This window comes from Lentzea sp. JNUCC 0626 (genome assembly GCF_043632865.1).
Taxonomy (GTDB): Bacteria; Actinomycetota; Actinomycetes; order Mycobacteriales; family Pseudonocardiaceae; genus Lentzea.
Window position 1 is genome coordinate 9339969 of sequence record NZ_CP171635.1, and the last position, 449563, is coordinate 9789531.

The following is a 449563-nucleotide window of genomic DNA, read 5'->3' on the forward strand; positions in this document are numbered from 1 at the left end:
CGCCCCGTTCAACACCGATCAGGCCAGCGACTGCCGCACCCGGTACGGCGGAATGCTGTTGCCCACCAACGCCAGGTCGTCGATCGACTCCGGCTGGTACCCGGCCGTCGCCAACCGCTCGACCATCAGCGCGGTCGGGTCCTCGACGACGTCCGCGCGCCCGAACAGGTACGCCCACTCGTGCTCGTCGGAGCCGTAGTACGCGACGGTGTCGAACACCTCGTTGAACCGCTGCCACGAGCGGATCAGCGTGGTGTTGCGCCACATCGTCTGGCAACCGGACTGGTTGACGACGACGCCACCGGGACGCAGCAACGCCTTGCACATGCGCAGGAAGTCGGCGCCGTACAGACGGTTGTGCTGCGCCTCCTCCTCGCGCTCGTCAGGCAGGTCCACCAGCACGATGTCGTACTTCTCCGACGTCGTGCGGATGTACTCGAACCCGTCGATGTACTGCACGCGGATGGGGCCTTCGCCCTTCTCCGCGAGAGCCAGTTCCTCGACCGTGTAGCCGTACGGCAGGTGCTCCGCGCACAGCTTCACGGCCTGCTCGTCGATGTCGATGTGGTCGACGACCGACGCGCCGTGCTCGACGGCCATCTGGCACACGACGCCCTCGGAGGAGCCGATGACCAGCACGCGCTCGACGGTGTCGGCCAGCAGCAGCGCCGGCACCATCAGGGCCTCGTGGTAGGTCAGCTGGCTGAACTCCGTCGACTGCCGGTCGTCGTCGCAGAACAGCGACAACCCCTGGGCGGTGCGGGCGATCACCAGGTGCTGGAAGTCGGTCTTGGTGTCGACCAGCACCTCGTCCACGCGCCAGTGGCGGGTCATGCCCTCGGCGAGCGGCTCGTTGATCGTGTTCACGCGACATGCTCCTTGACGCCACGAGTGACGAGATCCGTGCTCACATGAGCGGCGCCCAGGGCGTCAGCGAGTAGCTGGACGGCTAGCGCGGGTTTCGCACGGGTACCGCAGGTGAACACGTCGACGAACACCGATCCCACTTCGGGATAGGTGTGGATCGACGCATGGGATTCCGACAGCAGGGCCAGCACGGTGACTCCTTGAGGATCGAACTTCTTGGAGATCACCTCCAGCACGGTTGCGTCGGCCTGCGTGAGAACCTCACCAAGGGCGTGCTTCAGGAACTGCTCGTCATCGAGCAGTTCGGCACTCACACCCGAGAGCTCTGCAAGTACGTGCTGTCCCGCGAACAAACCGACGGTCTCCTCGGTCTGACAGGGCGCTTCGGACATCAATCACTCCAAACTATGTGATGTGCAAACGGTCTTAGATGCAGTACGTGGCCAACGGCGGGAAGCCGTTGAAGCACACGGACGAATAGGAGGAGGTGTAGGCGCCTGCGTGGAGGATGTCCACGTGGTCGCCCGCGACCAGGTCCAGTGGCAGGTCGTAGCGGGTGTGCTGGTAGATCACGTCGTCCGCGTCGCACGTCGGGCCCGCCAGCACGATCGGGCCGGTCTCGCCGCCGTCGCGAGAGGTCCGCAACCGGTAGGCGATCGCCTCGCCCTCGGTCTCGGCGAGGCCTTGATAACGGCCGATGTCGATGTACACCCAGCGGCGTTCGTCCGAATAGGACTTCCGCGACACCAGCACGACCGACGAACGGATCATCCCGGCCTCGGCGGAGATCGCCCGGCCCGGTTCGATCATCACCCTGGGCCGCGCGGAACCGAAGTGCCGCGCCACCGAAGTCTCGATGGCGGAGGCGAAGGCCTCCAGTGACGGCGTCGACTCCTGGTACACGGCGGGAAGCCCGCCGCCCAGGTTCACCGTCGACGTCTCGATGCCCTCCGCCCGCAGTTTCGCGGCGATCAGGGCGGCGTCGGCGATGCCGGAGTCCCAGCCCTCCACGGAAAGCTGCTGCGACCCGGCGTGGAACGCGACGCCAAGAGGAACGAGCCCCAACCCGTGCGCCAGCCGCAAGAGATCCGTCGCCATCTCCGGATCGCAGCCGAACTTGTTGCCGAACGGGTAGGTGGAACCCTTGCTGTGCACGAGAATCCGCACCAGCACGGACGAACCGGGCGCGTGCTCGGCGACGAACCGCACGTCCTGTTCGCTGTCCGACACGAACATCCGCACCCCGCGCGAGTACGCGTAGGCGATGTCGGCGGCCTTCTTGATGGGGTTGCTGTAGGAGATCGACGACGGTGCGGCGCCGCGCGCCAGGCACAGATCGATCTCCGCGGGCGACGCCACGTCGAACTGCGAACCCTGCGCGACCAGCGCGCCGACCACGTCGGACTCGGGGTTGGACTTGACCGCGTAGAAGATGTCGACGGACGGCATCGCGGCGTGAATTGCCTGGTAGCGCGCGCGAATCGTCTCGAGGTCGATCACCAGACACGGTGTCGACGGGTTCTCCTGGTCCAGGAAACGCCGAATACGAGCCTCTGCCTCGTTGCGCCGATCAACGGCGAAGCTCTCGGTCATTTCCCCAGGGGTCCCCCTTCATCCGCCTCGCGTTCCGCACGCGGGCACGGCCGTCCACTCTACGGCCTGGACACCGAAAGTGCGCAAGCCAGTCCAGGCGAGTGTGATTTACCCAGCAGAACGCAGCTCGATCATCGTGATGTCCGGCGGGGCGCCGACGCGCACCGGCGGACCCCAGAAACCCGCGCCACGACTGGTGTAGAGCCACGTGTTGTCCACCTTCGACAACCCTGCGGTGCTGGGTTGCTGCAGCGGCACGAACAAGTTGAACGGTGCCATCTGTCCGCCGTGTGTATGACCGGACAACTGGAGGTCGACGCCGTGTGAAGAGGCGTCGGTGACCTGCACGGGCTGGTGCGACAGCAGGACGACGGGGTTGTTCCGGTCGCGTCCCGAGAGCGCCCGGCCGAAGTCCGGTCCGTCGTCGTAAGACTTGCCGGTCACGTCGTTGACGCCCACGATCTCGATGCCGCCGGCGACCGTCAAACCCTCGTTGCGCAACGGGTTCACGCCGAGCCGGTCGAGTTCCGCGATCCACTGCTCGTGCCCGGAGAAGTACTCGTGGTTGCCCGTCACGAAGAAGCTGCCCTGCTTCGACACCAGGTCCCGCAACGGCGCGGCGGCCTCGCCCAGTTCGGCCACGGTGCCGTCGACCAGGTCGCCGACGATCGCGACGAGGTCGGCCTGCTGCTCGTTGATCATCCGCACGATCCGCTCGGTGTGCGAGCGCCCGAGCAGCGGCCCGAGGTGGATGTCGCTCACCACCGCGATCCGGAAACCGGACAGCGAGGGACGCAGCTTGTCCAGCGTCACCGGCACGTTCAGCAACTGCGGGTCACCGAGCGCCTGCGTCATGCCGTACCCGACGACACCACCCGCGGCGACACCGGAACCGATCGCGACCGACCGCGCGATGAACAGCCGCCGCGACGGGTCCGGCACGACCTCCACCGGTTCCACGGCCTCGGCACCGACGCCGACGGGCACCGGCGCGGCCGCCGCGCGCTTGAGCAGGATCCGCCGCGGGATCTCCGCGATGCCGAGCGCGATCGCCAGGTAGAACAGCACCGCGAGCCAGATGAATCCGGGCCAGGCGAAGAACTTCCCGTACTCCGGCGGCACCCGGCGCGTGACGACGAGAGCGCTCATCAGCATCAGGAACGCGCCGACGATCGCGATCGCGCCGATCCGGCGGCCCACCGTGCGGGGGCGCGTGGTGTCCACGACCAGCCGCCGCCACAGGTACAAATGGCCCAACGCCACGGGGACGCCGAGGAGCAAAAGGAAAATCACGACATCAGTATGCGTTTCGCGAACTTCGTGCAACCCGCCAGGCCCGTGGTGGCGTGACTAACCCGGTATCGCAGACAGGGGGAAACCTGATGAGTGACCGGGACGCCGCGTTCCAGGAGTACTTCGCGGCCCGTTCCGACGCCATGCGCGGCACGGCATACCTGCTGTGCGGCGATTGGCATCGCGCGGAAGACCTCGTGCAAACGGCCTTCACCAAGCTGTACCTGGCGTGGCGGCGGGTCGAGCGGCACGAGGCGCTGGACGCCTACACCAGGCAGATCGTGGTGCGGACGTTCCTGTCCGAGCGGCGGCGCGGGTGGTTCCGGTTCGAGTCGGCGACCGACGACGCGGTGGACGTGGCCGCGCCGCCCGGCGTCTACCCCGAGGAACGGATGGTGCTGCTGGAGGCGCTGGCGAAGGTGCCTCCGAAGCAACGCGCGTGCCTCGTCCTGCGGTACTGGGAGGACATGTCCGTCGAACAGACGGCCGTGGTCCTCAAGTGTTCGGAAGGAACGGTCAAGAGTCAGGCCGCGCGGGGGCTGCAGACGCTGCGCGGTCTGCTCTCGGAGCAGGAGAGGGTTCGATGAACGAAGAGGACCTCAAGCGAGCTTTCCAGGACGTGGTGGTGGCGAGCAGCCCGCCGCCCTCGATGGATCCGGGCATCGCGCTGAGCAAGGCGCACAAGGCCCGTTCCAACCGGCGGGCGTCCGTCACCGGTGCGGTCGTCGCCGTGCTGGTGGTCGGCGTCGGCATCGGGTCGGCGTTCGCGCTGAATCCGCAGGCGGCCCAGGACTACATCACGGGCGCGGGGCCGAGCAGCAGTTCGAAGGCGGGGATGCCCGACACGCAGTGGGGCGACCAGTGGCCGGTCGGGCAGACCGACCGGACGGCCACCAACGGTCCGCAGGCCGACCGGGGCAAGCAGTTGCTGGAGCTGGCGAAGGGCTCCGTGCCGGCCGGGTACGAGACCCCTGACCTGAAGTACAAGGAGCAGGACTTCCCCGTCGGCATGCTCCGCGCCCAGGCGCAGGTCTCGTCGAACAAGGGCGAGACCCCGGAGGTCTGGGACTACACCGCGTACGTGCCGGTGCGCAAAGGTGAGGGCGTCGGTCAGTTCGTGGTGACCGTGACGATGCCGGACCCGGATCTCCCCGCCGATCCGTGCGAACTGGTCAACCGGTTCCAGGGCGGCAACGGCCCCGGTTGCAAGACCTACGACATCGAGGGGAAGCAGGTCGGAGTCGTCTCCGTGCCGGCGCCTCCCGACCAGCCCGCCGAGACCTGGGCGGCCTACCGCGCGCCCAGCGGCTGGACGGTCGTGCTCAAGCAGTCGGAGGACTACGAGTACAGCGGTCATCCGCAGCTCGACCGGCAGCCGTTCTTCGGGCCGGAACTGGCGGCTCTCGCCGCCGACCCGAAGTTCCTGCTCGGCGGCTGAGTTTCGAAATGTCCACGGAGGGCGGTCACGATTTGTGGCCGCCCTCTCTCGTTGCTCTTTTAGGGTGTTTTGCCAGGTAGAGTGCCGCCTCGGAATGCGGACACTGCTCATCGACAACTACGACTCGTTCACGTTCAACCTCTTCCAGCACCTCGCCGAGGTGAACGGCGCCGAGCCCGTGGTCGTCCACAACGACGACCCGCGCTTCCGGCTGTCCGCGCTGAGGTCGTTCGACAACGTCGTGATCTCGCCGGGACCCGGTCGTCCTGGCAATCCCGCCGACTTCGGCCTCTGCCGCGCGGTGATCGACCACGCCGAGATCCCGTTGCTTGGCGTGTGTCTGGGACACCAAGGACTTTGCCTGTCTTACGGCGCGACTGTCGGTCCCGCGCCCGTGCCGCGACATGGAATCGTTTCGCCGGTTACACACACGGGCGTCGACGTGTTCGCAGGGCTGCCCTCGCCGTTGAACGTCGTGCGCTACCACTCGTTGGCGGTCACGGACCTGCCGTCCGCCTTGGAACCCATCGCGTGGAGCGACGACTCCGTCCTCATGGGTGTGCGCGCTCTGGACAGACCCGCGTGGGGACTTCAGTTCCACCCGGAGTCGATCTGCACGGACGCCGGTCGCGAGATGCTGGCGAACTTCGCCGCGCTGACGCCCACGCGGACCGCTGCCGTTCCGGAACCGCCTCAGGTTCGTCCGGCGCCTCAGAAGCGCCCTGTGCACGTCCGGAAGCTCGCAGTGGCCGTCGACGCGGAAGAAGCGTTCGCGGCGCTCCACGGGGCTTCTGGGGCCGCGTTCTGGTTGGACAGCGGGACCGGGGGCAGGTTCTCGTTCCTCGGCGACGCCTCCGGGCCTCTCGCGCGCGTCGCGCAGTACTCGGTGGCGGACCAGGTGCTCACGATCGACGGCGTTCCGCAGGCCTGCCCCTCGTTCTTCGGCTGGCTCGACGAGGACGTCGCGCGGTGGGCGGTGGAACAGCCCGACGTGCCGTTCGACTTCGCGCTCGGCTGGGTCGGCTACCTCGGGTACGAGTTGAAAGCGGAGACCGGCGGCGACTTCGCCCACCGCGCGGAACAGCCCGACGCGTCGTTCGTCTTCGCGGACCGGGCCGTCGTCCTCGACCACGCCGATGATTGCGTCTATTTGCTGTCGTTGAGCGACGACGAGTGGTTCGACGAGGTTTCCGGGGTTCTGGCTCATATGTCGCCATTGAACGAACCTTCCCGGCCCGTGGTGTCCGAGGTGACGTTGCGGCATCCGCGCGCGCACTACCTGAAGCTGATCGCCGCGTGCCAGGAAGCGATCACCGCGGGGGAGACGTACGAGGCTTGTCTGACGAACATGATGTCGTGGCGTGCCTCGCTCGACCCGTGGGACACTTATCGGCTGCTTCGCGCCGCAAATCCCGTTCCGTTCGGGGCGTTGCTGCGTTTCGGTGACCTCTCCGTGCTCAGCACGTCACCCGAACGATTTATCCGGGTGGACCGAGATGGCGTCGTCGAGTCATCGCCGATCAAGGGGACGCGTCCGCGAGGCGTTGATGAGGCGTCCGACGAGATGTTGCGCACAACGTTGGCGCGATCGCTGAAGGACCGCGCGGAGAACCTGATGATCGTGGACCTGGTCCGCAACGATCTCGGCACCTGCGCGGAAGTCGGTTCGGTCGAGGTGACGCGGTTGTTCGACGTCGAGAGCTACGCGACCGTACACCAATTGGTGAGCACCGTGCGGGCCCGACTTCGGCCGGACAGTTCTGCCGTCCGATGTGTTCGAGCCGCGTTTCCCGGTGGTTCCATGACCGGTGCGCCGAAGATCCGGACCATGCAGATCCTTGATGGGTTGGAAGCCGGTCCACGTGGGGTGTACTCGGGAGCGCTCGGTTACTTCTCGCTCAACGGAGCCGCCGACTTCAGCATCGTCATCCGAACGCTGGTCACGAACTCCGACCAGGTGAGTTTCGGGGTGGGCGGAGCGGTCATCTCGCTGTCCGACCCGGACGAGGAATTCGAGGAGACAGCGGTCAAGGCCACTGCCGTGTTGCGCCTGTTCGGAGCGCACTTTCCCGACAGATGAACCAAGCGTTCCGGGGATAGTGTGAACGAACCGGGATGTGGTGAGATCAACGGGTTAACACGTCGGCCGGCGGCCCGGCCGACGTGTGGAAACCTCGCTTGTTCGCGCAGGTCAGGAGGCGTGCGCTTCCTGGAACTGCACGACCAGGTTCTGCGGAATGCGACCGCGGTCCGAGATCTGGTGCCCCTGCGCGCGAGCCCAGTCGCGAATGCGCTGCGCCTCTGCCTTGTCGGTCGCCTTCACCGTGGACTTGCCAGTGCCCTTGCGCTGCTTGCGGCCGCCCGCACGGCGAGCCTTGCCGACGAAGTCCGCCAGCGACTCACGAAGCCGCTCCGCATTTCCCTTCGACAGGTCGATGGCGTACTCGACACCGTCAAGTGCGAAGGTCACGGTCTCGTCGGCTTCTCCGCCGTCGAGGTCGTCGATGAGTTGGACGACGGTCTGCTGTGCCACTGTTCCTCCGTTGGGTACTCACATAGCACGCGGATCCTCGACGTAACCACGTGCTTCGACAACACCATAGTCCACATGACGAAAAACGGCGAACCTTTCGCCGCTAAAATGTGACCCCAACCGCCCGGTCGGGGCATTTCCGGGGTAAACCACACGGGTGTTATGGGTCCAAAATGTGCTGCTAGTCGTCTCACTTCGGCCCGTTGCTGGGCTTGCCGGACGCTTCCCCATTCCCGCTGACGGAGCAGTGGTTGCACATAACGCACCGCCAACCGGTGCGGGTATCCTCGACATACCCGCACGGGGTAGGGAAGGTCAGGAGCCGATGCACGGGTACACCGCGGACAAGGACGCATACCTCAAGCGACTGCGCCGCATCGAGGGACAGATCCGCGGTCTCCAGCGCATGGTCGAGAACGACGAATACTGCATCGACGTCCTCACCCAGATCTCCGCGGCGACGAAGGCCCTGCAGGCCGTGTCGCTGGGGTTGCTGGACGAGCACCTCAAGCATTGTGTGGCCCAGGCTGCGGCGGAAGGTGGCTCGGTGGCCGAGGAGAAGCTCGCCGAGGCTTCGGCGGCGATCGGCAGGCTGGTGAAGTCGTAGGGGGTCCCTGAACAAACCCCTTGGGCTGATCCGCTAGAGTTCACCCTGCTACGCCCCCGTAGCCCAATCGGCAGAGGCAGCGGACTCAAAATCCGTCCAGTGTGCGTTCGAGTCGCACCGGGGGCACGTACAACGTCCACACAGGAGCCCGTGACCGTGCTGGTCACGGGCTCCTGTGCGTCTTGGGACATTTCGTCGATCCTTTCCGCGGCTCCGGCGATGGCAGTGAGCCGGTCGGCCGGCAGTTTGATGGTCAGAGTCACGTAGTTGCTGTCCGGATGTAGCCGGATGGTCAGCTGGGTGGTGTCGAACAGCTTCCGCAACAGCTTCTCGGGTGCCTTGGCCAGGTTGATTCGTAGCTGTGGGAGTGCGTCGATCAGGTCGACGTCCTCTTCGCTGGGCTTGGCGGGCTCGGCATCGTCGATGGCGTCGAGTTCCGTGATGGCCGCCAGGGAGGCCTGTTTCTCGGTTTCGAGGTCGTTGTAGCTCTGGCGTAGTCCTCGGCTGAACGGGTCATCGGGATCGCCGCTCTGCGCCTGACGCAGGATGGTGTCCTGGCGGCGAGCGATATCGGCAATGCCGCGTTGCAGTCGCTCTCGCTGGGCCTGTCGTTCCCGGGTTTGCCGGTCGTCGACCGTGGCGAGTTCGGCGGCGAGGATGGCTCGGCGGTGCGGGCCGAAGACCCTGTCGGCGTAGAACGCGGCGATCGCGTCGAGCAGCTTGCTCTCGCGGATGTAGACCGTCTTGGCGTGGTCGGGGTAGTTGTCGGGACGTCCGCGGTTGTTGTTGCGTGGCCAGCACAGGTAGTAGGCGCGCTCACCGCGCTGGCTGCCGAACATCCGACGTCCGCAGGAGTCGAACACCATGCCGCGAAACACGTACGTACGGGTGGTTTCGGGGTGGCTGTTCAACTCGTTGCCGTCGCGTGAGCCCCGCTTGACCTGCCTCCGCGCGTTGAGCTCGTCGAACATCCACTTCGGAATCAACGGTTCATGCGCAGGCTCGGTGGACCAGACCCACTTGACCGGATCGTTGATCTTGCCGCGTCGTGAGCGGGAGGCGCGGCGGTTGAACACCTGGTAGCCGGTGTACTTGGGATTGCGCAGGATCTCGTAGACGCTGGTCTTGCCCCAGGCCCCGCGTGCCCGGACCTTGCCGGGCGGCACGGGTGGCGGGTACTTGGCGGGGTCGGCATTCAGACGGTCGGCGATGGTGTCGTAGCCGAGACCTTCGTGATAGCGCCACGCGGCCATCTGCGTGACGGTCTCGCCCTGCAGACCGTCGGGCTCGAGCCGTGTCTTGGTCTGACCCTTGACGGCCTTGGTGGGGTTGGGGTGGCGGTAGATCTTGGCCTTGTAGCCGTACGGCGGTTTGCCGATGTTCCAGCCTTCGCGCACGTGCGTGCACAGTCCACCCCAGGACTGTTCGAGAGTGTTGAGTACCTCGTACTCGGCCACCGACTGGTTGATCCGCCGCTGCAGAATTCGCTGCGCTCGACTCCCGGCCAGTGTGATCGGTTCGTTGGAGGCGAACAGCGGGACCTCGACTCGCTCCAACTTCCGTTCGATCGAGAGGCCCTCGAAAGTGCGGCGGGCGACTCGCGAGACGCTCTCGCAGATCACGACATCGAACCGGCGGCCTGGATGAGTGGCTTCGTCGAGCAGGTCGGTGACCCCGCCGTCACGAGCGATCGGGATGTCGTAGCGCTCGTAGTTCTCACCACGGCCGCGTTGGTCGAGTTCCATGCGGCCTGACTCGACGTCGTAGAAGTGCGCGACGATCACCCACGACTCAGGGATGGCAGCCTTGCAGTTTCCGAGTTGCCGCAACATGGACTGGCGCGGATCCTGCTGGTCGTCCGTGGACGTTCGAGCAAGGAAGGCGACTCGGACTTCGTTGCGCAGCAAGGCTGTCGGCATGCCGAGTGGCGAGACCGCGTAGTCCGACAACCCTGACGGCCCGGACGGCACCACAGTGAGCGCCGCGGGGAACCGTGCGGCCAGTGCCGGTGCGGGCGGGTCTATTTCGGGGTTGTTCGGCGTGTTCATGCAGCCTCCCGTTCTTCGGGTTGTTCAGCGCGTTCCTGGGTCATAGCCCAGTCGAGAAGGTCGTGGATCACGGCGTTCAGCTCGCCGTGCAAACGATCGCCTTCGGCGCCACTCACGTAGCGCACGTGACCGGAGAAGGTCCAGTTCTTCGTGCGCTTTCCTGTCCCATCATACCGCCATACGACCTGGTCAGGGATGTCAGGGAACGGGATTTCGATGTCACCATCGGGTGCTTTTCGAGGCCGTGGAACAACATTCGCCTCGTCGTGCGGTTGGGGGTCCATGGTTGGCACCTCCAGATGCCCGTGAGCACGCTCCTGGTGCGCGTGATGTCGCGGGCGGTTGTTCGGCAGGCCAGGTTGTGGCGTCGAACAGGACGAGCCAACCGGTGGGCCTCGACTCCCCGACTGCACTTCGGCACCCGTCGGGGCCGGCGATCACCGGCTGTGTGGTCATGTCCGGACGTTGTTGCCCTCGGTGAAGCGAGACAAGCAGCGAGACCTGGGCGAGATGGGCCGTCTCGTCGTAGTCTCGCTGTCCCGCTTGCGGTCTCGCTGATGGCGAGACGGATGGGCGTTCGACGCGAGTCCGGAACACGTTCGTGGGCAAGGAACTTCAGGTGGGTCAGGTCATGCTGCATCCAGATGAGTTGTCAGCCGCGTGGTTCGTGGCGCGAGGTCGGCGAGCGCGCGGCGACGGGTGTGGCCGACCGGCAGCCACAGGGCGTCCACGATGGACGGCGAGGCGGGCGCGATGTGGAAGCCGGGCGCGGCGAGCTGGTCGCTGGTCAGGGTTGCTACAGGCACGGGTGCCTTGTGCGGCCAGCGTTGTGCGAGGGCGACATGGAAATTGCGTTCGCGGCTGGTGCTCGGGAGCTGGAACAGGACGGGCTTACGGATGCCGGCGTCGGCCAGCTCGGCGTACTTGCCGACTTTCTCCACCAGGGTCTAGATGGTCTCAGTCCCGGTGTCGTGTTCGTAGAAGAACTCAAGTGTGCCGTCGGCGGCGGTGTATTCACCGTAGGCGTCAGGGCGGACGACTCCGGCGCAGGTTTCGGCGATCTCGTTTTCCGGCCACCACTCGCGCAGAGAACACTCGGGCTGGTGTCGGGTGTGCCCGGCCAGGGTGGCGAAGAAGTCGTTGACGCCGAGCCGATGTTCGGTGTGGGTGGAGTGCGCGAGTCGAAGCACGGTTTCGGAGACCGTGGCAGGGCGCGGCAGCGCGGCTCCGGTGGCGGCGGCGTGCACGATAGCGCCGACGGGGCCGAGGGTGTAACGCCACGGCTGGGAGCCGGGCCAGATGTCGCGGCGGAAGCGGGCGAGCACGCCGCGCTCGTGCAGTACGGCGAGCCGGGAACGGGCATGGGAGTAGGAGCCGAACACCAGCCGGGCAAGCTGCAGCGCGGTGAGCACCTGATGCCGCGCAAGATAGGAAATCACCTCGGCGTCGCGAGCGGTCAGCCCACGCGACTGCTTGAGTACGTCGGCCCGGTTTGCCGGGCCGACCTCCACCCTTGGTGGTGTATGTGGATGGATCCTTGAATGTCGGGAGACGCGCACTCTTCCTCCACTCCTGCCGTGTACTGCGGAAAGGTCGGTGTTGGGGCGGTCAGTCAGTGGGCCAGTCATAGGTGGCTCGTTGGCTGGCCGGTGGTTGGCCTGCTGAGTGGCCCACCGATTGACCTGGCCCCAGCCGGTCGACACGGGGCGCTGCGCCAACGTGCCGACGGCGAGCGGCGCGGGTGCGCTGCTCGGCGGTCAGGCCGGTCCGTTTGCGTGCTGCGGCCCTGAGTTGTTCAGCACGGCCTGGGATCGACGGAGGCAGTGGTTCTGTAGTGAGCGTGAAGGGCGGCACGTCGTGTCCGTGGTGGACGGTGCGAGCCAGGACCTCGAACGCGGGACGCCGTGCCAAGTCGCGTTCGTCGAAATAGGGCGCCACGTGCCGCGCGAGTTTGGTCGCGTCGTTCGGTGAGACGGTGAACAGAATTTTGTTGCGAGCGTTGGCGTCCACCGCCTCCCGCACATCCGCCGGCAGCTGCGCGAGATGCTGATGCGCCAGCACGAGCGAGAGCCGGTAGCCGCGAGCCTCGGCCAGCGCGTCATCCACACCGATCGGCATGTGCAGGAAGTTGTGGCACTCGTCCACCACGACGGTGGCGTCCCTGCGGTCGTCCGGCGCCAGGGCGGCACGGCGCGTGGCCGCGGACCACAGCCCGGACAGCAGCAGCGACCCGACCAACTGGGAAGCATGCTCGCCGATCTCGCCCTTGGGCAGCCGGGCGATGAGGATGCCACCGTCGAGGATCTCGGTGAGGTTGATCGTGGAGGCCGCAGTGCCGAGCAGATCGCGAGCGAACCTGCGGGACAGCACCGACCGCAGCCGCGACAGCACCGGCCCGGCGAGTTGGTTGCGCTGCCCCGCGGACAGGGCGTCGTAGCCCTCCCAGAAGCCGTCCAGCCCTTCCGGCTCGCCGTAGCGGGCGAGGATGGCGTGGCGGAACTCCGGCCGCGTCAGCACCGGGATCACCTCGGCCAGCGTCGAACCTGGCCGTCGCACCAATGTCAGGCAGGCGGCGCGGAGCACGTCGTCCATCCGTGGTCCCCACCAAGCGGCGTAGAGGCGGCGGAACACACCGACCACGCTCTCGGCGGCCCACTCCCGCCCGGTCTCGCCGTCTCGCTGCCGCGTCTCGCGGTCTCGTTGGGCGGTCTCGGTGTCTCGTCCCGGTGTCTCGCCGCTGGGACGGTCGAGGGGGGCGAGCACGTTCCACGCCGGCGGTGCCTCGGTCTCGGTCGGATCGAGGATCACCAGACGGTTCCCGCAGGACGCGGGGAGCCGGTCGAGCACGTGGCGGGCCAGATCTCCTTGGCAGTCCAGCAACACGACGCCGCGCCCGGCGTCGGCCTCGGCGAGCACGTGGTTGGCCAGCCAGGTGGACTTGCCCACCCCGGTCACGCCCTGCACGTGGATGTGGTGGCGGGCGTCGGCGACCCGCAGCCCGATCACGTCGGGCGGGCCGTCGTTGGCGACTCCCAACAGCTTCGGCGTCTTCCGGTTCGGATGATTCGCAGGAACGAGCCGCAGGCGCGACGACCTGTGTCGACCTGCGGATGCTTCGTCGCGGTCAGGCTGCGGCATCTTGGCCTCCCTCGGGCTGTTCCGGCTGGCGGCGGGGATGGAAACGGGGCAGGTCGCGGCGGGGCCGCCGGACACGGGCGGTGGCATCGGCGATGCCGTACTGCGCTGGCTGTTCGGGCAGATGCCACAGCGAGGCGGCCTCGTCGAGGGTGACCAGGAACCGGTCCTGGCGGCGTCCGGGCAGCCGCTGCACCAGCTGCCGCTTCGCGCGGTGGGCAGGGCGAGTCGCCAGGATCGCCGCAGGGGCGGCGAGGTCGTAGCCGTTGACGAGCGTGTTCACCGCGCGCCGCCGCAGCCGTCGCGACACCGGAGAGCACACCGCCAGGCGCAGGGTCGCCTGCAGATGCGGGCCGTGTGCCTGCTTGGCCGCGATCGCCTTGCGGTACGCGGCCACCGCCGGATCCTCCGGCGTGCTGGTGGCCGCGGCAGTCTGGTGACTGGCGGCCGCGCCCTTGCCGAGGAAGACGTCCGCGATAGCGAGGATGATCACGAACGGTGCTTTCAGGAAGCCGAGTGCGATCCGCGCCCACCACGGCCGGCTGCGGTCGCCCCGGGGGCGGCCGGTGCGGGCCACGGACACGATGAGCTGCACGCACGCGCTGCCCGTCTCACCGCTGTCGGCCAGCGCGGCCAGCACGCCGTGCAGACCGTCCACCTCGGCAGCCTGTCGCCGCATGGCGCGGTAGGGGTCCAGCAGCGGTGTCCACGGGCCACCACGCGGCAGCACGTGCGCGGCCGTCACCCGCCCCTCGCTATCACGCCACACCGTGGGCGGGGTGTTGGTGATGGTGGCGCGGGCACCGGGCCAGCATCGGCTGATCACCTCGGCAACCGACGATGCCGACAACGTCGGAGGCACCCACACACCTGCGCGCATTCCGGTGGCGTCGGCGACGAACTCCACGGCCAGATGCCGCGGGGCGAGCCCTCGGCGGGTGCGGGACAGCAGACCTGCCAGCGCTCGCCACAGTCCGCGCGCACCGTCGGCGGGCATCACCGCAGGTGGGGTGATCTCTACCCACGATGCCTGCGCTGCCGCCTCTGTACGGGCTCGCCGCACCGCCACGGCGAGCAGCGCGCCCACCGTCAAGGCCGTCACTGCCACCAGTACCAACAGCGGCCACCAGACTTGGATCGTGCGCCAGGCCCAGCCTGCGGCGTAGGACAACCAGGCCCCCAGACTTGGCGGATCGCACAGGAATGACCCCACCGGCGAGTCCACCTCCGTGCACCCGTCCGATGTGGACGGGGCAGGGGCCGGCCCGGCTTGATGATCAATGATTCGTAGATCGCGTGATGACATGGCGTCTCCACCTCCACCGTGCGCGGGGATGCGTCGTGTTCGCTGGGCAGCCGTCCGCACGACGGTGCGCCGCGATACAGAGAGCCCCGCACGGATTCGTGGCGCGGGCATGTCGCAGCGGCGCGTTGTCGGCTGACGAACACGAAAGATCAGGAGCGCAGCCAGATCCGGCAGGGACTCCACGGTCCTCGAGGAGGGCCGGCTCCAGATAGCCGGGGCATGAACTCCTCTACCGCGTCTGGCGTCACGCCCGATTAGGCGTGACGCCGCATCCCTGCGCCTACCGTGGCGCTCCGCATCACCGGGACACTCGACTCCAAGCGCCCCTACAGCGGGGGCCGCCCGGCCGGTCCAACGGCGACGCCTACCTTGTGATCACTTGCCCTGTGCGATAAATTCCTCTCGGCGGAACCTGCACATCAAGCAACCCGAGCTAGGACCCCCCAAGGTAGCCTGGGATCGGAGCAGTGTTCAATACCCCATTCGGGTGAATGCTGGCGCGGCTGCCTGCGTCACGGGTGTCGCACGCCGACCATCGCATCGGCCCGTGTCGAGGCGGTCGACGTCTCAGGATCTGCGCTCAGCGGCACGGCGTCGACGCTTCGGGGATCTGCCTCCAGTTGGCCGCCCGCCTAGCGCGCGTTCGGTCCGGCACCGCAGTCATGGCCTGAGGCAGGGCCGGAGCCCACCCCGGAGTTCCCGCGCGGGACACCGCCGGGAGTCGTCCCAGGGATCGTGCTGGAGCCTGAACCGGAGTCGAATCCGGGATCAAGACCGCAGACCGGCTGAGACTCCGTCCAGACCGGCAGGCTCCTGCCATCCGTGCTCGTAGCACCTAAGAGCGTTCATGTGCGACTGGTGTCCTCGCGCGCGTATGTGGTCTGGCTGAAGTGGCCCATGGCCACGTGGATGCGGGTGGCCTCCTCAGTGCTGAATCCGCTGATCTTCACGACCTCACCGTTGCGAGGCTGGATGATCAGAGCCTGGCGGCGAGTCAGCTGCACCTCCTGAATCTCAGCCCAGCTGAGCTGCGCGCCGCGCCACTCCAGGCCCTCGGGGGAGATCGCGATCATCGGTCCTCGCACCAGCCGCCACGCGACGTTGGCGATCACGAGTACGACCACTGCCCAGGACACGATCGCCACACCTGTAGCGACGGCGTCGTCCTGGAACGCCGACGAGTTGTACACGAAAACACCAACACACCCGAGCAGAAAGACGAAGAACAACCACACCCGTCGGCGCCCGGCAAAGACACGAACCGTGCGATCGGGTTCCGTGGGGTTTTCAGGACGTTGATAGCGCACCGGCTTGCGGCGGGACTTGCGCCGCTCCGGCAACAGCCGCCACGCGACCGCGATGTACACGTAGAACCAGAGAATTCCGAACGGCAGAAGCAGGACCATGCCCCACCCCGCGTACGGGCGCACCGGATACAGGTCACCGCGGTTGAACCCTTCACCGGCCACCTGCTTGCCGATGAGATCGGGCCGGAGGAAGCCTCGCGCCGTCGTGGTGACGACGTTGCCATTGACCTTGTTCGTGACCGTGGCGCGGCACTCGTACACGTAGCCGAAGCCGCGCAGCGTCACCGGACCGTGCCGGTCGCACGACGTGGCGACGATGATGTGACTGGCGTCGCTCAGGTCTTCGGTCTCGACCTTGTCCGAGAAGTAGTTGAAGATCGTCGCGCCGAGCAGGTACCCGAGAACGGGGATGACCAGGAACGCGAAGATCCGGTGCAGGATGCGGACGGCTTTCATCCGCCCCGAGCTTCCTTGCGGTTCTCTTCCTGCTTCTTCTCTTCCTCGGCCCGCAGGTCGCGCCACGTTCTCCAGCCACCGCCGTCCTTCGCTTCGTCCTCCCAATCACGGAACTTGGTGGCCTCCTTGGTCGCCTCGATTCCCAGCTTGGGCAGGAACTCGGCGGGAGCGGTCTTGACGCCGTCTACCGCGACCTTCTTGGCCTCTCCGTACGCGTCCTTGGCCATGTCGGTGACGGAGAAGTCGGTCATGCTTCGCCGGATGTCAGCGTCGATGCCCTTCTTGAGCACGTTGACGAAGTCGTCGCCGCTCTTGGAGAGCGAGGTCTTGGCGTTGACCAGAATGTCGTCGAGCTTCTTGAACAGCCCACCGGCGTTGCTGAACGCCTTGGTGAGCCTGCGGCAGGCCTCCAGAGCCTTGTTCGCCCACTTGACAGCGACAGGGACGCACTCGGCGATCGCGCCCGCGAGGCCCGCGCCGGCCGCTGCGACGGCGGGCGCCCACCGGAGGCAGATCGAGATCAGTTTGCCGATGGCGTCGGAGATGATGTCGCGCACGATGTCACGGACGACCTTGAGCACGATCTTGCACGTCCGGACGAGGCTGGCAATCCCTCCGGCGGCGGTAGCAACGCCCGCGTAGGTGTCGGCGCGATCAACACCGAAACCCCGGTACTGATCGCTGTCCTTGCCGCTCCACCCGGTGGTGTCGTTGTTGACCCAGTTCCTGAGGTCGTCCGAGGTGTCCTTCAGGTGGTCGGACACGGACTCCCAGGTCTTCGCCATGCCGTCCAGGGCTTCCTGGTCACCGATGAGCCAGTCCAGTGGCTCCTTCAGAAACCAGACGTGCTCGACCAGCCACCCGAAACCCGCACTGAACAACGCGGCCAACGGATCGACGAGAACACCCGCCACTCCGGCGACCGTCGCGCCCGCGTTGATCAGGCCTTCTGCCCAGTTGCCGCTCGAGAAGCCCTTCACCGTCTCGGTGGCGTCGTGGAAGATCCCCGCGCCCTCCGTGAACGGCGTCTTCTCACCGGTGTTCACGAGGTAGTTCTGGCCTGGCGTGGGCGCCGGTCCCATCGTGGTCATCGGTCGTGCATCCCGTCGAAGATGTCGGACTGCGCCTGCTCGTGTTCCTCGATGTGCCTGCGCCACCCGTCGAACCGCTTGACGTGATCGACCGAGGCATCCGCTGCCTGGCGCATGGTGTCCATCGCAGCGTTCTGCGCGGCGGTGCAGAGAGCCGCGAGTGGGAAACCGAGCTTGCCGAAAGCCTCCATGTTGGACACGACCTGCGCTGCGCTCAGCGCGTAGTTCACCTGCTGGCCGACGTTGTTGAGCTTCGTCGCGTGGGCCTGCATCTCGACCAGGTCGATTCGGTAGGTCATCGCAGGAACCCCTTGTTGCTGAAGTCGTCGTCGTCATCCTGCGGCGGACGGGGCCGCTGCGGGCGAGGTGGTACTGGTGGTGGGGGCGGTGGCGCGTCGTCCTCGATTGCACCGAGCCGCGGTGGGCCCTCGCCGTACCCGCCACCTCCCGGCATGTACTGCGGCGAAGGTGGAGGCTGGGCACTGCGCAGTTTGTCCATCATGAAGTGCATTGCCTCGGAGTCGGCGCCGAGCATCGGCGACATCGCCTCCTGCACCGTCGCGGCCACCCGGCTCTGCGCGGCCTGCAGCACACGCAGCACCTCCTGAGCGACGATGTCGCCTTCCCTGCGCTGCAACGAGTTGCCGAGCTTCAGATCCACGAGGTTGCCGGCATCGTTGACCGTGACGACGATCTGACCGTCAGCGCTGCGTTCCATGACACGCAGGTTGGCCAAGGTTTCGCGTATCGCGTCGCTCTTGCGCTGGGCTTCAGCCAGCTTGCCCTCGTACTGATTGAGGATCTGATCCGGGTCAGTCATCGGCCCACTCGGTCCTTCTCGTTGTTCTTCTCATCCAAAAGCGCCTGAACGCTCTACTTTGGACAGTAATCGGAGGTAGGTCGCAGCGCCTGCAACGATGTCACTCTCCGAGTACCGGAGGGGCGACGAGCGTGTCGTTGCCGAAGATCTCGTCCGGATCAGGTTCCAGCAAGTAGGACGGGGTCGTTCGCTCGATATCCTCGTCACCCTTGCCTTTGGCGCCGCCGGCTCCCATGCCGCCCATCACGCCGCCCGCGGCACCGCCGCGGCCGGCCGCTCCAGCTGAAGTGCCGCCGCCACGCCCAGTGGCGCTTTCGTTTCCCGGCATCACACCAGCCGAACCGCCGGGGCCGAACCCCTTGGCAGCGTTGGGATTACCGAGGGCGGCACCGCCTCCCGGCAGTCGGCCGCTGCCCACGCCTCCGCCACCGCTACGACCACCTGGCCCGCCACCTGGCCCGCCACCAGTTCGGGCGTTAGGGCCACTCTGGGAGCTCTTGTTACCAAGCAAGGGGCCGCCGCCGAGATTGACGTTGTTGCCACCAAGCTGGTTGTTGCCGCCCTGGTTACCCAGGTTCGGGCCGTTGCCCCCGAGATTGTTGTTGAGACCGCTGGTGTTCGTGGTGCCAGGGTTCTGCGTCGGCGGCGCCGTCCAGGACGTGTTGGTGGTGTCGTTGCTGACCTGTGGGGGTGGCGTGTTGCCCTGACCGGTGAAGCCTGGGTTCGGCGCGACCGGTGGCCTGCCAGGGTCACCCGGATCCTTCGGTGGAGTGGGCGGCGCGGGCGCGAAAGCCGGCTGAGCCGCGGCGGTCTGCGCGACCGTGCGGTCGTAGGTCTCCACCGCCCTCGCGGCCTGTTCGTGATCCTTCTGCTGTTGCTGGAACGCGGCGTTGTCCGCCGCCGCCTGCTGGACGAACTGAATCGGATCGGTGATCGACATCAACCGCTCCCGCGACGCCGCCGCGTTGTACGGCTGTGCGGGTGGTGGCGGCACGTTGTTCTTTGCATCGCCCAGCGCCCGCGACTGCTGCGTGAACAGCGTCCCCGCCAACTGCGCGGCAGTACCAGTCTCACCGGCGCGGTTGCCCATGTTCGCCAAGGCCTGCCGCGCACCGTCACCGGCCTTGCCAGTCCAGTTCGTCTCGCTGTCCCCGATCGCGGCGGCGACATCGTCGTTGAACGTCGCCAGCTCGTTGCCGATCTGGGTCCAGATGTCGCCGATCTCGCCGATCGCACCAGGATCGACCCCGTTGTTGACCGATTCGTGCAACTGCTGGTGCGGGATGCCGATGTAGTGCGCGTCCGGCTGCGAAGGAGCGGAGCGAGTCAGTACCTGGCCCTTGAGCTGCGCTGCCTGCGCGTCCAGCATGTCGTCCACCCTGCCCGGCGCCTGCGTCAGACCAACGACCACACCGATCAACGGGCCGTAGCGGACTTGCATCTCGGCGTTGACCTGCTCCTGCACCTGCTGGCCGGTCTGCACCTCCGAGTGCCGCTGCACGCCGTAGCGCGAGTGCACATCGGACGGTCTTCCTGGCGCTCCCTCGTTCATCCCCCGCACCCCTCTCTCAGCAACAGCTGCTACGGCAACTTCGGCTCGATCAGCTCGGCGATCTTCAACGCCAACGGGCACGGATCGGTCGACGCGCCCGCGTTCAGCACGACGTCGACTCGCGAGGATGAGGTGACCCCGAGGTAGACGCCACAGCTTCCCCCGGCAAGCAGCAGCTGTTTGGCCTGATGGCTACCGATCGTGATGTCCTTGATCTCGCCTCCGCCTGGCTGCACACCCGCTAGCCCTGCATTTGTCCGCGTGCCCACGATCAGGTTCTTGCCATTCGGTGAGAACTCGCACGACTTGGAGCTGCCGAGCTTCGTCGGAGTGGGTTCTCCCTGTAGAGAACCGATCACCTGTTCTGCCTCGCTCTTGGTGAGCAGGGTGCACGGATCGGTGTCCGCGAGTGAGTCGTTTGGCTTGGTCGAGCTCGTCGATTCCTGAGTGGTCGTGCTGGAGGCTGAGCTGTTCGTGTCCGGAGTCGGCTTTGGGTCACCAGTAGTTGATCCGGTGCAGGCAGCGACGGCAAGCAGCGCAGCGGCGGCCAGGCTGGTCAGGGCGAATCGAGAGTTCACGGGTTGCTTTCTGGTTCGGTCAGGCGGAGAGAATCGGGCCACCGGCTTTTTTGATGCCGTGCGCAGCATCCTGATCAGCGGTCTGGTAGGTGGCCATCGCCTTCTCCACGTCGAGGCGCATCTGTTCCAGGTCTTTTTGGAACTTCTTTGCGGCGGCGATGAAGCCCTGTGAGGGGTCGGTGGCGATGCTGGCTAGGAACGGTTTGTACACCTGTGCGGCAGGAGTCGTTCCTAGTGGCGGTTCCTGGCTGAGATAGTCCGACCGTGAGAGAGCCTTGACTATCCCGTTGTGCATTTTGTCGATCGCCTTGATCAGGGCTTGGCCACCAGACTCATTGACCCCGACACCCGCAGAGACCGAGGCCGAGAAGCTGGCCGCCGAGTCGCTGATTCCCTGCATACCGGCGAAGAACGCCTCCGGCATGACCAATCCCCTCCCTAACGCTGCGTCGCCTCACGGTAACAAGTAGTCGCAGCCCTGTCCGGCGAATCTGACGCATCGCGCACGCCGTCGGTTCCTCTGAGTTACCGGTACGAACTGATGATCCTGTTGAGGTGGCGATCGAGGGCGGCCTGGTCAGCGGGGGTGTAGGTGGCTGTCAGTCGTCCGTCCGGGCCGGTGGCGGGGATCACCGCGTACCTCCCGACGTCGGTGTCCAGGTAGCTGATCGTCCCCAGTTCGGTCTCCTGCCCGTTGCGGCCACGTGCCGAGACCTGCAGGTAGCCGGCGCCAAGCCGTGGGCGGCGCAGAATCTCCTCAGCAGCCGCCCGCTGCCCGCCCGGCGACGGCGCGGCCGCCTTCACCGGAGTTCTGAAGGTGTGTTCGGAGAAGTCCTCTTCCACCCGCCGCCGACCAGCTGGCGTCGAGGTGTCGGCCACGGTGACCGAGACTCCCGTGCCGGGGCGCATCGGAGGTAGCAACCGCACCAGACGAGGCACGGCCGCGTCTGGCTGGCAGATCCGGAAGACGATCGTGTTGTCCCGCTGCTCCGCGACCACGCCCGTGCGGTCGTCGGTGACCGCGAGTGCCACAGGCTGCGTGTCGCCGGCAGTACCGACCAGTGCGATCACAAGGTGCCCACGGGCGAACACATGCAACGCCTGCACCAACTCCGGCGCGAACTCGCCGTCACGGACCAGCCCGCGGTCAATCAGGTCCCGGTGCACGGCCTCGATCAGCCGGACCCGGTCCTCACGCGTGGTGCCGTGATGCGGAATGGCGAACGGGAACCGCCGCAAATTGATCCGCAACGCCTCGCCGAGCACATCCAGCGCCGCGAACGAACAGACGATCTCCCCCGACACCCTGAAACCCACCTCTCGCTGTCCGCGCCGCTCCCCACGGTGCGTGACCGCGCGACATACTGCCAGTCGAACACCTATCAACAGAGCGTTACCACTCCGACTCAGTCGAAGGTCTCACCCGGTTGGCGCAGCTTCACCCGCCAGACCAGGACGAACACGAGCGTTCGTCACAGTTCGGCTATCGCCTCGGCGATGAGCTCGAGCGACTCGCCCTCGGGCAGCGTCGTCTGATGCAGCTTCTCGAAACGATGCGCGCACTGGTCGATCAGGTCCGGGTTCTCGACGTACTCGCCCTTGATGAACGTCTCGAAGTACGCCACATCGTTGTGTTGGCGGTGCGGGAAGCTGAGCAACGTGAACGGCACGCCCATCGCCGGATACGCCCCGGTGCCGCGTGGAACGATCTTCAGAGAGACGGACTCCAGCTCGCTCATCTCCATCAGGAGCAGCAGTTGTGCCTTCATCACCCGCGGTCCGCCGACAACTGGCCGGAGCACAGACTCGGGGAACACGGCTTGGACGTTGAGCGGGTCCTTGTCACAGAGTCGGCTTGACCACGAGTCCCTGACCGCTGCCTGCAGCGCCGCACGGTTCGGATCATCGACCCGCACCGTGAAGTGCGCGTAGTCAGGGAGCTGTAGGAGCGCCGGAACAAAATCAGTGGTGAACGTCCGCAACACCGTCGCTTCGAACACCAGATCGGCGAGGTCGACCGCCGGGTCGAATAACACCGCACTGCCACCCACCACGCGGGTACGTGCCTGTTCCGCGTGCTGCGACAGCTGGACGACGGACTGCCATTCCGAGGCCGGCACCTTGTAGACGTATCCCAGCGCCATGATGTCGAGCACCGCGGACGGCTGCGCCGCGTTCTCCATCATGGACAACTTGGCGCTGCTGAAACCCACCCGCTGTCCCGCCTCAGTGAGGCTGAGCTGCCGCTCGTTACGCCACCCGGCCAGCTGCCGTCCGATGGCGCGTTCGAGCGTCGTGGCCCGGAAGTCCTTCGGCATCCCGTGTCATCCCATGCCCGCCGCGTCGCCCAACTCCTCGAACGGCACGAAACTGCATCCACGTAGCTCGCGAACCAGTGCCGCTGCGACCATCCAATGAGTCAGCGGATCACCGTAGGTAAGACGCACGGCATTGACCGCAACGGGCGCGAGTACACCTGGCCGGTAGAGCGTGCCCCAGACACCCACGACCGCGAACTCCCGAACACGAACGGCCACAGCGCCGCGCCGAAGCGCGGGGCACAGTCGCATCGACGTCCCCACGCACCGAGCACAGACCGGCGGGTCCACCGAGGCCGCACCTTCAGGCCAACCTGGCCAGTCCTCGCGGAAATCTCGCATCAACCACAGGACACCTTCCGACGTTCGATCCGCCGGCCCCGCACACACCTGGCACAGCAACTCCCGCATCGCCCGCCGCTGCCGAGCCGGATGCACCCTTGCGAACTCCGGTCTTCCCTCCAAGGGGCGCTCCGCCACTCGCGCCCACAGGACACCCTGCTCATCGCGATCACCCAGAAGCTCGCGGGCATAACTGACACCGCGGCCATCTGGACGCACCGCCAAGTCGCACCGCAGGTCCTGCTCAGCAGAGCTTGCGGTCACATACGGCGCGACAATGCGGCCAGGCTGCAGTGTTCGAACCTCGGTCATCGTCACTCGGTTCTCTCGTGCTCGTCGTCGTCAATCCTGTGTTGTGCAACGGGTTTGGTCACCCCGCGCTGAGAGCTGCGTGCGCCACCGCTGTGAAGTCCGGAACCGACACGCCTGCTGGTCCTGTGAGCCATCGCAACCGGTGCTGCCCGAACCGGCTTGGCGGAAGATCGACGCAGCGCCCGGCGCGGACGTGGTCGACACCAAGTTCAGCGAGTTCTGGCCGAGCTGCGCCGGTGTTCGGTGAGACGAGAAAGACCCAGCGAACGCCGTGGTCATCAGGCGACTCGAACAGCTGCACGGAGTCGCCGATAGCCACGCGCACCTGTTCGCCGAGTGCCCTGGGCATGTCCAGCGCAGCTACCCCGCGGCCGGACATCAGCCACACGCCAGAGCGGTACACGCCGACGGCCCAGCCGTGCTCGTCCTGATAGGACTGAGCGGCAGCCTCATACTCGGTCTGCGGTCCCTCTCGCGTGCCGATACCAAGACGAGTTGCGTTGTGGGCGAAGGACATTGGTCACCTCACGATTGCGGGTAGGAGAAGACGGGGAGCCAGCCGCGACGTCGGTGGCGGCAGCTGGTCCAGGCCGTCCAGCACGTCGCAGAGCGTTCCCGTAACCAGCCAGCACGCCTGAGGGCGACGGCCGTCGACCACCGACTCGACGAGGAATCGCCCGGCCTGGGCGTCCGTATCCGACTTGACCCGCAGAACGTCGAGCCACTCGCTGTGGCAGAACGAATAGATCAGCTCCACCAGTTCATGTGGCGGATTCAATGAGCGGACAGCGTCGAAGGACCAGCCCCGCTCTTGGTGCAGATGTCGCAAGCGTTGCAGCTGCGTGATCACGCCGAGAGCGCATGCGTTCACAGCTCGGCCCTCGACAAGGCATGACGGCCGTGGCCGGCGGGATGGAACAGAGCGATCTGGGCCTGCAGGAACACTCGGCATGGCACCCGCCGCCGTCGCCACCACCGACCCGCTCGGCGGCACTGCCGGCAGAAACCGTTCTCGTCCGGTGCATGCCCGCCGAACAGCGCGTTGAAGGCGTCGACGATCAACGGCAACTCACTGCGAGCGATGACAAGTGCGGCCTCGTCACCGCCGTCTGCGGCCACGTTCCTCACGGTCGCCAGGTAGCTCGTCACCTTGCGATGCAGCTCGTCGAAAACCACGTCCATCACCCCGACACCCCTTCCGCTGAGCCTGGGGCACTTCTGCTTGGGCCGACGGGGCTGCAGGGGCGCTTCACCACCACGCGACGGCCCGGCCCCGTGCAAGGGGCCAGCAGCCCCGCCGACACATGCAGTTTATTGCGTGCAGTCGCACGAAATACATAGCCCGATCGGGTCTAACTCGTGCAATTGCACGAGTTGTATGCACGCTAGGCTCACTGCATGGCAGCCGCACCAACTCGAGCTAAGAAGCGCCTCGGCCAGCACCTCGCGAACCTCCGCGATGCAGCCGGCAAGTCACTGCTGCACGCAGCGAAGGAGCTCAAGACCTCCGACAGCACCATCAGCCGGTACGAGTCGGGACATGTGCTGCCGAACTGGGCGAGCGTCGCCGCTCTGTGCACGTTCTACGGTGCCAGCGACCAAGACCGCGACGCCGCGGCTCGATTGTGGGAAGACGCGAGCGACGAGCCGCCGCGGGTGCGCCTGCCTGCGGGTTCGACGAAGGCCTTCCGCACGTTCATCCGCGCTGAACTCGAAGCCGACAAGGTGCGCACGGTTCAGTCGCTGGTCGTGCCCGGCCTGATCCAGGTGGAGCCCTATGCCCGTGCCATCCATACTGCCGCTCACCGGTTCTACAAGCAGGACGCACGGCTCGACAGTTTCGTCACCTCTCGCCTCAACCGGCAGAAACGGCTGGAGAACGGCGAACTGCAGCTTCACGCGCTGATCGACGAAGCTGTCATCGAGCGCGAGGTTGGCGGCCCAGACGTGATGGAGCAGCAGCTTCATCATCTGCTGACAGTGGGTGCACGGGCGAACGTGACCTTGCAGATCATCCCCAAGGCTGCTGGTGCCTACGGCAGCATGTCTGGGCCATGCACGATCATCAGCTTCCCGAGTCCGGCCGATCCGCCGGGCGTCTACCTGGAATATCCGGCCGGAGGCGCGTGGGTGGACAATGAAGCTGACGTAGTCCGCTTCACCACCATGTTCGACGACGTGAGCCTCGTTGCGTTGTCGCCCACAGAGACGGCAGCGCGCATTGGCCGACAGATAGGGGCGCTCGGCAGACGATGAGCAGCAACTCCATGTGGCGCAAGAGCAGCTACTCGGGAGGAGGCGCCAACGAGTGCGTGGAACTTGCCGTCAGTACCAACGACGTCGGTGTCCGCGACTCCAAGAATCCGGACGCGGAACCGCTGCGGTTCCAGCGCACGGTGTTCTGCAGCTTCCTTGACAACCTCAAGAGCGGAGCAAGCTGACCTCAGCAGGTACGGACGGGCGACCCCTGGGTCGTCCAGCCGACGGTTTGGGACAGGCTCAGGCCACTGCCGATCCGCATGTGGCGATGTTGGGGCAGACGTTGGAACCTGAGGCCTCCGAGATGGAGGCGATGGTGACATCTGGAGGCGCCTAACCGACCTCAACAGCTAGGAGCAGCAACAACTTCCTTCTGGGTGCCAAGGTTGATCACCCCCGGCAGTGGTGCTCGTCTCGTTGCGTACACTGCCGTTCTGCCTTGCTGCGCCCGCGACGCATATGGTCAGTTGCGACCCTCTTGGTCGCCGGGCACATACATCCTGGGCGTTTCATGCGTGATCGCCACGAAAGTGGCGGTTACATCAGGCAGGATGCTTCGCAGCCATCCCGTGAGTGAAGGAAGCGCATGTCCAAGACTGCGGTCGCACCCGTCATCCCGTCCGCAGACCCGCCGGATCTACCTGTCGTTGAGGACGTGTCGACTCGGCTAACGAGCGTAGAGCTCTTCGCCGGCGCTGGTGGGCTTGCTCTTGGGTGCCAGATGGCGGGGTTCAAGTCGGTGGCCACGGTCGAACGCGACAGGTGGGCATGCGACACGGTCCGGGAGAACAAACAGCGCGGCCATGAACTCGTCGCCGACTGGAACGTCTACGAGGGCGACGTACGGAAGTTCGAGTGGTCAGTCGTGACCGAGGACGTCGCGCTCGTGGCTGGCGGGCCTCCTTGCCAGCCGTTTTCCACTGGTGGCCTGGCCAAGGCCGCCGATGATCCTCGCGACATGTTCCCTGCAACGGCGGAGATCATCGCTGGTCTGCGGCCGAAAGCGTTCATCATCGAGAACGTACGAGGCCTCACTCGATCGGCTTTCGCCGACTACTATGAGTACATCCAACTCAGGCTCGCGCTGCCGACAGCGATCGCGAAGCAAGGTGAAGAGTGGATCGAGCACCTACACCGCTTGCGTGCGGCGATTGGGAATCGGCAACGATACGGCCTTAACTACATCGTGATGCCGACGCTGGTGAACGCAGCTGACTATGGCGTACCTCAGCAACGTCATCGGGTCTTCATCGTGGGCTTCCGAGGTGACCTAGATGTCGAGTGGACCTTCCCTGCCGCCACTCACTCGAAGCACGCCCTACTCCATTCGCAGTGGATCACTGGGGAGTACTGGGAAGAGCACGAAGTCCCGAAGAGCAAGAGGCCAGAGCGTCCCAAGGCTCAGGTTCCTGAGTACCTGATCGCTGACGAACCGAAGCAGCGCTGGCGTACAGTGCGTGACGCCTTGGTGGGTTTGCCAGAACCCACCCTCCGACCGTCGAGGACGGTGCTCAACCACGAACTTCAGCCGGGTGCTCGGTCTTACCCCGGTCACACGGGCAGTCCGTTGGACATGCCTGCCAAGGCCCTAAAAGCCGGTGGTCATGGTGTGCCCGGTGGCGAGAACATGCTGAGGAACGTCGACGGCTCGATTCGCTACTTCACGGTCCGCGAGAGCGCCCGCCTCCAGACGTTTCCCGACGACTACGAGCTTCACGGTTCGTGGGGAGAAGCGATGCGTCAGCTTGGCAACGCGGTTCCTGTACTACTCGGGCAGGTAGTTGCCGAGAGCGTTCACAAGGCGTTGATCAAGGAGGGGTTCAACTCATGACTGGGGCTCGGCCCAGCACGCTCAATCTCACGCCTTCGCCGCGGATCTTGGAGATGATCGCGGAAGTCGACCTACAACTACACCAGTGCCTAGGCGAGTTGATCGACAACGCGCTGGACGAGTTGGTCGAGGCGTCCGCCGAGGATCAGACGCTGGAACCGCGCATCGATATTAGCCTGCCGACCGCCAGCAATGCCGCCAGGTCCCCGCAGATCTCGGTGAGCGACAACGGGCGCGGCATGTCGCCTGAGCAGTTGCAGGAAGCGCTAAGCGCTGGGACATCCGGCAAGCAACGTTTCGGAAGTCTCGGCCTGTTCGGTATGGGCTTCAACATCGCCACGGCGCGGCTGGGCACCCTGACCGAGGTTCGGACCGGTCGGCAGGGCGATGATCAGTGGGTGATCGCGACCATCGACCTTCCTGCGATGCAGCGCAAGTCGACGTATCAGGTTCCGCTGCGTTACGAGGACAAGGCGAGTGAGGAGCACGGCACTCTCGTCACGGTCAGCAAGCTTCGCGAAGACATGGTCTCACGGCTGAAGTCCAAACGTGCGATCAAGGAAACGATGGGCCACCTCGGGCGCATCTATACATACATGCTGCGTGATGCCAAGGGTGGCCACTCGGGTGCGGAGTTGATGGGCGGAGCCAATCAACGTGTGTATGTGAACAAGCGAGCCGTGCGCCCACATATCCCGTGTATCTGGGATCCGAGCCGGTCCGTAACCTACAAGGGTGGCGAAGTTCAGGCGGCCACCGAAATCGACGTTCAGCTTACGAATGCTTATGCCTGCATGAACTGTGGGCGTTGGTATAACTCGGCGCATGAAAAGTGCATCGAGTGTGAGAGCACTTTGATCGAAGAGCGGGAACGGCAGATCCGGGGCTGGCTCGGTATCCAGCGCTACGCCGACAAGTCGGACTTTGGGCTGACGTTCTTGCGGCACGGTAGGGCGATCACCTATCAGGACAAGTCGCTCTTCCATTGGGAGACTCCGGACGGCGAGTTTGAGCTCGAATACCCAATCGAGCTCGGTATGGGGCGAATCGTCGGCGAGATTCACCTTGATCATGCGCCGGTGAACGTGCGGAAGACCAGCTTCGATAATTCCTCGCAAGAATGGCGTTTCATGGTGGAGAAGGTTCGTGGTCTAGAACCTCTTCGGCCGAAGAGATTGATCGGTTCTGAGAACACCTCGCCAATGAGCCGCTTCTTCAATGCCTACCGTGAGAATAAGCCTGGACTTCGTTACCTTATTCCAGGGAACGGTACGATGGCGACTCACGAGGCCGCCAAGTTGTGGGGTGTGAAATTTCGCAATGAGGATCCCGAGTACCTAACCGACACCCGGTGGTACCAAGCGGCCGCTGATCATGATCGGATCAAGAATGGGCCGCCCCCGGAGTCGCCAGCGGCCAGCGATGATGAGGACTGGCTAGACGGGGAAGGGCTGTCCCATCTCGGTAAAGGCGCGGAGGGCAATACCCCTGCGTCTGACGACGAGCGCAAGGCCGACAAGCCTGAGCCCATCAAGCCCGAGACTGAGGAGCAGCGTTTCGCGCGTTACGCAGCTGCGGCGACCCTCCTGTCGGACACTGATAGGGAAGTGCGGATCGGGAACGCGCAGCCGGTGCTACGTGTCTACGTTACGTCCGGCGTCGAGCTGACTAAGGACGGCCGGAAGCAGCCTTATGCGATTCGGATCGTCGGTGGTGAAATTGAGGTATTCGTCGATCGGAGCGCGACGCTGATCGCACGTTACGGGTGGTCGCCGATGAATGTCGCGTTGATGTGCGCGGCTCGCCAGCTGCAAAGCGTGTACTCGGTCGATGGACCGATCGACCAACTCGTCACGTCGATCCTTGAGCAGTTCCCTGACCGACGCGTCGACTCCGCCTCTGTACGAGCACGCGCCGACTCGTTGCTGAACGACATGCGAGAGCGTCTCGCTGATCTCGCCCCGAGGGACGCGAAGACTTACTGGAGCGCCCTTTCTGGTGAGTCATGCAGGGCCGCCGAGGCCAACGCGATCAGCATCGCACCAGATGTCGACTGGGTTGGTGCGGTGCAGAGCGGAGAGTTCGCGCGGTACTTGAGTGCACAGGGCATCCATGACCTCGTGATCAACGGTCCTGAGCTCGTTATGGACGGCACCTTGTTCCGAACCACTTACAAGGCCTTCAGTGAGAGCACACGGGCGGACCAGGTGGCACGGGTCGGGGCGCTTCTCGCGGACCTGCGACGAATGGTGGCTGAGTCGTCATCGCTTCAGCCGTTGGAGTTGTCCCGCTTGCTCCTTACGGCCGACCTGCTCGACGCGGAGATCGCATCATCATGACGACCTCGTTCCTAGATCCCGCCTTCCTCGTCGAGGAAGGCCCAAAGGGGTTTACGCGGCAGGTGGAGCGACTGCTCGGGTTGATGGCGTTCACGGACGTTGTCAACATCGACGGCTCGGGAGATAAGGGCGCCGATGTGATCGGTCGCCTCAAGGGCGCGGACTGGATTCTCCAGATAAAGTGGAAGAAGTCGGGTTCCGTCGACTTCGATGCTGTCGATGAGGCGCACGCCGCGATGCGGCACTATGGAATTCATCGTGCCGTGGTGGTCACAAACCGAACCTTCACTCGGAAAGCTCGGGAGCGTGCCCAAGCGCTGCATGCCGTCGGTATCAACATCACGGTCTGGGACGGGCGTCGGCTGTCGACGCTTTACGAACGCGTTCCTGACAGCGCTGAGCCGTTCGATCTGCACCTGTATCAGGAGCGCGCCGTCGAGGAGTCATGGAGGGCACTCAATGATGCGGATGAGGCGCTGGTCTACCTTGCGACCGGACTTGGCAAGACTGTCGTCGCCGGCCGGGTCTTGAGGCGTTTTCTTCTAGCGAACCCTGGTGCGCAGGTGCTGGTTACCGCGCACATGATCGATCTGGTCGAACAGCTCGAACGTGCGATGTGGCGTGACATCCCGAAGCAAATTCCGACGCGACTTCTTCATGGCGCATCGAAACCAAGTTCTCTTCCTGGGGTCACCTTTGGCGTCGCTCCTACGGCTCGCGACTACATCGCGGCTGGCTACTCGCCGAGGCTCGTCGTCGTCGACGAGGCTCACCACGTAGGAGAGACTGGCAACTACGCCACGATGCTTGACTTGTTGCCGGAAGCGAAGCGGCTCGGCGTCACGGCGACGCCATGGCGAGGCGACAAATACGACATCGAACAGACCTTCGGTGAGCCAGTCGTCCGAGTTTCGATCTCGCAAGGTATGAGGCTCGGATATCTAGCCGATGTCAAGTACCGAGTGTTCGCTGACAACATCGACTGGGACTTTGTTCGCGGGGCCTCAGAGCATGGCTACACCATCAAAGACCTGAACAAGCGTCTCTTCATTCCCGAACGGGACGACGCGGTCAGGGGCCGCTTGGAGAAGGTATGGGACCGAACAATGAACCCGCGTGCCATCATCTTCTGCCAGACCATCGAGCACGCTGAGAGGATGCGTGGCCTGATCGCGCTTCGCCCTGGATGGGAGGAGGCCGCGACCCTGCATGCAAACCTAAGGAGCCGCGAGCGGCGGGAGCGACTCCTGAAGTTCCGTTCCGGCGAGGTACCGATCCTCGTGGCGGTGGACATCCTCAATGAGGGAGTCGATGTCCCGGATGTGAACATCCTTTGCTTCGCGCGGGTCACCCACAGTCGGCGGATCTTCGTCCAGCAGCTCGGCCGCGGTCTCCGGCTCCGCAAGGGAAAGACCCACGTGGAGGTGCTCGACTTCGTTAGCGACATCAGGCGGCTGGCAGAGGTCTATGGCATGCGAGAGCGGGTGTACGAGGACGAAATCGAGCAGGTGTCGGTCGGGCGCAATCAATTCGTCTTCGAGGACCTTCACGTGCGCGACCTTCTCGAACAGTGGATAGCCGACGTCGGTGACCTGGCCGACGCCAACGACAGCGTCCGGCTCGAGTTTCCGCCGATCGAGGGAGTTTGATGGCCAAGGTCCCGGCCGATGTGCGTAAAGCAGTGATCATGGAAGTGGTGGGCCGCTTCGACGCGGCGCGGTGGGAGGAAGTGCCTTCGGGCATAGCAAGCGAGATGTACGACCGCTTCGTGAAGGACCCGAAGATCGGCGGACGACTGTCTCCGCACATGCCAGCCGAAAAGATCAGAGTCTGGATCAAGGATGGGCCAGCGAAGGAGTACAGGCGGGCGTTGGAGGGGATCGGGCCGATCGCATCCTTTACGAAGAGGATGTACCCCGGACCTGAGTCCGTCGTTCGGCTCGCGCTCGGAGATCAGTGGTTGCTCAAGCCTGACACCGTCGAGGAGAAGCCCATGAGGTGCTTCGCCGAAGGGCCTGGTGGGCGGTCGATGTACGTAATTTGGGGACCACTGAGCGCCATCCAAGGCATGATATGGAACTCCTGCCTGATCCGTGCCGAGGACTCGGCGAAGCCGATCACCGTCGTCGTCACGAAGCCGAACAGCGCGCCACTGCCTGCCGATGACTGGAAGCTGGTGAAAGCGCTGAGCCGCATCGTCAAGGCGGACTGCAAACAGGTTACGTACACGGCGATTCGGAAGCCTGGCTCGTAGTTCGACACACGGCTTCGTGGACCGCCGAAGCAACTTGGTCGGCCACTGCCGCAGGGTCTTCATGCTCCCAGAACCGGAGTACTAGCCATCCCGCTGCGCGGAACATTTCCGACGACTCGCGATCTCGACGTCGGTTGCCCTCGATCTTGTCGGCCCAGAACCGGCTGCGGCTGCCTGTTGCTGGGCGGTAGTGGTCCGGACATGCGTGCCAGAAGCATCCATCGATCAAAACGGCGATCCGCTGTTTGGTGAACACGATGTCGGCTGTCCGTCGAAATCCAGGGACTGGGCGAAGGTTCACCCGATACCGTAGGCCCATCCTGTGGAGCTTGCGACGGACCGCCATCTCCGCAGCGGTATCGCGCCCTCTGGTGTTCGACATCCTCGCGCTCACTGCGGGGTCAACGGCTGGTGGCACACTCACAAGGTTCATGTTGCCCTACGCGCTGACGTGGGTTCCGGCGTCCTCAGGTGAGGCCAGGTTGATCAAGAGACGTACTGCGCCGCTGAGATGCTCTGACTACGTCTTTGCCAGGATCGATACTGTGCGAACGTTGTCCAGCTTCGCGCCACCGACGCAGCACCTTCCGGCCGTAGTTGTTCGTACCCGCGACCTGGTCCAGTTCGGCGCCGGTCGGTGTGCGGCCCTTCGACCGCTCGGTGACGTAGTGCACCCACATCCGCTGCTCGGCCGTCGGCTCGCTCGGCGAACGGGACTCATCCGGGACGACCCCGAGGCACACCACCTGCGCGGCCTCACCTCCGCTCTCGGTCTTCCAGTTCGTCTCGGTGTCGGTATCAGCACGGTGTCGCTTGAGCGCGTGATTGAGCAGCTCGACCGCGAGGAGAAGTGCCAGTGGCGGACACGCCGCGACCGCCACGGCGAACACGCTCAACTCCGGGGCCGCAGCCACGTTGGCGCAAAGTGACAGCACGATGCCGAACACGAAAGCCAGCCAGGCCTTCCAGCGCCCGCTACCGTGACCGGTCTTCCACAGCTCCACCGTGGCCGTGGTCAACAAGCCGTCCACGATCAGCGGCCAGATCGCTGCGGTTGTCTCGTCCGCGCCGAAGCGGAGCGCGAACTCGCGCCCGTGCCGGTACGAGGCGTACGCCGCGCCGAGCGCGACGAGAGCCGTGCACGCGCACTGCACCCACAACGAACGATCGCGACCAACGGTGGTGGCGGTCATCGCGCACCATCTGCTCGGTGCCCAGCTTCGATCGCTGCCCTGGCCGACTCGGCGCACTTCCCGACACAGGCGTGAACCTGGGAGCTGGTCACCGAGCGCCCTACGGGCACCGACGCAACCATGACCTGCAGGTAGTTCGCTCCGCATACCGGGCAGGCCAGGCCGTCAGCCTGCAGGTCTGTCAGACCGTAAATGATCTCGTTCGGGCTCATTCCGCATCACCGCCAGCGCGACGGCGGCGGCCACGTGGAACCTCCACGGTGGCGGAAACCTGCAGTTCACGGCGGGTGCGGGAGTGTGTAGATGTTGTACGAGACGCGCCGGGGGCATCGAAGGTCGAAGGGCGAGGTGTGTCCGCAAAAGCGCGGACCACCTCGCCCTTCGAGTGTTTTCTGGGGGCCGAGCCCCCAGACCCCAGCCGGGCGCTGCGCCCCGGACCCCGCTTCGGGGCGTCGCTTCGCTCGCCCCGCCATTGCCCGGCGCCGCTCGCCCCCGCCTTTTGCTCGGCGTTCGTTCGGGCTGGCCTTCGGGGCCATTCCATTGTGGAATCGCTGAATGCTGTTGCTTGGGCCGGGTGTGCGTGTAAGGCTCCCGCCGCAATGACGTTCGTGTGTTGTCGGGGGGCGCGCGCGGATCGCTTGGGGGAGCTCGTTGTGAGGCGTCTGTTCGGTATTGGGCTGGGCTTGGCTTTGGCGGTGCAAGGGGTGTTGGCCCCGGTGGCGCTCGCGGCGCCGGACGCGCCGGTGGTCAGCTCTTCGGTTTACAAGACCTCCGGGTGTGATCCCGAAGGGTGTGGCGGGGTCGGGGTGGAGGACACGTTCGTGTTCTCCAGTTCTGTCGACGTCGTGAAGTTCCGGTGGGGGTTCACGGATCCGCCGTCCACTGAGATCGCGCCGGGTGTGCCGGTGCGGTGGGCGCCGGAGAGCGGTGGGCCCAAGACGTTGTTCGTCGAGGCCGTCGACGGGAACGGAGTGCCTTCGCGGACCCTGTTCCAGTTCACGGTGAAGTCTCCTTCGCCTGCGGTTGCCAGTTGGTTCGCCGGGGACGACCCGTCCTTCGACCACACCGGCAACGGGCACGACCTGGTGCTCGACGGGGTGGACACCGCGCGGTCCGGCCGCACGCTCGGTGGGGCCGGTGGGATCGGATTCGCAGGGGCCGCGTCCGGCGCGACCACCGCGAAGGTGCTCGACACGACGGGCGGGATCACGGTCAGTGGTTGGGTGCGCCTCGGTGACGGTGCTGTCGACCGGACCGTGGTGAGTCAGCAGGGGAACGTCGAGTCGGCGTTCCGGCTCGGGTTCGACGCGGACACGCAGCGGTGGACGTTCGCCGTGGCGGAGAAGGACGCGGCCGGGTCGGCCCAGCGCACCGTGCGGTCCAAGGGGCTGGCGCGGGTGGGCGTGTGGTCGCATCTCGTCGGTACGCACGACGCCGTGAGCGGTGAGGTTCGGCTTTACGTCGACGGTGTGGTGCAGGAGAACGTTCCGGTCGTCCGGAAGGGCTTCTCGGCCGACGGCGAGTTGTGGATCGGGAAGGCGTTGCGCGGCGCTGTCGCTGCCGAGGCCTGGCAGGGCGACCTGATGGAGATGCGCGCCTGGAACCGCGCGATCACCGCGCAGGAGGTGCGGGAGATCGCGGTCGGTGCCGAGGTCGGTCAGTGGCTGTTCAACGAGAGTTCGGGTTCGACGGCGTACGACTCCTCGCCTTACGCGCACGACCTGAGGGTGGTCGGTACCACGTGGGGTGGCGGGCTGCGGTTCACCGGCACGGGCTCGGCGAACACCAGCGAGGCCGTGCTGTACACCGACCAGTCGTTCACCGTGGACACCTGGGTCAAGCTCGACAGCGCTGGTGCGCCGGGAACCGTTGTGACGCAACGTGGTCCGTCCGGTGTGGACCCGTTCACGCTGCGGTATGACGGGGTGCGGTGGAGCGCGGAGATGCCGAACGCCGCGGTGAATCCGACGAAGGTGTGGCGGGCCAAGGCCGATGCGGTCGTGGGCACGTGGACGCGGCTGGTGGCGACGTACGACGCGAACGCGCGCACCTTGTCGTTGGAGGTCGGTTACCGCGACGCGGCTGAGGTGCAGAAGAGCAGCGTCGCGCGGGTTGTCGGGTGGCACGCGGACGGCGTGTTGTCCGTCGGTCAGGGCTTCGTCGGCGTCGCCGACGAGCTGAAGGTCGTGCAGGGGCCGCGCTTCTGAGTTCCTCGCTTCGCTCACATCCGCCGTTGATCAAGGCCGAACGGCGGATGTGAGCGGCACTCGGGGACCGCTACGGTTCGTGCTGGATTGCATGAACGTGTGCGGGAGTCCTTAAGTGCCTCGGAAGTCCTTGTCTTTTCTCGTGGTTCTGCTGGCGTGCGCGTGCACGACCGAGAGCCCGTCACGTCCGGTGTCGGCCCCGGTGCAGTTGCAGGTGCCGACGCTGATCAACGACTCGCGCGGTGAGGTGTCCGCCTCCGTGCGCGCGGTGGTCGACGGCCGCACCATCGAACTGGACGGCGGTGAGCGCGTCCAGATCTCCCAGCTGGCCGAGCCCGCCGGCTGCTGGGCCGCCGGCGCCCGCACGTTCGCCGAGAAGTGGTTGCTCGCCAAGCAGGTCCGCGTCAGCGCCATGACCCCGGGCGAGGTCAACCTCCGCCTCGAGGACGGCACCGACTACGCCCTGCTGGCGGTGAAGGAGGGCGTCCTGCGCGCCCAGGACGCCGCAGGCTCGTTGGCTGAAGCCGAACTGGCCGCCGCCCGCGACGACCGAGGGCTCTGGGGCGCCCCGTGCAACGGCATGGACGCCACCCCGTCCTCCGCCGCCACCACGACCACAACCCCCACCAGTGCGTCACAACAACAACCTGACTCCTCCCAGCGAGTCATCCCCACGACCACCCAGCCACCCCCGGTCGTGACGACCCAGCCGCCCCCGCCGCCGTGTGCCGTGAGCTACCGCGCGGACCAGTGGCAGGGCGGCTTCCAGGCCCAGATCACCATCAGGAACACCGGCCGCACCCCGATCACCGACTGGTCCCTGCGGTGGACCTTCGCCGACGGCCAGACCGTCCGCGACATGTGGAACGCCTCCGCGTCCCAACGGGGTTCGACGGTGACCGCCACCGCCGCCGGCCACAACCGCACCATCCAGCCGGGCGCCGAAGCCTCGATCGGTTTCCTGGGTTCCTCACGAGGCCGCAACACCTCTCCGGACGCCTTCACCCTCAACGGAACGGCCTGCACGACGAGCTGACAGTTGGTCCTGGCGGCACCCCGTGGCAAGATAAATTAGTAATTAACTACTGATTTGATCACGCCAGGGATGAACCGTGCAGGTCACAAGGGTCGTGCCGCTGTACGCCGAGGTGGACAACCACCTCGGCGGCCGCTGGACGTCGCTCCGCACAGCCCACCGCGAGTGGCTCTGGCGCCGGCCCGCGCCCACTCGGGCCGACGCGACTCCGAACGCCGCCTTCGTCGACGCGGGCGGCCTCGAGGAGTGCGTCCCCACCATCCGGGGCCTGCCCGACCACGGCGACGCCTGGAGCCGTCCCTGGCAGGAAACCCCCACCCAGGCCCAGGTGGACTGTCCCGACTTCACGCTCACACGCGCCCTCGGCTCCGTTGCCGGCGCGATCATCGCCGACTACGAACTGCGCGCCGCCCCCGGCTACCGCTTCGTCTGGGCCGCCCACGCGCTCCTCGACGTGAGCCAATTTGCCCGATTGGTCGCCCCGGTCGGCACTTCCGTGCTGATCACCGATCCGGTTCCGACCGAGCACCTCTGGCCGGCGGGCCTCGACGCGCTCGGTCCTGACGACGGCACCGCCACCGGCGCGATCCTCGAACGTGGGCAGATCCGCGTCGTCGACGGAGATCAGCACCTCGACCTCCGCGTCGAGTGCGCCGATCAGCCCGTCTCGATCGCGTTGTGGCGCAACCTGAGGGGCTGGCCCGAAGACGACCCGTACCGCAGCATCGGCGTGGAACCCATGCTCGGGCGCACCTTCGACCGCGCGGACACCAGCCGCCCGGTCGCGGTGGTGCCCGCCTCGGGATCGGTGCGCTGGCGGCTGACGATCACCGCTCTCGTGGAAGGAGCTGCATGACCGACGTGCTCACCCTGGGCGAGACCATGGGGGCGTTCCGCGCCGCCGGTCCGTTCCGCCTGGGAGGGACCGCGGAGCTGACCGTCGCCGGTGCCGAGTCGAACGTGGCCATCGGTCTCGCGCGCCTCGGCCACGCCGTGCGCTGGACGGGGGTGACGGGCGCCGACGAGATCGGGTCGCTCGTCCGCCGCACGCTGCTCGCCGAACAGGTGGACGTCCAGGCCGCCCGGATCACCCCGGACGCGTCGACGGGCCTGATCCTCTTCGAGCCACGCACCGCCGACATCACCCGGGTTCTCTACTACCGCAAGGGATATGCGGGATCGCGACTGTCCGTTGAGGACGTGCGACGCTCGTTCGACCTCGGTGCGCCCCGGATCGTGCACGTCACGGGCATCACGCCCGCGCTGAGCGAGTCCGCCCTCGCCGCCGTGACCGAGGCGATCGACCTCGGCAGGCAGGCCGGCAGCACCGTCAGCCTCGACGTCAACTTCCGCTCGAAGCTCTGGACCGCAACACAGGCCGCCGAGACCATCAGGCCGTTGCTGAAGAACGTCGACGTGCTGATCGCGTCCGACGACGAACTCCCGATCGCCGGCGACCACGAGGTCCCGGAGGTCGTGATGAAGCACGGAGCCGACGGCGCGACCGTGCACACGCCGGACGGGTCGTGGTCGGCCGAGGCCCACCGCGTCACCGTCGCCGACACCACCGGCGCGGGCGACGCGTTCGTGGCCGGCTACCTCTCCGCGCGCCTCGACGGTCTCGACCCCGGCGACCGGGTCCGGCGCGGCAACGCCGTGGCCGCGTTCGCCGTCGCGACCCCGGGCGACTGGCAGGGCCTGCCCACCCGCACCGACCTGGAACTGCTGGACCTGCAAGCGGGGAGCACCGTCCGATGACGCTGACGCAGTGGAACTTCGAACAACTCGAACTGGGTGAAGGCGCCCGCTGGATCGACGGCAGGCTCGTCGTGGTGGACCTGCTGGCAGGCCGAGTCCTCGAAACCCGCGGCACCATCCCGGCCCCGTTCACCGAGCTGGCCACACTCCCGGCACCTGTCGGCGCGGTAGCGCCAGTACGAGGCAGCGACGAACTGGTGGCCGCGATCGGAACCGGCGCAGGACTCTTGAACGGCCCGCAGCACCAGGACTTCGCGGGCGAGGGCATGCGCGTCAACGACGCCGTGGCCGATCCCCAGGGCCGCTTCTGGGTCACGACCATGTCCTACGACGCCGAACAGGGCACCGGCGCCCTGCACCGCCTCGGCGCCCCCGCGCCAGTCCTCAAAGGACTGACGATCCCGAACGGCCCGGCGTTCTCCCCGGACGGCAAGTACCTCTACCTCGCCGACAGCGCCCGCGGCACCGTCCATCGCTTCGACGTGAGCCGCGACGGCGAACTGGGCGCCCGCCGCGTCTTCCTGCACACCCCCAACCACACCCCGGACGGCATGACCACCGACGTGATCGGCAACGTCTGGATCGCCTTCTGGGGAGCGTCCGTCGTCCGCCGCTACCGCCCCGACGGCCGCCTGGACCGCGAGGTGACCCTCCCCGCCCGCCAGCCCACGAGCGTCTGCCTGGGCGGCCCCGACCTGAGCCGCCTCTTCATCACGACCGCGAAGTACGGCCTGCGCCGCCCGAGCCTGCACGACGGTGCCCTGTTCGCGGTGGACGTGGACGTGCCGGGCCGCCCGGCGGACGAGTACGTTCCCCAAGCCGAGCAGCAGGACCCTGCTGTGGGCTGATCTGCCGACAGCAGAGAAAGCGGCGCGACCCCAGCACTTTTCGGCATCGTCGGTGCCATGACGAACGCCGAGAAGCTCTTCACACCGGGGCTGCGCGAACGGTTCTTCGGCCAGCGCGTCCTGATCCTCGACGGTGCGCTGGACGACGACAACGGCACCGTGCTCATGACCCAGATGCTGTCGCTGGCGAGCGAGGACCCACGCCAGGACATCGCCCTCTGGATCCACTCGCCGGGCGGCTCGGTGCCGTCCATGCTCGCCATTCGCGACGTCATGCGCCTGGTGCCGTGCGACGTGGCCACCCTCGCGCTGGGCCTCGCGTGCAGCGCCGGGCAGTTCCTGCTCTCCTCGGGCACGCCGGGGAAGCGGTTCGCGTTGCCGCACGCGCGGATCCTGATGCACCAAGGAAGTGCGGGCATCGGGGGTTCGGCCGTGGAGGTCGAGGTGCAGGCCGACGATCTGCGCCACACCAGGGACACGGTCCTGAAGTTGATCGCGGAGGACACCGGGCAGTCGTTCGACCGGATCTTCACGGACTCGTTGCACGACAGGTGGTTCACCACCGAGCAGGCGCTCGACTACGGGTTCATCGACCACGTGGTCAGCGATCTCGCTCAGGTGGTTCCCGTCCGCACGCACAAGCTGGGCCTGCACTCCGGAGCTGTCGCATGAGCACCTACACGATTCCGAACGTCATCACGCGCGACGCCCGTGGTGAGCGCGTCATGGACGTCTACTCGCACCTGTTGTCCGAGCGCATCGTCTACCTCGGCACCGGGATCGACTCCGGGGTGGCCAACGCGTTGATCGCGCAGCTCTTCCACCTGGAGGCCGACAACCCGGACCTGGAGATCAACCTCTACATCAACTGCGAGGGCGGCGATCCCTCGGCGATGCTCGCGCTGTACGACACGATGCGCTACATCAAGGCACCTGTTGCCACCACGTGTGTGGGGCAGGCGGTGGCGGCGGGAGCGGTGTTGCTCGCCGCCGGGGCGGAGGGCCGACGGTCGGTGCTGCCGCATTCGAGGGTCGTGCTGCACCAGCCGGCCGCGCAGGGCCGGGGGACCATTCCGGACCTGATCCTCGCGGCGGACGAGGTGGTCCGGGTGCGGACCCAGTTGGAGGCGATCCTGGCGCGGCACACGGGACGCTCGACGGACGAACTGCGGCACGACACCGATCGCGACCGCGTGTTCGACGCGCCGGGGGCCGTCGAGTACGGGCTGGTGGACCGCGTGCTGGACCAACGGCCCTGACCGGTGTGCCCAGGACCTGGGGGTGTCCTGGGCACACGGGTGAACTAGGCGGCCATCAACGCGCCGACCATCGCCACCGGGCCGGACGGGCGGCCGACCGGGCGCGAGGTGCGGAACTGGGTACCCCCGACGACGCCGGCGCGCAGGTTGCGCACCTGGCCGGCGATGCCGATCAGCAGGTCCGCCAGGTCGATGCCCAGCGCGCCGGCCACCGCCGCGATCATCTCGCTGGACGGTTCCTTGCGGCCGCGTTCGATTTCGGACAGGTACTGGACCGAGATGCCGGCTCGGTCGGCCACGTCGACCAGGCGTTCGCCCAGGTCCTCGCGCGTCTCGCGCAGCTTGCGGCCCAGGGCTTCCCGCCACAGGGGTTCCGGGGTGCGCTTGAAGTCCAGGATCTCCGCCATGTCGCCATGGTGACACCACCGCCGGGGCCCTCCACCGCCGTTCTGCTAGGAGCAGAAAGACCGCCCTAAAACCACCCGAAGGTGACCGAAAGACCGCTGAGCAGGCTCTTCCCCACAACGCCAGCCACACGAAGGGGAGAACATGAGACTGCTCATCGGTCTGGGTGCCGCCGCGATCGCCGCCGTCGCGCTGCCGGCCGTCGCGCACGCCGCGCCGCACACCACCGTGTACGTGCAGAACAAGGTCCTGATCGTCGAGGCCGAGCCGGGCAAGACGAACAACATCACCGTCGGCCTGGACCCGGTGCTGCACCGCCTCACCGTCACCGACTCCGGCGACCTCATCGCGGTCGGCGCCGGGTGTTCGCTCGGCGGCGCCAACGCCAACTGCGTGTACGAGTCGGGCGCGACGAAGCTCATCACGTCCATCCAGATCCGCGCGAACGACCTCAACGACCGCATCAACATCGCCTACGACAACACCAACGCCGACGCGATGCCGGCCCACGTGTACGGCGAGGCGGGCAACGACGTCATCGAGACCCGCGCCAGGGGCACGATCAGCGGCGGTGACGGCGTGGACGTGCTGCGGCCCAAGCGCGGTGGCGTGAACGTCTACGGCGGCGCGGGCGTGGACCGGGTCGACTACAGCATCGGCAGCTCGCTGCACCCGAACTCGGGCGTCTCCGTCACGATCGGGTCCGGCACCGACGACGGCTACGACACCTTGGCGCTCAAGGACTACGTGGCGAGCGACGTCGAGAACCTGACCGGCACCAACTTCGTCGACCACCTCGTCGGCAACGGGCTCGCCAACAGCATCTCCGCGTTGAACGGCAACGACCTCATCTGGGGCGCCGCGGGCAACGACACGCTCAACGGCGGCCTCGGCGTGGACACCTGCCTCGACGCCGAGGCGGGCGACACGCTGGTCAGCTGCCCCTGACCTTAAGGCGGCTTTAATCGAGCGCGGCATCCTTCAGGTCCGCGGGCTCCCAACGGCCCGCGGACCTGAAGGGGGATGGACGTGAAGGTGATGAGCACGGCCCTGCTCGTGCTGAGCATGACCAGCCCGGCAGTCGCGAGCACGAACGACCCGGTGGCCGTGCAGGCCACCAGCCCGGCGTCGTCGGTGGCCAAGTCGGTGCAGGTCAGCTGCCCTGCGGGTACGAAGGTCGTCGGCACGGGCGGCGCGGTCACGGGCGAACGCACCACGATCACGCGCCTCAGGCCCGCCGACGACCTCACGAGCGTCGAGGTCACCGCGGTCGAGCACGGCGCGGGCACGAACCAGCAGTGGACGGTGACGGCACGGGCGACCTGCGCGCCCGGCGACTTCACGCTGGTGTCCAAGAGCGGCGACAAGAACGCCGAGGCGGTCTGCTCCGGCAACAAGAAAACCCTTGGCGTCGCAGGCGAGACCACCGGCCACTTCACCAAGATGGCGCCCAAGAACAACCTCAAGAGCGCCCTCGTCGAGTCGACGGGCGATGTCACGGCCTACGCGATCTGCGGCACCAGGCCGGGTCTCACGCTCCGAGGCGGCACCACGAGCGTCGTCATCACCAAGACGGCGGCGAAGTCCGTTGCGTGCCAGGGCGCCGAGCAGGTGATCAGCGCCGGCGGTGCGGTCGGTGGCGCGATCATCGAGGACGTCACGACGAACGGGCCCGGCGCGACCGTCACCGGCGAGGGGACGGACGCGCAGGGCCAGGCGATCCGCTGGTCGATCACGCCCTACGTCGTGTGCTCTCCCTGAGCACACCGGGGAACGGGCGCGGGTCGACCTCGATCTCCCGCATCCGCGTGACGTAGGTCTGGTAGCTCCTCCGAGCCTCGCCGTGACTCCCTGCCGCGGCGAGGACGCGCACCAGCATCAGGTGCGCCGGCTCGTCGTACGGGTCGCGTTCGAGCACGCGCAGGCAGTACCTGCCGGCCAGCGCGTGTTCCCCACCCGACTCGGCCCGTGCGGCGAGCACCGCCACCACCTGCAGGTAGATCAGCCGGGCCTCCTCGCGCAGCCGCGCCGCCCAGTCCTCGTAGGGACCTTCTTCCAGGAAGTCCCCGTGGTACGCGGATTCCGCGGCCGCCAGCAACGACCGCGCCTCCGACGACGCACGAGCCGCCGCAGCGAGTCCGGCCCGTGCGTCGGCCAGGAACAGCACGACGTCGACGGGCAGCACGTCCGGGTCGAGCCGGATCGCGTCGCCCTCGGCCACGATCCCCGCCCCGGCCCTCAGCACGCTCCGCGCCGTCGACAACGCCACCGCCAGCCGGTTCGCGACCTTCTCCGGTTCCTCGTCCGGCCACAGCAGGTTTCCCAGCGCCTCCCGGGTGATCGGCCGCCCGCGCCGGGCGATGAGGATCTTCACCAGGTCGCGGGCCTTGCGCGACTGCCACGCGGCGGGCGGCAGCGGTTCGCCGTCACGCAGCACCCGGAATCCGCCCAGCGTCTGGACGAACAACGCGGGCCTGCTCGCCTTGCGGCACGTCTCGGCCACCGCCGCCGCGGCCTCCGCGAGCACCCGCGCGCCCAGGTCCGCAGCCTGCCGACGGGCCTCCAACGCCAGGTGTTCTCCTGCCGCACCACCGATCAGCGCGGCCTGGGCCGTCAGCACGCCGACCTCGCCCAGCGGATTGCCGATCTCCCGCCACAACGTCAGCGCCTGGTCCAGCAGCACGGGATCGCGTTCGAGTTCGCCGCGCAGCCGCAACGACCGCGCGAACCCCGCCCGGTCACCGCGCCGGGTCGCGATCTCCGCCGCCTCCTGGCACAGGTCCTTCGCCTCGTCGAGCCGTGCCAGCACCAGCAACGCCGCCACGCTCTCGCCCAGTTCCAACGCCGTGCGGGCGTGCGCACGAGCGGCGTCGGGATCGTCCGACGCGTTCAACTCGGCCAGCCCGACGTGCGCCAGCACCAGGTGCGGCACGGTGTTCTTGGCCGACGCGAGCCGCAACGCCTCCTGCAACGCGAACCCCGCCAGCGCCCGGTCCCCGCGCAACCGGTGCACCTCGCCGAGGTAGACGAGCGGTGCCGCCGCCAGCCAACTCCCGGCAGCGTCGAAGACCTTTTGCGCCGCATGGAAATCCGCCGCCGCCTCGTCCAGCCGTCCCAGTCCGAGCAACGCCTCGCCGCGGTTGTGCAGCCCGATCGCCCGGTAGGTGGCGAACCCGGTGACGTCCGCGAGCGGCAGCATCTCCTCGATCTCCCGCAACGCCGCGAGGTGCTCGCCCGCCTCGGCGTGGTGCGACGCGCGGTTCGACCGGACGCGGATCACGCCGAGCACGTCACCGGCCTTCTGCGCGTGGTCCAGCGCCAGGTCGTAGTGCTCGGTCAACGTGTCGCGCTTGCCTTGTGCCGCAGCGACCATCGCGAGCACGGTGTGCGCGGTGCCCATCCCGGCGTCGGTCGTCGCCGTCTCCAGCGCCGCAGAAGCCTTGGCGGCAGCGGACTCCAGATCTCCCAGCGCCCAGTGCGCGCTCGCGGCCGTGCTCAGCACCATCGACTCCGCCGCCGGATCCGACCCGTCCGGCACGTACTCGTCGCAGATCCGCAGCGCGTCCTGGGGCCCGCCGCGCAGGTGCTGGATCCACGCCATCCGCCAGGCCAGTTCGGCGGTGAGACCGTCGGACGTGGCGCGGGTGAACCGATCGGCGGCCGGCAGCCATTCGCCGCGCAACTGGTGTGCCACGCCTTCGAGCTGCCACACTTCCGCGGTGCGTTCGGATTCCGGCACCAGAGCGGTGGCGGCCAGCACGGCGTCCGCGCCACGGGTCCGCAGCACGTCCCCGAGCAACGCCGTGACGCCCGGCCAGTCCTCAAGGGCGGCAAGGGAATCCACCGCGCGCACGTACTCGCCCCGCGACACGAACCAGCGAGCGGCGTCCGCGTGCACACCGGCAGCGGGTTCCAGGAACTCACGCGCCAGCGGCACGAGCGCGAACCACCCCGGTTCCGCCCGGACGTGCTCGACGAACAACCCGCGCCGCGCGAGGTCGGGCAGGATCACCGACGCCCGGTCGTGCCCCAGGCACGTCAGCAGGTCGATCGTGAACCGGTCGAACGCGGCCGCCGTCCGCAGCAACTCCCGAGTGGGCTGCGGTTCCCGTCCCACCACCTCGTCCACCAGATCGCCGAGCTCCTCGACCGTTCCGGTCTCCGCGACCAGCCGCACCGCGATCGGCCACCCGCCGGTCACGTCCTGCACGTCGTGCCCGGCGACCACCACCGTCTCCTCCACCGTGAACGCCAGCTGTGCCGCGGTGATCTCCGTCAGCTCCCCGTCGACCTTGAGGCGCCGCAACGAGAACGGCGCGGGCGCCCGCCCGGACAGCACGAGGCGCGCACCCGGCGGCAACTGGAGGCAGAGCGCCTCCACCAGCTGCGCGGCCGAATCTCCTTGTCGCAACACGTGAACGTCGTCGAGCACGACCAGCACGTCCGAAGGCCAGGCGTCGGTCAGCAACGCCGCGAGGGCGTGCGCGCGCCCGGCGTCGTCCTCGCCGGACACCGACGGCACCCTCGCCCAGCCCGCCGCGAGCGCGGCGGCCATCGGTTGCAGCAGGCGATGGCCTTCCTGGCAGGTGTGCCACACCACCGGCCGATCGGTGTGCGACTGCGTCAGCAGAGTCGTTTTGCCGTATCCGGCGGGGGCGACGAGCGTCGTGAGCCTCGTCGCGCAGAGCAGCCCCTCGAGCCGGGGCCGCCGGATCACCGTTGTCCTCCCACGACCCAAGATCGTCGCTGGTGGGGCAACGTTACGGGTCGATTCGGGCAGATATGGACAGGTTGGCAGTGACTGCCAGGTTGGCGTACGGTGTCAGCATGGGAGTTGACTTCGGGAAGCAGACGGTGCTGGTCACCGGGGCGAGTTCAGGCATCGGCGCGGAATTCGCGCGGCGGCTGGCGGCACGGGGATCGAGCCTGGTGCTGGTGGCGCGCCGCAAGGACAGACTGGAGGAACTGGCCGCCGAACTGCGCGCGAAGCACGGCGTCACCGTGCACGTCGTGGCGGCGGACCTGGCGCAACCGGGCGTCGGCGCACGCCTGGCGGACGAGGTCGCGGAGTTCGGCGTCACGAGCCTCGTCAACAACGCCGGATTCGCGAACTTCGGGGCGTTCCACGAGGAGGACCCGGAGCGGCTGCGGCAGGAGGTCGCGGTCGACGTCAACGCGGTCGTCGAGATCAGCCGGGCGTTCATCGAACCGTTGCGCGCCAACGGTCACGGCTTCCTGATCAACGTGGCGAGCATGGCCGCGTACCAGGCGACGCCGTGGTCGTCGGTCTACGGCGCCACGAAGGCGTTCGTGGTGAGCTTCACCGAGGGGCTGTGGGTCGAGTCCCAGGGCACGGGTCTGCGCGTGATGGCGCTCTCACCCGGCGCCACGCGCACCGAGTTCGCCGAGGTCTCCGGCATCGAGGAGATGATGGACGGGCTGCGGATGCAGACCGCGGACGAGGTCGTCACGACGGCGATGCGCGCCCTGGACCGCCGGGTCACGCCCGTCGGCGTCATCTCGGGCCGGATGAACCGCGTGCTGGCGTTCGCCGGACGGCACTTCGCCTCGCGCGCGATGGGCGCGAGGGTCATCGGGCGGATGGCGCGGCAGAGCTAGTGCCGCGCCGGCGGCACTAGAGTGGGTTCATGGAGAAGTCGGCGTCGCTGTGGGAGCGGTCGCGTCAGGCCGCGGTCGCCGAGATCGTCGAGACGGCGCTGGCGCTGTTCGAGGAGCAGGGCTACGAGGCGACGACCATGGCCCAGGTCGCGAGCAAGGCCGGGGTGTCGCAGCGGTCGCTGTTCCGCTACTTCGGCACCAAGGAGGACCTGGTCTGCAGCGACCAGGACGCGCTGGGCGACCTGCTGGTCAGCACGGTCGCGGCGCAACCGGCCGAACTGTCCGCCTGGGACGCTCTGCGGGCGGGGTTCACCACGATGCTCACCGCCTCGAACCACACCCCGCAGCGCGTGCTGGAGATCTCCGGGCTGATCTTCGCGAACCCGCCGCTGCGCTCCCGCTACTTCGAGAAGCGGCTGCGCTGGCAGCACGCGCTGGTGCCCGTGATCGAGCAGCGGATGGGCATCGAGTCCGGTGACATCCCGGACGCCCGTGCGATGGGCGTCATCGCCACGGTGTTCGCGTGCGTGGACGCCGCGACGGAACTGTGGGTCCTGCACGGCGGCAAGGCCGACGCGTTCGAACTGTACGAACAGGCGCTTGCCGCCGTGCGCGGTTAGACCTTCACCTCGGACTTCTTGCGGCGCAACCGAAGCACGACCGTCACCGCCAGCAGCACGACCAGGATGCCGTACGCCACCGCCGCGAACGGACTGGTGACGAGAGCACTCAGATCACCCTCGCTGATCTGCAACGTGCGCCGGACCTGCTCCTCCGCCATCGGCCCGAGGATCAGGCCGACGACCAGCGGTGCGACCGGATACCCGTGCCGCCGCATGAAGAAGCCGATCACGCCGATCACCAGCAGCACGATCAGGTCGTCCGTCACGAAGTTCACCGCGTAGGTGCCCAGCGCGGCGAACAGCAGGATGCCCGCGTACAGGTACGGCCGCGGGATCTGCAGCACCTTCACCCAGATCTTCACCAGCGGCAGGTTCAGCACGAGCAGCATCACGTTGCCGATGTACAGCGACGCGATCAACGCCCACACCATCGGGCCGTTGTTGGTGAACAGCAACGGACCCGGCTGGATGCCGTAGCTCTGGAACGCCGCCACGATCACGGCCGCCGTCGCGGTGGTCGGCAGACCCAAAGTCAGCAACGGCACCAGAACGCCCGCCGCGGCCGCGTTGTTCGCCGCCTCCGGGCCCGCGACGCCCTCGATCGCGCCCTTGCCGAACTCCTCGGGCCGCTTCGAGAGCTTCTTCTCCGCCGCGTACGACAGGAACGTCGACACGTCCGCGCCACCGGCCGGCACCGTGCCGATCGGGAACCCGATGAACGTGCCGCGCAGCCAAGGCTTCCACGAGCGCTTCCAGAACTCGCCCGTCATCCACTTGCCGCCGATCGGCACGACCTCGATGGGCCCGTGCCGCAGCCGCGACGCCACGTACAGCGCCTCGCCGACCGCGAACACGCCGACCGCCACGACGACCACGTCGATGCCGTCGGCCATGGTCGTGATGCCGAGCGTGAAGCGTTGCTGCCCGCTCAGCGTGTCGGTGCCGATCAGGCCGATGAACAGGCCGAGCCCCAACGACGCCAGGCCGCGCACGGGGGAGGACCCGAGCAGTGCCGCGACCGTCGTGAACGCTACGACCATCAGCGCCACGTAGTCCGCCGGGCCGAGCTGCACCGCGACGTCCGCGATGGTCGGCGCCAGCAACGTCAGCAGCACCGTGGCGATCGTGCCCGCCACGAACGAGCCGATGGCCGCCGTCGCGAGCGCGGCCGCACCGCGCCCGGCCTTCGCCATCTTGTTGCCCTCTAAGGCGGTCACGATGGACGCGGACTCGCCCGGGGTGTTCAACAGGATCGACGTCGTCGAACCGCCGTACATGCCGCCGTAGTAGATGCCCGCGAAGATGATCAGCGCGGCCGTCGGGTCGAGCGTGTACGTGAGCGGCAGCAGCAACGCCACCGTCATCGCCGGGCCGATGCCCGGCAGCACGCCGACCGCCGTGCCGAGCGTGACGCCCAGCAACGCGTACAGCAGGTACTCGGGCTGGGCGGCGGTCGCGAAGCCCTCCATGAGCATGGTGATGCTATCCATCGAGGAACGGCACCCCTTCGAAGATCCCGGCGGGCAGCGAGAGGCCCAGGCCGTACGCGAACACGACCTGCACGACCAGCGCGAGCACGATCGCGATCGGCAGCGCCCGCCACCAGGTCGCGCCCAGCGTCCAGGCCGCGCCGAAGAACAGCAGCGCCGCCGCGACCGGCCAGCCGACGAGGTCGATCAGCACCAGGTGCGCGATCAGCACGGCGACGAGCTTGCCGACGGTGATCCAGTCGGTGCGGACGTTCTCGTCGACGTCCTCACCCTCCTCGGCCTCGCCGAGCTTGCCGCGGGCGGTCGCGACGATCGCCACGATGCCCGTCACGATGAGCAGAACTCCCACGGCGTAAGGAAAAGCGCGTGGTCCAACGACGTTGTCGTCGCGCGCGGCGATCGTGGTCGCGTCGACCAGGGTGAAGACCCCGATCGCCGCGACCAGACCGCCGAACGCGAACTCCTCGATTTTTGCCGAGATCACTTCACGAGCCCGATGTCCTGCAGTGCGGGCTTCACGCGGCCGATCTCCTTGGCCATGAACGTGGAGAACTCGCTGCCGGTCAGGAACGTGTCCGTCCAGCCCTTCTTGGACAGCTCGTCCTTCCACTGCTGGCTCGCGTGCATGTCCGTGACGAGCTTGGTGAGCCGGGTCTTGGCCTCCGCCGAGATCGACGCGGGCGCGACGACGCCGCGCCAGTTGATGAGCTCGACGCCGAGGTCGCCGAACGTGGGCACGTTCAGGTCGGGCACCGGGTTCGGGCCGGACGTGCCGAGCGCGCGCAGCTTGCCCGCCTTGATCTGCTCCTTGTACTCGCCGACACCGGAGATGCCCGCGTCGACCTTCTTGCCCAGCAACGCCGCCAGCGACTCGCCACCGCCGGAGTACGGCACGTAGTTCAGCTTGTCCGGCGCGATGTTCTTCGCCTTCAACAGCATCCCGGCGAGGATGTGGTCGGTACCGCCCGCGGAACCGCCGGTGATCGAGACGCCCTTGCCCTTCTCGGCGACGGCGGCGAGCAGGTCGTCGATCGTCTTGTGCGGCGAGTCCGCCGGCACCACGACGACCTCGTCCTCGGCCGTCAGCCGGGCGATCGGGGTGGTCTCCTCCAGCCGGGCCGCCGACGCGTTGGTCTCCACCGCGCCGACCATCACCAGGCCGGTGATCATCAGGTACGAGTCGGAGCGCTCGTTCAGCAGCTTCTGCAGGCCGACCGTGCCGCCCGCGCCACCGACGTTGGTGACCTGCACCGAGTTGGCGAGCTTGGCTCCCTGCACCGCCGACTGCATCGACCGCGCGGTCTGGTCCCAACCGCCACCGGGGTCGGCGGGCGCCATGATCTCCAGCTTCGCGATGGAGTCACCGCCGCTCGCACTCTTCGCCCCCTGACCGCATCCCGCGAGCACCAGCCCGGCGGCGGCGACCGCCACCGCCCGTCTCCATGCCGTGGTCATTCGAGCACTCCTCGCCTCGTCGCGAACGTTGGGCGGGGACGCTAGGTAACTGCTGGGCGCCTCGTAAGGGTTAGGTCGTAAGTTCCGTATTGGTCGTTTAGTTCGTGACCTGTTTCACACCGGATGCGTCATGATTCCATTCATGTTCCGCCGGTCTGTGTCGTTTGGAGCGTTGCTGCTCGCGTTGCAGGTGGTCATCGTGCTGATGACCGTCTGCGCGGCCGGGCTGCTCGCCGCCAAACTGCAGAGCGACCGGATCCGCGACTCCTACAAGGACCGGATGCTGTCGGTCGCGGAGAGCGTGGCGCGGCTACCGACGGTGATCGAGGCGTTCGACTCGGTTGACCCGCCCGCGACGATCCAGCCGCTCGCCGAGCTGATCCGCAAGGCGTCCAACGTGACGTACGTGGTGGTCACCGACCACAACGGCGTCCGCTACGCGCACCCCGACCCGAAGCGCATCGGCGAGCGCGTGTCGACCGACCCGACGTCGGCGTTGTCCGGCGAGGTCTTCGTCGGCACCGAGACCGGCACGCTCGGCACGTCGTTGCGCGCCAAGGTGCCGGTGCGCAACGCCGACGGGAAGATCATCGGGATGGCGTCGGTCGGCATCCTGGAGAGCCAGCTCTCCGACGACCTCGCGGAGGACCTGCCGGAGCTGATCGGCTGGCTCGCCGCGGCCGCGCTGATCGGGGTGCTCGGGGCCGCGTTGATCACGCAGCTGGTGCGGCGCAGGACGTTCCGGCTCGAACCCGCCGAGATCGCGCAGCTGCTGGAGACCAGGGACGCGATGCTGCACGGCATCCGCGAGGGCGTGGTCGCCGTGGACGAGAAGGAACGCCTGGCGCTGGTCAACGACGAGGCGATGCGGCTGCTGGACCTCGCGGAGAACCCTCGCGGACGGCTCGCGGCGGAGGTCCTCGACGACGGACTGCTCGCGCTGGCCCGCGGTGACGACGACGTCGCGGACCGGCTCGTCCTCGCCGGGGAACGGGTGCTGGTCGCGAACCGGATGACGGCCAAGACGCACGACCGCGCGGTCGGTGTGGTGCTGACGTTGCGCGACCGCACCGAGTTGCACGATGCGTTGCGCGAGTTGGACGGCCAACGGACCGTGACGGAAGTGCTGCGCGCGCAGGCCCACGAGTTCTCGAACCACCTGCACGTCATCGGCGGTCTGCTGGACCTGGACCGCGGCGCGGACGCCGTCGCCTACATCGAACGGGTCGGCGGCGCGGGGTCCGTCACCGCCGACATCATCGACGGGGCGAACGCGGATCCTGCGCTCGCGGCCCTGTTGCTGGCAAAATCCTCCACCGCGCACGAACGCGGTGTGGAGCTCCGGCTCGATCCCGAGAGCTCCGTCGACATTCGTGCAGGTGACGACGCGTTGACCGTGCTGGGAAACCTGGTCGACAACGCGGTCGACGCCGTGGAGACCGGCGGAACCGTGCGGGTGCTGGTGCGCTCGTCGGTGAGCGGAGTGCGGGTGGTCGTGGACGACGACGGACCGGGCGTGGCCGAATCGCAACGCGGCCGCATCTTCGACCTGGGCGTGTCGTCGAAGGACGTCCAGGGCGCGCATGGCAGAGGTATAGGTCTTGCTTTGGTGTCGAGGGTGGTGACCCGGCGCAGCGGCCGGGTGGCGATCACCGACTCGGAACTCGGCGGCGCGTCGTTCGACGTGTGGCTGCCGGAAACGGGGAACCGATGAGCGTGCGGACGCTCGTGGTCGACGACGACTTCGCCGTGGCGGCGATCCACCGCGGGTTCCTGGAGGCGATGCCTGAGTTCGAGGTGGTCGGCGAGGCGCACCGGGGCGGCGAGGCGTTGCGCGCCGTCGAGTCGTTGCGCCCGGACCTGGTGCTGCTCGACATCCACCTGCCGGACATGTCCGGCCTGGAGGTGTTGTCACGGCTGCGAGCGCGGGGCGGGCCGCCGGTCGACGTGATCGCGGTGACGGCCGCGCGCGAACGGGAGACGGTGCGCCAGGCCATGTCCCGGGGCGTCGACAACTACCTGGTGAAGCCGTTCACGCGCACGGCGTTCCTGGACCGGATGCGCGAGTACCTGGCGCAGCGGATCGAGGTGCAGCGGCTCGGGCAGGTGCTCGACCAGGACGAGGTCGACTCGTTGATGCACCACCGGCCGCGGACGCTGGCGATGCCCAAGGGGTTGTCCGCCGTGACGTTGCGGCTCGTGACGGAGGCGTTGCGGGACAGCGAGAACGACCTGTCGGCCCAGGAGGTGGGGGACCGGGCGGGGCTGTCCCGCGTGAGCGCGCGGCGGTACCTGGAGCACCTGGTGACGATCGGCAAGGCGGAGGTGCAGCCGCGCTACGGCATGGCGAACCGCCCCGCGCACGGTTACCGGCTGACCTGAGCGTCCCAGTCGATGCGGTAGTTCTGGTCCTTCGTGAACGCCTTGGCGCCGAAGGCCTTCATCACCAGGGGCATCAGCAGACGGGTGACGGGACCGATGCCGCGCTTGTTGCTGTTGGTGCGGGCCGCACGGGCCGCGATGCGTTCCACGCGAGGGCGCCGCAACCGTTCGTACGTCGCGAAAGCCTGAGTCAGGTCGGGGATGTCACGCAGGCACCGGGCCAGCTGCACGGCCGATTCGGCGGCGAGGGACGCACCCTGGCCGGAGCTGGCGCTCGGCGCGTGGGCGGAGTCGCCGACCAGCACCATGCGGCCGCGGTGCCAGCGAGGCACACTCGGCATGATCTCCAACGGGCCTGCGGCGACCACCTCGTGGCTGTGGGCCAGGAGTTGCTTCGCGGGCATGTCGTCGCCGTAGGCCTCGCGCAGGCGTTCCAGCCACACGTCCCCCGGAGCCGTGGCCGCCGGTTCGGGGACCGCCAGGTTGTTGAACCACGCGACGGTGCCGTCCGGTTGTTGCCAGTAGCCGAGGAACGAACTGCCGAACACGAAGTACATCGTCTCGGGCTCGCCGTGCACGCCGCTGTTCTCCGCGTACGAGCCGAATCCCAGCAGGCCGACGTACTCGGGGCCGGGAGCGCCGGGGTCGATGATCTCGCGGACCCGCGAGCGGATGCCGTCGGCGCCGATCAGCACGTCGCCCGACTCGGTGCTGCCGTCCGAGAACGTCGCGGTGACACCGTTCTCGTGGTGCTCCACGTCTTCGAGGCGCTTGCCGTACTCGACCTTGATCTGTTGTGCCGCCGTCCGCTCGCGCAGTCGCTGGTACAGCTCGGCCCGCGTGACGACCCTGCTGACGCCGCCGCTGATGCGGCCGAGCGTTCTGCCCTGCGCGTCGGCCATCACCATGTGTCGCAGCGGATCGCCGAAGTCCGGGCTCAGCCCCGCGATCCCGAGCGCCGCCAGGCCGTTCGGTGCCACGGTGAGCATGCCGCCCACGCCGTCCGCGGTGGTGTCGTAGGCCTCGAACACGACCGACTCGATGCCGGCCTTCTGGAGCGCCAACGCTGTCGTGGGTCCGGCGATGCCGCCCCCGATGACCAACGCCTTCATCTTTCCCTCCCGAAGATCTCCTGCCATGAGTGCTGGTACTCGGCTTTCGCCAGTTCCCCCGTGAGCTTCTCGACCAGCCGGAGTTCGGCCTCCACCAACGACATCCGGTACTCCTCCTCGACGAGGAAGATCCACTGGACGCCCTCGCCGGTGGCCTTCGCGACCATCGCGCGCGTCTCGTCGAGGTCCTTCCGCAGTGCTTCGGCGCGGGTGTTCAGCAGGCCCACGGCTTCCGTCGGGTCGAGCACGGCGATGAGCGACAGCGCGACGCCGAACTGCGGGTACTCGTGGGCCGGGTCGCGGACGAGTTCGCGCATCCAGTCGTGCAGCTCCGTGTGTCCGTCGTCGGTCAACGCGTAGATGGTGCGCTCAGGCCGTTGGGTGTCCTTGACGGTCTCCTGCTCGGCGATGAAGCCGGCCTTCAGCAGTTGCTCGACGACCATGTAGAGCGAGCCGCGGTTGAACTTGATGTTGCGGTCCTTGCCCGTGTCCTTGAGCTGTTTGCCCAGCTCGTAGGGGTGCATAGGACCCATCACGAGATGGGCCAGCACCGCCAGCGCCAACGGGTTCGACACCTTGCGCCGCATCCTGCTCCTCCTTGGTCGGTACCAACTATCCGACTCTAACTAGTCAGAGTCAACTATTTAGTCATTGGTCTAAACCTCGTATTGACCGGTCCGTTTCCCGGTTCCAGACTGGGTGTGGGACGCCTCCCTGCAAGGAGGTTCGGCATGCGCCTCTCCAGAAAGCTCCTCTCCCTGTTCGCGGCCCTGGTGACTCTCGCCGGTCTCGTCGTGGTCGCGCTCGTCGCCCCCGTGCCGTCGCAGGCCGCCGGGCACGAGGACTGCCGCCCGGACGGCCTGTACCGCACGCCCGGCGTCGACACCCCGTACTGCACCGTCTACGACACCGCCGGCCGTGAGTTGATGGGCTCGCACTCCCGGCGGGTGATCGGGTACTTCACCAGTTGGCGCACGGGCCGCAACGGCGCGCCCGCGTACCTGGCGAGCAACATCCCGTGGACCAAGATCACGCACATCAACTACGCGTTCGCGGGGATCGGCACGGACAACCGGATCACCGTCGGACCGGCGGGTGCCGCCAACGCCTCCACCGGCATGGAGTGGCCGGGCGTTCCGGGTGCGGAGATGGACCCTTCGTTGCCCTACAAGGGACATTTCAACCTGCTGACCAAGTACAAGAAGCAGCACCCCGCCGTGAAGACGCTGATCTCGATCGGGGGCTGGGCGGAGTCGGGCGGGATCCTGAACCCGGACGGCACGCGCAACGCCACCGGTGGGTTCTACAAGCTGGCGCAGTCGCAGGCGTCGATCAACACGTTCGCCGACTCGGTAGTGGCCTTCTTGCGCACCTACGGTTTCAACGGCGCGGACATCGACTACGAGTACGCGACGTCCAACAACCACGCGGGGAACCCCGACGACTTCTGGATCTCCAACCCCAACCGCGGCACGTTGTGGGCGGGCTACGAGAACCTGATGCGGACGTTGCGCGACAAGCTCGACCGCGCGGGCGTGGCGGATGGCAAGCACTACCTGCTGACCGCGGCGGTGCCGGCGTCCGGCTGGTTGTTGCGCGGCCAGGAGACCTACGGCGTCACGCGCTACCTCGACTACCTCAACATCATGAGCTACGACCTGCACGGCGCGTGGAACCACTTCGTCGGCCCGAACGCTGCGCTGTACGACAACGGGCAGGACGCGGAACTCGCGCACTGGCAGGTGTACACGACACCGCAGTACGACGGGCAGGGCTATCTCAACACCGACTGGGCGTACCACTACTTCCGGGGCGCGATGCAGGCCGGGCGGATCAACATCGGCGTCGGCTTCTACACCCGCGGCTGGAGAGGCGTGACCGGTGGTACCAACGGGTTGTGGGGTCGCGCGGCCTTGCCGAACCAGGCGCAGTGTCCACCCGGCACCGGAGGCACCGTCGGGTCGACCGTCCCCTGCGGCAACGGCGCGGTCGGCATCGACAACCTGTGGCACGACGAGCTGAACGGCATGGAGGTGCCGTCGGGCGTGAACCCCATGTGGCACGCCATGAACCTGCAGAACGGCATCACGCCGGACTACCTGACTCAGTACGGCCTGGACCCCGTTGGCGATCCCGACGACCGGCTCACCGGCACCTACGCCCGCAACTACAACAGCACGATGGTGACGCCGTGGCTGTGGAACAGCACCAAGGGCGTGTTCCTGTCCACAGAGGACGACGTGTCGATCGCGGCGAAGACGAGCTACGTGTCGTCCAAGGGCCTGGGCGGCATCATGATCTGGGAGCTGGCGGGCGATTACGCCTACGACAGCGCCAAGTCCCAGTACTACATCGGCGACACGCTGATCTCGAAGATCGACGAAGGCCTGCGCGGCGCGGCACCGTACGGTGCGTCGAAGGCGGGCCGAGCGATGCCGTCGTCCGTGCTGAACGTGGCCGTGTCCGTGTCGGGGTTCGCGCTGGGTGACGCCAACTACCCGATCAACCCGACCATGCGGATCACCAACAACTCCACCACGGCGATCCCCGGCGGCACCCGCGTCGAGTTCGACTACGGCACGAGCGCGCCGGGCAGCATGACCGACCAGTCGGGCTTTGGTCTCGCGGTGACCTCGCGCGGGCACAGCGGTCCGAACTCCGGCGGTCTGCGCGGCGACTTCCAGCACGTCACCGTGACGTTGCCGAGCTGGCAGACCATCGCGCCCGGCGCCTCAGCCGACATCCGCCTGAACTACTACATGCCGATCGCGACGCCGTCGAACTTCACGTTCACCTTCGGCGGCACCAGCTACGCCATCGCCGCCGACCTGCCACGCGGCTCCGGCACCCCGCCGACGTCGACCACCACCACTTCTTCGACAACCACAACCACAACCACGACGACGACCACGAACCCAGGTGGTTCCTGGGTCCCGTACACGTCCTACGCGACCGGGGCGCAGGTGACGTACAACGGCGCGACCTACCGTTGCCGTCAGGGCCACACCTCGTTGCCAGGCTGGGAACCGCCGAACGTCCCCGCGCTCTGGGAACGCGTCTAGTCCTCGCGGGAACCTTCACAAGCGGGCGTCTCTCCGCTTGTGAAGGTTCCGGCGCAAGATCCACCAGCTGTGGCAGCATCGATCACATGAGAACTGGGGGCAGTATTCTCGCCGTAGCCGCTGTGCTCGCCGGAATGGCAGCAGGCGCACCATCTTCGTCCGCAACCCAACCGTGCGACTCCGGCCTGCGGTTCACCACGAGCGGTACCGGCGCGGCCATGGGCCTGCGCCTGATGGCGGTCGAGGTGACCAACTGCGGTACAGAGTCGTTGCAGCTCAACGGTTATCCGCAGGTGAAGGTGCTCGACGCCGGGCGGGAGCAGTTGGACATCGCGATTCTCGACGGCTCCGGCGGCATCGCCACGATCGACGGTTTCGACACCCCGCCGCAGCCGATCACGGTGCCACCGGGGGAAAGTGCGAAGAGTGCGTTCGTGTGGCGGAACACGCACGCGTCGGAAGGTCCGCCGCTGGTGGGAAAGCACGTCGACATCGCGACCGCACCGGGTGACGCCTGGCAACCGCTGGTGGCCACGTCCCCGGAGAGCACCGTCCTCATCGACCTGGGCACCACCGGCCGCCTGGGCGTCCAGGCCTGGCACCGCTGACCCTCGTGTCGGGCGTGTTAATTCTTCCGGTGGCGCTGCGGTTCCGTGTTCTCATGGCGGCATGTCGACCACCGCACTCTTGAGCTTCACGCTGGTTGCGTTGCTGACGGTCATCACGCCGGGCTTGGAGACGTTGCTGGTGCTGCGCACGGCCGTGCTGGTGGGCCGTCGCGCAGCCATGGGCGTGGTCGTGGGCAGCACTCTGGGTTGTCTGGTGTGGGCGACGGCGGGCCTGGTGGGTTTGACCGCGCTGTTGCAGGCGTCCGAACTGGCCTACGCCATCGTGCGGTGGCTGGGCGCGGCCTACCTGATCTACCTGGGTGGCAAAGCACTCTGGAACTCGCGGCGCCCGGCCGAGTTGGACGAACCCGCCCCGGTGCCGTCGGTGCGCGCGGCCGTCCGGGTGGGGTTGCTGACGAACCTGCTCAACCCCAAACCGGGCGTCTTCTACATCTCCTTGCTGCCGCAGTTCCTGCCCGTCGGCCAACCGGCGTGGGGCGGCGTGCTGGTGACCATCCACCTGGGCATCGGCCTGCTGTGGTTCCCGATCCTGATCACCGCCGCCGCCCGTACCCGCGCTTTCCTGCTGCGCCAACGTCTCCTGCTGGACCGGCTGTCCGCCACAGCGCTGATCGCGTTCGGCTTGAAAACCGCGGCCGACGCACGGTGACGTATGGTCTCATCTCCTCATGCCGACCGCCACCCTGCTGAGCTTCACGCTGGTCGCGTTGCTCACCGTGCTCACCCCCGGCCTGGACACCGTGATGGTGTTGCGCACCGCCCTGCTCAGCAGCAAACGCGCGGCCATGGGCGTGGTCGTGGGCATCACGCTGGGCTGTCTGCTCTGGGGTGCGGCGGGACTGGCGGGCTTGACCGCGCTGCTTCAGGCGTCCGAACTGGCCTACGACGTCGTGCGCTGGCTGGGCGCGGGCTACCTGATCTGTTTGGGCGCCAAGGCGTTGTGGAACTCCCGCAGAGCCACCTCGCTGGACGACACCCGCCCGGTGCCGAGCGCGGCGGCGTCGTTGCGCGTGGGCCTGCTGACCAACCTGCTCAACCCCAAGGTGGGCGTGTTCTACCTGTCCCTGCTGCCGCAGTTCATGCCGCCCGGCGAACCGGCCTGGGGCGCGGCCCTGGTGGCGATCCACCTGGGACTCGGCCTCGTCTGGCTGCCGCTGCTGATCCTGGTGGCCGACCGAGCCCGTGCTCTCCTGCTGCGCCAACGCCTTCTGCTGGACCGCCTGACCGCCTCGGTGTTCGTGGCGCTCGGCCTGAAGCTGGCGCTCGACGCCCGCTGAGTCAGCGTCCCCCGGCGGCCGAACGGTGCCAGGCCGCGAGCGCCACCCTGCTCGGCAGGCCCAGCTTCACCCGGATGTTGACCACGTGCCGGTCCGCGGTCCGCGGCGAGATGAACAGCCGCGCCCCGATCTGCTTCGACGTGAGCCCTTCCGCGACCAGCCCGGCGATCGTGAACTCCTGCCGCGTCAGCCCGCCCGGCAGCAGGGGCTTCGCGGGTCGCCGTTCGGAGTCCGGCACAGGTTCGAGCGCGAACGCCATCGCCTGGTCCGGGCGCAGGTCGGCGCCGAGCGTGGTGATCACCTGGTAGTCGTCGCCCAGCGACCGCCGCACGGTGCGGTCCGCGCGGTCGAGGTGCCGGCGGAACGGGCTCATGCCGGCGAACGACAGCCGCGAGATCCGTTCCTGCGACCGGAGTGCGCCGAGCAGCCGTGCCGCGCGGTCGAACGCCCCCAGCTCCGCGCACGTGCAGGCCAGCAGCCACAGGCTGAAGGGCGCACCCCAGGTGTCGCCGAGCGTCAGCTGGAGGCGCAACGCCTCGATCACCAGCGGGTGCACGCGTGCCGGGTCGCCGTGCAGCAGTTCGAAGAGGCCGCGGTGCCACAGTCCCCAGGCGTGCGACCACGTGACGCCGTTGTGCTCGGCCTGCCGGGCCAGCGCCGTCGTGGCCTTGTCGGCGTCTTCGGCGTCGAGCAGGAAGCACGCCGCCATCGCGTGCATCAGCTCGGTGATGTAGACGTCGCCGGGTGCCGAGTGCTGCCGGCAGAGTTCCACGACGTGCGCGTACAACGGCACGCAGTCCGATGAGCCTTCCACGAAGAAGAGATGTGTGGCCTCGGCGAGAACGAGATGCAGGTCCGTGATGGGCTGCCGGGGCAACGTGCGCGCCTCGTTCATCAACGGGAACGCCATCGCGCCGTCGCCCCGTGCCTGCGCCATGTACGCGCAGTGCGCCAGCAACGACGTGCGCAGCGGCGCGTCGGTGATCACCGCGCGGGCGGCCGCGAGCAGGTCCCAGGCCTGGCCGAGCATGCCCGCGAACGACGTGAACCGCGCCCGTTGCACGTTCATCGTCACGGCGGCACCCATCGCGGCGAGGTCAGGTGTGCGGAGTGCGTGCGCCACGGCCGTGCGGATGTTCGGCCACTCCTCCCACAGCCTGCCCATCCACCTCGCGTCGTCGGCCGAGAACCACGCGCGGGCGGCGGCGTCCACGAACTCGCTGTAGTGCACGGCGTGACACCGCAACGGTTCGTCGGCGTCCGTCAGCAGACGAGTGCCGAACTGCGCGACGGTGTCGAGCAGCCGGTAGCGGGTCTCCCCGGTGACCGGACTCGTCGCCGTGCCCACGATCGACCTGTTCGCCAAGGCGGACAACGGTTTCAGGACGTCCGCGTCCGCCACCGCCTCGGCCGCGGCCAGGTCGAAGTCGGCCGGGAACACCGACAGCCGCGCCCACAGCCGTCGTTCCTCGTCGGTGCACTCCTGTGCCGTCCACTCCAGCACCTGCTCCAGCGTGACGGGTTCGGGGAGGTGCGCTGCCTCCGTCGTCACCACCTCGACCGGCAACGCCGCGAGGAGTTCGATCGCGAGCGGAAGCCCGTCCACCGCGCGGCACAACGCCGTCACGTCCGGCGGCACGACCTCGGCGCGTTCCCCGAACAGGCGTGCCGCGTCGTCCACGCTCAACGGCGGCACACGCAGCACCTGCTCGCCGTAGACACCGAGCGGCTCCCGCGAGGTCGCGAGGATCGTCAGGCCCTCGCAGTCGCGCAACAGGTGGTGCACCAGGTGCCGGACCGCTTCCAGCAGGTGCTCGCAGTGGTCGAGGATCAGCAGCAAGTGCTTGTCGTACAACGACTCCACGAGCCGGGTGAGGCCGGGCTCCGGTGAGTTGTCGACGATCCGCAGCTCCGTCGCCACCGTGCGGGCCAGCGCCGCCGGGTCGTGCAGGTCCCCGAGCCGCACCCGCCAGACCCCGTGCTGGAACGCCGCCGCCCGCACCAGCGCACGTCCGGTCTCGACCGCGATCCGGGTCTTGCCCGCACCACCCGCACCCACCAGCGTGACCAGCCGCGATCGGCGCAGGAGCGCCTCGGTGTCGGCGAGCACGGCCCCGCGGCCGACGAACGTCGTGGTCTGAGCAGGCAGAGTGCCCCGCGCGGTCATCGGCGCATCTTCGCCTAGCCGCGCCGAAGTGTGACGGAGAGGATCGCCTCACCACCCTTTCGGTCTAGCGAGTTCGACCATGCGTGGTCACGCGGTCGCGCGTGCGGATGATCATCTTGCTCGCGAGCCGCAGTCCCTGCCGCGCGTTGAGGTGCGGCAGGTACGCGCGGCTCACCGCGTTCGCGATGCGCGGCAACGCCGCCGAGTCCGGGTACGCCATGAACATCGGCTGGTAGGTCGGCTGGAACTTCGCCTTGAACGCGAACAGCGAGCGGAACCCGTACACCGGCTCCAGCACCTGCCCGGTGAAGTCCAGGACGCGCTGCAACGCCCGCGGCCGTTCGCCCCGGTCCAGCCGGGCCAGGGGAGCCCCGGACAGGCTGAGGAACCGCGCGCCCTCCGCCTGGAGTTCCAGCGCCGCCGAGGCGATCAGGAACTCCATCGAGCCGCGGAACCCGTCCGAGCGGCGCCGCATGAAGTCGAGCGTCCACCCGACGACCTCGCCGTCGGCGTACACCGGCAGCCAGCTCGTGATGCCGTGCACCGTCCGGTCGGCGTCGACCGCCAGCAGGCAGCGCACCCCGTCACCGGCCAGCTCTTCCAGGCCTCCCAAGGTGAATCCCATCTCGGGCAGCCCCTTGTCCGCCACCCACTCCGCCGAGATCGACCGGATCTGGTCGGTGATCGCGTAGGGAGCTTCGGCGTACGTGCACCACTCGGCGGTGATGCCGTCCTTGCCGGCCTTGTTCAGCGCCGTGCGGACGTCCTGCCACTTCTTGCCGGTGAAGCTCAGCTTGTCCAGCTCGATCACCGTGTCCTCGGCGACCTGCACCGCGGACCAGCCGAGCCCCTCCACCGCGGCCCGCGTTTCCGCGCCCACGCTGTAGAGACACGGCGTCCAGCCGTTGTGCGCGCAGAACTCCGCGAACCCGCGCACGGCGTCCACCCGCGCCGGGCCGATCGGATCGCCGACCGTCAGCGCGATGGTCGCCACCACCCGGTACGCGATGGCGTTCTCACCGTCGGGCGTGAACCAGTACTGGTTGCCACGCCACGTCGTCATGTACGACAACGACGAACCACCGTGCCGCCGCATGAGGTCGCGAGCGCGCGTGGCCGATGCCTCGCACGAGGACGGCCACGTCCGCCACGACGCCATCAGCATGCCCGCCAGCACGATCAGCCAGAACACCACGCCCGTGTACTCGAACAGCAGCGCGCCGACGAACCCGTCCGAGGCGAACCGCAACGGCACCAGGTCGAGGTACCCCGGCGGCAGGAACCGCGTCGGCAGGTCCGCGAGCAGCGCGCCGAAGCTCGGCTCCGGCGTGAACTGGTCGCGCACCAGGTACCCGCCGAAGACGTACAACGCCGACAGCAACGCGACGCTGATCGCCGTGAACCGCCAGAACTTCACGACGGCACGGCGAGGCAGCCGCACGTCGAAGTGCCTGCGGGTCACCAGCAGCACCACGATGATCGCCAGCGGAGCCAGCATCGGCACACCGAACGAGACCGACAGCTCCAGCAGGCTCACATCGGGGAACTGCGCGACGTACACGACGTAGGAACCGATGAACGCCGCGAACGCCAGGTTGAACACCAGCGCCGCCCGCCACGCGAACCGCCGCCCGCGTCGCAGACCTTCCGCCAGCACCAGCAACAGCAACGCCGGCAGCAACGACATCACCAGCGCGGGGAACCGGCCGTACGAGAGCTGGACCACCATCGTCCGGCACTGCTCGACCATGTCCCCGACGCACATCGCGTCGACGTCCTCCTGCAGCGGCTGGGTCACCGCCACCACATCGGCGAACCACCACAACGGCCCGTTCGGGTACGGCGACATCATCGACACCACCGGCCCCAGCGCGGACGCCGCGATCAGCAACGCCACCAGCACTCGCGTCTCCTGGAAGGAACGCGCCTTGCTCACCGGCCCGTTCCTCAGGAACAGCGCCCCGACCAGCAGTCCGGCCACGCCACCGGACAGTCGGAGCACGTCTTCGAGCCAACCTGAGTACAGAGTAAGGACCAGCACCGACAAGATCATCAACAGTCGTACGCGACGCCTCCAGAGCGGTGGCATCCGGAACGTCAGCGCGAGCACGAGCCCGACCCCGCCGATCGACGGTCCGGTCGCCTGCTCGCCCACGAGCGACTCGAGCCAGGTCCAGTGCAGATCGCGGCCGATCAGCACGAAACCGAGGCCGAGGAACGAGCCCACCACGTGCGAGGAGAGGAAGATCGCCGCCGTCCGCACCGCGCCGAACTCGCGTTCCGCCAGCACCCCGGCGACGAGCAGCAGCACCGTCGTGCCGACGTACCCGAGCAGGTCCATCGACCACAGGGCCGAGGTGAAGACCGTCCACCACGGACTCCCGGTGCCGAACCCGGTGCGCGCGAGCAGCTCGTCGCTCGCGCCGCCGGCCGCGCCGGTCAGCGTGCCGACCGTCCAGAAGACGATGAGGAACGCGCAGGTCAGCGGCGCGGCGCGGAACAGCTTGGCGATCATCTGACCAGCCCTGTTCGCTGCGCGAGCCACGGCAGCGAGCCGTACAGACCCGGCCGCCACACGTTCCAGTCGTGTCCTCCCGGGAGTTCCTTCCACTGCACGTCCATTCCGGCCTTGCGACAGGCCTCGAACACCTCGGCGTCGGCCGGGCGGTACAGAGCGTCGTCCTTGCCCGCCACGATCACGCCCGCGGTGCGCGGGAACTTCTCGCGGGCGAGGATGTCGAGGGGGTTGACGCGGGCGAACGCCGCCGCGTCGCCGCCGAAAGCGGCCTTGACCGTCTCCTCGCGGGTGCCGAGCGTCGGCTCGCGCTGACCGGAGAGGTCGATGAAGTTGCCGTACACGTCAGGCGCGCGCACTGCGAGCTGCACGGCGCACGTGCCGCCGTGCGAGAAGCCCGCGATGGTCCACGCTTCGCGGCGTTCGTCGACCGTGAGGCGTTCCTTGATCCAGCCGGGCACGTCCCTGGCGAGGTACGTCTCGGACTGGCCCAGCTTCGAGTCGAGGCACAGGGGGTTCGCCGTGACCGCGCCGAGCTGGTCGGCCATCACCACGATCGGCGCGAGGCCGTTGTGGGCGCGCGCGAACGCGTCCATGTTCTCGACGATGCCGCCCGCGTCGTACCAGTCGCGCGGCGAACCCGGCTGCCCCGCCAGCAGGACGAGGACCGGTAGCTTCGGCCGGGGCTTGGCGGCGTAGGCGGGCGGCAGGTAGATCCACGCCGGGCGGGCCTTGAACGCGCCGGGGATGTGGATCTCGGACATCGTGCCCTTGTCCGGCAGACCGGTGGCCGTCCACACGTCCGCGAGCGTCTTGCCCTCAGGCACCTCGAGCACGTCCGAGGGCGGCGCGGTGTCGGGCAGTTCGACGCTCGGGTTGTGGAAGACCTGGAGCACGGCCCGTCCGGTGGGGTACTGCCCGTAGTACGCGTTCGTGGCCGTGACCGCGCTCGCCAGAACGACGATCGCGGCGACGACGCTCAGCACACGCCCGTACCAACGCGACGGCCGTAGGCGTGCCACGGCCAGCGAGAGGGCCACGAGCGCAGCGCCCAGCCAGACCATGAGGATGATCGGCAGCGGCTCGGGCCACGGCTTCCACAGGTTGTTGACCACGAGCGTGAAGCCGGTCACGACGAGCGCGCACGTCAGCACGACGATCGGCACCACGCGGACCCACCAGGTCCGGTTCTTCCGAATCGCCAGATACGCGAGGGCGAGCACGGCCGCGACGGTGGCGGCCTTCGGGATCGGCCCATTTATCAGGGACAGATCCAACGGGCTGAGCATGCCCTCAATGCTTCAGGAAGTCTTCAGGAACCGCATCGGTGGTTCGTCTTGGTTCAGAGCCGTGAACATCAGCCTTAAGAATGACAACCCATCAGTCGCGTGATGCGTCGCGCCAGGCGTTCGTGAGTGTCCTCAGTGCATCGGGGTGGTCGGCGATCTCCGCGGCACGGGACAAATCGGACTCCGCCATTCCCAACTCCCGCAACGATGTCACGGCGCCGAACCGGGTGGCCGCGTCGTGGATGCGGCCCGCCAGATCAGCGGGCGCCGTGTGGGGGAGCAACGCCGTGTGTGTGGCAGCGTGCGGCAAACCGAACGTACCGCCCAAAACGTGCGCCAGCTTGTGATGCAGTCCCATGGGGACGGACGCGAGGCATGTGCCACCGAGCCACGCTGCGGACAACAACTCCGTGCGCGCATCCACAGTGGACGGGTTTCCGCTCAAAGCGCGCAAAACGCCCTCGATCGCCTTGGTGGCGATGGCGTCGATCAACGGGTTCTCGTTGCCACGGGCCGCGACGGCGTGCGCGAGAGAGTTGAGCGCGCTTGTGACCGTGACGTCGAGGGGCAGGTCGAGCGTGAGGTCGACGTCGTAGAGGACGGTGTTCGGCTGGATCGCGGGGTCGCGGCGCGTCTTCTTCAGCCCGGCCGCCGTCTCGCCGAGGACCTGGGTGACCTCGGACCCCGCGTAGGTCGTCGGGATGATGATCTGCGGCACGCCGGTGCGGACCGCCAGCGCCTTCGACAGGCCCGTGCTCGAACCGCCGCCGACGGACACGATGCCGTTCGCGCCGTGTTCGCGTAACAACGCGAGCGCGCGCTCTGTGACCTCGACGGGTGTGTGCATCGCCGCGCCCGTGAACCGCGTCACCAGCAGCGAGCCGAGTTCGGCGGCCACCTTGTCACCGCCGTGGCGGGCGATCAGCAGCACGCGCGTCGCCCCGAGCCGTTCGGCCTCGGCGCGGACGGTGGAGGCGGTGCCGCGCCCGAAGACGACGCGGGTGCGGCCTGGTTCGAAGGTGAAGCTCACCTAGGACGAATACGTGAGGCAAGAGCGCTGCGCAACAGCAGAGGGTCAAGCCTTTCGGCTCTGACGGGTGACTTCGTCACTCCTTAGCGTGAATCTTCATGAAGCGTGTTCGTGTTGTAGTGGCGTTAGCAGGGGCCCTGACCCTGACGCCAATCCCTGCCACAGCGGCGACACCTGCGTTCCAGCTGTCCGGCGGCGTCACCGCGCCGATCCACTCGATGGCCGACGCGGTTCGCGAGACCGTCTACGTCGACTCCGGGCTCGATCTCGACGGCGACGGCACCCGTGACCGGGTCGCGGCCGACATCATCAGGCCGTCCACGACCGGGCGCGTGCCCGTGATCATGGACGCCAGTCCCTACTACCAGAGCGCGGGCCGCGGCAACGAGGGCGAGGTCAAGACCTACGACTCCGCCGGTGTGCCGGTGAAGTTCCCGCTCTTCTACGACAACTACTTCGTACCGCGCGGGTACGCCGTCGTGCTCGTCGACTTCCTCGGCACGAACCGGTCGCGCGGCTGCGTCGACGTCGGTGGCCAGTCCGAGATCGCCTCGGGCACCGCCGTGATCGACTGGCTGAACGGGCGGCGCACCGGCTACTCGACCCTGACCGGCTCGACGACCAAGTCCGCGTCCTGGTCGACCGGCGCCGTCGGCATGATCGGCAAGTCGTGGGACGGCTCGATCGCGAACGGCGTCGCGGCCACCGGTGTCGACGGCCTGAAGACGATCGTGCCGATCGCGGCCATCAGCTCCTGGTACGACTGGTTCCGCTCGGACGGCGTCGCGTACCCCGGCTACAGCTCGCCGACCGGGCTGGGATCGCAGTTCGAGAACTCCAACGCGCGCTCGCGATGCGCGACCGTGCGTTCGCAGATGACGAACGGTTCCCCGGCCAATGGCGACTACACGGCCATGTGGCAGACACGCGACTTCGTGCGCAACGCGTCGAAGGTGAAGGCGTCGATCTTCGCGATCCACGGGCTGAACGACCTCAACGTGAAGACGTTGCAGTACGGGCAGTTCTGGGACGCGGTGCCCGCCACGGTGCCGAAGAAGCTGTGGTTCTCGCAGACCGCGCATGTCGACCCGTTCGACTTCCGGCGCAGCGAGTGGGTGCCGACGCTGCACCGCTGGTTCGACCGCTGGCTGCTGGACGTGCAGAACGGCATCGAGAACGAGCCCCAGGTGTCGTCGGAGCGCGCGCCGGACGTGTGGTCGACCGATCAGGCGTGGCCGCCCGCAGGCACCGTCAACACCGTGTTGCGTCCTTCTTCTTCCGGACTCGGCACGGCGGCGGGCACCGGCACGTCGGCGTTCACCGACAACGGCAGCGGCACGCCGACGAACTGGGTCTCCGGCTCGAACACCGGCAGGGCGATCTGGTCGACCGGTGCGCTGGCCTCGGACCTGCGCATCGCCGGCACGTCGTCGATCACGGTGGGGGTGTCGTCGTCGACGTCGACCGCGCACCTCACGGCGTACCTCGTCGACTACGGACCGGCGCGCGTGCGCACGGGCGAAGGCATTCGCACGTTGACCACGGAGTCGTGCTGGGGCGAGAGCCGTACGGGTGATGACGCGTGTTACCGCAACACGGAGGCCACGACGGGCAACGTCGACGCGCAGATCATCGCGCGCGGCTGGGCGGACCTCGCGAACTGCCAGTCGCTCACGACCCCGCGCACGATCACGCCGGGCACCAAGTACCGCATGACGTTCCGACTGTCCACAACGGACTGGGTCGTCCCGGCGGGCCACCGGCTGGGCCTGGTGATCGGCGGCACCGACACGACCGCGATCGTGCGGCCGAGTCAGCTGCCGCGGCTCACCGTCGACCTGGCGGACACCTCGGTGCGGGTCCCGCTGAAGGGCACCGTGCCGTCCGCCTCGCCCGCTCCGCTCGCCGCCGCCAGCGTTTCCGCTGGTACGAAGAGCGCGTTGGGCTAGCGAACCGGACTGTCGGTGCTGCTCGCTAGCATCGGCGCCATGGGTTCAACCGAGTACGGAGACGCGCTGCAGGTTCTGCAGCGCGTCTTCGGGTACCCCGAGTTCCGCGGCGACCAGGCCGCCATCGTCGAGCACGTGATCTCGGGCGGCGACGCGCTCGTGCTCATGCCGACCGGCGGCGGCAAGTCCCTGTGCTACCAGGTGCCCGCACTGGTCCGTCCCGGCACGGGTGTGGTGATCTCGCCCCTGATCGCCCTGATGCAGGACCAGGTGGACGCGTTGCGCGCCCTGGGCGTGCGCGCGGGCTTCCTCAACTCCTCGCTGTCCTGGGACGAACGGCGGATGGTCGAGGCCGAGTTCGTCAACGGCGAGCTCGACCTGCTCTACCTGGCGCCGGAACGCCTGACGTCCGAGGCCACCCTGCGGCTCCTCGACCAGGGCGAGATCGCGCTCTTCGCGATCGACGAGGCGCACTGCGTCTCCCAGTGGGGCCACGACTTCCGGCCCGACTACCTCTCGCTGACGCACCTGCACGAGCGGTGGCCGAAGGTCCCGCGCGTCGCGTTGACCGCGACGGCGACGGAGGCGACCCGCACCGAGATCCTCACCCGGCTGGAGCTGACCGAGGGCCGTCAGTTCGTCTCCAGCTTCGACCGCCCGAACATCCAGTACCGCATCGTCGGCAAGAAGGAGCCGAAGAAGCAGCTCCTCGATCTGCTGCACGGCGAGCACAAGGGCGACGCGGGCATCGTCTACTGCCTCTCCCGCGCCTCGGTCGAGAAGACCGCGGAGTTCCTGGTGGCCAACGACATCCCGGCCCTGCCGTACCACGCGGGCCTGGACGCCTCGGTGCGGCAGCGCAACCAGGCGAGGTTCCTGCGCGAGGACGGCCTCGTCATGGTCGCCACCATCGCGTTCGGCATGGGCATCGACAAGCCGGACGTCCGCTTCGTCGCCCACCTCGACCTGCCGAAGTCGGTGGAGGGCTACTACCAGGAGACGGGCCGCGCGGGCCGCGACGGCCAGCCGTCCACCGCCTGGCTCGCCTACGGCCTCTCCGACGTCGTGCAGCAGCGCAAGATGATCGAGTCCTCCGAAGGCGACCTGGCGTTCCGCCGCCGCTCCCAGGCGCACCTCGACGCGATGCTCGCCCTCTGCGAGACGATCACCTGCCGCCGCAGCATGCTCCTCGACTACTTCGGCGAGTCCGGCGTCCCCTGCGGCAACTGCGACACCTGCCTGACCCCGCCGGAGTCCTGGGACGGCACGGTGGCCGCCCAGAAGGTCCTCTCGACGGTCTACCGCCTGCGCAAGGAGCGCAACCAGAAGTTCGGCGCCGGCCAGGCCATCGACATCCTGCTGGGCCGCAAGACCGCCAAGGTGATCCAGTTCGACCACGACCAGCTGAGCACCTTCGGCATCGGCGAGGACCTCAACGAGAGCGAGTGGCGCGGCGTCGTCCGCCAGCTGCTGGCCCAGGGCCTGCTGGCGGTGGAGGGCGAGTACTCGACCCTGGTCCTGACCCAGGCGAGCTCCGACGTCCTGGGCCGCAAGCGCGAGGTGAAGCTCCGCAAGGACCCGGCCCCGGTCCGCACCAGGAGCACCGCCCAGTCCCCGTCGTCGAGTGGCACCAAGCAGAAGGTGGACCTCCCCGCCGAGGCCACGCCGCTCTTCGAGGCCCTGCGCGAGTGGCGTGCCCAGCAGGCCCGCGAACAGAGCGTCCCGGCCTACGTGATCTTCCACGACGCCACCCTGAAGTCCATCGCGGCGAGCCGCCCCACCAGCCTGTCCGCCCTCGGCGGCGTGAGCGGCGTGGGCCAGGCCAAGCTGACCAAGTACGGCGACCAGATCCTCGAGGTGGTCGCCGCAGGCCCGGCCGGACCCGCCACCACCCAGCCCGCAGCACCCGCCGCCGAGCCCGCCAAACCCAAGTCCCGCACCACCACCCAGGGCGGCGCGGCGTGGGGCTCGGGCGACGGGGCGGACGAGTGGCCAGAACCGGAAGAGCCGGACGAGTCGATCGACTGGTGACCCGCTCCCTCCCGTGGCTCAGGCCGCCGCCACTGCCTGGGCCACGATCGGGAGCATCTCCTTCAGCTGCTGCTGCGCCGTTCCCCGCGTGAGGACGGGGTCGTCGGAGATGACGTTGCTGCCGAAGTTGACCAGCAGGTTGCCGCGGGCCAGGTAGGCCTGGCAGTTGTGCTGGCCCTCCTGCACGTCCGGTGCCGTCTCGCAGTAGGCGTAGAGGTCGTCGAAGCCGGGTGGCGGTGGGTCCATGGCCACGTCCGGGGTCACGACCCGCTCCGGCTTGCCCTCCTTGCGGACGTAGCTCGGGCAGGCGCGTGCCTTCTCCCTGACCCTGTCGAGCAGGTCGGCGGTCTTGCCCTCGGACAGGGCGTGCACGTTTTGCCAGACGACCTTGTACGGGCCGCTCCAGAGCCTGTGGCGCATCACCCTCATGCCGGATTTGATCTCAACGTCGCCGCACAGGAAGGCCACGCCCGATGTCTGGGCGACGATCTCGCCTGGGGCAGCCGGGATGTCCTTGCTCCAGGGAGCGTCCGGGTCGAACGTGTCCTTGGGCACGAGCGCGGCCACGGCGCGGTCCGACAGCTGATTCCAGTTCTGCGGCACCGGCGTGCTCGGCGGAGGAGAAGTGGAGGACGGCGGTGGCACGGTCTGCGGTGCGGAGCAGCCGGCCAGCAGGACGGCAAGGATCAACCAACGTCGGAACACATCAACCCCCCAGGTCGGGGGGAAGCATAAGTCAGGTCACCTTCTCGATCTGAGCGCGTTTGATCACGTTCTTGCCGGACTCCCCGACGAGATCGAAGGCCGCGCTGTTCAACACCACGCACGACGGCCCGACGCCGACGATGCGCACGGTCGTCTGCTTGCCGTTGTCGAGATTGGTGACCCGGACCGCGGACCCGACCGGGAGTTGCGACGAGAACGCTCCGGGTTCGCCGCCCACCGAGGACAGGCCGACGGTCGCACCGTCGCAGACGACCTGACCCACGACACCGGAGGGACGCACTCGGGAGACCGAGGTCCGGGTGCTGGGAGTGGGAGCGGGCGCGTTTCCGACGATCTCCACGCGGATTCGGCGGAGAACGCTGTCCACGCCGCCCTCGCCCGTTTCAGCGGACCACAGGGAATCCAGTGCCGCGTTGTTGATGATCGCGCAGTGGGCGGAAGGGCCGATGACCGAGACGGTGATCGCGCGACCGTTGGCGGGATTGCTGAGTCGTAGTTGCGTGCCGAGGGGGAACTGGTCCGAAAGCACACCTGCCGGGCCTTTCGCGTTCGTTGTTCTCACCTGCTTGCCGGCGCACACCTCTTTGCCCGCCACCCCCGACTGCGATGCAGGCGCACCGGAACCGGCGAGAGCGAAGGCCGCACCCCCGATGGCCGCGACGACGGAGAAGATTCCCGCGCCCGCGACCCAGCCCTTCGACCAGCGCATGTGCAACACCCGACCTTTCTGTCAGGCCGTACGGCCCGCAGAACGGCGTGGTTCAACGGCGAGTGGCCCTCACCAGCGCCGTCGGGTCGCAGGAGGCCAGGTGGTCACGCAGTGCGACGTGGGCGAAGCGGTACTCGCCGTCCACTCGGGTGAGCAGCAGCCTGTCCTGGGCGAGGTGTAGCAAAGCCTTGCGGCGGAACGACAATTCGCCCAGCGAGAGAGGGCGCGTGACGCCTTCGGCCGCCACTTCGGAGAGCGCGTCGAACGGCCACACGTAGTCGCGTGCGGCCGTTGGGGTGACAAGCAGACCGAGTGCCACTCCCAGTGCGGTTCCCCACGATCCGAGCGTGCCCATCCCACCCAGCAGACCGACCGCGCCGAGGACCGGGACAGCGGGCTGCACCCACCACGGCCTCCCCAGTCGCATGCGTTGCTGTTGTCCCGGACGCACCGTGCGCCACACACGTCCCACGGCCGCGGCGAAAATTCCGCCTGCCACGCCTGCGGAAAAGCCGACTCCCATGCCCGCCAGCACGACGTACGGGCCGGTCCAGATCATCGAGACGCCCGGCGCGGCGGCGATCAGCAAAGCCCACGGCACGGGAGCGTCGCCCGGTATGAAACCCAACGCCAAGAAGAATGACGCGATCACCACGAACACACACGTCACGAAGTACGGCCACGGCGTGCCGATTTCGCCTAGCCACAACCCGACGAGCCCGACCATCAACCCGGCGATCGCACCGGCGATGAATCCCATCACGGCGGTCACAATGCCGTGCGCGCGTCCAGGCGGGTGAAAGACGTGCGGCAGTTTGTTCGCCATCACCATCACGAGCAACGACGAAGCGGCGACCACGAACACCAACGCCGGCCACAAGCCGAGACGCAGACCCGTCATGAACGCCACGGCGCACACACCACCGGCATAGGCGGCAGGCACCGCGCGCACGAACAACAACCACAACGGGCGAGTCGGCAGCAGCGGAAGCCACGCACGGCGGTGCGGCATGTGCACGGGCGCGCCGAGATCCGGTCGTCCCAACCGAGCGAGGAACTTCAACGCACGGATGGTCGGGCCCGCACCGCGTTGGCCGGACAGCCTCTCCACGACGAAGGAGCCCACGAAGTCGGTGCCGATCGTGTCGACTTGCTTGTCGAGGTGCGTCAACGCCAGCAGGTTCAACGCCAGCGGTGAGTCGAGCTTCTCCCAGATCTCCGGCGTGAGTGCCGATTCCAGGCTGTCGAGCCGAGGGCTCACCGACGCGATGTACTCCAGGACCTGCCCGCGCGACAACGGTTCAACGTGCACCGACGGCAGGTTCTCGATCGGTCCGGTCGAGGTGACGACGGAGGCGAACGGCGCGAGCTCGGACTCGCAGTGCGCGCGGTCGACGCGCGGTACCTCGTCCAGGCCGTCGATGAGCACGATGACGCGTTCGCGGCGCAGCCAGATCGTGCCGGCCGAGCGGCTGATGCCGTAGCGGCGATTCATCTCCCGCAGCAGCCACGCGGTGAACTCCGTCGGCTTGCGCGTGCCGTACGCACGCCATGTCGCCAAGTCCACGATGACGGGAATCGGTGCGTCCGGGTCGTTGCGGGCCCGTTCGACCAGCACGAGACAGAGTTCGCGCAACAGCGTCGACCGCCCGCTGCCGATCGGTCCGATCAGCACCATGCTGTGGCCGAGGCGCTCGTAGACGGCCACCAGGTCCGGTGACGAGACTTCCTCGCCGTCCACCCGCACCGCGAGCTTCGGCTGCTGCAACACACCCAGCTTGATCTGCGTCTGGGCTGCCAGCGACGCGGCGAGCAACGCCTTCACCCGCGTCTCGACGCGGGCGAGCGCGGCCGTGCGGCTGCTCGTCTCGTGGCCGCGCACCCGCTCCCAGATCGCGAGACCGACGGCGACGAGCACCATCGCGCCGACCAGGGGCCACAACCACCGGCCGAACTCGCCGATGAACCCCGGTACCGGCCCGCCAGTGCTCACGCTGATGGCGGCCGGCAGCAGCAGAACGACGGTGACCAGGCACAAAGCGGCCAACGCGGTCAACCGCGCCGCTCTCGTCACCCCGCTCGGATCCACCTTCACCTCCGCGATCCCGGCGAACGACGGTAACCGTGTCGCCGGGATCGCGGAAGTGAATCCGATCAGGCTTAACTCACACGCGAACCTAGCGTCTGAGCCGCCTCAGAAGGACCACTCTGAGTGGGTCCCGCTACTGCTGTTGCTGGCCACCGAAGTTGCGGAGGCCTTCCTTGAGCTTGTCCTCGCCCTTGTCGATGTGCTCGCTGTGCTTGCCACCGGTCTTGTCGTCAGCGAACTGCCCGGCGCGCTCGACACCCTGGTCGACCTTGTCGCCGTGCTCACCGATGAGGTCCTTGGCCTTGTTCTTCAACTCGTCGAATCCCATGACTGCATTACCTCCCTATGCAGTTCGGTTACCCGGTCTTGGATCCGGTACACGTCACTGGATCGAGTGAAGTGCCGCGACCGGACTCACCCGCGCCGCCCGGCGGGCAGGCAGCAGCCCCGCGCCTGCCGTGAGTGCGGTGAGGACGAGCACGACCACGCCGACCGCCACGACGGGAACCTGCAACGGCCACTCGACGCCCAGCGCGATGATCGCGAGCCAGGCGTAGGGAACACCGATCGCGAGCCCGAGCACCGCGCCGACCGAACCGTAGAGGGCGGCCTCGGTCGTGATGAGGCGACGGAGTCCCTTGCGGGGCAAGCCGATCGCGCGCAACAGGCCGGACTCATGAGTCCGTTCGAGCACCGACAACGCCGTGGTCGAGCCTACTCCCACCACGGCGATGAGAATCGTGAGGAACAGCAGTCCGAGCGCGATTGCCACCAAAGAGGTGAACTCGTTCTCCAGCGCCTGGCGACGGTCCGCGAGTGACTCGGCCTCGAAGCCTGCCGGCACGCGTTCTTTGGCGCCGTTGGCAAGCGCGCCAACGGTTTCCCCCTCCACATCGGACGAGTGCAGCAGTGCACTGCCGAGGGGGATCTCGCCGAACAGCGTTGCCGCGACGGTCATCCGCACGCCGTTGACGTCCGCGGCGGAACCAGCGGTGAGACCGAGCCTGGTCGCCGTCGAGGTGGACAGGATGAGCTTGCGCGGTCCCATGTCGGCGAGAGCACCGGAATCGACGCGGAAGTCGCTCAGGTCGCCCAGCCCCGTCATGTCGAGGTCGGTGGCGCGCATGGTGAGCGTGCCGTCGACGGTGATCTCGGTGCGCCGGTAGGGGAGCACGTTCGTCAGCCCGGCCGCGGTCAGCGCCGCGGCGTCGACCGGCCCGGTGATCTCCAGGTCGGCGGGGTAGGCGCTGGCCATCTCCGCCTTTCCCAGTCCCTGCAACGTGTTCGCGCCCGTCAGGGTCGCGATGACGAGGCTGACGCCCACCGCGACCACCGCCGTGACCGACGCGGCCCGGCGTGGCGCGCCACCGACACCGCTGACCGCCAGCGTGCCGATGGTGCTGCGCCGCAACAGGATTCCGAACAACCGGAGGACCGGCGTGATCAACGCGGGCCCGAGCGTGATCAACGTGCCGAACGTCAACGCACCGCTGATGGTCGTGCGCAGCAGCAGATCCTCGATCATCCCGCTCGGCCGTCGCGCGTCGGCGAGGCCGTCGACCGCCACGGAGACCAGCAGCCACCCGGCGCCGGCGGCCATGAGGGAGCCGAGCACCCAGCGCGGCAGACCGATCCGGCTCTGGGCGTCCTGGACGGCGGACGTGCGCAGCGCCTCCAGCGGGGAGACCTTGGCCGCCGACCACGCGGGAGCCAGCACGGCGAGCGTGGTCAGCACGAACGACCCGAACACCACGGCCAGCGCGGGCGTGAGCGGGAACCCCGGCGCCACCAGACCCGCGAGCGGCACGAGCTGCCCGGCCCCGGCCGCCAGCGCGACCCCGGCGACCGACGCCAGCAGTCCGGCCAGCGCGCCCTCGGCGACGAGCCCGCGCGCCAGCCGTCCCCGCGTGGCACCGACCGCGCGCAGCAACGCGAGTTCCCGCATCCGTTGCGCGAACACGATCCGGAACGTCGAGGTGGAGACCAGTGCGGCCACGATCATCGCGACCGTGACGAAGGCGCCTAGCAGCAGGAACACCTCGACCAGCTGCTTGGCCTGAGCGGCCAGGGAGCGTTCGGCGATGTCCTTGGCGAGCGCCGTCGAGTACGCGAAGAACGCGGCGATCGTGATCGACAGGACGGGCAGGAACCTCCTCACGCGGCGACCGCCTGAACGACACGGCCGTCGGCCATGTGCACCACGGCGTCGGCATAAGAGGCGGCCCTCTCGTCGTGCGTCACCATCACGATCGTCTGCCCGAACTCCCGCACGGTCTGCCGCAGCAGGTTGAGCACGTCCGCCGCCGCCCGCGAGTCGAGGTTCCCGGTCGGCTCATCAGCGAAAACGACCTCAGGACGGGTGACCAGCGCCCGCGCCAGCGCCACGCGCTGCTGCTGCCCGCCGGACAGCTCCGACGGCCGGTGCGCCAGCCGTGACGACAGCCCGAGCACCTCCACGAGCTGCGTGAACCAGGCCTTGTCGACGGGACGTCCGGCGAGGGTCAGCGGCAGCAGGACGTTCTGCCGGGCGGTGAGCGTCGGCAGCAGGTTGAACGACTGGAACACGAACCCGATCCGGTCCCGCCGCACCTTCGTCAGCGCGTTGTCGGAGAGCCTCGTCAGGTCCTTCCCGCCGAGCAACGCCGCGCCGGACGTGGCCGTGTCGAGGCCGGCCAGGCAGTGCATGAGCGTCGACTTCCCGGACCCGGACGGGCCCATGATCGCGCTGAACGCGGCAGGCCGGAACCCGACGGTCACCCCGTCGAGCGCTCGAACCGCGGTGTCACCGGAGCCGTACACCTTCACGAGGTCGGCGGCGGCGGAAGCGAAGTTGTTCACATGGCCAGCAAAGTCCGGAGCGGAGCGCGACACCTCGGTCCTGCGCCGGGTTCGCCTCTGTCTTTCGGCCGATCTGCGGACCGCACGCAAATGCCTAAGGTCATGGCCATGCTCTGGAGGTTCGGCGCGGTCGCCGCACTGCTCGCCGCGGGGTTCGTGGACTTCTGGTACGGCCTGTTCCGGTCGCCGGGTCTCTACCCGTGGACGGGCTGGGCCGCGTTCGCGTGCATCGTGCTGGCCACCCTCGCCTGGCTGCGCCCGAACCGGGCGCTCGCCGCCGTCGCCGCCACCGCGAGCCTGACGTTCACCCTGGTCAACCCCCTCGACAAGGAGTTCGGCCTGGCCGAGACCCTCGCGCTGACGGGCGTGCTGGCGGTGACGACCCACCGGGCCAGGTCGTGGCGGGACGCGCCGCTGGTCGCCCTGGTCGTCGTCGCCCTGGTCAGCCAGCCGTGGGAGCACCCGCTCGGCAGCACCTCCCTGACGTTGATGATGGGCCTGCTGGTCGTCGCCACCGGGGTGCTCGCGCTGGTCGGCTACCTGCGGTTGCTGAGCACCGCCCGCGAGAGGCAGGTCGAGGCCGTCCGGGCCGAGCAGAAGGCCGAGTTCGCGCGGGACCTGCACGACTTCGTGGGCCACCACATCACGGGCATGGTCGTGCTGGCCCAGGGCGCCGGGCGGATCGTCGAACGGAACCCGGCGCAGGCGCGAGAAGCCCTGGAACGCATCGAGGAGGCCGGCGGCGAGGCCATGACCGCGATGCGCCGCATGGTGGGCATGCTGCGCGACGACGCTCCCGTCGCACCGGTCGCGGGCGTCGTCGACATCGAACCGTTGATCGCGGCCGAACCACGCGCGACCCTCGAAGTCCACGGCGACACGGAGACCCTGCCTCCCGAGGTCGCCAGCTCGGTCCACCGCGTGGTCATGGAGTCGCTGACGAACGTGCGCAAGCACGCCAGGGAAGCGACCACAGTGGACGTCCGGATCCAGACCACGGCGGACTGGGTGACTGTCAAGATCTCCAACGACGGCAAGCCCGCGAGGCAGGGCAACGGTTTCGGGCTCGTCGGACTCACCGAACGAGTGCAGGCGCTCGGTGGCAGACTCAGAGCAGGGCCGGGCATCGACGGCGGCTGGGTCGTCGACGCGGCACTCCCGACCGGAAAGGCGACCGCGTGATCAGGGTTCTCGTCGCGGACGACCAGGCGATGGTGCGCACGGGCTTCGGCATGATTCTAGGGGCCGAGTCCGACATCGAGGTCGTGGCCGAAGCGCGGGACGGTGTCGAGGCCGTCGCCGAAGCGCGGCGCACCAAGCCGGACGTCGCGTTGATGGACATCCGCATGCCCCGCATGGACGGACTCGAAGCGCTCAAACAGATCGCCGACGACGTGAACGTGGTGGTGTGCACGACGTTCGACCACGACGACTACGTGCACACGGCGCTGAAGAACGGCGCGTGCGGCTTTCTGCTGAAGGACGCCGGTCCGAACCTCCTCGTCGAAGCGGTCCGTGCGGCCGTCACGGGCGACGCGCTCATCAGCCCGTCGATCACCGTAAGACTGTTGCAGCACATGAACACGCCCGCACCACAAGAGCCGCACAAGCTCTCGTCACGCGAACTCGACGTGGTGAAGCTCGCGGCCGTCGGCAAGACGAACGCCGAGATCGCCCAGGAACTGTTCATCTCGCTGGGCACGGTGAAGACGCACCTCGCGAGCGTGCAGACCAAACTGGACGCCCGCAACCGCGTCGAGATCGCCGCCTGGGCGTGGGAAACCCGCCTGGTCGGCCAAAAGTAGGATCCGCAACCGGTCTCCGGACAGAAGCCAGACCCCGCGCACATCACCAGAATTCGAGCCATGAAGAAACTGCTCCTGCTGATTCCCGTGCTGGCGCTCACCGCGTGCGGCCCGAAGAGCTACACCTACGAGGCGTTCTACGACATCGAAGGCACCGGCAAGGCCCAGTTGACGCTGAACGTTCCCGGCGGTGCCTCGCAGTCGGAAACCGTCGACCTGCCGATCAAGGACGCGGCGATGCTCGCCAACGCCCTCGGCAAGATCACGCTCGTGGTGAAGCCGGAGTCCGGTCAAGCCACCTGCAAACTTCGCGTGGAGAAGGAAAAGGAGCTCACGAACTCCGGCGCGGAGGCGAAGTGCGAGTACGACATCACCGAGTCGACCGACAACTGAGTGATCCGTTAAACCTTGCCCGCTCGCACCGAACTCCACTAGGAAACGCGCATGAGGCGAATCGCAGCTGGACTGGCAGTGGCGGCGCTGGCCGTGGGTTTCATCACGACGGGCACCGCGTCAGCCGACGTGCAGACGGCCCGGCCCGACTGCGGCTACACCGCGACCCCCGAGGAGCCCGCCGCGCGGCCGGTGTCCATCCCGCACGACCCGTGGTTCACCAAGGGCAAGGTCCTCGTCAAGGTGAAGACCAACCAGGGTGACATCCCGCTGGTCCTCGACCGCACCAAGGCCGCGTGCACCGCGCACAGCTTCATCCACCTCGCGCACCGCGGCTTCTACAACCAGACCGAGTGCCACCGGCTCACGGCGTACCCGACGCTGAAGGTGCTGCAGTGCGGCGACCCGTCCAACACCGGCGAGGGCGGCCCCGGTTACAAGTACGAGGACGAACTGCCGACCGACCTGCAGCCCGCGCCGAACGACCCCACCGGGGAGCGCCGGATCTACCCGCGCGGCACGCTCGCGATGGCCAACGCGGGCCCGGACACCAACGGCTCGCAGTTCTTCCTCGTGCAGGCGGACTCGATCCTGCGTCCCAACTACACGGTGTTCGGCCAGATCCTGCCCGAGGGCCTGAAGACCCTGGACAAGATCGCGGCCGGCGGCATCGCGGGGGAGAACCCGCTCGACGGCCGCCCGAACGTGAAGTCCGAACTGAAGTGGGTGCTCCCGCTGGGCCTCTAATGAGCGGCCCAGCCCTGTAAAGCCCCGTAGAACGCGTCGGAGAGCCGCCGGACCACCTGTTCGTCAGGTAGTCCGGCGGTTTTCGTCAGGTCGAGGATCTCCCGCGGGTCGAACAACGCGTTGTGCAGAAACCGCGCCACGTTCAGCAACGTGTCGGGCAGCTCCAGGTCGATCAGCACGCCCCGCAACGCCTGGTCCCACGCGCTGCACGACAAGGCCGCCATCGCCTCGCCGCCGTGCAGGCGGTGCAGGAACCCGCGCTGCGACGAATACCGCACCATCACCGGGCCGTGGGCGTTCTGCAGCTTCACCCACCGCGCTGCCTGGTGCTCGAACAGTTCCTTGCCGGTCTTGCGAGACCGTTCGCCGTGGTCGACCAACGACGCCATGACGTCTTCGTGGTAGGCCACCACGAGCGCTTCCACGGACGGGAAGTGCCGATACGCCGTCGCCTGGGAAAGCGCCGCCTTGCGCGCGATCGACTGCATCGTCGCCGTTGCTGGTTCAGCCCGCAGGACGTGCGTCGCGGCATCCAGCAATCGCTTGCGGTTGCGGCGCGCGTCACTGCGGCTGTTTGTCTCCTCCGGCAGAACTTCCTCCCACCCCCGAGCCCAGTGCGAGGTGCAGGATAAGACGAAAGATCAGCGGAACGAGGGGATTCCGGTCAACGCGTGGCCGATGGATAGCAAATGGATGTCGGAAGTCCCTTCGTACGTCAGGACGGATTCCAGGTTGTTGGCGTGACGCAGCGGCGAGTACTCCAGCGAGATGCCGTTCGCGCCGAGGACGGTCCGGCTTTCCCTGGCGATCGCGATGGCCGACTCGACGTTGTTGTACTTGCCGACGCTGATCTGCTCGGGCTTGAGCGTGCCCGCCTCCTTGAGCCGCGCGAGGTGCAACGCGAGCAACATCGAGTTGCTGACCTGCACCGCCATGCTCGCGAGCTTGCGCTGCGTCAGCTGGAACGAGGCGATCGGCTTGTCGAACTGGATGCGCGTGCCGGAGTAGCGCAGGGCCGCCTGCAACGAATCCCGCGCGGCACCGACAGCGCCGAACACGATCCCGAACCGCGCCTCGTTCAGACATGTCAGCGGTGCCCGCAAGGAAGTCGCGAGCGGCAGCCGCGCGCTTTCCGGCAGCCGCACGTCCTCCAGGACCAACTCGGAGGTGACGGACGCTCGCATCGACAGCTTCTGCTTGATGTCGCGCGTCGAGAATCCCGGCGTGCCGCGCGGAACGAGGAATCCGCGAATTCCCTCCTCCGTCCGCGCCCACACCGTCGCCACGTCCGCCAGGCCGCCGTTGGTGATCCACATCTTGGTGCCGTTGAGCACCCAGTCCGCACCGTCGCGCACCGCCTTCGTGCGCATGCCGGACGGGTTCGACCCGAAGTCGGGTTCGGTCAGGCCGAAACAGCCGATCGCCTCACCGGCGGCCAGCCGCGGCAGCCACTCCTGCTTCTGCTCCTCCGACCCGTACTGCCAGATCGAGAACATCGACAGCGACCCCTGCACGGACACGAAGCTGCGGATGCCGCTGTCCACGGCCTCCAGTTCCAGGCACGCGAGCCCGTACGCGAGCGCCGACGTCCCGGCGCACCCGTAGCCCTCGAGGTGCATGCCGAGCACACCGAGCTTGCCCAACTCCTGTGCCAGTTCGCGCGGCAGCATGCCCGCCTCGAACCACTCGGCGACGTGCGGCCGCACGTGCTCCGCCAGGTACGCCGCGACGGTGGCCTGGATGTCGCGCTCCTCGTCGCCCAGCAACGACGGGATGTCCAGCAACTGCAACGGGTCCTGCACGATCACGGCTCCAGCTTCGGCGGGCGCAGCCGGTACGTGACCGGCGTGCGCGACAGGCGGATGGGGTTCGCGACGAGCGTCATGTCGCCGATCGTCGCGGTCGGGTTGAGGTCCAGCGACTCCGCCAGCGCGAACGCGTGCGCGACATCGTTGACAGGACCGCACGGCACCCCGAGGGGCGTCAGCGTCTCGAACCAGTGCTGAGCGGGCCGCGTCCGCAACCGCGCCGACAGCACCTCGAACAACTCGTCGACGTGCTCGACCCGGTCGGAGTTCGTGACGAACCGCTCGTCGGTCGCGAGCTCCGGCACGTCGAGCACCGAGCACAGCCGGCGGAACTGCCGGTCGTTGCCCACCGCCAGCACGATCGGCTGGTCGACCGTCGGGAACACCTCGTACGGCGCGATCGACGGATGCCGGTTGCCCATCGGCTTCGGCACCGACCCGGCCAGGGTGAACCCCGCGCTCTGGTTCACCATGCTCGACAGCAGCACCGTCAGCAGGTCGAGTTCGACGAGCTGCCCCAGCCCCGTCGCCTCGCGATGCCGCAGCGCCGCCAGGATCCCGACGCACGCGTGCAGGCCGGTCAGCACGTCGACCAGCGCCACACCGGTCTTCACCGGCTCGTACGGACCGGGCCCCGTCACGCTCATCAACCCGCCCACGGCCTGCGCGAGCAGGTCGTAGCCCGGCAGGTCCGCGCCCTTGCCGGAGCCGAACCCCGAGATGGAGCAGTAGACGAGGTCGTCGCGCCCGAGCGACTCGTAGTCCAGCCCGAACTTCTTCATGGTGCCGGGCTTGAAGTTCTCGACCACGACGTCCGCCCGCGCGATCAGCTCACGCGCCTGCTCCCTGCCCTGCTCGGTGGACAGGTCGATCTGCACCGACGTCTTGTTCCTGTTGACGGACAGGAAGTACGTCGCCTCGTCCTCGTAGTGCGGCGGACCCCACGCGCGGGTCTCGTCGCCCCTGCCGGGCTGCTCGACCTTGACCACCTCAGCGCCCAGGTCGCCCAGCATCATCGTCGCGTACGGCGCCGCGAGCACCCGGCTGAAGTCCGCGATCACCACGCCTTCGAGGGAACTCATGCCGTCCGCCTTCGCTGCTTCGTCCTCGCGCACAACACATGCGCACGTTCCTGCCCGATGTCGAGGTTCTTGTACCCCGCTCCTCGTTGCTTCGCCGTTGCATGCGCCATCGCCGGCGCACGGTCGCGTGCCGGTTCGTGCGTGCCGCCGCTCACGCGACCCGCCCGCGCAACTTCATCGCGGCGAGCACGCGCTCCTGTGCGAGCGCGCGGGCCGCCACGTGCGTTGTGGTGCCACGACTTCTGGCCTCGGCGAGGACGTTCACCGCGTTCGCCCTCAGCTTCTCCGACACGGCCTCCAGCACCGTCGCGGGATTCACCGGGAACGGCGAGTACCGCGCGTCCATGCCGTACGCCGCCGCCACGACGCCACCGGCGTTCGCGATGAAGTCCGGCACGACCGTGATCCCGCGCCGCGCGAGAACCTCTTGCGCCGCAACGGAAGTCGGCAGGTTCGCACCCTCGATCACCAGGGTGGTGTCGAGCTCGCTCGCCAGGTCCGCGTCGATCACGTCCTGCAGTGCGGCGGGCACCAGCACGTCGCAGGGCACCCGCAGTTCGGTGCCGAGTGCCTGGACCGCGCCGTACTCCTCGACCGCGAGATCACCGAACTCGCCTCGCAGCTTCAGCAGCCGTGCGACGTCCAGACCGCCGGCGTCCACCAGCGCACCGCGCACCGATGACACGGCGACGACCACAGCGCCCAGTTCGGCGAACCGCTTCGCCGCCGCGGCGCCGACCGCGCCAAAGCCTTGCACCGCCACGCGTTTGCCGCGCAGCTCCACCAACTCGTCCGCCACCTCGGCCACGCCGTACCCGGTGACGCCCAGCTCGTCGTACGGAAGACCGCCGAGTTGAGCCGGTGCGCCCATCATAGCGCCGCGGTCCGACAGTTCGTCCTGGACGATCGCGGCGTCCCGTTCGGTGAGGCCGACGTCGAGGCCGAGCACGTACTCGCGCGGCACCTCGTTGGAGAGCTTGCGCGCGAACGCCCGCAGCGCCGCTTCCTTGTCAGGGGAGGAAGGATCGAACACGATCCCCGCCTTCGCGCCGCCGAAGAACAGGTCGACTCCGGCCCACTTCCACGTCATCACGCGCGCGAGGCGGGCGATCTCCTCGACCGTCACGGCCGGACTCATCCGCGTGCCGCCCTTGCCCATGCCGCGCGCGGTGTTGTCGATGACGAGCACACCTTTCATGCCGGTGCGCCGGTCGGACACGCAGACGACCTTCTCGGGCCCCCACTCGTCCATGAGCTGGAGAACGTCCATCACATTCCTCACACGCAGTTGAGTTCGGGCCGCGCCTGGTCGGCGGCGAACCTGGAGGCGTCCAGCGCGGACACGTCGACGAAGGGCTCGCGGCCGAGCACGAGGTCGCGCACGACCTCGCCGACCGCGGGGCCCTGCAGGAAGCCGTGCCCGCTGAAACCGGTGGCGTAGAAGAAGTTGCCGGCCGAGCCGATGAGGGCGTTGTGGTCCGGGGTCACCTCGTACAGCCCGGCCCACCCGTCGCGCACGCCCACGTCCAGCAGCCTCGGCGCGCGCCTGCCGATCGCCTCGGTGAGCCGCGGCAGCCAGGCGTCGGACACGTCCAGCTTGAAGCCCGGCGTCTCGTCGGGATCGGACATGCCGAACAGCAGTCCCGGGCCCTCGCGGTGGAAGTAGAAGGTGCTGCCGAAGTCGATGGTGAACGGGGTCACCCGATCGTGTAGCTCCGGCATGGGTTCGGTGAACATGATCTGCCTTCGCAGCGGGGAAACCGGCAGGTCAACGCCCACCATCGCGCCGATCTCGCGGGACCAGGCACCGGCCGCGCAGACGACTTTCCGCGCCGAAACGGCCCCGCGGCCGGTCTCCACGCGAAAACTGTCGGACCCCGTCCCTACTATCGATTCCACGGTGGTTCGAGTGCTGAAGCGGGCACCGAACCGGCGGGCAGCGGTGGCATAACCGAGGACGACGGACTCAGGCGTGCAGTGGCCGTCGTCCGGAGAGAACGCCGCCGCGAGCAGGCCGTCCGCTTCGATCAGCGGCGACATCCGCCGTGCTTCCTCGACAGTCAGCATGCGACTGCGCACGCCGAGGGAGTTCTGGAGGTCGACGTTGCGCTCGAACGCCGTGACGTGGTCCCGAGAGGAGAGGAGGAACAGATAGCCGACCTGGTGCAGGTCGATCACCTGCCCCGGCCGCTGCGGAAAGCGTTGGAACAGTTCGATTGAGCGAGCTCCGAGCCTGATGTTCAGTTCGTCGGAGAACTGGGCGCGCACCCCACCCGCCGCTTTGCAGGTGGAGCCGGAACCCAGATCATCCTTCTCGACGACCACCACATCCCGGACTCCTGCCTCGGCCAGGTGAAAGGCAATGGATGTGCCGATCACCCCGCCGCCGATGACGACGACCTCAGCTTGAGCGGGCAGCTCAGGCGAGGCGGAAGTCAAGGTTCGCCTCGATCGCGAGAGTGTCCATTTGCGCCTTCTGCAGCTTCCCGGAGTAGTCCCAGTTCATGGACTGCCAGCGGGTGAACTGGTCGAGCACCCACACGCCCGACTGCCGGGAGCCGTTGCCGCTCTTGCCGTTGCCGCCGAACGGCAGGTGCGCCTCGGCCCCGGACGTCGAGTTGTTGACGCTCACCATGCCGGCGGAGATGCCGGCGCGGAACCGGAAGGCCTTGTTCGGGTCCGTGGTGTAGATCGAGCACGAGAGGCCGTAGCCCGGCTTGTTGCCGAGCTCGATCGCCTCGTCCAGGTCCGCGTACTTCATGACGCCGACGATCGGCCCGAACGTTTCCTGGAGGAAGAGTTCGTCGTCGTCGCGCACACCGGAAACGATTGCGGGGTGGTAGAAGAAGCCGTTCTCACCAGTGAAGTCGCCGCGCGGGCTGGTGGCGGAGATGCGGCCGGTCGGGCCGTGCACCGTGTGGTGCTCGCCGATCCAGCCGAGGTACTTCTCGTACGCCAGCGCGAACTTCTCGTCCAGCAACGGTCCGTACAGGACGTCGCCGGTCGGGTCGCCCACGGTGGCTCCGGCGACGGCCTCGGTGAACCGGGTCAGGAACTCGTCGTACCGCGACTCGTGCACGATCGCCGTGCCGAGCGAGGTGCAGCGCTGGCCCGCGGAGCCGAAGCCGGCGAACAGCGCGCCCTGGACCGCGAGGTCGAGGTCCGCGTCCTCGGTGACGACCATCGGGTTCTTGCCGCCCAGTTCCAGGCACGGCGTCTGGAGGTGGCGGCCGCACAGTTCGCCGATGCGCACACCGACCTCGCTGGAGCCGGTGAAGCCGACCTTGTCGACGAGGCCCTGCTGCAGTGACTGCTCCAAACCGGTGAACGTCTCCGAGCCCTCGGCGAAGACGATCTCGAACACGCCGGCGGGGATGCCCGCGGCCTGGAAGACGTCGTAGAAGGCCTGGGCGGAGGCGGCGGAGTACTCGGCGGGCTTCCACACGACCGAGTTGCCGCACAGCAGTGCGGGGACGATGTACCAGGACGGCACGGCGACGGGGAAGTTGCCGGCGGTGATGATCGCCGCGACGCCGACCGGGTTGCGGAACGTGAAGAGCTGCTTGTCGGCCATCTCGGAGGGGACCGTCTGCCCGTAGAGGCGCCGGCCCTCGCCGACGAAGAAGTCGCAGGTGTCGACGATCTCCTGGACCTCGCCGCGGGCCTCGCCGATCGGCTTGCCGATCTCGCGGGTCACGAGCTGGGCCAGGGGTTCGAAGTTGGCTTCGACCAGGCGGCCGATGTTGCCGATGACCTGGCCTCGCACGGGTGCGGGCACGCGTGCCCACGCGCGTTGGGCGGCTTTGGCCCGGTGGGCCGCGTCGACGAAGGCGCGGCTGGTCGCGAGCTCGATCTCGGCGACCACGTCGGAGGTGTTCGACGGGTTCGTGGAGATGTACGGCATGGCATCCACCCTGGTAGGTGGGCGGCGGATGCGCCAGAGGTCGCAGAATGAAACCTCGCGACCTTGAGCATAAGCTCGGCTGGTGCTGAATCCGGTTCATCTCCGCACGCTCGTCGAGGTGGTCAAGGCGGGGTCGTTCGCCGAGGCCGCCCGGCGGCTCGGGTACACGTCCTCGGCCGTGTCGCAGCAGATCTCGGCGTTCGAGCGGGCGGTCGGTGTGACGCTCTTCGAACGCGAGGCGCACTCGATCAGGCCCGCCAGCGCCGCGCTGCTGATCGCCGATCGCGGTGGCGAGCTGCTCGCCGCGTTCGACGGGTTCGAGCACGAGGTGAAGGCGATGGTGCAGGGCCTGCGCGGTCGCCTGCGCATCGGCACGTTCCCGACGGCCAGCGCGCGAATCGTGCCGCGGGCCCTGGCACGGCTGCAGGCGGAGCTGCCGGGAGCCGAGATCCGGCTGGACGAGGCGGAGCCGGACGACGTGCTGCCGCTCGTGCTGACCGGCGAGCTCGACCTGGCGCTGGTGTACGCGTACGACCTCGTGCCGCGGACGTGGCAGGAGGAGCTGACGGTGGTGCCGTTGCTCGACGAGGCACTGCTCGTCCTGGTGCCGGCCGAGCACCCGGCGGCGAAGAACAACGTCAAACTAGAAGATCTCAAAGACGAGAGGTGGATAGCTTCCCGCGACGGAACTTCCGGCGCCACCTGCCTCACGCGGTTGTGCGCCGCCGTGGGATTCGCGCCCAGAATTGTGTTCCGCAGCAACGACTACGAGGTGGTGCAGTCGCTCGTGGGGGCGGGCGTAGGCGTCGCGCTCGTGCCCGCACTCGGATACAAGGGCCTGTCGGGCACGCACGCGATGCCGTTGCGGCACAAGCCTTTGCGCAGGCACGTGTACGTCGTGCACCGAACGGCGAACACGAACCCGTTGCTGCGCAACGCGGTGAATGCTTTGCGGGAAGTCTGTCAGAACACCGCGGGTGAGTACCTGGGCCTTCCCTGAACTCGACTGTTCCCCTGGTTGGACAAGGTGTGATCTGACGCTCAACTGACGCCTGATCCCCCGGCTGGACCATTGAACGCTTTGACCGAATTGCGCATACTGCTGCGGTCAACGCTGGGGGTGCGTGGGCAGCGGAAGTCTTTCGCGCCCCCGTGAGCTTGGGGGATCAAACGCATGACGCGTCGCGATGCGGCGCGATCTTCCCGTGTGCGAAGAACACGGGCGATCGTTGCTGCGCTTTTGGCTTCACTGTCGTTCTCACTGGTCGAGGTGCCCGCCTTCGCGGCGGCTCCGGCCGCACCGGTCGCGATCGATCCGACCGCACTGCCCGTCCTCAAGGGAGCCGAGGTGCCGAGCGCGCCGATCGCCCCCGCCGATCCCGGAGCGGACTTCTCCTCGCTCGCGCAGAAGCGTGAGCACTTCGACGAAGAGCGGTCCAAGGTCGTCTCGCGGTCCACGTTCGTGGACGAGTACGAGAACCCCGACGGCACGCGGACCATGAAGCAGTCCACGGAGCCCCGCAACGTCAAGGACGCGCTCGGTCAGTGGCACGAGGTCGACACGACTCTGGTCGCCGACGTCCCGACCCGGCGGGTCAAGGCGCAGCGGCACCCGCTCAGCCCCTCACTCGGTGCCGCGGCCGACGACCCGGCGCTGATCACCGTCCAGTTCGACGGCCGCAAGGTCGCGCTGGCGCCTGAGCGCCCCGCGAAGAACAGCAAGGTCGAGGTCTCCGGCGACACCGCCGAGTACTCCGACGTCGCGCCGGACACGGACCTCACCTACGAGGTCACCCCGGGCTCGGTCAAGGAGACCATCAAGCTCAAGAAGGTGCCGTCTGCGAACAGGTGGCGGTTCAGCCTCAAGACCGGTGGTCTCACACCGGTCGTGACGGAACAGCAGACCGTCGAGCTCCGCGACGAGAACGGCGTGCCGAAGATCGTCATGCCGCCGATCGTCACCTGGGACTCGGCGGGTGATGGCGAGAACACGCCTCCCGCCCACACCGGCGGTACGTACACGGTCGAGAAGTCGGGCGCGGACTGGACTCTCACGGTCGCGGTGGACGACGCCTGGCTGAAGGACCCGAAGCGGGTCTACCCGGTCAGCGTCGACCCGACGTTCACCTTCGGCGTGGCCTACTCCGAGTCGTACAAGTCCGACGGGTACGCCTGCGCCAACTGCAACATCCAGTTCGGCAACGTGCTGGACAGCGGCGACAAGTACTGGCGGAGCTCGCTGCGGTTCAACTACGAGTCGCTGTACGGCAAGCGCATCGTCGGTGCGAAGCTCGACCTCGCGAACCAGCGTTCGCCGCTGGCGCCCGACAAGACCTGGCCCGCGCAGCTCTACCACGCCTCCGCGCTCAACTTCAACGGCCTCGGAGGCCACCTGGCCAGTGGCCTGGTCGGCCAGGTCGGCACGCTGACCGGCGACAGCATGGTCTCGTTCCTCCAACACGTCGCGGACATCCGGCACATGGCGACGTTCATGGTGGTCGGGCACGAGGCTCCGGGTGTCTGGAGCTACAAGTACGCCACCGCCACGCTCACCGTGGACACCGGCTCGGCGCCACCCGCGCCGTCGCTGGTCGGTCCGGCCGACCACGGCGTCCTCACGACCACGACACCGACCCTGGAGGTCAGCCCGGTCAGCGATCCGGACGGCGACCCGGTGAAGTACTGCTTCACGGTCGCGACCGGGGCGGACGCGAAGTCCGGTGTGGTGGTCGACTCCGGTTGCCTCGACAGTCCGAAGTGGACTGTTCCGGCCGGTGTGCTCCAGGACGGCGTCTCCTACACCTGGCGCGTCAAGGCGCAGAGCGGCATCACGCAGGTGCCGAGCGCGGTGTTCCACCTGAAGGTCGACCAGCGCATCGGCAACCGCGGTCCGGCGCCCGTCGACACGCTCGGCCCGATCAGCGTGAACCTGGCCAACGGCAACGTGACGACGTCCGTGTCGTCGCCGACGTTCAACGCGGTCGGTGGCAACACCGGCCTCACGATGACGTACAACTCCCAGCAGCAGGAGCAGAAGGGCCTGCGGGCCTCGTACTTCCAGGACCTGTCGCACAACGGTGAGATCAGCCCGCAGCAGCAGCCCGTGCTGGTGCGCACCGAACCGCAGGTCAACGTGGACTGGGGGGACACCTCCCCGTTCGCGCCGGCGTTGCCGAAGGACTGGTTCGTCGCGCGCTGGGAAGGCTTCTTCCAGGCCCCGGCGACCGGCACCTACCAGTTCGCCGGTGTGCACGACGACCGCCTGCGCGTGTGGGTCAACGGCAACTCGGTCTACGACCAGGGGTGCTGCAGCGACGTCAACTGGGGTGTCGCCAAGGACGTCCAGCTGTCCGCGGGCCAGCGCGTGCCGATCAAGATCGAGCTCGCCGAGGTGACCGGCGCGGCCTACCTGCGCCTGTTCACCCGCACGACCGACGGGACCACGGTGCCGCCGCAGATCGTGCCCGCGGACTGGCTGCACTCGTCCGACCTGCCTGCGTTGCCGAGGGGCTGGACGCTCTCGGCCGACCTCGACGGCAACGGCACGACGTTCACCGAAGCGAAGATCACCGACCAGAACATCGTGCTGACCGACGGCACGGGTGCCAAGCACACGTGGACCAAGAAGGCGACCGGCGGATACACCCCGCCCGACGGCGAGCTGGGCACCATCGCGCTCGACACCACGGGAAAGGTGACGCTCACCTACGGCGCCGGGACGTTCGCGTTCAACGCCGAGGGCAAGCTCGAGTCGCAGACCGCCGCCGCGGACACCCGCAAGCCGGCCGCCCTGCAGAACATCTACGACGGGTCGCCCTCGCGGCTGCGCGAAATCAAGGACCCGGTGTCCGGCCGGGCGCACCGCCTGCACTACAACCGGCCGGGTGACGACTGCTACGGCGGTGCCACGCCGCCGCCGGACGCGGAACGTCTGCCCCCGTCGCAGATGCTGTGCCGCGTCTCGTACTGGGACGGCACCCAGTCGAGGCTGTACTACCACCGCGGCAACCTGGTGCAGGTCGAGGACCCCGGTGCGGAGCTGACGCAGTTCAGCTTCACCACGAACGGCCTCCTCGACGGCCTGCGGGAGACCGTCGCGGCCGACTGGGTGTCCAAGGACCACGCCAACCGCAGCAACGACCGCGCGAACTACATCGTCCACTACTATGACCACACTGCGGCCAAACCAGTGGCACGGCAGGTCTTCCAGCCTCAGGTCGCCGCGGACGTGCAGCGCACGCAGCACATCTTCCGCTACGACCCGGCGCAGCGAACGTCCTACGTGGACGTCGTCGGGTTCTCGCCGGCGGTGGGGTACTTCACCAAGGTGGTGTACGACGACGCGTTCCGGCTGTTGTCCACGACGGACGCGACCGGCAGGGTCGTGACGTCGCAGACCTGGAGCGTGAAGGACCAGGAGCTGTCCTCGACCGACTCCGCCGGCCGCAAGACCACGAAGGTCTACGACGCCCAGGACCGGATGGTCGACAGCTACGGCCCGGCTCCGGCGTCCTGCTTCGAGGGTCAGCTGCCGACCGCCGCCTGTGTGGCGACCGTGCCGCACACGAAAACCGGCTACGACGAGGGCATCAACGGCCTCGCGCTGTCGTTCTACGACAACCGCGACCTGATCGGCGCGCCGAAGGTGTACCAGACGGGGCTGAACGCCGACGGCAGCATCGCGCGCGACTTCGGCACCGGTGGCCCCACCACCGGCATCCCCGTGGACAACTTCTCGATCCGGGCGTCCGGCGAGATCGTGTTCCCGGAGGCGGGCGACTACAAGCTGCGGCTGCTCGCCGATGACGGTGTCCGCGTGTGGGTGGAGGACCAGCTCGTCATCGACGACTGGATCGAGAGTCCGCCCAAGTGGCGCGAAGCGACCGTCAAGAGCGCGGCGGCGGGCTCGGCCAAGAAGATCCGCATCGAGTACTACGAGGGTGCCGTCACGGCGCAGTTCGAACTGCACTGGACGACTCCTGGAGGTGTTCAGCAGGTCGTTCCCGGCACGAACCTGAAGCCACGTTACGACCACGCGACCTCGACGACGACCCACGAGTCGCACGGCGTGCCGAACACGCCCGCGCAGACCAAGTACGGCGAGAACGGGCTCGACCCGGCGTACGGCCTGCCGACCAGCACGATCGCGTCGGGGCTCACGACGAAGAACGCCTACGAGGCCGTCGGTGCGGGATACCTGCGCAAGACGGGCAAGACCCTGCCCAGCGGGGCGCAGACCACCACCACGTACTACGGCGACACCGAGACGCGGGACAACCCGTGCACCCCGGAGGTCGAGGCCGTGAACCAGGGTGGCCTGGCCAAGCAGACGAACTCGACGGCACCCGCGTCCGGATCGGCCCGTGAGGACGAGCAGATCTACGACGCCTCCGGCCGTGTCGTGGCGAAGGGCACGTCGGGCGCCTGGACGTGCACGAAGTACGACGCCCGCGACCGCGTGGTCGAGGTCAAGCACCCCGGCAACGCCACTTCGGGCGAACGCGTGGTCACCACCACCTACGGAGCCGACGGCGACCCGTTGGCGACGAAGGTCAGCGACCACAACGGCACCGTCACGCACAAGATCGACCTGATCGGCCGCACGGTGGAGTACACCGACGTGCACGGCGTGCGCACCGAGCTCAAGTACGACCACGTCGGTCGCAAGACCGTGGAGAAGGTGTTCCCGCCCAACGATCCTGTGCAGGAGAAGTCCTTCGTCTACGACGACGCGGGACGCACGGTCTCCACTGCGCTCAACGGCGCGACGCTGGCGACGTCGGTCTACAACGCCGCCGGTGAGGTCCAGTCGGTCACCTACGCGAACGGCAGCTCGGCGTCCTCGATCGGCAGGGACGGTGCCGGGCGCATCACGGCGCAGACGTGGAGGACCAGCGACGGCAAGGAGATCGAGTCGACGGTCACCCGCACTCGAACGGGCACGATCGTCGACGAGTCGCTCGGCGGCGTCGACGCTCGCCTGGGGGCACCGAACTACGTCTACGACGACGCGGGCAGGCTGACTCAGGCGTGGGTGAACGGGCACCAGTACACCTACGACTTCAGCTCCGCCGCGTCGGCGGGATGCCCGGCCGGCACCTCGGCCAACGCCGGGCTGAACACCAACCGGGTCCGGCTCACCGACACGTCCGCCTCGGGCGTCAAGGAGACGGGCTACTGCTACGACGCCGCTGACCGGATCCTCGGTACCGTCGGCGCCGCGACGGTGACGAACGTCAAGTACGACGACCACGGCAACACGACCGAGTACACCGTTGCCGGCTCCACGACGCACCTGTCGTGGGACGCCGCCGACCGCAACCTCGGCGCGCGGTCCGTGGGCGCTGATCCCGCCGACGTGAGCTACCAGCGCGACGTGACCGACCGGATCGTCCGGCGCGGTGCGACGGCGGGTGACCAGCAGGCGACGGTCCTCTACGGGCACACCGACAGCGACGACTCCGCCGACCTCGCGCTCGACGTGAACAAGAAGGTGCTGACGCGGTCGATCTCCCTGCCCGGTGGGGTGCTCCTCACCATCGCGGGCGAGGAGCGCAAGTACGACCACCCGACCGTGCGCGGTGACCTCAGCCTGACCACGGACGCCGCGGGCAAGCAGGCCGGTGCGTTGCGCACGTACACGCCGTTCGGCGAGCCGCTGGCGGAAACGGGAGCGGTGGACCCGGACGCGGTGCCGGACAACGTGCCGGGCCAGATGGACCACGGCTGGCTCGGTCAGCACCAACGGCTCTACGAGCACGCCGGGGCGTTGTCCATCGTGCAGATGGGCGCCCGTCCGTACAGCCCGATCCTGGGCAGGTTCCTGTCGGTCGACCCGGTCGAGGGCGGTTCCGCCAACGACTACGACTACGTCAACGGCGACCCGATCAACGGCACCGACCTCGACGGTCGCTGGGGCTGGCCGAACTGGATGAAGAAGGTCGGCAACCACGTCAAGAACAACTGGCAGACCTATGCGACGGTCGCTGTCGCGGTCGGCTGCGTGGTGGCTTCGGCGGGTGCGTGTCTCGGCGCGGGCGTCGCGTTGTGGGGCGCCTCCCTCGTCCACGAGAAGGTCACGACCAAGCGCGTGGACTGGGCGAACGCCGGCGTGAACCTCGGGCTCACGCTGCTCGGCGGCGGTCTGGGGCGCGCGGTGGCGAGCAGTTGGCGGGCGGGCAGTGTCGTCCGCCAGACTGGTCGGCACTGGGGCAAGGCGGTCAGCACCGGCGGACGGCACTGGAAGCGCGTGCCCGCCAGGCCGCCCGTCGTGTGGCGGAAGACCTGGCAGAACTGGGGCTACAACGCCGCGGTCAACAACGTTCAGCTCGGCTGGGGTGCTGCCTGGTCAGGCTGGTGGAGCAATCGGAGGAGGTAGCAGGTGATGACTCTGCACCGGGGAAGGGCCGCGGTGGTCCTGCGGAGGAGGTTCGACACGGCGTTCGGCGTGCTCGCGTGTGCCGGGCTGCTGGCGTTCCTCACCTACGCGCTGCTGGATCCCTTCCCCGGTAAGGAGTTGGGTGGCCAGCTGGAGCTGGTCGCCGCATTGGCGCCCACGTTGTGGTTCGTGTGGATGGTGACCGCGCATCCGGTCGTGAAGGTCTACGAGTCGGGTGTGCTGGTCGTCAACTGGTTCCGCGCGTACTGGGTGCCGTGGGCCGAACTCTCGTCCGTCGAGGCGACCGACGAGGTCAACCTGGTGCTCGTCTCGGGTGAGAAGGTCGGCGTCGCCTCGGGGGCGTTCTCCATCGCCAGTTCGGTGCGCGGCAACCGCGTGCAGGACCGGATCCGGGACGCCGTCGAGGCGCACCGCCCGGATCCTGTGCCCGTCGGTGGGACAGGAGTGCGCAAGAGCCTGGACCTGTGTCCGTGGCACTTCCTCGCGCTGGTCGCGTACCTGCTGCTGATCGCCTGGCTCGGCGTGTAGCTACTCGCCGGTCTGGCCGTCCGCGAGTTCGCGGAGCAGATCGAGATGGCCCACGTGGCGCGCGGTTTCCTGCGCCACGTGGGCCAGGATCCACCGCACGGTGCGCTCGCCGTCCGCCGCCACGGTGTCGGGAGAGAGCTTCTTCACCGCCTCGGCGTGCGCCCATTCCTCGCGGTAGGCCTGGATGAGCGACGCCGGGGTGTCGTCGTCCTCGAGGTGCCACGACGGGTCCGGGTCGCCCTGCCACAGCGACGGCAGGTCGAGGCCCGCGCCGGCGATGCACAGCCAGTACCGCTCCACGGCCGTGAGGTGCTTGAGCAGCCCGAGTGCGGTCAGTCCGGGGGACGTCGCGATCGGGGCCGCCGCGGCCTGCTCGCGGGTGAGACCGTCGACCTTGAGCACGGCGGTCTTGCGCAGGAAGTCCAGGAACTCCCATGCGAGCGCGGCTTCGTCGGTGGCGAGCTTCTCGGGCCAGGTTCGGGTCACCGGGTGAGTTTGTCAGCTCAGTAGTAGTGGCGGAGCCTTGGCCAGAAGGCGTCCCACGGTTCTGTTGGTGCCGTGCACAGCTTTATCTCCACGCCGTCTTCTTCGTTCTCCACGATGTTGTGATGCCGGGCGACCACCGTGCAGTCGGCGAACGGCGGCTGGGCGAAGCCGACCAGCAGCACCTTGTCCCTGGTCACCTGCGGAGGTCCCCAGTCGTAGAACGACATGTGGCCGGAGTAGACCGGGAGGCCCCCGTAGGCCTCCACGGCGCCCGCCTGGCCGTAGTTGCGGGTGATGATCACCGGGCGGTCGTTGTCCTGCCACGCCTGCTTGACCGTGGCGGCCAGTTCCGGCCAGCCGATCTGTTCGCCCTGTTCCGGGTTGACGGCCAGGATCGGGCCCAGTGCGCTCGGCGGCAGGATCGGCAGGGAGATCAGCAGGCCCGGCACGAGGCTCAGCGCCACCAGGGTGCGACCGAGGGTTTTGGTGCGCAGCAACCACTCCTGGGCCTGGCGAGCTCCGGCAGCCGTCAGTACGAGCAGCAACGGGATCGCGTAGTAGGGCTTGCCGCCGGTGATCAGGCACAGCGCGCAGAGGATCGGGTAGGCGAGCGCGATCGACCGCAGCGTGGTGTCGCGCCAGAGGTTCCGGAAACCGTTGAGCCACACCGGGACGAGCAACGGGGACAGCATCAGGATCTGCATCGGGACGAAGAGGATGCGGTTCTCGGTGCCGTCGTCCTCGCTGATGCCCCTGGCCACGGTGAGCAACGGGAAGTCGTGCAGCGCCTGCCAGATCACGACCGGTGCGGCCAGCACGGCGCATACCGCGATCCCCGCCGCGAACCACCAGGTGCGCAGCACGGAGCGTGGGCCCACGGCGAGCAGTGCGATTCCCAACGACGTCAGCAGCATCAGCAGCAGCCACTTGTTCGCCAGCCCCACGCCCGCCGTGGCGCCGACGGCGAGCCACCACCGGCCGTCGCCGGACTTCAGCAGCCGGATCGCGAAGTAGGCGAGTAGGACCCAGATCAGGAAGTCCGGGGTGGCGGTGGCGAGCATGTGGCCCACGGCCAGGAGGAAGCTCGACGTGGCGGCGGCCGCCGCGGCGAACGTGGTGCCACCGCCCAGTTCCTTCGCGGTCAGGGCGACCACGACGGTGACGGCGAGGGCGAGCAGCGTCGCGGTCACCCGGAGGCCGACCGGTGTCTCGCCGAGCAGTTCGGTGGTGAGGCGGGTGAGGAGAGGGGTGATCGGGGGCTGATCGACGTAGCCCAGTCGAGCCGTTTGCCCGCCGCGAGGAAGTAGAGCTCGTCGCGGTGGAACCCGTAGCGACCCGACAACGCGGTCAGCACGACCGCCTGCACGATGAGCACGACCCTGAGCCCACGTCCCATGTGCGGGACGGTACCCAGGAGGCGTCTGATCAAGTAGAGGTTTTGCGGTACCAGCGCGGAGAAGTGTTGATCGGGGGCTGGAGACTCGCGTTGACGACGATCATGCTGGGGCCCTCGGCGGCGGCGAGGGCGGGCGTGAGATCGTCGAAGCCGTCGAGCGTCACGGCCGGGATGCCGAAGCTCTCGGCGAGCTTCGCGAAGTCGGGCCGGGTGAGGTCGACGCCGCTGATCGCGTGGTTCGCGACCTGCTGGTCGTAGCGGAGCATGCCGTAGCCGCCGTCGTCCACGAGCACGATGGTGAGCGGGAGGTTCTCCTGCCTCAACGTCGCCAGATCCCCGCAGGCGAACAGGAAACCGCCGTCGCCGACCACCGCGATCGTGGGGCCGTGCAGCGCCGCGCCGATGGCCGCGGGGAAGCCGAAGCCGAGGGTGCCCCAGCCGACCGGGTAGGCGAGGCCGCGCGGCTTGGTGACGTGGTGGAAGCCGCCGATCCAGTAGCCGGGGATGCACATGTCGGCGACGATCGTGGCGTCGGTGTTCTCCAACGCGCGCAACAACTTCACGGCTTCAGACGAGTCGGCTTCAGCCAGCGCGCGGACCTCCGCGTTGAGCGCGTCGACGTCGGGGTGGCCGCGGTGCTCGGACAGTGCGGCCGCCAGGGCGGTGGTGACGGTGGCGGCGTCGCCTTCGAGAGTGACGTCGGCCGGGTAGTTCTTGCTCGCCTCCGCCTTGTCGACGTTGATGGCCAGGAGGGCGGGTGGCTTCGGCTGTAACCAGTTCTGCGTCATCATGCCGTCGAAGTCGGTGCCGATCCCGATCACCAGATCGGCGTCGTCCCAGAGCTTTCCGACGGGCGGTGCGTGCACGGGACCGCGCACGACAAGAGGGCTGTCCGTCAGGCCGCGCGCGCCGTACGTCGTGATGATCGGTGCGCCCAGCTTGTCGGCCAACGTGCCGATGGCTGGTCCTGCACCGGAACGGGCCGCGCCGCCGCCTGTCCAGATCAACGGCCGGGCAGACCTGGCGATCAGAGCGATGGCTTCGGTGAGGTCTACGGACGCGTGTGCGGGGGCGGACGTCGTGACGGTGTGGCTCGGGACCTCGGCGGACAGGAAGTCCGTCGGCACCCCCAGGTAGACCGGGCCGTGCGGACTCGTGAGCGCCTGCTGGACGGCCTTGTCGGCGTACGACGGGAGTTCCGCGACGGTGGGGACGTCGAACGACGCCTTGGTCACCGGCGTGAACATCGCCCGCTGGTCGCGCGTCTCGTGCAGGACGCCGCGGTACACGCCGGGCTGCCGGAGCGTGGACGGGATGTCGGTGGCGATCACCAGCACGGGGCTGCCCGACGCCCATGCCTCGCCGGTGGCGCCCAGGGTGTTGGCGGCGCCGGGACCCGTGGTCACGACCGCGACGCCGAGCCTGCCCGTCGCGCGGGCGTAGCCATCGGCGGCGTAGACGGCCGTCTGCTCGTGACGCACCCCGATCATGCGGATGCCCGGATGCCGTTGCAGCGCCTCCCAGACCGCGAGGTTGTGGACGCCCGGGAGACCGAACACCACCTCGACGTCGTGCGCGGCCAGCACTTCCAGCAAGCTCTCGGCACCCTTGGGCATGCGTCCGACGCTAAGGCGTGCTTACCGGGTGGGCAACGGATTGACAGCAGGTCTGGTGCTCAGCGTCACGTTCGCTCACGGCCTCCAGTCCACCTGGGACGGTGTGAACGTTCCGGGACGCGAAACCGCGTTCGAATCGTGGGAAACACAATTGGGGCCGCCGCTGGGAGCGTTCCCGAATTCTGGACGAACGTTCAAGTTCTTCGTCCCGCGGGCCGAAATGGTTGCGCGGATCGGCAGACACCCCGGATAGGCCTGACGGCGGAACGCGCGGCGGTAGCCCCAGGTGCGGCGCGCGCACGCTTGTGCGGTATTTCCGGGCCGTTGTGGCTTTTGTTTCGGCGGGATTCACGTGCTTGTGAATTTGTGGCTCGACGATTGACCTGTGAGCTGTGTTCACGGAGTGGCCCCCTGTGCCACGATGTGCGGCGACCGCATGACCTGGGGGTGGAGATGCTGTACTTCGGTGGGCTGTTCGGAGTGGTGATGATAGGTCTGACGATCTTCGCGGTCGTGGACGTCATCACGAGCGACGAAGGCTCAGTTCGCAATATGCCGAAGATGGTCTGGCTTCTCCTGGTCCTGCTGTTCCCGTTGGTGGGTTCGATCGCGTGGCTCGTCGCGGGCCGTCCGGTGGTGGGGACCGGAAGGGCGCGACTGGGAGCTTTCGAACGCGGTACGCCCGCTTATCCCGAGTACGACCGGCCGGGGCGGTTCGCGGCCGGCAATCCTGACGACGATGAGGAGTTCCTGCGTCGCTGCCGTGAGCGCGCGGAGGAACAACGACGCAAGGGACGCGAGAACCAGTGAGGATAGTCCTGCTGTTCTTGGTTGTTCTGCTCGCCGGTTGTGGCGGAAACGCGCAAATGGCGGCACAACCCCCCACTCAGCCGTCCACTTCGGACAAACTGGCGCCTGCCGACTTCCAGGCGCTCTGGTGGACGTGGGCCTCCCAGCCCTCCGGGAGCAACCCGGTGTCCGACACCTCCGGGCGGTACTGCATGCGCGACCAGCCCGTCGAGGTCTGGCTGCTCGCCGGGTCGCTCGGCGACGGCCCGGTCGAGCGGCAGTGCCGCGTCCCGGCCTCCAAACCCCTGCTGGCACCGGTGGTGAACCTCGCGAGCGACGTCGCCACCTGCGAGTCGTTCATGAAGGGCGCGCAGGGCGAGGTGCTGATGGACGGCTCCACGCAGGCGCTCACGCGGGTGTCCGCCACGCCGTTCACCTACGAGGCGCGCGCGGGCAACCCGTTCGAGACCCAGGCCGGCCGGATCAACTCCGTGGGCTGCGGCCTGTACGCGTGGATTCCCGCGCCGGCGTCCGGTGAGCACGAACTCGTGATCCGCGGTTCGGCGAACGGCACCGAGGTCGACGTGAAGTACAAGCTGATCGTGGGCGCGGACTAGAAAATCGGGTGCGCCGGTCCGGTACCGTGGTCAGTGGCGTCCGAGCAGACGTGAGGCTGGAGCCGCTCCCCGGCAGTGAGCGGCACGTTCCGCCGCAGTGTTCAGCAACTCCTGCTCGCAGCAAGCGAACCGACCACGTAGACGCGTGACACATGCGTCCTTGTCTTGCCGAGCCGGGCGGCGGAAACGAGGACTGCTGTCATGGCACGTCTGTCCATCACGGACCAGTTGGCCGATCTGCGGCGCACCTACACCGGCGAGAACCTGTCCCAGGCGGTCCCGGCCGTCCGCGACGGCGACTCACCCCTGCCCGCGGCCGGCACGCAAGCGCAGGCGCAGCTCGAAGCCAAGGTGCTGCTCGCGGCCTGCACCGCCGCGAGCATGCTCCAGTTGATGCCGCCCGCGAGCATCGTCCGGCCCGCCCACGCGTTCCGGACGGTGGAACCGGGGGAGATCGTCAAGCTCCACCTCCACGACAGGGCTCTCGGCCCGCTGCTGTTCGAACTGCTGCCGCGCACCGAGGGCGGCTTCGGCATGGGCGTCGCCGGTTTGGAGCACCGGCAGCACCGGCGGTCGGCCGAGCTGTCCACCGGGGACGCCGCCGTCGTGCTGGTCGGCGTCGACGAGGCCGCGTGGGATCTCGGCATGCGGTACGTGCGCTGGATGCACGAGCACCGCGGCGTCGAGTACGTCGACGGCGGTGGCACCGAGGACGAGGTCGCGGAATCGGCCACTGGGAGCGCTCTGCTGCGCCGGGTACACCTGTGGCATGAGGCCAGCTGGTTGCGAGCACTCCCGATGGGCGGCGCCTGGTTCGTCGAGTGGGCGGGCGGTCCGGCGCAGGACGAGATCGAGCGGAAGCTCGCGCACCCCGAGTTCGGGATCGCCGGTCAGACCACGTTGCGCCGCCAGGACGCGCCCGCGCAGGACGTCGAGGAGGGCATGCGGACCTATCCGTGGCCTGAGGAGTTCGTGTCTGCCGTCACGGCCGGTGACCCTGATCAGCGGCCTGACCGCCGGTAGACTGCGCTTTCGCCCGCAGGAACGATCGTCAGGAGGACCCCGGTGACCCAGCAGGCTGCCGAGGCCCAGTCCGAAGCCACGCGCAAGGCCCCTCGCGTGCTCGTCGCCGAGGACGAGGCGCTCATCCGCCTCGACCTCGTGGAGATGTTGCGCGAAGAGGGCTACGACGTGGCGGGCGAGGCCGCAGATGGTGAAGAGGCCATCAAGCTCGCGACCGAACTCAACCCCGATCTGGTGATCCTCGACGTGAAGATGCCGAAGGTCGACGGGATCGAGGCGGCGCAGCACATCGCGGGCAACCGGATCGCGCCGGTCGTGATCCTCACCGCGTTCAGCCAGCGCGACCTGGTCGAGCGCGCCCGTGACGCGGGCGCGATGGCGTACCTGGTCAAGCCGTTCGCCAAGCGGGACCTCGTGCCCGCGATCGAACTGGCGATGAGCCGGTTCAGCGAGTTGGCCGCGTTGGAGCAGGAGGTCGCCGGGCTCACCGAACGCCTGGAGACCCGCAAGACCGTGGAACGCGCCAAGGGCATCCTCATGACCAAGCAGGGTCTGAGCGAGCCGGAGGCGTTCCGGTGGGTGCAGCGCACCGCCATGGACCGCCGCACCACGATGAAGGCCGTAGCGGAGGCCGTCATCGAGAACTTCGGCTGAGTTCGAGCCACACGGAGTCCGTCTGCCGTCCCGGATCCTCGGGGCGCAGGCGGACTTCGACGTTGTGGGTGCCTCGCAGCGCGATGTTCAGCTCGTGGCGGCCACCTATGCCGCCGGGAATCGGCATGCTCGCCGCGAGAGAGGTGTCGACGTACACCTCGTAGCCCGCTATCGGCGCCACTGAGCGTGCGTGGGCCGCGTCGAGGGTGATCACCAGCGTGGCGTCGTTCGGGCCCGTAGCGGTGAACTCAGCGGTCATCACGGGCAAAACGGGCGGTGGTTCGGCGGGAGCGAGGGCCAGCTTCGTCTCCGAACGACCCGGTACCTCGAAGTAGCTCTCCACTACCTCGGCCTGTGCCGGGCCCGGCACAGGCCGAACGGCGTCAGCGCGTCCGGCCCGTCCGTCGTCAGCAGCTCGGCCGGAAGGTCTCCGGTCAGTGTCAACTCGGTGCCCTCCGTCGCGGTCCAGCCGCTCACCATCGGCCGCAACGGCACCTTCGCCGACCCGAGCTGTGCGACCGCGGCGTTCAGATCACCGCCATCGCCTAAACGCACCGTGGCCCTCAAACGTGCGGAGGGGACCCCACGCAACGGTGCGCGCGCCACGCCGATGCCCGGCGCCGCCTCCTCCGGTTCGAGCACGCGCAACGTCCCCGCCACGACCGGAACGTCGACCACCTCGTCCTCCGGGCCGCGCGATCCGGAGATGCCGACGGCGTCGATCTCCACGCGTCCCGGATAACCGGCCAGGGGCGTCACGCCGATCAGCACGCTCGCCTCCCGCCACCGCGGCACGACGGGGAGAGCCGCGATCTGGGTGCCGTCCTGCAACACCCTCACGCCGTTATCTGTCAGCACTGTTTCGAATCGATGCAGAACGCCCGCGCCGCGCGTTCCGGGGGCCACGGAGTCGTCCACCACCACGCGCACCGCATCAGCAGGAGGTATGGGTCCGAGGCGGTCGGGCGTTCCGGGCACGAGGTCGAGCACGAGCTTTCCGCGCGGTCCGGCAGCGTCCGTGACGACGACGACCCGGCCCAGTTCCGGCGACTCGTCGAGCCGCAACAACGTCCGTGCGCGCAGCACGGCGGTGTCGTTGCCGCACGGCATGTCGAGCACCAACCGGCCGTTGGACCCCGAACTCGGGTTCACGCACCCCTCGCGCGCGCTCAGGTGGTACCGGCGGGCGAAGAAGGTGTCGTCGAAGTCGTCGAGCCAGCCACCGACCGCACGCCGCCAGCCGTCGTCGTTCGGCCGTTCCTCCACCCTGACCGGCGCGGACCGCTGCCCGAACGCGTCCACGGTCCGCACCTCGGGTCGTCCGGAGCCCGCGATCTCGGGCGACGCGACCAGCTTCCCGTCGACCTCGTAGCCCGCCGCGCCGTCCACCGGAAGCCATTGGACCCGTCCGTCGCTGCTCCATCCGGAGGACGGAGGGTTCGGCCGGGCCGGTCCATCTGGAACAGAGACGTAATCCGCTGTGTACTTAGTTAAGCGAACGGCCTCTGAACTGGGCTTCTTCGAGGCATCATCGGGGGTGCGGAGCACCAGTACCGCAGCCACGAGGACCGCGGCGGCACCGACCGCGGTGATCACTCGACGACGCGGAGTCATACGTCCACGTTATGACAGCCGTCCAAAGAGTGAACGAGAGTTACCGTCTGTGACATTCCTTAAACCAAACATAACGCCGCGTTGCGTTATGGTCACGAGCCCATTGGCTTTGATGACTGCGGTCACAGTCATCGCCTAGGTTCCGGCCATCCCTCAGGAGAGGGTGATGGAGCGGCGCGCGGAGATCTCGCGTTGCCGGGAGCAGGGATATAGGAGGGACATCACGTGCGTAAGCACTCTGTGAAGTCCGCAGCGATCGTCGGTGCCTCGCTGCTTGTTCTCGCAGCCTGTGGCTCGAACAAGACCGAGGGCGGCGGCACCAGCGGGGGCAGCTGCGACACGTCGAAGGGCACTCTGACCGTCGGTGTTGTCGCCCCGTTGTCCGGGAACCTGTCCGCTCTCGGCATCGGCATCAAGCAGTCCGCCGAGCTCGCCGTGGACGAGGCCAACAAGAAGTGCACGGTCCCGGGCTTCAAGCTCACCGTGTCGGCCCAGGACGACGAGGCCAACCCCGCCAAGGGTGCCCAGGCCGCGACGAAGCTGTCGACCGACCCGAACGTCGTGGGTGTCGTCGGCACGCTGAACTCGTCCGTGGCCCAGACGGTGCAGCCGATCCTGCGGGACAAGAAGATCCCCCAGGTGTCGCCCGCGAACACGAACCCGTCGCTGACCAGGGGCAACGACTTCCTGACGGCGCCGAAGCGTCAGTTCGACAACTACTTCCGCGTCTGCACCACCGACGACCTGCAGGGCCCGTACGCGGCCAACTACCTCGTCGAGAAGGCCGGCAAGAAGAAGATCGCCATCATCACCGACGGCAAGACCTACGGTGAGGGCCTGGCGGCCGAGCTGTCGAAGCAGGTCACCAAGAAGGGTGGCACGATCGTCGGCTCCGAGAAGGTCGGCGAGAAGGACACCGACTTCTCCGGTGTCATCTCCAAGATCAAGGCCCTCGGCCCGGAGGCCGTCTACTACGGCGGTGAGTACCCCGTCGCCGGCCCGCTGTCCAAGCAGATGAAGGACAACGGCCTCGACGTTCCGCTGATGGGCGGCGACGGCATCTACGACGGCAAGTTCATCGAGCTCGGCGGCAAGGAGGGCGACCTCGCCACCTCCGTCGGCGCCCCGACCGAATCCCTGGCCACGGCCAAGGCGTTCGTCGACGCGTACAAGGCGAAGTTCGGCAAGGAGGACTACGCCGCCTACGGTGCGTTCTCCTACGACGCCGCGAACGCGATCATCGGTGGTCTGGCCAAGACCCTCGAGGGTGGTTCCGCGTGGGACGACTCGAAGCGTGACGCGATGCTGACCAACGTCGGTGCCTACAGCGGTTCCGGTGCCACGGGTGCCATCAAGTTCGACCAGTACGGCGACAGCACCAACAAGGTCCTGACCGTCTACCAGGTCACCTCGGGCAAGTGGAAGGACGTTCAGACCGGCGAGTTCACCGGCTGATCGACTACCTAATCACTGATTGAAGCCACGGCGGGGGCGGGCGTTCTTTGCTCGCCCCCGCCGTCTACGGAGGTAGTCGTGTCAGTCCTGCTCCAACAGCTGGCCAACGGGGTCATTCAGGGTGCGTTGATCGCCCTGATCGCCCTCGGGTACACGATGGTGTACGGCATCATCCAGCTGATCAACTTCGCCCACGGCGAGGTTTTCATGGTGGCCTCGTACGGAGGCCTCGCCACGTTCACGCTTCTTCCTGACGACCTCAAGAAGTCGCCTGCCGTGGCCCTGCCGCTCATGTTCGTCGGCGGCATCGCGGTGGCGGTCCTCGTCGCCGTGGTCATGGAACGGTTCGCCTACCGCCCGCTGCGCAACGCGCCCAGGCTGGCACCGCTGATCACAGCGCTCGGCGTCTCCGTGTTCCTGCAGGAAGCCGTGCGCGTCTGGTACCCCAACGCCACGTCGAACCTGCCCTACCCGAAGGTGTTCCCGGAGGGCAACCTCACCCTCGGTTCGGTCAACATCGCGTGGACCGGCGTGCTGCTCGTCGCGCTGTCGGTCGGTCTGTCGATCATCCTGCAGACCTACATCAACAAGTCGCGGATGGGCCGGGCGATGCGGGCGACCGCGCAGGACCCCGACACCGCGAAGCTGATGGGCGTCAACCCCGACCGCGTCATCGTGCTGACGTTCATCATCGGCGCCGTGCTCGCGGGCGTCGCGGGCGTCATGTTCGGCGGCTACCTGAACAACATCAACATCGACATGGGCTTCCAGAACGGCATCTTCGCCTTCACCGCGGCAGTCCTGGGCGGCGTCGGCAGCATCCGCGGTGCGGTCATCGGTGCGTTCATCATCGGTCTGATCAAGACCCTGTCCGGTCAGTACATGCCGGGTGGCACCCAGTACGACTACGTCTGGATCTTCGTCGTGTTGATCCTCGTGCTCGTCTTCCGCCCGCAGGGTCTGTTCGGCGAGCCGGAAAGGGTGCGCGCATGAGCACGGTTGACAGTTCTGCGAAGCGCTCCGCCCTCGCACCGCTCGGCAAGCCGTTCGCGATCGCCGGTGGCGTTCTCGCCATCGTCGCCGCACTGCTGCCGTGGGTCACGTTCGGCCTCAACGACGGTAACTGGCCCGACAAGTCGACGCTGCAGTTCTTCGACGCGCCGTTCCTGGTCACCGGCTTCCGCTGGCATCTGCTGGTGCTCGGCGTGCTCGTCCTCGTCGCGACCTTCGCGCCGATTCCGTCGCGTGGCCGGGTCGTCCGGGCGCTCGGCTGGGGCGTCGCGGCCGTGTCGTTCATCAACGCCATGTACATCACGGTCAAGGGTGGTGGCCTCGGTGCCATCACGGCCCTCGACGGTGCGACCGCGTTCGGTGGTGTCGTCGGCATCGTCGCCGGTGTCCTGGTGATCCTCGCCGGCTACGGCATCGGCGTCGAACCGGTGCAGGACTGGAACATCAAGGTCTCGACCCCGGTCGCGTACCTGGTGCTGCTGGTGTCGTTCGGCGCGGTGCTCTACGCCGTGGCCGCGATGCTGACCACCGGTGGCGTCGGTGCCGCGAACCCCTACGCGGGCGCGATCTTCCTGTCCTTCCTCGGGTTCGCGGGTGGTCTGCTCGCCGCGCTGAGCGGTGTCGGGTTCGTCCGCTGGCTCTCGGCGTTGTCCGAGCAGCACCGCGTGTTCAGCGTGATCGTGCTGGCGGCGTGCGCGCTGCTGCTGCCGTTCACCGAGGCGGGCAACGAGTACTGGATGACGGTCGCGGCGAACATCGGCATCTACGCCGCCACCGCGATCGGCCTGAACATCGTCGTCGGTCTCGCGGGTCTGCTCGACCTCGGGTACGTGGCGTTCATGGGCATCGGCGCCCTCGTGGCGGCGAACTTCTCCGGTGCCGCGACGGCGCACTTCGGCATCACGCTGCCGTTCCCGGTCGCCGCGGTGATCGCGGCCATCGTGGCCGGCATCTTCGGCGCGGTCGTCGGTTCGCCGACGCTGCGGGTCCGCGGTGACTACCTCGCGATCGTGACGCTGGCGTTCGGTGAGATCTTCACCCGCTCCGCGCAGAACGACATCGGTGGCATCACCAACGGCTCCAACGCCATCCCCGGCGTTCCGGCGCTGTCGCTGTTCGGCGCGGAGTTCAACCGGTCGATCTCGATCGGCGCCGTGAAGCTCCCCGCCGGCGTCCTCTACTACATCCTCATCGTGCTGCTCGTCGCGGCGACGATGGCGGTGTTCGCGAACCTCAAGTTCAGCCGCATCGGCCGCGCTTGGATCGCGATCCGCGAGGACGAGGACGCCGCCCGCGCGATGGGCATCCGCACCGGCAAGATGAAGATCCTCGCGTTCCTCATCGGTGCCATGCTCGCGGGTCTCGCGGGCGCGGTGTTCGCGCACAAGAACGGCACCGTCTCGTACGAGTCGTTCAAGTTCCTCGAGTCGATCACCCTCCTCGCCGCGGTCATCCTCGGCGGCATGGGCTCGATCCCGGGCGCCGTGCTCGGTGCGGCACTGCTGTTCGTGCTGCCCGAGAAGCTGCGCGACTTCGAGGAGTACCGCCTCATGATCTTCGGCCTCGCGCTGATCCTGATCATGCGGTTCCGTCCGCAGGGCCTCATCCCCGACCGGCACCGCCGGGCGGAGCTCGCGAACGAGGATGTTGGTGGTGCGCCGGTTGACGAGGTGCACGTCGGGCCGAAGGAGGCGAAGGCGTGAGCACGCCAGTTCTGGAGGCGCGCGACGTCTCGATGGTCTTCGGTGGCCTCAAGGCGTTGAAGGGCGTCACCCTGACGCTCGACGAAGGCAAGATCGTCGGCCTGATCGGTCCCAACGGTGCGGGGAAGACGACGTTCTTCAACTGCCTCACGGGCCTGTACACGCCGACCACCGGCCAGGTGCTGCTCAAGGGCAACGTCCTGCCCGGTGACCCGGCGAAGGTGACGGACGCGGGCGTCGCCCGCACGTTCCAGAACATCCGCCTGTTCCCCAGCATGACCGTGCTGGAGAACGTCATGGTCGGTCGGCACGTGCGGATGAAGCAGGGCCCGCTGGCCTCGCTGTTCCACGGCCCGGCGTACCAGAAGGGCGAGCGGGCGGCACGAGAGCGTTCGCGGGAGCTGCTCTCGTTCGTCGGCTTGAACAACGTGGACGACGAGCTCTCGCGCAACCTCCCGTACGGCGACCAGCGCCGTCTGGAGATCGCGCGCGCGTTGGCGACGGACCCGGCGGTGCTGCTGCTGGACGAGCCCACGGCGGGCATGAACCCGCAGGAGACGGAAGCGACGCAGCAGCTGATCTTCCGCATCCGCGAGACGGGTGTCTCCGTCGTCGTCATCGAGCACGACATCAAGTTCATCTTCGGTCTGTGCGACTCGGTTTCCGTGCTCGTGCAGGGCGAACTGCTCGTCGAGGGCAGCCCCGAAGTCGTGCGGGCGGACCCGCGGGTGGTCGAGGCCTACCTCGGCAAGCCGCCGGAGGAAGTCCAGCACGACGTCGAGGCCGCCGCAGCTGCTGAGGAGGAGCAGGCATGACCGCGCTGCTCGAAGTCCGCAACCTCTCGGTCGCCTATGGCGCGATCGAGGCCGTCCGCGACATCTCGTTCACGGTCGAGGCCGGCCAGATCGTGTCGCTGATCGGCTCGAACGGTGCGGGCAAGACCACGACCCTGCGCACCATCTCGGGTCTGCTCCGACCGGCGGCGGGCGAGATCCTGTTCCAGGGCAAGCCGATCCACAACGACCCGGCGCACGCGATCCTCGGTGAGGGCATCGCGCACTGCCCCGAGGGCCGCCGGCTCTTCCCGCGGATGACCGTGGAGGAGAACCTGCAGCTCGGCGCCTACGTCCGCAAGGACGACGGCGTCCAGGCCGACATGGAACGCGTGTACGAGCTGTTCCCCGTCCTGGGAGAGCGCAAGCACAACAAGGCCGGTCTGTTCTCCGGTGGTGAGCAGCAGATGCTGGCCATCGGCCGCGCCATGATGTCGAAGCCCCGCCTGCTGATGCTCGACGAGCCCTCGATGGGTCTCTCGCCGATCATGACGCAGAAGATCTTCGACACCATCAAGGAACTCCAGTCGCTCGGCACCACCATTCTTCTGGTGGAGCAGAACGCGCTGGCGGCTCTGGCGCTGTCGGACCACGGGTACGTGATCGACCTCGGCAAGACCACTTTGGACGGTCCGGGGCACTCGCTCCTGGCCGACCAGCGGGTGCGCGACGCGTACCTGGGTGAGGCTCACTGAGGTTCGGTTTTCGGGGCGGGGCGGAGGGTTTCCTCCGCCCCGCTTTCGTTTGCCCGCCAGCCGTTCAGCGGGGATGCCGCTCGGATGTGAGGTGGGCGGGGTCGGCTGCTATTCGCTCACGCCGACTCCGCGCTTGGTGTTCGTGGAGCGGGGCGGGAGGTGTTTGGCGCCCGCTTCGGGTGGTTGGCGGGGTCAGGTGCGGTCGAAGTCGGTCAGGACGTGGGGCAGGGCCAGCTTTGCGGCGGCGCCGTGGCTCACGTCTGCGCCCAGGTCGATCAGCTTGCTGCGGGCGTCGTGGTGTTTCAGGCGTTGGTCGCAGTAGGCGGAGGTTTCCAGGAGCGTGTCGCGGTCGCCGGCTGAGGAGTAGAGCGTCACCGGCCCTGTTGGGCGCCAGTCGCAGTAGCTGTCGGACTCGCGCAGCTTGGCGCGCAGGACGCCCGTTGGGTTTTGCAGGCGGGTGTAGTAGGTGTCGGTCAGGAGTTCGCGCATCGTCGCGGGCAGGTGGCGGAAGATGTCCTCGTTGCGGTGGTCGCCGTCGAAGAGTTGCTCGACCTTCGGGTCGCGGAAGGCTTCGGACGGGGTGTCGTAGAGGTGGTGGAGGCGGTTCCAGGCCACCGTCCAGTACGCCAGGTAGGCGACGCCGTTGGCGATCTCGTCGTTCAGTGCTTTGGGTACCAGCAGGCTCGGCTTGAACGGGCCGCTGATCGGTGCCAGGGCGCCGATCTTGAGGTGCGGGTCGGCGTTGCGGTGGATGGCCTGGCCCAGTGCCATCGTGGCGTGTCCGCCCTGGGAGTGGCCGGTGATCATGACGCGCGGGTCGGGGCGTAAGCCTCTTCGAGCTGCGTACTCGCGGGTTGCGCGCAGGGCGTCGACGGAGGCTGTGGCGGTGGACGGGCCGTCCATGTACGGGTGGGTGCCGGGGCCGGTGCCCAGGCCCAGGTAGTCGGGGGCGGTGGTGAGGTAGCCCGCCGAGGCGAGGAAGTAGGCCGTGGCCCTGTCGGTGCCTTCGCTCACGGAGGAGACGGAGCCCCGGTGGCCGGTGGTGCCGTGCAGCCAGGCGGCCTGGCGCGGGGTGCGGGTCGCGTTGTGGGGCAACACGACCAGCGCGCTCGCGGTCGTCGGTCTGCCGGACGGGTCGATGGTGCGGTAGGTGATGCGCTTCGCGTCCACGGCGAAGCGGACGCGCGAGGCGTCCAAGGCGTGGTCCCCCAGGTAGTCGACCAGCTGGTTGGTGTCCAACGTGGACACCGGGACGACGTCGAGGAGGCGGCCGCGAGCCGGGTGGGCGGACGCGGTGGCCGGGACCGAGGCCGCGGCCAGCGCGGCGCACAGGACCGCCGCTGTCGTTCGAGTCGTGAAGGTCATGCCTTCACGATGTCGGGGTGATCTTGGTCGGGCACTGGGGCTTGCCGCACAAACGGGGTGGGGTTGACCGCACGGCCGGGGTGGGGTTTTCCGCAGTGCGACGCGACGACGGCTGGGGGAGCCGAGAAGTTGGGCGAAGAGCCCCCGGGCCTGGGCCGGCGCCAGGCCTGGGGCAAGAGGTCAGGCGCCCGGCGGCTTGGGGCGCAGGAGGCAGGTGAGGCGGGCGGTGCAGGTGCGCTTGCCGTCCTCGTCGGTGATCACGATCTCGTAGGTCGTGGTGCTGCGGCCCAGGTGAATCGGGCGGGCCACGCCGGTGACCATGCCTTCGCGCGCGGCGCGGTGGTGCGTGCAGGACAGTTCGAGCCCCAGTGCGATCAGACCGTGCTCGGAGGCGTGCATCGCGGAGGCGATGGAGCCGAGCTGTTCGGCCAGGACGGCGTTGGCTCCGCCGTGCAGCAGGCCGAAGGGCTGGCGGTTGCCGTTGACCGGCATCGTGCCGACCATCTCCTGGACATCCCATCGGGTGATTTCTATGCCCATGCGGACGTGCAGCTGCTCGTCGGCGAACTCGATTGGCAGGTCGGCGGTCACACGGGCTCCAAGGGCTCAAGCGAAACTGTCAGACCTCCACCCTAGACTCGGGCTCGTGACTCACTCAGACGTGAAGCGGCTCCTGCTCATCGACGGTCACTCGATGGCCTACCGAGCGTTCTACGCCCTGCCCGCCGAGAACTTCGTGACGAAGACGGGGCAGGTCATGAACGCCGTGTACGGGTTCACGTCCATGTTGATCAACATCCTGCGGGACGAGCAGCCCACGCACGTCGCGGTGGCGTTCGACGTGTCGCGCAAGACCTTCCGGTCCGAGCAGTACCCCGAGTACAAGGCCGGGCGCACCAAGACGCCGGACGAGTTCCGCAGCCAGGTCTCCCTGATCAAGGACGTGCTGGCCACGCTGGCCATCCCGACCATGGAGAAGGAGAACTACGAGGCGGACGACATCATCGCGACCCTGACCACGCAGGCCGTGGCGCAGGGGATCGACGTCGAGATCGTCACCGGTGACCGGGACGCGTTCCAGCTGGTCAACGACAAGGTGACGGTGCTCTACCCGGTCAAGGGCGTCTCCGAGATGGGGCGGTTCACGCCCGCGTACGTCGAGGAGAAGCACGGCGTGCGGCCCGACCAGTACGCGGACTACGCGGCGGTGCGCGGAGACTCGTCGGACAACCTGCCGAACACGCCCGGCGTCGGGCCGAAGACGATCATCAAGCTGCTCAACCAGTTCGGCGGGCTCAACGAGCTGGTCGACCGCATCGACGAGGTGCCCGGCAAGGTCGGCGAGGCCCTGCGCGGCAACCTGGCGAACATCATCATGAACCGCCAGCTGACCGAGCTGATCAAGGACGTCGAGCTGCCGTACCAGATCGACGGCCTCGAGGTGCAGCAGTGGGACCGCGACGCGGTGCACCGGCTGTTCGACGAGCTGGAGTTCCGCGTCCTGCGCGACCGTCTCTTCCAGACGCTCACGACCGCGGAACCCGAGGCCGAGGAGGGCTTCGAGGTCTCCGGCGGCACGATCGAGGCGGGCACGCTCGAGAAGTGGCTGGCCGAGCACGCGAGCAAGACGCGCGTCGGTGTCGCGCTGCGCATCACCACGGACCTGGAGGGCGTCGCGCTCTGCACGGCCGACGGCGAGGGCGGCTACGTCGACGTCACCGAGCTGAACGAGGCCGACGAGCAGGCGCTCGCGAAGTGGCTCGCCGACGAGAAGATCGCCAAGGCGGGTCATGACCTGAAGCTGCCGCTGCGCCGCGTGCGCGCCCGCGGCTGGAAGCTGCGCGGCCTCTCCTCCGACACGGCGCTCGCCGCCTACCTGGTCAGGCCGGGTCAACGATCGTTCGCGCTGGACGACCTGGCGCTGCGCTACCTCAAGCGCGAGCTGCGGGCCGAGGAGTCCGGTGACGGGCAGCTGTCGCTGCTCACCGACGAGTCCGAAGAGGCGCAGAAGGTCGCGACCAGCACGATCCTGCGCGCGCGGGCCGTCGCCGAGCTGGCGGACCGCCTCGACGAGGAACTCGTCACCATCGGCGGCACCGAGCTGCTCGCGAAGATCGAGCTGCCGCTGATGAACGTGCTGGACGAGGTCGAGGCCGTCGGCATCGCGATCGACGTCGACCACCTCTCCGAACTGGAGGCGCACTTCGCGGCCGGCGTGAAGCAGGCGGCGCAGGACGCGTACTCGGTGATCGGCAAGGAGATCAACCTCGGCAGCCCGAAGCAGCTGCAGGTGGTGCTCTTCGAAGAGCTCGACATGCCGAAGACGAAGAAGACCAAGACCGGCTACACCACGGACGCGGACGCGCTGCAGAACCTGTTCGAGCAGACCGAGCACCCGTTCCTGCAGCACCTGCTGTCGCACCGGGACGTCACCCGCCTCAAGTCCACTGTGGACGGCCTGCTGAAGTCGGTGGCCGACGACGGCCGCATCCACACGACGTTCCACCAGACGATCGCCGCGACCGGCCGGCTGTCCTCGACCGACCCGAACCTGCAGAACATCCCGATCCGCACGGACGAGGGCCGCCGCATCCGCCAGGCGTTCGTCGTCGGCAAGGGCTACGCGGAGCTGATGACCGCGGACTACAGCCAGATCGAGATGCGGATCATGGCGACGCTGTCCGGCGACGAGGGCCTGATCGCGGCCTTCAACTCGGGCGAGGACCTGCACACCTACGTGGCGTCGCAGGCGTTCGCGATCCCCACCTCCGAGGTGACGGGCGAGATGCGCCGCCGCATCAAGGCGATGTCGTACGGCCTCGCGTACGGCCTGTCGGTGTTCGGGCTGTCGCAGCAGCTCCGCATCCCGACGGAAGAGGCCCGCGAGCAGATGGAGGCGTACTTCAACCGTTTCGGCGGCGTGCGCGACTACCTCAACGAGATCGTGAAGAAGGCAGGCAAGGACGGCTACACCGAGACGGTGCTGGGCCGCCGCCGCTACCTGCCGGACCTGACGTCGGACAACCGCCAGCGCCGCGAGATGGCCGAGCGCATGGCCCTCAACGCGCCGATCCAGGGCAGTGCCGCCGACATCATCAAGGTGGCCATGCTGGGCGTGTACCGGGCGCTGGAGGAGTCGGGCCTGCGCTCGCGCATGCTGCTGCAGGTGCACGACGAACTGGTGCTGGAGGTCGCCGAGGGCGAGCGCGAGGCCGTGGAGGCCCTCGTGCGCGACCAGATGGGCAACGCCTACCAGTTGCAGGTGCCGCTGGAGGTCTCGGTCGGCGTCGGCCGCTCCTGGGACGACGCGGCCCACTAAGGGTCCAGAACGCGAATCAGCCCGCCTGAGCCAGGTGCTCGGGCGGGCTGCGTTTTCTCCCCATTGGAACTTATAGCGCGTGGGGGGACTTGCCGCAAGACCCCGTACCGGCCCCACAATTCGTGCCCTGACCAGGGGATTGAGGGGATTCACGATGCGATTTCTGCTGTCCACGATCGGGTCGCGGGGCGAGGCGCAGCCGGTCACCGCACTGGCCGTGCGACTCCGAGAACTCGGCAACGACGTCCACGTCGTCGCGCCGCCGGACTTCGAGGAACTGATCACCGGCAACGGCCTCACCTTCACTCCGGTGGGCCCGAACCTCCGCACCGCCACCGCCGTCAAGTCCACGCCCGACGAGTTGCGCCGGCTCGCACAGGAGTCGGTCAGGGAGCAGTTCCGCGTCGTCACGAACGCCGCGCGCCAGGCGGACGTCCTGGTGGCAGGCGGCGCGTTGCAGCACGCGACCAGGTCCGTCGCGGAGAGCATCAAAGCGCGGTACGTCTACGCGAGCTTCTGCTCGAACACGCTGCCCTCACCGCACCACGCACCACCCGCGATGCTCGGCCGCGTTCCGGTGAACGGAACCCCGGAGGAGAACCTCGCGCAGTGGGAGCAGCACCGCCAGTACTTCGTGAGCTCCCGCGACACGCTGAACGAGGAACGCGCGAAGCTCGGCCTCAGCCCGATCGACGACGTCCGCGACCACATCTTCGGCGACGCCCCGTGGCTCGCCGCGGACCCGGTGCTCGGCCCGTGGCCCGGACCGGGGGAGCTGACGCAGACCGGCGCCTGGCTCATCGACGACCAGCGACCGCTCACCCCCGAACTCGAAGCGTTCCTGGACGACGGCGAACCCCCGATCTACTTCGGTCTCGGCAGCATGCGCGGCTCCCGGGACACGGCGCGAGAAGCCGTCGAAGCAGCCCGTCACCTCGGCAAGCGCGTTGTCCTGCAACGAGGTTGGGCCGATCTGAGCGTCGACGCGCCGGAGTGCCTCACGATCGGCGAGGTGAACCAGCAGGCGTTGTTCCGCCGCACGGCCGCAGTCGCGCACCACGGCGGCGCGGGCACCACCACGACCGCCGCAGCAGCAGGTGCACCGCAAATCGTGTTGCCCCACATGTACGACCAGTACTACTGGGGTGCCCAGGTCGAACGGCTGGGCATCGGCCGTGCGGCGCAAGCCGTGACACCGAACGTCCTCGCCGAGGTGCTGGAACTCGCGGACCAAGCGCGAAAGGTCTCCCCACAGGTGCGCACGGACGGTGCGGAAGTGGCGGCGAAGCTCCTGATGTCGTGGTAAGCCAACGACATGAAGATCCTCGCCGTGGTGCTCCTGCTCGCCCTCAGCGCCTGCACGGCCACCGAACAGGGTGCGCCGACCAAGCAGGCGTGGCTCGACGGCAAGCTCACCTTCCGGCTGGTGACGACCGCCGAGCCGACGTCCAAGCCGTCCTCCGGCTACCCGGTGCCGCAGAAGGAAGCCGGCGACCCCGCGGTCCAGGAGGCGAAGAGCAAGCGGCAGAGCTCCGACGACACCGTCCGCACGCAGGCGCTGGAGGCGTTCGACTGCGCCGCACCGGATCCGCTGGTCGGCCACGACGACGCCGCCGCGCCGCTGGTGACGTGCGACGCCGGCGAGTACCGGTACGACCTGGGCCCGGTCGCCCTCGACGGTGAGCGGATCGCCAAGGCCACGTCCTCGTTCAGCCCGACCGCCGGCGGCCACGTGATCACGATCGAGTTCGACGCCGAGGGCGCGAAGACGTGGGGCGACTTCACGACCGCCAACGTGGAGAAGCAGGTCGCGATCCTGATCAACGGACGGGTGCTCAGCGCGCCCACCATCCAGTCGCCGATCACCGGTGGCTCGACGGAGATCTCCGGGAAGTTCACGGCCGACGAGGCCAGGCAACTCGCGGAGCAGTTGAACCAGACCAAGTGAGACGTACGTGTGGTGGGTGTCCGCAGTGAGGGGTGACCACCATGTCGTACCAGGTTGGGCTCGATCTCGGATCCGCAGGCGCCACCGTCGCCACCGGCGGTGGCGTCACCACCAGCAGCCGTCATCAGCAGGCGCCGGCCAGGGAGGTCGCGCACCTCCTCGACGACCTCGCGCGCCGGCACGGGGAACCGCCCAGCCGCGTGGCCATGACCCATCCGCTGTGCTGGCCGCACGAACACCTCGAACAGCTGCGCCAGGACCTCATCGACGCGGGACGGGCGGACGTGCTGTTCGTCCCGGCACCGCACGCCGCCGCCATCGCGTTCGACGCCGACGCCCGGATGCCCGAGCACGGCACGGTGGTGGTGTTCGACTTCGGTGCCACCGGATGCGACATCACGCTGCTGCGCAAGCAGGGCGTGCTGTTGCTCGCCGGGCAGCCCGAACGCGTCGAGGTCGGCGGGTTCGACCTCGACGGCCTGGTCGCGGAGCACGTCATCGCGAAGATCGGCACGCACAGCCGTGAGCTGGTGCGCAGCTGCGTCGAGGCCAAGGAACTGCTCGGCAGCTACCCGGAGGTCAGAATCCCTTATCTGGCAACGAACGGGGAGATGCGCGAGGTCAGGCTGAGCCGTCTCGAGTTCGAGTCGGTCATCCGGCCGTCGGTCGAGCTGACGGTCGACGCCCTGGAACGCGTCGTCGCGAGCGCAGGCCTGGACCGGCCCGACGTCGTGCTGCTGGTCGGCGGCTCGGCCCGGATTCCCCTGGTGGCAAGGGAGATCGCGGAACGGCTGCGCATCCCGGTCCTGCGGGGCCCGGACGGCGCGGCCGCGACCGGCGCGTACCTCGAAGCCGTGCAACTGGAACCCGAACCCGGCGAGCAGCCCACCGCCGAGGTTCCCCTGCCGCGCAAGGAAGAGGAACCGAAGCGGCGACTCCCGACCACGTCGTTCATCGCGGCCGGACTGCTCGTGCTCGTCCTCGGAGGAGGATGGTTCGCGCACGACGCGATGAACGAGCCGCAGGTGATGATGGAGAACACCAGCGTGCAGCTCGAACCACCGGGACTGGCCGAGCTGCCGAGCTTCATCGGGCCAGGGCGCTGATCTCCCGCACGGTCCGGTCGATCTCCTCGGGTGTGTTCAGGATCGACGTGCCGATCCGCGCGTACGGGATCCGGTATGCGGCGGTCGTGATCTGAATGTTCTTGTCCGCCAACCGCTGCACGAGCTCGGGCCCGGTCGACCCCGGCACGTCGAAGCACACCAGCCCCGCCGACAACGACGACGGCGTGTGCACGACGACGCCGGGGATCTCCGCGAGCCCCGCGACGAACCGCCCGGACAGCTCGGCGATCCGGGCGGCCACCTGCGGACGGCCGAGGCGTTGGTGGAACCGCACCGCCGCCGCGACCGCGAAGTACTGCTCGAACGCGTGGAAGCCGCCGGGCCCGAGCAACGCCGTCGCACTGCGGTCGCTCAGGCTCGGCAGCAACGGCACGATCTCGCCGCTCACCTCGGGGTTCACCCACACCATGCCGGTGCCGCGCGGCCCGAACAGCCACTTGTGCGTCCCCGCCACGAACACGTCCGCGCCCAACCGCGCCGCGTCGTCGTCGACCGCCGCCAGTCCGTGCACGCCGTCTACGACGAGGAGACACCGATCCTCCGACTTGCGGCCACGGTTCGCCTCCGCCACAACGGCTGCACACGCCCGCACGGGCATCCGCAGGCCCGTGCTCGACTGCACCCACGTGATGCCGACGGCCCGGGTCTGCGGCGTGATGGAGTTCCGCAGCCGCGTCGCGATCTCGTCCTCGGTGGCCTTCGCCGAGTTCTCGTAGAGCGTGCCGACCCTGACCTTCGCGCCCACCCGTCCGGCCGCGAGCCGCGCCGCCTGCTGGTGCCACGCGTGGTCCTGGTCGTTGAGCAGCAACTCCTGGTCGGCGCGCAGTTTCAGGCCGCCGTAGACGATCGAGAGCCCCATGGTCGTGTTCGGCACGAACGCGATGTCGTCCGCCGCACCCCCGACGTACTGCCCGAGCGCTTCGGCGACCTTCTGCGCCTCCTCGGGCATCAGGTCGTGCGAGTTGGCGTCGAGCCTGCGCTGGAACTCGGCGACCGCGTCCCGCACCTCCCGCGGGTTCGACGCGAGATAGAACAGCCCCAGGTTGGTCAGCGCGGGATCGAGCCGGAACTCACGGCGCACGGCGCCCCAGTCCAGTCCCTGCGCCGCGGACGACGCGGTCGGCGCGACAGCGAGAAGTCCGGCCCCCACCAGGAAATCACGACGCTCCATGCCTTCCATTGGACACCCGTTCCGGCGCGAACGGCAGGCCGGTGTTCAACGCCTTCGCTCCCACGACGCACAGTTCGCCGAGCATGCTCACGCCGATCGACAGCTGCGTCGGCGCGTGCCCGCCGATCAGCAGTCCCAGCCCGAGGCTCACCCCGATCGACGTCACCCACACGACCAACGTCCACGGCGTGTACCGCTGCCACAGGTGCCCGTCGCGTTCGAACAGCCTGATCGTCATCCCCCGGAACGCCCCGAACGCGAACCCGGCCAGCAGCGGCACCAGGTAGACGAGGTGGAACTCCTCGACAGCGCGAATGCCGAAGAACAGCAGGAACGCGGGCGGCGCCAACAGGTCTCGTGCGTTCAGCGGTTCCCCCATGAACCGCCGCACGAGCACGTACACCACACCGGCCGCTATCAGCAGATATGTCATCGCAACCCCCTTTGTAGCATGACCCTGCTACTTAAACTAGCAGGGTCATGCTACAAAAGGGAGGTGTCACCGAGAGTCGTCGATCCCGTCGCCCGCCGCCGAGACGTTGCCGAGGCGGTGTTCCGCGTGGTCGTGCGCGACGGCGTCGAACAGGCCTCGCTGCGCAACGTCGCGATGGAGGCGGGCCTGTCGATCGGGTCGATCCGCCACTACTTCGACAGCCACGACGCCATGGTCGTCTTCGCCGTCGAGTTCCTCATCGAGTCCATCGACCGGCGGGTCTTCGAGCACGTCAGGGCGAGGAAGGACCCGGCCGACGTGCGCCGTCCCGGCGAGCGCGTGTTGTCCGAGGTGCTCCCGCTCGACGACCGGCGGCGAGACGAAGCCGTGCTGTGGCTGGCTTTCGCAACCGCCGCGCGCACCCGGCCGTCGCTGCTGCCGCACGCGGAACGGCTCTACGACGGCCTTCGCGCGCTCTGCCACCGCGCACTGACGGTGATGTCCAAGGCGGGGACGATCGCGGCCACGCACGATCTCGCGCTGGAGACCGAACGGCTCGCGTCGCTGCTCAACGGCCTGACCGTGGACGGCGTGCTGCACCCGGACCGGATGACGCCGGAGCTCACGCTGTCGGTGTTGCGCGGCCACCTCGACTCGCTGCGGTAGCTTCCACGGCCCAGACCGGCAGTTCCGGCAGGCCGTCGACGCCGTTCAGGCCGACGACGTCCCGCCAGAACCGGGTGATCTCCCAGCCCGCGCCGGTCAACGCCGAGCGCAGTTCGTCCTCGGTCACGGCGAACGGTCCGCCGTCGACCGCGAGCGAGGTCAGGTTCAGCAGCGCCTCGTCGCCCGCCGCCTCCCGCAACGCCACGGCGAGCGCCGGGCGTTCGTCGGGCGGCACGCAGTGGAACAACGCGCTCGCGAGCACCGTGTCGAACGGACCGGCGAACGTCGACCCGACGATCCACTCGACGCCGTCGCCCCGGCCGCGAGCGATCTCGACGGCCGTGGGCGCGATGTCGACACCCGTGACCTGATAGCCCTGTGCGGCAAGGAAGAGCGCGTTGTCACCCGTGCCGCACCCGGCGTCCAGCACGCGTCCGCGGAACCGTCCGGCGGCCTCCCACGCGACGACGATCGGTTGCGGCGCACCGATGTCCCACGGCACGCCGTTGTTCGGCACGCCCTCGACCAGTTGCCCGCCGCGGTAGAACTCCTCGAAATCGACCATGCGCCCAGCCTGGAGTTCGGCAGCAGCGATCCGGCGCCCGCAACCGCCAATGCGGCGGAAACCATCTTCAACTAGCGTCAGACCGGTGGAATCCCTCGATCGAAAGCTGGTCCACGCGCTGCAGATCGACGGCCGCGCGCCGTTCGCGAAGATCGCCGGCGTGCTCGGCGTCTCCGAACACACGGTCGCCCGCCGCCACCAACGGCTCCGCGAGAGCGGAGTGAGGGTGCGGGGCGCGCTCAACCGGTTCCGGCTCGGCCACCACGCCTGGACGCTGCGGTTGCGCTGCACCCCGGACGCCGGACCGGTGTTGGCCCAGGCGCTGGCGAAGCGCCCGGACACGTTCTGGGTGCACCTGATGTCCGGCGGCACCGAGATCTCCTGCCTGCAACAGGTGGAGACCGCCGACGAACTCCTGCTCGACCGCCTCCCCAGACGGCTGGTGGACGTGAGCGCGCACAGCATCCTGCGCGGCTTCGCCTCACCCGGAACGTGGCGCGGCATCGCGTGCCTCACCGAAGAAGAAGAGGCCGTCCTACGGCCAGACTTCGCCTACGAACCACCGACCGAACTAACGCCGCTCGACGAGCAGCTCATCGCGGTCCTGCAGGCCGACGGCCGCGCCGGGTTCGCCGAACTGGCCACGAAGGCGGGCACCTCCGAGTCCACCGCCCGGCGCCGCGTCGAGCACCTGCGCAAGACCGCGGTGCTGGAGCTGCAACTCGACGCCGACCCCGCGTTGTTCGGGTTCGCCACCCAGGCCAGGGTGTGGATGCGCGTCCAGCCACGCCACCTCGCCGAGGTCGGTGCCGCACTGGCAACCCATCCCGAGGTGTACTTCGCGGCCGCCACGACAGGCCCGGCGAACCTCGTCGCCAGCGTGACCTGCCGTGGCAGCGGCGATCTCTACCGCTATCAGACCGAGAGCATCGGAGTCCTCGACGGCGTCAGCGAGTTCGAGGCGGCCCCGGTCCTGCGCACCCTCAAGCGGGCGAACTAGGACAGGCGGGGAGCGTCGACCGCCCAGTACCAGTTGTTGCCGGCGTCGAAGAGGCGCCACGAGACACGGGCCGTGCGCGCGCCCGAGGGCACCGCGACGGTCAGCGACACCTGCTGCGCGAGGCCGTCCGCGTTGTGCGTGCGGACGACCTGCTCGGCGCCGCCGTCGAACGACACCGCGACCGTGCCGCGCTGCGTGCCCTCCTGCAGGTAGTGCGAGAAGTAGTCGAGCTTCACCGACGACTTGCCGCTGACGTCGTAGGAGGGCGAGGTGAGCGTCGAGTCGAACTTGCCGCGCGAGGACGGCGAACCCTTGTCGTCCCACTCGTCCGGGTCGGCGACGGCGAAGACACCACGCGCGCGCACGTTCGCCTCACGCGACTGCGACGGCGCCGCACGGGTCCAGAACTCGTCGGTGGTGAACGACCAGCCCTGCCACTCCGCCACGCCCTGCGGCATCGACGACGCGGTGGTGACCGTCCAGCCGGCCGGGCCCTGGCGCGTCCAGCCCAGCACCGACGCAGGCACGCCGGTCTCGTCCTGGCGCGGCTTCAGCGTCACCGAGTCGAACGGGTCGACGGGCGCGCTGCCGAGCGCGTAGCCGTCCAGCGAAGCCGAGACGTTGAGGTGCTTCACCGCGGACGCCGCCACGTCGACCAGCTTCGGCGCCACGGCCGGACGCGCGGACCCGGTCGAGATCACGAACGTCATGCGCTCTTCCTGCGAGTCACCGCCGTGGCCGCCCGCCGCCGTGTGGCCGTGGTCGGTGGTGATCATGATCAGCCAGTCCTCGGACGCGTACGACGGCCGCGACTCGATGGCGCGCACCAGACGGCCGATCTGCGCGTCGTTCGTGCGCATCGCCGCCGCGTACTGCGGGGAGTCCGCGCCGTGGTCGTGGCCCGCGATGTCGATCTGGCCGAGGTAGACGAACGACGCGTCGGCGGCGTCGTTGCGCAGGTGCTGCTCGGCGTCGACGGTGATCTTCTCGTCCGACCCGGTGTAGCCCGCCGAGTCGCCGTCGAGGACGTACTTGCGGTCCTGGCCGGAGCGCAGGACCTGGTCGCTGATCGGCTTCCAGTCGACCGCCGCGTACGTCGACAGGCCCGGGTTCGCCGTGTTCGCGCGCTCCAGCCAGCTCGGGTACGACGTGAGGGCGTTGCCGCTGAAGGAGTTGTCCTTCACCTTGTGCTTGTCCGGCCAGACGCCGGTGAGGATCGTGGACCAGCCGGGACCGCTGGACGTCTGGGCCATGCCCGAGCCGTACAACGCGCTGCGGGCGCCGTACCCGCGGTTGAGCAGCGCCTTGACGTTCGGGGTGTCGCCGCTGACGAGCTTGTCGTACCGGGCGCCGTCGAGCCCGATCACGAGCACCTTCGGGGTCTTCGCCGGTGCCGCGACCGCAGCCGGGGTCACCAGCAGGAGAGGCAGCAATAACGCGAGAGCAGCTCTTGTCATGACAGGCAGACTTGCGGCCTGAAACCGTCTTCGGCAATGAAGCACGCGCGAAGTTCACCCGGGCTTCGACGGTTGTCAGTACAAGTTCACTGCCTGGTCGTCACCTGCACGTCGCGCGCGGTCAGTTCGGCGGCGCACTCGGTGCACTCGACCTTCGCGCGCACGTCGCCGCCGCAGTCGCGGTGGTGCAGCTGGAAGAACTCCTCCTCGTCGGGCGCCATCCACTTCGCACCCCACGTGCGCAACGCCATCAGCACGGGATAGAGATCGCGGCCCTTTTCCGTGAGGCGGTATTCGTGCCGTGTGCGGCCGTCTTCGTGATAAGGCACGCGCTTGAGGACGTCCTCCTGCAGCAGCACGTTCAGGCGGTCGGTCAGGACGCTGCGCGAGATGTCCATCGTCGTCTGGAAGTCCTCGAAGCGTCGGGTCCCCAGGAAGATCTGGCGGAGCAGCAGCAGCGTCCAGCGCTCGCCCAGCAACGCGGCCGGGCGGCTCAGCGTGCACGGCAGCGACGCGAAGTCCGAGTACGACATGCACCCAGGATATCCCTTGCGTTCGATTTTCGAACCCAGCTACAGTTCGGATTCCGAACCCAGGAGGGGCGATCCTCATGCGCGTCACCGAGCTCGACCGCGACACCGCGCCGGAAGCCGTGGACGCGGTGTTCGCAGGACTGTCCGCCCGAAGTCGCTACCTGCGTTTTCACTCGCCGACCCCTCGGCTCACGGCGTCCGCGCGCCGGGTGCTGGTGGACGTCGACGGGGAACGGCACGCAGCCGTGTGCGCACGGGTCGGCGGCGACCCGATCGGCATCGCCAGGGTGATCAGGACCGGCGAGTGCGGCGCCGAGATCGCCGTCGCCGTGGTCGACCTGTGGCAACGCCGGGGCGTCGGCCGCAAGTTGCTGGAGGAGCTCACGACGGTCGCGGCCAGGATGGGCGTCGCCGAACTGCACGGCAACGTCCTGCCCGACAACCACGCGATGCTCGCGCTCGTCCGCAAGGTGCTGCCCGGCGTGCGGCTCAAACGGGAGATCGACACCATCGAACTCAGCTACCCGCTGGCCTGGGTGACCGCCGAGATCAGCGACGCCGATCTTGTAGAGAGCTTGCAGGAAATCTAGAGATCCCGGTCCGACCATCGGCGGCGTGACCACCGCACGTGCCGCCGGCCGCCTGATCCACCGCACCGAGATCGTCGAACGCGCGGGGACGTGGCTGCGCGACCAGGTGCCGTACAGCCAGACGAGCTTCCACGAGAACGAGCACGGCACCTACCGCGCCGACTGCTCCGGGTTCGTGTCGATGGCGTGGGGACTTCCGGGCAGGCCCGAGCACCGGCACGGCGGCCTCGACACCCCAGGTCTCGCCGGGGTGAGCACGCTGATCCTCGCGGGCGACCTGGCCGTGGGCGACATCGTCATCCGCGCCGACGGCACCAACCTCACCCGCCATGTCGTGATCTTCGCCGGCTGGGCGGAGGAACCGGAACGCTACTGGTGCTACGAGCAGGCGGGCGGTCACCGGACCCGGTTGCGCACCGTCCACTACCCCTACGACAGCACTGCTGAGCTGTACGTACCGCGTCGGTACCTGAGCGTGCGCGATCATGCGTGATCATCGTCAACAAGCGGTGAACGGACGCAAGACAAGACGTTCGACCGGACCAAAACTTCACATCGCCTTGCTACGGTGACCCGCATGAAACGGTGGGGGATGTTGGCGGTGGCAGCGGCGGCCATCACGTTCGGCTCGACGCTGGCCATGCCTGACGTCGCGGTCGCGGCCGAGGGCGGCGTCATCTGCGGGGCGTACGAGGCCAACTCCAAGATCACGCGCAGCGAGGTCCTCGCGCGCTCGCGCACGTGGATCAGCGCCCGTGTGCCGTACAGCCAGAGCGACTGCTTCGGCAACAAGTACGGCGCCTACCGCACCGACTGCTCCGGCTTCGTCTCGATGGCCTGGGGCCTGCGCATCTCCTACACCACGCACATCCTCGAGCAGGTCGCGCACCGCATCGACTGGGAGGACCTCCGCCCCGGCGACGCGCTCAACGACCGCGAGAACCACGTCGCGCTGTTCATCGGCTGGGCCGACGCCGCCAAGACGCGCCCCATCGTGCGCGAGCAGGCCGGTCCGGACGGCAGCAGGACCGTCCAGCGCGTGTGGAGCGCGAGCACGGCCCGCAAGTACGTGCCGCTGCGCTACAACAACATCCTCGAGGCGGGCAGCTCCGGCACCGGCAGCGAGACACCCGTGACGGACAAGGTCGTCGTCGCCTCCGGCCCGCAGATCTCCAACACCGGCCAGCAGCAGCTGGAGATCTTCGCGCGCGGCACCGACGGCACCGTCATGACGAACTTCCACAAGACGAGCCGCTGGGCGGGCTGGCAGCAGCTCGGCCCCGAGCTCTTCGCTGGTGACCCGGTCGCGCTGATGAACCCGGAGACGAAGATCGTCGAGGTGTTCGCGCGCGGCACGGACGGCAAGGTCTACCGCCGCACCGACGGCCAGTGGGTCGCGGTGGGCGACACCGCCGTCGCGGGCCAGCCGGTGCTCAGCTGGAACGACAAGACCAAGGCCGTCGAGGTCCTCGCCCGCGGTGAGGACGGCCTGCTGCTGCGCTTCACCGACAAGTGGGCGCCCGTCGGCGACCGCAAGATCGAGGGCGACCCCGCCGTCGCCGACAAGGACGTCTACGCCCGTTCCGCCGACGGCAAGCTCGTCAAGTGGGACGGCACCACGTGGGCCGACCAGGGCGACAAGAAGATCGTCAGCGACCCGAGCGTCGCCGTCGACCAGGTCTTCGTCCGCACCGAGTCCGGCAGCGTCGAGCAGTACGCGGCGGGCCAGTGGACGACGCTCGGCGGCAAGGGCACCGGTGCACCGGCCGCGGTCTTCAACTCGACCACCGGCACCATCGACGTCGTGCAGCTCGGCGAGGGCGGCTACGTCGAGCACTCGCGGGCGATCGACAAGGGCTGGACCCCGTGGGCGAAGCTCGGCACCACCAAGGTCACCGCGCCGCCGACGGCGATGTACCACGCGCAGACCAAGACGGTCGAGGTGTTCGCCCGCACCGACGAGGGCAAGCTGATCCGCCGCTTCTACAAGGAGAAGGCCGGCTGGAGCCAGTGGGCCGTGCTGGGCGACAAGTCCGTCAGCTGACCCAGAACGCAAAGGGCCGCGACCTCAGCGAGGTCGCGGCCCTTTTTGTTTCTACGTCAGCACTTGGCCATCATTTCGAACAGCGACTTCATGACGGCTTCCTGGTCCTGGGCCATGCCCGCGTCCCGCACCGCGCGGGAGGCCTCGCGGCACGACTCCATGGACTTGGCCGAGTTCTCGGCCTTCACCTTGTCCTCGACGGCCTTCGCAGAGATGGCCTCGGCGTCCGACACCTTCTGCGTGAGGGACTTGACCTCGGTGTCCTTGTTCTTGAGCTGCTCGGTCAGCGCCGCCTTGTCGCTCTTCTCGACGAAGTACAGCGCGCCGAACGCCCCGGCCGCGCCCAGCAGCAGCACGGCGACGATCGCGAGCACGACGACACCGGTCCTGCTCTGCTTCGGAGCGGGCGGCATCGGCATCGGCACGGCGGCGGCGAACTCGGGCTGCGGCGGCGTGAGGTCCGGCGTGACGACCTCGTACTCGGGCAGCACGGCGGTGTCCGGCTGGACGGGCGCCTGTTCGGAGGCAGGGTTCAGCGCAGGGTTGGTCATGGCAAATCTCCCCCAGGAAAAGTCACTCTTTCGGACCTTCCATCGCTGGCGGGGACCTGTCGTTACGTGAGCCGCCTCACAGCGTCGATCACGAGGTCGAAGAACCCGTCCACGTCGAGGCCGACGGCCACCCGCGCGTTCGGTTCGCGGCCCAGCCTGCCGTGCAGGTCCACGACCGTCGCGCCGCGCGTGAACGTGCCGGTCGTCTCGATCCCCACGAACGCCTCGACGCACGTGACCAGCGACGGGTCGATCACCCGCGCCACCGCCACCGGGTCGTGCAACGGCGGTGCGGCGAACCCGAACACCTCGCGGTAGGTGGCCGCGAAGAACGTCATCAGGTCGCCGCAGATCCGGCCGAGTCCGCCGAGGGCGTTCAACTGCGCCACGATCTGCGGTGTCACCAGTGCCTGGTGCGTCACGTTCAGCCCGATCATCGTGATCGGCACGCCGCTCGCGAACACGATCGCGGCCGCCTCCGGGTCGACGTAGATGTTGAACTCGGCGTACGGGGTGGTGTTGCCGCGTTCGGTCGAGCCGCCCATGAGCACGATCTCGCGCACCGCTGAAGGGCCGTAGCGGCGCAGGTACAGGGCCACGTTCGTCAACGCCCCGGTCGCCACCAAAGTCGCCGGCATGTGCGCGTGCATCAGGTCGATCGCGTGGTCGGGGACCACGCCTACGGTCGCCTCGCCGAACGCCGGACCATCCATTCCGGACTCGCCGTGGATGTCTTCTGCCACGTAAAGGGGGCGCACCAACGGTTGTGCGCTGCCTCGGGCGATCGGCACCGAAATTCCGGCGGCCGTGCAGAGCCGCTGAGCGTTCGAGGTGACCTTGTCCAGGGTCTGGTTCGCGGCCACAGTGGTGATCGCGCGCAGGTCGATCTCGGGCGAGCCGGCCGCGAGCAGGATCGCGATCGCGTCGTCGTGGCCGGGGTCGCAGTCGAGCACCACAGGAGTCGGCATGGGGCCATCCTCGTCCATGAAACAACCGAAAACGTTTACACCGAACTCTTGACGAGGTCAGGGCGGGTGCGGCTAGCGTGGGGAAAACGTTTGCAGAGGAGGCTGGGATGGTGCGCAGGCGGTACGCGGTGGTCGGGACGGGATCGCGGGCCGAGCGGCACGTCCACGCCATCGCGGTCGAACACGCGGACACGTGCGAGCTCGTGGCGTTCGCGGATGTGAACCGCACGAGGATGAACGTCCACAACGACCGGCTCGCCGATCTGGGGGTCGAGCCGGTGCCCACCTACGACGCCGCCGACTTCCTCAAGATGCTCGCCGAGCAACGGGTCGACGTCGTCGTCGTGACCACGGTCGACCGCTACCACGACACGTACGTCGTCGAGGCGTTGGACGCGGGCTGCGACGTCGTGACGGAGAAGCCGATGACGACGGACGTCCCGTCGGCGCGCAAGATCCTCGATGCGGTGCAACGCAACGATGGCAACGTCACGGTCACCTTCAACTACCGCTACAACCCGATCCACGAGCAGGTGCGCGCGCTCCTCGCTGACGGCGCGGTCGGTGAGATCGGGTCCGTGCACTTCGAGTGGTTGCTCGACACCCGGCACGGCGCCGACTACTTCCGCCGCTGGCACCGCGACAAGGCCAACTCCGGTGGGCTCATGGTGCACAAGGCGACCCATCACTTCGACCTGCTCAACTGGTGGGTCGGCAGCGTTCCCGAGACGGTGTACGCGCACGGCCGGTTGTTCTTCTACGGCGACGAGAACGGCAAACGGCACGGGTACGCCGACGACGACCGGTTCGACATCGACCTCGAACAGAACGACTGGCTGAAGAAGCTCTATGTCGACGCACGGCACGAAGACGGCTATCGCCGCGACCAGAACCCGTTCGAACCCGGTGTGTCCATTGAGGACGACATGTCGGTGCTGGTCCGGTACGCCAGCGGCGCCAACCTCACCTACCACCTCACGGCCTACTCGCCGTGGGAGGGCTACCGGCTGATGGTCAACGGCAGCAAGGGACGCCTCGAACTCGAGGTGGTCGAGAACTCCTGGGTGTCGGGCCAGGACGCGTCGGTGCACGGCAAGAACGCCAACCCCGAGCAGGGCTGGGCGAAGCTGTCGGTGCACCGGCTGTTCGAGGAACGCGAGGACATCCCGCTCGACTACGACCGGGACGGGCACGGGGGCGCCGACCAGCGCATGGTCGACGCGCTCTACGGCCCGGCCGGCCAAGAGGACCCGTTGGGACGCAAGGCAACGCACTACGACGGCACTCTCTCGCTGCTGACTGGTTTCGCCGCCAACCGCAGCTTCGAGACCGGGGAACCGGTCCACGTCGTCGACGTCATCGATCTCAGATAAGGAGACAACGTGCGCAAGGCTCTGGCCTTGGTGCTCGGCGGCGCGTTCGCGGCGGCCGGGTGTGGCGGCGGTTCGGCGAGCGGTCAGGCGGAGATCCGGTTCATCTGGTGGGGCAACGACGGCCGCGCGAAGATCACGAACGAGGCGGTGCGGCTGTTCGAGAGCCGCAACCCGGACGTGAAGGTCGCGACGTCGTTCCAGAACTTTCAGAACTACTTCGAGAAGCTCTCCACCGAGATCGCGGGCGGCAACGCCCCGGACGTGATCCAGATGGACTACCGCTACCTCAACGAGTACGCGGGCCGCAACGTCCTGCTGGACCTCACCCCTTTCGTGGGCAAGGAAATTCGCACCGCCGACTGGAACCAGGGCTTCATCGGCAGCGGCAGCCTGAACGGCAGGCAGGCCGCGATGCCGTTGGCGCAGAACGCCACCACGATCGTCTACGACCCGAAGCCGTTCGCGACCGCCGGCGTACCCGAGCCGCGGCTGGGCTGGACCTGGACCGACTACAGGACGGCTGCGGCGAAGATCCAGGCGAGCACAGGGATCGCCGGATCGACCGACTTCGGCGGCACCGAGGACGTCTTCGAGACCTGGCTGCGGCAGCGCGGCAAGGCGTTGTACGACAACGGGAAGCTCGGCTACGGCAGGGACGATCTGAAGGCGTTCTGGCAGCTCTCCAAGGACTTCCGCGACGGCAACGCCACCACGTCGGCCGAGCTCGTGACCACGGTGAACGCCGGTGCCGAGCAGACCCCGATGGGCAAGAAGCTCTCGGCGTCCGAACACAGCTACGACAGCCTGTACAGCGGCTACCACACCGTGCGCCCGGACGAGCTCAAGCTCGGCCCGTATCCCAGTGACAGCAAAGAAGTTCTCGGCTCGTACCGCAAACCGTCGCAGCTCATCAGCGCGTCCGCCCGCACCAAGCACAAGGACGCGGCGGTCCGGCTCATCGACTTCCTGTTGAACGACCCGGACGCCGGCAAGATCCTCGGCGCCAACCGCGGCCTGCCCGCGAACCTCAAGATCCGCGAGGCCGTGGCGCAGAACCTCAGCGGTGCCGACAAAGTGGTCTTCGAGTACCAGAAGGCCGTCGACGCGAAGCTCGGTGACGCGCCACCCGCCCCGCCCAAAGGCGACGGCACGATCTACAAGCTCATGCAGCGCAAACACGAAGAGGTCGTGTTCGGGAAGAAGACCCTCGACGAGGCGTTGGACGAGTTCTGGCGTGACGCGGAACAGGCGCTGAAGTAGTGCCGTACGTGTTCCTGGCGCCGTGGCTGCTCGGCGCCATCGGACTCACGGTCGCGCCCATGGTCGTGTCGCTGTACCTGTCGTTCACCGACTACGACCTGTTCAACGAACCGCGGTGGGTCGGCCTCGACAACTACGCCAGGCTGTTCGGCGACGACCCGCGCTACCTCGACTCGGTCGGGGTGACGCTCCGGTACGTCGTGTGGTCGGTGCCGCTCAAACTCCTCATCGCGCTGGCGGTCGCGTTGCTGCTGAACTCGCTGCGCGGCAGGGGACAGGCGTTCTTCCGCTCGGCCTTCTACGCGCCGTCGCTGCTGGGGGCGTCGGTCGGGCTGGCGCTGGCGTGGCGGGCGATCTTCGACACCCTGGTCGACACGCCGGACACCGCGCTGCTCACGATCGTGCTGCTGTCGGCGTGGCAGTTCGGCGCCCCGATGGTGATCTTCCTGGCCGGGTTGCAGCAGATCCCGCGCGATCTCCTGGACGCGGCCGCGGTCGACGGCGCCGGGTGGTGGCGCCGGCTCGCGTCGATCACGCTGCCGATGCTGTCGCCGGTGCTGTTCTTCAACCTGGTGCTGGAGACGATCCACGCCTTCCAGGCGTTCACGCAGGCGTTCGTCGTGAGCGGCGGGCGCGGGGGACCGGCCGACTCGACCCTGTTCTACACGCTCTACCTGTACGAACGCGGGTTCACGGAGTTCCGCATGGGCTACGCGTCGGCGATGGCGTGGGTGCTGCTGGTGGCGATCGCGGTGATCACCGCCGTGCTGTTCCGGACCTCGCGGTACTGGGTGTTCTACGGAGACGCGCGATGAGACGTGCCGCCACGTTGTTGTTGTGCCTCGCCGTGCTGGCATTGGTGCTCTATCCGATCGTGTGGCTGATCTCGGCGTCGCTCACGCCCGTCGAGGACCTGGTGGCGAACCTGAGGTCGTTGTTCCCCGGCAGGATCACGGCCGACGGTTACGCGGGCGCGCTGGAGGGTGCGGGCGGCGAGTCGTTCTGGACGTTCCTCGGCAACTCGACCGTCGTGGCGTCCGGGGCGGTCGTCGGCAACGTCGTGTCGTGCTCGCTCGCCGCCTACGCGTTCGCCCGGCTGCGGTTCCGGCTGTCCGGCCCGCTGTTCGCGTTCGCGCTGGTCACGATCATGCTGCCGGCGCACGTCACGCTCATCCCGCAGTACGTCGTGTTCCAGCGGCTCGGGATGGTGGACACGTTCGTGCCGCTGATCCTGCCCAAGCTGCTCGCCACCGACGCGTTCTTCGTGTTCCTGATGGTGCAGTTCATGCGCGGCATCCCGGGCGAGCTGGACGAGGCCGCGAAGATCGACGGCTGCGGGCCGGTCAGGAACTTCCGGTACGTGGTCCTGCCGTTGTCGAGGCCCGCGCTGGTGACGACCGCGATCTTCACGTTCATCTGGACGTGGAACGACTTCTTCGCGCAGCTGATCTACCTGTCGTCGACCGAGAACTACACGATCCCGATGGGCCTGCGGCTGTTCATCGACCAGACGTCGTCGTCCTCGTACGGGCCGATGTTCGCCATGTCGGTGCTGTCGCTGGTGCCGATCGGGCTGTTCTTCCTGGCGTTCCAGCGGTTCCTGGTCGCGGGCGTCGCGACGACGGGGCTGAAGGGATGAGACGGCTGGAGGAGTTCGCGGACGTCCTTCTGCTCGGGGTGTTCGTGTTCGTCGCCTCGCTGCCGGTCGTGACGGCCTTCTCGGCGTTCGGCGCGGCCCGCGAGGTGCTGCGCGAGGACCTCCCGGTCGGCCGGTTCTGGACGGTGCTGCGCGTGCAGTGGGTGCCGGGGGTGCTCTTCGGCCTCGGGTGGGCGTTGCTCGTCGCCGACGTCCTCTTAGTGGTCACGGTGCTGCCCGCGCCATTGCCCGTTCGGGTGGCCGTGTTGGCCGCTTCGGCCGCCGCCGGTGCCTGGATGCTGTCGCAAACGTGTCTTCGTTGGCGCGGCGCATTGAAATTCCACGCACCTCGGCTGATGCTGATGGCCGCGTTGGTGGTCGCCGGTGTGCTGGTGTGGGCACTGCCTCCGCTGGCGCTGGTGATCGGCGGACCGCTCGCGCTCGCGGCGCAGCCCGCCCGAGAAGGGTGAGAACGATGCGTGTTGCGCTGGTCGGAGCTCGGGGGCACGGGGCGCGGCACGTGGAGAACCTCGTCCGGCTCGGGCACGACGGGCTGGCGACGTTCGTGGGCGTGGTCGACGTGGCGGACGTGGACGTGCCGGTGCCGTCCTATCCGGACCTGCCGTCGCTCGCGGCCGAACTGCACCCGGAGGTCGTCGTGATCTCCTCGCCGCCCGCGACGCACCGCGACCTCGTGCTGGAGGCGTTCGAACTCGGCTGCGACGTGCTGGTCGAGAAACCGGCCGTGCTGTCGGTGCACGACTTCGAGGAGATCTCGTCGGCGGCGCGCGAACGCGGGCTCGTGTGTCAGGTCGGATTCCAGACGCAGGGCACAGGCTCGTACCGGCGCCTCTGCTCGTTGATCGGCGCCGGCGCGTTGGGCGACATCACCGGTATCGGCGCCGCGGGCCGTTGGGTGCGCACGGACTCGTACTACGAACGGTCCGAGTGGGCCGGTCGGCAGGGCGAGGACGGGACGCTCGTGAACCCGTTCGCGCACGCCCTGCAGAACGCGCTGCTGCTCGCCGATGTCGAGGAACGAGCCGACATCGCTGTCGAGCTGGAGCTCTACCGATGCCGCGACACGATCACTGCGGACGACACGGCCTGTGTGCGGATCACGGCCGATGACGCGCCTCCGGTCGTGGTCGCCACAACGCTCTGCGCCACGACATCGTTGCCACCGGTCGTGCTCGTGCACGGGACGCTCGGGCAGGCCGTGTGGTGGTACGACGACGACAGGCTGACGGTCAACGACCACCGCATGGCCACGCCACTGTCCGTTGATCTTCTGGAGAACCTGGTCCGGCACCGGCAGAACGGCGAACCGCTGGTCGCGCCACTGGCCGCGGCCAGGGCGTTCACGACGGTCGCCGAGCAGTGCGGCAAGGCCGAGGTGCCGCTGCTGCCCGCTCGTCGCGTGGGCGACCGGGTGGTGCTCGACGGCATCGACGAGGTCGTCGTGCGGGCGGCCGAGAAGATCGCCACCTTCGCGGAGTTGGGCTGCGGTTTCGGACGGTAGGGTGCCGCGCAGAACGCCGCGTCGGGGAGACTTGCGTTGAGCACCTACATCGACTTGAAAGACGTCCGGATCACCGGTTACGTCTCCATGGGCCTGATCGCGCTGGTCGCCGCCGAGTCGGTGTGGGGCACGATCAACGACTGGCAGGGCGGCTCCTCGTCATGGAGCTTCCTCGCCATCATGATGGTCATCCCTGCGGGCGTGGCGTTCTTCGTCTGGTTCCGCGGGGTCACGCACAACGCCGAGGCGATCGCGCTGCACGGCGTGCGGAGCGTGCCGCAGGTGTGGAAGGCGAGCGATCCGGCGCAGCGCGACGTGCCGTTCGCCCAGCGCGTGGCGAGCCCGTTGATCAGGCCCTGGCAGTACACCTTCCTCGCGATGGTGCTCGGCGACATCTTCGAGTCGTTACTGCTCGACACCCCCGCCTACGTGGTGTTTTCCACGCTGTCGACCCTCTGCGCGCTCGGCGCGGCCGGGCTCGCGTGCTTCCTCATCTTCCGGATCTCGCTCATGCAGCAGCGGTTCGCGGTACCCCAGAACAAGCGCCGCTGACCTGGGGTATACTTCTATGTTGGTTGCGGTTTTGTGTTCGTGTATTGCACGCTCGCCGAACTTCAGTTGCGAGCGCTTCTCCTCCTTCACGGTTGGGGCAGGCTCATGACCAACCACGGAGCGGCCGCACAGTGCGGCTCGTTCTTCAGTACGCAAGGAGAAGCAGTACATGGCTAACGGCACCGTCAAGTGGTTCAACGCCGAAAAGGGCTTCGGCTTCATCGCCCCCGAGGACGGCGGCGCTGACGTCTTCGTCCACTACTCGGCCCTCAACGGCAGCGGCTACCGCAGCCTCGAGGAGAACCAGCGCGTCACGTTCGACATCACGCAGGGCCAGAAGGGCCCGCAGGCGACGAACGTCAACGCTCTCTGACGTTGGTTTTCGAAACGCGGGGTCCCCAGTCGGGGGCCCCGCGTTTTCTGTTGTGATCATTGGGTTTCCAGCGGTGTGGCGCGGAACGTTGCCGGGCTGATTCGCGGTCGGACGGGTGCATCGTGGTGCCGCCCCCACGTCCTCGTACTGGTGGTACGGGGGCGTGGGGGCGGTGCCGCGAGGTGCCCTGCTGAGCGTGAATCAGCCCGCCAAGGTTCCGCGCCGCGCCGCTATCTTGGTCCGATGCCGTTGCTCGGACCAGCAGATCCGCTGCCGCACGTGCCCCGGCGCGTTCTCGTCGCGGGCAACGCCGGATCCGGCAAGTCGACGCTGTGCGGGCGTATCGCCTCGGCCCGTGACCTGCGCTGCGTCGAGCTCGACTCCTTGTACTGGGGTCCGCGGTGGACGCCGCGACCGGAGTTCCTCGACGAGGTCCTGGCGTTCGCCGCCGAGGACCACTGGGTCACCGAGTACCAGTACAAGCTGGCGCGTCCCTCGTTGCTGACCCGCGCGGACACCGTCGTGTGGCTCGACCACCGGTTCCCCGTCGTGATGGGCCGGTTGGTGGCTCGCACGATCAGACGTCGCGCAGGCAGGGTGGAGTTGTGGAACGGTAACCAGGAGTCGCCGCTGCGGTCGGTGTTCACGGACTCCGGGCACATCCTGCGGTGGGGCTGGAAGAGCTACTGGCGCAACCGGGCGAGGGCGCTCGCCCTGGTCGACGAGGTCGTGGTCGTGCGGTTGCGCGGGCAGGGGCAGGTCGAGCGGTGGCTCTCGGGCCCGCTCGCCTCGGTCGGACGGGAGCGTGCGCGGTGAGAACGGCTCTGGTGCTCGGCGGGACAGGCATGTTGGCCGGCTGCGTCGCGCAGTTGGTGGCCCGCGAGTGGCGGGTGGTGCTGCCGTGCCGCACCCAGCCGTTGACGGCCGACGACGGGCCGGGCCGTGCCGCGCGGGCGTCGCTCTCGCGGGGACACCGGCCGACCTGGGTGCGAGCCGACTGGGCCGAGCCGTCGAAGCTCGCCACCGAGGTCGGGTACGAACTCGAAGGGCACCCGGTGAACCTGCTGGTCGCCTGGGTGCACGACAGCTACCGCGTGAGCGTGTTGAACGCCGTGCGGCACCTTCTCGCAGAAGGCGCGCCGGTGGTGGAGGTGCACACTTCGGCGCCGGTGCCGGACCCGGTGCTGCCGCATCCGACGCAGCAGGTCCTGCTCGCCCACTTCGCGCACGACGCCACGCAACGCACGAACCGCGCGGTGCTGGAGGCCGTCGACCGGGCGTTGGAGGGACGGGCGCCCTCGCTGCACCACGAGGACGCCCGCTGAGCGTTACGGCTTCTCGAGCTTCGCGCGGCCGATCTCGGCCTGCACCTTGATGCCCGCCGCCACGTTCACGAGCTGCCGCACGACCACGTCCTCGTTGCGGATGTCGGCGATCGTCTGCTTGGTCTTCGTGACGAACTCGAACTCCGCCACCTCGGGTGCCTCGATCTCGGCGACCTTCTGGAAGTCCTTGCTGAAGTCCAGCACCACCTCGGCGCCGTCGAGCACGACCAGCTGGTAGTCCGACGGCAGTTCGGAGGCGAAGCCCTTCTGGAACTTGCCGGTGACCTTGAGCCCGTCGGGTGTCTCCTCGAGGTCGAGGACGCCGTCGACCGGGGTGAACAACGCTTCCCGGAAGTCGGCGGTGGCCTTCACCGGCGCGGCCGCGGGCGGTTCCGGGTCGGCCAGCGCGGGGGAGGCGGTGAGAGCGGCGGTCGCGAGCAGGACGGTGGCGATGCTCAGCAGTTTCGGCATGTCTTCGTTCGTACCTGCGGGCATTTGCCCTCGCTCGGTCAAATCCGTCGCTCGATCGGGCGGTGGCCGCCATCGAGGTCACGACGGGCGTCGCCGTGATCGAGTCCGTGCTCTCGTGGACCCTCGACTTCGTCCAGGTGTACGACGTCATCGGCTCGCTCGCGTTGCTCACGCACGCACGTTCATCCCGTACGCGGTCGTGCAGGACGTCTGGCGCGGTTGCGACCGCACGCGGCCGATGGTCGGGCTGAAGCAACGGACCGAGAGCGGCCTCGTGAAGGCCTCGTGGGCTCACCTACATCGCCTCGAACGCGCCCGCCGTGCTGGCCGCGCGGGTGATCCGGACGGTGAACGAGATGCAGGTCAGCGTGCCGAGCGCATCCCCCGCACCAGCAGCATGACCGAGTCGCGCACCTCGGCGCGTGATCGTTCCGGCTGGAACACCTGCCAGTCCAGGGCGATCACGAGCAGGGTGCCGAACAACGCCGCCGACGCGGTGCCGACCTCCACGCCCTCCGGCAGGCGGCCCGCGTCGGACAGGCGCTTCATCTGTCCGCGCACGATCGAAACGATGTCGTCGCGCAGCAACGAGAGAGTGCCGTGCCATTGGCCCGGCGTGCGCCATAGCTCCGAGACGAGGAGCTGGCCGAACGCCGGGTACTCGGCCCAGAAGCCGAGCATCTCGTCGACCAGCGCCTCCAGCGAGTCCTCGGAGCCCTCCGCGGACCGCAGCCGGCCAGCGAGGATCTCCACGCCGTGGTGCAGCAGCGCTTCGACCAGGGCGTCCTTCGAGGCGAAGTTGTAGTAGATCGTGCCCTTGGCGACGCCCGCCTCCGCGGCGATCTCGTCGACCGTCACCGAGGCCGCGCCCCGTTCGCCGACCAGCTTCAACGCCGCGTCGAAGAGCTTCTGCTTCGTCGCCGTCGTCCGCGCGCTCACAGCACGAGCTCCGGCTTGAGCTTGGACGCTGTCCACACGCGCTGCTTGTAGGCCGCCACGGACGTCAAGGCTAGGGCTCCGACCAGCCAGGCGAGAAGGATCAGCGCGTCCTTTCCGACGCTGCCGAGGTCACCGCCGTACATGAGGTGGCGCAGACCGTCGACCGCGTAGCCCATCGGCAGGCCGTAGTGCAGCGGGTACAGCGGCACCGGGATCGTCTGCCACGGGAACGTGCCACCCGCGCTGACCAGCTGCAGGATCAGCAGGATCAGGCCGAGGAACTTGCCGACCGCGCCGAACGCGGCGTTCAGGGCGTGCAGGATCGCGACGAACGTGAGCGACATCAGCGCGAGGAACCCGAACGTGCCGAGGGGGTTCGACGGCTCGATGTCGACCACGAACCGTACGACCGTGAACATCACGAGCACCTGCACGATGCCGAGGAGCGCACCGGGCAACCAACCGCCCAACGCGACCCGCAGCGCGGACTGACCCGCGGCGAGCGCACGGCGTGAGAGCGGACGCAGCAGCAGGAAGAGCACGAACGCGCCGATCCACGTCGCAAGGCCCAGGAAGAACGGGGCGAGGCCCGCGCCGTACGTGGCCGCCTTCGTCTGGGACAGGCCGCGCACCGCCACCGGGTCGCCGATTGCCTGCGCGATCGCGGCCCGCGTCGGGTCGTCCTGGTTCGGGATCTTGTCGATGCCGCCGGACAGGCCGGTGCTGAGGTCGGCCGCGCCGGTCGCGAGTTGCGTGGCACCGTCCTTGAGCTGCGGCGTCGCCGTCGCGACCTGCTGTAGACCGGTGTTCAAGGTCGTGGCGCCGTCGTCCAGCTTGGCGACGCCGGCGGCCAGCGCGGGCATCTTCGCCGACAGCTGCTCGGCGCCGTCCGCGACCTGGTCCGCGCCGTTCGCGAGCTTGCGCAGGTCGCCGGCCGCGCCCTGGACCTTGGTGTTGGCGTCGTCCACGGGCTTGCGCACCTGGCCGAGCGTGGTCAGGACGTTCTGCACCTGCTCCTCGGTGAAGCCGAGGGCGCGCAGCCGGGTGGCGAGGTCGCCGTTGAACTTGTCGAGGCCACCGACGAGTTCCTGGGCCTTCTTCGCGTACGTCTCGGCCTCGGTGGCGGCGGTCTCGTTGCCGGTCGCGACCTGGCGGGCGCCGTCGGCGAGCTTCTTCGTGGCGTCGGGCAGCTGCCCGGTCTGCGTCCGCAGCTCGTGCAGGCCGTTGCTCAGCTGGGTCGCGCCGGGGGCGAGCTTCTGCACGCCGGTGTCGAGCTCGGTGATCTTATCGCGCAGCGTCGCGTTGCCGTCCGCGAGCTTCTTCGCGCCGTCGGCGGCCTTGGTGGTCTCCTGGCGGATCGTGGAGAAGCCGAGCAGCAGCTTGTCCGCGGCCTCGGTGGAGACCTTCGCGGTGACGGCCCGGCGGACCTCGTTCACGACCTGGTTCGCGATCGTGGAGCCGAGGTAGTTGTTGGCGTCGTTGGTGGTCAGGGTCAGCACGCCCTGGCGCGGCCGGTTCTGCTCGGCGGAGGTGAGCGCCTCGGAGAAGTCCTCGGGCAGCGTCAGCGCGAAGATGAACTCGCCCTTGCGCACGCCCTCGTCCGCGTCGTCGACGACCTTCCAGTTGAACTTCCTGCCGTTGAGCAGCTCGTCGGCGACGTCCTTGCCGGCGTTGAGGTCCTGGGCGCCCTTGTCCTTCACGACCAGCGCGGCGGGCACGTTGTTGAGGTTCGCGTACGGGTCCTTGTTGGCGTACAGGTAGAGCGACGCGTACAGCAGAGGCACCAGCGCCAGAGCCAGGACGGCGAGCTTGGGGAGCTTGCCGGAGGTGATCCGGCGCAGTTCGTTGAAGGCCATGCGAAGGGCGCTCATGCGGTGATCTCCATCTTGGTGTCGTTGTCCTCACCAAGGCGCGCGTGCGTGATGTCGAGGATGTGGGCCGAGGAGTTCGAGCACAGGACGACGACGGACCGTTCGGGGGTCACGTGGTCGCTCGCCAGTGCGAACCACTCGCGCGGGTTCGGGTGGTAGCGGTCGGGGCAGTCGAGGATCAGCGTCGTGACGCCGGGGCGGGCGGCGGCCAGTTCGAGCATCACCGCGCACCGGGTCTGCGCCGGGACGTGCTCGAAGCGCTTGTCCGCGTGCTCGTCGGCGGCGTGCTCGACCAACCAGTCGTGCACCGCCTTCTTGCCGGACGGCATGCGGTTCATCGCGAGCTCCTCGCCCACGACCGCGGCGAGCGTCAGCGACTCCTCCGGCTCGTTCACCTCGGGGGCGTCGACCAGGACGACGTGCTTGCGCAGCGCCTTCGCGTCCGGTGACACCTCGCCCGTCGAGGGCTTCATACGGCCGGAGAGGAGGAGGGCCAGTGCCGTGTGGCCGGCGCCCGGTTCGCCCGCGACCAGCGTGAGCTCGCCGGGCTTCACGGTCAGCGAAGTCGGCCGGAGCAGGGGACCATGGCCCCCGTTGACACCTGCGCGACTTGCGTGGATCTCCACGTCTTTACCCTCCGTTTAAACTGACCGGTCAGTACAAATTCTCCCGCAGACCTCTGCCACTGGCAACTCGGACATAGGTCACCTAAGGGCGGTGGCGGGGCGTACTTCCCAGACGGTCCACAGCGGCCGGTAGCCCTGGCGGGGCCAGAAGACGCTGCTCAGCGGGTTCGGCGGGTTGTAGTAGAGGTACGTGCCGACCGTGCCCATCCGGTGAAGTTCCTGGTGGGCGTAGGCGAGGAGCTGCTGGCCGACCCCCGTGCCGCGGGCGCCCGGCAGCACGGAGACGCAGTTCACATAGCCCCAACGGCCGCGCGGGAGCCTCGCCGCCGCTGCCGTGCCCGGTTCGGAGGAGACGATCGCGCACTCGGCCAGCGCCACCGCGATGCCGTCGCGTTCGGCGAGCCAGATCGGGCTGGCGTTCTTCAGACGTTCGGCGAGGGCGCGGCGCTTCACTATCGCCGAGTTGGGACGCACGATCGTGGAGCCGACGTAGGAGGAGTACTCCAGTTCGGCTAGGGACAGCTCCAGCACGGTTTCGAGGTCGAGTGGGGTGGCGCGGCGGATGGTGAGCGTGCGCGACACGTGCTGTGCGGGTGTGCGCAGGCGTACGGCGAGCACGGACAGCGGCACCAGGCCGTGGTCGAGGAACGCCCGCGCGGCCTGGGTGTCACGGCTCGGCCAGTGCACGACGCACGCCGTGTCCTCGCCGACCTCCTGGCTGTCGAGGTGCCGCCGGAAGCGCGTGAGCAGGGCGTCCATCCCCTGCGCGGCGCCGACCAGCGGCAGCATCTCCCAGACCTCGGCGGCCGACCACAGCCGTGTGGTCGAGTGCTGTTCGAAGCTCTGGTGGCTGATGACCCCGGCCACGCGCGTGCCGTCCGCCAGCGCCGCCGTGATGACGTGGCCGTCGGGAGGCAGTTCGGTGGCGGGCGGCAGTAACGGGTCCAGTGCGGAGAACCGGGCTGACTGGGCCGCCACTAGTCCGCGTGCCGAGGTCATGGCACGTGAGATTACGACGTCAGGCGCGTGCGGAAGATCGCGGTGCCGGGGAAGAGCTTGCCGCGCAGCGGGCTCCACTGGCCCCAGTTGCGGGTGTGCCCCTTCGGCCACTCCGGCTCGACCAGGTCCTCGACGACGAAACCGGTGTTCGTGAGGGCCCGGACGTAGTCGCCCAGCGTGCGGTGGTGCTCCACGTACGTGGCGTGGCCGTCGTCGTCCACCTCTACATAAGGAGTGCGGTCGAAGTACGACTGCGTGACGGTGAGCCCCATCGGGCCGGGGTCGTCCGGGAAGATCCACCTCATCGGGTGGTTCACCGAGAACACCCAGGGGGCACCGGGCCGCAGCACGCGGGCCAGTTCGCTGAAGACCTCCTGAACGTCCGCGACGAACGGCACGGCGCCGAACGCGCTGCACGCGGCGTCGAAGGAGTCCGTGCGGAACGGCAGCTGGTCGGCGCTGGCCTGCACGAGCGGGACGTCGATGCCGGTCTCCGCGTTGTACGCGCGCGCGTGGCGGAGCATGCCCGCGGAGATGTCGAACGCGGTGACCTCGGCCTTGTTGTCCTTGAGCCAACGCGCGCACGGGGCACTGCCGCAGCCGACCTCCAGGATGCGCTGACCTGCGACTTCGCCGAGGAACCTGACCTCTTCTTCTTTGACGCCCTCCGGGCACCACACGAAGTCGGCCGCGCCGAGGAAGTCACCGTGCGTCTGGTGGTAGTCGTCGGCGTCCGCGTCCCACCAGATCCGGTTCGCCACGCGCGACTCCGCGGCGTCCGCTCCGCGCTTCACGATCCCGGCGGTGCCGAGCGCTCGTTCCGCGCTCGCGTGCTGGTTGGACACACTGCTCCTTCACATGGGGGCTGGTTTGCTTGCGCGTCTCGCGGCCGCGTACGATATCGCGTGCGTAGTGGGTTAGTGCTGCCCATGATCCAAGACCGCCGGATTCCAGGTCGCTGCGACGCTGCGCGCGCACCACTACCAAGCCATCAATGCCAATCCGTACCGGAGCCACCTACCTAATGTCCACCGACACCACCACCGCCCCCGTTGCCGCTGCTCCCAAGCAGGTCGCGATCAACGACATCGGGACGGAGGAGGACTTCCTCGCAGCTATCGACAAGACGATCAAGTACTTCAACGATGGCGACATCGTTGAGGGCACGATCGTCAAGGTCGACCGGGACGAGGTCCTGCTCGACATCGGCTACAAGACCGAGGGCGTCATCCCCTCGCGCGAACTGTCGATCAAGCACGACGTCGACCCCAACGAGGTCGTCAAGGTCGGTGACGAGGTCGAGGCGCTTGTTCTCCAGAAGGAGGACAAGGAAGGCCGTCTGATCCTCTCCAAGAAGCGCGCCCAGTACGAGCGCGCGTGGGGCACCATCGAGGCCCTCAAGGAGAAGGACGAGCCCGTCAAGGGCACGGTCATCGAGGTCGTCAAGGGTGGTCTCATCCTCGACATCGGCCTCCGCGGCTTCCTCCCCGCCTCGCTCGTCGAGATGCGTCGCGTCCGCGACCTCCAGCCGTACGTCGGCCGCGAGCTCGAGGCCAAGATCATCGAGCTGGACAAGAACCGCAACAACGTGGTCCTGTCCCGCCGTGCGTGGCTCGAGCAGACCCAGTCCGAGGTCCGCAGCGAGTTCCTCAACCAGCTGCAGAAGGGCCAGGTCCGCAAGGGCGTCGTGTCCTCGATCGTCAACTTCGGTGCCTTCGTGGACCTGGGTGGCGTCGACGGTCTCGTCCACGTCTCGGAGCTGTCCTGGAAGCACATCGACCACCCGTCCGAGGTTGTCGAGGTCGGCCAGGAAGTCACCGTCGAGGTCCTCGACGTCGACATGGAGCGCGAGCGCGTCTCCCTGTCGCTGAAGGCCACGCAGGAAGACCCGTGGCGCCAGTTCGCCCGTACCCACGCGATCGGCCAGATCGTGCCGGGCAAGGTCACGAAGCTCGTTCCGTTCGGCGCGTTCGTCCGCGTCGACGAGGGCATCGAGGGCCTGGTCCACATCTCCGAGCTGGCCGAGCGCCACGTCGAGATCCCGGAGCAGGTCGTGCAGGTCGGCGACGACGTCATGGTCAAGGTCATCGACATCGACCTCGACCGTCGCCGCATCTCGCTGTCGCTCAAGCAGGCCAACGAGGGCTTCACGGTCGACTCCGAGTTCGACCCGACCCAGTACGGCATGGCCGCCGAGTACGACGACCAGGGCAACTACATCTACCCCGAAGGCTTCGACCCGGAGTCGCAGGAGTGGGGCGAGGGCTTCGACAAGCAGCGTGAGGAGTGGGAGCGCCAGTACGCCGAGGCGCACACTCGTTACGAGGCCCACATGAAGCAGATCCGCAAGGCCGCCGAGGCCGAGGAAGAGGCTTCGGCCGAGGGTGCGGGCAACTACACCTCCGGTGGCGACGCGCCTTCCACGTCCGTTGGTGCGCCGGCTCAGTCCGGTGGCACGCTTGCCTCTGACGAGCAGCTCGCGGCTCTCCGCGAGAAGCTGTCGGGTGGCATGTGAGCCTTCGGCTCTAGCTAGACCCCGTTTTACGGAGGCCCCCACACCCCTTGGGTGTGGGGGCCTCCGCTTTGTCCGTAGGTTCCCTGGTTTGCGGGCGGCCTGGTTGCCTTGCGTGCTTCCCCTGGGGCTCTGCCCCCAGACCCCCGGCAATCTGGTGGATTCCAGGGGTCGTCGCAACACGGATGATCAACTGGCTTGGGCGAGGAGTTTAGCCATGCGTTCGGCTGGGGTGTCCCAGCCGAGGGTTTCGCGTGGGCGGCCGTTGAGCTGGACCGCGACGGCGTCGAGGTGTGCGCGGTTGTGGACGGACAGGTCGGTGCCTTTGGGGAAGTATTGGCGTAGCAGGCCGTTGGTGTTCTCGTTGCTGCCGCGCTGCCAGGGTGAGTGCGGGTCGCAGAAGTAGACCGGGATGTCGGTGGCGGCGGTGAATCGTGCGTGGCCTGACATTTCGGCGCCTTGGTCCCAGGTCAGTGACCGCCAGAGGTGGGCGGGCAAGGTCTGGACGGTGTCAACGAGGGCGTCGCGGACCTGGTCGGCGGTGCGGCCGTGGGGCAGGTGCACGAGCATGACGTAGCGGGTGGCGCGTTCGACCAGAGTGCCGATGGCGGACTTCTTGTCCTTGCCGATGATCAGATCGCCTTCCCAGTGTCCCGGGATCGCGCGGTCCTCGGCTTCGGCCGGGCGTTCGCTGATCATGACCATCGGGGTGGCCATCCGCGGTGTGCGCTGCTGTGCCTGGCGGCGCGGGCGGCGCAGCGCTCTGCCGGTGCGCAACGCCGCGGTGAGCTCACGGCGCAGTTCACCGCGTCCCTGGACGTAGAGGGCCTGGTAGATCGTCTCGTGAACCACGTGCAACTCCGGGCGGTCGGGGAAATCCCGGCGCAAGCGTTGCACGATCTGCTTCGGGCTCCAGCGCAGGTCCAGGCCGTCCTGGATGACCTGGCGCAGCAGGGGGGTCGCGGCGATCTTGCCGGTTTTCGGGCGTGGCCGGCGGGCGTCGGCACGGGCCTGAGCGGCGTGCGGACGATACTGCCCGCTGACCGGATGCGCGTTGCGGCGCAGTTCTCGGCTGATCGTGGACGGGCTGCGCCCCAACTCCGCCGCGATCTGCCGGATCGTGGCCTTCTCCCGCCCGCGGTCGGCGATCAGGATCCGCTCGTCCTCGCGCAGGAACCGGGAGGCCTCACAAGGCGGCGCCACCGCGGTGATCGGTGGCGCCGCCTTGTTCCACTTCGACTGCTTCTTGCCGTTACGCCATCGCTTTCCGGTCCGGTAATTGACGCCGACGATCCGGCACGCCTCCCGGCTGCTCACACCACTCGCCACAAGATCAAGATAAGTGGCCCGTTCCCGGACCAGCTTCACCCGCCCCGACCGATCGGCCCGGATCTCGAACATCACAACCCCTGAACTCAGGTGTTGCAACGACCACTAGAACCCAAGTCTGATCAGGGGGCCAGCGCTGTCTGCGGGTTGATGGCACGCCTGTTGCTTGGAGCGGCTGCCGGTTGCTTGGTTTGGTTGCGTTGGCGGTGGGGTCCCATCACGAGTCGCACCAAGAGCTGTGGCGCGACTCGTGATGGGACCCCACCGCCGGGACCGCTCGTTCGGGAAGGCGTAAGGACGGCTCGCCTTCGGCTTCGCGTGCCATCACTCCCGCCTCGCCCCCTTTTCGCCCGACTCTCCGTCTGCCTCCCGTGCCCTCTTCCCAAGCCCTTGGCCGCTGTCCCTCTCGCGTGTCTCAGGTCCACCCGTTCACTCTGTGGTGGAGGCCCAACCTCGTTGTGTAGGTTGACAAACCTATGCGTGGGAACAAGTTCTTCGTGGTGCTGGGCGCGGTGGCGCTGACCCTTTGCGCGGCCTGCTCTACCGCTGTGCCTCAGACTCAGGCGCCGCCGCCGCAGATTCCTCGGATCACGCCTCCCACCACGCCCTCGCGGGTGCCGTTGATGGTGGATCGGGCGTTGCCGGACGACTGCGAGCTCGTCGTGCCCGTCGAGGTCATGAATGCCACGCTGGGGACGGAGTTGGAAGGCGAGCCGCGGATCATCGTCGGCATCAAGGAGCCCGGGATCGGGCGGACCGGCAAGGTTGATTGCTACTACGGCATTCCCGAGAAGAAGGGGTTGCCGGACGCCAAGATCGTCATTGGGTTGTCCACGTACGCGGACGACCTGACGGCTCGCACTCGCGTTGCGGAGAGCGTTGAGGCTGAGCGGGGCGAAGGGGCGAAGATCACCGAGGTTGACGTCGGCAAGCAGAAGGGGACGTTGATCGAGGGCAAGGACGAGCAGATGTTGATCGGGTCGCTCGGCAAGTCGACGTTCGTGGTGCGCAACCGGAACAACTTCATCCCCAAGGAGAAGCTCGTCGCTGTGTTGCCGGTGTTGGCGCAGCAGTCCATGACGCCGCCGGTCTAGGACGCTGCCGGTCTTGCGGCGATGATCGTGTCCAAAGCGGACTGAGCTTCCAGCAGGGACTGGATCGAGCGGCTGATTCTGGCGCGTTCGGCCATCAGGTCGTCCACTACTTCCTGGCACACGGACGCTATGAGGCGCTCGCCGTCGGTGCCCATGCACGGCAAGACTTCGGCGATTGTCTCCGTGGAAAGTCCGGCGGCCAGCAACGTGCGTATGTGGCCCACGCGCAGTACGTCGTCGTCTGTGTAGACGCGGTAGCCACTGGTCAGACGCGTTGGCGTCAGCAGTGACTGCTCTTCGTAGTAGCGCAGTAGGCGTTGGCTCACGCCCGTGCGTCGTGCGAGCTCCCCGATTCGCATGCGAGTTCCCCCTTGACTCTCACATCAATGTCAGACTTTAGCGTCCAAACCATGACAATTCGACCGAGGGAGAACGTCCGGTCGTGGCTTGGGCTCGCGGTGCTCGTGGTGCCCACCGCGTTGCTGGCCATGGACGTCACGATCCTCTACCTGGCGTCGCCGCACCTGGCGGCGAGTCTCGGGCCCAGTCGTGCCGAGCTGTTGTGGATCCTCGACGTCTACGGGTTCGTGATCGCCGCGCTGCTCGTGCCGATGGGAGTGCTCGGGGATCGTGTCGGACGGCGGCGGTTGCTGCTCGTCGGGGCGGCCCTGTTCGCTGGTGGGTCCGTGTTTGCGGCCTTTGCGCCGACTACCGGGGCGTTGATCGCGGCGCGGGCTCTGCTGGGGGTTGCCGGGGCCATGGTGTTGCCGTCGACGTTGGCCTTGATCAGCACGATGTTCCACGAGCGGCGGGGGACGGCCATCGGGATCTGGGCTGCGGCCATGTCCGGTGGGATCGCGCTCGGGCCCGTGGTCGGCGGTGCCTTGTTGCAGACGTGGTGGTGGGGTGCGGCGTTTCTCGTTGCCGTGCCGGTGATGGCGTTGTTGTTGGTGGCGGGTCCGTTGTTGTTGCCGGAGCACCACGGGCCTGTGCGCAGCATCGACGTGCTCAGCGTGGGGTTGTTCGTTGTTGCCACGGTGCTCTGCGTTTACGGGCTCAAGCACTTCGCGGTGTTGCCTGCTGTGGCGGGCGTTGGAGTCGGAGTGTGGTTCGTGATGCGGCAACGGGCCGTGGCGGATCCGTTGGTGGAGACGGCGTTGTTTCGCGGACGGTTCGGGCGGGCCGTGCTCGTGCTTGTGGCCAACACCGCGGTCACTGGCGGTGTGTACCTGTTGGTGACTCAACGGTTGCAGGAAAACCACGCGCCGTTGGAGGCTGGGCTGCTGTTGTTGCCTGCTGCTGTGGCGATGATCGTGACGTCCGTGCTTGCGCCACGGCTCGCGAATGCGATGAGTGCCGGTACGACGGTGGCGGTGTCGTTGTTGGTGGCGATGGCCGGGTTCGTGATCGTGCCGCACTCGACGGTGCTCGGCATCGTCGTCGTGTACGTGGGGCAGGGGCCCGTGATGGCGCTGGTCACCGATCTTGTGGTCGGGGCGGCGCCGGCGGAGAAGGCCGGGTCGGCCGCCGCGGTGTCGGAGACCGGGATGGAGTTCGGGCTGGCGCTGGGGGTCGCGGTGATCGGGACGCTCGGGGCGGTGACCGGGTTCGGGACGGTCGCGCTCGTGGCGGCGGTCGTGTCCCTCCTGCTCGCGGTCGTGGCCCGGCTAACCTGACCGGCATGCTGAGGGTGGGGTTGACCGGGGGAATCGGGTCCGGCAAGTCGACGGTCGCGCGGCTGCTCGCTGCGAACGGGGCCGTCGTCATCGACGCGGACAAGCTCGCGCGGGAGGTGCTGGAACCGGGCAGCGACGGGCTCAAGGAGGTCGTCAAGGCGTTCGGCGAGGACGTGCTGAACGCCGACGGCACGCTCGACCGGGCGGCGTTGGCGGCCAAGGCGTTCGCCACGGAGGAGGCCCGGCAGACGCTCAACGGGATCACCCATCCCCGGATCGGCGCGCTCACCGGGCAGCGGATGGCCGAGGCGCCCGCGGACGCCGTCGTCGTGCACGACATCCCGTTGCTGGTCGAACGCGACATCGCGGCCGTGTACCACCTGGTCATCGTCGTCTACGCGGACGAGGAGACGCGGCTCGAACGGCTCGTCGGCAGCCGGGGCATGGACCCGCAGGACGCCCGGAACCGGATCGCCGCGCAGGCCACCGACGAGCAGCGCCGGGCCGTTGCCGACGTGTGGCTGGACAACAGCGGTGAGGTCCCGGACGTCACGGCGTTGTGGGATCGGCTGGTGGGCTTCGAGAAGAACGTGCGCACGCAGACCTACGCGGCTGGTTCGCCGATCGTCGTGCCCTACGACGAACGGTGGCCCGCGCAGGCCCGGCGCATCGCCCGCCGGATCAGCCTGGCCGCCGGTGGACGGCACGTGGAGCACATCGGCTCCACGGCCGTGCCGGGGCTCGCGGCCAAGGACGTGCTCGACTTCCAGCTCGCCGTCGACGACATGGAGACGGCGGACGGGCTCCGGGAAGCGTTGGCGCAGGCCGGTTTCCCGTACATCGGGTCGCCGGAGGACAACCCGCGCGGTGAAGGCGGCGACTGGAGCAAGCGCCTGCACGCCGGCGCGGATCCGGGGCGGCGGGTGAACCTGCACCTGCGCGTCCAGGACGGGCCCGGTTGGCGGTGGGCCGTCGACTTCCGCGACTGGCTGCGCGCCGACGAGCAGGCCCGTGAGGAGTACGCGGCGCACAAGTTGGAGCTGTCCCAACGGTTTGCGGCCGACTCCACCGGGTTCGCGTACGGCGACGCGAAGGATCCGTGGATGGAGCAGGCCGCCAAGAGGGTCCTGGCCTACAGGGGCGGCCAGGAGTCGTAGATGCCGTGCCACGTCAGCCACGACGTCAGGTTGTGGTTGACGTTGCTCAGCTCTTCGAGGGTGCGGTGGACCGTGCGCAACGCCTGGTCGGCGTCACCGGGGCGGAGCACGCGGCCCGCGACGGCGGCGGCGAAGTCCTCGCTGCGGACGATGCGGGCCACCGTGCCGCCGGGGACGGCGAGGCCCAGCAGCAGGTCCGTCGTCTGCCAGTGGCGGTGGTCGCGTTCGACGCGCACCGCCGACAGCACGCTCGGGCTGCTGCGGGCGTGCCGCGAACGCGGGCGGTGAGTGGTCAGCCGCACGCCCAGTTCGGGCATCAGCCAGGTGACCTCGGAGTCCGAGAACGGGTCTTCCGGAGTGGGATGCTCGATTCGCAGACCCCACCGTTCGACGTTGCACGAACTGAGCGTTCGCGAGCCACCGGACGAATACGCGCGCACGCCCGAAATGGTGTCGACGACATCGACCAACTGAGGTGTAGTGACCGCTCCCACGCCGCCGAGCGTAGTCAAATATGTGCTCGCAGTTACACGCCGGGTCGATTCGTTACGTCACGGTCAGATGACGACCACACTCTGTGTATCAACGCCAGGCAGTAGGACAACCCGAAGAGGTGAGCCACCTGACCACATCGTGACCGTGCGCTGAAATGCCCGACACCGCCGAGTAGGTGGTCTCCAGAGCCCATTGCGCGCGTTCCGGCGACAACAGGTTGTGCTGAACTGCGGAGATCAACTCGTCCGTGTCCAAAACAGTGACGCTGCGGCCCGTGCGGACTATCAGGTCGAGGTACAGATCGGTTGTTTTCCAGACACTTCCGATCGCGTTGATCTCCACGACGTCGACGTAGAAGTCGAAGTCGAGCTGGTGACCGGGGTGCCACGACTGCCGCGTCACGCGCAGGTTCAACTTGGGCAGGAACCAGCTCTCGAAGTGGCTGATCTTGGGGTGGCCCGCGAGGGGCCGGAACATGTAGAGGCCCGTCGGCGTGAGCCGGAACTCGTCGACGCTCCTCAGCTGCCCCTTGGGATCGGTGTTGCTCTTGGCGTCCAGGTCGAAGTACTCGATCTTCGGCGGATGGATGTGTGCCACGTCCGCGATACTGCCATCGCGGAGCGCCCCGGCCACTTAGGATGCCGCGCATGTTCGGGATCATCCGCCCCTGCCGCAACAGAATGGGCGCTGAGCTGCGGTCCGCGTGGCTCTCACACCTCTGTGGAATGTGCCTGTCGTTGCGCGACGAGCACGGTCATCTCTCGCGCCTCGTCACGAACTACGACGGGCTGATGATCTCGGCGGCGGTGGAGGCGCAGTCCGTCGTGTCGCGACGGACCGCGGGGCCGTGTGCGTTGCGGGGCATGAAGTCCGCGGACGTGGCCATCGGGGACGGGGCGCGGCTCGCGGCGTCGGTGTCGCTGGTGCTGGCGTCGTTGAAGATCCAGGACCACGTGGACGACGGCGACGGGCTCGCCGGGCGGCTCGGGTGGGCCGGGCGCGCGGTGGCGCAGCGGTGGGCTTCGAAGGGGCTGGGAACGGCTTCCGAGCTGGGGTTCGACGCGTCGGTGATGGTGGACGCGGTGCGGCGGCAGCCGGAGGTCGAGGCGGGCGCGGGGCTCGGCAGTTCGGTGCTCGTGGTGACCGAACCGACGGAGACCGCGACCGCGTTCGCCGTGGGGCAGACCGCGATCCTCGCCGGGCGGCCCGGCAACGTGGAGCCGTTGCGCGAGGTCGGACGGTTGTTCGGGCGGGTGGCGCACCTGATCGACGCGGCGGAGGACCTGGAGGAGGACGTCGCTTCCGGCGCGTGGAACCCGTTGGTGGCCACCGGCACTTCCGTCGCGGAGGCGCACCGGTTGTGCCTGGACGCCGTGGCGGGGATCCGGCTGGCGTTGAAGGACGTGGAGTTCACCGACGCGCGGCTCGTGCACAAGCTGCTGGTGCACGAGCTGGAGGAGTCGGTGGTGCGCGTGTTCGGCAAGCGGCCGCGCCACCAGTACCCGCCGGACAAGCGCCGGTGGTCCGATCCCGGCAGCGGTCTGTGGGCGTACCCGAGGCTGAACCGGCAGCGGCAGCCGCGCGGGTGCTTCGAGGGCTGCGGGGCGTTCCTCTACATGTGCGGGACGTGCCAGTTCTGCTGCCGCGACCCGTTCCCCGGACCGTGGAGCGACAAGCGGCGGGACGGGTGCGACCCCGGCGACTGCTCGAACTGCGACTGCGACTGCAACTGCTGCCCCTGCGATTAGGGTCCTGAACTGCGACAATCGGAAATTGTCAGACCCCCGGCGTAACGTGCTTCCCGTGGCTTTCGCAACCGAGCTCCCGCCAGAGGAAAGCACCGTCAAGGCGCACTCCGAACACCGTCCCGTCGGCGACATCGTCCGCACCGACGGGCAGTTCCGCGTGGTCAGCGAGTACCAGCCCGCGGGTGACCAGCCCGCGGCCATCGCCGATCTCGAACGGCGGGTGCGCGCCGGCGAGCGCGACGTCGTGCTGCTCGGCGCCACCGGTACCGGCAAGTCGGCGACGACGGCGTGGCTGGTCGAGAAGCTGCAACGCCCCACGCTGGTGATGGCGCCGAACAAGACGCTGGCCGCTCAGCTGGCGAACGAGCTGAAGGAGCTCTTCCCGCACAACGCGGTGGAGTACTTCGTCAGCTACTACGACTACTACCAGCCCGAGGCGTACATCCCGCAGACGGACACGTACATCGAGAAGGACTCCTCGATCAACGAGGACGTCGAGCGGCTGCGCCACTCCGCCACGATGTCGCTGCTGACCCGGCGCGACGTCATCGTGGTCGCCTCGGTCTCGTGCATCTACGGCCTGGGCACGCCCCAGTCGTACCTCGACCGCTCGATCCAGCTGGAGACGGGCGTGGAGGTCGACCGCGACGCGTTCCTGCGCCTGCTGGTCGACGTGCAGTACACCCGCAACGACATGTCGTTCACCCGCGGCTCGTTCCGCGTGCGCGGCGACACGGTGGAGATCATCCCGTCGTACGAGGAACTCGCGGTGCGCGTCGAGTTCTTCGGCGACGAGATCGACAAGCTCTACTACCTGCACCCGTTGACCGGTGACGTGGTGAAGGAGGTCAAGGACCTTCGCATCTTCCCGGCCACCCACTACGTGGCGGGCCCGGAGCGCATGGAGCGCGCCATCCGCGACATCGAGGCCGAACTGGAGTCGACGCTCGCCCAGATGGACCGCCAGGGCAAGCTCCTGGAGGCCCAGCGCCTGCGCATGCGCACCCAGTACGACCTGGAGATGATGAAGCAGGTCGGCTTCTGCAACGGCATCGAGAACTACTCGCGCCACATCGACGGCCGCGGCGCGGGCACCGCTCCCGCGACCCTGATCGACTACTTCCCCGACGACTTCCTGATGGTCATCGACGAGTCGCACGTGACGGTCCCGCAGATCGGCGGCATGTACGAGGGCGACGCCTCCCGCAAGCGCAACCTCGTGGAGCACGGCTTCCGCCTGCCGTCCGCTCTCGACAACCGCCCGCTGACGTGGGAGGAGTTCGCCGACCGGATCGGCCAGGTCGTCTACCTCTCCGCCACCCCGGGCCCGTACGAGATGGGCCAGGCGGGCGGCGAGTTCGTCGAGCAGGTCATCCGCCCCACCGGCCTGATCGACCCCGAGGTGGTCGTGAAGCCGACCGAGGGCCAGATCGACGACCTGGTCCACTCGATCCGCGAGCGCGCCGAGCGCGACGAACGAGTCCTGGTCACCACCCTGACCAAGAAGATGGCCGAGGACCTCACCGACTACCTGCTCGAACTGGGCATCCGAGTCCGCTACCTGCACTCCGAGGTCGACACCCTCCGCCGCGTCGAACTGCTCCGCCAACTCCGCCTGGGCGAGTTCGACGTCCTGATCGGCATCAACCTCCTCCGCGAGGGCCTCGACCTCCCCGAGGTCTCCCTGGTGGCGATCCTCGACGCCGACAAGGAAGGCTTCCTCCGCTCCGGCACCTCCCTGGTCCAGACGATCGGCCGCGCGGCCCGCAACGTCTCCGGCGAAGTCCACATGTACGCGGACAAGATCACCGACTCGATGCACCACGCCATCGACGAGACCAACCGCCGCCGCGCCAAGCAACAGGCCTACAACGCCGAACGAGGCATCGACCCCCAGCCACTCCGCAAGAAGATCACCGACATCCTCGAAGCCGTCTACTCCGAAGCCGAAGACGAGGTGCAGGTAGGCGGCTCGGGCCGCAACGCCTCCCGAGGCAAACGAGCCACCGGCGAAGGCGGCCGCTCCTCCGGCGTGGTCGCCTCGCACGAGCGAGCCGGCATGGCCCGCTCCGAACTGGCCGACCTGGTCCAATCGCTGACCGACCAGATGATGAACGCGGCCCGCGACCTCCAGTTCGAACTGGCCGCCCGCCTGCGAGACGAAATCCAGGACCTCAAGAAGGAACTCCGAGGCATGGACGCCGCCGGCGTCAAGTAACCCCCGGCCTGGGGGACGCCGCTCCCACCACCCGTCCCCCAGCCACCCACCACCAGCCCTCGGCCGCGCCGCCGCGCGATCCCACGCACGGCGGCGCCGCCCGCTGCCGGCTTTGCTGCTGTGCCGGGCGATCCGCGTACGAACGTGCCACCAGGTTCAGCTTTGCTGCCGCGCCGTGCTGGGCGTTGCCGTGAACTGCCGTGCCAGCCTCGCCTGCCCGCACTCCAGCTGTGTCACCCTGCTGAGCCTTGCCGCGCTTGCCTGGTGTCGAGCCGGACGATCCCGTGTACGCCCGTGCCGCCCACCTCCGCCGCCTGCTGCCGCTCACCGCTTGGCTCCAGCCCGCGAAGTCACGTGCGTACCGTCGAAGGCATGGGGGAGTTGCAGTACCAGGACCTGGTCAACGCGGGCGGCCTGGAAGCAGTGCTCCGGCAGGCGTGTCCGGGCAGCGACAACGACCTGCGCGACGCCCGCGGCGCGTTCGGCGGCCAAGTGGCCACGGTGAGCAGAGGCGACCGAGCCGTGTCCGTGCTGCCGTGGCACGAGCAACGCCGGTTCTACCTGCGGCACATCCTGAACGGGACGCACCTGAGCTACCTGACCACGATCGACCTGGCCGAGGTCACCAGCTGCACTGCCGTCTGGCTCGGCGGAGCCACTCCGAGAGAGCTGGCGGTCACCTGGCCGTTCGCTGATTTCGTCGAGGTCGCCGACGCCTACGCGAGTGGCGACGGTCCGTGCTGTCGGCGGCGGACGGTTCTCGGTGACCGAAGCCAGGAAGCCTCACCACGATGGCCTCGACGCGGCTGGGGCGGTGCGGGTGTGCGTCGCGGAACTGGACCGTCTCGGGGGTCGGTAGTCCACAGTGGAACTGGCGTGAGTGCGGTGGGTTAGATCGGTGGATGCGGTGCGTAATCCTGGCGCCTCATAACGATTTGCGCCGCCGCCGTAAATCGCCCTCTGGGGTGAGATGTGCGCGGACTGCTTTCGTCAGGGCTCATTGCGGCCATGATCTCGGGGTGGATGTGGATTCCCACCTCGCTGCGGTGGAGCAGGCGTTGGTCGCCGTGCGGCGCAGTCAGTCTCGTCGGGCACTGGCGGAGTTGGCCGTACCGGCGTTTGACGTGCTCGATGTTGTCGAGGCCGCTGAGCGGACCGGGGCTCAGGCCACCGTTTCCAGTGTCGCCCTGGCGTTGCACGTCGATCAGCCCCGGGCCAGCAAGCTCGTCACCAGTGCGGTCGAGTCCGGGCTGGTGTCCCGGGTGGCTGACAAGGCGGACGGGCGGCGGGTGTTGCTCGTGCGGACGGCCAGGGGGCGCGCTACTTCCGCTGAGCTGCACCGCGCGCGGCAGAGTGCTTGTGCGGTCGCGATGGCGGACTGGAGTGAAGAGGAACGAGCGGAGTTCGCGCGGTTGTTCACTCGCTTCGTGGCCGTGTTCGGTGGGCGATAATCGTTGCTGTGACACTGGAAGAGTTGATCGTCTACTGCGCAGGCAAGCCTGGCGCGGAGGAGACGTATCCGTGGGGCGAGGCCGAGTTGGTGTGCAAGGTCGGCGGGAAGGCGTTCGCCTTCATCGGGCTCGACGTGCACACGGTCGGGCTCAAGTGCGGCGTTGACGCCGAGGCCGCCGCGGTGTGGCGGGAGCGCTTTCCCGAGGACGTGACCATCAGCGGGTACGTCGGGCGGTACGGGTGGAACACCGTGGCGCTCAAGGGAGCCGTGCCCGACGACGACCTGCTCGAACTCGTGGACGGGTCCTACGAGGCCGTCGTCGCGCGGCTGCCCAAGAGCAAACGGCCCTAGTGCTGCGTCAGCTGACCTTCGCCGCGTCTTCGGCGCTCAGCGGGCCGCCTCGCGGCAGTCTGAACACCGAACACGAGGCAAAGGCCAGCTGACGCAGCACTATCGTTCTTCTGGTTGGAGGACGCCGAAGATGTTCTGCTCGGTGTCCTTGTAGTACGCGAGCACGCCCACGCCCGGCATCTTGTCCTTGGGCAGGGCCACTGTGCCGCCGTTGACCTCGATCGCGGCGATGGTGGCGTCGATGTCGACGACGCTGATGGTCATGACGTAGCCGTGGACCGGGGCGTCCGGCGCCGGATCCGGGCCGCGGCGGGGGAGCAGGCCGCCGTTGACCCCTGCCTGTTCGTCGTCGCCGGTGACGATGGTCCAGTAGGGGATGTCGCCCCACTGTTCGATCTTCCAGCCGAAGACCGAGGTGTAGAAGTTCCGCGCCCGCTCGGGATCTGCGGCGTGGATCTCGAAGTGCACTGGACGTGACATGGGACGGCAGGCTACTCCGGACAGTGGTTGTCCGCATTGGGTCCTACGGTGCTGTCATGGCAATCGGAATCCAGGTCACGATGGACGCGGCGGACCCCGGCAAGCTCGCCGGATTCTGGGCGGAGGCGCTCGGGTACGTGGTGCAGCCGCCGCCTCCCGGGTTCGACTCGTGGGAGGACTTCGCCGTCAAGAACGACATTCCGTTCGAGTCGATCAACGACTACTCGGCGATCATCGACCCCGAGGGCAACGGGCCGCGGTTCTTCTTCCAGCGCGTGCCGGAGGGCAAGACAGCGAAAAACCGCCTCCACCTCGACGTGAACGCCGGGCTGGAGGCGGTTGATCGGCTCGTCGGCCTCGGGGCCACCAAGGTCCAGGAGTTCAACGACGCCAAGGGACATTGGGTGGTGATGCTCGATCCCGAGGGCAACGAGTTCTGCGTCCAATAACTAGCTCGTGATGTCCTTCGTCTTGAACACCCGCGCGGCGAGCAGCGTGAAGATGCCGCCGTAGGCGAGGGCGGAGAACGTGCCACGGGCCATCTGCGACCAGTCGATGTCGGTCGAGAGCAGGTCCGCCCACGCCATCGCGTAGTGCGTCGGCAGGTAGTTGCGCAGGTCCCCGAGCGGCTCGATCTGGTCGAGGATCTGCGAAACGATCGAGACGAGCACCGTGCCGCCGACCGCGCCGAGAGGTGCGTCGGTGGACACGGACAGGAACATCGCGAGGCCTGCGACCCAGAACAGGTTGATCGAGATGTAGACGACCGCGAACGCCATGGCGAGCACGCCGTCGCCGAACGGGGCGGCCTCGCCGGTCGGGCTCACCACCTCGCCCGTGCCGTACCAGGCCACGCCGGCGGCCAGGGCGACCGCGGGCAGCAGGGCCAGCGCGAAGACGCTGAGGATGCCGCTGCTGATCGCCTTCTGGCGCAGCAGGCGGTGCCTCGGGATCGGTGCGGCGAGCAGGTACTTGAGGCTCGACCACGACGCTTCGGACGCGATCGTGTCGCCGAAGAACAGCGCCACGATCATCGGCAGCAGGAAGCTGCTGCTCACGAACAGCGTGAGCACCACGAAGTTGATGCCGCTGGCGGTCGCGAGGTCCACGAAGCCGCCGGAGCGGCGGTTCGGGTCGGACTGCCCGATCTCGAAGCTCACCACGAGGATGAACGGCAGCAGCACCAGGAAGCCCAGGACGAGCTGGGTGCGGCGGCGGCGGATCTGGCGCTGCAACTCCACCCAGATGCGGAGCGTGCGGCGCGCCTTGTAGCCCTTCGACGACCCGTCCGGCGCGACCTCGGTGTGCTGCTTGGCGGCGGCGTCGGTGAGGTCGGTGAGAGCGCCCGGGTCGGTGTGGACACCGTTCTCGGTCATCGGTCCACCTCCTGCGGTTTCGGCGCCCTGGTGCGGTTCGGGTTCGCGGTGAGGACCGTTCGCATCAGCGGCAGGTCCTCGGCGGGCCCGAAATTGTCGGTGTCGCCTGGGATAATTGAATCTAGGGGTCCCCCTTCGCCCGCGAGCAACGTGCGCTCGCTCGACGAGGGGACCTCTGCTTCGGCGTGGGTCTCCGCCGTGGCGGAGGCCGCTGCCATCAGGAAGTCATTCACCGACCAGCTCCAAGAACGCGTCTTCCAGCCTGCGTCGCGGGCCCGCCGAGTCCACCGCGATGCCCGCCGCCACGAGAGCGGTGAGCGCGGTGGCGCGCGGGACGCCGTTCAACGACGCGTGCACGGCACCCTCGTCCTCCTGCACCTCCTGCACGCCTTCGAGGCCCCGCAGGACATCCGCTGCCTTCGACGGGGAGTCGACGCGGAACGTCGCCTCGCCGCCTCCCGCCGCGATGTCGGACACCTCGCCGGCGGCGACGAGCTGGCCCTTGTGCATCACGACCACGTGCGAACAGGTCTGCTCCACCTCGGCCAGCAGATGCGACGACACGACGACCGTGCGGCCCGCCGCGGCGTAGCGGCGCAGCACCTCGCGCATCTGGTGGATCTGGGGCGGGTCGAGCCCGTTGGCCGGCTCGTCCAGGATCAGCAGGTCCGGCAGCCCGAGCATCGCCTGCGCGATCGCGAGCCGCTGGCGCATGCCCTGGCTGTACGTGCGCACGTGGCGGTGCACCGCCTTGCCGAGGCCCGCGATCTCCAGCGCCTCGTCGAAGTGCGCCTCCTCCACCGGACGACCGGTGGCCGCCCAGTACAGGTGCAGGTTCGCGGCGCCGGAGAGGTGCGGCAGGAAGCCCGACCCCTCGACGAACGAACCGATGCGCGACAGCACCGGAGCACCCGGCGTGATCTTGTGACCGAAGACCCGGATGTTGCCCTCGGACGGGTGGATCAGGCCCATCACCATGCGCAGCGTCGTGGTCTTGCCGGCGCCGTTGGGGCCGAGCAGACCGAGCACCATGCCGTGCTCGACGCGGAACGACAGGTCCGTCACGGCCTTCACGCCGCCCGGATAGGCCTTCGTGAGGTTCGAGATGACCAGCGGCACGTCCGCGAGGTCGGGGTCGGAGTCCTGCGCCATGCGGCGGCGGAACATCGCGATGATGCCCGAGCCGATCAACACCAGGAGCGCGACCACGATGCCCCACAACGCTTCCATCGGGAAGCCTTCGGAGACGTTGCGGCCGGGCACCACGGGCACCGAGATCTCGTCGGAAGCCAGCGAGATGCGGTACGCGGCGGGCTGCTCGGCGTTCGCGAACGCCTGGTCCGTCGTGGAGATGACCAGCGCCAGCTTGTGCTCGGCCTCCACCGGACGCACCGCACCCGGCAGCGTCACGGTCACCTCGGCGGCCGAACCGTCCGGCGGCAGCGCCACCCGGAACGGCGCCACGATCGAGCCCGGCAACGTGCGCGTGCCGTCGCCGGAGACGTCGTAGAGCTTCGCGAACAGGATCGCCTCACCGGTGTTCTGGTCACCGCGCGCGACCTTCAGCCGCACCGTCGACGACCCGGTCAGCAGCACCTGCGAGGTCAGTTCCTCGGACGTGAACACCGCGGCCTGGCCCGGCATGTCGAGCGAGAGTCGCGACGAGATCGCCGACGACCGCGACAGCGCCGAGCCGAGGCCCGGCAGGTTGCTGATCGACGCAGGGTTGCCACCCGCCGGGTTCACCGCGACCTGCTCGCGTCCGGTGAGCTTCAGCGTCTTGCGCTCGGTCGGGGAGCCACCGGTCAGACCGGGGTACGCCGGCGCGACGACCGTGCGCAGCGACGGCTGGCCGGACGAGCGGAACGCGCCCTGCACCGTGTACTCGAAGCCCGTGCCGGGGTCGGTTCCCTTGCCGCGCAGGTGGAAGTCCATCCAGTCGGCGATCTCGCCGCGCAGCGCGGTACCGGGATTGCCGCCATCGTGGCCGCCCGCGTACCAGACCATCTTCACCGGGCCGCCGGCCGCGGAGATCTGCCGCGCGGTCGCGTCGGACTGGTCGAGACCGAACAGGGTGTCCTGCTCGCCCTGCACCAGCATCGTCGGCTGCTTGATCTGGTCGGTCACGGCGACGGGCGACGACTTGCGCAGCAGGTCGAGCGTCTGCTGCGACGCACGGCCCTTCGTCGCGACCTCGGTGTAGGCGGCGCAGACCTCGGGGGTGAAGCGGCCGCACGCGCCGAGTGACGGCGTCGGCGGCTGCTGGCCCTGGCCACCGGAGTTGCCGCCGGGCTGCTGCTGCGGAGCGGTCACCTGCTGGTTGTTCGACTCCCGCTGGCCCTGCTCGGGCGCTTCACCCGTGGGCGACGAGAGGTCGATCGAGGTCATGCCCGCCGAGAAGAAGATGCCCGCCCAGGACCGCTTGAAGACGCCGTCCTCACCGAACGCCGTGGCGGACGGGGTGGCGTCCGCACGCGGTGTCGCGAGCGCGGAGTTGGGCAGCAACGACTGCGCGAGGTCGTTGTAAGTGATCACCGGCACGAGGGTGTCGACGCGCTTGTCGACGCCCGCGAGCAGCAGTGACAACGCACCGCCGTACGACGCGCCTGTCACACCCACGCGCGGGTCGCCGCCGCTGTCCTTCTCGACCTCGTCGCGTGTGCCGAGGAAGTCGAGGAGCTTCTGGGCGTCGCGGATCTCGCGGTCGATCGAGTTCAGCGCGATCTGGCCCGTGCTGCGGCCGAAGCCGCGCGCGGACCACGTCAGCACGACGAAGCCGCGCCGGGCGAACTCCTCGGCCTGCGTGTGCACGCTGCGCAGACTGCCGCCGAAACCGTGCGCGAGCATGATCGCGGGCGCGGGCGTCTGCTGGGGGAGGTAGAGGCGGGTCTCGATCGTCACCGTCTGAGCGCTGTCAGGGCTCTCAGGTGCGTCGATGTTCGCTTCTTTGAAGGAAACGGCAACAGGGTCGTCTCCGGATCGAGTGAAGTACACGCCGCCTGCGACGACGGCGAGTACCACGATCAATGCGGGGATCGTCCACCTGCCGCGAAGGCGGGAGAGGCGGGACACGTCGATGACGATATGCGAGTTTTGCTGAGAACCGCCTGTCGGGATGGCGTGCTGCTCTCAGGATGAGTGGATCTTCAGCACGGCTTCAGGTACGCGCACGGACGCTCCAGCCCTTATTCCCGTTGCGCCTGGTTGCGTGGGTCTGCTCACCCTGAGTGGCGCTAAGCGCCGTTCATGGAGCATCATATTGACGCAGCATGGAGGGGAGTACTCCCTAAGCGGCGGTGTCGTCAGTACGGATCTCAGCGTCGAGGTCCCGGTGCCGTCGGTCGTTCGAGAGATCATCTCGGCGGCGGAGGAGACCTCCGGGTGAATTTGGCGTGCGCTGAGAATCCCGGAGGTATGCGTTGTGAACGTCCCCGCATGGATGTGGATCGCGACGATCGGTGGTCTGCTCGTTCTGCTCGCTGTGGATCTCGTGATCGTCGATCGAAAGCCCCATGAGGTGACGATCGGTGAAGCCGCCCGCTGGGTGATCTTCTACGTGGCGGTGGCGGCCCTCTTCGGCCTCGGGATCTGGTACTTCTCCGGTGGTCAGTACGCGACGGAGTTCTTCGCGGGGTACATCACCGAGTACTCGCTGAGCGTCGACAACCTCTTCATCTTCTTGATCATCATGACGACGTTCAAGGTGCCCGCGATCCACCAGCACAAGGTGCTGCTGATCGGCATCGTGCTCGCCCTGATCATGCGCGGCATCTTCATCGCGGCCGGCGCGGCGCTCATCGCGCAGTTCAGCTGGGTCTTCTTCATCTTCGGCGCGTTCCTCATCTACACCGGCTGGCAGCTGGCGCGGGAGAACCACGACGAGGAAGAGGAGTACAAGGAAAACCTGATGCTCCGCATGGTGCGCAAGGTCTTCCCGGTGACCGACGACTTCCACGGCTCCAAGTCGTTCATCAAGATCGACGGCAAGCGCTTCGTGACCCCGATGTTCATCGTGATGGTCGCGATCGGCTCCACCGACCTGCTCTTCGCGCTCGACTCGATCCCCGCGATCTTCGGCCTCACCAAGGAGCCGTTCCTGGTGTTCACGGCCAACGCGTTCGCGCTGATGGGCCTGCGCCAGCTGTACTTCCTGCTCGGCGGCCTGCTCGCGAAGCTCGTCTACCTGTCGATCGGCCTCGCGGTCATCCTCGGTTTCATCGGCGTCAAGCTGATCCTCGAAGCCCTGCACACCAACAACCTGCCGTTCCTCAACGGCGGCGAGCCCTTCCACGTGCCGACCATCGGGATCGAGGTCTCCCTGTCGGTGATCATCGGCGTGCTGGCGATCACGACGATCGCCAGCCTGTGGAAGGTGAAGCGCCACCCCGAGGCCGTGAAGCACATCGGGGCGGACGCCAACCACTAACTGATCGCGACGCCGTTCTGGTACACGGCGCGGATGGCCTGCTTGAGCGTTCCGGCCTTCACGTGCTGCTCGGCGTCGCCCTCCACGAGCACGAGATCGGCGAGCTTGCCACTGGCGAGCTCGCCGAGGTCGTTTCCGAGGCGCATCAGCTCGGCGGCGGACGTGGTGGTCGCGTAGAGCGCCTCCGCCGGGGTCATGCCGTACTCGACCATGAGCGTGAGCTCGTTCAGGTTGTCGCCGTGCGGGCCGACGCCGGAGTCGGTGCCCATCGCGATCTTCACGCCGGCCTGGTGCGCCTTCTGGAACGACTGGAAGTGTTGCGCCACAACGGCCTTGGCCTTGTCCATGATGACGTCGGAGATCGCCACGCCCGCGTTGGCCTGGTCGATCACCATGCGCGGCGCCATCAACGTGGGCACCAGCCACGTGCCGTTCTTGAGCATCTCCTCGACGCCCTCGTCGGTGAGGAAGACGCCGTGCTCGATGGACCGCACGCCGTTGCGCACGGCCGTGAGAATGCCGTCGCCGCTCATGGCGTGCGACATGACCGCGATGCCGGCGGCGTTGGCCTCCTGCACGATCATCGCGATCTCCTCGTCGCGGAAGTGCGCGTGCCGGGGGTTGCTGCGCGGGGACATCACGCCGCCGCTGGACGCGATCTTGATGATGTCGGCGCCGTGTCGGACCAGCGTGCGGATGACCTTGCGCAACTCCTCCGGGCCGTCCGCGACGGTGTCCGGCAGGCCGGGGTGCAGCGGCGGTGAGACGTGGGCGCCGCACTGCATCCAGTCGTCGTTGTGACCGCCGGTCTGCGACACCATGTTGACCGCGATCTGCATGCGCGGCCCCTGGATCAGCCCGCGCCGCACGGCTTCCGCGACACCGAGGTCGGCGCCGAGCGCGTCGCGGACGGTCGTGATGCCGCACTCCAGTGTCGCCTTCATGTTGCCGATCGCCTCGTAGAACGGCAGCGAGAACGGCGTGTTCAGCGACCGCACCAGGTCGGCGCCGCTGAACATGAAGTGCACGTGGCAGTCGAACAGGCCCGGCAGGATCGAATGGCCGGTCGCGTCGACCTTGGTGTCGCCGTCGAGACCGACCCCGACGTCGACGATGCGGTCGCCCTCGACGACGACGTCGCCGGGCTCGAACCCCCGGCCGGTGAAGACCCTGCCCCCAGAGAACACGATGCGCGTCATACGCGGGAATCTATGCGGCGAGTCAATTTTTGTGATCGGTCAACAAATAACTCTGAGCTTTGCTAACAAGTTCTGTTAGCGTCCACGCCGTGCGCCCTGACGACCTGCAGCTGCTCACCACGCCCGGCACCGTCGCCGTGTCCGGAGACTTGGTGCTGGTCAGCATCACCACGCCCGATCTCGAGAAGAACACCTACCGGGGCGGTCTGCACCGGGTGTTCCCCGACGGAACCACAACACCGTGGACGCACGGTGATCGAGACAATGCGCAGCGCATTTCTCCCGACGGCAAGCTCGTCGCGTTCTTGCGCGTCTCCGGAAAGTCGAAGCCGCAGCTCTACGTCGTTCCCGTCGACGGCGGCGAACCGCGCAAGCTGACCGACCTGCCGCTCGGCGCCGGTGCCCCGGTGTGGTCGCCGGACTCGACGCGGATCGTCTTCGTCGCCCGCGTGCCGGAGGAAGGCCGCTACGGCACCACCGACGACGGCCCCGAGGCCGAGGCGCCGCGCCGCATCACGCGCCTCGACTACCGCGTCGACGACGTGGGTTTCCTCGGCGACCGCCGCCCGCGCCTGCACGTCGTGACGCTCGACGGCGACGTCACGACCGTGACCGACGGGTCGTTCGACGTCTCCGACCCGGCCTGGCTCGACGACGCGACGCTGGTGTTCGTGGCGCCGCGCGACCTCGGTGCCGTGGAGACACTGCACTCCGACCTGTACGCGGTGTCCGCTTCGGGCGGTTCGCCGACTTTGCTGCTGCAGGGCGCCGGCGAGGTCTCCATGCCGTTCGTCGCCGACGGCTCGTTGTTCTGGCTGGGCACGGAGTTCACCGGCATCGACGCCGTGGCTCGCAACCAGGGCCTCTGGAAGTCCTCTTTGGACGGTACTTCCGCTGTACGTCTGACGGACGTCGAAACCGTTGACGTGGAACGCCTTTCCGGACCTCCCGTCGCGGATTCCTCCGGTGTGCTGCTGGTGGTGCGCAACCGCGGCGCCCTGGAGCTGCGCCGGATTCCTTTCGACGGCGGCTCGGGCGAGGTGCTGGCGGGCGCCGGCGCCGTGGTCCGCTCGTTCGCCTCCGACGGGTCCACCGTGGTCGCCATCGTGTCCACTCCGGACAGCGTCGGCCAGGTCGAGTTCGTCGGAACCGTTGTGCGCACGGCGTTTTCCTCGGTGGCCGCCCGCGAGGTCGTGGAGCTCACCGGCTCCGCCTCCGACGGCTACCCCGTCCACGGCTGGCTGGTCCTGCCCGAGGGCGAGGGCCCACACCCGGTCGTGATGGCCGTGCACGGCGGCCCGTTCATGTACCACAGCTGGGGTTTCTTCGACGAGGCCCAGGTCTACGCCACCGCCGGTTACGCCGTCGTGCTCCCGAACCCGCGCGGCTCGGCGGGCTACGGCCAGTCCCACGGCCAGGCCGTCATCGGCAAGTTCGGCACCGTGGACGTGGACGACGTCCTGTCCCTTTTGGACGTTGCGCTGTCGCGTGACGATCTGGACGCCGACCGCGTGGGCATCATGGGCGGCTCCTACGGCGGCTTCATGACGTCGTGGCTCTCCGCCCACCACGGCGAGCGTTTCAAGGCGGCGTGGTCCGAGCGCGCGGTCAACGCCTGGGACTCGTTCGGCGGCTCGTCGGACATCGGCTACTTCTTCGCCGACGCCTACTGCGGCCCCGACCCCGAAGCACAGCGCGCGATGTCACCCCTGACCTACGCCGAGAAGATCAACCTGCCGTTCGCCGTCGTCCACTCCGAGCAGGACTGGCGGTGCCCGCTGGAGCAGGCGCAGCGGATGTTCGTCGCGTTGAAGCGACGCGGCGTCGAGACGGAGATGCTGATCTTCCCGGGTGAGGGGCACGAGCTCACCCGGTCGGGGCAGCCGCGGCACCGCAAGCAGCGCTTCGAGGCCGTGCTCGAGTGGTGGGGCCGTTACCTCAAGGCCTGACCCGTTCGGCCGCTGGTGTGCGACCGTGCCGGAGACGAGGGTGTTCCGATGGAGGAGAACACCGTGTCCGGCGCGGTCGTGCGGGCTGAGCAGCGTCTGCACCTCGCGTCGCCTGCGGATGCCGTGGTTCCCCGGCAACTTCCTGCCGCTGTGGGCAACTTCAGCGGGCGGCTCGACGAGATCGCCGAGTTGGAGGCAGGTGCCAACTCAGGCGCCGTGGTCATCTCCGCGCTGAACGGCACCGCAGGCGTCGGAAAGACCGCTTTGGCGTTGCACTGGGCCCATCGCATCGCTGACCAGTTCCCCGACGGCCAGCTGTACGTGAACATGCGCGGGTTCGAGCCGGAACGCGAGCCGATGGCTCCTGATGAGGCGATACGCGGATTCCTCGACGCGTTCGGCGTGCCGAGCGACGCCATGCCGATGAGCTTGGACGGGCAAGCCGCGTTGTTCCGCAGCAAGGTCGCAAAGCGGCAGGTCCTGGTGGTCTTGGACAACGTCAACAACGCGGACCAGGTGAGGCCCCTGCTGCCGGGGAGCCGGAGCTGCTTCGTCCTGATCACGAGCAGGAACCGGTTGGCCGGCCTGGTGGCCGAGCACGACGCGAAGCCGTTGCGGCTGGACCGCCTTACCCCTGCCGAGTCCGCGACGCTGCTGAAGGCGCGGCTCGGTGAAGTTGATCCCGCTGCCCTCGCCGAAGTGGCGGATCTGTGTGCGGGTCTGCCGCTCGCGTTGGCCATCGTGGCAGCGCGAGTGGCCCAGCAACCGCACATCCCGATCTCCGAGGTGGTCACCGAACTGCGGGAAGACCGGTTGGAGGCACTTGATCTCGGTGACTACGACCTCAGCGCGAGGTCGGTGTTCTCCTGGTCGGTTCGGGCACTGAGTGAGCCCGCGGCTCGCATGTTCCGGCTGCTCGGTCTGCATCCGGGGCCGGACATCGATCTTCTGGCCGCCGCATCTCTGGCGGCCACCTCTGCCGTTCAGTGCCGGAAGTGGTTGCGCGAGCTGGTGGCTGCGAACCTGCTCGACGAGTATGTCGCAGGTCGCTTCCGCTTTCACGATCTGCTGCGGTTGTTCGCCCGGGAGCAGGCCGGCTCGGACGACGACGCGCAGCGCCGCCTGCTCGACTTCTACCTGCACTCGGCCTGGGCCGGCGACCGGGCTCTGGTGTCGCAGCGCATCGGCATCGATCTTCCGGAACCGGATCCTCAGGTGGTTCCGCTCACCTTCGCCGGCCCGGCGGATGCCGCACGCTGGTTCACCGCTGAACACGCCGTGCTGGTGGGGCTCGTCGGTCACGCGGCTGAGGCAGGATTCGACGGACACGCCTGGCGGTTGGCGATGGCGTTGCGCAGCTACCTGGACACACAAGGGCATTGGCGCGGGTACGAGTCCGTGTACCGCGCAGCGATCCCTTCGGTGAACCGGCTGGCCGACTTGCTGGTCCAAGCGCGCGTTCACAGAGGACTGGGCAGAGCGCTCAGCCGATTGGGCAGCTGGCCCGAAGCCGACGAGATGCTGCGCCAGGCGCTTCTGTTCACCCAGATGGCAGGGGATCGCAGACAGGAAGCGCAGTGTCACGAGGCTCTGTCGTGGTTGTACTCGGAGCGATCGGAGCACGACCAGGCGTTGAAGCACGCGCTGAGCGCTCTGGCACTACACCCCACGGACGGCGATTCGGCGTGGCGCGGCTACTCGCTCAACATCGTCGGGCGGTGCTACGCCGCGGTGAACCTCCCCGTCGAGGCGCTGCGCTACTCAGCGGAGGCACTTGAGTTGCATCAAGGCTGTGAGGTGCGGGACGAGACCGGTGAAGCCGAGGCCCTCAACACCATCAGCCACATTCGCTTCTTGAGCTGTGAGTATCCGCTCGCGATGGGGTACGCGGAAGAAGCGCTGGCGCTCCACCGACAGATCAGCAATCGGCCAGGCGAAGCGGAAGCATTGGAACGCATCGGTGATGCGGAGTTGGCACAAGGACGGTCAGGTGAGGCCCGCATCGCCTGGGAGAAGGCCTTGGTCATCCTCGAGGAGCTGCAACGCCCGACTCTTGCAGAGGTCAGGCGGAAGCTGGCGAACCTCAAGACGCTGAATCAGCCCAGGAGCGTGTAGTTCAGCTCCTCACAAACCCGAGCCAACGGCAAATCAAGCCCAGGATGGTCCAACGGCAGCAACACGTCCGGAGCCGCCGGCAACCCAGAAGCCCCAGGCGGATCCCAAAGACAGATCGCCGGATCCCCGGAGTCCATCGACGACCGGTACCAAAGCCCGTCCAACTCCGGATAAGCCGCCCGAATCGCCCGCGACCAAGCCTGCGTGACCAGCTTCGGCCCGGTCGAGATCTCCTGCGACGCACCAACGCGCGTAGGCCACAACCCACCCAGGTCCAACAGCCGCAAGGTACGGCGCGGCCGCAGCACCACGAGAAAAGGCGAGCGGGTGCGGCGGTCCACGATCGAGGTCGCCTGGAAGACCTCGGCGATCGACGTGCGGACCGAGAGGCCGAAGTACAGGACGCCGTTCTCGTGGTCCTGGACCGGGCTGCCGTCCGGGGCTGGTTGCTGGGCGTCGAAGCGGGCGTGCGGGAGTGGGCCCGTGTAGCGGAACGTGTTCCAGCGCTGCGGGTGGGAGCCCTTCGCCGTGAAGACGCGGACCAGGCGGGTTGCGCGGTGGACTGCTACCACGTCCTCGGTGCGGCGCAGGTGTGCCTGGAGCACGGCAGGGGCAGGCGGCTGCGGAAGCCGTGACATTCGGGTCCTGTCGGTGTTCGGGAACGCTCAGGCAGGTGTGCCGAGCGTGGCGGCGAGGGTGGCTACCTTGCGCGGGTCGCCGCCTGCCAGTAGCCAGTCGCGCGGGGTGGTGGGCTTGCCGTCCACGGGCAGGTCTTCCTGGGTGGTGGTCATGAAGGCGGCGACTACCAGGGCGGGCTGGTCTTGCGGGACCTCGGAGAGCACGGTTTCGAGGCCGGGGAGGACGCCGGTGCCTGCGAACTGCCACGCGGGCAGCCGCCAGCTGCCCCTGTCCTTCCAGCCGACGAGCCTGCCCACGCCCAGGCGGTGGCGGATGCGGCTGGTGTCCACCTGGAGTTGGCGGGCTGCCTCGTTCACGGTCAGGGCCGAGTCGCGCAGGACGGCGTGGGCGACCACGGTGCGGGTGCGCGGGCGGGAGTCGGCCGGGCCCGCCGGGGAGAGGTCGAGGCCCACGTCTTCCAGGGCTGCTTGCTGGTCCGGCGTGAAGTAGGTGGCCGGTTCCGGGTGTGGCGGGGCGAGCCTGCGTGCCGCGTCGGTCACGAGGGCCAGGAACTCGTCTGGGCTCACCTGCAGGCCGGCCTTGGCCAGCACCGTCTCCAGAGCAGGACTCATGCGCACAGAATATCCCGTGCGTGCGCATTTGTGCGCCCTACGAACGGCGCAAGCTCAGACAATCGACGTTGCGCGGTCATGCGACGACGCTACGTGAGATTTGTGGTTACGCAGTGGTGACGTGGGCCTCATCTGGCACATCGATACCATTCCCGGATGCAGCTCGACCGCACCGCCAAGCGGGTCGTGGTGGCTTGGGCCGCCGTCATGGTGGCCACGCTCGCCTACGTCATGTACCGCCCGGAGGGGTGGTCGCTCGACCTGCGCGTTTATCGCAACGGCGGGGCGGCGTTCCTCAAGGACATCCCGCTCTACGTCGAGGGCTTCGCGAAACCGCTCGGTGGGCCCGACCTGCCGTTCACGTACCCGCCGATCGCCGCCGTGCTGTTCAGCCTGCTGGCGCTGGTGCCGTTGTGGCTCGCGATCTTCGCGGTGGCGGTGGCGAACCTTGCGATGCTCACCGGGTTGTGCCTGATCGCCGCGCAACGCGTGCTCGGGTGGGGGCCGGAGGCGGTCAAGTGGGGGCTTGGTGCGGCGGCCGTGTCGTCGATCTTCGACCCGCTGCGCGAGACGTTGTGGTTCGGGCAGATCAACCTGCTGCTGGGCCTGCTGGTGATGGCCGACTGCCTGCTCGAACGCACGCGCTGGTGGCCGCGAGGGGCGTTGATCGGGCTGGCGGCCGCTATCAAGCTGACGCCCGCGTTCTTCGCGTTGTTCTTCGTCGCGCGTCGGCAGTGGAAGCCCGTGTTCGTGTCCATCGGCTCGTTTTTCTTCTTTGGCGCGTTGGGGTTCGTAATCTCGTTCGGTGACGCGAAGGAGTACTGGACGCACGCGCTGCTCGACCCGGGCCGCGTCGGACGCCTCACGTACGCGTCGAACCAGGCCATCCGCGGCACGCTCGCGCGGTTCGGGCTGGAGGACGGTGCCCAGGTCGGCGTGTGGCTCGTGCTGGCGCTTCTGGTCGTGGCGACGGTGTGGTGGTTGGCGTCGCAGGTGGGCGAGATCGAGGCGTTCTTCGTCGTGGCGATCGGCGGCCTGCTGATCTCGCCCGTGTCGTGGGGGCACCACTGGGTGTGGATCGCGCCCGCGCTCGTGCTGCTGTCCCGGCCCGCGCTGCGTCGTCACTGGGCGTCGTGGGCGATCGTGGCCGTGTTCGCGATCGGTCCGCACTGGCTCTTCCCGCGCGACAACGACGTCGAACGGAACTGGGCCTGGTGGCAGCAGGTGATCGGCAACCTCTACGTGTTCGTCGGGGTCGCCGTGCTGGTCACGCTTGCGGTACGCGTGGTGCGAGACCGCCGGCGAGCTGCTTCAACCGCAGGCTGAACAGGATCAGCACCACACCCCACAGGATCGCGAAGACGCCGATGGTGATCACGAACGCCAGCGCGCCCGCCGTCGGGTTCACCACCAGGATGATGCCGAGCAGCACCGTCAGCGCGCCCGTGACGACGTAGAACCACTCGTTCGTCATCACCTTGCGCAGGCGGATCGCGTCGACGATCTGCAGCACGCCGGTGACCAGCGCCCACGCGGCGATCAGGAGCAGCAGCGCGGTTGCCGTGATGCCCGGCCAGAACAACGCGATCAAGCCCGTGACCAGGCCCAGCACGCCGATCAGGCCGAGCGCCCAGCGAGCGGGCCACTCCTTGTGGGTGAGCGTCAGGTACAGCATCATCGCGCCGTCGAAGAGCGCGTAGGCGCCCCACAGGATGATCAGCGCCAGCAGGGTCAGGCCCGGCCATACCAGGGCCGCCAGGCCGAACAGGACAGCGAACACTCCGCGCACCGTGAAGAGCCACCACCGTTGCATGGCCTGGATGGTCTCGGCTGTCGCGGAGGTCGGCAACCTGAGACCCTCGTTCGGTGCTGATCCGAGTGGCTGACTGGGAACGCATCCGCGCCGGCGAGATCACCCTGCAGTTCCGGCGCTGGAAGCGGCCGACCGTGCGCGCGGGCGGGACGTTGCGGACGTCGCAGGGCGTCCTCGCGATCGAGGCGGTGGACGTCGTGACGCGGGTGACGCGCGCGGAGGCGGTGGCGGCCGGGTTCCCGACCGTCGTCGCGCTGAAGTCCGCTGTGGACGGACGTGAGGGTGCGCTTTACCGCATCCGCCTGCGTTTCGTGGGTGAAGATCCGAGGATCGAGCTGCGGTCGTCGTCCGATGTGGACGGAATAGCGCTCAAGGAGGACGGCCTCGCGCTGCTGCGGTTGATCGCCGCGAACCCCGGGGTGCGGGCCGCGGACCTGGCCGCCTCGATCGGCCGCGAGAAGCTGCCGTTCAAGGCGGACGTCCGCAAGCTGAAAGCCAAGGGGCTCACCGAGTCCCTGGAGGTCGGGTACGCCTCTCCCCGCGAGGAGAGGCGTACCTGCGAACCCTGGACTAACCCTGGCCGGTGATGATCGAGACGGCCTTGTCCTGCGTCTGCTCGTTGACCTCGGCCACCAGGAAGTTGCGCGAGACGGCGTGCGCCACCAGCTCGGGCTCCGGCGGCAGGCCGTACTTGCGCAGGTAGTGAGGCACCGCGCCGGCCCAGATCCACGTGCCGTCGGTGCGGAAGTTCAGCGGCACGTCCTGCTCACCGGTCTGCGAGAACTCGTCGGTGTCGTAGCTGCGCGCGGCCAGCACGACCGGCGCCGACTCCAGGTAGTTCAGCAGGCCGTCGACCATCTGCGGGTCGACCGGCTGACGGTTCACCACGATGCGGCCGTCGTCGTTCTTGCCGTCGTACACGCGGGCCGTGCGCAGCTCGTCCGAAGCACCCTGCACCGCGCCGGGCGCGACCTGGAACTCCTGCTGCGGGGGCTGCGGGGCCTGCTGCTGGGGTTCCGGTTCGGGCAGCGGCGGCAGACCCACGCGCTGACGCCACCAGTCCGGGATCATCCGGTCGGGCCGCGGGAACGTCTGCAGCTCGTCGCGGAACCCGATGGGCGGCGGAGCGTTGCGCCAGCGCGGCTCGTCCTCGGCGTTGAAGTCCACCGTGAACGCCGCGGGCGCCTCGATCTCGTAGGTCGCGCTCAGCCACGTGCCGCGCTCGGGGTGGTACATGCCCCCGCGCAGGTGACCGAACATCTGCACGACGTCCATCGGCGGCCGCACCGGGCGGAGTTGCCCGTCGGGCCCGGCGAACGCCAGGTCGACCTCGATGTGCCGCCCGGCCGCGCGGTACTCGGCCCGGATGCGCTGCCAGCCCTGCGGTACGGCCGGCAGCATGGCACGGCCGATCTGCCGCACGAGCTGCTGCTGGTCCTGTTCGCTCAGCGGTGTCGCCGGCTGGCTCATGTGGTCCTCGCCCCTCTCCCCGTGAAAGCCCGCTGATCTTATCGGGCTACCGCGACGGGCGCGGGCCGGTCGTCCGTCCCACGCCGTTCACACAACTCTGAGTGGGTGCCGGGCCTCGTGGTTCCCCGTCGGGGCGGGTGCGAACGAGGGACGCGTCACGCGCCGCCCTTGAGCGCGCGCGTGATCTGGTCCTCGACCTCCTGGTAGTGCTTGGCGGTGTCGGTGACCTTCTTCGCGGTGGCGTCCATGGCCTCCGCGGCGCCCTTCAGCGCGTCGAGACCCCACTGCTCCACGGGGTCGAGCAGCATCCGGAACGGCTGGCAGATGATGCCGTACGCGTCGGTCGGCATCGAGACGGTGTTGGCCGCGTCGACCGCGCCCTTCAGCCTGCCCTGCAAGCCCTCCAACGCCTTCGCGTGCGCTTCCAGGACGTCGGACGTGACGTTGAAACCGGTCATCGAGAACCCCCCTCAGGGTCGGGACGGATCAGGTGAGGACGGACTCGCCGCCGAAGTCGTCGTCATCGTCCCTCGGCGGGCGACGGCGCGGGGGAGGCGGAGGCGGCGGCGCCTGGCGGGACGGGGGCGGCGGCGGTGCGTCGTCCTCGACGCGGAAGTTCATCTCGTTGCGGTCGTACGGCGTGCGCGCCGGCTCTTCGGCGGGCGGTGCCGGGAAGTTCTTCTTGGCCTCGTTGAACAGCACGTTGGCCGTCTCGTCCTGCGTGCCGATGGTCTCCGCCATGGCCGACTGCAGCAGTTCGGGGATGCGGGACTGGGCGCGCTGCAACAGCTTCATGATCTCGCCGCTGATCTCGGCCATGCGCTTGGTCGAGGCGGACTCGTTGATCACGAGGTTCTGCAGGATGCCGTTGGACCCGACCAGGATCTCGATGGAACCGTCCTGGGAGCGCTCGGAGATCGTCATCCCCTGCACGCGGTTCGCCATCTCCTGATAGCGCGCGGCGCGTTCCTGGATGCTCTGGTTCCAGTTCGCGAGCATCTGCTCGGATCCGGCGATGTCCTCGGGCACCGGTACTTCCCTCCCACAACAGCAGCGGACTCAAAGGATGACGCAGCCGGGCTCGCTCCCGTTCCGCCACGGGGTCAAATCGGCCGGAAAGACCAACGGCGTCCCACCCGATCGGACCAGTGGGACGCCGTTGGGACAGGAATCTAGTTCACGCCCAGCAGGTCGACGACGAAGATCAGCGTCTCGTTGGGCTTGATCGCGTTGCCGGCACCGCGCGCGCCGTAGCCCAGGTGCGGCGGGATGACCAGCTTGCGGCGGCCACCGACCTTCATGCCCTGGACGCCCTGGTCCCAGCCCTGGATGACGCGGCCGCCACCGAGCGGGAACTGGAACGCCTCGCCGCGGTCCCAGGACGCGTCGAACTGCTCACCGGACGAGTGCGAAACACCGACGTAGTGCACGGACACGAACTGTCCGGCCGTGGCCTCCGCACCGTCGCCGACGGTGATGTCCTCGATCAGCAGGTCGGCGGGCGCCGGGCCGTCGTGCGGGTCGACCTCAGGCTTCGTGGGGGCCATCACAACTTCCTCTCGGAACGGGGTTGTTCGCGCTCGATCCAATCACGCGGGCCCCGGCGCGGCTGAACGGCCTACGCGGACCAGCCCTACCCGGCCCACATGAACTCATGTCTTTCTTTAATGACCAACGGCCCTGCAGCCGCTGGTCACAACAGAAGAAGGAGACGATCATGGCGGCAACCCTGCACCGCCTTTGGTCACTGCTCGGCGCGGCACTGGCGGCGGCAACGCTGTCCATGGCCTGCGTCAGCGTGGCCGAAGCAGCTCCTGTCCCCACCGCCGACGGCGAGTTCGGCACCCAGATCGTCGGTGGCACGCGCGCGAGCACGTCCACCTACCCCTGGGTCGTCTACCTGGCCACGAGCAGCGGTTTCCAGTACTGCGGCGGCACCCTCGTCGCGCCCAACAAGGTCGTCACCGCGGCGCACTGCACCGTGGGTGACGCGGCGTCCGCCGTGCGGGTCGTGGCGGGCCGCGACGACAAGAACTCCACCGCGGGCACGGTCGCGCGCGTCACGAGGATCTGGATCCACCCGAGCTACCGCGACGTGACCCGCGGCTACGACGTCTCGGTGCTCACCCTCGACCGCAACCTCTCGCAGACCCCGCTCCCGTTCGCCACGTCGGCGGACAGCGCGCTGTACAACGCGGGCACCAGCTCGACGATCCTCGGCTGGGGCACCACGTCGTCCGGCGGTTCGGCGTCGCGCTACCTGTTGCGCGCCACCGTTCCGCTGACGAGCAACTCCAGCTGTTCCAGCTCGTACGGCAGCGACTTCAACGCCACTCACATGGTGTGTGCCGGGTACGCCCAGGGCGGCACCGACACCTGCCAGGGCGACTCCGGTGGCCCGCTGGTGGCCGGCGGCAAGCTGATCGGCATCACGTCGTGGGGTGAGGGCTGTGCGGCCGCCGGGTACCCCGGTGTGTACGCGCGCGTCTCCGCCTACGCGGCGCAGATCCAGGCGCAGCTGTAGGAAATCGGGCCGGAAAGGGCGGCAACCCTTTCCGGCCCCGCTTACGTCCTCACACCATGAACGGCAAGAAGCTGTTGGCCGGTGCCGCCGTGCTGGCCGTCGCCGGAGTGAGTGTGAGCTCCGCGGTGCGCGACGACACCCTCGCGCCACCACCGATCGTGGACTACGGGCCCGTGCGTCTCGTCGCGTTCGACTCGTGCGACAACGCGTTGACCGAACTTCGCCGCGCCATGTCGCCGTACGTCAGCGCGTACGGACTCGGCGGACGGCCGCAGATCTTCGCCATGGGCGACGCGACGACCAACTCCGCGGGCAACGCGGAGAAGTCGATGCCGTCCACCCCTCCCGCGCAGCAGCAGGAACACTCGACGACGAACGTCCACGAGCAGGGCGTCGACGAGCCGGACATCGTGAAGACGGACGGGAAACGCGTCGTCTCCATCGCCGACGGCAAGCTGCGGATCATCGACGTCGCCACCAAGGCCGTCACCGGCACGGTCGACCTGGGCGACCGGTACGCGAGCCAGTTGCTGGTGCAGGGCGACCGCGCGCTGGTGGTCGCCAACAGCCCCATGACGATCGAGAAGCGCGTCGTGCCCTCGGACATGCCGTCGTTCGCGCCCGAGTCCGGCACCGAGTTGATCCTGGTGGACCTCAAGGCGCTCAAGGAGGTCAGCAGCCTCAAGACCGACGGCTACTACCTCGACGCCCGCCAGATCGGCGGCACCGCGCGGGTCGTCGTCCGCTCACAGCCGCGCCTGCCGTGGGTCTACCCGAACGAGACGACGAACGAAGCGGGATCGTTGCGCCGCAACAGGGAGATCCTGCAGAGCGAACCCATCCAGGCGTGGCTGCCGCGCTACGAGCTCACCGAGAACGGCGCCAGGTCGAGCGGAACCCTGGTCGACTGCGCGAACGTCAGCCGTCCGACGGCGCCGAGCGCGACGTCGATGCTGACCGTGCTGACGTTCGACCTGTCCGGCGCGCTCGGCACCGGCCAGCCCGTGTCGATCATCGCCGACGGCGACACGGTGTACGGCACGGACCGCAGCCTCTACGTCGCCGACGACCACCGGCTGTTGCCCGAACTCCCTTCCAGGCCACCGGTTCAGCGTCCGATCACCACGGCGATCCACCAGTTCGACATCAGTCAGGCCGGACCGCCGAAGCACGTGGCGTCCGGTGACGTGAACGGCACGCTGCTCAACCAGTACTCGCTCTCGGAGCACGAGGGCGTGTTGCGCGTCGCCACCACCACGGGCACGGAGATCCGGTGCTGCTGGCGGATGCCGGCGGACCAGGCGAACCCGCCGGCGCCCCCGCCGTCGGAGAGCTTCGTGACGACCCTGCGCCGCGACGGCAACCAGCTGACGAAGGTCGGCGAGGTCGGCGGTCTTGGCAAGGGCGAGCGGATCTACAGCGTCCGGTTCATCGGCAAGCTGGGCTACGTCGTCACGTTCCGCCAGACGGACCCGCTCTACACGCTGGACCTGAGCGATCCCAAGCAGCCCAGGGTGACCGGCGAGCTGAAGATCACCGGCTTCTCCGCGTACCTGCACCCGGCGGGCGACGGGAAGCTGATCGGCGTCGGCCAGGAGGCGAACGACCAGGGCCGCACGCTCGGCACCCAGGTGTCGCTGTTCGACGTGCGCAATCCCGCGTCACCGCAACGGCTTGCGCAGTACCACCTGCCGGACAGCAACTCCGAGGCCCAGTTCGACCCGCACGCGTTCCTGTTCTGGCCGCAGGACGGCACGTTGGTGATCCCCGTGACGGCGTACAAGACCTACCAGGAGGTCTCGTCCGTGGTGTTGCGCGTCGACGGTGACCAGCTGCGCGACGGCGGCAAGATCGTGGAGCCGAGGACCGACCAGAACTACGGTGGCGGGCAGCGGCGCACGATCGTGATCGGCGACCAGCTGTGGTCGATCTCGGCGTCCGGCGTGCAGGTCAACGCCCGCAGCGGCCTGACGCAGCAGGCCTGGCTGCCGTTCACGCGATAGGTGCGCGGTCTCCGTTGAGCAGGCGGTGCGCGAGCACCGTGCCGCCTGCCATCGCGGCCGGGATGACGATCAGCGCGGCCAGCGGGATCAGGCACAGCAGGTAGGTCGGCACGGCGAGGCCGAGCACGAGGCCGCGGCGCGTCTTGAGGATCTGCCTGCGCTGCTTGAACGACCGGCCGCGGCGGGTGAACGGGATGCCGGTGAGCTCGATGCCGAGCAGGTAGCCGTTGATGCAGACGGCGAGCACCGGCACGACGGTCTGGCCGATCACCGGGATGAATCCGCAGAAGAACAGCGGGATCGCGAACGCGATCGAGGTCGCGACGAGCAGCAGCGTGCTGCGCAGCCCGACGACGAACCCGCGCCACCAGCCGATCTGCTCCGCGTCCGGCACGCCGCCGAGCTCGTCCTCGACCTCTTCGGCGATGAACTCGTAGAACGGGCCGCCGATCATCAGCGTGATCGCGGTGAACAGCAGCACGCTCAGGCCGAGCACCGCGGCGACCACCGAAATTCCGACGGCGACCTCGACGACGCCCTTCCAGGTGTCGCTCCAGGAGTCCGCGAAACCGGTCAGCCAGCCGGCCACCGAGTCGATGTTGGTGAGCAGCACCGCCCAGCCCGTGATCATGAGAACAGCCGTGATGACAGCGGGCAACGCGCCCATCAGCACGCGCTTGGGTGAGCTGAAAACGAGGCTGAACCCGCGCAGCAGAAGACCGACACCAGCACCGAAGTCCTTGATCACGGCCGCAGGATAGTCGCTTTCGTCCCGTGTTGAGACGAGGTGGAGCGAATTCGCGAGGAGCGTCATGATGGCGGATTGAGCGCGGGAGGGGTCGAGAGTGAGCGATCCGGCCAAGAACGGTGTCGTGGTCCCGGACGGGCCGCTGCCGATGCTGCCGCCGTCGATCTGGGAGTCGAGGGAGATCAGGGACGCGGTCGCGGCCGAGTCGCCGGGCTCGGTCGTCGCGATCGCCCGCAAGGCGCACGGCCTGCGCCAGGACGAGCTGGGCACGCTCGCCGGGTTCTCGCAGTCCGCGATCTCCCGGCTGGAGTCCGGCAGCAACATCGCCTACGACATGCGGGTGCTGCGGACGTTGCAACGTCTCCTCGGCATCCCCGCGCATCTGCTAGGGCTCACCGACCGCACGGTGCCGGTGCGGTCCGGTGAGGTCGTGGTCGGCCTGGAGGGCAAGGCGCTGATGGCGTTGTGCGCCTCCGCCGTCTTCAACGCCGACAGCGACGACGACGCGGTCAGTCAGTTGCTCGTGCTGCGGAGGATCATCAACGACGCGCACAACTGGCGTGCGACCGGTGCGTTGATGCCTGCCGTTCGAGGTATGTACGACGTCATCGACACGTTGCGGCGCAACGCGCGTGGGGACGTTCGTCGGCGGTTGCTCGGCACGGGCGCGATGTACGCGGAGTTCTACGGCTGGCTCTACGAAGAAGTCGGCGACATGCGCAGCGCCTGCGCGTGGACGTCCCGCGCGTTGGAGCAGGGGCAGGCCGCGGACGACCGAGACGTGGTCGCGTACTGCTACGTGCGGATGAGTCAGCTCGCCGAGGTCGATGGCGACGACGACCGCGTCATCGGGTTGGCCCGTGCCGCACAACGAGAGACTGGCGTGAGTCCGGTCGTGCGTGCGATGGCGGTCCGTCAGGAAGCACGAGGTCTTGCGCGCGCGGGCCTGCACGCCTCTATGACCCGGTTCGACCTCGCACAGTCGTTGGTGCAGGAGGTCGAACGGCCGCGCACGGACGAGTACTCGATCGGCTACTGCTTCACCGACCTGCACGTCGAGATGCAACGGGCCGCGTCGATGGTCGCCCTCGCGGACCACCGCCGTGCCATCAACGCCTACACGGCGCTCATGCCGCGTTGGGGCAGCGTCTGCCAGTGGGAGCAGGGCGTGCACACGGCGACGTTGGCCTACGCGCACGCGGTCACCGGAGACGTCGAACAGGCCGCCGAACTGGGGCTCGTGGCACTGGACCTGGCCCGTGTGACGGGCTCGCAGCTGATCGTCACCGAACTGGCCAGGCTCGTCCCGTGGGCCGCGACACCGGCCATGGCCGAGCTGCGCGCCCGGCTGCGTTAGGGCCTGTATGCGAGTTCCGCATATGGCACCCGCAAATCGTATGGAACCCTCCCCATCCCGGTCGGCGGCCCGCACGATCTAGGGGTGATCGACCTAGCCGAACGAACGCCGCGCTCGGACGAGGTCAGCGCCGAGAGGTTCTGCGCGGCGGTGGCAGAGAGGGACTCGGGCCCCTACCGGCTCAAGTTCTACGCCACCACACACGCTGTCGTGTGTGTGGTGGACGACGCCGAGGTGCAGGCATGAGCATGCCTGTGTTGCTGGTCCGCAAACGTGTGGGTGTCGTCGGAGAGACCCAACGCACGTGCCACCTCGTACCCGTGCCCGAAGACGACACCTTGCTCGCGTTGACCGCCTACTGCGGTGAACTCATCCACGAGGGCGAGGCCGAACTGCTGACCCAGCCCTCCGGCATGCCGTGCGTCGGCTGCCTGTTCCGCGTCCCCATGCCGCGCAACGACACCTAGCCGGCGATGCAGGCCGTGCCGACGCGGCGGAAGCCGACGCGTTCGTAGACCCGCGCGATCTCCTCGCTCCCCGCCGACAGGAACACCAGCTCGGCGCCGCGTTCCAGGGCGTCGCGCGCCAGTTCCGCCGTGACCGCACCACCGAGGCCACGTCGCCGTGCCGCCGGCAACGTGCCGACCCCCACGATCTCCACGACGTCACCCGCCCGTTGCGCCGTACCGACCGCCAGCACGCCCTCGCCCGGCAGGTCGGCCACCGCGTGCCGGTGCCGGGTGCTCGTGGGGACCGCCGCCGTGAGCGCCGCGTCCCGTTCGTCGGTGCCGACCACGCCGGCGTCCGTGCCGGGCGAGCCGAACGCGAGCTCCGCCACGACGTTCACCTCGACCGGACGGGTGTCGAGCACGCGCACGTGCGGATCCCGTTCGGGCAGCTTCTCCGGATCGAGCACGAGCAACGGCGCTTGGAGCACCTCCAAACCGGCCTGTTCAGCGATGGCCAGCAGTCCCGGCGTCGTCTCGTGCACCCACTCGAGCGCTTCGGGCACGCCGAGTTCGCGTTGCCGTGCGCGCATCTTCAGCACGTCGTCGACGCTCGGGTTCCCACCCGGCAACCGGGGCCGCGCGTAGTACGGGTAGCCGTCGCCCGCCTGGAGGAACAGCACGAGCTCGCCGTGCTCCTCGACGCGGGCGCCCGCTCGGGGCACGGAGTCGTAAAAGGTCTCAAGTACGTTCCACACGGCGGAGCACGCTAGCTAGGTTGGGCCGCATGACGCACGGCATTTCCCGCCTCGCACTGGCCGCGCTCCTGGTTCTCGGCGCGTGCGGCAGCGAACAGCAGTTCGTGAGCCCCGGCGACCCGCAGTCGTCACCCAGCGGGAACTTCGTCGCGCACGCCGAGAACGGCAGCGAGGTGCGGGTGACCGACCGCGACGGTGCCGAGGTGTTCCGCAAGACCTACGAGCACGACCGGGTCTACGAGGGCGATGGCGTCGGCGCGGTGTGGCTGGCCGGGAAGGACCAGCTGTGGGTGATCGTGCCGCGCGGTGGGGCCGAACGCGTCGAGGCGGGGCCGGACGGGCAGTGGACGGCGGTCGAGGACGAGCTGCCCGGGGAGATCACGCGGATGGGGTGAGCCCCACCAGGCGAACCTGGTGGGGCGTTGTCTCACCTGCGGGCACGGCGCCAGCCGAAGGACCGGGTGCCGCTGCCGACCCCGGCCATGTGCAACGCGAGCAGCAGCAGGCCGAGCACGACCAGCGTGTTGGCGGTGATCACGTCACCGAGTCCGGTCTTCGCCAGATCGAGGATCAGGGCGAGACCGAAGGAAACCGCCGCGATGATGGCCAGCATGTCCACCTCCTGAGTAAGTGACCTGCGAATACCCGTTCCGTTGAGGGGGAATCGCGCCGTTCGGAGCAATGGACGTGTCATGATCCCTGCCGTGGACGTGCAGCGCTGGCAGGCAGCCGCGGTTCCGTGGTGGGTGACCAAGGTCGGCCTCGTCGTCGGGTGGATGGTCGCCCTCTACGTGTCGTTGAGTGCGAACGTGGCGCCGTGCACGGCCGCCCAGCCGTGCCTGCCCGATCCGTTGTTCTCTCTCGCGGTGGTGCCGTTGCTGGCCACGCCGTTGCTGTTGTTGTTCGGTCGTGTGCTCACGGGCTGTGCGATGGGCGTGTTGTTCGGTGTGCTGGACATCGCGCTCGACGGCAGTGCGGTGGCCAACGTGGCGTTCGGGCTGCACGCCGGTGCGTGTGCGTTGGTGGCGGCGTGGACGTTGAGGTCGCGGGCGGACCAGCACGACTCGGCGGGCGCAGGGCTCGTGTCGTTGCCGGACCTGCCGCCGCAACGCGGGGTGCTGCGCGTGGTCGCGGTGCTGCTGGTGCTGTTCGGGTTCCTCACGTTCGTGCAGTACAGCCTCACCAACGACGAGATCGAACGGCACATCGCGAACGCCAGCCGCGTGCAGGCCGAGGTCGTCGAGGTCAAGAACACCTTCGAGGTGTGGGTGGAGCTGCCGGACAGGCAACGGGCCTCGTTCGAACCGCTCGCGCCGGAGACGTACCGGGTCGGCGACGACGTACCGGTGCTCGCGGACGGCTCGTGGGTGCGGATGGAGAACGAACCCGAGGACGTCACGTGGTGGCTGACCCTCGGCGGCGCGGCGGTGTTCGTCTCGATCATGCTGGCCGCGCGGGAACGGCGGCGGCGCTCGCTGTGGACCGCGCCGGTGAAGGCCGTGCGGATGCAGGCGCACCCGGTCGGGCCGCGCCGGATCCTGTTGCGCTACAACAAGAAGGACATCGCCACCATCACCACGCTCGCCGACCTCGGGCTGGAGGAACCGCTCTACCACGACACCGAGCAGTTCGGCGCGGTGTGGCGCGGCGAGGAGGACCCGCCGTTGCGGCTCGACCCGGTCGAGGTGCTCGTCGCGGGGGAGTGGCACCACGGCGGGCAGGTGGCGCTGCTGGTCGAGGGCTCGGTCGTGGCGACGAGCACGCTGAACCGGGTGCGGCCGCGGCACACCGTCCACGGCGCACACCTGCCGGGCGTGCCGGTCACCGCGGGCACACCGGTGGAGCTGCCGCACGCGATCTGGCCGGGCGACCGCCGCAGGGTCGAGGGCGTGCTGCTGTTGCTGGGCGCCGCGGGGGCGTTGATCGCGTTGAAGTACTACCCGGAATTCCTCGTGCTCGGGCTGATCGGCGTGCAGTGCGTGCTGTCGGCGGTGACGCGGTTCCAGCCGATGCTGCGCCTCGACCACAACGCCGTCGTGCTCTACACCGGCATCTTCACCTACCGCGTGCCGTGGGCGCAGCTGCACGGCGTGCGCCGGTCCGGTCCGCAGCTCATGCTCGCGTTCGGCCCGCACGGCGACGTGCTGACCACACCGCACCTGCCCGACAAGGAAGCCGGCGAGAAGCTGATGTGGGCCCGCTCGCGTTCGATGATCGCCGACCACCACGGTGATCGCGTCACCCGCAAGCTCAACATCAGCGTCCTGGTCGGCGCGGTCTACGCCGGGCTGGTCCTGTTCATCTGATCTTGGCCACGGCCTGGAGCAGCCGGTCCACATCGGACTCGTCGGTGTACGGGCCGATGCCCGCCCGCACGGCGCCCTTGTCGCCGAGGCCGAGCCAGCGCGAGCACTCGATCGCGTAGAAGTGGCCCGCCGGAGCGTTCACGCCCTCGGCCCCGAGCCGCCGGTAGACCTCGGCGGGCTCCAGGCCGTCGACGGAGAACAGCACGGTCGGCGTGCGCAGCGAGGCCTTGCTGTAGACGCGGACGCCGAGTTCCTTCAGCCCGGTCTCCATCTTCTCGCGCAGGCCGAGTTCGTACTCCTCCAGGCCTTCGAGCGTGCGCATGAACTCCACCGCCGCCGTCGTGCCGGCCAGCAGTTCGTACGGCAGGGTGCCCAGCTCGAACCGTTCCGGCACGGCGTTGGACGACGGCAGCAGCTTGTCCGGCCGCAACGTCTCCAGCAACTCCGGCGCCGCCGCCAGCACACCGAGGTGCGGGCCGAGGAACTTGTACGGCGAGCACACGAAGAAGTCCGCGTCCAACGCCTCGACGTCGACCGGCACGTGCGGGGTGTAGTGCACGCCGTCGACGTACACGAACGCCGCCATCTCGTGCGCCGCCCGTGCGATCTCGGCGACGTTCGGGCGGGTGCCGAGCAGGTTCGACGCGGCGGTGATCGCGACGACGCGGGTGCGGTCCGAGAGCAGCTTCGTCACCGCCTCGACCGGCAGCTCACCGGTCGTGCGGTCGAACGACGCCCATCGCACCGTCACGCGCGCTGCCTCGGCGGCCTGCACCCACGGCCTGATGTTCGCGTCGTGGTCGATCCTGGTCACGACGATCTCGTCGCCCGGCCGCCAGTTCTTCGACAGCGTGCGGGCGAAGTCGTACGTCAGCTGCGTCATGCTGCGGCCGAACACGATGCTGCCCGCGTTGAGGAACTCGGCCATCGTGCGCCGTGCGGTCCGCACGATCTCCTCGGCGCGGCGTTCGGAGGCCGTGACGGAGCCCCGGTTGGACACCGCCGAGATCAGCGTGTCCCTGACCGCGTCGGCGACGACGTCCGGGACCTGGGCACCGCCGGGACCGTCGAAGTGCGCGGCACCCTCGCGCAACGCGGGGAAGTGGGCGCGGACCGCTGCGACGTCGTAAGCCATGCCCTCATGGTGCTTCAGCACCCACGAATCGGGAAAGGATCAACCGGAGGGTGCTCACCTGAGCGGCCGCGTCGAAGTCGGGGTCGATCAGCCTGCCGAACAGCCCGTCGACGAGGCCCTGCGCCCAGCTCGCAGCGTCCAGGGCGCTCACCGGCAGCACGATCCGGCCCTCGTCGTGCGCCCGCTGGAACAGCACGGCCAGCTCGTCGCGGGTCAGCTGCTCGTTGCGGCCGACCAGTTCCCACAGCTCGGGGTCGCGGCTCGCCTGTGCGACCACCTCCAGCACCAGCCCCGCGACGCCCCGGTCGAGCGCGGGCGCGCACAGGTGGTCAACCATCAGCAGGACGCCGTCCCACGGGCTGAGCGCGCGCGCCTTCGCGAACATCGCCGCGTTGTCCTCGGCGTCCTGCACGAAGATCTCGCGGAAGATCGCCCGCTTGGTGGGGAAGTAGTGGAAGAGGCTGCCGGTGCTGATCTCCGCGGCCCGGCAGATGTCCGCGACGGTCGTGCGTTCGAAGCCCTTCTGGGCGAAGAGGCCCGCGGCGGTGTCGGTGATGTGCCGCTTCTTCTCCGCGTGCTTGACCGGGTCTACCGTTCGCACCTGTAGTACTGCCTCTTCTTCTCGTCCCGCACGGCGACGCCGCGCTTGCGGATCTCCCGCGCCAACTCCGCGGCCTCCTCGTTCTCGTACTTCGAGATGGCTTTGCGGCGGGCTGTGAACAGCGCGTTCACGTCCGAGGGCAGATCAGGCGCGTGCTCCACCCACATCCTGAACTCGGTCGCGAACGGGTCGGAGTGCCGCCAACGGTATCCCTGCTCGACGAAGGCCTGTTCGAGCCGCGCCCTGCTCAGGTCCGATGCTTCACGGGCCAGTTCGGCGCCGCTGGGCGAGAGCAGCACGAGCTGCTTGCCGTCCGCGAACGCCGACTCGACCTGGTCGCGGCCGAAGTCGAACGTCTTGTCGTCCTTGCGCAGCGTGACCCGCCCGGTCGAGACCTCCACGGACATCATCTCGCTCGCCCAGACCAGCGCCAGCACGAAGCCCGCGACCGCCCCCACGACCAACGCCCCCAGCGTCACCCACGGTTGCGGGATCTCGGACACCGTCTCGAAGATCCCCTGGAACGGGAACCACTTCAGCGTCGTGATCCACCCGGCTGCCAGCGTGAGCCCCCACGCCGCGGCGGCACCGGCGACCGGGCACGCGACCCAGATGCCGTAGCGGACCGCCGCGCTCTCCTGCACAGTCGTCATGAGCCCAATACTAGACCGAGTGCTCGGTTTATTCTGGGTTACGGCAGGTAGAAGGTCAGCAGATCGCTCGTGACCGGCGGAAACAGTCGGAACATGAGGTCCTTCTTCGGGCCGGGGTAGACGTCGGAGAAGATCCGGCGCAGGCCGTCCATGCCGTGCGGGCCGAACAGCAGCGGGGCCAGCAGGTCCGGGGCGATGCCCGCGCCGCCCTGCGCACCGGGGCCCTGCATCGTGCCGCCCCACTCGAGCGGGCCCATCCGCTCGCCGTCCCAGTGGAAGCGGACGTGCGTGCGGTAGAAGCTGAGCACCACGGTCTCCGGCTCGTGGCCGCGCAGGCGTTCGGTGAAAACCGGCCGCAGGTGCTCGAACAGCGCCGGCACGTCCGGGAGGCGGACCATGACCTGGTCCAGTTCCGGGTTCCGCGGTGCGAGGTGCGGCTCCAGCGCCGGGTGGCGTTCGCCGACCTCGGCCGGGTCGAGTTCGGCCACCAGGGCGCTGACGCCGTCGTCGTCGCCCGCGATCTCGCCGAGCACGACGTCGCCTTCTTCTTCGGGTGTGCTGCGGCCCGTGGCGACCGGGATGCCGTCGCGTTCGACGATCCACGTGATGGAGCCGGTGCGGTTCAGCAGCCAGCGCCAGCACGGCGTGGTGTGGCCCATCCGCAGTCCGGCGTCCCGCTGGGCCTGGTCCTGAAGTTCCTGCAGGGCGGGGATGTCCGCCTCGGTGGCCCGGCGGAGCACCTGTCCCTCACCGGGTTCGGGCTTGCTGAGGAGCGCGCGGTTCTGCTTGACCGGGATGGCGTAGGCGTAGCCGAACTGGCGGTAGAAGTACGGCACGCCCATCACGAGCTGGACCAGGTGGCCGCGTTCGGCGGACCGCTCGTGCGCCCAGTCCATCAACTGCCGCACCAGGCCCCGGCCTTCGTACTCGGCGTCGGTGGCGACCTGTTCGATCTGGCCCGCCGGGATGCCGACGCCGGCCAGCGTCACCGTCTCGTCCATCAGCGTGGCGGTGGAGACGATCCGGCCGTCGTCGTCGGCGACGCCGACCCAGTCGCACCCCGCCTCCGGGTCGGTCATCAGCAGGCGGGCGTCGACGCCGTCGCTGGGGTCGTGGCGCGAGACCACGAGCTTCTCGACCTGGTCCACGTCTTCGGGGCGCGAGGTGCGAATCTCCACGGCCGGAGTGTTTCCAGGGCGGTGGTTGTCCGCAAACGGATTTACGGTCGTCGGCATGGACTGGAACAAGCAGTTGGCGGACCAGCTCGAATTCCACTGGAACGTGGCGGCGCGGCCGCGGCTCGAGGGCCTGACCGACGCGGAGTACTTCTGGGAGCCCGTCGCCGACACGTGGACGATCCGCGGCGCCGAGATCGACTGGGAGTACCCGCCGCCCTCGCCCGCGCCGGTCACCACGATCGCGTGGCGGCTGACGCACGTCATCGTGGGCGTGTTCGCGATGCGCTCGGCGTCGCACTTCGGCGGGCCGCCCGCCGACTACGCGACCTGGCCGTTCGCCCAGAGCGCCGACGAGGCGTTGAAGCAGCTCGACGAGGCGTACGAGACGTGGATGGCCGGGGTGCGCACGGCGGATCTCGCGAAGGCGGTCGGACCTGCCGAGGGACCGTTCGCCGAGGAACCGATGGCGACGCTGGTGCTGCACATCAACCGCGAGGTGATCCATCACCTGGCCGAGGTCGCCCTGCTCCGTGACCTCTACCTGAGGGAGAGTTAGTCACCTATTAGTGCCTACTTTCCAGAAGTTGGCGCTAACTGCAAGATGGTGTCCATCGAGAACTTCGAAGGGGATCATCATGCGAGTCATCACGCAGAAGACCGTTGGCGACACGTCCGTGCTGGAGGTCGCGGAGGTGGCGACGCCGGTGGCCGGACCTGGTCAGGTGCTGGTCAAGGTGAGTGCGGCGGGCGTGAACCCGGTCGACACCTACGTCCGCTCCGGCGGATTCCCGGCGCTGGGCGAGCCGCCGTTCACCCTCGGCTGGGACGTCGCGGGCACCGTCGAGCAGGACGCCGAGGGGTTTCGGGCCGGTGACGAGGTCTACGGCCTGCTCACGTTCCCCGGCACCGGCGGCGGGTACGCCGAGTACGCCGTGCTGAACGCCTCCGACCTGGCTCCCCGTCCGTCGTGGCTGACCGTCGAGCAGGCGGGCGCGACGCCGATGGTGGCGTTGACGGCCTGGCAGGCGCTCGTCGGACGCGGTGGCGTTTCGGCTGGTCAGCGCGTACTCGTGCACGCTGCCGCCGGGGGCGTCGGGCACGTGGCGGTGCAGATCGCCAAGGCGCGCGGCGCGTACGTGATCGGCACGGCGTCGGCCGGCAAGCACGACTTCCTGCGCTCGCTGGGCGTGGACGAGGTCGTCGACTACCGCACCCAGGACTTCACCGAGATCGAGCCCGTCGACGTCGTGCTGGACACGATCGGGGGCGAGTACGCCGAGCGGTCCGCCCGCGTGCTGAAGCAGGGCGGGGTGCTCGTGTCGATCATTCCCGCCAATCCGGGTTTTGACGTTGACCGAGCTTCCGCGCTCGGCATCCGGTTCGAGTTGTTCATGGGCGTCACCGCCTCGGGCGCCGACCTGGCCGCGTTGCCGCAGCTCAAGGTGCAGATCGAGCACACCGTGCCGTTGGCCGAGGTGGCGAAGGCGCATGAGCTCGTCTCTTCGGGCCGGACGACCGGCAAGGTCATCCTCGTGCCGTGACCACTCGTTAACCGCGCGTTGACCATGTACACCGATCGTGTGCAAATCACCCACACGATCGGGGAGTGCTCATGGCGCGGTGGAGTCCACTTGCCTTAGTCATCGGTTTGTTGGCGGCGGTCGGCCTGTACGGGTCGACCGCCGCTGTCGCAGCAGCCCCCATGACGGTCGCGACCGCGATCGCGTCACAGGGGAGCACCGCGACGGTGTCCGGATACGTCGTCGGCCAGCCGACGGCGACGAGCACCGTCGTGAAGTCGAACTTCCCGAACGACTACGCGCTCGCGTTGGCGGACTCGGCGTCCGAGAGCAGTACGTCGAAGATGCTCTACGTGCAGATCTCGTCGTCGTTCCGGACGCAGTGGGGCCTGAAGACGAACCCCTCGCTGATGGGCCGCAAGATCGACGTGACCGGTCCGCTCGGCGCGTACTTCTCGCACGCCGGACTGACCTCGCCGACGGCGTTCGCGTTCTCCGGCACGACCCCGCCGACCACCACCACGACCTCGCCGCCGCCCACGACCACCACCTCGGGCCCGTCGGCGTGCGAGACCTACTACGCCTCCGCCTGCAACCGCACTGGCGCAGCGTTGAAGTCGGCCCTGAACTCGATCATCCGCAACCAGACCAAGCTCAGCTACGACGCGGTCTGGGACGCGCTGAAGGTCACCGACCAGGACCCCGGCAACTCCGCCAACGTGATCGGCCTCTACAGCGGCCGGTCCATGCCGAAGTCGAACAACGGCGGCGGCGTCGACCAGTGGAACCGCGAGCACGTCTGGGCCAAGTCCCACGGTGACTTCGGCACGGCCACCGGTCCCGGCACCGACGTGCACCACCTGCGCGCCGAGGACGTCTCGGTGAACTCCGCGCGCGGCAACCTGGACTTCGACCTCGGCGGCTCGCCCGTCGACCAGGCACCGGGCAGCCTCGCCGACGGCGACTCGTTCGAGCCGCGCAACGCCGTGAAGGGCGACGTCGCGCGGATGATCTTCTACATGGCCGTGCGCTACGAGGGCAACGACGGCTACGTGAACCTGGAGATCAACAACTCGGTGTCCAACGGCTCGGCGCCCTACATCGGCAAGCTGTCGGTGCTGAAGCAGTGGAACCAGCAGGACCCGCCGGACGCGAACGAGAAGCGCCGCAACGACCTGATCTTCCAGCAGTTCCAGAAGAACCGGAACCCGTTCGTCGACCACCCGGAGTGGGTCGCCTCTATCTGGCCGTGAGTCGTTCGAGGAAGGGGCGTTGCGCGGAGACGATCTTCGCGCTCGCCTCCTCCACGCTGAACCACTGAACGCGGTCGACCTCGGGGAAGCTCTTCTTCTGCCCCGACTTCGGCGGCCACTCCATCTCGAACGTGCCGGGCGTGACCGCCTCGGGGTCGAGGTCGCCCTCGAGCGCCCACACCGTGATGACCTTGCCGGAGCCCTTGGCCTCGCCGAGCGGGATCAGCTCACCGTCCGGCACCGGCAGCCCGAGTTCCTCCTCGAACTCCCTGCGCGCGGCGGCCTCGGGCGTCTCGTCGTCGGTGTACTCGCCCTTCGGCACCGACCACGCGCCGGCGTCCTTGCGGGCCCAGAACGGGCCGCCCATGTGCCCGAGCAGCACCTCGAGCTGGGTCGTGTTTCTGAACAGCAGGATTCCGGCCGACCGTTTCATACTGTCCAGCATGGCGGACTGGGTCCTGCACGTGGACCTCGACCAGTTCATCGCGGCGGTCGAGGTGCTGCGCGACCCCTCGTTGCGTGGCAGGCCCGTGGTGGTGGGCGGCAACGGCGACCCGACCGAACGCGCGGTCGTGGCCACCGCGTCCTACGAGGCGCGCGAGTTCGGCGTGCGGTCCGGCCTGCCGCTGCGCACGGCGTTCAAGAAGCTCCCGGACGCCGTCTACCTGCCCGTCGACCACGCCCTGTACGAGGCGGCCTCGGCCGAGGTGATGGCCGTGCTGCGGTCGTTCCCGGTGGTCGTCGAGGTGATGGGGTGGGACGAGGCGTTCGTCGGCGTGACCGCGGACGACCCGGTGGCGTTCGCCCGGTCGTTGCAGGAGGCGGTGCTGGCGGCGACCGGCCTGCACTGCTCGGTCGGCATCGGCGACAACAAGCTGCGCGCCAAGATCGCGACCGAGTTCGGCAAGCCCGCCGGGGTGTTCGAGCTGACCAGGGCGAACTGGGTCGAGGTGATGGGGCACCGGCCGACGTCCGCGTTGTGGGGGATCGGCGCGAAGACGTCGAAGAAGCTCGCCGAACTGGGCCTGGAGACCGTGACGGACCTGGCGGCGGCGTCACCGGACGTGCTGGCAGCCCGGTTCGGGCCGCGGATGGGCCCGTACTTCCGGACCGTCGCCTTGGGGGCGGGTGACACGGTCGTGAGCTCGACGCCGTGGGTCGTGAAGTCCCGGTCGCACGAGAAGACCTTCCAGCAGGACCTGGAGTCCTTGGAGGACATCCGGCGCGAGGTCGTGGCGCTGGCGCACCAGGTGGCGGCCGACGTCGTGGCCGAGGGACGCCCGGCGGTGCGGGTGGGCGTGAAGGTGCGGTTCGTGCCGTTCTTCACCAAGGTGCGCCTGATGAAGCTGCCTGCGCCGACGTCCTCGGCGGACGTGCTGGCCGACGCCGCTCTGGTCGTGCTGGACCGCTTCGAACACGGCAGGGCGGTACGCCTTTTGGGGGTGCGCGCGGAATTCTCTGACGATGATGTCGAACCGAAGCCTTCTCGTTCGACGTACTAGTAAGTAGAGGATTCACCGCTAGGAGAAGAAGATGACCGACTCACTCACGCACCGCGACCGCGCCGTTCTCAGAGCCGTCGCGGACGGCCGTTGCGAGATCACCGGAACCGTCCTGCTCGTCGACGGCCTGTGCTGCGCCGACCAGTTCGCGGGCCTCCGCTTGCGCACCGCGGGCCTGATCAGCACCCGTCCCGGCCCTGCCGCACTGACCGACGCGGGCTACGAGATGCTCGCCGCCTGACCTTTGCGGAACACCGACATCAGGTACTTGTTCGAGAACCTGTAAGCACCGTCTTCGGTTCGGTACGGCACGGTCGCGGCCCTGATTTTCTGCGCGACTTTCTCCTCACCCTCCCTTTCGATGACGCGCTGATAGCTGCCCACGCTCAGGAAGCTGCGCAGCATCGTGGCCTCATCGGGATGGTGCTGAGGAATGTCGATCGTGATTTTCTCCAGTGCCTCGGGCAACTTCGCGCGCGTGCGGCCGCTGTCCCCGCGCACGGCGCGCCCGACCACGAGCAGATCGCTCGCCTGTTCCGGATGCCACTCGCACACGACCACGTAGTCCTTGCTGACCCGTTGTGCTTCTTCGAACGCCTCGTCGGGATCTTTCGCGAAGAACAACGCGTTGAACGCCGTTACGACGTCAAAGGTGTTGTCCTGCCAGGGAAGCGGGCCGAGCGCGAGTTCGACGAACGTCGCGGTGCTCGCCTGCCGGGCGAGCGCGATCATGGCCGGCGAGATGTCGATGCCGGTCGCCGTCGCGCCTGCTTCCGTTGCGGCGGCACAGAATTCGCCGCTGCCACACGCCAGGTCGAGCACGTTCGTGCCGTGCGTGACGCCGGTGCGTTCGAGCGCGGTCTTCCAGGCGGGCATGGACATCGGGGCGCCCAGCGCGGCTCGTTGCGCGGCCTTGCGGCCCCACAGCTCGCCTTCCTGCTCCTGCGCTGACTTCTGGTCGGTCATGGATCCGACCCTAGGGCCTGTGCCGAAATCCGGTGGCGGCGGCGCGGATCATGGAAGGCATGAGTGTGCTGACGCGCGTGCTGCGTGCGGTGGGTGGGGAAGAGGTGCTGGACCGCCTTTCCGGGCTGTCCGGCAGCGACCTGACGACGCTGCTGCTCGCGCTGGCACGGCGGCGGGCCGGTGCGCGGTCGGGTGCGGACGTGGTGCGGCAGTACCGATCCGACCGCTTCGTCGCGCCGGCCGAGGTGCCGTTCGCGGTGCTGCGCGCGGCGGAGGACAGACTGCTGGCCGCGCTGCCGCCGTCGTTCTCGGTGCTGGGCCTCTCCCCGCTCGCGCCGCTCGGCACGTGCTCCGCGGTGGCCGAGATGGACCAGAACAACGTCGTGTCGACCGTGCGCGGCACCGAGGTCGCGGCCGACCCGACCAACGCTCTCGCGCTGGAAGCCGCGCTGCGACGGCAATCCGGCCCCGAAGACGTGCGGCTCGCGGCGGTGCAACGCGTCGTGCGCGCGCAACTCTTCAACGGTGCCGGGAGGTTCGCGCACTTCACGTTGTTCGCGGCGGTGTCGGCGGGCCGTGACCGCGGCTCGCTGGAGTTCGAGCGCGAGCACTTCGCCGAGCACGTCGCGTACCTGCGGGCCGCGTGCGGTGACGTGGAATTCCGCGTGACGGTGCTGGATCCGCGGTTCGAGGTGGTGCGCGGAACGTTGCCCGCCGACCCTTCCCGGCAGACCGGGTACTACAAGGGCTTGTGCTTCAAGGTGTTCCGCGACGGCGTCGAGATCGGCGACGGTGGGTTCGTCGACTGGACCCAGCGCCTGACGGGCAACCGCAAGGAACGCCTGCTGATCAGCGGCGTGGGCGTTGACCGCTTCGCCACGCTCTGATTGCATGTCATGTCAACAGGTTCTCCGTGCGCTTGTCCTTGAACTGACACCTTTCTGTCTACTGGATGGCGCACCTCTGGCGGTGTTTTGATCAACTAGCCGGAATTAGGCTCAGGTGTGGCCTTGTCGGGTCGGGGACCTTGCCGGGAGGGCGACGATGGCGGCGGAGCTCACGTGGAAACGCAGCTCGTACAGCAACGCTGGCGGCAGCAACTGCATCGAGTGCGCCGTTGACGGCCACCGGACGTGGATCCGGGACTCCAAGGATCGCCGGCACTGTCTGATCGGGGTGTCTCAGGCCGGCTGGCGTGCGTTCGTGACTTTCGCCCGGTCCTGACCCCTCATCTTGCGCGATCGGGTGATTCGTCCACCCGGTCGGAGTCTGGAATTTTGCTGCGCGGCCTTCGTGCTGCTATCTCTCCCCTTGAAACTGGTCAATTGGGGGACAAGCATTGTGGAACCCCTCCAAGTGACCGCTACCATTCTGCTACCTAGCAGATTGAGGGAGGAGGGGCGTTGCCCCGCAAGGAAAGTCCCGTCGTGCTGCAGAAGCGCCTGCTCGCCGAGTTGAAGCAGACGCGGGACGGACTCGGTCTCAGTCAGCAGGCCGTCGCCGACGCCATGGACTGGTCTGTTTCGAAGCTGATCAGGATTGAGAAGGGGGAGAACAAGATCTCGGTCACCGACGTGCAGGCGCTCCTCTTCCACTACGGGGTGCGCGACGACGATCGGGTCACCGAGCTCGTCGGCATGACGAGGGCGATCCGGCAGTCGAAGTCGGCGTGGATGGAGAAGTACCGGGGCTCGTTCGGTGAGCAGTTCGCCAAGTTCCTCGAGCTGGAGACCGCCGCGATCCGGGTGCGGCAGTGCCAGCTGAACGTCGTCCCGGGGCTCGTGCAGATCCCCGACTACTCGATGGCACTGGTCACGAGCCACGGGTTGTCGGGTGCGGGGGCCCAGCGGGCCGTGGACATCCGGCAGCACCGCCAGGTGATCCTGGAGCCGGACGGTCCGGAGATCGCGCTCATCATCGACGAGTCGGTGCTGCACCGGGCCGTCGGTGGACAGGACGTGCTGGCGCGCCAGCTGAAGCGGATCAGGGAGGTCGCGGAGTTCCCGAACGTGACCATCCAGGTCCTGCCCTTCGCCGCGGGCAACCACCCCGCCATGAAGGGGTCGTTCGCGATCCTGGAGTTCTCCGAGGGGGAGGAGGACTTCGCGCTGCTGCTGGAGTACCCGGGCCGGGACGAGCTGATGACGGCCGGGCCGGAGCTCAAGGAGTACCTGAACTACTTCATCCAGCTGGAGGAGTTCGCTCTGCCGGCGGAGGAAACGCCCAAGGTGATCGACCGACGACTTGAGGAGCTAGGAGGGGCCTGAATCGCAATGGCCGGGCGGGTGGCTGCGCCAACAGCCACCCGTCCGATGGCAACCCACAACCGAACCCCAGCAAACCCCAGTTCATTGAGGCGAGGCGATGTCGCCGTAGGCAAGCCTATGACGTTCGAACCCTGATGAGTGCCGCCATCCAGGTCCCGTTCGGGTGATTGGTCCTCGCCGCACCGGTCTTCGCCGACCGGCGCGCGACCACACCCGCAGGAGGCGCACCATGTGCAATGACACCAGAAATCGCACCCACCCCCTCGTTGTCCATCACGGGAGAGGTCGCTGCGATGGCCATATTCGTTAGCTACAGCAGTAGCGATGGAGGCCCGGCCGCCTCCGCGGTCGTGGGGGCGTTGCGCTCTCGCGGGTTCGACGTGTTGTGGGACGGCGATCTCACGATCATCCACCCACTGTCCATTCCGGCCTGGATGGAGACCGCCGTCCGGGACCGCACGGTCCTCGTCATCGTGTCCGACGACTACCTGAAGGCGTTGCTGTCCAACGACTTCGTCGAGCGCAGGGGAGTGCGCTACGAGGCGGGCCTGGTGCGGCACAAGATCTACCACCACGGCGGTGCGAACGGATGCGCCGTGTTACCCGTGGTGCCGCCCGACGTGGACGCGAACGCGCTGCCGTCCGTCCTGCAACAGCTGGTGATCCACCGCTTCGACCCCAGCACGTTGCACGGCGAGGAGGAGCTGGTGCGCAGTCTGGGCGCGCTCGAGGTCGTGGAGAACGGGGGTGAGGTCGTGCAGGTGGAACAGGGGGTGCACCGGAGCCGCGAGGTGCTGGTGGCTTTGGAGGCACATCCGCCGTCGTCCGCGTTCGCCTACCGGCTCGCGCACGACCTGGTGGAGCAGGGGGAGGGCGATCTCGAACTCGCCAGGGCGTTCGACTCGGTGGTGGCCGTCGCCAAGGCGCACGGTGACGTCCGGCTGGTCAGCCGGTTGTCGCAGGTGTGCCTGAAGACGCTCTCGTCGACGTTGCCGTTGAAGGGGGAGGGCGCTCTCATGGCCAAGGTCCTCGTGTCCGGCAAGGCCTGGCGCCTGGTGCGGGAGCACAGGTTCAGCCAGGCGGCGTCGGTCGCCGAGGAGGGCACGCAGATCGCGAAGAAGTACCGCGACCTGACCACCGCCGCCCGCGGCCAACGCGCCCACGCGCGGATCTTCCTGCACATGGCGATGGAGGCGCTGCCGTACGACCGCGAGTTCTACCTGCGCAACTGCGAGCACCTGCTGATCCTCGCGACGACGCAGTACCGCTCCATCTGCGGACCCACCAGCGAGGAGGTCGGGGTGTGCGCCTCGCTGCACGCGGAGAAGCAGTTGCTGCGGCACGAGATGTCCGGCGAACGCGACCTGCTCGCCGCCGCCGTGGAGAGCGCGGGGACAGCCGAGGGGCTGCTGACACCGGGCACCGAGCCGTACCACTGGCTCACCGTCCTGCAGGCACGGCTGTGTCTCGCGGCGCGGAAGTACAACGAGGGCAAGGAGTTCGTCACCAGCGTCATCGCCACCGCGGACTTCCCGGAGGTGGTCGCGCGCTCCCACCAGGTGCGCGCCGACCTGCTCCTCGCCACGCGCGAGAAGCCCGAGGCGGTGCGCGATCTCCTCGTCGCCGAGGAGCTGTTCCGCCGGCTCGGCTGCGACTACGCGGCGGCCACCTGCTGGTGGGCGATCGCGAAGATCGACTCGACCAAGCTCGTCAGCTTCCGCCTGAGCGCGGCCGACGTGCAACGGCTCGAAGATCTCGCACCCGATCCGCGTGACCGCCGGCTCGCCGTGCTCGCCCACGAACTCCGTGCGGCGAAACGGCTCGGCCGACGGTGCGTGCCCGACTGGGCGTGCCTCGTCGACCGCGTGCAGCACGCTTGACCCCGGGACGCGGCCGTTGCGCGACGGCCGCGTCCCGGGGGTGTCGATCAGCGGCCGGCGTAGCGCTTGGCCAGTTCCTCTTCCCTGTCCGCGGGCCACGGGCAGCGGATCTCGCCCTGCGTGGCCGCGAAGAACAGCTCCAGGTGCACGTGCCACGCCGCGAGCGCCTCCGGGCCGTGCGCGTTCTCCTGGGTCAGCGTCACCGTGGTGCCCTGCAGGTGGACGTGCTCGAACTCCCAGCGCACCTTGCCCTTCGGCTCGCCGTCCTCCAGCCACTCGTACTCCAGCACGCGCGGCGCCTCGGCCTTGATGACCTCGCCCGGCGTGAGGCCGGGGTGGGCGGCTTGGGTGGGCACGGTGCCTTCGGTGCCTTCGGTGAGGAGTTGCCAGACGTCGTCCAGCGGCGCCCACACCAGGTCACGCACGAACCGGATGCCCTCGGGTTCGTCGGTGCCCTCGTCGAGGCCGAACTCCCTGATGTAGTGCTCGATGCGGGACAGCCACTCCGTCGGCGGCTCGAACTTCGTGCCGTCGGCGTGCGCGACCAGGGCGTTCAGGCAGGTGATCCAGCCGGGGACGTCGCGGCCCACGCTCAGCCTGCTGCTGACGACAGCGGTGAAGACCAGCAGACAGCCCTCGTCGCGCGGCAGGATCTCGAAACGCAGCACGTCGTTCGCCCAGCGGAAGGCGAAGACCTTCGGCGGATCGGACTCCAGCAGTTCGCCCTCGCCGCCGTCCGCGTCCACCGGAGCCGCGTCGGGGAACGTGAAGCGCAGCGTCCGGCCGTCGATCTCCACCTCGGCGGGGAACCAGTGCTTCATCTCGGCGGGTTCGGTGACGACCCGCCAGACCTTCTCCGGCGAGTGCCGCAGCGCGCGTTCGAAGCGCAGCACGGGCTTGCCCTCGATCATCTGAAGTTCGGCGTCCACGGGTCAGTCCCCTTCGATCTCGTCGAGTCGTCGTTCCAGTGCGTCCAGGCTCTTCTCCCACATCCGCCGGTACGGCGCGAGCCAGGCGTCGATCTCCGCCAGCGGCCCCGGCGACACCCGGTAGAAGCGCTTCTGGGCGTCGGTGCGCACCTCGACCAGCCCGGCCTCCCGCAACACCTTGAGGTGCTTCGAGACGGTCGGCTGGGCGAGCGTCAGCCGGTCGACGAGGTCACCGACCGGCCGCTCGCGTTCCCGCAGCAGGTCGAGGATCTCCCGGCGACTCGGATCCGCCAGCACCGCGAATGTAGATGCCATATCGGCAATATAGCTCGATCAGAATATAAGCGCCACCACTGGGTGGGAAACGACGTCGGGTTCCACGCGGTCCCCCATTACCGTGCGGTTCATGCACCGCACCCTCCCCGTGGCCAGTTCTCCGGTGCGCGATCTGCTCGCGCTGACCTCCCGCCCCGAGGTGATCTCCTTCGCCGGCGGGCTGCCCGCCCCGGAACTGTTCGACCTGGACGGCGTGCGTGCCGCCTACGACGTCGCCCTGCGCGACCGGTCCGTGCTCCAGTACGCGCCCACAGAAGGAAATCCGGCACTCCGCGCGCTGATCTCCGCCCGCCTGACCGGCAGCGGCCTGCCCACCCCGGACGTCCTGATCACCACCGGCTCGCAGCAGGCGCTGGCACTCGTGGCCACCGCGATGCTCGGCCCCGGCACCGTGGTGGCCGTCGAGGAACCGACGTACCTCGCGGCGTTGCAGTGCTTCCGGATGACCGGCGCGCGCATCGTGCCCGTCGCCGGCGACGCCGACGGCCTGGTCCCTGCCGCGCTGCGCGAGGTCGTGGCGGCGGAGAACCCCGCGTTGCTCTACCTGGTGCCGACCTTCGCCAATCCGACCGGCCGCACGCTGTCCGCGTCCCGCCGTGAGGAGATCGCCGGCATCGCCGCCGCGCACGACCTGTGGATCGTGGAGGACGACCCGTACGGCGAACTCCGCTACCGGGGCTCGGCGGTGCCCCCGCTCGCCTCGATCAGCGACCGAACCATCTACCTGGGCAGCTTCTCGAAGATCGGCGCCCCCGGCATGCGCCTGGGTTGGCTGCGCGCCCCCGCCGACCTGCTGCGCACGCTGACGATCGTCAAGCAGGCCGCCGACCTCCACACGTCCACAGTGGACCAAGCCGCAGCCGCCTCCTACCTGGCGCACAACGACCTCGACGCCCACGTCTCCCGGTTGCGCGCCGAATACGGCCGGCGCCGCGACGCCATGATCGCCGCGCTGCCGTCCGCCATGCCCGGCGGCACGACGTGGAGCGACCCCGACGGCGGCATGTTCGTGTGGCTGCGGCTGCCCGGCGACGTGGACACCGCCGTGCTGCTGAAGGAAGCGCTACGGCACGACGTCGCGTTCGTGCCCGGTGCACCCTTCTTCGCGACGACGCCGGACCACGCGACGTTGCGGATGTCGTTCACCTCCAACAGCGCGGAGGAGATCGCGGAAGGCATGACGCGTCTGGCCGCGGTGCTGCGATGAGCCTGCTCGACGACGAGGCGTTGTGGAGTTCGTCGGTGGTAGCCAACTGCGCGATGAACCGCGAACGCGGCCTGGCGAGCTACCGTCGTGAGCTGGGGGTGTCGCTGCCACCGGCGTCCGGGGTGTGGGTGGATCTGTGTTGCGGCAGCGGGAAAGCGCTGGCCGAGGCCGTGCGCCCGGGCCTGGCCGTCGTGGGCGTGGACCTGGTCGACCACCACGTGCCGGCGCGGGACGGCCTCAGCTTCGTCGTCGCGCCGGTCGACCAGTGGGCGCCCGCCGGCCCGGTCGACCTGGTGACGTGCGTGCACGGCCTGCACTACCTTGGCGACAAGCTCGGCCTGCTGACGCGCGTGGTGTCGTGGCTCGCGCCGGGCGGGCGGTTCGTGGCGAACTTCGACGTCTTGAGCGTGCGCCGAGCGGATGGCAGTCCGTTCGGTCGGGCGTTGACCAAAGCGTTGCGGGACAACGGGTTCACCCACGACAACCGGCGGCGCCTGGTGGGCTACGAGGGGTCTGGTGTGCCGCGGCTGCCGTTCGTCTACCTCGGCGCCGACGACCGCGCCGGCCCGAACTACACAGGCCAGCCGGCGGTCCACTCCTGCTACGAGGTGCTCAGCTGAACAGCTCGAGCGCGTCCTGGTGGTGTTCGCAGCGGCCGCCGCCCGTCGCGATGGTGCAGGGCGTGCCCTTCTTCGTCGTCGCGCCGCACTGCAACCCCGGGTCGTGGATGTGGCAGAGGCCGTTGGTACCGGCCGTGATCGGGCAGGGCGTGCCCTTCTTCGTGGGCGCGCCGCACGCCTCGCCGCTCAGTTCGCGCGTCTGCCTGGGCTTCGCGGGTTTCTTCGGCTTCGAGGCGGGCTTCGCGCCGGGCTGCTCGATCGTGCGGCCCGTGACCTCCTCGACGCCGCGCACGGCGAGCCGGTCGGCGCGTTCGTTTCCGGGATGGCCCGCGTGGCCCTTGACCCAGTGCCACTCGACCTCGTGCCGGTCGGCGGCTTCTTCGAGGCGGCGCCACAGGTCGGCGTTCTTGACGGGCTCGCGCGCCTTCGTGAGCCAGCCGTTGGCCTTCCAGCCGTGCACCCACGACGTGATGCCGTTCCGTACGTAGGTGCTGTCCGTGTAGAGCTTCACGACGGACGGGCGCGTAAGGCTCTCCAACGCCATGATGGGCGCCATCAGTTCCATGCGGTTGTTCGTCGTCGGGCCGATGTCACCGCCGTACATGTCCTTCTCGTGCTCGCCATAGCTCAACACGGCACCCCAGCCGCCAGGTCCGGGGTTGGGGCTGCACGCGCCGTCGGTGTAGATCACGACCTCCATGCGTGATGAGGCTACCGACGGCCTCTGACACTCCTGCGCTGACGGTTGTTGGCGATGATGTGGCGGAACATCTCGACGAGTGCCGGAGCGTTGATCGTCTGGTCGCGGTAGACGGAGATCATGCGCGCGGTCTTGTTGCCGTGGCCGCTCGTGATGATGTTGTGCGGGTCAGGCACGATCGCCTTGTCGTAGAGCATCACGTTCACGTGGTCCTTGGTGCCGAGCAACGCGCAGATGTTGCCGTCCAGCACGAAGTACGGCCGGTTCGTGAACTTGATGGTCTCCTCGACGTCCGGGTCCGCCTCGTGCACGAGCGCGCGCACCTGGCGGCAGATGTCCTGCTGCCACTCGGGCAGGCTCGCGATGTAGTCGTCGATGCGTGTGTCCATAGCCCTATGTCGTCGCCTCTCGCCGTTTCTCGACATCCTGCCCGTGCAGGAACACGCGCACTCCTGCCCTGATGTCGTCGTCGTTCGGCCGTGAGCCCCTGATGCTCGGATCGCCGGTCATCGTGAGCATCATCAGGTGCACCGCGGCGCGCGCCGAGTCCTTGAACCCGAGCTTGGCGAGCTCTGCGGCGAGGGTGGCGCGGACCTTGCGCGGCCCCGTCTCCTGCCACGCCTCGAGCGCGTCGTCCGGGATGTGGCTGAGTTCGGCGTTGATCTGCCGGACCAACGCGAAGTGCGTGGCGTTGCCGAGCTCGGTGCTCATGGCCCGGCCGAACGCGGTGAGGTCCTTCTCCAGGTTGGTGACCTTGTGGAAGTGCCGCTCGATGATCGCGATCTGCTCACGCGCCGCCTCGTCCGCGCTGGCCTGGATGACGTTGCGGAAGAGATCCGCCTTGTCCGCGAAGTGGTTGTAGAGCGTGCGGGTCGACACCTCCGCCTCCTTCGCGATGGCGTCGATGCTCGCCCGTGTGTACCCGTCGCGCGCGAACACGCTCAACGCCCCATGCAGGATCGCCTGCCGCTTGTCCGGTCGCATGGTTCCGCAGCTTAGTACAACGAGCGTTGCACTAAGTACCACGATCGTTGTACTTTGGCTGCCATGCGCATCGCAGTGATCTTGGGAAGCACCCGTCCAGGCCGTCGCTCCGAGGAGGTGGCGCGGTGGGTCATGAACGTCGCGAGCACCCGCGACGACGCGTCGTTCGACCTCATCGACCTGAAGGAGGTGAACCTGCCGTTGCTGGACGAACCAGTGCCAGCGCTGTTTGGTGAGTACGCGCACGCACACACACGCGAGTGGTCGTCACTCATCGCGCCGTACGACGGCTTCGTGTTCATCACGCCGGAGTACAACCACTCGTTCTCCGCAGCACTGAAGAACGCGCTCGACTACCTCTACGCGGAGTGGAACGACAAGGCCGCGGGCTTCGTGGGCATCGGCGGCACCGGCGGATTGCGTGCCGTGGAACAACTACGGCTCGTGCTGGCCGAACTGAAGGTGGCAACCGTGCGCACACAGGTCGCGTTCGGCCGTGGCGACCTACAGGCAGAACCGACACACGACGAGACGCTGCACGCCATGCTCGACGAACTGGTGGCGTGGGCCTCGGCGTTGCGTTCCGTGCGCGCGGTGGCGGCCTAACGGGGCAGTCAACTCGCGATGGCGTCCAGGGTCTCGCCGCTCACCTGGCCGGATGCCGGCTCCGTCTCGGCGATCACGATGGTCGTGCCGTCCGAGCGTGACGCGTAGTTCAGGCCTGTGAAGCTGAAGTCCACCCATGCCACGGACACGACCGCAACGTTGTTGCCGTTGCCCACGGCGAAGAGGGTGCGGTCGAGCGACTTGCAAGGGTTGCGCACGAAGTGGTCGCGCACCTGACCGTGAGAGTGCGACACACACTCGAGTGCGGACTTGGCCGTGCGTTTCAACGTGCGGATGTTCAGCTGACGCCAAGCACCGTCGGCATCACCGTTGCGGGCGGACTTCTTGCCGTCGGACCTGGCCTTCGTGAGGTTCACGCTCGCCGACTCGACCGCCCGCCAGGCCGCCACCTGCGGCCACCGACAACGCCAGCACGCCGGCAACCACCACCACACCCGCTTTGCCGCCGGGATCCGGCCCGCCACCGGCCCCGCCGATCCTTCGTGTTATCCGAGCCCCCTCCTCCGGGGGGCGAGGACACCGCACGTGACCAGATCAGCAAGGTAGAACGGGCTCAAATCACACGAACGTGTGGCATGTCGACCCTGTCGACTGACCGAGCGACCGCAACCAGGTCAGCCTCCCGCCCGTGCCGCGCCACGGCCTGCAACCCGACCGGCAGCCCGTCCGAGTCAAACCCGGCGGGAATGCTGACGGCCGGATGCCCACTGAGGTTGAAAGTCCAGGTCAACGCGGTGTTGATGCGTTCCCCGGGCCCGTCGTGACCGTGCGGCGGACCGGGCGTGGTGGGCGTGAGCAGCACGTCAGCGGTCTCGAACAACGCGTCCAACGCCAGGTTCGGCCCGCACCGCCCGGCGAACCAGTCGGCAGCCGGATCACCCAGCCTGAGCTCCACCGGGCGAGGCCGCAGAGGAGCCGCCGCACGCCAGGCGATCGACACCTGCTCGTCGTCCACCTCGGCGAGCCCAAGATCCGTAGACCACACTGCGGTGGGAGCGGTGGTCTCGGTGACGCCGAGATAGGTCGCCAGCAAGTCAGGATCACGCACGAAGACACCAACTGCCGCACGCTCGGACGACGTCGTCTTCAGTCCGAACACACCACACCACGCCGCAGGTATGCGGATCGAGCCGGCGCCGTCCACCCCGGTGGCCAACGGCACCACCCCCGCCGCCACGGCCACCGCCGACCCTGCGGACGAACCACCGGGCGTGCGATCGAGGTTCCACGGGTTCCGTGTGAGGCCACGAGAGTTGCGCCCCCACGTCTGCCAGGGAGTGCTGCCATCGGGCGTGGTGGTCAGTCCGATCGGCACACACCCCATGGCCGTCAACGCCTCACGGTGGCTTCGCCGTTCGCCCCGTTTCACCGCAATTGGCATGCCCGCAAACGGCAACGAGGGGTCCACTTCGGGCGAGCGCGCGCGATACACCTCGTGGAACGCACACAGCACCGGCTCCACGGCATCGAGCCGCGCCAACGCCTCCGCCACCCGGTCAGGCATGATCCACCCCGTGAAATGGTCCCGCGCAGTGCACCACCTGACCGAGCTCACCGAGAAGTGCGGCGAGCTGCCCGCGAGCTTCTTCCGGTTCCAGGTGGTCGAGCTGTGGGTCTTCGGCGACCTCCTCGACGTGCCGAAGGACCTGGACGTCATCGAGGTGGCCCTGGTCACCGACCTGCCGGTCGACGAGGTGCCGTGGATGACCGAACCGGTGGGCGCCGAACACTGGGCCAACTCGACCAGGCTCTCACGCAACCCGTTCGAGGCCCGCTGGCGCTCGAAGGACGCACCGGTGTGGAACCACCGCATCGAACGCCCGGCCCTCGTGTGGAGCGCGGCCGACGGCATCAACGAGGAAGCCCTCGTAGCCGTCAGCGACGGCACGGCCGAACTCGTCCGTCAGCCCGCGCCCACCCCGGACGAACTCAAGCAACGCGTCGCCGATGAGCTCGCGGTGAGCCTGAACGCGCTGCGGCGGGCGAACCAGGAGTACACCGACCGCCGCTGGAGCCCCGGCAAGCTCACTCCGCACGCGGACGCGCTGTGGCGCACGACCACCGGCTACCTGGACCTGCTGGACGACGCTGTTCACGGTCGCTGAGACAGCGCTTGAGATCGAATGCCTAGTCAAGCGGGGCCGCCCCCGGCCGTAGGCGGCCCCGTTCGGTCGCGCTACCAGCCGCGGGCTCGCCACTCCGCCAGGGACGGGCGCTGCTCGCCCAGCGTCGAGTCGTCGCCGTGGCCCGGGTAGAACCAGGTCGAGTCCGGCAGCACCGCGAAGAGGCGGTCCTCCACGTCGTTGATCAGCGACGCGAAGTTGTCGGGCGACGTGGTCTTTCCCACACCCCCCGGAAAGAGTGAATCTCCGGTGAAGAGGTGCGGGTGGCCGGTCGGGTCGTCGTAGACGACGGCGATGGAGCCCGGGGTGTGGCCTCGCAGGTGGATGATCGAGAGCTGGACTTCTCCCACGTCGATGGTGTCGCCGTGGTCCACCAGGACGTCCGGGGGGACCGGGAGGACCGCGGCGTCCAGTTCGTGGGCGACGGTGCTGGAGCCGTGGGCTCCGGCCAGGGCGCCCAGTGCCTGCCAGTGATCGGCGTGCTGGTGCGTGGTCACGATCGTGCGCAGCCTCGGGCGGTCCGGGAGGTGGCCCAGGAGGTCGGAGAGGCGCTCGTGGTCGTTGGCCGCGTCGATCAGCAGCGCTTCGTTCGTGGACCGGCAAACCAGCAGGTAGGCGTTGTTGTCCATCGGACCGACGGAGATCTTCGTGATGGTCAGCGCGTCCAGGGTCCTGCGGGCGGCGGGGCCGTCTGGATCGACGTGACCGGTGTAGTTCTCGAGTACGTCCACGGTGGCAGACGGTAGTCGCTCGATGCGGCGAGACGCACACCTTCAGGTTGCATACAGGTCTCACTCATAGGGTAAGTAAGGATCAAGCTCCGAGCCCGCAGTACTCCGAACGCATCAACGAACAGGTCCCCGCCTCTCGTGATTCCAGCGCAACGACAGAAGCCTCAGAAGGCCCGCAGGGTCAGCTGGGACGTCCTCCGCGTCGTCGCCATCGGATGCGTGTTGCTCCACCACGCCACGCTCACGAGCGTCAGCAGCCACCCCGATCTCGGGCCGCTGCCGTTCGAGTTCCCGATGTCGATGGGCGCCAGCACGCTGATGGTCGTCTCGGCTTTCTTCGCCTGTGCCTCGCTCAACAGCGGCAAGCCAGGGCAGTTCCTGTGGAGAAGACTCGCCAGACTGCTGCCCGCGTACATGGCGGCGGTGCTGCTCACCTACGCGGTGCAGAGATGGATCGCGCCGGAGGGGTGGAGTCAGCTCGACGGCAGGGACGTCGTCTACAACCTGCTGCTGATCAACCAGTGGATGCCGGACGTCAACATCGTCGACTTCGCCTACTGGACGGTGCCGGTGCAGATCGCGGCGTTCATCGCCGGGGCGGTGCTGGTGAAGTTCCTGAGGGGCACACAGCTGCGTGTCTTCCTGTGGGCGCTCATCGTCACGCCGTTGCTCATCAGGCCGTTGCTGGACCACTCACACACGTTGTTCGTCGTCTACAACGGGTTTGCGCTGCACAGGGCCCAGTTGTTCGCGGCCGGCATCGCGATCTGGCTGTGGCACAAAGATCGGCTCAAGACCCCGCACCTGGCCGCTCTCCTCGTGGCTACCCTGATCGCGCAGGCGATTCACACGACCGAGTACGGATCGACGCTCGGCTTTGCCGTGCTGCTACTGATGGTGTGCGCGGCGGCCGCCGGCCCCGATTGGGTGTTCTTCAGCCCGGTCGCACGGCCGATCACGTGGCTCGCGGGCATCTCGTACGGCGTCTACCTCGTGCACCAGCAGATCGGCACCGTGGTGATGGACCGCATGCACGCCTTTGGGCTGCGGTCCTGGTGGCTCCTGGCGGGCTTCCTCACCTCGGCGTTCGTGCTCGGCTGGGCGATGACGAAGTTCGTCGAGAAGCCCGCCTACAAGCTGCTCACTCAGATCCAGTCCGGCAGTTCCGGCAGTTCACCGCGCAGCCCGGAACCGTCGGAACGGCCCGTCAGCCACGCCAGCACGGCGCTCGCGGACCCGCTCACCGACCTGCGGCTCGCCGGACCGTTCACGACCCACTTGCGCTGAGTGCCGTCGGGCAGGGTCACCTCGATCTCGAACGGGTCGACCCTGCCCTCGAACTGCCGCACGGCGTCGTCGAGGAACTCCTCCACGAACGCCGCGGGCAGGTCGTCGAATCCGACGCCCGCGTTCAGGTCGATGAGGTGGATCCAGATCTCCCGCAGCCGGAACAACGGCACGGTGGACGCCGGGATCGACTGGCCCTTGGGCGCGGTGACCTCCGAACGCCACGCGTGCTGCGGGAACTCGCGGCACGCGACGTCGAACCGCTGGCACGCGGAGTCGAGGTCGGCCTTGATCACCTGCAACAGCCGGTGCGACCCCTCCTCGATGTCCGCGTCGCGGTCCGCCCGAGAGGCGTAGGCCTGGTGCTCGACCCCGGTGCGCGCCCAGGTGAGCAGGTTCACCAGCGCGTCCGCGTTGCGCGCCAGATGTGTGATGACGTGTCCGCGGGTCCATCCTGGAAGCAGGGACGCACCGCGCACGGCGGCCTCGTCCAGCTCCTCGACGACCTCGTAGAGCACGTCCGTCGCCTCGCGCACCGCCGTGATGTGCCGGTCGGGCACACCTCGCGGGGCGGGTACGGACGTCTGCTCAGTGGACGGCGTGTAGGTCATGTGCTGCCTCTCCCCGACGTTGAGGCTTCTGATCGAAGTGACCAGCCTATGGGTAATCCCAGCTCAGGGGAATGCGATAGCGGCCCGAACCGTTTTTGTCGGGGGTGCGACCTAGCATGGTCGGCGGGTCGGTCGCAGCCTCCAATCCGATGCTAGTACTCTTCGAACGCTTGTTCGGAAGAGTGTGGCGTGAGTGACCCGCCAATCGCAGCCGAAGGGACCCCAGTGGCAGACCGTCTTGTTGTTCGCGGCGCGCGCGAGCACAACCTGCGCGGCGTCGATCTCGACCTGCCGAGGGACAGCCTGATCGTCTTCACGGGGCTGTCCGGCTCCGGCAAGTCGAGCCTGGCTTTCGACACCATCTTCGCCGAGGGGCAGCGGCGCTACGTGGAGTCGCTCTCCGCGTACGCGCGCCAGTTCCTCGGGCAGATGGACAAGCCCGACGTCGACTTCATCGAAGGCCTCTCACCCGCTGTCTCGATCGACCAGAAGTCGACGAGCCGCAACCCCCGCTCGACCGTCGGCACCATCACCGAGGTCTACGACTACCTGCGCCTGCTCTACGCCCGCGCCGGCAAGCCGCACTGCCCGCAGTGCGGCGAGGCGATCGGCAAGCAGACGCCGCAGGAGATCGTCGACCAGGTGCTCGCCATGGAGCAGGGCACCAAGTTCCAGGTGCTCGCCCCGGTCATCCGCGGCCGCAAGGGCGAGTACGTCGACCTGTTCCAGAACCTGCAGACGCAGGGCTACTCGCGCGTGAAGGTCGACGGCGGCGTCTACGCGCTGGCCGAGGTGCCCAAGCTCAAGAAGCAGGAGAAGCACCACATCGCGGTCGTCATCGACCGCCTGAGCGTCAAGGCCGCGCAGAAGCAGCGCCTCACCGACTCGGTCGAGACGGCGCTGCGGCTCGCGGACGGCCTGGTCGAGCTCGAGTTCGTCGACCTGCCGGAGACGGACCCGAAGCGCATCAGGGGCTTCTCCGAGAACCTCGCGTGCCCCAACGGCCACCCGCTCGCGATCGAGGACCTCGAGCCGCGGTCGTTCTCCTTCAACTCGCCGTACGGCGCGTGCGTGGTCTGCACGGGCATCGGCGTGCGCAAGGAGGTCGACCCGGAGCTCGTGGTCACCGACGACGAGCTGAGCCTAGAAGAGGGCGCCATCGCGCCGTGGGCAGGCGGGCAGACGGCCGAGTACTTCCAGCGGCTGCTCCAGTCGCTCGGCGAGACCATCGGCTACCGCATGGACACGCAGTGGCGGCACCTGCCCGCCAAGGCGCAGAAGGCGATCCTGCACGGCATCGACGAGCAGGTGCACGTCCGCTACAAGAACCGCTACGGCCGTGAGCGCTCCTACTACGCCAACTACGAGGGCGTCATCCCGTTCCTCGAACGGCGCCAGGAGCAGACCGAGTCCGAGTACATGCGGGAGAAGTACGAGGGCTACATGCGCGAGGTCCCGTGCCCCGCGTGTGCCGGCACGCGCCTGAAGCCCGAGATCCTCGCCGTCACGCTGCACCACGGCAAGAAGGGCGACAAGTCCATCGCCGAGGTCTGCGCGATGAGCGTCTCGGAGTGCTCGGACTTTCTCGACGGCCTCAAGCTCGGCAAGCGCGAGTCGATGATCGCGGGCGCCGTGCTCAAGGAGATCCAGGCCCGCCTGCACTTCCTGCTCGACGTCGGCCTCGACTACCTCTCGCTCGACCGCGCCTCCGGCACCCTGTCCGGCGGCGAGGCGCAGCGCATCCGGCTCGCCACGCAGATCGGTTCGGGTCTCGTCGGCGTGCTGTACGTGCTGGACGAGCCGTCGATCGGCCTGCACCAGCGCGACAACCACCGCCTGATCGAGACGCTGACGAGGTTGCGCAACCTCGGCAACACGCTGATCGTCGTCGAGCACGACGAGGACACGATCCGCGCCTCGGACTGGGTGGTCGACATCGGCCCCGGCGCCGGCGAGCACGGCGGCAAGGTCGTGCACAGCGGCCCGTACAAGAAGCTGCTGACGAACAAGGAGTCGATGACCGGCGCCTACCTGTCGGGCCGCAAGTCGATCCCGATGCCCGCCAAGCGCCGCAAGATCGACAAGAAGCGCCAGCTCACCGTCGTCGGCGCGCGCGAGCACAACCTGCGCGGCATCGACGTGTCGTTCCCGCTCGGCACCCTCACCTCGGTCACGGGCGTGTCCGGCTCGGGCAAGTCGACGCTGGTCAACGACATCCTCGCCACGGTGCTCGCGAACAAGCTCAACGGCGCGCGCCAGGTGCCGGGCCGCCACACCCGCATCAACGGCCTGAACGAGGTCGACAAGCTGGTGCGGGTCGACCAGTCGCCGATCGGCCGCACCCCGCGGTCCAACCCGGCGACGTACACCGGCGTGTTCGACCACGTCCGCAAGCTGTTCGCGGCGACCACGGAGGCGAAGGTCCGCGGCTACCAGCCCGGCCGCTTCTCCTTCAACGTCAAGGGCGGCCGCTGCGAGGCGTGCGCGGGCGACGGCACCATCAAGATCGAGATGAACTTCCTGCCGGACGTGTATGTGCCCTGCGAGGTCTGCAAGGGCGCGCGGTACAACCGCGAGACGCTGGAAGTGCACTACAAGGGCAAGACGATCTCCGAGATCCTCGACATGCCGATCGAGGAGGCCGCGACGTTCTTCGAACCCATCAACGCCATCCACCGCCACCTGAAGACGCTGGTCGAGGTCGGTCTGGGCTACGTGCGCCTCGGCCAGCCCGCGCCGACGCTCTCCGGTGGTGAGGCCCAGCGCGTGAAGCTCGCGTCGGAGCTGCAGAAGCGCTCGACGGGCAAGACGGTCTACATCCTCGACGAGCCCACCACGGGCCTGCACTTCGAGGACATCCGCAAGCTGCTGGGCGTCATCAACGGCCTGGTGGACAAGGGGAACTCCGTCATCGTCATCGAGCACAACCTCGACGTCATCAAGACGTCCGACTGGATCGTCGACATGGGTCCCGAAGGGGGCTCTGGCGGCGGTATGGTCGTAGCAGAGGGCACGCCCGAGCAGGTCTCGCAGGTCGAGAAGAGCTACACGGGGCAGTTCTTGCTGCAGGTGCTCGAAAACGAGGAGGTGTCGGCAGCAGGGTGATGATTCCACTCGATGCGCTGGCCCACCGCGAGCGCGCCCTTCAGGCGTCGCGCGGGGAGCCCGTCGTGTACCCCTTCAGCCTCGTGGAGGCGCTCGACTCGGCGGAGCAGGCACTCCGTCGCGTCGCGGCTGTCAGCTGGGTGCGGACCCTGGAACGGCTTCCTCATCTAGTCGACAAGTGAACACGTGTGGCCTAGTGGGGCACTCAAGTCCCACTAGAGCCATATGCCACGCCGTGAGGAATTCCCGGTCTGCTGTGACTTTTGCCCAGGACCTGTCACTCGGACGAGGGATCCTGGATGATGGCGGCCGTGTCACTCAACCGCTATCGCTTCCGCAGCGTGTGGCACGTCGACGCGCCTCCCGACCTGGTGTACGAGGTCCTGTCGGACATCGCGAACTACCCGCTGTGGTGGCGTGAGATCCGCAAGGCCGAGAAGATCGACGACGAGTCCGGCGTGCTCTACTGCCGGTCGTTCCTGCCGTTCGATCTGGTCGTGCAGGTGAAGCACAGCATCAGGAACCAGCAGGCAGGCCTGTTGCGTGCGACGTTGTCGGGCGATCTCGAGGGCTACGCGAGCTGGGAGATCACCGGTCGCGACGGCGGCACCGACCTCATGTTCGACCAGGAGGTCGTGGTCAACAAGGCGTTGCTGCGCCGGCTGGTGCTGATCGCCAAGCCGTTCTTCCGCGGCAACCACGACATGATGATGCGCGGCGGTTTCAAGGGCCTGAAGCAGGTCCTCGAGGAGAAGGCCGCCGCCCGCCGCGAGTCCTGATCCGTCAGCGGCCCGCCAGGTACCGCACCAGAATCCCGAGCTGTTCCGCGTACTTCGCGGCGAACTCGGGCGTCGCGGGGTCCTGGCCGGTGATCTGCCCGGCGCTCTGCCGCAACGTCAGCGGCGCTGACGCGGCCGCCATCAGGGCCAGCAGCAGGAACTCGGGCTCCATCCCGGCAGGCAGTTCGCCCGCCTCCTGACGCTTGCGCATCTCCTCGACCTGCCGCTGGAAGAACTCCTCGTCGGTGGGCGGGCTGTCGCCGGCGAGGTTCGCCCACGCCCACATGCGGCCGTGGTCGGTGAGCGTCGTCATCACGAACCCGGACACGACCTCGTCCAGCGACTGGCTGCGGCTCGCCAGCTCCTCCGCCGAGCCGTGCCAGCTCGTCGCGAGCTCCTTGTACAGGCCTTCCTTGCCGCCGAAGTAGTACGAGATCAGCTGCTTGTTCACGCCCGCCCGCGCCGCGATGTCCGTGGTGCGCGTGGCGGCGTAGCCCTTCGCGCCGAACTCCGCCGCGGCCGCTTCGAGCAGCAGGGCCCGCGTGCGTTCCGGGTCGCGCTTGCGCTCCGAGGCGCTGGGAGAGCGGCGTTGATCCACGTCGACACGGTAGCCGACGGCAGTTATCAACCATTGGGTTGACTTAATCAACCACGCGGTTGAAACTCGGAGGCATGCGAATCGCGGTGATCGGTGGGGGAATCGGCGGACTGTGCCTGGCGCACGGGTTGCGCAAGGCCGGCGTGGACGTGGCGGTGTACGAGCGAGAGCTGTCACGCACGGACCGCCTGCAGGGGTACCGGGTGCACATCAACCCGGACGGCGCGGCGGCGTTGAGAGAGTGCTTACCCGCGGCGAACTGGGAGCGGTTCGAGCGGAGCGCGGGGTCGGGCGGCAACGGGTTCGGGTTCCTGGACCAGCGGCTCAGGACGTTGCTCGTGCTCGACCCGGAGGAGGAGAAGCACTACTCGGCGAGCAGGATCACGCTCCGGCAGGTGTTGCTCGACGGTCTGGACGTGCAGTTCGGCCGGACGTTCGAGCGCTACGAGCCGGGCGACGACATCAAGCTGCACTTCGCGGACGGCGGCGTCGAGTCGTGCGACCTGCTGGTCGGCGCGGACGGCATCAGGTCGCGGGTGCGCCAGCAGTACCTCCCGCACGCCGGCACCGAGAAGATCGGCGTCACGGCCATCGCGGGCAAGTTGTTCCTCGACGACCACGACTGGGTGCCGCGCCACCTCGTCGACCGGGCCCACACGGTCATCCCGACGACCAGGGCCGGCATGTTCCTGGCCGCGCACGACGGACTGGGCGTCACGGACGAGGACGACCTGTTGTTCGACAACGTGCGTCCCTACCTGATGTGGGCGTACGCGGCGGCGGACATGACCGTCCACGATGGACAGGACCTTCAGGCGGAAGTGCTGCGCCGGATCACGAAGTGGAGCCCGGACCTGACCAGGATCGTCGAAGCATCGCCACCCGAGACCATCAGCGAGTGGCGGCTGCGGTCCTCGAAGCCGATCAGCCGCTGGCAGCCCACGAACGTCACGGTGCTCGGCGACGCCATCCACGCGATGACGCCCATGCGCGGCATCGGGGCGAACATCGCGTTGAAGGATGCCCGGCTCCTGGCGCGCTGCATCGCTGAGGGCGGCGACGCGATCGCCCGCTACGAGAAGGAGATGTACGACTACGGCTTCGCGGCCGTGCGTGATTCGTTGAAGGCCGCACGCCAGTTCGCGGACGGCGGCCCGGTCGCGCGGACGATCTTCAAGACCGTGCTCAGGGCAGCTCAGGCCGTCCCCGCCCTGAAGCGCGCGATGTTCTGAGAAAAAGATTGAACCGTTCTGGCTGCCTCTACGTGTGAGTGGCGTTGGAGGGCACGAGCCAGGAGGTTCAAGATGATCCGCAAGACCGTTGCGGTCGTCGCGCTGGGGTTGATCGCACTGACCGCCTGCGCGGCCACGCCGGAGACGAAACCGGTGGCACAGCAACAGCAGCAGGGCGCGGTGGCGTTGAAGACCGCCGGCATCCAGGACCTCGGTGAGATCGTCACCGACGACCAGGGCTTCACCCTCTACCGCTTCGACGGCGACCAGCCGAATGTGTCCACTTGCGAGGGTGAGTGCGCCGCGACGTGGCCGCCCGCAACGGTTCCCGGCGAGGACTTCGGTCTTGAAGGCGTCGACCGGAACCTGGTCGGCTCCATCGTCCGCAAGGACGGCAGCCGCCAGCTCACCGTCGACGGCATGCCGCAGTACCGGTTCGCCAAGGACACCAAGCCGGGCGAGACCAAGGGCCAGGGCCTGCAGGGCAAGTGGTTCGCCACCGCCAAGGACGGCAAGCGCACCCAGCTCACGGCGCGGACCGGCGTCGTCACGGGGCTCGGTGCGGTGCTGACGAACAACGCGGGCCTCACGCTCTACCGGTTCGACGGCGACACGGCCCAGCCGCCGGCGTCCAATTGCGACGGTGGGTGCGCGGAAGCCTGGCCGCCGGTGCTCGTCGAGGGCGACACGCCACGGGTGAAGGGCATCGACTCGAAGCTGCTCGGCACCATCACCCGCGCGGACGGCAAGAAGCAGCTGACCGTCGCGAACTGGCCGCAGTACACGTTCAAGAACGACACCAAGCCCGGTGAGGCCAAGGGCGTCACGGTCGCGAAGTGGTTCGCCACCGCCACCGACGGCAAGAAGGCCCAGCAGAACAAGGCGATCGCGCTCACCAGTGCGACCGTCGGCGATCTCGGCGTCGTCGCCACCGACAAGGACGGCATGACGCTCTACCGGTTCGACGACGACTCCGCCGACCCGCCCACGAGCAACTGCTCGGGTGGATGCGCGGCGCAGTGGCCGCCCGCCTTCGTCGAGGAGGGTTTCCAGGTGCAGGGCGTGGAAGCCGCTCTCGTGGGGACGATCGAGCGGGACGGGAAGAAGCAGCTCACCATCGCGGGGTGGCCGCAGTACCTGTTCGCAGGGGACAAGGTCTGCGGTGAAGCCAACGGGCAGGGCGTTGGTGGAAAGTGGTGGGCTACCAAGGCCGACGGATCTCGCGCCGGCCAGTAAGAGGGGAGAGAAGAGCCCCGGCGGGATCGTTCCGCCGGGGCTCTTCTCGACTGGAGTCCCCGGCGGTCTCGACGCCGCCGGGGACTCTTTTTACTTGAGGCGCACCAGAATCGCCTGCTCGGGTTCGAGCACCGGCAGCTGGATCCCGACCTCCGACAACACTGAACCGGGCAGCTCCACCGGCTTCCAGTCGGCAGGCTGCCGCTGGCACAACGCGGGATACCCGGCCGGAGCGTCGAACGAGACCCGGTACGTGCGCTGCGGGTCCAGTCCCGGCAACCGCACCCGGCGCGGCTTGTTCTGCACCGTCGTCGTCAGCTGCGCGTAGCCGAACAACGCCTCCGAGCCGTCCGCCGCGACGACCCCGTGCACCCACGCCGAGGGGTCCGGGTGGTCCGAGTGCACGGCGACACCGCTGTGCAGCAACGACCGCACGTCCTTGTAGTACTCGATCGCGGCCTGCAGCCCGGCCCGTTCCTCGTCGGTCGCCGAGTTGATGTCCCACTCGATGCCGAAGTGCCCGAACATCGCCGTGGCCACCCGGAACGACAGATCGTGCACACGGCCCGTGGTGTGCGACTTCGTCGGACCGACGTGCGCACCCATCAGCTCCAACGGCAGGAACACGCCCGTCCACCGTTGGATCAACTGACGTTCCAACGCGTCGTTGCAGTCCGACGTCCACACACGATCCGTGCGCGCGAGCACACCGAGGTCGATCCGCCCACCACCGGACGAACAGCTCTCGATCTCCACGTGCGGGTGCCGCAACCGCAGTTCGTCCAGCAACCGGTAGTACGCGGCCGTCTGCTCGTGCACGCGCGACCCGATCAGGTCGCGGTTGTGGTCCCACTTCACGAACGCGATGTCGTTGTCCGCCAACACCGACGACACCCGTTCGAGGATGTACGCGTACGCCTCGGGGTGCGCGATGTTCAGCACCTGCTGGTTGCGCGACGGCGGCGGCAGGACCCCGGCCCGCGGCCCGAGCACCCAGTCCGGGTGGGCGCGGTACAGATCAGAGTCGGTGTTGATCATCTCGGGCTCGAACCACAACCCGAACTCCATGCCCAGCCCGCGCACGTGCTTGATCAACGGCGACAGCCCGTCCGGCCACACCGTCTCGTCGACGAACCAGTCACCGAGCCCGGCGGAGTCGTCGCGACGGTGCCGGAACCAGCCGTCGTCCAGCACGAACCGCTCCACGCCGATCGCGGCGGCGGTGTCGGCCAACGACGTCAGCCGCGCGAGGTCGTGGTCGAAGTACACGGCTTCCCACGTGTTCAGCACGACCGGCCGCGGCCGCAGCGACCGCTCCCGCAACTGCCGGTGGAACGCGGCGCTGATGCCGTCGATGCCTTCGGACGAATACGCCGCGTAGATCCACGGCGACTCGTACTCCTGCCCGGCGTCGAGAATGATCTCGCCCGGCAACAGCAACTCGCCACCACCGAGCACGGGCGAGCCGTCGACGAGGTTCTCCGCGTACGTCACGTGGTTGCCGCTCCACCCAACGTGCACCGCCCACACCTCGCCGTCGCGGAACGAGAACCCCGGCGTCCCCGCCAGCAACCCGATCGTGGCGTCGTGCCCGGTGCGCCCGCGGCGGTTCTCCCGCACCCACGAGCCGTGCTGGAACGCCTGCCGCTGCGGCGACCGCTCGCGGCTCCAGCGCCCGGTGAAGTCGAGGAGTTCGGCGGCGTGCGCCGGGACGGGCAGCGCGGTTTCGAGGCCCTCCAGCGAGTACGGCGTCGAACCGTCGTTGCGGACGACGTGCCGGACCCGGAGCATCCCGGACGGCAGCAGCTCCAGCGTGCCGGTCACGGTCAGTTCGGCGGCCTCGTCGGAGGCGGCGTAACGGAAGATCGAACCCTCGTGGCCGAAAGTCGTCACCGTCAGAGCGGGTGCGAAGTGCTCTCCGGCGCGGTGGCCGCGCAGTCCGGGGCGGCCGAGGTACCCGGCGCCGGCGTCGGGCAGCAGGGCGAGCGGGATCGGCTCGTCGGGCGCGTTGTTCGGGTTGGTCCACGAGACGACGTCGACCAGGCCGCGCAGTGCGGCCTGGTCGACGTCTCCGAGCGTGCGCCCCCAGTGCGTCACGACCGGCAGGCTCGCGCCCTGGACCGAGATGACGACGCTGGAGGTGTTGTCGTGCAGGTGCACGACCTCCGTGTTGCTCATGCGGGCCCCGTCCACATCAAACACAAATGAACATTGTGCCGATCCTCAGGCGCGAGACTCGCGTTGTCAAGCGTTCGAAATTGTTGATTTATGTCCGGTTAGGCAACCAGGCTGAGCAGTGCCGCGACCACGAAACCGACCACCGAGAGGATGGTTTCGAGGACCGTCCACGACTGGAGCGTCTCCTTCACCGACAGCCCGAAGTACCGCGACACGATCCAGAACCCGCCGTCGTTCACGTGCGAGGCGATGATCGAGCCGGACGCGATGGCCATGACGACCAGCGCGAGTTGCGGCTGCGAGTAGTTCAGGTCCGCCAGCACCGGTGCGACGATGCCCGCGGTCGTCACGATCGCGACCGTCGCCGAACCCTGCGCGATGCGGATGACGCAGCTGATCACGTACGCCAGCGCGATCACCGGCAGGCCGATGCCCGACAGTTCGTTCGCGAGCGTCTTGCCGATGCCCGTCGCGGCCAGCACGGCGCCGAAGAAGCCACCGGCACCGACCACGAGCAGGATCATCGCGACCGGCTTCAGGGACGCGCTCGACAGTTCCGCGACCTTCTCGCGGGTCATGCCGCGCCGGAAACCCAGCAGCCAGAACGCCAGCAGCACCGAGATCGTCAACGCCACGGCGGGGGTGCCGAAGAACGTCGCGATCGAGTACAGCTTCGAGCCCTTGGTCAGCAGGATCGAGCCGAACGTGCCGGCGAGGATCAGCACCAGCGGCAGGCCGATGATGGCGAGCACCAGGCCGAGCGACGGCGGTTCGCGGTCGTCGCCGCCGTTCTCCGCCCGCGCGACCTCGGCCGCCGCCAGCATCTCCTCCGGCACCGGCACGTTGATGCGCTTGCCGATCCAGTACGAGTACAGGACGCCGCCGACGAACCACGACGGCAGTGCCACCGCGAGGCCCATGATGATGATCCAGCCGAGCGACACACCCAGCAGACCGGCCGCCGCCACTGGTCCGGGGTGAGGTGGCATGAACGCGTGCATGACCGAAAGCCCTGCCAGCAACGGCATGGCGAACAGCACGATCGACTTGCCGGACCGCTTGGCGGCCACGTAGACCAGCGGCGCCAACACGAAGATGCCGATGTCGAAGAAGACCGGCACGCCGAAGATCAGACCGGCCAGACCGATCGCGACCGGCGCCTTCTTCTCGCCGAACGCGTTCATCAGCTTGTCCATCAGGACCTGCGCGCCGCCGGACGCCTCGAGGATCGCGCCGAGCAGCGTGCCGAGACCGATGATCGCGGCGATGTGGCCGAGGATCGAGCCGAAGCCCTTCTCCAGCAACGAGTCCGAGGCCTTCTGTGCCGACCCGACCAGCTGCTCCACCGGCACGCCCGCCAGCAGTGCGACCAGCAGCGCCACGACGATCAGCGCGATGAACGGCTCGACCTTGAACTTGATGATCAGTAGCAGCAGCACCGCGATGCTGACTACCGCGAGGGTGAGCAAGCCCCCTGTTGAGTGTTGCAACCAGTCGATCACGGGCGGCTCCTGAGTGAATGGCCTGGCAATGAGCCGGTGGCGGTTCCGTCGTCGATCACCGTCACCCCGTTGCAGAAGACGAACGGGATGCCGGCGGCCTGCTGTCGCGGCTCGTCGAACGTCGCCGTGTCGGCGATCGTCGCGGGGTCGAACAGCACCAGGTCGGCCGCGTAGCCCTCGCGGACCAGACCCCGGTCGGTGAGCCGCAAACGCTTGGCCGCGCGGCCGGTGAGGTGCTCGACGCACTCCTCCAGGCTCAGCACGCCCAGTTCACGGACGTAACGCGCGAAATAACGGGGGAACGTGCCCCACGCGCGCGGGTGCGGCCGGTCGCCCACGAGCAGGCCGTCGCTGCCGCCCGTGTGCGCCGGATGCTTCATGATCGCCTGCACGTTCTCCTCGTGGCCCACGTGCATGAGGCAGGACGTACCCATTCGTTCGTCGACCAACACGTCGAAGTACAGGTCGGCCGGGCTGCGGCCGAGGCGGGCCGCGGACTGCAGCACGCTGGAGCCGACGAGGTGCGCGTTGCGGTCGTTGCGGACGCCGTTGATCTCGATGGAGTCCCAGTCGACCGGCACGCCGTGGCAGCCGTCCGAGCCGGTCTCCTCGATCTCCGCGCGGATGCGTTCGCGGGTGTCCACATCGGACAACCTTGCCAGCGTCCTGTCCGGCCCGCCCTCCGTGGACCAGGAAGGCAGCAGCGCGCTCAGGTAGGTCGCGCCCGGCAGGTACGGGTAGGTGTCCAGCGAGATGTCGGCGCCACCAGCGATCGCGTCGTCCAGCAACGCCAGCAGGTCGGGCGCCTTGCCCTTGTTCACCGGGAAGTTCATCGTCGCGTGGGCGAGGTGCAACGCGCAGCCCGACCGCTTCGAGACGTCCACCATCTCGGCGTACGCCTCCAACGCGCCCGCGCCGTAGCTGCGGTGGTGTGGGCTGTAGAAGCCGTTGTGCTGCCCGACGACCTCGCACAGCTGCACCAGTTCGGACGTGTCCGCGTACATGCCGGGCGTGTAGGTGAGCCCGGAGGACATGCCCATCGCACCCTCGGCAAGCGATTGCGCGAGAACGGACTTCATCATGTCCATTTCGGACTCGGTCGGCGGCCGGTCGTCCCAGCCCACGGCGAGCATCCGCAACGTCCCCTGCGGCACCAGGTACGCGGCGTTCACCGCGATGCCCTGGTCGAGCCGGTCGAGGTACTGGCCGACCGAGCGCCAGTTCCAGTCGAAGCCCGGCGGGTCGTCGTTCCAGCCCGCGAGCTGACCGCGCAACGTCGCGAGCACCTCGTCGTTCACCGGCGCGTACGACAGGCCGTCCTGGCCGAGCACCTCGGTCGTGACGCCCTGCGACACCTTCGCCAGGTGGTCCGGTTCGGCGAGGACCCGCAGGTCGGAATGCGAGTGCATGTCGATGAACCCCGGTGCGAGCACCAGGCCGTCCGCGTCGATCGACCTGGTGGCGCTCAGGCCGTCACCGATCGACGTGATGACGCCGTCCTTGATCGACACATCCGCGCGATAGGCGGGTGCGCCGGTGCCGTCGGCGATCAGCGGTCCGCGCAGGACGACGTCGTCCATCGGTGCACTCCTTCTAGAAGTAGGTGCGGATCAGGTCGACCACGGTGGTGCCCTGGACGACCGGGATGAGCTGCCACTTGTCGAACACCGTGCAGGGGTGGGACAGACCGAGACCCACCCAGTCGCCGACCCGGACCGCGGACTCCGGCCCGAGCTGGAGGAACGCGTGCTGGTCGTTCAGCGCGGTCACCCTGGCCTGGGTCAGCGGGGCGATCGCACCGTCGAGCCGGCGGACGAGCTGCGGTTCGGGCAGACCCTCGTCGAACGACGCGTCGCGCTTGCCGATCGTCAGCAACGCCAGGTCGCGCTGCGGCCGGGACGTCACCTGGGCCCACGCCCGCAACGCCGACCGGAACGGCTCCACGCCGTCGATCCGCGAGAACGGCGAGATGCCGCGGTAGAAGCCGTCGTCGTGGGTGATGTACGCACCGCTGCGCAGCACCGGCGTCACGGCCATCGGCCACGGCTGGGACAGCGTCGCCGCCACCTGGTCGAAGTACGCGCTGCCGCCCGCGGTGACGATCACGGTGTCCAGCTCGTCGAACAGCCCGGCGTCGGCGAGGCGCAACGTGAGCGTGCGCAGGTCCGTCAGGTAGCGGTCCACAATGGACTGCGACGACTCGGACGCGTCGTGCGCCAGCGCGCCCTCGTAACCACCGGCACCGACCAGGCGCAGCACCGGGCTCTGGTCCACGGCCCTGGCGACGGCCAGCGCGGTGTCCAGATCGCGGGCGCCGGTCCGTCCGCCGGGAGCCCCGAGCTCGACGATCACGTCGACCGGCCGGGACGGCTGGAGTTCCCGCAGGATCTCGGTCATCAGCGCGACGCCGGTCTCGGAGTCGGCCCAGCAGCTGAACTCGAAGGCGGGATCGGCGTCGAGTTCGCCGACCAGCCAGCGCAGTGCGGCCGGGTCGAGCAGCTGGTTCGCCAGCAGCACGCGCGAGACCCCGAACGCCCGGTAGACGCGCAGCTGCGACGCGTTGGCCGCGGTGATGCCCCACACGCCGTGCTCGACCTGCCGCTGGAAGAGCTGCGGCGCCATCGTCGTCTTGCCGTGCGGTGCCAGCTTGACGCCGTGGTTGTCGCACCACTTCGCCATCGTCGTCAGGTTGTGCGTGAGCGCGTCCGCGTCCAGTACGACGAGCGGCCCCACGAACTCGTCGGCGAACAGGTCGAGCCGCTGGTCGGCGACGTCGCCGAGGCTCGACCCGAACGTGCTCGACGGCAGTCCCTTGAAGCGCCAGCTGACCGTTTCCGCCCTGATGTCCGCGACGGCCGAGAGGTCCATCTCCATCAGTTGTTGCATATTTTGCAACTCCCATTGCGCGATGTGATGCTGAGTTGTGTAGCATTCGGACTCGCCGCCGTCAACGAACACCTCTGGAGCACGCATGCGGTTCGAACACGTCGGCGGTGTCGTGTGCCTCGGCGAGACCATGGTGATGATGGTTCCGGCTGAACCCGGTCCCGTGCATCTGGTGCGCACGTGGCACCGGGCCGTCGGGGGCGCCGAGTCCAACGTCGCCGTGCACCTGACGCGCCTCGGCGTGCCGGCGTCCTGGGTCAGCGCGGTCGGCGACGACTCGTTCGGCAGGGCGGTGCTCGACACCGTGGGCGGCTTCGGCGTCGACGTGTCCGGCGTGCGGATCGACCCGGACCGGCCCACCGGCCTGTACGTCAAGGAGGCCTCGCCGCACGGCAGCCCGGTGCGCTACTACCGGCGCGGGTCGGCGGCCTCGGGCATGGGCCTCGAGATGATCGACCAGCTCGGGCTCGGGCACGTGAAGCTGGTGCACCTGAGCGGGATCACGCCCGCGTTGTCCGACTCGTGCCTCGCGATGATGCGCGAACTGCTGCGGCGGCCGCGGCACGGGTTCCGCATCTCGTTCGACCTGAACTGGCGGCCCGCGCTGTGGACCGACCGCGACCCGCGCGTGCTGCGCGAACTCGCCGACCTGGCCGACGTCGTGCTGGCCGGCGCCGACGAGGCCGAACTGGTGTGGGGGACGGGCGATCCGGCGCGGTTGCGGCAGTTGCTGCCCGGCCCGGTGTCGCTCGTGGTCAAGCAGGGGGCGGACGGCGCGACGCTGCTGGAAGGCGGGTCGTCGTTCTTCGAACCGGCGCTGAAGGTCGAGGTCGTGGAACCGGTCGGCGCCGGTGACGCGTTCGCCGCCGGGTTCCTCGCGGCTACCTTGGCGGGGGAGAGTCCCTCGGTGCGGCTGCGCGCCGGGCACCTGCAGGCGGCGTCCGCTTTGCTCACGGCGGAGGACGTCGGAGATCCTCTCCCCGACGACGTGACGGATCCGCTGCTGCACGCCGACCCGCAGACCTGGGCGTCCGCCCGCCTGGAGGTGTAGATGAGCCAGAGTCTCGACAGAGCGCTCACCCTGGTGAGCCAGCTCTCGAGCGGCCCGAAGACGCTGGACGAGCTGTCCGGCGTGATCGGCGTGCACAAGTCCACGACGTTGCGGCTGTTGCGCACCTTGGAGTCGCACCGGTTCGTGCAACGCGACGGCGTGCACCACTACCGCCTCGGCACGGCGTTGTTCGACCTCGCCAACCTGGCGCTGGAGGAACGCGACGTGCGCCGCGCCGCCGAACCCGCGTTGCGCGACCTCAACTCCCGCCTCGGCCACACCGTCCACCTCGCGTCCTACGAGGACGGTGAGGTGATCTACATCGACAAGTACGAGTCGCGGCACCAGATGCGCATGTACTCGCGCATCGGCCGCCGCGCGCCGTTGCACTGCACGGCCGTCGCGAAGATCCTGCTCGCCGACCTGCCTGCCGCCGCGCTGCAGAAGGTGCTGGCGGGCATGGAGTTCCCGCGGTTGACCGACAACACCATCCTCGGCCCCGCCGCCTACGTCGCCGAGCTGGATCGCGTGCGCGCCAACGGGTACGCGGTCGACAACTCCGAGCACGAGGACTTCATCCACTGCATCGCCGCGCCCATCAGGGGCGCGCGCGGCGAGGTGCTCGCGGCCGTCTCGATGTCCGTGCCGAAGGTGCTGCTCGACTTCGACGGCCTGCTGGGGCACCTGCCCGACCTGCTCGCCACCGCAGAGGCCGCATCCGTTGAATGCGGCTTTGTTCCAAGATAAGGGGAATTCCGTTGTCCAAGGTTGAGATCAAGACCGCTGACGCGCCGCAGCCGGTGGCCCGTTTCTCGCAGGGTGTGCGCAAGGGCAACATCCTGCAGGTGGCCGGTCAGGTCGCGTTCGACCCGAAGTCGGGCGAGATCGTCGGCACCACCGTCGCCGAGCAGACCCGCCAGACGTTCGCGAACCTGCACGCCGTCCTCGCCGCCGGTGGCGCGTCCATCGACGACGTGGTGATGATCCGCGTCTACCTCACCGACACCGCGCACTTCGCCGAGCTCAACGAGGTGTACGGCGAGTTCGTGACGGACCCGGCGCCCGCCCGCACCACCGTGTACGTGGGCCTGCCCGCCGGTCTGCTGGTGGAAATCGACGCGCTCGCGGTCGTCGACTGATCTACCGTGCTGCGGGGCGTGCCCAGGTCTGGGCGCGCCCCGTTTCGGCTTTCTGGGGGGAAGTTTGATTTCGGAGATGCCGAACAGACCGATGGTGGCGCACTTCCTGGCCGCGGGGCCGCGCGAGGCCGAGTTGCCGGAGAGCCTCGCCCGAATCGCTGCTGTCGGCTGGGAGCGGCACTCCTCGGGCGCCTACCTGTTGAGCGCGATGTGCGCCCGCGACGCCGGACCTGTCTCCGACCTCATCGGCCACGAGGCGAGCGTGAACGGCTGGGGCGTCCCGCACCACGACGACGCGGGTGTGCTGATCGAGTGGTCGACCCGGTACGCGCGCGAGTGCCTGCACCGGGCGGACCGGCCGGTGCAGGCGCTGGTCTCGTTCTCCGAGCCGCACGACGACGTTCCCCGCACCGCCCGCGTCACGTTCTGGACCGAGCACCCGGGAAACCTGCCGTACGCGGAGGACTTCCTGGACTGGGACACGCCGGCGATGGTGCTCACCAACGAACCTCGCACCTTCCTCTACCCCTGCGACGACGACCAGCAGGAGCTGATGGAGGAGATGGCGGGGGTTCTGGTGGCCGAGTTCGAGCTGAGCGTGGTCGAGGCCGTCGCTCGGGTGAACGCCTTCTGGCGCGGGCATCGCCGGCTGCTCTACAGCGGGTTGTTCGATCACGAGAACGCCAGGTACTGGGCCGGGGAGGCCTTCGGCTTCGAGGGGGAAGCGTGACGCACTACCCGGACCTCTCGCCGTACGAGTACCTCCCGCACCGCGCGCCGATGGTGAACGTGGGCTGGCTCGACCCGGCGCACGAGTTCCCGACCGGGCCCGCGCCCGACGGACTGGTCGCGAAGCTGCGTCGACTGTCCCGCAAACCGCGGAACCTGGCGCGTGGCTTCCACTGGTGCGGGTTCTGCGAGGACGGGGACCAGTTCGACGACCTGCCCCTGGGCAACGGCGAGATCCACGTCACGGCGGGCGGGGTGCGGTACTCGGCGCCGGTCCTGGTGGCGCATTACGTCCGGGACCACGGGTATCTGCCGCCGCAGGTGTTCGTCGACGCCGTGTTGGGCCGAGGCGCACACCTGAACCACCCGGACGCGTGACACGATTCGCCGCATGAAGTGGTACGCGGACAGACCGGCCAGGTTCACGCGTCAGCTGATCGCCGACCTCCTCGCCGTCGGCTGGGTCGCCCTCTGGATCTGGGTGGCGACCACCGCCCACGACTGGGTGCTCCAGCTGCGGGCTCCCGGGGACGGCCTGGTCAACGCCGGTGGCAGCATCCGGGACGCCTTCGCGAACGCCGCCGGCAAGGCCAGGGGCGTGCCCTTCGTCGGTGAGGACCTGGCGAACGCGCTCGGCAACGGCACGAAGGCGGGCGAGACGCTCACCGGCGCGGGCAACGCGCAGATCGGCGTGGTCGAGGACTCCGCGTTCTGGCTGGCCACGGCTCTCGTGGTGATTCCGGTGCTGTTCCTGCTGATCACGTGGTTGCCGATCAGGCTGCGGTACGCGCGCAAGGCCGCCAACACCGCGCGGCTGCGGGACAAGCCGGACCTGCTGGCCCTGAGAGCGCTCACATCGTTGTCACCGCGGGAACTCGGCAAGTTCGACGGCGACCCGGCCGTCGCGTGGCGGACCGGGGACGTCGACGTCATCGAGGAGCTGGCCCGGCGTCAGCTCGCGAGCGTGGGGGTGCGGGCGTGATCGCGCTGGCGGTGATCGCCGCGGTGGTGGCGATGTGCGCGGTGGCCGTGTCGCTGTGGCAGGCCCGCGAGGCCAAGCACGCGCAGGAGGCCGCGAAGCAGTCGCAGGAGGCGACGGTCCGGGCGCAGGAGGAGGCGCAGGCCGCCCGCAAGGCCGTCGAACAGGCCACGGCGAGCGCTTTCCAGGCCAAGAACTCCTTGGAGGAGGCCAAGAAGGCCGTCGCCAAGGCGGAGGAGGCTGCGCAGCAGTCGAGCGAGGCCGCCACAGCGGCGCGGATGCTCGCCGACGAGGCGCAGCTCATCGCGCAGCAGGCGGCGGCCCAGGTCAGCGAACTGGTCGGGGCGCTCGCCGCGCAGAGCAACCGCGTCGGCATGCCCACGTTCGCCATCACGCCCGGCGCGCCCGACGAGTTCCGGCTGAGCTACTTCGGCGGACCCGCCGTCATCGAGCAGCTCACGGTGTCCGTGGTGCCGGGGTCGCGGGTGCTCGGGCTCTCGCAGTACGACGAACCACCGGCCGAGCACCTCGAGGTCGGCCCGCTCTACAACGGCGACGCCATCACGTTCCGCGCCGCGACCGGGCAACGGGCCAGCGCGGTGTTCCAGGTCAAGGCGGAGCCGTGGGAACCGATCGTGGTGCGCGCCGAGTGATCCGGCAGTCCGCGAACCTGGACGCGCCGTGCGGGACGTGTGGAGGTCCTGGCGACAGCGGCTTCACACAGATCGCGGAGAACGGTCTGCTGCGCTGGGAACTCGACGAGGGCTGCGAGCGCTGCCCGGTGCAGGGCTGCGATCGGGGGCAGGGGCCCGGACCGGCGGAGCCACGCGCCGCACTCCTGGCGGAGCACGGCGCGTATCGCCTCACGCTCCCGGAAGAGACCAGCGGAGCGGCGAAGGTGGTGCGGGACGTGCTCGGGCTCTCGCTCACCGAGGCCCAGGAGGCGGCACGGGCACTGCGAGGGCACGGCTACGAGGGCACGTACGTGGAACTCGCCCTCGTAGCCGAACTGCTGAACGTCGCGGGACCGGTCAGTACACGGGACCGGTGAACTTCTCGCCAGGGCCCTGACCCGGCTCGTCCGGCACCGCGGACGCCTCGCGGAACGCGCGCTGCACCGACTGCAGGCCGTCCTTCAACGGCGCCGCGTGCGGGCCGAGGTACTCGGACGTCGCGGTCACCAGGCCGGCGAGGCCCGTGATCAGGCGGCGTGCCTCGTCGAGGTCGCGGCGCGGGGAGTTGTCGGGGTCCGGGTCGGCGAGGCCCAGGCGCTCCGCGGCGGCGGACAGCAGCATCACCGCGGCCCGGCTGATGACCTCGATGCTGGGAACATCTCCGAGGTCGCGGACGCTGTCTTCAAGCGGATCGGTCACGCCGACATTCAAGCAAGCCGCCCCCGGCGACCGGCGTCACAGGCCCGCGATTCGGGGGTTGACAAGAGCGTCTGCTACTATTTCCGACGCGACCAGCTCTCGTGAGTGCGAGAGCGGCAAGTGGAGCCCCGCTCCCACCCGCGATCACCGCTTCTTAAGGTGGCCGGGTCCGGTCCTCCTGGCAGTCAGGGCGCACGGGCGTCCGAGCAGGCAGGTGTGAGATCGGTTTGGAAGCGGGCCCTGTTGTCGAGCCATCGACGACGGGGCTCTTGTCTTTGGCGCAACCGAGTCTCAAAGGACGTGAATGACAAGTCCCTCGAACCGCGGTGCACCCGTCAGCACCGAGCCGCGCATCAACGACCGCATTCGGGTGCCGGAAGTTCGTCTGGTCGGGCCGAATGGTGAGCAGGTCGGGATCGTTCGCATCGAGGACGCGCTCCGACTCGCGCAGGAAGCGGATCTCGACCTCGTCGAGGTCGCCGCTCAGGCTCGCCCGCCGGTCTGCAAGCTCATGGACTACGGCAAGTTCAAGTACGAGACCGCGCAGAAGGCTCGCGAGTCGCGTCGGAACCAGCAGCTGACGGTCATCAAGGAGCAGAAGCTCCGGCCGAAGATCGACCCGCACGACTACCAGACGAAGAAGGGCCACGTGGCCCGCTTCCTCTCGCACGGGAACAAGGTCAAGGTGACCATCATGTTCCGCGGTCGCGAGCAGTCGCGCCCCGAGCTCGGCTACAGGCTTCTGCAGAAGCTGGCGGAGGACGTCGCGGAGCTGGGCTTCGTGGAGTCGAACCCCAAGCAGGACGGCCGCAACATGATCATGGTGTTGGCGCCGCACAAGAACATCAAGCCGCGCGTGGTCAAGCACGACGACGACGCGCCCGAAGCGGATGACACCGCTTCGGCAGAGGCGTAGGACGCACGCCCGCCCCCGGACCCGGTGGGTAGCACGAGACGAGGACGGAAATGCCGAAGAACAAGACGCACAGCGGGACCTCGAAGCGCTTCAAGGTCACCGGCAGCGGCAAGATCCTCCGGGAGAAGGCCGGCAAGCGCCACATCCTGGAGAAGAAGTCCAGCAAGGTGACGCGTCGCATGAGCGGCACCGCGGTCGTGTCGGAGAACGACGCCCCGCGCATCAAGAAGCTGCTCGGTCTCTGACCCGCTTCGACACCCCCTAGCTAACTCGGGAAACCGGCCCCCGACGCCGGTTTCCCCATGAGATCGACAGGATGTACCCGTGGCACGCGTCAAGCGGGCTGTAAACGCCCAGAAGAAGCGTCGTACCGTTCTTGAGCTGGCCAGCGGTTACCGCGGCCAGCGCTCGCGGCTGTACCGCAAGGCCAAGGAGCAGGTGCTCCACTCGCTCAACTACGCGTACCGCGACAGGCGTGCGCGCAAGGGCGACTTCCGCAAGCTGTGGATCCAGCGCATCAACGCTGCGTCCCGTGCGAACGGCATGACCTACAACCGCCTGATCCAGGGTCTTCGCCTGGGCGGCGTCGAGGTCGACCGCAAGATCCTCGCGGACCTCGCCGTCCACGACGCCACCGCCTTCACGGCGCTCGTCGAGATCGCCCGCAAGGCGCTCCCGGCCGACGTGAACGCTCCGGTCGGGGACAAGGCCTGAGCCAGCACGCTCGCAAGCACCACCGACCCGAGGCAGATCCGTTCACCGAACGGACGCCTCGGGTCGTTGCTGCTCGCCACCTGACACGCCGCCAGGGCCGTGACAAGGCCGGTCGTTTCCTCGTCGAGGGCGCCCAGGCCGTGCGCGAGGCCCTCGCCTGGCGTGGCGGCGAGGTGCACGAACTCTTCGTCACCGCCACCGCTGCCGACCGCAACCCCGAGCTGCTCGACGCGGCCGCCGATCAGGGCGTCCGGATCAGCGAGGTCACCGACAAGGCGGCCGACTCGCTGTCGGAAACCGTGACGCCCCAGGGCATCGTCGCGGTCTGCGACGCCGTGCCGCAGCCGCTCGACGTCGCGCTCAAGGGCACCCCGCGGCTCGTCGCCGTGCTCTACGGCGTCTCCGACCCCGGCAACGCGGGCACCGTCACGCGGGTCGCCGACGCGGCCGGAGCCGACGCGGTGATCTTCGCGGGCGACACGGTCGACCCGCACAACGGCAAGTGCGTGCGCGCCTCCACCGGCTCGCTCTTCCACCTGCCGATCGCCCGCTCGCGCGACGCGGCCGAGGTCTTCGCGGCGTGCCGCCAGGCCGGTCTGCGGCTCGTGGGCGCCGACGGCTACGCCCAGCAGGACCTGGTCGAGGCGTCCGTCGCGGGTGATCTGGTGCAGCCCACCGCGTGGGTGTTCGGCAGCGAGGCCCACGGCCTACCCGACGAGGTGAAGGCCGAACTCGACACCTCGCTGAAGGTGCCGCTGTACGGCGCCGCCGAAAGCCTGAACCTCGCGACAGCGGCCGCTGTCTGCCTCTACGGCTCCGCGCGGGATCAGCGGAATTGAGCTGACGGGCACCGGGCGCGCGGCTACTGTGCGCCCCGTGCGCGAACCCGAGATCGAACTCCTCTGTTCCCAGCTCGCTTCCTACTACGTCTTCCCGGACACGGCCAACGAGATCGCGAACGTCCTGCGTGCCCGCCTCGACGAGGGCGCTTACTCCACTTTGGACGACGACGAGGCGTTCGCGGCGGCGGTGACCGCGGACCTCCAGTCCGTCAACGGCGACAAGCACCTCCGGCTGCTCTACAGCGCCGAAGAGGTCCCCGAGACCGGCCAGGAATCGGCCTGGGATCCGGTGGCCTACCAGAAGGAAGCCGAGCAGGACGCGTTCGGCGTCCGCAGGCTCGAACGCCTCGAAGGCAACGTCGGCCTGCTGGAGTTCAGCCTCCTGCACGACGCCGAGATCGCCACCCCGGCCGTCATCGCCGCGATGAACCTGATCGCGCACACCGACGCGTTGATCATCGACCTGCGCAAGAACGGTGGCGGCGACCCGCACACGGTCGCGTTGATCTGCAGCTACCTGTTCGACGAACAGGTGCACCTCAACGACATCTACAACCGCCCGGAAGACACGACCCACCAGTTCTGGACGCTCCCGCACGTGCCGGGCCCGAAGTTCGGCGGCAAGAAGCCCGTCTACGTCCTCACCAGCGCCCGCACGTTCTCCGGCGCGGAGGAGCTGAGCTACAACCTCCAGCAGAACGGCCGCGCGACGCTGATCGGCGAGACCACCAAGGGCGGCGCGCACCCCGGCGACCGCTACCGCGTCGGCCCGCACCTCAAGTCGGCGGTGCCGAACGGCCGCGCCATCAACCCGATCTCGGGCACGAACTGGGAAGGCGTCGGCGTCGTCCCGGACATCGCAGTGCCGGCAGAAGAAGCGTTCGAGGTCGCCTACAAGAAGGCGACCTCGAACGACTGACTACCTAAGAGTCCAACCGAGCAGTCAGTTCACGCACGAGGGGATCGGTGCCAGACGGCTTGTTCTGGCGCCGCATCGCCTCCGACAGCACCGAGAGCACGTTCCCGGCCTGGTCGTCGTCGGGCAGCAGCGACGCGGCCCGACGTGCTTCGACCTCGGCGCCCTCGGCGTCGTCCGACCGCAGCAGCATGCTCGCCGCCTTCAGCACGACGAACACCCGCCATCCCTTGTCTCCCAACGACACCACCAGCGCCTCGGCGTCGCGGTACTGCTTCATCGCGAGCGCGAACTCGCCGGCCTGGCCGTGCACCCACGCCCGGATGGCGGCGATCTCGGCCTTGCGCCGGGTGATCTCCTGCTGGTCCTCGACCTCGACCAGCAACGCCTCGGCCTCGTTCAGCGCCGCCCGCGTCTCGGTGATCTCGTCCTCCGGCAGGTTCGAGGCCAGCTCGACCAACGACCCGATCGCCTCGAAGAGGTTGCCCTCCTGGTGCCACAACGCGGCGCCGGCACGCCACGAAGCCGTTGCCTCGTCGTGCTTGCCGAGCCTGCTCTGCACCGAGGCGAGCGCGTCGAGCAGGAACGCCCGCCGCCCGATCTCGTCGGCCGGCAGCAGTTCGGCGGCCTCGCGCAGGTGCCGTTCGGCAGCGGGCAACTCACCGAGCTGGCGGCACACCTGGCCGAGCCGGAACACGACCTGCAGGCGCAGGTCCTCCTGACCGGGCTGGAGCAGCCGCAGCGACTCCTCCAGCACCTCGGCGGCCTCGACGAACCGGTTCGTCTGCACGTACCCGGCGCTCAGCGTGAAGCAGAACGCCGCCGTGTGGCCGTCGGTGAGGTGCACGCGGGAGACCGCCACCGCGTCGCGCAGTTCGGCGAGGTGCGCGGACTCCTGGTCCAGCTCCTGGATGGCGCCGACCTGGTGCCAGAGTGCTTCGGCGCCGATGGGCAGCGGGAACGCCGCCACGAACGCCTTCGCCGTCGCCATGGCCTCGTCGGTCTTGCGCAGCACGGTCTCCAGGCGCAGCCGCACGCGGAAGGCGTTGAACCGCGCGCTCGGCGCCATCTCGCCGGCCATGATCGCCACGATGTCCTCGTAGGCGCTCTCGATGTCCTGGTTGCGGGCCTTGTGCTCCGCGGCCTCGATGGCGACCTGGGCCCGCAGCACCGGAACGTCCAAAGAGGACGCGAGTGCGATCATCGCGGTGGCCTTGTCGTGCTCGTGCGCGTCGTCGAAGATCTCGGCGAGCGACAGGGCGGCGACGATGCGCGTGTGGTCGGACTCGGCCTCGGCGAGGCACCTCTCGGCGATCTCCCGGCCGTCCTCCAGCTGCTCCGCGATGCGGGCCTGGTGGCGCAGCGCGAGGTCCTTGGGCAGTCCGGTCAGCAGCTCGTCGAACTTCGCCCGGTCGAACGGGGCGAGCCCGGTCGTCATCCGCCGGACGCCCGCGTGCGCCGCGAGATCGAGTGGCAGCAACGAGTCCATGTCCTCGGGCAACGACGCGAGCATCCGGCTCGCCTGCACGAACTCGCCCCGGCCGAACAGCTCGACCATCGCCTCGGCGATCTCCACCGGGTCGCCGGAGACGACCTCCTCCTCGACGGGCGCGACCGGCTGGGCGGTCGGCACGGCGAGTTCGACGGCCGGGTAGTCCTCGCGCGCCAGCGTCCTGGTGAGTTCGTCGAGCCACCTGGTCGTGCCGTTGCGCTCGTCGAACTGCTTCGCGAGCTGGGTCGCCCGCTTCGTCAGCCGGTCGAGCAGTTCGGCGGCCGTGCGGGTGCCGACACCCGGCACGTCGAACGAGGTGTCCGCGGGAAGTCGTTTCAGCAGCACGGAAGCGCTGCTGCAGAACGACATCTCGTCGGACGGCAGCTGCACCGCCGTCACCTTGTGCAGTGCCCGGCGCAGGATCTCCTCGCCGCGCGCGAGGTTGCCCGTGAGCGCGCAGAACCGGATGTGCCCGTGGACGTACGAGGTGATCTCGTCGTCCTTGATCAACCGGTACGCCGTGGTGTGCGCGTGCGCGGCCCGGTCCAGGTCGCCGGTCTTCAGCAACGGCCACATCAGCGCCGACAGGATGCCCTGCGGCTGCGTGGAACAGCCGGTGTCGACCGTCAGGCCCTCGAAGCCGTGCGCGATGGCCTCTTCGTGCCGGCCCAGCCGCGAGAGCATCGAGACCTGGCCCTCGGTGACGCACGACGCGCAGTCCGACATCGGCCCGCTCTCCGCGGCGAGGTAGCGCCCGAGGTGCTCGGCGAGCCCCGCCTCATCACCGACGTGCTGCGCGTACTTGGCCCGCGCGCCGTGCACCGGCTGCACCGAGAACCCGCGGCTGCCATAGCGTTCCGTGAGCTGCGCCAGCACCGACTGGACCTGCTCCAGCGAGAACTTCGGGTCCCGCATCAGCCCGGAGAAGATCCACTTGTGCGCCCAGCTCAGCCGGTGGATCTCGTAGTCGTTGAACGCCTCGGGGTCCTTCTGCTCGACCGCGAGCAGCCACGCGAACGGTGCCAGCATCAGGTCGTAGCGCGCCAGGTGGTAGCCGGAGTCGATCTGCGCGATCCGGCACGACACCCCGAGCGGCACGTGCCCGAGCGAGTCGGCCATTCGCGCGGCCCGTTCCAGCGCCTCGTGCTTGGGCATGCCCGTGGGCATGTTGTACGCGTCGAGGAACGCTCTTTCCGCGTCCTCAGCGGTGAAGTCGGACATGGTCACTTACCCCCAACAGCGCGGTCCAGCAGTTCCAGGAACGAGCGGTTCAACGCCGCCGTGTCCTTCGGTCGCATCGCCCGCCGAGCCTGCAGAACGGCGTGCACGTACAGAGATTCGAGCGTCAGCTCCACCAGAGCCGGTTCGGTCAGCCGCGCGAGCCGCTGCACGAGCGGGTTGCGCGAGTTGAGCACCAGCTGTTCCGCGCGGCCGGAGGCGGTCCCGGCGGTGAGCTGGCCGAGCAGCTCCGCCCACAGCGGGTCCGTCACCTCCTCGGCCGTCTGCTCGGTGTCGAGCTTGCGCTGCTGCTCGGCGTTGCTGATCAGCAACGCGGGCAACGACACCGGGTCGAAGTCGCGGATCACCGCGTCGCAGTCGTGCCGGTCGAGCGCGCCCGCGCCCTCGGACAGCCGCTGCCGCAACGCCTTCTCGACCTCCGGCTCCGGATCGGCCAGCGCCGCCAGCAGTTCCGACGGGGCCACCCGGCGCGCGACGGACGGGCCGTCGAGCGCGCTCAGCCGGTTCAGCAGCTCCAGGTCGTAGGCGTATCCCGCGTTCACCAGGCCGAGGCCCTGCGCGCCCGCGACCGGTGCGAGCTGGTGGAACTCGTCGACGTCGGGGATGTAGAGGATCGACCCGTGCTTGCGCTTGAACTGCCGCAACGGCATCGCGCCGTCCGTCGTCTCGAACGGCAGCCAGCGCTCGACCAGCCGCAGCATCTCGTCGTCGGAGCGGGCCAGCGACTTGATGCCCAGGTGGTGCGCCGCCAGCAGCTCACCCGCGCGGCGCGGCTCGATCGCGTCCAGCCGGATCAGCCAGTCGCGGATCTGCTCGCCGAGCTCCTCGCGCACCGCCAGCAGCATCTCGTCCTGGTACAGCGACTCGCGCGACGCCGTCGGCCGGATCGCGGACGCGTCGACCACGCACCGCACGAAGTACGCCCAGTCCGGCAGCAGGCCCTCGACGTTGTCGCCGACCAGCATCCGCTTCAGGTACACCCGGTGCGTCTGGCGCGTGCCGGGGTGCACCCCGGACGGCAGCACGAACGCGACACCGGTCAGCCCCGCCGCCTCGACCTCGATCGGGATCGCCTCGAACGGCGTGAACCCCAGCACCTGCTCGCAGTAGGACGTCAGGTCCGCGTCCTCGTCATCCCACGGGCGTTCGCCGCGGGTGACCTTCTCGCCGTCCAACGTCACGACCGCCGGCAGCAGATCGCCGTAGTCGGTCACCAGCGGCCGCACGACGTCCGCCTCGAGCCAGTGGTCGTTGCCGCGCGACGCCGTCAGCGTCACCGTGGTGCCGACGGGCACGTCACCGTCCACAACGGACACGGTGTAGTTGCCCGAGGCGTCGGCCTCCCAGCGCACGGCCGGGCCACCGTCGCGGGCCGACCGGGTGATCACCGTCACGGTGGAGGCGACCAGGAAGCACGACAGCATGCCCACGCCGAACTGGCCGAGGAACCCCTCGCGGGCGAACCCCAGGTCGTCCCGCTTCGACGTGCGCCCGAGCGTGGACAACAGGTCGTGGACCTCGGTCTCGGTCAGGCCGATGCCGGTGTCGGTGATCGTCAGCGTGGAGCCGCAGGTGATCGTGACCTCGGACGGGCAGGACGGGTCGAGCTCACGCCTCGCCGTGATCGCGTCGACGGCGTTCTGCAGCAGTTCCCGCACGTAGACGCGCGGACTGCTGTACAGGTGGTGGCTGAGCAGGTCGATGATGCCGCGCAGGTCGACGCGGAAGGTGTGCGACATGATGCGCCCATCCTAGGGACGACGAGGGCAGTGATGCCGCTCTTTAACGGAAGCACCGCGAGCGGTCAACTCGGCACCGACTAGGATCGGTCTGTTCATTACCAAGTCCGTGACGGGAGCTGTCCTACAACCATGTCCGGAGCCAACGACCCGTACGACCCGAAGCAGGTCGCGGCGCTGTCGGCCGAGAACCTCGACGCGGCCGTGCAGAAGGCGCGCGAGGCGTTCAAGGGCGCGGCCGACCTGGAGGCGCTCGCCTCGGTCAAGCCGGGCCACCTCGGTGACCGGTCGCCCGTCCTGCTGGCCCGCCGCGAGATCGGTGCCCTGCCCCCCAAGGCCAAGGCCGAGGCCGGCAAGCGGGTGAACGAGGCGCAGTCCGCGATCAAGGTGGCGTTCGACGAGCGCTTCGCCGTGCTCCAGGTCGAACGCGACGAGCGGGTGCTGCGCGAGGAGTCCGTCGACGTCACGCTGCCGTGGGACCGCTTCCCGCGCGGCGCGCGCCACCCGATCACCACGCTCGCCGAGCGCATCGGTGACGTCTTCGTGGCCATGGGCTACGAGATCGCCGAAGGCCCCGAGCTCGAGACCGAGTGGTTCAACTTCGACGCGTTGAACTTCGGCAAGGACCACCCGGCGCGCTCGATGCAGGACACGTTCTACATCGCGCCCGGCGACTCGCAGCTCGTGCTGCGCACGCACACCTCGCCCGTGCAGGCCCGCACGCTGCTCGACCGCGACCTGCCGGTCTACGTCGTCTGCCCCGGTCGGACGTTCCGCACGGACGAGCTCGACGCGACGCACACCCCGGTGTTCCACCAGGTCGAGGGCCTCGCGGTCGACAAGGGCCTGACGATGGGCCACCTCAAGGGCACGCTCGACGCGTTCGCGCGCTCGATGTTCGGCGAGGACTCGAAGACCCGCCTGCGCCCGAGCTTCTTCCCCTTCACCGAGCCGTCGGCCGAGGTCGACGTGTGGTTCCCGGAGAAGAAGGGCGGCGCGGGCTGGGTCGAGTGGGGCGGCTGCGGCATGGTCAACCCCAACGTCCTGCGCGCCACCGGCGTCGACCCGGACGTCTACTCGGGCTTCGCGTTCGGCATGGGCCTGGAGCGCACGCTGCAGTTCCGCAACGGCCTGCCGGACATGCGCGACATGGTCGAGGGCGACGTCCGCTTCACCCAGCCATTCGGAACGGAGGCCTGATCCGGTGCGAGTCCCGGTCAGCTGGCTGGTCGAACACCTCGGTTTCGACGAAGTCCCCACGCCCGACGAGCTCTCCGAGGCGTTCACGCGCATCGGCATCGAGGTCGAGGAGGTGAGCCCGCTCGGTCCCGTGACCGGCCCGATCGTCGCCGGTCGCGTCGTCGAGATCGAGGAGCTCACCGAGTTCAAGAAGCCGATCCGCTACTGCAAGGTCGAGGTCGGCCCCGAGCAGGTCAACCAGATCATCTGCGGTGCCACGAACTTCGTCGAGGGCGACTCGGTCGTCGTCGCGCTGCCCGGCGCCGTGCTGCCCGGCGGGTTCTCGATCGCCGAGCGCAAGACGTACGGCCGCGTGTCGCAGGGCATGCTCTGCGCCGCCGACGAACTCGGCATCGGTGACGACCACTCGGGCATCCTCGTGCTGCCCACCGGCACCGCGCAGCCCGGCGACGACGCGCTCGAACTGCTCGGCCTGAACGACACGGTCATCGAGCTCGCGCCGACGCCCGACCGCGGCTACGCGTTCTCGGTGCGCGGCCTCGCCCGGGAGATCGCCTGCGCGCTGGAGGTCCCGTTCGGCGACCCCGGCCTCGCGGAGGTCCCGGAGCCCGAGGGCGAGGCGTGGCCGGTCCACATCGAGGACCGCGACGGCTGCTCGCGCTTCGTCGCGCGCCGCGTCACCGGGGTCGACCCGACGGCGCCGACGCCGTGGTGGATGCGCCGCCGCCTGATGCTCGCGGGCATGCGCTCGATCTCGCTGCCGGTCGACGTCACGAACTACGTGATGCTCGAACTGGGGCAGCCGCTGCACGCCTTCGACGCCGCGTCGCTGTCCGGCACGTTGACGGTCCGCCGCGCGCTGGTGGGCGAGAAGCTCACGACGCTCGACGACTCGGTGCGCGCGCTCGACGTCGACGACATCGTCATCGCCGACGACTCGGGCGTCATCTCGCTGGCCGGTGTCATGGGCGGTGCCTCGACGGAGGTCCAGGACACCTCCTCGGACATCCTGCTCGAGGCCGCGAACTGGGACCCGGCGTCCATCGCGCGCACGGTCCGCCGGCACAAGCTGCCGTCCGAGGCCGCGAAGCGCTTCGAGCGGACCGTCGACCCGGCTCTCGCGCCCGTCGCGCTGGAGCGGGCCGCGAAGCTGCTCAACCACTACGCCGAGGGCTCGATCAAGCCGGGCCGCACCGACGTGGGCGTGCCCGCGCTGCCCGAGCCGGTGTCGATGCCGATCGACCTGCCCGACCGCATCGCCGGCGTTCGCTATGCCCGTGGCGTGACGGCTCGCCGCCTCGGCCAGATCGGCTGCCAGGTCTCCGTGACCACCTCGGAGGAGGGCCAGACGATCGTCACGGCCGTGCCGCCGACGTGGCGCGCGGACCTCGTGCAGCCCGCCGACCTGGTGGAGGAGGTGCTGCGGCTGGAGGGGTACGACACGATCCCGTCCGTGCTGCCGCCCGCACCCGCCGGTCGTGGTCTGACCGAGCAGCAGCGCCGTCGCCGTACGGTGTGGCGCACGCTGGCCGAGGACGGGTTCGTCGAGGTCAAGCCGTTCCCGTTCATCGACCCGTCGGTGTTCGACGCGTTCGGGCTCGCCGCCGACGACATCCGCCGCAACACCGTGGGCGTGCTCAACCCGCTCGAGGCGGACAAGAACGTGCTGGCCACGACCCTGCTGCCGGGCCTGCTGGAGACGCTCCAGCGCAACCTGGCCCGGGGTGCTCGTGACGTGGCGCTCTACAACGTCGCCCAGGTGACGTTGCCGCGCGCGCAGCAGGTTCCCGTGCCGTCGCTGGGCGTGGACCGTCGCCCGACCGAGGCGGAGGTGGCCTCGCTGCTGGCCGCGCTGCCGCAGCAGCCGCTGCACGTCGCGGGTGTGCTCACCGGCCACCGCGAGCGTGCGGGCTGGTGGGGCAAGGGCCGGATCGCCGACTGGTCGGACGCCGTCGAGGCCACCCGCCGCGCCGGTGCCGCGTACGGCGTGACGTTGCGCGTCGTGGCGTCGGACCTGCTCCCCTGGCACCCCGGCCGCTGCGCCGAACTCCGCGTGGGCGACTGGCCCGTCGGCCACGCCGGCGAGCTGCACCCGAAGGTCGTCGAGGCGCTGGGCCTGCCCAAGCGCACCGTGGCGTTCGAACTCGACCTCGACGCGCTGCCGCTCGACGACCACCGCCCGGCCCCGATGGTCTCGGCCTACCCGCCGGTCCTGCTGGACGTGGCCCTGGTCGTGGACGACTCGGTGCCGGTGCAGTCGGTGTCCGAGGTGCTCGGCGCGTCCGCGGGCGACCTGCTCGAAGACCTCCGCCTGTTCGACGTCTACACGGGCGAGCAGCTGGGCGAGGGCAAGAAGTCGCTGGCGTACTCGCTGCGCTTCCGCGCGCCGGACCGCACGCTGACGGTGGAGGAGGCGACCACGGCCCGTGACGCCGCCGTCGCCGCCGCCGGCGAACGTCTGGGTGCGGCTCTGCGCGCCTGACGAACACACCGAGTGAGGCCCGGGATCCCCGCGTTGGGGTCCCGGGCCTCACTCGTCTCGGCCCCGGGGTCCCGGTGCCGGAGGTCGTCAAGGGGAGCCGGTGTCAGGTGCCTTTTTGTACGCAGTATTGTGGCAACAGGCACAGTCCGGCGTTGCGTTCAGCCGGGCCACGCGAGTCACACGCAGATAAATTGCCCATGAAAGTTCGCTCGATCGGCTGAGTCCCGTTCACCGGGATTTGGGATCAAACCAGCAGGTGGTAGCCCTGCGTAGCTGTCAAGGTGCCAAAGGTCCTTCATTACAAGGGGAAATCGGCGCCCGTCGGACGCTTGCGCAGTACGTGAAGCTTCTCCAAGATTGGCGACGCGGCCCGCTAGGGCCGAGGGGCGAAGCGATGAACCACCGGGCGAGTTGGTCGCCGGTCCGGTGGGGAGCTAGAGGCGAACCCACCGCCTGGAGCAACAACTCTGGAGAGTTGCGCCATGCGTAGTCTGGGTCCGCGCCTTGAGGTCGCCGTGTCGTTGACGATCCTCATGGTCGGCGCGGCTGTCGTGGCGGCCATGCACCTGACGTGGCCCGCACAGCAGCTGCCGGCGATGGCGTACTCCGTGAGCAGCGGCGAGTCGGGGATGCAGCAGCTCAAGCCGTTCGAGATCAACGACATCTCCGGCGCGGCCGTCGAACTCACGCCCGGTGCGGTGGGGGAGCGCAAGGTCCGGCTGTCGAACCCCAACCCCGTCGGCATCATCGTCGAGAGCCTGTCCGCGGTGCCCGGTCAGCCGCTGGACGCCACCCAGCAGCGCGTCGAGGGCTGCCCGGCCGGGGTGCTGACCGTCGTGCCGCTCACCGACATCGTGGAGATCCCCGCCGGAGGAGCGGTCGAGGTCACCATGAAGGTCGAGGTCGCGAAGGACGTGCCCGCCGAGTGCGCCGAGCTGGTCTTCCCGCTCACCTACTCCGGTCGCGCGAAGCACGGCTAGCCAGCGCTTCCCGCGCCGCCGGCCACTCGTCGGCGACCATCGAGTAGACGACCGTGTCCCGTTGCGTTCCATCAGGCCGTGTGACGTGCGCGCGCAGCACGCCGTCCCGTTGGGCACCCAGCTTCTCGATCGCTCGTTGCGAGCGAACGTTCGCACCGTCCGTGTACCAGGCCACGCGCAGTGCGCCGCGCACGTCGAACGCCTCGGACAGCAGCAGTAGCTTCGCCTCGGGGCTGATGGACGTGCCGTGCCAGGCGCTGCCGACGATCGTGTAGCCGATCACGAGACGACGGTTTTCCGAGGAAACCTCGTAGAACGACGTCGTGCCCACGACACGGCCTGTGGAGACCTCGATTTGCGCGAACGCTTCACGCGAAGAGATCGCGGTTTCAATCCACGCACGCATGTCGTCGACAGAAGAAGGCTGCGGACTCAGCAACCAAGTCCAGATGTCAGGATCGCGAGTGACCTCGAACAATTCCGGAGCGTGTTCGAGTGACAACGGAACGAGACTGACATGTTTCCCCTTCATGTGTACTGACCCTAAAGGTGTTTCAGAGCCTCACGCCGTGACAACGGCGACAACCCTGGTCGCGCCTCCACGAACGCGCGCACCCAGCCCGGTTCCGTCTTGGCGAACTCGCGCAACGCCCACCCGATCCCCTTGCGCAGGAAGAAGTCCGGATCGTCGGCGTTGGCATCGACGCACTCGGTCAGCAATTCCACGTCAGTCGCGCCTTTGAACCCGAGCTGACAGATCACCGACGTGCGCCGCCGCCACTTGTCCTCGTCGACGGACCACCGAAGCATCAACGGCCGCACGACGTCCGGATCGCTGCGCAGCAGCGGCCCCACACGCTTGGACGCGATCTCGTCCACGTAGTCCCACCACGCACCGGTCACGATCATCTCGTCGAACCACGGCAGCAGGTCGACGGACTGGAAACGCTTGTCCCCGCTCAACGTGAGCGCGACGTACCGTTCCTCGCGATAGGTGGCCTCACGCCACAACGTCTGCACGGCGTCGAGCCACTCGTCCCGGTCGGGCAACTGCGGCAACGACTTCAGCAGGGCGACGCGTCCCGGTTTCTGCACACCCAGGAACGGCATGTCGGACTTCATGTACGCCTGCATCTCCGGCGCCTTCACCGGATCCGCGAGCTCCTCGAGTCCCGCTCGAACCGCTTCGATCAAGGAAACCTTAAGGGTCACGTCCAAACGGTATAGGCATAAGGAGTAAGCCAGTTGAGATTTATGGCCCCATGAGTACCGAAAGTGCTAACGAACCCGCAAAACATCACTTGACCGGGGGCTTCTGTGAACAAAACGGGTGCCACACCCATATACAGTTCGCGTTCATGCGCGTGCTCATGGTCGTGGCGGCGCTCGTGCTCGGCAGCATGGGTGCTACCAAAGCGGACACGGTGGATTACCTGGACCTGCCGCTGGTGAACGGAAACGGAGAGCAGCGGGGTGGCGTGCACCCCGATCTGCCGACCGACCGCGCCTCGATCGAGCACGCCCTCGCCTCGTACCGCGCGCGTGGTCTCTCGCCCGTCCGCTTCAAGGCCCTGCTGTGGCACTACTGGGTGATCCGCGCGGCCGAGGACGCCGGCGTGAACCTGGCCGACTGGGATCCGCAGCGGTCCGCCGAGTCCAACCGCGCGGTGATCTTCGCCGTCTACGACTTCTACGCGCGCCTCTACCTCACGCACCCGGACACGTTGCGCTGGATGGGGTTCGCGAACATCGGCGCGCCCGCGTTCGCCGCCGGCATGCTCGACCTGGGCTCGATCCCGGAGCTGCGCTGGTTCGCCACGATGCTGATGTCCATGCAGAAGCACATCTTCATGGACCTCGGCGCGATGCACGCCGCCTACCTGCACGGCGGGATCGAGGCCGTCCAGGAGATGCGCGACGCGGGCATCATCGACGCGGACACCACCAAGGCGTGGGAGGACCCGGCGCGGGCGGTCATGGCGTTCTCCTCGCGCGAGCAGAACCTCGTGATCCCCGACCAGTTCGACCGCATGCGGGGCCGGTTACTCCCGCCCGGCGAGATGGTCACGTACGCGATCACGGTCGCCGGACCGATGCCCGTGCCGGGAGGCAGGACCCCCTCGCAGTACCGGCCGCTGTTCGGCGGTCCGTTGCCCGCCTTCAACTACGCCGATCGCGTCGCGCGCTGGGACTTCCTGAGCAAGGACACGATCCCCGCCTACGAGCGGCTCACCCGCGAGGCCGTGCACAAGATCGTGCAGCGGCCGTTCGCCGACCGGGTCGCCGACTACCGGGCCGCGGCCAGGCTGCTCGACCTGCTGCCGTTCCGCAGCGGTGTCCGATAGCGGTCACTGTTCATTTCGTTCAGGCGTGGATTCGCTTTCGCCGACGTAGGCTGTCGACCATGACGTCGTACGACTACGACCTGATCGTCATCGGCTCTGGTCCTGGCGGCCAGAAGGCGGCGATCGCGGGTGCGAAACTGGGCAAGCGCGTGGCGATCATCGACAAGCAGGACATGATCGGCGGCGTCTGCACCAACACGGGCACGATCCCGTCGAAGACGCTGCGCGAGGCCGTCATGTTCCTGACGGGCATGAGCCAGCGCGAGTTGTACGGCGCCAGCTACCGCGTCAAGCAGGACATCACGATCACCGACCTGATGGCCCGCACGCAGCACGTCATCGGCCGCGAGGTCCAGGTCGTCCGCGCGCAGCTGCACCGCAACGGCGTCGACCTGCTCAACGGGTTCGGCCGGTTCATCGACGACCACACCATCGCCGTCGACGGCGCCCACCGCGGCGACCACACGACGATCACCGGTGAGTACGTCGTGATCGCGACCGGCACGACGCCCGCGCGTCCGTCCGGGGTGGACTTCGACGAGGAGCGCATCCTCGACTCCGACGAGGTCTTCGCGCTCACCGAGATCCCGTCGTCGCTGGTCGTGGTCGGCGCGGGCGTGATCGGCATCGAGTACGCGTCGATGTTCGCCGCGCTCGGCACCCGCGTCACGGTCGTCGAACAGCGCGAGCGGATGCTCGACTTCTGCGACCCCGAGATCGTCGAGTCGCTCAAGTTCCACCTGCGCGACCAGGCCGTCACGTTCCGCTTCGGCGAGAAGGTCGTGAACGTCCAGGTGTCCGACGGTGGCACGGTCACCACGCTCGCGTCCGGCAAGCGCATCCCGGCCGCTGCCGTCATGTACTCGGCGGGCCGCCAGGGCACCACCGAGAAGCTCGACCTCGCCGCCGCCGGACTCGAGTCCGACAACCGCGGCCGCCTGTCCGTCGACGAGCACTACCGCACGCCGGTCGAGCACATCTACGCCGTCGGTGACGTCATCGGCTTCCCGGCGCTCGCCGCCACCTCGATGGACCAGGGCAGGCTCGCGGCCTACCACGCGTTCGGCGAGCCGGTGCACGACCTGACGGCGTTGCAGCCCATCGGCATCTACACGATCCCGGAGATCTCGTACTGCGGCGCTACGGAGACCGAGCTGACCTCGTCCTCGATTCCTTACGAGGTGGGCATCTCCCGCTACCGCGAACTCGCGCGCGGCCAGATCGTCGGCGACGCGTACGGCATGCTGAAGCTGCTGGTGTCCACTGTGGACCGCAAGATCCTGGGTGTGCACGTCTTCGGCACCGGCGCCACGGACCTCGTGCACATCGGCCAGGCCGTGATGGGCTGCGGCGGCACGGTCGACTACCTGGTCGACACGGTCTTCAACTACCCGACGCTGTCCGAGGCGTACAAGATCGCGGCGCTCGACGCCACGAACAAGATCCGTGCGTTGGAGCGCTTCACGACCCGCTGATCACGACCCGCTGATCACGACCGGGTCAGGCCGGCGTCGTGCGCGATGATGGCGGCCTGCACGCGGTTCGCGACCTCCAGCTTGGGCAGGATCCGGCTGATGTGCGCCTTCACCGTGCCGGTCGCCATGAAGAGCTGCTCGCCGATCTCGGTGTTGGACAGCCCTTCGCCCACCAGCTTGAGCACACCCCGTTCGGTCTCGGTCAGCGCGTCGATCTTGCGGCGCGCGTCCGACCCGTCGTTCGGCGCGGTCAGGTGCCTCTCGATGAGGCGCTTGGTGATCTGCGGCGCCAGGATCGGTTCGCCCGCGGCTGCCTTGCGCACGGCGGTGATCAACTCCTGTGGGGGCGTGTCCTTCAGCAGGAACCCGGTCGCGCCGACCTTCAACGCCTGCGCCACGTAGGAGTCCTCGCCGAACGTCGTGAGCATGACGACGTTGACCCGCGCCGCGATCTGCTCGGCCGCCTTCAACCCGTCGCCGCCGGGCATGCGGATGTCGAGCAACGCCACGTCGATCGTGTGCTTCAACGTCAGCTCGACGGCCTGCCTGCCGTCGCTCGCCTCGGCCACCACGGTGATCTCGGGGTCGTTCTCCAGGATCAGCCGGATGCCGGCGCGCATGAGCGTTTCGTCGTCGGCGATGAGAACTCGGATCACGACGAGCACATTACGGGCGTTCCTGCTCCTTCGAGGACAGAACGCCGTCGCGGAAGCACAGCTTGTAGATCAGGTCTGTGTTGTGCGACGTCACGAACCGCGAGCAGCCGTCCACCCCGAGCTGCCCGACGCCGTACTGCTCGTAGATGTCGCCCTCAGCTGTGACGCCCACCTTCAGCGAGTCGAAGTACGGCGCGTTCATCTGCGTCGGGTTCAGCAACGCGAAGAGCAGCAACACGATCAACGCGCCCGCGATCGGCAGCAGCGCCAGCAGTCCGAGACATCCACCGCCCAGCACCCGCGGCACCGTCAGGACCTCGGCGGCCAGCGGTGGAGGCACCTCCGCCACCTCGGCCCCGGCCGGTAGCTGGGACTGCGGGTGCGTCGGCAGGTCGGCCGCCACCCGGAACCCGCCCTCGATCGGAGGGCCCGCGCTGAACGACCCGCCGAGCAGGCCGACGCGTTCCTCCAGGCCGATCAGACCGCGCCGCGCACCCTGGCCGGGACCTGCCGCCGACGGACCGTTGAGGATCTGGAGGCGCACACGTCCGGCCTGCACGGTGACCTGCACCCGAGTACGGGCCTGAGGGGCGTGCTTCTGCACGTTGGTCAACGCCTCACGCACGACGCGATGTACCGCACGGCGCGTGCGCGGGTCCGCACCGTGCAGGTCCTCACCGGACCAGTCGAGCGCCGCGGTGAGCCCGGAGGAGTCGACCAGGTCCGCGATGTCGGACCGGGTGCCGGTGTCCTCGTCGAGCGACTCGGGTTCGGGGTTGGTCCGCAGCACCCCGAGGATCTCGCGCAGTTCCGCCATCGCGAGGGACGACGTCGTGCGGATCAGCTCGGCCTGTTCGTGCAGCTGCGGTGCCTTGGTGGCGGTCGTGAGTTCCAACGCGCCCGCGTGGATCGAGATCAGACTGAGCCGGTGCCCGAGCATGTCGTGCATCTCGCCCGCGATGTGCGCGCGTTCCTCCGAACGAGCCGACGCCGCGGTGAGCGCGCGCGCCCGTTCCAGGTACTCGTTGCGCTCCTGCAGCAGCCGGACCATCGGACGGCGGCGGCCGAGCAGCATCCCCGACACGGCCGGGAACAGCACGAAGAAGATCGACCCGAGGAACGCGCCGAGCAGCGACTCCCAGAGCGGCATGCTCCGGTAGCTCTCCTGGAGCTGGTTGAACGCGGTCTGCAGCAGGGTCATGATCCCGAGCAGCGCCCACAACCTGCCGAGGCGCGGCACCCGCCGGCACGCCGTGAAGACCACGAACACCGTGATGGCCTGCGCCCACAGGTTGTTCACCGCGAACAGCGGCGCGGTCAGCAGCAGCGCCCACTCGGGTTTGCGCGGCGCGAACCACACGAGCGCGGCGATCCACAACGCCGACGCGACGGTCATCGCCGGGTGGGGGACAGGTGCCAGCGGCGCGATCAACGGCACCAGTCCGACCACGAACGCCAGCGACGGCCACACGAACCTCATCGGGCCAGCTCCCTCTTCGTGGTCATCCGGCCCGATTCGCGGTCGAAGCACAGCTCGAAGTCGAGGTCGCCGGAGTCGCGCACGTGGTAGCGGTAGCAGCCGGCGTTGCTCGACGGCACCCCGAACCCGTACGTCTCGGTGATCTCCTCCTCGTGCGTGACCGAGACCTGCGTGGCGTCGAACTCCTGGCGGCTCATCTCGGGGCGGCTGAACACCGCGACGACCAGCAGCACGAACGCCGTGCCGAGCGCCGGGATCACCGACAGCGTCGCGAGGCAGCCACTGCCGACCACCCGCGGCACGGTCAGGATCTCGGCGGTGATCGGCGGTGGCGCCACCGTCACGGTGCCCGTCGCACCCGTCTCCTCCTGGACGACCGGGTGCAGCGGCAGGTCGGCCGCGACCCGGAACCCGCCGGTCACGGGCATCCCGGCGAGGAACTGACCGCCGATCAGCTCGACCCGTTCCTCCAGCCCGATGAGTCCGCGCCGGGTGCCACCGCCCCGGGGTGAGCTGCTCGGACCGTTGACGATCTCGACGCGCACCCGTTCGGTGACGCTCACCACCACGCGTGTGCGTGCCGTCGGCGCGTGCTTGTGCACGTTCGTGAGTGCTTCCCGCACGACGCGATGGACCGCTCTGCGCAGTCGTGCGTCGGCGTTGGCCAGGTCGTCGCCGGACCACTCCAGGTGCACGCTGACACCTGCTGCTGTGGACGCCGCCACGAGCCGTTCGACGTCAACGCGCGTACCGGCGTCCTCGCTGGCCTCGATCGTGCCGAGCACGCCGAGGATCTCCTGGAGTTCCTCCATCGCGACGGCGGACGTCTTGCGGATCAGCTCGACCTGTTCGCGCAGTTCCGGGGCCTGTTCGGCGGCGGATCGCTCCAACGCCCCGGCGTGCGCGGTGAGTTGCCGGAGCCGGTGGCTGAGCATGTCGTGCATCTCGCCGGCGATGTGTGCGCGCGTGTCCGACCTCGCGGTGCTCGCGGTCAACGCGCGCGCGTGTTCCAGGTAGTCGTTGCGCTCCATCAGGACCTGCGTCAACGGCTTGCGCCGCCCGACGAGCGCCCCCGCGACCGCCGGGAAGACCAGCAGGAACAACGCGGAGAAGGCGGTGCCGAGCAGGTACTCGATCAGGCTGTCGCCCGCCCGCCACGAGTGCAGGGCGCCGAACCCGGCCTGGAGCACCGTTGTGACGCCGAGCAACGCCCAGAGCTGCGCCTGCGACCGGATCGACCGGCCCGCGCGGAACACCACGAGCGACGTCGGGGCGATCGCGAGCAGGTTGTTCACACCGTTGAGGGGAGCGGTCAGCACGATCGCCCAACGCGGCCAGCGCGCGCTGATCGGCACCAGCGCGGCGGCCCAGACCGCCGACAGCACGATCAGCCACGGTTCGACGGGCCTGCCGAGCGGCGCCACCAGCGACACCAGCGCGAGCAGGAAGGCAGCGGCCGCCCACAACCCGTCGCGCACCTTCACGTTCACGCCGATCATCATGGCCGACCGCTCGCAGCGACCCACAGCGCCAGGTGGCTCCCACCAAGTGGCCACCTGGCCAATGTTGTGTTTGTCGGCCGCTGCTCCGCAGGCGGCGGCGAGTTCGCCGGGAAGCCGGTCGTCCGGCCTCCGCTTCGCGCCGAATCGCCTTCGGCGGTTGACCCGAAGGGGAGGCCGGACGACCGGCGCGAACTCGCGGTTGAGTGAGTTTGCATGAACGTGCATAATCATGCGTATGACAGTGAGGATCGCGGTCGCGGGCGCCAGCGGGTACGCGGGTGGCGAGCTGCTCCGCCTGCTACTGGGCCACCCGGACGTCGAGATCGGCGCGCTGACCGCCAACAGCAGCGCCGGTGACAAGCTGCTCCAGCACCAGCCGCACCTCCTGCCGCTCGCCGACCGAGAGCTACAAGACACCACAGTCGAGACCCTCAAGGGCCACGACGTGGTCTTCCTCGCACTACCCCACGGTCACTCAGCAGCGCTCGCCGAGCAACTCGGGGACGACACAGTCGTGATCGACTGCGGCGCCGACCACCGGCTGACCAGCGCGGACGACTGGACCCGGTGGTACGGCGGGGAGCACGCGGGTACCTGGCCGTACGGGCTGCCGGAGCTTCCCAACGGGCGGGACGCACTCGTGGGCGCACGCCGCGTAGCCGTGCCCGGCTGCTACCCGACCGTCTCTTCTTTGGCGCTCGCACCGGCCGTGGACCTCATCGAGGACGAGGTCGTCATCGTCGCCGTGTCGGGTACGTCCGGCGCCGGCAAGTCGCTCAAGACGAACCTGCTCGGGTCCGAGGTCATGGGGTCCGCCAGCGCGTACGGCGTCGGCGGCGCGCACCGGCACACGCCCGAGATCACCCAGAACTTGAGCGCCGCGGCCGGTCGTCCGATCAAGGTCAGCTTCACGCCGGTGCTCGCGCCGATGTCCCGGGGCATCCTCGCGACCTGCACGGCAGCCTTGAAAGACACCGGCGCAAACGTTCGCGAGGCCTACGAGAAGGCGTACGCGGACGAGCCGTTCGTGCACGTTCTGCCCGAAGGACTCTGGCCGACGACGAACGCCGTGCTGGGTTCGAACGCCGTCCAGCTGCAAGTCACCGTCGACGCCGACCTCGGCCGGCTCGTGGTCGTGGCCGCCGTCGACAACCTGGCCAAGGGCACCGCGGGTGCCGCTGTCCAGTGCATGAACCTCGCTCTCGGACTGCCGGAAACGACCGGCCTCTCGACCGTTGGAGTCGCTCCGTGAACCGCAACAAGGGCGTCACCGGACCCCAGGGGTTCCGCGCTGCCGGAATCGCCGCCGGGATCAAGGAATCCGGTGCACTCGATCTGACGCTCGTCGTGAACGACGGGCCGTCCGACGCCGCCGCGGGTGTCTTCACCACGAACAAGGTGAAGGCCGCCCCGGTGTTGTGGTCGCAGCAGGTGATCCAGTCCCGGCGCCTCACCGCGGTCGTGCTGAACTCCGGTGGCGCCAACGCGTGCACCGGTCCCGAGGGCTTCCAGGACACCCACGCCACCGCCGAGAAGGTCGCCGAGGTGCTCGGCACCGGCGCGGTCGACGTCGCGGTCTGCTCCACCGGCCTGATCGGCGAGCGCCTGCCGATGGACAAGATCCTGACCGGCGTCGAGAACGTCGCGAAGGAGCTGGACTCGTCGGTCGAGGCCGGGCTGAACGCGGCCACCGGCGTGATGACCACGGACAGCCGCCCCAAGCAGTCCTGGAAGGCGTCCGAGCAGGGCTGGTCGGTCGGCGGGTTCGTGAAGGGCGCGGGCATGCTCGCCCCGAACATGGCCACCATGCTGTCGGTGATCACGACCGACGCCAAGATCTCCGGCGAGCAGCTGGACCAGGCGTTGCGCCAGGCCGTGTCGCGCACGTTCGACCGCCTCGACGTCGACGGCGGCACGTCCACCAACGACACCGTGCTGGTGCTCGCGTCGGGTGCCTCGAACGTCGAGCCGTCGTTCGACGACTTCGTGGCGTTGCTGACCGAGGTCGCGGGCGACCTGGTCAAGCAGCTGCAGGGTGACGCCGAGGGCGTGACCAAGGAGGTCAGCATCACCGTCAGGCAGGCCGCCACCGAGGCCGAGGCCGTCCACATCGGACGGACCGTCGCCGAGGACAACCTGGTGAAGACGGCGTTGTTCGGCAGCGACCCCAACTGGGGCCGGATCGCGATGGCCCTGGGCCGCGCGGACGCCGAGATCGACCCGGACGTCCTGCAGATCATCATCAACGGCGTCTCGTTGTACCGCAACGGAACCCGCGACCGCGACCGAAGTGAAGCCGACCTCTCCGGCCGCGACATCGAGATCGTCATCGACCTCAACGTCGGCGAGGCCGAAGCCACCGTGCTCACCACGGACCTGTCCCACGACTACGTCGAAGAGAACAGCGCGTACTCCTCATGAACCCACAAGAGAAGGCGGCAGTCCTCGTCGAGGCGCTGCCGTGGCTGGAACGCTTCCGCGGCGCGTTGGTGGTCGTCAAGTACGGCGGCAACGCCATGGTCGACGACGAGCTGAAGAAGGCGTTCGCCGAGGACATGGTGTTCCTGCGGCTGTGCGGTCTGCGCCCGGTCGTGGTGCACGGCGGCGGCCCGCAGATCAAGTCGATGCTGGACAAGCTCGGCATCCACAGCGAGTTCCGCGGCGGCCTGCGCGTCACCACGCCCGAGGCCATGGACGTCGTGCGGATGGTCCTGGTCGGCCAGGTCGGGCGCGAGCTCGTCGGCCTGATCAACCAGCACGGCCCGTACGCCGTCGGCATCTCCGGCGAGGACGCGCACCTGTTCACGGCCACGCGTCGTGGTGCTGTCGTCGATGGCGAGGAGGTCGACATCGGCCTCGTCGGCGACATCACCGAGGTCAACCCGGACGCGGTGCTCGACATCGTGCGTGCGGGCCGTATCCCGGTCGTGTCGTCGGTGGCGCCGGACGTGCACGGCGTGCCGCACAACGTGAACGCGGACACGGCGGCGGGTGCGCTGGCCGTGGCGTTGGGTGCGGAGAAGCTCGTCGTGCTGACGGACGTCGAGGGCCTGTACTCGAACTGGCCCGACAAGTCGTCGCTGGTGGACCAGATCCGCGCCGCCGAGTTGGAGAAGATCCTGCCGGACCTGGAAAGCGGCATGGTGCCGAAGATGGAGGCCTGCCTGCGCGCGGTGCGCGGCGGTGTCCCGCAGGCGCACGTGATCGACGGGCGGCTGGCTCACAGCGTTCTGCTCGAAGTCTTCACCTCCGAAGGTGTGGGGACGATGGTGTTGGGGGACAACAAATGACCACCCGCTGGCAACAGTCCATGATGGACAATTACGGCACGCCGACGTTGCAACTCGAACGCGGTGAGGGCGCGCACGTCTGGGACGCCGACGGCAACCGCTACGTCGACCTGCTGACCGGTCTCGCGGTCAACGCGCTGGGCCACGCGCACCCGGCGATCGTCGAGGCGGTCTCGACGCAGATCGCGAAGCTCGGCCACACCGGCAACCTGTACGTCAACGAGCCCGCGCTGAAGCTCGCCGAACGCCTGCTGGACCTCGCGGGCGAGCCCGGCAAGGTCTTCTTCTGCAACTCCGGCGCCGAGGCCAACGAGGCGGCGCTGAAGATGGCGCGCCTCACCGGCCGCACGAAGATCATCTCCACGCTCGGCGGGTTCCACGGCCGCACCATGGGCGCGTTGACGCTCACCGGCCAGCAGCCGAAGCGCGCGCCGTTCGAGCCGTTGGTGCCCGGCGTCGAGCACGTGCCGTTCGGTGACATCGCGGCGTTGGAAGCGGCGATCGACGACGACACCGCGGCGTTCATCGTCGAGCCGATCCAGGGCGAGCAGGGCGTCATGGTGCCGCCCGCCGGCTACCTGCAGGAGGTCCGCCGGATCACCTCCGAGCACGGCGCGCTGTTCATCCTCGACGAGGTGCAGACCGGCATCGGCCGTCTCGGCACCTGGTTCGCGTTCCAGCAGGCCGGGATCGTGCCGGACGTCCTGACGCTCGCCAAGGGCATCGGCGGCGGACTCCCGCTGGGCGCCACGATCGGGTTCGGCGCGGCCGCCGACCTGTTCAAGCCCGGCCACCACGGCACCACCTACGGCGGCAACCCGGTGTGCTGCGCGGCCGGACTCGCCGTGCTCGACACCATCGCCTCCGAAGGCCTGCTCGAGCACGTCTCGGCCGTGGGCAAGGAGATCGCCGCCGGCGTCGAGGCGTTGCACCACCCCGCGATCACCGGGGTCCGGGGCGCCGGCCTGCTGCTCGGCATCACGCTGCGCGAGGCGGTCTCGGCGAAGGCCGCGGCGGCCGCGCAGAAGGCCGGTTACCTGATCAACCCGATCCAGCCCGACGTGCTGCGGCTCGCCCCGCCGCTCGTGCTGGAGCAGTCCGACGCGCAGGCCTTCGTCGCCGCGCTCCCCACCTTCTTCGAGGAGACGCAGTGACGTTGAGGCACTTCCTTCGGGACGACGATCTTTCCACCGAGGAGCAGGCGGCCGTCCTCGACCTCGCGGACGTGTACAAGGCGGACCGGTTCACCGCGAAGCCGTTGGCGGGCCCCAAATCCGTCGCCGTGATCTTCGAGAAGAACTCGACCCGCACGCGGCTCTCGTTCGAGGTCGGCATCGCCCAGCTCGGCGGCAACCCGGTGATCATCGACGGCCGGTCGATGCAACTGGGCCGCGAGGAGACCATCGAGGACACCTCGCGGATCCTGTCCGGGTACGTGGACGCGGTGGTGTGGCGGACGTTCGCACAGGCCCGCATGGAGGCCATGGCGTCCGTGTCGCGCATCCCCGTCGTGAACGCGCTGACCGACGAGTTCCACCCGTGCCAGGTGCTCGCGGACCTGCAGACGATCCGCCGCCGTTATGGCCGGTTGGCCGGTCTGACGCTGACGTACCTGGGCGATGGCGCCAACAACATGGCGCACTCTCTGCTGCTGGGCGGCGCCACGGCGGGTATGCACGTCCGCATCGGCGCGCCCGCCGGGTTCGTGCCGAACCCGCAGATCCTGGAGGACGCCAAGAAGCGCGCCGCCGAGACCGGTGGCTCGGTGACGTTGATCAGCGACCCGCAGGCGTCGGTCGACGGCTCGGACGTGCTGGTCACCGACACCTGGACGTCGATGGGGCAGGAGAACGACGGCAAGGACCGCGTCGGCCCGTTCCGCCCGTACCAGGTGAACGACGCGCTGCTGGCCGCGACCGGGAAGCCGGACTCGACGGTGCTGCACTGCCTGCCCGCGCACCGCGGCTGGGAGATCACCGACGAGGTGCTCGACGGCCCGCAGTCGCTCGTGTGGCAGGAAGCGGAGAACCGGCTGCACGCGCAGAAGGCGTTGCTCGTGTGGTTGCTGGAGCAGTCGTCATGACTCGCACCGCCCGTCAGGGGCGCATCGTCGAGATGGTGTCGCATCAGGCCGTGCGCAGTCAGTCCGAACTCGCGAAGCTGCTTGCGGCGGAAGGCATCGACGTCACGCAGGCCACGTTGTCGCGCGACCTGGACGAGCTCGGCGCGGTCAAGCTGCGCGGACCTGACGGCGGTGCGCCGGTCTACGTGATCCCCGAGGACGGCAGTCCGGTGCGCGGGGTCCAGGGCGGCACCACGCGCCTGGTCCGGGTGCTGGGGGAGTTGCTGGTCTCGACGGACCACTCCGGCAACCTCGCGGTGCTGCGCACTCCTCCCGGTGCGGCGCAGTTCCTGGCGTCGGCGCTCGACCGCGCGGCATTGCACGAGGTAGTCGGCACGATAGCGGGGGACGACACGATCCTGGTCGTGGCGCGTGAACCGATGACCGGGGCCGAGCTCGCCGACCGGATCACCGCGCTCGCGTCGGGCGAGCTCGATGAGTGACCCCGTGCACGCCGTGGTGACGTTCGACGGTGGCGTGGTCGTGGCGGTGGACGGCGAGACGGTGTCCGTCGCCGAGGCCGTCCGAGAGCTCAACTTCCGCGCCGGCGTGGTCAAGTCCAGTCTGGGCTCGGTCGCGTTGCGCGTGGCACGAATGGCCTTGCCGTCCGGGTTCGGCGAGGTCGACGTCGCGCTGCACGAGGGGCGCGTCGTCGGGCTGGTGGCCCGTTCGGAAGAATCGCTGTACGACTTCGCTAGCTGAAAGTTGCGTCTGATGAGTTCTTTGTGGGGTGGCCGGTTCGAGTCGGGACCGGCCGAGGCGATGGCGCGGTTGTCGCTGTCGACGCACTTCGACTGGCGGCTCGCGCCGTACGACATCGCGGGCTCGCGCGCGCACGCCCGTGTGCTGCACGCGGCGGCGTTGCTGACCGACGACGAGCTCGCGGGCATGCAGAAGGCGCTCGACGAACTGCTCGCCGACGTCGAGTCCGGCGCGTTCACCCCGGTGCTGGAGGACGAGGACGTCCACACGGCGCTGGAGCGGGGCCTGATCGACCGCGCCGGCACCGAGCTCGGCGGCAAGCTGCGCGCGGGCCGTTCGCGCAACGATCAGGTGGCGACGCTGTTCCGGATGTGGCTGCGCGACGCCGCCCGCCGAGTCGCCGCCGGTGTGCTGGACGTGGTCGACGCGCTGGCCGCCCAGTCCGAGACGCACTTCGGTGCCGTGATGCCGGGCCGCACGCACCTGCAGTCCGCGCAGCCCGTGCTGCTCTCGCACCACCTCCTCGCGCACGCGCACTCGCTGCTGCGCGACGTCGACCGCCTGCACGACTGGGACAAGCGCGCCGCGTTCTCCCCGTACGGCTCCGGCGCCCTGGCCGGTTCGTCGCTGGGCCTCGACCCGGCGAAGGTGGCCGCGGACCTGGGCTTCTACGCGCCGGTCGAGAACTCGATCGACGGCACCGCCTCGCGCGACTTCGCCGCCGAGATCGCGTTCGTGCTGGCCATGGTCAGCGTGAACCTCTCGCGGATCGCCGAGGAGATCATCATCTGGACCACCGCCGAGTTCCGCTTCGCGGTCCTCGACGACGCCTGGTCGACCGGCAGCTCGATCATGCCGCAGAAGAAGAACCCGGACGTGGCCGAACTGGCGCGCGGCAAGTCGGGCCGCCTGATCGGCAACCTCGCGGGGTTGTTGGCGACGCTGAAGGCCCAGCCGCTCGCCTACAACCGCGACCTGCAGGAGGACAAGGAGCCGCTGTTCGACTCGGTCGAGCAGCTCGAACTCCTTCTCCCAGCCTTCGCGGGCATGGTGGCGACGCTTCGATTCGACGTTTCTCGCATGGCGTCTTTGGCTCCCGCCGGCTTCACCCTGGCCACCGACATCGCGGAATGGCTGGTGCGCCAGGGAGTTCCGTTCCGCGTGGCCCACGAGGCAGCCGGCGCGTGTGTCCGCGCCGCCGAGTCCCGCGGCGTAGGCCTGGAGGAGCTGACCGACGAGGAGTTCGTCGCGATCTCGCCGTCCCTGACGCCGGACGTCCGCTCGGTGCTCACCGTCGAGGGCTCGATCGCGTCCCGCGACGCGCACGGCGGCACGGCCCCCGTGCGCGTCCGCGAACAGCTCGACGCACTCGTGGCAAAGGCCGCTGCCGCACGTGAGTTCTAGGCTGCTGACCAGGGAGGAGCTGGCCATCGACCCGGTCGATGCGTCCCGGCTCCTCCTCGGTTCGTACCTGGAAGCCGGCGGCGTGCGCGTGCGCATCGTCGAGGTGGAGGCGTACCGGGGCGGCGACGACCCGGCGTCGCACTGCTACCGCGGCAAGACCCCGCGCAACGAGGTGATGTTCGGCCCTGCCGGCTTCCTGTACGTCTACTTCGTCTACGGCATGCACTTCTGCGCCAACGTCGTGACTTTGACCGACGGCGTGCCGGGCGCGGTGCTGCTGCGCGCGGGCGAAGTCGTCTCCGGCGAGGACATCGCCTTCTCTCGACGCCCCGCATCACGTTCCGCCGCCGAACTGGCCAAGGGCCCCGCACGGCTGTGCAAGGTCCTCGGGCTCGATCGCTCGCAGAACGGTCTTGAGCTGACGTCCGCTTCGTCGCCCGTGCGGCTCTACGCAGCAGATGAACCGGCCACGGTCGTGCACTCCGGTCCGCGCGTGGGTGTTGCCGTGGCGATGGATGTGCCGTGGCGGTTCTGGATCGACTCTCCGGCCGTCTCGACCTACAAACGGGGCGGCAAGAAGCGTCCTACCGGCGCCGCTTGACCTGCTCGAGCGCGGCCAGGAACGCGGTCGCGAGTTCTGGCGAGATCTTGAACTTCAGAGGTGATTCCAGGCTGGTCTCCACCGCCGCGATGTCGATGCCGGTGTCGATCTCCTCGCCGGTGACGGCTCGCTCGACCAGAGTGGCGGAGGCGGCGCGCAGCGTGTGCACGGTGCTGTGCATTGCGCGCAGTTGTGCATCAGCGAAGCTCGCCTGGAGTCGGGACGCCTCACGCGCAGCCTCTCGGGCGTAGCTCGTGCCGTGAATGGCGCGGGCCCACTCCAAGAAGTCGTTGAAGATCCTTACGAACGTGTCTCCGAGATTGATGATGTCGTTGGGGTCATCCTTGTCTTCACCGCCGAAGACTTCTTTCCGCTTGTCGTCGCTGAACGTGTCCCGAGTGGTCGTGATGAGCTCGTTCAGCAGGATGTTGCGGTTGTCGATCGACTCCAGCCCGTCACCCTGCTCGATGGCCTGGTTGAGCGGGGCGTACCTGCGGAAGTGATCTCTGTACTTCCCCTCGAGACCGTTCCACCCCTGCCAGATCACGGCGGTGTACAGCAGGTACTTCCAGCCGGCCGGCTTCTCGCGCAGGAGCGCGGCGATGCTGTTCGCGTCGACCGGCGTCAGGTGCGTGAACGCCGAACGATGCTGCGCCAGCTTCTGAACCACCGCTTGGCAGATCTTCTCCCTGCCGTGTGTGTGGAGGTCCAGGTGCTGCACGACAGGCAAGAGCCCGGGGAGTCGAGTGCCATCGAGCCTCACCGGCAGCAAGAACTCTTCGTCCAGCTCTGTGGCCCGTGACTGCGCGGCCTGACGTTCCACCTTGGCCAGCACGTCGGTGAGGTAGTGCTTCGAGATGAACAACAGTCCGTGCCGGACGCGCTTCTGGTAGATCCGCGGCAGGTGTTCGACCAGGTTCTTGCCCCAGTTGTCGATCACCCGGTCTTCGCGGTCGTACACCCGCACCTCGAGCTCGGCGAGTCTGTGCAGGATCGGCAGGACCTCATCCCGATCCGCGCCGGCGTAGGACGCCGCGACGTCGAAGTCGTATTCGTGCTCCTCGTCGCCGCTCATCGGGACAACCGCTCCAGAGCGTTCTTGAACTCGACCTCCAGTGAGGGTTCCACCTCGAACACCAACTGCACCGTCACGTCGATGATCTCGCCGGCCGTCAACCGCTCGACCAACGTGTCCGCGACCTCGCTCAGGCGCTGCGCGACCTTGAACATCTCTTTCAGCTGCCGGTCCGCGAACCTGGCTTGCACACGAGCTGCCCGGCGGGCGTTCTCGTCGGAGTAGCTGGTGCCGTGGATTCCACGTGCCCACTCGAGGATCTCGTCGAACGTCCTGACGAACAGCTTGCCCAGGTGCACGATGTGGTCGGCATCGCCCGTCTCGCCCGCGCGGCCGAACGCGGCCTCCTGCGTGGCCGGGGTGAAGACCGATTCGACCGCCACCGCGATGATCTCGCTCAGCAGCACGTTGCGGTCGCGGATCAGCCCGATGCCGTTCCCGTGCTCGACGGTGCCGTTGCGCGGGGAGTACCGGAGGAAGTGTTCGCGGTACTTCGGCTGCAGCTCCTCAAGTCCTTGGGTCACCACGGTTGCGTAAAGCAGGTACTCCCAGCCCTTCGGCTTCTCCAACGCGAGCGCGGCCACCGACTGCGCCGTCACCGGGGTCACGGCGCGGAACTCCGCGCGGTGCTGCGCGAGCTTTTGCGCGACGGCGCGCGCGATCAGGTCGGGGCTGTGCTTGCGCAGGTCCAGGAAGCCGGTGGTCCGCAGCAGGCCGGGAACTTCGGTGTCGTCGAGTTTGATGGGCAGCACGTACTCGTTCTGCTGAGCCAACGCCCGTGCCTGCACCACGCGGCGTTCGTGCTGTGCCCAGTCGTGCTCGACGTAGTGCTGAGAAGCGAACATCAGCACGTAACGGACCTTGTCGGTCAACGTCTCCGTGATGTGCTCGATCAGGTTCTTGCCCCAACGTGCGACGAGATGGTCGTCGTCGTAGTAGACGTTGACGCCGAGTTCCTTCAGACGTTGGAGGATCGGGAGCACGCGCTCCCGATCCTTCTCCGCGAACGACGGGGCAACGTCGAATTCGTACTCGGCCACCCCGCCATTGTCCTAGGGGCGCACCGTCCTGCGGTACCAGGCGCGCCGGTGACCCGACGGCAGGGCGACGCGCGTGATGAGGTTTGTCAGCAACGCACCGATGACCAACCACAAGAGCGCGGCCAGGCCCTCGTTCAGAAGCGTTGCCACAGAGGCGTTGTCGGGGGTGAACAGGCCGTCGAGGCCCAGCGTGATGACGTCCGCCCAGCCCGCGACGAACTGGAAGAACCCGTTGCCGGCGTTCGCACCCGCGATGACCAGGAAGATGTGCACCAACAGCACGATGGCGAACGTCCAGCAGATGATGTCGATGATCGCGCAGACGGTCCGCACCGTCCGCAGCCTGCGGTAGTCGTCGTCGCGTTCCACGACCTCTTCGACCACCGGCTCGTTCACACGAGGCATGTGTGGTTCGTTCACGCGCGGCAGGCGTTCAGTGGGCCGCCGTAACTCCGCATCACGTGGATCCGTCATGTCCTCGTGCGTACCCGTACACACACCAGGTCGAAACCTGTTGGACCTGGTAGGCGACAATGACGGACGTGAGCGAGCACATCCTTGACGAACTTGCCTGGCGCGGCCTGATCGCGACGTCCACCGACCTCGACGCACTCCGGAAGGACCTGGACGCCGGCCCGCTCACCCTCTATTGCGGGTTCGACCCGACGGCGAAGTCGCTGCACGCGGGCAACATGGTCCCGTTGCTCATGCTCCGCCGCTTCCAGCGCGCCGGTCACCGGCCGATCGTGATGGCGGGCGGCGCGACGGGCATGATCGGCGACCCGCGCGACACCGGCGAGCGCACGCTGAACTCGCTCGACACCGTCGCCGAGTGGGCCGAGCGCATCCGCGGCCAGCTGGAGCGGTTCGTCGACTTCGACGACTCGCCCACCGGCGCGATCGTCGAGAACAACCTCAACTGGACCGGCCAGGTCAGCGCGCTCGAGTTCCTGCGCGACGTCGGCAAGCACTTCTCGATCAACGTCATGCTGTCGCGGGAGACGGTGAAGCGCCGGCTCGAAGGCGACGGCATGTCGTACACCGAGTTCAGCTACCTGCTGCTCCAGTCCAACGACTACCTGGAGCTCAACCGCAAGTACGGCACCGCGCTGCAGGTCGGCGGCTCGGACCAGTGGGGCAACATCGTCGGCGGCGTCGACCTGATCCGCCGGGTCGAGGGCAGGCACGTGCACGCCCTGACCGCGCCGCTGGTCACCGACGCCGAGGGTCGCAAGTTCGGCAAGTCCACCGGTGGCGGCAGCGTGTGGCTCGACCCGGAGATGACCTCGCCGTACGCCTGGTACCAGTACTTCGTGAACGTCGACGACGTCACGGTCCTGAACTACCTGCGGCTGTTCACGTTCCTCACGCGTGAGGAACTCGACGAGCTGGAGAAGCAGACCGCGGAGGCACCGCACCAGCGGGCCGCGCAGAAGCGTCTCGCGCAGGAGTTCACCGACCTGGTCCACGGCGAACGCGCGACGCAGCAGGTCGTGCTCGCGTCGGCGGCGTTGTTCGGCCGCGGCGAACTGCGCGACCTCGACGAGTCGGTGCTCCAGGCCGCGCTGGCCGAGGCGCCGAAGGGCGAGGCCCGCCTCGCGGACGAGCCCACGATCGTCGACCTGCTGATCGCGTCGGGCCTGGCCGAGAGCCGGGGTGCCGCGCGGCGGACGGTCAACGAGGGCGGTGCCTACGTGAACAACGCGAAGGTGACCGACGAGGAGTGGAAGCCGTCGTCGTCGGACCTGCTGCACGGCAAGTGGCTGGTGCTCCGTCGCGGCAAGCGCAACAACGCGAGCGTGGAAGTGCAGGCCTGACCTGCTGTTTCACCGCTTTGAAGGCCGTCGGTCCGGTGTCGGACCGGCGGCCTTCGATCTTTCTTGATGTGACGGCGGTCACAGTGTGCACGGGTTTGGGGCTTGATAGCGTGGTCGGAGGGTCCTGTACGGGGCTGCTGACCTGCGGTTTCTTAATCGCAGGTGGCCGGGTTGCCCCCGATTTGACCCTCAGTTGGCGTGCGTGTAACTTTCTCCATGTCAGCGAGGAACGGGCCGGGAACACCGGAACGGAGCGCGACACAGATCACGAACCAAGCTTCCACTGAGTGTGGTAGAGTGGGTGACCTGGAAACGACGAAGACCCAGCCGGTAGCTCTTCTGAGCTCAGAGGCCAAGGGCGTCGGAAGTTTCAAACACAAGCTTATGTACGACACAGCCCCGGAAGCGACGTCTCTTCGGAGATTAGCTGCGGTGAGCGCGTGTTCTTTGAGAACTCAACAGCGTGCCGAAACACAGCCAGTAATATATGAATTACCTCCTCGTCGAGGTAGTTCCTTTGAGGCAAGACTAGATTGATGCCAGACATATTCCGTCTGGAGCGATCAAACACAATCCTTATTGGAGAGTTTGATCCTGGCTCAGGACGAACGCTGGCGGCGTGCTTAACACATGCAAGTCGAGCGGTAAGGCCCTTCGGGGTACACGAGCGGCGAACGGGTGAGTAACACGTGGGTAACCTGCCCTGTACTCTGGGATAAGCCTTGGAAACGAGGTCTAATACCGGATACGACCCTTGAAGGCATCTTCGGGGGTGGAAAGTTCCGGCGGTATGGGATGGACCCGCGGCCTATCAGCTTGTTGGTGGGGTAATGGCCTACCAAGGCGACGACGGGTAGCCGGCCTGAGAGGGTGACCGGCCACACTGGGACTGAGACACGGCCCAGACTCCTACGGGAGGCAGCAGTGGGGAATATTGCACAATGGGCGAAAGCCTGATGCAGCGACGCCGCGTGAGGGATGACGGCCTTCGGGTTGTAAACCTCTTTCAGCAGGGACGAAGCGCAAGTGACGGTACCTGCAGAAGAAGCACCGGCTAACTACGTGCCAGCAGCCGCGGTAATACGTAGGGTGCGAGCGTTGTCCGGAATTATTGGGCGTAAAGAGCTCGTAGGCGGTTTGTCGCGTCGGCCGTGAAAACTTGGGGCTTAACTCCAAGCTTGCGGTCGATACGGGCAGACTTGAGTTCGGCAGGGGAGACTGGAATTCCTGGTGTAGCGGTGAAATGCGCAGATATCAGGAGGAACACCGGTGGCGAAGGCGGGTCTCTGGGCCGATACTGACGCTGAGGAGCGAAAGCGTGGGGAGCGAACAGGATTAGATACCCTGGTAGTCCACGCCGTAAACGGTGGGTGCTAGGTGTGGGGGGCTTCCACGCCCTCTGTGCCGCAGCTAACGCATTAAGCACCCCGCCTGGGGAGTACGGCCGCAAGGCTAAAACTCAAAGGAATTGACGGGGGCCCGCACAAGCGGCGGAGCATGTGGATTAATTCGATGCAACGCGAAGAACCTTACCTGGGCTTGACATGCACTGGAAACCAGTAGAGATATTGGCCCCCTTGTGGCCGGTGTACAGGTGGTGCATGGCTGTCGTCAGCTCGTGTCGTGAGATGTTGGGTTAAGTCCCGCAACGAGCGCAACCCTCGTTCCATGTTGCCAGCACGTAATGGTGGGGACTCATGGGAGACTGCCGGGGTCAACTCGGAGGAAGGTGGGGATGACGTCAAGTCATCATGCCCCTTATGTCCAGGGCTTCACACATGCTACAATGGCCGGTACAAAGGGCTGCTAAGCCGTGAGGTGGAGCGAATCCCATAAAGCCGGTCTCAGTTCGGATCGGGGTCTGCAACTCGACCCCGTGAAGTCGGAGTCGCTAGTAATCGCAGATCAGCAACGCTGCGGTGAATACGTTCCCGGGCCTTGTACACACCGCCCGTCACGTCACGAAAGTCGGTAACACCCGAAGCCCGTGGCTCAACCCGCAAGGGGGAGAGCGGTCGAAGGTGGGACTGGCGATTGGGACGAAGTCGTAACAAGGTAGCCGTACCGGAAGGTGCGGCTGGATCACCTCCTTTCTAAGGAGCATCTACCAGTGTTCGGAGCAAACGTCTCCGCACTGGTCAGAACCTGCACCCGCTCAGCGGGGTAGGGCTCATTAGTGGATGCTGGCTGGCTAGACGTTCGGTTGTCACGACAGTGAGTACTGCTCTTCGGAGCGTGGAAAGGTGTCGGGAGGGCTGGATGAACAGATCGGTACGCTGTTGGGTCCTGAGAGAACACGCTTGAGTGTCTTTCAGTGATCGGCCATCGGCCGCGGATGAACCACCTAGCCATCGAGTTAGGCCGGCATCACGCAGTAGAGCTGGTGGATCTGATTGTTCTTTGAGAACTGCACAGTGGATGCGAGCATCTTTGTAGCAAGTTAGTAAGGGCATACGGTGGATGTCTTGGCACCAGGAGCCGATGAAGGACGTAGGAGACTGCGAAAAGTCTAGGGGAGCTGTCAACCGAGCTGAGATCCTAGAATGTCCGAATGGGGAAACCCGGCCCCAGTCATGTGGGGTCACCCATACCTGAACACATAGGGTATGTGGAGGGAACGCGGGGAAGTGAAACATCTCAGTACCCGCAGGAAGAGAAAACAACCGTGATTCCGTGAGTAGTGGCGAGCGAAAGCGGATGAGGCTAAACCGCGTCTGTGTGATACCCGGCAGGGGTTGCATTCGCGGGGTCGTGGGACCTCTTGGCTAGTTCTGCCGGACTAGCGAACAGTCAAAAACCATTGTGGTTAGAGGAATACGTCTGGAAAGCGTGAGCGTAGAGGGTGAAACTCCCGTACTCGAAAACCCGATGGCTGTTTAGAGTGTTCCCAAGTAGCAGCGTACTCGTGAAATTCGCTGTGAATCTGGCGGGACCACCCGCTAAGCCTAAATACTCCCTGGTGACCGATAGCGGACTAGTACCGTGAGGGAAAGATGAAAAGTACCCCGGGAGGGGAGTGAAATAGTACCTGAAACCGTGTGCCTACAATCCGTCGGAGCCTTTAGGGGTGACGGCGTGCCTTTTGAAGAATGAGCCTGCGAGTTAGTGCTACGTGGCGAGGTTAACCCGTGTGGGGTAGCCGTAGCGAAAGCGAGTCTGAATAGGGCGCTTGAGTCGCGTGGTCTAGACCCGAAGCGGTGTGATCTAGCCATGGCCAGGGTGAAGCGCGGGTAAGACCGCGTGGAGGCCCGAACCCACCAGGGTTGAAAACCTGGGGGATGAGCTGTGGTTAGGGGTGAAAGGCCAATCAAACACCGTGATAGCTGGTTCTCCCCGAAATGCATTTAGGTGCAGCGTCGTGTGTTTCTCACCGGGGGTAGAGCACTGGATGGTCTAGGGGGCCCACAAGCTTACCGAAATCAACCAAACTCCGAATACCGGTGTGTTAGAGCGCGGCAGTGAGACTGCGGGGGATAAGCTTCGTAGTCGAGAGGGAAACAGCCCAGAACGCCAGCTAAGGTCCCTAAGTGTGTGCTAAGTGGGAAAGGATGTGGGGTCGCACAGACAGCCAGGAGGTTGGCTTAGAAGCAGCCACCCTTTAAAGAGTGCGTAATAGCTCACTGGTCAAGTGGTCCTGCGCCGACAATGTAGCGGGGCTTAAGCACACCACCGAAGCTGTGTCATTCAGACCTGGTCTGGATGGGTAGGGGAGCGTCGTGTAGCGGTTGAAGCGGCGGAGTAATCCAGCCGTGGACGCTATGCGAGTGAGAATGCAGGCATGAGTAGCGAAAGACGAGTGAGAAACTCGTCCGCCGGATGACCAAGGGTTCCTGGGCCAGGCTAATCCGCCCAGGGTAAGTCGGGACCTAAGGCGAGGCCGACAGGCGTAGTCGATGGACAACGGGTTGATATTCCCGTACCCGTGTGAACGCGCCCATGATGAACCTTGTGATACTAACCGCCCGAAGCACCTGTCGAAACTCTTCGGAGCTAGATGGATTGTGGAGCGCGGGACCTGAACTTGTAGTAGTCAAGCGATGGGGTGACGCAGGAGGGTAGCTCCGCCAGTGAGTGGTAGTACTGGTGCAAGCGTGTAGGGAGTCTGGTAGGCAAATCCGCCAGGCATATATCCTGAGACGTGATGCGTAGCCGATTGAGGCGAAGTAGAGTGATCCCATGCTGCCGAGAAAAGCCTCTAGCGAGCTTTCACGCGGCCCGTACCCCAAACCGACACAGGTGGTCAGGTAGAGAATACCAAGGCGATCGGGCGAACTGTGGTTAAGGAACTCGGCAAAATGCCCCCGTAACTTCGGGAGAAGGGGGGCCGTAGCGCTTGAAGCCTCTTGCAGGCTAGGGCGAGACGGCCGCAGAGACCAGCGAGAAGCGACTGTTTACTAAAAACACAGGTCCATGCGAAGTCGCAAGACGATGTATATGGACTGACGCCTGCCCGGTGCTGGAACGTTAAGGGGACCGGTTAGTCACTTCGGTGGCGAAGCTGAGAACTTAAGCGCCAGTAAACGGCGGTGGTAACTATAACCATCCTAAGGTAGCGAAATTCCTTGTCGGGTAAGTTCCGACCTGCACGAATGGCGTAACGACTTCTCGACTGTCTCAACCGCAGGCCCGGCGAAATTGCATTACGAGTAAAGATGCTCGTTACGCGCGGCAGGACGGAAAGACCCCGGGACCTTTACTATAGCTTGGTATTGGTGTTCGATTCGGCTTGTGTAGGATAGGTGGGAGACTGTGAAGCGGCCACGCCAGTGGTTGTGGAGTCATCGTTGAAATACCACTCTGGTCGTATTGGATGTCTAACCTCGGTCCGTGATCCGGATCAGGGACAGTGCCTGGTGGGTAGTTTAACTGGGGCGGTTGCCTCCCAAAGAGTAACGGAGGCGCTCAAAGGTTCCCTCAGCCTGGTTGGCAATCAGGTGTTGAGTGCAAGTGCACAAGGGAGCTTGACTGTGAGACTGACGGGTCGAGCAGGGACGAAAGTCGGAACTAGTGATCCGGCCATGGCTTGTGGAAGCGTGGTCGCTCAACGGATAAAAGGTACCCCGGGGATAACAGGCTGATCTTCCCCAAGAGTCCATATCGACGGGATGGTTTGGCACCTCGATGTCGGCTCGTCGCATCCTGGGGCTGGAGTAGGTCCCAAGGGTTGGGCTGTTCGCCCATTAAAGCGGTACGCGAGCTGGGTTTAGAACGTCGTGAGACAGTTCGGTCCCTATCCGCCGCGCGCGTAGGATACTTGAGGAAGGCTGTCCCTAGTACGAGAGGACCGGGACGGACGGACCGCTGGTGTGCCAGTTGTTCTGCCAAGAGCATTGCTGGTTGGCTACGTTCGGAAGGGATAACCGCTGAAGGCATCTAAGCGGGAAGCTCGTTCCAAGATGAGGTATCCCACTCTTCGTGAGTTAAGGCCCCCAGCTAGACCACTGGGTTGATAGGCCAGAGGTGGAAGACCGGTAACGGTTGGAGCTGACTGGTACTAATAGGCCGAGGACTTGTTACAAAGACGCTACGCATCCACTGTGCGGTTCTGGGAGAACAACCAGAACCGATCGACCCCAAGCAAGGCCGGTAACGGCTTGCTGGTCGGGGTTCAGGTTGATATTTCCATAGTGTTTCGGTGGTTATAGCGTTGGGGAAACACCCGGTCCCATTCCGAACCCGGTAGTTAAGCCCTTCTGCGCCGATGGTACTGCACTGGTTACGGTGTGGGAGAGTAGGTCGCCGCCGAACTTTACTTCCCTGAAGGGGCTTGTGATCGCGGGGCACAATTACAGTGCGTCGATCACAGGCCCCTTTCAGCGTGTCCAAGTAGGAGGATTTGGTGTCCAGGTTCGGGGATCGTCCCGGCGACCGTCAGCGTGGCCAGGGAGACCGACCGCGCCATTCCGACAGTGGCCGTACGTCAGGCGATCGAAAGTTCAGCAGCAACTCTTCGCGTGGTGAAGGCTCCGGCGACCGCAGCAACAGCGGCGACCGTCGAGACAACCGCGCCGGCTCCAGCGACCGCGGCGGTTACCGCGGTCAGGGTTCCAGCGATCGTGGCAGCTACCGCAAGGACGACTCCGGCGATCGCGGTGGCTACCGCGGCGACCGTTCGAGCGACCGCGGTGGCTACCGGGGTCAGGGTTCCAGCGACCGCGGCGGCTACCGCAAGAGCGACTCGGGCGACCGTGGCGGGTTCCGCAAGGACGATCGCGGTGGCGACCGTGGTGGTTACCGGGGCCAGGGTTCGAGCGATCGTCCCAGCTTCCGTCGCGATGACGACCGTGGCGGCGATCGTGGTGGTTACCGGGGTTCCAGCGACCGCGGCGGCTACCGCAAGGACGACTCGGGCGACCGCGGTGGGTTCCGCAAGGACGACCGCGGTGGCGATCGCGGTGGTTACCGGGGCCAGGGCTCCAGCGATCGCGGCGGCTACCGCAAGAGCGATTCCGGCGACCGTCCGGGCTTCCGCAAGAGCGACTCGAACGACCGTGGTGGCTACCGGGGTTCCAGCGACCGCGGTGACCGTCCCGGCTTCCGCAAGAGCGAGTCCGGCGACCGTGGCGGCTTCCGCAGCGATCGCGGTGATCGTCCGGGCTTCCGCAAGGACGACTCGGGTGACCGTGGCGGCTTCCGCGGCGAGCGTTCCGGTGACCGTGGCGGGTTCCGCAAGGACGACCGCGGCGGCGATCGTGGTGGTTACCGGGGTTCCAGCGACCGTGGTGACCGTCCCGGCTTCCGCAGGGACGACTCCGGCGATCGCGGTGGCTACCGCAAGAGCGACTCGGGCGATCGTGGTGGGTTCCGCAAGGACGACCGCGGCGGCGACCGTGGTGGCTACCGCGGCCAGGGTTCGAGCGACCGTCCCAGCTTCCGTCGCGACGACGACCGTGGTGGCGATCGTGGTGGCTACCGGGGTTCCAGCGACCGTGGTGACCGTCCCGGCTTCCGCAAGGACGACTCCGGCGACCGTGGCGGCTACCGCAAGAGCGACTCGGGTGACCGCGGTGGTTACCGGGGCGACCGCTCGGGTGACCGGCCCGGTTTCCGTCGGGACGACGAGCGCGGCGGCTCGCGCGGCCAGGGTTCTGGTGACCGCGGCGGGTACCGCAAGAGCGACTCGAACGACCGTGGTGGCTACCGGGGTTCCAGCGACCGCGGCGACCGTCCCGGCTTCCGGAAGAACGATTCCGGTGACCGTGGCGGGTTCCGTCGCGACGATCGCGGCAACGACCGGCGCAACGACCGGCGCAACGACCGGGGCAACGACCGCGGTGGTTACCGCAACGACGAGCGTTCGGCCGCTGACGACAAGCGGGACGAGCGCAGCCGTGAGCGTGCGGCGCGGTTCCAGGAGCGCATCGCCGACCAGGAGACCGTCGACAAGGACGGCACTGCGGTCGAGGCCGCCGAGGTGACCCAGCAGGGTGGCGAGCGCGCCGGGTACCGGCTCGGTGACGGCGCTGCCGCCACCCGCGCCGCCGGCCGCGAGGCCGCGAAGGCCGACGCCGACGAGGACGCCGAGACCGAAGACGGCGAGACTGCAGACGCTGAGTCCAAGGACGCTGACTCCCAGGACGTCGAGGCCGAGAAGGTCGCCGACGTCGAGGCCGGCACCCAGGAAGACAAGGCCGACGAGGCTGAGGACGCCGGCGGTGCTGACGAGGCTCGCGACGAGGCGCCCGCGCCCCGTGGCGGACGGCCCGAGCTGCCCGAGGAAGCCGACCTGTCGCTGCTCGACCCCGAGATCAAGCTCGAGCTGCGCAGCCTGCCCAAGGGCCTCGCGGAGCTCGTCGGCAAGCACCTGGCCGCGGCCGGGCTGCTGATCGACGAGGAGCCGGAGCTCGCCCTCGAGCACGCCCGGTACGCGCGCAGCAAGGCGGCGCGGGTCGGTGTGGTGCGCGAGGCAGCCGGGCTCACGGCGTACTTCGCCGACGAGTGGGCCGAGGCGCTCAGCGAACTGCGGGCCGCCCGCCGGATGATGACCGGACCGGGCCACCTGGCGATCATGGCCGACTGCGAGCGGGCCCTGGGCCGGCCGGAGCGGGCCATCGACCTCGCCAAGGACCCGGCGGCCAAGGACCTCAGCCAGGAGGACGAGATCGAGCTGCGGATCGTCGCGGCCGGTGCTCGCCGGGACATGGGTCAGCTGGACGCGGCCGTGGTCGCGTTGCAGGGGCCGGACCTCGACCCGGGGCAGCGCACTCCGTACTCCGCGCGGCTCTTCTACGCTTACGCCGACAACCTGGCCGCGGCCGGTCGCATCGAGGAAGCCGTCAAGTGGTTCCTCAACGCCGCCGAGGCTGACGACGAAGGGGAGACGGACGCCGCCGAGCGCGCGTTCGAGCTGACCCAGGAGGAGAACCCGCAGCAGTGAGCGAGACGTTGGTCGACAGGTACGACGCGTTGCTGATCGATCTCGACGGCACCGTCTACCGCGGAAACGAAGCCGTGCCCGGAGCCGCCGAAGCGATTGCGGCGGCCAGAAGCAAGGGCGTCGGCATCCGCTACGTCACCAACAACGCCTCCCGCTCACCGCAGACGGTGGCCGATCACCTCGTCGAGCTCGGGTTCGAGACGACGGTCGACGAGGTGAGCACCTCCTCCCAGGCGGGCGCGGCCATGCTGGCCGAACGCCTGCCGAAGCGCTCCACCGTGCTCGTGCTCGGCACCAAGGCCCTCCAGGCCGAGGTGCTGAAGCGCGGGCTCGTCCCGACCGACACCGCCGAAGGCGCGGTGGCGGTCCTGCAGGGCCTGTCCATGGACCTCGGCTGGCGTGAACTGGCCGAGGCCACCGTGGCCATCCGCAACGGCGCGCTGTGGGTGGCGTGCAACGTCGACGCCACCCTGCCCACCGAACGCGGCCTGCTCCCCGGCAACGGCAGCCTCGTCGCCGCGCTCAGGACCGCGACCGACCAGGAACCGCTCGTCGCCGGCAAGCCCGCCACCCCGCTGCTCCAGCAGGCGGCGAAGGACCTCGGCGCGAACCGCCCGTTGGTCATCGGCGACCGCCTCGACACGGACATCCTGGGCGCCGTGAACGCAGGCATGGACTCGCTGCTTGTGCTCACGGGTGTATCCACCGAACAAGAGGCGCAAGCGCTTCCGGATGAGCAAAAGCCCACGTATGTCGGCGCGGACCTCTCGGTACTGCATCGGCTACCGTAAGACCGTGAGCTACCCCCTGCCCGGACCGCCGCCCAACCCGGCCGACGCCATCGAAGGCGCGCTGGAGCGGCTCGACGGGCTCGAGAACGTTCCCCTCGACGAGCACGTGGCCCGGTTCGACGCGGTGCACGCGACGCTCACCGACGCACTGTCGAGCATCGACAAGGTGTGATGCACAGTGCCTCGCAGGGTGCGGCTCGACGCCGAACTCGTGCGCAGGGGGCTCGCCAAGTCCCGTGAGCACGCCAGCCAACTCGTCGCGGACGGGCGCGTGAAGGTGCGCGGCACCGTCGCGACCAAACCCGCGACCGCCGTGGAGACCTCCGACGCGGTCGTCGTCAAGGACATCGCCAACGACCCCAACTGGGCGTCGCGGGGCGCGCACAAGCTCATCGGCGCGCTCGACGGCTTCAAGATCGACCCGACCGGAAAGCGTTGTCTCGACGCGGGCGCATCCACTGGCGGTTTCACCGACGTGTTGCTGCGCAAGGGCGCACGGCAGGTCGTCGCGGCCGACGTCGGCAGGGGACTTCTGGACTGGAAGCTCCAGACCGACGACCGGGTCGTGGTCAAGGACAAGACCAACGTCCGCACCCTCACGCCGGAGGACATCGGCGGCAAAGTTGAACTCGTGGTGGCCGATCTTTCGTTTATCTCGTTGAGGCTTGTGCTTCCCGCACTCGCCGCGTGCCTCGACGAGGAAGGCGATCTGCTGCCGATGGTCAAGCCGCAGTTCGAGGTCGGCAAGGAACGCCTCGGCTCCGGTGGCGTCGTGCGCGAGCCCGAACTGCGCGTCGACGCCGTGCTCGACGTGACCAAAGCGGCCGCCGAACTCGGCCTGGCCGTGCACGGGGTCGTCGCGAGCCCGCTGCCCGGCCCGTCCGGCAACGTCGAATACTTCCTCTGGCTCCGCAAGGGTGAACCAGTACCTGCGGAGGAGATGGTGCGTACCGCCGTCGAAGAAGGGCCCCAATGAGGGAAGTCCTGCTGGTCGTCCACACCGGTCACCAGAGCAACATCGATCTCGCCCGTCAGGTGGCAGGCCGCCTCGCGGTCGGGGGCGTCACGACGAGGGTGCTCGACGACGAGGCGCGTGACCTCGGCCCGTCGTGCTGCACCAAGGTCGTGCCCGCCGACGACCACGCGGCCGAAGGCACCGAACTGGTGCTGGTGCTGGGCGGTGACGGCACGCTGCTGCGCGGTGCCGAACTCGCCCGCCCCGCGCGCGTTCCGGTGCTGGGCGTCAACCTCGGCCGCGTCGGGTTCCTCGCCGAGGCCGACTCGGACGCGTTGCACGAGGCCGTCGGGCACGTGCTGGAACGCGACTACTTCGTGGAAGAGCGGATGACGCTCGACCTGATCGCCAAGGTGAACGACGAGATCGTCGTGAAGACCTGGGCGCTCAACGAGATCAGCGTCGAGAAGCTGATCCGCGAACGCATCCTCGAGGTCGTCGTCGAGGTCGACGGACGGCCGGTGTCGGCGTTCGGCTGCGACGGCGTGCTGTGCGCGACGCCGACGGGGTCCACCGCCTACGCGTTCTCCGCCGGCGGACCCGTCGTGTGGCCGGACGTGCAGGCGATCCTGGTCGTGCCGAGCAACGCGCACGCGCTGTTCGCGAGACCTCTGGTCGTCTCGCCGAAGTCGCACGTGGCGTTCGAGATCGAGGCGACCGGGCACCCGGCGGCGCTGTCCGCGGACGGGCGGCGAACGTTCGAACTGCCCGCGGGCGCGCGGATCGAGATCGTGGAGGGCGAGGTGCCGCTCAAGGTCGTGCGGCTGCGCCAGGCACCGTTCACGGACCGGCTGGTCGAGAAGTTCGATCTGCCGGTGAAGGGCTGGCGGGGACCATCGGCAGGCTGATCGCGCCGCTCGGTGCGTCGGCACTCGCTCGTTATGGTGCCCGCGAGGAAATGTCGGAGTCGACAAGTAAGGTTCGCCCTGTGCTGGCCGAGATGCGCATCAATGGCCTTGGCGTGATCGACGAGGCCACCCTTGAACTAGATCCCGGATTCACCGTGGTCACCGGTGAGACCGGTGCGGGCAAGACCATGGTCGTGACCGGATTGCACCTGCTCGGCGGTGGCCGGGCGGAGGCGTCGCGGGTCCGCACCGGGGCCGACAAAGCGGTGGTCGAAGGCCGCTTCCAGGCTCCGGCGGGCAGCCCTGCCGCGAAGGTGGCGGAGGAGGTCGGCGGCGAGGCCGACGAGGACGGGTCGCTGATCGCGATCCGCACCGTCGGGTCCGACGGCCGTTCCCGCGCGCACGTCGGTGGCCGTTCCGTGCCGGTCGGAGTGCTCTCCGAACTGGCCGAGCAGCTCATCGCCGTGCACGGCCAGAACGACCAGCTGCGCCTCATGCGGCCGACCGAGCAACGAGGTGTGCTCGACCGGTTCGCGAGCGAGGACGTGGGCGAACCGCTGCGCGCGTACCAGTCGGTCCGCGAGGAGTGGCTGCGCGTCTCGACGGAGCTGCGCGAACGCACCGAACGCTCCCGTGAGCTCGCCCGCGAGGCAGACCTGCTGCGGCACGGCCTGACCGAGATCGACGCGGTCGACCCCAAGCCGGGCGAAGAGGCCGAACTGCACGACGAGGCCCGCCGTCTCGCCGACGCCGACCAGCTCCGCGAAGCCGCCCAGGGCGCGCAGTTCGCGGTGTCGGGGTCGCTCGAAGGCGATCCGGACAACCCCGGCGCGCTCGGCCTGATCTCCGAGGCCGCCCGCAGGTTGTCGGCGTCGGAGGACCCGAAGCTGCGCGAGATGGAACCCCGTCTCGTCGAGGCCGCCACGCTGCTCGCCGACGTCGGCGCCGAGATCTCCGGCTACCTCGACCACCTGGAGGCCGACCCCGGCCGCCTGGAGGCTGTGCTGCAACGGCAGGCCGAGCTGAAGGCGCTCACCCGCAAGTACGCGGCGGACGTCGACGGCGTGATCGCCTGGGCCGCGGACGCACGCGCGCGGCTCGACGGCCTCGACACGTCCGAGGAGGCGCTGACGGCGCTGGCGACCAGGCGTGACGAGTTGGCCGTCGAACTCGCCGGCCTGGCCGAACGGGTCACCGCCGCCCGCACCGAGGCCGCGCTGGAACTCGGCAAGGCCGTCAGCGAGGAACTCGACGGGCTCGCCATGCCGCACGCCACGGTCGAACTGGCCGTCCGGCCCCGGCACGCCGAGTCGGGTGACGCGCAGGCGCTGAACGTCGGCCGCTCGATCCTGCACGCGGGGTCGTCCGGCGTGGACGACGTCGAACTGCGGCTGATCTCGCACCCCGGCGCACCCGCGCTGCCGGTGCACAAGGGCGCGTCCGGCGGTGAGCTCTCGCGCGTCATGCTCGCGCTGGAGGTCGTGCTGTCGCACTCCGACCCGGTGCCCACGCTGGTGTTCGACGAGGTCGACGCCGGTGTCGGTGGCCGGGCGGCGGTCGAGGTCGGGCGCAGGCTCGCCCGGTTGGCCCGCTCGCACCAGGTCATCGTCGTGACGCACCTGCCGCAGGTCGCCGCGTTCGCCGACCGGCACCTCGTCGTCGACAAGTCCGCCGACGGCACGTTCACGCGGTCCGCCGTGCGCAAGCTGGACGAGACGCAACGGGTCGTGGAACTGGCCCGCATGCTCGCCGGCATGGACTCGACGGACACCGGTCGTGCGCACGCCGAGGAACTGCTGGCGGCGGCCAAGGCCGACAAGTCGTCGGCGCCGGTCGTGCGCAGGCGCAAGAAGAAGGGCTGACACCGCTCACGTTCGGCATGATGGGCAGGGTGACCCGATCTGTGACGACGCGCCGCGTCTTCGGCGCGGTACTGGTGTGCGTCGCGGCCGGGCTCGCGGTGGTGGCCACGTTCCTGAACGCCTACTCGGTGCAGTTCGTGGTCAACCGCCGCACGCTGCGCTTCGAGGCGACGACGTGGGCCGTGCAACGGGACGACTTCCGCGAGTTCCTGCTGCTCAAACCCCTGGAGTTCGGGGAACCGGTGGTGGGCGGCGCGGTCGTCGTGCTGGTGTCGGCGGTGCTCGCGTTCCGGGTGCCCGCCATGCGGATCGGCACGCTGCTCGGCGCCGGTCTGCTGGTTGGCGCCGCCTGGTCCGCCGTCGTGCGGGTGCAGGGCCTGATCGACGAACTCGGCTCGCTCGACTCGCCCGTGCCGATCGAGATGGCGCAGGGCGACGGCGTCACGATGCTGATCGTCGCCGCCGGGCTCGCGGTCGTCGCGGCCGTGCTGCACCAGGAACTGCCGCGCCCCGAACCCCGGCCCGACACCGGGGACGGCGTGGTGATCCACCAGGCCGACGACGCGGACGACACGGACACCCCGCCGTACGGGTATCCGGTGATTGTGGAGCCGAAGAGTGATTGACCGCCGCAGGATCAGCATCGGACTGCTCGTGCTCGCGGCTCTGCTGGCCGCGGTCGGGACGCTGCAGCCGATGTTCAGCATCGTCTACCGGGGCTTCAGCTATCGGATGACGGTGACCACGACGTTGTGGAACACCACCTCGGACCCCGAGGACGGCCCGCCCGACCAGGCCGCGATCTTCAGCGCCGGGTGGCCCGTGGTGATCGCGGTGCTGCTCGTGGCCGCCGCCGTGGTGCTGCTGGCCCGCGAACGGACCGCGTTCGTCGGGCGGCCGCTCGCCATGGGCGGTGCCGGGGCACTGGCCGGAGTCGTCTTCTTCTACGTGGTGCTGGTGCGCGAACTGGCGGCGAACGTCTCCGACCCGCAGTTCCAGTCCGAGAACGACAACAACGAAGTTCGCTACCACGGCGGTTTCTACCTGCTGGTCGTCACGGCGATCATCGGACTCGTCGGGGCTGCGCTCGCCCAGCAGCGCATGGCACCGGCGGAAGTCGAAGAAGAAGACGACGACGAGAACGAGGACGGGGTGGTCGTGCACCAGCTCGACGCCGATGACGACACACCGCCGTTCGGGCTCGCCATCCCGCACGACGAACCGCAGCAGGAGACCCGGTGATCGGCAGACCCACGGCGATCGCGCTGATCGCGGCCGGAGTGGTGCTGACCGCGACGGCTCTCGTGCTGCCCTGGTACTCGACGGCCTACGCGGGTGGCGTCGAAGTCGTCGTCCGCGCGTGGGGCACGGAGATCGTCAACAAGCCCGGCGACTGGCCCGCAGGGGAACTGTCGCCCTGGTACGGGCTGCCCGTCGCGGTCGCGCTGGCGTTGCTCGTCGCGGGTGTCTGGATCGCGCGGGCGGCACTGGCCGGTGCGGCGGGACAGCTCGGCGCGGCCGGGATCATCGCGGCGCTGGTGGTGTCCGAACGCGGCCACGCGCTCGAGCAGCAGGGCGACTTCGCGATCGGGTTCGGGCTGGTGTTCCTCGCCCTCGGCACGGTGGTCGCGCTCGCCGGAGCCGTTGCCGTGCAACAGGAGGCGGCATGAGGAAGATCGCGGGCACCGCGTTGTTCGTGCTTGCCGCGGCCGCCGCGGTCGGGGCCACGTTCCTGCCGTTCTCGGAGCTGTTGATCAGACTCGCGCCCGGCCAGCCGCAGACCGCGTACGTCACCACGGGCTGGAGCACGCACTTCGGTGGCACCAAGGACGAGCACGGTCCGTTGTTCGCCGTCCCCGTCGTGCTCGCGGCAGTGGCGGTGCTCGCGGGCATCAGGTGGCGAAAAGTCGCATATGCCGGAGCGGCGGCGCTCGCGGGCGTCACCGGAATGTTGTTCGTGTATTTGCTGAACGCGATCAGCTTTCACGAGGAAGGCAACATCGCCATCGATCCGGCGCTGGAAGCCGGGTTCGGCAACGGTATTTGGGTCCTCATCGCCGCCGTGGTTCTCGCGTTTGGTGCCGTAGTAGTTCACCCCGACGACTGAGCCACGTGGAATTGCCCGGCGTGCCTCACCTGTCGCGTGGGCACCGTGAGTCACTATCGGCCCATGAAGCTTTCCGGGCTGCTGAGCCGCACCAACCACGAACTTCCCGGTGTCACGGGCGTCGCGCGGGTTGATCGGCGCGCGAGCGACCTGGTGCGGCGCGTCAGTGCCGGTGACATCGCGGTGATGGACCTCGTCGACCTCGACCGGCGCACCGTCGAAGCGCTCGTCACGGCCGAGGTCGTGGGCGTCGTGAACGCCTCGCCGTCCATTTCGGGGCGTTTTCCGAACCTCGGCCCGGAACTGCTGATCGAGGCGGGCATTCCGCTGATCGACAACGTCGGCGCGGTCGCGCTGCGGGAGATCAAGGAAGGCACGAAGATCCGGCTGCACGAAGGTGTCGTGTACGCCGGCGAACGCGAGCTCGCCAAGGGGATCGAGCAGAACGCCGAAAGCATCGCCGACGCGATGATCGAGGCGAAGGCCGGCATGTCGGCACAGCTCGAGGCGTTCTCCGCCAACACCATCGAGTTCCTGCGCCGCGAACGCGCGCTCGTGCTCGACGGCGTCGGCGTGCCCGAGGTGTACGTCCCGATGCGCGACCGGCAGGTGCTCGTCGTCGCGGGCGGCCCCTCGCACGCCGAGGAACTCCGCAAGCTGCGCAAGTACATCCGCGAGTACCGGCCGGTGCTGATCGGCGTCGACACCGGCGCCGACACGCTGCACGACGCCGGGCTCAAGCCGGACATCATCGTCGGCGACCCCGACGGCATCGGCACCGCGTCACTGCGCGCGGCCGCCGAGGTCGTCGTGCCCGCGCAGACCGACGGCCACGCGCCCGGCCTGCAGCGGATCCAGGACCTCGGCATCGGCGCGGTGACGTTCCCCGCGTCGGGCAACGCGGAGGACCTCGCGTTGCTGCTCGCCGAAGCACACGGAGCGTCCCTGGTCGTCACGGTGGGGCTGCGCGCGACGCTGCGCGAGTTCCTCGACCGCGGGCACTCCGGTTCCAACCCCTCCACGTTCCTCACCAGGCTCAAGCTCGGCAGCAAGCTCGTCGACGGGGAGGCCGTCGCGACCTTGCACCGCAGCCGGGTCTCGCTGGGCGTGATCGTCCTGCTGGTGACCGCCGCAGTCGTCGCCATGGCGGCGGCACTCGCGGTGTCCGGCGTCGGTCACGTCTACGTCGACATCGTGGTCGACGGCTGGCAATCCGTCGTCAACTGGTTCAAGGGGTTCTTCTCGTGATCACGCTGCGCTACCACATAGTTTCGATCACCGCCGTGTTCCTCGCGCTGGCGGTCGGTGTCGTGCTGGGATCGACCGCGATCAGCGGACGGCTGTTGTCGGGACTGAGCGACGAGAAGAACTCGTTGGCACAGCAGGTGAACGATCTCCAGAACGACCGCAACGCGTTGAACGCCAAGCTGACCGAGGCGGACAAGTTCGCCTCGTCCGTCGGCCCGCTCGCGGTCAAGGACAGGCTCACCGACCGCACGGTCGTCATCGTCACCACGGCCGATGCGCGCCCGTCCGACCGTGACGCACTCACGAGCCTGCTCAAGTCCGCGGGCTCCACGGTCACCGGTGAGATCCAGCTGACCGACGCGTTCGCCGACCCGTCCCGCGGTGACCAGCTGCGCGACCTGGTGGCCCGCTTGCAACCGGCCGGTTCGCAGCTGCCCACCGCCGCCGACCCCGGCACCCGCGCGGGCGGCCTGTTCGGCACGTTGCTGCTGCTCAACTCCACGTCGAACCAGCCGCAGGCCACGGCCGACGAGATGGCGTCCGCGCTGTCCGGCCTCACCAACGCGGGCTTCGTGAAGGCGACCTCGGGCGTGAAGCCCGCGCAACTCGCGATCGTGCTCACCGGCGGCGCCGCGATCGGTGACTCGGCCGCGGACCGCGCGTCGACCATCGCCCGCTTCGCCACGCAGCTCGACCGCACCGGCGCGGGCGTGGTGCTGGCCGGTGCCAACGGATCCGCGAACGGCACGGGCGCGATCGGCGTGGTCCGCGCGGACACCGCCGCCACCTCGATCCTGTCCACGGTCGACAACTCCGACACCCCGGCGGGCCAGGTTGTTGTGGTGATGGCGTTGCGCGAACAGCTGGAGGGCCGCTCCGGCCGTTACGGCGTGGCGGGCAACGCGGAGGCGTCGTCTCCGGGCACGGCCGGTTAGTGCTCGGTAGTCCACTCGCCGGGCAGGGCTTTCTGGAGCTGCTCCAAGGCGAGCGAGGTGCGGGCGCGGGCCCACAGCCACTCGCCCTCGTCCTCGCGGACGATCAGGTCGTCGGAGACGAACCAGCGGGTGCCAGGGCTGTGCAGCGGTAGCAGGGCGAAACGGTTCTCGAGCAGGGAGATGTCCACCTCGGACATCTCCCTGTCCGCTGTCTCGGCCCCGTCGCGGAACAACGACTCGGACAGCACGAGCTCCACGCACGCCAGCGAGAACCGGGGCAGCCAGGAGTCCCAGTGCTCCTCCGCCTTGTGCACGAGGTCGAGCTTGACCACCACGGTCGGGTCCTCGGCGTCGAGCGCGGCGCCCCACGACGCGACCGACTGGTTCTCGTCGCGGAACACCAGCACGTCGTGGTCGAGGCGCAACTCGGCCGGGGTGAGCAGCCAGTCCTGGTTGCTCGTCAGGTCGGGGCGTTTGCCGAACAACGCGTAGGCGTCGCGCACGGCGTCCGGCAGCCGCACGCCCAGTCGTTCCTCGGCGGCGTTCAGGTCGGCGTGGTTCCAGCCGTCGCGTGCCTCGATCGGCTCGGCCCACTCGGCCGCGAATCCCTCGATGAAACGCCACGCCGCCGACCGGCCGCGCACCGCGAGTGCCGCGTTCCCCGCCACGTCGAAGGTCACGTGACAACTTTTCCTGATGCCGGGCCGTGCCGTGGGAGGTTCGGCAAAACCCCTCACTGCGCCGATCGGGTGATGTGATCTGCCGGGTCGTGGTGCGCTGAGTGACGGACGGCGTGTTAGCGTTATGGCCCGTGGATAGGGGGATTTCGGCCCCCACGATTTTCACGGGAGCCCCGTTGGTGCAGCAGGCACGTACGACCAAGCACGTCTTCGTCACGGGAGGCGTCGCGTCTTCCCTGGGCAAGGGGCTCACGGCCTCGAGCCTCGGTCAGTTGCTCACCTCGCGCGGCCTGCGGGTGACGATGCAGAAGCTCGACCCGTACCTCAACGTGGACCCCGGCACGATGAACCCGTTCCAGCACGGCGAGGTCTTCGTGACCGACGACGGCGCGGAGACGGACCTCGACATCGGCCACTACGAGCGGTTCCTCGCGCGAGACCTGAGCGGCGAAGCCAACGTGACCACCGGCCAGGTGTACTCCGAGGTGATCGCCAAGGAGCGGCGCGGTGAGTACCTGGGCGACACGGTCCAGGTGATCCCGCACATCACCGACGAGATCAAGCGCCGCATCCGGATGATGGCGGAGCCGGACGCCGACGGCGTGACGCCGGACGTCGTCATCACCGAGGTCGGCGGCACGGTCGGTGACATCGAGTCGCTGCCGTTCCTCGAGGCGGCCCGGCAGGTGCGCCACGACGTCGGCCGCGACAACGTCTTCTTCCTGCACGTCAGCCTGATTCCGTACCTGGCGCCGTCGGGTGAGCTGAAGACCAAGCCGACGCAGCACTCCGTCGCCGCGTTGCGCAACATCGGCATTCAGCCCGACGCGATCGTGTGCCGCGCGGATCGGGAGATCCCGGACGCGCTCAAGCGCAAGATCGGCCTGATGTGCGACGTCGACACCGACGCCGTCGTCGCCGCGGTGGACGCGCCGTCGATCTACGACATCCCGAAGGTACTGCACTCCGAGGGCCTCGACGCCTACGTCGTGCGCCGCCTCGGGCTGCCGTTCCGCGACGTCGACTGGACGGTGTGGGGCGACCTGCTGGAGCGGGTGCACAACCCGTCCGAGACGGTGAAGATCGCGCTGGTCGGCAAGTACGTCGACCTGCCGGACGCCTACCTCTCGGTGACCGAGGCGCTGCGTGCGGGCGGGTTCGCGCACCACGCCAAGGTCGAGATCAAGTGGGTGCCGTCGGACGAGTGCCAGACGCCGGAAGGCGCGGCGCGGGCGTTGTCCGGCATGGACGCGGTGCTGATCCCCGGCGGGTTCGGGGTGCGCGGCATCGAGGGCAAGCTCGGTGCGTTGAAGTACACCCGCACGCGCGGTGTGCCGACGCTGGGCCTGTGCCTCGGCCTGCAGTGCATGGTGATCGAGGCCGCGCGGAACCTCGCGGGCATCGAGGACGCCAACTCCTCGGAGTTCGAGGAGGGTGGCACGCCGGTCATCTCGACCATGGCCGACCAGCAGGACGTCGTCGCTGGTCAGCGCGACATGGGCGGCACGATGCGCCTGGGTGCGTACATCGCGAAGCTCACGCCCGGTTCGGTGGTCGCTGGTGCGTACGGCTCGACCGAGGTGTCCGAGCGGCACCGGCACCGGTACGAGGTCAACAACGCGTACCGGGGCAAGCTCGCCGACGCCGGCCTGGTGTTCTCCGGCACGTCGCCGGACGGGCGCCTGGTCGAGTTCGTCGAGCTGCCCGCCGACGTGCACCCGTTCTACGCGGGCACGCAGGCGCACCCGGAGCTCAAGTCGCGTCCGACGAAGCCGCACCCGTTGTTCGCCGCCTTCGTGAAGGCCGCGATCGACTACCGGGTGGCCGACCGCCTCCCTTTGACGGCGGGCGCGTCCAAGTGACGCGCCACGACTTCCGCACGGTCTCCAGCGAGGACCTGCACGTCGGACGTGTGGTCGCGCTGCGGGTCGACGACGTGGAGATGCCCGGTGGCGGCACGGCCAAGCGCGAGGTCGTCGAGCACATGGGCGCCGTGGCGGTCGTGGCCGTCGACGCCGACGCCCAGGTCGTGCTGATCCACCAGTACCGGCACCCGCTGGGCCGGCACCTGTGGGAACTGCCGGCCGGGCTGCTCGACCACGACGGCGAGGAGCCGGTCGTCGGCGCACGGCGGGAGCTGGCCGAGGAGGTCGGGCTCGACGCGGCGCGCTGGGACGTGCTGGTCGACTCCGCCGCGTCGCCCGGGTTCACCGACGAGGTCGTGCGCGTCTACCTGGCGCGCGAGCTGACCGAGGTGCCGCGCGAGGTGCAGGGCGAGGAGGAGGCGGACCTGGAGATCCACCGCTTCCCGCTCGACGAGGCCGTGCGGATGGTGCTGGCGGGGGAGATCGTGAACTCCTCGGCCGTCGCCGGGCTGCTCGCGGCCCGTGAGGTGCTGGCGGGCCGGGCTGAGCCCCGTCCGGCCGACGCCCCGTTCCGCGATCGGCCGACCCGGTTCGCCGCGCGCAAGTAAGTTGGGTTCATGCAGACGTTGACGGGTTCCTTCACACGGATGAGGGGACCCCTCAGCGTGCTCGCGGCTGGTGCGGCGGGCGCGACGTTGTTGTTGTTCGTCGACCCGAACCAGCCGGGCAACCTGCTGCCCAAGTGCCCGTTCAACTGGCTGACGGGCTTGGACTGTCCCGCGTGTGGCATCACGCGCATGGCACACGCGCTGCTGCACGGCGATGTCGTCAGCGCGTTCCACTTCAACGCCGTGATGCTCGCGTTCGGTGTGCCGCTGCTCTTGTGGCTGTTCGTGCGGTGGAGCCGTGACCGGTGGACGGGCGAACGGCGATCCGTGCCACGTGGTGTCGGTGTCGCCGTTCTCGTCGTTGCGGTCGTGTGGGGCGTGGGGCGCAATCTCGCTGGCGTTTAGTCCCTGAGTCGACGGCCGTGCGCGTCCGTGCCGCCGCTGACCAGCAGGATGATCGCGTCGACCAGCGCCCAGATGCCGCAGCCGCCGCAGGTCAGCAGCTGCGCGATGGCGATGCCGGTGTGGCCGGTGTAGAAGCGGCCGATGCCGAAGCCGCCCAGGAACAGTTGCAGCAGGCCCGCGACGATCTTCGACTTGTCCGAGTACGGGATGCCCGTGTACGGGTCGACGCCGAACGGCGCGCCGGGAGCCGGGTAACCCATGGGAGGCGGCGGAACCGCGTACTGCGCGCCCGTCGGCGGCGGGTAGTACGCCTGCGTGGGCGGCGGCACGTAGCCGGGCGGCGGGGGCGGGGGCACGGCGGTGAACGGCACCGAGTTCGGCGCGAGGAACGGCGGGTGGGGCTGCGGCAGGTCGCGGAACAGCTCCGCGAGCTCGACGTAGGTCTGCGCGTTGGACGCGCGGTTCACGCGTTCCTGGTACTCGCCGATGTCGAGCCGCGCCATCGCGAAGTGGTCGTTGAGGGCGGTGATCGCCTCTTCGCGCTGTTGGTTGCCGATGCGCTGGTGCTCTGGCCCGAATGCTTCTGACACGGCTGGCCACGTTATCCGATGCAGCAGATCGATATCGGGAATACGCTGCGACGATGCTGGTCGGTGTCCCAAAGGAGATCAAGAACCACGAGTACCGGGTGGCCATCACGCCCGCCGGTGTGGTCGAACTGGTGCGCCGAGGCCACTCCGTCGTGATCGAACGGGACGCCGGCGCGGGATCGTCGTTCCCCGACCACGAGTACGTCGCGGCGGGGGCGCGGATCGCCGGCACCGCCGACGAGGTGTGGGGGCTCGCGGACCTGGTGCTGAAGGTCAAGGAGCCGATCGAGCCCGAGTACCACCGCATGCGCCGTGATCAGGTGCTGTTCACCTACCTGCACCTGGCGGCGTCGCCGGCGTGCACGGCGGCGATCGTCGCTTCCGGGATCACCGCGATCGCGTACGAGACGGTGCAGCTCGCGGACGGGTCGTTGCCGTTGCTGGCGCCGATGAGCGAGATCGCCGGGCGGATGGCGGCGCAGGTCGGCGCGCACTGCTTGGAGCGTGCCCAAGGTGGGCGCGGGGTGTTGCTGGGTGGAGCACCTGGGGTGGCGGCGGGCAAGGTCGCGGTGATCGGCGCCGGGGTGGCGGGGATGAACGCGGCCACGATGGCGGTCGGCATGCAGGCCGAGGTCGTGGTGCTGGACAACAACGTCAACCGGTTGCGGCAGATCGACTTCGTGTACCGCGGGCATCTGCAGACGATCGCGTCCAACGCGTACGAGATCGAGAAGGCCTGCCGTTGGGCGGATCTCGTGGTGGGCGCGGTGCTGGTGCCCGGTGCTCGTGCGCCGAAGCTCGTGAGCAACGCGTTGGTGTCCACGATGCGTGCCGGGTCCGTGTTGGTGGACATCGCCGTCGATCAGGGCGGGTGTTTTGAGGACACACGGCCCACCACACACGATGCGCCTACGTACCGTGTGCACGACTCCGTGTTCTACTGCGTCGCGAACATGCCTGGTGCCGTGCCGAACACGTCGACGTACGCGCTCACGAACGTGACGCTGCCGTACGTCATCGCTTTGGCGGACAAGGGTTTCGAAACAGCCGTCGGTGCGGATCCGGCGCTGGCCAAGGGTGTCAACGCACGGGACGGGAAGATCGTGTTGGAAGGGCTGGCGTGATCGCTCAGTTGGTGGCGACCTATCTCGACCACCTCGCCGTGGAGCGTGGCACGGCCCGGAACACCCTCGATTCGTACACTCGCGACCTTCGCCGCTACACCGAGCACCTGGAGTCTCTCGGTGTCACGGATCTGGGCGCGGTGACCGAGATGCAGGTGAGTGAGTTTCTCGCCGTGCTGCGGGAAAGCGGGCTCGCGGCTTCTTCTGCCGCACGGACGTTGGTCGCCGTGCGCGGGTTGCACCGCTTTGCGCACCGTGAAGGTGTTGTGCCCCATGACGTCGCACGGGCCGTGCACCCGCCTTCGCCGCCCAAGCGGCTGCCGAAAGCCTTACCCGTGAATGAGGTTCTCACCCTCCTCGAAACTGTGGGAAACCTCAGGGACAAAGCCCTTCTTGAGCTGCTGTACTCGACAGGAGCCCGAATCTCCGAGGTGGTGGGGCTCGACGTCGACGACATCGACGCGGCCGAGCGCACCGTGCTGCTCGACGGGAAGGGAGGCAAGCAGAGGCTGGTTCCGGTGGGGCGTCCGGCGTTGGCGGCGGTGGACGCGTACCTGGTTCGCGCACGTCCCGCGTTGGCGGCGAAGGGGCGTGGCACACCGGCTTTGTTCCTGAACGCGCGCGGCGGAAGGCTGTCGCGGCAGAGCGCGTGGACGGTGTTGAAGACCGCCGCGGAAGAGGCGGGAATCAGTGCCGCGGTGTCTCCGCACACGTTGCGACATTCGTTCGCCACCCATCTGCTCGAAGGGGGTGCTGACGTTCGGGTGGTGCAAGAACTCCTAGGGCACGCATCCGTTACGACCACTCAGGTGTACACACTGGTAACCGTTACGACTTTGAGGGAGGTCTACGCAACTGCACACCCTCGGGCCACTGGAACATGAGGCTTCCACGGGTACGGTGGGCAGGTGCCGAACTTGGACGAGCCGTCCCCACAGGCCATAGATCTTGCCGCTGTGCTGCACGCTCTGAGCGACCCGACGAGGCTCGCGGTCGTGCGCCAGATCCAGTCGAGCGGCGAACGACTGTGCGGGGCCTTCGAGGTTGACGTGGCGAAGTCGACGCTCTCTCAGCACCTGCGCGTGCTGCGCGAAGCGGGCATCACACGAACACGCTGCCGAGGCAACCAGCGCTGGGTCTCACTGCGTCGCGATGACCTGGATCTTCTCTTCCCGGGGCTGCTGGACGTCGTGCTCTCCGCCGTCGACAGGCGAACACGAACGGATGTCGCGGTCTAACTCAGTCTTGACAAACACCGGCGAGGCGCGTTGCCGCTCGCACGGGTGCGGCCTAGGCTGCGCCCCGAGAGACGACTACGACCAGTGAGGGAACGCCAGCCATGTCGACACCGGAGCACGCTTTCGCGCCCCGTGCCGATCTGAACCTGGCCCCGCACGCCGCGCCGGTGGACGACGTCGCCCACGAGCAGACCGATGGCATCGGGCCGACGGGCAGACCGCGTCGTCACACCCCCGATCCGCCGTCGTTGCTGCACCACGGCCCGGCGAAGATCCTGGCCGTCTGCAACCAGAAGGGCGGCGTCGGCAAGACGACGACGACCATCAACCTGGGCGCGGCGCTGGCCGAGTACGGGCGCCGCGTGCTGCTCGTCGACTTCGACCCGCAGGGCGCGCTCTCGGTGGGCCTCGGCGTGCACCCGCACCAGCTCGAAACCACGATCTACAACGTCATCATGGAGAACGACACCGCCGTTCCGGACGTGATCCGCAAGACCATGATCGACGACATGGACCTGCTGCCGAGCAACATCGACCTGTCGGCGGCCGAGATCCAGCTGGTCTCGGAGGTGGGCCGTGAGCACACGCTCGTGCGCACCCTTCGTCCCGTGATCGACCACTACGATTACGTGCTGGTCGACTGCCAGCCCTCGCTCGGCCTGCTCACGGTGAACGCCCTCGCGGCCGCGGACGGTGTGCTGATCCCGCTGGAGTGCGAGTTCTTCTCGCTGCGCGGGGTGGCGCTGCTCATCGACACCATCGAGAAGGTCAAGGAACGCTTGAACCCCAAGCTCGACATCACCGGCATCCTCGCCACGATGTACGACCCCCGCACCCTGCACTCGCGCGAGGTCATGGCCCGCGTCGTGGAGGCGTTCGGCGACATCGTGTTCGACGCGGTCATCAACCGCACGGTGCGCTTCCCCGAGACCACGGTGGCCGGCGAGCCGATCACCCGCTGGGCCCCGCGTTCCTCCGGCGCCAACGCCTACCGCGCGCTGGCCCGCGAGGTGATCGCCCGGTGAACCGTCGCCCGTCACTGCCGGGCGCGGCGGAACTGTTCAGGCTGACCGCTGCCGCGCCCGCACCAGAGGTCTCCACCTCCGAGGACGCTCCGCAGCAACGCCGTGGCACCGGCCGCACCAAGCACACCACGAAGATCACGGTCTACGTGTCCGACGAGGAACTGCTCGCGCTGGAGACCGCTCGGCTGGCGCTGCGCGGGTCCTACGGCCTGGGCGTCGACCGGGGCCGTGTCGTGCGCGAGGCGATCGCCATCGTGCTGGACGACCTGGAGACGCTCGGTGACGCGTCGTTGCTGGTACGCAGGTTGCGCGAGCAGTGACAGAGGAAGCTCCGGCTGCTGAAGTCGCTCCTCCCGACGATGGCAAGTTCAAGGTCAGGCTCACGAACTTCGAGGGCCCCTTCGACCTGCTCCTGCAACTGATCTCGCAGCACACCCTGGACGTCACCGAGGTCGCCCTGCACCAGGTGACCGACGACTTCATCGCGCACCTCCGCGGCATGGGCGACCAGTGGGACCTCGACGAGACCACCGAGTTCCTGGTCATCGCCGCCACCCTCCTGGACCTCAAAGCGGCGCGCCTGCTCCCCACCGGCGACGTGGAAGACGAAGACGACCTGGCCCTCTTGGAGGCCCGCGACCTCCTCTTCGCCCGCCTCCTCCAGTACCGCGCCTACAAGCAGGTGGCGGCCCTCTTCGCCGAACTCGAACAGGGCGCCTTCCGCCGCTACCCGCGCTCGGTGTCCCTGGAACCGCGCTTCGAGGGCCTGCTCCCCGAGGTGATGCTGGGCGTAACCCCGGACAAGTTCGCCCTGATCGCGGCAGCGGCCTTCCGCCCGAAGCAAAAACGCACCCTCTCGGTGGACCACATCCACCAGCACCGGGTCTCGATCCGCGAAACGGCCGACGAACTCCGCGCCCTCCTCATCGAGAAGGGCACGGCCTCGTTCTCGGAGATCATCGCCGACTGCACCGAGACCATGGAGATCGTGGCGAGGTTCCTGGCCCTGCTGGAGCTGTACCGGGAGAAGTCACTGGCCTTCGAGCAGGAAGACCCCCTGGGCCCGCTGCAGGTGACCTGGGTGGGCGGAACGTTGGAGCAGGCGCAGGCACAAGTGCACGCCGGCGACGAGGATGAGGACTACGGCGGATGAGCGAGCCACTGGTGGGACCGGACGCGGCGGAGATCGAACAGCCGGGCCCGGCCTTCGACGGCGCCCAGCCCGCAGACCCCGAAGCCGCTGGCCAGGAGGCTGACGCCGAGCCGGACGCCGCTCTCGACGACGCCGCGCCCGCCGCCGTCGAGTTGGAAGAACCCGCAGCGGAGCCGGACGTGCCCGCCGCCCCGGAGTCGACCGAGGAGCCAGGCGACGCCGCCCTCGACGACGCCGCCCCCGCCGCCGTGGTGCTGGACGAGCCCGCTGAGGCACCTGAGCCGGAACCCGAGCCCGAGCCCGAACCCGACCCCGCCGACTCCGAAGACGCCGCCACCCTCGAAGCCCAACTCCTGGCCGCAGCCCCGGAAGAAGCCATCGAGGACAGCGGTCTCCCCGACCTCACCGACGACGCCACCTTCGAGGCCGCCCTCGAATCGGTGCTGCTGGTGGTCGACAGCCCGATCGCCGAGGACCAGCTCAGCAGCGCCCTCGAACAGCCGGTCAAACGCGTCAAGCAGGCACTCCGTACACTGGCGAGTCGGTACACCGAGTCCGGCAGCGGTATTGATCTGCGCAGGGCGGGGGACGGCTGGCGGTTCTACACGCGGGACCGGTTCGCCCCGTTCGTGGAGAAGCTGTTGCTCGACGGCCAGCGCGCGAAACTCACCCGCGCTGCCCTGGAGACGCTCGCGGTGATCGCCTACCGGCAGCCCGTCACGCGGGCGCGGATCGCGGCGGTTCGGGGCGTCAACGTGGACGGTGTGATCCGCACTCTGGTCGCCAGGGGGCTCATCGAGGAGACGGGCACCGACAGCGACACTGGTGGGATCCTGTACCGCACGACCGAACTGTTCCTGGAGCGGTTGGGGCTGTCGTCACTGCGCGACCTGCCGCCGATCGCTCCGCTCCTGCCCGAAGTGGATGCGATCGACGATGTCTGAGAACGAGGGCGTGCGCCTGCAGAAGGTGCTCGCGCAGGCGGGGATCGCCTCGCGCCGTGCTTCGGAGGAGCTGATCGACCAGGGGCGGGTGCAGGTCGACGGCAAGGTCGTGAAGGAGCAGGGGCGGCGGATCGACCCCGAGACCGCGGTGGTGCACGTCGACGGGGTGCGGGTGCAGATCCGCGAGGACGTCGTGACGATCGCGCTCAACAAGCCGTACGGCATGTTGTCCACGATGGAGGACGACCTCGGCCGGCCCTGCGTGGGTGACCTGGTGCGCAACCGCAAGGAGCGGCTGTTCCACGTCGGTCGGCTGGATGCCGAGACCGAGGGGCTGTTGCTGCTCACGAACGATGGCGAGCTCGCGCACCGGTTGATGCACCCGAGCTACAACGTCAAGAAGACGTACCTCGCCGAGGTTCCGGGGCCGGTGGAGAAGGGCCTCAACAAGAAGCTCAAGGCGGGCATCGAACTGGAGGACGGGCCGGTCAAGGTCGACTCCTTCAAGCTCATCAGCGCGGTGCCGGGCAAGGCGCTCGTCGAGATCGTGTTGCACGAAGGTCGCAAGCACATCGTGCGCCGCCTCATGGAGACGGCCGGGTACCCGGTGCAGTCGTTGGTGCGGGTGGCGGTCGGTGACGTGTCGCTCGGCAACCAGCGTCCCGGCTCGATGCGGGTGCTGAACCGCCAGGAGGTCGGCGGGCTGTACAAGCTCGTCGGCATGTGATCAGAATCTGAACTCCCGCTCGCCCCTCCGGCCCCCAGAGCCGGAGGGGCGGCCTGCGGTGAACCCCCGTTCACCTTGCGACGGAAACGCTACGGCGACGACGTTGTAAGGGGTCGGAAGTGCGGATTGAACAACAACGTGTAGACAAGCGGTCTCTGGGGGAGACCGACATGCCACGTGCTGAAAGCCCGTTGACCGGCGAGGACACCGAACTCGGCCGGTTCGCGAAAGACCTGCGGAAGCTGCGCCAGAACGCGGGCACACCGTCCTATCGAGAGCTCGCTTCACGCGCGCATTACTCGGCCGCGACGCTCTCGGACGCCGCCGGCGGCAAGAAGCTGCCGAGTCTCGCGGTCACGCTCGCCTACGTGAAGGCCTGCGGGGGCGACGAGGCAGCGTGGGAACAGCGGTGGCGTGCCATCGCCGCCCCGCCGGAGCCGACGAAGGACGCGCCGTACGTCGGCCTCAAGGCGTTCCAGAAAGAGGACGCGGCGAGGTTCCACGGCCGCGAGAAGCTCACCGCGAAGCTCCGGGAACTCGTCAGCACCCGCCCGTTCGTCGGGGTCTTCGGCGCGAGCGGCTCGGGCAAGTCGTCGCTCCTCCGGGCAGGCCTGCTCCCGAACCTCGGCAACGCGCTGATCTTCACCCCGGGCCCGCAGCCGAAGGACGAGTGCGCGGTCCGGCTGGCCCAGCTCACCGGGCACTCCGCCGTGACCCTGCGCGCCGAACTCGACGACCCCAGGGCGCTGAACCTCATCGTCAAGCAGCACGACGAACACCTCGTCCTGGTCGTCGACCAGTTCGAGGAGGTCTTCACGCTGGCGAGCCCCGAGCAACGCGACTGGTTCATCGACGCCCTCACCCAGGCCCCGCACGTGGTCATCGGCGTCCGCGCCGACTTCTACGGCCACCTCGGCCGCCATCCCGAACTCGTCGAGGCCCTCGACGGCGCGCAGGTCCTGGTCGGACCGCTCACCACCGAGGAACTCCGCCGCGCCATCACCGAACCCGCCCAGCACGTCGGCGCCACCGTCGAGTCCGCCCTGGTCACGAGGCTCGTCGCGGACGTCGCGGGCCAACCCGCCGCCCTCCCGCTCGTGCAGCACGCACTCGTAGAAACCTGGCACCGCCGCCGCGGCATGACGCTCTCGCTCGTCGGCTACGAGGAGGCGGGCGGCGTCGAACACGCCCTCGCCCGCACGGCAGAGGCCGTCTACGAGGAGCTGAACGAAGACCAGCGCGACGCCACCAGGAAGACCTTCCTGCGGCTGATCGCCCTCGGCGAGGGCACCGAGGACACCAAGCGGCGGGCGAACCGCGAGGACCTCGACGCCGACGTCCTCGAACGCCTCGCCACCGCCCGCCTGGTCACCCTCACCGAGCAGCACGCCGAACTCAGCCACGAGGCGCTCATCAGGTCGTGGCCGAGGCTGCGCGACTGGATCGCCGAGGACCGCGAGACCCTGCGCGTGCACCACCGCCTCACCGAGGCCGCCAGGACCTGGGACGGCGACCGCGACGCCCTCTACCAGGGCGCCCGGCTCGCGCAGGCCGCCGAACTCGGTCCGCAGGACCTGACCGAGGACGAACGGGAGTTCCTCGAGCAGAGCCAGGCCGAAGGCCGCCGCAAGAACAGACGAGCCCGCGCGTTCACCGCCGTCCTCGCGGTCCTGGTGCTGCTGCTGGCCGGCACGGTCGTGTTCGCGATGCGCAAGGCGGACGAGGCGCAGGACCAGCGCGACCTCGCCGTCGCGGGCAACGCCGCCGCAGAGGCGCGCTGGCTCGCCAGGCTGCCGTCGGACAACGGGCAGGCCGTGCGCCTCGCCCTCGCCGTGCACCGGGTTGCGCCCAGCGACGCGAGCCGCGACCTGCTGCTCGGCGCCGACGCCGAGCAGTTCCAGCGGAGCTTCCAGCCCGGCAACCGCCGGATCACCGCCAAGGCCAACGGCGGCACGCTCTTCCTGGCCGACGACCACGAGACGTCCGCCCCGGTGCTCTGGGACGTCGAGAGGGACAGATTCGTCGGCTCACTGCCGAACGTCCCGACCGTGATCAGCGATGACGACCGGCGCGCGGTGGTTCCCGAGACCGACACCAGGTCCGGCCTGTACGACATCGCTCCCACCGGCGAGGTGACCCGGCTCGCGGACCTCCCGATGCACCACAGCTCCTCGGTCGTCACGAGGAACGGCGTCGACGTCATCGCCGGTCTGGTGGGCGACGGCGACGAGACGACACCGAGGGTCTGGGTGCACGACGGATCCGGCACCGTCCGGGAGATCGCTCTGCCCGGTGACGGGTGGGCGTTCTCCGTGCGGTTCTCCCCGAACGGCGACGTGCTCGCGGTCGAACGGGGCAACGGCGCGGGGGTGCAGCTCTGGCGGTTCGACGGCACCGCGCTGCACCGCGTGGGAGGGTTCGAGTCCCGGGTCGGCACGGCGGGGCCGCGGTTCAGCCCGGACGGCCGCCTGCTGCTGATGGTCACGCCCACCAGCGCGTCGACCTCCGTGTGGGACGTCTCCGATCCGGCGAACCCGGTGCACCGGGCAACCCTTCCGCAGCTGTTCGCCAACACCATGAGCCCGATGATCCAGTTCTCACCGGACGGCAGCCAGGTCGCGCTCGGCACGGCGAGGACCGTGGACGTCTGGGACCTGGCGCGCCACGACGGCCCCCGCAAGCTCGCGGCGTTCGACAACTTCACCGCGGACGTCAAGGCCGTGTTCTGGCGGCAGGGGTTCGCGGTGCTGGCGGACACCACCATCTGGCAGCTCCGCCTCGACCCCGAACAGGTCGCGCGGGACCTCTGCCTCGGCGGCGCCGAGCTGTCCGACAAGGAGTGGACGCGGTACTTCCCGGGGATCGACCGCGTGCCCGTGTGCTGAGTTCGTGAGCCGTGGGTGGCGCGTGCGCGGGCCACCCACGGCCACCTCCGGCGCCGGTTCGGGGCGCGAGCACCGGGTCTTCCCCGCTCAAAGGTGTCTGCCCACGACGTTAGGGCGAACGGGTTGTTCACGGTCATGTGTTGGCCGCTGAACAAAGTTCTCTGAACAATGACGGGATGCCGAGACGGGAACGCCCTCTCGACGAGGGCGAGAGCGGTCTCCTGCGGTTCGCGGCGGATCTGCGCCGGCTGCGGGAGCGCGCGGGCAGCCCCACCTACCGGGAACTGTCCCGGCGGGCGCACTACTCGGCGGCGGCGTTGTCGGAGGCGGCGGGCGGGCGGAAGTTGCCGAGCCTCGCGGTGACGAAGGCGTACGCGAAGGCCTGCGACGCCGATCCGGAGGAGTGGGCACGGCGGTGGCGCGCCGTCGTCGAGTCGGAACCCCATGCGGCGAACGACAGTCCTTATGTCGGGCTCGCGATGTTCCAGCCCGATGACGCACCGAAGTTCTTCGGACGCGAGCGGTCGACGGCCGAGCTGCTCGCCACGAGGAACCGGTTCACCGGCGTCTTCGGGCCGTCCGGGGTGGGGAAGTCGTCGTTGCTGCGGGCCGGGTTGATCGCCCGCACCCGCGAACCCGTGCTGCTGTTCACGCCCGGCGCGAACCCCGCCGAGGAGTGCGCGCTCGCCCTCGCCCGGCTCACCGGCCAGGAGGCCGCGGACCTCGCCGGCGACCTCGAAGATCCGTTGCGGCTCGACGAACATCACCCACACCTCGTCGTCGTGGACCAGTTCGAGGAGCTCTTCACGTTGTGCCACAACGAAGAACTCCGGCAGTGGCTGATCACCGCACTCCTCAACTGCACGAGGGTCGTCATCGGGGTGCGCGCCGACTTCTACGGCCACTGCGCGCGGTACCCCGACCTCGTCGAGGCGCTGAAAGGCGCGCACCTCCTGCTCGGCCCGATGACCCCGGACGAACTGCGCCTCGCCATCACCGAACCCGCCGCGGCCGTCGGCGCCAAGGTGGAAACCGCCCTGCTGGCCAGGCTCATGGCCGACGCGGTGGGCCAGGCGGCCGTGCTCCCGCTGCTGTCGCACGCTCTCGCGCAGACCTGGCAGCATCGGCGCGGCATGACGCTGACGCTCGCGGGCTACGAGGAGGTCGGCGGCCTCGACCACGCCGTCGCCCGCACCGCGCAGGAGGTCTTCGACGCGCTCTCCCCGCGGGGACGGGAGCAGGCCAAGCGGATCCTGCTCCGGCTCGTCACCGCCGAGGACACCAAACGCCGGGCGCGGCACGACGAACTCGAAGCCGACGACGACGTGCTGCTCGCCCTCGCGGCGGCCCGGCTCGTCGTGATCGACCGCGACGGCGTCGAACTCGCGCACGAGGCGTTGATCCGCGGCTGGCCCGAGTTCCAGGGCTGGGTCGAGCAGGAACGCGAGCACATCAAGGCACAGCGCGAGATCACGGACGCCACCCGCACCTGGGAGTCGCTCGACCGCGACGCCGGCGCGTTGCTGAGGGGACGCCGCCTGGCGAACGTCCCGGACGGACTGTCCCTCAACGCCGCCGAACGCGCGTTCCTCGCGGCGAGCAGAGCGGCGGAAGAAGAGGTGTCGGTGGGCGCGCGACGACGCACCCGCCGGCAACGCCAGCTGCTCGCCGCGCTCGCGGCCCTCGTGGTCGTCGCCGCCAGTTCGACGGTGTTCGCCTTGCAGGCCAAGAGAACCGCCGACGAGCAACGTGCCACCGCCGTCGTGCTCAGAGCGGTGGGGGAGGCGAACGCGCTCAGGTCCACCAACCCCTCGCTGGCCCAGCAGGTCGCCCTCGCCGCGCACCGGCTCGTGCCGTTGCCCCAGGCGCGCAACGGACTCAGACAGGAGGACGTGCCGTCCCAGGTGCTCAGGGAAGCCCAGACCGAGGTCACCGCGCTCGTCGTCGGCCCCACCCAGCAGCAGGTCGTCACCGGGCACCGCGACGGCACGGTCGTGCTGACGACGCTGAACGACCTGCCGTCGCCGCGCACCTCGCTGGACGCGACCCGGCACACCGGCGCCGTCACCACGCTCGCGATGGACCCGGCGGGCGGTTTCGTGGCGTCCGCCGGCGAGGACGGCACCGTCCACGTCGTCGACGTGTCGCTGGGCAGGCCGCGCGAACTGACCGTGCTGCCCGTTCGTGCCAAGGCGATCGCCTGGCAGGGCACGACCCTCGTCACGACCGACGACGACGGCGCGCTGAGCTTCTGGACCGACCTGCGGCTGCAACGCCCGCGCCTCGTCAGCACGGCCCAGCTCGGCCTCGGCCCGCTGGCCGGTCTGTCGTTCCGCGCCGACGGCCACGTCCTCGCCGCCGTCACCACCGGGCGCGCCGTGCACCTGGTCGACGTCACCGACCCGAGCGACGTCAAGCTCCTGTCGCTGACCAGGGAGTTCGCCGGCAGCGCCCAGTTCGCGGGCCAGCACGACCTGATGACCACGGCGAGCGCGGCCGTGCACCTCTGGGACACGACCGACCCGCGCAACCCGGTCCGGCGCGCCGAGATCCCCTCCGGCGGTGGCGAGGTCACGGCCGCCTGGCTGGGCGCGGGCCGGGTCGCGGTGGCCACCGACGACGGCCTCGTGCGGCTCTGGCAGGCCGACGGCGGCGAACCGGTCGAGCAGGCCCTGCTGCGCGGCCACGCCGGACCGGTCACCGCGGTCGGCCTGACGCCCCGCGGTGACGAGGTCGTGACGGGCGGTGCGGACCGGGCCGTGCGGCTGTGGAACGCCGACCCGCGCGACCCCGCCACCCGCATCTGCGAACAGGCCTACCCCCGGATGACCCGCGCCGAGTGGGACAGGTTCTTCGACGGCCTCGACTTCACGCCTCCGTGCCCTGACTGAACGCCCCAGAACGCCCTGCACCGTCCAGGTGGAACGATCACGAAGCGCAGATCCGGGTGGTGAGCGATTAGCGGCCCGTTAGACGACGGGCGAACCTCTGGTGGACAATCCGGCCAGGAGGCGGCATGCCACGAGGGGAACGACCGCTCGGCCCGGAGGACACCGCGTTGCTGCGGTTCGCCGGTGACCTGCGGCGACTGCGGGACCAGGCAGGCAAACCGAGCTATCGGGAGCTGGCGCGGCGGGCGAACTACTCGCCGACCGCGCTGTCCGACGCGGCCGGCGGGCGCAAGCTGCCCTCGCTCGCCCTGACGCTGGCGTTCGTACGCGCCTGCGAGGCCGATGCCACGCCGTGGACCCGGCGCTGGCGTGAACTCGCCGCCGAACACGCACAGCCGTTGCAGCCTAACGCTCCGTATCCCGGCATCGAGCCGTTCACCGAGCACGACGAGAAGCGGTTCTTCGGCCGTGAGTGCCTCGTCGAGCAGGTCGTCGAATCGGTCAAGCTCAAGCCCCACACCGTCGTGCTCGGCCCCTCCGGCTCCGGCCGCACCTCCCTGCTGCGCGCGGGCCTGGTGCCGGCGCTCGACGACGCCGTGGTGATCACGCCCGGCGACGACCCGCTGCACGACCTCGCCGAGGCGCTCGCCGAGTTCTTCGAGAACACCACGGCGGACGGACTCGCCGAGGAGTTCCGCGCGGACCCCGACCACCTGCGGTTGCGGCTGCGCCAGCACCGCCCCGGGCTCGTGCTGCTGATCGACGACGCCGAGCGCGTGCTCGACGCGGAGGACTTCCTGAAGGCCGTCACCGGCTGTCCCCACGTCGTGCTCGCGATCCGCGCCGACCACCAGCAGCGCTGGCAGGCCACGGGCATCGAGGCGACCGAGATCGTCATCGAACCCATGAGCGCGGACCAGCTCCGCCGCGCCATCACCGAACCCGCCGCCAAGATCGGCGCCACCGTCGAGACCGCCGTCATCGCGCACCTGGTCGCCGACGCCGCGAACCAGCACGCGCTGCCGCTGGTGCAGCAGGCGCTCGTCGAGACGTGGCGGCGCAAGCGCGGCATGACGCTGTCGTTCGCGGGCTTCGAGGAGTCCGGCGGCATCGAACACGTCGTCGCGCGCGCCGCCGAGACGTTCTACGAAGGCCTCGACGAAGAGGACCAGCGCGCCGTTCGCCAGCTCCTGCTGAGACTGGTCTCGGTGCGGCGCAACGGACTCGCGCAACGTGGCACCCGCAGACCCGACCTCGACGCGAGCCTGCTCGACCGGCTCGCGAAGGCCAGGCTGGTCACCCTCACCGAGGACGGCGCCGAGCTCACCCACGACGCCGCGCTGCGCTGGCAACGCCTCGCCGGGTGGATCGACGAGGAACGCGAGAACCTCAAGACCCACCAGCAACTCGTCACCGCCATCGAGCTCTGGGAGGCGAGCGATCGCGACCCGCTGGCGCTCTACCGGGGCGTGCGGCTGCGCAAGGCCAAGGAGCTCGGCGAGTTCCTGACGGTGCGGGAACGCCGGTTCGTCGACATGAGCACCAAACGCGAGACGCGCCGCTCCACGGCGTTGATCGCGGTGATGGCCGTGCTGCTCGCACTGGTCCCCGGCACCGTCGTCTACGCGCTCGCGAACGAACGCAAGATCACCGAGATGAACGCGACCGCGCTCGGCGGCAAGGCCCTGTCGCAGTCGGAGGCGCTGCTGGAGCAACGCCGCCCGTACGCGGACAAGTACGCGCTTGTCGGTTACGAGGTCAGCCCGTCCCCTGAGGCCGAGAAGGTGCTGCGGCTCGCGAACGCCCTCGCGCGCGGCATCCCGTTCACCGGCACGCCCAAGGACGACGCGGACGTCCTGGTCGGCCCGCGCGGTGACATGGCCGCCGTGACCGACCAGGACGGCACCGACCGGATGTGGTCGATCGACGAGGACAGGGCGACGCCGGGCAAGCGGTTCGCCGACCGCCACCGGGTCGTGAAGCTCGCCGAACGCCGTGCCGTCACGCGCGACTTCAACGGCGACGAGCACCTGTGGGCCGTCAACGACGTGGGCGACATCAGCTACCTCACCGCGCTGCCCCGGCGGTTCCGCACGCTCGACCTCAGCCCGGACGGCTCCCGCCTGGTCGGCAAGGTCGGCGAGGCCGTCGAGATCGGGCTGCCGACGCCGGACGAGTCCGAGCACGCCGAGCTCTACGACCTGAGCGACCCGAGCCATCCCCGCAAGCTGCCGATGCCGGTGCGCAACCCGGAGACCGTGGCGCTCAGCCAGGACGGCCGCGAGCTCGCGACGAGCACGTGGGACCCGGCCGCCGGCGTCACGACGATCGAGTTCTGGCGCATCGGCGGCACCGTCGAGTCCGCGGGCCCGGTGCTGTCGCAGCACGTCTACGTCCGCGGCATCACCTACAGCGGGGACGGCCGCTGGCTCGCCGTCGAGCACTCGGCGCCGGAGTCGATCGTCGAGGTGTGGCAACGGGTGCCGAGCGGCACGCCCGTGCTGCGCGCACGGCTCGACACGGCGTTGCGCGCGGGAGCACGTGTGTCGTTCTCCGACGACGGTCGAGTGGCGGTCGTGCGCGACAACGTCTTCGAGGTCCAGCAGCTCTACACGACCGACCGCCCGGCGGATCGCCTCGTGTACGTGGTCGGGCACGGCAACTCGATGCGCGCGGTGTACCGGCCGCAGAACCGCGACTTCCTGGTGCGCAGCGGTGGACAGGATCCGGAACTGCTGCCGTACGACCTCGACACCACCCGGATCATCGACCGGATGTGCCACGCGAAGGACGGCGCTCGGCTGACGGACTCCGAATGGGTGAAGAGCTTCGGCGAAGTGGAGCGCGTGGAAGTCTGCTGAACCGCCGCCTGTGCACGAAACAACGCGCAGTTGTATGGGCACGCATTGTGAACTGGAGATCCACTCTCTAGGGTGACCGAGTGCGTGCGTTCACAAGGGGACTCATCGGCATAGCCGGGTTCCTCGCGCTCTGGGAACTTCTGGGGCGCTCTCCCCTCATCCCCGCTCACGCGCTCCCGCCACCGTCCGCAGTGATCGGTGAGCTCGTGACGCAATTGACCTCTCCCGAATTCATCAGTCATGTCGTGGCAACGGTTTTGGCGGTGCTGATCGCGATCGGGATCGCCATCGCCATCGCGGTGCCGAGTGGACTCGTTCTCGGCAGCGTTCCCGCCGTCCGGCACGCGACCCGTGCCGTGATCGAGTTCCTGCGTCCGATTCCTTCTGTGGCACTGATTCCGCTCGCCATCGTGGTGCTGGGCTTCGGCCCGGAAACGAAGATCACGCTCGCGGTCTACGCCGCGCTGTGGCCGATCTTGTTCAACACCATCTACGCGCTCGACGAACTCGACCCGCTGCTCGTCGAGACGTCCAGGGTGTTCGGCACCGGACGCGTCGGCGTGCTGTTCCGCGTCGCGCTGCCGAGCGCGTTGCCGTTCGTCCTCACCGGAATCAGGCTCGCCGCGACCACCGCTCTGATCGTCATGGTCAGCGTGGAACTCATGGCAGGCGCGGACATCGGACTCGGCTACTTCATCATGGAGGCCCGCAGCGGACCGGGCCGGATGGACCAGGTGCTGGTCGGCACCGTGGTCGCGGGCGCGATCGGCGTCCTGCTGAACAGCGGCCTCGAGCAAGTCCGCCGGCGTTGGGTGGCCTGGTGAACAAGTTCCTTCAACGGTGGACCGTGTTCGCCGGCCTGATCGTCGTGTGGCAGGTCCTCGGCATGTGGGCCGAAGACCCGTTCTTCCCGCCGCCGTCCGAGATCGTGGTCGCGGCCTGGGAGTGGTGGGTCCTCGAACCCGAGAACGTCACCGAGCACATCCTGCCGTCGATCGGCAGGCTGCTGTCGGGGTGGGCGATCGCGTCGGTCGTCGGCATCGCGCTCGGCCTGATGCTCGGCCGGTCGGACCGGGCGATGGAGTACGCGGGCCCGTTGCTCGTGTTCCTCCGCTCGATCCCCCCGCCCGCGCTCGTGCCGGTGTTCCTGTTGCTGTTCAAGGCGGGTACATCGATGCAGCTCGCCACGATCATCTTCGGCGTCATCTGGCCGGTGCTGCTCAACAGCGTCGACGGAGCCCGTTCCGTCGACGTGACCAAAGTGGACACTTCGGCCGTCTTCCGGATCCCGCGCTACCAGTGGGTTCTCGGAGTCGTTCTCCCCGCGGCCTCCCCGAAGATCTTCGCGGGCCTGCGGGTGTCGTTGTCGCTCTCCCTGGTGCTGATGGTCATCTCCGAGCTCGTGGGCACGGACAACGGCATCGGTTCGCAACTCATGACGGCACAGCGCGAGTTCGACTACACGCGCATGTGGGCCGGGATCGTCCTGCTGGGCGTCCTCGGCTACGGACTCAACACCGTGCTGCTTGCGGTGGAACGCAGGGCTTTGGCATGGCAACCGAGGAGCAGGGATGAGCAACATGCTTGAGGTGGCCGACCTAGGCCACACCTACGGCGACTACGAGGCCATCGGCGGCCTCACGTTCACGGTGAAGGCGGGCGAGCTGGTCTGCGTGGTCGGACCGTCCGGCTGCGGCAAGTCCACCTTGCTGCGCACGATCTCGGGACTCATCAAGCCGTCCCGCGGCGACGTGACCCTGAACGGCTCCCACCTCGCGGTGGTGTTCCAGGACTACTCGCGCTCCCTGTTCCCGTGGCTCACGGTGCAGGGCAACGTCGAGTTCCCGCTGCGCAAGCTCCCCCGCGCCGAACGCCGCAAGCGCGCGGCCGAGGCACTGGACTGGGTGGGCCTGTCCGGCGCGACCAAGAAGCGCCCGTGGCAGCTTTCCGGTGGCATGCAACAGCGTGTGGCGATCGCACGTGCCCTGGCCTACCGGCCGGCGCTGTTGCTGATGGACGAGCCGTTCGCGTCCGTGGACGCGCAGACCCGGTTCGAACTGGAGGACCTGTTGCTCCGCGTGCGCCGCGAACACGACACGACCGTCCTCGTCGTCACGCACGACATCGACGAGTCCGTGTACCTGGGCGACCGCATCCTGGTCCTGTCCAACTCGCCCGCGCGGCTGGTGGCGAACCTGGAGGTGCCGCTGCCGGCGGAACGCGACCAGGTCACCACGCGCACCGACGAGACGTTCGTGGAGCTGCGGTCGAAGGTGGCCCGGCTGCTGAACGTCGGCGGCAAGCCCGCGATGGACGTCGACAAGTGGGCGGCGGCGGAGCGCGAGTCTCTGAGCGAGACCGTCTCGTCCTGACAGAAGTCTGAAAGCTTTACGCACTCGTAAAAAACACTGAGCCCCTGACCGTCGCGGTCAGGGGCTCAGTGCGTTTCTCAGCGCCGACTGGAGGCTGTCAGCACCGTTGTGGGGAGACGGACGCCCCTTGCCCGGGGGCAGACTCAGAGCGTCCGTACGAGGTCCCCTGAGGCGGTTCTAGAGGTGCAGGTCGAGGTCGTTGCCGTTGCCGATGCCACCGTCGAGCACGTCGATGTCGCCGAGCTTGATGTCGCCGACGACCTGGCCGAGGTCGGTGTGCACGTCGCCGACCTGAGCGACGTCCTGGACCACGTTGCCCGCGAGGTTGCCGGTGACGTCGCCGGCGATGTCACCGGTGAGGTTGTCGGTCACGTCGAAGACGTCCTTGACGTCGACGTCGGCCGAGCCGAGCACGTCCTTGACCAGCACGTCGGAGTCGACGACGTCCTTCACGAGCAGGTCGGTGTCGAGGTCGCCGACCACGTGGGACACGTCGGCGACGTCCTTGACGTCCACCACGTCGGTGACCTTGGTGACGACGTCGTTGCCGGCCACGACGTCGGTGACGCCGCCCAGGCCGTCGAGGTCCGTGACCAGCGCGGTGATGCCGGAGACGCCCGCGACGTCGGTGATGTGCGTGACGCCCTCGATGTTGCCGGTGAGGAGCTTGAGGCTGTCGACGGCGGTGAGGTCACCGGCCTCGACCAGGACCTTGTCGATGGCGTCGATCTTCACGACGGACGCGCTGTCGAGCACCAGGGGCAGGATCTCCTGCACGTCGACCGGGGAGATGTCACCCAGGCCGGCCGCCTCCAGGGCGCCTTCCGGGTCGAGTTGGAACGCCTCGCGGGCGTCCAGGTCGCCGAGCAGGTTGAGAGTGAAGTCGTGCAGCGTCTGGGTGCCCATGGAAACTCAAGCTCCTGTAGGTGGATCGGGGGATGTCGTGATGAACCGTATGGATGAACGACATCCCCCGGCATCGGGAGTTGGCCCCAAACCGTGACGCTGCGATGTCCCTAAGGGGTTGCTCTCACTCGTTAGGGGACCCGGGATTTCACCCCAGAGGGTCGAATTTTCACCCTCATGGACCTACGTAGTTCTCCGCGAAGGTCGCGCGGTAGGCGGGGGACTCGGCCAGGTGCTCCAGCCTCGCCTGGGCCAACCGTCCGAAGAACGGAGAGCTCACATCCGTGTGGATCATGTTCACCATCCACTGCGAGAACTCCTGGGCCCGCCAGACCCGGTGGAGGCAGTCCTCCGAGTAGGTCTTCAGCCCGGTCTCGGATCCGGTGGCGTAGAAGTCGATAAGCGCACGTCCGAACGTTGCGGCGTCGTTCATGGCGAGGTTCATGCCCTTGGCGCCGACCGGGGTGATGATGTGTGCTGCGTCACCCAACAGGTACAGCCGGCCGTACGACATCGGCTCGACCACGTGGCTGCGCATGTCCAGCACGCGCTTCTCGATGATCTTTCCTTCGTTCAGCGCCCAGGTCGAGTTGTGCAGTGCGAAGCGTTTGTGGAGCGCTTCCCAGACCTGTTCGTCGGACCAATCCGAAGCTTTGGTTCCGACCGGCACCTGAAGGTAGAAGCGGGACACCGAAGGCGACCGCAACATATGGCCGGCGAATCCATCTTCGTGCAATGCGTAAATGATGGCTTTAGTCGACGGAGGGGCTTCCGCGAGAATGGCGAGCCACTCGATCCCGTGCTGGTGGGTAAATTCTGAGAGCGCTCCCATAGGAATGGACGGACGGCTCACGCCGTGGAAGCCGTCGCACCCCGCCACGAAGTCGCTCGTGATGGTTTCGCGGGTGCCGTCCGCGCTGGTGAAGGCCACCGTGGGGGACGACGAGGTCAGGTCTCCCAACTCGACGTCGCTGACCTCGAACCGGATGTCACCTCCTCGCGCCAAAAATCCCCCGATGAGGTCCTTGACCACTTCCTGCTGGGGGTAGACGTAGTGTTCACGTCCCCCATACAGGTCGCTGTAGGACACCTGGAAGGACTGGCCGTTGACGCGGAATTCACACGTTCCGTGACGGTCTGCTTCCATCAGCAAACGATCTGCCAGACCGAGTGACTCCAACATGGTCACGGAGCGGTGCTCCAGGACTCCCGCGCGTGGTCGGGTTTCCACATGGGTGCGACTAGCTTTTTCGAGCACAACGCAGTCGATACCTGACTGCTGGATCAGGTTTGCCAAGGTCAGACCGGCCGGCCCTGCGCCGACAACGGTCACGGGACGCTTCACTTGGGGTTCTCCTAGCCCTAGACCTGCTGTGCTTAGATGCTCACCGCAGGTAGTGGACTGGAACCTGCTCGTGTCGGTCAACTGGGGTCTTTTGGAGCAGCATCATTACTCTGAGTGGTTGACCGGCGCGGCCTATTCCCCGCAACGACGACACCGCTCCGACAGGAGAGTGCTCCCGATGACTCGAAGAGTCCGCCGCATCACCATCCGTGGCATCGCCCTCGCCACGCTGCTCGCCACCGTGGCGAGCTGTGGTGCTCTGGGCGGCAAAGAGCAGGCGCCCGCGTCCGACGCGAACAGCGGCGGTCCGGTCGAGAAGGCCAAGATCACCCTCGGTGTTCTGCCGATCCTCGACGTGGCGTCCGTTCACGTGGCGATCAAGCAGGGCTTCTTCAAGGCCGAAGGCCTCGAGGTCGACCTGAAGGTCATCCAGGGTGGCGCCGCGGCCATCCCCGGCCTGGTCAACAAGGAGCTGGACTTCACGTTCGGCAACTGGGTCTCGTTCTTCGCCGCCCAGGCGAAGGACACCGCCAAGGCGGTCGACGGAATCAAGCTCATCTCCGACGGCTACCAGGCGAAACCCGACATGTTCCTGATCTTGGCGAACGGTGATTCGGCGATCAAGGCCCCTGCCGACCTCGCCGGCAAGACCATCGCCATCAACACGTTCAAGAACATCGCGGAGCTCACCGCGAAGGCCACGCTCGAAGCCGCGAACGTGGACGTGAGCACGGTCAAGTTCAAGGAGATGCCGTTCCCGGACATGCAGGCGGCACTGCAGAACAAGACCGTTGACGCGGCCTTCATGGTCGAGCCGTTCATCACCCGCGCGCAGCGGGCGGCCGGTCAGATCAAGGTGCTGGACGCGGCGTCCGGCCCGACCGACAACATCCCGATCGCGGGTTACGCCACCTCTGGTGCCTTCGCGAAGGAGAACCCCAAGACCGTCGCCGCCTTCCAGCGCGCGATGGCCAAGGGCCAGGCCGCTGCGACCGACCGTCCCACGGTCGAGCCGCTGCTCGTCGAGTACGCCAAGGTCGACAAGGAAACCGCAGGTCTTGTCCACTTCGGTGCGTTCCCGACGACGCTCGACGCGACGCGCCTGCAGCGCGTCGTCCAGCTGATGCAGCGGTACCAGATGCTGGACAAGGAGCTCGACGTCAAGCCGATGCTCATCCAGCCCTCCGGTAGTTGACGAACCGCGCGGGTGACTGTGATCAGGCCGTGATCACGGTCACCCGCGCGATCGTTTCCTCCATACGATTTATCGCGCGAGGGCCGTTTAGCCGCGCAGTCCAAAGTTGTTGATTCTCGAACCAGCGTTTTGTCGTCCGAACGGCGGTATGAGAACAGCGCGTTTTACTCCAAGATCCACCAGGTTTGCTGCTATTAAACGGGGCGGGGAGTGTTGACGGTGCGCGGTCGTGAGGACCAGCGAGGCATCGACCGGTTTCGCCTACGCAACTGGCGGCTGCGGAGCAAGCTCGCAGTGGTGTTGCTAGTTCCGGCCCTGAGCACCGCGACTCTCGCGGGCCTGAGGCTGAACACCCAGCTCGACGACGTCGAACTCTTCGGCAACGTCCAGCGCGAGCTCGCCGTGAGCCACCAGGCCGCGAAGGTGGAGAACGCTCTACAGGTCGAACGTGACTGGGCAGTGCAGTGTGTGGCCGCGGGCAGGCAGAACGCGTGTCCCGAGCACGCCGCCCGGACGGGCCTCACCGATGTTGAACTCGGCAAGTACCGAGACGCGGGCGCGACGGCTTCGGCCTTGAGCGCGCCCCTGCAGGACACGTTCACGAAGTCGCTCCAGTCCCTCGACGGACTGGCGAGCTTGCGCGTGACGTTGCTGACCACGAAGTACCCCGACGTCGCGGTGATCAGTGCGTACAACCAGATCATCGCTTCGTTGACCACGGTGCACCGTGCCGCGATCTCCTCGCTCAGCGAGCCGGAGATCGTTCCGCTGGTGTCCGCGGCGCAGGCCCTCTACAGCGCGCAGGAGCAGCTGGGCCAGCAGAACGCGATCCTGACGTCCACCGCGCTGCGCCGGAGCTTCGCTCCCGGTGCCGCCGACGAGCTGCGTGCCGCGCAGTCCCGTCTGGACGCCGCGTTCGGCGAGTTCAACGACGCGGCGTCGGCGGAGAACAGGCAGCGGTTCCAGGACACCGTGTCCGGTTCGTCCGTGGACGGTCGCAACCGGTTGGTGCGGCTCGCGCTCGCGCAGGACTTCGAGCGCGAGGACGTCACGATCACCGACGCCGAGGTCCTGAAGATCGGCCAGGACACCGCGAACCTCGTTCGCGAGGTCGCGGCCGACCTGGAGAACCAGGCCGACGCGACGACCACGCGGTTGCAGTCGACCGCGCGTTCGGACGCGTGGCGTGACGCGGCACTGGTCGCGATCTCGCTGCTGATCGCGTTCGGTCTCATGGCGATGGTCGCGCAGTCCATGCTCCGGCCGCTGCGCGTTCTTCGCCGCAGCGCGCTCGACGTGGCGCGCAACCAGCTGCCCGAGGCCATCAAGCGAATCCGTTCGCACCGCGAGCCGGAGCGTGCCGCCGAAGAGGCGATCGTCCCGGTGCCGATCAACACGACCGAAGAGGTCGGGCAGGTCGCGCGGGCGTTCGACCTCGTGCAACGCGAAGCGGTCCGCCTCGCCGTCGAGCAGGTGGCACTGCGCGCGAACGTCAACGACATGTTCATCAACCTGTCGCGGCGCTCGCAGGCGTTGGTGGAACGCCAGATCAGCGTGATCGACCGGCTGGAGCAGGACGAGCAGGACCCCGACCACCTCGCGTCGCTGTTCGAGCTCGACCACCTCGCGACGCAGATGCGCCGCAACAGCGAGAACCTGCTGGTGCTCTCGGGCACCACGGTCAACCGCCGCGTCACCCGCCCGGTCGCCATCGCCGAGGTCCTCGGCGCCGCGGTGTCCGAGGTCGAGAAGTACGCGCGCGTGCAGATCGCGCCGACGCCGGAGCTCATGGTGCAGGGCCGCGTGGTCAACGACCTCGCGCACCTCGTCGCCGAGCTGCTGGACAACGCGACCGCGTTCTCCAAGCCCAGCACCAAGGTGACGGTGCGGACGATAGAGACCCGCAAGGGCGAAGTCGCGATCCGCATCCACGACCGCGGTGTCGGCATGCAGGAGCACGAGGTCGTCGAGTTCAACGCGAAGCTCGCCGAGCCGCCGGAGGTCGACGTCTCGGTGGCCCGCGAGATGGGCCTGTACGTGGTCGGCCAGCTCGCGAAGCGCCACGAGATCCGCGTGACGCTCGCGAACAACGACGACATAGAGGGTGGCGTCACCGCACAGGTGATTCTCCCGATCTCGTTGCTGCACAAGGGACCCGCACCGGCACTGCCGTTGCCGGCCGCCCCGCAGCAGGCCGCGATCGAGTCCACCAGCACGGGCGAGGCGCTGTCCGGTGTTCCGAAGTGGACTCCGGAGCAGCCGGCGCTCATGCCGTCGCCCGCCGCAGCGGACGACAACTCCGGCCGTCACCGCATCGAGCAGACGTCCACGGACGGCCTGTTCACCGCGCGGATCGAGGCGACCGAGGACGCGGCGGAGGACGGCTACACCTACGAGCCGCCCGTGCAGCGTCCCGCCGACCCGGCCACGGAGATCTTCCCGGCCATCGTCGACGAGCCCGAGATCTCGCACGACGACCTGTCGAGGTGGTTCCAGACCCCCTCGGCGCCGGAACCCTCCACAAGGGACGTACCGTCAGCGGAGCCGGTGCGCGCCCAGCAGAACGAGCAGCACGAGCACGACGAGCACGACGCGGAACCCTCCACCGTGAACGGCCTGCCCAAGCGGCAGCGTTCGCCGGAGACCGTGAAGATCGAGGCACCAACGGCGGTGCCGCGTGCGGTCGCCGACTTCAACTCCGACTGGGGAGCCGCGGACGAAGGCTGGAAGGCCGCGGGCGCACTCGACAAGAGCGCACCTGCCCAGACGACGGAGAACGGTCTGCCCAAGCGCGTCCCCCAGGCGCGGCTGGTCCCCGGATCGTTGCCGAAGCCGTCATCCCCGGCACCGCAGCTAGCCACCGCCGCCGCAATCCCCGGCCGTTCGGCCGACCGGTTGCGCGCACGGTTCGCCACGTATCAGAAGGGCGTCCAGATGGGCCGTGAGTCGCTCTTCGACTCCGCCGTCGGAGGCATCCCCGTGATCGCAGAAAGGGAACGCCAGTGACCACCGCGACTGAGGAACTGGACAACTTCAGCTGGCTGGTCGAGGACTTCGTCAGCAGGGTGGCCGGTGTCGCGCACGCGATCGTCGTCTCCGCCGACGGCCTGTTGCTCGCAACGTCGGAACGGCTGCCGCACGACCGGGCCGAGCAGCTCGCCGCCGTCTCGTCCGGTCTGGTCTCGCTGAACCTCGGCGCGGCCCGCTGCTTCGAGGCGGGTGAGGTCAAACAGACCGTCGTCGAGATGGAACGCGGCTATCTTTTCCTGATGTCCATCAGCGACGGGTCGTGCCTGGCCGTCCTCGCCGCACCCAACTGCGACATCGGGCTCATCGGTTACGCGATGACCCGCCTGGTGGAGAGGGTCGGCCTCCAGCTCACGCCGGAGATCCGCGCCCAGCTGCACGTTTCCATGCGAGCCTGAGTTCGAGTAGAGAGAAGTTCCCATGAGCAACGGTGCTCCGGGTCGTCCGGGGTCACCTGGGGTCGACCTGAACGTGGTGTCGTCGAAGATCGTCGTCGCGGGCGGGTTCGGTGTGGGCAAGACGACGTTCGTGGGGTCGGTCTCCGAGATCACCCCGCTGACGACCGAAGCCGTGATGACCCAGGCCTCGGTCGGCGTCGACGACCTGTCCCACGTGCCGGACAAGGTGACCACCACGGTGGCCATGGACTTCGGTCGCGTGTCGCTGGACAAGGACCTGATCCTGTACCTGTTCGGCACGCCCGGTCAGCACCGGTTCTGGTTCATGTGGGACGACCTGGTCCGCGGCGCCATCGGCGCCGTGGTCATGGTCGACACCCGCCGCATCGACGAGGCGTTCGCGCCCATCGACTTCTTCGAGGACCGCGATCTGCCGTACGTGATCGCGGTGAACTGCTTCGACGGCCTGATGCACCACCGGGCGGAGGAGATCAGGGACGCCCTGACCATCTCCGCGTCGGTGCCGATCATCCCGTGCGACGCGCGGAACCGGCAGTCGACCAAGCAGATCCTCATCGCGTTGGTGGAACACGCGCTGCGGCAGCCGTCGTTCGCCTGAGACCGCACTCCCGCGGAAAGAAGGCCGGTGTCCAGGGGACGCCGGCCTTTTCGCGTTGCGCCGTAACTCTTCCGCCGAACTCGGCGATTCCCCCTCGGAGTCGTCGGAACCGGGAGGGGCGCGCGTCACGTGGGACAGCGGATGGAGAGTTTCACCAAGAACCCGTGGTTCCTGCTCGGTGGCGGAGTCGTCGCGGCGCTGGCGCTGGTGGCCGCGATCACCGGCCCGTTGCCGGACCTTACCGAGGACAAGACCTCGGTGACGAGCCTGATCGCCGAACCGACGGGCAGCCCGATGAGCGACTGGGCGTTGCCGTTCGACGTGCCGCTCGACCTGATGCCGCGGTCGGCCAGCGGGTACTGCGAGCCGGAGACGATCGAGTGGCTGCGGCGCAACGGCACGGAAGCCACGCCGTACCACGGGATCTCCGTCCGCAGCGCGGCCGAGGGTGGCGCGATGCTGTCGATCAGCAACCTGCGGGCGGTGGACGTCGAGCGGCTCGACCCGAAGCCGGTGATCCACTTCCAGTGCCCCAGCGCCGGCAACGCGGAGACCGCCGTCCTCGGGCTGCGGCTCGACCGGGACCGCAAGGCGGTGGAACTCGTCGACGGGTCTGTGGACGACACCCGTCCGTTCGCGTTCAACCTGGAGCCCGGCGAGACGGGGAACCTCGAACTCCGACTGGACAACGAGGACGGCTACTCCTACACGGGCCGGATCGTCGCGGACGTCACCGTGGGCAAGGACAAGAAGACCGTGTCGCTGCCACTCAGTGGTGACCACGCCGAGAAGTTCGACTGGGTGAGCCCCGGCAAGTACGCGCGTCTGATCGTGCAACCCGGTCGCACCAAGGACATCCAGTTCACGTGCGAGATCTACGCTCCGGGGTTCTCCCGGTGGAGGCCTGTCGCCACCAGCGAGTTCACTGACGTCTTCGACTGCTCGCACGACCGGGTGCGGGCGCTCCTGACAGAGATCGGCGGATCGTCGTGAAGTGGGCGTGGGCGGTCGTCATCACCCTGGTCGTGCTGGCCGGTGGGATCTTCGTCTTCCGCGTCGTGACCGCGTCGAACACGCCGGACACCGGCGTGCAGACCGTCACGAGCACACCAGCGCCGACGACCACGACGTCGGAGGCTCTGGAGTTCGCGGACCCGAGTCCGGACCAGGCCACCGAGGTCGTGACCGTGGTGGCCGTGGACGGCTCCGGCAACCCCGCGACCGGCTATCGGGTCGAAGACGGCGGCGAGGTGGAGAACTGCCTGCAGTCGCCCGCCGGGACCGACGCCGGGGTCGTCTCCTGCTCACCGACCGCGGAGAGCGCGGACGTCTGCTGGGTGACGCCCGCACCACTGGTGCTCCTCTGCGGCACGAACCCGTGGGAGAAGTCGTTGCGGAGGCTGACGACCACCCAGCCCGCGCGGGGCGAGTCCGGTCAGAAGGCCCAGCCGTGGGGGCTGGAGCTGGCGGACGGTGCGAAGTGTCGGCGCCGCAACGGGGGTTCGTGGCCGGGGCGGGCGGACGGGCTGGTGGGGGCGTACTCCTGCGACCGCGAGGGCGAGTTCGTGCTCGCCGGGGACGGTCCGCTGCCGAACCGGACGAGGTCCGCGTGGACGGTCGTGGTCGGCGGGCTCGGCGCGAACGACGAGAATTTCCCTCCCCCTGTCGAAATGCGCGTGGTCAAGGCGTACTTCGCCGCTTCGCGCTGACGCGGGCGTTGCGCCGACCGGTCCATCAGAACCAGTCGCGTGTGAACAGTTATTCGCCCGTTCGGCGGCGGCCTGTTCGGGGTGGACAGGGGCCCCGGAACCCGGTGGTAGGGCACGTTTTCCCTTGCCACACGCGGGTTCGGGACCTTCCGGCGCGACCTCACCTACGAAGTCTCTTGACCGTGTCAGCCGGGCTTCACACTTGACTCTTCTTGTGCGCCAACACCTCGGCGATACAGTCGGTGAGCAATCACCCTGCATTGCGAGGAGATTCCTGTGTCCCTGCGGAAAACAATCGGTGTGGCGGCCAGCGTGGCCGCCCTCTCGGTCGGCCTCATCGGTACCGCTGAAGCCGCGCCCCGCACGCTGTACTACAACTCCGCCGGCGCCGCCGAGTTCCAGGCCGCCGTCGACTCGGGTGCCAACGTGTGGAACACGCAGCTCCCGAACACCGTCAAGCTGGTGAAGCGGAACAGCGGTTCCGTCAACATCACCATCGTCGCGGACAACGGGTGGCCGCGTGCCCAGACGACCAGCCTCGGCAACGGGCGGGTCTGGATGGGGCGGCAGGCCGTCAACGAGGGCCACAACACGGTCCGGATCGCCGCGCACGAGCTCGGCCACATCCTCGGGCTGCCGGACCGCCGGACGGGCCTGTGCACCGACCTGATGTCCGGTGCGAGCGCCGGCACGTCGTGCACGAACCCCAACCCGAACGCCGCCGAGAAGGCTCAGGTCGTGCGGAACTTCGGTGGACGGGTGACCGTCCAGGCCACCACGTTCGAGGACGCGGCCTAAAGCACGTCCGAGCGGTCGTGGTCTCCCTGACGGCCACGACCGCTCACCGCGTCACCACCAGGTCCACGCCCAACGCGCGCAGCTCGTCCGGGTCACCGGGCCCGCCGATCACGTGCACCCCGGCCGACCGCAGCAACGGCACCAGCAGCGCGAGTCCCTGCCGGGCCAGCCGTTCCGACGGGGGACGGGCCAGCCGGACGCCCCAGATCGGGTAGCGGTCCACAGTGGACAGCCCGGCGAACCCTCCGCCGAACTCGTGCAGCAGCACGTGCACGCCCATGTCGTGCAACACCTCGAGGTTGTCCTCGCCGTCCGGCAGCGCCCGCACGTCCAGCGCCAGGAACAGCGACGACGCCGGCAACGCGCAGGCCCGCAACGTCGACCGCACGTGCGCGGCGAGGTCCTGGTCGCGCGACTGGTCGCGGGACAGCCTGATCAGCACCGGTTCGCCGCGCGAGCACGCGTCCTGCAGCACCATCCGGCCGACGCGCGAGGCGAGGCCCAGGGCGTCCGCGTACGCCGCCACCTCGTCGTGGCCGAACGTGCCCCACCGCAGCGAGGCCTCCACGAAGGCCAGGTCTCCCGAGACCCACGACACCGGCGAGTACTCCACGGTGATCTCGCCGTTCTCGAAGGCTCCGGGCATGGCCGCGATCCGCGCGTACCGGGCACGACCGGTGGCGTCGGCCTCGTGGTCGTAGAGCGCCCACTGCCGCTTGCCGCCGGCCTCGGCTCTGCGCAACGTCGAGTGCGCGCGCCGCAGCACCGCGGTCGGGTCGACGCCGGGGCCGGACGTGTGCACGAAGCCGATCGACGTCGACACCGCGACACCGGCGCCCTGCAGGTACACCGGCTCGGAGAGTTCCTCGTCGATCGTCGCCGCGAGTGCCGCGACATCGGGGGAGCCGTGGATCAGCACCACGAACTCGTCGCCGCCGACGCGCGCGACAACGGCGTCCGGCAGCACGGCCCGCAACCGGCGGGCCACCTCGACCAGCACGGCGTCGCCCGCCGCGTAGCCGAGGCCGTCGTTGACGATCGTGAGGCTGTCGACGTCCAGGTACGCCAGGGTGTGCGGGTCGCCGGTGGCGAGCGCGGACTCCAGCTTGTCGGTGAACGACGCGCGGTTCGGCAGCCCGGTCAGCAGGTCCGTCAACGACTGGTGCCGCAGCCAGTCCTGGAGCATGCGCTGCTCGGTGACGTCCTCGATCAGCGCGACGTGGAACTTCGGCAGCCCGTCCGACCCGCGCAGCACGGACAGCACGACGTTGGCCCACACCGTGTCGCCGTTCTCCTGCGCGAGCTCCCACTCCCGCCGGTCGGTGTCCACAGAGGACTCCAGCATCCGCCGGCACGCCGCCGCCAGCGCCGCCGCGTCGGGTTCGGCGAAGAGTTCCTTGGGCATCTCCTCGTAACCGAGCATGGCCGCCAGCGCCTCGTTCGCCTCCACGACCGCGCCGTGCAGGTCGAAGATCGCGATGCCCACCGCCGTCGTCGCGAAGACCTGGGCGAACCGGGCCTCGCTGTCGTGCAGGTCGCGCTGCGCGTCCTCGACGGCCTTCAGCAGCGAGTCCCTGACCTTCTCCTGCTCGGCGAACAACTGGTCACGCGTCGCCCGCACGTACCCGGACGCGAGCGCGCCGAGCGTCTCGGGCGGGAACTCCGGACCGAGCACCTCCAGCGTGCGGCGCAACGAGTCAGGGCCGGTGAAACGCTTGCGCACCAACCATTCCCCGATGGCCACCGCGGCCTGCCCAGCACGCAGCCGGGCGGCGTGTTCGTCGAGGTGCTGCGTGAGCTTCCGCCGGGACATCGGGGAGTACGCGCTCTCGATCAGAACAGCCGCCCAGCGCTGTGCGAGCGGTGTGGCGGACATCAGGGCTTGCGACCCACCGCGGCGTAGAGGTTCGCCTTCGACGGTTCGTCGCCGACGTCCTCCGGCGACTCGGGCCGCCACTCGGGCGTGAAGACGATACCGGGCTCTACGATCTCGGTGCCCGCCAACATGTTCGCGACCTGGTCCTTGGTGCGCGGGGTGATCGGCTCCGCGGTCTTGGCGAAAATCTCCGCGCCGGCCGCCATGGCCGCCGGCATGCTGTCCGCGGTGAAGTGCGACAGCGCCAGGTAAGAGCCGGAGGGCAGCGATTCCACGTAGCGGGACAATACGCCCCAGGGGTCGTCCGAGTCAGGGATGAACTGGAGGACACCGACGACGAGTAGCCCGATCGGCTGAGAGAAGTCGAGGTGTTCCCTTGCCTGCGCAACGACTTTCTCCGGCTCGCGCAGGTCGGCGAGCAACGCCGTCACGTCCGGCTCGCCCGAGAGCATGAGCTCGGCGTGCGTGATCGCGACGGGCTCGAAGTCGACGTAGACGACCTTCGACTCCGGGGCGACCTCGTGCGCCACCTCGTGCACGTTGCCGACCGTCGGAATGCCCGACCCGAGGTCGAGGAACTGCCGCACCCCGAGCCCGGCGAGTTCCAGAACGGCCCGGCGCAGATAAGAACGGTTGAGCCGGGCCATCGCCCGCACGGGCAGCACCTTGATCAGCGCTTCCGCCGTTGCCCGATCCGCCTCGAAGTTGTGCCCACCGCCGAGCAGGTAGTCGTAGATCCGGGCGGAACTCGGGACGTCGACGTTGACACCTTCCGGAACCCAGCTGACTCGATCGACCACAGCAGCACACCTCTCGCGATGCGAATTCTGAGCGTCGACAACCCTACTGGCGGCAGGTGTGGGCCGAATGAGGGAATTCAGCGTTCACACGAATGGTGACTCAGAGGATGAACCAATCGGTGCAACCACTGGCGAACCGGAACTTCACCGGCCCCCGCGGCGCCACCCCCATCACGAACGACCCCAGTTCGTCCACTTCGGCCGTCTCGTGGTCGCCGCTCGGCGTCACGAGCGTGATCGGCCCGGACGCGGGCATCAGCTGACCGGTCACGCCCGCCGCCGACACCTCGACCTGCAACATCACGCCGTCCGCGTCGAACACCAGCTGCCGGGCCGTGGCCGTGGAGCGTGCACGGGCGAACAACGTGTCGTCGAGAACGGAGTCGTACGACGTGATGAGCAGCAGCTCCTCGTCGATGGTCCGCCAGGTGAAGGCGGCCTTGGCGGCCTCCACGAACTCCGGCGGGACCTCCTCGGAAGGTGTGCTCAACGCGTCGCGCAAGGCGTCGAGCAGTACTTCGTCACTGTCCCAGTCGTGCCGCACCCAGCACACCTCCTCTCTTGACCGGCGATCCCAGGAAGGCTGCGATCGCTGGAGTTTTCCGCAACTTCTCCAGGCAACGTATCCGCGTCGGGCCGATGCTGCCGACCGGCATCGCGAGCTCTTCGCTCACGACCTGGTAGCTCGGCGGCGGATCGGTCATCAGCTTCGTCAGCAACCGCTTGCACTGGTCCGTGAGCTCGGCGAACCCATCGCGCAACGCCTGCCGCCGCTCCACCGCCAGCAGGTCCGCCTCGACGTCCGCGTCCACCTGCTCCGACTCCAAGGCGTCCGATTCGGACAGTGGGTCGTACAGGTGCGTCCGCTGCTGCACGCGCAGCACGCGCAGACACTCGTTGCGGGTGGTCGTCATGATCCAGCCGGGCAGCGCCTCCGGCTCGCGGAGCCGTCCGATCTGCTCCACGAGCCGCAGCCACAGCGTCTGGTTCACGTCGGCCGCATCCGACGGGCGCAGCCGGTGCTTGTAGATCACCGACACCACCAGCGGCGTGTAACGGTCCACGATCTCGTTCCACGCCGACTGGTCGCCCTCGGCCGCCGCGCTCACGAGCGCGGCGATCGGGGATGCAGAGGTCACGTCGACTCCTTGCGGTCACAACTGGCGGAGGCCGAGGTTGCCTCGCAGATACAACTATTTGACGAAAATTCCGTAGCCGGGGTGGAAGACCGGCCCGGTGAGCAGCTTGTCACGCGCCTGACGTGCGTCGACGCCCTCGGACACCATCGTGGCGGCGATCCGGCCGGTGACCAGGGGAGCGGCGAACGACGTGCCGTACCAGTACGCCCACAGCGCGAACGGCGTAGCCGAGGCCTCGCCGGGCAGCTGCCACTCGCCCTTCAGGTACGTCGAGGCGCGGTTGCCGATGGCGCAGGCGTCGACCCAGTGACCCCAGTTCGAGTAGAACGCCGGGGCGAGCGAGCCGTCGCGTTCCTGCTGGGCGGCGGCGACGGCGGTGACCCCGCACAGCGCGGCGGGCCAGCTCGGCCGTTGCGTGCCCTGGTTGCCGGCGGACGCGACCACGACGATGTCCTCCGGCAGCGCCTCGATCGTGCGGCGCAGCGGTTCGGACGCCACGTCGTCCTCGGTGAAGCAGCCGAGCGACAGGTTCAGGACGTTGACCTTCTTGCGGCCCAGCTCGGTGATCTTGCGGCAGATCCGCTCCTCGTCACCGAACCCGTTGGGGTCGAGGCCGACCTCCGGGTCGAACGTGACGCCGGGCGCCGCGTTCTGGATGACGCCCGCGACGAACGTGCCGTGCCCGCCCTGCAACGCGAAGTTGTCGCCGCTCGCGTAGGCGGCGTCGACGTCGTCCGCCTCCTTGGCGTAGCGGCCGTCGAACCAGTCGGAGTGCTCGCTGCTCGCACCCTGCGAGATGCCGGTGTCGATGATGCCGACCCGGACGTCCTTCAGTCGCTCGTCGAACTTCGGCGCCACGACCGGGTCCGTCGGGTAGGGACGGTCGCCGGGGTTGCCCATGACCAGACCGCCGTGGCCGACGATCACGTGGTGCGGCTGCACGAGCGGCACGCGCTCGTTCGGCCAGTTCCGCTGATCCCGCAGCAGACGAACAATGCGCGGAATGTCCTCGGCGTTGTTCGGCAACGTCAATCGTGCCAATCCGGCGAATCCCTCGCCGGGCCGCGCGCCGATGTTGTTTTCGCGCAGCTTTTCGATCACGCGTTGTTGATCCTCGGCTCCGACGAGCAACTGCCCCGGCCGATAAAGGAATTCACGCCCGCGTTCGGCGTGGAAGCTGATGTTCTTGTCCTCGGCGATGAGCTGCAGGAAAGCTCTTTGGTAAAGCTCCGCGCTTTCTGGCGTTTTCGACACCACGGCCTCACTAAAGCAGCGTTGACGGGCACCCCGACCGAGCTTGATCAAGCTACCACAGCGGATAAAGTGTTGCCGTGACCGACTTTTCCGCCGAGGACGCGCTGGAGGCCAGGCAGCGCAACCCGCGCGCCGCCGTGGAGATGGCGCGCGCGGTGCTCCGCGCGACGGAAGACCGCTCGGAATCGTCGATCGCCGAGCGCGCGATCGGCCTCGCGCTGCGCGAGATGCACGACTTCCCCGGCGCCGCCCGGCACCTCCGCCGCTCGATCCGCATCGCCTCCGAGGCGGCGTTGCCGCGCCTGGCCGCGCTGGCGCAGATGAGCCTCGCGTGGGTGCTCGCCTACACGGGCAAGCAGAAGGCCGCGCTGACGCTGCTCGACGACGCCATGCCGGAACTGGCCGGTGCCGACTCGGTGGCCGCGCTGATGCAACGCGGCGTCGTCTTCCACTACCTGACTCGCTACGACGACGCGCAACGCGACTACACCGCCGCCATCGCCGGTGCCCGCCGTGTGGGGGACCAGCTGGTCGAAGCGCGCGCACTCAACAACCGCGGTCTCGTGCGCGCGTACGTCGGCAACATGCGCGAGGCGTCGGCCGACTTCTCCCTGGCCGCCTCGTTGCTGGGGGAGCTGGGCCAGGAACTCGGCGTCGCCGACGTCAACTGGAACGCGGGCATCATGGCCACGCGCGGCGGTGACGTGCCGGCCGCGCTGTCGTTGTTCGACCAGGCCGAGGACGTCTACCGCCGTCTCGACGTGATGCGCCCGGTGCTGCTGGTGAACCGCCTTGAACTGTTGGTCTCCGTGCCGCTGCTGGACGAGGCCCGCGCCGCCGCCGACCGCGCCATCGTCGAGCTGAAGGAGTTGAAGAACCCCCTGGGCGTCTCCGAGGCCCTGTACTTCCGCGCCCGCATCGCCCTGCTCGACGACGATCCCGACGCCGCCAACGCGTTCGCCGCCGAGGCCCGCCGCCGGTTCCGCCGCGAGCAACGCCTGCTGTGGGCCGCCGGGGCGCGGTATCTGGAACTGCACGCGGCCGTGCTGCGCGGTGACCGGTCCCGGCCGTTGCGCCTCGCGTTGTCGCGGGTGGCCGCCGAACTCGACGCGATGGACTGGCGCCTGCCGGCCCTGGAAGCCCGCATCGACGCCGGTCTGGTCGCCGCCGACCTCGGGCACCGCGCCCGTGCGGTGACCGAGCTGTCCGTCGCGGCGGCGGCCCGGCTGCGCGGCCCGGCGGGGCTGCGGGTGCGCGGCTGGTACGCGGAAGCGTTGCGCCGCAAGCTCTCCGGCGACGTCCGCGGCACGTCGTCGGCGTTGCGTCGCGGCATCGGGCTGCTCGACGAGTACCGGGTGTCGTTGGGAGCGGCCGAGTTGCGCGCCTCCGCCGGTGTGCAGGGGCAGGCGTTGGCGGCCGAGGGACTGGCGCTGGCGATGGCCTCGGGCAGTGCCTCGCGCGTGTTGTCGTGGACCGAGAGCTGGCGGGCCGGAGCGTTGCGGATGAAGTCCGTCTCGCCGCCGGACGATCCGCGCCTCGAAGACGCCCTCGCGTCGCTGCGCGCGGTCTCCGCCGACGTGGAATCCGCCGTGCTGGCCGGGAAACCGGCGGGTTCGTTGCGCGCCAAGCTGGTCCGCGCCGAACAACGCGTCCGCGACCTCACCCGCCAGGTGTCCGGTGAGGTCTCGGTCTTCAAGCCCCCGTCGGTCGCGTCGCTGGCCGCCGCTTTGGGTTCGTCGGCGCTGATCGAGTTCGTCGAGCACGACGGTTCGTTGCTGGCCGTGGTCCTGGCGGACGGCCGCGCCACCCTGCACTCGCTGGGCCCGGTCGACGGCGTGGTCCGCGAGATCCGCCTGCTCCGCTTCGCCCTGCACCGCCTGGTGACGCTGCCGCCTCAACTGCCGAACCTCGCCGTGGCACGGTCTTCCGCCTCGCACGCCGCGTCTTTGCTGGCCCGCCGCCTGCTGGAACCGCTGGCCGCACGCATCGACGGCAGGCCACTGGTGGTCGTGCCGACCGGCGCCCTCAACGGCCTGCCGTGGGCCGTGCTGAACCGCCAGGTGACCGTCGCCCCCTCGGCTTCCGTCTGGCTGCGCGCCTGGTCGGTCCCGGACGCCGCGGGCGAGGCCGTGCTCGCCGCGGGACCGCGGATGGCCGCCGCCCCCACCGAGATCAAGGCCATCAGCGCCCACGTCCCGGCCCGCGTGCTGGTCGACGCCGAGGCCACCGTGAGCGCCGTCGCGTCCTCAATGGACGGTGCCGCGCTGGCCCACATCGCCGCGCACGGCTCGTTCCGCGTGGACAACCCGCTGTTCTCCGCGCTCGAACTCGCCGACGGCCCGCTGACCGTCTACGACATCGAACGCCTGCGCCGCCCGCCGACGCTCGTCGTGCTGTCGGCGTGCGACACGGGCCAGTCGGCCGTGCGCCCCGGCGACGAACTGATGGGCTTCACCGCCGCGCTGCTGAGCCTGGGCACCCGGACGTTGATCGCGCCCGTGGTGCCGGTGCCGACCGACGGCACCGCCCCGGTCATGGTGGAACTGCACCAGAAACTCGCCGCCGGCATGGCCCCGGCCGAGGCGTTGGCCGCCGTGCAGCGAGCTGCCTCGGATGACGCCGCTTACGCTGCGGCAGTGGGGTTCGTCTGTTTCGGCGCGGGGTGATGGAGACCCTCCAACGACCATCTCTTCGGTTGTACTTGGCTCCAAACGGTGTCTGGCCGGGTGGAACCGGCCCTACTTTCCTGACATGCCAGTACGAGCCTCCACGATGCGCGGCCGCGAGTTCGCCGCGCTCGTTCGCGCGGCGGTCGATTCGACGGGGATGTCGCACCGCGCCATAGCCGAAGTGTTGGGGTGGGATCCGCAGAAGCTCTCGGACCTGCTCACGGGGAAGGGCGGGGTGACCGAGGTCGACTTCGCCCGGTTGCTCGGCCTTTGCCGGGTGACAGGAGAAGACTTCGACCACCTCATGGCCCTCTTCAAGGGGTCCAGGGAGAAGGGCTGGTGGCAGCACTACCAGGGGGTGATGCCGATCAAGATGCGCACGCTCGTCGAGCACGAGGCGGTCGTGAGCGAGTTGTACAGCTGGCACCTGACGCTGGTGCCGGGCCTGTTGCAGATCCCCGACTACATGCGGCCACTGTACGAGGTGTGGCCGAAGATCGAAGCCAAGGACATCGCCCTCCGCGTGGAGGCACGCGTGGCCAGGCAGCAGATCCTCGACGGCACGCGGAAGTTCTTCTTCTACGTGCACGAGCAGGCGTTGATGCTGCCCGTCGGTGGTGAGTCGGTGTGGCGCGACCAGTTGCACCACCTGCTGCGGATGTCCGTGCGGCCGAACATCACCGTCCGGGTCGTGCCCACGTCGATCGGCGCGCACGCCGGGGCGATGGGCGAGTTCAGCCTGATGAAGTTCAAGAAGATCCCGTCCATCGTTTACACGGACACGATGAACTCGGGCATCTTCATGGAGGACAAGGCGTCCGTCGACCTCTACACGGACATCCTGAAGTCCCTGGCTGGGGTGGCCTTGGATGCGGAACAATCGAGGAGGTTGATCACCGACATCGTCTCCTGAGGAGGCCACCGTGTGGCGTAAGAGCAGCTACAGCCCCGACGGCAACAACTGCGTGGAGATCGGCGCGGGAGTCGGTGTTCGGGACAGCAAGGCTCCAGCGGCGCACATCCCGGTGTCGGCGCGGGCCTGGGAGGCGTTCCTCGACTTGGCCAAGGGCGATCACTTCGGCCGTCGCTGAGCGTCCACCGCGTTCTCGGGGGTGCAGGTCACCATGCCCTGCGCCTCGGGTGACGGAGGAGGCTGGAACCACACGGTGACGGTGCCGTCCGCGAGGCGGGTGCCCTGGAGGCACCGGCCGCGCCGGGCGTCGGCGCTGATGCCGATGTCGGCGACACCCCAGGCCACGTAGACCCTGACGTCGGGTGCGGGCCAGGTGGTGCCGGTCTTCGCGTTCACCGGCAGCGGTGGGAGCTTCGCCTGCAGTGCCTTCCGCACGTCCTCCTCCGCGGGGGTGGGCGGGAGTTCCGCCAGCACCGCCTTGAAGGCGTTCTCGTAGCCGTCCGGGATTCCAGGGCGGAAGGGGTCCTGTGGGCAGTCGATGCGGTCAGGGCCGTTGTCGAGGCCGAAGTAGTTGAACTCCACCTGGTAGCAGGCCGTGACGGGGTCCTGCTTGCTGAACATGCCCTGGTGGCCGGGCATGTCGATGAGGAGGACCAGCCGGGCGCTGGGTTCCTCCGTGTCGACGAGGCGGTTGCCGATGTCGGTGGCTTCGAGGACCTCTGTGCCGCCGCAGCCGCTGTAGACGTCTTGCGCGCGGGCCGTGAACCTGGCCGCTGTGTCCGGCACCGGATACTTGGCCAGGCAGTGGGCGGTGTTCTCCGCGCTGTCGTCGGTCGAGGAGTTGCCGGGCGGCAGCGAGTTGACGTACCCGGCCGTTCCGGCCACGCCCACCAACACCAGCGCCAGCAAAGCCACTATCCCCCAGGGCTTCATGCGTCCCGACGGTAGTGCTTTTCAGTGCCGGGCATTCCAGAACCCGCTCGTTTCGCTTATGGTTGCTCGCCATGACAACGAGGTCGTGGTGGGGCTGGGGCAACGTCGAGGACGCCGTCACCCCGGAAGAGCGCCGTGCGCTGGTCGAACGGGTGCGGGCGGTGTTGCCGGACGCCGATCTGACGTTCCACGAGCCACCCGATCCCGCCTCGCTCGACGTGCCGGAGTCGCGTCTCGAACCGTCCGCGCTCCTCTCGACCGACCGCGTCGACCGGCTCGCGCACGCTCGCGGCCAGGCGTACCGCGACGTCACGCGGAACCTCGCCGGGGACGTCGGGCCGTTACCCGACGCCGTGGCGCGGCCGCGCACCGAGCAGGACGTCGTGGACGTGCTGGACTGGTGTTCTTCGCGGGGTGTCGCGGTGATTCCCTTCGGTGGCGGCACTTCCGTGGTCGGCGGGGTCGAACCGCGTGACCTCGATCGGGTCGTGACGCTCGACCTCGGGCACCTCGACCAGGTGCTGGAGGTCGATCCGGTCAGCCGGGCCGCGCGGATCCAGGCGGGGGTGTTCGGGCCGTCGCTGGAGGCGCAGCTCAAGCCTTTCGGCCTGACGTTGCGGCACTTCCCGCAGTCGTTCGAGTTCTCCACGCTCGGCGGCTGGCTCGCCACCCGCGCCGGCGGCCACTACGCGACGCTCTACACGCACATCGACGACCTGACGGAGTCGCTCAGGGTCGTGACGCCGCAAGGGATCTCCGAGTCACGGCGGTTGCCGGGTTCGGGGGCGGGGCCGTCGCCGGACCGGTTGTTCCTGGGGTCCGAAGGCACGTTGGGCGTGATCACCGAGGCCTGGATGCGCCTGCAGTCACCACCGGGTTTTCGTTCGGGGGCGTCGGTGCGGTTCGCGTCGTGGGAACGGGCCGTGGAGGCGACGCGGCTGATCGCGCAGTCCGGGCTCAACCCGGCCAACTGCCGTCTGCTGGACCCGGCCGAGGCGTTCCTCAACGCGGGCTCGCCGCAGTCCGTGCTGGTGCTGGCTTTTGAGTCGGCCGATCACCCGGTCGATGGGCTTCTGGCGCGTGCACTGGAGCTCTGCGGCGACGGCGAGGTGGTCGAGGGCGCGGCCGGACGGTGGCGGAAGTCGTTCCTGCGCATGCCGTACCAGCGGGACGCGATGGCGCAGCACGGGATGATCACCGAGACGTTCGAGACGGCCTGCACCTGGGACCGGTTCCCAGGCCTGCACGCGGCCGTCGTCGAGGCGGCGACCAAGGTGTTGCAGGAGGTGTGCGGCGTCGGCATCGTCACGTGCCGCTTCACCCACGTCTACCCGGACGGTCCCGCGCCCTATTACGGCATCTACGCGCCGGGTCGTTGGGGCAGCCTCACCGCGCAGTGGGACGAGATCAAGGCGGCGGTCTCCGAGGCGTTGATCAGCTCCGGCGGCACGATCACGCACCACCACGCCGTCGGCCGCGACCACATGCCCTGGTACGCGCGCCAACGGCCGGACGTCTTCCACGCGGCCCTGTCCGGTGCCAAGGCCGCGCTCGATCCTCAGGGCGTGCTCAACCCCGGGGTCCTCACCACACGATCGACCGCAGGATCAACGCCGCGATGAACACGACGGTGAACGCCAGGTCCAACCCGAACCCGCCGAACCGCACGGGCGGCAACACCTTGCGCACGGGCGCGAGCACGGGTTCGGTGATGCCGTGCGTCACCCGCCGCACCTTCCACACCCAGTCGCCGCGGGCCTGCAACGTGACGGCCCAGTCCACGATCATCCGGCCGATCATCACGACGATGAACAGCGTCAACACCCAGCCGACGATCCAGCCGATCAAGCCGAACAACTCGGGCCTCCTTATGTCCTGTATGTCCATGAAGCCACACGAAACTGAGAGGCGCCTGACAACTCGCTGAGACAGTATTCAGCGCATGGCGTACGACGAGGGCCTCGCGCACCGTCTCGGCGAGTCGCTCGGCGACCTGCCGGACCTCAGCACGCGCAAGATGTTCGGCACCCTGGTGTTCATGTGGCGGGGAAACATGCTGGTAGGAGCCCTGGGTTCCGACCTGCTCGCGCGCGTTGGCCCGGAGGCGCAGGAAGAGGCGCTGGGGTTGCCGGGCACGCGGGTGTTCGACTTCACCGGCAAGCCGATGAGGGGCTGGGTCGTCGTCGACGGCGAGGCGATCTCGGAGGACGAGGCCCTCGACTCGTGGCTCGCGCGCTGCCGCGACTTCGTGGAAGCCCTCCCGCCGAAGTGATCGACGAGGTCCGCGCGGCTCTCGCCGGCTACGGCCCGATGCGCGAGGTCGAGATGCCCGGCGGCGTCGTGTTCGAGTGGGACGGCGACGCGGTGGCGAGCGTCCAGAACGGCGTTGCGCGCGTCCGCGTCGAGGGCGGCTGGGCGACCGTGACCGGGGACGTGGGGACCGCCGTCCTGCTCGCCTGCCGGGTGGTGCTCGCGGAGTGCGTCGAGGGCTGGCACGAGGAGATCTGGGCGCTCGGCCCCGGCGCGTCTCAGGCGTTGCTGGCGCTCGTCCGGCACGACCCGGAACGCGAACAGCTGCAACGACTCCTGCTCGACCTCACCCACCGCCCCGAACTGCGGCAGCTCGCCGTCACGTGCCTCGGCCACATCGGCACGTTCGACCGCGCCGTGCTGCCCGAGGTGGTGCCGCGCCTGGAGGAACTCCTCGACGACCCGGTGCTGGGCGGCGTGGCGGAGGACGCGCTGGGTGACGTCGAGTCCGCCATCCACCCGTTCACGTTGTGGCGCAGGAATTCCGTGCCGTGGGTGGTCGTCGCACCGCCAGGCGACGCGGAGGTCGCCCGGCAGTGCGCGTTGGTCGAGGCACCCGACGAGGTGGTCGTGATCCCGCACGCCGACACGCTGCCGTCGTTGTACGAGTACGTGCGCGGGCTCTGCGGGCAGCCCGGCCTGCACTTCGTGCTCGAGTACGACGGCGACATCGCGGCCCTGCAGCCGTTGCTGGAGGACGAGGAGGATCAGACCGCCGTGATCGAGGGCCACTACCTGCTGGTCTGGTGACCCGCCACCACGGCACGAAGCCTGCTCAACGCGCGCATGCGGTTCCGTTGCACGGTCCCTTTGTGCACGCCCAGCAGTTGGCCGGCCTCCGTCAGGCTATGCCCGGCGATGTCGACCAGCAGCAGGGTGGTGGCCTGAATGCTCGTCAACCCCGCCAACAGCTCAGCGACGAACCGCTGTCCTTCGAACCCGGCGTCGTACGAGCCGGGCTCGACGTCCTCGCACAGCACCTGGCGCCGTTCGGCCCGCCAGCCGCTGCGCGCGAGGTTCAGCGCCGCGATGAGCACGTAGCCGTACGGGTTCGGGTGGGCGAGCAGGTCGCGTTGCCGCGACGCCGAACTCCGGAACCTGAGGTAGACCTCCTGCACCACGTCCTCGGCCTGGTCGCCTGCCAGCTGGGCGGTGCGCCTCCGCAGGCGTGGCAACAACTCCACGAACAGCACGTCGAAATCGGTGTTGCTGTGCACGAACTCCTCCAGTCGGCCGCGGCAATGACCCCCTATGCCACTGCTGCGGACCACAACTGGATCGACGTCGACACTAGCGCGGACCGGGATCGCGAAACCACCTGCGAAAGCAGTCATGCGATCCCGGCTCGGCCTCGTCAGAAGCGCACCAGCGGCCCTCCCGTGAAGAACTCGTAGACGAAGTTCACGAAGAAGAACCCGAAGAACACCACGTTCAGCACCAGGATCACGTGGTGCCACCACCGGGGCCGGGCCGGGCGCGGCAGCCGGGAGTTCAGGTACATCAACGCGAACGGGAACATCAGCGCGCCCAGGTTCGACATGTTCGCCGAGATCTGCACGAGTTCCACGGGCAGCGCGAGGTGCAGCGCGCCGGCGATGATCGCCAGCACCACCAGCATGAACGGGTAGTAGAACCGGCGCGGGTCGTCCTCGATCCTGCGCCGCAGCCGCGGTGAGACGGCGTGCACGGCGTCGGTGAAGTTGCGCACCAGCGCCTCGAAGATGCCGAGCTGCGTGGAGAACAGCACCAGCACCCCGACGATGAGCATCAGGTAGAACATGCCCTGGCCGTAGAGCAGGCCCAGCTGTTCGGCGGAGTACGTCGGCACGTTCGCCGCCGTCGGCTGCTGACCGGACACCGCGACGAGGTGCGCCATCAGCACCGTCGGGAGCAACATGCCGAGCATCGCGCCGACGAAGAACACCGCCCACTGGTCGATCAGCAGCAGCCGGTACCAGCGGCGCCACAACGAGGCGTTGGCCGGAGTGTCCACAAAGGTCACGCCGACCGGGCGCAGTTCCTGCTTGCCGCCGCGCAGGCCCGCGATGAACCCGACGTGGTGGCCCATGCCGTAACCCTTGTCGCGGTAGTGGCTCATGGCGTACCAGTTCAGCCCGGACGCCAGCGCCGTGAAGCCGGCGAGGCCGCCGAGCTGCGTCGCGGTGATGCCGGCCGGCGGCGCGGCCGGGGTCACGAGGCCGCGCACTCCCTCCCACCACACGGAGAACGGCACGATCGCGACCGTCACCACGACCAGCACCAGCAGCAGCGCGCCGACGAGCACCCAGTTCGTCAGCTCCAGCGTTCTCGACACCTTGCGGGCGCCCGCCGTGATCAGGAAGACCACGACGAGGAGGCCGATGGCGAGCAGCCGCACGTACTCGATCTCGTCAGGGCGGTAGCCGCGGCCCGCGATCAGGGCGAAGAGCCCCTGTCCGGCGCCCGCCGCCCAGCCGCCGAAGATGAACGCGAAGTAGAACAACCCCAGCGAGAGCGGTACCCAGAACTTCCAGCCCGGCGGCACCCGGCCCCAGCCGACGACCGGGGTCTCGCCCGTTGCCACGACGTAGCGGGCGATCTCCACGTTGTAGAACGTCTGCAGCAACGCCGACACCGTGATCACCCAGCCGATGCCGACGAAGCCGAACTTGCCGACCGCCTGCGGCCCGAGCAACCACTCGCCGCTGCCGATCGAGATGCCGAGCGCGATGAGGCTCGGGCCGATGACGAACTGGACGATCTGGACAGGCCCGAGCTTGCGGACCTTGAACACCTTCTCCGGTTCCGGCAGGTCCGCCAAGTCGAGCGGCGGCCTGCTCACTCCGATCTGCATCGACGACACTGTCGACCTCCCGGCCATGCGGGGAACGGAATCCACCACTTTCCCGACGTTCCGGGCGATCGGTCAACACCTGTGCGCGATCCCGGCTTGTCCCTTTTCTCCCGACCATCGGACGTGTCGAGACGCAGATCCCGAACGTAGGTTCCCCTCGGGATTCCTAGGAGGGGAACACAAGTGCGAAGAGTTCTGGCGGGAGCAGCGGCGCTCGCGCTCATCAGTGCCGGCATGGTCACACCGGCCACCGCGACGCCGCCCGTGCAGCCCGAGGTCCAGGAGACGCGGCAGTCCGACGAGCAGCCGCACGAGCTGGAGGTGAAGCGCCGCGCGTTGAAGCAGCAGGCGCTCGCCGACGTGCTGACCGGTCAGGTGAAGACCGAGAAGCGGGGGACCAGCACCGTCGCGAAGGTCGGCAAGAAGAAGGACAAGGACCAGTACGTCGAGCTCGAGCGGGAGAAGACCGACAAGATCTTCGTGATCCTGACGGAGTTCGGCAACGAGCGGCACCCCGACTACCCCGACCGCGACACCAACCCCGGCACGCCGGGGCCGCAGCGGTTCGACGGGCCGACGCACAACCAGATCCCGGAGCCCAACCGGGCCGTCGACAACACGACGATCTGGCGTCCCGACTTCAGCCAGAAGTACTTCCAGGACCTGTACTTCAGCCGCAAGAAGGACGCCAACTCCGTCGCGAACTTCTACGACAAGCAGTCGTCCGGCCGCTACACCGTCAACGGTCTCGTCACGGACTGGGTGAAGGTCAAGTACAACGAGGCGCGCTACGGCCGCAGCAACGGCTTCCCGTGCAACGACAACATCTGCAACAACTCGCGTGAGCTCATCAAGGACGCGGTGACGCAGTGGGTCGCCGACCAGAAGGCCGCCGGCAAGACCGACGCGCAGATCAAGGCGTCACTGGCCGAGTACGACGTCTGGGACCGGTACGACTACGACGGTGACGGCGACTTCAACGAGCCCGACGGCTACATCGACCACTTCCAGATCGTGCACGCGGGTGGCGACCAGGCCGACGGCGACCCGTTGCAGGGCGAGGACGCGCTGTGGAGCCACCGCGGCTACGCGTTCAAGAACTACACGACCGGCCCCGGCACCAACAAGCTCGGCGGCGCGCAGATCGGTGACACCGGCCTCTGGGTCGGCGACTACACCGTGCAGCCCGAGAACGGCGGCGTGAGCGTCTTCGCGCACGAGTTCGGCCACGACCTCGGCCTGCCGGACCACTACGACACCAACGGCGGCACGAACGGCGTCAACTGGTGGTCGATCATGGCGCAGAACCGGGTCAACGCGCCCGGCGAGGCGCCCGGCGAGCGCGCCAACGAGTTCTCCGCGTGGGACAAGCTCCAGCTCGGCTGGCTCGACTACGAGGTCGCCGTCGCCGGTCAGGAACGCGTCTTCGAACTCGGCCCGCACGAGTACAACAGCGCCAAGGCCCAGGGCCTCGTCGTCGTGCTGCCCGACATCTCGAAGGACTTCGACTACGGCGCCCCGTTCGCGGGCAGCAAGATGTGGTGGAGCGAGAAGGGCAACGACCTCGACCACTCCATGACGGCTCCGCTGGACCTGACCGGCAAGACGTCCGCGTCGCTGACGTTGAAGGCCCGCTTCGACATCGAGGCCGACTACGACTACCTCTACGTCGAAGCGTCCAATGAGGACGGCAGCTGGACCCAGCTCGACGGCACCGCCGGCGGCGTCCCGTTCGCCCGCGACTCCGGCAACTCGCCGGCGATCTCCAGCTCGTCCGGCAACCAGTGGGTCGACGTGAACGTGTCGCTGGACGCGTACGCCGGCAAGAACACCAAGCTGCGCTTCGCCTACCGCACCGACGGCGCGCTGGCGTTGCAGGGCTTCTTCGCCGACCAGATCGTGGTGACCGCCGACGGTTCCCCGGTGCTGACCGACGGCGGCGAGACCGCAGGCGTGTGGACCACCCGTGGCTTCCGCACGACCGCCGGTAAGGAAACGAAGACGTTCGACCAGTTCTACATCGCGTCGAACCGCACGTACGAGTCGTACGGCAAGTACAACCAGACCGGCCCGTACCGCTTCAGCTTCCCGGACAAGCCCGACTTCGTGGAGCACTTCCCGTACCAGGACGGCCTGCTGGTGTCGTTGTGGAACACCTCGTTCCTCGACAACAACGTCAGCGAGCACCCCGGCGAGGGCCTGATCCTGCCGATCGACGCCAACCCGGCCCCTCTGTACAACCTCGAGGGCCAGCGCTGGTCGCCGACCGTCAGCGGCTACGACGCGCCGTTCGGCCTGCAGAAGTCGGACTCCTTCACGTTGCGCGTCAACGGCAAGGCGTCCTACGTCCGCGGCGCCGCGGCCCAGCCGACGTTCGACGACACCAAGCAGTTCTGGTACGCCGAGCAGCCGAACGCGGGCGTGAAGCTCCCCGCTGTGGGCGTGGGGTTGAAGGTCCTGAGGCAGTCCGGCACGTCCATGACGGTGAAGTTGTTCAAGACCAAGTAGTTTGCAGTGCATGACAGCTGAGGAAATGCTGGCCGTCGCCGTCGAAGAGGCGCGGATGGGACTCGCCGAAGGCGGAATCCCCATCGGCGCGGCCCTCTTCGGCGGCGACGGCCGTCTGCTGGGCAGGGGCCACAACCGGCGCGTGCAGGACGGCGACGCCTCGATGCACGCCGAGACCTCGGCCTTCCGCAACGCCGGACGGCAGCGCAGCTACCGGGGCACCACGATGGTCACGACCCTGTCGCCGTGCTGGTACTGCAGCGGCCTGGTCCGCCAGTTCGGCATCTCTCACGTGCTGATCGGCGAGGCGACGACGTTCTACGGCGGCCACGACTGGCTGGCTGAGCACGGCGTGGGCGTCACCGTTGTCGAGGACGCCTCTTTGATCGAGCTGATGACTTCGTTCATCGCCGAGCGCCCCGAGCTCTGGTACGAGGACATCGGCCAGGACTAGCGTGTGCGCCGTGGCTGCTGTGCTGATCACCGGCGCGGACGAGGCCCTCGGCCGCGAGACCTCCCGCCTGCTCACGTCCGCGGGGCACACCGTGGTCGCCGAGGGTGCGGACCTGGACGTGCTGATCATCGACGCGGGTGCCGCGCCGGAGTTCGAGAGCGCCCTCGCTGAGGTGGTCCGGGTGTTGCAGGGGCACCTGCCGGCTTTGGAACGGTCGGCGGCTCCGAACGTCGTGATCACCGGCCACGGGGCGACCGCCGAGGCGATCGCGAACCTGGTTGCCGTGCAGTACGCGAGGTCGTTCCCCCGGTTGCGGATCAACGCCGTGGCCCCGGACGCGGCGGTCATCGCCACCGCCGCGCAGGCCGGACCGGACGGCGCCTACTTCGAGTCCGAGTAGCGAGCCGCCGCCTCGTCCACCGACCCCACGATCGTGAACACCAGGTCGAGCCCGGTCGCCTCGATCGGACGCAACGCCGCACGCGTCGAAGCCACCACCACGAACTCGACCCCGGCCTTCGAAGCACGCTGCTGTCCCAGCACCAGCGCCTCCAACCCGGCGGACCCGAGGAATCGCACCCCGCCGAGGTCCACGACGACGGCTCGCTGGCCCTCCGTCACGTGTGCGTCGAGCGGCCCGGTCAGTTCGCCGCTGGACGTGGTGTCGAGCTCACCGGACACCTGCAGCACGACGACGTCGGGCGCGATCCGGTTGACGACCACGGTGGCCAGGGCGGAGGGGTCGGGCACGCTGTCTCCCTTCAAGAGAATGTCAGCACCCCACGTTAACGCGGGGCTGTGGTGCCATCCAACGCCCCCTCAGTGACGTGCGGCCCGTCTGGAGCGACGACTGCACGTGCTGGGTGAGGCGGGCGTGCAGTTCGTGGCACGTGGTGAAGCCGAGGCGGACGTCCTCGGGTGGGCACTGGACGGGCAGCAGTTGGGCGAACGGGTCGCCGCCGATCGTGTCGACCGCGGTCAGGAAGCCGACGAGCGCGCCGACCAGGCGGCGGTGTGCGCCGAACAACGACAGCGCGTTCACCAGGGCGAGGGTCGGGGCGGGCATTTCGTCGACGCCGGTCGCCAGGTCGAGGTCGCGAAGCGTCACGGAGAACAGGACCGAGTGGGTGCGTTCGGAACGGCGGCCGTACGCGTCGCCGTGGAGGTCGCGCAGCACCGAACGCATCTCGCGGCGCGGCTGCCAGAAGGCGTGGTGCTTGCGGAGTTCCGCGAGGCCGTTCACCGAGAGAGCGGCGGGGGTGGTGACCTCGGTCAGCGACCTGAGTGACTCCTCCCAGCGGGCTTCCAGCGCGGCGTGGAACTGGGCGAGGGCCGGGTGTCCGGCCCAGCCGGGGGCGACGTCGTCGAAACCGCGCAGCTCGTAGCAGATCCACAGCGACAGCTGCAGGTCGTCGTCCTGCCAGGCGTCCCTGGTGCCGCCGCCGGCGAGCAGCGCGGGCCGGGGTGGGGGCGGCAGGCGCAGTGCCGCGACCAGGGCTGAGCTCATGTGGCCGCGGGGAGCGGGGAGGCGCATCAGGTTTCCTCACGCGTTCGGGCGATCAGCATGTCCACAAGGGACTCGGGGTCCGGGCAGCGTCGTTGCCGTGCGGCACCGCAGCCGTTGTGGCGCAACCAGTCCAACTGCTGCTCCACAGTAGACAGAGTGCCACGATCGCGCAGTGCGACCTCGACGTGCTCGACCAACGACACTGCCCGGTCGAACGCGGGGGAGAGTTTTCCGGTGTGTGGATCGGCGGCCAGTCCGTCGACCCCGTCGCGCGACGCCCGCCAATATGCCGCTCGCAGCACGGAATCGTCCACCCGTCCTTCGGAGGGTTCCGTCACGACTAGGGCCCGGATCAGCTCGGCGAGAACGGCGACTTCCGTTGCCAGCTGTGGAATGTCCGCAACGCGCACTTCAACCGTCGGATGATCGGCGGACGGGCGGACGTCCCAGTACACCATCGCCCTGTCCATCAACGCTTCCGAGCTGATCAACGCCTGCACGGTGCGGTCGTAGTCGGCGGGCCCGCGCCAGAACGGCGGCGGTCCGCTCACCGGCCAGCGCGACCACACCATCGACCGCCAGCTCGCGTAACCGGTGTCCTCCCCCTGGTAGTAAGGGGAATTGGCGCTCAACGCCAGCAACGTCGGCAGCCACACCCGCAGCTTGTTGGATGCCGACAACGCTTCGGCCGCTGATGAAACTCCTACGTGGACGTGCAGTCCGCACGCACCCGTTCCGGTCACGAGTCTTCGGTGGGAGTACTCGATCCGGTGATAGCGCGGGTCATCCGATCCGGGAGGCGGACCGGCCTCGCCGATCGGCGGCATCCCGGTGGCGACCAACCGGCACCCGGCCTGCTCGGCGGCGTCCACGAGCACCCGGCGCCCCAGCCGGACCTGCTCGGACAGCTCGTCGAAGTTCGAGGTCACCCCGGTCGCGATCTCGATCTGGAACGGCGTGAGCTCACCCTGCACGTCGAGGTCACCGGGCGCGCGCGAAACCTCCCGCACCCGTGGCGCCAGCGCTACCGGCCGCCGCGACGCGGGGTCCACGAGCAGGAACTCCTGCTCGACACCGACCGTGTAGTGACTCATCGGCGAGCGGGTACCCGCGTTCTGCGGAGATCAATCTTGGAGTGACCACTTGAGACTGAAGCGCAGCGATCCGGCCGGACCGGGCTGGACCAGACGGCGGCACGGCACCGGCTTCCGCTACCTCGACGAGCGCGGCCACGCCCTGCCCGCCGACGCCGTGAAACGGGTGAAAGCCCTGGTCATCCCACCCGCGTGGCAGGAGGTGTGGATCTGCGCGCACCCGAACGGCCACATCCAGGCGCTCGGCTACGACGACGCGGGCAGGCGCCAATACCTCTACCACGACCAGTGGCGCACAGACCGCGACGCCGAGAAGTTCGACCGGGTCCTCGAACTGGCCCCGAAGCTCAGGGCCTTCCGCGACCAGGTCGAGCAGGACATGACGTCACGCGGCCGCACGCGAGCGCTCGCCATCGCGCTCAGAATGCTCGACCTCGGCGTCTTCCGCGTGGGCCACGAGCAGTACGTGGAGGAGAACGGCACCCACGGCGTGACAACCCTGCTGTGCTCCCACATCAGCGTGCGCGCGGACAGGGTCCGCTTCCGCTTCCCCGCCAAGTCCGGCGTCGAGGTGGACGAGGAGATCACCGACGCCCGCCTCGCGAAAGCCCTCAGGCCACTGCTCCGGCGCAAGGCCGGGGACGACCGCGTCTTCGATCTCACCGCCGACGACGTCAACGACCGCTTCCGCGAGCTCGTCGGCGACCAGTTCAGTGCCAAGGACCTGCGCACCTGGCACGCCACGGTGTTCGCCGCGCAGGCGTTCGCGGCACAGCCCAAGCCGTCGAAGCGCGCGGTCAGCGCGGTGATGAAGGAGGTCGCGGAGAACCTCGGCAACACCCCGGCAGTGGCGAGGAAGTCCTACGTCGACCCGCGCCTGGTCGAGGCGTTCGAGCACGGCGACGTCATCGGCCGCGGCGATCCGGAACGTGCGGTGCTCAGGCTGCTCAGGCGGGCTTGACCACCGGCGCCTTGTCGCACTGCCGGCACCACGCGGCACCCTGCGCCGCCGCCAGGCAGGCGAACCCGGCGACGAAGTGCAGCGCGTTGGAGCCGGGGTTGACGTTCAGGAAGTTCACGACCTGCTCGTCGTACCGGGCGAGCCCGAGCCCGAACATCACCAGGTGCAGCATCGCGAGCAGAAGGCCCGTGCTGCTCAACGCCTTCAACCGCGCGTACGACGCCAGCAGCGCCAGACCGAACACCACGTGGATCACGTTCTGCAGCGGGTTCACCCGCAGCCCGAGGATCCAGGTGTCGGCCTCGCCCGCGAACGGCGAGAACCCGGTCACGAAGAACCCGGCCACTCCCCAGACGACGAGCAGCGCGCCAGTGCTGATCGCCAGCTTCTGGGGCCACCGCAACCGGTTCATGAGAGCAGTATCGCCAGAACCGGACATTCCCGCTCGCTCATTTCACTCCTCTGCCAGCAAATCGTGTCGCAGCTGGTCCAGGGACTTGGTGAGCAGCCGCGACACGTGCATCTGGGAGATGCCGACGCGGCGGGCTATCTCGGTCTGGGTGAGGCGGCCGAAGAAGCGCAGCACGACGATCGTGCGTTCCCGGCGGGGAAGGCCCCGCAGCATCGGCTGCAGGGCCTCGTGGATCTCGACGCCTTCGAGGGCCGGGTCGTCGACGGTCGAGCCCTCCAGGGTTTCGAGGGACGCGAACGCGATGTTCTTCTCGATCCGCAGGCCCTCGTAGACGTCGGTGAGCGGGATCCCCAGGTGCCGGGCGATCTCGGAGGGAGTGGGAGATCGCCCGGTGCGGTGCGACAGTTCGGCGGTGGCTCCGTCGATCGAGTCGCACAGCTCCTTCAACCTGCGGGGCACGCGCACCGCCCAGCACTGGTCGCGGAAGTGGCGCCGCACCTCGCCGGTGATCGTCGGGACGGCATAGGACAGGAAGTCCGTCTGCCTGCCGACGTCGAACCGGTCGATGGCGTTGATGAGGCCGACCGCTGCCACCTGCGCGAGGTCTTCCATGGGCTCGCCGCGTTCGCTGAAGCGGCGGGCGATGTGCCGGGCGAGCGGGAGGTACTCGCGCACCAGCCTGTCTCGCATCACGTAATAACGAGGCGAGTCACGGGCGGTGCGGGCGAGTTCCTCGAACGCCGCGTGCTGGTCTGGCGTCAACGCGCACCGCGATCAGACCTGGGGCGGCGGCGTCACGTCGCCGCGCCACGCGCCGGTCTCGACTCCGCGGTTCTCAATGAACTCCTTGAACCGCTTGAGGTCGCCCTCCACCCGGTGGCCGACGACGCCGAGCGCCGCTCCTGCCTTCTCGGTGAAGGTCTCGGGGTGGTACTCCATCTGGACGTGCACCCGAGTGGTGTCGTTGTCGAGCCGGTGGAACGTGACCACGCCGCCCTGCGGCGCACCGTCGACCGTGGTCCACGCGACCCGCTCGTCGGGGTGCTGCTCGGTGATCTCGGCGTCGAACTCGCGTACGACACCGCCGATCTTCGTGGTCCAGTGCGTCTTCGTCGGCGTGAGCTGGTCGATCTTCTCGACGCCGTCCATGAACGCCGGGAAGGATTCGAACTGGGTCCACTGGTTGTAGGCCGTGCTCACCGGCACGTGGACGTCCACCGACTTCTCAATGGTGGTCACGAAACCTCCTCCTTCATCTTGGTGTCGGAAGGTGAGTACCCGCGTCACGCGCCGTTACACATCCGTCATGTGTCCACTCAGGACGGTCACGCAGAGTGTTGCGCCAATTGCGATCTGCACATCACGAAATCGCCCACAGTGGTCAAACCGCTCTGTGATCCAAGTCTCACGAGCGGCATACTGCGCGGTATGTCACGACGCCCCACAGGAGGCGCTGGTGCTCGAAGCGAACAACCTCGAGGTTGTCTACGACGACGTGATGCTGGTGCTCAGGGGCGTGAGCCTGAAGGTGCCGCAGGGCAAGGTCGTGGCCCTGCTCGGCGCCAACGGAGCAGGCAAGACGACGTTGATGAGGGCTTTCAGCGGGCTCCTCGACGTGCACGACGGCAAGGTCACCAAGGGCTCGATCACGCTCGACGGTGAACCGATCCACCGCCTCTCACCGGCGAAGATCGCGGACCGTGGCATCAAACAGGCGCTGGAGGGCCGCCGGATCCTCGGCGAGCTCACGGTCGAGGAGAACCTCAAGGTCGGCGGGCACGCCAGGCCGAAGAGGCTCAGCCACAACCTCGAACGCTGCTACGAGCTGTTCCCGCGGCTCTTGGAACGGCGAAGACAGAGTGCGGGCTACCTGTCCGGCGGCGAGCAGCAGATGCTCTCGATCGGCCGGGCGCTCATGTCGGAACCGTCCTACCTGCTGCTGGACGAACCGAGCCTCGGCCTCGCGCCGCTACTCGTGCAGCAGATCCGCGACCTCGTCGTGAAGATCAACGAACAGGGCACCACGGTCCTGCTGGTCGAGCAGAACGCCAGCATGGCGCTCTCCATCGCCGACCACGGCTACGTGCTCGAGACCGGCAAGGTCGTCATGGACAAGCCGGCGGACGCACTCCTCGCCGACGACGACATCCGCGAGTTCTACCTCGGTCTCGGCACCTCCTCGTTCCGTGCGGTCAAGCACTACAAGCGCAGGAAGCGGTGGTTGTCTTGAGCGTGCTGGAGGTCAACGAGATCCGGCTGACGTTCGACGGCGTCGTCGCCGTCGACACCGTGTCGTTCACCGTCGAGGAGGGCGAGCTCTTCGCCATCATCGGCCCGAACGGCGCCGGCAAGACGTCCATCTTCAACGTCCTGAGCGGCGTCTACCGGCCGCAGCGCGGGACCGTGCGGTTCCACGGCGACGACCTGGTCGGCATGCGGCCGCACAAGATCGCCGCGCGGGGCATGGCTCGCACGTTCCAGAACATCGAGCTGTTCTCCCATCTCACGGTCGTCGACAACCTGATGCTGGGGCGCCACAACCACATGCGCTACGGCGCGTTGTCGGCGTTCGTCTGGCTCGGTAAAGCACGCAACGAGGAGCTGAAGAACCGGGCGGCGGTCGAGGCGGTCATCGACTTCCTCGAACTGGAGCAGTGGCGGCGCTTCCCGGTCGGCCTGCTGCCCTACGGCGTGCAGAAGCGCGTCGAACTCGGCCGCGCGCTCGCGATGGAACCCAAGCTGCTGCTGCTCGACGAGCCGGTCGCCGGCATGAACGTCGAGGAGACCGAGGACATGGCGCGGTTCATCCTCGACGTCCGGGAGGAGCTGAACATCCCGATGATCATGGTGGAACACGACATGGGCCTGGTCATGGACCTCGCGGACCGCGTGATGGTCATGGACTTCGGCCGCCCGATCCGCACCGGCACCCCGGCTGAGGTGCAACAGGATCCGGACGTCATCCGCGCGTACCTGGGCGAGCAGCACAAGAGCGTGACGCCATGACCACAACCACGGTCGTCACGCGCGTGCGAGACCGCGCCACGAACACGCCTGACCAGGTCGCCTTGCGCGCCAAGGACTTCGGCATCTGGCAGGAGGTCAGCTGGGCCTGCTACTGGGCGAACGTCGAACTCGTCGGGCACGCGCTGCTGGCGTTGGGACTCCAGCCGGGCGAACGGGTCGCGATCCACTCCGAGAACCGGCGCGAGTGGCTCTACGCCGACCTCGGCACGGTCGCGGCGCGCGGCATCACCGTGGGGCTGTACCCGACGAACCCGGCCTCCGAGGTCGCGTACCTGCTGTCGCACTCCGGCGCGCGCATCCTGATCGCCGAGGACCAGGAGCAGGTCGACAAGGCGTTGCTGGTGCTGGAGGACACGCCCGACCTGGAGTGGATCGTCTACGTCGAGCCGCGTGGCATCAAGGGTCGCTACGACAACCCGAAGCTGCTGGCCTGGGACGACTTCCTGGCACTCGGTGCCGCCCACCGCGACGAGTTCGGCGGCGAACTGGCCGAGCGGATGGCGGCGACGGCGCCGGAAGACGTCATGACGTTGATCTACACGTCCGGCACCACCGGGCCGCCCAAGGGCGCGATGCTCACCGTGGCGAACGTCGAGTTCGCCGTCCACGTGCTGGTGGAGGGCGGCGGTTTCACTTCGCCACCGCCGTCCTCCGCCGACGTCACGCTGTCGTACCTGCCGCTGTGCCACGTCGCCGAGCGCATCTTCACGACGTGGTTCAGCGCGGCGAGCGGCGTGCGCGTCCACTTCGCCGAGTCGATCGAGACCGTGCAGGCGAACCTGCGCGAGGTGCAGCCGACGATCCTGTTCGGCGTCCCCCGGATCTGGGAGAAGGTGCTGGCGGGGGTCAAGATCGGCGTCTCCAGCGCGTCCTGGACCAAGCGCACGACCACGCGGTTCTGGTTGCGCAGAGCGGAAAGCATCGGCGAGACGCTCGTGCGGACCGGCGGCAAGCACACCGCGCAGAGCCGGATGATCTACGCGCTGGGCTGGCTCTTCTGCTTCCGCGCACTGAAAGCCCGCATCGGCATGCGACACGTCCGGTACGCCTCCTCGGGCGCCGCGCCGATCGCCCCGGACGTGCTGAAGTTCTTCATGGGCATCGGGGTGCCGATGCACGAGGTCTACGGCATGACCGAGAACACCGCCGTGGCCACCGGAAATCGCCCCGGCCGGGTCAAGCTCGGCACCGTCGGCGAACCGCAGCCCGGCACCGAACTGCGGATCGACGAGGAGACCGGCGAGGTGCTGACCAGGCACGGCGGCACGTTCGCCGGCTACTGGCAGGACCCCGAGGCCACCGCGCGGGTCCTGAGCGACGGGTGGCTGCACACCGGTGACGTCGGCGAGTGGGTCGACGGCACGCACGTGAAGATCACCGACCGGATGAAGGACATCATCATCACCGCGGGCGGCAAGAACATCGCGCCGTCCGAGCTGGAGAACGCCCTCAAGACGTCCCCGTACATCAAGGAAGCCGTCGTCATCGGCGACCAGCGCGCGTACCTGGTGGCGTTGATCGGCATCGAGTACGAGACGGTCGGCCACTGGGCGCAGCAACGCAAGATCACCTACACCACCTACCGCGACCTGTCGGAGAAGGCCGAGGTCCTGGAACTGGTGCAGCAGCTCGTGACCGAGGTGAACGGCAAGTTCGCCCAGGTCGAGCAGATCAAGAAGTTCCGGATGTTCCCCAAGGAGCTCGACCACGAGGACGGCGAGCTGACCGCGACGCAGAAGGTGAAGAGATCCGCGCTGGGCAAGATGTTCGACGACCTCGTGGAGAGCATGTATGGATGAGTTTCTCCAGTCGTTGATCCGGGGTCTCGGCACCGGGTCGATCTACGCGCTGCTCGCGCTCGGCTTCGTGATCATCTACAAGTCGACGCAGGTGATCAGCTTCGCGCAGCCGGCGTTCATGCTGGCCGGTGCCGTGCTGGTCTCGTACCTCTCGCCCGTCGTGTCGTTCGTCGGGGCGGTGGTCGTCGCCGCGGTGGTGATCGCGGTGCTGGCCTTGGGCGTCGAACGCACGGTGCTGCGGCCGATGGTCGGCAAACCGGTGTTCGTGGTCGCGATCATCACCATCGGCGTGGACGTCGTGGTCAGGGTGGTGACGAATGCGTTCATCGGCCTCGACGTGCGGCAGGTCGGCGACCCGTGGGGCCTGAACACGGTGAACTTCCTCGGCGCCGAGGTGCAGCAACGCTATCTGGTGATGATCGCGACGACCGCCGTCGTGACGGCCGCGTTGTTCCTGTTCTTCCGGTACTCGCGGATCGGTCTCGCCATGCGGGCTGTCGCCTACGACCAGGAAGTCGCGCTGGCACAGGGTGTTTCGGTCGGGTCGGTGTTCGCGTTGTCGTGGGCGCTGGCCGGCGGGCTCGCCGCGCTGGCCGGGGTGTTCGTGGCCACGGGGGCGGGCGTTGACCAGCAGTTGTGGATCGTGGCGCTGAAAGCGTTGCCCGCCATCATCATCGGCGGCCTGGAGTCGTTGGGGGGTGCGGTCGTCGGCGGGCTGACGGTCGGCGTCGTGGAGTCGCTCTTCGGCACCTACCAGAACGACTTCGCGCCGTGGCTCGGACCGAACTTCGGCCTGGTCGCTCCGTACGCGTTGATGCTGCTCGTGTTGCTCGTCAGACCGTACGGACTGTTCGGCAAGAAGGAGGTGGAACGCCTGTGAAGGGGCCGAAAACCATCAAGGGCAGGCCAGAGCTCTACACCTCATATGGGCAGGACATGGCGTTCCTGAACACGCGCCCGAAGCGTGCGTGGTCGGGCGGGCTCGTGGTGTTCGCGCTCGTGCTGCCGTTCATGATCACCGATGACCTGCTGCAGTTGCTGGCCACGGGGTTCGTGGCGGCGATCGGCGCGATCGGCCTGAACATCGTCACGGGCTACGCGGGCCAGGTGTCGCTGGGCCACGCGTTCTTCCTCGCGATCGGCGCCTACACGGCCGCGGCGTTGTCCGGTCCCGAGACGGGACGGGTGATCGGGTTCGGCATCACGTCGCTGCCGATCTGGCTGCTGGCCGCGGGTCTGGTGGCCGCGTTCTTCGGCGTGCTGGTCGCGCCGGTGGCGGTGCGGTTGCGCGGCCTCTACCTCGCGATCGTGACGCTGGGGCTGGTCTTCCTGGGAGAGCACGTCTTCAAGGAGTGGACGTCGCTCACCGGCGGCCCCGGCATCGGACGGCCCGCGGCGGTCCCCGAGCTCTTCGGGGTGCGGCTCGACCAGAGCAACTCGGTGTTCACCGCGGCACAAATGCTCTACCTGCTGATGTTCGTGCTGCTGGTGATCTTCGGCGTGCTGGCGCGCAACCTCGTGCGCTCGCGCGTCGGGCGGGCGTTCGCGGCGGTGCGGGACCGGGATCTGGCCGCGTCGGTCATCGGCGTGGACCTGACGAGGTACAAGGTGCTCGCGTTCGCGGTGTCCTCGTTCTACGCGGGTGTCGCGGGCGCGTTGTTGTTCGTGGTGAACGGGTTCTTCGATCCTGGCTCGTTCAACCTGTTGTTGTCAGTGCAGTACATCGCGATGGTGCTCATCGGCGGCGCGGGCACCATCTCCGGAGCGATCATGGGCGCGCTCTTCATCACTCTGCTGCCACGCATCACCAGGGAACTGCCCACGGTGCTGCCGTTCATCAGTGGTGACGCGACCGGCGTGATCACGGTCTTCCAGGTGGAGGCCGTGCTCTACGGCGTGCTCATCATCGTGTTCCTCATCGTCGAGCCACGCGGGTTGTTCGGCATCTGGGTCCGCGTCCGCAACTACTGGCGCACCTGGCCGTTCTCGTACTGAGGAGATTCCCCATGTCTGGTAAGAGAGTCGCGATAATTTTCGTCGGGGCATTAGCTCTGGCATCGTGCCGCGGAGGGGACGGCGCGGCGCCGCAGGAGGGCGCGGGCGGGATCAAGGTCGACGTCGGCGTGACGTCCGAGGCGTGTCCGAACGCCGTCGACAAGGCCAAGGGCTGCATCTACCTCGGCACCATCTCGGACCTCACCGAGGGCCCGTTCAAGACGCTGGCCGTGCCGATCACCGATTCGCAGAAGGCGTTCTGGAAGCGCGTCAACGACAAGGGCGGCATCGGCGGCTACGAGGTCGACGTCACCAAGTACGTCAAGGACAACAAGTACAACCCGCAGATCCACAACCAGGTCTACCAGGAGATCAAGGGCAACGTCCTCGCGCTGACCCAGACCCTGGGCTCGCCGACGACCGCCGCGATCCTGCCGGACATGAAGAACACGAAGATGGTCGCGGTGCCGGCGTCGTGGACCTCGTTGTGGGGCCTCGAGGACGGCGTGCTGGAGTCCGGCGCGAACTACTGCGTCGAGTCGATGAACACCGTCGACTACGCCGTCGAGAAGATGGGCGTGAAGTCCGTGATGGCCGTGCACAACGCCGGTGACTACGGCGACGACGCGGCGGCGGGCGCGAAGATCGCGGCCGAGAAGCGCGGGCTGACGTTCGAGAACGTCACGACCCAGGCGGGCCAGGACAACCAGGGCGGCGCGATCGACGCGGTGGTGTCGAAGAAGCCGGACCTGGTCGTGCTGACGACCGGCCCGACCGACGCGGCCGTGATCATCGGCCAGGCCGCCGCACGGGGCTTCAAGGGCAAGTTCATCGGCACCTCGCCGACGTGGAACCCCGGTCTGCTGAAGTCGCCGGCCGCGCCCGCGATCAAGGCGCTGTACATGCAGTCGGCGCCGTGGAAGTCGTGGAGCACCGAGTCTGTCGGCCACACCGCGATGCGTGCGGCGCTGTCGGGCGTGACGCCGAACGACGGCTACACGGCCGGTTGGGTGTGGGCGTACCCGTTGAAGGCGGCGCTCGAGAAGGCGGCCTCCAACAAGGACTTGACGCGCGCCGGTGTGCTGAACGCTGTGAAACAACTCACCTCTGTGGACTACGAGGGGATGCTCCCTTCGGGTGCAGGCAATTTCTCCGCTTCGCCCCAGGACGCACTGTTCCGTCAGTCACTCATCTACCGGCCCGATGACGCGGCCCCGACGGGAGTTTCCCTGGTAGAGGACTTCTTTACCGGTTCAACGGCGAAGGATTTCAAGTTCGACAAGCCGTGCTACCAATGAACCGAACGGGTGATGCTCGACCCTGACTGTCGCGATCTCTGACTAGTCTCGGGGTTGAGCCCTGAGGAGGTTGTGAACGGTGTTGTCGTGCGTCGAGGTCCGCCGATCCGCCGGAGGGCTCCGGTTATTCGTCCGTCCCCCGGCCGCGCTGAGTTGGAACGCGCGGCTGGGGTACGACCGGGTGTCGGAGTTGCTGGAAGCCATTCGACAGGTCGAGGCGTGCTCGGTGCCGGACGTGGCACTGACGTTCGTGCCCGACCAGTGCACCGGTGAAGCGGTGCTGAAGTGCCAGACCGGGTCCGTTCTGCTGGACGCCGAAGAGGTGGCCACGTTGTCCACCGCGCTTCGAGCTCACATGCCGGACCGCATGAGGCCACTTCCGGCCTAACAGAGTTTTGCCGCAAGCCACTCCGTGCGGGTGCGTCGCGCCCGCACGGAGAGCGCGGCCTCCGGGAAGATCGCGTCGAACCCGTGGAACCCGCCTGCCCAGGTGTGCAGTTCCGCGTCCCCACCGGCCGCCCAGATGCGTGCGGCGTAGGCGACGTCCTCGTCCCGGAACACCTCGGCCGTTCCCGTGTCGACGTAGGTGGCGGGCAGTCCCGTCAGGTCATCGGCCAGAGCCGGTGACACGTAACGGGAAACGGTCGTGCGGTCGCCGAGCACCGCGCGCCAGCCGAACTCGTTCATCTCGCGCGTCCACACGCCCGGCTCGCCGGAGTGCTGCCTGCTCGACGTGGAATCGTTGCGGTGGTCCAGCATCGGGCAGATCAGCACCTGCGCGGCGATCTCCGGACCGCCGAGGTCGCGGGCCATCAACGTGATCCCGGCGGCGAGTCCGCCACCCGCGCTGATGCCTGCCACGACGAGCTTCTCGGTGCCGAAGTTCTCGGCCGTCCACAAGAGACCCCGGTAGCAGTCGTCGACGAGCGTGCTGCCGGTCGCCTCCGGGGCGAGCCGGTGCTCGACGGTGACCACGGCGACGCCGAGTTCCGCGAGCCACTGCAGCGGGATGTCGATCTGCGAGAACCTGTCGCCCATCACCATGCCGCCGCCGTGGATCCAGTAGACGCACGCGGTCGGCGTGATTCCCTTGGGGCGGAACACGGTCAGCCCGATCTCGCCGAGGTCGACGTCCTGCCGTTCGGCGTCGGTCGTGAACGGCGGGGACGGCATCTGGCGGATCTGCTGGAGCAGCTCGGGGGTGAGTTCGGCCGACAGCGGCATGTCGGCGAGGAGCGTGCGCAGTTCGGGGTCGAGGGCGAGGGACATCAGAACGCCGCCTTGCCGCCGACGGGCAGCTCGTCCAGGTAGGTGGACTCGCCGTCGAGCAACGTCCCCAGCTTCGCGACCAGCGCCTGCGCCTCGTCGCTCGCGAAGAACGTGCTGTGCGCCTCGGGGGTCGTCCAGCCTTCGGTCACGTAGATGACGTCGGGGTTGCCGGTCGAGCGGCCGACCAGGAAGACCACGCAGTCGTCGTTGGTGAGCGACGGCGCGTCGAGCAGGAACTCGACGACCTCGTCGCCCTTGCCGGGCTTCGCGGTCAGGGTGGCGTGGAAACCGTGCTGGACGCTCATCTGTTCCTACCTCTCGTCGTTCTGGCGATGTCTTAATCAGACCGCCTGAGCTGGAGAGATGGGAGATCGATGCTGCCGCGCTCTTGCCTGATCCTCTCGATCAGCTGATCGGCGCCGGTGAGCTGGCCTCCGGCACCAGGATCGCCGGGGTGCCGCTGCCGTCCGCCGGGACCGACCACACGTCGTTCAGCCCGTCCTCGCGCTGGAGCGAATAGGCCACGGTCTTGTCGTCCACCCACGCCGGTTGGTCGTCGACGCTGCGGGTCTCGGCGAGTTCGGTGATCTTGCGGCTGGCCAGGTCGAGAACCGAGACGCGCCAGCCCTTCTGCGGGTCGCCCTCGACGGCCTTCTTGTAGGCGATGCGGGTGCCGTCCGGGGACAGCGACGGGCACTCGACGTTGTCGAAGTCGTTGAGCGGCTTGACGGTGCGTGCTGCGAAGTCGCCTTCGAGCAGGTAGCGGTGGCCGCCGGTGGACATGGTGGCGTAGAAGCGGTTGTCGTCGGCGGTGAACGTGACGCCCCAGTAGTTCGTGTCGACCGGCCTCGCCGGCATGCCCTCGACGGCGAACTCCTCCAGCGACGTGACGAGCGTGCCGGTCTTCGTGTCGTAGATTCCGGTGCTGGTGGAGAACCCGTTGGCCGCGTAGGAATGCCCGTCGACGAACAACGTCCACGCGACCATCCGGCCGCTCGCCGACACCCGCGTGCGGTTCGGGAAACCGGTCAGCGGCACGGTTTTCAGCTCCTTGAAGTCGTGGTTGAGCACCGCGAGCTCACCGGCCTTCAACGCACCGACCGGGCGGAGGCAGGAGATCGTTCCCGCGGCCTCGTAGACGCGGTCGCAGTTCTGCGCGGTCACCTCGCGGGATCCGGCGGGATCGGTGCGCGAGACGGTGGAGAGCTTGCCGTTGCTCAGCACCATCAGCCGAGGGCCGCCGCTGGACGGCACGGACTGCGCGGCGTTGTCGGGTGCGGCACCGGACAACGCGGTGTAGCCGACGGCGACGCCGCCGAGCAGCACGGCGGCGGTCAGCGTGATCAGCAGGCGTTTGTTCATGAGCGGCGACGTCCCAGCAGTGCGGCGGTGGCGATCAGGGCGAGGACGACCGCGACGGCGGCGATCCTGGTGGCGGTCTCGGGGCTGGTGAACTGCCAGGCGAGACCGAACAGCACGGACGAGCCGAGGTAGGCGAGGGCCTGACCGCTCTGGATCAGCGCGATCCCGGTGGTGCGCAGGCGTTCCGGCAGCACCGGGCCCGCGAGCGCCATCAGCACGCCGTCCGTGCAGGCGTAGAACACGCCGTACAGCAGCACGACCAGCACCATGAGCGGCCAGCCGCCCAGCGGCCCGTGCAGCAGGAGGTAGACGCCGGTCAACGCGCCGTAGCCGGCCAGCATCACCTTGAGACGGCCGACGCGGTCGGCCAAAGCGCCCAGTGGTGCGGCGAGCAGCAGGTAGACGAGGCTCGTGCCGACGGCGAGCAGCGGGAACCAGCCGAACGCCAGCCCTTCGCGTTTCTGCAGCAACAGGTACACGAACCCGTCGCCGATCGTGACGAGTCCGAGCAGCGACGCGGCCAGCACGATCTTCCGCACGGCCGGGTCCTTCAGCAGCGCGAGCTTCAGCGGTTCCTTGCGCTCCACCGGCTCCGGCCGGTCTCGCACGTACAGGACCAGCACCAGCACGCCGAACGCGGCGATGCAGAAGCTCACGACGAACACGGCGTCGAACGACTGGGCCGACGCGGCGAGCACGGCCATCGCGACGAGCGGCCCGGCGAACGCGCCGATGCCGTCCATCGCCCGGTGCACGCCGAACGCCCGCCCGAGGTCCTGGCTGGGCGTGGAGAGCGTGATCAACGCGTCGCGCGGCGCGGTCCGCAAGCCTTTGCCCGCGCGGTCGGCGGTGATCACGAGGCCGAGCGCGGTCAGTGAGTTGCCTGCGGCGAGCAGGCCGAGCTTGGCGACGGCGGAGAGCCCGTACCCGAAGCCCGCCACGGCCTTGCGGCGGTTGGTCCGGTCGGCGACGTAACCGCCGGCGAGTCGGAGCAGGGTGGTGGCGCCGGTGTAGACGCCGTCGATCAGCCCGTACGCGGCGGGGCTGAGCTGGAGGCCGATGACGAGGTACAGCGGCAGGATCGCGGCCACCATCTCCGACGAGACGTCGGTGATGAGACTGACCGTGCCGAGCGCGAAGACGTTGCCGCTCAGCCCTTTCCAGTTCGCCGTCTTGGGTTTGTCGAGCGTTGACAGGTACATCATCGGCCTCCAGCGGCGGTGTCCGTCAGTGACAGTTGGTGGTGCCGCTGTCGGTGTAGGTCTTGCCCGCCTCGGGGACGAACTGCCAGTCGAAGCTGTTGCTGTGCAGCGTCAGCTTCAACACCCCGCGGGTGCCGGTGTTGCGGGCCTCGCTGTTCGGCCTGATCGTGCCGAAGCCGTACGCACCGGCGCCGCCCATGCCCGCGACGAACGACCGGATGCCACGCGAGTTGTCCAGCGCACCGCTGGGGTTCTGCGGGGCGAACCGCTCGTACTGGTGGTTGTGGCCGGTGACGACCACGTCGGCGTTGTAGTCGTACAGCGCCTGGAACAACGGCCGGGTGGCCGTCGAGGGCGCGTGGTTGGCGCCGCTGGTGAACAGCGGGTGGTGCCAGTACGCCGCCGTGCACGGCTTCGTGCTCGCCGCCAGGTCCTGGCGCAGCCACTGCTCCTGCGCGCTGCCCGCCGACATGCTGATGTTGGAGTTCAGCGACACGATGTGCCAGTTGCCGAGGTCGTAGGAGTAGTACCCCCGGCCCGACGGCCCGGCCTGCGAGCCGAAGTAGTTGTAGTACCCCGTGGCGCCGCTGGTGTTGTAGTCGTGGTTGCCGGGCGACGGCTTGGTGCGCGCCTTGTGCCGGCCCCACGTCGGTTCGTAGTAGTTCGCGAACTCCGAGGCGGTGCCGTTGGTGTAGACGTTGTCGCCGGTCGTCCAGACGGTGCCCTGGATGTTGTCCAGCAACGCTGCCGTGGCGGTGTCACCGGACCCCGAGTCGGCGATGTCGCCCGCGCCGACCCAGACCGGGTCGCCGGGAGGCGGCGTCGTGCCGTCGGTGACGACGAGCTGCGGAGCCGTCGACGACCCGCTTTCGCGCGAGTCGTAGTCGGCGCCGTCCGAACTGCTCGACGTGATGCCGATGCTGTACGTGCCGTTCCCCGTGACGTAGCTGGAGACGTCGACCTCGTACCAGGCGTTGCGCACGACCGAGCCGAGCGACCCGAGGGTGGCGCCGTCGATCGCGGGCTGGTTGTTCCAGGTGACCGCGGTCTCGGTCCAGCTGACGTTGGACATCACCCGGAACGTGCCGCCGCTGGGGCTTTCCGCGCCGGAGACGTCGTCGGTGTGGATGCGCAGCTTGGCGTTGCTGACGCTGCCCGTGATGCCGGAGACGGTGAACTTGAGGAACGTCCGCTTGACCGGCGAGTTGTCGATGCCGAGCTGGCTCGCGGTGCCGTAGTTCGTTCCGGTGGACCCGTTGTCGACGTAGGTGTCGGCGGTGGGGGTGAACGTGGTCGTGGCGGCGTGCGCCGAGGTGGAGGCGGTGAGAGTGGCCGCCGTGACGATGACGGTGGACAGCACGGCTAAGGGAGCCCTGCGACGTGACATGCCTGTCCTTGGTGTGGTGGGCGGACATGGGCCGTCGCGAAGGGTAGAGCGGAATCGTTCGGTGCCTGATGTTCGTTCGGCGGCGGTTGGGTGAACGGCGGGCGAATGACGTTATTGCGGTATTTCCGCGTGTGCTCGCGACTCCGTCAGTACATGGGAGTCGAGGTCTGCGACCCTCGCTGGCTCACGGCCGTGCCCGGAGCCGAGCTCGTGGTCGCGCTGGACGAGGTGAGCGCGCACGCCGCTGTGGGGCACCGGGTGACCGTGCTGATCGACCTGGTGCCCGACAACGTTGCCATGCTGCGTGGACTGGCCACCGAAGCCGTGGGGGAGGGCGCGCGCAAGGTGCGGGTGCGGCCGCACGGGGTGGACCGGGTGGATCTCGTCTACGCGGCCGTCGAGCTGGGGCGGGTGGCCGAGGACGACGCCGTCGAGGTGCAGTTCGACGTCACGTCTGCCGCCTTGTTGCGGGCTGATCCTTCTGCTTTCGTGCGCGTGGATCCGTTGGTGGTGGCCGCGGACGGGACCGTGGTGCCGATCTGCGCCGGGCTGGAGGGGTTCGCGCTGGGGCAGCTGGGGTCGTTGGACGATCTGCTGGCTTCGTGGGATCCCGAGCCCGTCCGGGTTCTCTGCCGGGTGGCGTTGACGCGGGCGTTGGCCGACACCGGGCCTCTTGTGTCCTGGTACGAGCACCTCACCCGGACAGCAGTCGAGATGCGGGCCGGGTGTTGATCACCAGATCCGGGGTGACGCCGCACTCCTCCGCCCTGGCGCAGCCGTAGTTCAGCCAGTCGAGCTGGCCCGGGGCGTGGGCGTCGCTGTCGATGGAGAACGTGCAGCCGGCGTCGACGGCGAGGCTGAGCAGCCTTCGTGGGGGATCGAGGCGCTCCGGGCGTGAGTTGATCTCCACCGCCGTGCCGTGTTCGGCGCACGCCTCGAAGACCTTCGCCGCGTCGAACTGCGATTCCGGCCTGCCCTTGCCCACGACCAGGCGGCCGGTGCAGTGGCCGAGGATGTCGACGTGCGGGTTCTTCACCGCGTTGATCATGCGCCTGGTCATGTCGGCTCTGGGCATCTTGAGTTTCGAGTGGACGCTCGCGACCACGACGTCCAGGCGTGCCAACAGGTCCTCGGCCTGGTCGAGGCTGCCGTCGTCGAGGATGTCGACCTCGATGCCGGTCAGGATCTGGAACGGTGCGAGTTCCGCGTTGAGTTGTTTTATGACTTCGAGCTGCCTTTCGAGACGCTCTCTGGTGAGTCCATTCGCGACGGTCAGGCGCGGGGAGTGGTCGGTCAGCACCATGAACTCGTGGCCCAGGTCGCGGGCCGCCTCCGCCATGTCCTTGATGGGGCTGCCGCCGTCGGACCAGTCGGAGTGGACGTGGCAGTCGCCCTTGAGCTTGGAACGCATCTCCTCGCCGCCGGTGATGTCGACGTGCCGGAGCTTCGCGAGGTAGGACGGCTCGCGGTTGGCCAGTGCGTCGACGACGACACCCGCGGTCGACTTGCCGACGCCCTTGAGATCGGTGAGCGTGCCGAGCTTCGCCCGCTTCTCGACGTCGGCGGGGTCGAGGTCGGCGAGGATCGCGGCGGCGTTGCGGAACGCCTGGACGCGGTAGGTCGGCTCGCCCGCCCGTTCGAGGTGGAAGGCCACCTGCTTCAACGCCTTGACCGGATCCATACCTCTTCCTACCCCATCGGACGGGCGTGCGCGCTGTGTACGGGGTTCCCCGACAGATAAGGCTCGGGCATTGGCCACTTGTCTGTCGGGTTTGTAGCTTCGTCGTGTGATGGAACTCGTGCCTCTCGGCGTTCTGACCGCGCAGCTGCGAAAGCCTTACCGTCTCCCGAAAACGCCCGCGGGTGACCGGTTCGTGTACGAGGTGGAGTCGGGGACGTTCGCCGGCGAACGCCTCTCCGGGGTGATGTGCGGGTCGTCGTCCGCGGACTGGCTGACCATCGGGCCGGACGGCATCGCGACGTTGGACGTGCGCTCCTTGTTGCGCACTCACGACGACGCATTGGTGTATCTGCACTACTCAGGGCGGGTTGACGTCTCGAATGGCTTCGGCGCGCCGTTGTACGCGGCGCCGCTGTTCGAGACCGGCGACGACCGCTACCGCTGGTTGAACCGGGTGCAGGCGGTGTCCAAGGGGGTGCTGGACGGCCTCGTGCTGACCTACGAGGTGTGCGAGGTGCGGTGAATTTCACCCGACCTTCGTCGGTGTCGACCAGGTCCGCGACTGCGGAAGCGTTCTTTCGCTGACCTGATCGAATCGGAGGGGTGCGCGGTGCGGAAGCGTTGGGGTGCGGCGGCTTTGGTCGCCCCGTTGTTCGTGTCTCTGGTGGGAACCGCTCAGGCCGCGCCTGGGCCGTTGGACGAGTACTACGCGCAGACCGTGGCCTGGGCCGAGTGCCCTGCCGGGTGGGTTTCGCCCTCTACCGGGGTCGAGTGTGCTTCGGTCGTGGTGCCGATGGACTACAAGAACCCGGGCAACGGCAATCTGGAGATCGCCATCTCGCGCAAGAAGGCCACGGATCCTTCTCGGCGTCGGGGTGTGTTGATGACCAATCCTGGCGGGCCCGGTGGGTCTGGGCTGGGGGCGGTGCACTGGTTCAACGCGCAGACTGATGTGCTTCGGATTTACGACGTCATCGGGATGGATCCTCGCGGGGTTGGGCGGTCAACCCAGATCCGGTGCGTTTCGACTCCTTCTGACGACGAGTTTCCCTCTCGGCCAACGGATGCGCAGTTGGCCAACTGGGCTGACCACGCGCGGGCGGTGGAAGCGAACTGTCAGCGTGGGGGTGGGGAGATGCGGCGGTTCATCTCCACCATGAACACCGCACGCGACATGGATGTGATCCGTGGGGCGTTGGGGGAGAAGAAGATCTCCTACGTCGGGTACTCGTACGGGACTCAGCTCGGGGCTGTGTACGGGTCGATGTTCCCCAAGAACCTGGATCGCAGTGTGTTGGACTCCGCGTTGGATCCGTTGAAGACCTGGCACGAGCAGGACGTCGACGTGGTGGATGCCATCACGGACAACCTGCGCAAGTGGACCGAGTGGACTGCTGCTCGGAATTCTGCTTATGGGCTGGGGACTTCTGCTGCTGCGGTGCGGGGCGAGTTGGACAAGATCGCGGAGAGGTTGAAGGCCGGGCCGTTTGGTGGGTATGCGGACGTTTCATCATTCGACTACGCGGTGGGGGCTACTCGGTATCGGCGGTCTTGGGCGGCTTTCTCCCGGCACATCGCCTCGATCAAGGCCGGGAGTGCTGATGCTTCGGAGGCTTCGGCTGTTGTCGCGGCGTTGAAGAAGGGGGACATCGAGCCCACTTCTGCCGGGACGTTCCAGGCTGTTGTGTGTGAGTGGGACTGGTTCAGCGATGTCAACACTTACTACGGGGACATGAAGCGGTGGCGGGACACCAATCCGTATGGCGGGACTGTGGATTACATGGCGCCTACCAACTGCACGTTCCGGGCGTTCGTCCGGCCGGAGAAGATTCCTGCCATTACGCGGAAGTACCCCGCTGGGCTGGTGGTCAACTCTGATGGGGACACGCAGACTCCCCTGGCCAATGGGCGGGTCATGGCCGAGCACCTTGCGCAGCCGTTGATCAGTGTTTCCAATGATGGGCAGCACGGGCATTATGCGTTGCGGCGCAACGGGTGTGTGGATGCGTTGGTGAACAAGTACCTGGTGTCCGGGGTTTTGCCGGCTTCTCGGGTCACCTGTGCTGGGACTGACATCGCGGAGGATGTTCCGGTTGGGGCTGCGGCTTCGGCTTCGGCTTCGCTTGGGGTGTCGTCTGGGCGGCCGTTGAGTGCGATTCTGGGTGAGATCGCGGTGGAGACCAAGCCGTTCTGAGGTTGCGATTGAGGCTTGACCTTGAGCCTCTGGTGGGACGCGTTCGCGGCCTCGCCCCTCAAGGTCAAGCCCCAATCGCCATGAACGGCGTAACCGGTTCCCAGAGCTGATCAACCCGTTCGGGCTCGCTTCGCGTCGCCACGCCAGGATTCGTGGGTGGTTGGCGTGCGTTGGTGGCTGCCGGTTGAGTGCGCGCGCCGGGCCAAGACGGTGGTCACCTTGCGTTCGCGACTGCGGTTGCGTTGGCGGGTCAGCGTTGTTGCATTGCGTCCAGCGCCCTGGCCAGTTCCAGGCGTGACGAGACGTGCAGCTTCGCGTAGATGCGCGACAGGTACACCTCGATCGTGCGTGGGCTGTAGTGCAGGGCCGTGGCGATGTCGCGGTTCCTCATGCCCTGTTGCACCAGGCGGGCCACGTTCTCCTCGGCCGGGGTGAGCAGGCCCGGTGCCTTGGAACGGGCGCGAGGGACCTTCGCTCCCAAGGCGCGCAGGCGGTTGCCTGCCTGGCGGCGCAGGCCGTGGGCGCCTAGACGTTGAAAGGTCGTGTAGGCGTCCAGGAGAGAAGGAACTTCGCCGAGGGCCAGTTGGGCTCGCGCCTTCTCGAACTCCAGGCCGCCCTGGGCCGCTTCGGACACGGCTTCTCGGAGGAGGTCGGGGTCCTGGTGGACCACGCCGGTGATGCGGCGGATGGTGGTGCGCGACCACGGGGAGAAGCGGGTGGCTGAGACGGCGGTCAGGCGGTCCAGGGAGTGGCGGGCCTCGGTGGTGCGGCCCTGGTCCAGGTCCAGTTCGATCATGCGGGCCACCAGGACGCAGGAGTACGGGGCCTCCAGGTCGTCGCCGATGCCGGCCTTGAGGAGTGAGTAGGCGGCGGCGGGGTCGCCTCTCGCGATCAGGTATTCGGCCAGGGAGATCGAGTGCAGGCGCGAGATGTTGGTGGAGGTCGGGGCGGGGAGGGTCGCTAGGCGGGCGGCCACGTCCAGTTCGCCTCGCCAGGTTCGGATGGCCAGTTCTATGGCCTGCAGGGCGCCTTGGGCCTGGTCGGCCTGTGCGGCGGCTATGTCGGGGAGGGAGCGGCCGATGTTGTCCAGGGCCGTGTCCCAGTGGCCGCCGAGCCAGTCGAGGGTTACCCGGGTGGCCAGGCGTTCTGCTCGGAAGCTGGTGGTGGCTTCGGCGGTGGCCAGGGCTTCTGCTCTGCGGGAGCGCCAGGCCGCGTCGTGGACCAGGCCCGCCAGTGCGGTGATGGAGGCGCAGACGGAGAGGGCCTGGAGTTCCAGCATCGGGTGGCCGTTGCTGTGGGCCAGGGCCTGGTTGGCGTGTTCGACGGTTTTGTCGTGTTGGAAGAGCATCGAGGTGAGCAGGGCCAGGTGTTCGTGGACGATCACGCCTTCGGCCGGTGACGTGATGGGGAGAGCGGGGAGGCGGGCAGCCTCGGTCAGTGCTTCGGAGTGGCGGTTGTTGTAGACGAGGAGCACGGCTCGTTGGGCTTGCAGGGAGGTCGGGGCGTTGCCGGAGGCCACCTCGGCGTCGGCGAGTGTCAGGGCTTCGGTGGTGCGGCCCACCGAGAAGAGAGACGAGATCGTCGCGGTGGCCACTCGGGTGCGTTCTTGGCCCGGTGGCAGGGAGTTGAGAGCGGCCAAGCCCGGTTCCACGGCCAGCGCCGGGCGGGAGGCTCGGGCCAGCACTCGGCATTGCAGGGCCAGCACCGGGGTTCGTTCTGGGGCGTTGCGCGGCAGGAGTTGCAGGGCTCTGGTGCAGAGGGCCGCTGCGGTTTCCGGGGCCGAGGTGCGGGCCTCGGTGGCCGCTTCGGTCAGGACGGCTACCGCGTTGTGGTCGCCTGGGGCCGCGGACTCGGCCAGGTGCCAGGCCAGTTGGAGGAGGTCCACCGGGAGGTGGTGGGCCCGGTCGTCGAGCAGGCGGGCCGAGATCAGGGAGTGCAGGTGGCGGCGTTGGGCCGGGCCCAGTTCCTGGTAGAGGGCTTCGCCCACCAGAGCGTGGGAGAAGCGGTAGCCGGTGTCGTCGTGCACGACGATGTTGGCGTGCAGCAACGCGTCGAAGGCTTCGGCCACGGTGTGTTCCGGTAGGGACGCGACCCTGGCCAGCAGGGGGATCTGGTCCAGGCGGACGCGACGGAACACCGCGACGGCCCGTGCCACCAGGCGGGTGTCGTTCTCCAGCGGTGCCACTCGGCGCAGCAGGGCTTCGCGGCGGGTCAGGCGGATGGCGTCCGGGGAGACGGTCAGGCGGGCTCGGTTGTCGTCGACCGTCAGAAGGTTCAGGTCGCGCAGTGAGCGGGCTATCTCCGTGACGAAGAACGGGTTGCCGTCCGAGCGGTGCAGCACTTCGCGGGCCAGGCCCTCGTCCACGGCGGTGTCGAGGAAGGACTCCACGACCTGGGTCACCTCCGCGCCGGTCAGGGGCGGCAGGACCAGGCGGAGGGTTTCGGCGTGTTCCTCCACGCGGTCCAGTTGGCCAGGGTCGGCGGAACGGCTGGTGGTGACCAGGACCAGCGGGGCGGCGGTGAGTCGGCGCAGCACCAGGGTGAGCAGGGACAGGGAGTCGTCGTCGGCGTGGTCGAGGTCGTCGATCAGCAGCGCGGCGGGGCGGGTGGTGGTCAGCGCGGTCAGCAGGCGGACGACCTGGTCGCAGGCCCTGCCGAACCACGTGCCGGAGTCCTCGGTCGTGGTTTCCAGGGCTGCCAGCGTTTCGGCGCGGAGTTCGTCGGCGGGCAGGGAGCGGATCAGGGCCGTGATCGTGCCGTACGGGATGCGCTTGCCCAGCACGTCCGACGCCGAGGTGAGGACCGCGCACTGCTCGGTGCGCAACGAGCGGGCGATCTCGGTCAGCAGGGACGTCTTGCCGATGCCCGGTTCGCCGCTGATCCCGATCACGGCCAGCCCGGTCGCGGGGGAGCCGGCGACGCAGGTCAGCACCGTGCGCAGCTCCTGGTCACGGCCTACTAGCGGCGTGTCGGCGATGACGGGCCTCCGGGTGGGTCGGGCTGAGCCGAGTCTTCCACGCGTTAGGCGTTGAGGCTTCCCTACTGATGCGTGGTCGCCGTCGGTGGTGGTCTGACGGCCCCCGCCGTCCGAGGAGGATCAATGTCGATCCAGGGAAGCTGTGCGCCGCGGTTCGCCGAGGTGCGTGCCGAGTTCGAACGCAACTTCGCCGAACGCGATGAGGTCGGCGCGTCCGTCCACGTCACGGTGGACGGCGAACCCGTCGTGGACCTGTGGGGCGGTGTCGCCGATCCCGCGAGCGGCCGGCTCTGGTCCGAGGAGACGGTCGTGCACGTGTGGTCGTGCACCAAGGGCGCCACCGCGCTCGCCGCGCACGTCCTCGCCTCGCGCGGCGAACTCGACCTCGACGCGCCGGTCGTCCGCTACTGGCCCGAGTACGGGGCCGAGGGCAAGGAGGCGACGCTCGTCCGGCACCTGCTGGCGCACCAGGCCGGGCTGCCCGCCGTCACGTCGCCGCTGCCCGCCGGGGCGTTCTACGACTGGGACCTGATGACCTCGACGCTCGCCGCGCAACGGCCGTTGTGGGAACCGGGCACGCGGCACGGCTACCACGGGTTGACGTTCGGGTTCCTCGTCGGCGAGATCGTCCGGCGGGTCACCGGGTTGTCGCTCGGCAAGTTCTTCGAGAAGGAGGTCTCCGGGCCGCTCGGCCTCGACTTCTGGCTGGGCCTGCCCGAGGACCTCGAACCCCACGTCGCCCCCACGATCCCGGTCGACCCGACGCAACCCGGGGTGTCGCTGCCGTCGTTGTTCGTCACCGCGCTCACCCAGCCGGACTCGGTGCCGGGGTTGATGCTGCTCAACAACGGCGGCTACATGATGCCCGGTGAGTCCGATTCCCGCGCCGCACACGCGGCCGAAATGGGTGCTGTCGGAGGCATTTCCAACGCCAGGGGGCTCGCCGGGCTCTACCGGCCGCTCGCGCTCGGCGGTGCGCACCAGGGGGTGCGGCTGGTCGAGGAGGCGCAGCTCCCGCAGATGTCGAACGTCGCCGTGGCCGGGATGGACGCCGTCGTCATGGTGCCGTCGCGGTTCGCGCTCGGCTTCCAGAAGGCCGTCGACAACCGCTACCTGCCGCCGAACGACAGGGAAGGGCTGCTGCTGCCGGAAGAAGCGTTCGGGCACACCGGAATGGGCGGGTCGCTGGGGTTCGCCGACCCGGGCAAGCGGCTGTCGTTCGGGTACGCCATGAACCGGCAGGGGCCGGGACTCGCGCTGAACGAGCGCGGTCAGTCCCTTGTGGACGCTGTCTACCGGGCGCTGGCCTAACCGGGCGGCACGATGCGGCCGAACCGTTTGCGCACCCGCTCTTCCTGGGAACGCGCAACGGTTTCGGCCAGCTGCTCGCAGGCCCGTTCGATCGCCCGCCTGGCCTCGTTGCGCTCGCTGGTGATCGCGGAGAGGATCAGGCCCGTCAGCGCCACCGAGCCGTTGAACGCCTGCAGGACGATCATCGTCGTCAGCAGTGTGGTGGTGGAGAAGTGGCCACCGGCCGCGGACATCACGGCCGCCACGGAGATGATCGCCGCGCACGGGGCGGCGATCGCGTGCTGGAAGCGCAGCGCCGCCCAGATCAGCATGGGGAACACCAGGAACAGCAGCCGCGCGCCGGACATCGTCACGAACGACGCGACCAGGGCCGCGGAGACCAGCAACACGCCTGCCTCGGCCAGTCGCGCGGGCGGGGCGCGCCACTGCTTGGGCAGCGTCAGCAGCAACGGCGTGAACACCAGCACGCCCATCGCGTCTCCGGTCCACCACACCGACATCACCGCCGGCACGTCCCGCCACGCGATCACGCCGCCGAACCGCAACGCCATCGTGCCGACCACAGCGCTCACCAGCATCGCGCCCAACGCGCCCGCGAAGACGAGCAGCAGCGCGTCCTTCAGACGGTCGATCGCCGGGCGGAAACCGAGGCGGGTCAGCAGGTACCAGGCGAGCAGGGGAGCCGCGGTGTTGCCCGCCGTGATCACCAGCGCGGAGACCAGCGGGGCGCTCAGGGAGATGTTGGCGGCGAACGCGCCGAGCGCGATGCCCGGCCAGATCCGGCGGCCCGCGATCAGCAGTGCCGCCACCGAGATCCCCGTCGGCAGCCACAGTGGAGTGACCTGACCCTTCACCAGGGCCAGGACCAGGCCGACCTGCGCGGTCGCGAAGTACGCGAGCGCGACGACGGCGATCGTGCCGACGGTCCGGAGTGCGGCGTTCACCGCAACATGCTGCACCCGTGCGCAGACGATGGCCATACCTCGGCAAAGGGCGTACCCACCTGGCCCCACCCCGTTTGTCTTAGCTGTTGTGGAAGCCGCACTACAGCCGGCCGCCGCGGACCCGGTGAGATGGACGGCATGCGCACAGCCGAGGCCGCCGACGAGATCCGGGTGGAGGACGGCGGGCGCCGCGTGGTCGTGATCGCGGGCCGCGTGTGCCTGCCGGTGTCCGCGGGCGTCACCGACGAGCAGGCGCTGGCCCTCGCCAGAGCGGGCACGACGGCGTGGCACCTCCTGCGCACGTGCGCGCACCTCAGGCCGGACGAGTCGATCGTGGTGCACGACGCGATGACCGAGGTCGGCGCCATCGCGGTCCAGCTCGCGCGCGGTTTCGCGGCGGGCCGGGTGATCGTGACCGAGTCCACTCAGGCCCGCCGGCGTCAGGCCGTCCGGCTCGGCGCGGACGTCGCGGTCGACTCCAACCGAGACGGACTGACTGCCCGGTTGATCACCGCGAACGAGGGCGAACAGGTCGATGTGGTGCTCGATCCCGGTGGCGCGCTGACGTCTTCGCTGGACGCGCTCGCACCGTTCGGCAGGGTCGTCTGCTACGGCCCTGACCAGGACGAATCCGTCAGGCTCACCGGGCTGCTGAACGGCTCGCGGGCGATCATCGGGTTTCGCTTCGACCACACGCTCGACCACCCGGAAATGGTCGCCAGAGCTGTCAGTGAGCTGTTCGGGTTGACCTCGGCCGGCCGCTTGCGTCCGATGGCAGACAGCTAGTACTCGTTGGTAACAAGCCGATAAGGGGACCCATGAGGACCGTGTTCACGACCTGCCCGCTCTGCGAAGCGACCTGCGGGCTGGAGCTGACGGTCGAGGGCGACCGGATCACGAAGGTGCGCGGCGACCGCGAGGACGAGTTCAGCAAGGGCTTCCTCTGCCCCAAGGGCGCCTCGCTCGGCACCCTCGACGCCGACCCGGACCGGCTGAGCGCGCCGCTGATCAAGCGCGACGGCGAGTTCCACGAGGTCAGCTGGGCGGAGGCGTTCGCCCACATCGACGAACGCCTGAAGGACTTCCCCGACCGCAACGCCATCGCGATGTACCTCGGCAACCCGGTCGCGCACTCGCTCGCCGGCGGCCTCTACGCCGGACCGCTGCGCAAGTCGCTGGGCAGCCGCAACATCTTCTCCGCCAGCACCGTCGACCAGATGCCCAAGCACGTCCAGGTCGGCCACATGTTCGGCGGCATCTTCTCGATCCCCGTGCCCGACATCGACCGCACCGACTTCATGCTGGTGCTGGGCGCGGACCCGTTCGCGTCCAACGGAAGTCTGTGGACGGTGCCGGACGCGCCGGGCCGCTTCAAGGCGTTGCAGAAGCGCGGCGGGAAGTTCGTCGTGGTCGACCCGCGCCGCAGCCGCACCGCTGCGGCCGCCGACCAGCACGTCGTGATCCGGCCGGGCACCGACGTGTTCCTGCTGCTGGCGTTGATCCACGAGCTGTTCGCCCAGGACCTGGTGCAGCTCAAGGACCTCGCCGACCACGTCACCGACCACACGGTGATCCGCGCGCACATCGAGCCGTTCAGCCCCGAGGCCGTCGAGGACCGCACCGGCGTCGACGCGGCCACGATCCGGGCGCTGGCAGCACAACTGGCCGAGGCCGACCGCGCCGTGGTCTACGGCCGCATCGGCACGACCACCGTCGAGTTCGGCACGATCGCGTCCTGGGCGGTCGACGTCCTCAACGTCCTCACCGGCAACCTCGACCGGCCCGGTGGCGCGATGTGGCCGCTGCCCGCGCACCTGAACCGCGGCAAGGGCAGCGGCAAGGGGTTCGGCGTCGGCCGCTGGCACAGCCGCGTGCGCGGCCACCCCGAGGTGATGGGGGAGTACCCGGCCGTCACGCTGGTCGACGAGATCGAGACGCCCGGCGAGGGCCAGGTGCGCGCGCTGTTCACGATCGGCGGCAACCCCGCGCTGTCGTTGCCGAACTCGGCCCGCGTGAGCGCCGCTCTGTCCTCTTTGGACTTCATGGTCAGCGTCGACCCGTACCTCAACGAGACCACCCGGCACGCGGACGTCATCCTGCCGACGCCGCCGCCGTCCCGCCGCGTCCACTACGACATCGCGTTCCTCAACCACTCCGTGCGCAACGTCGTGAAGTACTCGCGCGCCGCGATCCCGTTGGAGGAGGGCAGGGTCGACGAGACGGACATCTTCTTCCGGCTCATCACGATCTTCTCCGGCATGGGCCCGGCCGCCGACCTCGACGCCATCGCCGCGTTCCAGCTGAACGACCTCAAGCAGAAGGCCGGCGTCGACTTCGAACCGGACGGCGAGACGCGCGAGGAACGCCTGCTGGACCTCAAACTCCGCACCGGCGCGTACGGGCTGAGCCTCAAGCAACTGCTGGACAACCCGCACGGCATCGACCTCGGCCCGCTCACCCCGCGCCTGCCCGAGATCCTGCGCACGCCGTCCGGGAAGGTCGAACTCACCCCGCAGCCGATCGTGGACGACCTGCCGCGCGTGCGGGAGGCGCTGGAGCGTCCCGAGACCGGGATGGTGCTGGTCGGCCGCAGGCACCTGCGCACCAACAACTCCTGGATGCACAACGTGCCCGCGCTGGTGAAGGGCAAGCCGTTGTGCACGCTCCTGGTCAACCCCGGCGACGCCGACCGCCTCGGCCTCGCCGACGGCAAACCCGCCCAGGTCACCTCGCGCGTCGGTGAGGTCGAGGTGCTCGTCGAGATCACCGCCGACATCGCGCCGGGCGTCGTGTCCATGCCGCACGGCTGGGGCCACGACCAGCCCGGCACCCGGCTCACCGTCGCGAGCGAGCACGCCGGGGTGAACGTCAACCTCCTCACCGACGACCTCCGCCTCGACCCGCTCTCGGGCACCGCCGTGCTGAACGGCACCCGCGTGCAGGTCGTGCCCGCCTGAAGAATCCCTCAGCGCCTCTAGGAGCCCCCATGACCGCCGGAGTCACCAGCCCGAACGCGGTGCAAGCCGTCCGCCGGATCGCCGATCTGCCGTTCCTCGCGGAGCAGGTGTACGGCGACGCGGTGGCGTGGCGGTTCAAGCGCGACGGACAGTGGCATTCGCAGACCTTCGCCGAGGTCGCCGAGGAGGTGCTGGACCTCGCCTCGGGGTTCGTCCACGCCGGACTGCGGGCGGGTGACCGGGTCTGCGTGCTCGCGAACACCCGTCCGGAGTGGACGGCTGTCGAACTCGCGGTGCTCGCGGCGGGCGGCATCGTCGTGCCGATCTACCCGTCGAGCACCTCCGAGGAGATCGCCTGGGTCGTCGGCGACTCCGGCGCGTCGATCGTGGTGGCGGAGAACGAGGAGCAGTGCGTCAAGGTCGAGGTCGTCGCCACCGAACTCCCCGAACTGCGCACCGTGCTGACGATCGACCCGGCCGGTGACCGCCCGCGTGTCGCGGACCTCCAGGACTCGGGCCGCACCTCGCCGCTCGCCGACGTGCTGGACTCCCGCCGCGCGGCGATCAGGCCGGAGGACCCGAGCCTGATCATCTACACCTCGGGCACCACCGGCCCTCCCAAGGGCTGCGTGCTGACGAGCGCGAACTGGGTCGCGCTGTGCCGGGTCGCGGAGGAGACCCGGATGGACGCGATGACCGACACGGTCTACCTGTTCCTGCCGATGGCGCACGTCTTCGCGCAGATCATCATGTTCGGCACCATGTACCGCGGCGGCGTGCTCGCGTACTTCGGCGGCGACATGAAGGCGATCGTGCCGGAACTGGCCGAGGTCAAGCCGACGTTCCTGCCGTCCGTGCCGCGGATCTTCGAGAAGATCTACACCTTCGTCACCGCCAGCGTGCCCGCCGACCAGCTCGCGCAGGCCGTCCAACTCGGACTGGAGGTGCGTCGCCGGCGGACTGCGGGTGAGACCGTGCCGCCCGCGATGGCGGCGGCGTTCGAGCAGGTCGACGCGTTGTTCGCGAACGTCCGCGCGGCGTTCGGCGGCCGGCTCGTGCAGGCGTTGTCCGGTGCCGCGCCGATCTCGCCCGAGGTGCTCCAGTTCTTCCACGCGGCCGGGGTGCCGGTGCTGGAGGGCTACGGCATGACCGAGTCCACGGCCGTCGGCACGATCAACACCCTGGACCGCTTCAAGATCGGTTCGGTCGGCGCGTCCGGCATCGCGGGCCTCGAGATGAAGGTCGGCGAGGACGGCGAACTGCTCATGCGCGGCCCGCACGTCTTCGCGGGCTACTGGCGCAACGAGGAGGCGACGGCGGCCACGGTGCAGGACGGCTGGCTGCACACCGGCGACCTGGGCGAGATCGACGAGGACGGCTTCGTCACGATCACCGGCCGCAAGAAGGACATCATCATCACCGCCGGCGGCAAGAACATCGCACCGGCCAACGTGGAGAACGTCCTGCGCCAGTCCCGCTGGATCTCGCACGCCGTGCTGTTCGGCGACCGCAAGCCGTACTGCGTGGCGCTGATCACACTCGACGCCGACGAGATCGGGCCCTGGGCTGCCCAGCGCGGCTTGCCGTCCGACCTCGAATCTTTGGTGGGTCACCCGGACGTGCGAACGCTCGTGCGGGAAGTCGTTGACGAAGCGAACTCGCACTTCGCCAGTGTTTCCCAGGTGAAGAAGTTCGTGCTGCTCACCCGTGATCTGTCCCAGGAGGAAGGGGAGCTCACCCCGACCCTGAAGGTCAAGCGGAACGTGGTGCACCGTCTTCACTCTGAGTTGTACGAAGGCCTCTACGAGTAACCCGTACGTACGAGAAATCCAAAAACAGGTACATCCACCCTGGCGCATTTGTTCCGGTCAGGGCAGAGTGGGACACCAAGCGGCGCTAGGCCCCCTCCCCCCTCGGGCCCAGCCGCTTCGCGGCCCCGGCTCAAGGCGTACTCCCCCCAGACGCCCAGCCGGGGCCGCCTTGCATCTACAGCGCAACTACAGCGCTGATGCGGTGTGCGGCCCCTTTGTTCCGAAACACGAGAGAAGTTTCGAAACAAAGGGGCGCACCTTGTCAATTCACCACTACTTGCGCGGTGGAGTAGTCGTTCCGCGCACGATGAGTTGCGTCTCGGCCACTATCTGCGGCACTTCGGTGTTGTCGGAATCGAGCCAGTCGAGCAGCAGGTTCACCGCCGTCCGCCCCGCCTGCGCCACCGGCATCGCCACCGTCGTCAGCGCGGGCGAGCACAGCGACGCGTAGGTGAGGTCGTCGAACCCGGTCACCGACACGTCGCCGGGCACCGAGATGCCCCGGTCGCGCAGCCGGGCCAGCACGCCGAGCGCCATGATGTCGTTGTAGGCGACGATCGCCGTCGTGTCGGCCGCCACCGCGAGGTCCGCCGCCTGCAGCCCGCCCTCGTAGCGCGGCGCGAACGGCCCGAGGTCGACCAGGTCCACCCCGTGCTTCGCCACGGCCTTCATCAGCCCGCGCCGGCGTTCCTGGTTGGACCAGGACGTGCGTGGCCCGTTGAGGTAGGCGATCCGGTGGTGCCCGAGCGCGACGAGGTGGTCGACGACGGCGTGCATGCCGCCCGCCGAGTCCATCAACGCCGCGGGCACGCCGGGCAGCCGCCGGTTCAGCAGCACCAGCGACGTGGCCCCGGCCATCTCGTAGATCTGCGAGTCCTCGAGGCCCGGCGCGCACAGCACGACGCCGTCGACCTGCTTGGCCATCGCGTGCACGAGCTTCGCCTCGGTGACCGGGTCCTCGTCGCTGTCCGCCACGAACACCGCGTAGTCGGCCTGCACGGCCCGCGCCTGCACGGCCTTGAGCACGCCGGTGAAGAACGGGTTGTCGAGATCGGGCACGACGATGCCGATGTTGCCCGTCTTGCCCGTGATGAGCCCGCGAGCAGCCCGGTTCGGCTGGTAGCCGAGTTCCGTCGCGGCGGCCAGCACGCGTGATCTGGTCTCCGGCCGCACCAGCTCCGGCGACGTCAGCGCACGCGAAACGGTGGCGACCGACACGTGCGCCCTGCGGGCCACGTCGCGGATCGTGACTGCCACTTGTACCTCACCCTCACCAGCCGTGTGGAAACAATCATGACGCCTCGGAGGTCAGGCCGGGTCCTTGAGTCTGGTCACGAGCTGGGCCGGGTTCACGAACCGCAGCGCGATCACCAGCAGCACCAGCATCGAGCCCGTGTAGATCACCGCCATCGAGTCGACCATCTGCTGCGGCCTGATCCCCGCCGACGACATGGCCTCGTACAGCGACACCACCAGCGTCTGGCTGGTCGGACCCGCCGTGAGGAACGTCAGCTCGAACATGCCCACCGTCCTCACCAGCACCAGGATCGACGCTGCCAGCACACCAGGAACCAGCAACGGTGCCAGGACCCGTGTGAAGAGGGCGAACGTCGACGCCCCGCACATCCGGGCCGCCGCCTCGATCAACGCGTCGACCTGCTCGATGAACGGCGTCATCGTCAGCACCACGAACGGCACGGCGGGCACGAGGTTCGCCGCGATCACCCCGGCCGTGCTGCCCGCGAGCCCGACCTTGTAGAGCACCGTCGCGAGCGGGATGCCGTAGGTCATCGGCGGCAGCAGGATCGGCAGCAGGAACAGCACGTTCAGCAGCTTCTTGCCGGGGAAGTCGCGCCGGGCCAGGGCGTAGGCCGCCGGCACTCCGATGAGGACGGAGAGCGCGACGACCGACAACGCCACCTGGAACGTCACCACCAGCACGTCCAAGAGCCGGTAGTCGCGCCACGCCTCGCCGTACCACTTGCCGGTGTAGCCGTCGGGCAGCCACGTGCCGAACCACGTCTCCGCGAACGAGTTCGTCACCACCGCGGCGACCACGCCGAGGACGTTCAGCAGGAAGAACGCCAGCGCGCCCCACGTCAGCCACACCAGGGGCCGTGCGGTGAGCCTCATCCCTTGCCTCCCGTCGCGCCGCGGTACAGGGTCGTGCGCCATGCCAGCACCACGCCGACGACCACGAACATCACCAGCGCCATCAACATCGCGATCGCCGAACCCAGCGCGAAGTCGTTGTCCCGCAACGCCGTCTCGTAGGCGGCGATCGCCATCACGTGCGTCTCGCCGGCCGGGTCGCCGACCATCACGGCGCTCGGGAACACGCTGAACGCCAGCACGAACGACAGGCAGAACGTCACCGCGAGACCGGGTGCGAGCAACGGCAGGGTGATCGTCCGGAACCGCTGCCGCCGCGAGGCACCCAACGTCGCCGCCGCCTGCTCCAGCGTCGGGTCGATGCCCGACAGGTACGACGACGTCAGCAGGAACGCGAACGGGAACCCGGTGATCACCAGGCTGAACAGCACGCCCCAGTAGTTGTGCGTGAGCTTCGCCGGCTCGTCCGCGCCGAGTGCCTGCCAGATCCGGTTGAACCACCCGGCGGGCCCGAAGAACGCGAGCAGCCCCTCAGCTGTCAGCACGGTGCCGAGCGTGATCGGCACGACCAGCACGGTCGTCAGCGTCCGCTTGCCCCGGAACCGCCCGCGCGTCCGGAACGCGATCGGGATCGACGCGAGCACGTTGATCAGAGCCGCGGGCAGGCCAAGCCCGAGCGTGATCCAGACCGTCTCGGTGAGGTAGTCGTCGGTGAAGAAGGTGATGTAGTTCTGCAACGGGTTGCCGCCGCCCTTGGGCTGGAACGACAGCTGCAACCCGTACAGGAACGGGTAGACGAACAGCAGCAGCACGAACACCGCGCCCGGCAGCAGCAGCCAAAGCACCCGGTCGACGCCCTTCTCGGCGAGCCGGTGCTTGTCCAGGAGCGCTGTCACGAGAACACCAGCACGCGGTCGACCGGCACCGTCACCGAGATCGTGTCGCCGGGTGCCAGCCGGGCAGTTGTCCGGACGTGCAGCCGGGTGCCGTCGCGCAGCCGGGCTTCCACCGCCTGCTCGCGGCCGTGGTACTCGACGATCTCGACCACGGCCTCGAGCGCGTTCTCGCCGGAGCCGCCGAGCACGAAGTCCTCCGGCCGCACCGCCACCACGGCGTCGGTCCCGAGTTCTTCCTGCCGGACACCGACAAGTCGCACGCCGTCTCCTGTGTGGACGGTCGCGTGCTCGCCGTCCTGAGCGCCGACCGTCACCGGGATCAGGTTGCGGTAGCCCATGAACCCCGCGACGTACCGGTTCGCCGGATGCGCGTACACCTCCTCCGGCGACCCGACCTGCTGCACCTCGCCGAGCCGCAGGACCACGAGACGGTCGGCGAGGGCCAGCGCCTCCTCCTGGTCGTGCGTCACGTAGACGGTGGTGAGCCCGAGCGACTGGTGCAGCCGCCGGATCTCGGTGCGCATCTCCAGCCGCAGCGCCGCGTCCAGATTGGACAGTGGTTCGTCCATCAGCACCAACGGCGGTTCGAGCACGATCGCGCGGGCGATCGCCACCCGTTGCTGCTGGCCGCCGCTCAGCTGGGCCGGGAACCGGTGCTGGTGCTCGTCCAACTGGACGAGCCGCACGGCCTCGTCCACGCGCCGGGTGATCTCGGCCTTGGGCAGCCGTCGCACGGAGAGCCCGAACGCGATGTTGCGCCGCACCGACATGTGCGGGAACAGCGCGTAGTTCTGGAACACCATGCCGAACCCGCGCTTCTCCGGTGGCAGGTCGTCGATCCGCCTGCCGTCCAGCGTGATCCGGCCGCCCGTCAACGGCAGCAGGCCCGCCAGGCAGTTCAGCGCCGTCGACTTGCCGCAGCCGGACGGCCCGAGCAGTGCCACGAACTCGCCGCCCTTGATCGTGAGGTCCATGCCCCGCAACGCGACGGTGTCCCCGAACGCGCGCCGCACGTGGTCCAGGTGCAGCTCGGCGAACCTCATTTGCGGCCGATCTCGCGGTCCCACCGCTGGAACGCCTTCACCTGCTGCGCGGCCGGCAGCGACTGCTCCTTGGGGTTCTTCTCGATCAGCTCGTCGTACTCCGCGCGCCCGAACTTCGCGATGGCGTCCTGAGATTCCTTCGGGGCCATGTCGAGCGTGACGCCCTTGACCGCCGGACCGGGGTAGAAGTAGCCCTTGTCGTAGGCCTTCGCCTGCTGCTGCGGCTCCAGCATGAACCTGATCAGCGCGAGGTTCGCCGCCAGTACGTCCGCGCTGACGCCCTTCGGGATCACGGCGTAGTGCGCGTCGGTGACCCAGTGGAAGTCCTTGAACGTCGCGATCTTCATGCCCTCCGGCACCGTGCCGAGCACGCGCGGGTTGATGTCCCAGCCGGTGGTGGAGGCGACCATCCACGACGTGCCGTTCGCGAGGTTCTTCATGACGTCGGTGGTGCCGCCGGGGTAGCTGTCGACGTACTGGCCGAGTTCCTTCAGGTACGCCCAGGTCTTGTCCCAGCCGTTCTCCGGGTCCTTGGGGTCCTTGTCCCCCAACAGGTACGGCAGGCCCATCAGGAACGTCCGGCCGGGGCCGGAGTTCGCGGGCCGCGCGTACTGGAACTTGCCGGGGTTCGCGCGCGCCCACGTCAGCAGGTCGGCGGGGGAGTTCGGCGGTGAGGGGACCTTCGCCGGGTCGTACTCCAGCAGCGGGCCCGCCGGGTAGTAGGTGATCGCGACGCCCTGGTCCTGCGCGAGCTTCTGCATCTCGTTGGCGGCGGGCAGGTACACGTCCTCGAGCTTCGGCAGCTTCGCCGAATATTCGGGGAGCAGCCGGTAGACGAGTTTCTGCTCGATCACGCTCGCGAGCCCGTCGGTCCCGGTCAGCACGAGATGGGTCTGCGAGGTGCCCGAGTTCTGCTCGGCCTTGAGCTTGCCCGGCATGTCCGGCGCGGTCGCCTTGGTGGCGTTGACCTTCGACACGACGTCGGGGTGCGTCCGCACGAATTCGTCGATCATGCCCTGCGTGAGCTGCAGGTTGCCGGCCACGTCGAGCACGTTCAGCTCGACCGGTTTCGAGGGTTTGTCGGGGACGGTGGCGGGTGCGTCCCGGTCCTGCGGGGCCTCCGGCGCACCGCACGCCGTGACGACCAACAGGGTGGGGATGACGAGCTGCAACTTCCTTGTCCAGCGCATCTCACGGCTCCCTAACTGACTCTGGACCTGGCGCGCGAAAACGTTTACGGTTTTTCTGTAACACCAGTACACCCGCCGCCGGGTCGAACGCAACGCCGCCGCCGCACATCCCGTTCCCTGATGAAAGTGGGAGGCTTCTGTGGCACCCCGTTCACGGCGGTTGCCGGCGAGAACCGGCATCCTGACCACCGCGCTGGCGGTGGCGGTCAGCTCGCTCGTCTCCGCCGCCCCGCAGGCCGTCGCCGCGGATGTCCTGCTGTCCCAAGGCAAACCGGCGACCGAGTCGGCCTCCGGTGGCGCGAACTACGCGCCGCGCCTCGCCGTCGACGGTGACTCCGCGACGCGCTGGGCCAGCAAGTCGAACACCGACCCCGCCTGGATCCGGGTGGACCTCGGCACGTCCGCGACCATCAGCCGGGTCCGGTTGCAGTGGGATCTCTCGTGCGCCAAGGCGTACCGCGTCGAGACGTCGGAGAACGACTCCTCCTGGACGTCGATCTACACGACCGCGGACGGCAAGGGCGGCGTCGAGGACCTGACGGTCGCCGGTCGTGGCCGTTACGTCCGCGTCCACGGCACCACCCGGTGCCGCACCGGTTCGTCGTACGGCTACTCCCTGCAGGAGTTCCAGGTCTTCGGCAACACCGGCCCCGCCGACGCCGAACCGCCGTCCGCACCAACGGGTCTCGTCGCGTCGGACGTCAAGCCGGACTCGGCGAAGCTCACCTGGCAGCCGTCGACGGACAACGTCGCGGTGACGTCGTACGAGATCTACAACCTGGGCCAGTTCGTGAAGTCCGTGCCCGCCGGCACCTCCACGGTGATGGAGGGCCTGCGGCCGAACACCACCTACGGCTTCTACGTCAACGCGAAGGACGCGGCGGGCAACATCTCGCAGGCATCCAACACGGTCGAGTTCAAGACCCCTCCGGCCCAGGAAGACCCGACTCCGCCGACCGCGCCTCGCAACCTGCGTTCCACCGGTGTCACGGCGAACTCCGTCTCGCTGGCGTGGGACGCCTCGACCGACAACATCGGCGTGACGCGGTACGAGATCTACACCGGCACCACCAAGGTCGGTGACGCGACGGGCACCTCCGCCACGATCGGCGGCCGCAGCGCGAACACCGAGTACACCTTCACGGTCAAGGCCTTCGACGCCGCCGGCAACGCCTCACCCGCCTCGAACGCGCTGACCGCGAAGACCCGCTCCGGTGGTGACCAGGTCGGTGCCGTCACGCAGATCGCGACCGACAACGACGTCCCGTGGGGCCTCGCGTTCCTGCCCAACGGCGACGGCGTCTACTCCCGCCGCGACGCGCAGGACATCGTGCGCATCACCCCGTCCGGCACGAAGACCACGCTGGGCAAGGTCCCCGGCGTCTCCGGCACCAACGGCGAGGGCGGCCTGCTCGGCATCGAACTCTCGCCGACGTTCGCCTCCGACGGCCTGATCTACGTCTACCACACGGCTTCCGGCGACAACCGGATCGTGCGCGCCAAGGTCGAGGGCACCACCCTCACCGGCTGGACGACGTTGCTGACCGGCATCCCGCGCAACAAGTTCCACAACGGCGGCCGCCTGCGCTTCGGCGCCGACGGCAAGCTCTACGCGGGCACCGGCGACGGCCAGAACGGCGCGAACGCCCAGAACAAGCAGAACCTCGGCGGCAAGGTGCTGCGCCTCAACCCGGACGGCTCCGCGCCGTCCGACAACCCGTTCTTCGGCGAGGGCGGCAACGCGCGCTACGTCTGGACCTACGGCCACCGCAACGTCCAGGGCCTCGCCACGGACTCTCAGGGCCGGATGTGGCAGGCCGAGCTCGGCAACTCGAACATGGACGAGGTCAACCTGCTCCAGAAGGGCGGCAACTACGGCTGGCCCTCGTGTGAAGGCACCTCGGGCTCGTGCGGCGGTTACGTGGCACCGAAGAAGACCTTCTCGGTCGGCTCCGCCTCGCCGTCAGGCCTCGCGATCGTGAACGACGTGCTGTTCCTGGCGGCGTTGCGCGGCGAACGCCTGTACCGCATGCAGATCAGCGGCTCGTCGGTCGGCACCACGACCTCGCACTTCCAGGGCACCTACGGCAGGCTCCGCACCCCGGAACCGGCGCCGGACGGCTCGCTGTGGGTCACGACGTCCAACGGGGACAAGGACTCCACGGCGGGCAACAGCTCCACGAGGCTCCTCAAGGTGGCGCTCAACTAGCTGCCGGTAGGAAGAGACGGCCCCTGGGTGCGCGCTCACCCAGGGGCCCTTTCCGTGCGACACCTATATGACACCGACATGTAGGCGGTCATCCCTAGCGTCAACGGCGTCTCGAAAAGTTCACCTGCCTGCAGAAGGGCTTGCAGATGAGAAAGCTGTTGGTGTTGCTCACGGTCGTGCTCGCGGCGCTGGCCGTGTCACCTGGACCGGCTCAGGCACAACCCCAGGTGCTGGGCATCCACGGGACCTTTTCGCTGCGGAACGAGGCCGAGGAGAAGAAGTGCCTCGACCTGGAGGACGAGGGACGAGGGAGGTACGTGCAGCAGTACTCGTGTCATGGCAGGGAAAACCAGAAGTGGCATTTCGTGCGCGACCCGGTCCACACCGATCTCTACGAGATCAAGCCCCTCCAGTACCTGAGCAGCAACGAGTGCCTTGACGTCGAGCACAACGGCACGGGTGTCCACACGCAGCGCTACCCGTGCCACCTCGGTGCCAAGCAGCGGTGGAGGGCGGTCCGCCTCGGCACCGGCTTCTACTCCTTCAGGCCGCTGTTCGACGAAACCAAGTGCCTGGACGCCTCGAACTGGGGCAAGGGCGTGCGGGCGCAGATCTACCCCTGCCACGCCCTCACGAACCAGGTGTGGAAACTGGTGTAGCGCGGGTGAGGTTTCCCGGCGTTCACCGGCGCAGGCCGTCCAGCAGCAGCGCGATCAACCGGCGCGGGTCGTAGCGAGGATCGTCGTCCCGGCCGACGCACAGGTTGCCGATCCCGCGCATCAGCTCGAACGGCTGGATGTCGTCCCAGATCTCCCCGGCCTCCCCGGCCGCGCCCAGCAACTCCTCGCACACCGGCCCGAGCCGGTCGAGGAAGTACGCGTGCAGCGACTGGAACCCGCTGCTGTCCGACTGCATCGCGCCCGCGAGCCCGTGCTTGGTCACCAGGAAGTCGACGAACAGGTCGATCCACGACCGCAGCGCCGCGAAGGCCGAGTCCGAAGTGGACAGCAGCGCGGGACCTGCCTCGGCGCACGCCTCCACCTGGTGCCGGTAGACGGCCACGACCAGGTCCGCGCGGGTGGGGAAGTGGCGGTAGATCGTGCCCATGCCGACGCCCGCCTCGGCGGCGATCTCGCGGATCGGCGCGTCGACGCCGGAGGAGACGAACACCTCGGCCGCCGCGGCGAGCAGGGTCTGCTCGTTGCGCACGGCGTCGGCTCGCTTGCGTGGTGGTACGCGCGCACTCCCTCCCGGAGAGGTTGACAAAGCGGAACAGTGCTCCGTATCGTTCCGGAACGTCGCTCCGCTTCAGTTGGAGAGCGTACCCGAGAGGAACCCCATGACCGTCTTCACGGTGAGCCCTGTTGTGCTCGAAACGCCCGGCAGGCCCGTTGACCTGCAGCTGAAGGTGTCCGCGCCGACCGAGGGCACCGACCTGCCGATCCTGCTGCTCTCGCACGGACAGGGCTACTCGAACCACCTGTCGTCGCTCAACGGCTACGCGCCGCTCGCCAACCACTGGGCCGAGCAGGGCTTCGTGGTGCTCCAGCCGACCCACCTGAGCAGCCGCAGCCTGAACCTCCCGGCCGAGACCCCTGGTGCGCCGATGTTCTGGCGGGAGCGGGCCCAGGACATGTCCATGATCATCGACCGCCTCGACGAGATCGAGAAGGCCGTGCCGCAGCTGCGGAACCGCCTCGACCCGACCAGGATCGCCGTCGTCGGCCACTCGATGGGCGGCCACACCGCGAGTCTGCTGCTGGGCATGCGCACGGAGAACACGAGCCTGAAGGACGATCGGATCAAGGCGGGCGTGCTGCTCGGCTCGACCGGCCGCGGTGACGCCGTCACCGACGTGGTGAAGGAGAACTACTCCTTCATGCAGAGCACGGACTTCAGCGAGATGACCGCGCCCGCGCTGGTCGTCGCCGGGGACGCCGACGCGTCCGCGCACCTGACCACGATGGGCCCGGACTGGCACGCCGACCCGTACCACCTCGCGCCCGGCCCGAAGGTGCTGCTCACGTTGTTCGGCGCCGAGCACGGCTTCGGTGGCGTCAGCGGCTACGACGTCGCCGAGACCACGGACGAGAACCCGGAACGGGTCGCGGACGTGCAACGCCTCACCACGGCGTACCTGCGCACCCAGCTGCACGGCACGAACGACTGGGGCACAACGGAAATCCCGAACGGCCGCGTCGAAACCAAGCCCTAGTGCGCGTTCGGTTCGGGGTTGTGCCCCGGCCGTGACAGGAACTCGAAGTCGCAGCCCTGATCGGCCTGCGTGATGTGCTCGTAGTACAAAGCGCCGTACCCGCGTTCGAACTTCGGCGGTGGCGGTGTCCACGCGTCCCGGCGACGCGCCATCTCCTCGTCGGAGATCTCCACGCGCAACACCCGCGCCTCGACGTCCACCGTGACGAGGTCGCCGTCCCGCACCAGCGCCAGCGGCCCGCCGACGTGCGCCTCGGGTGCCACGTGCAGAACGCAGGCGCCGTAAGAAGTTCCGCTCATCCGCGCGTCCGACACGCGCACCATGTCCCGGACGCCCTCGCGCAGCAGCTTGTCCGGGATGGGCAGCATTCCGTACTCGGGCATGCCGGGCCCGCCCTTCGGCCCGCCACCGGCCAGCACGATCACCGAGTCCTTCGTGACGTCCAACGACGGCGAGTTGATCCGTGCCTGCAAGTCCTGGTAGCCGTGGAAGACCACGGCGGGCCCGGTGTGCCTCCACAACGCGGGATCAGCCGCGACGTACTTGATCACCGCACCGTCGGGAGCCAGATTGCCCCGCAGCACAGCCAGTCCGCCTTCAGCAGAAATCGGGTCGTCCACCTCGCGAATCACCGACGAGTCGTGCACCTCGGCACCGTCGAGATCCTCGCCGAACGTCCGCCCCGTCACCGTGATCCGCTTGAGGTGCAACGACTCCCGCAACCGCGACAGCAACCCGCGCAGCCCGCCCGCGTAGTAGAAGTCCTCCATCAGGTGCGTCCCGGCGGGCTGCACCGACGCCAGCACCGGAACTTCCCGCGACAACCGGTCGAAGTCGTCCAGGGACAAGGGGATCTGCGACCGCCCGGCCATCGCGATCAGGTGGATGTACGAGTTCGTGGACCCGCCCAGTGCCAGCACGGTCCGGATCGCGTCCTCATACGCCTCAACTGAAAGCACGTCGGCGATGGTCAGGCCCTCGCGCACCATCTCGACCACGCGCATCCCGGACGCGGCAGCCATCCGGTGGTGCGCCGAGTCCACGGCGGGAATCGACGACGCCCCGGGCAACGTCAGCCCCAACGCCTCCGCGGCTGCCGTCATCGTCGACGCCGTGCCCATCGTCATGCAGGTACCGGGGGAGCGGGCCAGCCCCGACTGGATCTCGGCCCAGTCCGCGGACGAGATCGTGCCCGCCCGCTTCTCGTCCCAGAACCGCCACATGTCCGTACCGGACGCCAGTTGCTCGCCCCGCCAGTGCCCGCGCAGCATCGGCCCGGCCGGCACGAACACGGTGGGCAGCCCGGCGGAGGCGGCACCCATCAGCAGCGCCGGGGTGGTCTTGTCGCACCCGCCCATCAGCACGCACCCGTCGACGGGGTAGGACCGCAGGATCTCCTCGGTCTCCATCGACAGCATGTTCCGGTACAGCATCGGTGTCGGCTTCTGGTACGTCTCCGACAGCGTGGAAACGGGGAACTCCAAGGGAAATCCGCCCGCCTGCCACACCCCGCGCTCGACTTGCTGCGCCCGTTCCCGAAGGTGCAGGTGGCACGGGTTGATCCCGCTCCACGTGTTCAGGATCGCGATGACCGGCTTGCCGAGGTGCTCGGACGCGTTCACCCCGAGCTGCCGCATGCGCGCGTTGTGCGAGAACGCCCGCAGCCCCTCGCCTTCGAACCACTCGGCGCTGCGCAACTTCACAGCAGACTCCACGAGTTCAGCAGCACACCGACTGCCGACCGATCAGCCTCCGACAACACCGAAGCCGGCGGACGCACGTCCCGGCGGCACAACCCGAGCTGTGCCAACGCTTCTTTCACTACCGACACGTTGTTCGCGGACTCGTTCGAAGCACGCAGCTCCTCGAACCCGCGGACGAACTCCCAGAACTCCATCGCCGCACCGAACTCCTGCGCCCGCAGGCACCGGAACAGCTGCACCGACAGCTCCGGCGCCACGTTCGCGAGCCCCGACGTGAACCCGGTGGCCCCGACCGCGAAGTACCCCGGCGCGGACAGCTCGGCGAGCCCCGCGACCCACGTCAGCCGGTCCAGCCCGGCGTCGCGCGCCACCGACGCGAACCGCACCGGGTCCGGCACCGCGTACTTCACCCCGACGACGTTCGGGCACGCGTCGGCCAGCGCCGCGATCTGCGCCCCGCCGATCCGCGGGTTCCGCATGTACAGCACCACGCTCAACTCGGGCACCGCGGCAGCCACGGCCCGGTGGTAGTCGACCCACCCGTCGAGCGACACGTACGGGTGCACCGGCTGGTGGATCATGATCCCGCGCGCCCCGGCCCGGTCGGCGAACCGCGCCCCGGCCACGGCGGTCGCCACGTCGTGCCCGACCCCGGCCACCACGGCGGCGCGATCACCCACGGCGTCCACGGTGATCCGCACGGCGAGTTCCGTCTCGGCCGCGGACAACGTGTAGAACTCGCTCGTGTTGCCGTTCGGCGTCACGACCGAGATCCCGCCCTCGACCATCCGGTCCAGCACGGCCGCGTAGTTCTTCTCGTCCACCTCCCCGCCCGCGTCGAACGGCGTGACGGTGATCGCGACCACGGACGCCAGGTTCGCGGACAGGTCATCGAACGACATCGGGAAGCTCCTCGGCGAGACGGTCGGCGAAGGTCTGGAGGTGGCAGCGCAGCAGGTCGGCCGCGGCCTCGGCGTGGCCCTCCTCCGCGGTCACGAGGATCGCCCGGTGTTCGGCCTCCTCGGCCTCCCACGTCGGGCTCAGGCCCCAGCCGGCGGCGGTGACCAGCGCGGCCTGGTCGTGCAGCCCGTCCAGGATCTGGATCATCAACGGGTTGCCGCAGCCCGCGTACAACGCCCGGTGGAAGCGCCGGTTGGCCAGGTTGCGCAGGGTCAGGTCCTCGGTGTCGTGCAGCGCTGACCTGGCCTCGGAGAAGTCAGCCCGCCGCGCAACGGCCCTGCGCAGCGCCTCGGGCTCCATCAGCAACCGCACGTCGTAGACGGAGGCGGCCATCGCGGCGTCGACCGTGCGGACCGTCGCCCCCTTGTACGGGCTCATCACGACGAGTCCCGACCCGGCGAGCGTCTTGAGCGCCTCGCGCACGGGTGTCTTCGAGACGTTGAGCGAAGCGGCGAGATCGGTTTCGACGAGAGCCTGACCCGGCTTCAGCTTTCCATAAAGAATCGCTTCTTTGATCGATTCCAGAACAAAGTCCGTTCGAGACGCTGGAAGCGTTCCCAGCCGGTCATACATCATATATGAGAGCGTAGGAGCAGGTAGAAGCCCGGTCAACCGTCTTGTGTGGGCTGCGCAACGTACCTGTATCTGCGTTGAACCAACTTCCTCGACGGCTCGTTTTGAAGGTGTTGGTCACCGCTGCACGCGGGGCTGGAGAAGGAGAAATTTGAGTGCATCGTTCCGCGTAACCGTGTCCGTAGCCGCGTCCGCCAGCGCTTGGCACCGAACGTCCTGGGCACCAACGAGTTGAACGAGAACGACATGCTGATGGAAGAACTGCCACCGGAGGCCGCGCTCGACGGGCCTCCACCGAACATGGACCACCTGTTGCAGCGCACGCTCGGCACGGTCCGCGAAGAGAGAGATCAGGCCGTGCGTCGCCGTGGGCGCATCACGGCCTTGTCGTCGACCCTGATGGTCGCGGGCGTCCTCGCCGGGGGCGTCTGGCTCGGCCAGGGCATGGGGGTCGGCGGCACCACCGACGAGGTCTTGCAGGGGACCTCGGCGTCCGGTGCGCACATGGCCGTGCAGGTCACCGACACCGAAGGCGGCCTCAGGCTCGTCGCCACGGTCAACGGGATGCAGGACGGGGAAGCCTGCTGGTTGGTCGTGCACACGAAGGACGGACGGACCTTCACCGCGGGCTCCTGGATGGCGCACGAAGGTGAAGTGACACTGGCCGGGTCCGCGATGGTGCGGGCGGGAGACGTCGCCGGGGTCAGCGTCGTCAACCACGACCGCGAACCGCTGGTCACTGCGAACTGAGGTGGGTGGGCTTCCGCCGGACGGGTTATGCCACGACCTGGCCGCGGACGCCCACCAACCACGCAGGGTGGTTTAGGGCACGTTTAGCCGGCTGCCTTGACGCTCTTTTGGAGCAATGTCAACATTCGGACATGCCCCCTCCGGCCGTCCGGCCCGTTGCCCGTCGTGGTGTCGCGGGCGAGGCGGCCGACCGCATCCGGGACGCGATCCTGGCCGGTGAGCTGGCCGCCGGCACCGCGTTGAAAGAGGTCGAACTCGCGAGCGTGCTCGGGGTGAGCCGAGGCTCGGTGCGCGAGGGCCTGGTCGTGCTCGAGAGCGAGGGGCTCGTCGTCTCCGAGTGGCACCGCGGCACCTGGGTGCGCGAGCTGACGCCGGACGACGTCGACGAGTTGTACACCCTCCGCGCCGCGCTGGACGTCCTCGCGATGCGCACCGCCGCCGCGAAGGGGTCTGGTTTCGGCCCGATCGACGAGGTCGTAGAGGCAATGAAACATGCCCGAACGGACGCCGAACGGGTCGCGCTGGACATGAAGTTCCACGACGCCGTCTACGCCGCGACCGGGCACCGCAGGCTCCAGGAGGCATGGCGGGCGATCCGCTGCCAGGTCCACCTCTTCCTGCTCGCGCGCGTCGCCGACGACCCCACCTACCAGGACATAGTCGCTCCCGAGCACGCCGGCCTGGCCGCCGTGCTGCGCGCGGGCGACCCCGGTGCGGCAGGGTGTGCGGCGGAGGACCACCTGCGCGGGTCATACCTGAAACTGGTGGAGAAGCGGTGAGCCGTCGTATTGAGACACGGCACTTTGGTTTGACCGGACTGATTGGCAGGCTGTGATCGTGGCCCGGAACAAACCGGCGACCCTCGCGGTCGCGGTGGTGGCCGTCCTCGTGGTCGTGGGTTCGGCGGTGTTGCTGCGCGGCACGTCCAACGGCGCGCCTTCCGCCGAGCACTACGTCAGCGAGCTCGACCAGGTGAACACCGAACCGAAGACCGCGAACGTCGTGATCAAGTGCGGCGCCAACGAGGAACGGCACCTCAACGCGGACAACCCGGTCGTCTCGCCCGGCATCCCGTTCGGCGCGCACCACACACACGAGTACGTCGGCAACCGGTCGGCCGACGCGATGTCGACCGACGCGTCCCTCGCGGCCGCGACCACGACGTGCGAGAACGACGACCTCTCGACCTACTACTGGCCGGTGCTGCGGCTGACCGACGGCGTGGGCCACGATGCCCACGCGGACGGCGGTGGCCTGCACGGCAACGCCGGCGAGGTGCTCGGCCCGAAGAGCGTCGAGATCCGCTACGACGGCAGCGCCACGAGCGACGTGCTGCCGATGCCGAGGTTCCTGCGCCTGATCACCGGCGACCCGTCCGCGTTCACCAACGACTACGGCCCGAACACGCGCGCCCGCTGGGGCTGTTCGGACCAGCCGGGCCGCTACACGACGAAGTACCCGCTGTGTGGAAGCGCGACCACCCTGCGCACCTACGACTTCGGCAGCTGCTGGGACGGCAACAACAAGGACAGCGCCTCGCACCGCACGCACGTCGTGTTCCCGTTGGCGGGCGGCAACTGCCCCGCCAAGACGTTCCCCATCCCACGCCTGCACATCACCGTGGGCTACGACATCCCCGCAGGTCGGCCGTTCGCGATCGACTCCTTCAAGGAGGAGTTGCGCGACCCGGCGACCGATCACGGGATGGCCATCAACGCCATGCCGGAGGCGCGCATGGCGGAGCTGGTCGGGTACCTCAACCGGTCCCGCTAACATCCGGCGTCTCTTTTTAGTTGAAACCCGTTGAACCGAAGCCCTCTGCCGCTCGTGTGACGGCAGAGGTCTTGAACAGGACGCCCGCACGAGGTGTTCGCGGGCGGGGAGGAGTGGGTGGATGGCGGCTTTGTTCTCCCGCAAACGGGAGACCGCGGCCGACGAGGCGCTGATCCGATCGCTCTACGAGGAGCACGGTCGGGCTCTGCTGGCCTACGCGACGCGGTTGACCGGTGATCGGGCGGCTGCCGAGGACGTGGTCCAGGAGACCCTGGTCCGAGCGTGGCGCCATCCCGACGCCCTCGTGAACGGCAAGGGATCGGTGCGCGGTTGGTTGCTGACCGTGGCGCGGAACATCGTCACGGACCGTGTGCGTGCGAAGGCGGCACGCCCGCAGGAGGTGGCCGAGTCCCCGGCGACGCCACCCATCGAGCGCGACCACGCTGACCAGGTGGTTGACTCGGTGGTGGTGCTCGAAGCGCTCGACAGGCTCTCGTCCGACCACCGCGACGTGCTGATGGAGATCTACTTCCGAGGCCGGAGCGTGACGGAGGCGGCGGAAGCGCTAGGGGTGCCACCTGGCACAGTGAAGTCGAGATCGTATTACGCGTTGCGAGCCTTGAGGGAGACCTTCGGAGGTCAGAAGGTCGCACTGAAGGGGGTGGCTGGATGACTACGCAGCACGACCCGCAGCTGCTCGGTGCTTACGTTCTCGGAGCACTCGACGAGCAGGAGGTGCGCGAGATGGACGAGCACCTGGCGTCCTGCCCCGAATGCAAGCGTGAACTCGAAGAGCTTCGCGACATGGAGGCGTTCCTCGGCGAGGTGCCTCCGGAGATCATGATGGACGGCCCGCCCGAGGGCGGTGACCTGCTGTTGCAGCGCACGCTTCGCCAGGTGCGCACCGAACGGGGCGGCGTCGCGAAACGCCGTCAGTTCGCGCTCGGTGCCGCGGCGGCCGTGGTGGCCGCGGTGGTGCTCGGAGCTGGAGTCTTCGTCGGCAAGGCCACTTCACCCGATGTGCAGTCGGCCCTTCCCACTCCGACGGTGGCACCCGATCCGAGCGGCACCAAGCTCGCCACGTTCACCGACCCGGACACCAAGGCGTCGATGGCCGTCAAGGTCATCCCCGCCGCCGGCTGGGTGCGGACGAACATGTCGATCAACGGCATCCCCGAGGGCGAGAAGTGCCGGATCTTCGTCGTGGCGAAGGACGGCAGCCGCCAGGAGGCGGGTTCCTGGGTGGTGTCCAAGAAGGGCGCCGCCGAGGGCACGAACCTGGACGGATCTGCACTCGTGGCTCCTGCGGACGTGAAGTCCGTGGTGGTCGAGAACTTCGAAGGCAAGAAGTTCGTCGAGGTGCCGGTTCAGGCGTGATCACGGATTGATGGGGCCGTCCTCTTCGGACGGCCCCATTATCTTTTTCCCATGTCCTCCCACCTGTTCGTCGGCGATCACTGCTGGAACCGGTCCAGCGGCACCGTGTGCTGGGCGCTCGGCGTGATCGCCGATCACCTGACGCACCCCGAGGCCGTGGCCGAGCTCAGGGAGTTCTCCAACGGGCTGATCTTCGTGGTGGACTTCGGGCGCAGCTTCGGTCCCGAGGTCGCCGAGCAGATCGTGGAGATCATCCGCACCAGGATCCGCCCGGCGGCGCTGGCCGAACCGGAGGGCGAGATCCGCGACTACACGGTGCGGGTCGCGGACGAACTCGTCGAGATGGCGAACCAGTGGCGCGGCTTCGCGACAGAGGCCGGCGAGGTGTGAAAACAGGGCGGTCCTTTCGGGATGGCCCCGTTATGTTCTCCCCATGTCGGGAACGTTCGTCATTGATCGGGAAGACGGCCCTCACGGGAACGAGGGCGAGATGTGGGACGTGCCGCGGCACGTGTTCTTCCGCACCGTCGAGATGCTCATCGAGCTGGTGCGCGACGAGGAGGTCGCGGCCGTCCTGTACGAGCTGCGCGACGGCGGGTACGCCTGGCTGGCGCTCACCTACTTCACTCAGGAGCAGGCCGCCGGGGTCGTCCGCACGATCCGCGAGGACCTCCCGGCCGCGGTCCGCGCCGCCTACCCGCCCGAGGACCCGCAGCACGTCTACATCAACTGGGCGGTCGGTGACCTGGTCTCGATCACCGACCGCTGGCTCGCGGGCACGATGGTGTCCGCGTCGGTCCGCTTCGAACGCGACGGCGAGACGGCCCAGGCGTGGTGGGACGCGACCGTCGCCGAGCTCTACTGGGTGCGCGACGCGCTCGCCCGCCACGTCGGCGAGGACCTGGCCGCCAAGCTCACCGCGCTCCCGCTGCGGGGCCCGGAGTGGTTGTCGTTCAAGGACTTCAGCGAGGACGAGGTGAGCGAACTGCTGCACGCGCTCCGCGAGGGAGTCACGGCCGACGCGCCGGACGAGGGGCGGGAGCGGATCGCCGAGCTCGTCCGCGCGGCCGCCAAGTGGGAGGCTGCGCGCCCCGGCCCGGTGTACGGGAAACGGCCGGATGGCCCGGCTCCCGAGGCGCGGCCGGAAAGCGACCCGAGCCCTGGGGCGCGGCCGGAAAGCGACCTGGGTCTCGGGTCACGGCCGGAGGACGACCTTCCCCGCCGTCGCTCGCGACTCCAGCGCCTGATGAGCCTGGGCGGCCTCTTTCAGCGCGAACGGTGAGTGGACCAGCGGCGCGAACCGCCCGCTCGCCAGTCCCGCCATCGACTCGTCCTCCAGCACCCGCAACCCTCTCCGCATCAGGTTCGGTCCCAACGCGACAGTCGCGGTGAGACTGTTGGCGAACAGCGCCTCGGTGCTGATCGGTGTCGACGACCCGGACGCCCAGCCGTAGATGATCTGCCGGCCGCCCGGCCCCAGTGTCTTCAACGCCTGCGCTCCGGCATCGCCGCCGACGCCGTCCAGCACGACCGTCATGTCCTTGAGCCCGTCCGCCCAGCCGGGCCGGGTGTAGTCGATGGCGGCGTCGGCTCCGTTGTCCATCACCAGGTCGAGCTTGTCGCCGCTCGCGAGTCCGACGACCCGCGCGCCGACGTTGCGCGCCTCCTGCACGAACAACGTCCCCATGCCGCCCGCCGCCGAGGTGACGAGCACGACGTCGTCCTCGGTGAGCTTGGCGGCGTCGAGCACGCCGACCACCGTGCGGCCGGTGCCGATCATCGCGACCGCCGCCTCGAACGACACGGAGTCGGGCAACGGGTGCAGCGCGCCGACGTTGGCCACCGCGAGTTCGGCGTACCCGCCGTTGGCCGTCCCGAGGTGCGCGACCACCCGGCGGCCGAGCCAGTCGGGGGTGACGTCCGCGCCGAGTGCCGTCACGACCCCGGCGACCTCGCGGCCCGGCGTCATCGGGAAGTCGACGGGACCGAAGCCGCCCTTGCGGATGGTGGTGTCGACGAGGTGGACACCGGCGGCGGCCACCGTGAGGCGGACCTGGCCCGCCGCGGGCTCCGGGTCGGGAACCTGCTCGAAGCGCAGGTTCTCCGCCGGGCCGAACTCGTACTGCCGAATCGCGAACATGCCGCCGACGCTACGAACTCCACCTAACTGGAGGTCAACAGTCACTAGGCTCCGATCCGTGTCCTCCTACGTGTTCCTCAACAGGCCGGGCGAAGACCCCGAGTGGACCTTCAGCTGGAACGCCTCCGTCGGGATGATCGACTGGGTGAAGGAGGTGCTCGCGCGGCTCGTCCCGAGCCAGGACCTCGCCGCGAAGTTCCTCGCGCCCGGCCCTGACTGGCTCGCGTTCAACGCCTTCGACGACGACGAGGTGCGCGAGATGGTCCTGGTGATCGGGCAACGGCTGGACATCGAGGCGCGCAAACGCTTTCCCGACCAGCAGGACGTGCGCGCACACGTCGACGAACTCGTCGAGCTGGTGCTGGGGTGGGCCGGTGGTCGCGGTTTCTGGGATGGGGTCCACGACCCGTTCCCTCTCTGGGTGCCCCGCGACTTCGTCGTGCTCTGGCACCACGAGGACGAGCGGGCCATCTGCTTCCACTCGCCGCGGACCCCGGACGAGCCCACCGAGGTCTTGCTGATCTTCGAGGGCGTCGGCGAGATGCGCGTCCCGCCCAGGCTGAGCCGGGTCGCGGTCGGCCTGGTCGACGGCGGCTACTCGCTCACCACCCCGGACTTCCCGGACGGGTACGTGCTGGCCGAGGGGTTCGAGTACCGCGAGAACGACATCGCGGACTGGGAGGCGTTCGACGCGCTGAACTACGAGAAGTACGTGATGAAGATCGTGACTCACCCGCTCTCCTGAACTCGGTGGCGCGTAGTGACACGACTGTGTTAAAAACACAGTCGTGTGGAAAACCGTCATCGCGAGCCTGCTCCTGGTCACCTCGACGCCCGTGGCGTCCGCGGCCGGACCCGAGCGGGTGCCGCACGTCGTCGCAGCGCACCACCGCGGCCTGGGGGACGGCATCGGGTACGGGCAGGCGAAGGCGCACCTGTGCGACCTCGCGAAGCTGTTCGCCGAGTTCGCCGCCGACCCGCAGTTCCGGGACCTGGAACGCCGGAAGGTGGTCGAGGCGATCGTCGCCCAGCCTCCGCCCATCGGCCCGACGCGGCAGGTCCGCGACCTGTTCACCGGGTACGTGCAGGGCTACAACCGTTACGCGGCCCGGAATCCGGGCTGTGGGGCGAGGCCGATCACCGAGGCCGAGCTCTACCGCTTCAACTACGTGGCGTTCAACGAAGGTCTCTTCCGGGCGTACGAGGGCATCTGGCGGTCGCCGCCCAAGGAGGTGAAGGAGCGGGGCAGCAACACGATCGCCGTTGGTTCGAGGGGTACCAACGGAGGTCGTGGTGTGCTGCTGGGCAACCCGCACGTGCCGTGGCGCGGCATGGTGTCGTTCTGGCACGCCAGGCTGACGATCCCGGGCAAGGTCGACGTCGACGGCGTCACGGTGCTCGGCATGCCGGTCGTGTTCAACGGCTACAACCGCGGCGTCGCGTGGTCGGCCACCGTGTCGACGGCGACGAGCTACACGCTCACCAGGCTGAAGCTCGTCGACCGGCACACCTACCTGGTCGACGGGAAGCCGGAGCGGATGATCGACCGCGGCACCCACTGGGACACCCGCTACGGCCCGGTCTCCCGCAAGATCCGCACCAACCCGCACCTCACCGGCGACGAGATGACACCGCTGCCGTGGACCGACACCGAGGCCTACGCCGTCACCGACCTCGCCGCGGACCGGCTGGCGACGCTGAACTCGGCCGCGACGTTCCTGGAGGCGCGCACCATCGACGACCTCAAGGCGGGCCTGGACCGGTTCGGCGGCACGGTGCGCACCAACATCGTCGCGGCCGATCGGCGTGGGCAGGCGCTCTACGCCGGCATCCAGGTCGTGCCGGACGTGCGCGCCGACTGCGTGGTGGACCAGGAGTTCCTGGGCCGCACCGGTGTCGCGATCGTCGACGGCGCGCGCTCCGTCTGCCGGGCCGGACTGCTGCCGGTGGACCGGATGCCGTGGATCGCGAGCGACACTTACGCCACGAACTCCAACTCGTCGCACGCCTTCGTGCGCGCCGACAAGCCGTTGACCGGGTTCCCGCGCGTGTTCGGCGACGAGAACATCGCGAACCTGCGCACCGAGTTCGGATTGCAGGAGATTCCACGTCACCTGGGTCGGTTCGACGCCGGGGTCATGCGGAAGCTGGTGCTGGAGAACAGGAACACCGCCGCCGAGAAGTACCTCGACTCGATGCCGTGCACCCGCGCCGAGTGCGAGATCCTGCGGAAGTGGGACCGCCGCAACGAGGTCGGCAGCGTGGGAGCGCTCCTGTTCGACCAGTGGTTCGAGGCCGGGGGCACTGAGAAGGCGTTCGACGAGGTCGTCGCGAAGCTCGGGCCGAAGATCCACCAGCCGTTGGGGGAGAACCAGTACGTGGTGCGCGACGGCCGCCGGATTCCGTTGCACGGCGGGCCCGGGTCGTCCGGTGTCTACAACCTGATCAACATGGACCGGCAGAAGCAGGAGGTCAGCGACGGGTCGAGCTTCGTGTTCGCCGTCGAGTACACCGACCGGGCCTGCCCGACCGCGTACACGTTGATGGCGCCCGCACGGCCCGACCTGTACGGCGCGAAGAAGTGGCAGCGCGGCGCTCTCTGCTAATCCTTTCGGGGTAAGGATCTTCGCAGGCTCGCGGTCGTTCGGAATGATCATGGGCGTGACGCTGGGACCTGAGTCGGTGACGTGGCGGCTCGGCTGGTACACCCGGTTCGAGCTGGTGGTGCTGGGCCGTGCGGTGCTCATGCAGGTCGCGCACCCGGTCATCGCGGCCGCCGTGCGCGACAGCTACCGCGCGGACCCGTTCGCGCGGCTGACGAGGACGATCACGTCGTCCCAGCTGCGGTTGTTCGGCGGTGACCTGGCCGCGGAGGAGTCGGACCGGCTGCTGCGCTCGCACGCGTCGATCCCCGGCGCGGACGAGGAATTGTTCCGCTGGGTGCACGCCACGAGTTTCGACTCGCTGCTCACCGCGTACCGGTTGCTGCGGCCCAGGATGCCCGCGATCCGCGAGGAACGGCTGTACCGCGAATGGCGGGAAACGGGACGGTCGCTCGGCATCCGGTCGATGCCGAGCGACCTCACGGCGTTGCGGTGCTACGTCGACGACGTGATCGCCACGCAACTGGCGCCGACCGACGGGGTGGACGGGCTGCTGGAGGCGTTCGAGCTGCGGACCGGCAAGGCGCCGGGCGCGGAGCACGTGCCCAGCGCGCTGTGGCCGTTGGTGCGACCCGTTGCGGCGCAGGTGTTGCCGGACTTCGCCGTCGGGACGTTGCCGGGTGCGTTGCGGGACAAGCTCGGTCTGGAGTGGACGGAGCGGGACGATCGCAGGCTGCGCCGGTGGATCCGGGCGATCCGGGTGGTCTCCGCGGTCGTCCCGGCGAGCCTGCTGCACTACCCCGTGCCGTACCAGGCGATGCTCAGTGCGCGATCATCACGTGCTTGACGCGCGTGTAGTCCTCCAGGCCGTGCATCGACAGGTCCTTGCCGTAGCCCGACGCGCCGAAACCGCCGTGCGGCATCTCGGACGCCACCGCGCCGTGCGTGTTGACCCAGACGATGCCGAAGTCGAGCCGTGCTGTCAGTGCCGCCGCCCGGCTCGTGTCACGGGTCCAGATCGAGGACGCGAGTCCTTGCGGCACACCGTTGGCGAGCGCGATCGCCTCGTCGTCGTCCGCGAACGTCTGCACGGTGATCAGCGGCGCGAACGCCTCCTCCTGGACCAGCTCGTCGTCCTGGTGCAGGCCTGAGATCACGGTCGGCTCCAGGAAGAACCCCTCGTCGCCGTGCCGCTTGCCTCCACAGTGGACGGTGGCGGACGACCGGGACAGCAGTCCCAGCACGCGGTCCAGCTGGGCCTGGCTGTTGAGCGGGCCGAAGTCCGTGCCGGGCACCGCCGCCGACGCCGTCTTCACCAGTGCCGCCACGAACTCGTCGTGGACGGCCGAGTGCACCAGCACGCGGCTCGCGGCCGTGCAGTCCTGGCCCGCGTTGTAGAAGGCGGCGCCGACGATGCCCTCCGCCGCCTTGGCCACGTCCACGTCGTCGAACACCAGCACCGGCGCGTTGCCACCGAGTTCGAGGTGCGTGCGCTTCACCGTCGCGGCGGCACTGCGCGCCACCTCGACCCCGGCGCGCGTCGACCCGGTCAGCGACACCATCGCGGGCACCGGGTGTTCGACCAGCAGCCGTCCGGTGTCGCGGTCGCCCAGCACGACGTTGAACACGCCCTGCGGCAGGACTTCGGAGGCCAGTGACGCGAGCAGCACCGTGGACGACGGCGTGGTGTCGGCGGGCTTGAGCACCACGGTGTTGCCCGCGGCCAACGCCGGCGCGATCTTCCACACTGCCATCATCAGCGGGTAGTTCCACGGCGTGATCTGCGCGATCACCCCGACGGCCTCCCGGCGCTGGTACGAGGTGTGGCCGGGGATGTACTCGCCCGCGGCGGCCGTCCCCAGGGCGCGGGCGGCACCGGCGAAGAACCGGAGCTGGTCCGCGCACTGCGGGATCTCCTCGTCCAGCAGCACCGAGCGGATCTTGCCGGTCTCGCGCACCTCGGCGTCCGCGACCTGCTCGGCATTGGCCTCCAGCAGGTCGGCGAGCTTCAGCAACGCCTGCTGACGTTCGCCCGGCGTCGTGCGCGACCACTGCGGAAACGCTTGCGCGGCAGCCTGGACGGCGGCGTCGACCTCCTCCGCACGCGAGACGACGGCGCGGCCGGACTCCTCGCCGGTCGCGGGGTCGATCAGCGGAGAGGTCTCGCCGGCACCGGTGGAGGTGCCGTTGACGAAGTTCGCGACGATCACGTGTGCTCCAGGTGCGTGGGGGCGAACATGCGCAACACCGCGGGCAGCACCACCACGTGCGGGCCGTCCCCGGCGAACGCCTTGGTCAGATCTTCGCGCAACGACTCGGGCGTGCTGCGGGTGGCGGGCACCCCGAACGCCTGCGCCAGCGCGACGAAGTCGGGCCGTGCCAACTCGGTGCCGGTGGCCTGGCCGAACGCGTCGGTCATGTACTCGCGCAGGATGCCGTAGCCACCGTCGTCGACGATCAGCCACACCACCCGCGACCCGTGCTGCGCGGCCGCCGCGAGTTCGGAGATCCCGTACATCGCGCCGCCGTCTCCGGACACCGCGAGCACCGGCCCGCCCGTCGCGGCGGCGACCCCGAGCGCGGCGGGGAACCCGTACCCGAGCCCGCCCGCGCCCTGCCCGGAGAACTGCGCGCCACCCCGCGGATCCCACGCCGACCAGGCCCAGTAGGCCAGGATCGTCATGTCCCAGCAGGTCGGCGTGCCGTCCGGCACGGCCTCGCGCACGGCGTTCAGGACTTGCCACTCCAGGTCGAGGTGCTGCGCGGTCAGCCGTTCCTGGACGCTCGCGAGCAGCCCGAGCACCCGTTCCTCGGCGACCCCGTCCTGCGGCTTGGCGGTGGTCTTCGCGGTCAGCTCGCGCAGGGCGTGCCGGGCGTCGGCGTGAACCCCGAGCGCGGGGTAGTTGGACTCCAGCTTGCCGAGGTCCGCCTCGATCTGGACCACTCGGCCCCGCGGCCGGAACGTCCGGTAGTTGCTGGACAGCTCACCCAGCCCCGACCCGACGACCAGCAGCACGTCGGCGTCGGCCAGGAACTCCGTGGTGTGCCAGTCCTCCAGCCACGACTGGGCCGACAGCGGGTGGTCCCAGGGGAAGTTCCCCTTGCCGCCGAACGTGGTCACGACCGGCGCCCGCAGCTTTTCGGCCAACTCCGACAGCTCGATGTGGGCGTGCAGGGCGCCACCACCGGCAAGGATCACCGGCCGTTGGGCCTGGTCGAGGAGCTTCGCGGCCTCGTCGATCAGCTCGGCGCGCGGGTGCAGTGCGCGCGGCGAGCACGACACCTCCTGCACCGGCGGAATCCCGGCGGGGCCGAGCAGCACGTCCTGCGGGATCTCCACCCACACCGGCCCGAACGGCGCCGTCAGCGCGACCTCCCACGCCTCGGCCAGTGCGGACGGGATCTGCGACGCGTGGCGCACCACCCGTGCGTGCTTCACGACGTCGCGGAACGAGGCCAGCTGGTCGGTCAGCTCGTGCAGGTAGCCACCCCGCACACCGCCCAGCCCGGCGGCGGGGATCTGCGACGAGATGCCCAGCACCGGCGCCGACGCGGCCGCCGACTCCTGAAGTCCGGCCAGCGTTTGGAGCGCGCCCGGCCCGGTCGAGACCAGCAACGGCGTCACCTCGCCGGTGACGCGGGCGTGGCCGTCGGCGGCGAAGGCGGCGTTGACCTCGGTGCGCGAGCCGACGTAGCGCAGGGCGGAGCGGCGCAGCGCGTCGAAGAGGCCGAGCGCGTGCTGGCCGGGGATGCCGAACACGGTGTTCGCGCCAAGGGCTTCGAGGGTCTCGACGACGACATCGCCACCGTTGCGTTCGCTCACGCCACCGCCAGCCGCCTCACCGACGCCACCTGCCCCGCTCACTTCTCCTCCTTCAACGCCAGCAAGCTCACCAGGTCGTAGGCCAGGTGCGACGCCGCCACCGACGTGATGTCCGCGTGGTCGTACGCCGGCGCCACCTCCACCACATCGGCCCCCACGAGGTTCAGCCCCCGCAACCCGCGCACGATCTCCAGCAGCTCCCGCGACGTCATCCCACCCGCCTCGGGCGTCCCGGTGCCGGGCGCGTGCGCCGGGTCCAGCACGTCGATGTCGATCGACACGTACAACGGCCGCGACCCGATCCGCTGCCGCAAGGCGTCCACCGTCTCGTCCACCCCGCGCCGCATCACGTCCGACGACGTGACGATGCCGAACCCGAGCCGTCGATCGTCTTCCAGGTCCTTCTTGCCGTACAACGGCCCGCGCGTGCCGACGTGCGAGATCGCCTCGGTGTCGAGGATGCCGTCCTCGACCGCACGGCGGAACGGGGTGCCGTGTGTGTACGGCTCGCCGAAGTAGGTGTCCCACGTGTCGAGGTGCGCGTCGAAGTGCAGCAGCGCCACCGGTCCGTGGATGCGCGACACCGCCCGGAGGAGCGGCAGGGCGATCGTGTGGTCGCCGCCGATCGTCACGAGCCTGGTGCCGTCGGCCTGGAGGTCGGTCGCTGCCTGATCGATCGTCTCGATGGCCTCGCCGATGTGGAACGGGTTGACCGCGATGTCGCCCGCGTCCACCACCTGCAGGCGTTCGAACGGCGAGACGTCGAGGCCGGGGTGGTACGGGCGCAGCAGTCGCGACGCCTGGCGCACGGCCGAGGGCGCGAACCGCGCACCCGGCCGGTACGAGACGCCGGTGTCGAACGGGACTCCCACCACCGCGACGTCCGCGCGCGCCACCTGGTCGAGGCGCGGCAGCCGGGCGAAGGTCGCCGGGCCCGCGTAGCGCGGGACCTCCCGGGAGTCGACGGGGCCGATCATGCGTTCACCAGTTCCTCTTCTTCATCGGACTTGCCCGCCACCCTGCGGTCCCAGCGGGCGAGCACCGCCGGATCGGTCGCGGGCGTGGCCAGGCTGACGATCAGGTACGTCACGAGCGACGCGCCCAGGCTGTAGTAGATGGGTGAGTCAGCGAGCACACCATCGATCACCATGAAACTGATCGACGTCAACGCACCGACGGCCATCGACACCATCGCACCGATCCGGGTGCCGCGCTTCCACACCAGACCGCCGATGATCGCCACCAGCAGGCCGCCAACCAGGATGTTGTAGGCGACGGTCAACGCCGCGACGACATCGTTGAGGATGACCGCGATGATGATCGCGATGACGCCGAGCACGAGCGTGAACATCCGGTTCGAGTGGACATCGGTCTTGCGTCGCCAGATGTCGTTGGCGGCCACGGTCGAGCATGCGATCAACGCACCGGACGACGTGGACATCATCGCCGCCAACGCCGCCGCGAGCACCAGACCGCGCACGCCGGTCGGCAGCAGGTTCTCGACCATCGTGGCGAAAACGTCGTCCTTGTTGGCGATGTCCGGGTACAACGCCTTGCCGGCGGTGCCGATCAACGCACCCGCGACGGCATAGATGAGGCAGTACAACCCGGACGTGACGCCGCCCCACGTCGCGACCTTCGGAGACTTGGCGGTGAACACCCGCTGCCAGATGTCCTGTCCGATCAGCAGACCGAACACGTAGATCAACAGATACGTGATGATCGTGCCGATGCCGATGTTGCCGATCTCGAACATCGCCGGATCATCGAGTCGCCGCTGGATCCCGTCGAACCCGCCCGCGGCGAAGATGCTGATCGGGAGCAGCAGGAACAGGATGCCGATCGTCTTGATGACGAACTGGACGATGTCGGTCAGCGTGATCGACCACATGCCGCCGAGCACGCTGTACAGCACCACGATGCCGCCGCCGATGATCACGCCGAGGGTCTTCGGGAGTCCGAAGAGGACGTTGAAGATCGTCGAGTAGGCGATCGTCGACGTGACGGTCAACATCAACGTGTACGCCCACATGACCGCGCCGGAGATCAACGACGAGTTGCCGCCGTAGCGCAGGTCGAGCATCTGACTGACGGTGTAGACCTTCAACTTGACGATCCGGCGCGCGAACAACGCGCTGAGCAACAGGATGCCGAGCCCGATCGCGAACACCATCCACGCGCCGGAGATGCCGAACTTGTAGCCGAGCCCGACCCCGCCGATGGTCGACGCGCCCCCGAGCACGACCGCCGACATGGTGCCCGAGTACATGGTGAACCCGAGCCGCCGTCCGGCGACCAGGTACTCGCTCTTGCTGGTGGCGCGGCGCATGCCCCACCAGCCCATGCCGATCATGCCGAGCACGTAGGCGGCGATCACCGCGTAGTCGAGAGCCACTGCCGACCTCCTTGGGGTTGCAGGTCACAGTAGGAACCGGGACTGGCGCCGGTAAGTGGTCGTTCTGCACAATCCTGGACTTGTGGTTGTGCAAACCGTCCCACTGCGAGACCTGGTCGCGCGAGCAGACCTGGGCCTGACCGTCCTCTGTGGCGCCGACGCCCTGGACCGCCCGATCCGCTGGGCGCACGTGTCCGAACTGGAGGACCCGACCCCGTACCTGGTCGGCGAGGAACTCCTGCTCACGGCGGGCGTGCGCTTCCCGTCCGACGTGCCTGCCTACGTCGCGGGCCTGGTGTCCTCGGGTGCGTCGGCGATCGGCTTCGGCGTCGAACCGGAGTACCCGACGGCCCCGTCGTCGCTGGTCGAAGCCTGTGCCGCCCAGGGCATGCCCCTCCTGGAAGTGCCACCCACGACTCCCTTCCTCGCGGTGTCGCAGGCTCTCGGCACCCTGCTGGCGGAGATCGCCGTGCGCGAGCAACGCCTGCTTGCCGACAGCCAGCGCGCGTTGACCCGGGCCGCCACGCGAGTCCGTCCGGTCGAGTCGGTCCTCACCACCCTGGCCGTGGTCCTGAACTGCCGCGCCGACCTCGTCGACCCGGCCACCGCACCGTCCGATGTGGCCTCCCTGGCGAACCGGGTCGCGTCGGGCCGGGGCCCTCGTTCGGCCTCGACCCAGGTGGGTGAGGACCACGTCACGCTCGACCCGGTGGGGTCCGCGGCGCTCGTGGTGCGCCGCCCGACGCCCCTCTCCGCCGCCGAACGCGCGGTGGTCGCCGTGGCGCTGGCACTGCTCGGCCTGCTGCACCGCGACCTGGAGAGCGAACGTGGCCAGATCGCCCGGCTCGCGGCGTCGGCGTTGCTGCGGCACGAGATCTCCGGACTTGAGGGGGTGACGGGACCTGGCCCCTATCGAGTGGTCGCGGGGGAGTCGCGCGCGGACTACGACGTGCTCGCGCAGCGGTACGGGCCGCTGGTGGCCAAGGAGGGGGAGGGATTCCTGGCGCTGGTCGCCGCAGGGACGGAGGTGTCGGGGCCGGTGGGAGTCGCGCCGCTGTCCGGTCTCGGTCGCGCTGACGTCGATGCCGCTGTCACCGAGGCCGCAGCCCTCCTCCCACGCGCCCTGGCCACCGGCGAACCCGCCCACCCCGCCTCCGACCTGGCCTCCCTCGTCGACCCCGCCGCCGCCCGCGCGTTCGCCCGCCGCGAGCTCGCGCCCCTCCTCGGCCGGCCCGACCTGATCGACACCCTGAGGGCCTGGCTCGGGCAGCACGGCAGCTGGGACCGGGCCGCGAGCGTGCTGAAAGTGCACCGCAACAGCGTTCGGCACCGAATTTCTCACGCCGAGCGGCTCCTCGGTCATGATCTTGGGACGGCCGACGCGCGGGCCCGGCTGTGGCTTGCGCTCACGTGGCTCGATTAATTGCTTTGCGCAGTCCGTGGGCCGCAGGTCATCATTGTTCCATGATTCGAGCAGATGAATGGGCCGGAGCGCCCTCCAAGCTCTGACCAGCAAGTTCACTTTCTACTATTGCTTGCGAGCATTTGTGTATCAATGCTCGTGTTTGGCGTGTTCGTCTAGTGGTCAGGACGCTGGACTCTCAATCCGGAAACACGGGTTCGATCCCCGTACGCGCTACGTGGCCCGGCCTTCGTGGGGTGGGCCGGGCCCTCCCGCACAGTGGTCCATGTCAGACGGACCCAAAGAATCTTCGAAAACTTCGCCCGAATGGTCTAGGCGCCAGTTACGCTCTGCGAATGGCTGCGGTCCCCGCCTTCGCCCGCTACGAGGTCGACGTACGTCGGCCGAACGCCGCACGGATCCATGACTTCTATCTCGGTGGCGCGCACAACTACGCCGCCGACCGCGCGTTCGCCAAACAGGCCGTGCGGATCGATCCGGAGCTGCCGCTCGTGACCAGGGCGCAGCGCACCTTCCTCCGCCATGCCGTCCGCCACTGCTGGGCGTCCGGCGTGCGCCAGTTCCTCGACCTCGGCTCGGGCATCCCGACGTGTGGTGCCACGCACCAGACGTTGCCCGACGCGCGTGTGGTCTACGTGGACTCCGACCCGGTGACGGTCGCGTTCTCCCGTGGACTGCTGCGCGGCGAACCGCGCACATGTGCCGTGGAGGCCGATCTGCGTCGTCCCGACCAAGTGCTCCGGCATCCGGGCGTGATGTCGCATCTGGACCTGCGCGAGCCGTACGCCGTGTTGATGGTCGACGTCCTCAGGTACGTCGACGACGTCACGGGGCCCGGCCGGGTCGTCAGACGCTATCGGCACGCGCTGCCCGCGGGCGGGTTCCTCGTCGTGTCGCACCCGCAGCCCGTCGAGCAGCTCATGGAGGGGCTGGCGATCGAGGCACCGGCCGTCGTGCCGGGCGCGTACGCGAGCATCGGGCGCAAGGCCAGTAGCTGAGACGTTTGGTCCTTGTGAAGCAGGGGTAGTCCGGCGGGCGACGGAAACGGAGCCTGGAGGGCGACATGACCCACCGCATCAAGGTCGCCGGTCTGCAGCCGGTGCAGGTGCTGGCCGGACTGGCCGGCATCGCGTTCATCGTGTTCGGCGTCGTGGGCTTCACCCGCACAGGAGTCGGCGACTGGGCCGCCCAGTCGTTCGTGCTCGGGTTCTCGGTGAACCCGTTGCACAACCTGGTGATGGTGGCCGTCGGCGTGCTCGGGTTGCTCACGGCACTCGGCTCGGGACTCTCGCGGACGTACGGCTGGCTGCTGTTCGCCGGCTTCGGCGCGCTGTTCGTGTGGGACCTGATGATCACCGGGATCCTCGCGCAGAACCCGGCGCAGGAGTTCGGCAACCCGCTGGCGGTCAACGCGAACGACAACTGGCTGCACCTCGGCCTCGCCCTGTTCGGCCTGCTGCTCGCGGTGATGCCCGCGCGCCGCAAGCTCGTCGAGGACGAGGTCCCGGTCGTGCCGGAGCCGCGCTCGGAGGCGTTCCGCGACGAGCCGGACACCGTGACGCCGGCCCCCGCGAACGCCATCACCGAACCGCTCCCCACGCACCACCGGGAGCCGGTCACGCAGGAGCAGGCGGTCGTCGACCCGAAGACCGAACGCGTGAGCAAGGACAAGATCAAGCACTAGAACCCCTGTACGGCACAGACGCGCCGTGAGAGCCCACATGCGGCTCTCACGGCGCGTCTGTTTCGATGTCGCGATGCCTGACGAGTTGCTGACCCAGGAAGTGCTGATCACGTGGGGGACGGCCGCCGCCGCGTTCCTGGCCGTCGCGCTGCACGGGATCTGGCGGGTCACCCGCAACGTCATCACCATCGCCCACGAGGGCGGCCACGCGCTGCTGGCCGTGCTGACCGGACGGCGCCTGAGCGGCATCAAGCTGCACTCGGACACCTCCGGCCTCACCGTCTCGCGCGGCAAGCCCCGCGGCCCCGGCATGGTGCTCACCGCTCTGGCCGGCTACATCGCCCCGTCGTTGCTCGGCTTCGGCGCGGCCGTGCTCATCACCAACGAGCAGATCCAGCTGATGCTCTGGATCAGCATCGGGTTCCTCGCCGCCATGCTGATCATGATCCGCAACGTCTTCGGCGTGCTGTCGATCATCATCACCGGCGGCATCTTCTTCTTCGTCTCCTTCTACGCCTCCCTCGAAGTCCGGGACGCGGCCGCGTACGTCTTCGCGTGGTTCCTGTTGCTCGGCGGCGTGCGACCGGTGTGGGAGCTCCAGGTCAAGCGGTGGCGCCGGCAGGCCCCGAAGTCCGACGCGGACCAGCTCGCCTGGCTCACCGGGGTGCCCGCGCTGGGCTGGGTGACGTTCTTCGGCCTGGTGAGCCTCGCCTCACTGGTGGGCGGGGGAGCGCTGCTGCTCGGGCGGTGGTGAAGAACCGTTTTGCCACGGGTGAAATACTGAGGTGAACAAGCCGTGGTGAGAGGTGGGTTCAGTGCTGCGTGGGGATGTCGGGCTGGAACTGGGCCAGCGGGTCGCGCAGGCACTGCGCGTCGCCCTGGACGTGGACATCACCGCCGAGGAAGCGCTGATCCGACCGTCCAACCGAGACGGTGCGGACTACCAGTGCAACGTCGCGATGAGCCTGGCCAAGAAGGTCGGCAAGAACCCGCGTGAGGTCGCGACGCTGATCGTCGAGCACCTCGACGCGGCCGACGCGCTCGAGACGCCGGAGATCGCCGGCCCGGGCTTCATCAACCTGAAGCTCAAGCGGGAGTGGCTGGAAGCCCAGGCCGCCCAGCTGCTGGGCGACGACCGCCTCGGCGTGCCGCAGACCGAAGAGCCGCGCCGCATCGCGATCGACTACAGCAGCCCCAACGTGGCCAAGGAGATGCACGTAGGCCACCTGCGTTCGACGATCATCGGCGACGCGTTCTGCCGCCTGCTCACGTTCGCGGGTCACGAGGTCATCCCGCACAACCACCTCGGCGACTGGGGCACCCCGTTCGGGATGCTCATCGAGCACCTGACCGACGAGGGCCGCGACGCCGACCACGAGATCAGCGACCTCAACGCGTTCTACCAGCAGGCCCGCCAGAAGTTCGACAACGAACCGGGCTTCGCCGACCGAGCCCGCCGCCGCGTGGTCCTGCTCCAGGGCGGCGACGAGGCCACGCTCGCGCTCTGGCACGACCTCGTGGGCGAGTCCCAGCGCCACTTCAACCAGGTCTACCAACTCCTGGAGATCGGCCTCAGCGCCGACGACAACTACGGCGAGAGCTTCTACAACCCGTACCTCGCCGACACGATCACCGAACTGCAGGGCAAGGGCCTCATCGAGACCAGCGACGGCGCGCTCTGCGTGTTCCCGCCGGGCTTCACCAACCGCGAGGGCGACCGCCTCCCGCTGATCGTCCGCAAGAGCGACGGCGGCTACGGCTACGCCACCACGGACTTCGCGACCGTCCGCTACTGGGTCCGCGACCGCAAGGTCGACGAACTGATCTACGTCGTCGGCACCCCGCAGTCCCAGCACTTCCAGATGATCTTCGCCACCTCCAAGCAGGCGGGCTGGCTCGACGACGCCCACACTGCGGTCCACACCGGCTTCGGCACCATCCTGGGCAGCGACGGCAAAACCATCCGCACGCGAGCCGGCGGCACGATCAAGCTCATCGACCTCCTCAGCGAGGCGGTCGAGAACTCCTACAAGGTCATGCCCGAAACGTCCGAAGTGGACGGCCCGGAGAAGGACGCGCTCGCCCGCACCATCGGCCTCGGCGCCGTGAAGTACGCAGACCTCTCCAACGACCGCGAGAAGGACTACGTCTTCACGTGGGAGAAGATGCTCGCCACCACCGGCGACACCTCGGTGTACATCCAGTACGCCAACGCCCGCATCCTCTCCATCGGCCGCAAGGTGGGCCGCGAGGCCCCGCAGGACGCCCCCCTGGTGCTCCAGGAACAGGCCGAACGCGACCTGGCCCTCAAACTCCTCCAGCTGCCGGCCGCGATCCAGGCGGCGATCGACGAGCTGGCCCCGCACAAGCTGACCGGCTACCTGTTCGAGACGGCGACGGCGTTCTCGACGTTCTACAACAACTGCCCGGTGGCGACGGCCGAGTCCCAGGAACTCCAGGACTCGCGCCTGCACCTGCTGACGCTCACCTCGCGGGTGCTGACGCTGGGTCTGTCGCTGCTGGGCATCGGCGCCCCCGAACGGCTCTAGGCAGACCAGGTAACGGCAGACAGAGCTCTGTGCCAAGAGATCCAGGCTCAGAGCTCTTGGCTGCCGAGCGCTCGGTAGCTGAGAGTTCGGTAGCCGAGAGCGAGGCACACTGTGGCTTGAGGAGAACGACGCCGAAGACATCCCAGTTGCTGGGGTGTCAAGCGGCGGCGGTGTGGTGTGGCCAGGCGGTGGTTTCGTTGTAGTGGGTGCGGGTTTTGAGGCAGCCGTGCAGGATGCCGACCAGGCGGTTGGCGAGGTGGCGTAATGCGGCGTTGTGGCCGAGGCCGCGTGTGCGTTGTCGCTGGTAGTAGGCGCGGGCGCCAGGGCTGACGCGCATGGCGACGAAGGCTTGGGCGATCAGGGCGTCGATGAGCCGGTCGTTGTGGACGTGCCGGGCCGTGACGGTGCGTTTGCGGCCGGAGGCGATGGTGAGCGGGCTGGTGCCGGCGTAGTTCTTGCGGGCTTTCGCGCTGGCATAGCGGGCGGGGTCGTCTCCGAACTCGGCCAGCACCCGAGCACCGATCACCACGCCGATCCCTGGTTGGGACAGCACGATCTCAGCGTCCGGGTGCCGGCCAAAATGGGCCTCGACCTCGCCCTGCAGACCGGTGATCTGCTCGGCCAGCGTGGCGAGGATCGCGATGGTGGCGCGGGTGGTCGCCGCGTAGGCGGCGGTCACCACCGGCGGCTGGCCGAGGTGCTCTGTGCGCAGCGCGGCCTGGATCTCGGCGGCCTTGACGTCGGCGTCGCGACGACGGGCCCGATCGAGAGCGCCGCGGATCTGGTTGAACGACAGGCTTTTCGCGGTGTCCGGGTCCGGTGCCCGGCCCAGCAGCTCCAGCGTGTCCGGCGCGTCCAGATCGGTGAACGCGGCCAGCGCGGCCGGGAAGTACTCCCGCAACGAGTGCCGCAACCGCAGCGTGTGACGGGTGCGATCCCAGATCAGCGTCTTGTGCACCCTGGCGACGACCTTGATCCCCTCGACCCCGGCCGAGTCACCCGCGACCGGCCTGAGCTGGTGGGCGTCGGTGCGGACCATGTCCGCCAGCACATGCGCGTCCCCCGCGTCGCTTTTCGCACCCGAGACCGCGTGCCGGTCCCGGAACCGCGCCACCGACAACGGATTCACCGCGAACACCTCATAGCCCGCGGCAACCAGCGCGACCACCCACGGACCCCGATCGGTCTCGATCCCGACCCGCACCCGCACATCCTCGACCTCGGCATCACCGGCGTGCTCGGCGATCAACGCGTGTAACCGGGCCATCCCGGCCACACCCTCAGGCAACCGCGCCTTCGCGAGCCTGCGCCCGCCGGCGTCCATCAGCTCGACATCATGGTGATCCTCGGCCCAGTCATCGCCCACCAACAGCAGCATCGCGTCCTCCCGTCGACACCCGTTCCACAGCGGCGGGAGAACAATCAGCGACCTAATGAACAGTGCTCACACCCACCGGCGGGCACGACATCCCAGCAGCGATCACGTTCTCCCGACACCAGCGGGGGCACGATCTTCGGCAAGGACTCACACGTCCAGGCGAGACAAGTACTCACCCACCAGCGCCACCACACCGAGCCTGCCAGACGACCGGCCCACCACTCATTAGGCGAGGCCGACCGAGCGCAAGCATCGCGATGGCGCAGCCGAGCCCACCCAAGAGCCAACGGCAATGCCGAAGGCGAGGCGTCCTTAGCTCTTGGCTCTCAACCCGCCCGCCACGCGCAATGCCGAAGGCGAGCCGTCCCTCTTCTTGGCTCTGTCAAAGCGGTTTCGGTGACACACGCACCCAACCCAGCCACGCACCCGAAGGGATTGGGGCTTGACTTTGGGTGCGAGGTGCTACCACTCGTGGCTCGGCCGGGCGCTTTTCAGCCCGGCCTTTCCGGTCCGACCAGCGCCTCGCAAGGGCCCCGAAGTCAAGCCCCAATCCCTATCGTCGCGAAGCGGCGATGAAATGACCCGGCTCGTCCGCGGTTGTCTTTGCACCCAAACCCGACCACCGCACTGGTGACGTACCCGCCACGAACGGCTGGAACAGGTTTACCGTCCCCCACCCAGAGGTACGCAGAGATCGCAACTCTTACCCTCGAGCCCCCAGGGAGTCGCGATGACCTGCACCACCCGCCTGCCGAAGCCGGTCACCGAGGTCTGGGACTGGCAGATGGACGGCCTCTGCCGGGGCGAGAACAGCGCGATCTTCTTCCACCCCGACAACGAGCGGGGCTACGCGAGGGCGGCCAGGGAAGACAGGGCCAAGGCGATCTGCGGCCACTGCCCGGTCCTGGCCCAATGCCGGGCCCACGCCCTGGAGGCCCAGGAACCGTACGGGGTCTGGGGCGGCATGGGCGAGGACGAACGGCGCCAGATCGTGTCCGCGGCCCGGCGCCGTGTCCGCGTTCACTCCTCCAGCACGTCCCGCAGCTGACGCAACGTCTTCGCGAGCAATCGCGAGACGTGCATCTGGGAGATGCCGACCTTCTGCGCGATCTGCGTCTGGGTCATGTTGCCGAAGAAGCGCATGATCACGATCTTGCGTTCGCGCTCCGGCAGCTTCTCCAGCAACGGGTGCAACGCCTCGCGCTGCTCGATCATCGCGATCTCGGGGTCTTCCTCGCCGATGGTGGAGCCCAGCGAGATCGACGAGTCCTCGCTCATCAGCATGTCGTCCAAAGACGCGCTCTGGTAAGCGTTTCCGGCCGCGAGTCCTTCGTGGATCTCCTCACGCGACAGTCCCAGGTGTTCCGCCAGTTCCGACGGCGTGGGTGCGCGGCCCAGGGATTGCGACAGGCGTGAGGTGCCCGCGTTGATCGCGAGGTGCAGCTCCTTGAGCCGCCTCGGCATCCGCACCGACCAGCTGGAGTCGCGGAAGTACTTCCGCACCTCGCCCATGATCGTCGGCACGGCGAACGACAGGAAGTCGCTGCCTCGCTCGGGGTCGAAGCGGTCGACGGCGTTGATCAGGCCGACGGTCGCCACCTGCACGAGGTCCTCGTGCGGTTCGCCGCGGTGGCCGAAGCGTCGCGCGATGTGTTGCGCCACAGGCAGGTGCTCGGTGACGAGTCTGTCCCGCAACGTCTCTCTCGCCGCGCCCGCGGGAGTGCCCGCGAGTTCCGCGAAGAGCGGCGCCAGGTGGTCGTAGTCACCCGAGCGGGACTTCTTCTCCTCCGGAGCCGGAGCAGACTCCTCGGGCGCCGGAGCGGACTCCGAGACCTCGGCCGGCTCTTCGGTCTTGGTGATCTCTTCCGATCCGGTCACGCATCCACCGCCCCTGCCGTGGACTTCACCAGGGCGATGTGCACCACGAACCCTTCGGACTCCTCGACCCGCGTCTGCACGGAGTCGACGAGCGCGGTGAGCACGCGCCACCCGAAGCTGCCCTCGTCCGGCCCGGAACCCGACTTCGCGGACACCTTCGCCGACACGTGCACGGCGCCCCGGTCGTCCACCGCGAAGTGGCAGCTGAGCACCGCGTCGTGGGCCGCGAGCGTGATCAACGTCGAGCACGTCTCGTCCACCGCGAGCTTCAGGTCCTCGATCGAGTCGAGGTCGAAGTCCTGCCGCATGGCGATGTCCGCCGCGACCGCACGCACGATGGAGAGCTGCGTGGGATCCGCGGCCATCCGAAGCTCGACGCCTGACAGTTGAGTCACAGCCACCTCGTAGTCCGTTCTGCTGAAGGCCGGCATGTCCCTGCCGTACCCGAATCGTTCTCGTCTTACACGCGCAGTCGCACGTGTAGTAACGCCGACCCCAGGGAATTCCTCTGCTGGAAGCAGAAGAGGTTCACCTGGAAGGAGCGCTGTGCTGGTGCATCAGGACTTCCTCGCTCTCCGCTTCCCGGCGGACGCGCACGAAGTGGGCCCGGTGAGGCACCACCTGCGCGCCTGGCTGAAGGACAGCGGACTGACCGACGACGAGGCGAGCGATCTCGTGCTCGCGGTCAGCGAGGCGATCAACAACTCCGTCGAGCACGCCTACCCCGGCGGCTCGGGCGGCACCGTCGACGTGCGGGCCCGCGTGGAACCCGACGGTTCGGCCCGCGTCGACGTCACCGACCGCGGCCAGTGGCGGATACCGCCTCCCGCGCTCACGATGCGCGGCCGGGGACTCCTGCTCATGCGGGAGAGCGTGGACGACGTCGAGATAGACCGCAGGGCGAGCGGTACGACCGTGCGCCTGCGCCTGGCCCGTTCGGCCGGGGTGGCCCCGCCGCCCGCGATCGCGCCCGAGTGCGACGTGAAGGTCCACGAGTCCTCCTCGGGCGTTGTGGCGGTGGTGTGCGGCGACGTCTCGGTGGAAGCCGCTCCGTCGTTGCGCCGCACCCTCACCACGGCGGCGCGGGGCGGAACCGTGCCGCTCGTCGTGGACCTCAGCGGCCTCGGTGCCGAGAGGGACGGGGTGGAGATCGCACTCCGCGACGTCGCGGAGGCGTTGCGGCAGGCGGGAAATCGCCTGACCGTCAGCTCAGGGCCGAGTCCACCGACGAGTGGAGGCTGAAGACCTCACCCAGTCCGGTGGCCTCCAGCGGACGCGTCACGCTCCGCGCGGTCGCCACGACCTTCAGGGTCGCGCTCTGCTGCTGGGCGAGCTTCGCGGCCTCGACGAGAACGGCGAGCCCGGCCGAACCGAGGAACGTCACGCCGGTCATGTCGACGACGAACACGCCGCCGTCACCGAGGCCGTTGACCAGGGATTCGCGCAACACGGGCGCGGACACCATGTCGACCTCGCCGGACACGCCGAGGACGGTGACTCCGGGCGCCGGCTGCCGCACCTTCAGCTCGATCTGCTCCGCACGTGGGTCCTGCACAGTCACCGAAGTACTCCCTTTCACGGACAGGGAGCCGCCACGCAGCGGCCCCGACGCGGCTGCTGGCTCAACCGCTGCGGACACCACCGTACGGGAGTGGCCGCTCTACAGGACAGGTCGAGTGGTCCATACCCGGACAACACTTGGTTCAAACGCGGATCGCCTCCCACAGTTTCCGCGCGACCCCGAACGCCTCGCCCGGCGGCTCGACGACCTCCTCGGCACTGTCCTCCAACGTTCCGCCGACTACCAGCACCAACGCCGTGGCCACGTCGCGCAACTTCACGTTGGTGTGCTGGCTGGCGCGGACCAGCAGTTCGAACGCCTCGCCGGGCGCGCACGGCCGTGCGCCCATCACGAGCCCCTTGGCCTGCTCGATGTACCGGCGGTGCTGGACCATCCGCACCATCTGGTCGGCGCGCAGCACCTCGCCCGCGCAGAACTCGACCACCGAGGCGGCCGTCGCGACGAGCGGTTCCATCTCCTCGATGGACTTCAGGTCCTCCAGCCGCGGCGGGTGGTCGAGGTAGACCGTCAGCACCACCGGCCCGCTGTCGCCCCAGCTGCCCGGCACCGCGATCACGTGCAGACCACCGACCTCGCCCGAGGTCTGCCGTTCGTCGCGGGAGGCCTCGACGAGCGGCCCGCTGCCGGCGTCCAACTGGGCCTGGTCCAGCTCGGCCGCCACGCCGACGGACCGCAGCCGCTGGGCCCCCGGCCACACGCTCAGCCCCACTCCGGGACAACCGTCCATTTGGGAGCACAGGTGCGTCATCAAGCGGTTGAGCAGCTCTTCTCCGTACTTCACCTGGGATTCCACGGTTCGAGGTTAGGTCGGGCCGAAGAGGAGCACGAGCCGTGCGGTCATCGACGAACGACGAACGGTTGCACAGGCAAGGACCGGGAGATCCGTTCCGCTTCGGGCCCGAACAGCTCGGCGCGCCGAACGATCCACCCAACGCTTAGGGGCCAAATCACGTACGTGTTCTGAACCACAGTCGGACAGAATTCGTTTCCAGGGATAACGCCGGAGCCCCGGTTCACGACATCCCTGGTGTCACGGAGGGACAGAAATGAGAACCGCCATGGAGACCCACCCGAAGCAGGACGCGGAGTCTGACTCAGACCTGCCCACCACGCCGTGCAGCGTGGTGTGGAGCAGGGGTCACGCTTACGTCCTCGAGGGTTTCCGCGCTCGCTGGGTCGGCCGGGACGACCGGGGCCGCCCGCACGCCATCACCGGTGCCGAGATGCAGCGCCGGGGCTGGACGTTCACCCGCACAGCCTGAGCACGACCCCCGCAAGAACGCAGAACGACCGCACTCCCGCAACCAGTCGCACCGCGTGCCGTGACGCCATCCGGCAGCCCCTGCGCAGTCACTCGTTTAGAGTGCGGGTGTGCGTGATCCGGCTGATCGCCTGCTGACGATTCCGAACCTGCTCAGCGTGTTGCGGCTGGCCGGTGTTCCGCTCTTCCTGTACCTGCTCCTCGGACCCCGCGCGGACGGCTGGGCGCTGCTCGTCCTCGTCCTCGCGGGCCTGTCCGACTGGCTCGACGGCAAGCTCGCGCGCTGGCTCAACCAGATGAGCAACCTGGGCGCGCTGCTCGACCCCGCCGCCGACCGCCTCTACGTGTTCTGCACGCTGCTGGCGTTCGTCATCAGGGACATCGTGCCGCTCTGGGTCGCACTGGTGCTGGTCGGGCGCGAGATCGTGGTGGGCATCTGCCTGCTGGTCCTGCGGCAACGCGGCTGGGGCCCGTTCGAGGTCACCTACCTGGGCAAGGCCGCGACCTTCAACCTGCTCTACGCCTTCCCCCTGCTGCTGCTCGCGCAGGGAGACTCGGCGTGGGCGCAGACCGCCCTGCCGATCGCCTACGCGTTCACGGCCTGGGGCGGAGCGCTCTACCTGTGGTCGGCGCTGCTGTACGTCTACCAGTTCTTCCAGGCCCTGAGGGTCACACCTCGCACGGTCGCGTGAAAAGATCACCCCATACAGGTTCAGCACGAGGAGCGCAGTCAGTTGATTCCCGAGGAGCTTCGCTACACCGAGGAGCACGAGTGGATCGCCAGCACAGGCGAGAACACCGTGCGCGTCGGCATCACCGACTACGCCCAGGAACAGCTCGGTGACGTGGTCTTCGTCCAGCTGCCCGAGGTCGGTCACACCGTCTCGGCGGGTGACACGTTCGGTGAGGTCGAGTCCACCAAGAGCGTGTCGGACCTCTACTCGCCGCTCGACGGCGAGGTCGTGGCCATCAACGACGCTCTGGTCCAGACGCCCGACTCCGTCAACACCGACCCGTACGGCGAGGGCTGGATGGTGGAGATCCGTCTGAACGACGCCGAAGCGCTCGAAGGCCTCCTCGACGCGGAGGCGTACAAGGCCTTGGTGGAGAAGGAGTGACGTCGATCTTTCGCCGGATCTTCGGCCGGAAGGGGAGCCGCGCTGAAGGCGGTGACCCCAACGCGATAGGTTTTACCGGAAGTGACGGATCCAGCAGCAGGAGGAGAGCTCAGGTGAGCACGAACGACGGCCCAGGCGTTCCGCCGGAGCAGTCCCCGGAGCGGACCTCCGTCTTCCGGGCGGACTTCCTCCAGGAGATGGAAGGCGGCGCCGAGGCGCCCGCACAGGAGCCGGCCGTTGCCGGTGTTGACGCCCTTCCCGCCGGTTCCGCGCTGCTCGTGGTCAAGCGCGGTCCGAACGCCGGATCCCGGTTCCTGCTGGACCGAGACACGACGAGCGCCGGGCGCCACCCCGACAGCGACATCTTCCTGGACGACGTGACGGTCTCGCGCCGGCACGCCGAGTTCCGCCGGGAGAGCGGCGAGTTCGTCGTCATCGACGTCGGCAGCCTCAACGGCACCTACGTCAACCGCGAGCCGGTCGACCAGGCCGTTCTCGCGAACGGTGACGAGGTTCAGATCGGCAAGTTCCGTCTCGTCTTCCTGACGGGTCCCGGCTCCGCGGGAGCCTGACGCGTGACGGCCGGGCGGCCACAACGCGGGGGCTCGAGCATCGGTGCTGTGCTCGCGCAGCTCCGGCCCGAGTTCCCCGACGTCACCATCTCCAAGATCCGCTTCCTGGAAGCGGAGGGGCTGGTCCGCCCGGCACGCACCGCCTCCGGCTACCGCCAGTTCAGCGTGGCGGACGTCGAGAGGTTGCGCTTCGTGCTGTCCGCACAACGGGACAGGTACTTACCGCTCAAGGTGATCCGCGAGCAGCTCGACGCCGTCCCCGACGGCACGACGTTCGTGACGCGGATAGATCTGCTGGCCCAGACCGGATTCACCGCCGACCAGCTGTCCCAGCTGGAACGCGACGGTCTGCTGCGCCCCGGCCCCGGTGGCCGGTTCACCACCGACGACATCACCGCGCTCCGCACGATCCGGACGATGACCGGACTCGGCGTCGAGCGCGAGCACCTGCGCGCGGTTCGCGCTGCGGCGGACCACGAGGTGGTTCTGCTCAGATCTTTCTCAGATCCCGAGACGGTCCGGGAATTGGCTGACCTCTTCACCTCGTTGCACACGTTGTTGGTGAGAGCAGGTCTGCGGCAATCATCTTGATCACGTTCAGCCCGCAACGATTGAGCACACGGCCCGCTTGGCGGGTAGCGTCGACTGCATACGCCGGGGGATGCTCGGAGACGAACCGGGTACTCCCCAACGAGTCAGAGGGAGGCGAGACCCGATGAGTGAGATGCGCGTCGTGGGCGTCCGGGTGGAGCTGCCCCAGAACCAGCCGATCCTCCTGCTGCGGGAAACCGAGGGCGAGCGGTACCTGCCGATCTGGATCGGGTCCGTCGAGGCCACGGCGATCGCGCTCGAGCAGCAGGGCGTCCGTCCTGCCCGTCCGCTCACCCACGACCTGCTGAAGGACGTCATCGGGGCGTTGGGGCGCAACCTCGAGCAGGTGCGGATCACCGACCTGCAGGAGGGCACGTTCTTCGCCGAGCTCGTGTTCGACGGCGACGTGCGGGTGTCCGCGCGGCCGTCCGACTCGGTGGCGCTCGCGCTGCGGGTAGGCGTGCCCATCCACGCGGACGAGGCCGTCCTCGCCGAAGCCGGGTTGATCATCCCGGACGAGCAGGAGGACGAGGTCGAGAAGTTCCGCGAGTTCCTCGACTCGGTTTCCCCGGAAGACTTCCGCGGCGCGGACACGTAGGCAGACCTGAGGTGCGACGCCTGAGACGCCTGTGAGTGAGTTTCGGTGCGTCGCACTCTGTCTCGTATGGGCTTTCGAACGTTCGTTTGGACGTCACCCGACAGGACTACTTTAGGTCGTTTTTCTCGCTAAACGATCACTAAACGTCACCTGAAACGCCTAGTTCGGGTGACGGTATGACTCTCTACCTGAGGTTGAGGGTCGCAACTCCCCGCGCGTCGCGTTGACCTGCCCTCGGACCGGTCTTACCGTCGAACTCGAGTGGACGTCGCCGGTTCACGAGAGTGGACGCGGCGGCTTGACGGTCATGAGTTTCGTGGCCGTTCCGAGGGGAGGCAGGCGTGGTCGAGGAAGCGCCCTTGAGGGCGGAATCCGGGCTGCAGGGTGAACTGTTCCCGGACTCCTCGCTGCCGGACGAGCTCGTCGGTTACCGAGGGCCCGCGGCGTGCCAGATCGCGGGCATCACGTACCGACAGCTCGACTACTGGGCGCGCACCGGGCTGGTCGCGCCCACGGTGCGGATGGCGCACGGCTCGGGCAGCCAGCGGCTGTACTCCTTCAAGGACATCCTGGTCCTCAAGGTCGTGAAGCGGCTGCTGGACACCGGCGTCTCGTTGCAGAACATCAGGGTGGCGGTCGACCACCTGCGCCGCCGAGGTGTGCAGGACCTGGCGAAGATCACGCTCTTCTCCGACGGCACCACCGTCTACGAGTGCACCTCGCCGGAGGAGGTCGTCGACCTGCTGCAGGGCGGTCAGGGCGTCTTCGGCATCGCGGTGAGCGGGGCGATGCGCGAGATCTCCGGCACGATCCACGAGTTCCCGGCCGAACGGGCGGACGGCGTCGAGATCGCGCCGATGACCGAGGACGAGCTGACCCGTCGTCGTCGCGAGCGCGCCACCGGCTGACCGGCGCGGTGAACGTGGCCGACTGGCCGTCCTGAGTGGCCGGTCGGCAGCAGCGCCGAGAACCCCTTGCTCCCTAGCGTTTCCGGCATGACGCACACCCCTTCAGCGCAGGTGGTCAAGGTCCTGGCGGCGGCCTCGCAGCGCGCCTTCCGGCTGGAGTTCGGCTTCGTCGGCACCGAGAACCTGCTGATCGCACTGGTCGACACCATCGGCCCCGGCCGCAAACTCGGCACGACCTCGCTGACGGCACAGGCGATGGCCAGGGGCACGAGCCACTGGGCCGGTGACGACGGAGGAGTCGTCGCCGAGTCCCACCCGGACGTCATGGCGCTGATGAGCGCCGCCCACCACCACGCCCGCGTCGACACCGTCCTGCCCGTCAGCCGCGCGCTGGAGACCTGCCTGCTGGCCGCCGTGGCGCAGGCAGGCGACGGCGTCCTGACGACGACCCACCTCGCGCTGGCGCTGCTGTCGCTCGACTCCGGGCGGGTCGCCGACCTGATGTTCCTGCACGGCGTGGACGTGGAGGCGACCGCCGCGGCCGTGCGCGCCGACGCCGAACGCAAGTACGCCGAGGTCGAGGAGGCGCCCGCCGTGTGGCTGCTGCGCAAGGCAGGCGCGCTGGAGGGGGAATCCGGCGGCGGGTACGTGCGCTGGCTGACCAAGCTCGTGTCGCGCGGCCAGGGCCTCGGCGGCCCGGTGCTGACCGCAGTGCGCAACGAGGCGGACCGACTGGCTGTGGCCGGACGCCGGGACGTGTCGTCGCGGGATCTGGTGGAGGCGGTGCTGACGCTCGACCACCAGCTGACGGTGGCGGGGTGCAGGCTCAAGCCCGAGTTCGAGTCAGGTGGGGCGGCGGCACTGCGCGAAGCAGGAGTGGACGGCGCCTCTCTGCCGTCTGGAGGCACTGTCGAACGAGCGATGGAACGCGCGAAGCTCGTCGCGGCCCGCAGCGGCGACCCGGTCGTGGGCACCCGGCACCTGCTGCTGGCCGTGCGCGACGACCCCGCCGACCCGGTCGCGGCGGCCCTCGTCGGTCTTCGTGCTGAGACGTAGGTCGCGTCCCTAGCGACTACCCGGGCTGCCTGCGGGTATTCTTCTCGGGTAGTCGCTGAACTCAGGCGGGAGAGTCCGGGTCTCGAACCCGGCGCCGAAGGAGCAAGTCCCTCCCCGGGAACCTCTCAGGCATCCAGGACCGCCAGAGCGAGACGCCTCTGGAAAGTGGACTCCCGCGAGGGAGTCCCGCCGACGGTGAAAGCCCATCAGTGATGGGTGAACCTCTCAGGCGCCCGACATCGGGTACGGACAGAGCGGGGAGGGCACCAGGACACGTGTGCCCGAAGCCAGCCCCCGGAGGCGTTTGATGACGCAGGACCGCATTCCGCTCGCCGCTCTCGAGCACGGCACCCCGTTCGCCGACCGCCACGTCGGCCCGCGTCCCGCCGAACTCGCGCGCATCCTCGACGTCATCGGCGTCGGATCGCTGGAGGAACTGGCGCAGCACGCGGTTCCGTCGTCCATCCACGAGCGCGACCTCGTGCTGGACCTGCCCGCCCCGGCCACCGAGACCGAGGCGCTCGCCGAACTCCGCGAGCTCGCGTCCCAGAACCGGCCGATGACGCAGATGATCGGCCTGGGCTACTACGACACCGTGACGCCGGGCGTGATCCTGCGCAACGTGCTCGAAAGCCCTGCCTGGTACACGGCCTACACGCCGTACCAGCCGGAGATCTCGCAGGGCCGCCTCGAGGCGTTGCTGAACTTCCAGACGATGGTCGGCGACCTGACGGGCCTGCCGACCGCGAACGCGTCCATGTTGGACGAGTCGACCGCCGCCGCCGAGGCGATGACGCTGGTGCGCCGCGCCGGCAAGTCCAAGTCGAACAAGTTCGTCGTCGACTCCGACACGCTGCCGCAGACGCTCGCCGTCATCGAGACGCGCGCCGAGCCGCTCGGCATCGAGATCGTCGTCGCCGACCTGTCGCAGGGCATCGAGGGCCTGGGCCTCGGCGGAGACTTCTACGGCGTGCTGCTGTCCTACCCCGGCGCGTCCGGTGTGGTGCGCGACCAGAAGGCCCTCATCGAGGAGATCCACAACGCGGGCGCGCAGGCCGTCGTCGTCGCCGACCTGCTGGCGCTCACGCTGCTGCGCGCGCCGGGCGAGATCGGCGCGGACGTCGTCGTCGGCACCACCCAGCGCTTCGGCGTCCCGATCGGCTTCGGCGGCCCGCACGCCGGGTACATGGCCGTCCGCTCCGGTCTGGAGCGTCAGCTGCCTGGCCGTCTCGTCGGCGTCTCCGTCGACTCCGACGGCTCGCTCGCCTACCGGTTGGCGTTGCAGACCCGCGAGCAGCACATCCGCCGCGAGAAGGCCACGTCCAACATCTGCACCGCGCAGGTGCTGCTGGCCGTGATCGCCTCCATGTACGCCGTCTACCACGGTCCCGAGGGCCTGCGCGCCATCGCGACCCGCGTGCACCGCCTGGCCACCGTGCTCGCCACGGGCCTGTGCGAGGCCGGTCTGGACGTCGTGCACGGCGAGTTCTTCGACACCGTCGAGGTCCGCGTCGAGGGCAAGGCCGCCGAGGTCGTCGCGAAGGCCCGTGAGGCCGGCATCAACCTGCGTCTGGTCGACGAGGACGTCGTCGCCATCGCGTGTGACGAGAAGACGACCCGTGCGCACGTCGTCGCCGTGTGGAACGCCTTCGGTGTCACCAAGGCCGATGTGGACGCGATCGACGGCGACACCGCCGACGGCATCCCGGCCGACCTTCGCCGCACGTCCGACTACCTGACGCACCCGGTCTTCCACGCGCACCGCTCGGAGACGGCGCTGCTGCGCTACCTGCGCGCGTTGTCCGACAAGGACGTCGCGCTCGACCGCAGCATGATCCCGCTCGGCTCCTGCACGATGAAGCTGAACGCCACCGCGGAGATGGAGTCCATCACGTGGCCGGAGTTCTCGACGCTGCACCCGTTCGCGCCGGTCGAGGACGCCAAGGGCCTGCTCAAGATCGTGTCGGACCTGGAGGCCTGGCTCGCCGAGGTCACCGGCTACGACGCGGTGTCGTTGCAGCCCAACGCCGGCTCGCAGGGTGAGTTCGCCGGTCTGCTCGCGATCCGCGCGTACCACCGCGCCAACGGCAACGCCGACCGCGACGTCTGCCTGATCCCGTCGTCCGCGCACGGCACCAACGCCGCGTCCGCCGTCATGGCCGGCATGCGCGTCGTCGTCGTGAAGTGCGACGACAAGGGCAACATCGACATGGGCCACCTGCGCACCACGGTCGCCGAGCACGCCGACGACCTGGCCGCGATCATGATCACCTACCCGTCGACCCACGGCGTGTACGAGGACACCGTCCGCGAGGTCTGCGGCCTGGTCCACGACGCGGGCGGTCAGGTGTACGTCGACGGCGCGAACCTCAACGCGTTGATCGGCCTCGCGCGCTACGGCAAGTTCGGCTCGGACGTCTCGCACCTGAACCTGCACAAGACGTTCTGCATCCCGCACGGCGGCGGTGGCCCCGGCGTCGGCCCGATCGGCGTGAAGTCCCACCTCGCGCCGTTCCTGCCGAACCACCCGCTGCAGCCCACCGCGGGCCCGGCGACCGGCGTCGGCCCGATCTCCGGCGCCCCGTGGGGTTCCGCGTCGATCCTGCCGATCTCGTGGGCGTACGTGCGCATGATGGGCGGCGACGGCCTGCGCCGCGCGACCCTGACCGCCGTGGCCGCCGCGAACTACGTCGCGCGCCGCCTCGACGAGCACTACCCGGTCCTCTACACCGGCGAGGGCGGCTTCGTCGCCCACGAGTGCATCCTCGACCTGCGCCCGATCACCAAGGCCACCGGTGTGACGGTGGACGACGTCGCGAAGCGCCTCGCCGACTACGGCCTGCACGCCCCGACGATGTCGTTCCCGGTCGCCGGCACGCTGATGGTCGAGCCGACCGAGTCCGAGGACCTGGCCGAGATCGACAGGTTCATCGACGCGATGATCGCGATCAAGGGCGAGATCGACAAGGTCGGCGCCGGCGAGTGGTCCGTCGAGGACAACCCGCTGCGCAACGCCCCGCACACCGCGGCGTGCGTGACCGTCGGCGAGTGGAACCACCCGTACAGCCGCGAGGTGGCCGTCTACCCGGCCGGCACCGCGGCGCCGAAGATCTGGCCGCCGGTCCGCCGCATCGACGGCGCGAAGGGCGACCGCAACCTGGTCTGCTCCTGCCCGCCGCTCGAGGCGTACAGCAGCTGATCCGAGCAGGTCTGAAGGGGCGCGTCCGTCGGGGGTGCGCCCCTTTTTTCACGCTCCGACCGGGCAGGCCTCGTCGCCGCAGTTCTCGTCGACGCTGCGCCCCGGCTTGGTCTGGTCGTGCTCGAACGCGAAGTGGAAGCAGTCCGGGTGCATCCGCTCGAACAGTTCGAAGTCCTCGGTCTCCAGCTCGACCGTCTCACCGCAACGCTGGCACGTCTGTTCTTCTGACACGCCGCAGATCGTCTCACCCGCGCGCGAACAGCACCGCGCCGTCGTGCTCGATCAGCCACTGGGCCTCGACGGTGAACCCCGCCTCCCGCAGCCATCCCGCGACCCGCTCGGGCGGTCGCAGGTGGACGTTCACCCGCATCGGATGGCCGCCGTAGCCCGAGGTCTTGAGGTTCGTGCGGTCGCCGACGTGGAACCCGACCTGCACCAGCCCGCCCGGTGCCACCGCCTCCCGGAAGTGCCCGAACACCACCGGCACCAGCTCGTCCGGCACGTGGATCAGCGACCACCAGCAGAGGATCCCGCCGAGTCCGCCCGGCAGCGGTTCGGTCATCGACCCCACCTCGAACCGCAGCCCGGGATGCGTGGACCGGGCCAGCTCGATCATGCCGGGGGAGAGGTCGATCCCGGACGCGTCCACGCCCAGGGCGGCCATTCGCGCCGTGATGTCGCCAGGGCCGCAGCCGACGTCCAGCACCGGCCCGCGCACCTCCTCCGCGAACAGCCGCAGTGCCGCCTTCAGGTGCGGCAGGCCGTCGAGCAACCCGCGGGTGAGGTCCGCGTAGCTGTTCGCCACCGTGTCGTAGGAGTCGCGCGTGTCCGTCAGCCAGTCGCTCACGACGCCCGAAGTTACTCGCTGAACGGCTCCGGGCGGTGCCGTCCGAACAAGGCCAGCGACGAGATCCACACGTCCGGATCGCCGTCCCAGTCCAGGGCCTTGATCTGGTCGGCCGACCGGCGCCCGCCGATGGCCCGCATCAGTTCGAACGACGTCGTCCGCAACGTCCCGGCGGGCTCGCCGTGGCCCAGCACCCGGTCACCGTGTTCCAGGGTGATCCGCAACGCCGGCACGTCGTTCTCCCGCATCCGCTGGTCGAGCTGCTGCAACGGTTTCACCAGCGCCGCCCGCACCTCGACCCCGGTCCGGTCGCCCGGAACCCCCAGCGCGGCTCTGAGATCGTGCTCGTGCGCGATCACCTCGGACACCAGGACCGGGCCGAGCGGCGTGTCGAACAACGGCGTGGCCCGTTCCAGGTTCGCGTCCCACTCGGCGAACGCGTCGTCCAGGGAGTTGTCGCGGCGGTCGCGCACCTGCCGTTCGCCCCACTCGCCCGTCTCGACGCCGTCGAACCGGCGGTCCGCGAAGTCGCGCAGACCGCCGGCGAGGTGCGCCACCACGTCCTTGACCGACCAGCCGGGCGTCGCCGCCACGGGTGTCTGCGGATCGGCGCCGGTGACGAGCGTGGTGATCCGCTGCTTGGCCGCGTCGTAGATGGGGGCGTTGGTCATGGTCAGACCTCGTACTCCAGGGTGTAGGTGCCGCTGCCATCCTCCGCCCAGTCCACCGTCGCCGCACCTCGCGCGTTGAGGAACTTCCCGGTGCCGTCGACGATCTCGATGACGGCCTCCACAGAGGACCGGTAGGCGCCGACGTGCCGCAGCACCAGCGTGCCGTCGTCGGTCGTGATCTCCTCCAGGGCCGTCGTCCACGCGACGTTCTCGCCGTAGTACATGAGGTAGCGGCAGCTGCCGACGCCGTCGATCTCGCCGCTGTAGGTGAACTCGACGTGCGCCTCGGTGAGCTTGCGGCCCTCGACCTCGGTGTACGGCCGCCCGTCCCAGACCTTCTCGTCCCAGCTCTTCACCGCGATGGTTCCTGTTGCCTTCATGCGGGCCACTCTGCTGGCAATTCCTGACAGAACGTGTCAGGTTCAGTCCATGAAATCCGGCAGGCTCATCCAGGTGCTCCTGCTCCTGCAGGCCAGGGGCCGCATGACGGCCGACGAGCTCGCGGCCGAACTGGAGGTCTCGCCGCGCACGATCTACCGCGACGTCGAGTCCCTGAACGCCGCCGGCATCCCGATCTACTCCGACCGCGGTCCGGCGGGCGGCTACCAGCTGATCGACGGCTACCGCACCCGGCTCACCGGCCTCACGACCGACGAGGCTCAGTCGTTGTTCCTCGCGGGTCTGCCCGGACCGGCGGAAGCGCTGGGACTGGGGGAGTTCGCGGCCGCCGCCCAGCTCAAGCTGCTCGCCGCGCTGCCCACGGAACTGCGCTCGAAGGCCGAGCAGATCCGCCAGCGCTTCCACCTCGACACCCCGACGTGGTTCCGCGGCGACGAACCCACCGAGCACCTCGCCACCATCGCCGACGCGGTGTGGGAGCAACGGCGGGTCCGGATGACCTACCTGCGCTGGGGCAACCAGACCGTCGACCGCGAGGTCGACCCGCACGGCCTCGTGCTCAAGGCGGGCACCTGGTACTTCGTCGGCAGCGGCCGCACCTACCGGGTCTCGCGGGTGCTCAGCCTCGAGGTCACGACGGACACGTTCGACCGCCCGAAAGGCTTCGACCTGGCGCGCTTCTGGGCCGAGTGGTCCGAGCAGTTCGAGGCCCGCATGTACGGCGACCGCGTCACCGTCCGGATGACGCGAGCAGGCCTCGACAAGACCCAGTACCTGCTCAGCGGGTACCAGGCGCGCGTCATTCGAGACGCCGATCCCCAGCCGGGGCAGGAGTTCGGCTTCCCCACCGAGTCGCTCCGGCACGCCGTCGCTGACCTGCTCAAATTCGGTGCCGACGTGGAAGTGTTGGCACCGAACGAACTTCGCCACGAGCTCGGGGCGACAATCAAGGCGATGCACGACGTCTACAACGGTGCGAAGCTACCCGCATGGTTCCGCTGATCTCGTTGAACAACGGAGTACGGATCCCTCAACTCGGCTTCGGCGTCTACCAGGTGCCGGAGGACCAGGTGGCCGGTGCGGTCACGACGGCGATCGAGGCCGGTTACCGCAGCATCGACACCGCGGCGGCGTACGGCAACGAGTCCGGAGTCGGCGACGCCATCGCCGGCGTCCCCGACCTGTTCATCACGACCAAGCTGTGGAACTCCGACCAGGGCCACGACGCCACGCTGCGCGCGTTCGACGAGAGCATGCGCCGCCTGCGTCTCGACGTCCTCGACCTCTACCTCATCCACTGGCCGACGCCGAAGCGCGACCTCTACGCCGACACGTGGCGCGCGTTGGAACGTCTCTACGCCGACGGCCGCGTGCGTGCGATCGGCGTGTCCAACTTCCACACCCCGCACCTGCAGCGCCTGTTCGACGAGTTCCCGACCACCCCGGCGGTGAACCAGATCGAGCTGCATCCGTTGCTGCAACAGGAAGATATGCGCAAGGTGCACGTCACCCACCGCATCGTCACCGAGGCGTGGTCCCCGCTCGGCCAGGGCGCGCTGCTGCGCGAACCGGACATCGCGGGCCTCGCTGAGAAGTACGGCAAGACCCCGGCCCAGATCGTGCTGCGGTGGCACGTGCAGCTCGGCATCGTCGTGATCCCGAAGTCCGTCACGCCCTACCGGATCAAGGAGAACATCGACATCTTCGACTTCGAACTCGCCGCCGACGACATGCTGGTGATCAACGAACTCGACCGCGGCACCCGCACCGGCCCGGACCCCGACCGCTTCAACGCTGCCTGAGTCCTGAGTCTGGGCGTGCGCTCGGTCAGGCCTTGGTCGACAGGACCTGGCCGAGCGCCGCCTCGACGCCGTTCTCGTTCTCCACCACCGAAACCGAGCCGCCGGTCGTCTGCGCGACGTCGGTCAGCGCGTCCTTGTCGACGTCACCGCCGATCGCGATGAAGCTGATCGCCAGGTCCGTTCCGTGCAGCTGGCCCTTCAACGCCGCCAGGTCGATGCCGCCGTCGGACTTGCCGTCGGTGATCACCACGACCCGGTTCACCCGTCCCGCCACGAACCCGTCGTGCGCGGTCTCGTAGCAGGCGGCGAGCGCGGTGTAGAGCTGCGAGCCCTCGGCGGTCTTCAGTCCGTCGATCGCCCGCTTCAACGCGTCGCGCTTCTCGGCGACGGGACCCGTGGCGACGAGTTGCTTCTGCGGCTTGGACCCGTCGAGGTCGCGGGCGAACTCCCACAGCCCGAACGACCCGGACACCGCCCGGTCGACCTGGCCGCGCAGTGCTGCCTTCACCTTGTCCAGCCTGGGTTTCATCGACGTCGACACGTCCGTCAGCACCGTGACGACCTGCCCGCCGCGGTCCGCCGACGCCCACGCCGAGGAGATCTGTTGCGTGGTCGTCGCGTCGGCGCCGACCAGGTTCTCGGTGACGGGCGCCCAGGCGACACCGGGCGAGGGTGACGGACGGTCCTGAGTGGACTCCACCCGCAACCCGCCGAGCGCCAGGATCCTCTGCTGCTCCGGCTCGGTCATGAAGTCCCGGAACGCCTGCGCGGCCCGCACTTCCGCCTCGCCGACCTCGGGGCCGCCGAGCGCGACGTACGGGAAGTCCGCCACGGGTGCCGGTCCGGCCGGCAGCACGCCGACCAACGGCTTCGACGGCGCGTCCTTGCCCGTGTTGTGCTTGAACAGGTCCACTTCGGACACCGGCGTCACGGAGAAGCCCGCCGCGTTCACCGTCGCGCTGTCTCCCAGGCGTGCCAACGCGTCGCGCGTCGTCGGCGGCACCTCGGGCGGCACGGCGGCCGCGAGCTTGGTCAGCGCGGACTTCGAGGCGTCCGATCCGAGCGACTCGGCCGTCACGGGACCCACGCCGCCCGCCAGCGCCGCCTGGATCGCGAGCGCGGACGCCGTGTTCGCCGCCGGGTCGGGCATGGCGACGCTGAACCGGCCCCAGGACTGGCCGTACTTGCTCCAGTCGGTCACCTCGGGCAGGTCCGACCAGCGGAAGTCCTTCAGCACGGGCGCGGCGGCCTCGGGGGCGGCGAGCAGCACCGGCGACGTGCCGACGGACTTCGGCGCCGAGCCGACCAGCTTCGCGTTCAACGCGGACAGCCGGTTCGCCCACAGCGTCGAGTCCGGCAGCCACGCGTGCGGGCGCTTGCCGAGCTTGTTCTCGTCCCAGGTCGTCGTGAGGCCTTCGAGGACCGCGGAGGAGTCCGCCGACGTCACTTCGATGGCGATGCAGTGGTCGTAGACGACGGGCCGGGTCGCGCTGTACGCCTGCGCGACGTCGCGGACGGCCCCGGCGACGCTCGGCGTCACGGCCACCCGCAGCACCGAGTCGCCCTCGCTGCAGTTCTGGGCCAGCGCCTGCGAGCGCTTGTCGAGGATGTCGCCGGCCCACGACAGGGCGAGCCAGCTGAGGCCTAGCAGCACCACGAGCACGACGATGAGCACGGGCCATTTGGCGATTCCGCGCTTCACCTTCGCCCGCAGAGTGCGGTGTCGAGACATCGATCCCTCACAACTACTCAGCGGCCCCCGACGACCGCCAATCACGCTAACAGGTGAACTCAGTCAGCAGAGTGAAGTCACTGCAAGTATCGACTGGCACACGAAGATGAGCCGTTCTCGCAACGGTTGTGCCCGGTCAGCGAACTGCGACTGCCTCCGCACGTACTCCGCGCGCCCCTCCGGAGTCTCGATCCGCACCGGCCCGTAGCCGAGGTCGGCCAGGTCGTACGGGGAGGCCTGCATGTCGAGTTCGCGCACGTCAGCGGCCAGTTCGAAGCAGTCGGCCACCAGCGACGACGGGGTCGCCGGTTCCAACTTGTACGCCCATTTGAACAAGTCCATGTTGGCGTGCAGACACCCTGGCTGTTCGTTCTCCAACTGTCCGTCGCGGGTGGGCTGCAGAGCGTTACGCGGCCGAGCGGGTGACGTGAAGAACCGGAACGCGTCGAAGTGCCCGCACTGGATCCGGCTCGCCTCGACGACCTCGTCGGTGCCGCCGCTGCCCAGCCGGAGCGGCCACGCGTTGTGCCGGACCTCCTCGGGCTGCTGCCGGTAGACCATGGCCCACTCGTGCAACCCGAAGCAGCCCAGCCGGGCAGGACGGCTCAACGTCGCCGTGAGCAGGGTCTGCACGAACTCCAGCGTCTTGGCCCGCTGCCCGACGAAGCTGTCCACGTCGAGCGTGACGCCGTCGGCCGTGGCCTTGTAGTGCGGGAACTCCAGGTACTCGGCCGCGTCCTCCAGGACGACGTCCGGCCCCGGATGCCAGCGTTCGAGCCGCACGGGCCGATGGCTGTAGTACGTGAAGAGGAAGTCCATCACGGGGTGCTTCTCTTTGCGAAGCTTCCGCTCCTGGTGCGGCCCGGTGAACCGGCGCATGCGCGCGACGTGCGCGTCACGCAGCTCGTGCCACTCGGCTCGGGTCAGGACTTCCACGGGCAATCACGGTACGCGTGCGAGCCGAGGTGCTTCACAGCGGCGGCACGAGCCCGGTGAACGTCCGCGCACCGTTGCAGTGCGGGCACTCCCGGCCGTTGTCCACGGTCCTGGGCGCGCCGCCGATGATGGCGAGCGTCGGCGCCGCGATGTAGCTCGCGCCCCCGCACAGGTGACACACCGTGCGCGGTTCCGGCGTGACGGCGAAGAGGTCGTCCGGGTCTTCCTCGTCCTCGAAGTCGTCGTCCTCGGCGAACTCGTCCTCGTCGTCCTCACTCATGCCGCCCAACCTAGTGGGTCACGCGCTCGGCACGGGTCAGCGACTCCGGCGTGGCCTCCTCGCCACACGCCGCGCACACCACACGGGGTTCAAGCGTGGCGCCGCACGAGTGTTGCCACACGAGCGGGAGGGGCCCCTCCGTCACGTACTCGTCACCCCACTCCTTGAGCATCAGCATCAGGTTGTGCAGCGCACGCCCAGACTCCGTCAGCACGTACTCGAACCGCGGCGGGTGCTCGGAGTACTGGTGCTTCTCCAGCACACCGGCCGCCACCAGCTTCTTCAGCCGCACGGTCAGCACGTCCCGCGACGCGCCGGTGTTCGCGGCGATCTGGTCGAACCGCGTGCAGCCGAAGAACACCTCGCGCAGCGCCAGCAACGACCAGCGCTCGCCCACGACCTCCAGCGCGTTCGCCATGGAGCAACTTCGCGGTGTCATGTGACCAGCGTAGCAGTTAGTTGGCAAATCCAACGGACTGGGTCTAGCGTGAGTTGGGAAATCCAACTCAGGAGGTAGTCATGGACTTCGACGGTGCAGTGGTGCTGGTCACCGGAGCCAACCGAGGGCTCGGCAAGGCGTTCGCGCAGGAGTTCGCGAAGCGCGGGGCGAAGGTGTACGGCGGCGCCCGCAACCCGGCGACCGTCGTCGACGAAGGCGTGATCCCGATCCAGCTCGACGTGAGCGACGCCGCGTCCGTCGAGGCGGCCGCGAAGGAACTCGGCGACGTCACCATCGTGGTCAACAACGCCGGCACGACCGGCCCCGGCGACGAGGTCGACAGCATCAAGGCGGAGTTCGAGGTCAACTTCTACGGCATCGTCCGCACGACGGACGCGTTCGCGCCCGTCCTGAAGGCCAACGGCGGCGGCACCCTCGTCAACGTGCTGAGCGTCCTGTCGTGGGCGGGCTACCCGGCGGCCCGCGGCTACGCGGCCTCGAAGGCGGCGGCGTGGTCGTTCACGCGATCGACCCGGGAGTCGTTGCGGGAGCAGGGAACCCGCGTGGTCGGCGTGCACGTCGGCTACATCGACACCGACATGGCCGCGCACATCGACGCACCGAAGATCGCGCCGGCCGATGTCGTCTCGCAGGTGCTGCAGGGGATTCAGAACGGTGACGAAGAGGTGCTCGCGGACGACTTCACCCGCGCGGTGAAGGCCTCACTGGCCTCTTGAGGCGGTCAGCGCCTGAGTTCCCACACCACGTCCACCCCCACCCGGTTGCCGATCGGGGTCTCGCGCGGCGGGGTGCGGCGGTCGATCTCGGTGAACCCGAGTCGCCGCGGCACACCGCTGCTCGCGACGTTGGCCTCGTCGTGCCAGATCTGCACCCGCCGCACCCCGTCCAGTCCGAACGAGAACTCGACGAGGGCTGCGGTCGCGGCGGTGGCGAGGCCCTGGCGGACGTGTGCGGCGTGCACCCAGTACCCGATCTCCACGAGGTCCGGTCCCTTGCGGTTGGCCGCGACCAGGCCGGCGATCTCGTCGTCGACCATGATCGCGTGCGGGAACAACGTCCCGTTCTCCCAGCCCTCCGCCGCGACCCGCAGGTAGCCCTCCGCGTCCGCCATGGTGTAGCCGTTCGTCAGCCACGGGCTCCACGGGCGCAGGTGGTCGCGCGACTCCTCGACCGCCCGGAACAGGTCGTCCGCGCCGACCTCAGTCAGTCTCCGCAGCTTCATACCTCACCTTGTACCGCAGGTGCGTGACCGACGTGCTCTCCACGACGGAGATCGGGCCCTCGAGCTGATACCCCTTGCCGGGCGCGAAGAACGGCGTGCCGCCGCCCAGGATCACCGGCACCAGGTCGAGGAAGATCTCGTCCACCAGGCCCGCGTCGATGGCCTGCCGGGCGACCTCGCCCGAGTTCAGGCCCACGCCCTTGTCGCCCGCGTGCTTCGCGGCCACGGCAACGGCTTCCTCGATGCTGCCGTCGATGAACGTGAAGTGTTCGTTGTCCGGCAACGGCCTGTGGGTGAGCACGACGGTGTGCACGCCCAGCGGGTGCTGGCCGCCCCAGCCGTTCGTGAAGTCGTAGAGCTTGCGTCCCACGACCAGTGCGCCGGTGGCCTCGATCAGGCCGCGGTAGTGCGCGGCGCTGGCCGGGGTGAGGTGCACGGTCATCGCGCCCGTCGGGACGGTGAACGCCACGTCGCCCGCCTCGTACCAGGCGAACAGGCGATCGAAGCCGGAGAAGTCCGGGCCCGAGACGTAGCCGTCGATCGAGGTGCTGGCGCCCGTGTAGACCTTGCTCATCTTGTGCCTCCCTGTGGTGGTCCTTCACGAGGACGTCGAACAGGGCGGACGAGCGATCGACATGGGTCCGCGGCCCGCATACCGGTGGCTCAGCCGATGGGGTCCGGCAGGCGCGTGACCTCGTACTCGCAGGCGATGACGTCGTCGGTGGCCGGGTCGCGCAGTTCGACTCGCCACGACGACGCGAACTGGTCCACGCCGTGGTGCATCGGGATCGTGCCGGAGAGCAGCACGGTGCCGGGCGTGAGCAGGTCGAGCTCGCGCAACCGCTCCACCCAGTACTGCGGGGTCAGCAGTTCGGCGAGGGTGCCGCGCTGGATTTCGACGCCGTCCGCCCACGCGGTGAGTTCGATCGTGTCGATGCGGTCCGCGACCTCGGACAGGCGCCACGCCTTGCGGCCCAGGACGTCGGGTCCGGCGTTCTTGCTCCACGCGACGCCGTGCACTTCCAGCGCGCGGTCCGTGTGGTCGCATGCGACGGTCAGCAGGACATCTGAATCAGTGACCACCAACGCCCACTCGGCCTCGCCGGAGGTCTTGCCGTGCTGCGCGGGGACCGACGAGGTCTGCTGCGCGAGGTACGGCGACACGGGGTAGAGGCTCGGCGTCACGGACGGCGCCGGCACGCCCAGTTCGGCGAGTTCGCGCACGTGAGCGGCCACGTCCTCCTGGCTGCGGCCCGCGTAGCCGCCGTTCAGCAAGGTCGTGACGGCGACCTCGGCGACGGTGCCGTCGGGAAGGTCGAAAGCGAGCGTGGCGTCCTGTGTACGAACGGTAGACATGCGGTACTCCTTGCGCATACGAGTTGTATACAGGCAGTATTACGCCATGCCGCCTGATTCAGCAACGACAGCCACGCCACAGCCGGGCACGCCGGACGTGCCTCGGTCCGCTCTCGTCAGGGCGTTCGTGGCCTCGCTCTCCGGTACCGCCCTGGAGTGGTACGACTTCGCGATCTACAACGTCGCCGCGGCCGTCGTGCTCGGCCCGTTGTTCTTCCCCAGCGAAGATCCGCTCACCGCGACGTTGCTCGCGTTCTCGACGTACGCCGTGGGCTATCTGTCGCGGCCGCTCGGCGGGTTCCTGTTCGGCAGGCTCGGCGACAAGATCGGCCGCAAACGCGTGCTCGTCACGACGTTGCTGATCACCGGCATCGCCACGCTGCTCATCGGTCTGTTGCCGACGCACGACGCGATCGGCCCCGCTGCCGGTCTGCTGCTCGTGCTGCTGCGGTTCGCGCAGGGTGTCGGCCTCGGTGGCGAGTGGGGCGGCGCGGTGCTGCTGTCCAGCGAGTACGGCAACCCGAAGCAACGCGGCTTCTGGGCATCGGCCGCCCAGATCGGGCCGCCCGCCGGCAACCTGATGGCGAACGGCGTGCTGGCGCTGCTCGGGGTCGCGCTGTCCGACGCGGCGTTCATGTCGTGGGGCTGGCGGGTGGCGTTCCTGCTGTCCGCGGTGCTCGTGATCTTCGGCCTGTGGATCCGCGTGAAGCTGGAGGAGACCCCGGTCTTCAAGGCGATCGAGGCCCGCGGCGACCGGCCGACCGCCCCGATCAGCGAGGTCTTCCGCACGCAGACCCGGCCGTTGATCGCCGCCGTGCTGTGCCGCGTCGGCCCGGACGTGCTGTACGCGCTGCACACCGTGTTCGTGCTGACCTACCTCACGACCCAGCTCAAGCTGCCGCGCAACGTCGGCCTCGTCGCCGTGCTGATCGCCTCGGGCTTCCAGCTGTTCCTGATGCCGCTGGCCGGTTGGCTGTCCGACAAGGTCAATCGCCGCGGCCTCTACGCCGTCGCCGCCGTGCTCGGCGCCGTGTGGCCGTTCGTGCTCTTCCCGCTCATCGACACGAAGTCGTGGCCGCTCATCGTCCTCGGCGTCGTGGTCGGCCTGGGCTTCCACGCGTTCATGTACGGCCCGCAGGCCGCGTTCATCGCCGAACAGTTCACCGAACGCCTGCGCTACACGGGAAGCTCACTCGCCTACACCCTGGCGGGCGTGATCGGTGGTGCCATCGCCCCGTTGCTGTTCACCGCGCTGTTGGCGGGCTTCGGCACGTGGGTGGTCGTCGGCCTGTACGTCACCATCGCGTGTGTGGTGACGCTCGTCGGCCTGTGGCTCGGCCGCGACCCCCAAGAGGAGGAGGTTCAACCGTTGAGCAGCACCTTCAGTGTGGTGTCCAAGTGAGCGGTGATCGCCGCCGTGGCCGCGCCGACGTCCCCGGACTCGAGCGCGGCCACGATCTCGTCGTGCTCGTTGATCACGGCCTGCTGCCTGCCGTGCGCCCGGTACAGCGCGACGACACCCGCGCGCACCTGCCGTGCGCGCAACCCCTCGTAGGTCTTCGTCAGCAACTCGTTGCCCGTCGCCGCCACCAGCAACGCGTGGAACTGCCGGTCGACGTCGATGAACTGCCGCGCGTCCTCGACCAGGAACCGCTGCCGCTCGATCAGCTCCTGCATCTGCCGCAACGGAACCGTGCCCTCGGCGATCGTGCGCTCCGCCGCGTACCGCTCGATGACGCCGCGCAACTCCATCAGCTCGCCGATCTGCCGCGACGACAACGGCGCGACGTACGCACCCTTCTTCGGCACGAGCTGCACGAGGTCCTCGGCCGCGAGCAGCAGCAGGGCCTCACGGATCGGCGTGCGGGAGACGCCGATCTGGTTGGCGACGTCCTGCTCGCTGATGAACCGCCCCTGCATCTCCGGGTCGGCGAGAATGGTGTCCTTGAGGAACTCGTAAGCCTTTTCCCTGCCGGACAACGAGTCTGCGGCTTGCATACAACATGTATACCAGAGGAGGATCATGCGCTTCGCGCTCTGCCAGATCAGCTCCACCGCTGATCCGCAGGAGAACCTTGCCACCGTGCGCACCGAAATCGCCAGTGCGGCACGACAAGGCGCACGGGTCGTCCACTTCCCCGAAGCCACCCAGTGCCGTTTCGGCGTCGACCTCAAGCCGGTCGCCGAACCCCTCGACGGCCCGTGGGCGACGGAAGTCCGCGCCATCGCCGACGAACACGACGTCGTGGTGGTGGCAGGCATGTTCACCCCGGGAGAGGGCTCCAGGGTCACCAACACCACCCTCGTCACCGGCGCCGGCCTGCACCTCGGCTACGACAAGATCCACCTGTTCGACGCGTTCGGCTTCAAGGAGTCCGACAACGTCACCCCGGGCGAGAAGCCCGTGACGTTCGACGTCGACGGCGTCACGATCGGCCTCGCCACCTGCTACGACGTCCGGTTCCCCGAACTCTTCCGCACCCTCGCCACCACCGCGCCGGTGATCCTCGTCGGCGCCTCCTGGGGAGCGGGCCCCGGCAAGGCTGATCAATGGGACCTCCTGGTCCAGGCCCGCGCCCTCGACGCCACCTCGTGGGTCCTCGCCTGCGGCCAGGCCTTTCCGGACGCCGACTACGGCTCGGCCCCGACGGGAATCGGCCGCAGCGCCGTCGTCGACCCGATCGGCACGGTCCGCGAGCGCCTCGACGGCAGGCCGGGCACGATCGTGTCCGATGTGGACCCCGCCCTCATCGAGGACGTGCGCGCGAAACTGCCCGTGCTGGCCAACCGGAGGCTGTAGATGCGCGAGGAACACGAGTTCTTCCCCACCAGCGAAATCTCCTGGCAACCGGCAACCGAGGGCGTCACCGAACGGGTCCTGAGCCGCGACCCGGACACCACGACCCTCACCAGGATCGCCCGCTGGCAGCCAGGCCTGGAGACGGAAGGCGTGATCCGGCACGACTTTCACGAGGAGGTCTACCTGCTCGAAGGCGACCTGACCGACCTCACCCTGAACAAGACGTTCCGGGCCGGCGACTTCGCGAGCCGCCGTCCCGGCATGCCGCACGGCCCGTACCGGACCGAAGAAGGCTGCGTGATGCTGGAGATCCGCACCGCTAGCTGAGCGCGTTGCGGTACACGTGCCACGCGATGACCAGGTCCTGCAACGGCAACCCGGCCGGGCTGTACACGGTGACCTCCTCCGCGGAGGCTCGCCCGGGATGCTCCCCGCGCAACACCGCGCCGATCGTCGTGTCGGCGCGAACGTGGGCGAGAGAAGGCTCGTCGACCACGACCAGCGCACGGGCCAGCAGTGCGGGACCCAGTTCGGCCTTGCCCGGTTCGTCGGCACCGAGGCTCGTGACGTGCGTGCCGGGCGGAACCGAAGTCAGCACCGAACTCGGCGGCGGCAACGGGATCAACGTCTCGCACGCACACGGACTCCACCGGCCGCAACGCCGCGAGCGCCTCCAACTGCGCCCGCCCCTGCACCCCGGCCCCGATCACCGTCACGGTCCGCGCCTCCGGCCGTGCCGGCAGATGGGCGCCCAGCGCACCGCCCAGCCCGGTCCGCACCGCGGTCAGCCCCGGACTGTCGATCAACGCCAGCAGGTCGCCCGACAGGTCGTGCAGGCAGATCACCCCGGTGATGGCGGGGGAGCGCGACGGGTTCTTGGCGTGCACCTTCACCGTGTACGCGGGAATCCCGGGTGACAGTCCAGGCATCAGCACCATCGCCGTCACGTCCGGCGTGACGGCCGCCCGCACCCGCCGACCCGGCTCCGCTCCCACCCGCAACGCCTCGGTGAGCTCCGCCGCGAGCCGGGGCAGGTCGATCTCACAATCGCCCGCCCCGAGCACCAACGGCATCAGACCCAGCGCACGTGGGTGCCGTCCCGGACGGTGCCCACGTACTCCTCCACCAGGTCCTCCAACGCCACGACACCGAACACCGTGCCGTCGGCGGACACCGCGCGCGCGAGGTGCGACTGGGCCCGGCGCAACGCCGCCAGCGCCTCGTCCAGCCGCGCGTCCACCGGCACCTCCGGCAGTCCGCGCACCCGGTCGCGAGGCACCGAGGTCGAAGCACCTTCGAGGTCCAGCACGTCCTTGACGTGCAGGTACCCGATCAGTCCCGACTCGGCCAGCACGGGGAACCGGGAGAACCCGGTTGCCGCCACGGCCGCCTCGATCTCGCCCACGGTCGGCGTCGAGGACACCGTCGTCAGCCGGTCGAGCGGCACCAGCACGTCGGCCACCGTGCGTTCGGCCGACGACAACGTCTGCGCCAGCCGCCGGTGTTCCGAGTCCTCCAGCAGGCCCTCGGAGCGGGACTGGCCGATCAGCAACGCGAGCTCGTCCGGCGTGTAGGCCGACTCCAGCTCGTCGACGGGCTCCACGCCGAACCGCCGCAGCACCCACCGGCCCACGGCGGTGAACATCGCCAGCACCGGCGAGATCATCCGCGAGAACCCGTAGTGCACCGGGACCAGCCACACCGCGGCCCGTTCGGGACCGGCGATGGCCAGGTTCTTCGGCACCATCTCGCCGAGGATCGTGTGCAGCGCGACGACGATGACCAACGCCACCGCGAACGCCACACCGTGCACCACGGCCAGTGGCAGGCCGACGGCGCCGAGGGGCCCCTCCAGCACCGACGCCAACGCGGGTTCGGCGATCGCACCGAGCCCCAACGAGCACAAGGTGATGCCCAGCTGCGCGCCCGCGATGAGCAACGGCAGCTCCTGCGACGCCTTGATCGCCGTGCGGGCCCGGGCGGAACCCTTGTCCGCCAACGCTTCCAGGCGGTCCCGGCGCGCGGTGATCACCGCGAACTCGGCACCGACGAAGAACGCGTTGCCCGCCAGCAGAAGTGCGATGACGAGGAAGTTCACGACGACACCACCCGCAGCTCGGCCACGCGGTGCTTGTCCATCCGCATGACGGTGACCCTCCAGCCGTCGACGCGGATCTCGTCACCGACGTCGGGGATCCGGCCGAGCCGCGCCAGCACCAGTCCGGCCAGCGTCTCGTAGTCGCCCTCGGGCATCTGGAACCCCGTGGCGTCGGCCACCTCGTCGTCGCGCAGCAGGCCGGACACGATCCAGCTGTCCTTGCCGAGCGAGCGCACCGGCGCCGCCTCACCGCGGTCGTGCTCGTCGCGCACGTCGCCGACGATCTCCTCGACCACGTCCTCGAGCGTCACCAGCCCGGCCGTGCCGCCGTACTCGTCCACGACCAGCGCGGACTGCAGCCCGGACGCGCGCAGCCGGTCCAGCAGCGCGTCGCCCTCCAGCGTCTCCGGCACCGAGTACACGGGCCGGGTCAACGCCGACAGGGGAGTGGACCCGCGCAGCGCGGCCGGGACCGCGAACGCCTGCTTGACGTGCACGATGCCGCTCACCTCGTCCAGCGACCCGTTGTGCACCGGGAACCGCGAGAACCCGGTGTCCCGGGCCTTGCGCACCAGGTCGGCGACGGTGGCGTCGCCCCGCAGCGCCTCGACCCGCACGCGCGGCGTCATCAGCTCGCCCGCCGTTCTGTCGCCGAAGCGCAGCGACCGGTCGAGCAGCACCGCGGTGCTCTCGTCCAGCGTGCCGTGCTCGGCCGACGTGCGGACCAGCGCGCCCAGCTCCTCCGGCGACCGCGCCGACGCCAGCTCCTCGACCGGTTCGACGCCGAAGCGCCGCACCAGCCAGTTCGCGGAGTTGTTCATCGCGGTGATCAACCAGCGGAACACCGTGGAGAACGCCGCCTGCAACCCGACCACGCCGCGCGCGGTCTCGAGCGGCTTCGCGATCGCCAGGTTCTTGGGCACGAGCTCGCCGAACACCATCGACAACGCGGTGGCGATCGCCAGGGCGAGCGCGAGCGACAGCCAGTCGGCCACCGGCTCGGACACGCCGAGCCCGGAGAGCCCCGGCTCGATCAGGTTCGCGATCGCGGGTTCCGCGATGTAACCGGTGATCAGCGTGGTCAGGGTGATGGCGAGCTGGGCGCCGGAGAGCTGGAACGACAGCGTGCGGTGCGCACGGTCGATGGTGTGCGCTTTCGCGTCACCGACCTCGGCGACGTGCCGCTCGACCGTGCTGCGTTCCAGCGCGGTCAGCGAGAACTCCGCCGCCACCGCGATGAAGGTGCCGGCTGTCAACGCCACCACGGCGAGCAGTCCGAGCACGCTCAGAAGAATGCCGGTCACCTATGCGCTCCAACAGAACAGGCGACCGGGCGTATATGCCAGTCAGGGCCAGACCCCATGGGGACGGCTCAACTCCTCGTGACTTAAGAATCGTGATTAGCCAGACGAGTCTAATTGTGGGCAGTCGAGGCCCGGAGCACCACCTCACCCGCCACTCGGACGGTGCGGGCCTCGTCACCTCCGCCGTCGAGCACGAGACCTGCGGCGATCTCGCCCATCTCCTCCAGCGGAAGGCGCACAGTGGACAAAGCGGGCACGGTGTCGCGCAAAGTGGGGATGTCGTCGAACCCGGCGATCGACATGTCGTCCGGAATCCGCACGCCCCGCTCGCGCAGTGCGGCCATCGCGCCCATCGCCATCACGTCGGTCACGGCGAACACGCAGGTGGCGCGTGATTTCGACCCCAGCAACTCCATCGCGGCCTCGTAGCCGCCGTCGCGCGTGAAGGCGCCGTTGATCACCACGGGCGGCGCGATGCCGGCGTCGTTCAGACCCGCCTTGAACCCGGCCAACCGGTCCCGCGCGACCACGAGTTCCGAAGGACCACCCAATACGGCGAACTTCTTGTGCCCCAGTTCGGCGAGGGCACGGGCCAGCGCCCGGCCGCCCGCCCGGTTGCCCGGCACGACCGTGTCGGTGCCGAGCTTCGCCTGCGAGACGCACGCCACCCGGCCGCCCTGCTCGGTGAACGCGTCGATCTCCGCCGCGAGCCGCGACTGAGCCGCGCGGTCCGTGGTCCGCGACCCCGCCAGCACCACCGCCCGCGCCCGATGCGCACGCAGAGTAGAGAGCAGCTCCGCCTCACGCTCCGGACGACGCCCCGTCGTGCCGAGGACGACGACGAGCCCGGCCTCCTCGGCCACCCGCGTCACCCCCGCCGCGATGCAGGAGAAGTACGGGTCGGTGATGTCGTGGACCACCAGCCCCACCAGGGAACTGGAGTTGCGGGCCAGCGCCTGTGCCGAGGCGTTCGGCACGTACCCGAGCTCCTCCGCGGTGCGCAGCACGCGATCGCTCAGGTCCCCGCTCACCTGTCGCGTGCTGCCGTTGAGCACGCGGGAAGCCGTCGCCAACGACACACCCGCCTGCTTCGCCACCTCGGCGAGCGTCACCTGTCGGGCGGACACGACCACCTCCGTCAACGTGCATGTGAGCGCTGAGACTAACTCGCGAGGAGGTTGACGTCCGTGAAGCGCCGCGATTAGCGTGGCGGGAAAGCGCTTTCCAGCGCTGCTACCAGGGAGGTGCGATGGCGGTCAGGACCATTGGCGTGGCGGTCAACGGCGTCACGGGGCGGATGGGATACCGCCAGCATCTGGTCCGCTCGCTGCTGCCGTTGCGCGACGAGGGCGTGCGGTTGCAGGACGGGACCCTGCTCAAGGTGGAACCGGTCCTGGTGGGCCGCAACGCCGACAAGCTCAAGGAGATCGCCGAGCGCCACGACCTCGCGCGCTGGACGACGGACCTCGACTCGGCGCTCGCCGACCCGTCCGTCGAGATCTACTTCGACTCGCAGGTCACCTCGAAGCACGTCGAGTCGATCACGAAGGCCCTGGAGGCCGGCAAGCACGTCTACACCGAGAAACCGGTCTCGGAAACGGTCGATCAGGCAGTGGAACTCGGTCGCCTGGCCGACGAGCGCGGTCTGAAGCACGGCGTGGTGGCGGACAAGCTGTACCTGCCGGGCATCCGCAAGCTCAAGCGGCTGATCGACGGCGGCTTCTTCGGCCGGATCCTGAGCGTGCGCGGGGAGTTCGGCTACTGGGTCTTCGAGGGCGACTGGCAGCCCGCGCAGCGCCCGAGCTGGAACTACCGGGCCGAGGACGGCGGCGGCATCGTCTCGGACATGTTCTGCCACTGGAGCTACCTGCTGCACGACCTGTTCGGGCGGGTGGAGGCGGTGACCGCGAAGGCCGTCACGCACATCCCGACGCGCTGGGACGAGCAGAACAACGCTTACGACGCCACCGCGGACGACTCGGCGTACGGCATCTTCGAGATCGAGAACGGCGTCATCGCGCAGATCAACTCGTCCTGGTGCGTGCGGGTGCGCCGCGACGAGCTGGTCGAGTTCCAAGTGGACGGCACCGAGGGGAGCGCGGTCGCGGGGCTGCGGGAGTGCTTCGTGCAGCCCCGCGCCGTGACGCCGAAACCGGTGTGGAACCCGGATCTCCCGGTCACGCACCCGTTCCGCGACCAGTGGCAGCAGGTGCCGGACAACGACGAGTTCGACAACGGCTTCAAGGTGCAGTGGGCGGAGTTCCTGCGGCACGTCTACGAGGGCGCGCCGTTCCCGCACGACTTCCGCGCGGGCGCACGGGGTGTGGCGCTCGCCGCCGCCGGTCTCCAGTCCTCTTCGGAGGGTCGCCGGGTGGAGATCGCTGATGTCTAAACGGATTGTGTTCGCCGCGGCACACGTCGTGGCGAAGGACGAGACCACGGTGGACTGGGACGCCACGCTGGCGTTCCGGCACCACCTCTGGTCGCACGGCCTGGGCGTCGCCGAGGCGATGGACACCGCCCAGCGCGGCATGGGCCTCGACTGGCCGACCGCCGCCGAGCTGATCCGCCGCAGCGCCGCCGAGAGGACCGGGCGGATCTGCGCGGGCGTCGCCACCGACCACCTGACCGGTGAGCCGAGCCTCGACGACGTGCTGAACGCCTACCTGGAGCAGCTCGACGCCGTCCAGGAAGCGGGCGCCCAGCCCGTCCTGATGTGCTCGCGCCAGCTCGCCGCCGCCGCTCGTGGCCCCGAGGACTACGAGAAGGTCTACGGCACGCTGCTCGACCGCGTCAGCGAACCGGTGATCCTGCACTGGCTCGGCACCGCGTTCGACCCGAAGCTGGAGGGCTACTGGGGCGCCGCGGACATCCCCCAGGCCACCCGCAACTTCCTGGAGATCATCCACTCGCGGCCCGACAAGGTCGACGGCGTGAAGGTCTCGCTGCTCGACGCGGACCACGAGATCGGCCTGCGCCGGGCGTTGCCCGAGGGCGTCCTCTGCTACACCGGCGACGACTTCAACTACCCGCAGCTGATCGCGGGCGACGACCAGGGCCACAGCCACGCGTTGCTCGGCATCTTCGACCCGATCGCGCCGGTGGCCGCGAAAGCGCTTGCCGAACTCGCTCAGGGCAACACCGACGAGTTCCACCGCATAATGGCGCCGACGGTTCCGTTGTCCCGCCATCTGTTCAGCACACCGACCTACTACTACAAGACCGGTGTGGTGTTCCTGGCCTGGCTCGCCGGGCACCAGGAACGCTTCCAACTCCTCGGCGGCCTCGAAACCGCCCGCACCGTCGAGCACCTCGCCGAGGCGAAACGGCTCGCCGAGATCGCCGGTGTGATCGACCCGGACTTCGCGGAACGGAGGTGGAGCGCGTGGCTCGCCTCTCGCTGAACCAGGCCACGATCAAACGCGCGACCGTCTCCGAGGCCGTCGACGGCTGCGCGCGGCACGGCATCGAGTCGATCGGGCTGTGGCGCGAACCGGTGGCCTACCAGGGCCTGGAGCGCAGCGCCAAGATCGTCCGCGACGCCGGGCTGCGGGTGTCGTCGTTGTGCCGCGGCGGTTTTCTCACCGCCGTGGACAACCGCGAGGCGCTCGACGACAACCGCCGCGCCATCGACGAGGCGGCGGCGCTCGGCACCGACACGCTGGTCATGGTCGTCGGGGGAGTGGCGGCCGACAAGGACCTCGTCGGCGCACGTCAACGCGTCACCGACGCCATCGCGGAACTTGCGCCGTACGCCCAGCAGGCCGGCGTGATCCTGGCGTTGGAGCCGATGCACCCGGTGTTCTGCGCGGACCGCGGCGTGCTGTCGACGTTGGCCCAGGCACTCGACATCGCCGAACGCCACGAGTCCGTCGGCGTCGTCGTGGACGCGCTGCACGTGTGGTGGGACCCCGCCGTGGACGAGCAGATCGCGCGGGCGGGCGACCGCATCGCCTCGTACCAGGTGTGCGACTGGCTCACGCCGGTGCCCGAGGACGTGTTGCTGGGACGTGGTTATCCCGGTGACGGGGACATCGATCTGGACCGCCTGACGCGCGTCGTCGCGGCGACGGGCTACGCGCGGGACGTCGAGGTCGAGATCTTCAACGCGGCCATCTGGGCGGCGGACTTCGACGAGGTGATCGGCCAGGTGTCACGCAGGTACCACGACGTTGTGGAACCGGCGCTCTGACCACTACGCGGGGAAGCCGGTCGTCGACGGCGGCGACGACCGACCCCGGCGTGGTGCCTGTATAGCCGAAAACCAGAGCCGTTAGGTCCGAGTTTCGGATAAATCTCAGAATCAGCCGCCGTTGAAGAACCTGTAAACCTTTGCACGGTGCTTGGGCTTCGTGGTCGTGATCTTGATGACCGCGTCGAACATCGACCGGCCGAGCTCCGCGCGGGCCGCGACGGCCGGGTGCGTGGTGCTGAAGTCCTCGTCGTTGATCGCCTTGTCGCCCGCGAACTCACCCGACGCGAACATCGAGTAGATCAGGATCGCCCGGTTGTCCGCGCTGAACATGATCCCGGCCTCGTTGCGGCCGTCGGCGAACCAGCCCGCCTTCGTCGCGACGCGCAGCCGCTCGTTGGTGGTGAGGTTGAGCCGCACGCCGTCGGTGAAGCTCGCCGTCGCGCGCAGGATGTTCAGCAGGTACGCGGTGGACGCCGCGGACAGCAGCTGACCGTCGACCAGCTTCTGCAGCAACGTGTGCGTCTCGCGCGCCGTCGTGGTGCCGAGGAAGAACCGGTTCGGGTTCGCGACCGGGACGACCTGCGTGTGCACGAACCCCTTGGAGCGCAGGATCTCGTTGAGTTCCAACGCCGGCACCACGAGACCGCACAGGCGCACGGCGGTGTTGTCCGAGACGGTCAGCAGGTTCGCGAGCGCGTGGCCGACCGTCACCTCGCTCGGGTACGCGCCGTCGAGCGCGAAGATGCCGTCGGTGTCCTGGATGACGATCGCGGCCGACACCGTGACCGTCTGGTCGAGCGTGATCAGCCCGCGGTCGACCTTGTCCAGCACGGCGACCGCGACCGCGATCTTGTTGACGCTGTAGGCCTCGACGACGACGTCGGCGTTCTCGTCGACCGCGGGCTTGGTGGCGCCGTCGAGGTCGGCGACCGTGATGAGCGACGACCAGGTGCCTCTCGCCTTGCGGGCCTGTCGCTTGTAGACCTGGGCGACGCGCTTGCGCGACCGGTCGGCCGTCGCCGGGGAGCGTTCGATCTCTACCTCCGCGTCTTCCTGCGCTTGTGCTGCACCGTTGGAGCCGAGCACGGCCGTCGCGGCGGCGACGGTTCCCAGCCCGAACACGGACCTGCGGTTCAAAGTCATGGCGCAATCAAAACAGGCGGCACTGACGTTTCCCTGACTAGGGTTGCCGATCATGGAACACGTCTTCGTGGTGACCGGCGCCTCCCGCGGAATCGGGGCGGCGACCGCCGTTCTCGCAGCTCAGGCGGGGTATCGCGTCGTCAGGGCTTCCCGCAGCGCCGAAGAATCTGTCGGAGATCGCGGCTGGGACGCGCGATGCGACGTTTCTTCCTGGGATTCCGTGCAGGATCTCATGTCCCGAGTGGAAGCACGATGGGGCAGGATCGACGTGGTGTTCGCGAACGCCGGGGTCTCGGTGGACACCTCGTTCGTCTCTTCGGCCGGTGCCAAGCCTTCCGAATGGACGGACATGGTCGTCACGAACGTCTGCGGCCCCGCCTTCACGGCCCGCGCCGCCATGCCCGCGCTGATGAAGTCCGGCGGCCACCTGGTCATGACGGGCTCCGCCGCGGGCAGGGGAGTCCGCCCCGGCAACCTGTACTCGGCGACCAAGTGGGCGATCACCGGTCTGGCACAGGCGATCCGCGCCGAGGCCGTGGGCACCGGCGTCCGCGTGACGGTGATCCAGCCGGGCCTCGTCGACACCGAGGGCATCCCGGCATCCCGCGCGAACGACCCGAAGCTCGAACCGGAGGACGTGGGCAGGGCGGTGCTCTACGCGGTCTCCCAACCATCCACTGTGGACGTGAACGAGATCCTGCTGAGGCCGACCGGCCAGGCAGCACACCGCTAGGGGGAACCGCTTTGATCGTGCTCTTCGCCGTCGGTGGCGGTGGCGACCCGGAACGCCACCGCCCGCTCCTCGACCACTTCACCGCGCGCGGCCACCAGGTGATCGCGCCGTCGTTCCCGCGCCTGCACCCACAAGAGGCCACGTGGGACGACTACCTGGCACGCCCGCTGGGCCTGGTCGAGGCGCTGCGCGACGTGCCGGCGGACGAGGAGGTGGCCGTGATCGGCCACTCGATCGGCGCGTGGTCCGCGTTGTGCCTCGCGGGCGCGACACCGTGGAGCAAGGAGCGCGAACCCCTCGACGTGCCAAGGGATCCGCGCGTCAGCCGGCTGGTGCTCTACACGCCGCCCGCCGGGTGGTTCGCGGCTCCCGGCGCGTTGGACGGCGTGCGGACCCCGATGCTCGTCTACGTCGGCGAGCTCGACACGTTCGTGCCGGCGTCGGAAGTCGAGATCCTGCGTGCCGCACCCGCCGAGGTGGATCTGCGGGTGGTGCCCAAGGCGGGGCACTTCGGGTTCGTGCACGTGCCGCCGCCGGGGATGGAGGACGACCCGGGGTTCGACCGGGCCGCGTTCCTGCCGCAGCTGGTCGACGAGACCTACGCGTTCGTCACCGCTGGCTGAACGACACCCGGCGCCGCTCCAGGTCGAAGTCGGCGAGCACCACCGTGATCTCGTCGCCTTCCCGCGGCGGCGCCGAGGTGAAGTCCTTCTCGTGCAGCAGCCCCTCGACGCCGTCGGCGACCCGCACGACGACGCCGAACGGAACCACTTTGGTCACCGAGCCGCGGAACTCCTGACCGGCGGTGGCGGCGAACGCCCGCAGCGGGTCCGGCTGCAACGCCTTCAGCGACAGCCGGGCCTCCTGCTGCCAGGCGTCGTGTTCCTGGAACTCGCCGGTGACGCGTTGCCCGACCTGCACCACCTCGGCCACGGAGCCGACGCGCTGCCAGGTCAGATCGATGACCCTGATGAACCCGACACCGGGATGGGCCGGATGCGGCGGACCCTCGTCGAGCGCCACGAACACGCCGAAGTTCTCGATCGCCGCGACCGTCCCGGACAGCAGCTGCCCCGGACGCAGGCCGGACAGGAAGGCGTGCAACTCCGGGTACGCCTCCGCCAGTTCACGCTCGCGCGGGTTCTGCCAGGAGCCGGTCACGCGTCCGCCAGGAACTCGACCACCAGCCGGTTCACCTCGTCCGGGCGCTCCAGGTACCCGACGTGCCCGGCGTCCGCGACCTCCGCGTACCGCGCGCCGGGGATCGCCTCCGCCACCTCGCGAGACAGGCGCGGCGGCAGCACCAGGTCGTCCGCGAACCCGATCACCAGCGACCGCGTCGTGATGGCGCGGTAGGCGTCGAGCCGCACGTCGTACTCGGACAGCGCCAGCTGAGCGCGTTCGCCCGCGCCGAGCGTGGCACCCGCGAACTCGTACATCTGCAACCAGTCGCGCGCCACCATCGGGTCGGCGAGCGTCGCCCGCGACAGGTTCCGCACCACCGACGCCACCGAGTAGAACGCCAGCGGGATCTCGACGCCCTTGTCGTGCAGGTCGCACAACGCCTGCGACCACGCCTGCTGCACGGGTTCGGAACGCCCGGCGGTCGCCATCAGCACCACCGACCGCACCAGCTCGGGCCGTGCCAGCGCCAGTTCCTGGGTGATCCGCGCGCCCAGCGACGTGCCGATCACGTGCGCCGGACCGCCCAGGTACTCGATCAGCGCCGCGGTGTCGGCCACCATGTCGTCGATCGTGAAGCCCTCGCCGCACTCCGACGACGGGCTGATACCGCGGTTGTCGAAGTACGCCACCCGGTAACCGGCTTTGACCAGCGCGGGCACCTGGTACGTGCGCCAGACGCGGCCGGGACTGCCGGTGCCCATCACGAGCACGACGAGATCGCCGGAACCCTCGGTCTGGACGTTCAGCTCGATGCCGTTGAGCGGGACAAGGGCCATTCGCAAGATCCTAGAGAGCTAGAACCTGCACAGGGGTCGAATGACGGTGGCGTGTGAGGGATAACGCTCGCACAGCGCGTCCGCGTGCCCGAACTCCACGATGTCGTCGGTGTACGGCGGCACCACCACCGTGCCGACCAATGACCAGTCGCCCGCCGGAGTGCTGCCCTGCCAGACGCCCGCCGGCACCACGACCTGCGGGTTCGACGCGCTGAGCACCGGCTCGGTGACCGTGCCGTCCGGGTGCAGCAGCAGCATCCGCAACGGCGACCCGGCGTGGAAGTGGTAGATCTCCAGGTGCTTCAGCACGTGCATGCCGGAGAAGTCGGGGCTGCGCAACAGGTACGCGATCGCCGACACCTCGTCGGAGCGGTGCGTCTGCGCGAAGTACCCGCCCTCCACGGGCAGTTCCTGCATGTTCAACGAGGCGATCAACTGCTCTGGGGTCACGTCATCTCCGGAAGCGGTGAACCGTGCACGACGACCATGCCCTTGCCGAGCCGCTTCGCCGTGTACATCGCGGCGTCCGCGGCCCCCAGCACGTCGTCGGCGGTGATCTTGGGATCGTACGAGAACCGTTGCGCCACACCGATGCTGGCGTGCACGCGGTGGGTCCGGCCGCGCACCTCGTGCGGGTGGCCGAGCGAGTCGAGCAGCCGTGCGCCGATCTCCTCGGCGTCGCCGCCGTCGACCAGCACGCCGAACTCGTCACCGCCGAGCCGCGCCACGGTGTCTTCCGGGCGGACGCTGTTTTCCAGCCGTGCGGCGACATTGCGCAGGACGACGTCGCCCTCCGCGTGGCCGTTGTTGTCGTTGACGGCCTTGAAACCGTCCACATCGATGAACAACAGGATCAACGGCTTGGCGCGGTCACGCACGGAAAGCGCGCGCTCCAGCCGTTCGCGGAACAACGAGCGGTTCGCGACGCCGGTCAACGGGTCGTGCGTCGCCTCGTGCCGTAGCTGTTCACGAGAGACGCGCAGCTGGTCCATCAGCCGTACGTTGTCCATCATCGTGAGCAACTGACGCACGATCACGAGACACATGACCACCAGCCCGACGTAGATCTCGACCGGGTTCAGCCGGCCACCCGTCGCGGTGTTCCAGATGACGAACAACCCGGTGATCGCGAGCGGCAGGTACGGCACGAGCAGGTGCAGCAGGTCCGCCGTGCGCATCCGGCCGGGCGTCGGATCGAGGTTGCGCGCCGGCGCCAGCGCGCTCAGCAGGAAGAACGCCGGGCACAGCATGAACCCGATGTCCGCCGACGCCGGAATCGCCGTGTTGCCCTTGGAGATGTAGAACGCGAACACCCAGCCCGACGACGACTGGGCGATACCCGCCAGTGCGACGAAAAGCATCGGCCACTGACGCACGGCCTGATGCGTCCACGACATCACAACGATCGCCACGAGCAGCACGAGGTACGCGGCGGGATGCGCCACCACCGTGGCGAACCCAGGCCCCGACGTGGCCCACGCGCGGGTCAGCGACTCCAGCGCCGACACCCACGTCAGCACGAACAACGACCCGATCACGATCAGCCCGTCCAGCGCGACGACCGTGCGGCTGCGGTAGTTCGGCAGCAGATCGTCCGCACGGCGTTGCTGCGCCTTCGCGATGAGCGCGGCCAGGCACAGCACCGGCACCATCGTGAACCCGAGCGGCGCGATCGTGGACGACGGCAGTTGCACGCCCAGGATCTGCTGCCCCCAGATCCACGCCGACAACCCGACGCTCAGACTCGCCATCGCCGCCGTCATCCAGCGGTTTCGCCTGCGTGCGTAGGCGATCAGCGCCGCCACGGCGAACACGAGCTGCACCACTTTGTCGATTGCGATACCGATATCGCGAGGGGCGGCGAGGGCGGTGAGGATGGCGATCGCCATGAAGGTGCCGACGCACCCGGCGATGATCCAGAACCGCTTCACCCGTGCACTCCCGTGATCGAAACCCGACCACCGTAGTAACGGCGGCGTGGACTTGTCGAACCGTGTCGGTGACGAACGCCTATGGATGCACCGGATATGGTTCGAACTGTTGTTCGTTCAGCGATGCGGGGAGCCTGTTGTGCGGGTGTTCGGGGTCGACCCCGGTCTGACCAGGTGCGGCTTCGGCGTGGTGGACGGCGGCCCCGGTCGGGTCGTGCGCGCCGTCGCCGTCGACGTCCTGCGCACGCCCGTTGACGCTCCTCTGTCCGTGCGCCTGCACGAGCTGTACGAAGGCCTCTGCGTGTGGCTGGACCGTTACGAACCTCAGGTCGTGGCCATCGAACGGGTCTTCGCGCAGCACAACGTCCGCACCGCGATGGGCGTCGCGCAGGCGTCGGGCGTCGTCGCCCTGGCCGCCGCGCAACGGAACCTGCCCGTCGAGTTCCACACGCCGTCCGAGGTGAAGGCCGCCGTCACCGGCTCGGGCCGCGCGGACAAGGCGCAGGTGACGGCCATGGTGACCAAGCTCCTCGGTCTCAAGACCGCCCCGAAACCGGCGGACGCCGCGGACGCCCTGGCGATCGCGATCTGCCACCACTGGCGCGCGCCGATGCGGTCGCGCCTCGAAGAAGCCCAGGCCAAGGCGGCCGAACTCGCCCGCGTGCACCGGGCGAAGCTCGCCGAAGCGGCCCGGCGGAGCGCGCCGTGATCGCTTCGGCGTTCGTGGGCGCGCCAAAGACAGGAACGACTTCGGGCGCGCGTGGCGGAACCCGCCCGCGCGCACAGGTCGAAACTGCCCGAAGCGGCCCGCCGATGCGCGCCGTGATGAGCGCTGTGGCTTCAGCGTTCACCGAAATTGTCAGAGTCGGCTGGAAGAATGAGCGCGCGGGGTCCTCGTTGCGAGGGGACGCCTGCGCGAGCACGCGGCTTCGCCGTGCAGGCCGGCCCCACTCAGCCCGGGCGCTGCCCGCGAAGTCCGGAGGAACCAGGTGATCTCGTCACTGCGCGGCCAGGTGCAGCACGTCGGCCTCGACCACGCCGTCGTCGAGGTGGGCGGTGTCGGGTTCGCCGTCCAGGCCACCCCGACCACCCTCGCGAGCCTGCGCCGCGGCGAGGAGGCCACCCTCGCCACCACCCTGATCGTGCGCGAGGACAGCCTCACCCTGTTCGGCTTCGCCGACGCCGAGGCCCGCGAGCTGTTCGGCCTGCTCCAGACCGTGAGCGGGATCGGCCCCCGGATCGCGCTCGCCACCCTCGCGGTGCTGGAGCCCGACAAGCTGCGGCACGCCCTCGCCGAGGGCAACATCACCGTGCTCACGCAGGTGCCCGGCATCGGCAAGAAGGGCGCGGAACGCCTCATCATCGAGCTCCGCGACAAGGTCGGTCAGCTCGCCGCCCCCACCACCCCCGCGCACAGCCAGACGCGCGACCACGTCGTGGAGGCGCTGCTCGGCCTCGGCTTCCCGGCCAAGGCCGCGGAGACCACCGTCGACACCGTCCTCGCCGACAACCCGGAGCAGTCCACGTCCGCCGTCCTGCGTCGTGCGCTCGCCACCCTGGGGCGCAAGTGATGGAGGACGAGCTCAGCCCGTACGTCGCGCCCGCCGAACGCGACGTCGAGACGAGCCTGCGCCCCGCCGACCTGCACGAGTTCGTCGGTCAGCAGCGCGTCCGCGAACAGCTCGAGCTGGTGCTGCACGGAGCGATGCGCCGGGGTGCGGCGCCGGACCACGTGCTGCTCAGCGGCCCTCCCGGCCTCGGCAAGACCAGCCTCGCGATGATCATCGCCAAGGAGCTCAACGCCGCCATCCGCATCACCAGCGGCCCCGCTCTGGAACGCGCGGGCGACCTCGCCTCGATGCTGTCGAACCTGGTCGAGGGCGACGTGCTGTTCATCGACGAGATCCACCGCATGGCGCGTCCGGCGGAGGAGATGCTCTACCTCGCGATGGAGGACTTCCGCGTCGACGTGATGGTCGGCAAGGGCCCCGGCGCGACCAGCATCCCGCTCGACATCGCGCCGTTCACGCTGGTCGGAGCCACGACCAGGTCAGGTGCGCTGACCGGACCGCTCAGGGACCGCTTCGGCTTCACCGGGCACATGGAGTTCTACGCGCCCGAAGAACTCGACCTCATCGTGAAGCGCAGCGCCAAGATCCTCGGCGTCGACATCGCCGAGGACGCCGCCATCGAGATCGCCGGACGGTCCCGCGGCACGCCCCGCATCGCGAACCGGCTGCTCCGCCGCGTCCGCGACTTCGCCGAGGTCAGGGCCGACGGCATGGTCACGCAGGAGATCGCCAAGCAGGCCCTGGTCGTCTACGACGTCGACGAACTCGGCCTCGACCGGCTCGACCGCGCGGTGCTGAACGCCCTGGTCAAGAGCTTCCACGGCGGTCCCGTCGGCGTCGCCACCCTCGCGGTCGCCGTCGGTGAGGAGACCACCACCGTCGAAGAGGTCTGCGAACCGTATTTGGTGCGAGCTGGCATGCTGGCCCGGACACCACGCGGCCGAGTGGCGACGCCCGCCGCGTGGCAGCACTTGGGGCTGGAACCGCCCGCCGGTGATCAACTGTGGTGACCTGGCACAATCGGTGAAAGCACCTGGACATATCGGGCGTGCGTCGAGGCATGTCCATCTGATCGGAGAATGATGGATCTTGGCAGTTTGATGTTCCCGTTGCTTTTGGTTCTGCTCGCGGTGCCGCTGTTCCTCAGCGCTCGCAAGCAGAAGCGGGCGATGGCCGAGCAGCAGTCGTTGCAGAGCTCGCTCGCACCCGGCGACAAGGTGATGACGACGTCCGGCCTGTACGGCACCGTCGCCGACGCCAGCCACGACACCACCATCGACATCGAGATCTCCGAGGGCGTCGTCACCCGGTGGCTGCGTGCCGCGATCCGCGAGAAGGTGGCGGAGACCGATGAGGCAGTGGTCGAGGACAAGGCCGACGAGGACGAGGAGCAGGTGACCGCCGCACAGGTCGCCGAGCCCTTGGACCACAACGCCAAGAAGTAATTAACAGAGTCGTGACACCTGGGGTTGGCAACTGTGAACACCGCCAACTCCAGGTAGTGACGCGCAGCTCACCTGGCGCGCGTTACGCTGCGCGCTCGGAAACCATAGCTACTAGGAGACGGACGGATCGTGGCACCTCCGGCCGGGCAAATTCGCCCTGCGAAGTATTTGGCGAGTTTTGTCCTCATCGTGGTCGCGCTCTACGCCCTGGTCTTTTTGACCGGGAACGGTTCGGCCAAACCCAAGCTCGGAATCGACCTCCAGGGCGGCACGCTCGTCACCCTGACGGCTCGGCAGGAAGACGGCGCACAGCCGAGTGAAGAGGCGCTCAACCGGGCGCGTGACCTCATCGAGGTCCGCGTGAACGGTCTCGGCGTCTCCGGTGCCGAGGTCGTGCGAGACGGCAACAACCTGGTGATCACGGTCCCGGGTGCGGACAGCGAAGGCGCGAAGGGCCTCGGCCAGACCGCCCGCCTCGCGTTCCGCAAGGTCGTCGGCCAGCCGGTCCCCGCCGGTGCCGTGCCGCAGGCCCCGGAGACGTCCTCGAGCACGCCGCCGTCCGGCAGCAGCACGCCGCCGTCCGCGCCGCCGAGCGAGACCGCCGGTCAGGCCAGCACGCCGCCGTCGAGCGGTGCCCCGCAGGGCCGCCCCGCGCCGCAGCTCGCCGGACAGCCGTCCAGCACGCCGCCGTCCGGCACGAGCACGCCGCCGTCGAGCAACGCGAGCACGCCGCCGTCGACGCCGTCCGCCCCCTCCAACGTCGACCCGAAGGTCGCGAAGGAGATCCAGGAGGCCAAGGCGCTGCGCCAGTCCACGGACCCGCAGATCCTGCAGCAGGCCGCCCTCATGCTCGACTGCTCGCAGCCCGACCCGCTGCGCGGCAACGACGACCTCGACAAGCCGCTCGTCACGTGTGACGAGAAGGGCGAGTTCAAGTACACCCTGGCCCCGGTCAACCCTCCCAAGGAGGACACCGAGACCAAGGCGGACGACTTCACCAACTACTCCCGCCTGACCGGTGAGGACATCAACAACGCCGCGGCGAACAACAACCCGAACGGCACGGGTTACGTCGTCAACCTGGACTTCAAGTCCGAGGGCGGCAGCAAGTGGGCCAAGTTCACCTCCGCCAACGTCCAGCAGGCCGTCGCGGTCGTGCTCGACGGCGAGGTCATGTCCGCGCCGACCATCCAGTCGGCCATCGAGGGCGGTTCGACCGAGATCAGCGGCAAGTTCACGCTGAAGGAAGCCCAGAACCTCGCGAACACGCTGAAGTACGGCGCGCTGCCGCTGTCCTTCGACTCGTCCGAGGCGCAGACGATCTCCCCGACGCTCGGTCTCCAGTCGCTCAAGGCGGGTCTGATCGCCGGCGGCATCGGCCTCGCGCTGGTCTTCGTGTACTGCCTGTTCTACTACCGCCTGCTCGGCATCCTGACGATCCTGTCGCTGGTCCTGTCCGGTGTGGTCATCTACGCCGTGCTGGTCCTGCTGGGCCGCCTGATCGGGTTCACGCTCGACCTCGCCGGCATCGCGGGCTTCATCGTCGCCATCGGTATCACCGCCGACTCGTTCATCGTCTTCTTCGAACGACTGAAAGACGAAGTGCGTGAGGGCCGTACGTTCCGTTCGGCCGTGCCGCGCGCATGGGTCCGTTCGCGCCGCACGATCCTCTCGGCCGACGCGGTCAGCTTCATCGCCGCCGCCGTGCTGTACGTCATCGCCGTCGGCCAGGTGAAGGGCTTCGCGTTCACCCTGGGCATGTCCACGGTCCTCGACCTCGTGGTCGTGTTCCTCGTGACGCACCCGCTCGTCGCGATGGCGTCGAAGTCCAAGTTCCTCTCCAACCCGAGCCTGTCGGGCCTGGGCGGTGCCGCCCGCGAGGGTGCTGCCCACCGCGCCACCACGACCGGCAAGACCACCGCCGTGAAGGAGGCCTGACATGAGCAGCGTGTTCTCACGGCTCTACGTGGGCAACGGCGCCTTCGACATCGTCGGCAAGCGCACCCGCTGGTACATCGTCTCGGGCATCATCCTGCTGGTCTGCATCGGCTCGATGGTGTTCAAGGGCTTCAACCTCGGCATCGACTTCGAGGGCGGCACCAAGATCTCGCTGCCGTCGGTCTCGGCCAGCGGCCAGACGATCACGCCAGCCGCCGTCGAGGACGCCTACGCCAAGGCCGTTCCCGGCAAGAAGCCGAACGCCGTGCAGGCCGTCGGTTCCGGCGCCAGCGCGACGATCCAGCTCAAGTCCCCGGCCCTCAACGTCGCCGAGGTCTCGGCGCTGAAGACGGGCCTCGCGCAGGACCTCCAGCCGCAGGGCGGCCAGACGGCGATCTCCGACAGCGCCGTCTCCGCGTCCTGGGGCGGTGAGATCAGCGGCAAGGCCCTCTGGGCCCTGTTCTGGTTCTTCGTCGCGGTGACGATCTTCCTGGTGTTCTACTTCGAGTGGCAGATGGCCGTCGGCGCGCTCGTCGCCGTGTTCCACGACGTCATCATCACCGCCGGTGTGTACTCGCTCATCGGCTTCGAGGTGACGCCGGCGACGGTGATCGGTCTGCTCACAATCCTCGGCTTCTCGCTATATGACACAGTCGTCGTGTTCGACAAGGTCAAGGAGAACACCCGAGGCCTGCTGGGGCTGACCCGCCGCACGTACCCCGAGGCGTCGAACCTGGCCCTCAACCAGACCCTGATGCGCTCGATCAACACCTCGTTGATCGCGCTCCTCCCGGTCATCGGCCTGCTGGTCGTCGGCGTCGGCATCCTGGGCGTCGGCACGTTGCAGGACCTGGCTCTGGTGCAGCTCGTGGGTATGTTCATCGGTGCCCTGTCCTCGATCTTCATCGCCACCCCGGTGCTGGTGGACCTGAAGATGCGCGACCCGAAGTACATCGCGCAGGCCAAGCGCGTGGCGGCCCGCCGCGCCAAGGCCACGGGCCCGCAGGTCGCCGAGGGCATCGAGTCGGTGGACGAGGACGACCTCGCCGCCGACCTGCGCAAGGAAGAGGCGTACGCCGCCGCCGCGTCGGTGCCTCACCGCACCGCCAAGGCCGCCGACGCGCGCCGCCGTCCGACCGGGAAGCGCCAGCGTTGAAATTGGATCGTGCTCTGGGACTGATGCGTGAAGTCCCGGACTTCCCCAAGCCAGGGGTCGTCTTCCGGGACTTCACGCCGGTTCTCACCGACCCGGACGCCCTGCGCGCCGTGGTCGACGCTCTCCAGGACAAGATCGACGACAGCACCCAGGTGATCGCCGCCATCGAGTCGCGCGGCTTCCTCCTGGGTGCTGCTCTGGGTTACGGCTGGCGCTACGGCGTCGTGCCGCTGCGCAAGCCGGGCAAGCTCCCGGTGGTCGCCGACTCCGAGCCGTACGAACTGGAATACGGCACCGCCGCGCTGGAACTGCCCGCAGGCGCCATCGAACCGGGCCAGCGCGTGGTCGTGGTGGACGACGTGCTCGCCACCGGCGGCACCGCAGAGGCCGCCTGCACGCTCGTGGAGCGCGCGGGCGGCATCGTCACGGGTGTGTCGGTGGTGCTCGAGATCTCCGCGCTGGGCGGCCGTTCCCGCCTGGCAGGCCGCGAGGTCAACGCCCTGCTGGCCGTGTGATCCGCCGGGGGGTCACTGCGTGAGAACCACCATCGTGACCCCCACGGCGACCCCCATCAGCACCAGCACCTGCGCCAGCACGTAGTAGATCGCCAGGCTCACGAAGATGAGCACCCAGGGCTTGATCCGAACTTTCCTGGCCAGCGCCCACATGATCACCGTCGTCAGGCCCCACAGGACGAACCCGGTGATCAGCGCGCCGATGACCCGGTCGTGGCCGGAGCCGGTCCGGAACGTCCAGACGCCGACCCCGACGATCAACGCCACGTACCAGATGCCGGCACCGGCGGCGGCGTGACCGAACGGCGTCCCTCTGCTCTGCCCTCGGTGGTGCGGCTGAGCTCCTGCAACAGGGTGCGGTGAATAGGACATGCGGTCCCCCCAGACCTTCGGCTCACGTCGAGTGAACATCATGTCAGCCGCGTAACCACCAAAACACCGCCTGGTGGTGCAAGTCGCACCTAGGTCGTGTCCTGCAAGTTCGTCAGGTGAGGGACGGGGGCCCTCGGCCGCCGCCCTCGCCCGGCGAGACTTGCAGGACAGGACCTAGGCGACCGCCGGCGGAGCCACGAACGCCGCCCCCACGCTCACGAACACCAGCGTCACCAACGACGCGGGTGCCGTCACCACCACGATCTCCCACAGCCGAGGCCTGGGCGGAATCGCCCGCCGCAGCACGAGCCAGCTGAGCGCGGTGGCGATCACCCAGCCGACCGCCGACCCGACCAGGGACCGCTGGTCGACGTGGCCCGGATCGTCGAGGGCCAGGTACGCCATCGTGCCCAGCCACACGAACGTCATCGCGGCGCACCACAGCAGAGTCCTCACGCTCTCAAGTCTGTCAGGTCGCGCGCGTGCTCTTGTTGGCTGCTGCTTAATGCATTTCTGCGGTCCATTTTTGTGGGTGGCGTGTGGTGTCGCGAGAGAGATGTGCGCTTACGGCACCTATGCGTGCTCGTCCAGCTCGTTCACCCGAACGTGTGCCGCCTGACGTGCTTTTCTCTCGCTTTGCTGCGGTACGGTCGAACACATGAGCGAACTGAACTTTCCTCTCCTGCCTGCCGATGGCCTGCTTTTCGGCGCTGTCGGAGAGGTGCGGGGAAATCGCGTTCTGGAAACGCGTGGCCACCGACAACCGAGTCCGCGTGCTGGTCGCCCTGATCCGCCGCAGCGGCTGGCCGGTGACGCTCCACAGTGGATCTCCCGTGCCTGTTCTTCCGCCGGGCTCGTCCCTGGCCGCACGCCGAAAACCAAGCGCACCAACGACTTTCGCACTGCTACCTCCATCCCACTGTCCCCTCTGAACAGGAGGTCCCATGCCTGTCGCCGGGCGAACCGCCGCGACCACCTCCACCGCCTACAGCTGCGCCCTGGGTGACGAACTGCGTCGCCTCCGCGAGAAGTTCACGCCGCTCACCGGCCACGCCTTCGCAGAGCAACTCGGCTGGGACCCGAGCAAGGTCTCGAACATCGAGAAGGGCAAGGCGAGAGCGAGCGAGATCGACCTCGTGCAGTACCTGATGACGTGTGGCCGCGACACCGGCTGCTTCGAGGAATTCCGCGCCCGCTATCGCCACGCGTTCGACCCGTCCGTATTGGTCGCCCCGGCCGATCTCCGCCCGCTCACCCTGGCGGAGGCGCAGGCCACGAAGGTCACCAGCTACGACGTGCTGACGGTGCCCGCGCTCCTCCAGACCCCCGACTACGCGCGAGCGCTCCTCGAATCCGGTCACAGGCCGGCGGCCGAGGTTGAGAAGTGCCTTCGCCGGCTGATGGACAGACAGGAGGCCCTGAGATGGCCGAATAGTCCGGAATGTCCTTTCTACGTCCACGAGCTCGCACTCCGGCTGCGAGTGGGCGACGAGAAGGTCATGGCGGATCAGTACCTGCGGATGCTGTTCGCTACACACACCGCGCGTCCCACAAGCAGCACGCACAACGCGCGAACCGTGCGGATCGTGCCGACCGCCGCCGGTCCCGGTCCCGTCCGCGCCTCCCCGCGCACCCTCCTCAGCTTCGAGAAGCTGGCACCGCTCGCCTACGGAGAGTTGGCCGTGGGCAACGTTTTCACTCACGACGGTGGCTCCATCGCGGACAGTCGCGAGTTCTTCAAGTGGGTGGACGCCATCGCGTTGGACGAAGGGAGTTCGCGAAGATTTCTGGAGAGCCTCTGAGAGTGCGTGAAGAGAGCGCGCAGAGTGCCCACTGAGAGAGCCCGCAGGGCGGGGCTGCTGATCGGTGCGGCGGAAGTTTGGCGGGCGTTCATCGTGTGAGCTGCGCCGCTCAGCGCGCCATCGGAAGTTTCGTCAGCGTAAACGCGTTATCCTCGGTACTCGCGAGACCCGAGGAGCGTGGGGTTGAGTCAAGACACCGAACCCGCTGCGACGGTTGTTCAACCGTCGGCTACCCGGCGCGTGCGCGCCCGCCTTGCGCGGCGCATCACCGCCCAACGTGCGGCCCCGGTGAAGCAGGTCCTCGAACCTCTCGCCGCCGTGCACCGTGACCTCCATCCCAAGGCCGATCTGGCGCTTCTGCAGCACGCGTATGACGTTGCCGAGGAGAAGCACCGCCCGCAGCGCCGCAAGTCCGGCGACCCGTACATCACCCACCCGCTCGCCGTGGCGACGATCCTCGCCGAGCTGGGCATGGACACCACGACGCTGGTGGCCGCGCTGCTGCACGACACCGTGGAAGACACCGACTACTCGCTCAACCAGCTCAAGGAAGACTTCGGTGAGGAAGTCGCCCGGCTGGTCGACGGCGTCACGAAGCTCGACAAGGTCAAGCTGGGGGCAGCGGCCGAGGCCGAGACCATCCGCAAGATGGTCATCGCGATGGCGAAGGACCCGCGGGTCCTGGTCATCAAGCTCGCCGACCGGCTGCACAACATGCGCACCATGCGGTTCCTGCCGCCGGAGAAGCAGGCCCGCAAGGCCCGGGAAACGCTCGAAGTGCTCGCACCGCTGGCCCACCGGCTGGGCATGGCGACGGTCAAGTGGGAGCTGGAGGACCTCGCGTTCGCGATCCTGCAGCCCAAGAAGTACGACGAGATCGTCCGCCTGGTCGCGAAGCGCGCACCGAGTCGTGACACCTACCTGCGGTCGGTCGTCGACGAGCTGAACGGCCAGCTTGAGGCGGCGCGGATCGTGGCGAAGGTCGAGGGCAGGCCGAAGCACTACTACTCGATCAACCAGAAGATGATCGTCCGCGGCCGGGACTTCGACGACATCCACGACCTCGTGGGCGTCCGGATCCTCGTGGACGAGGTGCGCGACTGCTACGCCGCGATGGGCGTCGTGCACGCCGCCTGGCAGCCCATGCCGGGGCGGTTCAAGGACTACATCGCGCAGCCCCGGTTCGGCGTGTACCAGTCGCTGCACACGACCGTCATCGGTCCCGACGGCAAGCCTCTCGAGGTGCAGATCCGCACCCAGGAGATGCACCAGCGGGCCGAGTACGGCATCGCGGCGCACTGGCGCTACAAGGAGACCAAGGGCACGCACAACGGCAAGTCCGTCGAGATCGACGAGATGGCGTGGATGCGCCAACTCCTCGACTGGCAGCGGGAAGCCGCAGACCCCGGTGAGTTCCTCGAGGGCCTCCGGTGGGACCTCGCCGCGCGCGAGATCTTCGTGTTCACCCCCAAGGGTGACGTGGAGACGTTGCCGACGGGCTCCACGCCGGTCGACTTCGCCTACTCCGTGCACACCGAGGTCGGGCACCGGTGCATCGGCGCCCGCGTGAACGGTCGTCTGGTCGCTCTCGAACGCAAGCTCGAGAACGGCGAGGTCGTCGAGATCTTCACCTCCAAGGCGGAGGGTGCGGGTCCGTCCCGCGACTGGTTGAGCTTCGTCGCGTCCCCGCGCGCCAAGGCGAAGATCAAGCAGTGGTTCGCCAAGGAGCGCAAGGAAGAGGCGATCGAGCAGGGCAAGGACGCGATCACCAAGGAGGTCCGGCGCGTCGGGCTGCCGATCCAGCGTCTGGTCAGCGTCGACTCGATGCAGGCCCTGGCGAAGGAACTGCACTACCCGGACATGAGCGCGCTGTACGCGGCGGTGGGTGAAGGGCACACCAGCGCCCGCCACGTCGTGCAACGGCTCGTCGCGCAGCTCGGCGGTGTGGACCACGCCGAGGAGGAACTGGCCGACCGCGCCACCCCGTCCACGGTCACCCGGCGCCGCCCCACCGGCGACGCGGGCGTGATCGTCAAGGACGCGGGCGACGTGTGGGTGAAGCTCGCCCGCTGCTGCACCCCGGTGCCGGGCGACGACATCCTCGGCTTCGTGACGCGTGGCGGTGGCGTGTCCGTGCACCGCACCGACTGCACGAACGCGGACGAGCTGCTGAAGTCGCCGGAACGGCTCCTGGACGTCGAGTGGGCGCCGTCGGCGTCCAGCGTCTTCCTGGTCGCCATCCAGGTGGAGGCGCTCGACCGGCACCGGCTGCTCTCCGACGTCACGAAGGTGCTGGCGGACGAGCGGGTCAACATCCTGTCGGCGTCGGTGACGACGTCCCGCGACAGGGTGGCCGTCAGCCGCTTCTCGTTCGAGATGGGCGACCCGAAGCACCTCGGGCACGTCCTGAAGGCCGTGCGGAGCGTTGAGGGCGTCTACGACGTCTATCGCGTGACCTCGGCGTCGTAACCGGTAGGACGACCAGGCAAGGCAGCTCAGGCAAGGCAACTGGGGCCGACCAACGGAAAGGGCCCCCGGAGCGGATGCTCCGGGGGCCCTTTCAGCGTTGAGGACTAGCTCGCGACCAGCGCGGACTTGATGTCGACCGGGGTCTTCGGCTTGCCGTCGCCCTGGCCGGGCGCCTGCGAGATCGTGCCGGTCTTGGCGACCTCGTCGATCTTCTTCAGCGACTCCTCGTCGACCGTGCCGAAGATCGTGTACTTGGCCTGCAGGTTCGCGCCGTCACCGTAGACGATGAAGAACTGCGAGCCGTTCGTGTCCGGGCCCGAGTTCGCCATGGCGAGCACGCCGCGGCCGTAGGTGAGCTCCGGGTAGACCTCGTCCTTGAACGAGTAGCCGGGGCCGCCCATGCCGTTGCCGCCGGGGTCGCCGCACTGCAGGACCTGGATGCCGGTCACCACGAGGCGGTGGCACGTCGTGTTGTCGAAGTACTTCTGCTTCGCCAGGTTCACGAAGTTGTTCACCGTGCACGGCGCGAGCGAGCGGTCCAGGTTGAACTTCAGGTCGCCGATCGAGGTGCCGAGCGTGACGCCGACCGTGCCGACCGAGGACTGCTCACCGTTCGCGGGCGGCGTGTTCTCCTTGGCCGCCGGCTCCTGGCCCTTCGTGTATTCACAGTTCACCTTTTCCGGCAGCGCGGCGGGGCGCTTCGGAATCTGGTGCAGCGCGGTGGGGATGTTCTCCGCCTTGTCCACCGACTCCTGGGTGGGAGTCTCCGACGCGGCGGCGTCGCCATTGCCGAATACGTCATTGGTCGCGAGGAACCACACGCCACCTCCGACGAGCGCAACAACGACGACCGTCGACACGACGGCGATGATGCGACGCTTCTTGGCCCGCTCCTGGCGGTAGACCATTTGACGCTCAAGCTTGCGCTTGGCGCTAGCGCGTCGCTGCTCGTTGGTGGGCACGTGCTCCCTCCCCAGGGACTCATGCGAATAGGGCGGTCGGCTCGGGAGTCTAGGGCCTGGGCATATGAGCTTTGTGTGGTGGTTAGGCTGTGGTTGAACAGGGAGGTCATTTTCGTGCTCGTGATCGGGTTCCCCACTGGTGCGCTCCAGGCGAACTGCTTCGTCCTGGCGGCTGGTGAGGGCGAGCCCTGCGTGATCATCGACCCCGGTCAGGACGCGGTCGAACCGATCGAGCAGGCCCTGCGCAAGCACCGTCTCGCGCCTGTCGCCGTGCTGCTCACGCACGGGCACTTCGACCACACCTTCTCCGTCACGCCCGTGTGCGACGGCAACGACGTGCCCGCGTACATCCACCCGGATGACGTAGCGATGCTGTCGGACCCGTTGAAGGGCATCAGCCGCGAATCGGCCGCGTTCTTCGGGGGCAACCTCGAGATGCGCGATCCGTCCGAGGTCCGCGAGCTGACCGACGGCGTCGACCTGGACCTCGCCGGGCTGAAGATCAGCGTCGACCACACGCCGGGCCATACCGGCGGGTCGGTGATGTTCCGCTCCGGTGTGCAGGAAGGCGGTCGCCTGGTGATCTCGGGTGACACGCTCTTCGCCGGATCGATCGGACGCACCGACCTGCCGGGTGGCGACCACTCCGCGATGCTGTCGTCTCTGCAGAGCAAGGTGCTGACCTTGCCCGATGACACAGTGGTGCTGCCCGGCCACGGCCCGACGACGACCATAGGCCGTGAGCGCGCGACGAACCCTTACCTCCTGCAGCTGCAGGACGCTCCGGCCGCCCCGCACCGAGGACTCTGAGAGACGTGTTTTCCGCACCCAAAGGCGTTCCCGACTACATCCCGCCGACGTCCGCCGCGTTCGCGCACGTCCGGTCGACGCTGACCCGCGCCGCCGAACTCGCGGGCTACGGCTACATCGAGCTGCCGGTCTTCGAGGACACGGCGTTGTTCTCGCGCGGCGTCGGTGAGTCGACCGACGTCGTGACGAAGGAGATGTACACCTTCGAAGACCGCGGCGAGCGGTCCATCACGCTGCGCCCCGAGGGCACCGCCGGCGTGATGCGGGCGGTCATCGAGCACAGCCTCGACCGCGGCTCGCTGCCGGCGAAGCTCTACTACGCGGGCCAGTTCTTCCGCGCCGAGGCCCCGCAGGCCGGCCGGTACCGGCAGTTCCACCAGGTCGGCATCGAGGCCATCGGTATCGACGACCCGGCCCTGGACGCGGAGGTCATCGCCGTCGGCGACGCCGGGTTCCGCGCGATCGGCCTCACCGGCTACCGCCTGGAGCTCACCTCGCTGGGCGACGCGAACTGCCGTCCCGCCTACCGGGAGAAGCTGCAGGCGTTCCTCGCGAAGCTGCCGCTCGACGAGGCGACCCGCCAGCGTGCCGAGCTGAACCCGTTGCGCGTGCTCGACGACAAGCGCCCCGAGGTGCGCGAGATGGTCGCCGACGCACCGCTGATGGTCGACAACCTGTGCGACGCGTGCCGCGAGCACTACGAGCTCGTCAAGGGGTACTTGACCGAGCTGGGCGTGAAGTTCGTCGAGAATCCGCGCATGGTCCGCGGTCTCGACTACTACACGAAGACGACGTTCGAGTTCGTCCACGACGGTCTCGGTGCCCAGTCGGGCATCGGCGGCGGCGGTCGTTACGACGGCCTGATGGCGCAGCTCGGCGGTCAGGAGCTGTCCGGCGTCGGCTTCGGCCTCGGCGTCGACCGGGCGCTGCTCGCCGCGCAGGCGGAGGGCGTGCTGCCGGAGTTCAGCCGCGTCGACGTGATCGGCGTGCCGCTGGGCGAGGGCGCGCGGGCACGACTGGTGGCCGTCGCGGGCGAACTGCGGGCCGCGGGCGTGCGCACCGACCTGGTCTACGGCGGCCGGTCGATGAAGGCGGGCTTCAAGGCGGCGGACAAGTCGGGCGCGAAGCTCGCACTGGTGCTCGGCGAGCGCGACCTGGAGGCTGGCAACGTGGGCATCAAGACGCTCGCGACCGGCGACCAGGTGACCGTGGCGTTGACGGACGTCGTGTCGGCGGTGCGGGACGCGCTGGCCCAGACTGACAAGGTGGCCGAGGCGGTGCGGGAGACCCCGTGAGCGACGACAAGCTCGTTCTCGACCTGCTCGACAAGGTGACGGTCCGCAAGCGCGCGCGGATGGTGGCGATCGGAGGCCTGATGGTCGCCCTCGCGTTCGGCGCGATCGTGGGCCTGATCGGCGGGCGCTGGCCCGGCGTGATCGCGGCGCTGATCGTGTCGCTGCCGGTGATCCTGCTGGCCATGTCCGAGGCGCGCCGCACGGTGTGGCTCGAGGGCACGACCGTGCACGTGCGGGCGTTCGGCACGCGCAAGGTCGACCTGGCCACCGCCGACGGCCTCGACCTGCTGGTCACCGACCTGCGCGGCGCTCGGACGGTGGGCCTGTTCGTGCGCGGCGGCAAGAAGGCTATCAACGTGGCCCTGTCGATGTACGCGGGAACGGGCGGCCGCGAGCTGGGCGTCTACCAACTCCGCAGGCTCGCCGACGCCTTGGCCGCCCGTGGCGACACGCCCGGCCTGGTCTTCTCCGAACTCCTCGTGGCCCAGCTGCGTGCCGAGGCGCGCGGCCTGGCGGCGGCGGAACGCCCTCTGTACCGCCTCGGGTCACTCGCCCCGGCGGGCCGGATGGCGCAGAAGCTCCATCCGGACGCCGTGTCGAAGTTCGTGACGTCGCTCGACTGACTCAGGTGCCCCAGAGCCCCGACGGCGGCGCGGGGGACAGGGTGGCGGTCGCGTCCGTCGTCACGGGCGCGCCGCCGATGAACTTCGTCAGGCCCGTGCCGTGTTCGACGCGGCCGGGGAACGGGTCGCCCGCCGTCGCGCGGGTCAGCTGCTGCATCGGCAGGCCGTTGTGCGAGGCCATGATCACGAAGTTGCCGAAGCGGCGGCCGCGGAACACGCCCGGTTCGGCGAGCACGCAGACGTGTTCGAACACCTCGCGCACGGTCGCGCACTGGGAGCGGGCGAACTGGAGGCCGTTGCCGTCGCCGATGTTCGCGGTGTAGATGCCCTCCGGGGCCAGGGCGGCGGACGCCTGGCGCACGAACTCCACCGACGTCAGGTGCGCGGGCGTGCGGGCGCCCGCGAAGCAGTCGGACACGATCAGGTCGAACGAGCCGGGCCGGGCCTTCACCAGCACGGCACGCGCGTCGCCGGTGGTGATCCGCACGCGGGACGGCGGGGGCAGCTCGCGGCGGATGAACGCGATCAGGCCCGCGTCGATCTCGGCCACCTGCTGAGACGCGCGAGGCAGTAGATCGGCTACGTAGCGCGCTAGCGTGAGAGCGCCACCACCGAGGTGGAGCACACGTGAGGGCGCGGTGAGATCGACGATGTGACCCAACCGGCGGACGTACTCGAACTCCAGGTAGGTCGGGTCGTCCAGGTCCACATGCGACTGTGGGGTTCCGTTGACCCGCAACGTCCAGGAGTTCCGTCCACCGAGGTCGGGGACCAGCTCCGCCACGCCCGAGTCGATCGACTCGGTGATCGCCTCTGTGTCGGGCCGTTGTCTTCCCACTGCTCTATTGTCTCACCGCGTGTGTCAGCTCTGAGGAGGAACCCAAGTGCAGGTCATCGCCAACGTACTGCTCGCCCTCGTGGCGTTGATCCACATCTACATCGTGGTGCTCGAGATGTTCCTCTGGACGACGCCGCGCGGGCAGAAGGCGTTCGGTCTCACGCCCGAGTTCGCGCAGGAGTCCAAGGCGCTCGCCGCGAACCAGGGCCTGTACAACGGCTTCCTCGCCGCCGGCCTCATCTACGCGATCATCCGCCAGGACTTCGGCGCGTCCGTGCTGTTCACGGTGTTCGTGATCGTCGCCGGCATCTACGGCACGTTCACGGCGAGCCGGAAGATCTTCTTCGTGCAGGTGGTGCCGGGCGTGCTGGCGCTGCTCTTCGTGCTGCTGGCCCACTAGGGCGCAGCCACGGCCCCTTGTCGGGGTCGTAGCCGGTGTAGAGATCGCCCTCGATGCGCGCGGGCCGGGGCTTCGGCTCCGGCTTCGCGCGCTTCACCGTCTTGGGCTCGGGTTCCGAAGGTTCCGCAGGTTCCGGCTCGGGCGCCGCGATCGGGGTGACCTCCTGGCGCACCGCCACCAGCGCGGCCAGCGCCGTGGTGACCGGGATCGCCGCCACCAGGCCGATGCTGCCGACCAGGGTCCGCACGATCTCCTGCGCGATCTGCTGCGCGGTCAGGATCTCGCCCATCGAACGTCCGGCGAGCGAGATCGCCAGCAGCAACGGCAGCGCGGCACCCGCGTAGGCCATCACCAGCGTGTTCACCACGGACGACATGTGGTCGCGGCCGATCCGCGAGCCCGCCGCGAACAGCTCCCGCCAGGTCAGCTTGTCGTTGGCCCGTCGCAGCTCCCACACGGCACTGGTCTGGGTGACCGTGACGTCGTCGAGCACGCCCAGCGCGCCGATCAACGTGCCCGCGAGCAGCAGGCCGCGGGTGTCGATGTCGGTGCCGAGCAGCCGGACGAGGTTCGCAGTGTCGTCGTCGAGGCCGGTCAGGCTCGCCAGAGCCGAGAACGCCGCGCCGAGCACCCCGATCAGCGCGAGGCTGACCATCGTGCCCAGCACCGCTGTCGACGTGCGCGCCGAGACCCCGTGCGTCAGGTACAGCACCACGAACATGATCAGCCCGGCGCCGACCACCGCCACCATCAGCGGGTTCTTGCCCGCCAGGATCGACGGCATGATGAACAGCACCAGCACCACGAAGCTCAGCAGCAACGCGCCCAACGCCGCGAGCCCCTGCCAGCGCCCCAGCAACAGCACGGCGGCCGCGAACAGCAACGCCAGCACCGCGAGCGACCAGCCGCGCTGGTAGTCGACGATCTGGTACGACTCGGCGGCCTGCGGCTGGGTGCCCGAATAGGACAGCACGACCTCGTCGCCCAGCTTGAAGCTCGGGGCGCCGGGACCCTTCACGCTCGGGATCGTGATGCTCTGCCCTGGCGAGGGGCCGTCGGTCATCTTCACGGTGATCGCGACGCACTTCTCGCCGCAGTTCTCGGCCAGCCCCGTGACGACGGCCTCGACCGGCGTCTGGTTCAGCCCGACCTCGGCGCCGGTCTTCTGCTCGACCCCGAACGGGTACAGCAGCGCCGCGCCGACGATCGTGGCCAGCGCCAACGGCACCAGCAGCCACATCAGCAACGTGCGCACGCGCTGCGACGCCGGTTCCTCGCTCAGCGCATGGCTATGCCCGTGACCGTGACCCACGCGCGACATCCTGCCGCATGAGGTGTTCGATCGCGGTCACGGCGGTGGCGAACCTGTCGTGCGTGAGCTTCCGCCACGGCACCCCACGAGCGGTGAGCTCCCGTTCGAACAGACCGGTCATCCACGAGCGCAGGTGTTCGCCGTCGCGCCAGCCGTCCTGTTCGAACGGAACGCCCACGTGGTCGGTCAGCAGGTACAGGTCCGGTGCGGTGCCGGCGAAGACCTCCGGCCGGAACCCGAGGTAGCGCTCACCCCAGACGGTCGCGGCGAACGCGTCGTTGTCCGCGATCACGAGCGGCGCGGTCTCGGCCTGGATCCGGCGTTCCTGTTCCCGGGCAACGTCTTCGAAGTCGCCCAGCGTCCACACCAGACCGTCCAAGGTGGCGTCGGCGGCGAACGACCGGGCGGCGGCCAGTTTGTGCTCGGTGTGCTCGCGGCCGTACTCGGCGATCCAGGGCGCTCCGAAGTGGTCGGCGAGCTGATGGGACAGCGTGGTCGTGCCGGTGCTCTCCGCGCCGAGCACGACGACCTTCCGGCCCAGGCCGCGTTGGACGGCAGGGGAGAGGTGGTGCCAGTTCGCGACCGGGTCGGTGCGCATCGCCGTGCCGGAGACCGGGTGGGTGAGGCGGTCGAGGTCGACCAGCACGTGCCGCGCGCCCAGCCTGCGAGCCAGTTCGTCGCCGTACTTCTCGCTGGAGAACACGGCGTCGACGCGGGCGTCGCCCGGTTCGCCGTCCGCGATGGCCCTTCTGGCCAGCACCGCTCGTGTGAGTTGGACGTGCAGGTCCCAGATCTCGTCGGAGTCGAAGTCCATCGGGTGGTCGTCGAGGTCGCCGATGATCCGCACACCTGGCGTCTGTGCGTGCGTCTCCGTCAGCCAACGCACGCGGTGTTCGAGCGGGATCGTTTCGTGCGAAGCGGCCAGAACGGTCACGGTCGTGCGTTCGCTGTTGGCCGCTGCCGTCTCGATGAGGTGGTGGTGTCCGTTGTGCGGTGGGTAGAACTTGCCGAGCACGAGCGAGTGTTCGAACTCCTTCACGCGGGCACCTCGGAACCCTTGATGTCCTTCGTCCAGTTGCGCAGGCCGATCACGCACAGCACCATGAACCCCACGTACAACACTGCCGTCAGGTACAACTCCTTGTAGGCGTACAGCGGCACGTAGATGACGTCGGCGGCGATCCACAGCCACCAGCACTCGACCTTCTTGCGGGCCTGACCCCAGGTGGCGAGCAGCGACAGCACGGTCGTGACGGCGTCCCAGAACGGCACGGTCGACTCGGTGAAACTCACCAGAACCCAGTGCAGCAGCCCGGTTCCGAGCACGCCGGCCACCGCGAGCCAGATCCATTGCGTCCCGGTCGTGCGCGTGACGTGCAACGTCGAGTGCTGCTCGCCGCCGCGCACCCACGCCCACCAGCCGTAGAGCGCCAGTGCCATGTAGACGATCTGGAGGCCGGAGTCGGCGTACAGCCCGCTGCCCCAGAACAGCACGAGGAACGCGATGTTGTTGGCGATCCCGATGGGCCAGTTCCACGGGTTCTGGCGGGCGACCAGCCACACGCACAGTGCGCCGGTGATGAAGCCTGCTACCTCAACGGGTGACACGTGCGCTCCTTGACCGCTGTTCGAACATGTGTTCGAATCGGTGGTGTGCGATGGGACGGGCAGAAACTCGAGGCAGAGCCGCAGCAGGCACTACCGGGGCTACCGGGACTGGTGCGCAGCGTACGAACTCCTGAGTTCGCGGACGTGGTGTTCCACGAGGTCCGCGCCAAATCCGTGCTCAACGGGGTACCGGGGTCGTCGCTGCCGTTCGCGTGGACGGTGAACCCGTACCGCGGCTGTTCACACGCCTGCACGTACTGCATGGCGGGCGACACGCCGATCCTCATGGGCAACGGTCGCACGAAACCGTTGTCGGAGCTGCGTGAAGGCGATGAGATCTACGGCACCGAGCTCGTCGGCAACTACCGGCGCTACAAGCTCACGACCGTGCTCGCGCACTGGGAGACGCGCAAGCAGGCGTACCGGCTGACGCTGGAGGACGGCACGAGCGTCGTCGCGTCCGGGGACCACCGGTTCCTGACCGACCGCGGCTGGAAGCACGTGACGGGCGAGACCGCCGGCGTGGGCCGCCGCCCGCACCTCACGACGGGCAACAAGCTGATGGGCACGGGGGCGTTCGTCGAGCAGCCCGCCGTGACCGACGACTACCGCCGCGGCTACCTGCGCGGCATGGTCGACGACGAGCACGAGTTCCGCATCCCGGTCGCCGACATCGAGGCCATGGACCGCACTCAGGAGTATCTCGACTACTTCGGAGTGCGAGAAGGGAGGGGATTTCTGCACCAAGTGCGCGAGCTCGCGCACTGGCAGATAGCCCCGAACCCCGACTGGCTCAAGGGATTCCTGGCGGGCGCGTTCGACTACCTCGGGACCTGCTCGCGCAGCATCCTGCGGCTCTCGACGCGCAACGCCACGGTTTTGGAAGCGATCTGCTTGGCGCTCAAGCACTTCGACTTCGACTTCGCGATCGAGGAACTGCGCCGCCGTCGTGGCGTGCGGGTCGTGCGACTGCGTGGCGGCCTGCGGGAGAACCTGCGCTTCTTCCACACCGTCGACCCGGCGATCACCCGCAAGCGCGACATCGACGGCGTGGCCATCAAGTCGCAGCAGCCGCTCGGCGTCGTGTCCGTGGAACCGTTGGGAGAGATGACCCTCTACGACATCTCGACCGGCACGGCGGACTTCATCGCGAACGGCATCGTGTCCCACAACTGCTTCGCTCGAAAGACCCACTCCTATCTGGACCTCGACACCGGCAAGGACTTCGACAACCAGCTGATCGTCAAGGTCAACGCGGGGGAGGTGCTGTCGCGCCAGCTGCGGTCGTCCCGCTGGAAGCAGGAACACGTGGCGCTCGGCACGAACACCGATCCCTACCAGCGGGCGGAGGGGCGGTACGCCTTGATGCCAGGGATCATCGAGGCGCTGACCGCCTCCCGCACGCCCTTCTCGATCCTCACGAAGGGCACGCTGCTGGCGCGTGATCTGCCGTTGCTGACCGCGGCCTCGGAGGTCGTGCCGGTCGGGATCGCCGTCTCGCTCGCGTTGATGGACCGCGACCTGCACAAGTCGCTGGAGCCGGGCACGCCGACGCCGGCCGCACGGCTGGAGCTGGTGCGCAAGGTCCGCGAGGCGGGGTTGCCGTGCGGGGTGTTCGTGGCGCCGGTGTTACCGGAACTCACGGATTCCGCGGAGCAGCTGGACTTCCTGCTGGAGCAGATCGCGGCGGCGGGTGCCACGGGTGTCACTGTGCTGCCGTTGCACCTGCGTCCGGGAGCGAAGGAGTGGTTCGCGGCGTGGTTGCGGCGCGAGCACCCGGACCTCGTGGAGACGTACCGGTACCTGTACGGCAACCGGTCCTATGTGGACAAGCGGTACCGGGCGCGGCTGGCCGCGCGGGTGATCCCGCTGATCGAGAAGCACGGGCTGGCGCCGCGCGGGCGTTCCACCGACGCCGTCACCGGGGTTCCCGGCGACGACGAAGGCGTGTGGCCCGACGGAAGCCTGCCGGTCGGTGTGCCGGCGCCGCGCGTGGACCAGGAACAACTCACCCTGCTGTGATCTCTTCGAGCCCAGGCTCGGAGAAGTGGAGGACTTCGTAGGCGCCCTCTTCCCCGGGGTGCTCCTCCCAGAGTTCGAAGCGCACGACTTCCCACGTGCGCGGATCGACGCCCAGCGCCGCCGAGTGCAGGCCGGGCGTCTTCTCCAGCTCGATCTCCTTCAGCGCGTCGATCGGGTTCGCCTCGGGTGCGAGCGTGATGATCTCGCGCGTCGCGTACTTCGCTTGCGCCGCATCACCCCTGAGGAACGCCACGCCCGGCCAGTGCCGCACCACCGGCCTGCCGAAGTCGGCGAGGATCCCCTGGAAGCCACCTCCCCGGTACAGGAAGTTCGCCATGCCCGCCGAGGTGTTCCACACGTAGAACGGCGCGTACTGCGTGTCGCGGACCAGATATGCCTTGAACCCCAGGCCGTCGAACCCGTCGAGCGCGTGACCGCGGGTGCGGACGCGTTCGCGGATGATCTCCATGTCGTAGTCCGACGGCAGCCTGATCTCGTACTGCATTGCGATCATGGTTCCGTTGTACAGGCTACGACCAGCCGCCCTGGGCCATCGTCTGGAACTTCCACTCGCCGCCGACCCGCGTGAGCAGGTCGCCGTAGCGCACCGTCATCCCGTTGATCGTGCCGTCCGTGATGACGAAGACCAGGTTGTCGTTGATGAAGTGCGGCGTCCTGGTGGACTCCATCTGCACGTCTCCGCCCAGTTGGGCGCCCATCTCCCTGAGGAACGTCTCGCGGTCCCACGACGTCGCCGAACCGTCGGTGACCGTGTTGATCGGGAACAGCGCCATGTCGGCCATCGCCTCGACGTCACCCGCGACCGCGAGCGCGTCCCACTTCTCGAACCACTGCATGACCTCGTCGTACGACATACCGTACATTGTACGGAACTTAGCGGCGTCCGACCACCGCGTTGCTGTCTTCGCTGGTCACGAGCTCGGCGGTGAGTCCTGCGGCGGCGAACGCGGCCAGCGCGGCGGGGGCCTGGCGCTCGCTGGTCTCGCTCAGCAGGTGGCCGCCGGGGCGTAGCCAGGACGTGGCCTGGATCGCCACTCGGCGCAGGACCTCCAGGCCGTCCACGCCGCCGTCCAGGGCCACGCGGGCCTCGTGGTCGCGGGCTTCGACCGGCATGAACGGGATGTCGAGGGTCGGCACGTACGGGACGTTGGCGACCACCACGTCGATCTGACCGCGCAGGTGCGCCGGCAGGGCGTCGAACAGGTCGCCCTCGTAGACATTGACGAGGTTCTGGCGCGCGCACGCGACGGCGGCGGGGTCGATGTCGGCGGCGTGCACCTCGGCGTCCGGGAGCCGGTGCTGGAGGACGGCGCCGACCGCGCCCGAGCCGCAGCACAGGTCGACGACGACGGCCGGGTTCAGGTCGGCGGCGAGGTCGACCAGGAGTTCGGTGCGGTGGCGGGGGACGAAGACGCCCCTGGTGACGACGATCCGCTGCCCGCAGAACATCGCCCAGCCGACGGCGTGTTCGAGCGGCAGGCCGTTGACGCGGTGGGTGACCAACTCTTCCAGGTGGTGCGGCGACTCGGCGGCTTCTTCGAGCAGCGCGGCCTCTTCCTCGGCGAAGACGCAGCCGGCGGCGCGCAGGCGTTCCACGATGTTCATCGGTCGCGGACGCTAGCAAGCGTACTTACAAGCAGGCTTGACTGTTTGTTTGTTCGGCGGAAGACTCGGCCGGGTGGAGACGAGGCAGCGCCAGGCCGACCGCACGCGGGAGACGAAGCGGAAGCTGATGGAGGCGACCGTCGAGTGCCTGGTGGAACGCGGCTGGTCGGGCACCACGACGACCGAGGTCGCGGAACGGGCCGGGGTGTCGCGCGGCGCCCAGTTGCACCACTTCCGCACCCGCGGTGAGCTGGTGGCGGCGGCCGTGGAGCACGTCGGGGCGGAGAGCGTCGAGGTGCTCAGGCGGCGGGCGGAGATCGCCGAGAAGAGCACGCACGCCGTCGTGGAGTTGATCGCGGACTTCCACGCGAGCGACCTGTTCACCGCCGCGCTGGAGCTGTGGGTGGCGGCGCGCACCGATCCCGAACTGCGCACGCAGGTGCTCGAGTTGCAGGCACGGCTGGGGCGCGAGGTGTACCGGCTGGCGCTGGAACTGCTCGACGTGGACGACACCGAGCCGGGTGTGAATGACGCCGTGCAGGCAACCCTTGATCTTGTGCGCGGGCTGGCGCTGGCCAACCAGCTCGCCGACGACGCCAAGCGCCGGGCGCACGTGGTGCGTTACTGGGCGCGGATGCTGGAGGAGCAGCTGTGATCACGGAACTGCTGGCCGACCTCGACGCCGAGTCGCGCTCGTTGGACGAGATCGTGGAGGGTGCCGACTTCTCGGTGCCGACGCCGGCGGAGGGCTGGACGGTCGGCCACCAGATCGGCCATCTCATGTGGACGGACAAGGCCGCGATCCTCGCCATCACCGACCCCGAGGCGTTCAAGGCGCAGCCGCTGACAGCCGACATCGTGGACCGCACCGCGGCCGAGGCGGCGGACCTGCCGGACCTCCTGGACCTGTGGCGGGACAGCCGGGCGGCGTTGCAGGAGCAGCTCGCGCGGGCCGAGGGCAAGATCCTCTGGTTCGGGCCGCCGATGAGCCCGGCGTCGATGGCGACCGCGCGGATCATGGAGACCTGGGCGCACGGGCAGGACGTGGCGGACGCTCTCGGCGTCGTGCGGGAGCCGACCGCGCGGATCAAGCACGTGTGCCACATCGGGGTGCGGACCATGGGGTTCGCGTTCCTGCTCAACGGGTTGGCGGCGCCGGAGGCCGAGGTGCGGGTCGAGCTGACCGGGCCGTCCGGTGAGCTGTGGACGTGGGGGCCCGAGGACGCGGAGAACCGGGTTTCCGGGCCCGCGCTGGACTTCGCGTGGCTGGTGACGCAGCGGCGCAACCGCAAGGAGCTCGCGATCGAGGCCGTCGGGCCGGTCGCGCAGGAGTGGGTGCCGATCGCGCAAGCCTTTGCGGGGCCTCCTGGTGGTGGCCGGTGATCCGGATCGGCAACGCCTCGGGCTTCTACGGCGACCGCCTGTCCGCGATGCGCGAGCAGCTGGAGGGTGGGCACCTCGACGTCCTGACCGGCGACTACCTCGCCGAGCTGACCATGCTGATCCTCGGGCGCGACCGGATGAAGGACTCGTCGCTGGGGTACGCGAAGACGTTCCTGCGCCAGATGGAGGACTGTCTGGCGCTCGCGCTCGACCAGGGCGTGAAGATCGTGGTCAACGCAGGCGGGCTGAACCCCGAGGGCCTCGCTCGCAAGCTCGACGCCAAAGTCGGGTACGTGACGGGCGACGACTTGAAGGGCCGTTTTCCCGAGGCGCTCACCGCCAACGCCTACCTCGGCGCGTGGGAGATCGCGGAGTGCCTCAACCAGGGCGCCCAGGTCGTGGTCACCGGCCGCGTCACCGATGCCAGCCTGGTCGTGGGACCGGCGGCGGCGCACTTCGGCTGGGCGCGGGACGACTGGGACCGGCTGGCGGGTGCCACGGTCGCGGGCCACGTGCTGGAGTGCGGCACCCAGGCCACCGGCGGCAACTACTCGTTCTTCACCGAGATCGACGTGACCAGGCCCGGGTTCCCGATCGCGGAGATCGACGAGGACGGCTCGTCGCTCATCACCAAGCACGACGGCACGGGTGGCGCGGTCACCGTCGACACCGTGACGGCACAACTGTTGTACGAGATCGGGGCGCCGGAGTACCTCGGTCCGGACGTCACCACGCACTTCGACACGATCCAGCTTCAGGACCACGAGCGCGGGGTCAGGATCAGTGGCACGAAGGGCTCTCCGCCGCCGGACACGCTCAAGGTGTGCCTGAACACGTTGGGCGGCTTCCGGAACTCGACCACGTTCGTCCTCACCGGACTCGACGTCGAGGCCAAGGCCGAGCTGGTGCGGCGGCAGCTTCACCAAGCCATCGGTGACGAAGGGCTGACGTGGACGCTGGCCAGGACCGACCAGGCCGACGCGGCGACCGAGGAGCAGGCCAGCGCGTTGCTGCACGTCATGATCAAGACCACCGACCCGAAGCGGGCCAAGGGGTTCAGCCGGGCCGCGATCGAACTGGCCCTGGCTAGCTACCCCGGGTTCCACGTGACGGCACCGCCGAGCGACGGCACGCCGTTCGGGGTGTACCGGGCGGCCTACGTCCAGCGCGACGAGGTCAGCGCCAAGGCGGTGATGCTGTGAAGAGGCCACTGGGAACGATCGCGGGCGCCCGCAGCGGTGACAAGGGCGGCGACGCGAACCTCGGCGTGTGGGTGCGATCCGACGCGGCTTACGAGTGGCTCAACGGGTTCCTGACCGTCGAGAAGCTGAAGGAACTGCTGCCGGAAGCGCAGGACGTGAGCCGGTACGAGCTGCCGAACCTGAAAGCGCTCAACTTCGTGCTGCACGGCCTGCTCGGCGACGGAGTGGCGAGCAGCACGAGGTTCGACCCGCAGGCCAAGGCACTCGGCGAGTGGCTGCGCGCACGGGAAGTCGAGATCCCCGAGGAGTTGCTGTGATCACGAGGGATTTGTTCGAGCGCAAGGAACTCCGGCAGCTCGTCGCGGACTTCACCCGCAAGGAGATCGTGCCGCACCTCGACCAGTGGGAACGCGACGGCGAGATCCCGCGTGAGCTGCACAAGAAGGCGGCGGCGCTGGACCTGCTCGGCATCGGGTTCGAGCACGGCGACCTGCTCGACTCGGTCGCGCTGACCGAGGAGATCATCCAGAACGGCGGCTCGTCGGGCGTGATGGCGGCGTTGTTCACGCTCGGCATCGCCATCCCGCACATCTGGCAGTCCGGCAACGAGGACCTGATCGAACGGTTCGCGAAGCCCGCGATCCGGGGCGAGAAGATCGGCAGCCTCGCCGTCACCGAACCCGGCGCCGGGTCCGACGTCGCGGCCATCCGGACCACCGCGCGCAGGGACGGCGACCACTACGTCGTCAACGGTGAGAAGGTCTTCATCACCTCCGGGTGCCGCGCGGACTTCGTCACGACCGCGGTGCGCACCGGCGGCGAGGGCTACCAGGGCATCTCGCTGCTGGTCATCGAGGGCGGCTTCACCCGCCGCAAGCTCGACAAGATGGGCTGGCACTGCAGCGACACCGCCGAACTGCACTTCGACGACGTGCGCGTGCCGGTCGCGAACCTGGTGGGCG

Annotated in this window: 445 protein-coding genes, 2 tRNA genes, 3 rRNA genes, 7 pseudogenes and 1 riboswitch (1 of these 458 running past the window's edge); of the genes and pseudogenes, 260 read left to right on the forward strand and 197 right to left on the reverse strand. The window is 68.5% G+C overall.

Annotated elements, in window-relative coordinates; all coding sequences use genetic code 11:
- Positions 1-18: 18 nt before the first annotated feature.
- From JNUCC0626_RS43855 to JNUCC0626_RS43870, 4 genes are all read right to left on the reverse strand, one after another.
- Positions 19-834, reverse strand: coding sequence for a spermidine synthase (locus JNUCC0626_RS43855; RefSeq protein ID WP_394622238.1), 816 nt, complete (start codon positions 832-834; stop codon positions 19-21).
- A gap of 29 nt (positions 835-863) precedes the next feature.
- Positions 864-1259, reverse strand: a complete 396-nt coding sequence (gene speD, locus JNUCC0626_RS43860; protein ID WP_285639082.1) for an adenosylmethionine decarboxylase — start codon at positions 1257-1259, stop codon at positions 864-866.
- 34 nt (positions 1260-1293) lie between these two features.
- Positions 1294-2460, reverse strand: a complete 1167-nt coding sequence (locus tag JNUCC0626_RS43865) for a type III PLP-dependent enzyme (RefSeq protein ID WP_394616514.1) — start codon at positions 2458-2460, stop codon at positions 1294-1296.
- Positions 2461-2568: 108 nt separating this feature from the next.
- The gene (locus JNUCC0626_RS43870; protein WP_394616515.1) at positions 2569-3753 is read right to left on the reverse strand and encodes a metallophosphoesterase; all 1185 of its coding nucleotides are present in this window, start codon (positions 3751-3753) and stop codon (positions 2569-2571) included.
- Positions 3754-3842: 89 nt separating this feature from the next.
- Between JNUCC0626_RS43870 and JNUCC0626_RS43875 the strand changes: the two genes are divergently transcribed.
- The 3 genes from JNUCC0626_RS43875 to pabB all read left to right on the forward strand — a co-directional run bounded on the left by JNUCC0626_RS43875 (position 3843) and on the right by pabB (position 7271).
- Positions 3843-4340, forward strand: a complete 498-nt coding sequence (locus tag JNUCC0626_RS43875; RefSeq protein ID WP_394616516.1) for a SigE family RNA polymerase sigma factor — start codon at positions 3843-3845, stop codon at positions 4338-4340.
- Positions 4337-5191: a hypothetical protein gene (locus tag JNUCC0626_RS43880; protein ID WP_394616517.1), complete on the forward strand. Its 855-nt coding sequence runs from the start codon at positions 4337-4339 to the stop codon at positions 5189-5191. Before JNUCC0626_RS43875 ends, JNUCC0626_RS43880 begins: the two co-directional genes overlap by 4 nt.
- A 94-nt stretch (positions 5192-5285) precedes the next feature.
- Positions 5286-7271, forward strand: coding sequence for an aminodeoxychorismate synthase component I (gene pabB / locus JNUCC0626_RS43885; protein WP_394616518.1), 1986 nt, complete (start codon positions 5286-5288; stop codon positions 7269-7271).
- A 111-nt stretch (positions 7272-7382) separates the two neighbouring features.
- On the opposite strand, the gene JNUCC0626_RS43890 is transcribed toward pabB, so the two are convergent.
- Positions 7383-7724, reverse strand: coding sequence for a histone-like nucleoid-structuring protein Lsr2 (locus tag JNUCC0626_RS43890; protein ID WP_030476951.1), 342 nt, complete (start codon positions 7722-7724; stop codon positions 7383-7385).
- A 325-nt stretch (positions 7725-8049) separates the two neighbouring features.
- Between JNUCC0626_RS43890 and JNUCC0626_RS43895 the strand changes: the two genes are divergently transcribed.
- The 3 genes from JNUCC0626_RS43895 (at position 8050) to JNUCC0626_RS43905 (ending at position 9260) form a co-directional block, all read left to right on the forward strand.
- Positions 8050-8331: a metal-sensitive transcriptional regulator gene (locus JNUCC0626_RS43895; RefSeq protein WP_382419475.1), complete on the forward strand. Its 282-nt coding sequence runs from the start codon at positions 8050-8052 to the stop codon at positions 8329-8331.
- A gap of 52 nt (positions 8332-8383) precedes the next feature.
- Positions 8384-8457 (forward strand) — tRNA-Leu (locus tag JNUCC0626_RS43900).
- Between the two features lie 458 nt (positions 8458-8915).
- On the forward strand, positions 8916-9260 hold the full coding sequence (locus JNUCC0626_RS43905) for a hypothetical protein (RefSeq protein ID WP_394616519.1): 345 nt from the start codon (positions 8916-8918) through the stop codon (positions 9258-9260).
- A gap of 72 nt (positions 9261-9332) precedes the next feature.
- Here JNUCC0626_RS43905 and JNUCC0626_RS43910 read toward each other — a convergent pair.
- The 18 genes and pseudogenes from JNUCC0626_RS43910 to JNUCC0626_RS43995 all read right to left on the reverse strand — a co-directional run.
- A pseudogene (locus tag JNUCC0626_RS43910) lies at positions 9333-10379 on the reverse strand (recombinase family protein); the annotation flags it as partial.
- Positions 10376-10663 carry a hypothetical protein gene (locus tag JNUCC0626_RS43915; RefSeq protein ID WP_394616520.1) on the reverse strand — a complete coding sequence of 96 codons (288 nt, stop codon included), beginning with the start codon at positions 10661-10663 and terminating at the stop codon, positions 10376-10378. The gene JNUCC0626_RS43915 and the pseudogene JNUCC0626_RS43910, both read right to left, overlap by 4 nt.
- A 345-nt stretch (positions 10664-11008) precedes the next feature.
- Positions 11009-11320: a hypothetical protein gene (locus JNUCC0626_RS43920; protein WP_394616521.1), complete on the reverse strand. Its 312-nt coding sequence runs from the start codon at positions 11318-11320 to the stop codon at positions 11009-11011.
- Positions 11321-11326: 6 nt separating this feature from the next.
- Positions 11327-11890: a replication-relaxation family protein gene (locus tag JNUCC0626_RS43925; RefSeq protein WP_394616522.1), complete on the reverse strand. Its 564-nt coding sequence runs from the start codon at positions 11888-11890 to the stop codon at positions 11327-11329.
- A gap of 97 nt (positions 11891-11987) precedes the next feature.
- Positions 11988-13415, reverse strand: a complete 1428-nt coding sequence (locus JNUCC0626_RS43930) for a type IV secretory system conjugative DNA transfer family protein (RefSeq protein ID WP_394616523.1) — start codon at positions 13413-13415, stop codon at positions 11988-11990.
- A gap of 88 nt (positions 13416-13503) precedes the next feature.
- Positions 13504-14616, reverse strand: a complete 1113-nt coding sequence (locus JNUCC0626_RS43935; RefSeq protein WP_394616524.1) for a hypothetical protein — start codon at positions 14614-14616, stop codon at positions 13504-13506.
- Between the two features lie 1049 nt (positions 14617-15665).
- A complete protein-coding gene (locus tag JNUCC0626_RS43940; protein ID WP_394616525.1) occupies positions 15666-16583 on the reverse strand; it encodes a DUF6346 domain-containing protein in 918 nt (305 codons plus the stop codon).
- On the reverse strand, positions 16580-17674 hold the full coding sequence (locus JNUCC0626_RS43945) for a WXG100 family type VII secretion target (protein WP_394616526.1): 1095 nt from the start codon (positions 17672-17674) through the stop codon (positions 16580-16582). The genes JNUCC0626_RS43940 and JNUCC0626_RS43945 overlap by 4 nt, the downstream gene beginning before the upstream one ends.
- Complete coding sequence (locus JNUCC0626_RS43950; protein ID WP_394616527.1) at positions 17671-17973, reverse strand: hypothetical protein; 303 nt, start codon at positions 17971-17973, stop codon at positions 17671-17673. The genes JNUCC0626_RS43945 and JNUCC0626_RS43950 overlap by 4 nt, the downstream gene beginning before the upstream one ends.
- A complete protein-coding gene (locus JNUCC0626_RS43955) occupies positions 17970-18494 on the reverse strand; it encodes a YbaB/EbfC family nucleoid-associated protein (RefSeq protein WP_394616528.1) in 525 nt (174 codons plus the stop codon). The genes JNUCC0626_RS43950 and JNUCC0626_RS43955 overlap by 4 nt, the downstream gene beginning before the upstream one ends.
- A 100-nt stretch (positions 18495-18594) precedes the next feature.
- Positions 18595-20046, reverse strand: a complete 1452-nt coding sequence (locus JNUCC0626_RS43960; protein ID WP_394616529.1) for a hypothetical protein — start codon at positions 20044-20046, stop codon at positions 18595-18597.
- 29 nt (positions 20047-20075) lie between these two features.
- The gene (locus JNUCC0626_RS43965) at positions 20076-20624 is read right to left on the reverse strand and encodes a DUF3558 family protein (RefSeq protein WP_394616530.1); all 549 of its coding nucleotides are present in this window, start codon (positions 20622-20624) and stop codon (positions 20076-20078) included.
- A 19-nt stretch (positions 20625-20643) separates the two neighbouring features.
- Positions 20644-21048 (reverse strand): hypothetical protein, encoded by a 405-nt coding sequence (locus tag JNUCC0626_RS43970; RefSeq protein ID WP_394616531.1) that lies wholly within the window; start codon positions 21046-21048, stop codon positions 20644-20646.
- A gap of 101 nt (positions 21049-21149) precedes the next feature.
- Positions 21150-21929 (reverse strand): ESX secretion-associated protein EspG, encoded by a 780-nt coding sequence (locus JNUCC0626_RS43975; RefSeq protein ID WP_394616532.1) that lies wholly within the window; start codon positions 21927-21929, stop codon positions 21150-21152.
- A 167-nt stretch (positions 21930-22096) separates the two neighbouring features.
- Entirely contained in the window at positions 22097-22942 is an 846-nt protein-coding gene (locus JNUCC0626_RS43980) for a helix-turn-helix domain-containing protein (protein ID WP_394616533.1), read from the reverse strand.
- A 712-nt stretch (positions 22943-23654) separates the two neighbouring features.
- Positions 23655-24113, reverse strand: a complete 459-nt coding sequence (locus JNUCC0626_RS43985; protein ID WP_394616534.1) for a hypothetical protein — start codon at positions 24111-24113, stop codon at positions 23655-23657.
- A 3-nt stretch (positions 24114-24116) separates the two neighbouring features.
- Positions 24117-24446, reverse strand: a complete 330-nt coding sequence (locus JNUCC0626_RS43990) for a hypothetical protein (protein ID WP_394616535.1) — start codon at positions 24444-24446, stop codon at positions 24117-24119.
- 17 nt (positions 24447-24463) lie between these two features.
- Positions 24464-24778 carry a hypothetical protein gene (locus JNUCC0626_RS43995; protein ID WP_394616536.1) on the reverse strand — a complete coding sequence of 105 codons (315 nt, stop codon included), beginning with the start codon at positions 24776-24778 and terminating at the stop codon, positions 24464-24466.
- Positions 24779-24994: 216 nt separating this feature from the next.
- Here JNUCC0626_RS43995 and JNUCC0626_RS44000 point away from each other — a divergent pair, with 216 nt between their 5' ends.
- The 6 genes from JNUCC0626_RS44000 to JNUCC0626_RS44025 all read left to right on the forward strand — a co-directional run bounded on the left by JNUCC0626_RS44000 (position 24995) and on the right by JNUCC0626_RS44025 (position 32279).
- Complete coding sequence (locus tag JNUCC0626_RS44000; protein ID WP_394616537.1) at positions 24995-25852, forward strand: helix-turn-helix domain-containing protein; 858 nt, start codon at positions 24995-24997, stop codon at positions 25850-25852.
- 11 nt (positions 25853-25863) lie between these two features.
- Positions 25864-26037 (forward strand): DUF397 domain-containing protein, encoded by a 174-nt coding sequence (locus tag JNUCC0626_RS44005; RefSeq protein WP_394616538.1) that lies wholly within the window; start codon positions 25864-25866, stop codon positions 26035-26037.
- 404 nt (positions 26038-26441) lie between these two features.
- On the forward strand, positions 26442-27686 hold the full coding sequence (locus JNUCC0626_RS44010; RefSeq protein ID WP_394616539.1) for a DNA cytosine methyltransferase: 1245 nt from the start codon (positions 26442-26444) through the stop codon (positions 27684-27686).
- A gap of 53 nt (positions 27687-27739) precedes the next feature.
- Positions 27740-30025 carry an ATP-binding protein gene (locus JNUCC0626_RS44015; RefSeq protein ID WP_394616540.1) on the forward strand — a complete coding sequence of 762 codons (2286 nt, stop codon included), beginning with the start codon at positions 27740-27742 and terminating at the stop codon, positions 30023-30025.
- Positions 30022-31674 carry a helicase-related protein gene (locus JNUCC0626_RS44020; protein WP_394616541.1) on the forward strand — a complete coding sequence of 551 codons (1653 nt, stop codon included), beginning with the start codon at positions 30022-30024 and terminating at the stop codon, positions 31672-31674. Before JNUCC0626_RS44015 ends, JNUCC0626_RS44020 begins: the two co-directional genes overlap by 4 nt.
- A complete protein-coding gene (locus JNUCC0626_RS44025) occupies positions 31674-32279 on the forward strand; it encodes a hypothetical protein (RefSeq protein ID WP_394616542.1) in 606 nt (201 codons plus the stop codon). Before JNUCC0626_RS44020 ends, JNUCC0626_RS44025 begins: the two co-directional genes overlap by 1 nt.
- Here JNUCC0626_RS44025 and JNUCC0626_RS44030 read toward each other — a convergent pair.
- Positions 32245-32712: a very short patch repair endonuclease gene (locus tag JNUCC0626_RS44030; RefSeq protein WP_394616543.1), complete on the reverse strand. Its 468-nt coding sequence runs from the start codon at positions 32710-32712 to the stop codon at positions 32245-32247. The genes JNUCC0626_RS44025 and JNUCC0626_RS44030 overlap by 35 nt on opposite strands.
- Before the next feature lie 34 nt (positions 32713-32746).
- The gene (locus JNUCC0626_RS44035; RefSeq protein WP_394616544.1) at positions 32747-33472 is read right to left on the reverse strand and encodes a DUF2637 domain-containing protein; all 726 of its coding nucleotides are present in this window, start codon (positions 33470-33472) and stop codon (positions 32747-32749) included.
- Positions 33473-34125: 653 nt separating this feature from the next.
- Between JNUCC0626_RS44035 and JNUCC0626_RS44040 the strand changes: the two genes are divergently transcribed.
- The 7 genes from JNUCC0626_RS44040 (at position 34126) to JNUCC0626_RS44070 (ending at position 40580) form a co-directional block, all read left to right on the forward strand.
- Positions 34126-35679 carry a LamG domain-containing protein gene (locus tag JNUCC0626_RS44040; RefSeq protein WP_394616545.1) on the forward strand — a complete coding sequence of 518 codons (1554 nt, stop codon included), beginning with the start codon at positions 34126-34128 and terminating at the stop codon, positions 35677-35679.
- Positions 35680-35794: 115 nt separating this feature from the next.
- Positions 35795-36715, forward strand: coding sequence for a cellulose binding domain-containing protein (locus JNUCC0626_RS44045; RefSeq protein ID WP_394616546.1), 921 nt, complete (start codon positions 35795-35797; stop codon positions 36713-36715).
- A gap of 76 nt (positions 36716-36791) precedes the next feature.
- Positions 36792-37571 (forward strand): hypothetical protein, encoded by a 780-nt coding sequence (locus JNUCC0626_RS44050; RefSeq protein WP_394616547.1) that lies wholly within the window; start codon positions 36792-36794, stop codon positions 37569-37571.
- Positions 37568-38473 (forward strand): sugar kinase, encoded by a 906-nt coding sequence (locus JNUCC0626_RS44055; protein ID WP_394616548.1) that lies wholly within the window; start codon positions 37568-37570, stop codon positions 38471-38473. The genes JNUCC0626_RS44050 and JNUCC0626_RS44055 overlap by 4 nt, the downstream gene beginning before the upstream one ends.
- On the forward strand, positions 38470-39321 hold the full coding sequence (locus JNUCC0626_RS44060) for an SMP-30/gluconolactonase/LRE family protein (protein ID WP_394616549.1): 852 nt from the start codon (positions 38470-38472) through the stop codon (positions 39319-39321). The genes JNUCC0626_RS44055 and JNUCC0626_RS44060 overlap by 4 nt, the downstream gene beginning before the upstream one ends.
- Positions 39322-39378: 57 nt before the next feature.
- A complete protein-coding gene (locus JNUCC0626_RS44065; RefSeq protein WP_394616550.1) occupies positions 39379-39993 on the forward strand; it encodes a ClpP family protease in 615 nt (204 codons plus the stop codon).
- Positions 39990-40580, forward strand: a complete 591-nt coding sequence (locus tag JNUCC0626_RS44070) for a ClpP family protease (RefSeq protein WP_285639107.1) — start codon at positions 39990-39992, stop codon at positions 40578-40580. Before JNUCC0626_RS44065 ends, JNUCC0626_RS44070 begins: the two co-directional genes overlap by 4 nt.
- A 44-nt stretch (positions 40581-40624) precedes the next feature.
- Here the strand turns inward: JNUCC0626_RS44070 and JNUCC0626_RS44075 are convergent, their stop codons facing one another.
- Entirely contained in the window at positions 40625-40987 is a 363-nt protein-coding gene (locus JNUCC0626_RS44075; protein ID WP_394616551.1) for a helix-turn-helix domain-containing protein, read from the reverse strand.
- Positions 40988-41129: 142 nt separating this feature from the next.
- On the opposite strand from JNUCC0626_RS44075, the gene JNUCC0626_RS44080 reads away from it, so the two are divergent.
- Both JNUCC0626_RS44080 and JNUCC0626_RS44085 read left to right on the forward strand, forming a co-directional pair.
- Positions 41130-41933, forward strand: coding sequence for a calcium-binding protein (locus JNUCC0626_RS44080; protein ID WP_394616552.1), 804 nt, complete (start codon positions 41130-41132; stop codon positions 41931-41933).
- Positions 41934-42023: 90 nt separating this feature from the next.
- Positions 42024-42746, forward strand: a complete 723-nt coding sequence (locus JNUCC0626_RS44085; RefSeq protein WP_394616553.1) for a hypothetical protein — start codon at positions 42024-42026, stop codon at positions 42744-42746.
- On the opposite strand, the gene JNUCC0626_RS44090 is transcribed toward JNUCC0626_RS44085, so the two are convergent.
- On the reverse strand, positions 42718-45702 hold the full coding sequence (locus JNUCC0626_RS44090; RefSeq protein WP_394616554.1) for a BTAD domain-containing putative transcriptional regulator: 2985 nt from the start codon (positions 45700-45702) through the stop codon (positions 42718-42720). The two genes, JNUCC0626_RS44085 and JNUCC0626_RS44090, sit on opposite strands and share 29 nt — an antisense overlap.
- 110 nt (positions 45703-45812) lie before the next feature.
- On the opposite strand from JNUCC0626_RS44090, the gene JNUCC0626_RS44095 reads away from it, so the two are divergent.
- Both JNUCC0626_RS44095 and JNUCC0626_RS44100 read left to right on the forward strand, forming a co-directional pair.
- The gene (locus tag JNUCC0626_RS44095; protein ID WP_394616555.1) at positions 45813-46604 is read left to right on the forward strand and encodes an SDR family NAD(P)-dependent oxidoreductase; all 792 of its coding nucleotides are present in this window, start codon (positions 45813-45815) and stop codon (positions 46602-46604) included.
- Positions 46605-46633: 29 nt separating this feature from the next.
- Positions 46634-47224 carry a TetR/AcrR family transcriptional regulator gene (locus JNUCC0626_RS44100; RefSeq protein WP_394616556.1) on the forward strand — a complete coding sequence of 197 codons (591 nt, stop codon included), beginning with the start codon at positions 46634-46636 and terminating at the stop codon, positions 47222-47224.
- Here JNUCC0626_RS44100 and JNUCC0626_RS44105 read toward each other — a convergent pair.
- The 3 genes from JNUCC0626_RS44105 to JNUCC0626_RS44115 are packed head-to-tail and all read right to left on the reverse strand — an operon-like array spanning position 47221 to position 50172.
- Complete coding sequence (locus tag JNUCC0626_RS44105; protein WP_394616557.1) at positions 47221-48717, reverse strand: tripartite tricarboxylate transporter permease; 1497 nt, start codon at positions 48715-48717, stop codon at positions 47221-47223. The two genes, JNUCC0626_RS44100 and JNUCC0626_RS44105, sit on opposite strands and share 4 nt — an antisense overlap.
- Complete coding sequence (locus JNUCC0626_RS44110; protein WP_382439978.1) at positions 48710-49201, reverse strand: tripartite tricarboxylate transporter TctB family protein; 492 nt, start codon at positions 49199-49201, stop codon at positions 48710-48712. Before JNUCC0626_RS44110 ends, JNUCC0626_RS44105 begins: the two co-directional genes overlap by 8 nt.
- Positions 49198-50172, reverse strand: coding sequence for a Bug family tripartite tricarboxylate transporter substrate binding protein (locus JNUCC0626_RS44115; protein WP_394616558.1), 975 nt, complete (start codon positions 50170-50172; stop codon positions 49198-49200). Before JNUCC0626_RS44115 ends, JNUCC0626_RS44110 begins: the two co-directional genes overlap by 4 nt.
- 142 nt (positions 50173-50314) lie before the next feature.
- Between JNUCC0626_RS44115 and JNUCC0626_RS44120 the strand changes: the two genes are divergently transcribed.
- Both JNUCC0626_RS44120 and JNUCC0626_RS44125 read left to right on the forward strand, forming a co-directional pair.
- Complete coding sequence (locus JNUCC0626_RS44120) at positions 50315-51886, forward strand: ATP-binding protein (RefSeq protein WP_394616559.1); 1572 nt, start codon at positions 50315-50317, stop codon at positions 51884-51886.
- Complete coding sequence (locus JNUCC0626_RS44125; protein ID WP_394616560.1) at positions 51883-52554, forward strand: response regulator; 672 nt, start codon at positions 51883-51885, stop codon at positions 52552-52554. Before JNUCC0626_RS44120 ends, JNUCC0626_RS44125 begins: the two co-directional genes overlap by 4 nt.
- On the opposite strand, the gene JNUCC0626_RS44130 is transcribed toward JNUCC0626_RS44125, so the two are convergent.
- Positions 52539-53666, reverse strand: a complete 1128-nt coding sequence (locus tag JNUCC0626_RS44130) for an FAD-dependent oxidoreductase (protein ID WP_394616561.1) — start codon at positions 53664-53666, stop codon at positions 52539-52541. The two genes, JNUCC0626_RS44125 and JNUCC0626_RS44130, sit on opposite strands and share 16 nt — an antisense overlap.
- A complete protein-coding gene (locus JNUCC0626_RS44135; protein ID WP_394616562.1) occupies positions 53663-54253 on the reverse strand; it encodes a PadR family transcriptional regulator in 591 nt (196 codons plus the stop codon). Before JNUCC0626_RS44135 ends, JNUCC0626_RS44130 begins: the two co-directional genes overlap by 4 nt.
- A 144-nt stretch (positions 54254-54397) precedes the next feature.
- Between JNUCC0626_RS44135 and JNUCC0626_RS44140 the strand changes: the two genes are divergently transcribed.
- The 4 genes from JNUCC0626_RS44140 to JNUCC0626_RS44155 all read left to right on the forward strand — a co-directional run bounded on the left by JNUCC0626_RS44140 (position 54398) and on the right by JNUCC0626_RS44155 (position 58634).
- Positions 54398-56728 carry a chitinase C-terminal domain-containing protein gene (locus tag JNUCC0626_RS44140; RefSeq protein WP_394616563.1) on the forward strand — a complete coding sequence of 777 codons (2331 nt, stop codon included), beginning with the start codon at positions 54398-54400 and terminating at the stop codon, positions 56726-56728.
- Positions 56729-56862: 134 nt separating this feature from the next.
- Complete coding sequence (locus JNUCC0626_RS44145) at positions 56863-57336, forward strand: DUF4232 domain-containing protein (protein ID WP_394616564.1); 474 nt, start codon at positions 56863-56865, stop codon at positions 57334-57336.
- 61 nt (positions 57337-57397) lie between these two features.
- Positions 57398-58006: a LysE family translocator gene (locus JNUCC0626_RS44150; protein WP_394616565.1), complete on the forward strand. Its 609-nt coding sequence runs from the start codon at positions 57398-57400 to the stop codon at positions 58004-58006.
- A 19-nt stretch (positions 58007-58025) separates the two neighbouring features.
- The gene (locus tag JNUCC0626_RS44155; RefSeq protein ID WP_394616566.1) at positions 58026-58634 is read left to right on the forward strand and encodes a LysE family translocator; all 609 of its coding nucleotides are present in this window, start codon (positions 58026-58028) and stop codon (positions 58632-58634) included.
- Position 58635: 1 nt separating this feature from the next.
- On the opposite strand, the gene JNUCC0626_RS44160 is transcribed toward JNUCC0626_RS44155, so the two are convergent.
- The 4 genes from JNUCC0626_RS44160 to JNUCC0626_RS44175 form a co-directional block, all read right to left on the reverse strand.
- Positions 58636-60801, reverse strand: coding sequence for an ATP-binding protein (locus tag JNUCC0626_RS44160; protein WP_394616567.1), 2166 nt, complete (start codon positions 60799-60801; stop codon positions 58636-58638).
- A gap of 64 nt (positions 60802-60865) precedes the next feature.
- A complete protein-coding gene (locus JNUCC0626_RS44165; protein WP_394616568.1) occupies positions 60866-63316 on the reverse strand; it encodes a rhomboid family intramembrane serine protease in 2451 nt (816 codons plus the stop codon).
- A complete protein-coding gene (locus JNUCC0626_RS44170; RefSeq protein WP_394616569.1) occupies positions 63313-64605 on the reverse strand; it encodes an alpha/beta hydrolase in 1293 nt (430 codons plus the stop codon). The genes JNUCC0626_RS44165 and JNUCC0626_RS44170 overlap by 4 nt, the downstream gene beginning before the upstream one ends.
- 91 nt (positions 64606-64696) lie before the next feature.
- Entirely contained in the window at positions 64697-65635 is a 939-nt protein-coding gene (locus JNUCC0626_RS44175) for a maleylacetate reductase (RefSeq protein WP_394616570.1), read from the reverse strand.
- A 98-nt stretch (positions 65636-65733) separates the two neighbouring features.
- Between JNUCC0626_RS44175 and JNUCC0626_RS44180 the strand changes: the two genes are divergently transcribed.
- Together JNUCC0626_RS44180 and recQ are read left to right on the forward strand one after the other, a co-directional pair.
- Positions 65734-67584 (forward strand): Xaa-Pro dipeptidyl-peptidase, encoded by a 1851-nt coding sequence (locus JNUCC0626_RS44180; protein ID WP_394616571.1) that lies wholly within the window; start codon positions 65734-65736, stop codon positions 67582-67584.
- A 39-nt stretch (positions 67585-67623) separates the two neighbouring features.
- Positions 67624-69615: a DNA helicase RecQ gene (gene recQ / locus JNUCC0626_RS44185; protein WP_394616572.1), complete on the forward strand. Its 1992-nt coding sequence runs from the start codon at positions 67624-67626 to the stop codon at positions 69613-69615.
- An 18-nt stretch (positions 69616-69633) separates the two neighbouring features.
- Here the strand turns inward: recQ and JNUCC0626_RS44190 are convergent, their stop codons facing one another.
- The 6 genes from JNUCC0626_RS44190 to JNUCC0626_RS44215 all read right to left on the reverse strand — a co-directional run bounded on the left by JNUCC0626_RS44190 (position 69634) and on the right by JNUCC0626_RS44215 (position 75977).
- A complete protein-coding gene (locus tag JNUCC0626_RS44190) occupies positions 69634-70305 on the reverse strand; it encodes a hypothetical protein (protein WP_394616573.1) in 672 nt (223 codons plus the stop codon).
- A 46-nt stretch (positions 70306-70351) separates the two neighbouring features.
- Entirely contained in the window at positions 70352-71050 is a 699-nt protein-coding gene (locus tag JNUCC0626_RS44195) for a hypothetical protein (RefSeq protein WP_394616574.1), read from the reverse strand.
- 52 nt (positions 71051-71102) lie between these two features.
- Positions 71103-73139 carry a hypothetical protein gene (locus JNUCC0626_RS44200; RefSeq protein WP_394616575.1) on the reverse strand — a complete coding sequence of 679 codons (2037 nt, stop codon included), beginning with the start codon at positions 73137-73139 and terminating at the stop codon, positions 71103-71105.
- Positions 73140-73272: 133 nt separating this feature from the next.
- A complete protein-coding gene (locus tag JNUCC0626_RS44205) occupies positions 73273-73467 on the reverse strand; it encodes an antitoxin (protein ID WP_394616576.1) in 195 nt (64 codons plus the stop codon).
- A 54-nt stretch (positions 73468-73521) separates the two neighbouring features.
- Complete coding sequence (locus JNUCC0626_RS44210) at positions 73522-75297, reverse strand: FtsX-like permease family protein (protein ID WP_394616577.1); 1776 nt, start codon at positions 75295-75297, stop codon at positions 73522-73524.
- Complete coding sequence (locus JNUCC0626_RS44215; protein WP_394616578.1) at positions 75294-75977, reverse strand: ABC transporter ATP-binding protein; 684 nt, start codon at positions 75975-75977, stop codon at positions 75294-75296. The genes JNUCC0626_RS44210 and JNUCC0626_RS44215 overlap by 4 nt, the downstream gene beginning before the upstream one ends.
- Positions 75978-76085: 108 nt before the next feature.
- Between JNUCC0626_RS44215 and JNUCC0626_RS44220 the strand changes: the two genes are divergently transcribed.
- From JNUCC0626_RS44220 to JNUCC0626_RS44235, 4 genes are read left to right on the forward strand one after another with little or no spacing between them, the layout of a single operon-like run.
- On the forward strand, positions 76086-77159 hold the full coding sequence (locus JNUCC0626_RS44220; protein WP_394616579.1) for a sensor histidine kinase: 1074 nt from the start codon (positions 76086-76088) through the stop codon (positions 77157-77159).
- Complete coding sequence (locus tag JNUCC0626_RS44225; RefSeq protein ID WP_394616580.1) at positions 77156-77782, forward strand: response regulator; 627 nt, start codon at positions 77156-77158, stop codon at positions 77780-77782. Before JNUCC0626_RS44220 ends, JNUCC0626_RS44225 begins: the two co-directional genes overlap by 4 nt.
- A 60-nt stretch (positions 77783-77842) precedes the next feature.
- Positions 77843-78175 (forward strand): hypothetical protein, encoded by a 333-nt coding sequence (locus JNUCC0626_RS44230; RefSeq protein ID WP_394616581.1) that lies wholly within the window; start codon positions 77843-77845, stop codon positions 78173-78175.
- Positions 78176-78226: 51 nt separating this feature from the next.
- Positions 78227-78922, forward strand: a complete 696-nt coding sequence (locus JNUCC0626_RS44235; protein ID WP_394616582.1) for a peptidylprolyl isomerase — start codon at positions 78227-78229, stop codon at positions 78920-78922.
- Here the strand turns inward: JNUCC0626_RS44235 and JNUCC0626_RS44240 are convergent.
- The 6 genes from JNUCC0626_RS44240 to JNUCC0626_RS44265 form a co-directional block, all read right to left on the reverse strand.
- Complete coding sequence (locus JNUCC0626_RS44240; RefSeq protein WP_394616583.1) at positions 78919-79461, reverse strand: TetR/AcrR family transcriptional regulator; 543 nt, start codon at positions 79459-79461, stop codon at positions 78919-78921. The two genes, JNUCC0626_RS44235 and JNUCC0626_RS44240, sit on opposite strands and share 4 nt — an antisense overlap.
- A gap of 102 nt (positions 79462-79563) precedes the next feature.
- Positions 79564-80727 carry an acyl-CoA dehydrogenase family protein gene (locus JNUCC0626_RS44245; protein ID WP_394622239.1) on the reverse strand — a complete coding sequence of 388 codons (1164 nt, stop codon included), beginning with the start codon at positions 80725-80727 and terminating at the stop codon, positions 79564-79566.
- Positions 80727-81812, reverse strand: coding sequence for a CaiB/BaiF CoA transferase family protein (locus JNUCC0626_RS44250; protein ID WP_394616584.1), 1086 nt, complete (start codon positions 81810-81812; stop codon positions 80727-80729). The genes JNUCC0626_RS44245 and JNUCC0626_RS44250 overlap by 1 nt, the downstream gene beginning before the upstream one ends.
- 151 nt (positions 81813-81963) lie before the next feature.
- Complete coding sequence (locus JNUCC0626_RS44255; RefSeq protein WP_394616585.1) at positions 81964-83082, reverse strand: Glu/Leu/Phe/Val family dehydrogenase; 1119 nt, start codon at positions 83080-83082, stop codon at positions 81964-81966.
- Between the two features lie 8 nt (positions 83083-83090).
- Positions 83091-84251 carry an NAD(P)/FAD-dependent oxidoreductase gene (locus tag JNUCC0626_RS44260; protein ID WP_394616586.1) on the reverse strand — a complete coding sequence of 387 codons (1161 nt, stop codon included), beginning with the start codon at positions 84249-84251 and terminating at the stop codon, positions 83091-83093.
- Positions 84232-85716: an aldehyde dehydrogenase family protein gene (locus JNUCC0626_RS44265; protein ID WP_394616587.1), complete on the reverse strand. Its 1485-nt coding sequence runs from the start codon at positions 85714-85716 to the stop codon at positions 84232-84234. The genes JNUCC0626_RS44260 and JNUCC0626_RS44265 overlap by 20 nt, the downstream gene beginning before the upstream one ends.
- 82 nt (positions 85717-85798) lie before the next feature.
- Between JNUCC0626_RS44265 and JNUCC0626_RS44270 the strand changes: the two genes are divergently transcribed.
- From JNUCC0626_RS44270 to JNUCC0626_RS44280, 3 genes are all read left to right on the forward strand, one after another.
- Positions 85799-86716, forward strand: a complete 918-nt coding sequence (locus JNUCC0626_RS44270) for a LysR family transcriptional regulator (protein WP_394616588.1) — start codon at positions 85799-85801, stop codon at positions 86714-86716.
- A gap of 270 nt (positions 86717-86986) precedes the next feature.
- Complete coding sequence (locus JNUCC0626_RS44275) at positions 86987-93094, forward strand: PA14 domain-containing protein (RefSeq protein ID WP_394616589.1); 6108 nt, start codon at positions 86987-86989, stop codon at positions 93092-93094.
- A gap of 6 nt (positions 93095-93100) precedes the next feature.
- Positions 93101-93643, forward strand: a complete 543-nt coding sequence (locus tag JNUCC0626_RS44280; protein ID WP_394616590.1) for a PH domain-containing protein — start codon at positions 93101-93103, stop codon at positions 93641-93643.
- Here the strand turns inward: JNUCC0626_RS44280 and JNUCC0626_RS44285 are convergent, their stop codons facing one another.
- Genes JNUCC0626_RS44285 through JNUCC0626_RS44300 form a run of 4 tightly spaced genes read right to left on the reverse strand, consistent with a single transcriptional unit; the run spans position 93644 to position 97141 of the window.
- Positions 93644-94129, reverse strand: a complete 486-nt coding sequence (locus JNUCC0626_RS44285; RefSeq protein ID WP_394616591.1) for a DinB family protein — start codon at positions 94127-94129, stop codon at positions 93644-93646.
- Positions 94130-94146: 17 nt separating this feature from the next.
- Positions 94147-95406 carry a glycosyltransferase family 39 protein gene (locus tag JNUCC0626_RS44290; RefSeq protein WP_394622240.1) on the reverse strand — a complete coding sequence of 420 codons (1260 nt, stop codon included), beginning with the start codon at positions 95404-95406 and terminating at the stop codon, positions 94147-94149.
- Entirely contained in the window at positions 95316-95525 is a 210-nt protein-coding gene (locus tag JNUCC0626_RS44295) for a hypothetical protein (RefSeq protein WP_394616592.1), read from the reverse strand. The genes JNUCC0626_RS44290 and JNUCC0626_RS44295 overlap by 91 nt, the downstream gene beginning before the upstream one ends.
- 29 nt (positions 95526-95554) lie before the next feature.
- Positions 95555-97141 carry a thiamine pyrophosphate-binding protein gene (locus tag JNUCC0626_RS44300; protein WP_394616593.1) on the reverse strand — a complete coding sequence of 529 codons (1587 nt, stop codon included), beginning with the start codon at positions 97139-97141 and terminating at the stop codon, positions 95555-95557.
- A 453-nt stretch (positions 97142-97594) separates the two neighbouring features.
- Between JNUCC0626_RS44300 and JNUCC0626_RS44305 the strand changes: the two genes are divergently transcribed.
- The 4 genes from JNUCC0626_RS44305 (at position 97595) to JNUCC0626_RS44320 (ending at position 100224) form a co-directional block, all read left to right on the forward strand.
- Positions 97595-97951 carry a PLDc N-terminal domain-containing protein gene (locus JNUCC0626_RS44305; protein WP_394622241.1) on the forward strand — a complete coding sequence of 119 codons (357 nt, stop codon included), beginning with the start codon at positions 97595-97597 and terminating at the stop codon, positions 97949-97951.
- Positions 97952-98007: 56 nt separating this feature from the next.
- A complete protein-coding gene (locus JNUCC0626_RS44310; RefSeq protein ID WP_394616594.1) occupies positions 98008-98547 on the forward strand; it encodes a hypothetical protein in 540 nt (179 codons plus the stop codon).
- 201 nt (positions 98548-98748) lie between these two features.
- The gene (locus tag JNUCC0626_RS44315) at positions 98749-99570 is read left to right on the forward strand and encodes a hypothetical protein (RefSeq protein ID WP_394616595.1); all 822 of its coding nucleotides are present in this window, start codon (positions 98749-98751) and stop codon (positions 99568-99570) included.
- Positions 99571-99612: 42 nt separating this feature from the next.
- Positions 99613-100224: an ANTAR domain-containing response regulator gene (locus JNUCC0626_RS44320; protein ID WP_285639166.1), complete on the forward strand. Its 612-nt coding sequence runs from the start codon at positions 99613-99615 to the stop codon at positions 100222-100224.
- Here the strand turns inward: JNUCC0626_RS44320 and JNUCC0626_RS44325 are convergent.
- Entirely contained in the window at positions 100205-100594 is a 390-nt protein-coding gene (locus JNUCC0626_RS44325) for a hypothetical protein (RefSeq protein ID WP_394616596.1), read from the reverse strand. The genes JNUCC0626_RS44320 and JNUCC0626_RS44325 overlap by 20 nt on opposite strands.
- Positions 100567-101613, reverse strand: a complete 1047-nt coding sequence (locus tag JNUCC0626_RS44330; RefSeq protein WP_394616597.1) for a hypothetical protein — start codon at positions 101611-101613, stop codon at positions 100567-100569. Before JNUCC0626_RS44330 ends, JNUCC0626_RS44325 begins: the two co-directional genes overlap by 28 nt.
- A gap of 450 nt (positions 101614-102063) precedes the next feature.
- On the opposite strand from JNUCC0626_RS44330, the gene JNUCC0626_RS44335 reads away from it, so the two are divergent.
- From JNUCC0626_RS44335 to JNUCC0626_RS44355, 5 genes are all read left to right on the forward strand, one after another.
- On the forward strand, positions 102064-103293 hold the full coding sequence (locus tag JNUCC0626_RS44335; RefSeq protein ID WP_394616598.1) for a branched-chain amino acid ABC transporter substrate-binding protein: 1230 nt from the start codon (positions 102064-102066) through the stop codon (positions 103291-103293).
- A 78-nt stretch (positions 103294-103371) separates the two neighbouring features.
- Positions 103372-104286, forward strand: coding sequence for a branched-chain amino acid ABC transporter permease (locus JNUCC0626_RS44340; protein ID WP_394616599.1), 915 nt, complete (start codon positions 103372-103374; stop codon positions 104284-104286).
- Positions 104283-106007: a branched-chain amino acid ABC transporter permease gene (locus JNUCC0626_RS44345; protein ID WP_394616600.1), complete on the forward strand. Its 1725-nt coding sequence runs from the start codon at positions 104283-104285 to the stop codon at positions 106005-106007. The genes JNUCC0626_RS44340 and JNUCC0626_RS44345 overlap by 4 nt, the downstream gene beginning before the upstream one ends.
- Entirely contained in the window at positions 106004-106822 is an 819-nt protein-coding gene (locus JNUCC0626_RS44350; RefSeq protein WP_394616601.1) for an ABC transporter ATP-binding protein, read from the forward strand. Before JNUCC0626_RS44345 ends, JNUCC0626_RS44350 begins: the two co-directional genes overlap by 4 nt.
- Positions 106819-107535, forward strand: a complete 717-nt coding sequence (locus JNUCC0626_RS44355; protein WP_394616602.1) for an ABC transporter ATP-binding protein — start codon at positions 106819-106821, stop codon at positions 107533-107535. The genes JNUCC0626_RS44350 and JNUCC0626_RS44355 overlap by 4 nt, the downstream gene beginning before the upstream one ends.
- Positions 107536-107727: 192 nt before the next feature.
- On the opposite strand, the gene JNUCC0626_RS44360 is transcribed toward JNUCC0626_RS44355, so the two are convergent.
- Both JNUCC0626_RS44360 and JNUCC0626_RS44365 read right to left on the reverse strand, forming a co-directional pair.
- Positions 107728-108900 carry a lipase family protein gene (locus JNUCC0626_RS44360; protein ID WP_394616603.1) on the reverse strand — a complete coding sequence of 391 codons (1173 nt, stop codon included), beginning with the start codon at positions 108898-108900 and terminating at the stop codon, positions 107728-107730.
- Between the two features lie 180 nt (positions 108901-109080).
- Positions 109081-109440, reverse strand: a complete 360-nt coding sequence (locus JNUCC0626_RS44365) for a hotdog fold thioesterase (protein WP_394622242.1) — start codon at positions 109438-109440, stop codon at positions 109081-109083.
- Between JNUCC0626_RS44365 and polA the strand changes: the two genes are divergently transcribed.
- The 4 genes from polA (at position 109439) to JNUCC0626_RS44385 (ending at position 115273) form a co-directional block, all read left to right on the forward strand.
- Positions 109439-112219: a DNA polymerase I gene (gene polA / locus JNUCC0626_RS44370; RefSeq protein ID WP_394616604.1), complete on the forward strand. Its 2781-nt coding sequence runs from the start codon at positions 109439-109441 to the stop codon at positions 112217-112219. The genes JNUCC0626_RS44365 and polA overlap by 2 nt on opposite strands.
- A gap of 154 nt (positions 112220-112373) precedes the next feature.
- Positions 112374-113525 carry a glycosyltransferase gene (locus JNUCC0626_RS44375; protein ID WP_394616605.1) on the forward strand — a complete coding sequence of 384 codons (1152 nt, stop codon included), beginning with the start codon at positions 112374-112376 and terminating at the stop codon, positions 113523-113525.
- A gap of 9 nt (positions 113526-113534) precedes the next feature.
- The gene (locus JNUCC0626_RS44380) at positions 113535-114167 is read left to right on the forward strand and encodes a SecDF P1 head subdomain-containing protein (RefSeq protein WP_394616606.1); all 633 of its coding nucleotides are present in this window, start codon (positions 113535-113537) and stop codon (positions 114165-114167) included.
- Between the two features lie 41 nt (positions 114168-114208).
- Entirely contained in the window at positions 114209-115273 is a 1065-nt protein-coding gene (locus tag JNUCC0626_RS44385; RefSeq protein WP_394616607.1) for an Hsp70 family protein, read from the forward strand.
- Here JNUCC0626_RS44385 and JNUCC0626_RS44390 read toward each other — a convergent pair.
- Positions 115254-116465, reverse strand: coding sequence for an aminotransferase class V-fold PLP-dependent enzyme (locus JNUCC0626_RS44390; RefSeq protein ID WP_394616608.1), 1212 nt, complete (start codon positions 116463-116465; stop codon positions 115254-115256). The genes JNUCC0626_RS44385 and JNUCC0626_RS44390 overlap by 20 nt on opposite strands.
- Positions 116452-116898 carry a DUF1453 domain-containing protein gene (locus JNUCC0626_RS44395; protein WP_394616609.1) on the reverse strand — a complete coding sequence of 149 codons (447 nt, stop codon included), beginning with the start codon at positions 116896-116898 and terminating at the stop codon, positions 116452-116454. The genes JNUCC0626_RS44390 and JNUCC0626_RS44395 overlap by 14 nt, the downstream gene beginning before the upstream one ends.
- A gap of 63 nt (positions 116899-116961) precedes the next feature.
- Between JNUCC0626_RS44395 and JNUCC0626_RS44400 the strand changes: the two genes are divergently transcribed.
- On the forward strand, positions 116962-117564 hold the full coding sequence (locus JNUCC0626_RS44400; protein WP_394616610.1) for a TetR/AcrR family transcriptional regulator: 603 nt from the start codon (positions 116962-116964) through the stop codon (positions 117562-117564).
- Here the strand turns inward: JNUCC0626_RS44400 and JNUCC0626_RS44405 are convergent.
- Positions 117521-118129: a class I SAM-dependent methyltransferase gene (locus JNUCC0626_RS44405; protein WP_394616611.1), complete on the reverse strand. Its 609-nt coding sequence runs from the start codon at positions 118127-118129 to the stop codon at positions 117521-117523. The genes JNUCC0626_RS44400 and JNUCC0626_RS44405 overlap by 44 nt on opposite strands.
- Positions 118130-118214: 85 nt before the next feature.
- On the opposite strand from JNUCC0626_RS44405, the gene JNUCC0626_RS44410 reads away from it, so the two are divergent.
- Positions 118215-119129 carry an Lrp/AsnC family transcriptional regulator gene (locus JNUCC0626_RS44410; protein WP_394616612.1) on the forward strand — a complete coding sequence of 305 codons (915 nt, stop codon included), beginning with the start codon at positions 118215-118217 and terminating at the stop codon, positions 119127-119129.
- Here the strand turns inward: JNUCC0626_RS44410 and JNUCC0626_RS44415 are convergent.
- Entirely contained in the window at positions 119126-120586 is a 1461-nt protein-coding gene (locus JNUCC0626_RS44415) for an alkaline phosphatase family protein (RefSeq protein WP_394616613.1), read from the reverse strand. The two genes, JNUCC0626_RS44410 and JNUCC0626_RS44415, sit on opposite strands and share 4 nt — an antisense overlap.
- An 86-nt stretch (positions 120587-120672) precedes the next feature.
- Positions 120673-121119, reverse strand: coding sequence for a winged helix-turn-helix transcriptional regulator (locus JNUCC0626_RS44420; protein ID WP_394616614.1), 447 nt, complete (start codon positions 121117-121119; stop codon positions 120673-120675).
- A 77-nt stretch (positions 121120-121196) separates the two neighbouring features.
- Between JNUCC0626_RS44420 and JNUCC0626_RS44425 the strand changes: the two genes are divergently transcribed.
- The 3 genes from JNUCC0626_RS44425 to JNUCC0626_RS44435 all read left to right on the forward strand — a co-directional run bounded on the left by JNUCC0626_RS44425 (position 121197) and on the right by JNUCC0626_RS44435 (position 123753).
- On the forward strand, positions 121197-121709 hold the full coding sequence (locus tag JNUCC0626_RS44425; protein ID WP_394616615.1) for a GNAT family N-acetyltransferase: 513 nt from the start codon (positions 121197-121199) through the stop codon (positions 121707-121709).
- Between the two features lie 25 nt (positions 121710-121734).
- Positions 121735-122202: a hypothetical protein gene (locus JNUCC0626_RS44430; protein ID WP_394616616.1), complete on the forward strand. Its 468-nt coding sequence runs from the start codon at positions 121735-121737 to the stop codon at positions 122200-122202.
- 84 nt (positions 122203-122286) lie between these two features.
- Positions 122287-123753 carry a hypothetical protein gene (locus JNUCC0626_RS44435; protein ID WP_394616617.1) on the forward strand — a complete coding sequence of 489 codons (1467 nt, stop codon included), beginning with the start codon at positions 122287-122289 and terminating at the stop codon, positions 123751-123753.
- Between the two features lie 56 nt (positions 123754-123809).
- Here JNUCC0626_RS44435 and JNUCC0626_RS44440 read toward each other — a convergent pair whose 3' ends face one another.
- Positions 123810-124304: a hypothetical protein gene (locus JNUCC0626_RS44440; protein WP_394616618.1), complete on the reverse strand. Its 495-nt coding sequence runs from the start codon at positions 124302-124304 to the stop codon at positions 123810-123812.
- A 62-nt stretch (positions 124305-124366) separates the two neighbouring features.
- Positions 124367-125272, reverse strand: coding sequence for a nucleoside hydrolase (locus JNUCC0626_RS44445; protein WP_394616619.1), 906 nt, complete (start codon positions 125270-125272; stop codon positions 124367-124369).
- 107 nt (positions 125273-125379) lie between these two features.
- Between JNUCC0626_RS44445 and JNUCC0626_RS44450 the strand changes: the two genes are divergently transcribed.
- The 10 genes from JNUCC0626_RS44450 (at position 125380) to JNUCC0626_RS44495 (ending at position 133313) form a co-directional block, all read left to right on the forward strand.
- Positions 125380-126645: a Gfo/Idh/MocA family protein gene (locus tag JNUCC0626_RS44450; protein ID WP_394616620.1), complete on the forward strand. Its 1266-nt coding sequence runs from the start codon at positions 125380-125382 to the stop codon at positions 126643-126645.
- A gap of 9 nt (positions 126646-126654) precedes the next feature.
- Positions 126655-127905 carry an ABC transporter substrate-binding protein gene (locus JNUCC0626_RS44455; RefSeq protein ID WP_394616621.1) on the forward strand — a complete coding sequence of 417 codons (1251 nt, stop codon included), beginning with the start codon at positions 126655-126657 and terminating at the stop codon, positions 127903-127905.
- Positions 127905-128720: a carbohydrate ABC transporter permease gene (locus JNUCC0626_RS44460; RefSeq protein WP_394616622.1), complete on the forward strand. Its 816-nt coding sequence runs from the start codon at positions 127905-127907 to the stop codon at positions 128718-128720. The genes JNUCC0626_RS44455 and JNUCC0626_RS44460 overlap by 1 nt, the downstream gene beginning before the upstream one ends.
- Complete coding sequence (locus tag JNUCC0626_RS44465; RefSeq protein WP_394616623.1) at positions 128717-129544, forward strand: carbohydrate ABC transporter permease; 828 nt, start codon at positions 128717-128719, stop codon at positions 129542-129544. The genes JNUCC0626_RS44460 and JNUCC0626_RS44465 overlap by 4 nt, the downstream gene beginning before the upstream one ends.
- A complete protein-coding gene (locus tag JNUCC0626_RS44470; protein ID WP_394616624.1) occupies positions 129541-130011 on the forward strand; it encodes a hypothetical protein in 471 nt (156 codons plus the stop codon). Before JNUCC0626_RS44465 ends, JNUCC0626_RS44470 begins: the two co-directional genes overlap by 4 nt.
- Before the next feature lie 5 nt (positions 130012-130016).
- Positions 130017-131063 (forward strand): Gfo/Idh/MocA family protein, encoded by a 1047-nt coding sequence (locus tag JNUCC0626_RS44475; RefSeq protein ID WP_394616625.1) that lies wholly within the window; start codon positions 130017-130019, stop codon positions 131061-131063.
- Positions 131064-131099: 36 nt separating this feature from the next.
- Positions 131100-131615 (forward strand): hypothetical protein, encoded by a 516-nt coding sequence (locus JNUCC0626_RS44480; protein WP_394616626.1) that lies wholly within the window; start codon positions 131100-131102, stop codon positions 131613-131615.
- Positions 131616-131784: 169 nt separating this feature from the next.
- A complete protein-coding gene (locus tag JNUCC0626_RS44485; RefSeq protein ID WP_285639201.1) occupies positions 131785-131988 on the forward strand; it encodes a cold-shock protein in 204 nt (67 codons plus the stop codon).
- A 243-nt stretch (positions 131989-132231) separates the two neighbouring features.
- Positions 132232-132804: an AAA family ATPase gene (locus JNUCC0626_RS44490; RefSeq protein ID WP_394616627.1), complete on the forward strand. Its 573-nt coding sequence runs from the start codon at positions 132232-132234 to the stop codon at positions 132802-132804.
- The gene (locus JNUCC0626_RS44495; RefSeq protein WP_394616628.1) at positions 132801-133313 is read left to right on the forward strand and encodes a hypothetical protein; all 513 of its coding nucleotides are present in this window, start codon (positions 132801-132803) and stop codon (positions 133311-133313) included. Before JNUCC0626_RS44490 ends, JNUCC0626_RS44495 begins: the two co-directional genes overlap by 4 nt.
- Before the next feature lie 3 nt (positions 133314-133316).
- On the opposite strand, the gene JNUCC0626_RS44500 is transcribed toward JNUCC0626_RS44495, so the two are convergent.
- Positions 133317-133784 (reverse strand): hypothetical protein, encoded by a 468-nt coding sequence (locus JNUCC0626_RS44500; RefSeq protein ID WP_394616629.1) that lies wholly within the window; start codon positions 133782-133784, stop codon positions 133317-133319.
- 62 nt (positions 133785-133846) lie between these two features.
- On the opposite strand from JNUCC0626_RS44500, the gene JNUCC0626_RS44505 reads away from it, so the two are divergent.
- Positions 133847-134035, forward strand: a complete 189-nt coding sequence (locus JNUCC0626_RS44505) for a hypothetical protein (RefSeq protein WP_394616630.1) — start codon at positions 133847-133849, stop codon at positions 134033-134035.
- A 112-nt stretch (positions 134036-134147) separates the two neighbouring features.
- Here JNUCC0626_RS44505 and JNUCC0626_RS44510 read toward each other — a convergent pair whose 3' ends face one another.
- From JNUCC0626_RS44510 to JNUCC0626_RS44530, 5 genes are all read right to left on the reverse strand, one after another.
- A complete protein-coding gene (locus tag JNUCC0626_RS44510) occupies positions 134148-134723 on the reverse strand; it encodes a TetR/AcrR family transcriptional regulator (protein WP_285639208.1) in 576 nt (191 codons plus the stop codon).
- A complete protein-coding gene (locus tag JNUCC0626_RS44515) occupies positions 134720-136594 on the reverse strand; it encodes a YhgE/Pip family protein (RefSeq protein WP_394616631.1) in 1875 nt (624 codons plus the stop codon). The genes JNUCC0626_RS44510 and JNUCC0626_RS44515 overlap by 4 nt, the downstream gene beginning before the upstream one ends.
- Positions 136591-137220: an ATP-binding cassette domain-containing protein gene (locus tag JNUCC0626_RS44520; protein ID WP_394616632.1), complete on the reverse strand. Its 630-nt coding sequence runs from the start codon at positions 137218-137220 to the stop codon at positions 136591-136593. Before JNUCC0626_RS44520 ends, JNUCC0626_RS44515 begins: the two co-directional genes overlap by 4 nt.
- 78 nt (positions 137221-137298) lie before the next feature.
- A complete protein-coding gene (locus JNUCC0626_RS44525) occupies positions 137299-138219 on the reverse strand; it encodes a GNAT family N-acetyltransferase (protein ID WP_394616633.1) in 921 nt (306 codons plus the stop codon).
- An 11-nt stretch (positions 138220-138230) separates the two neighbouring features.
- Entirely contained in the window at positions 138231-139064 is an 834-nt protein-coding gene (locus tag JNUCC0626_RS44530) for a class I SAM-dependent methyltransferase (protein WP_394616634.1), read from the reverse strand.
- A gap of 179 nt (positions 139065-139243) precedes the next feature.
- Here JNUCC0626_RS44530 and rpsA point away from each other — a divergent pair, with 179 nt between their 5' ends.
- On the forward strand, positions 139244-140734 hold the full coding sequence (gene rpsA / locus JNUCC0626_RS44535) for a 30S ribosomal protein S1 (RefSeq protein WP_394616635.1): 1491 nt from the start codon (positions 139244-139246) through the stop codon (positions 140732-140734).
- A gap of 186 nt (positions 140735-140920) precedes the next feature.
- Here rpsA and JNUCC0626_RS44540 read toward each other — a convergent pair whose 3' ends face one another.
- Complete coding sequence (locus tag JNUCC0626_RS44540; RefSeq protein ID WP_394622069.1) at positions 140921-142048, reverse strand: IS30 family transposase; 1128 nt, start codon at positions 142046-142048, stop codon at positions 140921-140923.
- A gap of 488 nt (positions 142049-142536) precedes the next feature.
- Here JNUCC0626_RS44540 and JNUCC0626_RS44545 point away from each other — a divergent pair, with 488 nt between their 5' ends.
- Positions 142537-143154 carry a hypothetical protein gene (locus tag JNUCC0626_RS44545; protein WP_394616636.1) on the forward strand — a complete coding sequence of 206 codons (618 nt, stop codon included), beginning with the start codon at positions 142537-142539 and terminating at the stop codon, positions 143152-143154.
- Here the strand turns inward: JNUCC0626_RS44545 and JNUCC0626_RS44550 are convergent.
- Positions 143151-143513 carry a MerR family transcriptional regulator gene (locus tag JNUCC0626_RS44550; RefSeq protein ID WP_394616637.1) on the reverse strand — a complete coding sequence of 121 codons (363 nt, stop codon included), beginning with the start codon at positions 143511-143513 and terminating at the stop codon, positions 143151-143153. The two genes, JNUCC0626_RS44545 and JNUCC0626_RS44550, sit on opposite strands and share 4 nt — an antisense overlap.
- 51 nt (positions 143514-143564) lie before the next feature.
- Here JNUCC0626_RS44550 and JNUCC0626_RS44555 point away from each other — a divergent pair, with 51 nt between their 5' ends.
- Both JNUCC0626_RS44555 and coaE read left to right on the forward strand, forming a co-directional pair.
- Positions 143565-144830, forward strand: coding sequence for an MFS transporter (locus JNUCC0626_RS44555; protein WP_394616638.1), 1266 nt, complete (start codon positions 143565-143567; stop codon positions 144828-144830).
- A gap of 5 nt (positions 144831-144835) precedes the next feature.
- Positions 144836-145987: a dephospho-CoA kinase gene (coaE, locus tag JNUCC0626_RS44560; protein ID WP_394616639.1), complete on the forward strand. Its 1152-nt coding sequence runs from the start codon at positions 144836-144838 to the stop codon at positions 145985-145987.
- Here coaE and JNUCC0626_RS44565 read toward each other — a convergent pair.
- Entirely contained in the window at positions 145963-146481 is a 519-nt protein-coding gene (locus tag JNUCC0626_RS44565) for a hypothetical protein (RefSeq protein ID WP_285639220.1), read from the reverse strand. The genes coaE and JNUCC0626_RS44565 overlap by 25 nt on opposite strands.
- An 88-nt stretch (positions 146482-146569) precedes the next feature.
- The gene (locus JNUCC0626_RS44570; RefSeq protein ID WP_394616640.1) at positions 146570-147079 is read right to left on the reverse strand and encodes a DUF402 domain-containing protein; all 510 of its coding nucleotides are present in this window, start codon (positions 147077-147079) and stop codon (positions 146570-146572) included.
- A gap of 50 nt (positions 147080-147129) precedes the next feature.
- On the opposite strand from JNUCC0626_RS44570, the gene JNUCC0626_RS44575 reads away from it, so the two are divergent.
- From JNUCC0626_RS44575 to JNUCC0626_RS44595, 5 genes are all read left to right on the forward strand, one after another.
- Positions 147130-148230: a DUF5685 family protein gene (locus JNUCC0626_RS44575; RefSeq protein ID WP_394616641.1), complete on the forward strand. Its 1101-nt coding sequence runs from the start codon at positions 147130-147132 to the stop codon at positions 148228-148230.
- A gap of 55 nt (positions 148231-148285) precedes the next feature.
- The gene (gene uvrB, locus JNUCC0626_RS44580) at positions 148286-150448 is read left to right on the forward strand and encodes an excinuclease ABC subunit UvrB (protein ID WP_394616642.1); all 2163 of its coding nucleotides are present in this window, start codon (positions 148286-148288) and stop codon (positions 150446-150448) included.
- A 372-nt stretch (positions 150449-150820) separates the two neighbouring features.
- Entirely contained in the window at positions 150821-151342 is a 522-nt protein-coding gene (locus tag JNUCC0626_RS44585) for a hypothetical protein (protein ID WP_394616643.1), read from the forward strand.
- 125 nt (positions 151343-151467) lie between these two features.
- On the forward strand, positions 151468-151899 hold the full coding sequence (locus tag JNUCC0626_RS44590; protein WP_394616644.1) for a MarR family winged helix-turn-helix transcriptional regulator: 432 nt from the start codon (positions 151468-151470) through the stop codon (positions 151897-151899).
- Between the two features lie 8 nt (positions 151900-151907).
- Complete coding sequence (locus JNUCC0626_RS44595) at positions 151908-152252, forward strand: MmcQ/YjbR family DNA-binding protein (protein ID WP_394616645.1); 345 nt, start codon at positions 151908-151910, stop codon at positions 152250-152252.
- Between the two features lie 99 nt (positions 152253-152351).
- Here the strand turns inward: JNUCC0626_RS44595 and JNUCC0626_RS44600 are convergent, their stop codons facing one another.
- Positions 152352-152732 (reverse strand): VOC family protein, encoded by a 381-nt coding sequence (locus JNUCC0626_RS44600; RefSeq protein WP_394616646.1) that lies wholly within the window; start codon positions 152730-152732, stop codon positions 152352-152354.
- A gap of 56 nt (positions 152733-152788) precedes the next feature.
- Between JNUCC0626_RS44600 and JNUCC0626_RS44605 the strand changes: the two genes are divergently transcribed.
- Positions 152789-153181: a VOC family protein gene (locus JNUCC0626_RS44605; RefSeq protein WP_394616647.1), complete on the forward strand. Its 393-nt coding sequence runs from the start codon at positions 152789-152791 to the stop codon at positions 153179-153181.
- On the opposite strand, the gene JNUCC0626_RS44610 is transcribed toward JNUCC0626_RS44605, so the two are convergent.
- The 3 genes from JNUCC0626_RS44610 to JNUCC0626_RS44620 are packed head-to-tail and all read right to left on the reverse strand — an operon-like array spanning position 153182 to position 157180.
- Entirely contained in the window at positions 153182-154108 is a 927-nt protein-coding gene (locus JNUCC0626_RS44610; RefSeq protein ID WP_394616648.1) for an ABC transporter permease, read from the reverse strand.
- Positions 154105-154341 (reverse strand): hypothetical protein, encoded by a 237-nt coding sequence (locus JNUCC0626_RS44615; protein ID WP_285639234.1) that lies wholly within the window; start codon positions 154339-154341, stop codon positions 154105-154107. Before JNUCC0626_RS44615 ends, JNUCC0626_RS44610 begins: the two co-directional genes overlap by 4 nt.
- The gene (locus JNUCC0626_RS44620; RefSeq protein WP_394616649.1) at positions 154334-157180 is read right to left on the reverse strand and encodes an alpha/beta fold hydrolase; all 2847 of its coding nucleotides are present in this window, start codon (positions 157178-157180) and stop codon (positions 154334-154336) included. The genes JNUCC0626_RS44615 and JNUCC0626_RS44620 overlap by 8 nt, the downstream gene beginning before the upstream one ends.
- Before the next feature lie 349 nt (positions 157181-157529).
- Here JNUCC0626_RS44620 and JNUCC0626_RS44625 point away from each other — a divergent pair, with 349 nt between their 5' ends.
- Positions 157530-158534: a TerC family protein gene (locus JNUCC0626_RS44625; protein WP_394616650.1), complete on the forward strand. Its 1005-nt coding sequence runs from the start codon at positions 157530-157532 to the stop codon at positions 158532-158534.
- On the opposite strand, the gene JNUCC0626_RS44630 is transcribed toward JNUCC0626_RS44625, so the two are convergent.
- Positions 158531-159733, reverse strand: coding sequence for a metal-dependent hydrolase family protein (locus JNUCC0626_RS44630; protein WP_394616651.1), 1203 nt, complete (start codon positions 159731-159733; stop codon positions 158531-158533). The genes JNUCC0626_RS44625 and JNUCC0626_RS44630 overlap by 4 nt on opposite strands.
- Positions 159734-159822: 89 nt before the next feature.
- Between JNUCC0626_RS44630 and JNUCC0626_RS44635 the strand changes: the two genes are divergently transcribed.
- Positions 159823-161682: a S9 family peptidase gene (locus JNUCC0626_RS44635; protein WP_394616652.1), complete on the forward strand. Its 1860-nt coding sequence runs from the start codon at positions 159823-159825 to the stop codon at positions 161680-161682.
- Positions 161683-161730: 48 nt separating this feature from the next.
- Complete coding sequence (locus JNUCC0626_RS44640; RefSeq protein ID WP_394616653.1) at positions 161731-163797, forward strand: ATP-binding protein; 2067 nt, start codon at positions 161731-161733, stop codon at positions 163795-163797.
- Here JNUCC0626_RS44640 and JNUCC0626_RS44645 read toward each other — a convergent pair.
- Positions 163779-164435: an RES family NAD+ phosphorylase gene (locus tag JNUCC0626_RS44645; protein ID WP_285639243.1), complete on the reverse strand. Its 657-nt coding sequence runs from the start codon at positions 164433-164435 to the stop codon at positions 163779-163781. The genes JNUCC0626_RS44640 and JNUCC0626_RS44645 overlap by 19 nt on opposite strands.
- A gap of 27 nt (positions 164436-164462) precedes the next feature.
- On the reverse strand, positions 164463-165047 hold the full coding sequence (locus JNUCC0626_RS44650) for a DNA-binding protein (RefSeq protein ID WP_394616654.1): 585 nt from the start codon (positions 165045-165047) through the stop codon (positions 164463-164465).
- A gap of 156 nt (positions 165048-165203) precedes the next feature.
- Here JNUCC0626_RS44650 and JNUCC0626_RS44655 point away from each other — a divergent pair, with 156 nt between their 5' ends.
- The gene (locus tag JNUCC0626_RS44655) at positions 165204-166373 is read left to right on the forward strand and encodes a glycosyltransferase 87 family protein (RefSeq protein ID WP_394616655.1); all 1170 of its coding nucleotides are present in this window, start codon (positions 165204-165206) and stop codon (positions 166371-166373) included.
- Here JNUCC0626_RS44655 and JNUCC0626_RS44660 read toward each other — a convergent pair.
- Complete coding sequence (locus JNUCC0626_RS44660) at positions 166315-166860, reverse strand: HdeD family acid-resistance protein (RefSeq protein ID WP_394616656.1); 546 nt, start codon at positions 166858-166860, stop codon at positions 166315-166317. The genes JNUCC0626_RS44655 and JNUCC0626_RS44660 overlap by 59 nt on opposite strands.
- Positions 166861-166913: 53 nt before the next feature.
- Between JNUCC0626_RS44660 and JNUCC0626_RS44665 the strand changes: the two genes are divergently transcribed.
- On the forward strand, positions 166914-167447 hold the full coding sequence (locus tag JNUCC0626_RS44665) for a hypothetical protein (protein ID WP_394616657.1): 534 nt from the start codon (positions 166914-166916) through the stop codon (positions 167445-167447).
- Here JNUCC0626_RS44665 and JNUCC0626_RS44670 read toward each other — a convergent pair.
- The 4 genes from JNUCC0626_RS44670 to JNUCC0626_RS44685 form a co-directional block, all read right to left on the reverse strand.
- Complete coding sequence (locus JNUCC0626_RS44670) at positions 167431-168330, reverse strand: hypothetical protein (RefSeq protein ID WP_394616658.1); 900 nt, start codon at positions 168328-168330, stop codon at positions 167431-167433. The two genes, JNUCC0626_RS44665 and JNUCC0626_RS44670, sit on opposite strands and share 17 nt — an antisense overlap.
- A 155-nt stretch (positions 168331-168485) precedes the next feature.
- Positions 168486-168788, reverse strand: coding sequence for a type VII secretion target (locus tag JNUCC0626_RS44675; RefSeq protein ID WP_394616659.1), 303 nt, complete (start codon positions 168786-168788; stop codon positions 168486-168488).
- Between the two features lie 28 nt (positions 168789-168816).
- Positions 168817-169359, reverse strand: a complete 543-nt coding sequence (locus JNUCC0626_RS44680; protein ID WP_394616660.1) for a YbaB/EbfC family nucleoid-associated protein — start codon at positions 169357-169359, stop codon at positions 168817-168819.
- A 143-nt stretch (positions 169360-169502) separates the two neighbouring features.
- Positions 169503-169877, reverse strand: coding sequence for an FKBP-type peptidyl-prolyl cis-trans isomerase (locus tag JNUCC0626_RS44685; protein ID WP_394616661.1), 375 nt, complete (start codon positions 169875-169877; stop codon positions 169503-169505).
- 170 nt (positions 169878-170047) lie between these two features.
- On the opposite strand from JNUCC0626_RS44685, the gene JNUCC0626_RS44690 reads away from it, so the two are divergent.
- Both JNUCC0626_RS44690 and JNUCC0626_RS44695 read left to right on the forward strand, forming a co-directional pair.
- Complete coding sequence (locus JNUCC0626_RS44690) at positions 170048-170854, forward strand: S1 family peptidase (protein ID WP_394616662.1); 807 nt, start codon at positions 170048-170050, stop codon at positions 170852-170854.
- Positions 170855-170910: 56 nt separating this feature from the next.
- Positions 170911-172857 (forward strand): beta-propeller domain-containing protein, encoded by a 1947-nt coding sequence (locus tag JNUCC0626_RS44695; RefSeq protein ID WP_394616663.1) that lies wholly within the window; start codon positions 170911-170913, stop codon positions 172855-172857.
- Here the strand turns inward: JNUCC0626_RS44695 and JNUCC0626_RS44700 are convergent.
- Positions 172847-173605: an EI24 domain-containing protein gene (locus tag JNUCC0626_RS44700; protein ID WP_394616664.1), complete on the reverse strand. Its 759-nt coding sequence runs from the start codon at positions 173603-173605 to the stop codon at positions 172847-172849. The genes JNUCC0626_RS44695 and JNUCC0626_RS44700 overlap by 11 nt on opposite strands.
- Positions 173606-173702: 97 nt before the next feature.
- Between JNUCC0626_RS44700 and JNUCC0626_RS44705 the strand changes: the two genes are divergently transcribed.
- From JNUCC0626_RS44705 to JNUCC0626_RS44715, 3 genes are all read left to right on the forward strand, one after another.
- Complete coding sequence (locus JNUCC0626_RS44705) at positions 173703-174962, forward strand: helix-turn-helix domain-containing protein (protein ID WP_394616665.1); 1260 nt, start codon at positions 173703-173705, stop codon at positions 174960-174962.
- Between the two features lie 84 nt (positions 174963-175046).
- The gene (locus JNUCC0626_RS44710) at positions 175047-175208 is read left to right on the forward strand and encodes a hypothetical protein (RefSeq protein WP_394616666.1); all 162 of its coding nucleotides are present in this window, start codon (positions 175047-175049) and stop codon (positions 175206-175208) included.
- Positions 175205-175429 (forward strand): hypothetical protein, encoded by a 225-nt coding sequence (locus tag JNUCC0626_RS44715; protein WP_394616667.1) that lies wholly within the window; start codon positions 175205-175207, stop codon positions 175427-175429. The genes JNUCC0626_RS44710 and JNUCC0626_RS44715 overlap by 4 nt, the downstream gene beginning before the upstream one ends.
- On the opposite strand, the gene JNUCC0626_RS44720 is transcribed toward JNUCC0626_RS44715, so the two are convergent.
- Positions 175426-176166 carry a GNAT family N-acetyltransferase gene (locus tag JNUCC0626_RS44720; RefSeq protein WP_394616668.1) on the reverse strand — a complete coding sequence of 247 codons (741 nt, stop codon included), beginning with the start codon at positions 176164-176166 and terminating at the stop codon, positions 175426-175428. The two genes, JNUCC0626_RS44715 and JNUCC0626_RS44720, sit on opposite strands and share 4 nt — an antisense overlap.
- Positions 176167-176195: 29 nt before the next feature.
- Here JNUCC0626_RS44720 and JNUCC0626_RS44725 point away from each other — a divergent pair, with 29 nt between their 5' ends.
- The gene (locus tag JNUCC0626_RS44725; RefSeq protein WP_394616669.1) at positions 176196-176561 is read left to right on the forward strand and encodes a hypothetical protein; all 366 of its coding nucleotides are present in this window, start codon (positions 176196-176198) and stop codon (positions 176559-176561) included.
- A gap of 32 nt (positions 176562-176593) precedes the next feature.
- Here the strand turns inward: JNUCC0626_RS44725 and JNUCC0626_RS44730 are convergent, their stop codons facing one another.
- Entirely contained in the window at positions 176594-176779 is a 186-nt protein-coding gene (locus JNUCC0626_RS44730; protein ID WP_394616670.1) for a hypothetical protein, read from the reverse strand.
- Positions 176780-176858: 79 nt separating this feature from the next.
- Between JNUCC0626_RS44730 and JNUCC0626_RS44735 the strand changes: the two genes are divergently transcribed.
- Positions 176859-178472: a hypothetical protein gene (locus JNUCC0626_RS44735; RefSeq protein ID WP_394616671.1), complete on the forward strand. Its 1614-nt coding sequence runs from the start codon at positions 176859-176861 to the stop codon at positions 178470-178472.
- Here JNUCC0626_RS44735 and JNUCC0626_RS44740 read toward each other — a convergent pair.
- From JNUCC0626_RS44740 to JNUCC0626_RS44755, 4 genes are read right to left on the reverse strand one after another with little or no spacing between them, the layout of a single operon-like run.
- Positions 178465-179607: a cysteine desulfurase-like protein gene (locus JNUCC0626_RS44740; protein ID WP_394616672.1), complete on the reverse strand. Its 1143-nt coding sequence runs from the start codon at positions 179605-179607 to the stop codon at positions 178465-178467. The genes JNUCC0626_RS44735 and JNUCC0626_RS44740 overlap by 8 nt on opposite strands.
- Positions 179608-179611: 4 nt before the next feature.
- Positions 179612-180208 (reverse strand): TetR/AcrR family transcriptional regulator, encoded by a 597-nt coding sequence (locus JNUCC0626_RS44745; protein WP_394616673.1) that lies wholly within the window; start codon positions 180206-180208, stop codon positions 179612-179614.
- Entirely contained in the window at positions 180196-180861 is a 666-nt protein-coding gene (locus JNUCC0626_RS44750; RefSeq protein WP_394616674.1) for a YqeB family protein, read from the reverse strand. The genes JNUCC0626_RS44745 and JNUCC0626_RS44750 overlap by 13 nt, the downstream gene beginning before the upstream one ends.
- Before the next feature lie 38 nt (positions 180862-180899).
- Positions 180900-182039, reverse strand: a complete 1140-nt coding sequence (locus JNUCC0626_RS44755; protein ID WP_394616675.1) for a GNAT family N-acetyltransferase — start codon at positions 182037-182039, stop codon at positions 180900-180902.
- Between the two features lie 55 nt (positions 182040-182094).
- Between JNUCC0626_RS44755 and JNUCC0626_RS44760 the strand changes: the two genes are divergently transcribed.
- The 4 genes and pseudogenes from JNUCC0626_RS44760 to JNUCC0626_RS44775 all read left to right on the forward strand — a co-directional run.
- Entirely contained in the window at positions 182095-182595 is a 501-nt protein-coding gene (locus JNUCC0626_RS44760) for a DinB family protein (RefSeq protein ID WP_394616676.1), read from the forward strand.
- 79 nt (positions 182596-182674) lie between these two features.
- Positions 182675-183580 carry an NADP-dependent oxidoreductase gene (locus JNUCC0626_RS44765; protein ID WP_394616677.1) on the forward strand — a complete coding sequence of 302 codons (906 nt, stop codon included), beginning with the start codon at positions 182675-182677 and terminating at the stop codon, positions 183578-183580.
- A gap of 161 nt (positions 183581-183741) precedes the next feature.
- A pseudogene (locus JNUCC0626_RS44770) lies at positions 183742-184041 on the forward strand (DUF6359 domain-containing protein); the annotation flags it as partial.
- Positions 184042-184158: 117 nt separating this feature from the next.
- Positions 184159-184812: pseudogene (locus JNUCC0626_RS44775) on the forward strand (endonuclease I family protein); the annotation flags it as partial.
- Here the strand turns inward: JNUCC0626_RS44775 and JNUCC0626_RS44780 are convergent.
- Positions 184799-185245 (reverse strand): NUDIX domain-containing protein, encoded by a 447-nt coding sequence (locus tag JNUCC0626_RS44780; RefSeq protein WP_394616678.1) that lies wholly within the window; start codon positions 185243-185245, stop codon positions 184799-184801. The pseudogene JNUCC0626_RS44775 and the gene JNUCC0626_RS44780 overlap by 14 nt on opposite strands.
- Positions 185246-185255: 10 nt before the next feature.
- Between JNUCC0626_RS44780 and JNUCC0626_RS44785 the strand changes: the two genes are divergently transcribed.
- Both JNUCC0626_RS44785 and JNUCC0626_RS44790 read left to right on the forward strand, forming a co-directional pair.
- A complete protein-coding gene (locus tag JNUCC0626_RS44785; RefSeq protein WP_394616679.1) occupies positions 185256-186314 on the forward strand; it encodes a DNA polymerase IV in 1059 nt (352 codons plus the stop codon).
- A gap of 31 nt (positions 186315-186345) precedes the next feature.
- Positions 186346-186555 carry a hypothetical protein gene (locus JNUCC0626_RS44790; RefSeq protein WP_394616680.1) on the forward strand — a complete coding sequence of 70 codons (210 nt, stop codon included), beginning with the start codon at positions 186346-186348 and terminating at the stop codon, positions 186553-186555.
- On the opposite strand, the gene JNUCC0626_RS44795 is transcribed toward JNUCC0626_RS44790, so the two are convergent.
- Positions 186534-187280, reverse strand: a complete 747-nt coding sequence (locus JNUCC0626_RS44795) for a class I SAM-dependent methyltransferase (protein WP_394616681.1) — start codon at positions 187278-187280, stop codon at positions 186534-186536. The two genes, JNUCC0626_RS44790 and JNUCC0626_RS44795, sit on opposite strands and share 22 nt — an antisense overlap.
- A gap of 59 nt (positions 187281-187339) precedes the next feature.
- On the opposite strand from JNUCC0626_RS44795, the gene JNUCC0626_RS44800 reads away from it, so the two are divergent.
- The 4 genes from JNUCC0626_RS44800 (at position 187340) to JNUCC0626_RS44815 (ending at position 191427) form a co-directional block, all read left to right on the forward strand.
- Positions 187340-188167 (forward strand): hypothetical protein, encoded by an 828-nt coding sequence (locus JNUCC0626_RS44800; protein ID WP_394616682.1) that lies wholly within the window; start codon positions 187340-187342, stop codon positions 188165-188167.
- 157 nt (positions 188168-188324) lie between these two features.
- Positions 188325-188504, forward strand: coding sequence for a DUF397 domain-containing protein (locus tag JNUCC0626_RS44805; RefSeq protein WP_394616683.1), 180 nt, complete (start codon positions 188325-188327; stop codon positions 188502-188504).
- Between the two features lie 179 nt (positions 188505-188683).
- A complete protein-coding gene (locus tag JNUCC0626_RS44810; RefSeq protein WP_394616684.1) occupies positions 188684-189547 on the forward strand; it encodes a helix-turn-helix domain-containing protein in 864 nt (287 codons plus the stop codon).
- A 293-nt stretch (positions 189548-189840) separates the two neighbouring features.
- Entirely contained in the window at positions 189841-191427 is a 1587-nt protein-coding gene (locus JNUCC0626_RS44815) for a TIR domain-containing protein (protein ID WP_394616685.1), read from the forward strand.
- A 47-nt stretch (positions 191428-191474) separates the two neighbouring features.
- On the opposite strand, the gene JNUCC0626_RS44820 is transcribed toward JNUCC0626_RS44815, so the two are convergent.
- Complete coding sequence (locus JNUCC0626_RS44820) at positions 191475-192356, reverse strand: SRPBCC domain-containing protein (RefSeq protein WP_394616686.1); 882 nt, start codon at positions 192354-192356, stop codon at positions 191475-191477.
- A 3-nt stretch (positions 192357-192359) separates the two neighbouring features.
- Positions 192360-192671: an ArsR/SmtB family transcription factor gene (locus JNUCC0626_RS44825; RefSeq protein ID WP_394616687.1), complete on the reverse strand. Its 312-nt coding sequence runs from the start codon at positions 192669-192671 to the stop codon at positions 192360-192362.
- Positions 192672-192762: 91 nt separating this feature from the next.
- On the opposite strand from JNUCC0626_RS44825, the gene JNUCC0626_RS44830 reads away from it, so the two are divergent.
- Together JNUCC0626_RS44830 and JNUCC0626_RS44835 are read left to right on the forward strand one after the other, a co-directional pair.
- A complete protein-coding gene (locus tag JNUCC0626_RS44830) occupies positions 192763-193899 on the forward strand; it encodes a PLP-dependent aminotransferase family protein (protein ID WP_394616688.1) in 1137 nt (378 codons plus the stop codon).
- A complete protein-coding gene (locus JNUCC0626_RS44835; protein WP_394616689.1) occupies positions 193896-194519 on the forward strand; it encodes a class I SAM-dependent methyltransferase in 624 nt (207 codons plus the stop codon). Before JNUCC0626_RS44830 ends, JNUCC0626_RS44835 begins: the two co-directional genes overlap by 4 nt.
- Before the next feature lie 262 nt (positions 194520-194781).
- Here the strand turns inward: JNUCC0626_RS44835 and rnhA are convergent.
- From rnhA to JNUCC0626_RS44850, 3 genes and pseudogenes are all read right to left on the reverse strand, one after another.
- Positions 194782-195219: pseudogene (gene rnhA / locus JNUCC0626_RS44840) on the reverse strand (ribonuclease HI); the annotation flags it as partial.
- A gap of 11 nt (positions 195220-195230) precedes the next feature.
- Entirely contained in the window at positions 195231-195608 is a 378-nt protein-coding gene (locus JNUCC0626_RS44845) for a DUF1801 domain-containing protein (RefSeq protein WP_394616690.1), read from the reverse strand.
- A gap of 4 nt (positions 195609-195612) precedes the next feature.
- Positions 195613-196203: a TetR/AcrR family transcriptional regulator gene (locus JNUCC0626_RS44850; protein ID WP_394616691.1), complete on the reverse strand. Its 591-nt coding sequence runs from the start codon at positions 196201-196203 to the stop codon at positions 195613-195615.
- A gap of 63 nt (positions 196204-196266) precedes the next feature.
- Between JNUCC0626_RS44850 and JNUCC0626_RS44855 the strand changes: the two genes are divergently transcribed.
- Complete coding sequence (locus JNUCC0626_RS44855) at positions 196267-196809, forward strand: NADPH-dependent FMN reductase (protein ID WP_394616692.1); 543 nt, start codon at positions 196267-196269, stop codon at positions 196807-196809.
- An 8-nt stretch (positions 196810-196817) separates the two neighbouring features.
- Here JNUCC0626_RS44855 and JNUCC0626_RS44860 read toward each other — a convergent pair whose 3' ends face one another.
- Both JNUCC0626_RS44860 and JNUCC0626_RS44865 read right to left on the reverse strand, forming a co-directional pair.
- Positions 196818-197294 (reverse strand): hypothetical protein, encoded by a 477-nt coding sequence (locus JNUCC0626_RS44860; RefSeq protein ID WP_394616693.1) that lies wholly within the window; start codon positions 197292-197294, stop codon positions 196818-196820.
- Positions 197295-197383: 89 nt separating this feature from the next.
- Positions 197384-198334, reverse strand: coding sequence for an amidase family protein (locus JNUCC0626_RS44865; RefSeq protein WP_394616694.1), 951 nt, complete (start codon positions 198332-198334; stop codon positions 197384-197386).
- Positions 198335-198344: 10 nt separating this feature from the next.
- Here JNUCC0626_RS44865 and JNUCC0626_RS44870 point away from each other — a divergent pair, with 10 nt between their 5' ends.
- On the forward strand, positions 198345-198935 hold the full coding sequence (locus tag JNUCC0626_RS44870) for a DUF7711 family protein (RefSeq protein ID WP_394616695.1): 591 nt from the start codon (positions 198345-198347) through the stop codon (positions 198933-198935).
- A 71-nt stretch (positions 198936-199006) separates the two neighbouring features.
- Here JNUCC0626_RS44870 and JNUCC0626_RS44875 read toward each other — a convergent pair whose 3' ends face one another.
- On the reverse strand, positions 199007-199684 hold the full coding sequence (locus JNUCC0626_RS44875) for an MBL fold metallo-hydrolase (protein ID WP_394616696.1): 678 nt from the start codon (positions 199682-199684) through the stop codon (positions 199007-199009).
- 138 nt (positions 199685-199822) lie between these two features.
- On the opposite strand from JNUCC0626_RS44875, the pseudogene JNUCC0626_RS44880 reads away from it, so the two are divergent.
- Positions 199823-200782: pseudogene (locus JNUCC0626_RS44880) on the forward strand (acyltransferase family protein); the annotation flags it as partial.
- A gap of 47 nt (positions 200783-200829) precedes the next feature.
- On the opposite strand, the gene JNUCC0626_RS44885 reads toward JNUCC0626_RS44880, so the two are convergent.
- Positions 200830-201582 carry a maleylpyruvate isomerase family mycothiol-dependent enzyme gene (locus tag JNUCC0626_RS44885; protein WP_394616697.1) on the reverse strand — a complete coding sequence of 251 codons (753 nt, stop codon included), beginning with the start codon at positions 201580-201582 and terminating at the stop codon, positions 200830-200832.
- 225 nt (positions 201583-201807) lie between these two features.
- Between JNUCC0626_RS44885 and uvrA the strand changes: the two genes are divergently transcribed.
- From uvrA to JNUCC0626_RS44900, 3 genes are all read left to right on the forward strand, one after another.
- Complete coding sequence (gene uvrA / locus JNUCC0626_RS44890; protein WP_394616698.1) at positions 201808-204687, forward strand: excinuclease ABC subunit UvrA; 2880 nt, start codon at positions 201808-201810, stop codon at positions 204685-204687.
- On the forward strand, positions 204687-204869 hold the full coding sequence (locus tag JNUCC0626_RS44895) for a hypothetical protein (protein ID WP_394616699.1): 183 nt from the start codon (positions 204687-204689) through the stop codon (positions 204867-204869). Before uvrA ends, JNUCC0626_RS44895 begins: the two co-directional genes overlap by 1 nt.
- 129 nt (positions 204870-204998) lie before the next feature.
- Positions 204999-205466 (forward strand): SRPBCC family protein, encoded by a 468-nt coding sequence (locus JNUCC0626_RS44900; RefSeq protein WP_394616700.1) that lies wholly within the window; start codon positions 204999-205001, stop codon positions 205464-205466.
- A 4-nt stretch (positions 205467-205470) separates the two neighbouring features.
- Here the strand turns inward: JNUCC0626_RS44900 and JNUCC0626_RS44905 are convergent, their stop codons facing one another.
- On the reverse strand, positions 205471-206064 hold the full coding sequence (locus JNUCC0626_RS44905) for a TetR/AcrR family transcriptional regulator (protein WP_394616701.1): 594 nt from the start codon (positions 206062-206064) through the stop codon (positions 205471-205473).
- Positions 206065-206138: 74 nt separating this feature from the next.
- Between JNUCC0626_RS44905 and JNUCC0626_RS44910 the strand changes: the two genes are divergently transcribed.
- Entirely contained in the window at positions 206139-207296 is a 1158-nt protein-coding gene (locus JNUCC0626_RS44910; protein ID WP_394616702.1) for an FAD-dependent oxidoreductase, read from the forward strand.
- A 72-nt stretch (positions 207297-207368) separates the two neighbouring features.
- On the forward strand, positions 207369-208532 hold the full coding sequence (locus JNUCC0626_RS44915) for a hypothetical protein (RefSeq protein WP_394616703.1): 1164 nt from the start codon (positions 207369-207371) through the stop codon (positions 208530-208532).
- 90 nt (positions 208533-208622) lie between these two features.
- Here JNUCC0626_RS44915 and JNUCC0626_RS44920 read toward each other — a convergent pair whose 3' ends face one another.
- From JNUCC0626_RS44920 to JNUCC0626_RS44935, 4 genes are all read right to left on the reverse strand, one after another.
- Positions 208623-210710, reverse strand: coding sequence for an alpha-galactosidase (locus JNUCC0626_RS44920; protein ID WP_394616704.1), 2088 nt, complete (start codon positions 210708-210710; stop codon positions 208623-208625).
- A gap of 98 nt (positions 210711-210808) precedes the next feature.
- Complete coding sequence (locus tag JNUCC0626_RS44925) at positions 210809-212212, reverse strand: GntP family permease (RefSeq protein WP_394616705.1); 1404 nt, start codon at positions 212210-212212, stop codon at positions 210809-210811.
- Positions 212209-213792 carry an N-acyl-D-amino-acid deacylase family protein gene (locus JNUCC0626_RS44930; RefSeq protein WP_394616706.1) on the reverse strand — a complete coding sequence of 528 codons (1584 nt, stop codon included), beginning with the start codon at positions 213790-213792 and terminating at the stop codon, positions 212209-212211. The genes JNUCC0626_RS44925 and JNUCC0626_RS44930 overlap by 4 nt, the downstream gene beginning before the upstream one ends.
- A 13-nt stretch (positions 213793-213805) precedes the next feature.
- Positions 213806-215098 (reverse strand): amino acid deaminase, encoded by a 1293-nt coding sequence (locus tag JNUCC0626_RS44935; RefSeq protein WP_394616707.1) that lies wholly within the window; start codon positions 215096-215098, stop codon positions 213806-213808.
- Positions 215099-215183: 85 nt separating this feature from the next.
- Here JNUCC0626_RS44935 and JNUCC0626_RS44940 point away from each other — a divergent pair, with 85 nt between their 5' ends.
- The 8 genes from JNUCC0626_RS44940 to JNUCC0626_RS44975 all read left to right on the forward strand — a co-directional run bounded on the left by JNUCC0626_RS44940 (position 215184) and on the right by JNUCC0626_RS44975 (position 220047).
- Positions 215184-216149: a sugar kinase gene (locus tag JNUCC0626_RS44940; protein ID WP_394616708.1), complete on the forward strand. Its 966-nt coding sequence runs from the start codon at positions 215184-215186 to the stop codon at positions 216147-216149.
- Positions 216150-216896, forward strand: coding sequence for an IclR family transcriptional regulator (locus JNUCC0626_RS44945; RefSeq protein ID WP_394616709.1), 747 nt, complete (start codon positions 216150-216152; stop codon positions 216894-216896).
- A gap of 11 nt (positions 216897-216907) precedes the next feature.
- On the forward strand, positions 216908-217288 hold the full coding sequence (locus JNUCC0626_RS44950) for a RidA family protein (protein ID WP_030481733.1): 381 nt from the start codon (positions 216908-216910) through the stop codon (positions 217286-217288).
- 76 nt (positions 217289-217364) lie between these two features.
- Positions 217365-218018 (forward strand): hypothetical protein, encoded by a 654-nt coding sequence (locus JNUCC0626_RS44955; protein WP_394616710.1) that lies wholly within the window; start codon positions 217365-217367, stop codon positions 218016-218018.
- Positions 218015-218395 carry a hypothetical protein gene (locus tag JNUCC0626_RS44960; protein ID WP_394616711.1) on the forward strand — a complete coding sequence of 127 codons (381 nt, stop codon included), beginning with the start codon at positions 218015-218017 and terminating at the stop codon, positions 218393-218395. Before JNUCC0626_RS44955 ends, JNUCC0626_RS44960 begins: the two co-directional genes overlap by 4 nt.
- A 13-nt stretch (positions 218396-218408) precedes the next feature.
- The gene (locus JNUCC0626_RS44965; protein ID WP_394616712.1) at positions 218409-218999 is read left to right on the forward strand and encodes a hypothetical protein; all 591 of its coding nucleotides are present in this window, start codon (positions 218409-218411) and stop codon (positions 218997-218999) included.
- Positions 218996-219649, forward strand: a complete 654-nt coding sequence (locus JNUCC0626_RS44970) for a hypothetical protein (RefSeq protein ID WP_394616713.1) — start codon at positions 218996-218998, stop codon at positions 219647-219649. Before JNUCC0626_RS44965 ends, JNUCC0626_RS44970 begins: the two co-directional genes overlap by 4 nt.
- A complete protein-coding gene (locus tag JNUCC0626_RS44975) occupies positions 219646-220047 on the forward strand; it encodes a hypothetical protein (protein ID WP_394616714.1) in 402 nt (133 codons plus the stop codon). Before JNUCC0626_RS44970 ends, JNUCC0626_RS44975 begins: the two co-directional genes overlap by 4 nt.
- Here JNUCC0626_RS44975 and JNUCC0626_RS44980 read toward each other — a convergent pair.
- On the reverse strand, positions 220028-220369 hold the full coding sequence (locus JNUCC0626_RS44980; protein ID WP_166054225.1) for a DUF1844 domain-containing protein: 342 nt from the start codon (positions 220367-220369) through the stop codon (positions 220028-220030). The genes JNUCC0626_RS44975 and JNUCC0626_RS44980 overlap by 20 nt on opposite strands.
- Positions 220370-220673: 304 nt before the next feature.
- Between JNUCC0626_RS44980 and infC the strand changes: the two genes are divergently transcribed.
- The 5 genes from infC (at position 220674) to JNUCC0626_RS45005 (ending at position 223760) form a co-directional block, all read left to right on the forward strand.
- Positions 220674-221285: a translation initiation factor IF-3 gene (gene infC / locus JNUCC0626_RS44985; RefSeq protein WP_394616715.1), complete on the forward strand. Its 612-nt coding sequence runs from the start codon at positions 220674-220676 to the stop codon at positions 221283-221285.
- Between the two features lie 50 nt (positions 221286-221335).
- Positions 221336-221530 (forward strand): 50S ribosomal protein L35, encoded by a 195-nt coding sequence (rpmI, locus tag JNUCC0626_RS44990; protein WP_086663968.1) that lies wholly within the window; start codon positions 221336-221338, stop codon positions 221528-221530.
- A 79-nt stretch (positions 221531-221609) separates the two neighbouring features.
- On the forward strand, positions 221610-221999 hold the full coding sequence (rplT, locus tag JNUCC0626_RS44995; protein WP_394616716.1) for a 50S ribosomal protein L20: 390 nt from the start codon (positions 221610-221612) through the stop codon (positions 221997-221999).
- Positions 221996-222838: a TrmH family RNA methyltransferase gene (locus JNUCC0626_RS45000; RefSeq protein WP_394622243.1), complete on the forward strand. Its 843-nt coding sequence runs from the start codon at positions 221996-221998 to the stop codon at positions 222836-222838. Before rplT ends, JNUCC0626_RS45000 begins: the two co-directional genes overlap by 4 nt.
- 37 nt (positions 222839-222875) lie before the next feature.
- On the forward strand, positions 222876-223760 hold the full coding sequence (locus tag JNUCC0626_RS45005) for a S41 family peptidase (RefSeq protein WP_394616717.1): 885 nt from the start codon (positions 222876-222878) through the stop codon (positions 223758-223760).
- Between the two features lie 4 nt (positions 223761-223764).
- Here the strand turns inward: JNUCC0626_RS45005 and JNUCC0626_RS45010 are convergent, their stop codons facing one another.
- Together JNUCC0626_RS45010 and JNUCC0626_RS45015 are read right to left on the reverse strand one after the other, a co-directional pair.
- Positions 223765-226470: a hypothetical protein gene (locus tag JNUCC0626_RS45010; RefSeq protein WP_394616718.1), complete on the reverse strand. Its 2706-nt coding sequence runs from the start codon at positions 226468-226470 to the stop codon at positions 223765-223767.
- 2 nt (positions 226471-226472) lie between these two features.
- The gene (locus JNUCC0626_RS45015; RefSeq protein ID WP_394616719.1) at positions 226473-228227 is read right to left on the reverse strand and encodes an HSP90 family protein; all 1755 of its coding nucleotides are present in this window, start codon (positions 228225-228227) and stop codon (positions 226473-226475) included.
- A gap of 132 nt (positions 228228-228359) precedes the next feature.
- Here JNUCC0626_RS45015 and pheS point away from each other — a divergent pair, with 132 nt between their 5' ends.
- From pheS to JNUCC0626_RS45030, 3 genes are all read left to right on the forward strand, one after another.
- Positions 228360-229427, forward strand: coding sequence for a phenylalanine--tRNA ligase subunit alpha (gene pheS / locus JNUCC0626_RS45020; protein WP_394616720.1), 1068 nt, complete (start codon positions 228360-228362; stop codon positions 229425-229427).
- A gap of 4 nt (positions 229428-229431) precedes the next feature.
- Positions 229432-231909, forward strand: coding sequence for a phenylalanine--tRNA ligase subunit beta (gene pheT, locus JNUCC0626_RS45025; RefSeq protein ID WP_394616721.1), 2478 nt, complete (start codon positions 229432-229434; stop codon positions 231907-231909).
- A gap of 482 nt (positions 231910-232391) precedes the next feature.
- Positions 232392-232889, forward strand: a complete 498-nt coding sequence (locus JNUCC0626_RS45030) for a hypothetical protein (protein WP_394616722.1) — start codon at positions 232392-232394, stop codon at positions 232887-232889.
- On the opposite strand, the gene JNUCC0626_RS45035 is transcribed toward JNUCC0626_RS45030, so the two are convergent.
- Positions 232858-233421, reverse strand: coding sequence for a GNAT family N-acetyltransferase (locus JNUCC0626_RS45035; protein ID WP_394616723.1), 564 nt, complete (start codon positions 233419-233421; stop codon positions 232858-232860). The two genes, JNUCC0626_RS45030 and JNUCC0626_RS45035, sit on opposite strands and share 32 nt — an antisense overlap.
- 11 nt (positions 233422-233432) lie before the next feature.
- Entirely contained in the window at positions 233433-234101 is a 669-nt protein-coding gene (locus tag JNUCC0626_RS45040) for a DNA alkylation repair protein (RefSeq protein ID WP_394616724.1), read from the reverse strand.
- 146 nt (positions 234102-234247) lie between these two features.
- On the opposite strand from JNUCC0626_RS45040, the gene JNUCC0626_RS45045 reads away from it, so the two are divergent.
- Positions 234248-235234, forward strand: a complete 987-nt coding sequence (locus JNUCC0626_RS45045; protein ID WP_394616725.1) for a hypothetical protein — start codon at positions 234248-234250, stop codon at positions 235232-235234.
- A gap of 59 nt (positions 235235-235293) precedes the next feature.
- On the forward strand, positions 235294-236709 hold the full coding sequence (sthA, locus tag JNUCC0626_RS45050) for a Si-specific NAD(P)(+) transhydrogenase (RefSeq protein WP_394616726.1): 1416 nt from the start codon (positions 235294-235296) through the stop codon (positions 236707-236709).
- Positions 236710-236723: 14 nt separating this feature from the next.
- Here the strand turns inward: sthA and JNUCC0626_RS45055 are convergent, their stop codons facing one another.
- From JNUCC0626_RS45055 to JNUCC0626_RS45065, 3 genes are read right to left on the reverse strand one after another with little or no spacing between them, the layout of a single operon-like run.
- Entirely contained in the window at positions 236724-237365 is a 642-nt protein-coding gene (locus JNUCC0626_RS45055) for a response regulator (RefSeq protein ID WP_394616727.1), read from the reverse strand.
- 10 nt (positions 237366-237375) lie between these two features.
- On the reverse strand, positions 237376-238845 hold the full coding sequence (locus tag JNUCC0626_RS45060; RefSeq protein ID WP_394616728.1) for a sensor histidine kinase: 1470 nt from the start codon (positions 238843-238845) through the stop codon (positions 237376-237378).
- A complete protein-coding gene (locus tag JNUCC0626_RS45065) occupies positions 238842-240335 on the reverse strand; it encodes a sensor histidine kinase (RefSeq protein ID WP_394616729.1) in 1494 nt (497 codons plus the stop codon). The genes JNUCC0626_RS45060 and JNUCC0626_RS45065 overlap by 4 nt, the downstream gene beginning before the upstream one ends.
- A 247-nt stretch (positions 240336-240582) precedes the next feature.
- Here JNUCC0626_RS45065 and argC point away from each other — a divergent pair, with 247 nt between their 5' ends.
- The 9 genes from argC to JNUCC0626_RS45110 are packed head-to-tail and all read left to right on the forward strand — an operon-like array spanning position 240583 to position 248466.
- Positions 240583-241599, forward strand: coding sequence for an N-acetyl-gamma-glutamyl-phosphate reductase (argC, locus tag JNUCC0626_RS45070; protein ID WP_394616730.1), 1017 nt, complete (start codon positions 240583-240585; stop codon positions 241597-241599).
- Positions 241596-242768 (forward strand): bifunctional glutamate N-acetyltransferase/amino-acid acetyltransferase ArgJ, encoded by a 1173-nt coding sequence (gene argJ / locus JNUCC0626_RS45075; RefSeq protein ID WP_394616731.1) that lies wholly within the window; start codon positions 241596-241598, stop codon positions 242766-242768. Before argC ends, argJ begins: the two co-directional genes overlap by 4 nt.
- Positions 242765-243637, forward strand: coding sequence for an acetylglutamate kinase (gene argB, locus JNUCC0626_RS45080; RefSeq protein WP_394616732.1), 873 nt, complete (start codon positions 242765-242767; stop codon positions 243635-243637). Before argJ ends, argB begins: the two co-directional genes overlap by 4 nt.
- On the forward strand, positions 243634-244791 hold the full coding sequence (locus JNUCC0626_RS45085; protein WP_394616733.1) for an acetylornithine transaminase: 1158 nt from the start codon (positions 243634-243636) through the stop codon (positions 244789-244791). The genes argB and JNUCC0626_RS45085 overlap by 4 nt, the downstream gene beginning before the upstream one ends.
- Positions 244788-245720, forward strand: a complete 933-nt coding sequence (argF, locus tag JNUCC0626_RS45090; protein WP_394616734.1) for an ornithine carbamoyltransferase — start codon at positions 244788-244790, stop codon at positions 245718-245720. Before JNUCC0626_RS45085 ends, argF begins: the two co-directional genes overlap by 4 nt.
- Entirely contained in the window at positions 245717-246202 is a 486-nt protein-coding gene (locus tag JNUCC0626_RS45095) for an arginine repressor (protein ID WP_394616735.1), read from the forward strand. Before argF ends, JNUCC0626_RS45095 begins: the two co-directional genes overlap by 4 nt.
- On the forward strand, positions 246195-246461 hold the full coding sequence (locus JNUCC0626_RS45100; RefSeq protein WP_394616736.1) for an argininosuccinate synthase: 267 nt from the start codon (positions 246195-246197) through the stop codon (positions 246459-246461). Before JNUCC0626_RS45095 ends, JNUCC0626_RS45100 begins: the two co-directional genes overlap by 8 nt.
- Positions 246462-246473: 12 nt before the next feature.
- Positions 246474-247865 carry an argininosuccinate lyase gene (gene argH, locus JNUCC0626_RS45105; protein ID WP_394616737.1) on the forward strand — a complete coding sequence of 464 codons (1392 nt, stop codon included), beginning with the start codon at positions 246474-246476 and terminating at the stop codon, positions 247863-247865.
- On the forward strand, positions 247855-248466 hold the full coding sequence (locus tag JNUCC0626_RS45110; RefSeq protein ID WP_394616738.1) for a DNA-3-methyladenine glycosylase: 612 nt from the start codon (positions 247855-247857) through the stop codon (positions 248464-248466). The genes argH and JNUCC0626_RS45110 overlap by 11 nt, the downstream gene beginning before the upstream one ends.
- On the opposite strand, the gene JNUCC0626_RS45115 is transcribed toward JNUCC0626_RS45110, so the two are convergent.
- The 3 genes from JNUCC0626_RS45115 to JNUCC0626_RS45125 are packed head-to-tail and all read right to left on the reverse strand — an operon-like array spanning position 248450 to position 250986.
- Positions 248450-249541 carry a TIR domain-containing protein gene (locus JNUCC0626_RS45115; protein ID WP_394616739.1) on the reverse strand — a complete coding sequence of 364 codons (1092 nt, stop codon included), beginning with the start codon at positions 249539-249541 and terminating at the stop codon, positions 248450-248452. The two genes, JNUCC0626_RS45110 and JNUCC0626_RS45115, sit on opposite strands and share 17 nt — an antisense overlap.
- Positions 249538-250581, reverse strand: a complete 1044-nt coding sequence (locus JNUCC0626_RS45120; RefSeq protein WP_394616740.1) for a toll/interleukin-1 receptor domain-containing protein — start codon at positions 250579-250581, stop codon at positions 249538-249540. The genes JNUCC0626_RS45115 and JNUCC0626_RS45120 overlap by 4 nt, the downstream gene beginning before the upstream one ends.
- A gap of 12 nt (positions 250582-250593) precedes the next feature.
- The gene (locus tag JNUCC0626_RS45125) at positions 250594-250986 is read right to left on the reverse strand and encodes a hypothetical protein (protein ID WP_394616741.1); all 393 of its coding nucleotides are present in this window, start codon (positions 250984-250986) and stop codon (positions 250594-250596) included.
- A 137-nt stretch (positions 250987-251123) separates the two neighbouring features.
- On the opposite strand from JNUCC0626_RS45125, the gene tyrS reads away from it, so the two are divergent.
- The 16 genes from tyrS (at position 251124) to JNUCC0626_RS45205 (ending at position 269581) form a co-directional block, all read left to right on the forward strand.
- Positions 251124-252398 (forward strand): tyrosine--tRNA ligase, encoded by a 1275-nt coding sequence (gene tyrS / locus JNUCC0626_RS45130; protein ID WP_394616742.1) that lies wholly within the window; start codon positions 251124-251126, stop codon positions 252396-252398.
- Between the two features lie 576 nt (positions 252399-252974).
- Positions 252975-254491: ribosomal RNA gene (locus JNUCC0626_RS45135) — 16S ribosomal RNA — on the forward strand.
- A gap of 340 nt (positions 254492-254831) precedes the next feature.
- A 23S ribosomal RNA gene (locus tag JNUCC0626_RS45140) occupies positions 254832-257916 on the forward strand.
- 113 nt (positions 257917-258029) lie between these two features.
- Positions 258030-258146, forward strand: a 5S ribosomal RNA gene (gene rrf / locus JNUCC0626_RS45145).
- Together the 16S, 23S and 5S rRNA genes form the textbook arrangement of a ribosomal RNA operon.
- Positions 258147-258237: 91 nt before the next feature.
- Entirely contained in the window at positions 258238-260775 is a 2538-nt protein-coding gene (locus JNUCC0626_RS45150) for a hypothetical protein (protein ID WP_394616743.1), read from the forward strand.
- Complete coding sequence (locus tag JNUCC0626_RS45155) at positions 260772-261566, forward strand: HAD-IIA family hydrolase (protein ID WP_394616744.1); 795 nt, start codon at positions 260772-260774, stop codon at positions 261564-261566. Before JNUCC0626_RS45150 ends, JNUCC0626_RS45155 begins: the two co-directional genes overlap by 4 nt.
- 4 nt (positions 261567-261570) lie before the next feature.
- A complete protein-coding gene (locus JNUCC0626_RS45160) occupies positions 261571-261738 on the forward strand; it encodes a hypothetical protein (protein WP_189159503.1) in 168 nt (55 codons plus the stop codon).
- A 6-nt stretch (positions 261739-261744) separates the two neighbouring features.
- Positions 261745-262542, forward strand: coding sequence for a TlyA family RNA methyltransferase (locus JNUCC0626_RS45165; RefSeq protein ID WP_394616745.1), 798 nt, complete (start codon positions 261745-261747; stop codon positions 262540-262542).
- Positions 262539-263429, forward strand: a complete 891-nt coding sequence (locus JNUCC0626_RS45170; protein WP_394616746.1) for an NAD kinase — start codon at positions 262539-262541, stop codon at positions 263427-263429. Before JNUCC0626_RS45165 ends, JNUCC0626_RS45170 begins: the two co-directional genes overlap by 4 nt.
- A gap of 80 nt (positions 263430-263509) precedes the next feature.
- Entirely contained in the window at positions 263510-265291 is a 1782-nt protein-coding gene (gene recN, locus JNUCC0626_RS45175; protein ID WP_394616747.1) for a DNA repair protein RecN, read from the forward strand.
- A 29-nt stretch (positions 265292-265320) separates the two neighbouring features.
- Entirely contained in the window at positions 265321-265917 is a 597-nt protein-coding gene (locus JNUCC0626_RS45180) for a hypothetical protein (protein WP_394616748.1), read from the forward strand.
- On the forward strand, positions 265910-266533 hold the full coding sequence (locus JNUCC0626_RS45185; protein ID WP_394616749.1) for a hypothetical protein: 624 nt from the start codon (positions 265910-265912) through the stop codon (positions 266531-266533). The genes JNUCC0626_RS45180 and JNUCC0626_RS45185 overlap by 8 nt, the downstream gene beginning before the upstream one ends.
- The gene (locus tag JNUCC0626_RS45190) at positions 266530-266961 is read left to right on the forward strand and encodes a hypothetical protein (protein WP_394616750.1); all 432 of its coding nucleotides are present in this window, start codon (positions 266530-266532) and stop codon (positions 266959-266961) included. Before JNUCC0626_RS45185 ends, JNUCC0626_RS45190 begins: the two co-directional genes overlap by 4 nt.
- The gene (locus JNUCC0626_RS45195; RefSeq protein ID WP_394616751.1) at positions 266958-267398 is read left to right on the forward strand and encodes a hypothetical protein; all 441 of its coding nucleotides are present in this window, start codon (positions 266958-266960) and stop codon (positions 267396-267398) included. The genes JNUCC0626_RS45190 and JNUCC0626_RS45195 overlap by 4 nt, the downstream gene beginning before the upstream one ends.
- A gap of 63 nt (positions 267399-267461) precedes the next feature.
- Entirely contained in the window at positions 267462-268646 is a 1185-nt protein-coding gene (steA, locus tag JNUCC0626_RS45200) for a putative cytokinetic ring protein SteA (RefSeq protein ID WP_394616752.1), read from the forward strand.
- The gene (locus JNUCC0626_RS45205) at positions 268643-269581 is read left to right on the forward strand and encodes a copper transporter (protein ID WP_394616753.1); all 939 of its coding nucleotides are present in this window, start codon (positions 268643-268645) and stop codon (positions 269579-269581) included. The genes steA and JNUCC0626_RS45205 overlap by 4 nt, the downstream gene beginning before the upstream one ends.
- On the opposite strand, the gene JNUCC0626_RS45210 is transcribed toward JNUCC0626_RS45205, so the two are convergent.
- The gene (locus tag JNUCC0626_RS45210; protein WP_394616754.1) at positions 269578-270261 is read right to left on the reverse strand and encodes a hypothetical protein; all 684 of its coding nucleotides are present in this window, start codon (positions 270259-270261) and stop codon (positions 269578-269580) included. The genes JNUCC0626_RS45205 and JNUCC0626_RS45210 overlap by 4 nt on opposite strands.
- 179 nt (positions 270262-270440) lie before the next feature.
- On the opposite strand from JNUCC0626_RS45210, the gene JNUCC0626_RS45215 reads away from it, so the two are divergent.
- The 3 genes from JNUCC0626_RS45215 to JNUCC0626_RS45225 are packed head-to-tail and all read left to right on the forward strand — an operon-like array spanning position 270441 to position 273139.
- A complete protein-coding gene (locus JNUCC0626_RS45215; RefSeq protein WP_394616755.1) occupies positions 270441-272123 on the forward strand; it encodes a CTP synthase in 1683 nt (560 codons plus the stop codon).
- The gene (locus JNUCC0626_RS45220) at positions 272120-272734 is read left to right on the forward strand and encodes an NUDIX domain-containing protein (protein ID WP_394616756.1); all 615 of its coding nucleotides are present in this window, start codon (positions 272120-272122) and stop codon (positions 272732-272734) included. The genes JNUCC0626_RS45215 and JNUCC0626_RS45220 overlap by 4 nt, the downstream gene beginning before the upstream one ends.
- Positions 272735-272773: 39 nt before the next feature.
- Positions 272774-273139 (forward strand): DUF2752 domain-containing protein, encoded by a 366-nt coding sequence (locus JNUCC0626_RS45225; protein WP_394616757.1) that lies wholly within the window; start codon positions 272774-272776, stop codon positions 273137-273139.
- On the opposite strand, the gene JNUCC0626_RS45230 is transcribed toward JNUCC0626_RS45225, so the two are convergent.
- The gene (locus tag JNUCC0626_RS45230) at positions 273136-273729 is read right to left on the reverse strand and encodes an NINE protein (RefSeq protein ID WP_394616758.1); all 594 of its coding nucleotides are present in this window, start codon (positions 273727-273729) and stop codon (positions 273136-273138) included. The two genes, JNUCC0626_RS45225 and JNUCC0626_RS45230, sit on opposite strands and share 4 nt — an antisense overlap.
- 53 nt (positions 273730-273782) lie before the next feature.
- Between JNUCC0626_RS45230 and ald the strand changes: the two genes are divergently transcribed.
- The 14 genes from ald (at position 273783) to JNUCC0626_RS45300 (ending at position 290949) form a co-directional block, all read left to right on the forward strand.
- On the forward strand, positions 273783-274853 hold the full coding sequence (gene ald / locus JNUCC0626_RS45235; protein WP_394616759.1) for an alanine dehydrogenase: 1071 nt from the start codon (positions 273783-273785) through the stop codon (positions 274851-274853).
- A gap of 8 nt (positions 274854-274861) precedes the next feature.
- The gene (gene xerD, locus JNUCC0626_RS45240; protein ID WP_430623507.1) at positions 274862-275737 is read left to right on the forward strand and encodes a site-specific tyrosine recombinase XerD; all 876 of its coding nucleotides are present in this window, start codon (positions 274862-274864) and stop codon (positions 275735-275737) included.
- A gap of 24 nt (positions 275738-275761) precedes the next feature.
- Positions 275762-276091, forward strand: a complete 330-nt coding sequence (locus JNUCC0626_RS45245) for an ArsR/SmtB family transcription factor (protein WP_285644500.1) — start codon at positions 275762-275764, stop codon at positions 276089-276091.
- Between the two features lie 101 nt (positions 276092-276192).
- Entirely contained in the window at positions 276193-277116 is a 924-nt protein-coding gene (locus JNUCC0626_RS45250; protein ID WP_394616761.1) for a ParA family protein, read from the forward strand.
- Positions 277113-277436, forward strand: coding sequence for a hypothetical protein (locus JNUCC0626_RS45255; RefSeq protein ID WP_394616762.1), 324 nt, complete (start codon positions 277113-277115; stop codon positions 277434-277436). The genes JNUCC0626_RS45250 and JNUCC0626_RS45255 overlap by 4 nt, the downstream gene beginning before the upstream one ends.
- Positions 277433-278269, forward strand: coding sequence for a segregation and condensation protein A (locus tag JNUCC0626_RS45260; RefSeq protein ID WP_394616763.1), 837 nt, complete (start codon positions 277433-277435; stop codon positions 278267-278269). Before JNUCC0626_RS45255 ends, JNUCC0626_RS45260 begins: the two co-directional genes overlap by 4 nt.
- A complete protein-coding gene (scpB, locus tag JNUCC0626_RS45265; RefSeq protein WP_394616764.1) occupies positions 278266-279213 on the forward strand; it encodes an SMC-Scp complex subunit ScpB in 948 nt (315 codons plus the stop codon). The genes JNUCC0626_RS45260 and scpB overlap by 4 nt, the downstream gene beginning before the upstream one ends.
- Positions 279206-279940, forward strand: a complete 735-nt coding sequence (locus JNUCC0626_RS45270; protein WP_394616765.1) for a pseudouridine synthase — start codon at positions 279206-279208, stop codon at positions 279938-279940. The genes scpB and JNUCC0626_RS45270 overlap by 8 nt, the downstream gene beginning before the upstream one ends.
- Before the next feature lie 170 nt (positions 279941-280110).
- Positions 280111-282825, forward strand: a complete 2715-nt coding sequence (locus tag JNUCC0626_RS45275) for a hypothetical protein (protein WP_394616766.1) — start codon at positions 280111-280113, stop codon at positions 282823-282825.
- Positions 282826-283001: 176 nt separating this feature from the next.
- The gene (locus JNUCC0626_RS45280; RefSeq protein WP_394616767.1) at positions 283002-285716 is read left to right on the forward strand and encodes a helix-turn-helix domain-containing protein; all 2715 of its coding nucleotides are present in this window, start codon (positions 283002-283004) and stop codon (positions 285714-285716) included.
- Between the two features lie 125 nt (positions 285717-285841).
- Positions 285842-288577 (forward strand): helix-turn-helix domain-containing protein, encoded by a 2736-nt coding sequence (locus JNUCC0626_RS45285; protein WP_394616768.1) that lies wholly within the window; start codon positions 285842-285844, stop codon positions 288575-288577.
- 245 nt (positions 288578-288822) lie between these two features.
- Complete coding sequence (locus JNUCC0626_RS45290) at positions 288823-289401, forward strand: ABC transporter permease (RefSeq protein WP_394616769.1); 579 nt, start codon at positions 288823-288825, stop codon at positions 289399-289401.
- Positions 289398-290165, forward strand: a complete 768-nt coding sequence (locus JNUCC0626_RS45295) for an ABC transporter permease (RefSeq protein ID WP_394616770.1) — start codon at positions 289398-289400, stop codon at positions 290163-290165. Before JNUCC0626_RS45290 ends, JNUCC0626_RS45295 begins: the two co-directional genes overlap by 4 nt.
- Positions 290149-290949 (forward strand): ABC transporter ATP-binding protein, encoded by an 801-nt coding sequence (locus JNUCC0626_RS45300; protein WP_394616771.1) that lies wholly within the window; start codon positions 290149-290151, stop codon positions 290947-290949. Before JNUCC0626_RS45295 ends, JNUCC0626_RS45300 begins: the two co-directional genes overlap by 17 nt.
- A 177-nt stretch (positions 290950-291126) precedes the next feature.
- Here JNUCC0626_RS45300 and JNUCC0626_RS45305 read toward each other — a convergent pair whose 3' ends face one another.
- Both JNUCC0626_RS45305 and JNUCC0626_RS45310 read right to left on the reverse strand, forming a co-directional pair.
- The gene (locus JNUCC0626_RS45305; protein WP_394616772.1) at positions 291127-291855 is read right to left on the reverse strand and encodes an IniB N-terminal domain-containing protein; all 729 of its coding nucleotides are present in this window, start codon (positions 291853-291855) and stop codon (positions 291127-291129) included.
- A 175-nt stretch (positions 291856-292030) separates the two neighbouring features.
- Entirely contained in the window at positions 292031-293200 is a 1170-nt protein-coding gene (locus JNUCC0626_RS45310; RefSeq protein WP_394616773.1) for a 4-hydroxybenzoate 3-monooxygenase, read from the reverse strand.
- A 178-nt stretch (positions 293201-293378) separates the two neighbouring features.
- Between JNUCC0626_RS45310 and JNUCC0626_RS45315 the strand changes: the two genes are divergently transcribed.
- The 7 genes from JNUCC0626_RS45315 to JNUCC0626_RS45345 all read left to right on the forward strand — a co-directional run bounded on the left by JNUCC0626_RS45315 (position 293379) and on the right by JNUCC0626_RS45345 (position 300946).
- The gene (locus JNUCC0626_RS45315; RefSeq protein ID WP_394616774.1) at positions 293379-294395 is read left to right on the forward strand and encodes an ABC transporter substrate-binding protein; all 1017 of its coding nucleotides are present in this window, start codon (positions 293379-293381) and stop codon (positions 294393-294395) included.
- A 219-nt stretch (positions 294396-294614) separates the two neighbouring features.
- Positions 294615-297401: a sensor histidine kinase gene (locus JNUCC0626_RS45320; protein ID WP_394616775.1), complete on the forward strand. Its 2787-nt coding sequence runs from the start codon at positions 294615-294617 to the stop codon at positions 297399-297401.
- On the forward strand, positions 297398-297820 hold the full coding sequence (locus JNUCC0626_RS45325; protein WP_065917166.1) for a roadblock/LC7 domain-containing protein: 423 nt from the start codon (positions 297398-297400) through the stop codon (positions 297818-297820). The genes JNUCC0626_RS45320 and JNUCC0626_RS45325 overlap by 4 nt, the downstream gene beginning before the upstream one ends.
- A 22-nt stretch (positions 297821-297842) precedes the next feature.
- The gene (locus JNUCC0626_RS45330) at positions 297843-298439 is read left to right on the forward strand and encodes a GTP-binding protein (protein WP_394616776.1); all 597 of its coding nucleotides are present in this window, start codon (positions 297843-297845) and stop codon (positions 298437-298439) included.
- Between the two features lie 141 nt (positions 298440-298580).
- Positions 298581-299432 carry a hypothetical protein gene (locus JNUCC0626_RS45335; protein WP_394616777.1) on the forward strand — a complete coding sequence of 284 codons (852 nt, stop codon included), beginning with the start codon at positions 298581-298583 and terminating at the stop codon, positions 299430-299432.
- Positions 299429-300148 (forward strand): hypothetical protein, encoded by a 720-nt coding sequence (locus JNUCC0626_RS45340; protein WP_394616778.1) that lies wholly within the window; start codon positions 299429-299431, stop codon positions 300146-300148. Before JNUCC0626_RS45335 ends, JNUCC0626_RS45340 begins: the two co-directional genes overlap by 4 nt.
- Positions 300149-300424: 276 nt before the next feature.
- Complete coding sequence (locus tag JNUCC0626_RS45345; protein WP_394616779.1) at positions 300425-300946, forward strand: snapalysin family zinc-dependent metalloprotease; 522 nt, start codon at positions 300425-300427, stop codon at positions 300944-300946.
- Between the two features lie 43 nt (positions 300947-300989).
- Here JNUCC0626_RS45345 and JNUCC0626_RS45350 read toward each other — a convergent pair whose 3' ends face one another.
- From JNUCC0626_RS45350 to JNUCC0626_RS45370, 5 genes are all read right to left on the reverse strand, one after another.
- Complete coding sequence (locus JNUCC0626_RS45350; RefSeq protein ID WP_394616780.1) at positions 300990-302822, reverse strand: diguanylate cyclase domain-containing protein; 1833 nt, start codon at positions 302820-302822, stop codon at positions 300990-300992.
- Positions 302822-303622, reverse strand: coding sequence for an SAM-dependent methyltransferase (locus tag JNUCC0626_RS45355; RefSeq protein WP_394616781.1), 801 nt, complete (start codon positions 303620-303622; stop codon positions 302822-302824). The genes JNUCC0626_RS45350 and JNUCC0626_RS45355 overlap by 1 nt, the downstream gene beginning before the upstream one ends.
- 100 nt (positions 303623-303722) lie before the next feature.
- Positions 303723-304166, reverse strand: coding sequence for a hypothetical protein (locus JNUCC0626_RS45360; protein WP_394616782.1), 444 nt, complete (start codon positions 304164-304166; stop codon positions 303723-303725).
- Positions 304144-304761, reverse strand: coding sequence for an RNA polymerase sigma factor (locus JNUCC0626_RS45365; RefSeq protein WP_394616783.1), 618 nt, complete (start codon positions 304759-304761; stop codon positions 304144-304146). Before JNUCC0626_RS45365 ends, JNUCC0626_RS45360 begins: the two co-directional genes overlap by 23 nt.
- Before the next feature lie 54 nt (positions 304762-304815).
- On the reverse strand, positions 304816-305712 hold the full coding sequence (locus JNUCC0626_RS45370; RefSeq protein ID WP_394616784.1) for a S8 family peptidase: 897 nt from the start codon (positions 305710-305712) through the stop codon (positions 304816-304818).
- On the opposite strand from JNUCC0626_RS45370, the gene JNUCC0626_RS45375 reads away from it, so the two are divergent.
- The 4 genes from JNUCC0626_RS45375 (at position 305692) to JNUCC0626_RS45390 (ending at position 309775) form a co-directional block, all read left to right on the forward strand.
- A complete protein-coding gene (locus JNUCC0626_RS45375; RefSeq protein ID WP_394616785.1) occupies positions 305692-306096 on the forward strand; it encodes a hypothetical protein in 405 nt (134 codons plus the stop codon). The two genes, JNUCC0626_RS45370 and JNUCC0626_RS45375, sit on opposite strands and share 21 nt — an antisense overlap.
- Positions 306093-308681, forward strand: a complete 2589-nt coding sequence (locus JNUCC0626_RS45380) for a CHAT domain-containing protein (protein ID WP_394616786.1) — start codon at positions 306093-306095, stop codon at positions 308679-308681. The genes JNUCC0626_RS45375 and JNUCC0626_RS45380 overlap by 4 nt, the downstream gene beginning before the upstream one ends.
- A gap of 85 nt (positions 308682-308766) precedes the next feature.
- The gene (locus JNUCC0626_RS45385) at positions 308767-309597 is read left to right on the forward strand and encodes a helix-turn-helix domain-containing protein (protein WP_394616787.1); all 831 of its coding nucleotides are present in this window, start codon (positions 308767-308769) and stop codon (positions 309595-309597) included.
- Between the two features lie 10 nt (positions 309598-309607).
- Positions 309608-309775: a DUF397 domain-containing protein gene (locus JNUCC0626_RS45390; protein WP_394616788.1), complete on the forward strand. Its 168-nt coding sequence runs from the start codon at positions 309608-309610 to the stop codon at positions 309773-309775.
- On the opposite strand, the gene JNUCC0626_RS45395 is transcribed toward JNUCC0626_RS45390, so the two are convergent.
- The gene (locus JNUCC0626_RS45395) at positions 309757-310530 is read right to left on the reverse strand and encodes a hypothetical protein (RefSeq protein WP_394616789.1); all 774 of its coding nucleotides are present in this window, start codon (positions 310528-310530) and stop codon (positions 309757-309759) included. The genes JNUCC0626_RS45390 and JNUCC0626_RS45395 overlap by 19 nt on opposite strands.
- A 71-nt stretch (positions 310531-310601) precedes the next feature.
- Between JNUCC0626_RS45395 and JNUCC0626_RS45400 the strand changes: the two genes are divergently transcribed.
- Positions 310602-312152 carry an FAD-binding oxidoreductase gene (locus JNUCC0626_RS45400; protein WP_394616790.1) on the forward strand — a complete coding sequence of 517 codons (1551 nt, stop codon included), beginning with the start codon at positions 310602-310604 and terminating at the stop codon, positions 312150-312152.
- On the opposite strand, the gene JNUCC0626_RS45405 is transcribed toward JNUCC0626_RS45400, so the two are convergent.
- On the reverse strand, positions 312115-312387 hold the full coding sequence (locus tag JNUCC0626_RS45405) for a YggT family protein (RefSeq protein WP_394616791.1): 273 nt from the start codon (positions 312385-312387) through the stop codon (positions 312115-312117). The two genes, JNUCC0626_RS45400 and JNUCC0626_RS45405, sit on opposite strands and share 38 nt — an antisense overlap.
- A gap of 85 nt (positions 312388-312472) precedes the next feature.
- On the opposite strand from JNUCC0626_RS45405, the gene JNUCC0626_RS45410 reads away from it, so the two are divergent.
- Together JNUCC0626_RS45410 and JNUCC0626_RS45415 are read left to right on the forward strand one after the other, a co-directional pair.
- Positions 312473-312802: a TfoX/Sxy family protein gene (locus tag JNUCC0626_RS45410; RefSeq protein WP_394616792.1), complete on the forward strand. Its 330-nt coding sequence runs from the start codon at positions 312473-312475 to the stop codon at positions 312800-312802.
- The gene (locus JNUCC0626_RS45415) at positions 312799-313590 is read left to right on the forward strand and encodes a hypothetical protein (protein WP_394616793.1); all 792 of its coding nucleotides are present in this window, start codon (positions 312799-312801) and stop codon (positions 313588-313590) included. Before JNUCC0626_RS45410 ends, JNUCC0626_RS45415 begins: the two co-directional genes overlap by 4 nt.
- On the opposite strand, the gene JNUCC0626_RS45420 is transcribed toward JNUCC0626_RS45415, so the two are convergent.
- Together JNUCC0626_RS45420 and JNUCC0626_RS45425 are read right to left on the reverse strand one after the other, a co-directional pair.
- Positions 313572-314057 carry an RNA polymerase sigma factor gene (locus tag JNUCC0626_RS45420; protein WP_394616794.1) on the reverse strand — a complete coding sequence of 162 codons (486 nt, stop codon included), beginning with the start codon at positions 314055-314057 and terminating at the stop codon, positions 313572-313574. The two genes, JNUCC0626_RS45415 and JNUCC0626_RS45420, sit on opposite strands and share 19 nt — an antisense overlap.
- Positions 314058-314194: 137 nt before the next feature.
- The gene (locus tag JNUCC0626_RS45425) at positions 314195-315673 is read right to left on the reverse strand and encodes an Nramp family divalent metal transporter (protein WP_394616795.1); all 1479 of its coding nucleotides are present in this window, start codon (positions 315671-315673) and stop codon (positions 314195-314197) included.
- A 183-nt stretch (positions 315674-315856) separates the two neighbouring features.
- Between JNUCC0626_RS45425 and JNUCC0626_RS45430 the strand changes: the two genes are divergently transcribed.
- Genes JNUCC0626_RS45430 through JNUCC0626_RS45440 form a run of 3 tightly spaced genes read left to right on the forward strand, consistent with a single transcriptional unit; the run spans position 315857 to position 319035 of the window.
- Entirely contained in the window at positions 315857-318181 is a 2325-nt protein-coding gene (locus tag JNUCC0626_RS45430; protein WP_394616796.1) for an immune inhibitor A domain-containing protein, read from the forward strand.
- Between the two features lie 10 nt (positions 318182-318191).
- Positions 318192-318635 carry a nucleoside deaminase gene (locus JNUCC0626_RS45435; protein ID WP_394616797.1) on the forward strand — a complete coding sequence of 148 codons (444 nt, stop codon included), beginning with the start codon at positions 318192-318194 and terminating at the stop codon, positions 318633-318635.
- A 10-nt stretch (positions 318636-318645) separates the two neighbouring features.
- Entirely contained in the window at positions 318646-319035 is a 390-nt protein-coding gene (locus JNUCC0626_RS45440) for a hypothetical protein (protein WP_394616798.1), read from the forward strand.
- On the opposite strand, the gene JNUCC0626_RS45445 is transcribed toward JNUCC0626_RS45440, so the two are convergent.
- From JNUCC0626_RS45445 to JNUCC0626_RS45455, 3 genes are read right to left on the reverse strand one after another with little or no spacing between them, the layout of a single operon-like run.
- Positions 319017-319385: an STAS domain-containing protein gene (locus JNUCC0626_RS45445; protein ID WP_394616799.1), complete on the reverse strand. Its 369-nt coding sequence runs from the start codon at positions 319383-319385 to the stop codon at positions 319017-319019. The two genes, JNUCC0626_RS45440 and JNUCC0626_RS45445, sit on opposite strands and share 19 nt — an antisense overlap.
- 22 nt (positions 319386-319407) lie before the next feature.
- Positions 319408-320169 (reverse strand): iron-containing redox enzyme family protein, encoded by a 762-nt coding sequence (locus tag JNUCC0626_RS45450; RefSeq protein ID WP_394616800.1) that lies wholly within the window; start codon positions 320167-320169, stop codon positions 319408-319410.
- Entirely contained in the window at positions 320169-321236 is a 1068-nt protein-coding gene (locus JNUCC0626_RS45455; protein ID WP_394616801.1) for a carboxylate-amine ligase, read from the reverse strand. Before JNUCC0626_RS45455 ends, JNUCC0626_RS45450 begins: the two co-directional genes overlap by 1 nt.
- A 49-nt stretch (positions 321237-321285) precedes the next feature.
- Between JNUCC0626_RS45455 and JNUCC0626_RS45460 the strand changes: the two genes are divergently transcribed.
- Complete coding sequence (locus tag JNUCC0626_RS45460; protein WP_394616802.1) at positions 321286-322197, forward strand: DNA topoisomerase IB; 912 nt, start codon at positions 321286-321288, stop codon at positions 322195-322197.
- On the opposite strand, the gene JNUCC0626_RS45465 is transcribed toward JNUCC0626_RS45460, so the two are convergent.
- From JNUCC0626_RS45465 to JNUCC0626_RS45475, 3 genes are read right to left on the reverse strand one after another with little or no spacing between them, the layout of a single operon-like run.
- Positions 322184-322609 carry a DUF4383 domain-containing protein gene (locus JNUCC0626_RS45465; RefSeq protein WP_394616803.1) on the reverse strand — a complete coding sequence of 142 codons (426 nt, stop codon included), beginning with the start codon at positions 322607-322609 and terminating at the stop codon, positions 322184-322186. The genes JNUCC0626_RS45460 and JNUCC0626_RS45465 overlap by 14 nt on opposite strands.
- 42 nt (positions 322610-322651) lie before the next feature.
- Positions 322652-323371 carry a SigB/SigF/SigG family RNA polymerase sigma factor gene (locus JNUCC0626_RS45470; protein WP_394616804.1) on the reverse strand — a complete coding sequence of 240 codons (720 nt, stop codon included), beginning with the start codon at positions 323369-323371 and terminating at the stop codon, positions 322652-322654.
- Between the two features lie 12 nt (positions 323372-323383).
- The gene (locus JNUCC0626_RS45475) at positions 323384-323848 is read right to left on the reverse strand and encodes an SRPBCC family protein (protein ID WP_394616805.1); all 465 of its coding nucleotides are present in this window, start codon (positions 323846-323848) and stop codon (positions 323384-323386) included.
- Positions 323849-324062: 214 nt separating this feature from the next.
- Here JNUCC0626_RS45475 and JNUCC0626_RS45480 point away from each other — a divergent pair, with 214 nt between their 5' ends.
- The 7 genes from JNUCC0626_RS45480 to JNUCC0626_RS45510 all read left to right on the forward strand — a co-directional run bounded on the left by JNUCC0626_RS45480 (position 324063) and on the right by JNUCC0626_RS45510 (position 331116).
- On the forward strand, positions 324063-324839 hold the full coding sequence (locus tag JNUCC0626_RS45480) for an ABC transporter ATP-binding protein (protein ID WP_430623508.1): 777 nt from the start codon (positions 324063-324065) through the stop codon (positions 324837-324839).
- Between the two features lie 2 nt (positions 324840-324841).
- Positions 324842-325615: an ABC transporter ATP-binding protein gene (locus JNUCC0626_RS45485; protein ID WP_394622244.1), complete on the forward strand. Its 774-nt coding sequence runs from the start codon at positions 324842-324844 to the stop codon at positions 325613-325615.
- On the forward strand, positions 325612-327435 hold the full coding sequence (locus tag JNUCC0626_RS45490; protein ID WP_394616807.1) for an AMP-dependent synthetase/ligase: 1824 nt from the start codon (positions 325612-325614) through the stop codon (positions 327433-327435). The genes JNUCC0626_RS45485 and JNUCC0626_RS45490 overlap by 4 nt, the downstream gene beginning before the upstream one ends.
- Positions 327428-328315: a branched-chain amino acid ABC transporter permease gene (locus JNUCC0626_RS45495; RefSeq protein WP_394616808.1), complete on the forward strand. Its 888-nt coding sequence runs from the start codon at positions 327428-327430 to the stop codon at positions 328313-328315. Before JNUCC0626_RS45490 ends, JNUCC0626_RS45495 begins: the two co-directional genes overlap by 8 nt.
- Entirely contained in the window at positions 328312-329430 is a 1119-nt protein-coding gene (locus JNUCC0626_RS45500; protein ID WP_394616809.1) for a branched-chain amino acid ABC transporter permease, read from the forward strand. Before JNUCC0626_RS45495 ends, JNUCC0626_RS45500 begins: the two co-directional genes overlap by 4 nt.
- A gap of 128 nt (positions 329431-329558) precedes the next feature.
- Complete coding sequence (locus JNUCC0626_RS45505) at positions 329559-330728, forward strand: ABC transporter substrate-binding protein (protein ID WP_394616810.1); 1170 nt, start codon at positions 329559-329561, stop codon at positions 330726-330728.
- 79 nt (positions 330729-330807) lie between these two features.
- Positions 330808-331116 (forward strand): hypothetical protein, encoded by a 309-nt coding sequence (locus JNUCC0626_RS45510; protein ID WP_394616811.1) that lies wholly within the window; start codon positions 330808-330810, stop codon positions 331114-331116.
- Here the strand turns inward: JNUCC0626_RS45510 and JNUCC0626_RS45515 are convergent.
- From JNUCC0626_RS45515 to JNUCC0626_RS45535, 5 genes are all read right to left on the reverse strand, one after another.
- Positions 331113-331997, reverse strand: coding sequence for an alpha/beta hydrolase (locus JNUCC0626_RS45515; RefSeq protein WP_394616812.1), 885 nt, complete (start codon positions 331995-331997; stop codon positions 331113-331115). The two genes, JNUCC0626_RS45510 and JNUCC0626_RS45515, sit on opposite strands and share 4 nt — an antisense overlap.
- The gene (locus JNUCC0626_RS45520) at positions 331997-332302 is read right to left on the reverse strand and encodes a putative quinol monooxygenase (RefSeq protein ID WP_394616813.1); all 306 of its coding nucleotides are present in this window, start codon (positions 332300-332302) and stop codon (positions 331997-331999) included. Before JNUCC0626_RS45520 ends, JNUCC0626_RS45515 begins: the two co-directional genes overlap by 1 nt.
- A 100-nt stretch (positions 332303-332402) precedes the next feature.
- Positions 332403-333359 (reverse strand): TolB family protein, encoded by a 957-nt coding sequence (locus JNUCC0626_RS45525; RefSeq protein WP_394616814.1) that lies wholly within the window; start codon positions 333357-333359, stop codon positions 332403-332405.
- Positions 333356-334561 carry an MFS transporter gene (locus JNUCC0626_RS45530; RefSeq protein WP_394622245.1) on the reverse strand — a complete coding sequence of 402 codons (1206 nt, stop codon included), beginning with the start codon at positions 334559-334561 and terminating at the stop codon, positions 333356-333358. Before JNUCC0626_RS45530 ends, JNUCC0626_RS45525 begins: the two co-directional genes overlap by 4 nt.
- A 25-nt stretch (positions 334562-334586) precedes the next feature.
- Complete coding sequence (locus JNUCC0626_RS45535) at positions 334587-335948, reverse strand: DUF7594 domain-containing protein (RefSeq protein WP_394616815.1); 1362 nt, start codon at positions 335946-335948, stop codon at positions 334587-334589.
- Between the two features lie 153 nt (positions 335949-336101).
- On the opposite strand from JNUCC0626_RS45535, the gene JNUCC0626_RS45540 reads away from it, so the two are divergent.
- Complete coding sequence (locus JNUCC0626_RS45540) at positions 336102-336680, forward strand: hypothetical protein (RefSeq protein WP_394616816.1); 579 nt, start codon at positions 336102-336104, stop codon at positions 336678-336680.
- Here the strand turns inward: JNUCC0626_RS45540 and JNUCC0626_RS45545 are convergent.
- On the reverse strand, positions 336643-337629 hold the full coding sequence (locus JNUCC0626_RS45545; RefSeq protein WP_394616817.1) for a PHP domain-containing protein: 987 nt from the start codon (positions 337627-337629) through the stop codon (positions 336643-336645). The genes JNUCC0626_RS45540 and JNUCC0626_RS45545 overlap by 38 nt on opposite strands.
- Positions 337630-337738: 109 nt before the next feature.
- Here JNUCC0626_RS45545 and JNUCC0626_RS45550 point away from each other — a divergent pair, with 109 nt between their 5' ends.
- Both JNUCC0626_RS45550 and JNUCC0626_RS45555 read left to right on the forward strand, forming a co-directional pair.
- Complete coding sequence (locus tag JNUCC0626_RS45550; protein ID WP_382440702.1) at positions 337739-338152, forward strand: DUF3237 domain-containing protein; 414 nt, start codon at positions 337739-337741, stop codon at positions 338150-338152.
- 270 nt (positions 338153-338422) lie between these two features.
- Positions 338423-339823: an alpha/beta fold hydrolase gene (locus tag JNUCC0626_RS45555; RefSeq protein WP_394616818.1), complete on the forward strand. Its 1401-nt coding sequence runs from the start codon at positions 338423-338425 to the stop codon at positions 339821-339823.
- A gap of 250 nt (positions 339824-340073) precedes the next feature.
- Here the strand turns inward: JNUCC0626_RS45555 and JNUCC0626_RS45560 are convergent, their stop codons facing one another.
- Positions 340074-342800 (reverse strand): ATP-binding protein, encoded by a 2727-nt coding sequence (locus JNUCC0626_RS45560; RefSeq protein WP_394622246.1) that lies wholly within the window; start codon positions 342798-342800, stop codon positions 340074-340076.
- Positions 342801-342923: 123 nt separating this feature from the next.
- Here JNUCC0626_RS45560 and JNUCC0626_RS45565 point away from each other — a divergent pair, with 123 nt between their 5' ends.
- The gene (locus JNUCC0626_RS45565) at positions 342924-344111 is read left to right on the forward strand and encodes a serine hydrolase domain-containing protein (protein ID WP_394616819.1); all 1188 of its coding nucleotides are present in this window, start codon (positions 342924-342926) and stop codon (positions 344109-344111) included.
- Here the strand turns inward: JNUCC0626_RS45565 and JNUCC0626_RS45570 are convergent.
- Entirely contained in the window at positions 344108-345055 is a 948-nt protein-coding gene (locus JNUCC0626_RS45570) for an MASE1 domain-containing protein (RefSeq protein WP_394616820.1), read from the reverse strand. The genes JNUCC0626_RS45565 and JNUCC0626_RS45570 overlap by 4 nt on opposite strands.
- Positions 345056-345193: 138 nt before the next feature.
- Here JNUCC0626_RS45570 and JNUCC0626_RS45575 point away from each other — a divergent pair, with 138 nt between their 5' ends.
- The 3 genes from JNUCC0626_RS45575 to JNUCC0626_RS45585 are packed head-to-tail and all read left to right on the forward strand — an operon-like array spanning position 345194 to position 349823.
- Positions 345194-345841 carry a zinc-binding dehydrogenase gene (locus JNUCC0626_RS45575; RefSeq protein ID WP_394616821.1) on the forward strand — a complete coding sequence of 216 codons (648 nt, stop codon included), beginning with the start codon at positions 345194-345196 and terminating at the stop codon, positions 345839-345841.
- 32 nt (positions 345842-345873) lie between these two features.
- Complete coding sequence (locus tag JNUCC0626_RS45580) at positions 345874-348012, forward strand: molybdopterin oxidoreductase family protein (RefSeq protein WP_394616822.1); 2139 nt, start codon at positions 345874-345876, stop codon at positions 348010-348012.
- 29 nt (positions 348013-348041) lie between these two features.
- Positions 348042-349823: an AMP-dependent synthetase/ligase gene (locus tag JNUCC0626_RS45585; protein ID WP_394616823.1), complete on the forward strand. Its 1782-nt coding sequence runs from the start codon at positions 348042-348044 to the stop codon at positions 349821-349823.
- Between the two features lie 273 nt (positions 349824-350096).
- Here JNUCC0626_RS45585 and JNUCC0626_RS45590 read toward each other — a convergent pair whose 3' ends face one another.
- Genes JNUCC0626_RS45590 through JNUCC0626_RS45610 form a run of 5 tightly spaced genes read right to left on the reverse strand, consistent with a single transcriptional unit; the run spans position 350097 to position 355064 of the window.
- Entirely contained in the window at positions 350097-351080 is a 984-nt protein-coding gene (locus tag JNUCC0626_RS45590; RefSeq protein WP_394616824.1) for a LacI family DNA-binding transcriptional regulator, read from the reverse strand.
- Positions 351081-351131: 51 nt separating this feature from the next.
- A complete protein-coding gene (locus tag JNUCC0626_RS45595) occupies positions 351132-351956 on the reverse strand; it encodes an ABC transporter permease (RefSeq protein WP_394616825.1) in 825 nt (274 codons plus the stop codon).
- Positions 351953-352831 (reverse strand): ABC transporter permease, encoded by an 879-nt coding sequence (locus tag JNUCC0626_RS45600; protein ID WP_394616826.1) that lies wholly within the window; start codon positions 352829-352831, stop codon positions 351953-351955. The genes JNUCC0626_RS45595 and JNUCC0626_RS45600 overlap by 4 nt, the downstream gene beginning before the upstream one ends.
- Positions 352828-353874: an ABC transporter ATP-binding protein gene (locus tag JNUCC0626_RS45605; protein WP_394616827.1), complete on the reverse strand. Its 1047-nt coding sequence runs from the start codon at positions 353872-353874 to the stop codon at positions 352828-352830. Before JNUCC0626_RS45605 ends, JNUCC0626_RS45600 begins: the two co-directional genes overlap by 4 nt.
- A complete protein-coding gene (locus JNUCC0626_RS45610; RefSeq protein WP_394616828.1) occupies positions 353871-355064 on the reverse strand; it encodes an extracellular solute-binding protein in 1194 nt (397 codons plus the stop codon). Before JNUCC0626_RS45610 ends, JNUCC0626_RS45605 begins: the two co-directional genes overlap by 4 nt.
- Before the next feature lie 139 nt (positions 355065-355203).
- On the opposite strand from JNUCC0626_RS45610, the gene JNUCC0626_RS45615 reads away from it, so the two are divergent.
- Together JNUCC0626_RS45615 and JNUCC0626_RS45620 are read left to right on the forward strand one after the other, a co-directional pair.
- Positions 355204-357273, forward strand: coding sequence for a PQQ-dependent sugar dehydrogenase (locus JNUCC0626_RS45615; protein ID WP_394616829.1), 2070 nt, complete (start codon positions 355204-355206; stop codon positions 357271-357273).
- Between the two features lie 146 nt (positions 357274-357419).
- Entirely contained in the window at positions 357420-357932 is a 513-nt protein-coding gene (locus tag JNUCC0626_RS45620; RefSeq protein WP_394616830.1) for an RICIN domain-containing protein, read from the forward strand.
- 22 nt (positions 357933-357954) lie between these two features.
- On the opposite strand, the gene JNUCC0626_RS45625 is transcribed toward JNUCC0626_RS45620, so the two are convergent.
- Positions 357955-358482, reverse strand: a complete 528-nt coding sequence (locus JNUCC0626_RS45625) for a TetR/AcrR family transcriptional regulator (RefSeq protein WP_394616831.1) — start codon at positions 358480-358482, stop codon at positions 357955-357957.
- 130 nt (positions 358483-358612) lie between these two features.
- Between JNUCC0626_RS45625 and JNUCC0626_RS45630 the strand changes: the two genes are divergently transcribed.
- Positions 358613-359488 carry an alpha/beta hydrolase family protein gene (locus JNUCC0626_RS45630; protein ID WP_394616832.1) on the forward strand — a complete coding sequence of 292 codons (876 nt, stop codon included), beginning with the start codon at positions 358613-358615 and terminating at the stop codon, positions 359486-359488.
- On the opposite strand, the gene araD is transcribed toward JNUCC0626_RS45630, so the two are convergent.
- Genes araD through JNUCC0626_RS45645 form a run of 3 tightly spaced genes read right to left on the reverse strand, consistent with a single transcriptional unit; the run spans position 359485 to position 362724 of the window.
- Complete coding sequence (gene araD, locus JNUCC0626_RS45635) at positions 359485-361191, reverse strand: L-arabinonate dehydratase (RefSeq protein ID WP_394616833.1); 1707 nt, start codon at positions 361189-361191, stop codon at positions 359485-359487. The two genes, JNUCC0626_RS45630 and araD, sit on opposite strands and share 4 nt — an antisense overlap.
- Entirely contained in the window at positions 361188-362093 is a 906-nt protein-coding gene (locus tag JNUCC0626_RS45640; protein WP_394616834.1) for a dihydrodipicolinate synthase family protein, read from the reverse strand. The genes araD and JNUCC0626_RS45640 overlap by 4 nt, the downstream gene beginning before the upstream one ends.
- Positions 362080-362724: a GntR family transcriptional regulator gene (locus tag JNUCC0626_RS45645; protein ID WP_394622247.1), complete on the reverse strand. Its 645-nt coding sequence runs from the start codon at positions 362722-362724 to the stop codon at positions 362080-362082. Before JNUCC0626_RS45645 ends, JNUCC0626_RS45640 begins: the two co-directional genes overlap by 14 nt.
- Before the next feature lie 246 nt (positions 362725-362970).
- Between JNUCC0626_RS45645 and JNUCC0626_RS45650 the strand changes: the two genes are divergently transcribed.
- The 7 genes from JNUCC0626_RS45650 (at position 362971) to JNUCC0626_RS45680 (ending at position 367906) form a co-directional block, all read left to right on the forward strand.
- Positions 362971-363474, forward strand: coding sequence for an anti-sigma factor (locus JNUCC0626_RS45650; protein ID WP_394616835.1), 504 nt, complete (start codon positions 362971-362973; stop codon positions 363472-363474).
- A 131-nt stretch (positions 363475-363605) separates the two neighbouring features.
- Positions 363606-364253 (forward strand): GntR family transcriptional regulator, encoded by a 648-nt coding sequence (locus JNUCC0626_RS45655; protein ID WP_394616836.1) that lies wholly within the window; start codon positions 363606-363608, stop codon positions 364251-364253.
- Positions 364254-364311: 58 nt separating this feature from the next.
- Positions 364312-365247: a DUF1996 domain-containing protein gene (locus JNUCC0626_RS45660; RefSeq protein WP_394616837.1), complete on the forward strand. Its 936-nt coding sequence runs from the start codon at positions 364312-364314 to the stop codon at positions 365245-365247.
- Between the two features lie 121 nt (positions 365248-365368).
- On the forward strand, positions 365369-365920 hold the full coding sequence (locus JNUCC0626_RS45665; protein WP_089953784.1) for a sigma-70 family RNA polymerase sigma factor: 552 nt from the start codon (positions 365369-365371) through the stop codon (positions 365918-365920).
- Positions 365917-366624: an anti-sigma factor family protein gene (locus JNUCC0626_RS45670; RefSeq protein ID WP_394616838.1), complete on the forward strand. Its 708-nt coding sequence runs from the start codon at positions 365917-365919 to the stop codon at positions 366622-366624. The genes JNUCC0626_RS45665 and JNUCC0626_RS45670 overlap by 4 nt, the downstream gene beginning before the upstream one ends.
- A 51-nt stretch (positions 366625-366675) precedes the next feature.
- Positions 366676-367014 (forward strand): hypothetical protein, encoded by a 339-nt coding sequence (locus JNUCC0626_RS45675; protein WP_394616839.1) that lies wholly within the window; start codon positions 366676-366678, stop codon positions 367012-367014.
- A 43-nt stretch (positions 367015-367057) separates the two neighbouring features.
- Entirely contained in the window at positions 367058-367906 is an 849-nt protein-coding gene (locus tag JNUCC0626_RS45680; RefSeq protein WP_394616840.1) for a hypothetical protein, read from the forward strand.
- Here JNUCC0626_RS45680 and JNUCC0626_RS45685 read toward each other — a convergent pair.
- Positions 367820-368764 (reverse strand): zinc-binding dehydrogenase, encoded by a 945-nt coding sequence (locus tag JNUCC0626_RS45685; RefSeq protein WP_394616841.1) that lies wholly within the window; start codon positions 368762-368764, stop codon positions 367820-367822. The two genes, JNUCC0626_RS45680 and JNUCC0626_RS45685, sit on opposite strands and share 87 nt — an antisense overlap.
- Before the next feature lie 58 nt (positions 368765-368822).
- Here JNUCC0626_RS45685 and JNUCC0626_RS45690 point away from each other — a divergent pair, with 58 nt between their 5' ends.
- The 3 genes from JNUCC0626_RS45690 to JNUCC0626_RS45700 are packed head-to-tail and all read left to right on the forward strand — an operon-like array spanning position 368823 to position 372214.
- Entirely contained in the window at positions 368823-369509 is a 687-nt protein-coding gene (locus tag JNUCC0626_RS45690; RefSeq protein ID WP_394616842.1) for a hypothetical protein, read from the forward strand.
- A gap of 43 nt (positions 369510-369552) precedes the next feature.
- Positions 369553-371370, forward strand: coding sequence for a penicillin acylase family protein (locus JNUCC0626_RS45695; protein ID WP_394616843.1), 1818 nt, complete (start codon positions 369553-369555; stop codon positions 371368-371370).
- A 55-nt stretch (positions 371371-371425) separates the two neighbouring features.
- Positions 371426-372214, forward strand: a complete 789-nt coding sequence (locus JNUCC0626_RS45700; RefSeq protein WP_394616844.1) for an oxygenase MpaB family protein — start codon at positions 371426-371428, stop codon at positions 372212-372214.
- Here the strand turns inward: JNUCC0626_RS45700 and JNUCC0626_RS45705 are convergent.
- From JNUCC0626_RS45705 to JNUCC0626_RS45720, 4 genes are read right to left on the reverse strand one after another with little or no spacing between them, the layout of a single operon-like run.
- A complete protein-coding gene (locus JNUCC0626_RS45705) occupies positions 372189-373577 on the reverse strand; it encodes an aminobutyraldehyde dehydrogenase (RefSeq protein WP_394616845.1) in 1389 nt (462 codons plus the stop codon). The two genes, JNUCC0626_RS45700 and JNUCC0626_RS45705, sit on opposite strands and share 26 nt — an antisense overlap.
- Positions 373574-375232: a thiamine pyrophosphate-binding protein gene (locus tag JNUCC0626_RS45710; RefSeq protein WP_394616846.1), complete on the reverse strand. Its 1659-nt coding sequence runs from the start codon at positions 375230-375232 to the stop codon at positions 373574-373576. The genes JNUCC0626_RS45705 and JNUCC0626_RS45710 overlap by 4 nt, the downstream gene beginning before the upstream one ends.
- Positions 375229-376167, reverse strand: coding sequence for an agmatinase (gene speB / locus JNUCC0626_RS45715; RefSeq protein ID WP_394616847.1), 939 nt, complete (start codon positions 376165-376167; stop codon positions 375229-375231). Before speB ends, JNUCC0626_RS45710 begins: the two co-directional genes overlap by 4 nt.
- A complete protein-coding gene (locus tag JNUCC0626_RS45720; RefSeq protein ID WP_394616848.1) occupies positions 376164-377585 on the reverse strand; it encodes a sodium:solute symporter in 1422 nt (473 codons plus the stop codon). The genes speB and JNUCC0626_RS45720 overlap by 4 nt, the downstream gene beginning before the upstream one ends.
- Before the next feature lie 88 nt (positions 377586-377673).
- Here JNUCC0626_RS45720 and JNUCC0626_RS45725 point away from each other — a divergent pair, with 88 nt between their 5' ends.
- The 6 genes from JNUCC0626_RS45725 to argS all read left to right on the forward strand — a co-directional run bounded on the left by JNUCC0626_RS45725 (position 377674) and on the right by argS (position 383241).
- On the forward strand, positions 377674-379008 hold the full coding sequence (locus JNUCC0626_RS45725) for a PucR family transcriptional regulator (protein WP_394616849.1): 1335 nt from the start codon (positions 377674-377676) through the stop codon (positions 379006-379008).
- Between the two features lie 144 nt (positions 379009-379152).
- Positions 379153-379224: transfer RNA gene (locus tag JNUCC0626_RS45730), tRNA-Glu, on the forward strand.
- 119 nt (positions 379225-379343) lie between these two features.
- Positions 379344-380006 carry an SAM-dependent methyltransferase gene (locus JNUCC0626_RS45735; RefSeq protein WP_394616850.1) on the forward strand — a complete coding sequence of 221 codons (663 nt, stop codon included), beginning with the start codon at positions 379344-379346 and terminating at the stop codon, positions 380004-380006.
- A 65-nt stretch (positions 380007-380071) separates the two neighbouring features.
- Positions 380072-380692 (forward strand): DUF4383 domain-containing protein, encoded by a 621-nt coding sequence (locus JNUCC0626_RS45740; protein WP_394616851.1) that lies wholly within the window; start codon positions 380072-380074, stop codon positions 380690-380692.
- A gap of 73 nt (positions 380693-380765) precedes the next feature.
- On the forward strand, positions 380766-381446 hold the full coding sequence (locus JNUCC0626_RS45745; protein ID WP_394616852.1) for a M50 family metallopeptidase: 681 nt from the start codon (positions 380766-380768) through the stop codon (positions 381444-381446).
- Between the two features lie 61 nt (positions 381447-381507).
- Positions 381508-383241 (forward strand): arginine--tRNA ligase, encoded by a 1734-nt coding sequence (argS, locus tag JNUCC0626_RS45750; RefSeq protein ID WP_394616853.1) that lies wholly within the window; start codon positions 381508-381510, stop codon positions 383239-383241.
- A gap of 157 nt (positions 383242-383398) precedes the next feature.
- On the opposite strand, the gene JNUCC0626_RS45755 is transcribed toward argS, so the two are convergent.
- Positions 383399-384616 carry an IS110 family transposase gene (locus JNUCC0626_RS45755; protein ID WP_394621944.1) on the reverse strand — a complete coding sequence of 406 codons (1218 nt, stop codon included), beginning with the start codon at positions 384614-384616 and terminating at the stop codon, positions 383399-383401.
- 733 nt (positions 384617-385349) lie between these two features.
- On the opposite strand from JNUCC0626_RS45755, the gene JNUCC0626_RS45760 reads away from it, so the two are divergent.
- Positions 385350-385667, forward strand: a complete 318-nt coding sequence (locus JNUCC0626_RS45760) for a WhiB family transcriptional regulator (protein ID WP_394616854.1) — start codon at positions 385350-385352, stop codon at positions 385665-385667.
- On the opposite strand, the gene JNUCC0626_RS45765 is transcribed toward JNUCC0626_RS45760, so the two are convergent.
- Together JNUCC0626_RS45765 and JNUCC0626_RS45770 are read right to left on the reverse strand one after the other, a co-directional pair.
- A complete protein-coding gene (locus JNUCC0626_RS45765; RefSeq protein WP_394622248.1) occupies positions 385640-386371 on the reverse strand; it encodes a SigB/SigF/SigG family RNA polymerase sigma factor in 732 nt (243 codons plus the stop codon). The two genes, JNUCC0626_RS45760 and JNUCC0626_RS45765, sit on opposite strands and share 28 nt — an antisense overlap.
- 122 nt (positions 386372-386493) lie before the next feature.
- The gene (locus JNUCC0626_RS45770; protein ID WP_394616855.1) at positions 386494-386892 is read right to left on the reverse strand and encodes an ATP-binding protein; all 399 of its coding nucleotides are present in this window, start codon (positions 386890-386892) and stop codon (positions 386494-386496) included.
- A 151-nt stretch (positions 386893-387043) separates the two neighbouring features.
- Here JNUCC0626_RS45770 and JNUCC0626_RS45775 point away from each other — a divergent pair, with 151 nt between their 5' ends.
- Positions 387044-387739, forward strand: coding sequence for an ATP-binding protein (locus JNUCC0626_RS45775; RefSeq protein WP_394616856.1), 696 nt, complete (start codon positions 387044-387046; stop codon positions 387737-387739).
- On the opposite strand, the gene JNUCC0626_RS45780 is transcribed toward JNUCC0626_RS45775, so the two are convergent.
- Together JNUCC0626_RS45780 and JNUCC0626_RS45785 are read right to left on the reverse strand one after the other, a co-directional pair.
- On the reverse strand, positions 387702-388058 hold the full coding sequence (locus tag JNUCC0626_RS45780; protein ID WP_394616857.1) for an STAS domain-containing protein: 357 nt from the start codon (positions 388056-388058) through the stop codon (positions 387702-387704). The genes JNUCC0626_RS45775 and JNUCC0626_RS45780 overlap by 38 nt on opposite strands.
- 142 nt (positions 388059-388200) lie before the next feature.
- A complete protein-coding gene (locus JNUCC0626_RS45785) occupies positions 388201-388872 on the reverse strand; it encodes an ANTAR domain-containing protein (protein ID WP_394616858.1) in 672 nt (223 codons plus the stop codon).
- Between the two features lie 253 nt (positions 388873-389125).
- On the opposite strand from JNUCC0626_RS45785, the gene JNUCC0626_RS45790 reads away from it, so the two are divergent.
- The 9 genes from JNUCC0626_RS45790 (at position 389126) to gcvP (ending at position 397382) form a co-directional block, all read left to right on the forward strand.
- Positions 389126-389341 (forward strand): hypothetical protein, encoded by a 216-nt coding sequence (locus JNUCC0626_RS45790; protein WP_394616859.1) that lies wholly within the window; start codon positions 389126-389128, stop codon positions 389339-389341.
- Positions 389342-389450: 109 nt separating this feature from the next.
- On the forward strand, positions 389451-390032 hold the full coding sequence (locus JNUCC0626_RS45795) for a CDP-alcohol phosphatidyltransferase family protein (RefSeq protein ID WP_394616860.1): 582 nt from the start codon (positions 389451-389453) through the stop codon (positions 390030-390032).
- Between the two features lie 42 nt (positions 390033-390074).
- A complete protein-coding gene (gene gcvH / locus JNUCC0626_RS45800; protein WP_394616861.1) occupies positions 390075-390458 on the forward strand; it encodes a glycine cleavage system protein GcvH in 384 nt (127 codons plus the stop codon).
- 113 nt (positions 390459-390571) lie between these two features.
- Positions 390572-391030, forward strand: a complete 459-nt coding sequence (gene garA, locus JNUCC0626_RS45805; protein WP_030476302.1) for a glycogen accumulation regulator GarA — start codon at positions 390572-390574, stop codon at positions 391028-391030.
- A gap of 48 nt (positions 391031-391078) precedes the next feature.
- Positions 391079-391621, forward strand: coding sequence for a MerR family transcriptional regulator (locus JNUCC0626_RS45810; protein ID WP_394616862.1), 543 nt, complete (start codon positions 391079-391081; stop codon positions 391619-391621).
- 124 nt (positions 391622-391745) lie between these two features.
- A complete protein-coding gene (locus JNUCC0626_RS45815) occupies positions 391746-392219 on the forward strand; it encodes a bifunctional nuclease family protein (protein ID WP_285644641.1) in 474 nt (157 codons plus the stop codon).
- Between the two features lie 341 nt (positions 392220-392560).
- The gene (locus JNUCC0626_RS45820; RefSeq protein WP_089913860.1) at positions 392561-393127 is read left to right on the forward strand and encodes a MerR family transcriptional regulator; all 567 of its coding nucleotides are present in this window, start codon (positions 392561-392563) and stop codon (positions 393125-393127) included.
- 87 nt (positions 393128-393214) lie between these two features.
- Positions 393215-394183 carry a Clp protease N-terminal domain-containing protein gene (locus tag JNUCC0626_RS45825; RefSeq protein ID WP_394616863.1) on the forward strand — a complete coding sequence of 323 codons (969 nt, stop codon included), beginning with the start codon at positions 393215-393217 and terminating at the stop codon, positions 394181-394183.
- Between the two features lie 56 nt (positions 394184-394239).
- Positions 394240-394335: riboswitch (glycine riboswitch) on the forward strand.
- A 155-nt stretch (positions 394336-394490) separates the two neighbouring features.
- Complete coding sequence (gcvP, locus tag JNUCC0626_RS45830; protein WP_394616864.1) at positions 394491-397382, forward strand: aminomethyl-transferring glycine dehydrogenase; 2892 nt, start codon at positions 394491-394493, stop codon at positions 397380-397382.
- A gap of 48 nt (positions 397383-397430) precedes the next feature.
- Here the strand turns inward: gcvP and JNUCC0626_RS45835 are convergent, their stop codons facing one another.
- From JNUCC0626_RS45835 to JNUCC0626_RS45850, 4 genes are read right to left on the reverse strand one after another with little or no spacing between them, the layout of a single operon-like run.
- Positions 397431-397613: a hypothetical protein gene (locus tag JNUCC0626_RS45835; protein WP_394616865.1), complete on the reverse strand. Its 183-nt coding sequence runs from the start codon at positions 397611-397613 to the stop codon at positions 397431-397433.
- 13 nt (positions 397614-397626) lie between these two features.
- On the reverse strand, positions 397627-398229 hold the full coding sequence (locus JNUCC0626_RS45840; protein ID WP_394616866.1) for a class I SAM-dependent DNA methyltransferase: 603 nt from the start codon (positions 398227-398229) through the stop codon (positions 397627-397629).
- An 11-nt stretch (positions 398230-398240) separates the two neighbouring features.
- Positions 398241-398900, reverse strand: a complete 660-nt coding sequence (locus tag JNUCC0626_RS45845; RefSeq protein ID WP_394616867.1) for a maleylpyruvate isomerase family mycothiol-dependent enzyme — start codon at positions 398898-398900, stop codon at positions 398241-398243.
- A gap of 2 nt (positions 398901-398902) precedes the next feature.
- Positions 398903-399280 carry a DUF3224 domain-containing protein gene (locus JNUCC0626_RS45850; RefSeq protein WP_394616868.1) on the reverse strand — a complete coding sequence of 126 codons (378 nt, stop codon included), beginning with the start codon at positions 399278-399280 and terminating at the stop codon, positions 398903-398905.
- Positions 399281-399329: 49 nt separating this feature from the next.
- Between JNUCC0626_RS45850 and JNUCC0626_RS45855 the strand changes: the two genes are divergently transcribed.
- Together JNUCC0626_RS45855 and JNUCC0626_RS45860 are read left to right on the forward strand one after the other, a co-directional pair.
- Positions 399330-400301, forward strand: coding sequence for a helix-turn-helix transcriptional regulator (locus tag JNUCC0626_RS45855; protein WP_394616869.1), 972 nt, complete (start codon positions 399330-399332; stop codon positions 400299-400301).
- Positions 400289-401101, forward strand: coding sequence for an aldo/keto reductase (locus tag JNUCC0626_RS45860; RefSeq protein ID WP_394616870.1), 813 nt, complete (start codon positions 400289-400291; stop codon positions 401099-401101). Before JNUCC0626_RS45855 ends, JNUCC0626_RS45860 begins: the two co-directional genes overlap by 13 nt.
- Before the next feature lie 25 nt (positions 401102-401126).
- Here the strand turns inward: JNUCC0626_RS45860 and JNUCC0626_RS45865 are convergent, their stop codons facing one another.
- From JNUCC0626_RS45865 to JNUCC0626_RS45880, 4 genes are all read right to left on the reverse strand, one after another.
- Positions 401127-402833 (reverse strand): substrate-binding domain-containing protein, encoded by a 1707-nt coding sequence (locus JNUCC0626_RS45865; RefSeq protein ID WP_394616871.1) that lies wholly within the window; start codon positions 402831-402833, stop codon positions 401127-401129.
- A gap of 63 nt (positions 402834-402896) precedes the next feature.
- Positions 402897-403712 carry a 3-methyladenine DNA glycosylase gene (locus JNUCC0626_RS45870; protein WP_394622249.1) on the reverse strand — a complete coding sequence of 272 codons (816 nt, stop codon included), beginning with the start codon at positions 403710-403712 and terminating at the stop codon, positions 402897-402899.
- A 91-nt stretch (positions 403713-403803) separates the two neighbouring features.
- Positions 403804-404049 carry a hypothetical protein gene (locus tag JNUCC0626_RS45875; RefSeq protein WP_084401880.1) on the reverse strand — a complete coding sequence of 82 codons (246 nt, stop codon included), beginning with the start codon at positions 404047-404049 and terminating at the stop codon, positions 403804-403806.
- A gap of 10 nt (positions 404050-404059) precedes the next feature.
- A complete protein-coding gene (locus JNUCC0626_RS45880) occupies positions 404060-404488 on the reverse strand; it encodes a winged helix-turn-helix transcriptional regulator (protein WP_394616872.1) in 429 nt (142 codons plus the stop codon).
- A gap of 80 nt (positions 404489-404568) precedes the next feature.
- Between JNUCC0626_RS45880 and JNUCC0626_RS45885 the strand changes: the two genes are divergently transcribed.
- Entirely contained in the window at positions 404569-405225 is a 657-nt protein-coding gene (locus JNUCC0626_RS45885; RefSeq protein ID WP_394616873.1) for an SDR family oxidoreductase, read from the forward strand.
- Between the two features lie 5 nt (positions 405226-405230).
- On the opposite strand, the gene JNUCC0626_RS45890 is transcribed toward JNUCC0626_RS45885, so the two are convergent.
- The 3 genes from JNUCC0626_RS45890 to JNUCC0626_RS45900 form a co-directional block, all read right to left on the reverse strand.
- The gene (locus JNUCC0626_RS45890; RefSeq protein ID WP_394616874.1) at positions 405231-405731 is read right to left on the reverse strand and encodes a GNAT family N-acetyltransferase; all 501 of its coding nucleotides are present in this window, start codon (positions 405729-405731) and stop codon (positions 405231-405233) included.
- The gene (locus tag JNUCC0626_RS45895; RefSeq protein ID WP_394616875.1) at positions 405709-406305 is read right to left on the reverse strand and encodes a dihydrofolate reductase family protein; all 597 of its coding nucleotides are present in this window, start codon (positions 406303-406305) and stop codon (positions 405709-405711) included. The genes JNUCC0626_RS45890 and JNUCC0626_RS45895 overlap by 23 nt, the downstream gene beginning before the upstream one ends.
- An 89-nt stretch (positions 406306-406394) precedes the next feature.
- Positions 406395-407087, reverse strand: a complete 693-nt coding sequence (locus tag JNUCC0626_RS45900) for a DUF2848 domain-containing protein (RefSeq protein WP_394616876.1) — start codon at positions 407085-407087, stop codon at positions 406395-406397.
- 46 nt (positions 407088-407133) lie between these two features.
- Here JNUCC0626_RS45900 and JNUCC0626_RS45905 point away from each other — a divergent pair, with 46 nt between their 5' ends.
- The gene (locus JNUCC0626_RS45905; RefSeq protein WP_394616877.1) at positions 407134-408489 is read left to right on the forward strand and encodes an MFS transporter; all 1356 of its coding nucleotides are present in this window, start codon (positions 407134-407136) and stop codon (positions 408487-408489) included.
- Here JNUCC0626_RS45905 and JNUCC0626_RS45910 read toward each other — a convergent pair.
- Entirely contained in the window at positions 408450-409085 is a 636-nt protein-coding gene (locus JNUCC0626_RS45910; protein ID WP_394616878.1) for a GntR family transcriptional regulator, read from the reverse strand. The genes JNUCC0626_RS45905 and JNUCC0626_RS45910 overlap by 40 nt on opposite strands.
- Positions 409086-409110: 25 nt before the next feature.
- On the opposite strand from JNUCC0626_RS45910, the gene JNUCC0626_RS45915 reads away from it, so the two are divergent.
- Positions 409111-409887, forward strand: a complete 777-nt coding sequence (locus JNUCC0626_RS45915) for a carbon-nitrogen hydrolase family protein (RefSeq protein ID WP_394616879.1) — start codon at positions 409111-409113, stop codon at positions 409885-409887.
- Positions 409888-410214 carry a cupin domain-containing protein gene (locus JNUCC0626_RS45920; RefSeq protein WP_394616880.1) on the forward strand — a complete coding sequence of 109 codons (327 nt, stop codon included), beginning with the start codon at positions 409888-409890 and terminating at the stop codon, positions 410212-410214. It abuts the gene before it with no gap.
- Here JNUCC0626_RS45920 and JNUCC0626_RS45925 read toward each other — a convergent pair.
- From JNUCC0626_RS45925 to JNUCC0626_RS45945, 5 genes and pseudogenes are all read right to left on the reverse strand, one after another.
- A complete protein-coding gene (locus JNUCC0626_RS45925; RefSeq protein ID WP_394616881.1) occupies positions 410207-410485 on the reverse strand; it encodes a hypothetical protein in 279 nt (92 codons plus the stop codon). The genes JNUCC0626_RS45920 and JNUCC0626_RS45925 overlap by 8 nt on opposite strands.
- A 13-nt stretch (positions 410486-410498) precedes the next feature.
- Positions 410499-410960, reverse strand: a pseudogene (locus JNUCC0626_RS45930) (hypothetical protein); the annotation flags it as partial.
- Complete coding sequence (locus JNUCC0626_RS45935; RefSeq protein ID WP_394616882.1) at positions 410960-411985, reverse strand: hemolysin family protein; 1026 nt, start codon at positions 411983-411985, stop codon at positions 410960-410962. The pseudogene JNUCC0626_RS45930 and the gene JNUCC0626_RS45935, both read right to left, overlap by 1 nt.
- Positions 411982-413289 (reverse strand): hemolysin family protein, encoded by a 1308-nt coding sequence (locus JNUCC0626_RS45940; protein ID WP_394616883.1) that lies wholly within the window; start codon positions 413287-413289, stop codon positions 411982-411984. The genes JNUCC0626_RS45935 and JNUCC0626_RS45940 overlap by 4 nt, the downstream gene beginning before the upstream one ends.
- Positions 413290-413399: 110 nt before the next feature.
- A complete protein-coding gene (locus JNUCC0626_RS45945) occupies positions 413400-414416 on the reverse strand; it encodes a LacI family DNA-binding transcriptional regulator (protein WP_394616884.1) in 1017 nt (338 codons plus the stop codon).
- Positions 414417-414538: 122 nt separating this feature from the next.
- On the opposite strand from JNUCC0626_RS45945, the gene JNUCC0626_RS45950 reads away from it, so the two are divergent.
- The 3 genes from JNUCC0626_RS45950 to JNUCC0626_RS45960 are packed head-to-tail and all read left to right on the forward strand — an operon-like array spanning position 414539 to position 417481.
- Positions 414539-415681, forward strand: coding sequence for a Gfo/Idh/MocA family protein (locus JNUCC0626_RS45950; RefSeq protein ID WP_394616885.1), 1143 nt, complete (start codon positions 414539-414541; stop codon positions 415679-415681).
- Positions 415674-416693 carry a dihydrodipicolinate synthase family protein gene (locus JNUCC0626_RS45955; RefSeq protein ID WP_394616886.1) on the forward strand — a complete coding sequence of 340 codons (1020 nt, stop codon included), beginning with the start codon at positions 415674-415676 and terminating at the stop codon, positions 416691-416693. The genes JNUCC0626_RS45950 and JNUCC0626_RS45955 overlap by 8 nt, the downstream gene beginning before the upstream one ends.
- Positions 416675-417481: a sugar phosphate isomerase/epimerase family protein gene (locus tag JNUCC0626_RS45960; protein WP_394616887.1), complete on the forward strand. Its 807-nt coding sequence runs from the start codon at positions 416675-416677 to the stop codon at positions 417479-417481. The genes JNUCC0626_RS45955 and JNUCC0626_RS45960 overlap by 19 nt, the downstream gene beginning before the upstream one ends.
- 111 nt (positions 417482-417592) lie before the next feature.
- Here the strand turns inward: JNUCC0626_RS45960 and JNUCC0626_RS45965 are convergent, their stop codons facing one another.
- Positions 417593-418627, reverse strand: coding sequence for a serine hydrolase (locus tag JNUCC0626_RS45965; protein ID WP_394616888.1), 1035 nt, complete (start codon positions 418625-418627; stop codon positions 417593-417595).
- Positions 418628-418676: 49 nt separating this feature from the next.
- Between JNUCC0626_RS45965 and JNUCC0626_RS45970 the strand changes: the two genes are divergently transcribed.
- Both JNUCC0626_RS45970 and JNUCC0626_RS45975 read left to right on the forward strand, forming a co-directional pair.
- On the forward strand, positions 418677-419360 hold the full coding sequence (locus tag JNUCC0626_RS45970; RefSeq protein ID WP_394622250.1) for an SDR family oxidoreductase: 684 nt from the start codon (positions 418677-418679) through the stop codon (positions 419358-419360).
- Positions 419361-419371: 11 nt separating this feature from the next.
- A complete protein-coding gene (locus tag JNUCC0626_RS45975; RefSeq protein ID WP_394616889.1) occupies positions 419372-419983 on the forward strand; it encodes an alpha/beta hydrolase family protein in 612 nt (203 codons plus the stop codon).
- Here the strand turns inward: JNUCC0626_RS45975 and JNUCC0626_RS45980 are convergent.
- Genes JNUCC0626_RS45980 through JNUCC0626_RS45995 form a run of 4 tightly spaced genes read right to left on the reverse strand, consistent with a single transcriptional unit; the run spans position 419970 to position 423252 of the window.
- Complete coding sequence (locus JNUCC0626_RS45980) at positions 419970-420521, reverse strand: S1 RNA-binding domain-containing protein (RefSeq protein ID WP_394616890.1); 552 nt, start codon at positions 420519-420521, stop codon at positions 419970-419972. The two genes, JNUCC0626_RS45975 and JNUCC0626_RS45980, sit on opposite strands and share 14 nt — an antisense overlap.
- Positions 420518-421321 (reverse strand): alpha/beta fold hydrolase, encoded by an 804-nt coding sequence (locus JNUCC0626_RS45985; RefSeq protein WP_394616891.1) that lies wholly within the window; start codon positions 421319-421321, stop codon positions 420518-420520. Before JNUCC0626_RS45985 ends, JNUCC0626_RS45980 begins: the two co-directional genes overlap by 4 nt.
- 18 nt (positions 421322-421339) lie before the next feature.
- Positions 421340-421771 carry a cupin domain-containing protein gene (locus JNUCC0626_RS45990; RefSeq protein WP_394616892.1) on the reverse strand — a complete coding sequence of 144 codons (432 nt, stop codon included), beginning with the start codon at positions 421769-421771 and terminating at the stop codon, positions 421340-421342.
- The gene (locus tag JNUCC0626_RS45995) at positions 421768-423252 is read right to left on the reverse strand and encodes a diguanylate cyclase domain-containing protein (RefSeq protein WP_394616893.1); all 1485 of its coding nucleotides are present in this window, start codon (positions 423250-423252) and stop codon (positions 421768-421770) included. The genes JNUCC0626_RS45990 and JNUCC0626_RS45995 overlap by 4 nt, the downstream gene beginning before the upstream one ends.
- 139 nt (positions 423253-423391) lie before the next feature.
- Here JNUCC0626_RS45995 and ruvC point away from each other — a divergent pair, with 139 nt between their 5' ends.
- The 7 genes from ruvC to JNUCC0626_RS46030 all read left to right on the forward strand — a co-directional run bounded on the left by ruvC (position 423392) and on the right by JNUCC0626_RS46030 (position 429877).
- On the forward strand, positions 423392-423961 hold the full coding sequence (gene ruvC / locus JNUCC0626_RS46000) for a crossover junction endodeoxyribonuclease RuvC (RefSeq protein WP_394616894.1): 570 nt from the start codon (positions 423392-423394) through the stop codon (positions 423959-423961).
- Positions 423962-424241: 280 nt separating this feature from the next.
- Positions 424242-424823 carry a Holliday junction branch migration protein RuvA gene (gene ruvA / locus JNUCC0626_RS46005; RefSeq protein ID WP_394616895.1) on the forward strand — a complete coding sequence of 194 codons (582 nt, stop codon included), beginning with the start codon at positions 424242-424244 and terminating at the stop codon, positions 424821-424823.
- Complete coding sequence (ruvB, locus tag JNUCC0626_RS46010) at positions 424823-425833, forward strand: Holliday junction branch migration DNA helicase RuvB (protein ID WP_394616896.1); 1011 nt, start codon at positions 424823-424825, stop codon at positions 425831-425833. Before ruvA ends, ruvB begins: the two co-directional genes overlap by 1 nt.
- 90 nt (positions 425834-425923) lie before the next feature.
- The gene (yajC, locus tag JNUCC0626_RS46015) at positions 425924-426268 is read left to right on the forward strand and encodes a preprotein translocase subunit YajC (protein WP_394616897.1); all 345 of its coding nucleotides are present in this window, start codon (positions 425924-425926) and stop codon (positions 426266-426268) included.
- 129 nt (positions 426269-426397) lie between these two features.
- The gene (gene secD / locus JNUCC0626_RS46020) at positions 426398-428206 is read left to right on the forward strand and encodes a protein translocase subunit SecD (protein WP_394616898.1); all 1809 of its coding nucleotides are present in this window, start codon (positions 426398-426400) and stop codon (positions 428204-428206) included.
- Position 428207: 1 nt separating this feature from the next.
- Positions 428208-429362, forward strand: a complete 1155-nt coding sequence (secF, locus tag JNUCC0626_RS46025; protein ID WP_394616899.1) for a protein translocase subunit SecF — start codon at positions 428208-428210, stop codon at positions 429360-429362.
- A 23-nt stretch (positions 429363-429385) separates the two neighbouring features.
- Positions 429386-429877, forward strand: a complete 492-nt coding sequence (locus JNUCC0626_RS46030; RefSeq protein WP_394616900.1) for an adenine phosphoribosyltransferase — start codon at positions 429386-429388, stop codon at positions 429875-429877.
- Positions 429878-429889: 12 nt separating this feature from the next.
- Here JNUCC0626_RS46030 and JNUCC0626_RS46035 read toward each other — a convergent pair whose 3' ends face one another.
- A complete protein-coding gene (locus JNUCC0626_RS46035; RefSeq protein ID WP_394616901.1) occupies positions 429890-430249 on the reverse strand; it encodes a hypothetical protein in 360 nt (119 codons plus the stop codon).
- Between the two features lie 174 nt (positions 430250-430423).
- A complete protein-coding gene (locus JNUCC0626_RS46040; protein ID WP_394616902.1) occupies positions 430424-430705 on the reverse strand; it encodes a hypothetical protein in 282 nt (93 codons plus the stop codon).
- Between the two features lie 488 nt (positions 430706-431193).
- Here JNUCC0626_RS46040 and JNUCC0626_RS46045 point away from each other — a divergent pair, with 488 nt between their 5' ends.
- Together JNUCC0626_RS46045 and JNUCC0626_RS46050 are read left to right on the forward strand one after the other, a co-directional pair.
- Entirely contained in the window at positions 431194-432051 is an 858-nt protein-coding gene (locus JNUCC0626_RS46045; RefSeq protein ID WP_394616903.1) for a helix-turn-helix domain-containing protein, read from the forward strand.
- A 183-nt stretch (positions 432052-432234) separates the two neighbouring features.
- Positions 432235-434520, forward strand: coding sequence for a RelA/SpoT family protein (locus JNUCC0626_RS46050; RefSeq protein ID WP_394616904.1), 2286 nt, complete (start codon positions 432235-432237; stop codon positions 434518-434520).
- A 104-nt stretch (positions 434521-434624) separates the two neighbouring features.
- Here the strand turns inward: JNUCC0626_RS46050 and JNUCC0626_RS46055 are convergent, their stop codons facing one another.
- Positions 434625-435482, reverse strand: coding sequence for a peptidylprolyl isomerase (locus tag JNUCC0626_RS46055; protein ID WP_394616905.1), 858 nt, complete (start codon positions 435480-435482; stop codon positions 434625-434627).
- A gap of 114 nt (positions 435483-435596) precedes the next feature.
- Here JNUCC0626_RS46055 and JNUCC0626_RS46060 point away from each other — a divergent pair, with 114 nt between their 5' ends.
- From JNUCC0626_RS46060 to JNUCC0626_RS46070, 3 genes are read left to right on the forward strand one after another with little or no spacing between them, the layout of a single operon-like run.
- Positions 435597-436292 (forward strand): MBL fold metallo-hydrolase, encoded by a 696-nt coding sequence (locus JNUCC0626_RS46060; protein WP_394616906.1) that lies wholly within the window; start codon positions 435597-435599, stop codon positions 436290-436292.
- Between the two features lie 5 nt (positions 436293-436297).
- Positions 436298-437587, forward strand: a complete 1290-nt coding sequence (gene hisS / locus JNUCC0626_RS46065; protein WP_394616907.1) for a histidine--tRNA ligase — start codon at positions 436298-436300, stop codon at positions 437585-437587.
- Positions 437584-438210, forward strand: coding sequence for a hypothetical protein (locus JNUCC0626_RS46070; protein WP_394616908.1), 627 nt, complete (start codon positions 437584-437586; stop codon positions 438208-438210). The genes hisS and JNUCC0626_RS46070 overlap by 4 nt, the downstream gene beginning before the upstream one ends.
- A 1-nt stretch (position 438211) precedes the next feature.
- Here JNUCC0626_RS46070 and JNUCC0626_RS46075 read toward each other — a convergent pair whose 3' ends face one another.
- Positions 438212-439048, reverse strand: a complete 837-nt coding sequence (locus tag JNUCC0626_RS46075; protein ID WP_394616909.1) for a spermidine synthase — start codon at positions 439046-439048, stop codon at positions 438212-438214.
- Positions 439049-439094: 46 nt separating this feature from the next.
- On the opposite strand from JNUCC0626_RS46075, the gene JNUCC0626_RS46080 reads away from it, so the two are divergent.
- The gene (locus JNUCC0626_RS46080; RefSeq protein WP_394616910.1) at positions 439095-439448 is read left to right on the forward strand and encodes a DUF1304 domain-containing protein; all 354 of its coding nucleotides are present in this window, start codon (positions 439095-439097) and stop codon (positions 439446-439448) included.
- Here JNUCC0626_RS46080 and JNUCC0626_RS46085 read toward each other — a convergent pair.
- From JNUCC0626_RS46085 to pnuC, 3 genes are read right to left on the reverse strand one after another with little or no spacing between them, the layout of a single operon-like run.
- A complete protein-coding gene (locus JNUCC0626_RS46085) occupies positions 439369-440769 on the reverse strand; it encodes a YibE/F family protein (RefSeq protein WP_394616911.1) in 1401 nt (466 codons plus the stop codon). The two genes, JNUCC0626_RS46080 and JNUCC0626_RS46085, sit on opposite strands and share 80 nt — an antisense overlap.
- Positions 440738-441799, reverse strand: a complete 1062-nt coding sequence (locus JNUCC0626_RS46090; RefSeq protein WP_394616912.1) for an AAA family ATPase — start codon at positions 441797-441799, stop codon at positions 440738-440740. The genes JNUCC0626_RS46085 and JNUCC0626_RS46090 overlap by 32 nt, the downstream gene beginning before the upstream one ends.
- Positions 441796-442368: a nicotinamide riboside transporter PnuC gene (gene pnuC / locus JNUCC0626_RS46095; protein ID WP_394616913.1), complete on the reverse strand. Its 573-nt coding sequence runs from the start codon at positions 442366-442368 to the stop codon at positions 441796-441798. The genes JNUCC0626_RS46090 and pnuC overlap by 4 nt, the downstream gene beginning before the upstream one ends.
- A 45-nt stretch (positions 442369-442413) precedes the next feature.
- Here pnuC and JNUCC0626_RS46100 point away from each other — a divergent pair, with 45 nt between their 5' ends.
- Entirely contained in the window at positions 442414-444390 is a 1977-nt protein-coding gene (locus JNUCC0626_RS46100; RefSeq protein ID WP_394616914.1) for an intein-containing Rv2578c family radical SAM protein, read from the forward strand.
- On the opposite strand, the gene JNUCC0626_RS46105 is transcribed toward JNUCC0626_RS46100, so the two are convergent.
- The 3 genes from JNUCC0626_RS46105 to JNUCC0626_RS46115 are packed head-to-tail and all read right to left on the reverse strand — an operon-like array spanning position 444377 to position 446016.
- Entirely contained in the window at positions 444377-444904 is a 528-nt protein-coding gene (locus tag JNUCC0626_RS46105) for a DUF4865 family protein (protein ID WP_394616915.1), read from the reverse strand. The genes JNUCC0626_RS46100 and JNUCC0626_RS46105 overlap by 14 nt on opposite strands.
- Before the next feature lie 16 nt (positions 444905-444920).
- On the reverse strand, positions 444921-445265 hold the full coding sequence (locus JNUCC0626_RS46110; protein WP_394616916.1) for a nuclear transport factor 2 family protein: 345 nt from the start codon (positions 445263-445265) through the stop codon (positions 444921-444923).
- Positions 445266-445284: 19 nt separating this feature from the next.
- Complete coding sequence (locus tag JNUCC0626_RS46115) at positions 445285-446016, reverse strand: putative protein N(5)-glutamine methyltransferase (protein ID WP_394616917.1); 732 nt, start codon at positions 446014-446016, stop codon at positions 445285-445287.
- 127 nt (positions 446017-446143) lie between these two features.
- Here JNUCC0626_RS46115 and JNUCC0626_RS46120 point away from each other — a divergent pair, with 127 nt between their 5' ends.
- From JNUCC0626_RS46120 to JNUCC0626_RS46135, 4 genes and pseudogenes are all read left to right on the forward strand, one after another.
- Entirely contained in the window at positions 446144-446671 is a 528-nt protein-coding gene (locus JNUCC0626_RS46120) for a TetR/AcrR family transcriptional regulator (RefSeq protein WP_394622251.1), read from the forward strand.
- On the forward strand, positions 446668-447399 hold the full coding sequence (locus JNUCC0626_RS46125) for a TIGR03084 family metal-binding protein (protein WP_394616918.1): 732 nt from the start codon (positions 446668-446670) through the stop codon (positions 447397-447399). Before JNUCC0626_RS46120 ends, JNUCC0626_RS46125 begins: the two co-directional genes overlap by 4 nt.
- A 47-nt stretch (positions 447400-447446) precedes the next feature.
- Positions 447447-448918 (forward strand): annotated as a pseudogene (locus JNUCC0626_RS46130) (acyclic terpene utilization AtuA family protein).
- Positions 448915-449563: the 5' portion of an acyl-CoA dehydrogenase family protein gene (locus JNUCC0626_RS46135; protein WP_394616919.1), read on the forward strand. 464 nt of this gene lie beyond the right edge of the window; 649 of the gene's 1113 nt are visible here — the first part of the coding sequence; it begins with the start codon at positions 448915-448917; its stop codon lies beyond the right edge, outside the window. The pseudogene JNUCC0626_RS46130 and the gene JNUCC0626_RS46135 overlap by 4 nt, the downstream one beginning before the upstream one ends.

What these genes read in the sequence shown, in the direction of transcription:
- JNUCC0626_RS43855 (WP_394622238.1), bottom strand. Translation starts at nt 834, where the DNA reads ATGACCCGCCACTGGCGCGTGGACGAGGTGCTGGTCGACACCAAGACC.
- speD (WP_285639082.1), bottom strand. Translation starts at nt 1,259, where the DNA reads ATGTCCGAAGCGCCCTGTCAGACCGAGGAGACCGTCGGTTTGTTCGCG.
- JNUCC0626_RS43865 (WP_394616514.1), bottom strand. Translation starts at nt 2,460, where the DNA reads ATGACCGAGAGCTTCGCCGTTGATCGGCGCAACGAGGCAGAGGCTCGT.
- JNUCC0626_RS43875 (WP_394616516.1), top strand. Translation starts at nt 3,843, where the DNA reads ATGAGTGACCGGGACGCCGCGTTCCAGGAGTACTTCGCGGCCCGTTCC.
- JNUCC0626_RS43880 (WP_394616517.1), top strand. Translation starts at nt 4,337, where the DNA reads ATGAACGAAGAGGACCTCAAGCGAGCTTTCCAGGACGTGGTGGTGGCG.
- pabB (WP_394616518.1), top strand. Translation starts at nt 5,286, where the DNA reads ATGCGGACACTGCTCATCGACAACTACGACTCGTTCACGTTCAACCTC.
- JNUCC0626_RS43895 (WP_382419475.1), top strand. Translation starts at nt 8,050, where the DNA reads ATGCACGGGTACACCGCGGACAAGGACGCATACCTCAAGCGACTGCGC.
- JNUCC0626_RS43915 (WP_394616520.1), bottom strand. Translation starts at nt 10,663, where the DNA reads ATGGACCCCCAACCGCACGACGAGGCGAATGTTGTTCCACGGCCTCGA.
- JNUCC0626_RS43940 (WP_394616525.1), bottom strand. Translation starts at nt 16,583, where the DNA reads ATGAAAGCCGTCCGCATCCTGCACCGGATCTTCGCGTTCCTGGTCATC.
- JNUCC0626_RS43945 (WP_394616526.1), bottom strand. Translation starts at nt 17,674, where the DNA reads ATGACCACGATGGGACCGGCGCCCACGCCAGGCCAGAACTACCTCGTG.
- JNUCC0626_RS43950 (WP_394616527.1), bottom strand. Translation starts at nt 17,973, where the DNA reads ATGACCTACCGAATCGACCTGGTCGAGATGCAGGCCCACGCGACGAAG.
- JNUCC0626_RS43955 (WP_394616528.1), bottom strand. Translation starts at nt 18,494, where the DNA reads ATGACTGACCCGGATCAGATCCTCAATCAGTACGAGGGCAAGCTGGCT.
- JNUCC0626_RS43960 (WP_394616529.1), bottom strand. Translation starts at nt 20,046, where the DNA reads ATGAACGAGGGAGCGCCAGGAAGACCGTCCGATGTGCACTCGCGCTAC.
- JNUCC0626_RS43970 (WP_394616531.1), bottom strand. Translation starts at nt 21,048, where the DNA reads ATGCCGGAGGCGTTCTTCGCCGGTATGCAGGGAATCAGCGACTCGGCG.
- JNUCC0626_RS43980 (WP_394616533.1), bottom strand. Translation starts at nt 22,942, where the DNA reads ATGCCGAAGGACTTCCGGGCCACGACGCTCGAACGCGCCATCGGACGG.
- JNUCC0626_RS43985 (WP_394616534.1), bottom strand. Translation starts at nt 24,113, where the DNA reads ATGTCCTTCGCCCACAACGCAACTCGTCTTGGTATCGGCACGCGAGAG.
- JNUCC0626_RS43995 (WP_394616536.1), bottom strand. Translation starts at nt 24,778, where the DNA reads ATGGACGTGGTTTTCGACGAGCTGCATCGCAAGGTGACGAGCTACCTG.
- JNUCC0626_RS44000 (WP_394616537.1), top strand. Translation starts at nt 24,995, where the DNA reads ATGGCAGCCGCACCAACTCGAGCTAAGAAGCGCCTCGGCCAGCACCTC.
- JNUCC0626_RS44005 (WP_394616538.1), top strand. Translation starts at nt 25,864, where the DNA reads ATGTGGCGCAAGAGCAGCTACTCGGGAGGAGGCGCCAACGAGTGCGTG.
- JNUCC0626_RS44010 (WP_394616539.1), top strand. Translation starts at nt 26,442, where the DNA reads ATGTCCAAGACTGCGGTCGCACCCGTCATCCCGTCCGCAGACCCGCCG.
- JNUCC0626_RS44015 (WP_394616540.1), top strand. Translation starts at nt 27,740, where the DNA reads ATGATCGCGGAAGTCGACCTACAACTACACCAGTGCCTAGGCGAGTTG.
- JNUCC0626_RS44020 (WP_394616541.1), top strand. Translation starts at nt 30,022, where the DNA reads ATGACGACCTCGTTCCTAGATCCCGCCTTCCTCGTCGAGGAAGGCCCA.
- JNUCC0626_RS44025 (WP_394616542.1), top strand. Translation starts at nt 31,674, where the DNA reads ATGGCCAAGGTCCCGGCCGATGTGCGTAAAGCAGTGATCATGGAAGTG.
- JNUCC0626_RS44030 (WP_394616543.1), bottom strand. Translation starts at nt 32,712, where the DNA reads ATGAACCTTGTGAGTGTGCCACCAGCCGTTGACCCCGCAGTGAGCGCG.
- JNUCC0626_RS44035 (WP_394616544.1), bottom strand. Translation starts at nt 33,472, where the DNA reads ATGACCGCCACCACCGTTGGTCGCGATCGTTCGTTGTGGGTGCAGTGC.
- JNUCC0626_RS44055 (WP_394616548.1), top strand. Translation starts at nt 37,568, where the DNA reads ATGACCGACGTGCTCACCCTGGGCGAGACCATGGGGGCGTTCCGCGCC.
- JNUCC0626_RS44060 (WP_394616549.1), top strand. Translation starts at nt 38,470, where the DNA reads ATGACGCTGACGCAGTGGAACTTCGAACAACTCGAACTGGGTGAAGGC.
- JNUCC0626_RS44065 (WP_394616550.1), top strand. Translation starts at nt 39,379, where the DNA reads ATGACGAACGCCGAGAAGCTCTTCACACCGGGGCTGCGCGAACGGTTC.
- JNUCC0626_RS44070 (WP_285639107.1), top strand. Translation starts at nt 39,990, where the DNA reads ATGAGCACCTACACGATTCCGAACGTCATCACGCGCGACGCCCGTGGT.
- JNUCC0626_RS44075 (WP_394616551.1), bottom strand. Translation starts at nt 40,987, where the DNA reads ATGGCGGAGATCCTGGACTTCAAGCGCACCCCGGAACCCCTGTGGCGG.
- JNUCC0626_RS44080 (WP_394616552.1), top strand. Translation starts at nt 41,130, where the DNA reads ATGAGACTGCTCATCGGTCTGGGTGCCGCCGCGATCGCCGCCGTCGCG.
- JNUCC0626_RS44085 (WP_394616553.1), top strand. Translation starts at nt 42,024, where the DNA reads ATGAGCACGGCCCTGCTCGTGCTGAGCATGACCAGCCCGGCAGTCGCG.
- JNUCC0626_RS44095 (WP_394616555.1), top strand. Translation starts at nt 45,813, where the DNA reads ATGGGAGTTGACTTCGGGAAGCAGACGGTGCTGGTCACCGGGGCGAGT.
- JNUCC0626_RS44100 (WP_394616556.1), top strand. Translation starts at nt 46,634, where the DNA reads ATGGAGAAGTCGGCGTCGCTGTGGGAGCGGTCGCGTCAGGCCGCGGTC.
- JNUCC0626_RS44105 (WP_394616557.1), bottom strand. Translation starts at nt 48,717, where the DNA reads ATGGATAGCATCACCATGCTCATGGAGGGCTTCGCGACCGCCGCCCAG.
- JNUCC0626_RS44115 (WP_394616558.1), bottom strand. Translation starts at nt 50,172, where the DNA reads ATGACCACGGCATGGAGACGGGCGGTGGCGGTCGCCGCCGCCGGGCTG.
- JNUCC0626_RS44120 (WP_394616559.1), top strand. Translation starts at nt 50,315, where the DNA reads ATGTTCCGCCGGTCTGTGTCGTTTGGAGCGTTGCTGCTCGCGTTGCAG.
- JNUCC0626_RS44125 (WP_394616560.1), top strand. Translation starts at nt 51,883, where the DNA reads ATGAGCGTGCGGACGCTCGTGGTCGACGACGACTTCGCCGTGGCGGCG.
- JNUCC0626_RS44130 (WP_394616561.1), bottom strand. Translation starts at nt 53,666, where the DNA reads ATGAAGGCGTTGGTCATCGGGGGCGGCATCGCCGGACCCACGACAGCG.
- JNUCC0626_RS44135 (WP_394616562.1), bottom strand. Translation starts at nt 54,253, where the DNA reads ATGCGGCGCAAGGTGTCGAACCCGTTGGCGCTGGCGGTGCTGGCCCAT.
- JNUCC0626_RS44140 (WP_394616563.1), top strand. Translation starts at nt 54,398, where the DNA reads ATGCGCCTCTCCAGAAAGCTCCTCTCCCTGTTCGCGGCCCTGGTGACT.
- JNUCC0626_RS44145 (WP_394616564.1), top strand. Translation starts at nt 56,863, where the DNA reads ATGGCAGCAGGCGCACCATCTTCGTCCGCAACCCAACCGTGCGACTCC.
- JNUCC0626_RS44150 (WP_394616565.1), top strand. Translation starts at nt 57,398, where the DNA reads ATGTCGACCACCGCACTCTTGAGCTTCACGCTGGTTGCGTTGCTGACG.
- JNUCC0626_RS44155 (WP_394616566.1), top strand. Translation starts at nt 58,026, where the DNA reads ATGCCGACCGCCACCCTGCTGAGCTTCACGCTGGTCGCGTTGCTCACC.
- JNUCC0626_RS44160 (WP_394616567.1), bottom strand. Translation starts at nt 60,801, where the DNA reads ATGACCGCGCGGGGCACTCTGCCTGCTCAGACCACGACGTTCGTCGGC.
- JNUCC0626_RS44165 (WP_394616568.1), bottom strand. Translation starts at nt 63,316, where the DNA reads ATGATCGCCAAGCTGTTCCGCGCCGCGCCGCTGACCTGCGCGTTCCTC.
- JNUCC0626_RS44170 (WP_394616569.1), bottom strand. Translation starts at nt 64,605, where the DNA reads ATGCTCAGCCCGTTGGATCTGTCCCTGATAAATGGGCCGATCCCGAAG.
- JNUCC0626_RS44180 (WP_394616571.1), top strand. Translation starts at nt 65,734, where the DNA reads ATGAAGCGTGTTCGTGTTGTAGTGGCGTTAGCAGGGGCCCTGACCCTG.
- recQ (WP_394616572.1), top strand. Translation starts at nt 67,624, where the DNA reads ATGGGTTCAACCGAGTACGGAGACGCGCTGCAGGTTCTGCAGCGCGTC.
- JNUCC0626_RS44195 (WP_394616574.1), bottom strand. Translation starts at nt 71,050, where the DNA reads ATGCGCTGGTCGAAGGGCTGGGTCGCGGGCGCGGGAATCTTCTCCGTC.
- JNUCC0626_RS44205 (WP_394616576.1), bottom strand. Translation starts at nt 73,467, where the DNA reads ATGGGATTCGACGAGTTGAAGAACAAGGCCAAGGACCTCATCGGTGAG.
- JNUCC0626_RS44220 (WP_394616579.1), top strand. Translation starts at nt 76,086, where the DNA reads ATGCTCTGGAGGTTCGGCGCGGTCGCCGCACTGCTCGCCGCGGGGTTC.
- JNUCC0626_RS44230 (WP_394616581.1), top strand. Translation starts at nt 77,843, where the DNA reads ATGAAGAAACTGCTCCTGCTGATTCCCGTGCTGGCGCTCACCGCGTGC.
- JNUCC0626_RS44235 (WP_394616582.1), top strand. Translation starts at nt 78,227, where the DNA reads ATGAGGCGAATCGCAGCTGGACTGGCAGTGGCGGCGCTGGCCGTGGGT.
- JNUCC0626_RS44250 (WP_394616584.1), bottom strand. Translation starts at nt 81,812, where the DNA reads ATGAGTTCCCTCGAAGGCGTGGTGATCGCGGACTTCAGCCGGGTGCTC.
- JNUCC0626_RS44255 (WP_394616585.1), bottom strand. Translation starts at nt 83,082, where the DNA reads ATGGACGTTCTCCAGCTCATGGACGAGTGGGGGCCCGAGAAGGTCGTC.
- JNUCC0626_RS44265 (WP_394616587.1), bottom strand. Translation starts at nt 85,716, where the DNA reads ATGCCGTACATCTCCACGAACCCGTCGAACACCTCCGACGTGGTCGCC.
- JNUCC0626_RS44280 (WP_394616590.1), top strand. Translation starts at nt 93,101, where the DNA reads ATGACTCTGCACCGGGGAAGGGCCGCGGTGGTCCTGCGGAGGAGGTTC.
- JNUCC0626_RS44295 (WP_394616592.1), bottom strand. Translation starts at nt 95,525, where the DNA reads ATGGGACGTGGGCTCAGGGTCGTGCTCATCGTGCAGGCGGTCGTGCTG.
- JNUCC0626_RS44300 (WP_394616593.1), bottom strand. Translation starts at nt 97,141, where the DNA reads ATGCCCAAGGGTGCCGAGAGCTTGCTGGAAGTGCTGGCCGCGCACGAC.
- JNUCC0626_RS44305 (WP_394622241.1), top strand. Translation starts at nt 97,595, where the DNA reads ATGCTGTACTTCGGTGGGCTGTTCGGAGTGGTGATGATAGGTCTGACG.
- JNUCC0626_RS44310 (WP_394616594.1), top strand. Translation starts at nt 98,008, where the DNA reads ATGGCGGCACAACCCCCCACTCAGCCGTCCACTTCGGACAAACTGGCG.
- JNUCC0626_RS44315 (WP_394616595.1), top strand. Translation starts at nt 98,749, where the DNA reads ATGGCACGTCTGTCCATCACGGACCAGTTGGCCGATCTGCGGCGCACC.
- JNUCC0626_RS44345 (WP_394616600.1), top strand. Translation starts at nt 104,283, where the DNA reads ATGAGCACGGTTGACAGTTCTGCGAAGCGCTCCGCCCTCGCACCGCTC.
- JNUCC0626_RS44355 (WP_394616602.1), top strand. Translation starts at nt 106,819, where the DNA reads ATGACCGCGCTGCTCGAAGTCCGCAACCTCTCGGTCGCCTATGGCGCG.
- JNUCC0626_RS44360 (WP_394616603.1), bottom strand. Translation starts at nt 108,900, where the DNA reads ATGACCTTCACGACTCGAACGACAGCGGCGGTCCTGTGCGCCGCGCTG.
- polA (WP_394616604.1), top strand. Translation starts at nt 109,439, where the DNA reads ATGCGGACGTGCAGCTGCTCGTCGGCGAACTCGATTGGCAGGTCGGCG.
- JNUCC0626_RS44365 (WP_394622242.1), bottom strand. Translation starts at nt 109,440, where the DNA reads ATGGGCATAGAAATCACCCGATGGGATGTCCAGGAGATGGTCGGCACG.
- JNUCC0626_RS44375 (WP_394616605.1), top strand. Translation starts at nt 112,374, where the DNA reads ATGCGATTTCTGCTGTCCACGATCGGGTCGCGGGGCGAGGCGCAGCCG.
- JNUCC0626_RS44380 (WP_394616606.1), top strand. Translation starts at nt 113,535, where the DNA reads ATGAAGATCCTCGCCGTGGTGCTCCTGCTCGCCCTCAGCGCCTGCACG.
- JNUCC0626_RS44385 (WP_394616607.1), top strand. Translation starts at nt 114,209, where the DNA reads ATGTCGTACCAGGTTGGGCTCGATCTCGGATCCGCAGGCGCCACCGTC.
- JNUCC0626_RS44390 (WP_394616608.1), bottom strand. Translation starts at nt 116,465, where the DNA reads ATGGAGCGTCGTGATTTCCTGGTGGGGGCCGGACTTCTCGCTGTCGCG.
- JNUCC0626_RS44395 (WP_394616609.1), bottom strand. Translation starts at nt 116,898, where the DNA reads ATGACATATCTGCTGATAGCGGCCGGTGTGGTGTACGTGCTCGTGCGG.
- JNUCC0626_RS44405 (WP_394616611.1), bottom strand. Translation starts at nt 118,129, where the DNA reads ATGGTCGATTTCGAGGAGTTCTACCGCGGCGGGCAACTGGTCGAGGGC.
- JNUCC0626_RS44415 (WP_394616613.1), bottom strand. Translation starts at nt 120,586, where the DNA reads ATGACAAGAGCTGCTCTCGCGTTATTGCTGCCTCTCCTGCTGGTGACC.
- JNUCC0626_RS44420 (WP_394616614.1), bottom strand. Translation starts at nt 121,119, where the DNA reads ATGTCGTACTCGGACTTCGCGTCGCTGCCGTGCACGCTGAGCCGCCCG.
- JNUCC0626_RS44425 (WP_394616615.1), top strand. Translation starts at nt 121,197, where the DNA reads ATGCGCGTCACCGAGCTCGACCGCGACACCGCGCCGGAAGCCGTGGAC.
- JNUCC0626_RS44435 (WP_394616617.1), top strand. Translation starts at nt 122,287, where the DNA reads ATGAAACGGTGGGGGATGTTGGCGGTGGCAGCGGCGGCCATCACGTTC.
- JNUCC0626_RS44440 (WP_394616618.1), bottom strand. Translation starts at nt 124,304, where the DNA reads ATGACCAACCCTGCGCTGAACCCTGCCTCCGAACAGGCGCCCGTCCAG.
- JNUCC0626_RS44445 (WP_394616619.1), bottom strand. Translation starts at nt 125,272, where the DNA reads ATGCCGACTCCTGTGGTGCTCGACTGCGACCCCGGCCACGACGACGCG.
- JNUCC0626_RS44450 (WP_394616620.1), top strand. Translation starts at nt 125,380, where the DNA reads ATGGTGCGCAGGCGGTACGCGGTGGTCGGGACGGGATCGCGGGCCGAG.
- JNUCC0626_RS44465 (WP_394616623.1), top strand. Translation starts at nt 128,717, where the DNA reads ATGAGACGTGCCGCCACGTTGTTGTTGTGCCTCGCCGTGCTGGCATTG.
- JNUCC0626_RS44470 (WP_394616624.1), top strand. Translation starts at nt 129,541, where the DNA reads ATGAGACGGCTGGAGGAGTTCGCGGACGTCCTTCTGCTCGGGGTGTTC.
- JNUCC0626_RS44475 (WP_394616625.1), top strand. Translation starts at nt 130,017, where the DNA reads ATGCGTGTTGCGCTGGTCGGAGCTCGGGGGCACGGGGCGCGGCACGTG.
- JNUCC0626_RS44485 (WP_285639201.1), top strand. Translation starts at nt 131,785, where the DNA reads ATGGCTAACGGCACCGTCAAGTGGTTCAACGCCGAAAAGGGCTTCGGC.
- JNUCC0626_RS44490 (WP_394616627.1), top strand. Translation starts at nt 132,232, where the DNA reads ATGCCGTTGCTCGGACCAGCAGATCCGCTGCCGCACGTGCCCCGGCGC.
- JNUCC0626_RS44500 (WP_394616629.1), bottom strand. Translation starts at nt 133,784, where the DNA reads ATGCCGAAACTGCTGAGCATCGCCACCGTCCTGCTCGCGACCGCCGCT.
- JNUCC0626_RS44515 (WP_394616631.1), bottom strand. Translation starts at nt 136,594, where the DNA reads ATGAGCGCCCTTCGCATGGCCTTCAACGAACTGCGCCGGATCACCTCC.
- JNUCC0626_RS44525 (WP_394616633.1), bottom strand. Translation starts at nt 138,219, where the DNA reads ATGACCTCGGCACGCGGACTAGTGGCGGCCCAGTCAGCCCGGTTCTCC.
- rpsA (WP_394616635.1), top strand. Translation starts at nt 139,244, where the DNA reads ATGTCCACCGACACCACCACCGCCCCCGTTGCCGCTGCTCCCAAGCAG.
- JNUCC0626_RS44545 (WP_394616636.1), top strand. Translation starts at nt 142,537, where the DNA reads ATGCGTGGGAACAAGTTCTTCGTGGTGCTGGGCGCGGTGGCGCTGACC.
- JNUCC0626_RS44550 (WP_394616637.1), bottom strand. Translation starts at nt 143,513, where the DNA reads ATGCGAATCGGGGAGCTCGCACGACGCACGGGCGTGAGCCAACGCCTA.
- JNUCC0626_RS44555 (WP_394616638.1), top strand. Translation starts at nt 143,565, where the DNA reads ATGACAATTCGACCGAGGGAGAACGTCCGGTCGTGGCTTGGGCTCGCG.
- coaE (WP_394616639.1), top strand. Translation starts at nt 144,836, where the DNA reads ATGCTGAGGGTGGGGTTGACCGGGGGAATCGGGTCCGGCAAGTCGACG.
- JNUCC0626_RS44575 (WP_394616641.1), top strand. Translation starts at nt 147,130, where the DNA reads ATGTTCGGGATCATCCGCCCCTGCCGCAACAGAATGGGCGCTGAGCTG.
- JNUCC0626_RS44585 (WP_394616643.1), top strand. Translation starts at nt 150,821, where the DNA reads ATGGGGGAGTTGCAGTACCAGGACCTGGTCAACGCGGGCGGCCTGGAA.
- JNUCC0626_RS44600 (WP_394616646.1), bottom strand. Translation starts at nt 152,732, where the DNA reads ATGTCACGTCCAGTGCACTTCGAGATCCACGCCGCAGATCCCGAGCGG.
- JNUCC0626_RS44605 (WP_394616647.1), top strand. Translation starts at nt 152,789, where the DNA reads ATGGCAATCGGAATCCAGGTCACGATGGACGCGGCGGACCCCGGCAAG.
- JNUCC0626_RS44610 (WP_394616648.1), bottom strand. Translation starts at nt 154,108, where the DNA reads ATGACCGAGAACGGTGTCCACACCGACCCGGGCGCTCTCACCGACCTC.
- JNUCC0626_RS44630 (WP_394616651.1), bottom strand. Translation starts at nt 159,733, where the DNA reads ATGACGCGCATCGTGTTCTCTGGGGGCAGGGTCTTCACCGGCCGGGGG.
- JNUCC0626_RS44640 (WP_394616653.1), top strand. Translation starts at nt 161,731, where the DNA reads ATGGAGGAGAACACCGTGTCCGGCGCGGTCGTGCGGGCTGAGCAGCGT.
- JNUCC0626_RS44645 (WP_285639243.1), bottom strand. Translation starts at nt 164,435, where the DNA reads ATGTCACGGCTTCCGCAGCCGCCTGCCCCTGCCGTGCTCCAGGCACAC.
- JNUCC0626_RS44650 (WP_394616654.1), bottom strand. Translation starts at nt 165,047, where the DNA reads ATGAGTCCTGCTCTGGAGACGGTGCTGGCCAAGGCCGGCCTGCAGGTG.
- JNUCC0626_RS44655 (WP_394616655.1), top strand. Translation starts at nt 165,204, where the DNA reads ATGCAGCTCGACCGCACCGCCAAGCGGGTCGTGGTGGCTTGGGCCGCC.
- JNUCC0626_RS44660 (WP_394616656.1), bottom strand. Translation starts at nt 166,860, where the DNA reads ATGCAACGGTGGTGGCTCTTCACGGTGCGCGGAGTGTTCGCTGTCCTG.
- JNUCC0626_RS44670 (WP_394616658.1), bottom strand. Translation starts at nt 168,330, where the DNA reads ATGAGCCAGCCGGCGACACCGCTGAGCGAACAGGACCAGCAGCAGCTC.
- JNUCC0626_RS44675 (WP_394616659.1), bottom strand. Translation starts at nt 168,788, where the DNA reads ATGACCGGTTTCAACGTCACGTCCGACGTCCTGGAAGCGCACGCGAAG.
- JNUCC0626_RS44685 (WP_394616661.1), bottom strand. Translation starts at nt 169,877, where the DNA reads ATGGCCCCCACGAAGCCTGAGGTCGACCCGCACGACGGCCCGGCGCCC.
- JNUCC0626_RS44690 (WP_394616662.1), top strand. Translation starts at nt 170,048, where the DNA reads ATGGCGGCAACCCTGCACCGCCTTTGGTCACTGCTCGGCGCGGCACTG.
- JNUCC0626_RS44695 (WP_394616663.1), top strand. Translation starts at nt 170,911, where the DNA reads ATGAACGGCAAGAAGCTGTTGGCCGGTGCCGCCGTGCTGGCCGTCGCC.
- JNUCC0626_RS44715 (WP_394616667.1), top strand. Translation starts at nt 175,205, where the DNA reads ATGAGCATGCCTGTGTTGCTGGTCCGCAAACGTGTGGGTGTCGTCGGA.
- JNUCC0626_RS44725 (WP_394616669.1), top strand. Translation starts at nt 176,196, where the DNA reads ATGACGCACGGCATTTCCCGCCTCGCACTGGCCGCGCTCCTGGTTCTC.
- JNUCC0626_RS44730 (WP_394616670.1), bottom strand. Translation starts at nt 176,779, where the DNA reads ATGCTGGCCATCATCGCGGCGGTTTCCTTCGGTCTCGCCCTGATCCTC.
- JNUCC0626_RS44735 (WP_394616671.1), top strand. Translation starts at nt 176,859, where the DNA reads ATGATCCCTGCCGTGGACGTGCAGCGCTGGCAGGCAGCCGCGGTTCCG.
- JNUCC0626_RS44740 (WP_394616672.1), bottom strand. Translation starts at nt 179,607, where the DNA reads ATGGCTTACGACGTCGCAGCGGTCCGCGCCCACTTCCCCGCGTTGCGC.
- JNUCC0626_RS44750 (WP_394616674.1), bottom strand. Translation starts at nt 180,861, where the DNA reads ATGACGACTGTGCAGGAGAGCGCGGCGGTCCGCTACGGCATCTGGGTC.
- JNUCC0626_RS44760 (WP_394616676.1), top strand. Translation starts at nt 182,095, where the DNA reads ATGGACTGGAACAAGCAGTTGGCGGACCAGCTCGAATTCCACTGGAAC.
- JNUCC0626_RS44765 (WP_394616677.1), top strand. Translation starts at nt 182,675, where the DNA reads ATGCGAGTCATCACGCAGAAGACCGTTGGCGACACGTCCGTGCTGGAG.
- JNUCC0626_RS44780 (WP_394616678.1), bottom strand. Translation starts at nt 185,245, where the DNA reads ATGAAACGGTCGGCCGGAATCCTGCTGTTCAGAAACACGACCCAGCTC.
- JNUCC0626_RS44785 (WP_394616679.1), top strand. Translation starts at nt 185,256, where the DNA reads ATGGCGGACTGGGTCCTGCACGTGGACCTCGACCAGTTCATCGCGGCG.
- JNUCC0626_RS44790 (WP_394616680.1), top strand. Translation starts at nt 186,346, where the DNA reads ATGACCGACTCACTCACGCACCGCGACCGCGCCGTTCTCAGAGCCGTC.
- JNUCC0626_RS44795 (WP_394616681.1), bottom strand. Translation starts at nt 187,280, where the DNA reads ATGACCGACCAGAAGTCAGCGCAGGAGCAGGAAGGCGAGCTGTGGGGC.
- JNUCC0626_RS44800 (WP_394616682.1), top strand. Translation starts at nt 187,340, where the DNA reads ATGAGTGTGCTGACGCGCGTGCTGCGTGCGGTGGGTGGGGAAGAGGTG.
- JNUCC0626_RS44805 (WP_394616683.1), top strand. Translation starts at nt 188,325, where the DNA reads ATGGCGGCGGAGCTCACGTGGAAACGCAGCTCGTACAGCAACGCTGGC.
- JNUCC0626_RS44815 (WP_394616685.1), top strand. Translation starts at nt 189,841, where the DNA reads ATGGCCATATTCGTTAGCTACAGCAGTAGCGATGGAGGCCCGGCCGCC.
- JNUCC0626_RS44825 (WP_394616687.1), bottom strand. Translation starts at nt 192,671, where the DNA reads ATGGCATCTACATTCGCGGTGCTGGCGGATCCGAGTCGCCGGGAGATC.
- JNUCC0626_RS44830 (WP_394616688.1), top strand. Translation starts at nt 192,763, where the DNA reads ATGCACCGCACCCTCCCCGTGGCCAGTTCTCCGGTGCGCGATCTGCTC.
- JNUCC0626_RS44835 (WP_394616689.1), top strand. Translation starts at nt 193,896, where the DNA reads ATGAGCCTGCTCGACGACGAGGCGTTGTGGAGTTCGTCGGTGGTAGCC.
- JNUCC0626_RS44845 (WP_394616690.1), bottom strand. Translation starts at nt 195,608, where the DNA reads ATGGACACACGCATCGACGACTACATCGCGAGCCTGCCCGAGTGGCAG.
- JNUCC0626_RS44850 (WP_394616691.1), bottom strand. Translation starts at nt 196,203, where the DNA reads ATGCGACCGGACAAGCGGCAGGCGATCCTGCATGGGGCGTTGAGCGTG.
- JNUCC0626_RS44855 (WP_394616692.1), top strand. Translation starts at nt 196,267, where the DNA reads ATGCGCATCGCAGTGATCTTGGGAAGCACCCGTCCAGGCCGTCGCTCC.
- JNUCC0626_RS44865 (WP_394616694.1), bottom strand. Translation starts at nt 198,334, where the DNA reads ATGCCTGACCGGGTGGCGGAGGCGTTGGCGCGGCTCGATGCCGTGGAG.
- JNUCC0626_RS44885 (WP_394616697.1), bottom strand. Translation starts at nt 201,582, where the DNA reads ATGACCTACACGCCGTCCACTGAGCAGACGTCCGTACCCGCCCCGCGA.
- JNUCC0626_RS44895 (WP_394616699.1), top strand. Translation starts at nt 204,687, where the DNA reads ATGATTCCACTCGATGCGCTGGCCCACCGCGAGCGCGCCCTTCAGGCG.
- JNUCC0626_RS44910 (WP_394616702.1), top strand. Translation starts at nt 206,139, where the DNA reads ATGCGAATCGCGGTGATCGGTGGGGGAATCGGCGGACTGTGCCTGGCG.
- JNUCC0626_RS44915 (WP_394616703.1), top strand. Translation starts at nt 207,369, where the DNA reads ATGATCCGCAAGACCGTTGCGGTCGTCGCGCTGGGGTTGATCGCACTG.
- JNUCC0626_RS44920 (WP_394616704.1), bottom strand. Translation starts at nt 210,710, where the DNA reads ATGAGCAACACGGAGGTCGTGCACCTGCACGACAACACCTCCAGCGTC.
- JNUCC0626_RS44930 (WP_394616706.1), bottom strand. Translation starts at nt 213,792, where the DNA reads ATGGACGACGTCGTCCTGCGCGGACCGCTGATCGCCGACGGCACCGGC.
- JNUCC0626_RS44935 (WP_394616707.1), bottom strand. Translation starts at nt 215,098, where the DNA reads ATGCAACAACTGATGGAGATGGACCTCTCGGCCGTCGCGGACATCAGG.
- JNUCC0626_RS44940 (WP_394616708.1), top strand. Translation starts at nt 215,184, where the DNA reads ATGCGGTTCGAACACGTCGGCGGTGTCGTGTGCCTCGGCGAGACCATG.
- JNUCC0626_RS44945 (WP_394616709.1), top strand. Translation starts at nt 216,150, where the DNA reads ATGAGCCAGAGTCTCGACAGAGCGCTCACCCTGGTGAGCCAGCTCTCG.
- JNUCC0626_RS44955 (WP_394616710.1), top strand. Translation starts at nt 217,365, where the DNA reads ATGCCGAACAGACCGATGGTGGCGCACTTCCTGGCCGCGGGGCCGCGC.
- JNUCC0626_RS44965 (WP_394616712.1), top strand. Translation starts at nt 218,409, where the DNA reads ATGAAGTGGTACGCGGACAGACCGGCCAGGTTCACGCGTCAGCTGATC.
- infC (WP_394616715.1), top strand. Translation starts at nt 220,674, where the DNA reads ATGACAAGTCCCTCGAACCGCGGTGCACCCGTCAGCACCGAGCCGCGC.
- rpmI (WP_086663968.1), top strand. Translation starts at nt 221,336, where the DNA reads ATGCCGAAGAACAAGACGCACAGCGGGACCTCGAAGCGCTTCAAGGTC.
- JNUCC0626_RS45010 (WP_394616718.1), bottom strand. Translation starts at nt 226,470, where the DNA reads ATGTCCGACTTCACCGCTGAGGACGCGGAAAGAGCGTTCCTCGACGCG.
- JNUCC0626_RS45015 (WP_394616719.1), bottom strand. Translation starts at nt 228,227, where the DNA reads ATGTCGCACACCTTCCGCGTCGACCTGCGCGGCATCATCGACCTGCTC.
- pheS (WP_394616720.1), top strand. Translation starts at nt 228,360, where the DNA reads ATGTCCGGAGCCAACGACCCGTACGACCCGAAGCAGGTCGCGGCGCTG.
- JNUCC0626_RS45030 (WP_394616722.1), top strand. Translation starts at nt 232,392, where the DNA reads ATGCGTAGTCTGGGTCCGCGCCTTGAGGTCGCCGTGTCGTTGACGATC.
- JNUCC0626_RS45035 (WP_394616723.1), bottom strand. Translation starts at nt 233,421, where the DNA reads ATGAAGGGGAAACATGTCAGTCTCGTTCCGTTGTCACTCGAACACGCT.
- JNUCC0626_RS45045 (WP_394616725.1), top strand. Translation starts at nt 234,248, where the DNA reads ATGCGCGTGCTCATGGTCGTGGCGGCGCTCGTGCTCGGCAGCATGGGT.
- sthA (WP_394616726.1), top strand. Translation starts at nt 235,294, where the DNA reads ATGACGTCGTACGACTACGACCTGATCGTCATCGGCTCTGGTCCTGGC.
- JNUCC0626_RS45060 (WP_394616728.1), bottom strand. Translation starts at nt 238,845, where the DNA reads ATGAGGTTCGTGTGGCCGTCGCTGGCGTTCGTGGTCGGACTGGTGCCG.
- argC (WP_394616730.1), top strand. Translation starts at nt 240,583, where the DNA reads ATGACAGTGAGGATCGCGGTCGCGGGCGCCAGCGGGTACGCGGGTGGC.
- argB (WP_394616732.1), top strand. Translation starts at nt 242,765, where the DNA reads ATGAACCCACAAGAGAAGGCGGCAGTCCTCGTCGAGGCGCTGCCGTGG.
- JNUCC0626_RS45085 (WP_394616733.1), top strand. Translation starts at nt 243,634, where the DNA reads ATGACCACCCGCTGGCAACAGTCCATGATGGACAATTACGGCACGCCG.
- JNUCC0626_RS45095 (WP_394616735.1), top strand. Translation starts at nt 245,717, where the DNA reads ATGACTCGCACCGCCCGTCAGGGGCGCATCGTCGAGATGGTGTCGCAT.
- JNUCC0626_RS45100 (WP_394616736.1), top strand. Translation starts at nt 246,195, where the DNA reads ATGAGTGACCCCGTGCACGCCGTGGTGACGTTCGACGGTGGCGTGGTC.
- argH (WP_394616737.1), top strand. Translation starts at nt 246,474, where the DNA reads ATGAGTTCTTTGTGGGGTGGCCGGTTCGAGTCGGGACCGGCCGAGGCG.
- JNUCC0626_RS45115 (WP_394616739.1), bottom strand. Translation starts at nt 249,541, where the DNA reads ATGAGCGGCGACGAGGAGCACGAATACGACTTCGACGTCGCGGCGTCC.
- JNUCC0626_RS45125 (WP_394616741.1), bottom strand. Translation starts at nt 250,986, where the DNA reads ATGCCTCGTGTGAACGAGCCGGTGGTCGAAGAGGTCGTGGAACGCGAC.
- JNUCC0626_RS45170 (WP_394616746.1), top strand. Translation starts at nt 262,539, where the DNA reads ATGAGGGAAGTCCTGCTGGTCGTCCACACCGGTCACCAGAGCAACATC.
- JNUCC0626_RS45195 (WP_394616751.1), top strand. Translation starts at nt 266,958, where the DNA reads ATGAGGAAGATCGCGGGCACCGCGTTGTTCGTGCTTGCCGCGGCCGCC.
- steA (WP_394616752.1), top strand. Translation starts at nt 267,462, where the DNA reads ATGAAGCTTTCCGGGCTGCTGAGCCGCACCAACCACGAACTTCCCGGT.
- JNUCC0626_RS45225 (WP_394616757.1), top strand. Translation starts at nt 272,774, where the DNA reads ATGAGGGGACCCCTCAGCGTGCTCGCGGCTGGTGCGGCGGGCGCGACG.
- ald (WP_394616759.1), top strand. Translation starts at nt 273,783, where the DNA reads ATGCTGGTCGGTGTCCCAAAGGAGATCAAGAACCACGAGTACCGGGTG.
- JNUCC0626_RS45250 (WP_394616761.1), top strand. Translation starts at nt 276,193, where the DNA reads ATGTCGACACCGGAGCACGCTTTCGCGCCCCGTGCCGATCTGAACCTG.
- scpB (WP_394616764.1), top strand. Translation starts at nt 278,266, where the DNA reads ATGAGCGAGCCACTGGTGGGACCGGACGCGGCGGAGATCGAACAGCCG.
- JNUCC0626_RS45270 (WP_394616765.1), top strand. Translation starts at nt 279,206, where the DNA reads ATGTCTGAGAACGAGGGCGTGCGCCTGCAGAAGGTGCTCGCGCAGGCG.
- JNUCC0626_RS45275 (WP_394616766.1), top strand. Translation starts at nt 280,111, where the DNA reads ATGCCACGTGCTGAAAGCCCGTTGACCGGCGAGGACACCGAACTCGGC.
- JNUCC0626_RS45280 (WP_394616767.1), top strand. Translation starts at nt 283,002, where the DNA reads ATGCCGAGACGGGAACGCCCTCTCGACGAGGGCGAGAGCGGTCTCCTG.
- JNUCC0626_RS45285 (WP_394616768.1), top strand. Translation starts at nt 285,842, where the DNA reads ATGCCACGAGGGGAACGACCGCTCGGCCCGGAGGACACCGCGTTGCTG.
- JNUCC0626_RS45300 (WP_394616771.1), top strand. Translation starts at nt 290,149, where the DNA reads ATGAGCAACATGCTTGAGGTGGCCGACCTAGGCCACACCTACGGCGAC.
- JNUCC0626_RS45305 (WP_394616772.1), bottom strand. Translation starts at nt 291,855, where the DNA reads ATGGGCACCCAGACGCTGCACGACTTCACTCTCAACCTGCTCGGCGAC.
- JNUCC0626_RS45315 (WP_394616774.1), top strand. Translation starts at nt 293,379, where the DNA reads ATGACTCGAAGAGTCCGCCGCATCACCATCCGTGGCATCGCCCTCGCC.
- JNUCC0626_RS45330 (WP_394616776.1), top strand. Translation starts at nt 297,843, where the DNA reads ATGAGCAACGGTGCTCCGGGTCGTCCGGGGTCACCTGGGGTCGACCTG.
- JNUCC0626_RS45335 (WP_394616777.1), top strand. Translation starts at nt 298,581, where the DNA reads ATGGAGAGTTTCACCAAGAACCCGTGGTTCCTGCTCGGTGGCGGAGTC.
- JNUCC0626_RS45350 (WP_394616780.1), bottom strand. Translation starts at nt 302,822, where the DNA reads ATGTCCGCCACACCGCTCGCACAGCGCTGGGCGGCTGTTCTGATCGAG.
- JNUCC0626_RS45385 (WP_394616787.1), top strand. Translation starts at nt 308,767, where the DNA reads ATGCCAGTACGAGCCTCCACGATGCGCGGCCGCGAGTTCGCCGCGCTC.
- JNUCC0626_RS45395 (WP_394616789.1), bottom strand. Translation starts at nt 310,530, where the DNA reads ATGAAGCCCTGGGGGATAGTGGCTTTGCTGGCGCTGGTGTTGGTGGGC.
- JNUCC0626_RS45400 (WP_394616790.1), top strand. Translation starts at nt 310,602, where the DNA reads ATGACAACGAGGTCGTGGTGGGGCTGGGGCAACGTCGAGGACGCCGTC.
- JNUCC0626_RS45410 (WP_394616792.1), top strand. Translation starts at nt 312,473, where the DNA reads ATGGCGTACGACGAGGGCCTCGCGCACCGTCTCGGCGAGTCGCTCGGC.
- JNUCC0626_RS45425 (WP_394616795.1), bottom strand. Translation starts at nt 315,673, where the DNA reads ATGCAGATCGGAGTGAGCAGGCCGCCGCTCGACTTGGCGGACCTGCCG.
- JNUCC0626_RS45435 (WP_394616797.1), top strand. Translation starts at nt 318,192, where the DNA reads ATGACAGCTGAGGAAATGCTGGCCGTCGCCGTCGAAGAGGCGCGGATG.
- JNUCC0626_RS45450 (WP_394616800.1), bottom strand. Translation starts at nt 320,169, where the DNA reads ATGCGCCTCCCCGCTCCCCGCGGCCACATGAGCTCAGCCCTGGTCGCG.
- JNUCC0626_RS45455 (WP_394616801.1), bottom strand. Translation starts at nt 321,236, where the DNA reads ATGAGTCACTACACGGTCGGTGTCGAGCAGGAGTTCCTGCTCGTGGAC.
- JNUCC0626_RS45465 (WP_394616803.1), bottom strand. Translation starts at nt 322,609, where the DNA reads ATGAACCGGTTGCGGTGGCCCCAGAAGCTGGCGATCAGCACTGGCGCG.
- JNUCC0626_RS45490 (WP_394616807.1), top strand. Translation starts at nt 325,612, where the DNA reads ATGACCACAACCACGGTCGTCACGCGCGTGCGAGACCGCGCCACGAAC.
- JNUCC0626_RS45495 (WP_394616808.1), top strand. Translation starts at nt 327,428, where the DNA reads ATGGATGAGTTTCTCCAGTCGTTGATCCGGGGTCTCGGCACCGGGTCG.
- JNUCC0626_RS45515 (WP_394616812.1), bottom strand. Translation starts at nt 331,997, where the DNA reads ATGTCCCTCGCCCTCGACCCCGAACTGCGCACGCTCCTCGCCGACATG.
- JNUCC0626_RS45520 (WP_394616813.1), bottom strand. Translation starts at nt 332,302, where the DNA reads ATGAGCGTCCAGCACGGTTTCCACGCCACCCTGACCGCGAAGCCCGGC.
- JNUCC0626_RS45525 (WP_394616814.1), bottom strand. Translation starts at nt 333,359, where the DNA reads ATGAACAAACGCCTGCTGATCACGCTGACCGCCGCCGTGCTGCTCGGC.
- JNUCC0626_RS45530 (WP_394622245.1), bottom strand. Translation starts at nt 334,561, where the DNA reads ATGTACCTGTCAACGCTCGACAAACCCAAGACGGCGAACTGGAAAGGG.
- JNUCC0626_RS45535 (WP_394616815.1), bottom strand. Translation starts at nt 335,948, where the DNA reads ATGTCACGTCGCAGGGCTCCCTTAGCCGTGCTGTCCACCGTCATCGTC.
- JNUCC0626_RS45540 (WP_394616816.1), top strand. Translation starts at nt 336,102, where the DNA reads ATGGGAGTCGAGGTCTGCGACCCTCGCTGGCTCACGGCCGTGCCCGGA.
- JNUCC0626_RS45545 (WP_394616817.1), bottom strand. Translation starts at nt 337,629, where the DNA reads ATGGATCCGGTCAAGGCGTTGAAGCAGGTGGCCTTCCACCTCGAACGG.
- JNUCC0626_RS45550 (WP_382440702.1), top strand. Translation starts at nt 337,739, where the DNA reads ATGGAACTCGTGCCTCTCGGCGTTCTGACCGCGCAGCTGCGAAAGCCT.
- JNUCC0626_RS45555 (WP_394616818.1), top strand. Translation starts at nt 338,423, where the DNA reads ATGGACTACAAGAACCCGGGCAACGGCAATCTGGAGATCGCCATCTCG.
- JNUCC0626_RS45565 (WP_394616819.1), top strand. Translation starts at nt 342,924, where the DNA reads ATGTCGATCCAGGGAAGCTGTGCGCCGCGGTTCGCCGAGGTGCGTGCC.
- JNUCC0626_RS45575 (WP_394616821.1), top strand. Translation starts at nt 345,194, where the DNA reads ATGCGCACAGCCGAGGCCGCCGACGAGATCCGGGTGGAGGACGGCGGG.
- JNUCC0626_RS45580 (WP_394616822.1), top strand. Translation starts at nt 345,874, where the DNA reads ATGAGGACCGTGTTCACGACCTGCCCGCTCTGCGAAGCGACCTGCGGG.
- JNUCC0626_RS45585 (WP_394616823.1), top strand. Translation starts at nt 348,042, where the DNA reads ATGACCGCCGGAGTCACCAGCCCGAACGCGGTGCAAGCCGTCCGCCGG.
- JNUCC0626_RS45595 (WP_394616825.1), bottom strand. Translation starts at nt 351,956, where the DNA reads ATGAGGCTCACCGCACGGCCCCTGGTGTGGCTGACGTGGGGCGCGCTG.
- JNUCC0626_RS45605 (WP_394616827.1), bottom strand. Translation starts at nt 353,874, where the DNA reads ATGAGGTTCGCCGAGCTGCACCTGGACCACGTGCGGCGCGCGTTCGGG.
- JNUCC0626_RS45610 (WP_394616828.1), bottom strand. Translation starts at nt 355,064, where the DNA reads ATGCGCTGGACAAGGAAGTTGCAGCTCGTCATCCCCACCCTGTTGGTC.
- JNUCC0626_RS45620 (WP_394616830.1), top strand. Translation starts at nt 357,420, where the DNA reads ATGAGAAAGCTGTTGGTGTTGCTCACGGTCGTGCTCGCGGCGCTGGCC.
- JNUCC0626_RS45630 (WP_394616832.1), top strand. Translation starts at nt 358,613, where the DNA reads ATGACCGTCTTCACGGTGAGCCCTGTTGTGCTCGAAACGCCCGGCAGG.
- JNUCC0626_RS45640 (WP_394616834.1), bottom strand. Translation starts at nt 362,093, where the DNA reads ATGTCGTTCGATGACCTGTCCGCGAACCTGGCGTCCGTGGTCGCGATC.
- JNUCC0626_RS45645 (WP_394622247.1), bottom strand. Translation starts at nt 362,724, where the DNA reads ATGTATGACCGGCTGGGAACGCTTCCAGCGTCTCGAACGGACTTTGTT.
- JNUCC0626_RS45650 (WP_394616835.1), top strand. Translation starts at nt 362,971, where the DNA reads ATGCTGATGGAAGAACTGCCACCGGAGGCCGCGCTCGACGGGCCTCCA.
- JNUCC0626_RS45655 (WP_394616836.1), top strand. Translation starts at nt 363,606, where the DNA reads ATGCCCCCTCCGGCCGTCCGGCCCGTTGCCCGTCGTGGTGTCGCGGGC.
- JNUCC0626_RS45665 (WP_089953784.1), top strand. Translation starts at nt 365,369, where the DNA reads ATGGCGGCTTTGTTCTCCCGCAAACGGGAGACCGCGGCCGACGAGGCG.
- JNUCC0626_RS45670 (WP_394616838.1), top strand. Translation starts at nt 365,917, where the DNA reads ATGACTACGCAGCACGACCCGCAGCTGCTCGGTGCTTACGTTCTCGGA.
- JNUCC0626_RS45675 (WP_394616839.1), top strand. Translation starts at nt 366,676, where the DNA reads ATGTCCTCCCACCTGTTCGTCGGCGATCACTGCTGGAACCGGTCCAGC.
- JNUCC0626_RS45680 (WP_394616840.1), top strand. Translation starts at nt 367,058, where the DNA reads ATGTCGGGAACGTTCGTCATTGATCGGGAAGACGGCCCTCACGGGAAC.
- JNUCC0626_RS45685 (WP_394616841.1), bottom strand. Translation starts at nt 368,764, where the DNA reads ATGTTCGCGATTCGGCAGTACGAGTTCGGCCCGGCGGAGAACCTGCGC.
- speB (WP_394616847.1), bottom strand. Translation starts at nt 376,167, where the DNA reads ATGATCGGCCCCGTCGACTCCCGGGAGGTCCCGCGCTACGCGGGCCCG.
- JNUCC0626_RS45735 (WP_394616850.1), top strand. Translation starts at nt 379,344, where the DNA reads ATGGCTGCGGTCCCCGCCTTCGCCCGCTACGAGGTCGACGTACGTCGG.
- JNUCC0626_RS45740 (WP_394616851.1), top strand. Translation starts at nt 380,072, where the DNA reads ATGACCCACCGCATCAAGGTCGCCGGTCTGCAGCCGGTGCAGGTGCTG.
- JNUCC0626_RS45745 (WP_394616852.1), top strand. Translation starts at nt 380,766, where the DNA reads ATGCCTGACGAGTTGCTGACCCAGGAAGTGCTGATCACGTGGGGGACG.
- JNUCC0626_RS45760 (WP_394616854.1), top strand. Translation starts at nt 385,350, where the DNA reads ATGACCTGCACCACCCGCCTGCCGAAGCCGGTCACCGAGGTCTGGGAC.
- JNUCC0626_RS45790 (WP_394616859.1), top strand. Translation starts at nt 389,126, where the DNA reads ATGAGAACCGCCATGGAGACCCACCCGAAGCAGGACGCGGAGTCTGAC.
- JNUCC0626_RS45815 (WP_285644641.1), top strand. Translation starts at nt 391,746, where the DNA reads ATGAGTGAGATGCGCGTCGTGGGCGTCCGGGTGGAGCTGCCCCAGAAC.
- JNUCC0626_RS45825 (WP_394616863.1), top strand. Translation starts at nt 393,215, where the DNA reads ATGACGCACACCCCTTCAGCGCAGGTGGTCAAGGTCCTGGCGGCGGCC.
- gcvP (WP_394616864.1), top strand. Translation starts at nt 394,491, where the DNA reads ATGACGCAGGACCGCATTCCGCTCGCCGCTCTCGAGCACGGCACCCCG.
- JNUCC0626_RS45845 (WP_394616867.1), bottom strand. Translation starts at nt 398,900, where the DNA reads ATGACCAACGCCCCCATCTACGACGCGGCCAAGCAGCGGATCACCACG.
- JNUCC0626_RS45850 (WP_394616868.1), bottom strand. Translation starts at nt 399,280, where the DNA reads ATGAAGGCAACAGGAACCATCGCGGTGAAGAGCTGGGACGAGAAGGTC.
- JNUCC0626_RS45855 (WP_394616869.1), top strand. Translation starts at nt 399,330, where the DNA reads ATGAAATCCGGCAGGCTCATCCAGGTGCTCCTGCTCCTGCAGGCCAGG.
- JNUCC0626_RS45860 (WP_394616870.1), top strand. Translation starts at nt 400,289, where the DNA reads ATGGTTCCGCTGATCTCGTTGAACAACGGAGTACGGATCCCTCAACTC.
- JNUCC0626_RS45865 (WP_394616871.1), bottom strand. Translation starts at nt 402,833, where the DNA reads ATGTCTCGACACCGCACTCTGCGGGCGAAGGTGAAGCGCGGAATCGCC.
- JNUCC0626_RS45870 (WP_394622249.1), bottom strand. Translation starts at nt 403,712, where the DNA reads ATGCGCCGGTTCACCGGGCCGCACCAGGAGCGGAAGCTTCGCAAAGAG.
- JNUCC0626_RS45875 (WP_084401880.1), bottom strand. Translation starts at nt 404,049, where the DNA reads ATGAGTGAGGACGACGAGGACGAGTTCGCCGAGGACGACGACTTCGAG.
- JNUCC0626_RS45880 (WP_394616872.1), bottom strand. Translation starts at nt 404,488, where the DNA reads ATGACACCGCGAAGTTGCTCCATGGCGAACGCGCTGGAGGTCGTGGGC.
- JNUCC0626_RS45885 (WP_394616873.1), top strand. Translation starts at nt 404,569, where the DNA reads ATGGACTTCGACGGTGCAGTGGTGCTGGTCACCGGAGCCAACCGAGGG.
- JNUCC0626_RS45890 (WP_394616874.1), bottom strand. Translation starts at nt 405,731, where the DNA reads ATGAAGCTGCGGAGACTGACTGAGGTCGGCGCGGACGACCTGTTCCGG.
- JNUCC0626_RS45895 (WP_394616875.1), bottom strand. Translation starts at nt 406,305, where the DNA reads ATGAGCAAGGTCTACACGGGCGCCAGCACCTCGATCGACGGCTACGTC.
- JNUCC0626_RS45900 (WP_394616876.1), bottom strand. Translation starts at nt 407,087, where the DNA reads ATGTCTACCGTTCGTACACAGGACGCCACGCTCGCTTTCGACCTTCCC.
- JNUCC0626_RS45905 (WP_394616877.1), top strand. Translation starts at nt 407,134, where the DNA reads ATGCCGCCTGATTCAGCAACGACAGCCACGCCACAGCCGGGCACGCCG.
- JNUCC0626_RS45910 (WP_394616878.1), bottom strand. Translation starts at nt 409,085, where the DNA reads ATGCAAGCCGCAGACTCGTTGTCCGGCAGGGAAAAGGCTTACGAGTTC.
- JNUCC0626_RS45915 (WP_394616879.1), top strand. Translation starts at nt 409,111, where the DNA reads ATGCGCTTCGCGCTCTGCCAGATCAGCTCCACCGCTGATCCGCAGGAG.
- JNUCC0626_RS45920 (WP_394616880.1), top strand. Translation starts at nt 409,888, where the DNA reads ATGCGCGAGGAACACGAGTTCTTCCCCACCAGCGAAATCTCCTGGCAA.
- JNUCC0626_RS45950 (WP_394616885.1), top strand. Translation starts at nt 414,539, where the DNA reads ATGGCGGTCAGGACCATTGGCGTGGCGGTCAACGGCGTCACGGGGCGG.
- JNUCC0626_RS45955 (WP_394616886.1), top strand. Translation starts at nt 415,674, where the DNA reads ATGTCTAAACGGATTGTGTTCGCCGCGGCACACGTCGTGGCGAAGGAC.
- JNUCC0626_RS45965 (WP_394616888.1), bottom strand. Translation starts at nt 418,627, where the DNA reads ATGACTTTGAACCGCAGGTCCGTGTTCGGGCTGGGAACCGTCGCCGCC.
- JNUCC0626_RS45985 (WP_394616891.1), bottom strand. Translation starts at nt 421,321, where the DNA reads ATGGCCCTTGTCCCGCTCAACGGCATCGAGCTGAACGTCCAGACCGAG.
- ruvB (WP_394616896.1), top strand. Translation starts at nt 424,823, where the DNA reads ATGGAGGACGAGCTCAGCCCGTACGTCGCGCCCGCCGAACGCGACGTC.
- yajC (WP_394616897.1), top strand. Translation starts at nt 425,924, where the DNA reads ATGTTCCCGTTGCTTTTGGTTCTGCTCGCGGTGCCGCTGTTCCTCAGC.
- secF (WP_394616899.1), top strand. Translation starts at nt 428,208, where the DNA reads ATGAGCAGCGTGTTCTCACGGCTCTACGTGGGCAACGGCGCCTTCGAC.
- JNUCC0626_RS46030 (WP_394616900.1), top strand. Translation starts at nt 429,386, where the DNA reads ATGCGTGAAGTCCCGGACTTCCCCAAGCCAGGGGTCGTCTTCCGGGAC.
- JNUCC0626_RS46035 (WP_394616901.1), bottom strand. Translation starts at nt 430,249, where the DNA reads ATGTCCTATTCACCGCACCCTGTTGCAGGAGCTCAGCCGCACCACCGA.
- JNUCC0626_RS46045 (WP_394616903.1), top strand. Translation starts at nt 431,194, where the DNA reads ATGCCTGTCGCCGGGCGAACCGCCGCGACCACCTCCACCGCCTACAGC.
- JNUCC0626_RS46085 (WP_394616911.1), bottom strand. Translation starts at nt 440,769, where the DNA reads ATGTCGCGCGTGGGTCACGGTCACGGGCATAGCCATGCGCTGAGCGAG.
- JNUCC0626_RS46105 (WP_394616915.1), bottom strand. Translation starts at nt 444,904, where the DNA reads ATGATCGCAATGCAGTACGAGATCAGGCTGCCGTCGGACTACGACATG.
- JNUCC0626_RS46110 (WP_394616916.1), bottom strand. Translation starts at nt 445,265, where the DNA reads ATGTCGTACGACGAGGTCATGCAGTGGTTCGAGAAGTGGGACGCGCTC.
- JNUCC0626_RS46115 (WP_394616917.1), bottom strand. Translation starts at nt 446,016, where the DNA reads ATGAACATCGTGGAACGCCTGCGCGCCGCCGGCTGCGTCTTCGCCGAG.
- JNUCC0626_RS46120 (WP_394622251.1), top strand. Translation starts at nt 446,144, where the DNA reads ATGGAGGCGACCGTCGAGTGCCTGGTGGAACGCGGCTGGTCGGGCACC.